This is a genomic window from Type-C symbiont of Plautia stali (assembly GCF_059730935.1).
In genome coordinates this window covers 343,855-801,075 of record NZ_AP035923.1, presented here as the reverse complement: position 1 = coordinate 801,075, position 457,221 = coordinate 343,855, and the positions used below count along the sequence as shown (strand labels likewise).

Below are 457,221 nucleotides of genomic sequence, written 5' to 3'. Positions count from 1 at the left end.
AACGCGTGCTGGCGCGCTGCTATGCAGTGAGCGGCTGGCCGGGCAAAAAAGAGGTGGAGAAGCGCCTGTGGCAGATCAGTGAAGACGTCACGCCAGCGGAAGGCGTCAGCCAGTTCAATCAGGCGATGATGGATCTCGGCGCGTTAGTGTGTACTCGCTCCCGCCCGAAATGCGAAATCTGCCCGCTGAATAGCGGCTGCGCGGCTTATGCACAAGGCAACTGGGCTGATTATCCCGGTAAGAAACCGAAAGTCACGCTACCAGAGCGCAGCGGCTGGTTCCTGATGCTGCAGCACGGCGACGAGGTGTTTCTGGAACAGCGTCCGCCGGTGGGTTTGTGGGGCGGCCTGTTCTGCTTCCCGCAGTTCACCAGTGAGCAAGCGCTGACTGACTGGCTGGCGGCGCGCGGCATCCACGCGAAGCCGCAGCAGCTTACCGCGTTTCGCCACACCTTCAGCCATTTCCACTTAGATATTGTGCCTATGTGGCTGGCGTGGCCTTCCTCCGGGTCGCTGATGGATGAAGCCGGCGGTCTCTGGTATAACTTAGCGCAACCACCGTCAGTGGGGCTGGCCGCGCCGGTAGAGCGCCTGCTGCATGAGCTGCGCCATCCCCGGCAGCTTCAACTGCGAACCAGTTTGACCGAAGAGGAAGAGTAATGAGCCGCACTATTTTTTGTACTTATCTGCAACGCGACGCTGAAGGCCAGGACTTTCAGCTCTATCCTGGCGAACTGGGTAAGCGCATCTACAATGAGATTTCCAAAGAAGCCTGGCAGCAGTGGATGTCCAAGCAGACCATGTTGATCAACGAGAAGAAGCTCAACATGATGAACCCGGAAGATCGCAAAGTGCTGGAGAAGGAGATGGTGAATTTCCTGTTCGAAGGCAAAGATGTGCACATTGAAGGTTACACCCCGCCAGAAAAATAAACGTTCAGGGCCTCCCTTTGAGGCCCTCTTTTTCGAGTCAGGCACGCATTCACAATGAATAAAAAACTGATAGCACTGCTGGTCATCGCACCCCTGTTAGTCTCCTGCTCCGGACAAAAAAAATCGCAGTACCATGAAGAGTGGGTTAAGGACACCAACGGTTTTGACATTCTGATGGGGCAATTTGCCGCCAACATCGAGAATATCTGGGGAATCAATGAGGTTCTGATCGCCGGACCCAAGGACTACGTCAAATACAGCGATAACTATTACACCCGCAGTCACATCAACTTCGACAGCGGTAGCATCACCATTGAGACCATTTCCGGCACCGATCCGATGGCCAGCCTGCGTCAGGCCATCATCACCACGCTGTTGATTGGTGACGATCCAGGCAACGTCGATCTCTACTCCGACGCCAACGATATTCAGATCAGTAAAGAGCCGCTGCTGTACGGCCAGGTGCTGGATAATACCGGTCAGCCGATCCGCTGGCAGGGACGCGCCGGTAACTTTGCTGATTACCTGATTCAGAACAAACTGCAGAAACGCACCTCCGGGCTGCACGTTATCTGGTCGGTGACCATTCCGATGGTGCCTAACCACCTCGACAAACGTGCGCACAAATATCTGCCGCTGGTGCGCAAAGCGGCCGAACAGTATGGCGTTGATGCCTCGCTGATTCTGGCCATCATGCAGACCGAATCGAGCTTCAACCCTTATGCGGTAAGCAACGCCGATGCGCTGGGTCTGATGCAGGTGGTGCAGCATACTGCCGGGGTCGATGTGTTCCGCATGAAGGGCAAATGGGGTAAACCGAGCCGCAGCTATCTGCTCGATCCGGCCAATAATATTGATGCCGGTACCGCTTATCTGTCGCTGCTGCAGAAGAGCTATCTCGGCGGGATTCAGGATCCGCTATCACGCCGTTACGCAGTGATCACCGCTTATAACGGCGGGGCGGGCAGCGTGCTGCGCGTGTTCTCCAGCGATAAAGACCGCGCCTTCGCCACCATCAACGGCATGTCACCGAGCCAGGTGTATCAGACGCTGACCACCAACCATCCGTCGGCCGAGTCGCGCCGCTATCTGTACAAAGTGAGCCAGGCACAGCGCAGCTACCACCGTTATTGATTAGCGCTCATCGCCACCTTCTCCCGCCCGCGGGAGAAGGTGGCGTGCGGTGGGGGAACAGCCCCTCTTATAACATCATATTCGCCACTAACCGCTTGTGCCCGCTGTCATCTTCCTCGGTGTAAACCCCCTGCAACTCCGGTGAAAAGCCCGGCAGCAGATTGATACCCGCTTCCAGCGCGAGGAAATAGCGCTGCACTGCCCCGCCCCAGGTTTCGCCTGGCACCACACACAGCACACCCGGCGGATACGGCAGCGCCCCCTCGGCGGCAATGCGCCCTTCGGCGCTGGCGATCGGCACCAGCTCAACGTCACCGCGAATATACGCCTGATGCGCATCCTGCGGATTGACCTCGACTTTCGGGAAACACGCCTGACGGAACATGTCGCGCTGCAGATCCTTGACGTCGTAGCTGACGTACAAATCGTGCATCTCCTGGCACAGGCGACGCAGCGTGTAGCCCTGATAGCGCTCGACGTGCCTGCGATACACGCTCGGCAGCACTTCGGCCAGCAGCGCATCCTCACGCACGTGCTGTTCAAATTGCTCCAGCATCGCCACCAGATGCGCCATTTTTTCCGGCGTTTCCGCTGGGGTCAGCAGGAACAGGATTGAGTTGAGATCGCACTTCTCCGGTACGATACCGTTCTCGCGCAGATAGTTGGCGAGAATGGTGGCCGGAATGCCAAAGCGGGTGTATTCGCCGCTGGTGGCATCGATGCCTGGCGTGGTGAGCAGCAGCTTGCACGGGTCCACCAGATACTGTCCGGCATCGTAACCGGCAAAACCGTGCCACTTCGCGCCCGGTTCGAAGCTGAAATACGCCGGATCGGCGGCGATGGTGGCGGTTTCTGCCGCCTGCCATGGCTTGCCGTGCACCTGCTCCGGCAGGAAGGGCTGAATCAGGCTGCAGCGCTCGAGGATCGCTTTGCGTGCCTCAATGCCCAGCGTGACGCAGTCGTGCCACATGCTGCGCCCCGCTTCGCCCTGATGCATTCTGGCGTTGATATCCAGCGCAGCGAACAGCGGATAGAACGGGCTGGTTGAGGCGTGCAGCATAAACGCGTTGTTCAGGCGCTTGTGTGGGCAGAAGCGTTTCTGGCCGCGAATATGGTTATCTTTCTTGTGAATCTGCGAAGTCTGCGAGAAGCCCGCCAGCTGCTTATGCACCGACTGGGTGACAAAGATCCCCGGGTCGTTCTCGTTAAGCTCCAGCGTCAGCGGCGAGCAGCCGGCCATCAGTGGAATAAACTGCTCATAACCCAGCCATGCCGAATCAAACAGAATGTAGTCACACAGATGCCCGATGCGATCCACTACCTGGCGCGCGTTGTATACCGTGCCATCGTAGGTGCCAAGCTGGATAATCGCCAGCCGGAACGGACGCGGCTGATCCGCGCGCTGTGGCGCGACCTGGCGCACCTGCTCGCGCAGATACGTCTCGTCGAAACAGTGCGCATCGATGCCGCCAATAAAACCAAACGGATTACGCGCCGCTTCCAGATAAACCGGCGTGGCGCCTGCCTGGATCAGCGCACCGTGGTGGTTAGATTTATGGTTATTGCGGTCAAACAGCACCAGATCGCCGCGCGTCAGCAGCGCATTGGTCACCACTTTGTTGGCGCTGGAGGTGCCGTTCAGCACGAAGTAGGTTTTATCGGCGTTGAACACGCGCGCGGCATATTTCTGCGCATCCTTGGCCGAGCCTTCGTGGATCAGTAAATCGCCCAGCTTGACGTCCGCGTTACACATATCGGAGCGAAAGACGTTCTCGCCGTAGAACTCATAAAACTGACGTCCGGCCGGATGGCGGCGGAAAAACGCCCCGCCCTGATGGCCCGGACAGGCAAAGGTGCTGTTCTGCATATCGACATAGCGCGTCAGGGTGTCGAAAAACGGCGGCAGCAGTTCCGCCTCGTACGCCTGCGCCGCCTGCTCCAGCGCCTGCCACTCTTCCGCTGCGCCGTTGATCTCTCCGGTCACGCCCGGCAGCGTCAGCACCGCGTCATCAAAGGCGTTCGCGACAAACACCGGCAGATTGAAGCCAGTCTGGCGCAGCAGCGTCAGCACGCCGCTGCGTGTATCGGCCAGCGAGACCACTACCGCGGCCACGTCGGTGAAATCGGTATTATCCAGCGTCACCACGTCGCGCGCGGTGTTGAGACTCAGGCTTGGCGCTACCGCTACGCTGGCAGCAATTTTCAATGGGTTCATAACACAAATCCCCGTAATGAAGGATGAGTGGGTGCCAGTGGCACAGCAATGAGGAAATTTCCCCGGCGAATAACGTCCGGCGGCCGCAACCGATAGACATCAGTAAAGCCAGATCGCGTCTGTCTTTACTCATATCCAACAGCGAACGGGGCGTAGCCTCACCGCATGGTGAGCGGGAAATGCGAACAACAGATGACAGAGGCGCGCTTGTCATGAAGCGCACGGCGACAAGTGCAGATGTGCATTGTACCGGACATGGCGGCGTCCTCAGCGATGAAGATGGGGAAGAAATTCGGGCGACATGATGGCATCTTTTTTTACCGGGAACAACCAATCAGGGCGGAATTTTGATGCAGAACGTCAATGTGCTACTTCATTGATTTACATGAATAATAGTTAAGGCGCCTATTTTTAACTGCCTGAATAGTCGAAGATTACGCAAAGTTATGCAGAATGTAACGCCGGTGCGATAGCGACCGCCTGCCGCGCCCATCCGCCTGGCACTCCCTGCAGCAGAAGCGTACTATGGAGCGCACTTCTCCCAACCAGCCGGAGGCTGCATGTTCAAGGCACTGGTCATTGAAAATGATGAACAGGGATACCGCACATCCCTGCAGGATCTGTCAGAGCAACAATTGCCCGATCAGGATGTTACCCTCGAAGTAAGCTACTCCACCCTCAACTACAAAGACGCGCTGGCCATCTGCAATAAAGGGCCGATTGTGCGCCAGTTTCCCATGGTGCCGGGCATCGATTTTGTTGGCCGGGTGATCCACAGCCGTCATCCGGAGTGGCAGCAGGACGATGTTGCGCTGCTCACCGGCTGGGGCGTGGGTGAAAAACACTGGGGTGGGCTGGCGCAGAAAGCCAGCGTCTCCGGCGACTGGCTGGTTAGCGTCCCGGCGGCGCTCAGCCCGCTGCAAACCATGGCGATTGGCACCGCCGGCTTTACCGCGATGTTGTGCGTGCTGGCGCTGGAAAAACAGGGCATCACACCGCAGCACGGTCCGGTACTGGTTACCGGTGCCAGCGGCGGCGTGGGCAGCTTCAGCGTGAGCCTGCTGGCGCGTCTCGGCTATGAGGTCGTGGCATCCAGCGGCCGCGCCAGCGACAGCGCCTACCTGCTCGATACGCTCGGCGCCTCCGCGATTATCGACCGTAACGAACTGAGCGCGCCCGGCAAACCGCTGGCGAAAGAGCGCTGGGCCGCCGCGATCGATAGCGTCGGCAGCCACACGCTGGCCAATGTGTTAGCCGGGATCCAGCGCAACGGCGTGGTCGCCGCCTGCGGCATGGCGCAGGGCCTCGATCTGCCCACCAGCGTCGCGCCGTTTATTCTGCGTGGCGTTACGCTTGCCGGCGTGGACAGCGTGATGTGCGCCAAACCGCTGCGTCAGCAGGCGTGGCAGCGTCTGGCGGAACTGGTTGACGGCGCGCTGCTGGAGCAAATGACCAAAGTGATTCCACTGAGTGAGGCGCGCGCAGGCGCAGAACAGCTGCTGGCGGGCCAGGTGCGTGGGCGGCTGATTGTCGATTGCCGCCAGGCGCCCTGACCCGGTGCAGGTGCAGTTATGGCCGCAGCTGTATCTGCGGCCGATCCTGCGCTGGCGGCGTAACCACCTGCAGGTCGGCCTGATACCAGCGTGTCAGGATCGGTTCGGTCATCACCGCGTGCGGCGCGCCCTGCGCCACCAGCTGGCCGTGGTGTAATAACAACACCCGATCCGACCACAGTGAGGCCAGATTCAAATCGTGCAGCACCGCGCAGACGCTAAAATGGCCATTGCGCGTCAGCCGGTGCAGCAGGCGCAGAGTAGACTGCTGCCAGTAGAGATCGAGCGCGGAGGTGGGTTCATCCAGCAACAGCCAGCCGCGCGGGCCGTCGTCATGCCACAGCTGCGCCAGCACCCGGGCCAGCTGCACGCGCTGCTGTTCCCCGCCCGACAGCGACCGATAGTCGCGCTGCGCCAGTGGCGCGCTGCCGGTTAACTGCATCACCTCCTGCACCACCGCCTGGCAGTTACCGGTCGGCCAGGGTGCGCGCCCCATCGCCACCACGTCGGCAGCCGGCAGCGGAAAGGTGACGCTGTTTTGCTGGCGCATCACCGCGCGGCGCTGCGCCAGCGGTTCGCGCGGCCAGGCCGCCAGTGGACGATCGCCCAGCCAGCATTCACCGGCGTCCGCGTGCAGAAAGCCGGTCAGCAGCCGCAGCAGCGTCGACTTACCGGCACCGTTAGGACCGATCAGGGCAACCATTTCGCCCGGCGGCAGCGTCAGGGAGACATCATCGATTAAGGTACGCGTTCCCCGGCAAAACCGCAGTCCGCGCGCCTGCAACTGCTCACTCATTCAGCCCCCTTTGCTGGCGCAGAATCTGCCACAGGAACCACGGCCCGCCCAGCAGACTGGTTAGCAGCCCGACCGGCATTTCGGCCGGAATCACCACGGTGCGCGCCAGCGTATCCGCCAGCAACAGCAGAATCGCTCCCGCCAGCGCCGCGCCCGGCAGCAGCCAGCGGTGGTCACTGCCGAGACAAAAACGCATCACGTGCGGCACCACCAGCCCGACAAAACCGATAATGCCGCTGACCGCCACCGCCGTGCCCACCAGCAGCGCACTCAGCACCAGCAGCTGGCGCTGCGTGCGTTTAACATCGACGCCCATATAGTGCGCGTCCTCTTCGCCCAGCTGCAGCAGATTGAGGCGACGCGCGCGCGTCTGTACCAGCAGCAACGCCGGAACGATCAGCAGCGCACACACCAGCAGGCTCGGCCACTGGGCACCCGTCAGGCTGCCCATGCCCCACAGCGACAGCTGACGCAGCTGCTGGTCGTTGCTCAGCCACGACAGCACGCCAACCGCCGCGCCGCATAGCGCATTAATCGCAATGCCCAGCAGCAGCAGGCGCGCCAGCTGGCTCTGCGCCAGCCGGCTAAAGCTGAAGATCAGCAGCGTCACTACCAGGCTGCCGGCAAACGCTGCCAGCGAAGGCAGCCACAGCGCCAGCAGCGGCGGCAGGCTGACCGGCAACACCACTGAGAGCGCCACCGCCAGCCCGGCACCGCTGCTGATACCCAGCAGTCCGGGATCGGCCAGCGGATTACGAAACAGCCCCTGCATCACCGCACCGGACACCGCCAGCGCCATGCCAGTCAGCACCGCCAGCAATACGCGCGGCAGGCGAATTGTAAGCCAGATTTGCCAGGCCAGATCGCTGAGCGGCGCCTGCCACAGCGTGCGCAGCGACAGCGGCATCGCGCCGAGGTTGGCCGCCAGCAGCATGCACACCAGCATGCTGATACTCATTAACATCAGCCAGCGCATCATCAGGCGGTTAATCATGCTGCGCGGCTTCCGCCGCATGGCGCAGGCGCAAAATCGCGCCCGGCGTATCAAGGCCGAAACTCAGCAGCGCCATCTCATCAATCACCAGCAGCGCGTGATGCTGGCCGGCCGGCGTCAGCTGCAGGCCCGGCAGCGCCCACACCGCCTGTTCGCCTCCCAGCGTGCGCAGCCCCTCTTCGCCGACCACCACCAAATCCGGTGCTGCCGCCACGACGCCCTCCTGTGACAGCTGCTGATAGTGCGGCACCGCGCCCATGGCATTGACCAGGCCGGCAGCGCGAATTGCGCCGTCAGCGCCGGTCTGCGCACCAGCCGCCTGGGTGCGTAAGCCATCGTGCGCCATGATAAACAGTACTTTCACCGGCAGCGGCTGCTGCGGTAGCTGCGCACGCTGTTTGTTGACCTTGTCGATCAACGCGCGGGCCGCCTGTTCACGCTGCAGCGCGTTGCCAATGGTGGCGATTTTGTCCGTGATGGCATCGAGGCGGTTATCCCCACTGACCTCCACCACTGTTACCCCGGCGTCCGCCACCTGCTGCAACACCAGCGACGGTTTAGCCAGCGCGCTGGCCAGTACCAGCGTCGGTTTCAGTGCCAGAATGCCTTCCGCGTTGAGCTGGCGCATATAGCCGATATCCGGCAGCCTGGTGGCCGCCGCCGGATGCTGGCTGGTGCTGTCGCGCGCCACCAGCTGCGCCTGCGCATCCAGAGCGTAGACGATCTGCGTTACATCGCCCCCGATAGTAATGATGCGCTGCGCCGCCCACGCCGGCAGCGTCAGCAGAGCAAGCAGTGTCAGGATCAGCGCTTTCATGCGGCGGCTCCTGTCGGCGTCAGCGCCGTCACCTGCTCGCGCCAGCGTGCCTGTTCCGGCGTGCCCTCGCTGCGCTGGCCGTACAACTGGGCAATCTGCGTGCCATCGGCAGCGAACAGCTCCAGACTGGTGACGAAGCCATCGCCGCCCGGCTTGCGCGTCACCCAGCTCTCGTGAATGCGATCCGCCATCAGATGCAGCGTGAACGTGGGGTTAAAAACGTTAATCCAGTTATCCAGCGGCACCACTTTCCCGATAGTGCCGGTAAAGATCTGGGTACAGCCGCGATTGCCGACGAAAATCATGATTTCATTGCCATCCTGCTGTACCTGGGCCAGCAACGTTGCCAGCGCGGTGTTGCTCACCTGACGCGCTAAATCATCCGGCACCGCGCGAAACGCCTGCGGCCGCGAGAGATGGTGACGCTTCAGCAGGCCAAAGAACTGATGCACATCGGTCATGGCACGCCACTCCGCTTCGACAGTGCCGGCATCCACCCTGTCGCTGAACGGCGTGGCACTGACCGGCTGCGGCTGCAGCTGAGGCGCGTGCGCCAGCCGGAAGCGCTCAATCAACGCTTGCCACGCCGGCATCTCCGTGTGCGCGGTGGTGTAGATTTTCAGCACCGCATCAGCGTGACGATCGAAAATCTGTATGCTCTGCCGTTCGCCGTGCGCGGTCTGCTCGTGCAGGAAGAAAGCACTGTGCCACTGCGCGGGAAACAGACGCTGGTCGAGCGCACGCGGATTAAGCACCATCCCGCCATGTTCGCCGAGATGCAGATTGCTGTAGGTTCCCACCTGTTCGTGCACCGCCCAGGCATTGCGCGTAATACTTTTGGTCTCACCCACTGCCGCCAGCGCCGTCAGCAGCGCCGGAAAATCGGCGCGCAGCGGCTGCGCGTCGTGGCCCACGCGCGCTTCGCACAGCTGTGCTTCCCCTATGCCCATCAGCGCAGCTAAATCACGCGCGTACATTTTTGGCTGCTGGCCTTTCAGCGCCAGATAGTGTTGATAGCGTTGATGCATTGCGCTTGCTCCCGTGAAAATGCCCTGCGCCACCGCAGGGCGAAAAGTGATTAGAAGTCGACGTTCACGCCCAGTTGCCAGGTGCGTCCCGGCATCACGGCCAGATTGATGTCGTTGCGCTCCTGCGCGCTGGCGCTGGTCAGCGTGCGGCTGCTGAGGTAATCCCAGTATTTACGATCGGTAATGTTGTAGACACCGCCGCTCAGCCTGACATTTTTCGTCAGCTGCCAGTACGCGGTGGCATCGATCAGGCCGTAGCCCGGCACGCGCATGTATTCGCTGCTGGCGTCGCTGATGGCCGCCCCGCTGTTGCTGTAGCTCTCACGGTTGGTGGCGCTGGCCTGTTTGCCTTTGACGAAGGTGGCGGTGAGCGCCGCGCCGTAACCGCGCGCTTTGTCGTCCCACGCGACGCCGACAATCGCTTTTAGCGGCGCGACACTGTCGAGATCGATGTATTTGTCGCCCAGATAGCGGGATTTCGCTTTCCCCTCGCTGTAGCCGAGCGCGAACGTGCTGCTCAGGCCATCCACGGTCGGGAACCAGCTGCCGTAGTTGACGCGGGTGCTGATCTCCGCCCCATAAATGTAGGCTTTGTCGCGGTTCTCAGCCTGATAACTGGTGTAGATGTTGGCCGGAACATTGACGAACATCGCCGGATTGGTGGCGCGGCGATAGCGGGTGTAGGCAATAAAGTTTTTGTAGGTGTTGTAGAACACCGAGGTATTGAGGGTGATGCCGTCGGTCGGCTGTCCTTTCAGACCCCACTCAAAATTGTTGCTGGTCTCGGTTTTCAGATCGGCATTACCAATCAGCGCATACTGCGCGCTGCCGGCGTAGCTTGAACCAAGGTTCCACGAACCGTACAGCTGGCTGGTGGTCGGGAACTCCACGCCGCGCTTATATTGCAGCCAGGTGGTGAGCGCCGGATTGATATCGTACTGGAAGGTCAGTGACGGCAGTACTTCGGTGTCTGAATTGGTCTTGCCGTACAGTTTTTCCACCTGCTCTGCGGTCAGCACCGTGCTGCCGTTGGTCAGATCGCCGAGGTTCTTCGGTTTGGTGCTTTGATGAATAACGCGCACGCCGGGAATCACCGCGAAATTGTGGCTATCGAGATCGAAATTGATTTTATCCTGCAGATAACCGGCCACGGTCCAGGAACGGCTGTCCGACTGCGGCTGGGTGATGGTGCCGAAGGTGCCCGGGTTCGGCTCCTGGCGGAACGGACGCTCGCTGTTCTCCACGCGCGCGTTGATGCCGCCGCTCAGCTCGTGGCGGCCGAGGATTTTGCTGGCGCGCGTGTCAAACCCTAAGGTATCGACGTTGTAGTCAGAGTAGACGAAGCCGTACTGACTGGCGCTGGTCGGTAACCAGGTGGTGTCGTGCGCCTCGGTTTGCTGCCAGTAAATTCGCGTGGTCAGCGTATCGATCATCTCGTTGTACGGCGTCCACTCGTCGGCAAGGTTAATGCCCCAGCGGCGCGAATCGCTCTGCTGTTGCGCAGTGCCCCAAATAGTGTTGCCGCTGCTGCTGTCCCAGGTATCGTAGTGGGTGTGATTGGTTTTGTGGTAGTAGTCGAAGGTGGCGCTCAGCTTGTGCTGATCGTTTGGCTGCCAGATGCCCGACGTCATAAAGGCATCCGAGTGCCAGTTGGCCGGGTAGGCGTCTTTTACGCCACTGTTGTTGCGCGTCTGCTGGCCGTCGCGGCGGCTGTAGACAAACAGGCCGCGCAGTTCATCATCCCCTGCCGCCGCAGTGATGCCGTTGTGCCAGCTGCGATCTGCCGAACTGTAGTCGCTCTGATAACCGAAATAGTGGGTTTTATCGCTGCTGAGGTAGTCGTCCGGCGACTTGTTATGAAACGATACGTTACCGCCGATTGCGGTGTTAGGTTGTTCCACCGATGTAGCGCCCTTCTCAATTTCGACGCTGCCAAACATATACGGGTCGATGTAGTCGCGACCAATACCGAAGGTATTGTTACCGGCGCGACTGACGTACGGACGACCGGTGGCATCCGGTACCGGAATGCCATCAATATCCAGACCGACACGGTTACTTTCCAGCCCGCGAATGTTGTAGCCGGTATAGCCTGCACGGTCAAAGCCGCTTTTACCGGCTGACGAACCGCCCGCCGCGCCAGTGGCGCTGACCAGCGGCTCATAACGCATGATCGAACCGAAGTCATTGGCGCCGCGTTTTTGCAGATCGCTGGCGGTGAGCGTGGTTTTGCTGCCAGCCTGCTGCTTAGGTGCGGTAACGGTCATTACCGGTTCATTGCTGCTGTTGTTCTCTGCGGAACGCGCCAGCGTACTGCTGTCGCTGGCGGCATAGCTGCAGGCTGCGTGAATGGCTGAAGCAAGAACAGCGACTTTACACAGACGCTGCTGAACAGTTCCCTGAAGGTTGAAAGACATGCGCGAAATACCTGGTTAATTGTTAGTATTCGCTCACTTATTTGCTGCCAGAAAACCACGGCTCTATGCTAAAAACCGTGAAACAGCGCGTCACGCTGGCCAGATAATGTTATCGATCCCGGCACCTGTGGCACAGTGTCATGCGCGCTTCAGTGCACAGCTGCCGTATATAACTGGCCGCGGTGCCGCAGGGATGCCTGTGGTATTTATAGAGAGTAAAATGATGGCGAAAACAATTTAATGCAATTGGTAATCATTATCAATATCATTTGCATCAAGATGTATCTTTGTGCGCACAATTTGTTAACCCATGATTAATCAAGCACTAACAGGAGGGATAGGATGGCAGATAAACCGGCAGTAACCATTCACTACTGTACTCAATGTAACTGGCTGCTGCGTTCGGCGTGGATGGCGCAGGAGCTGCTGCATACCTTTGCCGGCGATCTCAGCGCGGTCACGCTCCAGCCCGGCAGCGGCGGCGTGTTCGAGATCAGCATTGATGGTCAGGTAATTTGGGAACGCAAACAGGAAGGCGGCTTTCCCGATGCGGCAGCACTGAAGCAGCGGGTGCGCGATGTCTGCTGGCCGGATCGCGAACTGGGGCACGTGGACAAGAAGAAACCGTAACGCGCTTAGCTGTTGGCGATCTTCTCTGCCGCGTCCTGCAGCGCCGCCACGACAATTTCCACCGTGGCCGGTGAAATCTGCTCCTGCGACAGCCGGTGATTGAGCGTATAGCGAAGCGTATGGATTGCCTGCTCTACCTGCGGAATGCTGCGGTTGTTGACCAGGATCGCCAGCGAAGTGAGCCGCCCGATAATCACCGCCACGTTTTCGCCATTTTCCGCCAGCAGCGCGCGGCCCGCATCGTTGAGCGCGTAGGCTTTGCGCGTGGCCTGGGCATCCACCACGCGAATGGCGTCCATCTCTTCCAGCAGCGTCAGGTTGGGATAAATAATGCCGGGGCTGGGGGAATATTCGCCTTTCGACAACTCTTCCACCGATTTGATCAGCTCATAACCGTGCGCCGCGCCGCTGGCCAGAAAGTGCAGCATCAGCAGGCGAATATCACTGGCATCCAGCATCCTTTCGCGCCGCTTTCTGCGTGCGCCGGCACAGCTGGCACGCTGTGCCGCATCGGCGTGCTCTGGAACATCCCGCTGCTGTTTCATCGCCTTCCCGGGGTCAGTTGAGGGAGGTTGATAGTAGTCTGGTGCCTGGTAAAATTCAACACAGGCGGCAGCGGGCGGGCGCCGGTTATTTCTGATGCCAGTAAGCGACGGCGCGCACCAGGTCGCTGTGCGCCGCACGTTGCTGAGTAAAGTAATCGCTCAGCTGTTTCACCGCCGCGCCTTCGCCGGTCAGCCAGATGAAGTAGTCATCAGCAGGCAGCACAATCGGGTCCAGCAGCGGCGTCAGCGCCTCAGCCTGCATGTTGCCGCTGCCGAGCCAGCTCACCGTGACATCCGGCAGGTCACCAAGATACGCGCGGCCGACTGGCTCATCAACACAGGCCAGCAGATGAATCTGTTGTGCATGCATTTCCTGATAGCGGCGCTTAAATGCCGGCAGACCGGTCTCATCGCACACATAAATCTGACAGGCATAATCCACCGGCACGACGCATGAGCCGCGCGGGCCGCCCATCGCAATGCGATCGCCCGGCTGAGCGGCACTCGCCCAGCTGCTGGCGACGCCGCCGTCGTGGATGTAAAAATCCAGCGTCAGCGAATCGCTGCCGTTAAAGGCCAGCGGCGTATAGTCGCGCGCCGCCGGACGTACGCCGTCAGGCCAGACGATGCCTTCGTCGGTCATGTGTGGCAGCGCCAGCGCACCGCCCGGCGTATCCGGGAAAAACACTTTGATGTGGTCGTCAAAAGAGGGCGAGTGAAACCCCGCCAGATCGCTGCCGCTAAAGACGATGCGCCAGAAGGCATCGGCCACCCGCGTTTTGCTGGCGACGGTGATGTGACGGAAGCGTAATTCATTGCGCACGCGTTGTGGAGCGCGATAGTGAGTCGGGTTTGGCAACGTTTCTCTCCCTGCAGCGACGGTCCCGCGCTACTGCGCTGCCGCACACCGCTGATGGTGCATGTTATCGAAAATCATTCTCATTAAACGCCTTGCAAGATACCTATGATATATTTTCGACGCAATGCCGAAAAATGCTATTGGCGAAAACGGAGCCGGTTTTTGCAAGGTGAGGAAGCGTTTTTTAGTGGAGATTTTCACGGCTTGAGGTAGTCGCAAGCCGCACGATATTTGTAGCGGCGCGATTTATCGCGCAATAAATTGCGTCACTAGCGAAAATGCTGCCGTTTTGACAGGAGGTGAGCTGTTAAAGCGTTGAATGACTAAAAACAATGCCGTTGAATATTTGCACGGCAGAACTGCGCATAAAAAAAGCGGAGAGTTGCCTCTCCGCTTGTTACTGTCTGCGCACCCGATTAGCGGGTCAGATCGTCAAAGAACTTCTTTACGCCGTCGAAGAAGCTTTTCGAACGCGGGCTGTTTTTCTCGCCGGTAGGTCCGCCGAAGCTCTCTTCCAGCTCGCGCAGCAGCGCTTTTTGCTTGTCGTTGAGGCTGACCGGGGTTTCCACCACCACGCGACACAGCAAATCGCCGACCGCACCGCCACGCACCGACTTCACGCCTTTGCCGCGCATGCGGAACAGCTTGCCGGTCTGGGTTTCTGCCGGCACTTTCAGCTTCACGCGACCGTCGAGCGTCGGCACTTCAATCTCGCCGCCCAGCGCTGCCATGGCAAAGTTGATCGGCACTTCGCAGTACAGGTTGTTATCTTCACGCTCAAAGATCGGGTGTTTCTTCACCGAAACCTGCACGTACAGATCGCCAGCCGGTGCGCCGTGTTCGCCCGCTTCACCCTCTCCGCTGAGGCGGATACGGTCGCCGGTATCGACGCCTGCCGGGATTTTCACCGACAGCGTTTTCTGGCGCTCAACGCGGCCATGGCCGTGACAGGCGTTGCACGGATCTTTAATCACCGAGCCGCGACCGTGACAGGTCGGACAGGCTTGCTGCACGGTAAAGAAGCCCTGACGCATCTGTACCTGGCCCGCACCGTGACAGGTCGGACAGGTCTGCGGCTGGGTGCCCGCTTTGGCGCCGCTGCCGTGGCAGACATCACACTCTTCCAGCGTTGGAATGCGGATCTCTTTGGTCACGCCGCGTACCGCTTCTTCCAGCGTCAGTTCCATGTTGTAGCGTAAATCGGCGCCACGTGAGGCGCGCTGACGGCGACCACCACCAAAGATATCGCCGAACACGTCGCCAAAGATATCGCTGAAGTCGGCACCGCCGCCACCAAAGCCGCCGCCGAAGCCGCCACCACCGCCCTGCTCAAACGCCGCATGACCGTACTGATCGTAAGCTGCACGCTTCTGCGCATCGGTGAGGATCTCGTAGGCTTCCTTGACCTCTTTGAATTTCGTCTCGGCCTCTTTATCGCCCGGATTACGGTCCGGGTGATACTTCATCGCCAGGCGCTTATAGGCCTTTTTGATTTCGCGCTCATCGGCGGATTTTGAGACGCCTAAGATCTCGTAAAAATCACTCTTAGCCATTTTTCTCTGCCCTTAACATGATCGCACGGGCGTGGAGAGATCTCCGACGCCCGTGCTGGTTTCAACGGCTGTCAGGCCAGCCGTCGCGCCCGGTCAGGGGCAATTATTTTTTATCTTTCACTTCTTCGAATTCAGCGTCGACAACGTCGTCATCTTTCTTCGCCGAAGCGTCGCCGGCATCCGCTGCGCCGGCCTGAGCCTGTTGCTGCGCCAGTTCCATCAGCTTGCTGGACACTTCCATCAACGCCTGCATTTTGGCTTCGATTTCTGCTTTATCTTCGCCTTTCAGCGCGGTGTTCAGCTCGTTCAGGGCAGACTCGATCGGTGCTTTGTCTTCCGCTGACAGTTTGTCACCGGCTTCGTCCAGCTGCTTACGCGTGCTGTGCGCAATCTGGTCACCCTGGTTACGCGTCTGCACCAGCTCTTCGAATTTACGGTCTGACTCGGCGTTAGCTTCCGCGTCACGAACCATTTTTTCGATCTCTTCCTCGTTCAGGCCAGAAGACGCTTTGATGGTGATCTTCTGCTCTTTACCGCTGTTTTTGTCCTTCGCAGACACGTGCAGAATACCGTCAGCATCGATGTCGAAGGTCACTTCGATCTGTGGCATACCGCGCGGCGCAGGCTGAATACCGTCGAGGTTGAACTGGCCCAGCGATTTGTTATCCGCCGAACGCTTACGCTCACCCTGCAGCACGTGAATGGTCACGGCAGACTGGTTGTCTTCAGCAGTCGAGAACACCTGGCTGTGCTTGGTTGGGATCGTGGTGTTCTTGCTGATCAGCGACGTCATCACGCCACCCATGGTTTCGATACCCAGCGACAGCGGGGTCACGTCCAGCAGCAGAACGTCTTTTACTTCACCAGCCAGCACGCCGCCCTGTACCGCAGCACCCACAGCGACCGCTTCGTCCGGGTTCACGTCTTTACGTGGCTCTTTACCGAAGAACTCCGCCACTTTCGCCTGCACCATTGGCATACGCGTCTGACCACCGACCAGGATCACGTCGTTGATGTCAGAAACCGACAGGCCAGCGTCGTTCAGCGCCACTTTCAGCGGCTCAATCGAACGGGTAACCAGATCTTCCACCAGTGATTCCAGCTTCGCGCGGGTCACTTTAATGTTCAGGTGCTTAGGACCAGTCGCATCCGCCGTGATGTACGGCAGGTTAACGTCGGTCTGCTGCGCAGAAGAGAGCTCAATTTTCGCTTTCTCTGCCGCTTCTTTCAGGCGCTGCATCGCCAGCGGATCGTTGTGCAGATCGATGCCCTGATCTTTCTTGAATTCGGCAACCAGGTAGTTGATCAGACGGCTGTCGAAGTCTTCACCACCCAGGTGGGTATCACCGTTGGTCGCCAGTACTTCAAAGGTTTTCTCGCCGTCGACTTCGTCGATCTCAATGATAGAGATGTCGAAGGTACCGCCACCCAGGTCATATACCGCGATGGTGCGGTTGCCCTGACCTTTATCCAGGCCATACGCCAGTGCCGCTGCGGTCGGTTCGTTGATGATACGTTTTACGTCCAGACCCGCGATACGGCCGGCGTCTTTAGTTGCCTGACGCTGCGCATCGTTGAAGTAAGCTGGAACGGTAATAACCGCTTCAGTTACCGGCTCACCGAGGAAATCTTCCGCGGTTTTCTTCATTTTTTTCAGCACTTCTGCAGAGATCTGCGGCGGTGCCATTTTCTGGCCTTTCACATCCAGCCATGCGTCACCGTTGTCAGAACCGATGATTTTGTACGGCATGATTTTAATATCACGCTGCACTTCTTCGTCCTGGAAACGACGGCCGATCAGGCGCTTGATTGCAAACAGGGTGTTCTGCGGGTTGGTCACCGCCTGACGTTTAGCCGGTTGACCGACCAGAGTTTCGCCATCCCCGGTATATGCAATGATTGACGGTGTGGTGCGATCGCCTTCGGCGTTTTCAAGCACGCGTGCTTTGCCACCGTCCATAATCGCCACACATGAGTTGGTTGTACCCAGGTCAATACCAATAATCTTACCCATCTAAACGTCTCCCACTTAAATTCTTTGCCAAATTGGGTTGTGAAGCAGAGATGCGGTCACGCTGACCACTTTCAACTGCTGCGGCAGATTTTTTTGCTGCCTCACAATGCTTGATGACAACTAAATGGGGCCGCTTCGAAGCGCATCAAGGGTTAAAACTAAAAAAAATTTAGATTCTCTTACCGCGTGAGATCAAAGTGCGGCAAAAGCCACCTGATTATGATGCAGCGCCCCGCGCCCCACCGCTGTTGGCGCGGGCGTTAAACCTATAAACAACAACGCTGCTGCTGAGGAATTATGGGCAACACCACGCTGGCGAATCCCGCCCCACTGGGCCTGATGGGTTTTGGTATGACTACCATCCTGCTCAACTTGCACAACACCGGTCTGTTTGAAATGGATGTGATTATCCTGGCGATGGGCCTCTTTTATGGCGGCATCGCGCAAATCCTTGCCGGGCTGCTGGAGTATAAAAAAGGCAATACCTTCGGCCTGACCGCCTTTACCTCGTACGGCAGCTTCTGGCTGACGCTGGTGGCGATTCTGCTGCTGCCGAAAATGGGACTGGCTGCGGCCGCCGATGGCCATTTCCTCGGCGCTTACCTGGCGCTGTGGGGTATCTTCACGCTGTTTCTGTTCTTTGGCACGCTGCAGGCCGCGAAGATGCTGCAGTTTGTGTTTGCCAGCCTGACGCTGCTGTTTGCGCTGCTGGCTATCGGCCATCTGCTGGATCACGCGGCGCTGCTGCGCATCGCCGGCTGGGTGGGCATCGTCTGTGGTGCCAGCGCCTTTTATCTGGCAATGGGCGAAGTGCTGAACGAGAAGTTTGAGCGCAGCGTGTTGCCGATTGGCGAGTAATCAACTGCGCGCGGAGCCGTGCCGCTCCGCGCGCTGCCATTACGATGAATGCAGCGAGACATCCAGCTGCGCATTAGCCTGGCGGCTGTCATGCCATAACCACAGCGCCACCAGCATGCCGATCAGCGCCAGCGCCAGCACATACCAGGCCGGCGCCATCGGCGTCAGCGACATCATTAGCGTCACGCTGATCGGCGTCAGGCCGCCAAAGATGGCGTAAGACACGTTGTAAGAGAAGGAAATGCCGGTGAAGCGCACCGCCGCCGGAAACGCCCGCACCATAACAAACGGCACCACGCCGACCACGCCCACGCTCAGTCCCGCCAGACCGTACCAGATGAACAGCATCTGCGGCGTGCCGCCAAGCTGCTGGAAAAAGCTCCAGCTGCACAGCGCCAGCAGCAGCGACCCGATCAGCAAGGTACGCGCCGCACCGTAGCGATCGACAATCCAGCCCGCCAGCACGCAGCCGATCAGCAGCATCACGGTCGCGAAACTGTTAGCCTGCAGACTGAGCGCCGCCGGCACGCCATGCTGCTTCTGCATCAGCGTCGGCGCCATCAGAATCACCACCACAATACAGGCTGATAATAGCCAGGTAAGCAGCATCGACACCGCAATGCCGCGCTTATGGCTGGCGAGAATGGTCTGTAGCGGCAGCTTTTCCGCCAGCGCCTTGCGCTGCTGCATCTGACGAAATACCGGGGTTTCATGCAGCCAGCGACGCAGATACATCGCCAGCAGGCCAAACAGGCCGCCGAGGAAGAAGGGAATGCGCCAGCCGTGATCGCGTATCGCCGCCGGCGAGAGCGAAGTATTCAGCACCGTCGCCACCAGCGAACCGAGCAGAATGCCGGCGGTTAAGCCTGCAGTCAGCGTGCCGCAGGCAAAACCGATGCGTTTCTCCGGCACATGCTCAGCAACAAACACCCACGCGCCCGGCACCTCGCCGCCAATGGCCGCGCCCTGCAGCACGCGCATCAGCAGCATCAGTAACGGTGCGGCAATGCCAATGCTGGCGTAGGTGGGCAGCGCGCCCATCGCCAGCGTCGGCAGCGCCATCAGCAGAATACTCAGGCTGAACATCTTCTTACGCCCGACTTTGTCGCCAAAGTGCGCCATGATGATGCCGCCCAGCGGGCGCGCCAGATAACCGGCGGCGAAGATGGCAAACGTCTGCACCTGACGCAGCCATTCCGGGATGTCTGGCGGAAAGAACAGCTCGCCAATCACCGCAGCGAAGAAGACGAAGATGATAAAATCGTAGAATTCCAGCGCCCCGCCCAGGGCAGCCAGCGCCAGGGTTTTGTAGTCCTGGCGGTTGAGTTGACGCGTTGTCAGCGAATCCATAAGAGTGCGGTATCCAGAGGCCATGTCAGTATAGTTGTAAAGCTTCGGTTACTATACCGTCAATATTTTGCCACACCAGTCACTCTGCATTTTATGCCTGAAAACGGCAATTTTCAGACGTTTGTCTCACGCCGTGCGCTTTTCGGGCGAAAAGCTGCTACCACCTCCGGGTGGGTTTCGACGTAAGGCCCTTCCAGCAGCTGTAAACAATAGGGTACAGCCGCGAAAATCCCTGGCACTTTCACCGTACCGTCATCCGCTTTCAACCCTTCCAGCGTCTCATTAATCGATTTCGGCTGTCCTGGCAGATTGAGGATCAGCGACTGCTTGCGGATCACGCCCACCTGGCGTGACAGAATCGCGGTCGGCACAAACTGCAGGCTGATCTGCCGCATCTGCTCGCCAAAGCCGGGCATCTCGCGGTCGGCTACCGCCAGAGTCGCATCCGGCGTGACGTCGCGCCGGGCCGGACCGGTACCGCCGGTGGTCAGCACCAGGTGGCAAAAACGTTCGTCGACCAGCTCGCAAATCGCCTGCTCAATCATCGGCTGTTCATCCGGAACCAGGCGGGTTTCAATCTCAAACGGTGTCGCCAGCGCAGCGCTAAGCCAGCTTTCCAGCGCCGGAATGCCCTGATCCTGATAGATGCCGTTAGCGGCCCGATCGGACACGGAAATTAAGCCAATACGTAAAGTATCCATAGAGTTATCGCTGTGTTGACCGCGGGGCGGTGAGAAAAAGGGGAATGGCAGAAAGGATAATACAAAGCATCAGCGAGGGAAACGCGAAAACCGTGGCGACCGGCAGCCGCCACGGCACATCACCTTACAGCAGTTCGGCGATCATCTTCTCAAGTTTGCCCTGGTCGATGGCAAAGTTGCGGATACCTTCGGCCAGTTTGGTCACCGCCATTGGATCCTGGTTGTGCTGCCACAGGAATTCCGCTTCGGTCATTTTAGCCGGACGCGCTTTCACTTCGCCGCTGTAGCTCAGTTTACGCTCTACGCTGCCTTCGCTCTCGGCCAGCTCTTTCAGCAGGCCCGGAGAGATAGTCAGGCGGTCGCAACCGGCCAATTCAATGATTTCGCCGACGTTACGGAAGCTGGCGCCCATCACCACGGTTTCATAGCCGTGCTGCTTGTAGTAGTTGTAGATTTCAGACACTGATACCACGCCTGGATCTTCATGCGCTGCGTACTCTTTCTTGTCGGTGTTCTGCTTGTACCAGTCGAGGATACGGCCAACAAATGGCGAAATCAGGAACACGCCCGCTTCGGCACAGGCACGCGCCTGGGCGAAGGAGAACAGCAGCGTCAGGTTACAGTTGATGCCTTCTTTCTCCAGCTGCTCCGCCGCGCGGATGCCCTGCCAGGTTGAGGCCAGTTTGATCAGGATACGATCGTTGCTGATGCCGGCATCGTTGTACAGTTTGATCAGGCTGCGTGCTTTCGCGATGCTCGCTTCGGTGTCGTAAGAGAGACGCGCGTCAACTTCAGTAGAGATACGTCCCGGGATCAGTTTGAGAATTTCCAGACCAATGTTGACGGCCAGCTTGTCAGAAACCAGCGCCAGCTGCTCTTCTTTGTTGCTGCTCTGCTGACGTGCCCAGCTAATGGCTTCGTCAATCAGTTTGCGGTATTCAGGGATTTGCGCAGCGTTGAGGATCAAAGAAGGGTTAGTAGTGGCATCCTGCGGTTGGTAGAGTTTCATTGCCGCGATATCACCGGTGTCGGCGACCACAGTAGTCAGCTGACGCAAGGAAGTAAGTTTGTCCGTCATGGTTCTCTTTTCTCTTAAGTTGACTGTCAGGGTGTAAAAGGCTGTTGCGATAATATCACGCAGGCTAAGCGGCGCAACATCGCCGCGTGCCCTTTACGATAGCGCTAACAAATGGGAGCAATTTGCCGATCCGTGCAGCTTTTTTGCTACACTCGTCGCGACATTTTTCCCATCCATCCCCTGAAAACAGCGGGTCAACGAGGACAGACACAATGCTGATGGTTATCTCGCCAGCCAAGACACTGGATTATGAAAGCCCGCTGGCAACGTCACGGTTTACTCAACCGGCGCTGTTAGAAAAATCACAGCAGCTGATTGACGTGGCGCGCGATCTTTCCCCGGCGCAAATCGCTTCGCTGATGGGCATCAGCGACAAACTGGCGCACCTCAACGCCGACCGTTTCAGCCAGTGGCAGCCGCCCTTCTCACCCGATAACGCGCGGCAGGCGATTCTGGCCTTCAAAGGTGATGTTTATACCGGTTTGCAGGCTGAGAGCTTCAGCGAGGCCGACTTTGATTTTGCCCAAAAACACCTGCGCATGCTTTCGGGGCTGTACGGCCTGCTGCGCCCGCTGGATTTGATGCAGCCGTACCGTTTAGAGATGGGCATCAAACTGGCGAATCCGGCCGGCAAAGATCTCTACAGCTTCTGGGGCGACCTGCTGACGCAAAAGCTCAACGACGCGCTGGCGGAACAGGGCGATGACGTGCTGATCAACCTCGCCTCCGATGAGTATTTCAAAGCCATCAAGCCGAAGCAGCTGAATGCCGAGCTGGTTAAGCCGGTGTTCCTCGATGAGAAAAACGGTAAGTTCAAGGTGATCAGTTTCTACGCCAAAAAGGCGCGCGGGCTGATGAGCCGTTACGTGATTGAGAAGCGCCTGACGAAACCAACGCAGCTGAAGAAGTTTGATGTTGACGGTTATTTCTTTGATGCGGCGGAGAGTAAGGGTAACGAGCTGGTATTTAAGCGCCGCGAGCAATAACGCCAGCTTCACCTGAATCGTAGCGGCGCAAATCATTGCGCGTCTGTTAAAAACCCGCGCGTTAAATCGCGCCGCCAGAAAAATGCATAACGGGCCGATGTGACCGGCCCGTTGGGTATTTACTTCAGCAAAAACGCCCGCAGCGCGGCGAAATCCGCCTTCATGGCATGCGACAGCAGCGGCAAATCGGCGCGCGCGGCCAGCGCTTCCGGCAGCGGCAGCGGCTGGCCGAGAATCTCTTCCACGCTCTCCTTAAACTTCGCCGGATGCGCGGTGCCGAGGAACAGGCCAAACTCCCCTTCCTGCAGCTGATCGCGCAGCAGACGATAGGCAATCGCCGCGTGCGGTTCTGACAGGTAACCCAGCTCTGCCAGCTCGCGCATGGTGGCTTTGGTGGTCTCATCCGACACCGCGCCGTAGGCCAGATCGGTCAGGCGCCAGGTTTTGCGGCGGAACAACTCTTCCACGCGCGGCCAGTTGTTAGGCTGGCTGACATCCATCGCGTTCGACAGCGTTGCCACGGTCGCGTTCGGCTGCCACTGACCGTCGGCAAGGAAGCGCGGCACGGTATCGTTGGCGTTGGTCGCGGCGATAAAACGCTTGATCGGCAGACCGAGCGATTTCGCCAGCAGGCCGGCCGTGAGATCGCCAAAGTTACCGCTTGGCACCGACACCACCAGCTGATTACGTTTCTCCTGCGGCAGCTGCGCTACCGCCTCGAAGTAATAGCAAATCTGTGCCAGCAGACGGCTGATATTGATGGAGTTAGCCGAGTTCAGGCCGATGGCTTTCTTCAGCTCTTCATCATCAAACGCCTGCTTAACCAGCGCCTGGCAGGCATCGAAGTCGCCATCGATCGCGATAGTTTCAATGTTGCCGCCCAGCGTACAGAACAGCTTCTCCTGCAGCGGACTGATTTTGCCCTGCGGATACAGGATGACCACGCGCACGTTTTCCATGCCGTAGAACGCGTGCGCTACCGCTGCGCCGGTATCGCCGGAGGTCGCGGTCAGAATGGTGATCTGCTCATCCGCGCCAGACACGTACGACAGCATCTGCGCCATAAAGCGCCCGCCGAAATCTTTAAACGCCAGCGTCGGACCGTGGAACAGTTCGAGGCAGGCCACATCGTCGCTCACCTGGCTCACCGGTGCCGGGAAAGCAAAGGCGTTCTTCACGCGCTCGGCCAACTGGTGCGCGGCAATTTCATCGCCGATGTAAGCAGAGAGAATCTTGCTGCTGCGGCTGACGAAATCCATCTCCAGCATCGCATCAATGTCGGTCAGCTCGAATTCCGGCAGTTCCAGCGGGAAAAACAGCCCCTGCTGCGAGCCGAGGCCCTGTTTCACGGCCTGCGCGAAGCTAACCTGCTCGTTGTGATCCTTAAGGTTGTAGAGTTTCATGCGTTATCCCAGTTTACGTGCGCCAGCCGTATCAAGACGGCAGATATGGACGAAGCCTTCCTCGTTCTGCAGATAGTGCTGGCTCAGCCAGTCCGCCATCCGCTGTGCCGTTGCCATCTCGTTGCAAACGGCGAAAAGTGTCGGGCCAGAGCCCGAAATACCGCAGGCCAGCGCGCCAATGTCGCTGGCCGCCTGCCGCGCCTCCGCAAAGCCCGGCAGCAGTTTGGTGCGATACGGCTCGGCGATCACATCCTGCATCAGTTTAGCCGCCAGCAGCGGCTGACGGGTGTGGCAGGCGTGAATAAAGCCAGCCAGCAGACGACCATGTTTGATGGCATCCTGCTTGCGATACTGCGCCGGCAGGATGGCGCGTGCTTCCGCCGTAGAGACTTTGATGCCTGGATAAGCCATTACCCACAGCCAGTCATCAAAGCACGGCACCTCCTGGCTGATGATCCCGTTCTCTTCAATCATCAGCTGTACGCCGCCGAGGAAGCACGGCGCGACGTTGTCATAGTGCACGCTGCCGGAGATGCGCCCTTCCAGCTCGCCCATCAGCGCCAGCAGCTCGGTGTCGTTAAGCGGCTGGCCGCAGAACTCATTCATCGCCATCAGGCCGGCCACCACCGAGCAGGCGCTGGAACCGAGGCCTGAACCAATCGGCATGTTTTTCTCCAGCGTCATCGCCACCGGAACGTCTTTACCAATCGCCTGGCAGAAACGCTGCCAGCACTGGTAAACGATGTTGTCCTGCGGATCGGCGGGCAGTTTGCTGACAAAGCGCCCTTTATTCTGCAGGCTAAACTGCTCTGCCGCTTCGACCGACACGCAGTCGCCCAGCAGCGAGCCATCCACCGGCGAAACCGCCGCGCCCAGCACATCAAAGCCGACGCTGACGTTACCTATCGAGGCCGGTGCATAAATTTTTACCATCATTAAACTCCCAACTTCCACGTCAGCGTGCGCAGCAGATCGGCAAACACACCCGCCGCGGTGACATCATTCCCCGCGCCATATCCGCGCAGAACCAGCGGGATCGGCTGATAATAGCGGCTGTAAAACGCCAGTGCGTTTTCGCCGTTCTTCACTTTGTACAGCGGATCGTTGCCGTCCACCGCATCGATTTTAACTTTGCAGGCGCCGCCCTCTTCAATCGCGCCGACGAAGCGTAACACTTTACCCTCATCACGCGCTTTGGCAACGCGCGCGGCAAAGGCGTTGTCCAGCTCCGGCAGCCGCGCCATAAACTGATCGACGTCGGCGATGTCCGTCAGGCTGGCGGGCAGCAGCGGTTCGATATCGATGTCGCTCAGCTCCAGCTGATGACCCGCCTCACGCGCCAGAATCAGCAGCTTACGCGCCACGTCAGTACCGGACAGGTCGTCACGCGGATCCGGCTCGGTAAAGCCCAGCTCGCGCGCCATGCGGGTAGCTTCGGACAGCGTCACGCCCTCATCCAGCTTGCCAAAGATAAACGACAGCGAGCCAGACAGGATGCCGGAGAATTTGATCAGCTCATCGCCGGCGTTCAGCAGGTTCTGCAGGTTTTCAATCACCGGCAGACCGGCACCGACGTTGGTGTCGTAAAGGAACTTACGGCGCGATTTCGCCGCCGCCGCACGCATCTGCTGGTAGTAATTCCACGACGAGGTATTGGCCTTTTTATTCGGCGTGACCACGTGGAAACCTTCGGCGAGGAAGTCTGCGTACTGATCGGCCACCGCCTGGCTGGAGGTACAGTCGACGATCACCGGGTTGAGCAGATGGTACTCTTTCACCAGACGAATCAGCCGGCCGAGGTTAAACGGCTCTTTGGCTTCCGCCAGCGCCGCCTTCCAGTTGCTGAGGTCGATGCCGTGCACGTTGGTCAGCAGCGCATGCGAATTGGCGATGCCGCACACGCGCAGATCGATATGCTTGCCCTTCAGCCACGCCTGCTGACGGTGCAGCTGCTCAAGCAGCGCGCCGCCGACGCCGCCGACGCCCACCACAAACACTTCGATCACCTGATCGGTGGCGAACAGCATCTGATGCACCACGCGCACGCCGGTGGTGACGTCATCGTTGCTGACCACGACCGAGATGGAGCGCTCAGAGGAGCCCTGCGCAATCGCCACGATATTGATGTTGGCGCGTGCCAGCGCCGAGAAGAATTTAGCGGAGATGCCGCGCAGCGTGCGCATGCCGTCGCCCACCACCGAAATCACCGCCAGCTGCTCCAGCACGTCGAGCGGATCGAGCAGGCCATCTTTCAGTTCGAGGTAGAATTCCTCTTCCAGTACGCGACGTGCGCGCGCCTGCTCGCTCTGCGGCACGCAGAAGCTGATGCTGTATTCGGAGGAGGATTGAGTAATCAGCACCACGGAAATGCCGGTGCGCGACATCGCGGCAAACACGCGCGCCGCCATGCCCACCATCCCTTTCATGCCCGGACCGGAGACGTTAAACATCGCCATGTTATTCAGATTGGTGATGCCTTTTACCGGGTTCTCATCCACTTCGCCTTCGCCGCCAATCAGAGTGCCCGGCGCCTGAGGATTGGCGGTATTTTTGATTAAGCACGGAATCTGGAACTGAGCAATCGGCGCGATGGTGCGCGGGTGCAGCACTTTGGCACCAAAGTAGGAGAGCTCCATCGCCTCCTGATAGGACATCGACTTCAGCAGACGCGCATCCGGTACCTGACGCGGATCGCAGGTGTAAACGCCATCGACATCGGTCCAGATTTCACAGCAGTCCGCGCGCAGACACGCCGCCAGCACGGCCGCCGAGTAGTCGGAGCCATTACGCCCCAGCACCACCAGCTCGCCCTTCTCATTGCCGGCGGTGAAGCCCGCCATCAGGATCATGTGGTCGGTCGGGATCTGGCTGGCCGCGATACGCCGGGTGGATTCGGCGATATCCACGGTCGATTCAAGATAGTGGCCCACCGCCAGCAGTTTTTCGACCGGATCGATCACCGTCACTTTGTGGCCGCGCGCCTGCAGCAGCGCTTCCATGATGGCAATCGACAGCTTCTCACCGCGACAGATAATGGCGGCGTTGACGGCATCCGGGCACTGGCCCAGCAGGCTGATGCCGTGCAGCACCTGTTTCAGCTGCGCAAACTCCAGCTCAACGCGGGTTTTCAGGCCATCGTAATCGAAACCTGGCTGAGCATCGGCCAGCCCCTGCAGCAGTTCGGCAAAAATGCGTTCGGCATCGCTGATATTCGGCAGCGCATCCTGGCCGCTGATGGTTTTCTCAATCATCGCTACCAGATGATTGGTGATTTTCGCTGGCGCAGAGAGCACGGTGGCAACCTGTCCCTGTTGCGCGTTGCTTTCCAGAATATCTGCCACGCGGAGAAAACGTTCCGCATTGGCTACCGAGGTTCCGCCGAATTTCAGCACTCGCATGATTGAAGCTCTCCTGAATTTTTGCCGAAAAAAAAGCCCGCACTGTTGAGGTGCGGGCTTCTTTCTTTTGTTTTTCCTGTATGCGTCAGCCCGCACCGTTACCTGTGGTAATGGTGGTGGTAATAATAATGGTGGTGTTCAGGCTGTGGTTACGCATTGAGATTTTTTCTGTCTGTCTTTGTCTTGTCCGTCTGCCTTCCAGAAGTAAAGCAAAGCGCACGTTAAGTCAACGAATTTGTCTTTGCACCCGAATGGTGCTGCTGCGCAGTGCTGCGCCGCAGACGCCGAAACGGATTGCGATCGTTCAGACAGCGTCACAGACGCCCGATCACTCACTGTCCGGAGCCGGTTTTCCCGAGCAATTATCTATAAGTTTTTTTTCTACGTCGTGCAGCAAACGGTGCAGCATGGCGCTGTCGCGCTGCTCCAGCAGACCGATGCGCTGATCGATCCAGTCCGCCAGCTTGGCATCATTGCTGACTTCCAGCGTCACCAGCAGCTGATGAAAGCGCTGGCGCAGCGCCTGCAGCTGCTGCGCGTTAGCCGCCTCAACCGGCGCGGCCGCTACCTGGTGCAGCGCCGACAGCTGATAGCAGTACACCATCACCGCCTGGCCGAGATTCAGTGAAGGATAGTCCTGCGCCATCGGAATGCCGGTCAGCAGATCGACCTGTTCCAGCTCCTCATTAGTCAGCCCACTGTCTTCACGGCCAAACACCAGCGCGATGCGATTCAGCCACTGACGCTTCTCCTGCAGGATGGTTTCGACCTGCGCCGGCGTGGCGTAATAGCGAAACTTCGCCCGGCTGCGGGCGGTAGTGGCCAAGGAAAAATCGACATCCGCCAGCGCGGCGCTCAGCGTGTCATAGGTTTTCACGTGGTCAAGAATCTCACCGGCGCCGTGGGCCACACGCCGCGCGGCCGGATCCTGCCAGGCGTCACTGGCGACAATACGCAACTCGCTAAATCCCATGGTTTTCATGGCGCGGGCAGCCGCGCCGATATTCTCCGGGCGAGCGGGTGAGACAAGGATCAGGGGGAAATGCATGATTTTTCCATCGAACGGTTAATAACCCGACCTATGTTGGCATGCAGGCGACAAAATACCAACCGCACGGGCCTGAGAAAATAAGATGTTAAGGATGTTAAAACAGGGCAAAAATGCCGGGCAGGCGTAATTATGCGTAATAAGCAAAATTTATGCGCCAAACCGATATTAAAACATTATTTTTCATGCAATTGAAAAGTTATTACCTGCAGGTTTTACTTTTGCGCTGATGCAGCTGAAATGTAGCGAAAATGCTGCTTTTTGTGAGCTAAGCTGGCATTCCAGTAGAAGTTTTTCATAAAAGTGTTAACGTGCTACACTTGCATTTGATATAAGTCAACGAAGCGTTGTTTTTATGCTTATCGGTTGTTGTTGGTGCTGTTAGGTTGCTGTTAATACGGTTAGGATAAGCGCCAGTCCGATACCCACGGGGCACGCAAATATTCATCCTGACTGGCTGAGCTAACACTGAAGTTGACGTAGATGGATGGTGTATTCCGAAGATCATTTCGTACACCGGTTGCGAACGGCCCACTGTTCAGTGGAACAGTTATGGCAACCGCCGTACGCCCTGTTTTCGATTTGTTGGCAAATTTTAGGTAGCGAAACATGCAGACCCCGCACATTCTTATCGTTGAAGACGAACTGGTCACGCGTAACACCCTCAAAAGTATTTTTGAGGCCGAAGGTTACGTGGTCTATGAAGCCACCGACGGCGCCGAGATGCATCAGGTTTTGACCGATAACGACGTCAATCTGGTGATTATGGATATCAACCTGCCGGGCAAAAACGGTTTACTGCTGGCGCGTGAACTGCGCGAACAGGCTAACGTCGCCCTGATGTTCCTCACTGGCCGTGATAATGAAGTGGATAAAATCCTCGGTCTGGAGATCGGTGCCGACGACTACATCACCAAGCCATTTAATCCACGTGAGCTGACGATTCGTGCGCGCAACCTGCTGTCGCGTACCATGAATCTGGCGATGCCGAGCGAAGAGCGCCGTCAGGTCGAGAGCTATCGCTTCAACGGCTGGGAACTGGATATTAACAGCCGCTCGCTGATCAGCCCGAACGGCGATCAGTATAAGCTGCCGCGCAGTGAGTTCCGCGCCATGCTGCACTTCTGTGAAAACCCAGGCAAAATCCAGACGCGTGCTGACCTGCTGAAGAAGATGACCGGTCGCGAGCTGAAGCCGCATGACCGCACGGTGGATGTCACCATTCGCCGCATCCGCAAACACTTTGAGTCGACGCCGGATACGCCGGAAATCATCGCCACTATCCACGGCGAAGGCTACCGCTTCTGCGGCGAGCTGCAGGATTAAGCGTCCGTCGCGAAACAAAAAAACGCCCGTCAGGGCGTTTTTTTATCGGCTCAGTGCCACGGCATAATCGGCACCGCGCTCAGCGCATTTTTCGGTGAGCCATCGACCACTTTATCCGAATAGCTCAGGTACACCAGCGCATGACGTTTCTGGTCAAAGAAGCGCACCACCTGCAGCTTTTTAAACACCAGCGAAGTGCGTTTGCGGAACACCACTTCACCCTGCGCCTTGCCCTGCGCGATTTTATCGCTAAGCTCTATCGGTCCCACCTGCTGACAGGAGATGGCCGCGTCGGAAGTATCTTCCGCCAGACCCAGTCCGCCCTTAATACCGCCGGTTTTTGCCCGGCTGATATAACAGGTTACATTTTTAACGTCGGGGTCGTCGAAGGCTTCCACCACGATCTTATGATCGGGGCCAAACATCTTGAATACGGTGTCAACGGAGCCGATCTCCTCGGCCAGCACGCTCTGACTCAACATAAATGTTGCCAGCGTGACTATAAGATTGCGAGCTATTGTCATTGAGTTACCATTGCAAACGGAATAGATGTGAATGTAATGTACTGTTAATCGAACCGAGAACCAAACCTAACGGGTCACAACCCGCATTGATGTAGCACAGTTAACTGGCAAACCACCCCCGCGCCGTTGTGCAATTCGTGCTACTATTCGGTGACTTCATCGTTGCGCCACCAGAGAGTTATGAGGATGTTTTATGGACCAAGCCGGTATCATTCGCGATTTGCTTGTCTGGCTGGAAAGCCATCTGGATCAACCCCTTTCGCTCGATAACGTTGCGCTAAAAGCGGGCTATTCCAAGTGGCACCTGCAGCGAATGTTCAAGGAAGTTACTGGCCACGCCATCGGCGCGTATATCCGCGCCCGCCGGCTGTCCAAGGCCGCCGTCGCGCTGCGTCTCACCAGCCGGCCGATCCTCGACATTGCGCTGCAGTATCGCTTCGATTCGCAGCAAACCTTTACCCGCGCGTTTAAAAAGCAGTTCAATCAGACACCTGCGTGGTATCGCCGCTCGTCGGAGTGGAATTCGTACGGCATTCGCCCGCCGATTCGCCTCGATGATTACCCGATGCCGCAAGCGCAGTTCGTCACGCTGCCGGAAACGGTGCTGGTGGGGCAAACGCAAAGCTATACCTGCACGCTGGAGCAGATCTCCAGCTACCGCGACGAGATGCGCATCCACTTCTGGAAGCAGTTCCTGCTGGAGACCGATACCGTGCCGCCGGTGCTGTACGGCCTGCATCAGGTACGCGCCAGCCATGAGAAGGATGATGAGCAGGAGATTCTGTACACCACGGCGGTGCCGGCCGACCAGCAGGCGCTGAGCATGCAGTCAAACCAGAGCGTGATTCTGGAAGCCGGGGAGTATGTGCAGTTCAGCTATCAGGGACCGCGCACTGCGCTGCAGGAGTTTATTCTGCTGCTGTACGGCACCTGTATGCCGACCCTCGGCCTGGTGCGCCGTCAGGGCCAGGATATTGAGCGTTTCTATACGCACGGTGGCAAGAAGCGCAGCGAGCCGCCAATGGAGATTCGCTGCGAATATCTGATTCCGATTCGTCCGCAGCAGTAACGGGCGGTGCGGATGGTCGCCATGAATGGCGACCCTACAGAAAATTAACCGTTTGTCGCCGATGCGGATTGCCTATGCCCTCGTAGGGTGCGCATTCATGCGCACCAATATGCGATCATTTATACGCACCGATTCAACCGCAGCAACAACCCCCACCGTTTGTCGCCGATGCGCATTGCCCGTGCACCCCGTAGGGTGCGCATTCATGCGCACCGATTCAACCGCAGCAATAACCCCCACCGTTTGTCGCCGATGCGCATTGCCCATGCCCTCGTAGGGTGCGCATTCATGCGCACCGATACGCGATCATTGATACGCACCGATACGCAGTCATTCTGCGCCTTGCGCTACCGCGCTTAACGCTGCAGCTCATCCAGCGCCGGGGCATCCAGATGCGACACATCGCCGGCCGTCTCCACCACCCAGCCGGCGGCGAGCCAGGCGCTTTGCTGATGATCGACGCGCGAAATCGAGCAGTTACGCAGACGCAAACGGCGCTCCGCATGGGCCGGCAGCCCGAGAATGGTACTCACCAGCACGCCCAGCGCCATGCCGTGGCTCACCAGCAGCGGACGGCTACCCGCCGGCAGATCGAGACAGGCGTTGAGCGCGGCATGCATGCGCGTCGCCATCTCCTCCATCGACTCGCCGCCCGGAATCCGGCCGCCTTCGGTGCCATCCACCAGCGCTTTACGCCAGCTCTCCTCTTCCGCCGTCAGGCCGTCGAGCGGGCGCTGCTCCAGACAGCCCATATTGAGCTCGCGCAGGCGGGCATCGAGCGTCACCGTACAACCGCAGGCATCAGCGATAATCTCCGCGGTGCGCCGGGTACGTCCTAAATCGCTGGCAATCACGTGAGTAATGCCCAGCGATTTCACGCGCTCGCCCACCTGATGCGCCTGCTGCTCACCTTTATCCGTCAGCGGACTGTCGGACTGCCCCTGAATGCGTCGGGCCGCATTCCAAACCGTTTCACCGTGACGAACAAGATAGACCTGTAACATGCTTAATTTCCGTTATACTGCGACAAATTTGTCTTGAGGGTTCAGGTAATTATGTACCATGTTGTCGCAGCCACCATCAATCCGGCAAAAATCCGCGCAATTGCTCAGGCGTTCAACGACGTTTTCGGCGAAGGATCCTGCCATATTGAAGGGGTCGAGGTCGAGAGCGGCGTCGCCGCGCAGCCCTTAAGCGATGCCGAAACGCGAACTGGCGCACGCCAGCGCGTGGCGAACGCGCGGCATGTGCGGCCACAGGCGGATTACTGGGTGGCGATTGAAGCCGGCATCGAAGGTGACTGCGCCTTTGCCTGGATGGTGGTGGAGAATGCGCAGCAGCGCGGCGAATCCCGCTCTGCCAGCTTTACGCTGCCACCGGTGGTGATGGCCGGTCTGGCTGCCGGGCATGAGCTCGGTGACGAAATGGCGCGCTTAACCGGCGTGGAGAATATCAAACACAAGGGCGGTGCGATTGGCGCCTTCACCCACGGCCTGCTGAGCCGCTCCAGCGTCTATCATCAGGCCCTGATTCTGGCGCTCTGTCCGTTTACTCACCCGCTGTATCAGCAGTGATCAGCTGCGCCCGAGGCGCGCTTCCAGCCAGCGTTTCAGCTCGGGCGGCGCCTCTTTCAGGCTATTGGATCCACGGGTGATGGTGGCAATCCCGACGCCCAATTCGTTTTTCAGCTCGCGCTGACTGATATCACCGTTGATCAACGCTTCGATAATGCGCAGGCGCGTGCCTAAGGCTTCGCGCTCATCCGGCGTCATCATCAGCTGCAGGAGTGGCAGCGCTACGTCATCGGAAAACGCGTTGTGCATCAGGTCGATGAAACGCAGCCAGTTGTCTTCAACCGGCTGCGGGGAAAGGGGTTGGCTCATGAAGGCTTCCGTACTCATTAACGAGTACGGAAGCATAACACAGTCAGTAACGGCGATTCCACTCGCCGTCGGCCAGAATCTTATCCGGCTTACCCATGAAGTAGCGGTAATAGGCATCGTAGGCCAGCACGTTTTTTACGTAGCCGCGGGTTTCCGAGAAGGGAATGGTTTCGATAAACGCCACCGCATCCAGTTTGCCGCCGCTGGTATTCAGCCAGCTGCGCACCCGCCCCGGGCCGGCATTATAGGCGGCAGAAGAGAAGATGCGGTTCTGACCAAACTGCTGATAGACATACTCCAGATACTGCGTACCAATCTGAATATTGGTCTGCGGATCGAGCAGCTGGCTGCTGTTAACGTAACCCGGAATGTTATACATCTTCACGGTATGGCTGGCGGTGCCCGGCATCACCTGCATCAGGCCACTGGCGCCAACTGGTGAGCGCGCTTTCGGGTTCCACGCGCTCTCCTGGCGGGAAATCGCCATGGCGTAGCTTGGCGTGATGCCTTTATCACTGGTGTATTGCTGATACAGATTGCGCCACGCCAGCGGGAAACGCTCTTTCAGGCTATCCCACATTTTCGCGGTGATGGTGGCCTGCACGCTGAGATCCCACCAGTCCTGTTCATTGGCGTAGCGCGCCAGCATCTGCTGCTGGGTACGGGTTTTACTGCTGATCAGGTTGGCCCACTCGCTGCGCGCCAGGTTATCCAGCCCCCAGTACATCAGCTCGCGCACGCGCGCCATCTCCGGCCCCTGCACCACGCTATTGTCCGCCGCCGGGGCCTGATCCACCTGCAGCGGATACTCTACGCCCAGCCGCTGTGCCGCCACCATCGGATAGAAGCCGCGCTGCTGCATCAGCTTACGCAGAATCTCTTCCGCTTCCTCTTTGCGCCCCTGCGCCATCAGTAAATCGGCCTGCCAGTACTGCCACTCATCTTTCTCTTTGGCTTCCACCGGCAGACGGGCAATCCAGGTGTTCAGGCCGCGACGGTCGTTTTCACTCAGCGCCAGCCGCACGCGCCGCTCAATCAGCGCGGTGGATTCGCTGTTCATCACCACCGCATCGCGCCAGCGCGCCTGCTCCGAGGTGAGATCGGCACCCATCATGCGCCACACCACCGTCTCTTTCAGATCCTGCTCTTCCGCCGGGCTCATCTTCTGCGCCTGAACCAGCTGCGGGATCATCATGCGCGCATTGTCCATATCCTGACGCGCCACGCGGGCAAAGGCGTAGCTGGTGGCCATGCGGGTAAAATCGGTCGGGCCGAGGGTGCTGGCAAAGGTGGTGACGGTCTGGGGATTTTGCTGCAGCGCAATCAGCGCGCTGGCGGTGGTTTGATAATCCGCCGGCAGCATTTTCGCCAGGTAATTGACCAGGCTGTCGTTGCCGGCTTTCATCGCCAGGCGGATGCGTTCGAGGATGGTGATCGGCGACAGCTGCCCTGAGGCCTGCCACACCGAGAACAGCTTGTCGCAGTCGTTCGGTAACGCGGTGCCGCGCAGCCAGATGGCTTTGGCCCCGTCAAACGCCGCCTGTTGCTGACCGGTCGCCCATTTGGCGTAGTACCAGTTACAGCGCGCCTGCACCGGCTTTGGCTCATCCGGGCTGAAGCTGAGCACGCCCGGCCAGTCCTGGCGGTGCGCCAGCACGTTAACAAAGCGCGTCTGCAGCGAACGCGCCGGCGGCAGCGTCGGATACTGCTGAATAAAGTTTTTCACCGCCAGCCCGGTCTCCTGATCGAGATCCTGCGCCAGCAGGCGGTACTGCAGGTACGGATAGAGCGGATAATCCTGCAGCGTTGGCATCAGCTGCTCAACCTGGTCCATCTGTTTGTTGTCCCAGGCCTGTTTGATTTGCGCATAGCGCTGTCGTTGCTGATCCAGCGAATCGGCCCACACGCTGCCGGCCGTGCTGACCAGACAGATCCCTATCATCCAGTTACGCCACTTCTCCACTCCGCTCTCCTCATTGCTGCGCTCCAGCTTATGCCGGACTCCCTTCATGCTAACCAGGCCAACCGGCTCTTGCCACGTTCTTCACAAAATTTACCCAGGCGCACCGTGATTGTTCAGCGCCTGCGCCGCAATTGTGCAAATAATCATCAGAAAAACTTATTACCCAGCAAATAGCTATGCGTTTTCATTCAGTTACAACTCTGGCACGTGCTTTGCTCTGTTGAATGCCATCTTGTATACCAGCTGGAATTCACTCATGGCATCGACCTTCGGTTTTACGCTTCAGGATTGGCAACGTTGCGCACAGCAGGATGCACAGCAGATCCCTGCACTGCTGGCCGCACATCTCGACGCATTCGATAACCAGGATAATGCCTGGCTGTACCTCGCTTCGCCGGCCCAGTTGCTGGCGCAGGTTGAACCGCTGCTGGCGGCGTATCAGCGCAATCCGGCTGCGCTGCCGCTGTTTGGCGTGCCGTTTGCCGTTAAAGACAACATTGACGTGGCAGGCTGGCCGACCACCGCCGCCTGCCCGGCGCTGACGTATCAGGCCGCAGCCGATGCCTTCGTGGTGGCCAGGCTGAAAGCGGCAGGCGCTATCGTCATCGGTAAAACCAACCTCGATCAGTACGCGACCGGTCTGGTTGGCACCCGCTCGCCGTATGGCGCGGTGAGCAACACCTTTAATCCGGCCTACGTCAGCGGCGGCTCCAGCTCCGGCTCCGCGTCAGTGCTGGCGCGCGGCCTGGTCGGCTTCTCGCTCGGCACCGATACCGCCGGCTCCGGCCGCGTGCCGGCAGGTTTTAACAATATCGTCGGACTGAAGCCGACCAAAGGCTGGTTCTCGGCCAGCGGCGTGGTACCGGCCTGCCGTCTCAATGACACCATCTCGGTGTTCGCCCTGACGGTTGCCGATGCCTTTAGCGTCGCCAGCATCGCGGGCGGCTACGACGCCGGTGACGCCTATGCGCGCCAGTCGCCACGCAGCGCACCGGCCAGTTTCCAGCCGCAACCCTCGCTGGCGATCCCTGCCGCGCCGCAGTTTTACGGTGACCAGCAGGCGGAAGCGGCGTGGCTCAGCGCGCTGGAGCAGCTTACGGCGAGCGGTGCGACGCTGCACCCTATCGACTTCGCCCCTTTCCACCAGCTGGCAGAGCAGCTCTATTACGGCCCGTGGGTGGCTGAGCGCACCGTGGCGGTCGGTGAGATGCTCGACCGCCCGGAAGAGATGGATCCGGTGGTGTACGGCATCGTCAGCAGCGGCCGCCAGTACAGCGCCGTCGAGGCGTATCAGGCCGAATACCTGCGTGCCGAACTGACGCGCCAGATCCAGCAGACGCTGGCCCGGTTCGATGCGCTGGTAGTGCCGACCTCGCCCACCATCCATACGCTGGAAGAGATGCAGCAGGAGCCGGTGCACTACAACTCGCAGTTCGGCACCTATACCAACTTCACGAATCTGGCCGATCTCAGCGCGCTGGCGCTGCCCGGCCCGTTCCGCGCCGATGGACTGCCCGCGGGCATCACGCTGATCGCCCCGGCGTGGCACGACCGCGCGCTGGCGGCGTTTGGCCTGCGCTGGCAGCAGCAGCTGGCGCTGCCGCTCGGGGCCACCGGCAAAGCGCTGCCGCCGCAGCCCGCCGCGCTGCCGCCGTCACCTGACCACGTGCGCGTGGCGGTGGTCGGTGCCCATCTCACCGGCATGCCGCTGAATTTCCAGCTCACCACGCGCCAGGCGGTGTGGGTCGAAGAGACGCAAACCGCCAGCCACTATCGCCTGTTCGCCCTGCTTGATGGCCCGATCAAAAAGCCCGGCCTGCTGCGCGGCGACAGCGGCGCGGCCATCACCGTTGAACTGTGGGACATCCCGCTGGCGCGCTTTGGCGAATTCGTCGCGGAAATCCCGGCACCGCTCGGCATCGGCTCGCTGACGCTGGCGGATGGACGCATCGTGAAAGGCTTTATCTGCGAACCGGCAGCGCTGACGCAGGCGCTGGAAATCACTGAATTCGGCGGCTGGCGCAACTGGCTGACGTCACAGGGGAATCACTAATCATGTTCAGCACCGTTCTGATTGCTAACCGTGGCGAAATCGCCTGTCGTGCCATCCGCACCCTGAAGCGCCTCGGCGTAACCAGCGTGGCGGTCTATTCGGATGCCGACCGCAACGCGCGTCACGTTACCGAAGCCGATGTGGCCATCGCCCTTGGCGGTGACAAAGCCAGCGACAGCTATCTGCGCATCGACAAAATTCTGGCCGCCGCGCAGCAAAGCGGCGCGCAGGCCATCTGGCCCGGCTACGGTTTTCTGTCGGAGAGCCTGCCGTTCGCCGCCGCCTGCGAAGAGGCCGGCATCGCGTTTGTCGGCCCGACCGCGCAGCAGATTGGCGAATTTGGTCTCAAGCATCGCGCCCGTGAGCTGGCAGCCAGCGCCGGCGTGCCGATGACGCCGGGCACACCGCTGCTCAGTTCGCTGCAGGACGCACTCAGCGCGGCGGAAGACATTGGCTATCCGGTGATGCTGAAAAGCACCGCCGGCGGCGGCGGCATCGGTCTGACCCGCTGCGCCGACGCCACGGCCCTGGAAAACGCGTGGGAGAGCGTGCGCCGTCTGGGCGAGCAGTTTTTCAGCGATGCCGGCGTGTTTCTTGAACGCTGCATCGACCGCGCGCGCCACGTGGAAGTACAGATTTTTGGCGACGGCAAGGGCAAGGTGATTGCGCTGGGCGAACGCGACTGTTCGCTGCAGCGCCGCAATCAGAAGGTGGTGGAAGAGACGCCGGCCCCTAATCTGCCGCAGGCCACGCGTGAAGCGCTGCTGGCTTCAGCGGTGCGGCTGGGCGAGCTGGTTAATTACCGCAGCGCCGGCACCGTGGAGTACATCTATGACGCCGCGCAGGACGCGTTTTATTTCCTCGAAGTGAACACCCGCCTGCAGGTGGAGCATCCGGTGACCGAGTGCGTCACCGGCCTTGACCTGGTGGAGTGCATGCTGCAGGTGGCGGCAGACGATGCCATCGACTGGGATCGTCTGCAGCAGCCACCGCACGGCGCATCAATTGAGGTGCGGCTGTACGCCGAAGATCCGCTGAAAAACTTCCAGCCGAGCCCGGGCGTGTTAACCCACGTCAGCTTCCCGCCGGGGGTGCGCGTCGACGGCTGGATCGAGACCGGCAGCGAAGTGACGGCGTTTTACGATCCGATGGTAGCCAAACTGATCGTGCATGGCGAAACGCGCGACGCCGCGCTGGCGAAGCTGCAGCAGGCGCTCGATGCCACTCAACTGCACGGCATCGCCACCAATCTCGATTATCTGCGTCAGATCGTGGCGACCGACGCCTTCCGCAGCGGCAACGTCTGGACGCGCTTCCTTGATGGCTTTACGCCGGCAGCCAGCGTCATCGAAGTGCTGCAGCCGGGCACGTTCAGCAGCATTCAGGACTTTCCCGGCCGCCTGGGCTACTGGGACATCGGCGTGCCGCCGTCCGGCCCGATGGATGACTTCGCCTTCCGCCTGGCCAACCGTATCGTCGGCAACCACGCCAGCGCCGCCGGGCTGGAGTTCACCCTGCAGGGCCCGACGCTGCGTTTCCACAGCGATGCACTGATTGCGCTGACCGGTGCCGACTGTCCGGCCGATCTCGACGGCAGCGCGGTCGACTACTGGCAGCCGGTGGCGGTGAAAGCCGGACAAACCCTGACGCTGGGCCGCGCGCAGAGCGGCTGCCGCACCTATTTAGCGGTGCGTAATGGTTTCGATGTGCCGGAGTATCTTGGCAGCCGCGCCACCTTCTCGCTGGGTCAGTTTGGCGGCCACGCCGGACGCACGCTGCGCGTCGCCGACATGCTGCCGATCTCTCAGCCGACGCTCGCCGCCTGCACCACGCCAGCCCCGGTCAGCGAACCTGAAGCGCTGGATCGCGCGCTGGTGCCGCACTACGGCAGCGAATGGCGCATTGGCGTGCTGTACGGCCCGCACGGCGCACCGGATTTCTTCACCCAGGCCGCCATCGATGAGTTCTTTGCCAGCGACTGGCAGGTGCATTACAACTCCAACCGGCTGGGCGTCCGTCTGGTCGGGCCTAAACCCAGCTGGACGCGCGCCAATGGCGGTGAAGCCGGGCTGCATCCGTCTAACGTACACGACTGCGAATACGCCATCGGCGCGGTGAACTTTACCGGTGACTTCCCGGTGATCCTGACGCACGACGGTCCGAGCCTTGGTGGCTTCGTCTGCCCGGTCACCATCGCCAAAGCCGAGCTGTGGAAAGTCGGCCAGGTCAAACCGGGCGATCGCATCCGCTTCCACCCGATCAGCGCTGACGAAGCGGTCGCGCTGGAGAAAGCTCAGGCGCACAGCGTAACCACGCTGCGCAGCCAGCACGCACCGGCCTTCGCGGTGCCTTCGCTGGCGGCGAGCGACATCGGTTCTGCCACCCTGTTAGCGGCGCTGCCGGCGACCGCCACCACGCCTGCGGCGGTCTACCGCCAGGCGGGCGACAAATATGTGCTGATTGAGTACGGCGATAACGTGCTGGATCTGGCGCTGCGCCTGCGCGTACACCTGCTGATGCAGGCGCTGCGCCAGCGTGCAGAGCCCGGCATTGAAGAGCTGTCGCCCGGCGTGCGCTCGCTGCAGGTGCGCTATGACAGCCTGGTAATTGGTCAGCAGCAGCTGATGACGCTGCTGCTGGAGCTGGAAGCCGGGCTGGACGACGTCAGCGCGCTGAAAGTGCCGTCGCGCATCGTCTGGCTGCCGATGGCGTTTGAAGACAGCGCCACGCTCGGCGCGGTGGAGCGTTACAAAGAGACGGTTCGCGCCAGCGCGCCGTGGCTGCCGAATAACGTTGACTTCATTCAGCGCATCAATGGACTGGCGAGCCGCGAAGCGGTACGCGACACCCTGTTTGCCGCCAGCTATCTGATTCTCGGTCTCGGCGATGTCTATCTCGGCGCGCCGTGCGCGGTGCCGATCGATCCGCGCCATCGCCTGCTGAGTTCTAAATACAGCCCGGCGCGCACCTTTACCGCCGAAGGCACGGTGGGCATTGGCGGCATGTACATGTGCATCTACGGCATGGATTCACCGGGCGGCTATCAGCTGGTGGGGCGCACGCTGCCCATCTGGAACAAGTTCCTGCAAAACGATCAGTTTGCCGCCGGCGAACCCTGGCTGCTGCGCTTCTTTGACCAGGTGCGTTTCTATCCGGTGAGCGAAGCGGAACTGACGCAGCTGCGCGACGATTTCCGCGCCGGTCGTGCCCGCATCCGCATCGAGCAGAACGAGTTTGATTTCGCGGCGCATCAGCAGTTCCTCGCCGACAACGCGACGGAAATCAGTGCCTTCCGTGAACGTCAGGCCGCGGCGTTTGAGCAGGAAGTCACGCTTTGGGCGCAGGAAGAGCAGGAAGCGCCGCTCACCAGTGAAGAGACGCTGGTGGTGGCCGACGCAGAGGACGACGCGCTGGCAGTGTGCGCTGACATGAACGGCAACATCTGGAAAGTGCTGGTTGCGCCGGGCGATACGGTGCAGGCCGGTCAGACGCTGATCATCGTGGAAGCGATGAAGATGGAGCTGGCGATTGTCGCGCCGCAGGCCGGCACGGTGAAACGCATTGCCTGCCAGGCGGGCCGTCCGGTGAGTCCGGGCGACACCCTGCTGTGGCTGGCTTAAGGAGCAGGTATGAACAGTAGCGCGCCCCGCAGCAAAGGCCGTCCCGAAGCGCTGGCCGAAAAGGTTTATCAGGCGCTGAAGCAGGACATCTTTGAATTCCGTCTGATGCCGGGTGACCGCTTCAGCGAAAACGAAATCGCCGATCGGCTGGCGGTGAGCCGCACGCCGGTCCGTCAGGCACTGTTCTGGCTGGAGCGCGAAGGCTACGTCGAGGTGTGGTTTCGCAGCGGCTGGCAGGTGCGGCCGTTCGATTTCGCCTACTTCGAGGAGCTGTACGACTTCCGCACCGTGCTGGAACGCGAAGCGGTGCGCCGCCTGTGCGCGCTGCCGCCGCTGGCCTGCGCGGAAACCCTGACCGCGCTGAAAACCTTCTGGATCGACGATGCCCGGCTGGAAGATGGCAAAGCGGTATCAGCGCACGACGAAGCGTTTCACATGGCGCTGGTGGCCGCGGCGGGCAATCAGGAGATGGCGCGCATCCACGCCGAGCTGACAGAAAAAATCCGCATCATTCGCCGTCTCGATTTCACGCGGGACGATCGGGTCGATGCCACGTACCGCGAGCACGCTCAGATCTTACGGGCGATTTTTCAGCAACACACCGAGGAGGCACAGCGCATTTTAACCGACCACATTGCCGTCAGTAAGGCCGAGGTCAGGAAGATTACATTGCACATGTTACAGCAGGCTCGGCTTCAACCCATTGAATAACAACAGATAACACAGTTAGGGGTTTAAATGATGAAAAGACGTTCGTTGCTTAAAGCGTTCGCGCTCACCGCTACCGTTGCCAGCATGGGCCTCGCCTTTACCGCACAGGCGGCAGACACCATCAAAGTCGGCATTATGCATTCGCTGTCCGGCACCATGGCGATTTCCGAAACGCCGCTGAAAGATGTGGCGCTGATGACCATCGATGAGATCAACGCCAAAGGCGGTGTGCTGGGCAAGAAGCTGGAACCGGTGGTGGTCGATCCGGCCTCTAACTGGCCGCTGTTCGCCGAAAAAGCGCGCCAGCTGCTGACTCAGGACAAAGTGGCGGTGGTGTTTGGCTGCTGGACGTCGGTCTCGCGCAAATCGGTGCTGCCGGTGTTTGAAGAGCTGAACGGCCTGCTGTTCTATCCGGTGCAGTACGAAGGCGAAGAGATGTCGCCGAACGTGTTCTACACCGGCGCCGCGCCGAACCAGCAGGCGATCCCGGCGGTGCAGTATCTGATGAGCGAAGATGGCGGCAGCGCGAAACGCTTCTTCCTGCTTGGCACCGACTACGTCTATCCGCGCACCACCAACAAGATTCTGCGCGCCTTCCTGCATAGCAAAGGCGTGCAGGATAAGGATATCGAAGAGGTGTACACGCCGTTTGGTTACAGCGATTACCAGACCATCGTGTCCAATATCAAAAAATTCTCCGCCGGTGGCAAAACCGCGGTGATCTCCACCATCAACGGTGATTCCAACGTCCCGTTCTACAAAGAGCTGGCGAACCAGGGCATTAAAGCAACCGACATTCCGGTGATTGCCTTCTCGGTGGGGGAAGAAGAGCTGCGCGGCATCGACACCAAACCGCTGGTCGGTCAGCTGGCGGCGTGGAACTACTTTGAGTCAGTGGATAACCCGACTAATGCGAAGTTCGTGGCCGACTACCGCGCTTACGCCAAAGCGCACAACCTGCCGAACGCCAGTACGGTGGTAACCAACGATCCGATGGAAGCCACCTACGTTGGTCTGCACATGTGGGCGCAGGCGGTAGAGAAAGCCGGCACCACCGATGTGGATAAAGTACGCGCCGCAATGGCCGGACAGACTTTTAAAGCGCCGGACGGCTTCACGCTGACCATGGACAAAACCAACCACCATCTGCACAAGCCGGTGATGATTGGTGAGGTGGAGGAGAACGGCCAGTTCAACGTGGTGTGGCAGACCGAACAGCCGGTGCGCGCCCAGCCGTGGAGCCCGTATATCGCCGGGAATGATAAGAAGCCGGACTATCCGGTGAAGTCGGCGCAGTAAGGGGAGGCTGACGGTCCTCGCCCTCTGGCCCTCACCCTAACCCTCTCCCGCTTGCGGGAGAGGGAACCGATCGAGCCAGCACGCCGCTACCGAACTCACCTGTAGCAGCGTCTCCCTCTCCCTGTGGGAGAGGGCCGGGGTGAGGGCCTTGCACCGCACTCACCCGTTTTTCTCCCTCTCCCTCCGGGAGAGGGCCGGGGTGAGGGCCAGACAACGCCTTAACCCCGGTGAGGGCCATACCGCACCCAATGTAACCATAACAGGATGATCACCATGACACTCCGCCGTATTCTCAGCTGCCTGCTGTTACTGCTGCCGTGGCTGGCGCAGGCCGGTGATAGCGCTGATTTCGCCGCTGCCAGCCGCACGCAGCAGGCGACATTGCTGCAGCAGTGGGCTGCGGCGCCGCAGGCCAGCCGCTTGCCGCTGCTGCAGGCGCTGCGCAATGAAAGCGTGGTTATCGACCAGAACAAACAGCCGTTCAGCAAACAGGCTGACCAGCTTCTGCCGCTCGACAGCGCCCGGCAGCCGGACGGCGAAACCAAAAAACTCTTCATGAACAACCGGCTGCGCGTGCTGATTGCCAGCGCCCTCGCCGCCCACCAGCTGGTGAGTGATGATGCGGCGATTCGCCTGCGCGCGGCACAGCAATTACAAAACGATGCCGCGCCTGACCAGCTGCCACTGATTGAACAGCGCCTCGCCGCCGAACAGGACAGCAAAGTACGCGCGGTGCTGGCGATGGCCGCTGCGAATCTGCAGCTCGCCAGCCCGGACGCCGCGCTGCGCCTGAAAGCGGTCACGCTGCTCGGAGAATCGGGCGATCCGGCGATGCAGGCCAGCCTGACGCGCTTAACCCAGGCCAGCAACGAACCCGATGCGCAGGTGCGCGCCGCTGCGGCCGCCAGCCTGCAGCACATCAGGCAGCGCCTGATGTGGGGCGATTGGCTCGGGCAGGCGTTTACCGGTCTGTCGCTCGGCTCCATTCTGCTGCTGGCCGCGCTCGGCCTGGCGATCACCTACGGCCTGCTGGGCGTGATCAACATGGCGCACGGCGAGATGCTGATGCTCGGCGCCTACGCCACCTGGCTGGTGCAGAATCTGTTCCAGCAGTTTGCGCCGCAGTGGCTGGCGTGGTACCCGCTGCTGGCGCTGCCGGTGGCCTTCGCCGTCACCGCCGTAATGGGCATGCTGCTGGAACGCACCATCATCCGCCACTTATACGGTCGCCCGCTGGAGACGCTGCTCGCCACCTGGGGCATCAGCCTGATGCTGATTCAGCTGGTGCGCATGCTGTTTGGCGCGCAGAACCTCGAAGTGGCCAACCCGGGCTGGCTGTCCGGCGGCTGGCAGCTGCTGCCGAATCTGGTGCTGCCGTATAACCGCATCGCGGTAATCCTGTTTGTCATCGCGGTGCTGGCGCTCACCTGGCTGCTGCTGAATAAAACCCGGCTGGGGCTGAATGTGCGGGCGGTCACGCAGAACCGCGCTATGGCCGACTGCTGCGGCGTGCCGACCGGGCGCATCGATATGCTGGCGTTTGGCCTCGGTTCCGGCATTGCCGGACTCGGCGGCGTCGCGCTGTCGCAGCTGGGCAACGTCGGACCGGAACTGGGTCAGGGCTACATCATCGACTCATTCCTCGTGGTGGTGCTCGGTGGCGTCGGTCAGCTGGCCGGCACCGTGGTGGCGGCTTTTGGTCTCGGCATCCTTAACAAAGTGCTGGAGCCGCAGATTGGCGCGGTGCTCGGCAAAATCCTGATCCTCGTGCTGATTGTACTGTTCATCCAGAAACGTCCCCAGGGTCTGTTTGCCGTTAAAGGGAGGGTGATTGACTGATGAGCCAGCCACTGACCTTACGCGCGGTGCGCAAAGCGCCGCGCCTCAGCCTGATTCTCGGCGTCATCGTGACCGCGCTGCTGCTGGTGCTGCCGTTCTGCGCCCTGCTGCCCGCCAGCCATCCGCTGGCGATCTCCACCTATACGCTGACGCTGGTGGGCAAAATCCTCTGCTATGCGATTATCGCGGTGGCGCTGGATCTGGTGTGGGGCTACGCCGGGCTACTGTCGCTCGGCCACGGGCTGTTTTTTGCCCTCGGCGGCTATGCCATGGGCATGTACCTGATGCGCCAGGCTGCAGGCAGCGGTTTGCCGGCGTTTATGTCGTTTCTGTCGTGGAATGAGCTGCCGTGGTTCTGGGCCGGCAGCCAGCACTTTCTCTGGGCGCTGTGCCTGATTGTACTGGTGCCGGGCCTGCTGGCACTGCTGTTTGGCTTCTTCGCCTTCCGCTCCAGAATCAAAGGCGTCTACTTTTCCATCATGACGCAGGCGCTGACTTACGCTGGCATGCTGCTGTTTTTCCGCAACGAAACCGGCTTTGGCGGCAACAACGGCTTTACCGGTTTTACTACCCTGCTCGGTTTCAGCGTCACCGCCACCGGCACGCGTATCGCACTGTTTATCGCGACCGTGCTATTGCTGCTGTTCAGCCTGGCGCTGGGCTTTGCCCTGGCGCGCAGTAAGTTTGGTCGCGTGCTGACGGCGGTGCGCGATGCGGAAAACCGCCTGATGTTTATTGGTTACGATCCGAAGGGCTTCAAGCTATTCGTCTGGACGCTCTCCGCCGTGCTGTGCGGGCTGGCCGGTGCGCTGTACGTGCCGCAGGTCGGCATCATCAACCCGAGTGAAATGTCGCCGACCAACTCGATTGAAGCGGCGATTTGGGTGGCGCTCGGCGGACGCGGCACGCTGATTGGCCCGCTGCTGGGTGCGGCCATCGTCAACGGTGCCAAAAGCTGGTTCACCGTCGCCTTCCCGGAATACTGGCTGTTTTTCCTGGGCCTGATGTTCATCCTGGTCACGCTGTTCCTGCCGCGTGGCGTAATTGGCCTGCTGCGCCGGAGGCGTCATGACTGAGCAACTGTTTACCCAACCGCACCCGGCGGATCGCCATCGTCAGCAAACCGATCCGGTGCTGCTGCTGGAGAACATCAACGTCTCGTTTGACGGCTTCCGCGCGCTGACCGATCTGTCATTGCAGATTGGCGTCGGCGAACTGCGCTGCGTGATCGGCCCGAACGGTGCGGGAAAAACCACGCTGATGGACGTGATCACCGGCAAAACCCGCCCGGACAGCGGCCAGGTGATCTACGACCAGGATACCGATCTGCGCCAGCTGTCGCCGGTCGAAATCGCCCGTGCCGGCATTGGCCGCAAGTTTCAGAAACCCACGGTGTTTGAAGCGCTGACGGTGTTTGAAAACCTCGAAATCGCGCTGAAAAACGATAAATCGGTGTGGGCCAGCCTGCGTGCCCGGCTTAGCGGCGAGCAGCGCGATCGCATCGACGAGGTGCTGAAACTGCTGCGGCTCGGCGGCGAACGCCAGCGGCAGGCGGGTCTGCTGTCGCACGGGCAGAAGCAGTTTCTCGAAATCGGCATGCTGCTGGTGCAGGAGCCGCACCTGCTGCTGCTGGACGAACCGGCAGCCGGCATGACCGATGCCGAAACCGACTACACCGCCGAGCTGTTCCGCAGCCTGGCGGGCAAGCACTCGCTGATGGTGGTGGAACATGACATGGGCTTTGTGGAAACCATTGCCGACCACGTGACGGTGCTGCATCAGGGCCAGGTGCTGGCTGAGGGATCGCTGCGCGAGGTACAGGCGGACGATCGGGTTATCGACGTATATCTGGGGCGCTGAGATGTTACAGGTAGCAGAACTGCATCAATATTACGGCGGCAGCCATATCCTGCGAGGTCTGTCGTTTGAGGCTCGCCCGGGCGAGATCACCTGCCTGCTGGGGCGCAACGGCGTGGGCAAAACCACGCTGCTGAAGTGTCTGATGGGGCTGATTCCGGTCAAATCCGGCGAGGTTCGCTGGCAGAACCAGCTGATTAACACGCGCAAGCCACACCAGCGCGTACAGGCCGGTATTGCTTACGTGCCGCAGGGGCGCGAAATTTTTCCGCGTCTGACGGTGGAAGAGAACCTGCTGATGGGGCTGGCGCGCTTCTCCGGCGCCCAGGCCAGCCGGGTACCGGAAGAGATCTACCAGCTGTTTCCGGTGCTGCGCGAGATGAAAACGCGGCGCGGCGGCGATCTGTCAGGCGGCCAGCAGCAGCAGCTGGCGATCGGCCGGGCGCTGGCCTGCCAGCCGCAGCTGTTGATCCTCGATGAGCCGACCGAAGGGATCCAGCCGTCGGTGATCAAAGAGATCGGTGCGGTGATCCGCCAGCTGGCACAGCGCGGTGACATGGCGATCCTGCTGGTCGAGCAGTTTTACGATTTCGCCGCCGAACTGGCCGACAGCTATCTGGTGATGTCGCGCGGCGAAATTGTGCAGCGTGGCGCAGGGGCGAATATGGAGAGCGAGGGCGTGCGCGGGCTGGTGGCGATTTAGCCGCGAGGCGGGCGGGCAGGCAGAAGACAGGTTGTTAATCTGCAAGAAAAAACTTATGTTTACCCTCCACCCGGCCATTCCGGCCGCAGCGAAGGTTGAGCGAACTGTTACTGATGGAAACCCGCCGCGACGAACGAATCAATAAGCTGGCGCAGGCGCTGAAACACAGCGACACCCTGCACTTAAAACAGGCCGCGCAACTGCTGGGCGTGTCAGAAATGACCATCCGCCGCGATTTAACCGGCGCGACGCAGGGCGTGGTGCTGCTGGGTGGCTATGTCATGCGCGACCCGCGGCAGAACGTGGCGCACTATTTTGTCAGCGACCAGCAAAACCTCAACGTCAGCAAGAAACGTCTGCTGGCACAGCGGGCTGCCGCGCTGGTACAGGCCAACGACACGGTGTTTTTCGACTGCGGCACCACGTTGCCGCTGGTGATAGAAGCGATCGATAACGATCTGCCCTTCACCGCCATCTGCAGCGCGATCAATACCTTTCTGGCGTTAAAAGAGAAGCCGCACTGTCGGGTGATTCTGTGCGGCGGCGAATTCCACGCCGATAACGCCGTGTTTACACCGCTCGAGCAGGTCACGGTGCTGGATGCGCTCTGCCCCAATAAAGCCTTTATCTCTGCCGCCGGCATGGACGCTGCGCAGGGCGCCACCTGTTATAACCTCAACGAACTGCCCATCAAGCATCTGGCGCTGCAGCGGGCGCAGACCAAAATCGTGGTCGGCGACAGCAGCAAGTACGGCAAGGTACTGCCGGCGCGCATTGGCGACTTCTCGCTGTTTGATATGCTGGTCAGCGACAGCCCGCCTCCGCCCGCGCTGCTCGCCGTGCTGCAGGCGGCCAGGCTTACCCTGCACTGCGGCTAGCATTATTCCGCCGCTGCGGAAGAATGCGCGCAATGCGGCTGTGATTGCCGGGTGAAAACGGCTAAACTTCAGCATCTGACGTTCCACCCATTACAGACCAAGAGGCTCATCACAACGTGGCTCAATTCGTCTATAGCATGCATCGCGTCGGCAAAGTGGTTCCGCCGAAGCGTCACATTCTGAAGAATATCTCCCTTAGCTTTTTCCCTGGCGCCAAAATTGGCGTACTCGGCCTGAACGGCGCGGGTAAATCGACCCTGCTGCGCATCATGGCCGGCATTGATAAAGATATCGAAGGGGAAGCTCGCCCGCAGCCGGGCATCAAAGTCGGCTATCTGCCGCAGGAACCTCAGCTGAACCCGGAACACACCGTGCGTGAGTCGGTGGAAGAAGCGGTCGCGGAAGTGGTTGCCGCGCTGAAGCGTCTCGACGAAGTGTACGCGCTGTACGCCGATCCGGATGCCGACTTCGACAAGCTGGCCGCTGAGCAGGGCCGTCTGGAAGAAGTGATCCAGGCACACGACGGGCACAACCTGGAAACCCAGCTGAACCGCGCTGCCGATGCCATGCGTCTGCCGGAGTGGGATGCCAAAATCGCCAACCTGTCCGGTGGTGAACGCCGCCGCGTCGCGCTGTGCCGTCTGCTGCTGGAAAAGCCAGACATGCTGCTGCTCGACGAACCGACCAACCACCTGGATGCCGAATCCGTCGCGTGGCTGGAGCGTTTCCTGCACGACTTCGAAGGCACCGTGGTAGCCATCACCCACGACCGTTACTTCCTCGATAACGTTGCCGGCTGGATTCTGGAGCTGGACCGTGGTGAAGGCATTCCATGGGAAGGCAACTACTCCTCATGGCTGGAGCAGAAAGATCAGCGTCTGGCGCAGGAGGCTTCTCAGGAAGCGGCGCGTCGCAAATCGATCGAGAAAGAGCTGGAGTGGGTGCGTCAGGGCGCGAAAGGCCGTCAGTCTAAGGGCAAAGCCCGTCTGGCGCGCTTTGAAGAGCTCAACAATACCGATTATCAGAAACGTAACGAGACCAACGAACTGTTCATTCCACCTGGCGCGCGCCTCGGCGACAAAGTGCTGGAAGTGAAGAACCTGAGCAAAGCGTATGGCGATCGCGTGCTGATTGACGATCTGTCGTTCTCGCTGCCGAAAGGCGCTATCGTCGGCATCATCGGCCCTAACGGCGCCGGTAAATCGACGCTGTTCCGCATGATGTCAGGCCAGGAGCAGCCGGATTCCGGCAGCATTGAGCTGGGCGAAACCGTGAAGCTGGCGTCGGTCGATCAGTTCCGCGATGCGATGGATAATTCAAAAACCGTGTGGGAAGAAGTTTCTGGCGGTCAGGACATTATGCGCATCGGCAACACCGAAATGCCAAGCCGCGCTTATGTCGGTCGCTTTAACTTCAAGGGTACCGATCAGGGCAAACGCGTCGGCGAACTGTCCGGCGGTGAGCGTGGTCGTCTGCACCTGGCGAAACTGCTGCAGGTGGGCGGCAACCTGCTGCTGCTCGATGAGCCAACCAACGACCTGGATATCGAAACCCTGCGCGCACTGGAAAACGCCCTGCTGGAGTTCCCGGGCTGCGCGATGGTGATCTCGCACGACCGCTGGTTCCTCGACCGTATCGCCACCCACATCATCGACTATCAGGATGAAGGTAAGGTGGAGTTCTTCGAAGGTAACTTTACCGAGTACGAAGAGTACAAGAAACGCACCCTCGGCGCCGAAGCGCTGGAGCCGAAGCGTATCAAGTACAAGCGCATGGCGAAGTAATCGCTGTGATAACAAAAAGGCGCCGCGGCGCCTTTTTTGTTGTGCTGCGCTAGCTGCCCAGCATCTGCTTCACCAGCTCGACGCAGCGCAGGAAGCGTGTGTCGTAGTCATCCTCTTTGACGTGCACATATTCAATGTGATTTTCACGCAGCATGGTGACCAGCATCGACTGGAACTCGCGGCGATCCATTGAACTGCCGAGACTGCGCAGGCCGTCGGCCACCCACGGTACGTTATTTTCCAGCAGAATCACCAGGTCAAAGCGGTACTCATCGATCAGCGCCTGCACGAACGGGTGCTCGCGTCCTTCATACTTGAGGCAGAACGCCTGGGTAGTGATGAAGTCGGTATCGATAAACGCCACTTTGTTGGCATATTTGACGGCAAAATCGATGTACTGCGCCTGGCCGAGCGCGATTTTGTCGTAGTCGGAGTATTGCAGCGCCATCTCGTCGCCGCCGAGGTGCGAGAAGACATAATCGCGGCCATACTCCCACGCGCTGGTGGTGTTGAAGATGTTGGCCAGCTTGTTGACCAGCGTCGATTTGCCGCTCGATTCACCGCCGAGCACCGCCACGGTGCGCACGAAGAACGGCTTCACTTCAGTCGGGATGTACTCCCAGTAGCGGAACGGATCCTGACGAATCTGGCTGCCGCTGATGTTCATAAACGATCGATGCGGATCGATCACCACCGCCGGAATGCCCAGATGCTGCTGATACATCGGCGCATCCGGTTCTTCGCTGGTATAGACGCAGTCGGGCTCAATGCCCTGCTCCGCCAGGAAGGTTTTCACGCCAGCGCTCCACACGTCCCAGCCGTGCGGATAGGGCTCGATGCCCTCTTCGTTGAACGAATGGATGCGGATGTTTTTCTGGTACTTGAAGGTCTGCAGCAGCCAGCGCAGACGATCGCTGATGGTGGGCTGCTGCGACATGGCGCTGTTCTCAAACAGCTGACGATCGCGCGGATCGTCATGGCCCATGATGATGTGCAGCTCATCGACCTGGCTACAGGCGCGCTGGATCAGGTAGATGTGACCGGTGTGCAGCGGATAGAACTTCCCGAACACCACGCCCACGGTTTTGTCGCGACGCGGGAATTCCAGCCCGAGAAAACGGTGCAGCGCTTCCAGCTTCTGCGCGCTCGGGCTTTTGATTTTGGCATTCAGCAACTGGCTCAGATAGCCTTTGGTCATCCCGCTGGCATCAGCCACCTGCTGCAATGTATGTCCCTGCTGGCGAATCGCGGTTTTCAGATAGTCAAACGATGACATGTGGTGCCTCCTGCATGGAATTAGAGGGATGGTGCGCGCGGGCCCTCACCCCGGCCCTCTCCCGCCCGCGGGAGAGGGAGAAAATCCTGAACAGAGCGATAAATGGCAGATCAACACCCTACTCCCCGCCTCTCCGATCGGTTCCCTCTCCCGCAAGCGTGAGAGGGGAAAAATCCTGAACTGAGCGGTTAACAACAGATCGGTACCGTACTTCCCGCCCCTGCGAACGGTTCCCTCTCCCGCCCAGCGGGAGAGGGTTAGGGTGAGGGCAAAGATAAAGGCAAAGGTCGAGCACAGGCCACGCCACAAGCAAAACCCCCTCCCCAACAACCCGCCTTACAGCTCGTCCAGAATCGCCAGCGCGTCCGCCAGTTTCTTCGCGCTATACACCTTCATACCGTCAATCGCCTTCTTCGGCGCATTCCCTGCCGGCACAATGGCGCGCTTAAAGCCGTGCTTGGCCGCTTCGGAAATGCGCTCCTGGCCGCTCGGCACCGGACGAATCTCCCCGGCCAGCCCGACTTCGCCAAAAATCACCAGATCCTGTGGCAGCGGGCGATCGCGCAGGCTCGACACCATCGCCAGCAGCAGCGCCAGGTCTGCACTGGTCTCGGTGACTTTGACGCCGCCGACCACGTTCACAAACACATCCTGATCGGCCATCTGCAGGCCGCCGTGACGGTGCAGCACCGCCAGCAGAATCGCCAGACGGTTCTGCTCCAGCCCAACCGCCACGCGGCGCGGATTGCCCATCATCGAATGGTCCACCAGCGCCTGAATCTCAACCAGCAGCGGGCGCGTGCCCTCCCAGACCACCATCACCGAACTGCCCGAGGTGATCTCATCGCCGCGTGATAAAAAGATAGCAGACGGGTTGCTGACTTCGCGCATGCCCTGCTCTGTCATGGCAAAGACGCCCAGCTCATTCACCGCGCCAAAGCGGTTTTTGTGGCTGCGCAGCGTGCGGAAGCGCGAATCGGCATCGCCATCCAGCAGCACCGAACAGTCGATACAGTGCTCCAGCACCTTCGGACCAGCCAGCGAGCCATCCTTGGTGACGTGACCGACCATGATGATCGCCACGCCGCGCGTCTTGGCGAAGCGCGTCAGGTAAGCGGCGGTTTCCCGCACCTGCGCCACGCTGCCCGGCGATGACTGGATCTCCGCCATGTGCATCACCTGGATCGAGTCGATCACCATCAGCTTCGGCTGCTCCTGCTCGGCGATCAGGCAGATCTGCTCAATGCTGGTTTCCGACAGCATATTGAGGTTTTCCGTCGGTAATCCCAGACGATGGGCGCGCATCGCTACCTGTTGCAGCGACTCTTCACCGGTGACGTACAGGGTTTTCATCCCTTCCGCCAGCTTACACATCACCTGCAACAGCAGCGTTGATTTACCGGCACCAGGGTTACCGCCAATCAGTATCGCGCTGCCCGGCACCACGCCACCGCCCAGCACGCGGTCAAACTCTTTAAAACTGGTCGAGAAACGCGGCAGCGCTTCCAGACTGATCTCCGACAGCTTCTGCACCCGGCTGGTGCCGGCGCTACCGGCATAGCCGCTCAGGCGCTCATTGCGCGCGGCCGCAGGCGAGGCGGCAATGCGCACCTCGGTAATGGTATTCCAGGCGTGGCAGGCGCTGCATTGCCCCTGCCAGCGCGGATAGTCAGCGCCGCATTCGTTACAGACGAAGGCGCGTTTTGCCGCTTTGGCCAAATCAAATCCTCAGTTAACGCTCTTCGTGAATCAGGCTGCCGGTGAGAATGCAGAACACTCCCATCAGGTCAGCGTGGCGGATAATCACTTCCGTCTGCTCATTCACTTTGGGTTTAGCATGATAGGCGATACCCAGCGCCGCGGTTTTAATCATCGGCAGATCGTTAGCACCATCGCCAATCGCCACGGTTTGTTCCGGTGCGATGTCAAAGCGCTGGGCCAGACTGTTCAGGGTATCGGCTTTAAATTGCGCGTCGACGATTTGCCCCAGCACTTCGCCGGTCAGCTTACCGTCACGCATTTCCAGTTCGTTGGCTACCGCAGCGGCCAGATGCAGCGTCTGCCGCAGGTGATCGGCATAGAAGGTGAAACCGCCCGAGGCAATCGCTACCTGCCAGCCCAGCGCCTGCAACTTGTGCACCAGCGTGGTCAGGCCCGGCATCAGCGGCAGCGTATCGCGCACCTGCTTCAGGATGTTGGCGTCAGCGCCGGCCAGCTTCGCCACGCGCTCGCGCAGGCTGGCTTTAAAATCCAGCTCGCCGCGCATCGCGCGTTCCGTCACTTCCGCCACCTGCTCGCCACAGCCCGCCAGTTTGGCGATCTCATCGATGCACTCGATCTGGATGGCGGTGGAATCCATGTCCATTACCAGCAGCCCTGGCGTTTTCAGATGGGGGATTTTGCCAAGCGGCGCCACATCAAAGCCAGCCTCATGCGCCAGCTTGCTGGCACGCGGTGTCAGCGAGCCCGCCAGACGGATTACCTGATACTCATCGACATTCCACGCGCTGACGATCACCATCGCCGCGCCCAGCTGATGCTGATAATCGGTCAGTTTTTGTTTATCGAGCCCGCGCCCATACAGTAACCAGCCAGTCCGACCGGCACGGTAATCCAGCGGCATCACTTCATCACCGCTCAGGGAAAGGGGTAAACCCGGCCAAAGAGAGACATCGGCGGGCAGATCGCACCAGGTAAGACGATTTGGCATTACAGCTCCTGTAGGGACAACAAAACCACGCAAGAGGCTACCTTGTCTGCGCGGGTTCTGGCAACATAATTGCCAGCCTTTCTGCTGTTACGTCACACGGGTTTCTGATGGTCAAAACCGCACTGAAATTTCGCCTGCATCGCACGGTGATCGTTCTTATCTCGCTGGCGCTGTTAGTGGTGCTGATGCAGGGCGCGTCATGGTTTAGTCTTGGCCATCAGATGGCCCGTTCCGAACAGGTCGAGGAACTGGCGCACACGCTGACGCGCCAGGTGGCGTTCAGCCTGAAACCGCTGATGGACAACAGCGACGATAACCGCACGCAGATTGAAGCCATCCTGAATCAGATGACGGATAACAGCCGTGTGCTGGACGCTTCGGTCTATGCCGACGACGGCAGCCTGGTGGCCCACAGCGGTGAGAGCATTAATGTGCGCGACCGCCTGGCGCTCGACGGTAAACGTGCCGGTAGCTATTTCAATCATCAGATTGTCCAGCCGCTGGAAGGGAAAGAGGGTCCGCAGGGTTTTCTGCGTATTACGCTGGATACCCATGTGCTGGTGACGGAATCGCGTCAGGTGGATAACACCACCAATATTCTGCGCCTGATGATGCTGCTGGCGCTGGCGATCGGCATTATCCTGACCCGTACCCTGCTGCGCGACCGCCGCACCCGCTGGCAGCAATCACCGTTCCTGCTGACGGCCAGCAGAACGGTGAAAGAGGATAAAGAGGAAGAGACGGCGGCGGAGAATGTGGAGACGGAGAGGAAAGAGGGTTGAGGCAGATAGCTCTCTATAGAAGCACGTCGCAGATTAATATTGCCGGGAGGTGGCTGGCTGGGATGGGATACAGAGTGACGGTGAAGGTTGGACAGGACAGCCTGATTCTGACGACTGGCAGCTAAAGAGAAAAAGCCGGAAGGATCGTTAAGATCGCTTCCGGCTTTTTTAATTATATATACCTTTATTTTCAGCTTTCTCTATAAATATATCTTGCAGACTCCCCTGTATTTCAACATCTTTATAGGTCACAATGAAATCACCATCAATATCATCAGGATAATGAGAACAATCCAGAGCACCTAATATTACCGAAGCACTATCGGCGATCACGAGATCTATAAATTTAAATATACACTCTCTTTCTACCACACTTAAATTAGACAGAGCATTTCTTGCTTTACCATAGGTATCAGTATCATTATTTACTGGTTTGCTGAGAGACTGCTTATAACGCTCTGAGTTATCTTCAAACAACTCTTTGAAGATAGCATTAACTACTTTTTCATCAAGATTCATACACACCTCCTTATCTTATACTAGGGTACATAGGCTTGTTCAACTCGATAAGTTTCTCAAGTTTACTATATGGTATCTCAGTATATATCCTTCTTAAATTTCATATATTTCTCGCTACGCCCCCTGGCATTTATAAATGGCAATCCAGTCTTGGGATTTATTTAAGTTCTGGATACAATGCCTAATCCTTCTTTAGATACGGTGTGGCCGACAAGAGGAACTAACATGGCTGAAGCTGTCGCAGGATCATATCCTTCAACCGGATCTTTCATAATATTCTTCTGACCAACATGATGAGAGTGCAGTCCAGGATTTTTACCTTTAACAGCATTTTATTACTTTGATGAGAACTTACATCCCATTTTTCAGGATCACATTTTCTTAACCCCAGCGGATCAATTAAGCTGAGCGGGCTCGGCGTATGCTGATAAAGATTCAGCCCACCCGCCAGCCCTAGCGGGTGCTGGCTGATGAACCGCCCCGCATCCGGATCACATTAGCGGAACCGGTTATAGTGTAAACTTGTTTCCGCATCGTAATACTAAACCTGATAAAAGGTTAATCAATTATCCGCCGGATAAGCCCAAAGCTATCAATACAACTAACGCTATCGGATAGTTAAACAGCATGATCCAAGCACAGATAAAGAAAGGCCAGGTGTTCTCTATTAATAAATCAGTGCAAAATACTATTTATCTGACTATGAAGGATGCGTCAAAAATAGATTTGCCGATTCAGTACTGGCGACAGGCAATGAATTTCAGATCATTGAATAATGTAGACCCATGAGCGCTAACCTTTAAGCATTGGGTGTGTTATAAATAATTACTTACAGGCTCTAATCACAATTAATGGCTGCAATAACTAATTCCTAACACCGAAATCAATATAACCTTCAGAAGTGATAGCTAAGCACCATTTTGCACTTTCCTCAAAAAAATAGTGATGCTGAGGAATATTGTTAATCACATAAACCACAAACTCAAGGAAAATCTTCGGTTCCAGAGAAACCGCAAAATCAAGTGAGGAATCATTAATATAGTAAATTTTATCCTTTTTGTTTAAGAATTCATATAAGCCACTATCTTTTATGAACTCTTTAACATCAAAATCAACCTGCATGGAATCAAATTCAATTGATCGTTCAGCATGTCTTAATAAAGAATCCCAATCAATTTTTGAACCTTTCCATTGAAAAGCTTCAGAAAGAATATCCGCAACAGGCTTCCATTCATTAATAATTATTGGCCTTGGAGAAAAGCCATCCATATCTGATAACACATCCTGTTCTAAAGTCACTTTGCTCTCCATAATTTTGATGGCAAGTCAAATAATCTCTGCAGTCTTTTCACCGATGACTCCGTAGCTTCAAATAGATAATGCTCACCTTTTTCTTAACCGCTGAATACATTTATATGAGCGCCACTACGCTCATCATATTCTATTCTGAATCCGGTTTTACCATCTGCAGTCGTCATTCCTACAGGCTTGCCTCTGATAGATCCAAACTTCCCTGTGTTAACTTTTTCAGCCTTGAAGCCTCTTTCTTCAAGCCACTTTAGTGCTTTGTTTCTGGCTTGCTCATAACTATCTTTACACTTAGTTAACCCCAGCGGATCGATCCAGTTCAGCGGGTTCGGCGCATACTGATAAAGATTCAGCCCACCCGCCAGCCCTATCGGGTCCTGACTGATGAACCGCCCCGCATCCGGATCATCGTAGCGGAACCAGTTATAGTGCAAACCCGTTTCTGCATCGTAGTACTGGCCCTGATATCACAGCGGCTGGTGTACCGGCTCGGCATGGCGCGTCTGCGCATGCTCTACCCGCACCGTGTTGTCCCACGCCCGGTACTCTGCCCGCCACGCTACACTACCATCCGCACTGGTCAGCTCACGCGGCATGCCTGCAACGTCATTGTGATACCAGTGTACCTGCGCTGCGTGCTCCGTTTCACCTTGTGAGATGGAGTTAGGGATGGGTCACAGAATGACGGTGAAGGTTGGATAGGTCAGCCGGATCCTGACAACTGCCAGCTAAAGAGAAAAAGCCGGAAGGATCGTTTAGATCGCTTCCGGCTAGTATTATTGATTCTCGATTTCAGTTATCCAGTGGCGAAGATCATCATCCGTATATAAAAAATCCCGATCTGAAGAAGGTAAATCAACAGCTCCTGGCAATTTCAGATATTTTAAAACTATGGGGTCATATAATCTTAATCAGTCATCATCGAACATATTAAGTGCCCATTCAGACACATCATCTCTATTTGCGTCACCTGCTAATATATTTGATATTTTATTAATTATATCACCGCATTGAGGTTGAATACTCAAAACACCACCGCCTTACTTATAATTACCATCAATATCAAACATACGATAATTGTTTTCATGAGCAACATGCTTTGGAGACACACTTCGTATATTTTCAGTATGGTCTATCTGGTCATAGCATGTACGTTTATCACCTTTAGAAGCATCCCATTATTTAACTAACCCGGCACCTTATTGATTATTTCAGGACGTTCTGGTTTAAAAAAATCATCCATCCCCAAACAACTTCTAGTATTTTAAATACTAATCAAGCCTTAGGATCTTTTTGATTTACTGACACAATCTTTAGTCATTCTTAAACATTTTTCCTCACCAGAAATGACCGGAGCATTATAAAACCATCGTCGAATTTATCGCTGAAGCACGAGACTCTAGGTGAATTGCAGCAAGCTTAAAAATGAAATTCTTGAAAATAAAAAATCTGTTATCCATTACATTCAACTATATGTAAAGAAAACCACCCACTCATATAAATCGTGTTGGATCTAGAGATATGGAGACTGGAAAGCCTCAACATTGAGATTTGTCTTTATCTTTGATTTTATAAAATCACATGATAAAGGACAAACAACGTACATATAAAAATCATAGCCAAAATGTACTTCTAGATCATCAGAGAGAAGTTTGCACCATATTTTTTCTCTTAATACGTCTCTTATTAATAACGGCAACTCGTTTATCGCTAATGACTCAGGGTACTTAAGAAGCCCGGCCTCATCAAAAATTTCCAATTCGGATACAGTCAACTTCTCAACACTTAATAAAGAACATAATGAAATGACAAAATTAATGTATTCATCTTCCAATAATATATAATCTTCCAGACTAACCTTGTTCCCCACATCAAAATAACTAGTCCATTCATTTTCCGGCGAGGTCAAATTACCTTCAGCATCATAACCATGATATTTTGTTATTCTTAATGAAGTATGCATCAATCGCTAATCATATTCATATCAAATGTTCCCGTTCTTGTCCTACGACTTCCTGGGTTTTTCACGCTATCTGCAGCTTTCCAAAAACCGCCATTATGCTGATCAACGTCAGGTGTAATATATCCAAGTTTATTTGGTGCTTTTTTATTAACGAATACGGGCTGCCCATTGGATCTCTCATTGATTTCTGAATAACCAAGCTCAGATGCTTGTTCCGCGTGGCCACATTTTCTTGCCAAGCCCAACGGATCAATCCATGCCAGCGGGTTCGGCGCATACTGATAAAGATTCAGCCCACCCGCCAGCCCTATCGGGTCCTGACTGATGAACCGGCCAACATCCCAACCATATTAGCGGAAACGGTAGTAATAATACCCCGTATCCTGTCCCCAATTGCGCGGCTTACGTTGTAGCGATTCTGCTTAGTATTGCCAAGACAACCCAACATTGACTTAATAAAAATCACAGTTTTAGATTAAACTCCTCACCATGACTTCATCAAATCTATATTATCTACCGCACAAATATCAACATTATATTTTCTCACAACATCCAAAAACCGCTTAACCACTTCCTCTGAAAAAATCATTATGCTTTTACCGGCTTCAGGCATGTAACTATTCACAATAAAAAAAGGAATATGATTATTTAACAAGTGAGCAATGACTTTATTTGGGATTTTACATTCACTATCCACGCTTAACAATATAGGTTTTTTTTCAACCTCAATTTCATTCAACCCCCTTCTCTTCCTTAATTCATTTTTCTTAACAGCCATTGAATAAATTTCAATTTCTTTACCTATGGAGTTTCCATCTGAGGAAACATACAATCCATTCCTATAAACGTTATTAACGTTAATTAACTTTCTTTCAACAACATCATAAAAAACAAAATCACTTATGAAATCATTAATGATTTTTTTAGCGATAGATGAGTCAAAACCATAAGGCCCATAAAAATTGTCATCAATATCATATTGATAGCAGAAACAGGTTGTGATTTTATCAAACTCCTTTGAAAACAACCTTTTCCAGTCTGGTACTGGGAATTTTATTACCCTTTCATTCTTCACCATGTAAATATAACCTCTTCACCCTTAGAGTTCACTGAATGCACATGACCTGAATCATGATGTTTTGGTATATTAGGTAAACCCGCATCTGGGTGTCCATCTGGATGTTCGAACCATTTATTTGGACCATACTTGTATTCTCGACCCAGCTTTGTGGCACCTTTAGATTTCATCATTGACCAATTCTTACCTTGGCTGGTTGCATTCAGTTCATCAATATGAATATCTTTTCCGCCTCTTGAATTCCTTGGGACTTGAGAATGTTGTCTAGCCAGGTTTATAGCCTCGCGTCGATTCTTTGCTTCGATAACCTTACATTTACTCAACCCCAACGGATCAATCCAACTGAGCGGGTTCGGCGCATACTGATAAAGATTCAGCCCACCCGCCAGCCCTATCGGGTCCTGACTGATGAACCGTCCCGCATCCGGATCATAGTAGCGGAACCGGTTATAGTGCAAACCCGTTTCTGCATCGTAGTACTGGCCCTGATAGCGCAGCGGCTGGTGTACCGGCTCAGCATGGCGCGTCTGAGCATGCTCTACCCGCACCGTGTTGCCCCACGCACGGTACTCTGCCCGCCACGCTACACTACCATCCCCACTGGTCAGCTCACGCGGCATGCCCGCAACGTCATTGTGATACCAGTGTACCTGCGCTGCGTGCTCCGTTTCACCCTGCTGCAGACTGATCTGTGCCAGTGGTGCGAAGCTCTCGTCTTCATAAATCCAGATATGCTGGCGCGAGCCACGCACTTCGCTCAGCAGACGGTTGCCGTCCCAGATAAAACACGTCACGCCAAAGGCGTCACGTTTCCAGCTGCGTCGGCCGAACGCATCGTAGCCGTAAGTAGTGCGCTGTTCTGTGCCGTTACGCGTGCTTACCGCCTCTGTCAGCTGGTGCTCGGCGTTCCAGGAAAACTGTTGCACCGTATGCCGACCAATGCGCTTCTCAGCCACGTTGCCAAAGCTGTCATACGCCCAGCGCCGGTCTTCGTGCACCCTTAGACGGTTATCCTTCAACGGCGGCGCGCCGACCTCATTCAGCAAATTATGTGCGGGGTCAAAAGCAAACCGCTCATCCTGCGCTCGCGTGAGTCGGCCCAGTGCGTCATATTCGTAGCGGTGGTCACCGGTGTAGTGATCGACCATCTGCATTAGCTGGCCGTTGCGTTGCCATACATAATCACGTGCCACCGCAGTGCTGTCACCGCGCATAGCGCGCTGGCTTACCAGCCGGCTCATTTCATCATGAACATACTCGCTGGCCAGCGCTCCCTGGGTACGGCGCACCTCACGGTGCAGTATGTCACGTTCGCTTTCACTGATGACGCGGCCACCAAAATTGACCTGGACGCGGTGACCGCTGCCATAATAAAGGTTACTCAGCTCACGACCGTCCGGTAGCCTGGTATGAGTACGGTTACCCAGCTCGTCATACTGATGGCGCAGCTCGTAATTAATACCACGAATCAGGCTGCGCTCCGCCAGCAACTGGCTGGCATCATCCCATTCCAGCTCCACACGTCCGCCGTGATTGACGCCAGTTGTCAGACGTCCCAGCGCATCGTAACTGAAGCGGGTACGCTGCCACTTTGCATCTCCGCCGCGTGCCACCAGCTTCTCAAGCAGCCTGCCGCAGTTATCGCGCCGATAACGCGTGCGAATTTCCGCGCCGCTGCCGTCGCCTCGCTCGGTACGCGTCAGCGCATTTCCACTGGCATCATATTCATAATAGGTGGCAGAACCATCGAACCTCTGTTCACAGATCAGATTGTTATGAACATCGTAACTGAAGCTATAGCGCGTGCCATTTTCATTGATGAGAGCAACCAGGCGACGTGCGCGATCGTATTCATAGCTAATAGGGTTACCGAGCGCATCTGTTCGCGTCAACGGCAGACCGTCCCCCGCCAGCGTCCAGCGTGTTGCCTGATTCTGTGCGTCATACCAGGCTGTCAGGCGCTGCCAGCGGTCAAACTCGAAGCGCTCGACACCGCCATCCGCATGCACAATGCGCTGTGGCAGGCCATCACGACTGTTATAAAGAGTGGTAACGTTGCCTGCGGCATCAGTTTGCTGCCTGAGCCAGCCGTACTTATCATAATCAAAGCATGTGGTGCGTCCGGAACAATCGGTATGGCTAGTTAAAAAGCCGGCACTGTTCCAGCTCAGCTTTTGAACACCTGCTGCCGCGTCGCGGATACGAACCAGGTTACCCTGATCGTCATGGTTATATTCGGTAATGCGGCCAATCTCATCAGTGAAACGAATCAGGCTGCCTGCAACGTCATAATGGTATTCGCGAATACCGCCCAGCATGTTTGTAACCCGCACTGGCAGGTTCCAGCGAGCATGGTAGTCAAAGCGTGTCGTCTGGCCATCCGGTTCGATAACGGCAGTGCAGTTACCGCGCTCATCATAGCGATAACGCGTCACGCGGCAAGCCTGATTAGTAAGCTGTATGATCTGTCCACGCGCGTTACGGCGAATGCGGATATAGCCGCCCGAAGCATCTCGAAAACCGGTTAACTCGTGGTTATCGTCAAAGTCATAGCGCGTGACGCGGCCCAATGCGTCAGTGATGGTTGTACTGTTACTGGCGTACTCGAAACGCCATTCACCGCCAAGGCTGTCACGATGCGCCAGTACTTTGCCATCCGGTGCGTGTTTATCGTAGTGATAGAAACACTCAAGTTCGCCCCCTCGACGATGTGCCACCATTACATGATTTCGATAACGAAATTCACGCAGCACCTCATCATGCTCATTGCGAACAGCACTTAAATCTCCTTCAGAAGAATAATCATAGCTGCAGAGCTTTTCGGCACTCAGGGGGGCAGATGGATAACAAACGCTTACGGCAGTGATACGTTCAACGCTTCGATCTTCATCAAGCATCAGTCGGGTAAATGTAATATTGAAGCGTCGCCCTGCACTGTCAGTAATTACTATCGGCTGATGTTGCGCGTTGTACTGCAGAGTTAGGCGGTTACCGTGGCGATCGCTGATTGCCGAAAGTAGCCAGCGGCCCTCTCCTGCCTGATGAGTGAAGTGCCAGTTCTGGCTTTCATCAGGCGCAGAAATGCAAAACTCGCCCGACTGTGGCTGGGAAAGTGATAGCTGCTCATAGCGATGAAACTGCGGCTCCCGACCCGGCTGTGGCCAGGGAAAATCAATTTCTCGACCCTGTTCATCAACCAGAATCAGCAGTTCGTTATCTTTGCGTAATTCCTGAGCGAAAGGTAAAGACCACCCCTGACCTAACCAGCCGTTACCTGTTTCATCGGAGAAATACAAACGCTGCCAGTTAAGCGGTACCGCAGCGGGAAAAGAAAAATCTTTATCATGATCGTCAAAAAGTAATTTAATACCCAGTAAAGGATTTACCGGACTACCAATTGCCATCTCAACCTCTGGCAATGGCCTCTGCGGAATTTTGCAGGGCTCAGTTTTTTTCTGCCCATGCCCTTTATCATTTCCGCCTTTATTACTGCCGGCCTTTTTCGCTTTAATAACTTCGTCAGCTTCTTTTTTTGCTGCTTTGGTTTCTGCTCTGGCCGCAGAACTTTCTGCCTTCACTGCAGCCTTTTCAGCCAGTGCTGTGCTTTCTTTGGCGACGGTTTTCCCGACTTTTGCCGCCTCAACCGCTTTGCCAGCTTTCGCTGCCAGCTTACCCGCTTTAAAAGCGGCTCCACCCCCAGGCACAAAGTTGGCTGCAGCTGAGGCAGCTGAAAGTGCCGCGTTGCCATAATCGCCCTCAGCGGTATAAATGGCAGCGTTAGCGCCGTCTGCTACGGCACCAATGACGGGTACTGCGCCAAGGACATCCAGGCCAGTGTGCACCCAGTCGCCATAATCGCTCCACCAGCTTTTCTTTTTTGGCGGGTTGGCACTGCCCGCCGTAACGTGACCCTGGGGCGCAGGCGCATATTGTAATTTACCAATCGTGTTTCCGGTTGCCATTGGAGCTCCGTGCAGGAAATTCAGGTATTAATGAGTAAGGATATGTGCGGGTACTTTCAGATTAATAAAAGGTAAAGTAACGCTGACGCAGCCGCCATTTAAAATGGTGACTAACTAAACTGTAGGTTGAGATTTCAGGCTGAAGGTAATATCTTTTGTGGAGAAATCATAGAACCCCATAAATTAAGAGGTAACAACAGTAAAATTTAAACTCAAATCCGCATGCCTTTAGCAACAGCAAGTCTTTTGATTTCCATTAATTTAAGTGCCGTAGCATCATTGTTTTTACCTTCCTTTTTAAGCATGTCTTCGGGTAGATTGCTAAACCCCCATCCCGCTTTTGTCACTGCGTTTGGGTTGGCGCCATGATGTAAGAGGTATTCAACCTGATCGAGGTCCATTCTTGTCAAAGCAAAAATAAGCGCCGTTTTACCAGCGGTATCGGGCTTATTAACATCGGCACCTATACTAACAAGATATTCCAGCACAGGCATTGAGTTTTCTGACGTTGCGTTCATGATCAATGGACGTGCACTACTAACAGCATTTTTATCAAGGCCTCCCGCAATCAACGCTTTAAGATAGCGGGAATCGTTTGAGCGGGCCATAGCATCTGCAGCACTGCCATATTGAGGAATAATGTACAACGGATCCGCGCCTTTCTTTACCAGTTCGGTTACGATTTGAAGACTGGCATCTGTTTTTTAGTTTGTAGCGGTTAAAAGCGCGTACATCAAAAGTGTCATTCCTTCTCTTCCGGGAGAGTTAAGATCAGTAAAGACTGCCTTTTTCTTGATCTCATCGAGAGAGTGATTCTTTATCATGATAGCCAATTCAAGTTGTTCTGCATCGAAAAATCTAGAGGGGGATAGTTGAGTGACTGCTGCGCAGTCAAATGAAAATAATATGGCCACTATAGAAACCATAGTAATTAATTTCATCCCCCCTCCTTTTATCATTTTTACCGGCGTTAAATACTCAGTAGTCAGCTGGAGGCCATTTCATGCCTTTTTTAATAGCCAGAGTTTTAATCGCTTCTAACTTTGCAGTGTTACCTGAATTCGACTGGCGCTCTATAATTTTTGCGAGCATATTATTAAAACCCCAGCCATTCTCTGTTGTGACTCGCGGATCTGCACCATGCTCCAGTAACCAGATTACACTATCCAGTTGAAAGCCTGATAAAGATTCAATCAGAACGGTTTGACCAAGTGAATCTTTTTTATTGACGTCTGCCCCCATCTTTACAAGATAGCTCATGACCTTTAAGCTATGCTCGGAAGCAGCGCCGAAAATGATCGGAGTATCCTCGACTTCTGCATTTGGGCTCAACCCGCCATCAATCAGAGCAGCAATGAAAACAGGATCATCTGATTTCACTGAAACTTCAGCTGCGCTACCAAAATCAGGAATTTGTTGCAACGGATTCGCTCCGGCTCGAACTAAATCTGAAACAATTGCCAGGTGCTTTCTATCTTTATCATGACTATTTTGCAAAGCAAAAAACAATAACGTCATGTCTTGCTTGCCGGGTTTATTTAGATCGGTTTGCATTGCAAGCTTTTTAACTTCCGGTTCGTTACCACGTTCAATTTCCTGAGCAAGGGACAATTGCGTACCAGAAAAGAAATTCTCAGCAGATTGATTTTTCATTGCGCTACATCCGAAGGCCGATAATAATACAACCAATAAAATAAAGAACATCTTCACTCTTTGATTCACACTTAAGTGTAACATTTTGCACTCCCGTTAAATAGCAGATAAAACTTCCTCATCCTCTTGCTTTTCACTTTCTATACACGGTATTACTTGTTCCATGCCATGTCTCGCTATTGGATCACCTTTACCGCCATCCATATCATGGCGTGTACCTACAGATGAGGGAGTTAGCGCAACCAAAGCACTGCCTACTACTGCGCCAGCAAGGCCACCATATACTCCTCCTAACTTAGCTCCCGCAAATGATGTAACACCTATTGTAGCAAGACCGCCCCAAAAACCAGGCTCCTGCACAGCAGTTAAAACCTCACCTTTAACCCGGTATGCATTGATGTTTTCTTTGTCAGGACTTTTACCTAATCCGCCGTATTTTTCTACCGTCTTACTATTCAACCCAGCAGAGTTATATGTCCATCCCGATTTGCCACTTGCTCTTGAGCATGCAGAAGCCATTCCACCGCCTAACGAGTGACCTGTACAATCAATAGGGGATTTACTCATCATGATTTTATTACCAATTCTGACAGATTGCTCATAATAATCAGATTGTAAGTTCATTCCCTGTTTAGCATTATTCTTCCAGTCTTCAAGAGAAGTTGGCCTTGTCCCTCGGAATACCACTGAGGCGGACATATCATCACCAAAAACTTTTTTATCTGGCTCATACACTCGTGCTTTAAACCCTTCATTCCCTGCAATATTTAAATCTTTAGATTTCAAGCCATAATTTTTAAGCCTGGCATTATCATTACTGATATCATCCCACCCTTCCAAAATATCTTTTCCGGACTTTGGGTCGGCTTCATAAACTTGTTTTGCAAGTCTCGCTTTTTCCATCCCCGTATTATTCAGTTCCAGCCTTTCAGCGGCTGCCCGAACTTTTGGGTCACGGCTATGCTTACCTTTTGCTATCAGCGCCTTGCGTCGCTCCCAGGTTTCTTTTTTGGTCAGATTACCGCCGCGCCCTCCCTTGGCCTTGCCGTTCATGGCAAAGATATCCTGTACGCGGTTGAGGGGAAAACCACCGATATAGGTATCCGGACTGTGCTCAATTGACCAGCAGTCACCCTCAACTGTACCGCTGACTACGCCCTTATTACGCCCAGCCGCATCTCCGATAGTCGTCGGCACAAAGCTAATGTCATAGACGAATGCCGGGTGGCCATTGAAGCGTACGCTTTCCACTGTACTTTTCGAGGGTGCCAGTGTGGCAGTAACCGGATATGGCACTGGCGGCTGAATGCCTGGGGTGAAACACAAATCGGGTAGTAATCCCACCACCTTATACACACCATCCTTGCGTGCAGCGTAATTATCAGCCATGACCTGACTCCTGCGAGATGAGCCCTACCAGTGAAGGCGGCAGCGGGGTAAAACTATCGTCATTGGTATCCGCGATTTGTTGTTGTGCCTTCTGCACTATCGCCTTACGTTCCTTTGCAGTGATGAAGCGTAACTCTGTTACTGCTGCCTCAAGCAATTCAGAAAACACTGTGCGATAAGTACAGTGCACTTTGCGCTCGGGCAAATTAATCACCAGCGTGTCCAGCTGCAAATCGTAGCTTACTCCAGCCCCCAGTTGTGTGGTGACAAAGGCAAATAAGGTTTCAACCGGGACTGAAAAACTGATTTCCTGTCCGGGCTTATCCTGTTGTGAGATAAGGTTTTTTAGCGTAACCGGAATATGCGACAGCGGCTTGGGTAATGGAAACTGCATCCATGGATGAGCGCCACACCAATAATCAAAGCGAAAATCCTGCGGCAGAAAAGGATGACGCTGCTGCTTCCACGCCTCGTCATAAGTACCGGCAAAGCCAATACGCGGTTTCCAGCCACGACCATAAAAACCAAAACCGGCAGGTAAGGTTTCATCATCAATGTTTTTAATCGGCTGGGGCAGTAATTCAAACTGTGGCGCTGCGATACGCTGTAACTTAAGCTGTTTCTGCGCCCTGGCGGGTAACCAGCCAACACCGACGCTGTTAGTGGCGGATGCAATCTCGTCGCCATGCTCTAAGCGGAACATTCCACCCTGCGCATGCTCGTAACGTAATTCGAGAGCAGTGATCGCTTTAGCCTCGCTTAATTGCCAGCTAGTCACCATTTTGCGCCACTCGCGTGGGCCATACACGTTTAGTAAACGGGTAAAATCGCCAATACGCGCTCCGACGGTGAAATGACGCGCCGGCTTACCTTCCGGAGCGTGAGCACTACCGTTGATAATGACATCCAAACGCGGCTTATAGGGTGCCAGATCGCTCTCGAATCGAACACTGCTTCTGCCCGGCTCATCGTAATATTCATCCTGTTCAACCAATTCACCCTGATCTTCGCATAACGTAAGTTGGCCGCTGTGAATATCCAGATCGTAACTGACGCGTGTCACCAGCACACTAAATCCATGATCGTGCTGGTCTATCGACTCAAAAAGCTGTGCCGGGAAAGCACTATAGTTGACAAAATTTTCCATAGTTAGTTGATATCTATCTGCGTTCCGTCAATGTCTATCACCTTCTCACCAACCAGCTTAATTTTGTTTGCACTGATGGTAATGGTGCCGTTCTGTTCGAGCACGATCATCGATTCGCCACAAACCAGGGTAATCTTGTCTTCCGCACTAAACTCCGCCGATGTTCCTGCTGAAAGGCCAATATCCCGCCCGGTATTAAGCGAATATTTCATGCCAACGTTGTGCATTTGCATCGCACCGACGTTAGTCATCCAGCCGGCCCCCACATTGAGTACATAAGCAGCACCAATGTTGGTATTCTGCGCCAGCCCGACATTTAACATCGAGGCTAATGCGACCGTTTCAGTTTTCGTTTGGTCGACTTTCAGCGTTTGGTTGCCATTGATAGTCACTGACTGATTCTGACCAATACGCACATTTTCATTCTGATCAACCGTTTCAGTGCGGTTACTGTGCACGGTGATGGTTTCATTGCCGTCCACTGTTTCCGTACGGTTTTGGTGAATGGTAATGGTTTCGTTCTGATCGACGGTTTCAGTGCGGTTCTTTTTGACCTCAGTGGTTTCGTTGCCGCCGATGGTTTTGGTGCGATTACTACCAACCGAGTGGGTTTCATCATTTTCCACCTCGGTGTCCATATTTTTCTCAGCATGCAGCCACACCTGCTCCTCGCCCGCCTTGTCCTCGAAGCGCAGCGCGTTTGCCGTGTCCGCCGTGCCGTCCTTCGAACGGCTTAAAAACCCCATCTGCGTCGCCGCCGCCGGCAGCGCCCACGGCGGCATGCTCGCCTCGTTGTACACGCGACCGATGATCAGCGGCCGGTCCGGGTCGCCGTTGATGAAGTCCACCACCACCTCGTCGTTCACCCGCGGGATCTGCACGCCGCCGAACCCCTGGCCCGCCCACGCGCTCGACACCCGCACCCAGCACGAGCTCGTGTCGTCGCCCTTCGCCAGTCGGTCCCAGTGGAACTTCACCTTCACCCGGCCGTAGCGGTCCGTCCAGATTGACTCACCCGCCGGGCCCACCACCTTCGCCGTCTGCGGACCGTGCGTCTTCGGCCACGCCGTCGCCGGCTCCGCGCGGTACGTCACCGACGACGGCAGCACCGTGAACGCGATGTTGTGCCGCGCACCGCCGCCGCCGCTCGCGTACCCGTTCTCCTCGAAGTCGTACCGCGCCGACGTCACCAGGTACTCCCCGTTGTCGCTGAAGTGCGGCGCGTTCACGATGCCGAACCGGTACCCCGGCGCGATGCCCGTCGCCGTCCCCGTTCCGCTCACGCTGTGGTGCGCAACCTGCCACACCTCCTGCCGGATGCGCGTGTAAAACTCCCCGTGGCTGTGGTCGACAAAATGGCCCGGCCAGTCGTACACGTCCACCGCCCCCGGCACCGGCGACACCGGGTTCTGCCGCGCCTGCAGCATCCACGCGTTCGGCTTGCGGAAGTCGTAGTCGTCCGTGCTGTACATCCCCGGCGTCACGCTCTCGCACAGCGACCACTGGCTGATGCCCTCCTCCGTCACGCTCCCCCCCGACGCCGTCACGTGGTACGGTATCGTCTCATAGCCCGCGAACGCCTCGTGCTGGTCCGCCCCGTCGCACAGCACCATCACGTGACGCTCCGCCTCGTGGCGGAACCAGTAGTAAATCCCCTCCAGCTCCATCAGCCGGCTGATGAAGTCGAAGCTGCTCTCCTGGTACTGCACGCAGTACTCCCACACCCGGTAGCTGCTGCCCAGCCGCGTCTCCACGTTCACCCCGTTCTCCTGCAGCAGCGTCTGCACTATCTGCGGGACCGTCTGACCCTGGAATATCCGCAGGTTGCGGTCCCGGCGCATCGGCCACAGGTCCGGCTCCACCCGCAGCTGGTACACCGCGTAGCGCGTCCCGCTCAGCTCCTCGCTGCGCACCGCCACCCGCGTGATTTTGCCGTTGAGGTAGCGCGGCGACAGCAGGCTCTGCGTCGGCAGCGTGAACGTGACCGGCTGCCCCAGCAGCGCGTGCCGGTCGATGCGCGCGTCCGTGGCCAGCAGCTCGGCGTTCAGCTCAAACGACTGCGACAGCGCCTCGGCGCCGGTGAGTTTCCAGAACAGCAGGCCGTCCATCGGCAGCTGTGCGGTGATGCGTGAGAACATAATAAATCCCTGATGATTAACTGTGTGGATCGAGCAACCAGACGCCTTCTTCGCTGATGGTCAGCGTTTGCTCGCGCGTGCCGCCCTGGCCGCTGATGGCAAAGGTATAATTGCCTGGCGCCAGCTGCAGCGCGGCAAAACCGTTGGCAGCAGGCACCAGCGCCTGCGGTTTGCCATTCACCTGGACGCGTTCGCCCTGCTGCAGCTTGATGTAAACCTGCGCGACCGGCTCCGGCGGCGGTGCAGGCTGCGGCTCCGCTTCGCGCGGTTTTTCCGGCGTTACCGCTGCCGTTGCGGCTGGCGCTGACGACGCTGAAGGTGAAACTGCCGGATCAGCAGCTGGCGCGCTGTTTTGCACCGTCTCTGCCGGCGCCGCAGGCTCATCGCCCCCGGACATCAGCAGCCCCACGCACAATCCCACCAGTACACCCGCGGCCACCAGCCCCGGCAGCGCAAAGCGATGGCGCAGCAGCGATTTCACCGGCGAAAGCGTTTCGGTTTCGTTCGCCTCTTCCACCGGCACCAGCATGGTGCCCGGTCCGCTGATTTTGGCGCTCAGCAGCGGTTCCGGTTCGCGCTCTGGCAGCGCAATCAGCCCGGCAAAGGCATCAATATCCTGCGGCCGATCTTCCGGTTTGAGCGCCAGCGCGCGGTCTACCGCCGTCAGCAATGCCTGGGAGTAGCCCGGCAGGCGGCGCGCGGCCAGCGGCTGGTAGTTATCTTCAATGCTACGCACCACGCTCACCGGCGGTGGCGCCCCGGTGATCAGCGTATGCAGCACCGCGCCCAGCGCGTAAATATCCGTCCACGCGCCCTGTTCGCTTTCGTCGTTATCGCTGTATTGCTCGATGGGCGCATAGCCCGGACGCAGCATGGTTTCGCTCTCATCCGACAGGTTGCCAATGGTTTTACGCGCGGAGCCAAAGTCCAGCAGCACCGGCTCACCACTGCTCTGAATCTGGATGTTATCCAGCGAGATATCACGGTGCAGGTAACCAGCGTCGTGGATGGTTTTGATCGCACCCAGCAGCGGCGGCAGCAGGCGACGAATCCAGGCTTCATCCACCAGCTGCGGATTGCGCTCGCGCAGGTTCGATAAGGTGGTGCCGCTGTAAAACACCGTGCCCATATAAGCGGTGTCGTTCTGCACCCAGAAACGCAGTACGTGCAGCAGATTAGGATGGTTGAAGCGGGCCAGCAGGCGCGCCTCCTGAATAAAGCTATTCAGCCCGGCATGAAAGGTTTTGCTGAAGCGTTCGCTGCGCAGCACCAGATTCAGGTCATCGCTGCGCACTGCCAGCGAAGCCGGCATAAACTCTTTGATGGCGATATCACGCTCCAGCTGATGATCCCAGGCACGATAAACAATGCCAAAGCCGCCACCACCGATCACTTCTTTAATTTCAAACTCATTGAAACGGTAACCCACCGGCAGAGCGTTGGGTACATTGAGGGGATTATCGTGTTCCGACATTTTCGAAAACTCTCTGATCACTAACGGCTTTAGACATCGAACTGGCAAACAAACTCGCCCTGCTCACAGCGTACCTGCACGCGACGATAGCGTTCATCGCGGGCGTGGGCGCTGAGCAGCATCTGGCTCATCTGCGGCAACAGGGTATTGGTAAGGATGGCGTCGACCATGCGGCCACCGGACTCCACTTCCGTGCAGCGCTGCACGATCTGGCTGATGACCGAATCGTCAATCTGCGCGCTGATGCCGTGGTTGTCGGCGAGGCGCTGAACAATACGTCCCAGCTGCAGCCGGACGATTTCCGCCAGCATCGCGTCGCTCAGCGGGTAATACGGCACCACCAGCAGGCGCCCCAGCAGCGCCGGCGGGAAGACCTCCAGCAGCGGTTTGCGCAGCGCTGTGCTCAGCGCTTCCGGATCCGGCATCAGCTCCGGATCGGCGCACATCGCGCTGATCAGCTGCGTACCGACGTTGGAGGTCAGAATAATGATGGTGTTACGGAAGTCGATATGGCGCCCTTCGCCATCCTCCATCCAGCCTTTATCGAACACCTGGAAGAACAGCTCGTGCACATCCGGATGCGCCTTCTCGATCTCATCCAGCAGCACCACGCTGTAGGGACGACGCCGCACCGCTTCGGTCAGCACGCCGCCTTCGCCATAGCCCACGTAGCCCGGCGGTGCGCCTTTCAGGGTGGAAACGGTGTGGGCTTCCTGAAACTCGCTCATGTTGATGGTGATGATGTTCTGCTCGCCGCCGTACAGCGACTCGGCCAGCGCCAGCGCGGTTTCGGTTTTGCCGACGCCGGAGGGACCGCACAGCATAAAGACGCCGACCGGTTTGTTCGGATTGTCGAGGCGCGCGCGTGAGGTGCGCACGCGTTTGGCGATCAGATCGAGACCGTGCCGCTGGCCAATCACGCGCTGGTTGAGCGTATCGGCGAGATTGAGCACCGCGTCGATTTCGTTTTTCACCATGCGCCCCAGCGGAATCCCGGTCCAGTCTGCGACCACGGCGGCCACCACGCTGGCATCCACGGCGGCAAACAGCAGCGGCGCTTCGCCCTGCACCTGTTGCAGCTGCTGTTGCGTCGCGTCCAGCTCATCGCGCAGCGCGGCTTCGCCCTCCGTCACGCAGCGCGCCCGCAGCGCAATCAGCTGATCGACCAGTTCACGCTCCTGCTGCCAGCGCTGCTGCAGCGCATCACGCTCGGTTTCCAGCGTCGCGCGCTGGGCGGCAACCGCCTGCGAACGCGCCGCATCGCCCAGCCCGACTTTGCTTTCGCGCGCAATGATCTCCGCTTCAATCTCCAGCGCGGCCAGACGATGCAGGCAATCTTCCAGTGCCGCAGGCTGTGCGCCCTGGCTCACCGCCACGCGTGCGCAGGCGGTGTCCAGCAGCGCCACCGCTTTGTCCGGCAGCTGGCGCGCCGGAATGTAACGATGCGACAGCTTCACCGCCGCGCTGACCGCCTCATCCAGCAGCAGTACCTGATGGTGCTTCTCCAGCGCGCTGACGGTGCTGCGCAGCATCAGAATCGCTTTGGCTTCATCCGGCTCCTGCACCTGCACGGTCTGGAAACGACGCGTCAGCGCCGGATCTTTCTCAATGTACTTTTTGTATTCGGCCCAGGTGGTGGCACCGATGGTGCGCAGCTGGCCGCGCGCCAGCGCCGGTTTCAGCAGGTTGGCGGCATCGCCGGTACCCTGCTGGCCGCCGGCACCGACCAGCGTGTGGATCTCGTCGACGAACAGTACAATCGGCGTCGGGCTGGACTGCACTTCATTAATCAGCGCCTGCAGGCGCGCTTCAAATTCGCCTTTCATGCCGGCACCGGCCTGCAGCATGCCGATATCGAGCAGCCACAGCTGCACATCCTGCAGTGGAGCCGGTACGTCGCCAGCGGCAATACGCAGCGCCAGGCCTTCAACCACCGCGGTTTTGCCAACGCCCGCTTCGCCGGTCAGCAGCGGGTTGTTCTGCCGGCGACGCATCAGAATATCCACCATCTGGCGGATCTCTTCATCACGGCCGGTGACCGGATCGATGCGTCCTTCGCGTGCGCGTGTGGTGAGATCCTGCGCGTACTGCGCCAGCGTGCTGGTGCTGGCTGCCGGTGCGGCACTCTCCACGCCCGGCTGCGCCACCAGCGCCTGCTGTGCCTCTTTGCTGCTGGCGAGCAGCGTGTCGAACTGCTCCAGCAGCGCATCAGCATTGATACGGCCAAACTGGCCGGAGATGCCTTTCAGCACGCTGGCGAGGTTGAAGGTTTTGAGCATGCCAATCAGCAGATGGCCGCCGCGAATGCGCGTCGCACCGTACTTCAGCGAGGCGTAGACCCAGGCGCGCTCGACGGCGCTGTCGATGTGTTCGGCGAGATCGGAAACCGCGCTCGCACCGCGCGGCAGGCGGTCGAGCGCCGCGACGATATCCCGCGTCAGCGCGTTTTCATCCAGTGAAAAATGGCTGATCACCCGCTGTAAGTCGCCATCCTGCTGCTGCATCAGCTGGTGCAGCCAGTGCACCAGTTCAACATAAGGATTACCGCGCAGTTTACAAAAGGCGGTGGCGCTTTCCAGCGAGGTAAATAACAGCGTATCCAGTTTGCCGAATAACACGGCACGGCTGATTTCTGACATATCGGGTCTCTTTAATGAAAGAAGCAGGCTGTGTAACAGGGAAAAGCGATTGGGCTAGCTTGCGGCTGCCTCAACCTCAAACATGAAATCTTCACGATCCTGCGGCTGTGGCGTGTGTCCCAGCCAGCTGGTGTAGCCCAGCCGGGCATTGCCTCCCAGCGTGACGCTCTGCACCTCTTCCGCCGCCAGGATCAGGCTGAGGTCCCACTGCATCTCGATGCCGAGATAGTGACGCACCCAGTCGCGCACTTCGCGCGCGCCCGGCGCATCCGGCAGAAAGTGGGCATACTGCTGCGCGCTCAGCGGACCGAGCCGCAGGCGAAAACGGTGCTGCACATCGCGCACCGCCACACCCAGGAACGCCGATTCGCCCAGCCGCGGCATCTGGCGTCCGGCTCCCAGCCGCGCCTGATCGCGCGCGTCCAGCGTCAGCCACTGCGGCACGTTCTGTGCCAGCTGCACCGGTACGCCAAAGTAGTGACGCAGAATGCGTACCAGCCCTTCAGCGTCGTGACCGTGGCGGCTAAGATGGCCGACCAGCATCAGCCGCGCATGCAGGCTGAGCGAACTGGCCTGCTGCTGCGCCGGTAAACCGATGCCGGCCAGACAGGCAAGGTAATCAACAAAGCGGCGGTCATCGGCGCGATCCAGCGAGACGGCCGGCTGCGCATCGGCCCAGGCGCGATAAAACAGCAGCGTGGCGCGATGGTGAAAGATGTCAGCAAACGCCGCCAGGCTGTGATCCTGATGGTGCACGATGCGCTCGTGCACATATTCCGTCAGGTGGGTCGGCAGCGGACCGTTGGGGCCAAACAGGCCAAAGCTGTATATCGCCACGTCATGGCGCGCGTCCTCTGCGCGCGCCTGCACGCTGGCCAGCGTTGCCGGGGCAAACGCCAGCGACGGTTGCTGACCAATGCGCAGCGCTTCGAACTTCGGCAGCGGCGCGCGTCCCAGCGGATAGCGCTGGCCGCCCTGCGCATCCAGCCGGCGCAGCAGCTGAAACAGATCGTAGCGCCACGGTGCCGCCATCACTGCCTGCCAGAAATCGTCCGGCAGCCGCTGGGCGCGCTGCAGCGGAATGATCTGCGCCTCGCTCATAGCAGCGCCTTCCTGCCCATGCGCGGCGGCCAGTAGCCCACCTCGCCGCGCTGCTGGCTGTTGAGGGTGAATTCGGTAAAGCTATTCAGCGCCACCAGCCGGCCGCACACCCGCTCCAGCACGCTGCCGAGCAGCCACGGACTGGCACCGGAGAACGCCTGTTCGTCGACCTCCAGCGTGATGCTGACGCCGCGGGCAAACACCACCGGGCCCGGTTCCGGCACCCGGCGATTGACCGCGCTAAGCTGGCAGTGGCGGATACCGTCAATCTGGCGCGCCACCGCCGCTTCGGCGAGATTAGCGTACAGGCTCAGCAGCTGGCGCAGCGCGGCAGCGCCCTGACCGTCGCTGCTGTCCATCAGGCTCAGGTAGTTCATCTGCAGGTGGCTGATCAGACGCCACGCGGAGAGCCCTTCGGCCAGCGCCGGACGCGGCGGCGTCGGGCCTTTACACAATTTCAGCTGACCGACCGGGATCGAATCCGGCATGACGAAATTGCCCTGCTCCTGCTGCAACAGCATCAGCGGCAGGTCGCGGCTGGTGCAGAGCACGTCTGCCGACAGGTAGCGCATGTCGTCGCGCCACGGCGTGTGATGCTCATCCACCAGCGACAAAAACACTTCCGAGCCGATATAGCCGGTGCGCGTGCCGTAACGCTGCGCCTGCTCAGACAGCGTGCGCTGCTCGCGGCGCAGCGAGAAATAGGCACCGTAATCGCCGTCGTCGCCGCTGTAGGTGCTCCAGAACGGGCGGAATAACTGCTCTTCGCGCTTGCCCTCAACGGTGGCGAACAACCGCTGCACCGAGTGCACTTCGTAGTCCAGCGGCCGGATGTTATCCACCACCAGATGATATTCGTGCTGGCTGTCGCTGACCTTCAGGCGCTCGGCCGTTTTGGGAAACAGGTTGATCACCGGCGTGCAGTGCAGCGCCAGATGGCTGCTGTCCACCACGCTTTCCAGCGCGCTGTCGGCCTTATCCAGCAGGATGATAATGTCGAATTCCTGCGCGTTATCGCAGCGGCGCAGAAACGGTGCCAGCTGGCTCAGGCTGATGAACTGGAAACGTGCCGGAAAGGCAAAATACTCCTGCAGCAGCCGGTAGCCGTCGAAGTTACGCAGATCGTCCGGCAGCAGCGCCTGCTCTGGCGCAAAGCCTTCCTGCTGTAACGCTTCATCCGGCAGCATCTGGCGCAACGGTTTCTGTTCGACCGATTGCAGCACGATGCCGACGCGGTGCTGCATCAGCAGCTCCAGCAGTTTCTGCGCCTGAATGTCCGGGCCGCTGAGATACAGCATTAAATCGGCGACATTCAGCTGGCTGAGCGACGAAATGCCTTCGCAGGCGATACGCACGCGCAGCGCGCTGGCGGCACCGCGACCGCTGAGCTTCAGTTCGCCCAGCGGCAGATCGCCCGGCACGCCGCCGAGTGAAACGTCGCTGATGCGCAGCGGATGCAGCGTGACATCGTGCGCCGTGGTGTAGCTGCAGGTGACGCCGCTTTTTTTCAGGTGCTGGCTCTCCATCATGGTGCCGCGCGGCACGTGGAAGCCATTGCTGATGTCGCCTTTGCGGCTGTCCGGCGTGAGCTGTGCAATCGCCATCGACGGCGTAGGTGACAGATAAGACGGCGCAATCATCTCCAGCAGCCGCTGCGAAAAGCGCGGGAATTCGGCGTCCATTTTGAGCTGCACGCGCGACGTGAGGAAAGCAAAGCCCTCCATCAGGCGCTCAACGTAAGGATCGGCGACTTCGATGCCGCGCATTCCCAGCCGCCCGGCGACTTTCGGATAGCGCGCAGCGAACTCCGCGCCCAGCTCACGCAGATAGGCCAGTTCGCGGTTGTAGTAGTCGAGCAGTTTGCTGTCCATGATTAACCTGCATCCAGTAGTTCAAAATGACCGCTTTCCAGATCAACCTGGGTGCGGAACAGAAACTCCAGCGGATAAGGCACGCACCACAGGCGGCCTTTGATCTCAATCGATAACACGTTGTGCAGGCTGAGCGACTTCAGATCGCTGACGCAGCGTACCTGCAGTCCCTGCGGCAGAATGCGCGGCTCGAAATGCAGAATGGCATCGGTCATTTTGCGCTGCATATCCTGCCATTCGATGTCAGAGATGTTCTGTCCGGCCAGCGGCGCCACGCCAAAATTCCACACCGAGCGCTGCACTTCACCAAAGGCGCTGAGATCCTGCTGGGCTTCGTTGTTAATGGTGTTAAACAGCCACTGCAAATCGCGCAGCACGTGGCGGCGCAGCGTGCTGTGGGAAATCAGCGTGGTATTGCTGGCTTCGCTCTGCTTGTCCGGCGCGTTGTCAGTCAGACGATCGAGTAACGAGGATTGCAGCTTGTCGCGCGCGGTTAGCGCATCGCGATTTTTACGCGCGCGGAAACCGCCATGCAGCTGGGCATAGCCGTCGTTATGCGAGCTGTTATCACGGCTCATCGCTGCCGCCTGGCTGGAACGTCAGCTGCTGCAGCGTCAGCAGCGGATACTCGCCGCTGTCGCTCAGCCACAGCTTCTGGCCATGGCCGGTAAACTGGCTGTCATCGTGGCCCAGCGGCTGCCATTCCGTGACGCTGGCGCGCAGATAACGCTCATCCGCCCCCGGCAGCAGCGGATAGCGCACCGGGATCTGGCAAATCTGCTCGCTGCCATCCACCAGCTGCACGCGCGCATGGCGCCAGACCAAATCGGTCACGCTGGCGGGTGCCTGAAATTCCATCTCGCGGATCGCGGCGAACGGAATCCAGTAGTAGCGGCCGTTGGCGATGGCCTCGCACACCGGCCCGAAGCGGCTGTCGCCGTCCATCAGCCACGCGAAGTCTGCCGTCTGTTCCTGCTGCTGCAGCTGGCCCGGATTGGCTTCGGCCTGCGCCAGCGCGGCAGCTCGTTGCTCCGCACCCTGCGCGAAGTCACCGCGGATGTCGGCGGTCAGCGCAGCCAGCAGGGTTTCACACCACGCCCACGCGCTGCCCGGCAGCTGTGGCTGCACCTCGCCGCGCAGTACCGCTTCACGCTGCTGCTCACCGGCAATGGCCTGCTGCAGTAAGGTGACGGTCGGCTGCGCCTGGGGCGTCAGCGCCAGCCACGATTGCAGCTGGGTTTGCGCGCGCGTCCAGTTGCCCGCCAGGCACAGCAGCTGCACAAACGCCGCGCGCAGGTCGGCATTGGCCGGGCTGGCCTGAATCTGGCGGGTGATATCGGCGAGGCTCTCGGCCAGTGAGGCACTGGCCAGGCGCGATTGTAACGACTCCATGCAAGCTCCTTTTGCGTTAGTTGATGGTGCGGTAAACCGCGGCGGTGGGATCTTTCAGCTCCGGATGCAGCTGCTCTACCAGCTGGACTTTCAGCGGTGCGCTGGCGCTCAGCCACGGCGACCACACTTTGCGCACTTCCTGCAGCCGTGCGCGCAGTGCGCTCTCATCGGCGGCATCGCTGGCGGGCATCTGCACCACCACCTGATCCGGTGCCTGCCAGCCGTTGAACTGGCTGCTGAACGGCAGCACCAGCCAGCTGTCTGGCGACTTCTCGTTGCTCAGCACCATGCGTTCGCTGTTGACGGTAGTGATGCTCAGCTCAGCGCTCTGCTGTTTGTTATTCAGGCCGGCAATCGGGAAGCCCTGCAGGAACGTCACCACTACGCTTTTCGCCGCACCGTTGCCCATCTGCGTCAGGCTGCTGCGGCCGCTCAGCCAGCCATCCTGACCGCAGCTCAGACCCTGTTTGGACGGCACGAACAGCGCGCTGGTCTGCGCCGGATGCTGCCACCAGGTGCGGAAGTGACAGCCGTCGAGCAGGCTGAACTGCAGCCACGGCGTGGTATCGGCCTGCGGCGAGTTGAGCACCGGCGCGGCAGGGGCAACCGCAGCGGTCTCTGGCTGCTGCACGGGCGCGGGCGGCGGCGTTACCACCGTTTGCCACTGCTGCGCTTTGGCAGCGCTACCGCTGGCGATCAGGTTGCCATTATCATCGTTGAGCGCCCAGTTGAGCTGCTGCAGCGCTTTACACTGCGATGCCATCAGCCCGGCGACGCGCGGCAGAAAATCCTCCAGCGCCGCGACGTTTTTCGCGCCGTGGGTGACGATGCGCAGATCAACATTGCGCTTACACCAGCTCGCCAGCTGGTTATCTTTCACGTCATCAATCCAGACATCCAGTTTCTGTGCCGGGGACTGCACGATGCGATAGTTCTCAGCAAATGCGTGCGTGCTGAGCAGCAGCGCAGCCAGACCCAGTAATCCATGTTTCATGTTGGCGTTCTCAATCTCGAAGAGGGAAAAACTGCGCCGCTTCGGACAGCGAGTGCAGTAAGGTGGTGTCCTGCGGTGAGCCAATCCAGACGGCCAGCGCGCTGAAGTTATCCTGCTGACCGTTATCCGGCTGACCGTTGCGGATGATTTGCTGCATCAGCGTCAGCCACTCTTCCGGTGTATTGACCATGTGCAGCGACTGCTGCATCTGCTCCAGCGTCACGCCGTGCCAGAAGCCATCGGTGCACAGCAAAAAGGCGTCGCCGTCTTCTATTTCCACCACATCGCTGTAGCTGGCGTCGCGCTGCTCATCGCCCATGCCGAGGGCAAAATAGAGCAGGTTGCTGTTGATACCTTCGGTCTGGTGGCCGGCATCTTTCATCTGCTGCACCAGGCTGTGGTCGGTCGTCACGTGATAGAGGTAGCCGCGGCGAAACAGATACAGCCGGCTGTCGCCCGCGTGCGCCCAGTAGGCCAGCTCGTAGTCGCGGTCGACAAACAGGCTGACCAGCGTGGTGCCCATGCGGCTGTGCTCGCTGCTGGCTTTCTGCTGCTGGCGAATCGCGTGATTCGCGTGGTTGACGTAGTTGCGAATCGACTGCGCATCCAGGTGCGCATTACCGTCGAACGCCTCCATCAGGCTGCTGCGCGCGATGCGGGCGGCCACGTCGCCGCCGGGAAATCCTGCTACGCCGTCGCACACCACGAAGCAGGCTGAGCGTTCGCCGATTACCTCACCGGTTTGATCCTGATTGCTGGCGCGGTCGCCCTGATTCGACGTGGAAGCAATGGTGATATTCATGCGTCATCCGTGTGGGTTTGTGAATCTTTGTACTGATTAACTTCCAGGTCGTAGGCATGCAGGAAAGCTTCGCCGAACAGGGTATGGAAATCGTCCTCAATCTCGCCTGCCGTCTCGCCGTAGCGCTCAACAAAATGCTCCCACAGCGCGGCTTTACGGCTGCCCGGCAGGCCGAGGCGCGACAGCGATCCCGCCTGGCGGGCTTCCTCTTCCAGCTGGTCCGGATTAAAGGATTGCAGCATCGAAGCGATAATGGCGCGAATCCCGGCGATCATGCCGAGCTGATGCGCCTGCAGATCGATCAGCGCATCACGCACCGCCTGACGCGGCGGCATGAAGCCCGGCATGCGGCTGCCAAACATCTGCATCAGCACGGTTTTGCCGGACGGCAGCAGTTTGAACGGGTTATTGGCGTCATCAAGGATCACCGTCATATCCGCTTTAACGCCACGCTTAAGAATCGAACGTGACGACAGCAGCGCAACGGTGCCCTGCGAGAACATGCTCAGCATCTGGCCAAACTGCAGCATCTGCTCGCGGTCGAACTGCGGCGTGGGCTGCAGATCGCGCAATCCCATGCCTTCCAGCAGTGCATCCAGCAGTTCGCCTTTCAGCGCGTCGCCGCTGTTGTGGCTGGCTGTCGCCTGGCTGGCGGGTGCCGGGTTCTGATGGCTGGAAGCCACCGGATCGATACGCAGCCGCCCTTTCGGCGTCGGCGACGGGACACGTTGCACCGCCTGCGGCGTGGGCAGCGTAATGCCGCCGTAATCCATCTGCGGCGCGACCGTCTCTGGCTGCTCCGCCTGCGGTTCGATCAGCGGCGACGTGGCCTGGGTTTCGGTGTCATCAAACAGTGGCGAACTGCTGAGATCCGCCAGCTCGACCGGTGCCGTCTCCGGCGAGGGTTCACTGGGCGTTTCCGGCTGGGCGACGGGCTGCGGTTGAATCGTCTGTGCCGGCGCGATCTCCGGCTGCGCCAGCGGAACCGCATTGCCCATCATCAGGCCGAGCGGATCGTCGTGGTTGCGCACGTCGCTGCTGCTCTGGCTGCCAAACAGGCTGAGCGGATCGAGCTCGGTGGCACTTTCGACCTGCGGCTGCGCGGCGGCATTCTGCTGCGCCGACAGCGTGCTGGGGGTGCGATCGTCGAAGATACTTTCCTGCGCGAATAGCGCATCGCCTTCATCGAACAGGCTGGTGTTTTTCGGCTGCTGGCCAATATCCAGCGGCGCATCGTTCACCAGCTGGGCCAGCGGATCCTCCGGGTTGCGATCGAGGCTGGCCGGCGCGGTGAGCGGATTGGCCTCCGGCAGCACCTCGGCCGCTGCTTTGCGCTTCGACAGATCGTCAGAGATCGAGAACTCTTTGGCGAGGCTGTCCCAGATCTCGCTGGGGATCGCGGCGGTGCTGGCATCCTTTTCCGCCGGTGGCGCATCAGCCATTACCGGCGCCTGCACCACCGGCTGCGGTGCCTGCGTGGCGGCCTGCGGCTGCTGCGCGCCGTTGAGATCGTTGACCAGCAGCTGGTAATCATCGATGCCCAGCACGTCGCCATCCTGTAATTCCACCTGACGCCCGCGCTCTAGCGGGATGTCATTGAGCAGCACGCGCGTCACGTTGCCCCGGTTGGTGAGGCGGCATTCGCCAGCGGCGGTGATGTGCACAATCGCCTGCAGGCGAGAAATGGTGCGATCGTCATCCGGCAGCACCAGATTGTTGTCTACTCCGCGGCCAATGGTGCCGCCGGGCGGCATAAAGTCACAGCGGGTTTGCGGCGGCTGGTGGCCGGGTTTAGTCGTTATTATCGTAAAGCGCATAACGGGTTCCTGCGGTTAGCGGTTCGGCATCTATATTGCGCGGCTCTCCGGGAAAGACGCGGAATATAGGAAGCGGGTGATACAATGCTGTGTGCGATATAAGGTGAACGATGCTGTACTTTATAGCGCGATGCGCTGTGTCTTATTTGCCATTTAGAATTTTCGTTGGCTCAGAAATGATTGCAATTTTATAGCAGCACCATTTATTGCGCGATGAATCGCGCCGCTACAATATTTGCGCGGTGCAGTGTCAGTACACCGGTTCAAGACGATTAGCTGGGATGTAGCCAGATAATGAGCCAGTTAAATCCGGCTGGCTTTCATCATAATTTGCAACATAAACCCACTCTTTATTGATAGTTTTAATTTTCACCAGTGGCGTTTGTGCAGAAACGGTAGCGGCAGATTGACTACCTGATGCTGGCTGAGTAAATAACTCACTTTCCTGAATACCTTGTTTTAATCGCAGGGTAATTAACCATGGATAACTATCACACCCCTTGTCAACCGAAGCTTTGTTAATCTGTTGCGCTGTAAAGTTGATAAATGTCGCCCGATAGACGTTATTATCACATTCAGTTGTTACTTTAAGATTATCTAACTCCAGCATTCCATATTGATCGACATGCCCTTCTTTATACTCAAAAAACTCATCTGAAACTTTGATGAAGTTTTTTATGATAAATGCATGCGATATCTTAGATGTTTCGAGATTGATAGTTTCATGAGAGCTATTTTCATTATCCACAATGAAGCGTAACTGAAGGTTTGGGAAGTTAATACTGTTATGCCATTCAGGTAACCAGTAGGCCTGCAGCGTACCATATTTAACAATATTGCCAGCCAGGGCACAGTGGCTTATGAATAAATTTAAGAGTAATAGTTTGAAGATCCCTTTCATTGTCGTTACCGCCAGGTCAGAAGTTAAACAGGCTTGTTAATAGGGCAATTGCTTAAGCAATACTGTTCGCTCTTTATTGATGCGCACTATACAGATATTGGTTGCTACCTCGTGAGCGTTGCTCCCTTCCTCTGCATCAAAAGCTTCCAGCTTACACTGTCCATCACGGTACTTTAGCCAGCCACGTTGGGTATTTTTTAGTGTGCTAAGGTAATCATCCGCCAGTTTTTTATCCGCACGGTATGATGATGAAATCCGTTTTTTGGCCGCAGTGTATTCCTGATTCAACGCATCTTCAGCTAACTGCTTCTCATGAGGCGTGCATTGATAAACGGCGCTATCTGAGGGTTCTCTGGAGCAGAGGGCTGTAGCGAAAGCCGATTTATTCATTACTAAAAGAAGAGTAAAAAGAAATAACTTTGAGAACCTCACGCAGCCTCCTATACAAATCAGTGTGTATATTTATAAATTAAAATAGTTATAGCACCTGAAAATAATAGCAATGCACTGATTAAATTTAGGTTATGTACTATGAGCAACCATTTTATCTTTTCAGATGGGAGATTCTGCACAAAATTATATGTTTCAGCATTAACCCGCTCATTTTTCTTATGATACATGGTCACACCTTTATAAAGCCGTGCAAAATATGAGACCTTGTTATGATGAAATAATGATGAAAAATGATTAGCAACCTGTGTGGTAATATCGATCTGCAGGTTAATACGCTGAAACTCACTCATTATAAAATCAAATTTCCGCAGGTTACTCTTGAACAGGATGAATGCCCATATTTGCAAAATGCAACCCGAGCCTATCAAAGCCGCTGATATTGATAGTAATAGGTCCACAGTAGTTTTCCATAATCATGACTGTCCCAGCTTCAGGAGCTATGTCCATCACAGATGCTGCGACTGATTAACTATAATAGTGCCTCCAGATTATAAACCCCACGCCTCCCCCAATCATGAAAAAGGCAGTAACCAGGTTTAAAGTATGCAGACGCAGCAACCAGTTTATTTTTTCTTTAGGCATGGACTGAATGAAATCATAGGTTTCCTTGTTTACCCTTTCATTCCTTTTATGATAGAGCATGACACCTTTATAAAGATAAGCAAAATAAGCTATTTTAAGCGGATGAAAGGATGCGCTAAAGTAAGAGGAAATGTTCGTCGTGATGTCTAGCTGAAGATTTCTCTGTCGAAATTCAGACAAAATAACTTCGAATTTTTTGATATTTTTTCTAAAAATCACGTAACCAGCAATTTGGAGAGCGATCGATAACAGGAAAGAAAATACAGATAGAGAAATTAAAACATCTGAAAGACTCATAAAGCATAATTCATTATTTATTCCGTTGCTCACTATACAAACGTCAGAAGTTTTTTTCGGTATTATATTATAAAAAATCGTGAAAAAAAATTTTAGCTTATTAAATAAAGCCAATAATAAAACCGATACCCACGCCTGAAAACAAAAGAAAAAAACTGATAAGATTTAAATTATGAAGCCTCAGCATCCATGATATATTTTCTTTAGGCTGAGACTGGATGAAATTGTATGTATTCTTACTTACAGGCTTTCCTTTCGCTAAATTCATCGCCTTCCCATTATAAAGATCAATAAAATAGACTATCTTATTGGCATTAAATAGAGGCCCCAAAAAAGAATAGATATTCGTTACTATATCCAGGTCGAGATCACGGCGTCTAAACTCACTGATCAACTCAACGTATTTACGTTCATTCTTTTTAAAGATGTAGTATGAAAAAACCTGCATAATTAACGCAAAGAAAATCAATAGGAAAGCTAAATAAAGAAAAAAATCAGCTCCATTCATAGGATTTTCTCCATAACCTTTTTTACTATTTTTTCAGTGCCTTTAGACGCAATTAACCCGCCAGCAACGGAGCTTACCACATTACACGTTAAAAAACCTACCGGCCCTGTAGCAACACCAAACGCCAGACAAGCACCTCGCATAGCGATACTTGCACCCATAGCACCGTATAATCCGGCAAATGTGCTACCAACAAAAGCAGAGTATTCGGTAACTGCAACTTGCAAACACTCGTTTTTACGGTTAACTGTACATGCATCATACACGGTGTTTGTGGTATTCAAAGCGCTGAAACCTACCGCTATCCAACCGCCTGTCTTGATAATCCTTGCGGCTTTTGCAGCACCGTCTACATATGTTGAGTAACCACGAATAGCACCAACCCCCGCAGTTTGCCAATCATGTACAATCGAAGAACTCGAAAGGTTGAGGGCACTTTTAAGCTTATCGTAGGGTCTTAAATTAATAATCAATCTTGAAAATCTATTTAATAAACTATCAAGCTCTGAAAACAATCGCCTTCTTTCCGCATAAAACTGCTCACTGATAAGCGAACCCGAAGTTATATATTGATTTTGATAAGCGACTTCTATAGCGGTTAACTTTTTGCTAATTTCATTGAAATACTTTTCGCCTGCATCACTAATTAAACCAGACGCTGTATCCATGAAATTTGTAATTGCTGCGATGGATTTATAATGTTGATGAAAAAAACTCGCCTCATCAACGGATAGATGTGCCAGACTATTGTTGGTTGTCGCTTTTGCCGTTGCCAGGGCACTCATCGCCGCAGGATGATTGTTTCCTTCCGGATCAGCAACGATTAGGATTTGTCCCGGTTTAGCCCATGCGACATCAGCATTTAACTGCAAAAAGTAATTTGCCGCCGGCATGTTGCGCGTCCCGTACAGCCACATCGCTTGCTCGGTGAGGCTTCCAGGGCGTTGCACTACACAAAATCCCGGTTCGATGGAAGTTTTACCTGTCATCACAATCTCCTTTTGCAGTTAAATATTTATTTAATTAAAAGATAATCTTATTAACATCTCTTCTGTAAGTTGTATCCCGCTCAATTATATTTTCAGATAAGTATTCTGAAATATTTATAGCGGCCCCACAGGGCCGCTTAATAAAGCAATTACGCTTCTTTATTTTCTTTGATGTTCCAGCCAGCGCTGCTTTCAGCGCCTTTACCACCTGAAGAGCTCTGCTCCCAGTATTGCTGCTTCACTTTGGCAGCCTGGAACGCGTAAGTCACGCTCAGGGTATCGCCATTAGCAGCACCGGTATAATCAACTTTTGACACCAGCACATCTTCCAGTGTGATACGTGCGTATTCAATCTGTGTGCCGCCTGCTTTGCATACGGACAGCTCTACTTTGCTGATATGCTTACCGCTGGCGCAATTTTTCAGGATTGCAGTAGTGGATTTGTCAATCAGTGCATTTACGCTCAGGTCAGCAAAATTTACTTTACCTGCACCACCGCCGCCGCCAACAGACATATTACCCGGCTGGTTAGCACCCCAGTTGAAAGAGGTAATATCGGTCCAGCCGGTGTGGTTGGAGTCTTTAGACTCGCCGGTCACACCATCAACTTTTAAAAACATATCAATAGCCATAATTATCTTCTCTTGCTTGATTTACGTTCTGCTTTGATAAAGCATCGTTATGGCAAACAGGAAAGCATGGGGCTGAATAAAACAGTCCATATTTTACCTCTGCCTCGTTTTCTGAATATCGCTACATGGTTTATTCAGAGAGTGTTTTTATTGTCCCACTGGATGGAGCAATAAAAAATAGTGAATCCTTTAGTTCCTCGATATTAATATCGAAACGTGGAGCCGGCTCGCAAATAAGCGTTTTGCGTCTGCACATTAACTGCAAAGCTCTGTGAGCATTCTGGCCGCCATACATGACGGCCTGATGCAGTTAATCAATTATCATTCGATTTGAGTGAAGGCAGTTTAGATACCAGACGCAGTGACACCGTCAGGCCTTCCAGCTGGTAGTGCGGACGGAGGAAGAATTTCGCGGCGTAGTAGCCCGGGTTATCTTCCTGCTCTTCCACGCTCACCTCGGCGGCAGCCAGCGGCTTGCGCGATTTGGTTTCCTGTGACGAGTTCGCCGGGTCGCCGTCGACGTAGCTCATCACCCAATCGTTCAGCCAGCGCTCCATTTCATCACGCTCGCGGAATGAACCGATCTTGTCGCGCACGATGCACTTGAGGTAGTGCGCGAAGCGGCAGCAGGCAAACAGATACGGCAGGCGTGCAGCCAGACGTGCGTTGGCGGTTGCATCGGCATCATGGTATTCCGCAGGCTTTTGCAGCGACTGCGCACCAATAAAGGCAGCAAAGTCGGAGTTTTTGCGGTGCACCAGCGGCATAAAGCCGTTTTTCGCCAGCTCGGCTTCACGACGATCGCTAATGGCAATCTCCGTCGGGCACTTCATGTCTACGCCGCCGTCATCACTCGGGAAGGTGTGGCACGGCAGGTTTTCAACCGCACCGCCAGACTCGACGCCGCGGATCGCGGTGCACCAGCCGTACTCTTTGAACGAACGGTTGATGTTGGCTGCCATGGCGTAGGCGGCGTTGCTCCAGGTGTAGCCGTTGTGATTTGAGCCATCGATCTGCTCTTCAAAATCAAAGCTATCCACCGGATTGGTGCGAATGCCATACGGCAGGCGCGCCAGGAAGCGCGGCATGACCAGACCGAGATAACGGGCATCTTCCGATTCACGCAGGCTGCGCCAGGCGGCATATTCAGTGTTCTGGAAGATTTTGGTCAGATCGCGCGGGTTCGCCAGCTCCTGCCATGACTCCATCTGCATGACGGTCGGCGCGGTACCGGTGATGAACGGGCAGTGTGCCGCCGCGCTGATACGCGCCATTTCGCCCAGCAGCTCCACGTCCTGCGGGCTGTGATCGAAATAGTAATCGCCCACCAGGCAACCAAACGGTTCGCCACCGAACTGACCGTACTCCTGCTCATAAATCTTCTTAAACAGCGGACTCTGATCCCAGCCAGCGCCTTTAAAACGCTTCAGGCTGCGTCCCAGCTCCTGCTTGGAGATGCTCATGAAACGGATTTTCAGCATCTCGTCGGTTTCGGTATTGTTCACCAGGTAGCTCAGACCGCGCCACGCGCTCTCCAGCTGCTGAAACTCTTCATGATGAATAATCTGGTTGATCTGCTGTGACAGCTTGTCGTCAATCTCAGCGATCAGCGCCTGGATGGTGCGATAGGTATCATTCGAGATGGTGACGGTGTTTTCCAGCGCCTGCTGCGCCAGCGTCTTCACGGCACTTTCGACGGCTGCACGCGCCTGATCGCTGGTTGGACGAAATTCTTTGTTCAGCAGGGCGCTGAGTTCATTCTCGCTGTAGTGCGAGGCGCCCTGTTGCTGCTGATGCGAAGACTGGGTCATGATTACTCCTCCTTACCTTCAGCGCTTTCATCCTGCTTCGGCAGATGGGTCAGCGCCTTCAACAGCGTTGGATCCTGCAGAATCTTACCGATCAGCTCTTCCGCACCGTTTTTGCCGTCCATGTAGGTCAGCAGATTCGAAAGCTGGGTACGCGCTTCCAGCAGGTTGCTCAGCGGTTCGACTTTGCGGGCAATCGCATCCGGTGAGAAATCGTCCATGCTCTCAAAGGTCAGTTCGACGTTAAGTTTGCCTTCGCCGTTGAGCGTGTTATCCACCTGAAACGCCGCGCGCGGCTTCAGCGCTTTCATGCGCTCATCGAAGTTATCGATATCAATTTCCAGGAATTTACGCTCATCAAGGCTCGCCTGCGGCTCGAGTGGTTTACCGACCAGGTCCGCCATGACGCCCATCACAAACGGCAGCTGGATTTTGCGTTCCGCGCCATAAATTTCCACGTCATATTCAATCTGAACGCGAGGCGCGCGATTGCGGGCAATGAACTTCTGCCCACTGGATTTCGTTGGTGCCATGGTTTTCTCCATTAAGGGTGCGCGGGTAAATTTTCGCAGGAGGCGCGCAGGTCTCGCTGCGTTGAGTTGTTACGCACGCTTAGTCGCGGCGTCCAAAGATATTTTCCAGCTGATGCACGCCGTCTGGCGCCAGATCGCGGATGATGTCCATAAAATCGAGCTCAATCAGCCGCTGTACGCGGTCGATCATCAGCGGTGCCGGATGGCTGGGCTCGTGCTGAGCAAAGTAGTGCTTCACCTTCTCCAGCATCAGCTGCGCATCGGCGCGCGAACTGAGCTGCACGCTGCGCCAGTCAGCCGTGCGGACCGCTGCGGCGGGCGCGGCGACGCTCGGTTCCGGCGGCTGCTCTGTTACCACGGCCGGCTGCAGCGTGCTGAGGTCAGTGGCCTGACAGCGTTCGGCGATCATGGCGATCTGCCTGCGCAGCTGCGACAGCTCCGGCACCGCCGCTTCCCCCAGCTGTTCGGTCAGAGTTTCGGTAATAGTTTGCAAACGCTCACTTATCTGTAGCACCGCTTCAATACCGGGCTGCTCGCCGCGCGCCAGCTCATCGGTCAGGCGCGGCAGACCGCCAGGATAGTCCGCGACTTCGGTCTTGCTGCCGTCGCACAGCGCGGCGGCATCGCGCAGCGTGATGCCATCCGAGGCGTAGCGCAGCAGCCAGCTCTGGCGTACCGCGCTGCTCAGCGCTGATTTATCGCCCAGCAGCGCCACCGCGTTGATGCGGTAGAACGGATCCTGTTCGCCGTACTCTTCCAGTCGCGGCCACAGCGGCTCCCAGTACAGCAGCAGCGCCTGCTCAATCAGCTTCAGCCCCTGCGCATAGCCCGGCAGCCCTTTCAGCTCGGTCCAGGCGTGAGTAAGCGCTAACATCACTCGCAGGTCTTTGCTGCGGCTGAGCAAGTCAATCGCCAGCTTTTCGACTTTATTCCAGTCCGCTGATTCAGCCGGGATAATGGTCTCGCCAAATTGCTGTTCGGCTTTACCGGTACTGGCCTGCTCCATCGCCTGGTAATCCGCGTGATACTCCAGGTTGTCGCCGCAGGGGTTATCACTGCTGACCGGCGCCAGCAGCACGTCAATATTCATCGTCATAGCGGTTGGCCTCAGGATTCAAACATCGGAGGATAAAGTCCGTTTCGTCCGGGTTTTGCCCCGCCGGCCGGGTCGAACAGCAGTGAGAACAGCTGTGCGGTGAAGTTGCCGCTGTGCACCTGGGTGTAAAGCGGGAAACCGTCGCTCTGGTTTGTCCACCAGAAGCTGGTGTAAAACTGCGGGTCGAAGCTGTCACCCGGCAGTTTCCAGTTGAGCGTTGACGGCTCGCCGTCGCCAATCACCTGTAAAATATCCGATTGTTCACCGTCAGTTTGCGGCTGCTGGGGCTGCGGAATGCTCAGCAGCGCCTGGTCGAGCTGCTCTGGCGTACCGCCGTTTTGCACCACGCGCAGCAGCATATTGCCGACCTGCTGATACCACTCGCCCGAGCGGGCCAGCAGCGCCGGTGACCACTCGGCAGGGGTAAAATGGCGCAGCGCGCACAGCGGATAGTTGCGGCCGACGCTGTCGCGGGCGGCAATCAGGCAGCCCATCTGGATCAGCTGACTGCCGAGCATTGGCGGCACGACAAAATTCCACACCGGCGCTTTGAGAAAGGCGCGCGACGGGGCGTTTTTACTCTCTTCACTGGTTTGCCAGTGATGCAGTCCGACCTGAAACCAGTTCGACCACTGCCGGTACAGCACATCGGGGAAGCGTCGCTTCACAAAGTCACCCGAGCTGGGCAATTTGCCGTACCAGCCGGGTGCTGCGTAATGAGTCATTATCAGGTCCTGTTTCAGGGGCAGCTAAAGCCGGGAAGCTGGAACGGGTTACGAATACTGCCAGGGGTGAACGACAACGTGACCTGATGGCCATCGACGTTAAAACTGGCCTCGCGGGTCAGGCCACCGACCGCGGTTACACGAGCGCGATCGAAGAAGCGGTTCAGCGCCCACGGACCGCTGGTCACCAGCGTTGAGGTGGTGCCGTTGGTCAGGCCAAGCTGCATGCGCACCTGACTGGTGCCGCCCGGTCCGGGCCAGCTCACCATCTGCACCGCCTGCGGGCCGTGGCTGTAACGCAGAATCTGGCCATCGACGTCGAGCGTCAGGTTGAGAATGTCGTTATCCATTTTCACCGTACGCAGCGTGACGCGGAACGACGGCGTGGTCGCCCCGTTAGCAAAGAAGGCGTCACGAATCGACTGCGCCTGCTGGAACGGACGCAGCAGCGCCTCACCGCCCGGCAGCGTTTTGCCGTCGATGCCTGGCGTGAAACGCCACGCCGTATTGGTGGTATCCACTTTGCTGGCCAGATTGTCGCGGAAGAAGCTGTCCATCAGCCCGCTGCCCGGCGCGAACATGCGCGCGAGATCGTCCGGCGTCACTTCGCTGCGCGCATTGCGCACCAGCGGATAACGGCCGGCAATCGCCTGGCGGCAGAAGCTGCCCACTTCCATGGTGATGCGCTTGCGCACGTTATCCATATCGCGGCGCTGTGCATCGCTGCTGGCGCCCACGGCCATGCTGGAAACCATATTCTGCAGCGAACCCGGTAAGCGACCGGCGCTGGCCTGCAGACGACTGATGGCATCGCCGGAAGGCGGCGGCATGCCACTATTGGCGGCGTCCTGCACCGCCGTCAGATAGCGATAGAGATCGTCGATCTGATGCAGAAAATCATCCACCGCCAGCACTTTACTGCCCTGCTGCAGCGGCTGTGCCAGCTCCAGCACAGGCGCGAAGTGCACCGCCACCGCCTGCTCCGGTGCCTGCTGGGCTGCGCCCTGGCCCGGCGCCGCGCTGGCTTTGGAGGAACTGAACAGCGCTTCTAAAGTGCGCGTGGCGCTGTTGCCCGTCGCCGGCTGTGCCTGGGCACTTTGCTCATCCGGCTGTGCACGGTTCAGCGTCAGCAGCTTACTGAGGTTAACCACCAGCTGGCGCAGCGGCGAGTGGTTGCCCGACAGCAGACGTGCGGTGTTGATGCGCTGCGACAAATCCGCGCTGCTGTTGAGCTGGATATCGCTGAGGAACTGCTCCCACTGGCGGATGTAATCCTGCACGTAGAGCTGGCGCACCGCGAGGTCGGTCTGCTGACTGTTCTCCGGCGACGCAACGCCGCCCAGCACCCAGACATCATCCTGAAACAGAGCCTGCGTGACCGGTGCGATTTGTTTATCAACGTGCTGCCAGTAACCGTCTGGCGTGAACAGGCCGGCCACGCCATCATTGACTGATTTGCCGCTTTTGCGTGAAAACACCAGCTCACTCTGCGGCCCGCCCAGCGCCGCGAGGGTGACCGGTTGCAGGCTGCCGTCACGCTGCAGCAGGCGCTTCAGACGTCCGTAGACGCGCTGCGACAGCGGCATTTGGTTAATCAGCGCCTGCTCGCGCTTTACCAGCGCATCATCCTTCGCGTACGGCGAGGACTGAATCTGTGTCTCCAGCAGCTGCTGCAGATGCCACGCCAGCTGTTTCACTTCCTGCTGCGTCACGTTTTGCGGCAGTTCGCGGCTAATATTCAGCATCAGCCAGGCATGCAGGAATTTGCCGTCATAATGTTTTGGCTGATACAGCATCTGGTAAGCTTTCAGCGCTTCGTAGCTGTAATCCGCATCGCTGCCGTTGTCGTTGCGCAGCCAGCGGGTGATGTTTTGCGCCACCTGCGGCAGCAGCAGCTGTTTCAGCGCTTTGTCATACAGGGTGCGCGTGGCGTCGCTGACTTCGGTACCGCGATACAGGCCCATGCGGCGCGTCAGCGGGGGATCTTCCAGCGAGAAGTCGGCGCTTTTCGGCAGCTGCAGCAGCGTGTTGAGATACGGCACCAGCGCAAACAGATCGCCATTGCCCTGCCGTTCCAGCTGTTGTCCCAGCTGTTCCACCTGCGGCGTTTTACCCGCCATCTCCTGCAAATAGGCTTTGTTTTTACTGTAGCTGGTGAGCCACAGTGCTCCGGCAATCAGTACCAGCACCAGCAGCGCCAGATAGCCGGACCACAATCCGGCGCGATTGCGCAGCTCCCACCAGCGGTTACTGCCCGCCAGGCCCGACTCCTGGAAGATGACATTTTCCAGCACGCCTTTCAGGAAGAAGCTCTGGCCTTTGTTCGGCGGGATCGGTGACTCTTTGTCGACCTGGTCCCAGCTGCCGGACTCGCCGCTGCGCTGTCCCGGCAGATGCAGGGCGCGGCTCAGCTCGCCCATCACGCGGTCAAACGGCAGCCCTTCCTGAGTACCGCTGGCGAAATAGATACCACGCGGCGCGAACTGAGTTTCGAAATCAGAGCGGGCAAACAGCGTATCCAGCGCCTCCGCCAGCAGCGGACGCAGCGCGGCGAACTCCTGCGGGAACAGATAGCTCTCCGCCCGTGCCTGCGCATCGCTTTCCGCCAGCAGCGTATCGGCCAGACCGGCATCCAGACGCTGCTGCAGCAGTGAATACTCCTGCTGAAACTGACTGTTGAGCTCAAACTCTGCGGTCGACGCCTGCGCCCACGGGAAGGTAAAGCCCCAGATTTGCTCGCGCTGGGTTTTATCCAGCGCAGCGAAGTAGCTGCGGAAACCTTTGAGCAGGTCGGTTTTGGTGACCAGCACATAAACCGGGAAGCGAATGCCAAGGCGATCGTGCAGCTCCATCAGCCGCTGACGCAGTGCGATCGCCTGATTGCGCTGCGCTTCCGGCGATTGCGTCAGTAAATCGGAGACGCTGAGCGTAACAATCACGCCATTGACGGGCTGACGGCCGCGATATTTGCGCAGCAGGTCGAGAAAGTGATGCCACTCGCTGGCGTCGCGCTCCTGCTGGCTCTCCTGGGTGGTATAGCGGCCAGCGGTATCCAGCAGCACCGCTTCGTTGGTGAACCACCAGTCGCAGTTGCGCGTGCCGCCGATGCCGCGCAGCGCCGCTTTGCCGAACTTGTCCGCCAGCGGGAACTGCAGCCCGGAGTTGACCAGCGCGGTGGTTTTACCGGCACCCGGTGCGCCAATGATCATGTACCACGGCAGCTGGTAGAGGTATTGATGGCTGAAGCGCTGCGCCCAGAAAGGCGCGCCCTTGCTGCTGGCGCGCTGGAAGTGCGCTTTTTTCAGCATGTCGGTGGCTTCGGAGAAACGGCTCGCCAGCACCTGTTCTTCATTGGTCAGGCGTTTGCGGTCCTGCTCCGGCGCATCGCTTTTGCTGGTTTCGAGGCTCGACATCAGTTTGCGGTTGAGCCAGAAGTTATACAGGCGCGGAATCGCCTGGCTCAGCCCCCACACCAGATAGAGCAGCGCAATACTGATAATGCGGTTCTGCTCTGGCTCCAGCGGCCGCGAGTCGACAATGGAAAACACCGGGCCAATCACCCAGATGATAAAGGAGAGCGCGGTAATGCCGACAAAACCCCAGGCGAGGCGGCTGGTCAGCACCGCAAAAAGCATATTCAGCATGGATTAGTTCCCTCTCGCCAGGCCGTTGAGTTCCGCTTGCGTCGCATCCGGCGCGACCAGCAGAGTAATTTCTACGCGACGGTTGCGGGCGCGATTCTCCGCGCTGGTGTTCGGCACCAGCGGATGGCTTTCGCCACGCCCTTCGGCTTTAACCCGCGACGGTTGTGCCAGCTGCTGCTGCAGCAGGGTTTGCACCGACTGCGCGCGCGCCAGGGAGAGTTCATAGTTGGAGGCGAAGCGGGCGCTGCGAATCGGCACGTTGTCGCTGTAGCCAATCACCAGAATCTTCCCGCTGACGTTATTCATCGCGGCGGCAATGCGCTGAATCACCGCATCGTAGCGGCCACGCACTTCGGTGGATGCCGAGGCGAACAGGCCATCGCCCTTCAGGGTGACCACGCTCTGGTCGGCTTCATCGCGCACCGCCACCAGGCCGGCATCAATTTCCGGCTTGAGGAACGCTTTCAGGTTCAGCGTGGCGGGCGGCGGCGGTGCCGGATTGCTGATTTTGACTTCCGGCAGCGCGGTCTGATAGATGCTGGCCAGTACCGGCGAGGTGTAGTCGCCGAGACGCCAGTTCAGGACGATGTAGAACAGGCAGGCAGCAAAGCCGGCCACCGCCGCACAGGCCCACAGTGGAATCATCGGCCGCCACAGTTTGCGTAGCACCGGCTGATCGGTGGGATGCGGTGACAGCGCCGCCGGGTAACTGCCGCGCACGCTTTTGATCATCTGCAGCAGACGCTGTTTGATGGTTTCCAGCTGCGAACGCCCGTTATCCAGCACGCGGTAGCGCCCTTCAAAGCCGAGCAGCAGGCAGAAATAGATCAGCTCCAGCAGCAGGATGTGCTGACGCGGGTTTTGCGACAGCTTGGCCAGCAGCTGAAAGAACTTCTCACCGCCCCAGGTTTCATTGTGAAACGTCACCAGCAGGCCGTTGCTGGTCCACACGCCGCGGCTGCCCCACGGCGTCAGCGCCGCCGCTTCATCCAGCGCGGTGCACAGGCAGTAGCGCGCGCCGACGATCACTTCATAACTCAGCCCCGACTGCTGGCAGCTAAGCTCAAAGCGACGGATCTGATCGATCAGCTGCTGGCGCAGTCGCGCCGGATCGTCGTGCGAGACGGAGTGGCGAATCTGCGGGATCGCGTTAATCAGCGGATTCGCCGCGGCGACCAGCACATTCTGATGGCTGACATCCTGCTGTGTGACGTCACTGTTCGGTTTCTGTTGTTCCTGCATCATGCGGCGTGCTCAGTTTTGATTATTCTGACTGACTACGAATGGCCCAGAACTCCATGTTCAGGCCCGGAAACTCACCGGCCAGATGCAGCGCAAAGGCACCTGAGCGCTCCATCTCCTGCCACAGCTCGCTGTTCTTATCGAGCTCGAAATAGCTGTAGCCGGCATGCCACGGGATTTGCGGCGGCGCGCCCGGCATGGCTTTCAGCGCCAGTCCCGGCAGCTGCAGCTGTACCAGATCGCGGATTTTGGTAACGGGCGCGACTTTCATCTGCGCCGGGAAGTGGGTTTTCAGCGCCTCGGCCGGCACGCTGGCTTTGACCGCCAGCACAAAGCCGAACTCGCGCACCATGCTGCTTTCCGGCACCGTGGCCACGTTGAGGCCGTGCGAGCGCTGCGTCAGCGGCAGCTGGATGGCGCTCTCTTCCATCACCTGCGACAGTCCCTGGCGCAGCAGCAGCGTTAAGCGGGTAAAGCAGCTGTACAGATCGTCATGGTCATACAGCGGCAGCGCGTCCGGGGTGCGCGCCGGCATCCAGCTGCTCAATTCAGCAGCCAGCTGCAGCCAGTGACTGTAGAGCGTTTCCGGGTGCAGCAGCGGCAGATGCTGTAAGTGTGCGTGCAGGCCAAGCTGACGGTTGAGTAAGGTCAGCAGCATAAAATCGACCATGTCGGCGCTGTTAAAGCGGCCAGTGCCCGGCGTGCGCTGACTCAGCTGCTGGCTGCGCTGCTGAATCAGGCCGTGCAGGTCATTGAGCATGCTTTGCAGCGGCCGGCTGGCGTTGAGCGTCAGCATCGGCGGAATGTAATCGGTGTCGAGGCGCACGTGGTTATCGCTGCGTTTTTCAATCACCTGGGCCACGCCCATCGCCGTCCACTCCGCGGTGAGATCCTGTTCCAGCATCAGGCGCAGGCGCAGTTTGCCGAACTGAACGGTGGCAGCGCCGACCGCCTGAGCGTTGTCATCTTCGACTTCGGCTTCCCACGCCAGATAGCGCGCCAGTGAATCCTGCGTCTCCTGAAACGCCACCGCTTCGCGCCCGTTGCGCCGGGCCGGGATCGCCAGTACCACTTTGCTGCGATCGACATTCGCCGGCAGATCCAGCGGGGCCGGACCGTGCTGTGGCTGGCTGAAAGAGAAAAAGGTACCGTCAGGCAGACATCCGCTGGCGGCACTCAGCGCCAGTTTTCCCTGGCGCAGCAGCGCTTCATCAAATTCGAGATCAAAAAAACCCCAGGTGTAGGCGCGCTGCGACTGCCCCCACTCGCGCAGGGTGCTGTGTAGAAAATTTTCCGACTGCTGGAAATGGTGAGGGCGCAGGAACATCCCCTCGGTCCAGACAACCTTTTCGGCTCGGTTCATAGGCATCCTTACTGCTTAACCACGCGCAGGCCGTTGATATCCGCCACGACGCGGGCATTCAACTCACCATCGTTATTTTTCCAGAACTGCCAGAATGCGCTGTCGTCGCCATCCGGGAAGGGTAGCGCGAGGCGCCAGACTTTACCGTCCAGCGCCTGATACTCGGCCATGATGCCGATGAAGCGCGCTTCCGGCAGGCTTTTCGCGCTGAGGGTTTTACTCAGCTGACCTGACATCAGGAAGAACTGCTGATTGTTGAGCAGCGTGCTGCCCAACGCGGTGGCGGGCTGGTTCTGCAGGGAGTAGAAATCAGCGGACATGAATTCCGCATCGGAGGTCAGCAACATCACCCGGACTTTGAGCGGCGCACCCGCGTTGATCTGCGGATGCGCCTGAAAGTCGAGATTGTAGCGTGCAACCGGCGCCGGACTGTTGCTGCTGCAGGCCGCCAGCAGGCAAGCCAGCAGCAGTAATCCGGCGCGGCGGAGAGAAATCATCGTCATCATTCAGCCCTCCCTGCTTACCGTGTTAGTTGATGATCCAGGTGCCGCTGTTGCTGTTCTGGCACGCTTTGCTGTCGCCATCCACCGCGACGCAGGTCTTTTTCTTGCTGCTGGCGCGGGCGCGACGCTTCGGCTGGTCCGCTTTGATGGTCTGCTCATACAGCGCGCTTTTCACCACCGCGCGGAACGGGACATAACCGATCAGCTGCACCGCAGGCTGAGCCGCCGGCTGCTGAGCTTTTTTGTCATCGGCCGGTGCAGTCTCAGGCTGCGCTTCGTCTGCGGCCTGCGCCGACTCGCCAAGTGCCAGCCAGTTGTTTTCAACCTGGCCAATCACGGTGTAGGTTTCACCGCTTTTCAGCGTATCCACCACTTTGCCGCCGAAGCTCGGGCGGGTCATGATCGAAGCCGGATAGAGCGCGCGATAAGCCTCGTTCACCGGGCTGAACTGTGCCGGCGGCTGGACGGCATAACGGTGCGACAGCGTGACGCCGTCAACGGTGCTGCTGACAATAGTGTCGTCTGTCATCTTTGGCGGTGCTTTACAGCCAGCCACTGCGAAAACAAATATCAGGCCCAACGCCATACGGAGATTCACCATTTTCTTCATGTTTAGTTCCATTAACGCCTAAAAAGTGGCCAGAGGCCGGTTAAGAGCAAAATGAACCGTGCGCACGGCGGGAGCCGGCGTCGATTCAGTACCAGTTAAAAAGTTGACCCTTTAATGAGTGTGGCTAACGCATCGCGCCAGCGAGGCAAAAATTGATCAGTCTGAATTAAGTATTAAAAATGCAACATTAGTGACAGGGATGATGTCGGAAGAATTCCGATCGTTTCACAAACGATCAGCAACATGATCAATTTTTGCTAAGCGAAGGGGTCGGCCACAGCCAAACCTCGGTTTCTCTTATGCCATCCCTGGGTTAAAAACTATCACGTTCAATGAATCTGGTTAATCGGTAACGATTAAGAGGATAACAGCAACAACTTACGGCATTCGCTGGCAGCATTGCTATTTATTGAGATATATCAACAACATATAAAAGACTGGAAACATCATAGCTACCGCACGAGCCAGGTAAAACCTGCCCGTGAGCATGCAATCACAATCCATTTGTTAATGTCTGACGGAAGTTTACAGAAGCCTGACAAAATTTCAACGCGCCGCTAGCAGAGGAAATTACTTCAGTAAAGGTTAACTAATATTTTTAATGCAAATTTGCGTCACTTTTGCCCGTAAACCTAAGACTATTCTTATCAATCCATTAAAACTGTGAAAGATTGTAAATGAAAGATGAAAATTTGCTCGCGCGATCATTAAAAATTGTCATAAAAAAAATGGCGCTGAGCGGCACGCATTTTGTCTGAGCGCGATAAAACAGAGGCAGGCGGTAAAAAAGGGGTGATAAAGACAAACTGGCAGTTAAAAAAACCAGCCAGGCGGACCAGGCTGGTTTAATTCGCTAAAATAGTGGGTATCGGGATTGTTAAGCAGTCAGAATAGATTGCAGCTCAGGCAAGGTTTTCACCTGCCAGGTGGGCGTGATGTGCGCCGGCAGCGGACGCGTGCCGTGATCGATCCAGCAGGTTTTCACGCCGGCATTCATACCACCGAGAATATCCGATTCCGGCGTGTCGCCGACCATTAATACCCGGCGGCGATCGGGATTGCCCAGCAGCTGCAGCGTATGGTCAAAAATCGCCGCGTCCGGCTTGGGTACGCCCACCTGTTCGGAGATCACCAGCGCGTCAAAGTAGTCACGGAAACCGGTGCGTTCAAGGCGCGCCTGCTGCAGCGCCGTAAAACCGTTGGTGATGATGGCGATTTTTACCTTGCCCTTGAGCGTATCCAGCAGGCGGGCTGCGCCATCAAGCGGCAGGCAGATCTCGGCCATCGCATTAAGAAAGTCGCTGTTAAGCACTTCCGGCTCCACGCGCAGTTTTTCGCCCCACAGCGTGAAGCGGCGCGTCTGGAGCTGTAACGCTGTAATGGTGCCGTTCTGGTAATCGACCCACAGCGGTTTGTTGACGGCCTGATAATCAGCGTAATCCTGATCGCTGAAGTGCACGTCGTAGCTGGCAAACATGCGCTGCAGGCCGGCGAAGGCGTCAAAGTGGAAAAGTGTGTCATCCGCATCGAACAGGATGCAGTCCCAGTCGTTTAACATAGTGCCCCTTTTGAATAACGTCAGAGCGTGAGCGCCATGATGATGGCATCCTCGCGCCCGCTGGCGGTGGGATAGTAGTTTGGCCGCACGCTGACCTGATGAAAATCCAGCTGCTGATACAGCGCAATGGCGGGCTGATTGGAGGCGCGCACCTCCAGCCACAGCGTCATCACCGCACGCTGCTCCAGTTCGGTAATCAGCTGCTGTAGCAGCTGACGCGCATAGCCGCGGCGCTGGAACGCGGGATCGACCGCGATGTTGAACAGCGACGCTTCATCCAGCACCACCTGGGTGATGGCGAAGCCGGCCAGCTGGCCGTCCGCGTGCAGGCAAAGATTGACGTAACGTTCGCCCTGATTGCTGGCAAAGGTCTGCTCGCTCCACGGAAACGCATGCGCGCGGCGCTCGATTTCCAGTAGCCGCGGCTGTAAATCAGGGGTGATGAAAGAGATGGCTGTCATGGTTACACATCTGTTGCCACAGCGCGCGTTTGGCCGCGCCGCTGCTGATTAATTCATTGAAAACGGCGCTGGTGAACGTGATGCCGTTAAAAGGATGATCGCTGGTCACGCCCAGCAGCCAGCCAGCACAGTCGACCTGCTCCGGCAGCATCGGCAGCTGTTCTGGCGTCAGCGTCATTACCTGCCCCGGCTGAATGCTCAGCGTCCGCAGTACGTCGCGCACCAGCGGCTCCTGCAGATCCGGCGCCTGCTCAGCGACCAGCACCAGCCGCGTGTCCGGCGTTAGCGTGACGGCAATTTCGCCTTGCAGCACGCGCGGACGTCGCAGCTGATACTGCGTAATCCCCATTTGCTGTAGAAGCCAGTCGCGCCTTGTGCTCATGCTGTTACCTGTAATCCTGCCAGAATGCGACGCTATGCTAGCAAACCCATCGAACATGCGCCAACAAAGCACTATAATCGCCGCTCTGATTTAACAGGAGCGTTCCATGTCTGCTTTTACCCCGGCCAGCGAAGTGATTCTGCGCCACAGTGATGAATTTACCGCCCGCCACGTACTGTTCGCCGGCGACCTGCAGGATGACCTGCCCGCCCAGCTGGAGACCGCGTCGAGCCGCGTGCACACTCAGCAGTACCATCACTGGCAGAACCTCAGCCGTCGCCTCGGTGAACGGGCAGTGTACGGGCTGGTGGCCGGTGCGGCCGACGTAGCCGGTTGCGACACACTGGTCTATTTCTGGCCGAAGAACAAACCGGAAGCGCAGTTCCAGCTGCAAAACCTGCTGTCGCTGCTGCCGCTGGGCTGCGATATTTTTGTCGTCGGTGAAAACCGTAGCGGCGTGCGCAGCGCCGAAGGCATGCTGGAGAGCTGGGCCACGCTGGAGAAGATCGACAGCGCGCGCCGCTGCGGGCTGTATCACGGCCAGCTGACGCAGCAGGCCAGCTTTGACGCCAGCGCGTTCGGCAATCGCTATCAGCTGGACGATCTCACCATTCATACCCTGCCAGGCGTGTTCAGCCGCGACGGGCTGGATATCGGCAGCGATCTGCTGCTTTCCACTCTTACGCCGCACACCAAAGGCAAAGTGCTGGATATCGGCTGTGGCAGTGGCGTATTAGCCGCCGCGCTGGCGCAGCATTCGCCGAAAGTCCGGCTGTGGCTGTGCGATGTGCACGCCGCCGCCATCGAGGCGAGTAAAGCCACGCTGGCCGCTAACGGCCTGGAAGGCGAAGTGTTTGCCAGTAACGTGTTCTCGGACGTCAGCGGCCGTTTTGATCTGATCATCTCTAACCCGCCGTTCCATGATGGTCTGCAAACCAGCCTTGATGCCGCCCACACGCTGATTCGCGGTGCGGTGAAGCATCTAAACAGCGGCGGCGAGCTGCGCATCGTGGCCAACGCCTTCCTGCCTTATCCGCAGGTGCTGGATGAAACCTTCGGTAACCATGAAGTGCTGGCGCAGACCGGCCGCTTCAAAGTGTATCGCGCCGTATATGGCCGCGGCGCGAAAGCGCGCTAAGCGTAGTAAAATCCGCGATGCGACGGGGAAAACGTTGCTTTTTGCAGCAGTCGTTTCACCGTCGCAAAATATGTGTTGACGCAATGAGTAAAATCTCTAAAATGCGCCTCCGTGGTTAGCAATACTGTAATGTATTGCAGGTAGGCGAAGGTGGCGGAATTGGTAGACGCGCTAGCTTCAGGTGTTAGTGTCCTTACGGACGTGAGGGTTCAAGTCCCTCTCTTCGCACCAATAATCACAGAGTTTATATCGCGTGCACTGCGCGAAGGTGGCGGAATTGGTAGACGCGCTAGCTTCAGGTGTTAGTGTTCTTACGGACGTGAGGGTTCAAGTCCCTCTCTTCGCACCATGCGGTGATATAAACAGACAACTACGATGCGAAGGTGGCGGAATTGGTAGACGCGCTAGCTTCAGGTGTTAGTGTTCTTACGGACGTGAGGGTTCAAGTCCCTCTCTTCGCACCAACGTTGTCACACTTCTTCTGCAGTACAATACCCATTGATTGTTACCGCTGCTATCACGCCTTTGCGTGATATTGTCGTTTCTGCTCACCGTTAAATGACGTGAAAATTCACCGAGATAGCCGCCAGACCGCCCGCCAGCGCCAGGCAGGAAGGCAGCAGCAGATAATGCCGCAGACGATGGTGGAACAGCATCACCACAGTAAGCAGCAGCGCGACGATCATCACTAAGCGCCACTGGCTGAAACTCGGCTCCCACAGCGCAAACACCGGCATGGCCGCGCAGGGCAGCAATACGCCCCAGCCGCTATCCAGACGTTTACCCATCACCCAGCTTACGCCCCACAAGCCGCAGGCAGCCATCATCGCCATGATCATCACGCAACCCTTCAAATGATAAATATTCCCATTATCATATGACAACATTTCTCATCTTGCAGCGAGTTTTTTGCCCTGCCCGCGCCGGATGACAGAATTACTGGAAAATGATAGATTGCCGCCGATAACTATTTTGATAACACAGCAAAAACGTGCTCACTATCCGCGTTGTGGGATTATTTCCTGCGGGTAGCGCTTTGATATTTCAGGGCTGTCACGAGTAATAATAATGAAATTACAATCTTATGATGAGTTGAAACACAGCAAGTATCGGCTGTCGCTGATGCTATTTTTGTTTTTGAATGTCGCCGTTTCGCTTTTTTGTCTGCTGCCGTTTTTCGGCACGGATAATCCCATCAATTCGCTGCCGGTAACACTGGTGGCGGGCTTTAGCACCACGCTGCTGGCGCTATGTTTAATCGCGCCAAATCTAAAATTCCCGTTATTAAATCCTGTCGCATTGCTATTAGGCGCGCTGTGGGCCTGGCATATCAATCATCGTTACCATCTGGTGTTTTATTTTGACGGTAGCTTTTTAATAATCAGTCTGCTGAGCGTATTTTTTATCAGCGCGATTGCCCTGAGTGATTATTTGCTTGCGTTCTGTTTACATATTACGCCACCGGTATTAACCGTACTGTTACTGGACGATGGTCAGCATTTAATGACCATTCTGTTCACCATTACGCTGCCGCTGATCGGCTTCTCGCTGCACCATTTGATGCGCCGCCGCTTCGACACCTTCACTCTGCGGCTGGTGCGCCAGCTGTATGAGGAGAAGCAAAGTTTCAGCGATTTGAGCATGCTTGATCCGCTCACCGGCCTGTATAACCGGCGCGGGCTGAAGAACCGGCTGGATACCATCATGGAAAATCATGCCGGCAGCCACTTTGTGCTGCTGCTGGATATTGATCACTTCAAGGCCTACAACGATAACTACGGTCATGCCATGGGCGATCAGGCGCTGGCGCGGGTGTCGGTTGCCATTCGCGATGCGGTGCGCTCGCGCGATGTGGTGACGCGCTACGGCGGCGAAGAGTTTCTGGTGCTGATGACCAACGTTAATGCCTCGATTGCCATGAAGCTGGCCGAACGCATCCGTCAGTACGTGGTTGATCTGGAAATTCCCCACCGCTTCAATGATAAAGTCTCGACCCACGTGACCATCAGCGCCGGTATCGCGCCGATTTTCGCAGAAGACTTCGACCAGGCGGTAGCCAACGCCGACCGCGCGCTGTACGTGGCGAAGAATCAGGGACGTAACACCATTCTGGCGTGGGAGGATTTACCGAAGCTGGCGCCGGTAAGCAGCGATCTGGTGTAAGCGGTGCGGCGACAACGCCGCACCCTCTCCGGGGGATTTCACGCAAAATGCGCGGTGGCCAGGCAGTGAGCGCTGCTGGCATCTTGCTCAGTGAATCGGGAACGATTATCATTTGTTTTTCGCTTCCCGTTTTCACTCAGGAGCCGCATGGCCATCATCACGCGTCAGGATCATCGCTTTAGCGCGCATCCGCTGATCTTTATGCAGAGCGATCGCAGCTTAGCCAGCGCGCTGGAAGATCTGATGTGCGACCAGCGCAGCTACATGCGGGAAAACGTGAAGCTGGGCCAGCCGGCCCCCGCAGGCACCCTGACGCTGGCCGAATGGTCCACGCCGTTTCACTATCGCCGCCTGACGCAGCGCTACAGCGACTATCTCTATCGCCACCATCCCGATGTTCCGCAGGAAGCCAAACCGCTGCAGTCGCTGTGGGCCCAGTGGTATTTTGGCCTGCTGCTGCCGCCATTAATGCTGGCGCTGCTGCAGGAGCCGCGCGCGCTCGACTGCTCGCCGCAGCGCATCCACGTTGAGTTCCACGAAAACGGCCATCCCTGCGCCTTCTGGATTGATGTGCAGGAGGACGAGGATGCGCGCTATCTCAATCCGCAGCAGCGTATCGAACGCCTGATTCAGCATGGCCTGATCCCCGCCGTCAACGGCATGGCGCAGCACGGTGACATCAACGCGCGGCTAATCTGGAACAACTTAGGCTTCTCGTTTTACTGGTTCCTTGGCGAACTGCAGCAGCAGCTGCCTGCGGCCACCCGTCATCAACTGGAACAGGCGCTGTTTTTCAGCAAATCCCTGTCCGACGGCAGTGATAATCCGCTGTATCGCACCATGATCCCGCGCAACGGCGCGATGGAGCGCCGCAGCTGCTGCCAGCGCTATCGCATTCCGGACGTCGAACGCTGCGGTAACTGCACGTTAAATGCCGTGTAAGCGCGGCGTATTCTGTTACAGATTCTCCGTTTCTCCCGTTTACAGCTTTCCCGCCTTATGGCAGCTTTTACGCTCTGTTTTTACCGGAGAAAAAAATGAGCCTGGAGTCGGTACGGCACTTCTTTGCCGAACACGCACCGGATATCGACATCATCGAGATGCCGGAAAGCACTGCCACCGTAGAACTGGCCGCACGCGTACATGGCGTGACGCCGGGGCAAATCGCCAAAACCCTGTCGCTGAAAGTGAAAGAGAGCGTGGTGCTGATTGTCACGCGCGGTGACGCCCGGCTGGATAACCGCAAGCTGAAGGCGGCGCTCGGGGCAAAAGCGCGCATGCTGAGCGTGGATGAAGTGGTGAACTGGACCGGCCATCCGGTCGGCGGCGTGTGCCCGTTCGGGCTGGAAAATCCACTGACCGTCTATTGCGATGTGTCGCTGCGCAGTTTCGATGAAGTGTTACCTGCGGCCGGTTCGATTCACAGCGCGGTGCGCATTTCGCCGCAGCGCATGGCTGAGCTCACGGCGGCGAAATGGATTGACGTCTGCGAGGCGCGTTAACGCGTCTCTTTCGCCACCGCCCCGGATATTTCGATGCCGCGCGTCTCGCGGCCAAACGCCACGAACACGCAAATCAGCACCGCCACCGTGCCGGCGACAATCGCCATGCCCAGTCCGTAGTTACCGCCGTGGGCTTCGGCGATGCGGGACTGCAGCGTGGCGTTGACCGAAGCAATTAAATTCCCCAGCTGGTAAACGAAGCCCGGCAGTACCGCACGCGCATTGGCCGGCACCAGCTCGGTCAGGTAGGTCGGCACCACGCCCCATGCGCCCTGCACCATAAACTGCATCAGGAACGCGCCGATACCAATCGCCCAGGAACCGCTGGAGAACGCCCACAGCGGCAGCACCGGCAGCGCCAGAAACGACGCCAGCATGATGGCTTTTTTACGCCCGATACGCTCGGACAGCGAGCCGAACGTAATGCCGCCGAGCATCGCCGCGATGTTATAGCCGATGGCGATAATACTCACCGTGTGGGCGTCAAACTGGTGCTGCACTTTCAGGAACGTCGGGTAGAGATCCTGCGTGCCGTGGCTGAAGAAGTTAAAACAGGCCATCAGCAGCACCATGTAAATACAGATTTTCCAGTGCTGGCGGATGATGGGCAGCAGCGCGTGATTCTCTTTACGCTCGCGCGCCGCCAGCCATACCGGCGATTCCGGCACTTTAAAATAGATAAACGGCAGCAGCAGAATCGGCAACGCGCCAATCAGGAACATGCCACGCCAGCCCACCTGTTCGAAGAACAGGCCAAACACTATCGACGCCAGCAGATAGCCGCACGGATAACCGGCCTGGAAGATGCCGGACATCAGGCCGCGCGAACGGTCGGGAATGGTTTCCATCGCCAGCGAAGAGGCCACGCCCCAGATGCCGCCCATCGCCACGCCGTAAATCACGCGGAAGGTCAGGAAGGCAGCAAAGTTGGGTGACCATGCCGACAGCAATTCAAACAGCGAAAACAGCACGATGTTGAGCATCAGGATCGGCCGGCGGCCATATTTTTCCGCCAGCCGGCCAAAGATCAATGCGCCTACCGGTCGTACGGCCAGCGTCAGCATAATGGCAATAGAAACATCGGAGACGCTGGTGTTGAAGTAGCGCGCAAGATCGCTGAGCACAAACACCAGAATAAAGAAGTCGAACGCATCCAGCGTCCAGCTGGCGAAACTGGCGAAAGCCACGTTGCGCTGGGTCGCAGTCCAGTTAAACATAAGGGTATCCTGTCTGATTGCTTCCGGCTCGCGGCCAGATTTTTATTGGAACGTTATCCAGCGAATGGTTGCACTGGTTATTATTGTGTTAACCATTTGTATATAGCATGTCAGAAAGGCGCCGCGCGGCGGGGAATTGTCAGCGAGTGATTCGTGATGTAAGGAAGCGTGTCGGCAGGAAAGCGGCGCACGGTACTCCGGCCGGGAGACCGCGCGCCGCAGCAAAATCTTAGCGTTTCAATCCGTTGAACGTCTGCTCAATCACTTCCAGCAGCAGCGGATTGTTTACGTTCTGCATCACATGCACCAGTGCGCCCGCGTCCGCCGGCACGCCGACATCCAGCCGCAGCGGCGTGCGGTAGCGCCAGGTCTTGCCGCGCGTGGCACCGGGACGCAGCTCAATATCGACGTGATAATCCACGCCGTCCGCTACGCGCTGGTTGAGCAGCCAGGCAATGACCAGCGCATCGTGGATCCAGCAGCCCGGCAGATGGCGGGTGCGGATGGAGTAATCAATCCACGGTCGCAGCGTTTCGCGCACAAACTGCGGCAGTGGATGATCGCAGGCGGTCAGGCGCGTGAGATCCTGATGGGTCAGCAGCGTCTGCGTGGTGGCATCCATCGGCACCAGCGTGATGGTGGCGCCGCTGTGCAGCACCTGATGCGCCGCTTCCGGATCGAGGCCAAAATTGGTGTCTTTGATGTAGTCGTCCAGCGCGAACACGCCGCCCATGATGACGATCTCCGCTACGGAATCCGCCATCTGCGGATAGCGCTGCAGCGCCTGCGCCACGTTGGTCAGCGGGCCTATTGCCACCAGCGTAAACTCGCCGGGATTGTCGCAAATCAGCTGGCCCATCACGCCCGCCGCATCGTTGCCGTCCGCTGCCACCGTCTGCGGCTGGCGCACGCCGCGCCACAGTTCGCCCAGCGCCGGGTCCGCGACGTTATCCAGCCGCGCGCGCCACGGCGCCGGATCTTCGCGCAGCGCCTGCAGCGCGCCCTGCACTACCGGAATGTTCAGTCCGAGCCGCTGCAGCAGATCTTTAGCCACCCGCGCTCCCACCGCGCTCGGCGTGTTGCCGCTCACGGTGGTGATCAGCTCAACGGCCAGCGCGCGTGACGCCAGCGCTAAGGCCAGCGCCAGCCCGTCATCGGTGTTAGCGCCAGTAATACCATTCCCCGGATCACAATCAATAATTAGTCTTTTCATGGTGTTATATATTTATTTTTGTTGAGGATGCGGGCAGCCACAGGACTCACCGATCTCCAGATGGTGAGGAAATTCGGCCAGCTGCGCCTCGCCATGACCGTTTTTCAGCATGGCGATGGCGCTGCGTGCCATTTCGCGCAGCGGCTGGCGCACGGTGGTGAGCGTGGGCACATGAAAGGCCGACTGCTCGGTACCGTTGAAACACACCAGCGCGACATCGTGCGGCACGCGCAGACCGTGTTCGGACAGCGCGCGGATACAGCCAATCGCCTGCCCTTCGTTACTGGTAAAAAGCGCGCGCGGCACCCGGCCGCTGGCAATCATGCGCTGCCCGGCGTCGTAACCGCCCTGGCGCGAATAGCCGGCCGGAAAAATCAGCGCTTCATCTACCGTCAGCCCGTGCTGCGCCATGGCGTCGCGCCAGCCCTGAATACGATCCTGCGCGTTAAGCATCTCGCGCGGACCGCTGATCATGCCGACCTGCTGATAGCCGTGGCTGAGCAGATGCGCCGTAACCTGATGCGCCGCTTCACGTTCGTTCACGCACAGCATGCTGACGCCGGGGCGCGGTTCGATGCGGTCCAGCATCACCAGCGGCGTTCCGCTCGCCTGGATGACATCAATATAGGGATGGCGATCGACGCTGGTGTAAAACAGGCCATCAACCTGACGATTCAGCAGACCCTGAATCAGCTCCAGCTCGCGCTGGCGATCGTCGCCGGCATCGCCCAGCAGCATTACGTGGCCGTGGTTCAGCGACTCCTGCAGCAGCACGTGCGCCATTGAGGCGACAAATGGGTTTGCGATATTCGGCACGATCAGGCCAAAGGTTTTGGTACTGCCGGAGGCCAGTGCGCGCGCCACCGCATTCGGGCGATAGCCGGTTTGCTGGATGGCGGCCAGCACGCGCTGACGCGTGGCTTCGGCCACCGGACGCGGTCCGTTGTTGATCACATAGCTGACCACCGCCACCGAGGTTCCGGCGGCTTTGGCGACGTCACTGCGTGTCACATTTCCGGTTGGGGATTTCGCCAATATTGCCTCTGTGTTAATGCCGCTGGCCGGGAGTACCGGCCAGCGTAATCAAAGAATGTTGCACGATCCTGCGCGTCAGATAGCATCCTCCGGCAGATTCAGATCGCGTCCGCGCGTTTCCGGTGCCACGAAGGTGGTGAGGAAACCGATGGTCGCCATGGCCGAGAAGTACACGGCAATCGGCCACCAGTGGCCGGTAAACGACAGCAGCGCCGCCGCCACCAGCGGTGCGGTGCCTCCTGAAAGGATAGACCCCAGCTCTTTGGCAACCGCCATTTTGGTGTAACGGTGTTTGACGCCAAACATCTCCACGCCCCACGCCGCCTGCACGCCAAAGATGCCCAGCGACGCCAGCGCCATGCCCACCACAATCACCGGAATCACGATGGCCGGCTCGCGGCTGTCCATCAGGCTAAAGGCGGGCCAGGCGTAGACCATCAGTAACAGGCAGAAGCCGCGATAGGTGATGCGTCGGCCAAAGCGGTCCGACAGCCAGCCGGCAAACGGGATGATCAGGAAACCGAGCAGCGAGGCGATGAACACCGCGGTGGTCGGCACCGATTTGTCCAGCATCAGCACTTTGGCGACGTAGCCGACAATAAAGCCCTGTGCCAGATAGGACGGGCCGTTCTCACCGATGCGCAGGCCCACCATGGTCCAGAAGGCGCGGCTGCGCTGCCAGAAGCTGCGGCTGTCGGGTTGCGTCGCGCTTTGCGCCAGCGTTTCATGGCGCTGCGCCTGCAGTTCCGCCTGCTGACGCTCAAACACCGGCGTTTCACGCAGATGACGGCGAATCCACAGCGCGACCGCAGCAATCAACACACTGCTGAGGAACGGAATACGCCAGCCCCAGTCGAGCAGCGTGGCTTTATCCATCTGGATCACCGCCAGCCACACCAGCGACGCAATCAGCGTGCCGCTGTTGGAACCAAGCGCAATCACCGACGACACCAGGCCACGGCGCTCAACCGGCGCGTATTCACCCAGCATCACCGTGCCGCCCGAGAGCTCTGCGCCGGCGCCCAGCCCCTGCGTGAAACGCAGCAGCACCAGGCAGGCCGGCGCCCACAGGCCAATCGTTGCATAGGAAGGAATCAGGCCGATCAGCGTGGTCGAAGCGCCCATCAGAATGATGGTGCTGATCATCACTACCTTGCGGCCCTTGCGATCGCCAATCCAGCCAAACAGCAGCGCCCCGATCGGGCGCGCAATAAAGCCGACCGACCAGGTGGCAAAGCTGGAGAGCAGCGCCATCGCCGGGGTGGCTTCGGGGAAGAATACATCGCCAAAAATGATGCCGGCAGCAAGGCCATACAGGGCGAAATCCGCGTATTCCATCGCGGTGCCCAGCCAGCAGGAGAAGGTGGCGCGCCAGAAATCTTTGCGCCCGGAGGTGGTTTCCAGCCGCGCATCGGCGGCGGAAGCGGGTGAACCTTGTTGCGTAACGGAATGATGTACCGTCATAACCATTTCCCTGAAAGAGGTGAAAACAGTAAACGCCCATCCGTGGGTCGGTTCCCTTGCAACAAGCGGAACTCCCCGGTGGCGACGTTCAGTAGGCAAACCTGGATGAAAGGTCAGTAAGGAATTCCCTGGTGTTGGAATTCATCTATTTGCCTGATTTCGCCGATGTTTTTTTCATCGATCGCATTAGTACGGCAAATGTAACTGGGTCATCTCAAGGCCAACTTCGTCTCTGGCACCGTGAGTTGTCACTGTGAAGACAGTCTATCTACGCGCGTAGATAAATCAAGTGATCAACAGGAAAATAATTAACTTATCTTCACAATGGTGCAGGATAAAAAGATAAAAACGGCGTTAATTCATGACATTACATTACAACCAGCGTCATTAAAAAATCCACGCACGCTGCGTGATTAACGACTATTGCTTATCATTGGCAAAAACGGCGACCAAACTTTCACCGCGCCGTTTTCGCACATTTCAGTTAAGTTTTGATGACACCCGGGCATTATTCTTAAAACCGCCCGGGCCGCGCGAAATCCTGCGCGCCTGCAGTAGACTGGATGACCTTCACTCAGGAGCATCATGACCATTATCCTCATGCGACACGGCAAGCCAGACCATCCGGTAAGCGGGCGCTTTACGGCGCGGGCGCTGGCGGACTGGTGTGAAGGCTACGACCAGGCGGTGATTTGTGATGCGCCGCCGCCGCGCAGTATGGCGATTGCGCGCATGGCCAGCGTGATTGCCTGCAGCCCGTTGCCGCGCGCGCGTTCGTCGCTGGCGCGGCTCGGTCTGCAGGCGCAGGACGTGGATGAGGTGTTCAGTGAAGTGGCGATGCCGCTGCTGCCGTTCGCGCGCCTGCATCTGCCGCTGACGCTGTGGCTGGCGCTGCTGCGCCTGCTGTGGCTGTGCGGTTACGCCGGACGCGTGGAATCAGTGCAGCATGCCCGGCAGCGCGCGCAGCGGGCGGCAGACAAACTGATAGCCCTGTCGCAACAGGGCACGGTGCTGCTGGTGGGCCACGGTATTATGAACAAACTGATTGCGCGCCAACTGCGCAAACGCGGCTGGCAGGCAGAAAAACACGCCAGCAGCCGCCACTGGAGCAGCGCGATTTATCACCGGCCGTTTATTTGATGGCGGCCTTCGCACTCAGGACGATAGCTGAAAGTAGCTCAGGACTTCGCAGCCGGTGCCAGCCTGCGGCGTGGCGATGACCTTCATCTGCGTCAGATCGATCAGGCTAAGCGAACCGTCACCCTGATTAGCGATCAGCAGGCTGCGGTTATCGGCGCTAAAACAGCCATCCATCGGCTGATTGCCGACCGCAACGTCACCCAACGGATTAAGCAAGTCGTCAAACAGCGTCACCACTCCTTCCCCGTCGCCAATCGCCACCAGCCGCTCACCGTTGGCGCTGAAGCGCACCACCTGGCACGGCTGCTGATGGCCGGGCAGCGTGATGCGCTGGCGGATACGATGGCTCTGACGATCCACCACGTACAGCAGCGGCGCGTCTGCCGCGCTGGCCATCAGATAGGGGTGCTTTGGCGAGGCGGCAATGCCGGCAATCGGTCCCGGCAGCAGGATGTTATCAATGATGCGCCCTTCCGCCTCGCACAAATCCACCACCGTGATGCTGGCGTCCTCTTCGTTTTCAGTAAACAGCTTGCGGCCGCTGGGCGACAGCGTCAGCCGGTGCGCGTTGTGCGACGGCAGCCGGATGGTTTTCTCCAGCGTGTCGCTGTGCGGATCGATCACCGCCACCGCGGCACTGTGTTCACAGCACAGATACACTTTGCCATCGCGTCCCAGCTGGCCGCTGTGCGGCGCCTTGAGCGGTGACAGATCGATAAAGCCGCTAATCTGCCGCCGGCGCAAATCGATAATCGCCACCTTGTGTCCCGGATGCGGATTGCCGCCGTGGACGCCATCACCGTAGATCGGCACATACGCCTTCTCCAGCGCGGGCAGCATCAGCAGCTCATGCGGTCGCGGCGGTAAGGCATTCAGCTCCTGCTCAACGGCGAAGCTGTCGGGATTGAGAAACAGCACGCGGTTGCCCTGCTTATCAACCGCCAGTAACCCACGCTTGTGTGGCTGCATAGTGCCTCCTTTTTTTCGTTGCCTGCTCTAAGCGTAGCTAACCTGCCTCCGCGTTGGGCAAGCGGCGGCCAGGCCAGGGGAAAATACAGCGCCGTTAACGGACCGCCGATCGCTCATTTTTATTCCGCGCCGCGGCCTGCGCCTGCAGAGGGTTATTTTATTAGGAATAGTCTTAATCGAGAAAAATAAAAAACGCACTCCCTCATCATTTTATTGATACCTCTTTTTAGCCATCCCGGATCCCGGCGTTTCCGGTAAATCTGAAAGCGAAAAAAATTCGTAGCCTTGCCGCTGCGGATCGATTATTAAGCAAGGGTAGTCTTTTTACACACAGCCGTCAGGACACATAAGCGCGCTCAAGCCGCCAGCATCAGGGAATCCTTGCTCCCCATAATCACAATAATCAGGTGCATCATGACAAAAAAACGTCTCCAGCCAGCCCTTACGCTCTGGCAACACTGGCAGAGAATCGCCTTCACCGGCCAGACATTACTGCAGAAAAAACAGCATACTGCGCTCTGCGCGCCGGAATATGATCCCAGCGAAGAGGACAATATCGTGTTGCTTTCGGGTGAGAAAGCGCTGCCGGAAATACCCAAAAAAATCTGGATGTACTGGGACAATGAATATTTACCGAAATCGATGGCGTTAAATATCCAGCAGCTGCGTCAGGATAATCCCGACCATCAGGTGTATGTATTAAACCGTTTAACGCTTAAAGAAGTCCTGCCGGATTTTATTTTTACCTCGACACAATTAAGCGAGCAGCAAAAAAGTGAAGTCATTCGCCTCGAATTATTATTACGCTACGGCGGTATTGCGATTGACTGCAGCACGCTGTTATTTGAAGACCTGAGCTGGGTGCACCGTGCGCATCAGGAACGCCGCATGGATGTGATTGGCTATTACCGCGAAATTGCCACCGTCAACTATCTGGCACCGGTGATTGAAAACTGGTTTCTCGCCGCTGCGCCCAATAATCCTTTTATTCGCGAGTGGCAAAAACAGTACGCGCCGATCAAGCATCTGGGGGCGCACAACTATTTTAATGAGCTGGCAAAGCGCGATGATTTTGCCCTGCTGACGCAGAAAATCGCCGAGCCGGCACAGCAGCTGGGTTCGCTGGCGCAGCAGGCGGCGATGCGCGAACATCGCCGCGTGAACCTGTATCTGCGTAAATGCGAGGCCAACGCGTATTACTATCAGCGGCTGAGCAACTGGCAAAGTGACGCCTTTGCGCACACGGTGCTATTCCATCAGCGCCCGCATACGCCGCCGCCGGTGATCAAGCTGAGCGGCATTGAGCAGCTGCATCTCGACTTCAATCTGCGTCTCGGTAACTATAACCGTCGCAGCCTGCTGGGGGCGATGATGCAGCCCACAGCACCGCTCAGCGCGCCGCTGGCCTCACCCATCAACAAAGCGCGTGCGTAGCCAGTGGATAAAGGTGGTGACGGCACGCGGTACCTGCGCTGCGTAAGGCCGCACCACCCACAGGCGGTCGGCAAAGGCATCGACCGCCTGCCACTCCGGCAGCACCTGCTGCAGCGTGCCGCTGGCCAGCGCCGCGCTGGCGCTGAAGTCCGGCAGCATGGCAATGCCCAGCCCCTGCAGCGCAGCGTCACGAATCGACTCGCTGTTATTAGTGGCGAAATTACCCTGAATCTTCACCTGCACCGTTTCGTTGTCATCGCTGTGCAGACGAAAGCGCCACTGCGGCGACTCCAGCCCGCGCGGATAATATAGGCAGTTATGCTGCTGCAGCGCCTGCGGCGTATCTGGCGTACCGTGACGGGTCAGATAATCCGGCGCGGCCACCAGCAGCGTGCGCGTTTCACACAGCGGCAGCGCGACGTGCGTTTCCGGCAGCTGCTGACTGTGGCGAATGGCGAGATCGAATCCTTCGCTGCCCAGCGACACCAGCCGATCGCTGACGTTGAGCTGCAACCGCACCTGCGGGTAGTCGCGCAGAAAGTCGCCGATAATCGGCACCAGCTGCTGCCGGGCAAACGCCACCGGCGCGCTGATGCGCACCAGGCCGCGCACCGGCCCGGCTTCGTCACGCACGCTAAAGAAGCTCTGCGCAATGCGCGCAAACGGCTCGCGCAGGTCGTCCACCAGCTTTTCACCGGCCGACGTCAGCCGCACGCTGCGCGTGGTGCGCTGCACCAGCGCCACGCCCGCCATCTGCTCCAGTTCTTTGATTTTCTGGCTCATCGCCGCTTTACTGACATCCAGGCGTTCAGCCGCGCGGGTAAAACTGCCCTGTTCCGCCAGCACCGTCAGCCAGTGCAAATGCACCCAGAGTGCATCAGTTTTAATTTCTTTCATCAGGATTGTTCAAAATAATAAATAATCATTTTAATCAGCGCGCTTTTTCTTTCCGGCAGCAAGCGGCAGCATAGCGTTTCATCCTACTCTTTCCGCGTGGGCAAAAACGAGGATTTATTGATGCCGTTACTGACTTTTGATGTTATTCAGGGCCGTTCTGAAGCAGAGATTCGCACCTTACTCGACGCCGCGCATCGCGCGGTACTCACGGCATTTAAGGTTCCGGCGCGCGATCGTTACCAGATTGTTCATGAAAACAAGCGTTATCAGATGGTCTTTCAGGATACCGGGCTGGGCTTTGCGCGCAGCGACAATCTGGTGATGGTACGCGTGTACACCAGCCCAAGAAGTGAAGAACAGAAAACGCACTTCATGGCAGAGTTAGCGCGCGAGTTGCGGGAGAATTGTGGCGTGCAGGGCAACGATCTGATGATCAGTTTTATCACCAACAGCAAAGGTGACTGGAGCTTTGCCGACGGCGAAGCGCAGTATCTCACCGGTAAGCTGTAACACCCGCGCCCGCCCTGGCTGGCAGCAGCGCGCCGGTTGCTGCCAGACTAAATCAGACTCCGCCTAAACCCGCCTTAAACGATTCGCAATGCATCGCACAAATCTGGTTGGATGTGTTGCAGCCCTGTGACAGCCAATATAGATTGACGCAAAACCCCCGCAGAGGGCCGCAGACGCAGGTAACGCGTTCTTTTTACTTAATGTGAGGATCTGCCGTTGGAGTTGCTTTCAATAGTGCTCTTTTTGGCTGCGATCGCAGTCTATTCGTTTAAAGCCGGGCGAAATAAATTCTGGTTTATCCTGATCTTGCTGCTGCTCACCCTGTTCATCGTGCTCAACGCCACGCTGTATGCCAGTAACTATTTTACCGGCGATGGCATCAACGATGCGGTGCTCTATACCCTGACCAACAGCCTGACCGGCGCGGGCGTGAGCAAATATGTGGTACCGGCGCTTGGCTTGATCATCGGCCTGTTTTTACTGTTTTGTTTTCTCTCCTGGGTGCTGCGCCGCCACAAACGTCCGCATCATCTCGGCTGGAGCCTGCTGGCGATCGCCTGTGCTGCCGGCTCGGTGCAAACCACGCCGGCGTTTCGCCAGGTGAAAGAGCTGATCGCCTCCCACGCGCGTCAGGCCGACTCGGATTTCGAAACCTATTACAAAACGCCGAATAAGCAGATTAACGCGCCGAAGCTCAACCTGGTGTATATCTACGGCGAAAGCCTAGAGCGCACCTACTTCGATCAGCAGGCTTTCCCTGGCCTGGCACCGGAGCTGAGCCGCGAAAAAGATCACAGCATTGACTTCAGCAATACCGAACAACTGCCCGGCACCGATTACACCATCGCCGGTATGGTGGCGTCGCAGTGCGGTATTCCGCTGTTTGCGCCGTTCGACGGCAACGCCTCGGCTTCGCTTTCCAGCTTCTATCCGCAAAATATCTGCCTCGGCGATATCCTCAAACACTCCGGCTATGAGAACTGGTTTATTCAGGGCGCGGACCTGCGCTTTGCCGGCAAAGACACCTTTTTGCTGTCGCACGGTTTTGACGCCGCCAACATGTACGGCTCGCAGGAGCTGAAGAGCCGCGTCGCCGACCCCAGCTACCGTAATAACTGGGGCTTTTACGACGATACGGTGATGGATGAAGTGTTTGAAAAGTATGAGGAGCTGTCGCGTCAGCAGAAACGCTTTGCGCTGTTTACGCTCACCGTGGACACCCATCATCCGGACGGCTTCATTTCGCGCAGCTGTCAGCGCAAAAGTTACAGCTATGACGGCAAACCCAATCAGTCGTTTAGCGCGGTGGCCTGTTCCCAGGAGCACGTGGCGCGCCTGATTGCCCGCATCAAAGCCTCGCCGTGGTTTAAAAACACCGTGATTGTGGTGAGTTCCGATCATCTGGCGATGAATAACACGGCGCATCAGTATCTGATCAAGCAGCCGCGCCGCGATCTGTTTATGGTGATCCGTGGCGATCAGCCGCAGGCCGAGGTGCTGGACGGCAAGCGCAGCACGCTGGATAACGGCGCCACGGTGCTGGATATTCTCGGCGGGGATAACGCGATTGGCCTTGGCCGCAGCGGGCTTTCTTCGGCCTCGCTCTCCAGCCAGTTCGATGACATGGCGAAGAAGGTCACGGCGTGGAAAGCCGATATCATTCAGCTGTGGAATTTCCCCAACCAGATGAAGACGTTTACCATCGACCAGCCCAAAAATACCTTTAGCTTCTCGGGCGCGACGTTCAGGCTGCCGATCCTGTTCCGCGTATCTGATCATCAGGTAGAGCCGCTGCCGGAAGGCGAATACGCCGCGCCGCTGCGCTTCCAGCTGGCCGATTTTGCCGCCAGCGATAAGTTTGTCTGGGTCGATCGCTGCTTCAAAATGGGCCGGCTGTGGCAGCCGGCGCTGGCGCTGTCGACCGATCTCTGTCTGGCGATGGGCCAGACCGGCGGACAGCCCACGGTGACGCGCATCGACCAGCCGGTGTGGCAGGGCAAAGCGCAGTTCCCGCAGGTGAAAGTCAGCGCGGAGACCTATCAGCTCAACGAACAGCAAATGCGCATCGAGGATAATGCCATTCGCTACCAGGCGGACAGCTTCCTGCTGACCGTGCCGGGCGCGCCGGCCAGCGTGAAGCGCTTTAGCGGTATTTCACGGCCGGAAAGCTGGGGACGCTGGTCGAACGCCAACCTCGCGCCGGAGGTGAATATTGAATATGTCGATCCGCTGCCGGCGCGCTTTGACGTGGTGATCACCGCACGCGCCTATGGGGCTAACGCCCATCGACCGATTCCGGTGCGCGTCGGCGAGCAAGTGCAGCAGCTCAATCTGGGTGACGCGTTCTCCACGCAGACGCTGCATTTCACCAACCCTGGCGCCAGCCGCAACCTGATCATCACGCCGCCAGAACCACAGCTGTCTAATCTCGGCAACATTACCGGTCAGGATCCACGCAAACTCGGTATCGGCATGGCGGAGATAAAAATAATTCCGCAGCCCGAAAAGTGATAAAAATGCGTGCCAGACCAGGGCCTGCCAGCGTGCAGGCCCTTTTTATTGCCGCTTAGCGTTACTCTTTGTACGAATTGATATTTTTCGAGACGTCGCGCAAAATCCACATCATCACATGGTGCAACTATCACCACCTGGATAACCTTGCAGGCAACAGGAAAGGCGACCAGGAGCAACAGGGATGATACCGACGATGATGAACACCCATAAGGCATTCAAAGCGCTGCAGCAGGCGGGCGTGGCCGATCACCAGGCCGAAGTGATGGTCGACATTTTTGCCGAAATGCAGCAGGAAAACAGCCTGACCAAAACGCACCTTTCGCAGGCCATGGAAGGCGTGATGCGGGCAAATCACGCCACCGCGCAACGTGTCGATAAACTGGCACAGAGCCTCAGGAATTTTGAAAATGAGGTCCGCCATACGTTTAAAGCCATTGAGCTGCGGTTTGATAACGTCGATGAGCAATTCCGGAAAATTGATCAACGCTTTGAACAAATCGATCAACGCTTCGAAAAGATGGATGCGCAATTCAGGCAAATCGATAAACGCTTTGAAAAAGTGGATGCGCAATTCAGGACAATCGATCAGCGTTTTGAACAAATCGATGAACAATTCAGGAAAATTGATCAACGCTTTGAAAAGATGGATGCGCAATTCAGGACAATCGATCAGCGTTTTGAACAAATCGATGAACAATTCAGGAAAATTGATCAACGCTTTGAAAAGATGGATGAGCAATTCAGGAAAATCGATCAGCGTTTTGAACAAATCGATGAGCGATTCAGGCAAATTGATAAACGCTTTGAAAAAGTGGATGAGCGCCTGCTGGATCTCGACCATCGCATGCAGCTCGGTTTCAATGAGCTCAAACGCGATAATCTCTGGCATCGGCGGCTGATGATGGCGATGGCCAGCGCCTTTGTGTTGTCAGCCGCCAAATATATTTTTGCCGGTTAGCCGGGTAGCCAGCCCGGCGCGCGCGTCAGGCCTGACGTAATGTCTCCAGCCTGGCGCGTTGCTGCCCACGGGCGTCGAAATTGTCTGCCGCCAGCCAGCGCTCAAAGCCCAGCTTCACCTGCGGCCATTCGCTGTCGATGATAGAGAACCAGGCGGTATCCCGGCTGCGATTTTTATACACCACCACCTGACGAAACGTGCCTTCATAACGGAAGCCCAGCCGCAGGGCGGCGTTGTACGACGGCTGGTTACAGCTATCGCATTTCCACTCGTAGCGACGATAGCCGAGTTGTTCGAAGGCGTAACGCATCAGCAGATAATGGGCTTCGGTGGCCATGCGGGTTTGCTTCAGCAACGGAGAGAACACCACAAAGCCGACCTCCATAACACCGTGCTGCGGTTCAATGCGCATCAGCGCCAGCGAGCCGACCGCCTGCCCGCTTTGCCGGTCAATAACCGCGAAGTGCAGGTAATCCGGACTCTGCTGGCACTGCTGCGCAAATGCCAGATAAGACGCTTCATCGTCAAAGCGCCCGACCGGCAGCCAGGTCCAGTCGCGGTCATCTTCCGCCAGCGCATAAGCCGCATACAGCTCGCGACCGTGACGTGCGGCATCCAGCGGCTCCAGCCGGCAATACTGGCCGGTGAAAATCTGCCCCTGCGGCAGCGGGCGCGGCTGCCACGCCTCCAGCGCCGGGCCGATGGGTTGTCCATAACGATTGGTCTGCGGTGACATACGGCGATTCCTTCTGTGTGAGAGTGACAGCGTGCAGCGTGCCACTTTGCTGGTTCAGGAAAAAGCGCCACAATGTGACAAATCGATAGATCCACGGAGGTGCCGAATGCGCACACTGAACCGGCATTCGCTGCTGCTGGCACCCCTAGAGGCCGACGGCAGCCTGACGCTGCAACAGCAGCTGTATCAGCGGCTGCGCCAGGCGATACTGAATGGTCAGCTGGCGGCGGGCACGCGCCTGCCGGCGACCCGCCAGCTGGCGGCTGAACTGCAGGTGTCGCGCAATACGGTGATCGCCGTCTGGTCACAGCTGCAGGCGGAAGGATTTATCCTCAGCGACCGCCAGGGAAGCCGCGTCAGCCGGCTGGCGCACACGCCGCTGCCCGCGCAGGCGTCCGACGACAGCGCCGACTGGCCGGTTTCCGCGCGCGCTGCCGGGTTGCACTCGCAGCATCGCCTCTCCAGCCAGGAGCTGGCGCTGCGCCCGAGCACGCCGGCGCTGGCGCATTTCCCGCTGGCGCAGTGGCGTCGCGCGCTCAATCAAACCGCGCAGCAGGCACAGCTGCTGGGCTACGGCGATCCGCTGGGTGAGCTGGCGCTGCGTGAGGCACTGGCGCAGCATCTGGCGCTGGCGCGCGGCGTGCGCTGCGCGCCGCAGCAGATTGTGATTACCGAAGGCGCGCAGCAGGCGCTGACGCTGTGCGTCGCGTTGCTCACCAATCGTGGTGACACCGGCTGGGTAGAAGAGCCGGGCTATCGCGGCGCCAAAGCGGCGATGCGCCTCGGCGATCTGCAGATCGAGCCGATTGCGGTGGATGCGCAGGGACTGGCACCGACAGCGCAGGACTGGCAGCAGCGCCCGCCGCGGCTGATTTACACCACGCCGACGCATCAGTATCCCACCGGCGCGATCATGAGCGCCGCGCGCCGGCTGACGCTGCTGGCGGCGGCACAGCGGCATCAGGCGTGGATTATCGAAGATGATTACGACAGCGATTTTCGCTACAGCGGCGAGCCCATCGCCGCGATGCAGGGCATGGCGCAGCCGACGCCGGTGATTTACATCGGCTCCTTCAGCAAAACCCTGTTTCCGGCGCTGCGCATCGGCTACATGGTGCTGCCTGCCCCACTACTGCCGCGGCTGCGGCCGGCCTTGCATGAGCTGTTACGCGGCGGTAACCGGCCGGAACAGCAGGCGCTGGCGCTGTTTTTACGCAGCGGGGATTTCAATCGCCACCTGAGCAAAATGCGCCGTCTGTACCGTCAGCGGCAGGCCACGCTGCGGGCTGCGCTACAGGAGACATTTGGTACTCAGGTGCCGCTGCTGGGCGGTGAGTGCGGTATGCATCTGGTGTTGCCGCTGGCGGATACGGTGGATGATGTGGCGCTGACGGCGCAGCTATTTCGCCATGGCTATGCGCCTGGCGCGCTGTCCGGCTTTTATCTGGGCGGGCAAAAACAGCAGGGACTGGTGCTGGGATACGGTAATACCAGCACCAGTCAGATAATGGCAGGCGTGGCGCAGTTAGCGCGCCTGCTGCCGGGCATTAACCCTTGAAGAAAATGTCGCCGGATTTGCCCATCACGATCTTGCCGCTGTCGTCGGTGATCAGGATGTAGTTAGCGTTGATGTAAGCCCAGTGCGTGCCTTCCTGCGGTGCAGGCAGGTGGCGCGGCTGCCACTCAACGATGGTGTACTGCTTTTTACGGTACTCATCCGGCACGACGTCACCGACTTTATACTCTTTGTAATCGATGATGATAGTGTGCAGATCGTAATTATTGGCGGCGGATGGCGCTTCACCCGGACCGTTTTGTGACGGGCGAATCGGCGCGACATCGCCACTGGATTCTGCCGGTTCACTGCTGGCGGGCGCATCGCTGGTGGCCGCTGGCGCTGAGGCGTCCGGTGCGGTTTGCTGCACCTGCGGCGGCATCGGTACGCTATCGGTTTGCTCACCTTCTGCCAGTGCTGCTGGCGTCAGGCTTAAAGCGCCCAGAAAAATTCCTGCTGAAAGAAGGGTGACGTGTGTCCTGCGCATTGGTGATTTCCACTCTGGTTAATTATTTAACTGTCCCATTTACTGACAAGCGCCACGTGCGGAAGGTTCCCGCGCCGCGCTTAGCGCGTCAAATTTCGCTCCACAGCATACCTCAGGCGGCGCGCTTTGCTGAGCAGCAAAATTGCAAGCAACCGTGTTCAGCACCCGGCGATCTTTACGCGCCAAATCACGCAGCAGCGCAATGCCGAGATAGTTGCTCCAGTTGAAGGCGTTTTGCAGCACCACGATGGCATTGCCGTGGGCGCGATCGTAGCCGATAAAGCTGGCATAACCGCCAATATACCCCACCTGATAAGTGATCTGCTGCTGTCCATAGGTATCGGTTACCCAGGCGATATTCTGCGCCTGGTTGCCATGCTGCTCATAAGGATTATTAACCTGCGCCAGCGCCTGACCGAGCGCGCCGTGCGTATCACGTTGCAGGTGCGCATCAAGGTAGCGAATCAGATCGCGCGCGTTGCTGTACAGGCTGGCGGCCGCAATCATGTTGCCGTGAAAGGTCCAGTCCGGCGTCAGCTGACCACGCGCGATCAGTTTGGGCTGATCGCCGGCGTGGCCCAGCGCGCGCCACGGATAGCCGCGCAGGGTTTGTGGATGGAAGCTGCTGCTGGTCATGCCGAGCGGACCAAACAGCTGATGCTGCGCCAGCGTTTCAATGTCCTGATGCAGGCGATGCTGCAGAATATAGCCCAGCAGCGCATAGCCGAGATTGGAGTACTGCGCCGCCGGGTGCGCGGGGGCGCTGAAATCGGCCAGATAACTCAGCACGGCATCGCTATCCAGATTGCCGTAAAAATTTTCGCCGCTGCGCAGGTAAGCCATAAATTTCAGGAACATCGGCAGATCCATATCCTGACGCGGCAGCCCTGAGGTGTGCGTGACCAGCTGCAGCAGCGTGATACGTTTTGCATCCTCACTCAGCGGCACGCCGCGCGGCAGCAGCGTGGCCAGCGTGTCGTTCCAGTGCAGCTCGCCGCGATCCACCAGCCCGATAATGACCTCTGCGGTAACGCCTTTGCTCAGCGAGCCCAGCGCAAACAGCGTATCCGGCGTGATGGGATAACGCTGACGCGCATCGGTGACGCCATAGCTGTAAAACTGCGGCGCGCCGCGCTGGTGAATAATGGCGATGCTGATGCCGGTCACCTGCTTTTGCTGCATGTAGTGGCGCACAATGTCATCGACGTTTTCATGGAAGGAGGCGTGGGAAAGATAGACGCGATCGCCCACCGGCGCGGACGTTTGCGACAGCGTTCCGCAGCCGCTGAGCAGCAGACACAGGGCTGACAGCCGCAGGTGCAACCATGCGCGAGAAAGCGTCAGCCGCTGAAGCCTGACGAAGCGGGAAATAGCCATCAATTGATAAGTTATTTTTTATGTTATGCAGCAGGTGCCACTGGTGTTGGTGGCGAAATATACCACAGAACAGCGGGTGCGCCACCTGTCAGCCGCAGGTGGCGCCGGGCATTATTGATTAACCGGGATAACCGATCCTTTGTAGTGCTGGTTGATAAATTCAGCAGTTTGCTTTGATTCGAGATCTTTCGCTAACGCCAGAATGCGCGGGTCGCTGGCCAGCTTTGGCGTGGTGACCAGCACGTTGGCATACGGATTATCCTTTGCCTGTTCCAGCGCCAGCGCGTCTTTTGACGGCACCAGCCCGGCCTGCAGGGCATAGTTACCGTTAATAATCGCCAGCTGCGCATCATCCAGCGCGCGCGGCAGCTGCGGCGCTTCAACTTCAATGATCTTCAGATGGTGCGGGTTGTCACTGATGTCCGCCGTGGTCACCAGCGTACTGGCGCTGCGGCTTTTCAGCGTAATCAGGCCGTTGGCCTGCAGCAGATAGAGCGCGCGGCTCAGGTTAGTGACGTTGTTGGGCACCGCAACCTGCGCGCCATCCGGCAGATCTTTCAGAGATTTCACTTTGTGCGAATAAATCCCGAGTGGCTCAATATGCACGGTCGCCACCACGGCAAATTTTTCGCCCAGCGCTTTTTCCTGATCGCGCAGATAAGGCACATGCTGGAAATAGTTGGCATCGATGTCGCCACGCGCCAGCAGCTCGTTGGCGTTTAAATTGCCGTTAAGCTCGATGACCTTCAGGTCGAGCTGTTTGTCGGTTTGTTTGATGTAGTTGAGAATCTCACTGTGCGGCACCGGATCGGCGGCCACGCGCAGTGCCGCGGCGGACGCCACGCTGCTGAACAGGGCCATCAGGGCCAGTGACGCTATCATCGTTTTCTGCATGGGCTTTCCTTAGGTTTCTTATGATTTCACTGTGCTTAATGCATCAGCGTAATAGCGCTGCGCCACATCGCGATGGGAACGCAGACGCCCTTTGAGGTAGTTCCAGCCCACTTCGCGCAGCAGCGGATTGTCAGGATCGCTGGTCGGGCCGTGGGCTTCTGCCGCCAGCTGCGGCGGCAACTGATACAGTGGTACTTCGGCATCCAGCTGCGCACCGAGGAAAAAAGCGATCGACACGCGTTCACGATTAGCCGGCGGCGACACCACGCGGTGCACGGTGGCGCGCAGATACCCATTACTGGCAATCTCCAGCAGTTCGCCGATGTTGACCACGAACGCGCCCGGCTTCGGCAGCGCATCCACCCAGTGACCGGGTGACACTTCCACCTGCAAACCGGGCTGATCGTCCTGCAGCAAAAAAGTGAGGAAGCCGGAGTCTTTGTGCGCGCCGACGCCCTGCTGGCTGGCTTCTGCTACCTGACCGGGATAACGAATCAGCTTGATGTGCTCATTGGGCTGGGTGCCGTACAGCGCGTCGAACGCATCCGGCGGCAGCGCCAGCGCTTTGGCAAAGGCCCGCAGCAGGCGCAGCGCGATGGCGGTCATCGCCTGCTGCCAGGCGTGCATCACCGGACGCAATTGCGGTAACGCCTCCGGCCATAAGTTAGGCCCCTGCAGCCGTTTCCACGCCGGATCGCCCGGCTGCAGCGTCAGCGCCGCGCGTTCGGCACCGATATCAAACTGTTCACGCTGATCGCGCTGGTCGCGGGTGTATTCCACGCCGGCGTGGTTGTAGCCGCGAAAATGCGGCGAGTGGATCATTGCCACGCGCTGCTTCTCCGCCTGCGGCAGGGCAAAAAACGCCCGCGTGATACTCTGCACGTTGTGCAGCAGTTGCGGGTTGATGCCGTGATTAACCAGATAGAAGAAACCGACGTCACGCGCGGTCTCCCGCAGCTGCGCCAGGTAAGCTGCCTGCTCTGCGTCCGGTAGTTCCAGCAGGGCCAGATCCAGTACTGGCAGGGTATCCGCCATGATGTTGTCTCCTCGCTATCGGTAAATCCTGCGTTTACGCTGACATTCGTCGCCGTTTCCCGCCAATACTGTTGCGCGATAAGTTATGGCGATTCCTTTTTAGGCGCACTTCGGCTATCGATATGCAAAAAGCGGTAAATCAGGCGCGCTGCCGCTATAATCGCGCCCAGCAATTTTTGCCCACCAATGCACACCGCAGGAGACGCCGGATGAATCAGGGTCCGTTAACCGAAAAAGAGCTGAACTGGCTTGATGACATGCTGGAAAAATATGGCAACGAACACTCCGTGGTTGACACCGCCGAACTGGACGGCATGCTGACCGCCCTGCTCTCCGGCCCGAACGACATCGAACCGAGCGAATGGCTGGTGGCGATCTGGGGCGGTGAGAAAAAGATTCCCCAGTGGGCGAACGCGCGCGAAATGGACCGATTCATGGCGCTGATTTTCCAGCACTTCAACGACATCGCCGAGCGGCTGGCGGAGTATCCGGAGCAGTTCGATCCGCTGTTCGGCGAGCAGGAGATGGAAGGCCAGCTGTTTACCGTGGTGGAAGACTGGTGCTACGGCTACATGCGCGGCGTGGCGCTGGATGCGGACTGGTCGCAGCTGCCGGCGGCACAGCAACCGGCGCTGCAGGCGATTGCGCTGCACGGCAGTGAAGCGCAGCTGGCGCAGCGTGAAGCCTTCACCCCGGACGCGTTTGAGGCCAGCATCGAGGCAATTCGCCCGGCGGCGCTGGAACTGCACGAATACTGGCAGGAACAGCGCATGGCGCAGCCCGATCCGGCTCCGCAGCTGCCGCATTTTGCCGGTGAAAAAACCGGCCGCAACGATCCCTGCCCGTGCGGCAGCGGCAAAAAGTTTAAGCAGTGCTGCCTGAATAAAACCTGAGACGCTCACCTCAACGCAGGCCAGCGCTAAAACTGGCCTGCGCACCGCGTCATTTCCCGGACGCGAGAAACTCCATCACCGCCGCATTCAGCGGCGCGGGGCACTCTTCAGGTAACCAGTGACCGCAGCCAGGTAACACTTTGCCGGTGACCTGCGAGGCGTAGCGGCTGACCACCTGCTGCTCATAGACACCCAGTCCGCCGTGACCGCCACCGCCAATCGCCAGCATCGGCACAGCAATTTTCTCGCGGGAGAGCACTTTATTGTCCGCCACTCCCTGATTCAGCACCCGGTAATATTCAAAGGCGGCATTCAGGCTGTGCGGTTTTGCATAGGATTTGCTGTAAAGATCGAGCAGCGCCGGGGTGAACACCGCTTTGTTGGCGGCATGTTCTTTGATGAAATGCTCGAAGAACAGGCGCTCTTTACCGGCGATCAGCTGTTCAGCCAGCTGTCCCTGCGCCGCAAAGAAGCTGAAGTGCCACACCAGGGATTCGCCTTCGGGCGTAAAGGCCGGGAACTGATAGATGCTTTCATCCGGGATCGGCGCTTCCATAAAGATGGCGCGGCGGATGCTGTCCTGATGTTTCACCAGCAGCGGATAGGTATTCCAGATACCAATATCGTGCGCCACCAGGTCGAATTTTTTGCCGCCGGCGAACTGTTGTGCCAGCTGATAAAGCAGCGGCGCGATATCGGTGGCGCGATACGAATGCGGCACGTCAGACTGCCCCAGCCCCGGCAGATCCACCGCCACGACGGTGTGGTTTTTTGCCAGTTCCGGCATCAGCTGGTGCCACTCATACCACGTCTGTCCGAAACCGTGCACCAGATACACCAGCGGTCCGCTGCCGCCCTTCACATAATGCAGGCGCACGCCATCCACAGTTTGATAGCTGCTGGTGAAACCGGCGGGCAGCGGGAATTCATCCGCGGCGGTCCCGGCGGCGGAAAACAGCGCGGCCGAGGCAAGCAGCAGGGTTAACAGTAATTTTTTGAACACGTGATTGATCTCCATTTTGTCATAATGCCATTTAAAACAGTGGGTTAAATCTTTTAAGTCAGCCCGGCAGGTCAGTGACCTTGTACGCGCTGGTGCCGCGCGCCGGCCTGGAAACCGTGCTGACGCGCCTGCAGTGCGATGAGGAAGCCAACCGCCAGCAGCAACAGCAGCGCCAGCGGGAAAGACGCCACGCCCCAGTGGGTAAGCAACACGCCACCGGCCAGACCGCCGCCGGCAATCGCGCTGTTCCACACCACCACGTTCATTGACAGCGCCACATCCGCGCCCTCGCCCGCCGCATCCGCCAGCGCCGTTTGCAGCAGCGTGGCCGCACCGCCAAACGTCAGCCCCCACAGCGCCACGCCGACATAAACCAGCAGCGGCATGCGCGCCAGCCAGATGAACAGCAGCGAGACCAGCGTAAACAGCGCCAGACTGCCGAGCACGGCGACGCGCAGGTGGTGATCGACGAGGCGACCGGCCAGGCCGATAGCCGCCAGCGCCGCGATGCCAAACACCAGCAGCACACTGTCCACCTGCCCGGCGAGGCCCGCCTGGCTAACGAACGGCGCAATGTAGGTGTAGAGAATGTTGTGCGCCGTCATCCACGCCAGCACCACGCCCAGCACCGGACGCACGCCTGGCGTCATGAATACCGTGCGCAGCGGCAGACGCTGATCGCTGCTTTGTCCCGGATAGTCAGGTACCCGCAGCAGCACCCAGCCGATCAGCAGTAGCGTCAGCGCTGACATGATGCCGAACGCCGTGCGCCAGCCCACCGCCGTGCCCAGCCAGGTGCCGACGGGAACGCCCAGCGCCAGCGCAATCGGTGTGCCGACCATCGCCACGGCGAGCGCTTTGCCCTGCTGGTGGACCGGCACCATGCGCCGCGCATAGCCGGCCAGCAGGCTCCAGGCGAGTCCCGCCGCTGCGCCGGCGAAAAAGCGCGCCACCAGCGTCAGTGCGAAGTGGGTCGAAAACGTGGTGATGGAATTGAAAATCAGAAAACCGACGATAGCCAGCAACAGCACGTTACGGCGGCGCCAGCCCTGGGTGGCGATGGTCAGTGGAATCGCCGCCAGCAGCGAGCCAAGCGCATAAACGGTTACGGTCTGCCCGGCCAGCGCGGTGGAAATACCGAGGCCCGCCGCCATCTGCGGCAGCAGTCCGGCCGGTAAGGTTTCGGTGATGATGCAGATAAAACCGGTCATGGCCAGCGCCAGCAGCGCGCCCAGCGGTAGCGGCCGGGTTTTATCCGCGGCGGTATTCAAAGTCGTCACAATCAGCGTTCCCGATGTCATCAGCGTGCAGGTAAGGCGCGCGCCGCTCGTTGAAATTATATGTACCGATCAGTATATAAATTGGCGAAGTGCGATAACCTGTTACGGCTTAAGAACACACTACCGCGGATACGCTATCCGCCGCCCGCAGGCACAAATATATACTGATCGATACATTAGTTGACGTGCGAGACCATTGTCAACGACTTATGTATCGATTAGTATTTAAGCATTGAGATTAATGGAGCACTGAGATGGCCACTATGGGACGGCCGCGTACGTTCGATCGTGATGCGGCCATTGAACAGGCGATGAAGATTTTCTGGCAGCACGGCTATGAGTCGACATCGTTAACGCAGCTGAAGGCGGGAATTGCCGGCGGTATTTCTGCACCGAGCTTTTACGCGGCTTTTGGCTCGAAGCAGGCGCTGTTTCAGGAGTGTGTGCAGCGCTATCTGTCGACTTACGCGCAGGTGGTGGAGCCGCTGTGGGATAACAGCCTGCCGCCCCGTACCGCAATGGAGACCGCGCTGCGGCGCTCGGCCAGCATGCAGTGTGAGTCCGGTCATCCGCTGGGATGTATGGTCGGCCTGGGCGTGATGAGTGCGCCTTCCGCCGAACACGCGGACGTCACGCAGCCGCTGGCGCGCTCACGCGCCCGCACGCTGGCAGGTATGACGGCCTGCGTGCAGCGCGGCATCGACAGCGGCGAACTGCGCGCCGACACCGATGCCGCCGCCCTCGCCATCGCCCTCGACGCTTTTCTGCTGGGCGTGTCGGTGCTGGTGCGCGACGGCGTCAACGGTGCGCAGATCGATAACGCCATCGCCCATGTCATGGCCGTCTGGGACGCGGCAAAATCCGTGACGGATTAAGTGCCCCAGCCGCCTGGCGACGCACGCTGAACATTACCACGCCGGTTTGACTTCGGTGACCAGCGTTGGCAGCTGCCATGCGCCGCCGGCGCGGATGGCACGGCACATGCCGGTGGTGGCCTCGCTGCTCTGGACAAACTGGCGGCCATCCCACACCCATGCAGCGGTGCTCCAGCAGTCACCAATGCCGCGCCCCTTTTGTGCTTCGCTGATCACGCCGTCGTGATAATCAGATCCGGAGTCGGTGATCAGCTGCGGCGTGCCCTGCAGCGCGTTATCCAGCAGCCAGAAACCATAGCCTTCGTTGTAAGCCCCGCGCCAGCACAGTGCGGCAATCAGCACGTGCTGCGCATCCACCGGCGTCAGCGTAGGCGGTTCTGCGCCCTCTTCTGGCTGATCGTCGGACGGCGCGAGATTGTCACAGCTGTCGTCATCGGTCAGCGAGGCAATCAGCTTTGGCTTGACCTGCGCCAGTTCATCTGGCGTCAGCGGGCGCGGCGCGGCTTTCAGCACGTGGACCTGCTGGATCACCGGCATCGCCACTGCCGCCGGTACGCTGGCTTCCGGCTGGTTGCCTTTACGCACCAGCGCGCCCGGCGTGTTCAGCCGTCCCTGCGCCTCATCCATTTTTAACAGCGTGGCAAAAGCCCCGTTGCCGGAGAGCTCAAACGGCTCGGCCGCACCGCGAAACTCCACTCTGGCGCTGCCTTTGATGGCGGCGATCAGCGCCTGAGTCTGCGCGTCGCTTAGCGTCCACTCATCGTTCTCCGCTTTGCTGACTTCGCCCAGCGCGCGATCGTCAATCCACAGCGCCAGCGCATTCACCTGCTGCGCATCATCATCGCCGGTATCGGCCAGCACTACGCGCCCGTGCGTCAGGCTGTCTGGCCCGCCGGCGCGCGTCAGCAGCACCGATCCGCCCGCGCCCTCTTCGGCGCTGTAGCCGGCGGCGCGGCAGGTCAGCGTATTATCACAAGCCAGCTCCCAGTCTTTATGGCTAAACGAGACGCCTTCGTCGGCCCACAACGGCGTGCTCAGGCTGGCGAACAGCGTCAGCGCCAGCAGCAATCGGCTTTTCATGCCATCTCTCCCTAATGGTAAAGGTGGCTAGTGTGATGATTTTTGCGGCGCGGGAGAAGTGAATTTTTTGCGGCGGGTCTTATTCCATCGCTGCCTGTGGTTGTGGCTGACGCGCCATCAGGCTCAGCGCCACCAGCATCGCCAGCGCCACAGCAATTGCGCCAGCGAGATACACCGAAGCCACGCCGCGGTGGGCGGCCAGCGCCCCTGCCAGCGGACTGGTGACCGCCAGCGCGATATCGAGAAACGCCACGTAAGCCCCCATCGCCAGGCTGCGGGTGTGCGGCGGCGCACGGCGCACCGCTTCCACGCCGAATGCCGGAAAGGCCAGCGAATAGCCAAAACCGGTCAGCGCCGCGCCGAAATAAACCAGCGTCGCGCTATCAGCGCCCCAAATTAGCAACTGACCGCAGGCCTCAATCAGCACGCATACCAGCGCGACGCGCGCGCCGCCCAGCTTATCCGGCAAATGGGCAAAGAACAGGCGCGCCGCGATAAACGCCACGCCAAATGCGGTGAACGCCAGCGACGCGTTGCCCCAGGCCCTGGCCGCAAACAGCAGCGCGATAAACGCGGTGATCATGCCAAAGCCGACGCTGGCGAGCGCCAGACCCAGCCCGGGCCGCCATACCGCGCCCATGACTTTGTAGAACGGCGTGCGTTTAGTCGAGGTCGGCGCGACGGCGCGCACCTGGGTGATAAACATCAGCGGCAGCAGCGGTACCACGATGATCGCCATGGCGATGCCGGTGAAGTGGCAGCCGTGATAAATCGCCACGCCCAGCGGCGCACCCAGCGCCCAGGCGCCGTAAATCGCGATACCGATCCACGCCATCACTTTACCGGCATTGGCCGGCCCCACCAGCCCAAGCCCCCAGCCGAGCGCGCCGGTGGCCAGCAGGCTCTCGCCCAGCGCCAGCACCACACGCCCCAGCAGCAGGATGGCCACCGAGCTGGCAGGCCGATCAACGAACAGCAGCGAAATCAGGTAGATCACACCGGAACTCGCCACCACCAACAGCCCGGCCAGCACCGCGCGTTTCGCGCCGCGCATATCGGCGAAGTTGCCCGCCCACGAACGCGTCAGCAGCGACGCGACAAACTGCGCGCCGATGACCGTGCCGATCGCCAGCGTATCCATGCCGAGGTTCTGCTGCAGATGCAGCGGCAGCACTGGCAGCTGCATCCCCATGGTGAGAAAAGCGATAAACACCGCCAGCGTCACCGGCAGCAAGGTGATAAATACATTATTTTTCATCGATATAATCCAGAAAAACTGCCGCGCGCAGCGGCAGCGTGATATCAGAGATGGGTGTAATAGGCAGGCGTAGCGAGCTCGCTCAGCAGGTCCGGGCGGGTTGCAGACCAGTCCAGCAGCGTGCGCGTGCGCTGGCTGGAGACCGCCATGTTGCCCGCCGCCATATTGGCGAACCAGCCAAAATGAGCCCGGTCGCGTTCGCCGCTGGGTAATCCGAGCTGGCGTCCAATCGTCTCCGCGATTGCGCGGAACGGCACCGCCTCATCGGCCACCGCGTGATAAACGCGTTCGGTGACGCCCTGCTCCAGCGCCAGCCGATAGACGCGTGCCGCATCGCGACGGTGCACGCCGGACCAGCAGTTCTCACCGCTGCCGCACCAGGCGGAAATCCCGCTCTCACGCGCCAGCCGCACCAGAATCGGCACAAAACCGTGGTCGCCGAGGCCATGCACCGACGGCGCCAGCCGCACTGTCGCCACGTGCACGCCGCGCTGCGACAGCGTCTGCGCCGCCGCTTCCGACTGACGCGGTGACACCGGCTGCGGCTGATCCAGCTCCGTCGCCCCGCGCGCCATACCGGACAGGCCGGACGTCACCAGCAGCATGCGATCCGACCCGGCAATCGCCTCGCCGAGCAGCTCGATCACCTGGCGATCCTGCTCGCAGTTCTGCACGAAGCGCGAGAAATCGTGGTTAAACGCGGTATGAATGATGGCGTCCGCAGAACGCACGGCGTCACGCAGCACCTCAGCGTCCTCCAGCGAACCGCGAATAACCTGTGCGCCAGTGACGGCCAGCGCCACGGCTTTTTCCGCCGAACGCGCCAGCCCTGTCACCTGATGGCCCGCCGCGATCAACTCTTCCACCACCGCTGAACCTACCCAGCCGGTGGCCCCGGTGACAAATATCTGCATGATCTTCTCTCCTGCACGTTAAAACGCGAGTGTTTCGTCGTGTTGATATGATGCGTGCTGTGGAGCGGTGGCGCTAATCGCATCAGCAATGCAGGAGCAAGCCTTGTCGGACAAGGCCTGAGGGCATGAAGACCGCGACTTATTCGGCGAGAGTTCAGGTTTACAGCGCCGCGACAATCTGCTGGCGCAGCCATTGCTGGGCGGGATCGCGATGCAGGCGCTCGTGCCACAGCATCAGGATGTCAAACCCTTCAATCTGCAGCGGCGGTGCAAGCACGGTGAGCTGCGGCGCGTTTCGCACCAGGCGCTCCGGCAATACGGCGACCAGGGCACTGTTAGCCAGCGTGTCGAGCATAAACAGGAAATGCGGCACCGAGAGCGCGACGCGGCGCGTGCGGCCGAGCGTTGCCAGCGCGCGATCGGTGGCGGCACTAAAGCCGCCGCCATCCGGCGAAACCATCACAAACTCCAGCTGGCAAAAGCGATCCAGCGTCAGGGGCTGCTGCAGCTGCGGATGATCGCGCCGGCCGGCCAGCACGTAGCGCTCGCTGAACAAGCGGCGCTGATGCAGCGTCGGCGGCGCGTTATCGCCGGTGTGAAACACTATATCCAGCTCGCCCTTCTCCAGTTGCTGCGCCACCTGTGGCGGATTGAGCGCGAATACCGCCATGCGGCTGCGCGGTGCCGCTTCACGAATGAGTTTCAGCGCCGGCAGGATCAGTGCCGATGACATGTAATCGGTGGCGGCAATCCGCCAGGTGAGCTCCGCGCGCGCCGGGTCGAACGCTGCCGGCGGTGCCACCGCGCGCTCCAGTGCTTCCAGCGCCAGACGCAGCGGCTCGCGCAGAGCCTCGGCGCGGGCGGTGGGCAGCATGCCGCGCGGACCGGGCAACAGCAACGGATCGTCAAACAGCACCCGCAGGCGCGCCAGCTGGGCGCTCACCGACGGCTGCGACAGATTGAGGCGCTGCGCCGCGCGCGTCACGTTCTGCTCCACCAGCAACACGTCTAAGGTGTGCAGCAGATTCAAATCCAGCGAGTGCATATTCATTCTGTCTATACCTGAGATATCAGTAATTGATTTCTACTATAGCCAGCACTGGCTTAACCTGCAGCGGTTTTCATCTCACAGGATACCGCCATGAATGTTTTGATTGTGTATGCCCATCCGGAACCGCGCTCGCTGAACGGATCGCTGAAAGACTTTGCCGTGAATCATCTGCAGCAGGCGGGCCATCAGGTGCAGGTGTCAGATCTGTACGCCATGCAGTGGAAAGCGCCGCTGGATGCCGCCGACACGCTGGCGCCCCCGGTGGGCGCGCATTTTGATGCCACGCTGGATTCGCGTTTCGCCTACGACAACCAGCTGCAGGCAGCGGACATTGCCGCCGAGCAGGAGAAGCTGCGCTGGGCCGACACGGTGATTTTTCAGTTTCCGCTGTGGTGGTTTTCGATGCCGGCAATCATGAAAGGCTGGTTTGACCGCGTTTATGCCAACGGTTTTGCCTATGGCGTCGGCGAGCACAACGATCATCACTGGGGCGATTGCTACGGCGAAGGCACCCTCGCCGGCAAGCGCGCCATGCTGGTGGTGACCACCGGCGGCTGGGAGTCGCACTACGCGCCGCGCGGCATCAACGGCCCGATTGAGGATCTGCTGTTCCCGATCCAGCACGGCATGCTGTTTTATCCCGGCTTCAGCGTGTTGCCACCGCTGGTGCTGTATCGCGTGCAGAAGTCGGCGCAGGAACGCTTTGATGGCTGGTGCGCCGCGCTGGCGCAACGATTGGATCGCTTAGCGCAGGATCAACCGATTGCCTTCCGCCGCCAGAACGGCGGTGAATATGAGATTCCGGCGCTGACGCTGCGCGAGGATCTTGCGGAAGGCGAGCGCGGATTTGGCGTGCACGTGGCGCGCTGAGCCGCAGGCCGCCAAACCGCAGCGGCGCGCTGCCGTATTATTCAAACAGCCAGCGCCCCGCCTGCGCCGACGCAATCAGCATGCCGAGCGTGAAATCCGGTACCACCGGCACTTCACGTTTGTTGAACGGTTGAGGATTTGCGCCAGCGACGGTTCGTCCGGGTAGTAGGTTTCAATAGCGAAATTCGCGCGATCGACCGCGAACTCGCTGAAAAACTCCTCCATCAGCGCGGCGGCTTCGTCGCGCTCGAAGTTGAGATCGCTGTCGATATCAATCTGCGGCGTGAGCGTTTTCTGCTTGAACAGATACACGCCGTCATAGCGCCGCACCAGTTCATAGATACGCTGTTCGAGTTGCTCTGTCATCGTCGCCTCTTCGCCTGTGCTGGTAGGATCGCAGGGCATTTTGCCATGCCTTGCCGCGAGGCAGGAGGAAAAAAATGCCAGCCGTGAATACGTATCGCAATCCTGCATAAAAATCCCGGTAGCCATTGCTACCGGGCCCCTTATCACTTAAGCGGCAGATAGATATCCGTCAGTAATTCGTGTTCCGCCACTTCATGCACGAAGTTGTGATAGTGAAAGAACAGCGGGAAATCGCGCAGCTCTTCGCCGCTGGCCGGCAACCATTCACTGTAGAGCGATCGCGCCAGCTCGGTCAGCGCGCTGTGCGAGCCGTGATGACGCAGCACCGCGCAGCGTCCCCCGGGAATGGTGCTGTTGACGACACCAAAGGCGTTGTCTTCGTTAATCGGCGCAGTCACCGAACCGCAAAGGTGATACTGAAAATCCCCGGCTGGCGTGCTGGCCGGATCATGCGGCGCGACGCCGAGCGTCTGGCTGCTGCGCACCGGCGATGCGCCACTACTTTTGCGCCAGGCAATAAACTGCGCCGCCGTTTCGTTGATGCGCTGCGGATCGCCGTGATGCGTGAGCATCGCCACCGGCGTGGTGGGAAACATTTTAATCTCAACTGACATACTCTCTCTCCGTTTGACGGGTGGCTGAGGCATGCGCTGATGCCAGGTAATCCACACCGGCTGCTGACGAAATTCACTCGGCGTCACGTCAAATACCTGCTTAAAGGCGCGACTGAATGATTCGGCATGCTGAAAACCGGCATCGAGCGCAATCTCAATGATTTTCTCGTGCGGATTGAATGCCAGCCGGTACGACGCCCGTTTGAGCCGCATCAGCTGGATGTAACGCCCAGGCGGCATGCCGCACCAGGCGTTGAACTGGCGGTGAAAGTGGTACGGCGAAAAGTGCGCCACTTCACTCAGTTGCTCCAGCAGCAGCGCTTCATCAAGATGGCGTTCGATGTAGTCGAACACCTTGTCAAAGCGCTTGCGGTAGGTCTCGCGGTGATGGTTTTTGTTTACTGGCATAGCATCCTCTCTGGGGAATGAGTATGCCCGTGTGGCGGAGAGTGGGCCTGATGGATCTTGCTCAATTAATGCCGCTATAGGGATATCATTTTGAATACATCTTACTTTAGCAAATCAAACAAAGACCTTTCATCTACTAAAAAACGGATTATCTTCCATTCGCATTTGATATGATTTTATTATTAAGTGGGGGGCAGCCAATTCTTTTAAGCTTTTCGGATTCAAATCTTAATTGTGCTGGCGAAGCTGGATTTAAATTACTTGTTAGGTAATAAATATTATCTAAATGTGTTACCACAGAAAGTTGAATAATCTTATCACTCATCGTTTCCCTTGAGAAAACATCAGGAATTTTAAGCTCTTCATAATCAGATTTTAAATAACATTCAGATGCAAAACCTAACCCCGACCTTCCTATGACCTTTATTAAAATCTCATCAGAAAAGCCAAGAGAAAACAGAAGAAAAAGACAGATAAAAAACACCGCACAATAAAATGAAAATTCTTTATGTGTTCTATAAAAAAGCGCCATTAGAAAAGTAAAAAATATCATAAAATAGTATAATGCAGAAACGATCATACAGGCATTAAAAAGACTCATCTCAACAAGTCTTTTTCTAAAAACCATATCAACCATAGCAAAACTTAGCAGACCAAAATACATTGGTAAAAATAAAGCAATCAAGCAGTAAAAAATATGAACAAAACGCTTAAGCCTCGTTTGGCATTTCCTTCTATGGTCAGTTAAGACTGTAATGTACGCGACAATGATAATAGCAATAAAAATCATCGATAATGCAATCAATCTTAAGCTATTAATTAGGGTCAGGCAAGGCCATAAAGATAATAAAAAACAACCTAAAAGTATGAAAATAATTGGATATTTTCTTATTAACTTTAACTTGGAGCGAAACACCAAGCTTTTGACTAAAAAGCGAGCAGTGAAATATTGACTCAAAATTACGACTACTGGCAAAGCTGAAATTACCATAATAAAGATCAAAGACAGCCCCCCGAAAATCATTAAAACATTCGGCTTCACCATATCGACAAAATCTATATTATAAGAAAGACAGACATTCAATAATAACATTGCCCCATAAACAATTATCATAGTAGTTAATAGAGGAAGATTATCTCTCATCTTTTTAAAAAACACTTTAAAAACTTCAAAATCGTTCCTCTTGACTTCATTACCGTTACTCATTACCTACCCTTATTAATACTAAAATGAAAATTGACAACATCTTGTTGCTAATTCAGAAACCTATCCTTGACAGGATAAACGCACTTTATCGTAAGTTGATCTATTTCTGTTTAGATACAACTAAAAACAAATAACATTTCTTTTATTACTATCTTATTCTCCTTTTCCTGATGCGCCGCTAACTTTAGTGGCATCTGTTAATTAAGTGAAGAGTACAGACTGCACTCGTTATAATTCCTACTTTAGTCACAATTTATTTTTCTGATATGAGCAATATTTTTACACAAGCACTCACACAAGAGTTTTCAGCATAAGCCATCGTAAAAATTCGATAAGTCACATTTGAGTTAGCTTACAATAATTCATTAAACACTGTTAAACTGCCATGTTTAGCGGCATATTTATTCAACGTGCGCTTGATAAACTCTGCCCCTTAATTTTTCTATGTTGCATCCAAAGATTTTGAAACTGTGCAGTACTGTCTCGATTATGAATAACTTAATCACCTAAAACTCAGTGTTCGATGGTAACCATGAGGCACCTTTTTTCCAAAAATTATCAATATATATTAATCATTTATTTGGGTATGCGCTGGCGAGTCCATACATAACCAAATCTATTCACTGGCTCGGGTGAACCCTCCCCAGTATTAGATACAAAGACAAGTTAGTAATGTCGGTTTGTTGACTCTGTCCCCGAATATGACCCATGCATAATCAGGAATAACCGGCTTTTGACCCTGATGTTCCAGCAACGTGTTAACGTCATGTGAGGCTGGAGATTGTACAACGCCTTCCTTCCCGAATAGCCTTGTCATACACATTTTGCAACATATTGAATCCCCCTCTCCTTAGACAGGCCATTTCTTTGTCCCATATCGGTTGCGATAGTCCGTATAGCAGGTATTATTTTGCGCACTGCATTCCAAAACGACTTTTTGCCGGAGCATTTTGCTACACGGCCGCGATCTCCCCGAGGGTTTCATGACTAACACTAACTTTTCTCAAACGGCCGCATTTATCTGGTCGGTGGCTGATTTGCTGCGCGGTGATTTCAAACAGTCTCAGTACGGGCGCGTGATCCTGCCCTTTACGCTGCTTCGTCGCCTTGAGTGTGTGCTCGCAGAGACCAAAGAAGCGGTGGTGGCGAAATTTGATGAATTAAAAACCAGCCCACTTCCGGAAGACGCCAAAGAGAAGTATCTGCTACGCGCCAGCAAGCTTTCCTTCTTCAATACCTCGAAGATGGATCTGGGCAAGATGGGTCAGAACGATATCAAAGCCAACCTGGAAAGCTACGTGCAGGCGTTTTCACCGGATGCGCGTGAGATCTTCGAATACTTCAAATTCGGTGAGTTTGTCGGCCTGCTGGAAGATGCCAACCTGCTGTTCAAAGTAGTTAAGAAATTCGCCACCACCGATTTGAGCCCGAAAGCGATTTCCAACCATGAGATGGGCCTGGTGTTTGAAGAGCTCATCCGTCGTTTTGCGGAAAGCTCCAACGAGACCGCCGGTGAACACTTTACTCCACGCGATATCGTGCGCCTGACCACCTCGCTGGTGTTTATGGAAGATGATGAGGCGCTGACACAGGACGGTATCATCCGCACCATCTATGACCCGACGGCCGGGACCGGCGGCTTCCTCTCTTCAGGCATGGAATATGTGCATGAGCTGAACCCTAACGCGGTCATGCGCGCCTTTGGTCAGGAGCTGAACCCGGAATCCTACGCTATCTGTAAAGCCGACATGCTGATAAAAGGTCAGGACGTCAGCCGCATTAAGCTGGGTAACACCCTCTCTAACGACCAGCTGCCGCAGGACCAGTTCGACTACATGCTCTCTAACCCGCCGTTTGGCGTGGACTGGAAGAAGATTGAGGGCGAGATTAACGACGAACATACGCAGAAAGGATTTAACGGTCGCTTTGGCCCGGGCCTGCCGCGTGTTTCCGACGGCTCACTGCTGTTCCTGATGCACCTGATCAGCAAAATGCGCGACAACCACAATGTGGATGGCACCGTGAGCAACGGCGGGCGAATCGGGATTATCCTTAACGGTTCCCCACTGTTTACCGGTGGTGCGGGCAGCGGTGAGAGCGAAATCCGTCGCTACATTCTGGAAGCCGATTTGCTGGAAGGCATTGTCGCGCTGCCAACGGATATGTTCTACAACACCGGCATTGCCACCTATGTCTGGATCCTCTCCAACAAGAAAGCGCCTGAGCGTAAAGGCAAAGTGCAGCTGATTGATGGAACCAACCTGTGCGGCAAAATGCGTAAATCGCTGGGTTCCAAGCGTAACCTGATGGGCGAAGACGACATCAAATTGATCACCCAGACCTTTGGTGAGTTTGAAGTGGTAGATACCGCTACTCTGGAAGAGCTGGGTCTGGAAAAATCCACCGAGCAAAAATCCAGCCGTGGCCGCCAGTCAGCGACAGCTAAAACTGAAACGCCGAAAACCTTCGCCAGCAAAATCTTTAACAGCACCGACTTTGGCTATCGCCGCCTGACCATTGAGCGCCCGCTGCGGTTATCTGCTCAGGTGACTGATGAGGCGATTGCGACATTGCGCTTTGCGCCGAAGCCGTTTAACGCGCCGATGGAACGTCTGTATGAAGAGTTCTCGTCCCAATGGCATGGGGATACCTACGGTGATTTCTCCGAACTGGAAGCAGAAGCGCGCGCCATCATCAAAGCTGAATTTGCCGAGCTGAAAGAGAAGCAGATTAAAGACCTGCTCGACAGCAAGCTGTGGCTGGCACAGCGCGGATTGATGGAAAAGGCTCAGCAGATTCAGACGGCTCTGGGTACGCAGGCGGGTGGTAAAACGCTGATGAGCAATGACTTCAATCAGTTCCAGCTGACCCTAAAAGGGGCCATCAAAACGGCTGGCGTGAAGCTGGACATCAAAGAGAACAAGCAGTTTATCGACGCTATCACCATCAAAAACACGGATGCCGAGCCAGTGGTGAAGAAGGCGCTGAAAGAAGCCGCTCAGCCGCTGTACGGTGCGTTTGAATACAAGGGGAAAGTGGTGGAGTTCGAACAGGACGGCGAGCTGCGCGATAACGAAAACGTGCCGCTGAATCCGGCGGTGTCCACCAGTGACCTGATTGAAAACTACTTCAAAGCAGAAGTGCTGCCGCATGTGAATGACGCGTGGATCAACGCCGATAAGCGCGATGCGAAAGATGGCGAAGTAGGTACTGTGGGGTATGAGATTCCGTTTAATCGCCATTTCTACGTCTACCAGCCGCCGCGCCCGCTCGAAGAGATTGATGCCGATCTGGATGCGGTCAGCGCTGAAATTATGAAGCTGCTGCAGGAGGTGCATTCCTGATGGCTAAGTATAAGGCATATCCGGACTATAAGGATTCTGGGGTTGAGTGGTTGGGGGAGATCCCCAGTCATTGGGAAATCTTATCTGCAAAACGTATGTTTCAAAGCGTGCGTACACATGCATATAAAAGTGATGAGCAGCTCGCAGCAAGCCAAAAGTATGGTGTAATTCCCCAGTCTTTAATGATGCAACTAAATGACTCAAAAGTGATGCTTGCATTAAAAGGGACGGAATCATTCAGACATGTAGAAGTTAATAATTTTGTTATAAGTTTACGTAGTTTTGAGGGCGGTATTGAATATAGCCAGTACACTGGATGTGTATCGCCCGCATATACAGTTTTGAAAAATTCTAAACCGATCAGTTATGGTTACTATAGTTATCTTTTAAAATGCATGCCTTTTATTGCTGCATTACAGTCATCGACGGATAGCTTAAGAGATGGAAAATCAATTAACTATGAGCAGTTCGGTGCTCTCAGCCTACCATTATCTTCGGTTCAGGAACAAAATGTAATCGCAGTTTTCCTCGATCACGAAACCACAAAAATCGACAACCTGATCGAGAAGCAACAGCAACTAATTGAACTACTTAAAGAAAAACGTCAGGCAGTGATTAGCCATGCCGTCACCAAAGGGCTAAACCCTAATGTGCCGATGAAAGATTCTAGCGTGGAGTGGTTAGGGGAAGTGCCGGAGCATTGGATTGTTCGCAGATTAAAACATACGGCAAACCTGCAGTCAGGAATACCTAAAGGGAAAGATCTAACAGGTAAAAATAGTATCTCAGTTCCTATGCTTCGTGTAGCTAACGTCCAAGATGGTTATCTCGATCTTGAAGATGTACATGTCATAGATATTGAACCGAGCCAGCTTGAACGATATTTGCTTCGCGATGGTGACGTATTGATGAATGAGGGTGGGGATAATGACCAATTAGGCCGTGGTGCGGTCTGGTCGGCGTCAATTGATAATTGTATTCATCAAAATCATGTTTTTGCAATTCGCCCTCAAAACATTGAATCAGATTGGCTAGATATGCTTACTCGAGCTGCTTATGCAAAATTTCACTTCTATCGAGTAGCGAAACAAAGTACGAACCTTGCATCAATTTCATCAACAAATATCAAAGAAACGCCATTGCTAATTCCCCCAGTTGAAGAACGGGTGGAAATTCTAAAATTTATAAAGCTGCAACTAGGAAAATTAAAGAAGTCTGAAGAACTGAGTGTTAACCAAGTTGCGTTACTACAGGAACGCCGCACCGCCCTGATCTCCGCCGCCGTCACCGGAAAAATCGACGTCCGCGACTGGGTTGCCCCTGACACGCAGAATGTTGAGGAGCCAAAGGAGGTTACCGCATGAGCATGGACAGCACCAAGGAGTTGATTTTCCAGGATGAAATGATTGCTCAGATGGTCGATCGCGGCTGGCTTGTTGGTAAAGCTAACGGCTACGATCGCGAACGTGCGCTGTACTCACAAGATGCGCTAACCTTTGTGCAAACCACGCAGCCGCAGGAGTGGGAGAAGTTTGCCAAAATTTACCCCACCGATACCGAGCGTCATTTCCTCGATGCGCTGGTGGCGCAGCTGAAAAAAGCGGATATCAACGCCACCGATATGCTGTCGCGCACTTACGGTACGCTTGGCGTGCTGCGTCATGGTATCAAAAGTCATAACGCGCGTTTTTCCCTGTGCCAGTTTAAGCCGGAACATAATCTCAATCCGGAAACTCTGACCCGCTACAAACATAATATCTGCCGTATTGTGCCGGAGCTTGTTTACAGCCCGCATGCGTCGAACGCCGCATTCGAAGAAACGGGGATAAAAGCGAAGAAGTGGCGTATCGACCTGGTGTTATTCGTCAATGGCCTGCCGATAGCGACTCTGGAACTGAAGTCTGAATTTAAGCAGACGGTGCAAAACGCCATCACGCAATATAAGAAAACGCGTTTGCCGAAGGACCCAGGCACCAATAAGCCAGAGCCGCTGCTGACCTTTAAACGCGGCGCGCTGGTGCACTTTGCTGTCAGCCAATACGAAGTGTTTATGGCGACCAGGCTCGAGGGCGATAAAACCTTCTTCCTGCCGTTTAACAAAGGCACACATGACGGCGGCGCGGGGAACGACACTCCGGAAGATGCCAACGACTACGCCACCAGCTACTTGTGGAATGAGGTGCTGCTGCCGGACAATTTGTTGAAAATTCTCGCCAGTTTTGTGCATCTGCAAATCGTCGAAAAAGAAAATCCCGTTGGCCTGAAGTACAAATGCGAGAGCCTGATTTTCCCGCGTTATCACCAGTGGGATGTGGTGAACAAACTGATCACCGCCGCTACGGTGGAAGGAACTGGCAATAAATACCTGATTCAGCACAGTGCGGGGTCGGGCAAATCGAACTCTATCGCCTGGACGGCTCATCAGCTTTCCCGCCTGTACGATGAAAATGGCGAGAAGCAGTTCCACTCGGTGATTGTGGTGACGGACCGTACCGTGCTTGACGATCAGCTGCAGGACACTATCTATCAGTTTGAACATCAGGATGGCGTGGTTGGGCGTATCAATAACAAAGAAGGCGACGGCTCTAAATCAGAAAAGCTGGCCAGCGCGCTGGAAAACTCGCAGCCGATCATTATCGTCACCATCCAGACCTTCCCGTTTGTCCTGAAGGCGATTGAAAACAGCGTCAGCCTCAAGCAGAGTAAATACGCGGTGATTGCCGATGAAGCGCACTCCTCGCAGAGTGGTTCTACTGCGCGTCAGCTGAAAGAAGTGCTGATGACCGAAGAGGCGGATGACGATGTAGAGATGTCTTCAGAAGATATTCTGGATGCTACCGTCGCCGCGCGTAAAGGCAGCAACAATCTCAACTATTACGCCTTCACCGCCACGCCGAAAGCCAAAACGCTGGAGCTGTTTGGCCGCCGCCCGAATCCGCAGGAACCCGCATCGAAAACGAACAAACCGGAAGCGTTCCACGTTTACTCCATGCGCCAGGCCATTGAAGAAGGCTTTATTCTTGATGTGCTGAAGAATTACACCAACTACAAGGTAGCCTACAAGCTGCTGCAAAAGCTGGAGGATCCTGACCGGGAAGTGGACAGCAAGAAAGCAAAGATCAAACTCAACCAGTGGGTTTCGCTGCACGATCATAACGTGTCGCAGAAAGTGAAGGTGATTGTTGAGCACTTCCGTAAGCATGTGATGCACCTACTGGCCGGCCAGGCAAAAGCGATGGTGGTGACCAGTTCGCGTAAAGCGGCGGTGCGCTACAAGCTGGCGTTCGACAAATACATCGCCGAGCAGAAGTACGACAAGATCAGCGCAATGGTGGCATTCTCTGGGGAGGTAGAATTCCATGAAGATGACCACAATAGCCTTGCGCTGCTCAACCAGAAATTCACTGAGATAAACATGAACCCCGGACTGAAAGGCCGGGATATGCGTACAGCGTTTGATACTGACGACTACCAAGTGATGCTGGTGGCTAACAAATTTCAAACTGGCTTTGACCAGCCCAAGCTGTGCGCCATGTATGTGGATAAAAAGCTGGGTGGCGTAGAGTGTGTACAGACGCTGTCGCGCCTGAACCGTACTTATCCTGGGAAGGCGCAGTCCGGCACGTTTGTGCTCGATTTCTACAACGAGCCTGACGAGATCTTGGGTGCTTTCCAGCCGTACTACCAGACAGCAGAACTAACGGATGTCAGCGATCCACAGCTTGTATTTGAGCTCTATGAAAAGCTGCGCACCAGCGGTATTTTCCTGTGGAACGAGGTAGAGCAGTTCTGTGAGGCTTTCTTCAGCAAAAACAAATCCAACGCTGCCATCAGCAATATCTGCAAACCTGCGGTGGAGCGCTGGAAGCATCGCTACACTTCGGCGATTGATGCCTATGTGCTGGCTAAAGAGATGTTTGAACGCACCAAGAAGACCGGTGATGTTGTGTTGATCACCAATGCGGAAAACACCTTTAAAGATTGCGAGAAAGAAAAAAGTAAGCTGGATATCTTCAAGAAAGATCTCGGCAGTTTTGTCCGCTTTTACGAGTTTATGTCGCAAATCGTCGATTATGACGACAAGAACCTTGAAAAGCTGAGCCTATTCGCCCGCCATTTGCGTCCGTTGCTGCATGAACAGCGTATTGAAGAAGACGAGATTGATTTAAGCAATGTGGAGATGAGCCATTATCGCCTGTCTAAACTCCACGAACAGCACCTGAAGCTGCAAGAGGATGCAGAGGAATACAAAATCAAACCGGGTAATGATGTCGGCACGGCGAAACCAAAGGACAAAAAAGAGGAGTTTCTGTCAAATATCCTGGCTCGTCTGAATGAGCTTTTTGTCACCGATGATCTGTCCGATAAAGATATGATCAATTATGCCTTTGCGGTGCGCGACAAGCTGTCAGAAAACCAGGCGGTGATGACCCAGATCGCCAACAACACACGCGAACAGGCGATGCTGGGCGATTTCCCAAAGGCGATTGATGATGCTGTCATGGATAGCAATGAAGCCCAGCAGGAGATGATGGTGCAATATCTCTCTAATCCTGAACTGGCTAAGGGCTTTGCCCGCGTGGTGTTTGATATGTTGAAAGGGGCTTAACGCTTTTTCATCAAGGAGTGGTGTAAGAAATGCTGAATTCGCTTGAGATTTACCATGCGTTGAATGAGTTGGGTTACCGGCTTGAGGCTGGAAAATTCGAGCCAAGCTATGCATCCGAACATGCGCTCGGGAATGGTAAGTATCTGTATGTCAAACGCAGTCGGGACGGCGTGGTTAAAAAGAGTCCATTGGTTCTTGCACCAGAAACCCTTGCCTTAAAGGCAGAAATTGACCGCATTGCGGGTATCCACTGCCTTTGGGAAAAAGTCAAAAGCACCAGCTACCGCCGTTACCCGAAAGATAATGGGACATCCCAATATGGTTTCGCGGCTGATGTTGAGTCAGTTGAAGCGTTGCAGACGCTGGTGGCTTTGCTGGGTAGCCAGCCTTCTTCAACCACCCAACCTGGAATAAAAAGAGATAGCCAAAACAAGGAAGAATCATTAATGTACCCCTTAAACCAAATCCTCTTCGGACCACCCGGCACAGGTAAAACCTACACTACCACCGAAATGGCAGTCAAAATTGCCGATCATGCCTGGTACCAACAGGCTACGCACGAACATCAAGGCAGCGATCTACGGGAAAAGGTAAAGCAGCGTTATCAGATGCTGGTAGAAAAGCAGCGCATCATGTTTACCACTTTTCATCAGAGTTTCTCCTATGAAGACTTTATCGAAGGGATTCGCGCTACGACTGATGAAAAATCGGGTACTCTTCGCTACGAAGTTGTAGATGGTATTTTTAAACAATTGTGCCTGAATGCCAGTGTTAAGGTTCAGGGGAGCGCAACACAATCTATCTCTCTCAAAGGTCGTCGGATCTGGAAGATGTCTCTCGGTAATACCATGGGGGGAGAAGAGGATGTTTACGAAGATTGCCTGAATAATAATTATGTACTGCTAGGTTGGGGAGAGGATATCGATTTTAGTAATTGCTCGACCTTTGAATCAGTTAAGGCCCGGATTGCATCAGAAAAACAGTCATTGGAAGGCACCAGTAATTATATGGCTGTTGCCGTAAATACTTTTAAAAACATTATGAAGAATGGCGACATAATCGTCGTCTCTGATGGAAATCATAAATTTCGTGCAATAGCTGAGATTACAGGTGGGTATAGTTATTTACCCAACGATGAACGTGAGTATTACCATCAAATGCGTTCAGTTAAATGGCTAAGAACATACACTCCAAGCCTTCCTAAAGAGCAAATTTTCATAAAGTCGTTATCTCAGATGACCCTTTATGAGTTGCAGGATACGACGATTGATCGTGAAAAATTAACTCAGTTGCTGGCTCCAGTTGAGAATGTCGATAGTCAGGATCTTCCACATGTACTGATAATAGACGAAATCAATCGTGGCAATATAGCGCGTATATTTGGTGAACTTATCACGCTTCTTGAAGCAGACAAACGTCAAGGGGCTGAAGATGAGCGGTCGCTGATGCTTCCTTATTCGAAACAAACATTCTCAGTACCGCAAAATGTTTATGTCATTGGAACGATGAATACTGCGGATAAGTCGCTCATTCAGATGGACCTGGCGTTAAGGCGTCGCTTTAGCTTTACAGAAATGCCCGCACGACCAGAGTTGTTAGCTGGGGTCACTGCGTTTGGCGTTGATGTCGAAACGTTGTTAACGCGCATTAATCAGCGTATCGAAGCGCTGCTGGATAGTGAGCATATGATTGGTCATGCTTACTTCATGCCGCTAAAAAAATTAGAAAATAATGCCGACCGTAAAGCCTGTCTTGCCAGCATCTTCCAGGAAAAAATCATCCCATTGCTGAGAGAGTATTTCTTTGATGACTATGAGCGTATCGGTTGGGTGCTTAATGACTCAGTAAAAGAGAAAGAAAACCGTTTTATTCTGTTGCAGCAGTCAGCACAACTACCATCATTTTCTGCACTATTCCCGAAAGATATTGCGGATAGCTTATCTGACAGGCGCTTCCGTATCAATCAACATGCTTTCACGTCTGCAGAAGCTTATCAGGGTATTGTCGCATGATGATCCAGGTCCGGGAATATGCTCTGCTGACCTGTGATAATTCTCAACCAGCCAGTATGGATCTGGGAATTGTCTCTGAGGCAACTTTCTCCTGGCTTGAGCAATTGCAACAAACGTGGAGTGGAACCTCTCAAATATTCAGCCGGGAAGGGAAGCGTTTTTTGCGTTTGGGAAGCTATGTCGGTTATCTACAATCCCCGAGTGGGGAGTCAATTGAAATTCTGCCAAAAACCACATTTGAAGCGCCAGCTGGGGTAGCCCCGCTACGTCAGCTTTTACGCCGAATGCTAGGCGCCTCTTTGGGTATTACACCCCGTGAGGCGAACCAGGCGGCTTTGCAGTGTAGTGACCAGCCTCTGCATGAATGGATAATCAGTGAGTTTTTACGGCACCTTGCTGACTTAGTGCGCAAAGGACTGCGTTTCGATTATCACCTCATCGAGGACGAACATAGCGCGTTTATCCGTGGTCAATTGAATGTCACTGCGCAAATGAGAATGCCTCCGGGAAGGGGCACTCATTTTCATGTGCGTTATGCCGAGTTTTCCCCTCAGCGCATCGAGAACCGTCTGCTACGGACGGCTTTGGATTGGTCGCTAAAAGTGACCAGACAAGGGCAGAGCTGGAGACAGGCCAATTCACTTAGCCACCAACTGGATGGCATAGAAGCTGTTTTTGGCAGTACAACACAACTCTTTAGGCAATGGAGTGACGGCAAATATCTCTTCGGCTATCGTGCCATAAAACCGTGGTGCCAACTCATTCTTGAGCAGATGAATCCAGATTTTCAACATGGATCCCATCAGGGAATTTCTCTGTTGTTCCCTATGGAGAAGTTATATGAAGGTTGGGTCGGATGCGGTCTGGCTGGTGCGTTGCATCACGATTACCAGCTTATTGAACAGAATAAAAGCCAGTTCATGTTAGAGCATGTTCCTGTTGGCGAAAAAACATCTCAACGATGGTTCATGCTTAAACCTGATTTTCTTATCACCGGCGGGCAGACGGTGGTTCTGGACGCTAAATGGAAACTATTAGATAACAGAGCTGGTGATAGTCTGAGAAAATATGATATCAGCCAGTCAGATTTATACCAGATGTTTGCCTATGGGCAAAAGTACCTTGGAGGGAAAGGCAAAATGATACTGATATATCCACACCACCAATACTTTAATAATCCGCTACCAGCCTTTCGGTTTGATGAATATTTATCGCTTTGGTGCGTTCCATTCAACCTTGAATCTGGAGAATTAGTAAAAGGTGACTGGCAAGGCTCTTTCCACTGTTTTTCTGGTGATGAGTCTCTGTCGGCTAATAATGAGAATAAAAAACCTTTTCATCCGGATAAAGTAATGGGAAACATTAACTATGGTTTATAAAGATTTATACCATTTAATGCTGGAGTATTTCACCCAACTAGTTGAACTGGTTACAGGTGCGAAAAAATTGTCTTTCATCCTGTATTCTGAAGACAAAAAGCTGTTTGTCCGAAACGGGAAAAACAATGTAAGCCGGATTAATGCAAATGAAGTTGCAGCATTTGTTGAACGGTTTGAAGATTCCGGAAGTTTACTTCCGAAGGACTACCAGGATGTAACCTTCAAAGCTTCCTATTTGTTAGCCGCGATGCAATATATTGAAAAAAACTCACTGAACCCTGAGAATAAATAGCCACCTTAGGCGCTGGAGGGCTCTTTACTACTATCTTCCCGAGCATTCCTCCCTTTACTGGCCTGTCTTTTCCAACTCACCAATATAAGCTCTGTACCACCGCATCAGTAAAATGATTTTGATTGAATCAGGTTGACTTAAGTTAAGTGAAAATCAAAAAAAACCTTGCAGCTACTGAATCCCAGGCACAAAAAAAGCCGCTCGTAAGCGACTTAAGTTGCATCAGATGGTGCCGAAGGCCGGACTCGAACCGGCACGTATTTCTACGGTTGATTTTGAATCAACTGCGTCTACCGATTTCGCCACTTCGGCACTGAAGAGGATGCGGAAAACGTGGGCGATTATACCGTTACGCGCTTGCGGCGCAACCGGAATCGATGGGGATGTGCGCTAAGCGTCGAAAAAAGCAGCGCTGCCAAAAACGCTGCGCAAAACCCCGGCAGTCGCCTCCGGAACACTCCCAAACTCGCGCACGGCGGCCACTTCTCCGGAACTTTCTGCCGCCACATGCCTCTTAACCACAACTGACGTAGTCAGACGTATAAGCACAACGAGGTTGAGATGAAAAAAGCAACACAACGGTTAGTTTGGGGATGGGGTATCGCGGCGGCACTGGTGGCCGGTAGCGCATCGGCGGCGAGCTGGCAGGATCAGCTGAGCAGCGCCACATCGCAGCTGTCGCAGCAGAACAGCGGCAACGCCGCCACCAGCAACACGCAGAACGGCGGACTGTCGCTCTCTTCGCTCAGCGGCCTGCTGAACGGCGGCGATAAAGCGGTGAGCGCCAACAGCATGACCAACGCCGCCGGCGTGATGGAATATTGCGTGCAGCACAACGTGGTGGATAACAACGTGAAGTCGGTGAAGGATCAGGTGCTGAGCAAGCTGGGCCTGAGCAGCACCACCGCGCAGCAGCAGAAAACCGATTACCAGCAGGGGCTGCAGGGCCTGCTGAACACCGGCAACGGTCAGCAGCTGAATCTGCAGAGTCTGAGCAACTCGCCGATGGGTGAGAAGCTGAAAACCAAAGCCTGCGATGTAGTGCTGAAGCAGGGCAAAAAATACATCGGCATGTGATTCCTTCGCGCGGGTTCAGAGGCCGCCTTCCTGCCGTCTGAATTGCCGCTCACCTTATGCCAGCCGGCGCGGGCTGTCCCCCGCGCCCTCTTCTCCTCACGTTGCCGCTAAGCGCTCAATAACGTCCGCGTCGCATCCGTCACGCGCGCCAGCAACGCCCGCGCCTGTTCAAACGACTGAATGTTGGTATAGCCAATCACCAGGCCATAGCGCTTTTGCGTCTGCGCGTACCAACCCGACAGCGGCCGCACGTATAGCGCCTGCTGCGCCCACAGCGTCGCCAGCGCCACGTCCTGCGTGCCGCGCCGCAGAAACGCCACGATGTGCATACCGCCGTCGGTCAGTTCAAAGGTAAACAGCCCCGGAAAACAGGCTTCGATGGCCTCCAGCATCATGCGGCGACGCTGCTGATACAGGATGCGCATCTTCTTGATGTGGCGATAAAAATGCCCTTCGCTGAGGAACTGCGCGAGGATTTTCTGCGGCAGCAGCGGCAGGCCGGTTTCCAGAATCTCGCCCAGCTCGCCGAACTGCGCCAGCGTGTGCTGCGGCATCACCAGATAGCCGATGCGCATCGCCGGCATCATGGTTTTACTGAAGGTGCCGGTGTAGATCACCCGGTCGTGCACATCCAGGCTTTTCAGCGCCGGAATCACCTTACGCGTGTAGTGAAATTCGCCGTCGTAATCATCCTCAATGATCCAGCTGTCATGCTGCTGCGCCCACGCCAGCAGCTGATGCTTGCGCGGCAGCGACAGGCTGACCGCCAGCGGGCTCTGGTGCGTTGGCGTTACCACCGCAAAGCGCGCGTCGGCGTGATAGCGCAGAAGATACTCCACGTCGACGCCCTGCCCATCCACCGGCACATAGTGCAGGTTGGGTGCGATGCGCTTCAGCAGCTGCTGGCCGAAGAAGTAGCCGGGATCTTCGAACAGCACTTTGTCGCCCGGCTGCGCCAGCACCGCCAGAATCAGTCGCAGGTTAGCGCGGTAGCCGCTGGTGATGAAGATCTGCTCCGGCTGGCAGTTGAGGCCGCGCGAAATGTTCAGGTAGCTGGCGATGGCCGCCCGCAGCGGCGCATACCCCATCACCGGCGGTATCATCATCTCGTCCGGCCGCAGGCTGCGCGCCGCTTTCGCCGACATCAGCCGCCACTTCTTGTGCGGAAACTCGTCCAGCGCCGGGATGCCGAGCCGCAGCTCGCCTTTGCCCTCGGTCACCGGCAGCAGCGCGGGCGTCGTCGCCGGTGCGCGCGGTGGCGTGGCTGCGCTCGCCAGCTTCAGCTGCGGATTGACGCGCGTGCCCTTCGCGCCCTGGCTGACAAAATAGCCTTCGCCGATGAGGATTTCATAGGCGGCCTCCACCGTTTTACGCGCTACCTGCAGCTCGCCCGCCAGCACGCGGATCGCCGGTACGCGGTCGCCCGGCCGGAGCTGTCCGGCAAGAATCTGCTGCCGAAAGCGCTGGTAAATCTCTTTGTAACCCACGCGTCACTCCTTCCTCAGCCACTGCGCTATGTCCTACCTCTTTTCACGCGTAATGGCCCTGTTCGCTCAGACATAGCAGTTTAAGATGCAGGCATTCCCCCCGCAATACGGATGACAGCCATGAAGATTGTGCATTACGCCACTGCAGAACAACTCGCGCGCTGCTACCCGCTGATGCGTGCGCTGCGCGGGCGGCTGGCGGATGAGGCGCAGTTTATCGCCCAGGCGCAGCGTCAGCAGGCGCAGGGTTATCGCCTCGCCGGGATCGAACATCAGGGAGAGCCGGCGGTGCTGGCCGGTTATCGCCTGCTGGAAAATTTTATCCACGGCAGCTTCTGCTACATCGATGACCTGGTGAGCGATCCCGCGCTGCGCGGTCAGGGCTTCGGCGCCGCGCTGCTCGACGGCTTAGCGGTGCTGGCGCGTGAGTACGGCTGCCACCGTATGGTGCTGGATACCGCAATCAGTAATACCCGGGCGCAGGCGTTTTATCAGCGCTGCGGCTATCAGGCGCTCGGCCTGCATTTTTATCGCTCTATCGTATGAGGAATCACTGCATGAATGTGCTGCACATTAAAGTCAGCCCGGATCTGGCGGGATCGGCGTCGCGCATCGCCTCGGCACGTCTGATCGAAAAGCTGCGCAGCCGCCATCACGATCTGCACGAGACGGTGCTGGATCTGGCGCAACAGCCGCTGCCGCATCTCGATGCTTTCACCATCAGGGCTTTTTTTACCCCACCGGAGGCGCGTGATGAAGCGCAGCGTAACGCCATTCGCACCTCGGAACAGCTGGTGGATCAGCTGTTTGCCTGCGACACCCTGGTTATCTCATCGCCGATGTGGAACCTCGGGCTGCCGTCGGTGCTGAAAGCCTGGTTCGACCATATTACCCGCGCCGGTCGCACCTTCGCCTTTACGCCCGAAGGCACCAAAGTCGGGCTGGTGAGCGACAGGAAAGTTTACTGCGTGATGGCCAGCGGCAGCGTGTTTGCCCACGGGCCCTTTATGCAGGATGACCAGTTCACGCCGTACGTGCGCGCGGCGCTGGCGTACATCGGCATCAGCGATGTGCAGTTTATCCGCGTCGACGGCACGCACGACCCGCTCAGCCGTGCCCGCGCGTTACCCGAAGCACTTGAAACCATTGAACGTCTGTTCTGACGGAGGAGAATCATGACTCAACGTGTTAACCATTTCAAAACCACCCCGGCGCTGGCCAAAGCGATGTCGGATCTGTCGAATAGCGTTGCCAGCACGTCGCTGGAGAAGTCGCTCAGGCATCTGGTGGATATCCGCGCCTCGCAGCTCAACCACTGCGCGTTCTGCCTTGACATGCACATCAAGCAGGCGGCGATTGACGGCGAGCATGAGCTGCGGCTGCACCATGTGGCGATCTGGCGTGAATCGCCGCTGTTCAGCGCGCGCGAGAAAACCGCCTTTGCCCTGACCGAAGCGCTGACGCGCATTGGCGAGCACGGCGTTGACGAGGCGCTGTACGGCGAGCTGCGCGCGCACTTCTCCGAGGTGGAGATCAGCGAGCTGACCTTTAAGATCGCGGTGATCAATACCTGGAACCGGCTGATGATCCTGTCGCAGATGGCACCCGGCGCGCTCGACAGCGCTTACGGGCTGGATCGTGCTGATTTACGGTAATTTTTATCGCCAGTGGCTGCGGCTGCTGGCGATAGCATGTTTTTCTGCGCGCCCTGACGCTATAGTGAAGTTTTGCACCACACAGGACACCGCGCATGAAAGGCATCAACATTGCGATTTACTTCGATCCCGACCTGATTCGCATCTGCGTTCACCAGCCGGATGACAGCTACCTCAGCCAGACGTTTCATTACGCCGACAGCGTGATTGAGGAGATTTATCAGTGGCTGGAGCAGTTCACGCCGGGTCGCACCCACATTTGCCTGATTGAGCACGACACCGCCGACATCCTCGCCGATGAGCTGGTGGACAACGGTTATCACGTGCATCAGGTGAGCCAGCATGCGCTGCTCAGCTGGTTCGCCAGTGAACCACCCGCCACGCCGGACGGCTCGCCGGTGCGCGCGCTGCTGCGCTATCTGGAGAACGAGAAGCCGGCAGAGTATCAGTCACGCACGCCACAGATTGAAGCGCTGATGGAGTTGCTGGATGAGCTGGACGATCTGGAAGGCGTGGAGAGCGAGGAAGATGAGGATAACCTGCCGGATAACGTGCTGCGCCTGATGAAGCAGAAGAAAATCAGCGCCAGCGACGCCGCCCAGCGCCTGTTGCCAGACGTGAATGAACGCATTCGCGAGCATTTGATTCATTATCCCGAGCTGATGACGCCGGATCTGCTGGAAGATTTTTTCCCCGAGCTGCTGGAAGCGATGGAAACGCCGAAGCATTGATGCTGTCCAGGTGCGCATAAATGCGCACCCTACGAAAAAACCGGTGTACAGGGTACTGTAGGGTCGCCATTCATAGCGACCGTTGCGCTGGCAGCTGCGCGCATAAATGCGCACCCTACGAAAAAAACGGTGCACAGGATACTGTAGGGTCGCCATTCATGGCGACCGTTGCGCTGGCAGCTGCGCGCCTGATATTAACCAGGGAATAAATCATGCTGGAACTGTTCAAAGCCATCGGGCTCGGCCTGGTGGTGATTTTGCCGCTTGCTAACCCGTTAACCACCGTGGCGCTGTTTCTCGGCCTCGCAGGTGACATGAACTTTCAGGAACGCAATCGCCAGGCGCTGCAGGCGTCGATCTACGTGTTCCTGATTATGATGGTCGCCTGGTACGCCGGTAACGCGGTGCTGCACACCTTTGGCATCTCCATTCCCGGTCTGCGCATGGCCGGCGGGCTGATTGTCGCCTTTATCGGCTTTCGCATGCTGTTCCCCGCCAAACCGGTCGGGCATTCGGTGGAGGCCAAACACAAGCTGGATGAACTCGACGCCAGCGACGATCCGCGCGAAACGGTGAATATCGCCTTTGTGCCGCTGGCAATGCCGAGCACCGCCGGACCGGGCACCATCGCGATGATCATCAGTTCGGCCTCGACGGTGAAAGCCGGCGTCGATTTCCCCGCGTGGGTGGTGGCCATCGCGCCGGTGCTGACGTTCCTGGCGGTGGCGGTGATTTTATGGATTTCGCTGCGCAGTTCCGGCGCCATCATGAAGCTGGTCGGCAAAGGCGGCATCGAAGCGATTTCGCGCCTGATGGGGTTTTTACTGGTGTGTATGGGCGTGCAGTTTGTCATTAACGGCGTGCTGGAAGTGGCGCACACCTTTCATTAAACAATAAAAAATCGCACCGTACGGTAGCGGTGCGATTCATCGCGCAATGCCCGACATCACGCGACGCCGGGCATTGCCATCAGGACAGCGCGCCAGATCGCGCCGCTAGGTTTTAGTGCAGCGTTTTCCGCACATCCGCCACCTGTTCTTTCGTCACTGCCGGCGCGTGGTTGCTCCAGCCCTGACGAATAAAGGTGGCCAGCTGCGCCACTTCATCATCGGTCAGACGATACGCAAACGGCGGCATCGCCAGCGTCGACGGCGCTTTCTCCGTTGAGGGCTGCTGCGCACCGGCCAGAATGGTGTGAATCAACCCGCTGGGGTCCTGCGCATTGACGATAGTGGCCTGATCCAGCTCCGGGAAGATCCCCGGTGCGCCTTTGCCGGTGACAAAGTGACAGGCACCGCAGTTGTCGAGATACAGACGCTCGCCTTCGCTCAGATTCTGCGCCGCTGTCAGCTTCGCTTCGGTCTTCTGCTGCGCCTGCACGTCGTACGCCTGCAGCGGTGGATTGCCGCCGAGGAACTTGAGGTAAGCGGCAATCGCTTGCAGATCGGCATCCGTCATGTGCGAGCTGGAGTGCTCCACCACTGACGTCATCTCACCGCCCACCGCGGCTTTATCGTTACGTCCGGTTTGCAGATAATCGACAATCTCCTGCTCGCTCCAGCGTGGCACACCGCGCAGCGACGGCACCTCCCAGTTATTCAGGCTGCCGCCGACGAGGAAGCGATCGTCGCTGCTGTCCAGCGCCTTCTCGTTCATGCCGAGGCCGCGCGGCGTGTGGCAGCTGCCGCAGTGGCCGAGGCTTTCCACGATGTAAGCACCGCGATTAACCTGCGCTGACGCGCCGCCAATCGGCTGGAACGGCTTGTCCGAAGTAAACGCCCAGTTCCAGAAACGCATGCCCCAGCGCTGGCTGAACGGGAAGCTCAGCTTTGTTTCCGGCGGCTGTTCGCTGTCCGGCTTCACGCCCTGCATGAAGTAGACGTACAGCGCGTGCAGGTCTTCATCGCTGATTTTGGCGTAATCCGGGTACGGCATCGCCGGGTAAAGGCGCGAGCCGTCCGGCAGTACGCCTTTGCGCACCGCGTCCGAGAACTGCTGCTCGCTGTAGTTGCCGATGCCGTGCTGTTTATCCGGCGTGATGTTGGTGGAGTAAATGGTGCCGAGGTTCGACTCAATCGCCAGTCCGCCGGCGTAATCCGCTTTGCCGGCTACGGTATGACACGCCATACAGTCGCCAAGGCGCGCCAGATACTCGCCCTTTTTAATCAGTGATGCGTCATCTGCTGCCTGCGCCTGCACCGCACAGCTGCCCAGCAGCACCGCGTGAGCGATTAACAATGATTTTAATTTCATGTGCTTATGCCTGTACCAGTGGGCCGGGATTCTGCAAATAGTGCTCTTTGATAGCCTGCGCCGCCATCAGGGTAATCGCGCCGATGGTGTCGGTCGGGTTCGCCTGGAAGTTCTGCGGGAAAGCGTTACCGCCCGGCACAAATACGTTGTGCACATCCCAGCTTTGCAGGTACTTGTTCAGCGCCGAGGTTTTCGGGTTGTCGCCCATCACCGCGCCGCCCACGTTGTGGGTAGAGACGTATTTGGTCAGGTCAAAGTCAGCGCCCATCGGCAGAAAGCTCATGCTCATGCTGTCCGGATTCAGCTCCTTGGCGATGTCGCCAACGATGCCTTTCAGGTGCTGCTGCAGCTTGAGCTCGTTCTGTTTCCAGTTAAAGGTCATGCGCAGCAGCGGCTGACCGCGATGGTCGGTGTAGTGCGGATCCAGATCCAGATAGATATCGCGGTACGACTGGCAGGTGGTGGTAATACTGATCTTCATCGAATGGTTGTACCACTGCTCCAGCCCCTCTTTGTACCCCATGCCCCAGCTTGGAGTGCCTTTCGGCAGCGCGGTGCCAATCGGCGTACCGGTTGCCTGCGAACTGTGGATTTTGGCACCGCCGAGGAAGCCGAGTCCCGGACCGTCGAAGTTGCCAGGCGAGATGTCGTTGAACATCTGACCGGTCGCGCCAGCGGTGGCGAAGGCGTTGAAGTTTTTGTCTTTGAAGAACAGCGTGGCGCCGCCGTTGGACAGAAACGCATAGTTACGCCCGACGACGCCCTCTTCGGTGATCGGGTTGTAGGGCTTGCCGATGCCGGACAGCAGCATCAGGCGCACGTTGTACAGCTGGAAGCTGGAGAGCACCACAATCTTCGCCGGCTGGAACACTTCGTTGCCGTCAGCGTCAAAATAGAGCACGCCCTTCGCAGTTTTGCCGTCGTCGTGCAGCACCACTTTGTACACTTCCGCGTGCACTTCATAGGAGAAGTTCGGCATGCGCTTCAGCGCGTCCATCACCGCCGTCTGCGGTGAGGCTTTTGAGTAGTTCAGGCACGGATATTTCGAGCAGTAGCCGCAGTAGTTGCAGGGAGCGATCTGGTTGCCGTACGGGTTTTTCCACGCGCGTGAGACGCAGGCTGACGGGTTCGGGAACGGATGATAGCCCAGCTTCTTCGCCGCCTCTTTGAACATCACGTTGTTCAGCGTATCGTCCAGCGCCGGCAACGGATACGGCTCGGAACGCGGGCCTTCAAACGGATCGCCGCCTTCCAGAATTTGCCCGCGCAGGTTGCCGGTGGTGCCCGACTGGCCGCAAATCAGCTCAAACTTGTAGAAATACGGCTCGATCTCATCCCAGGTGAACGGGAAGTCCATCACGCGCATGTCATCCTGCAGGATGCCGGGCTTATAGGCCTGATCGACGTAGGTTTTCAGTTTGATATCGGTGGGCGTGGGGCGAATCAGTACCGCCGTCCAGTGCATGCCCGCGCCGCCGACGCCAGTACCCGGAGCAAATGCGCCCCATTTACGGGTTGGCAGCGCCGTCTGGTCCATGTTGTAACGCACGGTGACCGCCACTTCTTTTGGCGTGGCGAACACTTTGTTGCGCACGTTATAGGCGTACTCATCGGCCGGTTTCGGGTAAGCGAAATCCGGGTAGTCGCGCTCGCCACCGCGCTCAAGGGCGCGCACGTCCAGTCCGGCCATTGCCAGCTCGATACTCATCAGCGAGCCGGCCCAGCCGAGGCCGCACACCACGACGTCGACTTCTTTCTTTGTAATCTGTGCCATGTTTTTCTGTCTCACATACCAAATACGGGGATTCAGGCGCGTTCGCCCATCAGGCTGACCGGTCCGAGCGGATACGGCACGTTATGCTGCTTCACCCACTCGGTGAAGCTGGCGCGTGCCCCCGGGAAGCCGATGGCGATCCAGGCTTTCATGCCTTTGTTGCCGCCGTACATCGGGTCAGCGAGGTAGCCGTGTTTGGTATCGGAAAGCACCTGGCTGAAGAACTGCGAGGCTTTCAGGTTCGGTTCGCCCAGCGCGGCAAAGTCGATACCGTCGTTTTTATTCACTTTGGTCAGCACCGCGTCTTTCTCTGCCAGCGTCAGCTCAGAAAACGCTTTGTGGTAGGTGCTTTGCGTCCACTGCTCCACCAGTTTGATGCCGGTGCGATACATCTGCTGCGGCGTGAACGGGATCTGATAGCCCATGGTGGCGGGCGCGTGCACGTCAAACGGCCCCTGCAGGTAGATCTCTGCGCCGAACTCCGGGCTGTGCAGCTGCTGGTCAATGAAGATCGGCACGTTGGTTTCCAGCGCACCCGGCGCTTTGCCGTTGCCACCGGCGGGGATCAGGCGATCGGTCGCGGCCAGAATAAATTGCCACTCCTCAGCGCTAAAAAAGATCGGTTTATAGTCGGCAAGGTCCGGTGCTGCCATTTCCGCAGCCTGGGCTGCAGTCAGTCCTTTTAAAACCAGGTCGCTTAATGGCAAAGCCAGCAACGACCCAAGTAAAAACTTACGTCTGGTGGTCGGTTTTTCTAAAAGCATGGCGCGACGACTCTCACTTGCTAAGAAAGGGAATTATTTTTGTTAATAGATTTATAAATCGGCAAACAAGCTGGCAATCTTATGGATACAGATATTTCAGGATGTAAGCATTAAATTATAAATGTGTTTTGATGAGAAACCATCAACCTGACGAAAAGTCGCCAGGCGCTGTGGACGCGCTTTCGCAGCGGGAATTGCGCTTTTAACCGTACAAATGCCAGGAGATTAGCACCAGAGACTGGGCAAATGACTGAAACAAATCGGCGTGAGAAATAGTCGCTCAGCTTAATTAATCAGAAAAAATCATACTTCCATACCAGAGCTTATTCTTATCAATAACCGCTTATTGGCTCAATGCGCAACGTCTGAGCAGTTTATTTCCTGAATATGACAGCGCGCGCACAAAATAACCGATTAGTTAATTGCCGGTATTAATTGTTATTTCCGGCACAGCTCAGAACAAACCGGCATTTAGCCAGCAGCGCGACAGCGATAAAGTCGTCGCATCAATTACTCAGGATAATCATGATGCGAGCACTCTTATTGTTCTTCACCTTATTCAGCAGCGCCTTTGCCCTGCAGGCCGCCACGCCAAAAGACACGCTGGTGGTGGCCGTGCCGCTCGACGGCATTATCAGCTTCGACCCGGCAGAAAGTTTTGAGACCGTCAGTAACAGCGTGCAGCGCAACATTTATCAGACGCTGGTAGAGGCCGATCGCGATGCGCCACAAAAACTCGCGCCGCTGCTCGCCACCTCATGGCAGCCCGGCAGCACGCCGCACAGCCTGGTGTTCAATCTGAAACCGGATGCGCATTTCGTCAGCGGTAACCCGGTGACCGCGCAGGACGTGGTGTTTTCGCTGACGCGCGCGGTGCAGCTCAATAAAGCCCCGTCGTTTATTCTCGCTGAGTTTGGCTGGACGGCGGACAACATCGCCAGCCAGCTGCGGGCGGTGAACGATCATCAGCTGGAGATTCAGTGGCCGGCGCAGATTGGTCAGGATCTGGCGCTGCGCCTGTTGACCGCGCCGGTAGCCTCGGTGGTGGACAGCAAAACCGTGCAGCAGCACATCATCGCCAACGACAGCGGCAACGGCTGGCTGCACACTCACTCCGCAGGCAGCGGCGCATTCAGCATCCAGCAATACGTGCCGCAACAGGCGCTGGTGCTGAGCGCAAATCCGCACGCCAGCCCGCAGCCGCAGCTGAAACGCATCCTGCTAAAAGGCGTGGCCGATGCCGGTGCGCGCCGCCTGCTGATTCAGCAGGGCGATGTCGATGTGGCGTACCAGCTGGGCCCGGACCAGATCGATGCGCTGAAAAACGACCAGCAGTTGCGCATTGAGGCCTTCCCGTCGAGCCTGGTCTATTACCTGGCGTTTAATACGCAAAACAAAGCGCAGCCGGCGCTGGGTAATCCGGCGCTGTGGCAGGCGGCGCGCTGGCTGGTGGATTACAACGCCATTTCACGCGATCTGCTGAAAGGCCAGTACCGTATTCACCAGAGCTTCCTGCCGCAGGGCTTTGATGGCGCGCTGGAGAATCAGCCGTTCCATTACGATGTGGCCAAAGCCAAAGCGATCCTGGCGCAGGGCGGTATCAGGCCCGGCAGCAAATTCTCGCTGACGGTGATCAATCAGCCGCCGTACATCGACGTGGCGCAGGCGCTGCAGGCCAGCTTTGCCAAAGCCGACGTGCAGATTGAGCTGCAGCCGGTGGCGGAATCGGAACTGTGGGGCAAAATGCGCGGCCGTGATTTCCAGTCGATCTTTATTTACTGGGGCGCGGACTATGTGGATCCGAATACCAACGCCAGCGCCTTTGCCTATAACGTGCCGGGCGGTTCTAAAACGCTGGCGTGGCGCGTCGGCTGGGAGATTCCCGAACTGAGCGCGCAGACGCGCACCGCAGCCGGTGAGAGCGACGCCAGCCAGCGCCGCGCGCTGTATACCGCGCTGCAACAGCGCGTACAGCAGGATTCGCCGTTCGTGGTGATGCTGCAGGGCGCGCAGCAGGTGGCGGTGCGTAATAACCTCAGCCACGTGCAGCAGGGCATCGGCGTGAGCCTGCTGTTTTTCGATGCGGTAGAGAAGAAGTAGGTTGGTGCGCGCTGCCCCTCATTCCAGCCTTCTCCCGCCTGCGGGTGAAGGGCCAATCGCGCGGGCAGCAACCGTAACTCCCTTTATTTTTCACCCAAATATCCCTCTCTCTCCCGCGCACCGCTTGCTATTCTTTGAGTCATTACGCAATGCCGGAGAGCGCAACCATTATGACTACCCCACTGCTGATCGCCCAGACACCTGACCTTCAACTGCATCTGCTGCCCGCCATGGCTAACCGTCACGGACTGATAACCGGCGCGACCGGCACCGGTAAAACCGTGACGCTGCAAAAGCTGGCAGAATCCTTCTCCGCCATCGGCGTGCCGGTGTTTATGGCCGATGTCAAAGGCGATCTTTCCGGCATTGCGGCCGCGGGCGACGGCTCGGAAAAGCTGCTGGCGCGGCTGGCGAAGATTGGCGTCACCGACTGGCAGGCGCAGAAAAATCCGGTGATGCTGTGGGATATTTTCGGCCAGCAGGGCCATCCGGTGCGCGCAACGGTGTCCGATCTCGGCCCGCTGCTGCTGGCGCGACTGCTCAGCCTCAATGAGGTGCAGTCCGGCGTGCTGCAAATTATCTTCCGTATCGCCGACGATCAGGGCCTGCTGCTGCTGGATTTCAAAGATTTGCGCGCCATGACGCAATACATCGGTGATAACGCCAAAGCGTTTCAGACGCAGTACGGCAATATCAGCAGCGCCTCGGTGGGCGCCATTCAGCGCGGCCTGCTGGCGCTGGAGCAGCAAGGTGCCGAACACTTCTTTGGTGAACCGATGCTGGATATCCGTGACTGGATGCGCTGCGACGCTGACGGCAAAGGCTTCATCAATATCCTGGCAGCGGAAAAGCTTTATCAGCAGCCGAAACTCTACGCCACCAGCCTGCTGTGGCTGCTGGCGGAACTGTATGAACAGCTGCCGGAAGCCGGCGATCTGGACAAACCAAAGATGGTGTTCTTCTTTGACGAAGCGCATCTGCTGTTTAACGACGCGCCGCCGGTGCTGCTGGAGAAAGTGGAACAGGTGATTCGCCTGATTCGCTCGAAAGGCGTTGGCGTGTACTTTGTCACGCAGAATCCGGCAGACATTCCGGATAATGTGCTGGGTCAGCTGGGTAACCGCGTGCAGCATGCGCTGCGTGCCTTCACGCCGAAAGACCAGAAAGCGGTGAAAAGCGCCGCCGAAACGATGCGCGCCAACCCGGCGTTTAATACCGTGGAGGCGATTCAGGCGCTGGGCACCGGCGAGGCGCTGATCTCTTTCCTCGATGAGAAAGGCAGCCCGTCGATGGTGCAGCGCGCCATGGTGATCGCGCCGGGCTCGCGCATGGGGCCGGCCACTCCTGATGAACGCAACAGCCTGATCAACCATTCGCCGCTGTATGGCAAATACGACAGTGCCGTCGATCGCGAATCGGCGTTCGAAATGTTACAGCAAGGCGTACAGGCCGCGCCGCAGCAGGCCGATGCGCCGCCCAGCAAAGGCAATAGCGTGGCGGTGGATGACGGCATTCTGGGTGGGCTGAAAGAGATTCTGTTCGGCAGCACCGGGCCGCGCGGCGGCAAGCGCGACGGCGTAGTGCAGAGCGTGGCGAAAAGCGCGGCGCGCCAGGTGACCAATCAGATCATCCGCGGCGTGCTGGGCAGTCTGCTCGGTGGACGCCGCCGTTAATCGCCCTCTGCTATGATCGTGGTATGGATAAATATCAACAATTAAAACGGAGCAAGCGTCTGGCCCTGTCGCTGCTGCTGATTGCCGCCGCGACCTTTGTCGTGACGCTGTTTCTGCCGCCCACGTTCTGGGTGCTGGGGCTGAAGGCGATTGCCGAAGCGGCGATGGTCGGTGCGCTGGCCGACTGGTTTGCGGTGGTGGCGCTGTTTCGTCGCGTGCCGGTGCCGTTCATCTCGCGCCATACGGCAATCATTCCACGCAACAAAGATCGCATCGGCGAGAATCTTGGCCGCTTCGTGCAGGAGAAGTTTCTTGATACCGATTCGCTGCTGGCACTGATTCGCCGCCACGATCCGTCACAGCTGCTGGCGCAGTGGCTCAATACGCCGGGCAACGCCGATCGCATTGGCCGCCACCTGCTGCAGGTGATGCGCGGTTTCCTCGATCTCACCGACGATCAGCGTATTCAGCGCTTTTTGCGCCGCGCGGTGCATCGCGCACTGGATAAGGTCGATCTGACCCAGTCCAGCGCGCTGCTGCTGGACAGCCTGACCAAAAACAATCGCCATCAGGAGCTGCTGGACGCTGCAGTGCAACAGCTGCTGCGTCTGCTGCACAAACCCGGCACGCGCGAGTTTATCGCGCTGCAGATTGTGCGCTGGCTGAAACGCGAACATCCGATCAAAGCCAAAGTGCTGCCGACCGAATGGCTGGGCGAACACAGCGCCGAGCTGGTCGCCAACGCGGTGGATTCGATTCTCGATGAAGTGGCGCGCGACCAGGGCCACGAATTTCGCCTCGGTTTTAACCGCGCGGTACAGCGCCTGATAGAGCGACTGAAAAGCGATCCGGAGATGGCCGAACGGGCCGAGACCATCAAACACTGGCTGAAAGAGGATGAGTCGTTTAACCGTTATATCGGCGAGCTGTGGCAGGACCTGCGCCGCTGGCTGAAGAGCGACCTCAACAGTGACGATTCGCGCGTGCAGGAGCGGGTGCGGCTGGCGGCGCTGTGGCTGGGCGAAACGCTGGCCGCCGATGAAGCACTGCGTACCTCAATGAATCAGCATCTGGAAGACGCTGCGCGCAGCGTCGCGCCGGAGTTTGCGGCGTTTCTCACCCGCCATATCAGCGATACGGTGAAGAGCTGGGATGCGCGCGAGATGTCGCAACAGATTGAGCTGAACATTGGCCGTGATTTGCAGTTTATCCGCATCAACGGCACGCTGGTGGGCGGTACCATTGGCCTGGTGCTGTTTTTGCTGTCGCAGCTGCCGGGTTGGCTGCAGACGTTGCGCTAACGGTGCGGGCATTGACCTGGTCGCCATGTATAAAAAAGGTCGCCATGAATGGCGACCCTACGGTAACGGTGCGGGAATGACAGGGGCGCCCTGAATCGCGCCCCTGCAACCCTCACTACCGCCGTTTCAGCAACAGGTACAAACTGATGGCGAAGAACGCGCCGCTCGGCAGAATCGCGCCCAGCACCGGCGGTAAACCGTACACCAGACTCAGCGGCCCGAAGATCTGATCCAGCACGTAGAACAGGAAGCCAAAGCTGATGCCGGTGACCACGCGCACGCCCATCGATACGCTTCTCAGCGGACCAAAGATAAACGACAGCGCCATCAGCATCATCACCGCCACCGACAGCGGCTGGAAGATTTTGCCCCACATATTCAGCAGGTAGCGCCCGGATTCCTGGCCGCTCTGTTTGAGATATTTGCTGTAGTTATACAGACCGCTGATCGACAGTGCATCCGGGTCCAGCGCCACCACGCCCAGCTTGTCTGGCGTCAGATTGGTTTTCCATTCGCCGCTCAGGCTCTGTGAACCGGTAATCTGCTTCGGATCTTTCAGGTCCGACTCATCCACCTGCGACAGCTCCCACAGTTTGCGATCTTTATTCCAGACCGCGGTGGCGGCATAGCGCACGCTCAGCAGACGCCGCTGGTCGGTAAAGCGATAGATACTGACGCCGTCGATCTCGTTGTCGCCTTTAATGCGCTCAATGTAGATAAAGTCGTTGCCGTCTTTCGCCCACAGGCCGTTTTGCGTCGAAACCAGCGAGCCGCCGTACAGCTGCTGCGCCCGGTAGTTACGCGCCATCTGCTCGCCCTGCGGGGCGACAAATTCGCCCACTGCCATGGTCAGCAGCACCAGCGGAATCGCGGTTTTCATTACCGCCAGCGCCACCTGCAGACGGGTAAAGCCGGAGGCCTGCATCACCACCAGTTCGCTGCGCTGCGCCAGCGTGCCCAGCCCCAGCAGCGCGCCCAGCAGCGCCGCCATCGGGAAGAAGATCTCGATATCTTTCGGCACGCTGAGCAGCGTGTAGTAACCGGCATCCAGCGCGGTATACGCGCCCTGCCCGGTTTTACGCAGCTGATCGACGAACTTAATGATGCCCGACAGCGACACCAGCATGAACAGCGTCATCATGATGGTGTTGAAGATGGTTTTGCCGATATAGCGGTCAAGGACCTTAAACATCACACGGATCCTCCACGGCTAAAGCGCGCGCGGAAACGGCGCATCGGTACGGTATCCCATACGTTGAGCGCCACCGCCAGCGCCAGATACGCCAGATTGACCACCCACATCCAGATCGCCGGATCAAACCGGCCTTTCGCCGCGTTGGAGCGCAGTGAGCTCTGCAGCAGGAAGAAGATCAGGTAGAGCAGCATTGCCGGCAGCATCGACAGCACGCGGCCCTGACGCGGGTTAACCACGCTGAGCGGCACCACCATCAGCGCCATCACCAGCACAGCGAACACCAGCGTCAGACGCCAGTGCAGCTCCGCCTGGAACTGCGGCGTTTTGGTTTTTATCAGCGTGCTGATATCGGCCTGATCGGCATCGTTAGGATCGAGCACCGCCTCTTTGTATCCCACCAGCGCCTGATAATTGACGAAGTCGGTAATACGGAAGTCACGCAGCAGCGCCGTGCCTTCAAAGCGTGTGCCTTTGTCCAGCGTCACGGTCTGCGAGCCATCTTTGTGCTGCTCCATGTGGCCGCTGTCGGCCAGCACCACCGATGGCCGTGCATTGCCCTTCGGCCGCAGTTGCGCCAGGAACACGCTGCCGAATTTGTTGCCCTTCACGTCTTCGACGAACAGCACGGTATTACCGTCGCTGGAGGTCTGGAACTGCCCCGCCGCCAGCGCCGCCGCTCCCGGGTTGGCTTTGGCATTTTGTGTCACTTCATCCTGATAGCGCGAGGACCACGGGCCAAGCCAGATCACGTTGACCGCCGCCACCAGCGAGGTGAACAGCATCAGGATCATCGCCGCTTTAATCAGGACGCCTTTACCCAGCCCGCAGGCGTGCATCACCGTAATTTCACTTTCGGTGTACAGCCGCCCAAGGGTCATTAAAATCGCCAGAAACAAGCTTAGGGGCAGGATAAGTTGTGCCATTTCAGGCACGCCAAGTCCTAACAATGTCAGAACCAGATTTGTTGGGATTTCGCCATCCACCGCCGCACCCAAAATCCTGACTAACTTCTGGCAAAAGAAGATAAGTAGCAGGATGAACAGGATAGCCAGCTGGCTTTTGAGCGTTTCCCGAACCAGATATCTAATGATGATCACGCTTAGTACGCCTGTGAAAACTTGTCTTTTTGCAGGAAAATCGCTAGTTTCAACGCTTATCAGCCATTTTTCTTCATCAATGGCCGTCATGGTAGCTAAAATAGTATGACGAACGCGTTAGGGTGGTGAAAAAACAACACATTGTCACCCCACTCATTATGGCCGCCGGCGTTAAATTGTCATGGCGTCGCAACAAATTAATGGGTTACGAACGCGCTACATTCTAACGACAGCTAAGGCCGTTGTCTTTAAGATTCAGGAGAGTGCATGGAGTTCAGTGTAAAAAGCGGTAGCCCGGAAAAACAGCGCAGCGCCTGCATTGTGGTTGGCGTTTTCGAACCGCGTCGTCTGTCACCGATTGCCGAGCAGCTGGATAAGATCAGCGATGGCTACATCAGCGCGCTGCTGCGCCGCGGTGAGCTGGAGGGCAAAGTGGGCCAGACGCTGCTGCTGCACCATGTGCCAAATATCCTGTCCGAACGTATCCTGCTGATCGGCTGTGGTAAAGAGCGTGAGCTGGATGAGCGCCAGTACAAACAGGTGATTCAGAAAACCATCAATACCCTGAACGACACCGGATCGATGGAAGCGGTGTGCTTCCTGACCGAGCTGCACGTTAAAGGGCGCAATACCTACTGGAAAGTGCGCCAGGCGGTAGAAACCTCTAAAGAGGCGCTGTACAACTTCGACCAGCTGAAAAGTAACAAAGTTGAGCCGCGCCGTCCGCTGCGCAAGCTGGTGTTCAACGTGCCGACCCGCCGTGAGCTGACCAGCGGTGAGCGCGCTATTCAGCACGGTCTGGCCGTTGCCGCCGGCGTCAAAGCGGCGAAAGACCTGAGCAATATGCCGCCGAATATTTGTAACGCCGCGTATCTGGCGTCGCAGGCACGTCAGCTGGCCGATGCGTACAGCAAAAACGTTACCACCCGCGTGATTGGCGAACAGCAGATGAAAGAGCTGGGCATGAACGCCTATCTGGCGGTCGGTGCCGGTTCGCACAACGAGTCGCTGATGTCGGTGATTGAGTACAAAGGCAGCAGCGACGCCGATGCGCGCCCTATCGTGCTGGTAGGTAAAGGGCTGACCTTTGACTCCGGCGGCATCTCCATCAAGCCTGCCGAGGCGATGGATGAGATGAAATATGACATGTGCGGCGCGGCGTCGGTGTACGGCGTGATGCGCATGGTGGCGGAGCTGAATCTGCCGCTGAACGTGGTCGGCGTGCTGGTGGGCTGTGAAAACATGCCGGACGGGCGCGCGATGCGTCCGGGCGACGTGCTGACCACCATGTCCGGCCAGACGGTTGAAGTGCTGAATACCGATGCCGAGGGCCGCCTGGTGCTGTGCGATGCGCTGACCTACGTTGAGCGCTTCGATCCGGAAGTGGTGATTGACGTCGCTACCCTGACCGGCGCCTGCGTGATCGCGCTGGGCCATCACGTCAGCGGGTTGATGTCGAACCACAATCCGCTGGCGCACGAGCTGATCAGCGCGTCAGAGCAGTCGGGCGACCGCGCGTGGCGTCTGCCGATGGCCGATGAGTATCAGGAGCAGCTGGAATCTAACTTTGCCGATATGGCTAACATCGGTGGCCGTCCGGGCGGCGCAATTACTGCAGCCTGCTTCCTGGCACGCTTTGCACGCAAGTTTAACTGGGCGCACCTGGATATCGCCGGCACCGCCTGGCGCTCCGGTAAAGCCAAAGGCGCGACCGGCCGTCCGGTGCCGCTGCTGTCGCAGTTCCTGCTGAACCGCGCTGGCCTGAACGGCGACGATTAAGAGCCGGGGCGAATGTTGCAACGGTACGTATGGATGCGTTTGACGCCGTGCGGCCATTGGAACGGTGCGCATGAATGCGTTTGACGCCGTGCGGCCATTGATACGGTGCGCATGAATGCGCACCCTACGGGTGTGATGATACGTATCACTGCGCACCCTACGGGTGTAGGGTCGCCGTTCACGGCGACCTGATTATCAGCCGCACGGTTTACAGGGTCGCCATTGATGGCGACCTTATTATTGGACGCCGCAATCTTACTGTCGCACAATGCGCCCCACTGTCATTGATGGAAATAACCTGCCATGAAAAACGCCACCTTCTTCGTCATGGAGTCTGAAAGCGCCAGCGACGGCTTAAGCGCCATCGAAGCGCTGGTGTGCGATTTGGCCGCCAGCCGCTGGCGAGACGGTAAGCGCATCCTGATTGCCTGCGAAGATGAACAGCAGGCCAATCGGCTGGATGAAGCACTGTGGCAGCGTCCGGCCAACGCCTTTGTGCCGCACAACCTGGCCGGCGAAGGCCCGCGCTACGGCGCGCCGGTTGAGCTGGCCTGGCCACAGCGACGCGGCAGTGCGCCGCGCGATCTGCTGATCAGCCTGCTGCCGCAGTTTGCAGATTTTGCTACCGGTTTCCATGAAGTGATAGACTTCGTACCTTATGAAGAATCCCTGAAACAACTGGCGCGCGACCGCTATAAAGCGTATCGCAGCGTTGGTTTCCAATTGAATACGGCGACGCCACCCCCGCCGCAAACGACATAGCAGATATGGAAAAGACATATAACCCGCAAGATATCGAGCAGCCGCTCTACGAGCACTGGGAACAGCAGGGCTACTTCAAACCGAATGGCGATACCAGCCAGGAAAGCTTTTGCATCATGATCCCGCCGCCGAACGTCACCGGTAGCTTGCATATGGGTCACGCCTTCCAGCAAACCATCATGGATACCATGATCCGCTACCAGCGCATGCAGGGTAAAAACACCCTGTGGCAGGCAGGTACGGACCACGCCGGTATCGCTACGCAGATGGTGGTTGAGCGCAAGATCGCCGCTGAAGAGGGCAAAACGCGTCAGGATTACGGTCGTGACGCCTTTATCGAAAAAATCTGGCAGTGGAAGGCTGAATCCGGCGGCACCATCACCCGCCAGATGCGTCGCCTCGGCAACTCGGTTGACTGGGAGCGCGAGCGCTTCACCATGGATGAAGGCCTGTCCAACGCGGTGAAAGAAGTCTTCGTCCGTCTGTACAAAGAAAACCTGATTTACCGTGGCAAGCGCCTGGTGAACTGGGACCCAAAACTGCGCACGGCGATCTCTGACCTCGAAGTGGAAAACCGCGAGAGCAAAGGCTCAATGTGGCACATTCGCTATCCGCTGGCGGACGGCGTGAAAACTGCCGAAGGCAAAGATTACCTGGTGGTGGCCACTACCCGTCCGGAAACCCTGCTGGGCGATACCGGCGTGGCGGTCAACCCGGAAGATCCACGTTACAAAGATCTGATCGGCAAAGAGGTGATCCTGCCGCTGGTGAACCGTCGTATTCCGATCGTCGGCGACGAACACGCCGATATGGAGAAAGGCACCGGCTGCGTGAAGATCACCCCGGCGCACGACTTCAACGACTACGAAGTGGGCCGTCGTCACAAGCTGCCGATGATCAACATCCTGACCTTTGATGGCGACATCCGCGAGCGTGCGGAAGTGTTCGACACCAACGGTGAAGTCAGCGATGCCTGTTCCGATGAAATTCCGCCGCAGTTCCAGAAGATGGAGCGTTTCGCCGCGCGTAAAGCGATTGTCGCCGCCGTTGACGAACTCGGCCTGCTCGACGAAATCAAACCACACGATCTGACGGTACCGTACGGCGACCGCGGCGGCGTGGTGATCGAGCCGATGCTAACCGATCAGTGGTACGTGCGCACGGCCCCGCTGGCGAAAGTCGCGGTGGAAGCGGTAGAAAACGGCGACATTCAGTTTGTGCCGAAGCAGTATGAAAACATGTACTTCTCATGGATGCGCGACATCCAGGACTGGTGCATTTCACGTCAGCTGTGGTGGGGCCACCGCATTCCGGCCTGGTACGACAACAACGGTAACGTCTATGTTGGCCGCAGCGAAGAAGAAGTGCGCCAGGAAAACAATCTGGCCGCCGACGTGACGCTGCGCCAGGATGACGACGTGCTTGATACCTGGTTCTCTTCCGGCCTGTGGACATTCTCTACGCTGGGCTGGCCGGAGAACACCGAAGCGCTGCGCACCTTCCATCCTACCAGCGTGCTGGTGAGCGGCTTCGACATCATCTTCTTCTGGATTGCGCGCATGATCATGCTGACCATGCACTTCATCAAAGATGAGAACGGCAAGCCGCAGGTTCCGTTTAAAACCGTCTACATGACTGGTTTGATCCGCGATGAAGAAGGCCAGAAGATGTCTAAGTCGAAAGGCAACGTCATCGATCCGCTGGATATGGTGGACGGCATTTCGCTGGAAGATCTGCTGGAGAAACGCACCGGCAACATGATGCAGCCGCAGCTGGCCGAGAAGATTCGCAAACGCACCGAGAAGCAGTTCCCGGACGGTATCGTGCCTTCCGGCACCGATGCGCTGCGCTTCACCCTCGCCGCGCTGGCGTCCACCGGTCGTGACATCAACTGGGATATGAAGCGACTGGAAGGCTACCGCAACTTCTGTAACAAGCTGTGGAACGCCAGCCGCTTCGTGCTGATGAACACCGAAGATCAGGATTGCGGCCAGAACGGCGGCGAGCTGAAGCTGTCGCTGGCGGATCGCTGGATCCTGACGGAATTCAACAGCACCGTGAAAGCGTACCGTGAAGCGCTGGATAGCTATCGCTTTGATATCGCTGCCAACATTCTGTACGACTTCACCTGGAACCAGTTCTGTGACTGGTACCTGGAGCTGACCAAGCCGGTGATGAACAGCGGCAGCGAAGCGGAGCTGCGCGGCACGCGCAACACGCTGGTGACGGTGCTGGAAGCGTTGCTGCGCCTGGCACATCCGATCATCCCGTTCATTACCGAGACCATCTGGCAGCGCGTGAAAGTGCTGAAGAACATCGACCACGATACCATCATGCTGCAGCCGTTCCCGCAGTATGACGCGGCGAAGGAAGACGCGGAAGCGAAGGCCGATATCGAGTGGATGAAGCAGGCGATTGTGGCGGTGCGTAATATCCGTGCCGAAATGAACATCGCGCCGAGCAAGCCGCTCGACGTGCTGCTGCGCGACTGCTCGCCGGCGGCGCAGCGTCGTGTTGAAGAGAACCGCAACTTCCTGTCGCGCCTGGCGCGTCTGGAGAGCCTGACCATTCTGCCAGCCGGCGAGAAAGGTCCGGTCTCGGTGACCAAGATTGTTGATGGCGCAGAGCTGCTGATCCCGATGGCAGACCTGGTCAACAAGGAAGCCGAGCTGGAGCGTCTGGCGAAAGAGCTGGTGAAGCTGGATGTCGAGATCGAGAAGATTCAGACCAAACTGGCTAACGAAGGCTTTGTATCGCGCGCACCGGAAGCGGTGGTGGCGAAAGAGCGCGAGCGCGTAGCCGAGCTGGAGCAATCAAAAGCAAAACTGATTGAACAGCAGGGCGTGATTGCGGCATTGTAAGCGCTTCAGTCCTGACGCTTAATCGAAGCCGGGCACTGCCCGGCTTTTTTCTATCGGAAGATTATGATGACCACCGCCACGCCACTTAACCTGCAGGTGCGCCCGATTGTCGCCGCCGATAATCCGCGGATTGCCCAGGTGATCCGCGATGTCTCCGCCGAGTTCGGCCTGACGGCGGATAAAGGTTATACCGTGTCCGACCCGCAGCTCGATCGGTTGTTTGAGCTGTACAGTGCGGCGGACAGCGCCTATTGGATTGTGGAGCATGAAGGTCAGGTGGTCGGCGGCGGCGGCGTGGCACCGCTCGCCTGCAGCGCACCGGATATCTGTGAGTTGCAGAAGATGTATTTCCTGCCGTCGGTGCGCGGGCTGGGTTTAGCGCGCGAACTGGCGCTGCGCGCAATGGATTTTGCCCGCCAGCGCGGGTTCCGGCGCTGCTACCTGGAGACCACCGGCAGCCTGACACGCGCCATTAAGCTCTATCAGTCGCTGGGCTTTGAACAGATTGAGGACGCGATGGGCTGTACCGGCCACGTGGATTGCGAAGTGAGAATGCTGCGGGTGTTGTGAGGGAAAAACCGCTCACTTCTCTACCGCAACGCCCTGTGCCAGCTGACCAATCAACGCCCCCAGCGTCTCTACCGCCGCCTCGGCGCGTGCATCCCATGGCCAGGCGGTGTTGAAACGGAAGCAGTGGCTGAAACTCTCGCTGCTGGAAAACAGCTGGCCCGGCGCAATACTGATGCCCTGCTGCAGCGCCAGATGATACAGCTGCGTAGCGTTGATCTGCTCCGGCAAGGTAATCCACAAAAAGTAGCCACCGGGCGTATCGCTGATGTGCGCCTCGGCGGGCAGCACGCGGCGCAGCGCCTGCTGTGCCAGCTGTTTGCGCTTCGCCAGCATCTGACGTAGCTTTTTCAGATGCGTATCGTAGCTGCGGGTGCTAAGAAAATCCGCCAGCGCCAGCTGCATCGGCGCGCTGGTCGAGAGCGTACTCATCATCTGAATACGCTGCACGCGCTGCGCATAGCGCCCCGCCGCGACCCAGCCCACGCGAAATCCCGCCACCAGATTTTTCGAAAAGCTGCCGCAGTGCAGCACGTAACCCTCGCGGTCGAACGCTCTGGCCGGCAACGGCTTATCGTGGCCGTGATACAGGTCGCTGTAGACGTCGTCCTCTATCATCGCCACCTGATAACGCGTCAGCAGTGCCACCAGCTGCTGTTTGCGCCCGGCGCTAAGCGTGAAGCCGAGCGGATTCTGCCGGTTGGTCATCAGCCAGCAGGCTTTCACCGGCCAGCGCTGCAGCGCCTGCTCCAGCTCATCCAGATCGATGCCCTGCTCCACATCGCTGGCGATAGCAATCGCGTTCAGCTTGAGCCGTTCAATCGCCTGCAACGCGCCATAGAAGGAAGGGTTCTCGATCACCACCCAGTCGCCTGGTTCGGTCACCGCCTGCAGGCTGAGGTTCAGCGCTTCCATCGCACCGTTGGTAATGACGATGTCATCCGGCGACAGCGTAATGCCCTGCTGCGCATATCGCTGGGCGAGGATTTTTCGCAGCGCTTCATTACCGGGCGGCAGATTATTCAGGGCATCGGTGGGTTTAAGATTGTGCGAGACCTTCACCAGCGAGCGCATCAGCTGGCGCTGGGGAAACAGTTCCGGATCGGGGAAAGCAGAACCAAACGGCATGATGGCCGGATCGCGCGTCGCCTGCAGCACATCAAACACGAAGCTGTTGGTATCGGCCTGGTCGGTTTTAGCGATTGCCTGGGTTGGCAAACGCGGACGGCTCTCCGCCGCGCGCGGTGCCACGTAGTAGCCCGACTGCGGCTTCGACACAATCCAGCCCTGGCTCTCCAGCACTTCGTAAGCGTGCATCACCGTCATCAGGCTCAACCCGCTCTGCTCCGCCTGCTGGCGCAGCGACGGCAGCTTTTCACCCGGCGGCCAGATGCGTGCTTCGATTTGCGTACGTAGCTGATCTACCAGCTGCTGGTATTTGGCCATGGCGCCTCCGCTGCGGAAATGTCGCGCGCCAGTTTACATGGATTGGTTCGGAGAGGATATCGCATCCTCAGAGACATTCAGAACTGATGTTGCACCGTACGACTGGAAGCTGAGCGAAGGTGTCGTGGATACTGCGGTTTTTTGTTGGGTTGGGTGCGGTCTGGCCCTCACCCCGGCCCTCTCCCGCATGCGGGAGAGGGGGAATGATCTGCCACTATGCCCCTACTCCGCCGTCAGCGCCGCGGGTTTGTCCTTCACAAAGTCCGGCAGCTCGCTGATGCGCTCTGGCGGCAGCGGTTTGCCCAGCAGGAAACCCTGCAGGGTGTTGCAGCCGAGCCCGGTGAGGAACGCCTGCTGATCCTGGGTTTCCACGCCTTCGGCCACCACTTTGAGATCCAGCGACTGCGCCAGCGCGACGATGGCGGAGACGATGGTGGCGTCTTCCGATTTCGCCTGTAGCTCGTTAACAAAGGCACGGTCGATTTTCAGCTCGCTGGCCGGTAAGCGTTTGAGATACAGCAGGCTGGAGTAGCCGGTGCCGAAGTCATCAATCGAGGCTTTGACCCCCATGCTGGTCAGCTCGGTGAGAATGCGCACGCTCTCTTCCGGATCGCGCATCGCCGTGGTTTCGGTGACTTCCAGCGTCAGCAGCTCCGCCGGGATCTGGTGCTGTTCCAGCGCCTGCGTCACGGTGTCGACCAGGTTGCACTGCTCAAACTGCAAGGCTGAGAGGTTCACCGCCACCGACCAGTGCGGATGGCCCTGCTGGTGCCAGATGTGCAGCTGGCGGCAGGCCTCGTTGATCACCCAGTTGCCGATATTAATGATCATGCCGGTCTTCTCGGCGATCGGCAAAAACTTGTCCGGCGTCAGCAGGCCGCGCGTCGGGTGCTGCCAGCGCAGCAGCGCTTCGAAGCCAATGATCGGCCCGCTCGGCGCGCAGTACTTAGGCTGATAGAACAGACGCAGCTCGTTGCTATCCAGCGCCTGCCACAGATCGTTATTAAGCTGCAGCTGCGACTGCGCCAGCGTGTTCATGGACGGCTGGAAGAAGTTGTAGCCGTTGCGGCCGTTGTTCTTGGTGTGATACATCGCGGCGTCGGCGTTAAACATCAGCTCGCGCTCGTCCTTGCCGTCACCGGGATAAACGGCGATGCCGATACTCAGCGACACCATCAGCTCGTAGCGTGACACGCTAAACGGGCGATCCACGGCTTTTACCAGCGCATCCGCCACCGCCGCCGCATCGTTGGGATCGCCGATCTCAATCAGCAGCACGAACTCATCACCGCCCAGTCGCGCCAGCGTGTAATGCCCTTTCATCTGGTCGGTCATGCGTTCGGTTACTGCAATCAGCAGGTTATCGCCGACGTGGTGACCAAAAGCATCGTTGACCGCTTTGAAACCGTCGAGATCCATAAACATCAGCGCAAACTGCGAGCGCTCGCGGTTGGCCTTGTTGATCGCCTGCTCGAGGCGATCCTCCAGCAGGATGCGGTTCGGCAGTCGCGTCAGGTTATCGTGCAGCGCCAGTTGTGCCAGCTCACGGTTGGCCTCTGCCAGCGAGCGCGCGAGGATTGAGGTGCGTGCCTGCATACGTGCGTCGAGCATCGAAACCAGCAGCGTAATGCCGAGGATCGCCAGCGTCACCACCGTGACCAGCATCGCCAGCCAGTCGCTGTTCACGCCGTGATGCGTGGCGTGACTGTGCATCGGAAAGTTCGCCGCCGCCATGCCGGTATAGTGCATACCGGCAATGGCGCAGCCCATCACCACGGCCGCCCCGACGCGCAGTAGCGTGACGCGGCCATGCCCTTCGCGCAGGTTGAACGCCAGCCACAGCGCGGCACCGGAAGCCACCAGCGCAATCAGCACCGAAACCGCAATCCAGCCCCAGTTCCAGCTGATGCCCGGCTCAAACATCAGCGCCGCCATGCCGGTGTAGTGCATCGCCACCACGCCGGAACCCAGCACCAGCGCGCCGCCCAGCAGCCGTCGCCACGGCAAGTCGCCGGACGAGCACACCAGCCACAGGGCAAAGATGGAGGCGAGAACCGCCACCACCATTGAGGCGGCGGTAAGCAGCGGATCGTAGCTCATCACCATATCCAGGCTCATCGACAGCATGCCGATAAAGTGCATGGCCCAGATGCCCACGCCCATGGCGAAACCGCCGCCCAGCAGCCAGACCAGCGCCACCCGGCCGGTGGAGGAAGCGACGCGCCCCGCCATATCCAGCGCGGTAAACGAGGCCAGCATCGCTACCAGTATCGAAACGATAACGGTAAACGCATCGTACGAAGTCACTAACATAGTGATTTCCTATATAAAAAAGCTGTGTTAAGTCAGCTGTGGTGTTGTTGAAATGAAAAAGAAAATGTTGGTTTTATAATTGAAATTATCGGCAGACCGGCTGCCGATATGAGTCACTGAACGATGAAAGCTTCCGATGTGAAGGAGAACAAAAATTGCTGGTCAGGCGCCGGTGAGCGGCAGCACGTTATCAGGAAAGTGCGGTGCAATCGGCGTTGACGCGGTGAATTCGCCGATGCGCTCCGCCGGCGTCGGTTTGCCCAGCAGATACCCCTGCAGCGTATCAAAGCCGAGACCGGTCAGCAGGCGCTGCTGCTCTTCGGTCTCCACGCCCTCCGCCACCATGCGCAGGTTAAGGCTTTGCGCCAGCGTCAGCATGGCGGTCACCACGGTTGCATCCTCACTGTCGGCACGCAGGCTGTTAATGAAGGCGCGATCAATTTTCAGTTCGCTGGCCTCAAGATGCTTGAGGTGCAGCAGATTGGCGTAGCCAATGCCGAAGTTGTCGATGGCCACTTTGACGCCAAGCCGCTGCAGTTCGGCGATGCGCTGCTGGCTGAACTGCGGATCGCGCATGGCGATGTTTTCCGTGATTTCCAGCATCAGCGCGCCTTCCGGCAGCTGATAGCGCTGCAGCGTCTGGCGCAGCGTGTCGATCAGATCGCGCTGATGAAACTGCAGTGCAGACAGGTTAACCGAGACGCTCCAGTCGCGGTTGCCCTCGTCCTGCCACTGTCGCAGCTGACGGCAGGCTTCGTTGATCACCCAGTTGCCGAGCGCCACGATCTGGCCGGTTTTCTCGGCGCGCGCCAGAAACATATCCGGCATCAGCAAGCCGCGGCGCGGATGCTGCCAGCGCAGTAACGCCTCAAAACCCATCAGAATGGTCCCACCCGCGCGAAACTTCGGCTGGTAGAACAGGCGCATCTCCTGGCACTCCAGCGCGTTCCATAAATCGTTGGCCAGCGCCAGCTGATGCTGCGCCACCGCGCTCATCACCGGTTCAAACAGGCTCCAGCCGTTACGCCCGCTGTGCTTGGTGTGGTACATGGCCGAGTCAGCGTTAAACATCATCTCCTGCGGGCTGCGGCCATGCTGCGGGAAGATCACGATGCCGATGCTGAGCGAGACGCGCAGCGAGTAACGATCCAGCTCAAACGGTGCATCAATGCTGTGCACCAGCCGCTGCGCCAGCGCTTCAGCCTGGGTTGCCGCGTACTGCGGACACAGCATGACAAACTCATCGCCGCCAAGGCGCGCCAGCAAAATGTCCGCTTCCAGCTGGGTGCGCAGCCGTTCCGCCACGGCAACCAGCAAACGATCGCCGACGTGATGCCCCCAGGTATCGTTCACCGCTTTGAAGCCGTCGAGATCCATAAACATCAGGGCAAAGGGCTGGTCATACAGCGTCGCCTGTTTGATTTGCATGCTGAGCTGCTGGTCGAGCATGACGCGATTGGGCAGTGCGGTGAGATTATCGTGCAGCGCCAGCTGGCGCAGCTCGCTGTTGGCGCGCCGCAGCCGGGCGGCAAGACGCGCCGCGCGCAGCTGGGCGTCCAGCATTGAGATCAGCAGTGTCAGACCGAGAATGGTGAGCGTGATGATGGTTACCCACACCGCCAGCCCCTCCTGCCCCATGCCGTGGTGCTGCATGCTGCCGGGCGCGCTGAACTGCGCGGCCGCCATGCCGGTGTAGTGCATGCCGGCAATCGCCACCCCCATCGCCAGCGCCGCGCAGGCGCGCATCAGCAGCAGGCTCTCGCCATGGCGCAGATGGAATGCCAGCCACAGCGCGGCACCGGATGCGCCGTAGGCAATCAGTACCGACAACGCCACCAGGCGCAAATCCCAGTGAATGGCGGGTTCGATCAGCAGCGCCAGCATGCCGAGATAGTGCATGGCAACCACGCCGCTGCCGAGGATCACCGTGCCGCGCAACAGCCGGCGGCGCGTCAGATGGCTGCCCTGCAGGCCCTGCGCAAAGGCAAAGATGCTGGTGAGAATTGCCAGCAGCAGCGAGAAGGCGGTGAGCGGAATGTCATAGCGCATGGTCATCGGCATCATCATCGCCAGCATGCCAATGAAGTGCATCGCCCAGATGCCAATGCCCATCGCCGTACCGCCGGCCACCAGCCACAGTTTCGCCAGCAGGCCGCGCGACACGGCGACGCGCCCGGCGGTATCCAGCGCCGTAAACGCCGCGATAAACGCCACAATCAGCGAAACGGCAACCAGAACGCTATCCCAGGTAACCAGCAACATGTGCGCTCCTCAACTCAACCCGCGGCGGCGCAGGTGCGGTATCGTCAATTAACAATAGAAAAAGTGAAAACATCAATGAGAAGCAGCTAATGACCACCCGCGCTGTGGCGACACAAAAACAGATCCATAAATAACTGGAGGTATTGCACGGCTATTTTTTATTCTCATCGTCTGTCGCGGCCGGGAAAAGTAATGATATCTGATTAATGCATGAACATAGCATTGAACCTGAAGTCGCGGTAGAGGGGGAAAACACTTGCCGTTTGGTTTTTTTAATGGGCCGCCAGCCCTTGTTATGACTGCGTTATCGGGGAAAAGGAGAAATTGATTAGCGAAAATTCTCCGGGGCGTTGTACAAGCGGCAAAAGGGTGTTCTATAGTAAATAAAACTGATATAAATCACTAACTCAGCCTTTAAGAATTTTCTTAGGTGGCAGGGCATTAAGTTCGTTTGCCGATCGCGGCGTCTTGTTATTTACGGGTTCGTTTCATTAATAAATCACCAGGCGAAAAAGCACTGACCTTGGATAATCAGTAAGGATTGATTATGAAACTCAAGCTTTTTCTTTTGGCTACCAGCCTGAGCGCCGCGCTCGCCCCTGCAACGGTTTTTGCTGCCACCACAACGGGAACCATCAATGCCACATTGACGCTCACCACCGGCTGTCTGGTGAACGGTCAGTCCGCCACCAGCGGGGTTAACTTCGGTACCCTGAACTTTGGTAGCAGCGCTGCAACCTTTGATACCTTAAACGCCACCCTGGTAGGCGCATCCGGGAACGGCATTTTTGTCCGCTGCACCACAGGCCAAACCTTTAATGTGCAGGTCACCAGCAGTAATCCGGCACCGGCCACCATTTACGGTACGGTGAGCGGCCAGCCGCGTTACCTGATCCTCGGCTCCAACAATACGCAGGGCATTGCTTACACGCTGTACAGCGACGCCGCGTTTACCACCGCCATCGCCAACAACACCAATATTGCCGCCAGCGGCACCACCGATCCGACGCTCGGCACCAACTATGCCATTTATGGTCGGGTGGTCGGCGGCGGCTTTAACCCACTGATTCCGGCCGGTACCTACACCGATACTATTAACGTGGCGGTGAACTACTGACGCCAGCGGTGGGGTAAGAAGGATGGTCTGGCTGCTGCGTGCTGGCAGCCTGGCCCTGCTGATAGGGAGCGTCCCGGCCTGGAGTTTGCCGACGGCCACCTTCCAGGTCTCTGCGTCAGTGGTGGCAGGCTGCGTGATCTCCGGTACCAATACCGGCGTGTTTGGCACGCTGAATTTTGGCACCCAGTCGGGCGTGGCGAGCAGCAGCGTCAGTGCCAGCTACGTGCAAAGCACCACCCTCACCCTCGCCTGCACGCCGGGTACCGCCCTCAGCATGAGTATCAATGGCGGCAGCAATTACACCAGCAGCCGCAATCTCAAACACACCAGTAACACCGATACCGTGGCGTACAGCCTGTATACCAACGCAGCGCACACCACGGCGATTCCGGTTAACTCGCCGGTGGCGCTGAGTTACAGCAACGCCAATAACATCGTGCTGCCGATTTATGGCCTGTTAACCCTGCCCGGCCCGACGCGCGCCGGGACCTATACCGATACGTTAACCGTCACCCTGAGCTGGTGACGGCAGCATAAAAAGGATGAATGATGATGAGCCTGCGCGCCCTGCTTCTATGGTTTCTTCTGGCCCTGTCGCCCGCCAGCTTCGCCGCCAACTCGCTGATGATCTGGCCGATCGATCCCGCCATCAACCCACAGGAAAAAGCCAGCGAACTGTGGCTGGAGAATCGCGGTAACGCCACCACCATCATGCAGGTGCGCATCTTCAACTGGCAGCAGATTGACGGCCAGGAGCAGTATCAAACGCAGCAGCAGGTGGTCGCCAGCCCGCCGATGGTGCGGCTGGAACCGGGGCAGAAACAACTGGTGCGCCTGATTCGCCAGAGCGCGCCGCCCGCGGGCGTGGAGCAAGCCTATCGCGTGGTGCTGGATGAGATCCCGACGCCGCGCTCGCCGGGCGAGAATCAGGCCGGGCTGACGTTTCAGATGCGCTACTCGGTGCCGCTGTTTGTCTATGGCGATGGCCTGACGCGCGACAGCGCCAAAGCCGATCTTAGCTGGCGTCAGGTCAGCCGCGACGGCAAACGCTGGCTGGAGCTAACCAATCGCGGCAACGGCCACGCGCGCCTGAGCAACGTCACCGTCGGCGGTCGCGCGCTCGGCAACGGCCTGTTTGGCTATGTGCTGGCTAACAGCAGCCACCGCTGGCCGCTGAACAGCCCGGTGAGCGGTGAACTCGCGGCCGAGGTGAATAAAACTCACTGGCGCAGCGCTACCGCGCGCTGATGAAGCTGACGCCGCCTCCCTGCGCGCTGGCGGTGACCAGCGTGCTGTGTTTTTCCCCGCTGAGCAGCGCAGAGACTTTCTCTGAGCTGCCACCGCCGCCTGCCGTCAGCCACAGCGCCAGCGGCCAGCAATACATGCTGGAACTGGTGGTGAACCAGCGCGAACGGGGCGAGATTGTGCCGGTCGAGCGGCGCGACGGTGAGTTCTGGCTGCGCAGCGGCGATCTGCAGCGCGCCGGCATTCCGGCGGCGAAGCTGGCTGGCGAACAGGTCGCTCCCGGTCAGTTGGGTGAGGTTAAAGTGGAATACGATGAACGCCGTCAGCGCCTGCTGCTGACGGTACCGCCCGCCTGGCTGCCGGAGCAGACGCTTGGTCAGCCGCAAAACGGCCCGCGCTACCCCGGCCAGGCCAGCAACGGCGCGCTGCTCAACTACGACCTCTACGCCACGCGCACCGACAACGCCGGTTCGCGTCTCTCCAGCTGGAACGAGCTGCGCCTGTTCGGCCCGGCCGGCCAGTTCTCCAGCAACGGTGTCTATATCCAGCAACTTGCGGGCGACACCAGCGGCCAGCAGCAGGGTTACATTCGCTACGACACCTGGTACAGCAACGAGAACGAGAGCGCCGCGCTGAGCTGGCGCGCCGGCGATCTGATTACGGATGCGCTGGGCTGGAGCAACAGCGTGCGCCTTGGCGGCGTGCAGATCGCGCGTGACTTCAGCGTGCGACCGGATCTGGTCACCTACCCGCTGCCGGCCTTTAGCGGCCAGGCGGCGGTGCCGTCGTCAGTCGATCTGTTTATCAATGGCTATCGCAGCGCGCAGGCCAACGTTCAGCCGGGGCCGTGGTCGCTGACCAATGTGCCGTTCGTTAACGGGGCGGGCGATGCGGTGATCACCACCACCGACGCGGTCGGTCGTCAGGTGACGACAACGCTGCCGTTCTACGTCTCCAGCAGCCTGTTGAAAACCGGCCTGTCCGATTACGCCTTCTCCGCCGGGGCGATTCGCGAGAACTACGGCATCAAAAACTTTGATTACGGCGCAGCGGCGGCCAGCGGATCCTATCGTTACGGCCTGCGCGACTGGCTGACGCTGGAATCGCATGCCGAAGGCAGCAGCGACGTGGCGATGGGCGGTGCCGGCGCGCTGGTGAAGCTGGGCAGCCTGGGCGTCATCAACGCCGCGCTGGCGCAGAGCCAGCTGGACGGCAGGCCCGGCACCCAGTACAGCTGGGGTTACCAGTACAACAACAGCTGGTTCAGCCTCGGCACCCAGCACACGCTGCGCAGCGCGGATTTCGGCAACCTGGCGCTGGTCGGCAGCCGCGGCGACAGCGCCAATACCAGCTATTCGCTCGCCAGACGCAGCGCGCAGTACACCGCCAGCCTGTCGCTCAGCCAGTACGGCAGCCTCGGTCTGGCGTATCTGGACATCGCCGGCGGCAGCGGCGATCGCACCCGCCTGTGGAATTTATCGTGGAGTAAAAACCTGTGGGGCAACAGCAGTCTGTACATCTCCGCCAGCCGCGACCAGCAACAGGGCGACTGGAGCGGCGCGATTTCGCTGGTGATTCCGTTTGGCGAACAGAGCAGCGCATCGATCAGCGTCGAGCGCGATCAGCAGGGACAAAGCAATCAGCGCCTGTACGTGTCGCGCGCCATGCCGAGCGACGGCGGTTTTGCTTACGATGCGTCATGGGCGCATCAGGGCGGCGACAGCGGCGATTATCGTCAGGGCAGCCTGCGCTATCGCAACAACAAGATCGATACTTCCGCTGGCTTTTACGGCGACGATGACAACACCACGCAGTGGGCTGATTTCACCGGCTCGCTGGTGCTGATGGACAACCATGTGTTCGCCGCCAACAACATCAACGATGCCTTTGTGGTAGTGAAAACCCGCTATCCGGACGTGACGGTGCGCTACGAAAACCAGACGATGGGCCGCACCGATGACGCTGGCTATTTGCTAGTGCCGTCCATCAGCAGCTATTACGGCGCGAAGTACGATATCGATACCCTCGATCTGCCGGCTGACATGACCGCGCCGAGAGTGGAGCAGCGCTTCGCGGTGAAGCGCAAAAGTGGCTATCTGCTGAATTTCCCGGTGGAGCGCCTGCGCGCCGCCAGCGTGATCCTGCACGACAGCAACGGCCAGCCGCTGCCGGTCTCCAGCCAGGTGTTGCGCCGCGATCGCGCCACCGAATATGTCGGCTGGGACGGCCTCGTGTGGATGGAAGATCTCAGCGCCAGCAACCCGATGCGCGTGGTGACGCCGGACGGCCGCCAGTGCGAGACCACGCTGGCTATTGCTGAGGGGCAGCCTAAAGCGCTGCAGACTTACGGTCCACTCACCTGCCCGCTGCCACCTGCCGCGCCCGGTATGGCAGTGAATGCCGCCAACAACTCACAGTCAGGGATCTCGCCATGAGGAAATTTCTGTTCTTGCTGCTGTGGCTGCTGCCGGCCAGCAGCTACGCGCTCTGTTCGCTTTCGGCCCCCAGCGCCAGCTTTGGCACGCAAACCACGTTTTACGTGCAGTCGACGGCGGTCAATACTTCCAGTAACACCAACGTTAACTGCGGCACCGGCACGCTCAACCTGCTGGGCAGCGATTACGTCGCCTATGCGTTTACCACCGCCAACTACCTGAGCGGCACGCGCGCCACCATGAAGGCATCGGCCAGCGGCACCGATAACGTGCCGATTCAGCTGTGCATCGACAGCGCTTGTGCCACCGAACTGCGCCAGGGCGGCAGCTATCGCTGGAACTCTTCCGCGCTGCTGGCGCTCGGCAACAGCCTCAATTTTGTCATTCCACTCTATTTCCGCACCGTGCCTGGCCAGGTGATTGCCGCCGGCAGTTACACCACCACCATCACGCTGACGGTGAGTTATAACGTGTGCGCCGGGTTGAACGTGGCCGGCGTGTGCGTTGGTACGGTGCAGAGCAGCAGCGGGACGGCGATGCCGATCACCGTGAATATGGTGATCACTAACGACTGCACCACGATTACGGCGCCGAACGTCAGCTTCGGCAGTGCGCCGCTGGTCGGCAGTTTTTCTACTGTGCAGCAGACGATTAACGTGGTGTGTTCAAAGGGCAGCACGTATACGGTAGGACTGAGTAATGGCAGCTATTTCAGCGGCACCACGCGCCAGATGGCGAGCGGCACCAACCGGCTGGCGTACGATATTTATAAAGGTACTACCACCACTAATCGCTGGGGCCCGAGCGGCAGCGACCGCTGGAGCAGCGCGAGCTCGACATCGCTCAACGCGGATACCGTGACGCGCAATTTTACCTATACGGCGCAGATTCTGACTACGCAGAATACGCCCGCAGCGGGGAATTACAGCGATAGCGTGGTGGTGGATGTGGCGTTTTAGCGGGGTGGGACGGGAGCTGGCTGGCACCCTCATCCCCCGCCTTCTCCCGCCAGCGGGAGAAGGGGCCGATCGCGCGGATGTTGAGGTGAAGCGCAGGTCTGTGAAACCGCACCGAACGGTTCCCTCTCCCGCCATCGGGAGAAGGGGCCGATCGCTCGGTTGTTGAGGTGAAGTGCAGGTTTGCGAAACCGCACTGAGCGGTTCCCTCTCCCGCGTGCGGGAGAGGGCCAGGGTGAGGGCCAGCGCGCAGACGGGAGCTGGCTGGCACCCTCATCCCCCGCCTTCTCCCGCTGGCGGGAGAAGGAGCCGACCGGGTGGATGTTTAGGTGAAGTGCAGGTCTGCGAAACCGCACCGAGCGGTTCCCTCTCCCGCGTGCGGGAGAGGGTCAGTGTGAGGGCCAGCGCGCAGAGCAGGAGCAGGCTTGCCCCCTCATCCCCCGCCTTCTCCCGCCAGCGGGAGAAGGGGCCGATCGCGCGGATGTTGAGGTGAAGCGCAGGTCTGTGAAACCGCACCGAACGGTTCCCTCTCCCGCCATCGGGAGAAGGGGCCGATCGCTCGGTTGTTGAGGTGAAGTGCAGGTTTGCGAAACCGCACTGAGCGGTTCCCTCTCCCGCGTGCGGGAGAGGGCCAGGGTGAGGGCCAGCGCGCAGACGGGAGCTGGCTGGCACCCTCATCCCCCGCCTTCTCCCGCTGGCGGGAGAAGGAGCCGACCGGGTGGATGTTTAGGTGAAGTGCAGGTCTGCGAAACCGCACCGAGCGGTTCCCTCTCCCGCGTGCGGGAGAGGGTCAGTGTGAGGGCCAGCGCGCAGAGCAGGAGCAGGCTTGCCCCCTCATCCCCCGCCTTCTCCCGCCAGCGGGAGAAGGAGCCGACCGGGTGGATGTTTAGGTGAAGCGCAGGTTTGCGAAACCGCACCGAGCGGTTCCCTCTCCCGCGTGCGGGAGAGGGTCAGGGTGAGGGCCAGCGCGCAGAGCAGGAGCAGGCTTGCCCCCTCATCCCCCGCCTTCTCCCGCCAGCGGGAGAAGGGGCCGAACGAGCGGGTGTTGAGGTGAAGTGCAGGTTGGTGAAACCGCACCGAGCGGTTCCCTTTCCCGCGTGCGGGAGAGGGTTAGGGTGAGGGCCAGCGCGCAGAGCAGGAGCAGGCTTGCCCCCTCATCCCCCGCCTTCTCCCGCCAGCGGGAGAAGGAGCCGACCGGGTGGATGTTTAGGTGAAGCGCAGGTTTGCGAAACCGCACCGAGCGGTTCCCTCTCCCGCGTGCGGGAGAGGGTCAGGGTGAGGGCCAGCGGGAGAAGGAGCCAACCAAGCGAGTGTTGAGGTGAAGTGCAGGTCTGCAAACCCGCACCGAGCGGTTCCCTCTCCCGCGTGCGGGAGAGGGTTAGGGTGAGGGCAAGTGGGAGAAAGTTAAAGTGAGGCCCAGCGCATACCAACTCGAACTACAGCGACGCGCCCACTACCGTTGCGCTGTGCCGCGCCTGGTACTGTTTCACCATGCGGCCAATCAGCAGCGTGCCCACCAGGCCGCACACTGCGGCAAACGACAGCCAGACGCCCGGCATCGCTTTATCGCCTGTAGCATGAATCAGATAGCTCGAAATCGCCGGCGTAAAACCACCAAACAGCGCGGTCGCCAGGCTGTAGGCCAGCGAAAAGCCCGAAGCGCGCACTTCAGCCGGCATGATCTCCGCCAGATATACCACCATCGCGCCGTTATAGCTGGCGTACAGGAACGATAACCACAGCTCCGCTTCCACCAGGTGCGCAAAGGTCGGCGATCCCACCAGCCCGTGCAGCACCGGCCAGGTTGTCAGGATCATCAACACGGTAAAGGTAATCAGCAGCGGCCGCCGCCCAACGCGGTCCGACAGCGCGCCCATCACCGGCAGCCAGAACAGGTTAGAGATGCCGACAAACAGCGTAACGAGGAAGCTCTGCTTGTCACTCATCATCAGCACGGTTTTACCAAAGGTCGGGGTGAACGCGGTAATCATGTAGAACATCACCGTGGTGGTGACCACCATCAGCATGCCGGCCAGCACCAGCGCCCAGTTCTGTCCCACGGAACGCACAATCTGGCCCATCGACGGGTGCGATTTGCGCTGGCTGAAGGCTTCGGTCTCTTCCAGCATGCGGCGAATCCAGAACAGGAACGGCACAATCAGACAACCGACCACAAACGGAATACGCCAGCCCCATTCGGTCACCGCGTCCTTCGCCAGCAGATGATTAAGCCCCAGCCCCAGCAGCGCGGCAAAGATTACCGCTACCTGCTGACTGCCCGACTGCCAGCTGACGTAAAAGCCTTTACGGCCTTTGGGAGCCACTTCAGACAGATAAACCGAGACGCCGCCCAGCTCCACGCCCGCCGAGAAACCCTGCAGCAGGCGACCCAGCAGAATCAGAATCGGAGCCGCCGCGCCCAGCGTGGCGTAGCCTGGTACCAGCGCGATAGTCAGCGTACCGAGCGCCATCAGGCCGAGCGTCAGCAGCAGCCCTTTACGCCGGCCGTGATGGTCAATGTAGGCCCCCAGTATAATCGCCCCGAGCGGACGCATCAGGAAGCCGGCGCCAAAGGTCATCAGCGTCAGCATCAGCGAGGCAAACGGATCGTCGCCCGGGAAAAAGGTTTTTGCAATGGCGGTGGCGTAGTAGCCAAACACCATAAAATCGTACATCTCAAGGAAGTTACCGCTGGTAACGCTAAAGATGGTTTTGGCACCGCCCTGCGATGACTTTTGTAAAGCGTGACTTGAGCTCATATCGTCCTTCCTGGTTTTTCTCCTGTTTTAGCCTGCCGGCGCGTGAATAGATGTGATCCTGTTCACCATTGCACTTTACAAAAGTACAAACAAAGGTAACAAATAGTTAACACGGCCGGTCCGATCAGCTTATGAGGAAAGTTAATAATTCTGGGCTTTCCAGGTGACAGGTGCAGCACAGACTATCGACTTTACTAGTGACATAAATTCAGCGATATCAAACCTCAACAAGCAATATCATGAGCCATATCCCACTCTTTTTAATGCGCTTTTCATTAGCAGAACTTATTAAGATCAGTCTTAGAAACGAGACGATTCTGGTACATGCCGCCATCCCCTCCCCCGTTATGCTGGGCAGGCAACGGTAATCACGCCGTTGATGATTTTGGTGGAGAATACTTATGCTAACACCTCTCAGCTTTGACCCCTTTTCATCCATTAATACCTTGCGAGTGGGCACACCTTATCCGCTGCTGAGCGGCAGCCTGCCGGCGCAGGCCGGTGAAATCATTGAATTCATTATCAACGATCACCGCTACAGCACGCCGATTGCCGCCGACGGCAGCTGGTCATTTCAGCCGCCGTTCTCGCTGAGCGAAGGCAGCCACGACATGGTGGCGTGCATCGGCGACAGCGGTGAGCCGCATCCGTTCTCTGTTGACGTCGCACTCTCGGTGCCGGACAAACCGGCGATCACCGCGCTGTTTGACGACGTCGGCAGCGAAACCGGCCCGGTCGGGCGCGGTCACACCATTGATGACACCACACCCAAAGTGCAGGGCTATGCGCTGCCGGGCAGCACGGTGCGGCTGTACGATCACGACAGGCTGATTGGCAGCACCGTGGCCAGTAAAAGCGGCGAATGGTCGCTGGAGCCGCTGCTGGGCGCGGGCGGGCATCAGCTAACCGTCACCGCGACCGACGAGTTTGGCCGCGTCAGCGAACCCTCTAACCACTTCGACGTCACCGTGGTTGAGAGCGGACCGGTGCCGCCGACCATCAGCTACGCGATTGACGATGTCGGCACCGTACAGGGCCAGCTCGCCAGCGGTTCCACCACCGACGACTTCTCGCCGCTGATCGTGGGCCGCGCGGAGCCGAACAGCATCGTTTATCTGTTCGCGCAGAACGATCACGGCGGCATCGGCTATAAAGGCAGCGTTAAAACCGATGCCAACGGCGACTGGGTAATTCAGTCACGCGCGATGATCAGCGGTGACGGCATCTACACCTTCTATGCCTCCTACGAGAACAGCAAAGACGACTACCGCCCGGATTTCAGCCTTAATATGTCGGCGCTGGAGAATCTGCGTCCGGCTATCGACTGTGCGCGTGACGATACCGGCGCCCATACCGGCCAGGTGTACCATCGCGGCACCACCGACGATAAAACGCCGGTGCTGGAAGGTCGCGGTGCGCCGGGCAGCATCGTTGAGATTGAGTACAACCTGAGTAACAGCGGCTGGCACAGCGCGGGCAGCGTGACGGTCGATGCGCAGGGCAACTGGCAGTTCGCCGGCTTCGAACTGACCTATTTTGGCGAATGGGGTTTCCGCTCGCGCGGCGTGGCCGATGGTAAAGCCAGCGCGTGGAGCGATAAGTTTGAACTGCTGGTGATCCCCGGCGCGCCGCTGGAACCGACTATCGACTACGCCTGGGACAACGCGGGCCCGCTGCAGGGGCCGGTTTATCAGCACGACTCAACCGATGACACCACGCCAACGCTGCACGGCAGCGGCACGCCGGGCCAGGTGATTGAGATCGAATATGGCGTGCAGGGTGAAGGCCTGCGCCACGCCGGCAGCGTGCTGGTCGATGCCGACGGCAAATGGAGCTTCACCTCGCCGTATCTGCATCAGCCTGGCGTGTGGGAATATCAGGCGCGCGCCTCGACCGGTGAGATGAAGAGCAACTGGAGCAGCAAATTCGTGCTCGACGTCAGCCCTGACGCCGCGTTCGATCTGCAGGCGCAGGATGAAGCCCAGCCGGACGCGCTGACGCTGCACCAGTTACTGAGCGAAGGCGGCAAAGGGCTGTTCATTGAGGATGACAGTACCCATCTGCTGGTGAACGGCAAGCCGGGCGACAGCGTGCAGCTGCAGGATATTCTGCCGGCAGGCGAAGCGGTCGATGGCTGGACGCAGCAGACCGGCACCCTGACCATCGCCGGTACGCAATATCACGTCTGGAGTCACGGCGATGCCGAACTGCTGGTGCAGGACGGCGTGCAATTGCAACTGGTGTAACCCCCCGATGCCGTGCGCGTAGCACGGCATCATCCTGCCCTCTTTCCCCGGCTTTTCACCCGTTCGGACTTTTCTCTCTTCGGGACAGGTCTCATACAGCGTTTTACGTCATCTATTACAAAATGCGCCCTTTATAACCCGGCGCAGCGGGCTTTGCTGCAATAGACCCAACGTAAAACACAGGAAAAATCCCATGGATCTGTTTGATTTTAAAGAGGTGAAGTACCTCGAGCGCGACACCAACACCCCAACGTTTTTCGGTAAAATCGATTCAGAAGTGGGCAAAGGCGGCCAGGTAATGATTACGCTTGGCGACAGGAATTTCTTTGTCGACATCAACCCGCAGGACGGCAGCTGGAAGTGGACGCCACCAGAAGCGCTGGCCGACGGTGAATACAGCATCTCCTTTATGACCATCGACACCGCCGGTAACCTCAGTACGCCGTCACAGCGCACGCTGATCGTCGACACCACGCCGCCAGTCGCACCGACGTTGCTGAACATGTACGACGATCAGGGCGCCATTACCGGCAGCTTTGACGCCGGTAAAATGACTGACGATCGCCGCCCGACCCTGACCGGCATCGCCGAAAAAGGCACCGTGGTGTATCTGAAAGAGGGCAACACCGTGATCGGCAGCGCCAAAGCCGACGAGAAAACCGGTCTGTGGACGCTGGAACCGAATGTGGACCTGGCGGATGGCCGTCACAACCTGACGCTGGTGGCGGCGGAAACCTTCGCCGGTAAGGTACGCGAGGGCAAAGTATCCGATGAGTTTAACATTACCATCGGTAAAGACGGCGACGTGCCGGGCGATCCGGGCGGCGTGGCCAAAATCATTGAGGCTATCGATAATGCTGGCAGCCTGACCGGCTCACTGAAAAGCGGCGGCATCACCGATGACACCACGCCAGAGCTGCGCGGCAGCGCGCCGGAAGGCAGCGTGGTGCGCATTCAGTACCGCAACGATAAAGGTGAATGGATCGATGGCGGCAATGCGGTAATGAACGGCACCAGCTGGAGCTGGACGCCAAACCCGGCGCTGGGTGCCGGTAACTGGGAATTCCGCGCCAACGCCGGCAGCGGCTGGACCGACGAATTTAAGCTGGATATCGATCTCGCACCGGCGGCAAAAACGGAAATCACTCACGCTTACGATGACTTTGGCCCGTTCACCGGCACGCTGGGCAACGGCGCGATTACCGATGACCGTACGCCAAACCTGCACGGCCGCGCCGAATCTAACAGCCTGGTGTATATACACTATCGCAATGTGCTGGGCGCATGGGAACTGCTGGACAGCGTGACAGCCGGCGCCGATGGTCACTGGGAGTATGAGACTGACCGTCTTTCTCCGGGGACATATGAGTTCCAGGCGGGAACGTCTGGCACACGTAATACGAACGGTAAACCGTTTGGGCTGCAGATTGTGGCGCCGGGCAGCGTCGCCCCAGAAATATCTATGGCCTGGGATGATGTGGGCAAAATCACCGGTGAGGTGAAATCGGGCGGGCTGACCAATGATACTCAGCCGGAACTGCGCGGCAATGCCGAGGCGAATGCGGTTGTACAGGTCGAGTACTCACGCGACGGCAAAACCTGGCATAGCGGGTCAACGGTTGCGGATGCGAATGGCCGCTGGTCGTTTACGCCAAAAGACGAGCTGGAATATGGTAACTGGGATTTCAGAGCGAAAACCACCAATGGCAACAGCTATAGTGCAGATTATGCGCTGCGAGTTGTTGAACATGAAGTAATTGTCAAATCTTATGATTTTGAAAGAATAATCCCAGGAGACATGACTAAAGATTTCATTTATGGCGATCTCAACTTCAAATTCAATAATCAGGAAAAGGTGAAAACACGTGTTGAAGATAATGCTATTTATGGGAAAAGCCTTATCATTGATAATATGAATCTCAATATAGAAACCGTCCAGAAAATAATGTTAGCTGAAAAAATTAACTATTTTGAACTAACTGCCATAGACTGGGAGGGAGCTGATTCATACGTTAGCTTTTATGATACTAATGGTAAAGAGATTGGCCGCGTATACGCCACCGATACACGTAATGAAGCCCGAGAAGTGCTACGCTTCTTCTCCGGTGAGATTGAAATAAGTTATGTTGAGCTTCATTTAAAAAGCGCAAGAAATGTTTTTGGGATTGACAACATCATAACAAAACGTTACGCGAATGATGATATCACACATGGTAGCCATGGCTTTGAAGCTTTCGATAGCTATGAAGCAGCATATAAATTCCCTCTGGGAAAAGCAGATAAACTCGGCAGTGGTTTGATTTTCAAAACCGTGAAAGGCACTGAAGCAGAGGTTTATGACAATGCCAAGTCGAAATCCTACAAATCATTATATTTTAAAAACAACTCCACCTATGAAATAACTCTTGGACCAACCGATAAAATATCATTTGATTATCACAACGTTTTTTACTCCAACCGTCATAAAATCAAGATTTTTTCTACTTCTGGTGAGATACTCTTTGAAGAATCACTAAAATCTGTCGGTATTGACTACAGTAAGTTTGAGTATGTTGCACAAACAGGGAAATCAATTTCACATATTGAATTTATTGTTGGAGATGATACAGGTGTCGAAAACCCTATAGATGGTGGGTTTTCCATCGATCACATCGCATGGGGTGTAAACGTCGATTCTGGCCTGGAATCATTCGATCAATATACCGTTGACTACAAGTTCGACATGACCCGAGTTAACACGTTATCGGGTGGTGTGAAATTTTCCGGAAAAGCGCATGAGGGTGTAAAATCCGAATTAAACACCTCAAGAGTTTTTAATGACGGTGGTGAACATCGTGCTTTTTTATTAGGCGATAACTCCACTTACACGTATGACTTTGGCAGTACGGAAAAGGTCGAATTCGCACTAACCGCGGTTAATTCTGCCAATCAGCATGAAATCATTGTCTATTCAACCACGGGTGAAATTCTCTACCGTGAAATGATTGCAATCGTGGGTTCCAGAACAGCAACACCTCCTGACACCTATCAGTTTATCGCACCACCGGGTAAAAAGATTGGTCATATCGATTTTGTAATGGGTCAGGAGGGAACAAGTGATGATAGTGATGCCGGCATTACCATTGACAACATCAAGTGGGGCGAATACGTCCATCCGGAAGTCAATACCAACGGCGGCAAACTGTACCTGTTTGACGAAAACGACCTCTATGATCCGATCCAGGTTTTCGACGCCGATAATCAGCTCTATCAGCTGCTGGTCAACAGCGAGGATCAGACGGTGATTTTTGCCGACCAGGTGGAGGACGGCAGCAAAACCAGCGTGATCCAGATGGACAACGCCGGCAATAACGCTCTGACGCTGAGCCTGCAGGATGTGCTGAGGCACGGCAGTGAGAACCTGGCGATTGATGATGCCACTAAACAAATTATCGTTAACGGCAATCAGGGCGATACCGTGCGCCTCGAAGACATCCTGCCGGAGGGCAGTGAGCAAAACGGCTGGGCCGAGCAGGCCGGCACCGTCACCATTGCCGGCACCCAGTACCACGTCTGGAGCAACGGCGACGCTGAGCTGCTGGTGCAGGACGGCGTGAAAACCGAGCTGGTGTAAGGGAGAGCCATCATGAACCAGATTCTTAATGCATCTTACCGCTACACCGACGATCCGCGCCGCGGCTACAGCGGCACCAGTCCGCAGGCGCGCAACGGCTTCGCGGAAATCGCTATTGATGGCCAGCCGCCGTACACCGTCAAGGTCGACGCAGAGGGCCGCTGGAGCTGGACACCGCCCGCCGACTGGACGCCGGGCGAACACATCGTGTCGGTGCGCATGATTGACGCCGCCGGCAACATTGGTAATCCCGCCCAGTTTATTCAGGTGGTCGACTACACGGCGCCGGACGCGCCGCGCCTGCTCAATATGTACGATGACCAGGGCGACATCACCGGCAGCTTCGACGCCGGACGCATGACCGACGACCGCCGCCCGACCCTGACCGGCGTCGCGGAAAAGGGCACCGTGGTGTACCTCAAAGAGGGCGACACGGTGATCGGCAGCGCGCAGGCCGACGCCACCACCGGTATCTGGACGCTGGAGCCGCACGCCGACCTGAGCGACGGCACCCATCAGCTGACGCTGGTGGCGGTCGAAACCTTCAACGGCAAGCTGCGCGAGGGCGAACCGTCTGAACCGTTCGAATTGCTGATTGGCCGCGACGGGTCTGCCGCCACGGTCATTTCCCACGCGGTGGATGATGCCGGCCCGGTCACCGGTTCGCTGCTGAGCGGCGCGCTCACCGACGACGCCACGCCGCAGCTGCACGGCAGCGCCCCGGCGGGCAGCACGGTTTTCGTGCAGTACCGTAACGCCAGCGGCGAATGGGTCGACGGCGGCGCGGCGCAGATGGACGGCTCCCGCTGGAGCTGGACGCCACCGGCTGAGCTGGACGCCGGCAGCTGGGAGTTTCGCGCCGGTCAGGAAGGCAGCTGGAGCGACAGCTTTACGCTCGACATCGCCTTCGCCGGCAGCGACGCGCTGCACGCCACGCTGACCCACGCCACTGACGACTTTGGCCCGGTCACCGGCACGCTGCTGAGCGGCGCGCTCACCGATGACACCACGCCAACCCTGAGCGGGCGCGGCGAAGCCAACAGTAACGTGGTGGTGCGCTACGGTGCCTTTGGCGAGTTCACCCATTCGGCGGTGGTAACCGTAGGCGCGGACAGCAACTGGAGCTTCACGCCGCCGGCGCTGGAGTACGGCGTCTGGTCGTTTGCCGCGCAGGCGCAGGGCGACAGCCAGTGGAGCGATACGTTTGAGCTGGTCCTGATGCCGGGCGGCCAGCACACGCCAGAAATCCTCCGCGTGTATGACGACGTGGCGCTGTATATCGGCGAAGTCAGCAACGGCGGCATCACTAATGACCGCCAGCCGGAGCTGAGCGGCGTCGCCGAGGCCAACAGCGTGCTCAACGTCTACGACGGCAGCACGCTGATCGGCAGCGTGCAGGTCGGCGCAGACGGCAACTGGCGCTTTATCACGCCAGAGCTCAGCGATGACTCGCACAGCCTCAGCGTCAGCTACGGCGCTTACGACGCTGGCCTGCCGGCGTACAGCATCGTCGTGGACGCCACGCCACCGGGCGAGGTGGAAATCAACGCGCTCGCCCCGCTCGGCCTGACGCTCAGCGACGTGGTGGAAGCCGGTCAGCAGGGCCTGTTCATTGACGACGGCAAAACCCAGCTGCGCGTCAGCGGCCAGGCCGGCGACAGCGTGCAGCTCAGCGACATTCTGCCGGAAGGCGAAGCGGTCAGCGGCTGGACGCAGCAGGCGGGCACCGTCACCATCGCCGGCAGCCAGTACCACGTGTTCAGCCACGGCGACGCCGAGTTGCTGGTACAGGACGGCGTGAAAATCGAGCTGGTGTAATCCCCCGATGCCGTGCGTGCAGCACGGCATCATCTTCTCCTTTTCCTCTGTTTTTAATCCGTTCGGATTTTTCTCCCTTCGGGACGCATCTCATACGGCGTGTTACATCATCTATTACAAAATGCGCTCTTTGTAACAAGGCGCAGCGGCCCTCGCTGCGGTGGACCCGACGTAAAAAAACACAGGAATAATCTCCATGGAACTGTTCAATTATGAAGAGGTGAAATACCTCGAGCGCGACACCAACACCCCCACGTTTTTTGGCTATGCAAATTCAGAAATCGGTAAGGGCGGCACCATGCTGATTACCGTCGGCAAAGAGACCTTTACGGTAGATATCGACCCTGCCAACGGCTACTGGAGCTGGACACCTGCAACGCCGCTGGAGGATGGTTACTACAACATGTCTTTCCAGTCGGTTGATAAGGCCGGCAACGTCAGTACGCCCAGTCTGCGTACGCTGATTGTTGATACCACGCCGCCAGTAGCGCCGACGCTGCTGAACATGTACGACGATCAGGGTGACATCACCGGCAGCTTCGATTCTGGCAAGATGACCGACGACCGCCGCCCGACCCTGACCGGTATCGCGGAAAAAGGCGTGATTGTTTACCTGAAAGAAGGCAGTACGGTTATCGGCAGCGCGAAGGCGGATGAAAATACCGGGATGTGGAAGATCGAGCCGGAGGTTGACCTTACCGACGGCCAGCATGATTTGACGCTGGTGGCGAGTGAAACCTTTGCAGGTAAGGTGCGCGAGGGTGAGGTTTCGGATGTTTTTAGTATCATCATCGGAAAAGATGGCTCAACCCCGCCCGATCCCGGCGCCATTCTGGAAATCACTCACGCAATAGATAATGTCGGCAATGCAACTGGCGAATTGAAAAGCGGCGGGCTGACTGATGACACCACACCAGAGCTTTGCGGTAACGCACCAGCAGGTAGCACGGTGAGAATCCAGTATCGAAATGATAAAGGCGAATGGATCGATGCAGGCAACGCAGTGATGGACGGTAGCCGCTGGAGCTGGACACCGAATCCGGCGCTGAGTGCCGGTACCTGGGAGTTCCGAGCCAATGACAGCAGCGGCTGGACTGACGGGTTCATACTTAATATTGATCTATCGGCATCTACTCGCACTGAGATTACTCATGCTTACGACGATTTTGGTCCGTCTACCGGTATGCTCAGTTCTGGTGCGATTACCGACGATACGACTCCTACTTTATACGGCCGTGCCGAAGCTAATAATATTGTCTATATACACTATCGCAACGTAACCGGTATGTGGGACTTATTGGGTAGCGTAATAACTAAAGCAGATGGAACGTGGACTTATGAAAGTAAAAATTTGACAGAGGGCCTTTATGAATTCCAGTCAGGGACTTCCGCCACATATACTCCCTCTGGTAAAACCTTCGAATTGCAGATTATAACAACTGGCACAATAGTGCCGAAAATCACATCTGTTTGGGATGATGAGGGAACATCAACAGGCATAATCCGTAATGGCGGGGAAACCGATGATCGAACTCCCACTCTTTCTGGCGTTGCGGAAGCAAATAGTACTGTGGTTATCAAATATACAGACGGTAAGGACACATTTACAGTTTCTGTCTTCTCAAACGACAAAGGCGACTGGAATTATACCCCTCCACCGCTTAAATTCGGCTCGTGGGCGTTTACGGTCTCGACGATAGATAGCGATAAAACCAGCGATAGCTATGTTATAAATATACAGCAATACAATTACGTTAATAGCGGTTGTAATTTTGAGGGTTTACCATCATCTTTAGGAAGCCACATACCTAAACCTTATCCTAGTGTAGGGGTTGGCAGTCAATTTAACTTATACAGCAAATATAATTTCAAAAGTGATTTTGCTATGAAGCCTTTAGCCGGAGTTGTACAACTATCAAACCACTATTATTATGTCGGCAATCAAGCTTACACGGGCAATAATCTTATAATGAGAGAAAACTCTAAAGCAGAGTTCACTGTCCCACCATCGAAAATTTTAGAATTGAACGTTATAGGTGGAAATAAAGGCTATTACATAATAAATTTTTATGACAAAGATAATAACATCATACATTCAGAAAAAGTTTCCGTACCAGAAGGGGTATTGCACCATAAGTTCTCTATCGATGAAGGGTTATTTACTAAGTTTGATATTGAGGTGCGTGACTTAGGAGGATTGTATTTAGATAATTTTATATGGCAAAAAGCCGTTCCGATTGTTACTTCAACGATTAATCAGATTGATGAACTGCATGACGATGCCATCAATAGTTTATTACAAATTGATCCAGATAAAATCCTTGAGCAAGGACAACAGGATTTGTTTATCGACAATGGTAAGACCCAGTTAATGATTGATAATCATGCCTGCGAAACAGTGCAGCTTAGCGACATCCTGCCGGAAGGCGAAGCGGTCAGCGGCTGGACGCAGCAAACCGGCACCGTCACCATCGCCGGCAGCCAGTACCACGTGTTCAGCCACGGCGACGCCGAGTTGCTGGTGCAGGACGGCGTAACGGTGAATCTGGTTTAACTGCGATTCGGCACAGCTCGTGACATGGCGGCCTGCTCCGGTCGCCACAATAAAAAAGGTCGTCATAATTGACGACCTTACAGATAAAATGGCTGGGTTTACGTTGGTGAAACTATTTCTTCACCGTCTCCATGCCCATCAAACCAATCTTCAGATAACCCGCTTCACGCAGCTGATCCATCACCGACATCAGCGTTTCATAATCGACCGATTTGTCCGCCTGGAAGAAGATGGTGGTCTCTTTGTTGCCTTCGGTTTGCGCGGTGAGCGCGTTCACCAGCGTCTCTTTGGTCACCGCATCGTTACCGATGTAAATCTGCTTATCCGCTTTGATCGACAGATAAACCGGCTTCTCAGGACGCGGCTGCGGCGCGCTGGTGGAAGCAGGCAGATTGACGCGCACATCCACCGTGGCGAGCGGCGCGGCGACCATGAAGATGATCAGCAGCACCAGCATGACGTCGATAAACGGCGTCACGTTGATTTCGTGCATTTCGCCATCGCCGACCGCATCATCGTTTAAACGCATCGCCATAATACTTATCCTACGCGCAGTTTCTGGGCCGCCGCCGGACGGTTAACTTCTTTTGCGGTATCGACGTTGCCAAGGTCCAGATCGCGGCTCTGCAGCAGCAGCACCTGCGCCGCCACGTCGCCGAGCGAAGCTTTGTAGCTGGCAATCATGCGGGCGAAGACGTTGTAGATCACCACCGCCGGGATTGCCGCCACCAGGCCAATCGCCGTCGCCAGCAGCGCTTCCGCGATGCCCGGTGCCACCACCGCGAGGTTGGTGGTCTGGGTTTTCGCGATACCGATAAAGCTGTTCATGATGCCCCACACGGTGCCGAACAGACCGATAAACGGCGCGACGGAACCGATGGTGGCGAGGAAGCCGTTCCCGCGACCGGCATGGCGGCTGAAGCCCGCGACGCGACGCTCAAGGCGGAAGCTGGTGCGCTCTTTGATGCCGTCGAGGTCTTCGCTGCCGGCGGAGAGTTCCAGTTCGTTACGCGTGTCGGCGAGCAGCACGGCACTGTGGCTGTTGGCTTTGAAGTTTTCGGCCGCGCGATACGCGTCATTCAGTGAGCGCGCTTCGCCCAGCGCCAGCTGTTCGCGCTTCAGGCGACGTTTCGCCCCGCTCAGCTCCGCGTATTTGCCAAAGAAAATCGCCCAGGTAACGACCGAGGCCAGCAACAGGCCGATCATCACAATTTTTACCACGATATCGGCATGCTGATACATGCCCCAAACGGAGAGGTCCGTTTGCATCAAGTCACTGGATACCACGCTGCGTCTCCGACTTCTGTTGCACCGTTCACGATTGAAGCGCGGATCATAGCAAAAAAACCGACCGAAGTGATAGTGGTTCTCATTACTATTTACAAAGCTGTAACCCGCTGAATTGATACGGCGCAATGTTTAGCGCGATAAATCGCGCCGCTACGGTTTGGTGCGGTTTGCGGGATGGAACAGCCGGCACGGTTGCGCGATAAATCGCGCCGCTACGGTTGGGTGCGGCTTGTGGCATTAAGCAAAAACACCGCACGGGTCGTAGCGGCGCAATTTATTGCGCTTTGCTTTTCCGCCGCGTAATAAAAGCCACTATCAGCCTCTTTCCATGATTGTGCTGGCGTCACTCTGATATTCGGCAAACGGGCTCAACCCCGCGCCGCGATTCGTGGTAAGTTGAATGCTTTGTGAGACGTGTCAGGAAAGGCAGTGATGGCAACGAAAAAAATTGATACCCGGCTTGTCACCGCGGGACGCAGCAAACGTTACACTCAGGGCTCGGTTAACAGCGTCATTCAGCGCGCATCCTCACTGGTTTTTGACTCCGTCGCGGACAAACAACGCGCCACCGCCGGACGCGCCAGCGGTGAACTGTTTTATGGCCGGCGCGGCACCCTCACCCATTTCTCCTTCCAGGATGCGATGACCGAACTGGAAGGCGGCGCCGGCTGCGTGCTCTATCCGTGCGGTGCGGCCGCGGTCGCCAATGCCATCCTCGCGTTTGTCACCAGTGGCGATCACATACTGGTCAGCGGCGCGGTGTACGAACCCACCCAGGATTTCTGCACCAAAATTCTCGCGAAGCTTAACGTCACCACCACCTGGTTCGATCACTGCATCGGCAGTGAAATCGGCGAGCTGGTACAGCCGAACACCCGCGTGGTGTTCCTCGAATCACCGGCTTCCATCACCATGGAAGTACAGGATATTCCGGCGATTGTCGCGGCGGTGCGCGCCAAAGCGCCAGACGCGGTGATCATGATTGATAATACCTGGGCGGCGGGCGTACTGTTTAACGCGCTGGAGCATGGCATCGACATTTCGATCCAGGCCGGCACCAAATACATCATCGGCCACAGCGATGCGATGATCGGCACTGCGGTGGCCAACGAACGCTGCTGGGCGCAGCTGCGCGAAAACTCCTACCTGATGGGCCAGATGGTGGATGCGGACACCGCGTACATGGCCAGCCGCGGCCTGCGCACGCTGGCTACGCGTCTGCGTCAGCATGAAGAGAGTGGCCTGCGCGTGGCCGAATGGCTGGCGGCACAGCCGCAAGTGGCGCGCGTCAACCATCCGGCGCTGGCGCAGTGCAAAGGCCACGAGTTCTGGCGGCGCGATTTCAGCGGCAGCAGCGGGCTGTTCTCATTCATCTTGCATGAAAAACTCACCCCGGCGCAGCTGGCAAATTATCTCGATCGCTTCCACCATTTCAGTATGGCCTACTCGTGGGGCGGCTTTGAATCGCTGATTCTGGCGAACCAGCCGGAAGAGCTGGCGGCAATTCGTCCGGCGGGCGGCGTGGATTTTGACGGCACGCTGGTGCGTCTGCATATCGGGCTCGAGCACGTTGACGATCTGCTGGATGACCTGAAAGCCGGTTTTGCCCGTCTGAATGCGTAAAAGATAAACCAAACTTAAACCATCCGGTACGGCGTAGCGGAGATCAACGATTACGCCGTCCCGGATGGTTAAAATACAAGCCTTGTGACTCGATGGGATAGCAGATGGGTGTTTTACATGAGATTGTCCAGGCGCTGTGGCATCAGGATTTTGCCGCGCTGGCCAATCCGGATGTAGTGTGGATTGTCTACGGCGTGATGTTTCTGACGCTGTTCCTGGAAAACGGTTTGCTGCCTGCCTCGTTCCTGCCCGGCGACAGCCTGCTGCTGCTGGCAGGTGCGATGATCGCCAAAGGCGTGATGGATTTTGTGCCGACTATGGTGATTCTGACCACCGCCGCCAGCCTCGGCTGCTGGCTGAGCTATCTGCAGGGGCGCTGGCTTGGTAATACTAAAATCGTCAAAAGCTGGCTGATGCATTTGCCAGCGCAGTACCATCAGCGCGCCTGGCACCTGTTCAATCGCCACGGCCTGATGGCACTGCTGGTTGGCCGCTTTCTGGCCTTTGTGCGTACGCTGCTGCCCACCATGGCGGGCATTTCGGGTTTGCAGAACGGGCGTTTTCAGTTCTTCAACTGGCTGAGCGGCGCGCTGTGGGTCGGGATTGTAGTGGCGATGGGCTACGGCATCAGCCAGGTGCCGTTTATCAAGCGCCACGAAGATCAGGTGATGGCGATCCTGATGGTGCTACCTATTGTGCTGCTGTTTCTCGGCCTCGGCGGCAGCATTGTGGTGATCTGGAAAAAGCGGCGCCAGAAAGCCTGAGCCTCTGTAAAGCGCCGCCGTTTCAGGCGGCGTCAAACGGCTGCAGCGCCCCGGTCTGGCGCGCGCGGCTCGCCTCTTCTCCCGGCGTCACGCCAAAGTACCGTTTAAACTCCCGCGAAAACTGTGACGGGCTTTCATAGCCAACGCGCACGGCGGCGGCGCTGGCCTTCAGCCCATCCTGCAGCATCATTAACCGCGCCTGATGCAGCCGGTAACGCTTGAGATACTGCAGCGGCGAGGTCTGGGTCACCGCCTTAAAGTTATGGTGAAACGCCGAGACGCTCATGTTGACCTCCGCCGCCAGCATTTCCACGCTCAGGCTTTCGGCAAAGTGGTTCTCGATGCGGCGCAGCGCCCGGGCCACCTGGCTGAACTGCGTCTGGCGATTGACCAGCGACAGCAGCGCGCCGCCAATCGGCCCGGTCAGTACGTAATAGATGATTTCACGCACCAGCTGCGGGCCGAGCACGCGGGCATCACGCGGTTTATCCATCACATCCAGCAGCCGTTCCGCGGCGCACAGCATCTCCTCGCTAAGAAACGCAGAGTGAATGCCGGAGGTTTGCGGCTGCGGCTGAAACTGCTCGTCATCGCCAATGCTTAATAGCAGATCCTGCAAACTGGCCGGATCCACGGTGAGGCTCATGCCGGCCAGCGGCTGCTGCGGTGTGGCGTCAGTTTCGCACTCCACCGGCAGCGTAACCGTGAGCATCAGATATTTGGTGGCGTCGTAGCGAAACACCGTGCTGCCGAGGTAGCCGGTTTTGTGTCCCTGAAACAGGATCACGATGCCCGCCGGATACAACATCGGCGTGCGTGGCAGCGGTTCCTCTGCGTAGATCAACCGCACATTTTCCACCGCACACAGCGGCTTTTGTGGCTCGCGCATCAGTGTGATCACGCGCTGGGCCAACTGGCGGCAAAGGGCATCGTTCGGCATGGCACTCTCTCGGGCAGCAAAAAACGCAGTGTGCCGCATTGCTGCATAAAGCTCCAGATGGCTGGAGAATCAGGCAAGATTTTTGCAGGATTGCACCGGGCGAAAGTGCCGTTCGGTTGCCACAATGATCCTCAGGTCAGGTTTGTTGACTAGACTTAAGCACATCGTTTCTACGGTAAGTCACTGCAACCGATAAGGAGTCACTATGGCAGAGCAACCCCGGATTAAACTGCACGACGGCAACATGATGCCGCAACTCGGCCTTGGCGTCTGGCAGGCCAGCATTGATGAAGCGCGCAACGCGGTGCTGGAAGCGCTGAAGGTCGGCTATCGTTCCATCGATACCGCCGCCGCGTATAAAAATGAAGAGGCGATTGGCCAGGCGCTGCAGGAAACCGACGTGGCGCGCGATGAGATCTTTATCACCACCAAACTGTGGAATGATGACCAGCAGAACGTTGAACAGGCGATGGAGACCAGCCTGAAGAAGCTGCAGCTGGAGCAGGTGGATCTCTATCTGATGCACTGGCCGTGTCCGCAGAAAGACCACTACGTCGATGCGTGGAAGAAAATGGTGGAACTGCAACAGCAGGGACTGGCGAAAAGCATCGGCGTGTGTAACTTCCATGAAGCGCACCTCAAGCGGCTGATTGATGAAACCGGCGTGTCGCCGGTGGTGAATCAGATTGAACTGCATCCGATGCTGCAGCAGCGCACGCTGCATGCGTGGAATGCGCTGCATCAGATTCAGACCGAGTCGTGGAGCCCACTGGCGCAGGGCGGTGAAGGCGTGTTTGATCAGGAGATCATTCGCGAGCTGGCGAAGAAGTACAGCAAGACGCCGGCGCAGATTGTGATTCGCTGGCATCTGGACAGCGGCCTGGTGGTAATTCCGAAGTCGGTAACGCCGGCACGCATTCAGGAGAACTTCCAGGTGTTTGATTTCCGGCTGGATAAATCAGAAGTGAGCGAGATCGCGAAGCTGGATAAAGGCAAGCGGCTGGGACCGGATCCGGAAGAGTTTAATGGGTGACGCGGGTTAAGGATGCGATGGGTGAAGGGTGCGGTTTGCCCCCTCACCCCGGCCCTCTCCCGCATGCGGGAGAGGGAGATGTCCGCGCAAATCTGAAGCGGTGTGCCAGTGGGTAATACTGCACAACCAGGCCCCCTCACCCCGTCCCTCTCCCGCGCGCGGGAGAGGGAGATGTCCGCGCAAATCTGAAGCGGTGTGCCAGTGGGTAACACTGTGCGACCAGGCACCCTCACCCCGGCCCTCTCCCGCACGCGGGAGAGGGAGGTGTCCGCGCAAATCTGAAGCGGTGTGCCAGTGGGTAACACTGTGCGACCAGGCACCCTCACCCCGGCCCTCTCCCGCACGCGGGAGAGGGAGATGTCCGGACAAATCTGAAACGGTGTGCCAGTGGGTAACACTGTGCAACCAGGCACCTTCACCCCGGCCCTCTCCCGCGCGCGGGAGAGGGGGATGTCCGGGCGAGACTGAAACAATGAAATGGCTTTAAAATCCTTTTAAACCAGAAATTTAAGTTTATCTCTTAATTTACAGTTGGCTCAAAACGGTTCCCTCTCCCGCTGGCGGGAGAGGGTTAGGGTGAGGGAAAAGAAACGCACCTCACCCGACCGGATTCACCACCATCTGCCCTGCCGTGCCGCGATCGGCGAGTTCCAGCGTCTGGCTGTAATAGACAAACGGGAAATGCTCTGACGAACTCTGCGGGAAACTCACCAGCAGTTCGACATCGCCATCCACCCAGACCGTATCTTTCCAGCCGCGATCTTCTCCCATCGACTGCGCGCCGTTGACGCTCTTAATCAGGAACATCACGCCCTGAATATGCAGCGACTGCGGACGGTCGGCGTGAATGATCCAGCGCTCAAAGGTGCCCTGCTGCACCGTCGTATCGATGCGGTTCATGTCCCACAGCACACCGTTAATCCCCGGCGTACCGTCGCCGAGGCGGAATTCACGCGTGCGCACCGCCACGCCATCGAGAATCTGATCCGCCAGCAGGCGCATCGGCAGGTTGTCGGTCACCAGCGGCAGCAGGCCGGTTGGACGCAGCGTCAGTACCAGCGTGTTGGTCAGAATCGATGACGGCTCAAACAGCCCGCGCAGACGATCCATAATGCCTGCCGCCGTGCCTGCGGTGATCGACACTTCATCGCCCTGCGACATGTCCACCAGCACTTCGCGGCGTTCGCCCGGTGCGAGCGACAGCGTCTGCACCGCTACCGGCGCGGGCAGGAAGCCCTGATCGCTGGCGATCACCGTAAACGGCCGGTTGTCGCTAAAGCTGAGATCGAAACGGCGCGCATTGGCCGCATTCAGCAGGCGCAAACGCACCCAGCCGCGCGACACTTCGACATACGGATTTTGCACGCCGTTAACCAGCAGCGTATCGCCGAGGAACCCGCCGTCCGACGGTGGGTTATAAACCGGCGTGGCAAAGTTATCGAGGCGCTTGTCCTGAATAATCAGCGGGAAATCATCGACGCCGTAATGCTTCGGCAGCGGCAGCGCTTTGCTGATGTCATCTTCGATCAGCCACATGCCCGCCAGGCCGTTATAAACGTGCGGCGCCATGCGATTCGGCGTGTTGGCGTGATACCACAACGTGGCTGCGCCCTGACGAATCGGCAGCACCGGTGCCCAGTCTACGCCGGCGGACATCATGCGCGGCGCACCGCCCATCAGCGCGCCCGGCACCTGCAAACCGCTGACGGTCATCGCCACCGGTTCATTGAGGCGGTTGCTGTAGATCAGTTTGACATCATCGCCGCTGTAAACGCGCACCGTCGGGCCAAGGTACAGGCCGTTAATGCCCCATACCGGCACTTTGTTGCTGTTACCGTTGAAGGACCAGTGGCTGCGCTGCAGCGTAAGGAACAGCGGCTGACCGCGGCGTGATTCAATCAGCGGCGGCACCGGCAAAGGTACATCGCCCAGTGGCGCGGCGGCGCGGGCGGCGTAAGGCATAACGCTGGAAGCCAGCGCCATACCGGCAGAAAGCTGAATAAACTGACGTCTGCTGCAAGACATAAAACTTCAGACCTTTTGAGCGTGGCGTGAATACGCCGTGTCCATGTTGTTATTTTTAATCGTGTTGTGAAGCGCCCGACCGGCGCGGCTGTGTGTCCGGGTCAGGTCAATGCGCATCCGGGACCCGGTGCGCATGAATGCGCACCCTACAAGCGGCGGGGCCCGGTGCGCATGAATGCGCATCCTACAAATGGCGGGATCCGCAGCAAATCAATGCACCCGACAGATCGAGCCATAGCGCGCTGCGGGTGAGCCATTTTTTGCCGGCTAGATTTTACCGTTTTTTTCGCGTTCGGCGACTTCAGCGTTCAACTCTTCCAGCTTAGCAGACATTAATTCACGGCAGTGGGTCGCCAGCTTACGTACCGACGTGGTTTCAAACTGCGTGGTATCCACTGGCGGCAGCATTTCCACGATCACTAAGCCATTGTTCCAGCGATTCAGTTTGATTTTGCCGTGGGTGTTAGAGACCACCACCGGGATGATCGGCACGCCCGCCGCCACCGCCGCATGGAACGCGCCGGTCTTGAACGGCAGCAGACCGCGTCCGCGGCTGCGCGTCCCTTCCGGGAACATCCAGAAGGAAATTTTCTTCTTTTTAAACTGCGCCACCAGCTCGCCGATGGTGCCGTGCGCTTTGGCGCGGTTATCGCGGTCAATCAGCAGGTTACCGGTCAGCCAGTAGAGCTGGCCGAAGAACGGGATCCACAGCAGGCTTTTCTTGCCCACCGTGACCGTGGTCGGCTGCACGATATTGGCAGCGGTAATCATGTCGTAGTTGTTCTGATGGTTAGCGATGTAAATCGCGTTACCGTAGCTTTCGGCATCCGCCGGTTTACGCAGTTCGACTTTGACGCCAAACACCGTCGACAGACGACCAAACATGTGACCAAAGGTCGCCACGTGGCGCGGATTACGCGGTGAAAACAGACACCAGATGCTGCCAAATATACAAACCAGAATCGAATAAATCACAACGATCAACGTGCGTAAAATTAGTAACATAGCTTCCTCAAATGTGGCAGTCCTTCGCCTTTTCAGTCTTACTCTTCGCTATTCGCGTCACTTTTTGGCCGCGCTGGCGCATTCACTTCCACGCTATCGATCCGTTGCAGTCCGCGCGATACGCTACCGCGACGGCCGCGCTCAGCACGCACTTTCTGCAGATCTTCATCACGCATGATCAGCTTACGCTTGCCGACATAGATAGTAATGGAACTGCCCGGCGGCAGAATCAGCAGCCACTGCAGCTTGTCCACGCCCGCGGCGGCATCCGCGGACGGAATCGAGATAATCTTGTTGCCCTTGCCTTTCGACATCTGCGGCAGATCGGCCACCGGGAACATCAGCATCCGCCCCGCCTGGGTGATGGCCAGCAGCATGTCGTCGCCAGAGTGCACCGCCAGCGGCGTCATCACTTTGGCGTTTTCCGGCAGCGTCAGCAGCGCTTTACCGGCGCGGTTGCGCGACACCAGATCGGCAAAGGTACAGATGAAGCCGTAGCCGGCATCGGAGGCCATAAGCAGCTTCTGATCGTCCGCTTCCATCAGCACCTGCTCAATCACCGCACCTGGCGGTGGCGTCAGCTTGCCGGTGAGCGGCTCACCCTGCCCGCGTGCCGACGGCAGCGAGGTCGGATCCAGCGTATAGCTGCGGCCGGTGGAGTCAATAAACGCCACCGGCTGGTTGCTCTTGCCGCGCGCGGCGGCACGGTAGCTGTCGCCCGCTTTGTAGCTTAATCCTGCCGGATCGATATCGTGACCTTTGGCGCTGCGCACCCAGCCCATCTGCGACAGCACAATGGTGACCGGCTCAGCGCTCACCAGCTCGTTCTCGCTCAGCGCTTTCGCTTCTTCACGTTCGTGCAGCGGTGAACGGCGGTCGTCGCCGTAGGTCTGGCTATCCGCCAGCAGTTCTTTCTTCAGCAGGTTACTCATTTTGCGATCGGAGGCGAGGATCGCCTGCAGCTGATCGCGCTCTTTTTCCAGCTCGGCCTGTTCACCGCGAATCTTCATCTCTTCCAGTTTGGCGAGATGGCGCAGTTTCAGTTCCAGAATCGCTTCGGCTTGGGTTTCGCTGATGTCAAAGCGCGACATCAGCACCGGCTTCGGCTCATCCTCGCTGCGGATGATGTGAATCACCTCATCAATATTGAGGAACGCCACCAGCAAACCTTCGAGGATATGCAGACGACGCAGCACGCGTTCCAGACGATGATTGAGACGGCGTGTCACGGTATCGCGGCGGTACACCAGCCATTCCGAGAGGATCTCCAGCAGGTTTTTCACCGCCGGACGGTTATCCAGCCCGATCATGTTGAGGTTAACGCGGTAACTCTTCTCCAGGTCGGTGGTGGCAAACAGATGGTTCATTACCTGATCGAGATCCACCCGGTTGGAGCGCGGCACAATCACCAGCCGCGTCGGGTTTTCGTGATCCGATTCATCGCGCAGATCCTCCACCATCGGCAGCTTTTTATTGCGCATCTGGCTGGCGATCTGCTCCAGCACGCGCGCGCCCGACACCTGGTGCGGCAGCGCGGTGATCACCACCTCGCCATCCTCTTTTTTCCACACCGCACGCTGGCGGATCGAACCACGGCCGTTCTGGTAGATCTTGCGGATCTCGTCGCGTGGCGTGATGATCTCGGCTTCGGTCGGGAAGTCCGGCCCCTGCACGATCTCCAGCAGCTCATCCAGCGTGGTGTTGGGCTTGTCGATCAGGCGCACCGCGGCTTCGGCCACTTCGCGCAGGTTGTGCGGCGGAATATCGGTCGCCATACCCACGGCGATGCCGGTGGTGCCGTTGAGCAGGATGTTCGGCAGGCGCGCCGGCAGCATTTTCGGCTCCTGCAGCGTGCCGTCGAAGTTCGGGATGTAATCCACCGTGCCCTGCCCCAGTTCGCTGAGCAGCACTTCGGCATATTTCGACAGGCGCGATTCGGTGTAACGCATCGCCGCAAAGGATTTCGGATCGTCCGGCGCACCCCAGTTGCCCTGACCATCCACCAGCGGATAACGGTAGGAGAACGGCTGCGCCATCAGCACCATGGCTTCGTAGCAGGCGCTGTCGCCGTGCGGATGGTATTTACCCAGCACGTCACCCACGGTACGCGCCGATTTCTTGAATTTTGCGCTGGCGTTAAGCCCCAGCTCGGACATGGCATAAACAATGCGGCGCTGCACCGGCTTGAGACCGTCACCGATGTACGGCAGCGCACGGTCCATGATCACGTACATGGAGTAGTTCAGGTACGCGTTTTCAGTAAACTTGTGCAGGGCAAGACGCTCTGCGCCATCCTGTGTCATTTCACTCATTAAGCTGGCATCCTCACTTCGTGGCCCGCAACGGCGGGTCATCCGGCGGTCATTTGGCGAGGATAGTACCTTATTCGCGGGATTTAGTCACAGGGAAGCCGTTGAGGACAGAAAGAATCTCCCGGCTTTAAATAACGTGACGCCGGTTGAAAAAATAAAAAGGATTGGGAGCATCATCACACTTATTTAGCGCGTTATTGTGTGAGCAAACTCGCATTTAATTTCCCGTCACCGCGGTGTATTAATGCTGTCCGCCTGACGGGACAACATTTAGTATTGTTGCTGCCGCCATCCTTTCCTAAATTCATACTCCATACGACACACCTTTTTCGCGACGGCTTGCTGGCAATGAAATAAATGCCACAAGGAAAAATCCCATTAGGTTTTACCAAAATAAAGGGTGACCGAATGCAAATACTGACTTCGCGACAACACCGGTTAGTGAAATTGCTGTTGCAACAGGCGGCGCCGCAGCCGATTGGTCAGCTGGCGTTACAGCTCGGTGTCTCCGGAAAGACCATTCAGCGCGACCTGCAGTGGCTGGAGAGCTGGCTCAGCAACTGGGCGCTGACGCTGGAGAAAACCCCTGGCCGCGGTGTGCGGCTGCGGGTTGAGGATATGCAGCAGCGTTTGCAGCTGGAGCAGCAGCTGAACGGCGACGAGGCCGGCGACGCGCTCAGTCATAACAGCCGACGGATAAAAATCGCCTCCCAGCTCCTGAGCGATGCGCCGCGTGCCACGTCAATCAGCAAGCTGTCCGAGCGCTACTTTATCAGCCACGCCTCGATTGTGAACGACCTGAAAGTAATCGAAGAGTGGCTGCAGCCGCTGGGATTAACGCTGCAGCGCGGCCCAGGTGGCACGCACATAGAGGGCCATGAGCAGGCGCTGCGTCAGGCGATGGTGTCGCTGATCAACGATGTGATGCAGCAACAGGTCGCCGGTACGCCGCTGCTGCCGCGGCTCGATCCTGGTAGCCAGCAGGCGCTGGTGCACTATTTTGGCGAAGAGGATGTGGCCTTTGTGCAGACGCTGCTGCAACAGATGGAGCAGCAGCTGAGTTATCCGCTGGGCGATGCCTGGTATCTCAATCTGTGCACGCACATCCTGATCATGATGCACCGCATGGCGCAGGGCAACGCACTGGCGCTGGACATTCTCACCACCGCGCACGATCTGGATCAATCGATTCTCACCATTGCCCGGCAGATGGTGGCGCGCATTGAGCAGCGCATTGGCTGTGCGTTGCCGGCCGATGAAGTCGGTTTTATTTATCAATATATCGTCTCCTCCGGCATTGTGGTGGAAGAGCGTGGCGATCAGGTGACGCTGCATAATCAATTTTCCACTGCCGAGTCGGTTAAAATAACCTGCGAATTAATTGATCGTTTCTCGGCGTTTATTCAGCAGGACTTATCTCAGGACCGTTTATTATTTGACGGTTTACTGGTGCATATAAAGCCATTATTAAACCGGCTTAAATATCACATTCATATTCGCAATCCGCTGCTGGATGATATTAAACAGGAAATGAAAGAGATATTTTCTCTGACCCAGCAGGCAATGCAGCTGACCGCGCGCACCTTCGCCCTGTCGCCGGTGGCTGAGGATGAAATTGGTTATCTGTGCGTCCATTTCCAGGCGGCACTGGAGCGGCAGATCGCCCACAAACGCATCCTGGTGGTGTGCTCCAGCGGCGTGGGTACCTCACACCTGCTCAAGAGCCGCATATTACGCGCCTTTCCGGACTGGGAAATTGCCGGCGTGGTGTCAGCCAGCAATCAGGCGGCGTTTTGTCAGCACCACGCGGTGGATTTGGTGATCACCACCATCCACCTCGACGCCGGTGCCATTCCGGCCGTGTATGTCAGCGCCTTTTTTAATGATGACGATATCCGGCGGGTCACTGACGCCATGATTGGCAGCCAGCTGCCCAACGGCACGCCCTGCGCGTTGGCCGCACACTGATTGAATGAGGAGCAACCATGGACATTTCCCGCATTCTGACGCCGCGCCGCGTTAACCTGGCGCTTAGCGCCACCAGTAAAGAAGAGGCGATCAACGAACTCACCGATCTGCTGGTGAGCGACGGCGCCATCAGCGATCGCGCCGCGTTTATTGCCGATGTCTGGCTGCGTGAAGCGGAAGGCTCGACCGGCTTCGAGAACCATATCGCGATTCCGCACGGCAAATCGTCGGCGGTCAGACAAACCACGCTCGCCATCGGCCGCACCCAGCAGGATATTCCGTGGGAAACGCTGGATGGCAGCCAGGTGCGCTGCATCATCCTGTTCGCCGTGCGGCTGGAAGATCAGAACACCACCCATATTCGCCTGTTGTCGCAGGTGGCCAGCGCGCTGGCCGATGATGAGGTGATAGCCCGACTGCTGGCGGAGAATGACCCCGGCAATATCATCCGGCTGTTTAGTCAGTACGCCGAAACCGACCTCTGTTAACACCCAACACCTTGAGGTGCCACATGAATATCGTCTGTGTAGCGGCCTGCACCGCAGGCATCGCGCATACCTACATTGCGCGCGAAAAACTGATTAAGGGGGCTCACGCGCTGGGCCACACCATCCACGTTGAAACCCAGGGCACCATCGGCACTGAAACGCCGCTGACGCGTGAGCAGATCGACGCCGCTGACGTGGTGATCCTTGCGGTTGACGTCAAGATCAACGGCGAAGAGCGCTTTCAGGGCAAACCCATCGTGCGAGTGAAAACCGAAGTGGTGATCAAGTCACCGGTGAAATTCCTCGAAAAAGTGGCGGATTCACTGGCGCGCGCCTGAGGAGATCGATCATGAGCGATCACAAACGTCAGTACGGCCAGGAGATCAAAGGCCATCTGCTCACCGGCATCTCATGGATGATCCCGCTGATCGTTGCCGCCGGCATCTGCATCGCGCTCGGCCAGGTGATTGGCGGACCGGACGTCGGCAAGCAGACCGGCAGCATTGCGTGGATGCTGAACCAGATCGGCGGCTGGGGCATGGGGCTGATTGTGCCGCTGATCAGCGCCGCCATCGCCTACTCCATTGCCGATCGTCCCGGCTTTGCGCCTGGCCTGATCGTCGGCTTTATCTGCGGTCAGATCGGCACCGGATTCATCGGCGGCATTCTGGGCGGTTTCCTCGTCGGCTATACCGTGCTGCTGCTGCGCCGGGTGATCAGGCTGCCGCAGTCGATGCAGGGGCTGATGCCAATCATGGTGCTGCCGCTGCTCAGCACCATCATCGCCGGGCTGCTGATGATGACCTTTATCGGCCAGCCCATCGTCTGGCTGCAAAAGACGCTGATTCATCTGCTGGAATCCATGCAGGGCGGCTCAAAGTTCGTGATGGGCGCCATCCTCGGCGCGATGGCCACCTTCGACTTTGGCGGGCCGATCAATAAGACCATGTCGCTGTTCGCCGACGGCATGCTGGTCGACGGCATTTACGGTCCGGAAGCGGTGAAGTTTGTCGGCTCCATCATTCCGCCGTTCGGCATCACCCTCTCTTATCTGCTGACGCGCCACAAATACACCAAAGCAGAGAAAGAGGCGCTGAAAGCCGCCTTCCCGATGGGCATCTGCATGATTACCGAAGGCGTGATTCCGATTGCGGCACGCGACCTGCTGCGCGTGGTGGCCAGCTGCGTGGTGGCCTCAGCGCTGGCCGGCGGACTGATTATGGTGTGGGGCGTGGAAGCGCCGGTGCCGCACGGTGGCATGTTTGTGGTGCCGCTCTTCACCAAACCGTGGCTGTTCTGCCTGGCGCTCGGCATCGGCACCGTGGTGTGCGGCGTGATGCTGTCGCTGATGAAAAAACCGGTCACGCAGCAGGATGAAGAGTTCGATGACGTGGAAGCACCCGGCGTCCGCGATGAAGAGATCAAATTCACTCTGGAATAAGGAGCCCGCATGTTTGCCATGATGAATGACCTGATTCAGGCCGCCTTCCAGCACAAGTACGCGGTGCTGGCGATCAACTGCTTCAACCTCGAAACCGCCCGTGCGGCGATTCAGGCAGCGGAACAGCAGCGCGCGCCGCTGATTCTCAACGTGTATCAGGGACACAGCGCGCATTTTCCGCCAGCGGTGGCGGCGCCGCTGGTACAGGCGCTGGCGGCTCAGGCCGCGGTGCCGGTGGCGCTGGCGCTCGACCACGGCAAAGCTTTTCCGCTGATTGGTCAGGCGTTTCGCGCCGGCTTTACCGGGCTGATGATTGACGCATCGGCCGAGCCGCTGGCGGACAATATTCGTCAGACCGCAGCGGTAGTGAAGATGGCGCATACCGCTGGCGTGTGCGTTGAAGGCGAGCTGGGGCATATCGCCGATGCGCCCACATATGAACTGGCCGATGCCGCCGTGAAGATGACGCGGGTGGAAGACGTACTGCCGTTTATTGAGCAGACCGGCATCGACCTGCTGGCGATTTCGGTCGGTACCGCGCACGGGCTTTATCCGCCAGGCGTAAAGCCGAAGATCGACTTCGAACGGCTGCAGCAGCTGCACGCGGTGACGACGCGGCCGCTGGCGCTGCACGGCGGCTCGGGCACCCCGGCGGAGGATATACGCCGCGTCAGCGCCTGTGGCGTCGCCAAGATCAACGTCGGCGCTGCGGTGTTCGACGCTGGTAAGCACGCGGTGCAGCAGGCGCTGCGCCAGCACCCGCAGGCTGAGCTGGCTGATGTGCTGGCGCTGATGGAATCCGCCTGTCGCGAAGTGGTTATTGAATATCTGAGCTGGTCAGGGTCGGCAAACCGCTACTGACGGCGCGCCGCCCCGATCGCGGCGCAATTTCCAACTGTTTCTTTTTATCCCTCATCGGGTCGGCGCGTGCGCCGGCTCTGGTAAAACTCACGCTAAGGAAACATAAACATGTTGATTTCAATGAAAGAGATGCTGGCCCCGACCCGTGAACATCGCTTCGCCATCGGCGCATTTAACGTCGCTGACAGCTGCTTTATCCGGGCCGTGGTGGAAGAAGCCGAAGCCACTAATACGCCCGCCATTATTTCTATCCATCCGAGCGAACTGGAATTTGTCACCGATGAATTTTTTGGCTACGTGCGCGAACGCACTCTGAAAAGCCGCGTGCCGTTCACTATTCACCTTGATCACGGCGCTTCAATTGCGCAGGTGCTGCGCGCTATTCAGTGCGGCTTTACCTCGGTAATGATTGACGGCTCGCTGCTGCCGTACGAAGAGAACGTGGCGCTGACCAAAGAGGTGGTGAAGCTGGCGCACGCGGTGGGCGTTTCGGTGGAAGGCGAGCTCGGCACCATCGGCGATACCGGCACCACGGTGGAAGGCGGCGTGAGCAAGGTGATTTACACCGAACCGGCGCAGGCGGAAGATTTTGTGCAGCGCACCGGCGTCGATACGCTGGCAGTGGCGATTGGTACCGCGCACGGCATCTATCCCAAAGATATGAAACCCGAGCTGCAGATGCACATTCTGAAGGATATCTCTCAGCGCGTAGATATTCCGCTGGTGCTGCACGGCGGTTCGGCCAATCCGGACGCGGAGATTGCCGAGGCGGTGACGCTGGGCGTGGGCAAGATCAATATCTCCAGCGACATGAAGTTCGCCTATTTCGCCCGATTGCGCGAGATCCTCGCGCGGGAGAGCTGGTGGGATCCGAATGTGATTTATCCGGACGCCATCGCCGCCGCGAAAGCGGTGATTCGCTACAAGATGAATCTGTTTGGCGGGCTGGGTAAAGCCGGGTTGTATCGTTGATTTCAAAACAATAAATAGGGCCGCTACGCAAGTGCAGGATGTCAGTTGCCCATGCCGTAGCGGCGCGATTTATCACACGTATTCACCCGCCGCACTGCTGCTGATTGCGCAATAAATTGCGCCGCTAAGGGACGGTAACGCCTGTCGCAATATCCTTTATCGCTAACGATTACTTCACTACGCCCAGCCACTGTCTGGCGATCTGCGCATATTCGCCGGTGGCAGTGCTGAGGTGCAGCCACTGATCGACATACAGCTTCCAGCTCATGTCATCACGCGGAATCATGTAAGCCTTCTCGCCATACTGCATCGGCTGCTGTGGATTAATGGCACACAGCGACGGATAGTGCTGCTGCTGGAACAGCGCTTCGGAAGCATCGGTGATCATCACGTCGGCTTTGTTATCTACCAGCTGCTGGAAAATCCCGGTGTTCTCCGCCAGTTGCAGGCTGGCCTGCGGCAGATGACTGTGCACAAACGCTTCGTTGGTGCCACCGGCCGGCTCGATTACCCGCACCTGCGGCTGGTTGATCTGCTCAACCGTCTGGTACTTCGCTTTATCCGCGCAGCGCACCAGCGGAATCTTGCCATCGACGCCCAGCGGCTGGGCGAACCAGGCGATCTGCTGGCGCTTAAGCGTCACGGAGACACCGCCCAGCGCGATATCACACTGCTTCGCTACAAAATCATCGCTCAGGGTTTTCCACGTGGTCGGCACCCACTCTACTTTTGCGCCGAGGCTGGCGGCCAGCGACTGCGCCATGCTGATATCCAGCCCTTCATACTGGCCGTCGCTGCGCAGAAAGGTGTAAGGCTTGTAATCGCCGGTGGTGCAGACCTTCAGGGTTTTGCTCTGGCGAACGTTATCAAGGTGGGATTGCGCCTGAGTCGCGCCGGCCACCAGAAGTAAGGCACTCAGTATCACAGTTTTCATGGTGTGTTCTTTTTAAGTGGATGTTGTTTTGCGTGCGGATTGTTGCATAAGTGACGGCATTATTGCTTTGAGAGCAAAAGTCTTGTGATCAATCACGCATTTTTTTGCCGCACGCGCGCGCGTAGAGTGGGCAGCATCTATGAGAAACGGAGCGAATTATCCATGAGCAAGATTTTGATTATCGACGGCGGCAAGACCTTTGCCCATTCCAAAGGCGAACTGAACCATACCCTGACCGAAGTGGCGGCCAGCCAGTTGCGCGATCTGGGCCACGAGGTTCAGGTGACCGTTGCCGATAGCGACTACAACGTGGCGGACGAAGTGCAGAAATACCTCGACAGCGACGTGGTGATTTATCAGATGCCGGGCTGGTGGATGGGCGAGCCGTGGACGGTGAAAAAGTACATCGATGAGGTGTTTACTCTGGGCCACGGCGCGCTGTACGCCAGCGATGGCCGTTCGCGCAGCGATGCCAGCAAAAAATACGGTTCCGGCGGCCTGATTCAGGGCAAAAAATACATGCTGTCGCTGACCTGGAACGCGCCGCTGGAAGCCTTTACCGATCCCGACCAGTTCTTTGAAGGCGTCGGCGTGGACGGCCTGTACCTGCACTTCCATAAAGCCAATCAGTTCCTCGGTATGGAAAGTCTGCCGACCTTTATCTGTAACGACGTGATTAAACAGCCGGACGTGCCGCGTGATATCGCACGTTATCGGACTCATCTCAGCCAGATCTTTGCTTAACTGTAAGCACACCGGGAAAAAACAGAAGGAAGCGTTATGTTAACTGTGGTTGCAGAAATTTGCGTTAAGCCGGGCCGCCGTCAGCAGGTACTGGAGGCGATTAATAAACTGATCCCTGTCGTGCTGGAAGAAGAGGGTTGCCATCAGTACGATGCGCTGGTCGATCACCAGGCGCAGGTGCCGTGGAAGCAGAACTCGCCAGACTCGATCTTTATGCTTGAGCAGTGGGAATCGCTGCGCCATCTGGAGCAGCATCAGCAGATGCCGCACATGGATGCGCACCGCGCCACCATCAAAGATGACGTGGTGGACGTGAAAATTCTGGTGCTGGAACCGACCGCCTGATTTTTCCGCTCAGGCATAAAAAAAGCCCCGGTTTTGCGACCGGAGCTTTTGTTTAGCAGCTAATCAATGATCAGTGCTGTTCGTTATGCAGGTTCTGCACCAGCAGTTCCGCATCACCGTTGCTGTAGACGTTATACTCGGTGCCGCCGACGGTGACGGTACCGGTCGCCTGCTGCCAGGAGCTGGCATCTTCACCGGCTGGCAGGATGTCTTCCAGCGTCAGCGCCTCGCCCTGTTTAGCGTTCACTACCAGCTGTGACTTGCCGTTGTCGATGAACAGTGAATCCTGACCCTGCGTCATGATGTCGTTGAGCGACATGCTCATCAGCCCTTCAACATCTGTCATACCAGCCACAGAGAAGGAGTCGATTTCTGGCGGCGGCGGCGGGGTGACGTCGACGTTGGTAGAAACGGTTTTGTCGATCACCAGCTCGTTACCGGCCGCATCGCGAACCGTGACGTTGAAGTCATAATCGCCTTCTGCCAGTTTGTCAGACTCATAGCGCCACACGCCGTTTTCTACCACGGTAGAACCGATCAGCTGGGTACGCGCTTCGTCGCCCCAAATCATCACGATAGTACCGTCTTCTGAGCCCTTACCTTTGAAGATCAGGGTGTCATCGTTGGTGTCCGGCCGCACCGGGATTTCAGTGCCGGTTTTATCTGCAAACACGCCTTCAAAGTTAGCACCTGCGCCACCTTCAACCGGCTCAGGAATGGTGGTATCAACTTCGAAGTTAATGGCGGCCTCTTTATCACCTTTCACACCGGATTTGCTCACCGGCTGTACTTCAACTTTGTGGTTACCCTCGCCCAGCGCTGGCAGCTCATAGCTCCACTCGCCGTTTACGACGTCAACCACGATCGGCTCCAGATCGTCGATGTAGATGATGACCTGCGACAGATCCGGTGACGTGCCCTTCAGCGTTGGCTGTTTGTCATCGGTGACCGTGCCATTTTCGATCTCACCCTGGATAGGACCGACGTTATCCTCCAGTATGTACGAACCTTCCATTGAGCCAGGCTTTTTGGTGTCGATGATCAGATCGATAGGATCGGATGGCTGCGATTCGTTGCCGGCCGGATCGGTGATCTCGATGATAACCTGATAGTTACCGTCATCGATTGGGTCCTCAGGTTTCACTTCCCACTTGCCGTCTTCGCCCACGATACCGGTACCAATCACCACCGGATTACCTTTACCGTCGTCAATGATGACTTCCACTTTGTCGCCCGGGTTACCGCCTTCGCCGCCGAAACCTGGACGGTTGTCATCAATTGGCTTACCTGGTTCAACCGGACCGGTTTTATCACCTTCGTTATCGACAATCGTTGGTGGTTGCGGCTGATCCGGAGGCGTAATATCGATAATCACGTTGATTGGATCTGAGGTCGGTGACTCTTTGCCGGTGGCCGGATCTTTAGCGATCAGTTCAATATCGTGTGAACCTTCCGCCAGCTCTGGTAATTCAATTTCCCATTTACCATCTTTAACGACAGTTGAAGCCACCGGCTCTTTTTCGCCGTCAACAATTACATAGATGATGTCGCCGTCGTTGCCTTCACCGCGCAGCACTGGCGTGGTGTCGTTAGTGGAATCGCCTGGCTGCAGAACACGCTCTTCATCACCGTTGTTGGCGACCATCTCATCCACCACCGGTGCCGGCAGGATGTTGCTGTCGATAACCAGTTTGAACGGATCGGTTTTCTCAGAAACGGTGCCGCCTTTGCTGATGGAATCCACAACCAGCGAGTGCTCACCTTCACCCAGCTCAACGTCCAGTTTCCACTCACCGCGATTGTCCGCTTTGGTAGAACCGATCAGTTTGTCGCCGTCCCATACGCGCACAATCACGCCAGCATCTGCTTTACCCGACAGGGTTGGGGTTTTGTCATCGGTGATGTCACCTGACTTCAGCGGACCGGTAACGCGGCCTTCGTCATCCAACACTTCGCTGAGTGATGGCGCGCCAGGCACAGAGGTATCCAGCGTCAGCGCGAAGTTGTCAGAACGTGGGCTCTCGGCGCCGAAGCGGTCAGTGTAGCTGGCGCTAAACACGTGGGTGCCGTCGGTGGTCAGTTCCGGCGTGAAGCTCCAGCGGCCATCGGCACCGGCTTTTACGCTGCCAATCACGTTGGAGCGAATATCGTAGATTTTTACTACGCTGTCCGGCTGGGCAACACCGTACAAAGTTGGAGTTTTGTCATTGGTGTAGTTGCCCGGCGTCAGATAGGTATCCGCGCTGCCTTCATTATCGATCACGCGCATAATCTGCGGCGCTTCTGGTGCAGAGGTGTCGATATTGTAAATACGCGGAATTGATGGTCCCCAGTTGCCCGCACGGTCCAGATAACGAATACCCGCAACGTGCAAACCCTCTTTCAGCTCCGGCGAGTCAAACTGCCATTTGCCGCTGCCATCAGCACGGGTAGTGTAAACTGTTTCATCAATAACAATCTGTACTAATGCATTAGGTTCCGCGTTTCCACCGCTGAGCGTAATTACGTTTTTGTTGATGGTTCTGACCGGTTCACCCGCAGAATTAGCCGCATCCACGATGGCTGATTCTGCCGGCGTTACAGATACGGCTTCGTTCACCGCCTGAGTGACCACACCGTCAGCAATCGTCAGGTTGAAAGCATCAGAGATCGGGCTTTCATGACCAACTGTATCCTTCGCCATCACGGTCAGTTGGTGCTCGCCGTCTGCCAGCTCCGGCGTGATGCTCCATGCGCCCATTTTGTCTGCTACCACTGAACCGATCTCTTTACCGTTATCGTACAGGGTAACAATGGTGCCAGGCTCTGCCACACCAGACAGCGCCGGCGTTTTATCGCTGGTGGCTTCACCCGGCGTCAGGTAGTGATCTTCCGCCGCAGCGTCATCAATCACGCGCCAGATTTCCGGTTTTGCCGGAGGCGTCGTATCCATATCAAGAATGAAGATACGCGGTGGGCTCGGGTTAGTCGCTTTATCAATCGATACCAGCTGAATGACATGGGTGCCGTCTAACCAGCTGGTTTTCGGGTCGAATGACCATTTACCGTCCTCGCTGATATCAACCATGTGCACTTCACCATCGATTGTAATCTCCAGCTTTCCGCCGTTGGCACCTCTTACTTCTTTATCAATCCATTTATAAAACTGATCTTTGGTCGAGATAACGCTCGCGTTCTCTGCTGCTGTAATATTAGCCATGATGTGTATTCCTTTTGCGTTAAATAATGTTTCGGGATTTCCAGCCGAATACAGGTTTAATTTCGCTTTTTATGCCTGAAGACAATACGAGAAACGTCTTAATCGATTAAGTTATATGAACCATTAATAACTTTATCGAGGCACAACGCCTCACACCTCATCAATATGAGATGTGAGAATGCGTTGCTAAAATAATTAAATCAGATCACTTATTTTCTACACTGATAATAACCCGGCGCTCGCTGGCATAGCATGCTTTCTGCTCCTGCAGGCTGCCTGAACAGTTAGTATCAACCTGAGACTCACCCATGCTCTGCGCGGTGATATTGGCCGCATTTATTCCCTGAGCAATCAGCAGTGCTTTCACCGCCTCGGCGCGACGCTGGCCGAGCGCCATATTGCTGCTGTCGCTGCCAATAGGATCGGTAAAGCCGGTGACGATAATGTGGCGTTGAGCGGCATTTTCCTTTTTCAGCATGCCGGCAAAGCTGCTGAGTGCTTCGCGCCCCTGTGCGGAGATGTCGTTGCTGTTGGCGCTGCCAAAGCGGAACAGCAGGTCAGATGAAAACGCATAGTTATCATAAGCTTCAGTTGTTCCTTCCTGACAGCGCTGTACCGACGATGCGCGTGACAGCAGATGAGCCTGACGTTTGGTGCTCAGCAATTCCTGCTGCGCCTGCTGCTGGCTGACCACCAGCGGACGACCGCTGTCATCGAGGTTAGCGCGAATGTAGTAGGTTTTACCGGCAGCCAGTTTATCAGTCCACGATTGCGCGCGTTTACCCTGATAATCTGGCGCGTCGTTGACATAACTGCCCAGCGAATGCGTTCCCGGCGCAACACAAAACACCGTATAGCCACCGGCCAGTAACGACGTATGGAATTCACCGTCGACATAAATATTTGCCGGTTTTTCCCCGGTTAATGAAGCCGGACGATAATAAACCACCCGCGCCTGCTCTGCCGATACCGGCGATAAACTACGCCATGCGGCACCAAATGAATTTTGCGCCTGGGTTGAAAAAGTCGTGAATACTGGCGCACACACCAGTGAAGCTAAAAGTAATTTTTTTGCAATTTTCATTTAAGTTTCACAGGTGCAATAAATTGCACCTGTATGCTCCAGATAAATTAGAATTGTTCGATTTCGGTCTGTAAGAACAGCGCATCTGATTGGGAATTATTTTCAGCTATCACACCACTCTGGCTTTCCTGATTATTCCAGTCATTAAACGCATCGTTATTAAGCTGCAGTAATTCCGCATTAATCGGCTGCGGCTGATCGTCGGCCTCATTGAACAGTTCATGATTGTCCAGCGAAAGCAGAGCGGAAATATCAAGACCGGCCAGCTCAAGCGCATTAATCTCCGGCGGCGGCGGTGGAATGGTGTCGACTTCCACTTCATAAATGTCAGTTTTGCCGGTCACTTCGCCATCGCTGGAGAACACGCCGCGCAGTTGATAAACATCATCCGCCAGATCCGGCGTCGTCAGCTCCCATTTGCCGTCAGCCCCAATCGTGGTAGTGAAGCTGTAGCTATTCTCGAGACCGACAATGTAGATGGTTACCAGCTCGCCCGGCACGCCTTTACCGGCGACAATAATGCTCGGATCGTTCATCGCGCCGCCGTTTTCGATTGGCGTACGCACGCCGGCGTCGTTGTTGTCTTTAAAGATATGCTCAATCATGCCAGAAACCGGAACGTCCGGATCGGGCAGGCCGTCGACAGGATCAGGATCGCCCGGCTCTTGCGTGTCGCCTTCAAACCCAATCGTGACCTTTTCTGAGGCCGGCGATTCGTTACCGGCCGGATCGCGCACCACGATTTCCAGCTCGTGCTCGCCCGGTTTCAGATTGTTTTCTGGCGTGAAGGTCCACTTGCCGTCTTCTACAATCACCGAACCAATTGGCTTGCCGTTGTCGATAATGACCACGATATCGCCATCTTCACCGGTACCTTCCAGCGTCGGACGCAGATCTTTTGTGGTGGAACCGTCTTCCAGCGGATTACCTTCGCTGTCTTTGATCACGCCAATGCCCGGATTTTCCGGCGCCACGGTGTCCACATCAACGATGAACGGATCGGATGGCAGTGATTTGTTACCCACCTGATCGACCACCACGATGCTCAGCTCGTGTCGCCCATCCTGCAGCGCCGGAGCCGTAAAGGTCCAGTTACCCTCGGCGTCCACCTTTGCGGTGCCCAGCTTCACGCCATCGTTCCAGATTTCTACCGTCGAGCCCGCTTCAGCTTTACCGGTCAGCGTTGGCGTATTGTCTTTCGTCACGCCGCCTTTTTCGATCAGCACCGGCGGATCCTGCATATCGTCCATCACGCTGCCAATAGTGCCTTTAGCTGGCGCCGTCAAATCGATGATGAATTCCCACGGATCGCTCTCTTCACCCACCACGCCATCGGCGTTACGCTCGGCGGTAACGATGCTGTGATTGCCTGCAGCCAGCGGTTTTTCCGGCGTAAAGGTCCAGTTACCCTCGTCATCCACCAGCACTTCACCCAGCAGCGCCTCACCATCCCATATTTCAATGGTATTGCCCGGCGTACCGGTGCCGTTGAAGGTAGGCATGGTGTCATCGGTGCGGCCGCCGTTAGCTACCGAACCGGTTACGTCGCCGATATCATCAATCACATCGCTGATCGTGGGCTTGCTGATATCGCCGCCGCCGCTGCCACCGCCGCCTTCACCTTTGCCGCTGTGGCTGCCGTCGTTATTGTCGTAGTGGTGTTTCGCCGCGACATAGCCGAGGCCTGCCGCTGCCGCGATAGCCGCCAGGCCACCCAGCGCAATCAGCGCCGGCGACCATTCAAAGCCGCTGGCCAGTGCGTAGCCGGAATTATCATCAACGCTGCCTTCACCCAGCGCCAGCGCGGTGGTTTCGCCGTCGGCCAGCGCGGCCGCTTCGTGGTCGGCATTGCCGTCCGTCGCGACGTAAGCGTGCATTTCGCCGTCTTCCGCTTTACCCACTAAGGTGCCGGATTTAGCGAAGAAATCTTCGATAATCAGATCCGGCTTGCTGGCGTCTGAGCCTTCCAGCATCACCAGCAGGTTTTTCCCTGCGCGTTTAACGGTGATGTTTTCAGGCGCGGTGCCGTCCTGGTTCTGCGTCAGCAGATATTTTCCGTTGGTAATTGCCTGAATCTTCACTGCTTTGCCGTCTTTACCGGCGCGCAGCACTTCCGCTTTGGTTATGGTTTTCTTATCGATAACCGCCACACTTACGGGTGAAACGTTCATGATTCTTCCTTCCGTCGATTAATTTTGACTGCGCGTTTGCAGGCAAGCGCCGCAATCTCCCTGGCTCTGCCCACGGGTGGGCTCAAAGTTGCGACATAATCCGGAAAGAGATAAATCCGAGACATAAGAAATGTCCCGTTAGGAAAAAATTCTTAAATGGGCGACCGAAAGATAGCTAAATCATTAACCGATTGAATTAAAGCGTTTTTATCGATGAGGGCAGAACATAACAGGAAAGGTTATTCAAACAGAACAGGACTATAACAGATGATTTTCCTGAATTTTTTCCCGTAAAAAATCCAGAAAACAGGTGATGCGGGAACTGAGCGACTGGTTGCGATAGTACACCGCGTGAATGGGCAGGCGCAGTTCGCGCGTGTCATTTTCCAGCACCTGCACCAGCCGGCCGCTGGCGCGATCCTCGCGGCTGACAAAATCTGATAGCCGCACAATGCCCTGGCCGGCCAGCGCCAGCTGGCGCAGGGTTTCGCCGCTCGACGCGCACAGCGTGGGTTTGATGCGCAAAAACTCGCCTTCACGCTGCCATACCGGCCAGACATTGTGCGCGTCCAGCTGGCTGAATCCCAGCAGCTGGTGCGTCAGCAGATCTTCCACGCTCTGCGGCGCGCCGGCTTTTTCCAGATAGGCCGGACTGGCCAGCAGGCGAATCGCGCTGCTGCCCAGCACGCGCGCGCGCAGCGTGGAGTCGCGCAGTTCACCAATGCGAATAGCGATATCAGTTTGCTGCTCAAGCAGGTCGATGACAATGTCATCGGTGTTCAGCTCCAGCTGAATTTGCGGATAGCGCGCGCAAAATTCGGCAACCAGCGGCACGATAACATGCAGGGTAAATGGCGTATTGGCGTTGACGCGCAGCCGTCCGGAGGGAATGTCGCGCCGCTGCGCGATATGCTCTTCGGCCTGCTCCACCGACGCGAGGATTTGCCGCGCGTGATCGAGAAAAATCAGCCCCTCTTCGGTCAGCGCCAGGCGACGCGTGGTGCGGTGCAGCAGCGTGGTTTGCAGTTTGCTTTCGAGGCGGCTCAGCGCCCGGCTGATGCCGGAGCTGGTTTGATCCAGCTGTTCCGCTGCGGCGGTAATGGAACCGGTGTCCACCACCGCGACCCAGGCGCGTAACTCTTCCAGTGTGATTTTCACTCTTCCTACCTCAGCGCATTGCTACTTCGAGACCGGTCTTAGCCTCGTTCTCACGGCTGCTGAGGTAGATTGCTCCACGTTCAGCAGCGGCAGGATACCACAATGCAGTAAAACCCAGGGATTATCACTGACCCGGGTGCGGCCTGGTTGTGCCGCGCACACGCGGTTTTTATTAGCGGACATGCGGCGATGGGACAGATCGGGACGGGCAGCGATGGCACGGTTGCCGGCATAAAAAAGGACGCCGCAGCGTCCCGTTTGCATCACACTTCGAGGTCGGCGAGGTCGCCTTTTTCCTGCAGCCAGTTGCGGCGGTCTTCCGAGCGTTTCTTCGCCAGCAGCATGTCCATCATCCGTAACGTCTGCTCGACGTCTTCTTCGTCGACCGTCAGTTGCACCAGACGACGGGTGTTGGGATCGAGCGTGGTTTCGCGCAGCTGCAGCGGGTTCATCTCACCCAGACCTTTAAAGCGCTGCACGTTCGGCTTGCCTTTTTTCCGCTTCAGCTGCTCCAGCACGCCCTCTTTTTCGTCTTCATCCAGCGCGTAATACACCTCTTTACCGAGGTCGATGCGGTACAACGGCGGCATCGCCACGTACACATGGCCCTGCTGCACCAGCGAGCGGAAGTGCCTCACAAACAGCGCGCACAGCAGCGTGGCAATGTGCAGGCCGTCGGAGTCCGCATCGGCGAGGATACAGATTTTACCGTAGCGCAGCTGGCTGAGATCTTCACTGTCCGGATCGATACCGATCGCCACCGAAATATCATGCACTTCCTGAGACGCCAGCACTTCGTCCGACGACACTTCCCAGGTGTTGAGGATCTTGCCTTTCAGCGGCATGATCGCCTGATATTCGCGGTCGCGCGCCTGCTTGGCGGAGCCGCCCGCAGAATCCCCTTCCACCAGGAACAGTTCGGTTTTATTCAGATCCTGCGCGGTACAGTCGGCCAGCTTGCCCGGCAGCGCCGGTCCGCTGGTCAGCTTTTTACGCACCACCTTTTTCGCCGCGCGCATACGACGCTGTGCGCTGGAGATCGCCAGCTCGGCCAGCATTTCGGCAGCCTGCACGTTCTGGTTGAGCCACAGGCTGAAGGCATCTTTCACTACCGCCGAGACAAACGCCGCGCACTGGCGCGAGGAGAGACGCTCTTTGGTCTGTCCAGCAAACTGCGGATCCTGCATTTTGACCGACAGCACATAGGCGCAGCGATCCCAGATATCCTCCGCCGACAGCTTCACGCCGCGCGGCAGAATATTGCGGTATTCACAGAATTCGCGCATCGCATCGAGCAAGCCCTGACGCAGGCCGTTAACGTGCGTTCCGCCCTGCATGGTTGGGATCAGGTTGACGTAGCTTTCGGTCAGCAGCTCGCCGCCCTCCGGCAGCCACAGCAGCGCCCAGTCGACCGCCTCCACATCGCCGGCAAAGCTGCCGACAAACGGTTTTTCCGGCAGCGTTGGCAGGCCGTTCACCGCTTCGCTCAGGTAATCCGTCAGGCCATCCTGATACAGCCAGGTTTGCTCGGTATCGTTCACCTTGTCTTTAAAGACAATTTCGACACCCGGGCACAGCACCGCTTTGGCTTTCAGCAGATGCTTGAGGCGGGAGACCGAGAAGCGCGGGCTGTCGAAGAAGCTTTCGTCTGGCCAGAAGTGAACGCTGGTGCCGGTGTTACGTTTGCCTACCGTACCAATCACCGCCAGATCCTGCACTTTATCGCCGTTTTCGAAGGCGATCTGGTAAATCTCACCGTTGCGGCGCACCGTGACTTCCACACGCTTCGACAGGGCGTTGACCACCGAAATCCCCACGCCGTGCAGGCCGCCGGAGAACTGGTAGTTTTTGTTGGAGAATTTACCGCCGGCGTGCAGGCGACAGAGAATCAGTTCGACCGCTGGCACGCCCTCTTCCGGGTGGATATCGACGGGCATACCACGGCCATCATCGATCACTTCCAGCGACTGATCGGCGTGCAGGATGACTTCCACGCGTTTGGCGTGACCGGCCAGCGCCTCATCGACGCTGTTATCGATCACTTCCTGGCCCAGATGGTTAGGGCGTGTGGTATCGGTGTACATGCCCGGACGGCGACGTACCGGTTCGAGGCCGGTTAAAACCTCAATGGCGTCAGCATTATAGCTAGATTGGCTCATCGTAACAGTCTGATTAGCAATAGGAAAATGGGCCCATCCCGCAGCATCAGGGAGTATTCAGTCCCAGAAAATCAATCATCTGCGCAAAATGGCGTTCGAATCCGATATAGGCATGATTGCCGCCCTCTTCTACCGTCTGACGGCACGCGCTGTAGTAATCCAGCGCCTGGCGATAGTCGAGCACTTCATCGCCGGTTTGTTGCAGCAGCCAGAGTAGATCGGGCGCTTCCAGAGGGTCAATCTGCATCACTTTCAGATCGTAAATGTGGCGAGACTCTAACACATATTGCTGGCCGGTGTAGGGATTCCGGTTTTCCCCCAGATAATCCACCAGCAGTTCAAACGGCCGCACCGCCGGATTCACCACCACCGCCGGCAGCATGAAACACTGCGACAGCCAGGTGGCAAAATAGCCGCCGAGCGATGACCCCACCAGCCCGAGCGGTTCCCCGGCATACTGCATCACCAACTCTTCCAGCAGCGCGGCAGCCTCAGCGGGAAAGGTCGGCAGCTGCGGCACCAGCACCTCAATGTGCGGATGCTGCGCCTGACACCACTGCTGTAACTGCGTCGCTTTAGCCGACTGCGGTGAGCTGTTGAATCCGTGCAGATAAATCAGCGCCGCCATGGTTTAGTAGCCCTCGGAATCAAGATCCGGACGGAACAGATCGCTCTGCAGACGATTCACTTCGGTTTGCAGCGTGCCATCCGCCTGCAGCGTCAGCCAGCGCCAGCCGGGCGACACGGTATCAATAGTGAAGTTGGTGCAGTGCGGTTTGAACTGGACGCAGGTCGAAGGCGACGCCAGTACGCGGCGGCCGTGCCAGTCGAGATCCAGCTCCTGATGAATGTGGCCGCACACCAGGTGGCGCGCCAGCGGGAAGTTTTGCAGCACCGCATCCAGCTGATGCGGATTGCGCAGGCTGTGCTGGTCAAGCCAGGTACAGCCAGAGGCCAGCGGATGATGGTGCAGCAGCACCAGCGTGTAGCGATCGGGGAACTGACGCAGCGTGCGGTCCAGCCACTCCAGCTGATAGTCGCTCAGCATACCGTGCGGCACGCCAAAAACCTGGCTGTCCAGCAGCACCAGCTGCCAGTGCTCGCCGAGCAGCACATGCTTGTCCGCGGCGATGCCGGCCTGCGCCAGCGTATCCACCATCGCCGGCTGAAAATCATGATTGCCCGGCAGCCAGACGCACGGCTTCGGCAGACGCGCAATGCCCGCAACAAAATGCTGATAAGCTTCGACGGTGTGATCCTGGGCGAGATCGCCAGTGGCGATAATCAGATCGTAATCGCGCTGTTGCGCCGCGATGGCGTCCAGCACCGCATCAAAACTCGACCAGGTATTCACTCCAAGCAGCGATTGATGTTTTCCCGCGAAAAGATGGGTATCCGTAATTTGTAAAATCCTGATATCGGACCCATTTGCCGCAGGAAGAGTTAGCAGGCTATCCAAAGCGTTTCCTTTCTCTCCACGCTATCGTTGCGTTATATACCCGTGCGGATTCAGGGTATCGCTATCAGCACACCGGCACGGCCATCGCGCCGTGCGCCAGGCAGTACCGCAACCAGTCGGCAAGGAACTGGTTAATCTGATGTTTTTCATCGCGCTGATGCAATTTTTTATTAGGATAATCATAGCGCGCTTTGAAGCGATAGATCTGCTGAGTGGAACACACTTCAGCCACCATCGCATCATGGTAGAGCCGCACCGACATGGACGGCAGGCTCCAGTAGCTCACTGCGGGTGCCACCTGGCGGATCTCCACCAGCGTGGTGTAGCGCGTCGACTCTTCAATAGTCAGCTGATAACTGGCGCCGTTCACCTGATACATCACCGACGCACCTGCCTCGTCACTGCGCGGCAGCAGGCGGCGCAGCTGAGCGAAATTGGTTTCGCACAGACGCATCATTTCGGGGAAATCAGGGGTATAGCGCTGTTTCATGTTGGCTTCCACTCTTCTCGTAGTTTCTCATGGTGCAACGCCAGCCATTGCAGAGCGATGACAGATGCCGCGTTATCAATAATCCCCTCTTCCACCCAGCGATAAGCCTGTTCGCGGCTTACCACATGCACAAGAATATCCTCATTCTCTTCCTCCAGCCCGTGATTTCCCTCTGCCTGGCTGGCATCCACTTCGCCCACCAGCACCGACAAACGCTCAGAGGTTCCGCCGGGGCTGGCTAAGTAATTCACTATCGGTTTGACGCGGCCAACCTTGAGGCCAGCCTCTTCGACCGCTTCACGACGCACCACATCTTCCGGTGTTTCACCCGGTTCAATAATGCCGGCCACCATCTCAAGCAGCCAGGGCGTGGCGCTGGAGTCATAGGCCGGAATGCGGATCTGTTCGATCAGCACTACTTCGTCGCGCAGGGGATCATAGGGTAGCAGCACGGCAGCGTGTCCGCGCTCAAAAACTTCGCGCACCACTTCACCGCTCATGTCGCCATTGAAACGGCGGTGGCGGAAGCGGTAACTGACGATGGAAAAAAAACCATCGTAGCGAGTATCGCGTGCAATAATTTCTACATCGTTTTTTGTGAAAGTCACAGGGGATTTTTTTTCACCCGCCATCATCTGGTTCCTTATGCAGATTGGGATGGAGCGAAGAAAAGCCAACCCTTGTGCTCCGTCCGAGTGGTTCTTTCTGAATTATTTACGTAAATTAGGGGGAGAAGGCACGTTCAGCCAACTTATCTCTGACGCCGCCTCTGTAGAATCGGCGATTATTTTTTGGCTTACCTGCAGCACACTCTCTGTGCATTTGCTGCAACACAAGGAATGCAAATGAAAAAACTGCTCCCACTTTTTATTGGACTGAGCCTGGGCGGTTTCAGCCTTGCCAGCCAGGCAGAAAACCTGTTGCAGGTCTACCAGCAGGCGCGCCTCAGCAACCCGGATCTGCGTGCTTCAGCCGCCGATCGCGACGCTGCTTTTGAGAAAATTAACGAAGCGCGTAGCCCGTTGCTGCCGCAGCTGGGTCTGGGTGCAGATTATACCTATAACAGCGGCTATCGCGACAACAGCGGTCTCCATTCCAACACGACCAGCGCCTCGCTGCAATTAACGCAAACGATTTTCGACATGTCGAAATGGCGTGCGCTGACGCTGCAGGAAAAAACGGCCGGTATTCAGGACGTTACTTATCAGGTAGCGCAGCAGGATCTGATCCTGAACACCGCAACCGCCTATTTCAACGTGCTGAAGGCCATTGATACGCTTTCTTACACTGAAGCGCAGAAACAGTCGATCTACCGCGAGCTGGATCAGACCACCCAGCGTTTTAACGTCGGTCTGGTGGCCATCACCGATGTGCAGAACGCCCGTGCTCAATACGACAGCGTGCTGGCCAACGAAGTGACCGCGCGTAACGACCTGGATAACGCGGTGGAATCACTGCGTCAGATCACCGGCATGGATTATCTGTCGCTGGCGTCACTGAATATCGATCGTTTCAAAACGGCGCGTCCGGAAGCGGTATCCAATTTGCTGAAACAGGCTGAGAGCCGTAACCTCAACCTGCTGTCTGCTCGTCTGAGCCAGGATCTGGCGCGTGAGCAGATTCGCTCCGCCGAGTCCGGCCACATGCCGACGCTGGATCTGACCGCCTCTACCGGTCTGTCGAACAGCAAATACGGCGGCAGCCGCGCTAATCAGAGCGCCGGTACCACCGACTCGATCACCGGCTCCAACCAGGTTGGCCTGAGCTTCTCACTGCCTCTGTACAGCGGCGGTTCAGTGACCTCGCAGGTGAAACAGGCGCAGTATAACTTTGTCGCCGCCAGCGAGCAGCTGGAAGGCGCGCACCGTAGCGCGATCCAGACCGTCCGTTCTTCGTTCAATAACGTGAACGCTTCGATCAGCAGCATCGACGCTTACAAACAGTCGGTAATCTCGGCGCAGAGCTCATTAGATGCCTCAGAAGCCGGTTATCAGGTGGGTACGCGTACCATCGTTGACGTGTTAGACGCGACCACCACGCTGTTTAACGCTAAACAGCAGCTGTCGAATGCGCGTTACAGCTACCTGATCAACCAGCTGAACATCAAATATGCGCTGGGCACGCTGAACGAGCAGGATCTGCAGCAGCTGAACAGCACGCTGGGCAAAGAAGTGACGACCTCACCAGAAGTGGTCGCGCCGGAAAACAGCCAGCAGGCCGCGCGCGTGGATAACGGCCCGAAAGCGACCTCCGCTTCCGCCGCCGCTCAGGCCCGTCCGGCCGCGGCACGTAACAGTGCCAATCCTTTCGCTAATTAAGCCTTCAAGGGGCCGCTTGCGGCCCCTTTCGCATTCAAACGTATAACAACGTAAAGATCCCCTTGCCACCCGGCTTCCCGCTTCATTTTCCACCACTCATCACCTATCCTAAGCCCCACCTTTGGGCACAGGATGAAGATAATGAAACGGACAAAAAATATTCGTCATGCCGCTTTCCGTAAAAGCTGGCAGGCACGCCATTTAACGCCGGTCGCACTGGCGGTCACCGCCGTGTTTATGCTGGCAGGCTGCGAACAGAGCGATGAAACGGTTTCGATGTACCAGAACGCCGATGATTGTGCGAAAGCCAATCCGGGCCAGAGCGCCCAGTGCACCACCGCTTACAACAACGCGCTGAAAGAGGCTGAACGCACCGCGCCAAAATACGCCACGCGTGAAGATTGCGTCGCGGAATTCGGTGAAAACCAGTGTCAGCAAACCCCGGCACAGGCGGGCGTCGGTACCACGGCGAACAACGCTGAAGCGCAGCAGAGCGGCAGCTTCTGGATGCCTCTGATGGCTGGCTACATGATGGGTCGTCTGATGGGCGGCGGTGCCGGCTTTGCGCAGCAGCCACTGTTCTCGCCAAAAACCCCTAATAGCCCGGCTAACGGCCAGTTTGTTGATGCTTCCGGTAAGAACTACGGTGCGGCCACCTCGGGCCGGACGGTAAACGTGCCGAAAACCGCGCTGGCGCCAAAACCGGCCACTACGTCCACCATCACCCGTGGCGGCTTTGGTGAGACGGTAGCCAAACAGAACACCATGCAGCGCAGCAGTGCCACCAGCACCGGCAGCCGCTCGCTGGGAGGCTAAGCCCGCGCATGCAACGAATTGCTATCAGCGAACGTCCGAACTGGCGCGAAAAGGCGACCGAGTACGGCTTTCAGTTTCACACCATGTATGGCGAACCCTACTGGTGCGAAGACGCTTATTACCAGTTTACGCTGGCGCAAATTGAACAGCTGGAAGCGGCCACCGCTGAACTGCACCAGATGTGCCTGCAGGCGGTAGAAAAAGTGGTGAACAGCGAAGCGCTGCTCACCCGTTTCTGCATTCCGAAACACACCTGGGATTTTGTGCGCGAATCCTGGCAGCAGCGTCAGCCCTCGCTCTATTCACGCCTCGATCTGGCGTGGGATGGCACAGGCGAGATCAAGCTGCTGGAGAACAACGCCGATACGCCAACCTCGCTGTACGAAGCGGCGTTTTTCCAGTGGATCTGGCTGGAGGATCAGCTCAACGCCGGCAACCTGCCGCAGGGCAGCGATCAATTCAACAGCCTGCAGGAGCAGTTGATTGAGCGCTTCGCCACGCTGCACCAGCAGCACGGTTTTAACTGGCTGCACTTTGCCTGCTGTCGCGATACGGAAGAGGATCGCGCCACGGTACAGTATCTGCAGGATTGCGCCACTGAAGCCGGTCTGCCGAGTGAATTTCTCTACATTGATGAGATCGGGCTGGGCGAAAAAGGTCAGTTTACCGATCAGCACGATCAGGTGATCAGTAACCTGTTCAAGCTCTATCCGTGGGAATTCATGCTGCGCGAGATGTTCTCGACCAAGCTGGCCGATGCCGGCGTGCGCTGGCTGGAGCCGGCGTGGAAAAGCATTCTCTCCAACAAAGCGCTGTTACCGCTGCTGTGGGAGATGTTCCCCAACCATCCTAACCTGCTGCCCGCCTGGTTTGCCGACGATGCCAGCGCGCCGCAGATGGAAAAATATGTGGTGAAACCGCTGTTTTCCCGCGAAGGTGCCAATATCACTATCGTGGAAAACGGTCAGGAAATCGCGCGCGCCGATGGCCCTTATGGCGAAGAGGGCATGATTGTCCAGCAGTTCTGGCCGCTGCCGAAATTTGGCGACAGCTACACGCTGATTGGCAGCTGGCTGATTGACGATCAGCCTGCCGGTATCGGTCTGCGTGAAGATCGTGCGCTGATCACGCAGGATCTGTCGCGTTTCTATCCGCACACCTTTATTGAGTAACGCACGTGCCGCCCGGTCTGCGGGCGGCACAGGTGTCAGCCAACCTGCACCGACAGCATACTGATCGAACCCATCGCCATGCCTTCCACCGGGATGCTCACCGCCTCACCTTCAGCTCGCGCTCCGAGAATATACAGCAGCGGCAGATAGTGCTCCGGCGTCGGGTTAGCCAGCTGCGCGCCTTCATGCTGCTGATAATTCACCAGCGGATGCTGCGCCGCCTCGCCCTCGTAGCCCAGATTATCGCGCACGAACTGGTTGAAGCTCTCCGCCCACGGATAAGCACTTTCCGCGCCCTGCCAGCGAATCATGCGCAGGTTATGCACCACGTTGCCACTGGCCACCAGCATCACGCCTTCGTCACGCAGCGCCGCCAGTTTACGTCCCAGCGCAAAATGCCACGCCGCCGGCTGGGTGCCATCAATACTGAGCTGAATCAACGGAATGTCCGCTTGTGGATACATCTTCGCCAGCACGCCCCACGAGCCGTGATCAAAGCCCCACTGCTGATCGGCCTGCACCGCCACCGGCGCCAGCAGATCGATAACGCGCTGTGCCAGCGCAGGCGAACCTGGCGCCGGATAGCGCACGTCGAACAGCGCCTGCGGGAAGCCTCCAAAATCATGGATGGTGCGCGGATTGCTCATCGCCGTCACCGCCGTGCCGCGCGTGTACCAGTGCGCCGAGATGGCGAGAATAGCGCGCGGACGCGGCAGGGTTTCGCCCAGCTGCTGCCATACGCGGGTATAACGGTTGTCTTCTAATACGTTCATCGGGCTGCCGTGGCCGAGAAACAGAGCGGGCATGCGGGTCATTATTCATCCTCTGGCGTCGGGATCGCGTTAATGACTGTCACGATACGCGCTTTCGCCAGGGGAAAAACGCTGATAAGCGTGATGATGTTTATCAGCAAATTTGAACAAGATTTTGCCGACATAACTTTACGCTAAATAACTCGATATTTTATGGGGTTAACTATATTGTAACTGGTAATCATTATCATTAAGGAGCCCATCATGTCAGTACCTTTGCTGCTAACCATCCTGGCTGGCGGTGCCACTTTCGTCGGCGCGATTTTTGGCGTGCTCGGTCAAAAGCCGTCGAACCGCGTACTGGCCTTTGCGCTCGGCTTTGCCGCCGGCATCATGTTGCTGATTTCCCTGATGGAGATGCTGCCCGCCGCGCTGCATGCGGAAGGCATGTCGCCGGTGCTCGGCTACGGCATGTTCATGCTCGGTTTGCTGGGTTATTTCGCCATGGATCGCCTGCTGCCGCACCAGCATCCGCAGGATCTGATGGCGGTCAATCGCCGCCCCACTAACCTGAAACGTACCGCGATCCTGCTGACGCTCGGTATCAGCCTGCATAACTTTCCCGAAGGCATTGCCACCTTTGTCACTGCCAGCAGCGATATGGAGCTGGGGCTGGGCATCGCGCTGGCCGTCGCGATCCACAATATTCCGGAAGGGCTGGCGGTGGCCGGACCGATGTACGCCGCCACCGGCTCGAAAGCCAAAGCGCTGTTCTGGGCCTGCCTGTCCGGCATGGCGGAGATTCTTGGCGGCATTATCGCCTTTCTGCTGCTGGGGCCGGCGGTCTCACCGGTGATGATTGCGGCCATTATGGCGGCGGTGGCGGGCATTATGGTGGCGCTGTCCGTGGATGAGCTGATGCCGCTGGCGCGCGAAATCGATCCGCATAACAATCCCAGCTACGGCGTGCTGTGCGGCATGACGGTAATGGGCCTGAGCCTGACGTTGCTGCAAACCAGCGGGGTAGGCTGACGCGAGATTCGTCTCACTCACCACCAATTAGACCTTAACTATCAACGAGTTAGCCTTGTTAAGACGTAGTCGAGACGGGTCTTGTTAACACCCGACGGCGGGCTCATTACACTCCACGCGACTCTTAGAAAGCAGTGGAGTGTTATGTTAATTCAGGGAGCCATTTTATGCCTGGCGATGAATATCTATCATGAAGCGCGCGGCGAACCGGTAAAGGGGCAGATTGCCGTCGGCACTGTCACCATGAACCGGGCTAACTGGGACGTCAAAGAGATCTGTCCGGTGGTGTACGCACCCAAACAGTTCTCCTGGACGTCTCTGCACAAACATCCCCATCGCCATCCGCCGCAGCATGACAAAAGCTGGCAGCGCGCGCAGCGCCTGGCCCAGCGGATTGTCGAGGGTAAGCTGGCGGATGTGACAAAGGGCGCGACCTTCTTTCATGCGCACAGCGCCAGACCGGCGTGGCGCCACGCCTTCCAGCGTACCGTGGTGATAGGTAATCACGTTTTTTACGCCAACCGTTAATCATAAAAAAGGCCGGATGCATCACATCCGGCCTTATTTATTTCACGTCGGCTTAGCTGGCCTGACGGGTCTCATGCTGGCGGCGCCAGGCCACCAGGTCTTCAATGGTCACCACCGGCATGGCGTGCTGCTTCGCGAACGCAATCACTTCCGGCGCGTGCGCCATGCTGCCGTCATCATTGGTCAGTTCGCACAGCACACCCGCAGGTTTGAAGCCCGCCAGCGTCACCAGATCGAGCGTCGCTTCGGTGTGGCCGCCGCGCGCCAGCACGCCGCCGTCGCGCGCGCGCAGCGGGAATACGTGGCCGGGACGATTCAGATCGGACGGTTTAGCGTCATCGGCAATCGCCGCGCGGATGGTGGTAATACGGTCGGAGGCCGATACGCCGGTCGTCACGCCGCTGGCCGCTTCAATAGTCACGGTGAAACCGGTGCCGTAAGAGCTGGTGTTGTTCTCTACCATCATCGGCAGATCCAGCTGCTGGCGGCGCGCTTCGTTAATGCACAGGCAGACAATGCCGCTGCCGTGACGAATGCTCAGCGCCATCTGTTCCACGGTCATGGTTTCGGCGGCGAAGATCATATCGCCTTCGTTTTCGCGATTTTCATCGTCCAGCACCATCACGCCGCGCCCGTTGCGCAGCGCATCGATGGCGCGTTCTACACGCTGTTCCGGCGTGCCAAATTCAGAAAGAAGCGTCTGATTCATGGTAAAAAAACCTTATTAATAAAATATGAGTTACCAGAACCAGGGCGAGCTTAGGAGTGCGTAGAAAACACATGGCAATAACGTGACGCGGGCGCAGCCCGGCTGATGTCGTTACCCTCTCCCATCCGGACTTTAACCGTCGGCCCCGGAATTACACCGGATCTGCTGACCTTTCACTGTACAGCGAAAGCGCTCGCGGGCTTTCAGCCGAAGCTGATTTACCGCCGGTGGGGAATTTCGCCCCGCCCTGAGAATAAGCGAAATTACTATAGCGCCAATCACCTGGTCGGGCAATCAACAAAAGTGCAAATGCTTTTGCACTTCATGCGTTGCGGATTTCGGGTTTAACCTTTTCGTTTCTGGCATTACACTTAATGTTTGATGAGTCGGAACACGCGCTGTTATCAGCCACCGTAACCAGGAAACAACCATGATCGACACGAAAAAAATTGAACAACTGGCGCGCCAGGTGCACGAAGCGATGCCAAAAGGTATTCGCGACTTTGGCGACGATGTGGAAAAGAAAATTCGTCAGGTATTGCAGGCGCAGTTAACCCGCATGGATCTGGTTAATCGTGAAGAGTTTGACGTGCAGACCCAGGTGCTGCTGCGCACGCGTGAAAAACTGGCGGCGCTGGAGCAGCGTCTGGCGAAGCTGGAGAGTGAAAGTCCGGCGGCCCCGGCTCCGGCGGTGATCACGCCAGATCCGGCAGGCAAAATCGATACGCCCCAGTAAAGTTTATGCGGCGGGAGTTCGCTCCCGCCGGCTACGTGTTTACTGATTGCGAATGGTTTTGATGATGTTGGTGGTGGAGATACCGTCTTCAAAGTTGAGCACGCGCACGTCACCGCCGTTGGCCCACACCTCTTTACTGCCCGCGATATCTTCCGGCTTATAATCACCGCCTTTCACCAGCAGATCCGGCAGCACTTCGGCAATCAGCCGCTGTGGCGTATCCTCTTCAAACAGCACCACCCAGTCTACGGCTTCCAGCGCACCCAGCACGATCATGCGGTTTTCCTGCGGGTTCACCGGGCGGGTTTCACCCTTAAGACGTTTGGTGGAAGCATCGCTGTTGACCGCCACGATCAGGCGATCGCCCAGTTTGCGCGCGTTGGCCAGATAAGAGACATGGCCGGCATGCAGGATGTCGAACACGCCGTTGGTCATCACCACTTTCTCACCGCGGTGGCGCGCCTGCGCCACCGCCACTTTCAGCTCGGCTTCGGTCATCACGCCAAAGCCGCTGTCCGGCCGCGCGTGAATCGCATTCTCCAGCTCCACGGTACTGACGGTAGAAGTCCCGAGCTTGCCGACCACCACGCCAGCCGCAGCGTTGGCGAGGAAGCAGGCATCTTCCAGACTTTCACCGGCAGCCAGCACTGCGGCCAGCACGCCGATCACCGTATCGCCGGCACCGGTCACGTCATACACTTCCTGCGCCTGAGTGGGCAGATGCAGCGGCGCTTTGCCCGGCTGCAGCAGCGTCATCCCGTTTTCCGAACGCGTCACCAGCAGCGCGGAGAGATCGTAATCGGCGATCAGTTGCATACCGCGGCTGACAATCTCCTCTTCGCTTTTGCACTTGCCGACCACCGCTTCGAACTCGGACAGATTGGGCGTCAGCAGCGTCGCGCCGCGATAGCGTTCAAAATCGGTGCCTTTCGGGTCGATCAGTACCGGCACCTGCGCCGCACGCGCCAGCTGAATCATGGTCTGCACGCTGCTCAGCGCGCCTTTGGCATAATCAGACAGCACCAGCGCGCCCGCCTGTGCCAGCGACTGACGCAGGCGATCGTGAATCGGCTGCGGGTCGACCTGCTCAAAGCCCTCCTCAAAGTCGAGGCGAATCAGCTGCTGGTTGCGCGACAGCACGCGCAGTTTGGTGATGGTCGGATGACTATCAAGGGCGACGAAATCGCACTCAACCTTCACCTGCGCCAGCGTTTCGCGCAGCACGCGCGCAGCGTCATCTGCACCGGTGAGGCCGATAAGGCGCGAGTCCGCACCGAGTGCAGCGATATTCATCGCCACGTTGGCCGCGCCGCCCGGACGCTCTTCAATGGTATCCACTTTGACCACCGGCACCGGGGCTTCCGGTGAGATCCGGCTGGTCGGGCCGTACCAATAGCGGTCTAACATCACATCGCCGACAACCAGCACAGCGGCCTTGCCAAACGCGGGCAGTGTTACTTTCATGCAGAGACTCCAGACTTCAACGTTCAGTCAAAATAATGCGCGGATAATAGCATAGAAGCCGCCAGGCTCACTGCTCCGTGTCATCCGCGTCGCTCGCGGCCAGCCAGCGCTGCCAGCTGGCGTGCACCACGGCGCGTTCGTCAGCGAACGATGCCGGATCGACATGACCCGGCAGTTCCTGCAGCGCCAGATGGTGCAGCGCATCGCGCAGCGTGACGTAAGCGTGCGTCAGCGCCTGCGCTTCCTCATCAGCCATGATGCCGTGGCGCGCCATCAGTTCGAAAATGCGCACGTTATCCGACCAGCGCGTCAGCGCCGGCTGGCTGGCGGCGTAACCTAAGACCAGATACTGCGCGATGAATTCAATATCGGTGATACCGCCCTCATCGGTTTTAATCTCCCAGCGGCCTTTGTGCTTGTTACTGAGGTGCGCACGCATTTTCTCACGCATCTCCCGCACTTCAGTTTGCAGCTTCGCGCCTTCACGCGGCAGGCACAGAATACCGCGCCGGATCGCATCGAAGCGCTCACACAGCGCCAGTTCGCCAAACACGATGCGCGCGCGCACCAGCGCCTGATGTTCCCACGTCCAGGCTTCATGGCGCTGATAGTCGTCAAAGGCGGCAAAGGTGCTGACCAGCATGCCGGCCGCGCCAGAGGGGCGCAGGCGCGCATCCACCTCATACAAAATGCCGGACGAGGTGCGGGTGCTGAACAGATGCATGACGCGCTGGGCGAGACGCAGGTAAAACTGACGCCCGTCGATAACGCGTTCACCGTCGGTTTCGGCATCGTCCGGACAGTCATGCAGAAACACCAGATCGAGATCCGAGCTGTAACCCAGTTCCCAGCCGCCCAGTTTGCCGTAGCCGACCACGGCAAAGCCGCGCTCGCTGTCGCTGGTGAGGTGCGAAGGACGGCCATAGCGCTGCACCATCATCTGCCACGCCTGCTGCACCACCGATTCAATGATCGCTTCCGCCAGCCAGGTTAAGTGATCGCTCACTTTCATCACCGGCAGGGTTCCGGCGATGTCGGCGGCGGCGATACGCAAATGCTGTGCCTGCTTGAACTGGCGCAGCGCTTCCAGCTGCTGCTCTTCATCATCGGTGGGAATGCGCAGCAGATACTGGCGCAGTTCATCACGATAGGCATCGGTGGCAGTGGGCTGATACAACGTGGCCGGATCGAGCAGTTCATCCAGCAGCAGCGGATAGCGCGCCAGCTGGCTGGCAATCATCGGCGAAGCGCCACACAGGCGAATCAGATGGCGCAGCGCGCCGTGATATTCGGTCAGCAACTCGAGATAGGTGCTGCGCGTTAATACGCCAAGCAGCAGCGGCGTCAGGCGCGCCAGCACCACATCGGCGTCGTCACGCGCGCACACTTCGCTTAGCAGGCGCGGCATTAATTGATCGAGCGCCAGCCGGCCGCGCGGACCGATGGTGCGGCGACTGACATCCTGACGGAAATCATTCAGCGCCCGATACAGCGCATGGCGCTGTTCCGCCTGCAGCTGCGGTACCACCGGCAGCAAATCGCTCTCTTCCAGCGCGTCCTGCCACAGGCTGGCAAACTCTGCCAGCTGCGGCTGATCGTCGACATCCGGCGCATCATCGCCTATCAGCTCGTCGAAAATGTGGCGCACGCCGGCCATGTGCTGTTCCAGCTGTGCCAGTAGCATCGCCCAGTCCGCCATGCCCATCGCCCAGGCCAGGCGCTGGCGGTCGAGCGGATTTTCCGGCAGCGTCTGCGTCTGTTCATCGTTGATGCTCTGCAGCAGATTCTCCAGCCGGCGTAAAAACAGGTAGGCGGCGCGCAGATGATCAACCTGCTCCGGCGTTAACAGTGCCAGCTCACCGATGGCCTGCAGCGTGGGCAGCAGCGAACGCAGCTGAAGTGAGCGCTCACGTCCACCTCGAATCAGCTGAAACACCTGGACGATGAATTCGGTTTCGCGAATGCCGCCGGCGCCGAGTTTGATGTTGTCCTTCAGGCCGCGCCGCCGTACTTCACGGGCAATCATGCCTTTCATGTTACGCAGCGACTGAATCACGCTGAAATCGATGTAGCGGCGATAGACGAACGGGCGCAGCATCTGCTGCAGCTCCTGGCTCCAGTGGCCGCCGTCGTCGCCCATCAGGCGCGCTTTCACCATCGCGTAGCGCTCCCAGTCACGGCCCTGCTCCTGGTAATAATCCTCCAGCGCGGCAAAGCTCAGCACCAGCGGTCCGCTGTCGCCGAACGGGCGCAGGCGCATATCCACGCGATAAACAAAGCCATCGACGGTAGGTTGATCCAGCACCTTGATCAGGCGCTGCCCCATGCGGGTGAAGAACTGCGCGTTGTCGAGCTCGCGCCGGCCGCCGTGAGTAACGCCGTTTTCCGGCCACGCAAAGATCAGGTCAATATCGGAAGAGAAGTTAAGTTCACCGCCGCCCAGCTTGCCCATTCCCAGAATCAGCATCGGCTGCGCTTCGCCGGCGGCGTTGCACGGCGTGCCGAAATCGCGGCAGCAATCCTGCCACACCCAGTCGCGCGCGGCGGTAATCAGCACTTCCGCCAGCGTGCTGAGCTGCGTCAGGCTCTGCCCGGTGCTGGCCTGCTCCAGTGCCTGCATCCACGCGATACGCACCAGCATATGGCGGCGGAACAGGCGCAGTTCGCGCATCAGGGAGGCTTCGTTATCTACCGGCTGCAGCGCCGCTGCCAGCCAGGCCGCATAGTGCTGCCACTCTTCGGGCTGCGGCGGTTGCTGCTGCAGCTGTTGCCACCACGCCGGATGCTGCTGCAGGTTGTCCACGATAAAGTCACTAAAGGTCAGCGCGCCAGCCTGCTGCGGCGTGATCGCCGTCAGCGGCAGGCCCAGACGTTCTGCCACGCTGGCGAGCTGCGCCTGCATCAGCGTCGGTAACGGTAACGACATCTTCCCTCCCTGATGATTGATGGTGCCGTAGCCTTAGCGTTTCGCACCGTTATTCAGCCAGAACGGCGGTTGACGGATCGCCAGATTGACCAGCTGAATCAAACCGCGCTCCTGTTTTTCACGAATGGCGTGCTGCAACTCCTGCCAGCCCGCCAGCCACTGGCTGACCTCTTCAGCCGGATACGCCCCTGCCAGCAGGTGCACCGCCAGCAACTGGCGGTTCAGGCGCGTGGCTTTGTCCTGAAATTCATTGAACAGCTGCACGTCGACGAAGGTTTCACGCAGATCCGCGCCGATGCGCCCCAGCATGATGTCGCTGAAGCGTTTAAACGAGCCCTGTAGCTTGCTTTTGTTCTTCTCGTCCAGCCACGGCTGCCACTGCGTCTCCACCAGCCAGTGAGTAAGTGCTAACTGGGCATCAACCGAGATCGGTGAGAAGCAGACGGTTTCTGCGCTGGCCTCGCTGTCCGCCAGCAGCTCTTCCAGCCGGGTCAGCTTCTGACGCAGTTCGCTGTTGGCCTTGCGCGGCACCAGTGTGCCAAACAGGGAAAACGCCTGACGCAGCGTTTCCAGCGCTTCAATTACCCGTGCCCGGGCGTCTTCGTTACCGCGCAGCCAGACCTCTTCATGGTACTGCCAGTGGCCAAGCGCCGCGCTCATGGCGTGAACCATGCCCTGCTCCACCGTGGCTTTGGCGGCAATTTTCTGCAGCGGCAGCGCGCGCAATGGTCGCGGCGCGTTGCCCTGCGCCAGCTGATAACCGCGTGCCGCTTTGCTCAGGCTGCCGAGGCGCAGGCCGCCCATGGCGATCAGCGCACTGGCGAAGGTCAGCATATCACTGCGCGCTCCACGCTTGAGCTCCAGCTCCACTTCATACAGCGGCTCGCTCAGCTCCCCTGCGGCAACGCTGCCGCAATCGAAAGCCACTTCAATTTCGCTGTCGCCAACGCTCACCAGCCAGGTTTCACGCTGGAAATGGGTGCTGAACAGCGGCTGCAAACGCGGCTGCAGCGCGACAATATCGGTCCCCTGCGGCCAGATCTCTGCCGGCAGGCGGGCAATGTCCAGCTGCGGCTCGCTGAGGTCGACGTTGTATTCCGGACGCTGATGCAGACCGCCCAGCGTTTTGCCGGCGGTTTTCAGCGTCATTTCATAGCGCTGATCCACGCCGCGAATCCGCAGGCCCATGTCCCAGCGGCGCAGCTGGTTGTCATCGGTTTCGTAATAGATGTTGGTCAGCTCACGCGCGGCGTGGTGCTGATGTGGCCAGGCGGCAAGCGTCTGCGCCAGTTTTTCGGCGGCTTGCGGGGTGGCAATGAACTTTAATTCGATTTCGATGGTCATAATTTTTTATTCAATACGCTGCTGGCACTTACGAGTTTAATCTGGCGAAGAGTAATGCACCGCAAGCCTGCTGTCTCTGCTTTCTTGTGCTTTTACGACCCTTTTCGCACCGCATTGAGACCAGGATAGTTCTCATTCAGATTTATGCGAAGCGACTCCAGACTGTGCCGGTAAATTTACGCCCATCATGAAAAAACGATATCGAATGAAAAAAATCTCACTTGCCGCCCTCTCTTTGCTGGCTTTCAGCGCCATCGCACCGGCCCACGCGGCCGATGAAAAACGTTACATCTCCGACGAATTATCCACTTGGGTACGCAGCGGCCCTGGCGATCAGTATCGCCTGGTTGGCAAGCTGAATGCCGGGGAGGAAGTCACGCTGCTGCAAACCAATAATGACTCGCAGTACGCGCAAATCCGCGATGCAGAAGGCAAAACTAACTGGATTCCGCTGTCGCAGCTCAGCGCCTCTCCCAGCCTGCGCACCCGCGTGCCGCAGCTGGAGCAACAGGTCAAAGAGCTGACCGACAAACTGGCGAACATTGATAACAGCTGGAATCAGCGTACGTCAGAGATGCAGAACAAGGTGGCCAACAGCGACGGCACCATCAACGGCCTGAAAGAAGAGAATCAGAAGCTGCGCAACGAGCTGATTGTCGCGCAGAAGAAGGTCAGCGCCGCTAACGTTCAGCTGGATGACAAACAGCGCACCATCATCATGCAGTGGTTTATGTATGGCGGCGGCGTGCTCGGCGTCGGTCTGCTGCTCGGTCTGCTGCTGCCGCACATGGTGCCGCGCCGCAAGAAAAACGATCGCTGGATGAATTAAAGCCGCCACGCCATTTGTGGTTTGCCTGGAGGGGATCGTAAGATGCCCCTTTTGGCATGCCCGCTTTTTCGCCAAAGTATGCAACAATAACGTAACAAGCGTGCGCAGCACGCAAAAGTGGATTGCCTCTGGAGTGGTTGAGTGAAGACGTTTCTGGTCGGTGGCGCAGTGCGTGATGCCTTACTGTGTTTGCCGGTAAAAGATAGAGATTGGGTGGTGGTGGGCGCAACGCCCGAAAGCATGCTGGCGCAGGGCTATCAGCAGGTGGGCCGGGATTTTCCGGTTTTTTTACATCCTGAAAGCCGCGAAGAGTATGCGCTGGCGCGCACCGAACGCAAAAGCGGCAACGGTTATACCGGCTTCGTGACCCAGTTCGCGCCGGACGTGACGCTGGAGCAGGATTTACAGCGTCGCGATCTGACCATCAATGCCATCGCGCAGGCTGCTGACGGCACGCTGATCGACCCTTATCACGGCCAGCAGGATTTGCAGCAGCGCACCCTGCGTCACGTGTCGGCAGCTTTTAATGAAGATCCGCTGCGCGTGCTGCGCGTGGCGCGTTTTGCTGCCCGTTTCGCCCACCTCAATTTCCGTGTGGCCCCCGAAACCCAGGCGCTGATGCGCGAGATGGCGCACAGCGGTGAACTGGCGCACCTCACCGCAGAGCGGGTGTGGAAAGAGACGGAAAAAGCGCTGCTGACGCGCAATCCTCAGGTCTATTTCCAGCTGCTGCGCGACTGCGATGCATTGCAGGTGCTGTTCCCGGAAATCGACAACCTGTACGGCATTCCGGCCCCCGTTAAGTGGCATCCGGAGATCGATACCGGCGTCCACGCGCTGATGACGCTGACCATGGCCGCAGCGCTCTCCGACCAGCTTGACGTGCGCTTCGCCACGCTGTTCCACGATGTGGGTAAAGCGCTGACGCCGCCAGAGAAGTGGCCGAGCCATCATGGTCACGGCCCGGCCGGTGTACCGATTGTTGAAGCGCTGTGCCAGCGACTGCGCGTGCCGAATCAGGTGCGCGATCTGGCCCTGGTGGTGACGGAGTTTCACGATGTGGTGCACACCATTGAACGCCAGCCGGCTGACGCGCTGGTAGCGTTGTTTGACCGCATCGACGCCTGGCGCAAGCCCGATCGCGTGGAAAAGATGGCACTGACCAGCGAAGCCGACGCTCGCGGGCGCACGACGCTGGAGAGCATGGCTTATCCGCAGGGCGATTATCTGCGGCGCGCGTTTGCGCTGGCGCAGGCGGTGCCCACTAAAGCGGTGGTGGAGGCCGGTTTCACAGGCGCGGCGGTGCGGGAAGAGCTGACGCGTCGGCGCGTGCTGGCGTTGCAGGAAGGGTTAATCGACGCGCGGCCAGCGTAACCGGCCGCGCCTCACGCATTACATAAAGATGGCGTAAACCGCTGCCGCGACGATAAAGCGGTAGATGGCAAACGACACAAACGAGATACGTTTGATCAGCTCAAGGAACACTTTGATCGCCAGCAGCGCGACAATAAAGGCGGTCACGAAGCCCACGGCAAACATCGGGAAATCCTGCATCGTCAGGAAGCCCATGCTCTTGTAGAGATCGAGTCCGGTAGCACCGATCATCATCGGTACCGCGAGGATGAAGGAAAACTCGGACGCCGCATAGCGGCTGACGCCCATCAGCATACCGCCGGAGATGGTGGCGCCGGAACGCGAGAAGCCCGGCCACAGCGCCAGACACTGGAAGCAGCCAATCATAAATGCCTGGCGATAGGTGATGTCATCAATGCCCACCGCTTTCGGCTGCTTTGGCTTGAGATATTCCGCCGCCAGCAGCAGCACACCGCCCACCACCAGCGCGTACATCACGTTGATCGGGTTAAACAGGGTTTTAATCTGGTCATGCAGCACCAGGCCAATCACCACTGCCGGCACCATACCCAGCAGGATGTGAATCAGCGTCAGTTTTCCGCTGCCGACGCCTTCGTGGCGCTCCTGGCCGAAGTGAATGCCGATCAGGCCAAACAGCCGGCGCCAGAACATCACGACTACGGCGAGGATTGAGCCCAGCTGGATCACCACTTCAAAGGTTTCCGCCTTCTCACCCTCGAACCCCAGCAAATGGCCAACAATAATCATGTGGCCTGTGGATGAGACCGGCAGGAACTCCGTAAGGCCTTCCACAACCCCCAGGATTGCAGCTACCCATAGCTGATGAATGTCTGCCATCAAATTTTACCCTCTATCCGTTTTAAACAGTAAAAAGGCGGTCGCGCACCGCTACCGCCTGAAATTATGCCTGCACCTTGCTGAAGGAAACCTTAAGGATTTCGGTCACTTCCCCTTCATCAGCGCAGCGGCCTCCACTGAGACACACCATAATTTGGTTTGGTTTCATTGTGATGGCAATCACGCAGGATTTATTTAGGAATAGTCCCGCGCTCAATTCTCACGCCCACGCTCGCCGCCTGGGCGACAGCCCCCGGTTTACCTACCTTCACGCGTACTCCGGGCGTTTTGAAACGATTCATCAACAGATCGGCGATTTCTTCCGCCACCCGTTCGACCAACGCAAAACGCTGCCCCTGCAGATGACTGAGGATTGCTTCGGTGACATCGGCGTAGCTCAGACAGTGGTTCACATCGTCGCTCACCGCCGCCTGACGGTTGTCCCACGCCATTTCGACATCGAGCACCAGCTTCTGCTGCATGCCCTGTTCCCAGTCGTAAACGCCAATGGTGGTGAACACGGTGAGTTGTTCTATAAATACGATATCCATGATGTCACTCTCTGTTTTTGGCTTAGCCGGATACCACTTCCGGCGGATTATGCGTATTATCCACGCTTATCGAGAACAAAACGACCCAAAAGGAACGGTACGAAGCTATGAGTGCTATCGCGCTTGGTATGATTATTTTCGCGTATCTTTGCGGCTCGATTTCCAGTGCGATCCTGGTTTGTAAACTCGCTGGTTTACCCGATCCCCGCAGCGCAGGCTCTGGCAATCCAGGCGCCACCAACGTGTTACGTATTGGCGGTAAAGCCGCCGCTGCCGCGGTACTGATTTTCGACGTGGCGAAGGGAATGGTGCCGGTATGGATCGCCTGGTGGCTGCACGTCACGCCGATGTATCTTGGTCTCACGGCCATCGCCGCCTGCCTCGGCCATATCTATCCGGTGTTTTTCCGCTTTCGCGGCGGTAAAGGTGTGGCCACCGCGTTTGGAGCCATCGCGCCGATTGGCTGGGACCTGACCGGCCTGATGACCGGCACCTGGCTGCTGACGGTGCTGCTCAGCGGCTACTCATCGCTGGGCGCGATCGTCAGCGCGTTGATTGCCCCGTTTTACGTATGGTGGTTTAAGCCGCAGTTCACCTTTCCGGTGTCGATGCTGTCATGCCTGATTTTGCTGCGCCATCACGACAATATTCAGCGCCTGTGGCGCGGTCAGGAAAACCGCGTGTGGAAGCGTAAAAAGAAGAAATAAAAAAACCGGCGCGCAGCCGGTTTTTTATTATCAGATGGCCGGTAATTCCGCCAGTGGCCAGCGTGGCCGCACGCTGACACCCAGCTCACCGCGCGTGCCGCCTTTCAGCCGCACCATGCCGGCATAGGCAATCATCGCGCCGTTGTCAGTGCAGAACTCCGGACGGGCATAAAACACCTCGCCGCCGCGCGCGCTCATCATGGTTGCCATGCGTTCGCGCAGCGTGCGGTTGGCGCTCACGCCGCCGGCAATCACCAGGCGTTTGAAGCCGGTCTGCTCCAGCGCACGCTTGCATTTGATCATCAGCGTGTCCACTACCGCATCTTCAAAGGCGCGGGCAATATCGGCACGCGCCTGTTCGTCACCGTCATGTTCGCGAATGGTATTCGCTGCGAAGGTTTTCAGGCCGGAGAAGCTAAAGTCCAGTCCCGGACGATCGGTCATCGGACGCGGGAACTTAAAGCGATCCGGTGTGCCCTGCTGCGCCATGCGCGACAGCATCGGGCCGCCCGGATAATCCAGCCCCAGCAGCTTGGCGGTTTTATCGAACGCTTCCCCGGCGGCATCGTCAATCGATTCACCCAGCAGCGTATATTCACCAATGCCGGTGACGCTGATCAGCTGCGTGTGGCCGCCGGAGACCAGCAGTGCCACGAACGGGAATGCCGGTGGGTTGTCTTCCAGCATCGGCGCCAGCAGATGGCCTTCCATGTGATGCACCGGCACCGCCGGCACGTTCCAGGCGAACGCCAGCGCGCGACCAATGGTGGCGCCAACCAGCAGCGCACCGACCAGGCCGGGACCGGCGGTGTACGCCACGGCGTCAATCTCTCCGGCCTGCAAGCCCGCCTGTTTCAGCGCGGCCTGGATCAGCGGCACGGTTTTCCGCACGTGATCGCGCGAGGCCAGTTCCGGCACCACGCCACCGTAATCGGCATGTAATTTCACCTGGCTATATAATTGATTCGCCAGCAGACCGGACGCATCGTCATAAATCGCGATGCCGGTTTCATCGCAGGACGTTTCAATACCCAGAACTCGCATAGCTTTATCACCCTCTTCTTGCGGCGCGCAGTGTAGCACAGGCCGGCTGACGCCTGCGCCCTTCCGCACGCGAAAAAGTGTTTTTCTGTCGCGCAAAGAGTGCGCTATACTCCACGGCCTGAAAAAACCGGCAGCCGCACAGGCAAACGCTCCTGTTGGTTCTAAATTGTCCATGGTGCTTTACAAGCCAGCCGCGCCTGGAGTAAAATGCTGCACCATTTTGAAAAGTGCTGGCGCCGCAGTCAGCAGCAAAAACCGAATTTTATCGAGGTGAGAGTTACATGCCGGTAATTAAAGTACGTGAAAACGAGCCATTCGACGTAGCACTGCGTCGCTTCAAGCGTTCCTGCGAGAAAGCAGGCGTTCTGGCTGAAGTTCGTCGTCGTGAGTTCTATGAAAAACCAACGACTGAACGTAAGCGCGCTAAAGCGTCTGCTGTTAAGCGTCACGCCAAGAAACTGGCTCGCGAAAACGCACGCCGCACTCGTCTGTACTAATTTCTTTTCGGAAGTTCGCTTCCGCCGCGTGTTAAACGCAGACAGAGTCAAGTAAGAGGCCGTGCTTTCCGAAAGGAAGCGCGGCTTGTTGCCGTTTATGAGCTGAAAAACCGGGGCTTATGGCTGGACGAATTCCACGCGTATTTATCAATGATTTACTTGCCCGCACGGACATCGTGGATCTTATCGATGCCCGCGTTAAGCTGAAAAAGCAGGGTAAGAACTATCACGCGTGCTGTCCTTTCCATAACGAAAAAACCCCCTCTTTCACCGTAAGCGGCGAAAAGCAGTTCTACTACTGCTTTGGTTGTGGTGCCAAAGGCAACGCTATCGACTTCCTGATGAATCACGATCGTCTGGATTTCGTCGAGAGCGTAGAGGAACTTGCCACGCAGCACGGCTTAGAAGTGCCGTACGAAGCGGGCAACGGTCCGAGCCCGATGGAGCGCCACCAGCGCCAGAGCCTGTATCAGCTGCTGGAAGGTTTAGACAGCTTTTATCAGCAGAGCCTGCGTAATCCGCAGGCGAAATCAGCACAACAGTATCTCGCCACACGCGGTCTGAGCCAGCAGGTGATCGATCACTTTGCCATTGGCTATGCGCCAGCCGGCTGGGACAACGTGCTGAAGCGTTTCGGTCAGCAGAAAGAAGATCGTGAATCGCTGATGGAAGCGGGCATGCTGGTCAGCAATGACAGCGGCCGCACCTACGATCGTTTCCGCGATCGCGTGATGTTTCCGATTCGCGACAAGCGCGGACGCGTGATTGGTTTTGGGGGCCGCGTGCTGGGCAACGATACGCCCAAGTACCTGAACTCACCGGAAACACCGATTTTCCATAAAGGCCGCCAGCTGTACGGCCTGTATGAAGCGCAAAAAAATCATCCGCAACCGGCGCGTCTGCTGGTGGTGGAAGGCTATATGGACGTGGTTGCGCTGGCGCAGTTCGGCATTGATTATGCTGTCGCCTCGCTGGGCACCTCGACCACGGCGGAACATATCCAGCTTTTGTTCCGCTCGACCGATAACGTGATCTGCTGCTACGACGGCGACCGCGCCGGTCGTGAAGCTGCATGGCGTGCGCTGGAAACCGCATTGCCTTACATGAATGACGGTCGTCAGCTACGCTTTATGTTTTTGCCCGACGGCGAAGACCCGGATACCCTGGTGCGTAAAGAGGGCAAAGCAGCGTTCGAAGCACGGATGGAGCAGGCCATGCCGCTCTCCACGTTTCTGTTCGACAGCCTGATGCCGCAGGTGGATCTGAGTACGCGCGACGGCCGTACCAAGCTGGCGACGCTGGCGCTGCCGCTGATTAGCCAGATTCCGGGCGAAACGCTGCGGATTTATATGCGTCAGACGCTGGGTAATAAACTCGGCATTCTGGACGATAACCAGTTAGACAAGCTGATGCCGAAGCAGGCGGAAAGCGGTACCGCGCCGGTGGCGCCGCCGATGAAACGCACCACCATGCGCGTGCTGATTGCGTTGCTGGTGCAGAATCCGCAATTTGCCGCCATCGTGCCTGCGCTGGACGGGCTGGAGCAGTCTAAATTAGCGGGATTGCCACTGTTTGTGGAGTTAGTCCGCCGTTGTACTGAGAATCCTGGCCTGACCACCGGACAGCTACTAGAGTTATATCGCGGGACAGAATTTAGCCAGCCCCTTGAAACACTGGCCACCTGGAACCACATGATCGTAGATGACGAAGCGGAAGAAGTGTTCCAGGACTCGCTGGCAAGCATCTATGATGCTGCGCTGGAGCAGCGCCTCGAAGCACTCATTGCGCGCGACCGGACGGAAGGCCTGAGCGCCGCCGAACGCCGTGAATTCTGGGCATTAAGCCAGGCATTAGCCAAAAAATAAGATTTTACCGGGTCAGAATGATGAAGGCTGATAACGCCGCCGTTCTTGCCTGATGTTTCTGGTTTATGGACGCTGTAAGCGAAGCCGGAAGCAATGCATACATACCATAGGCGTTAACGTCGCTGTCAGTTTCAAGCTGCCAGCGCGCAGCAACCGGAGCGTACTGGCGTACGTGAGGGATTGCGAGCACTGCCAGCATTGAAAATGGCAAGTAAGTTAGCGCCGGACAGAATATTAAGCGGCTTAAGTGCCGATTTACGATGGGCCAAAGCCCTGGCCGCGTTGAAGGCAGCGGCAAAAATACAACGCCTTCACTGTTATAGTTGGCTCGCTGCCGACCGACACCAATCTAATTAACAGAAGTGTGGATACCGTCTTATGGAGCAAAACCCGCAGTCACAGCTTAAGCTGCTTGTCACCCGTGGTAAGGAGCAGGGCTATCTGACCTATGCTGAGGTCAATGACCATCTGCCGGAAGATATCGTCGACTCCGATCAGATCGAAGACATCATCCAAATGATCAACGATATGGGTATTCAGGTGGTGGAAGAAGCCCCGGATGCCGATGATCTGATGCTGAATGAAAACAGCACCGATACTGACGAAGATGCCGCGGAAGCTGCCGCTCAGGTATTATCCAGCGTTGAATCTGAAATTGGCCGTACCACCGACCCGGTACGCATGTACATGCGTGAAATGGGTACCGTTGAGCTGCTGACGCGCGAAGGCGAAATCGACATCGCCAAGCGTATCGAAGACGGTATCAACCAGGTGCAATGCTCTGTCGCCGAATACCCGGAAGCAATCACCTACCTGCTCGATCAGTACGATCGCGTTGAAGCGGGCGAGTCACGCCTGTCTGACCTGATCACCGGTTTCGTCGATCCGAACGCCGAAGAAGATCTGGCGCCAACCGCGACCCACGTCGGTTCTGAGCTGTCAGAAGAAGACCGCGACGACGACGAAGAGGAAGACGAAGAGAGCGACGACGACAGCTCCGACGACGATAACTCTATCGATCCGGAACTGGCGCGCGAGAAGTTTAACGACCTGCGTACGCAGTACGAAACCACGCGCAACGTGATCAAAGCCAAAGGCCGCAGCCATGCGGACGCCGTGGCCGAGATCAACAATCTCTCTGAAGTGTTTAAACAGTTCCGCCTGGTACCGAAGCAGTTCGACTACCTGGTGAACAACATGCGTGAAATGATGGAGCGCGTGCGCACGCAAGAGCGCCTGATCATGAAGCTGTGTGTTGAACTGTGCAAAATGCCGAAGAAAAACTTCATCACCCTGTTTACCGGTAATGAAACCAGTGAGAGCTGGTTCAAAGCGGCACTGGCCATGAACAAGCCGTGGTCAGAAAAACTGCAGGAAGTGGAAGAAGACGTCATGCGTTCGCTGCAGAAACTGCTGCAGATTGAAGAAGAGACCGGCCTGACCATTGAGCAGGTGAAAGACATCAACCGTCGTATGTCGATCGGCGAAGCCAAAGCGCGTCGTGCGAAGAAAGAGATGGTTGAGGCTAACCTGCGTCTGGTGATCTCCATCGCCAAGAAGTATACCAACCGTGGCCTGCAGTTCCTCGACCTGATTCAGGAAGGCAACATCGGTCTGATGAAAGCGGTGGATAAGTTTGAATATCGCCGTGGCTATAAGTTCTCAACTTACGCCACCTGGTGGATCCGTCAGGCTATCACCCGTTCCATCGCCGACCAGGCGCGTACCATCCGTATTCCGGTGCATATGATTGAGACCATTAACAAACTCAACCGTATTTCGCGCCAGATGCTGCAGGAGATGGGCCGCGAGCCAACGCCGGAAGAGCTGGCTGAGCGCATGCTGATGCCGGAAGATAAAATCCGTAAGGTGCTGAAAATCGCTAAAGAGCCGATCTCCATGGAGACGCCGATTGGTGATGATGAAGATTCGCATCTGGGCGACTTTATCGAAGACACCACGCTGGAGCTGCCGCTGGATTCCGCGACCTCGGAAAGCCTGCGTTCTGCTACCCACGATGTGCTGGCTGGCCTGACCGCGCGTGAAGCCAAAGTCCTGCGTATGCGTTTCGGTATCGATATGAATACCGACCACACGCTGGAAGAGGTGGGCAAACAGTTTGACGTAACGCGTGAGCGTATCCGTCAGATTGAAGCCAAAGCGCTGCGTAAACTGCGCCATCCGAGCCGCTCGGAAGTGCTGCGTAGCTTCCTCGACGATTAATCGTTTTGGTCAGTAAAAACCCCGGCTAGCCGGGGTTTTTTATTGTCTTCAGTATGGCGTCAGCCCTTTCTCCTGCATCACGCTGCGCGCCTTGTCGCTCTGCAGGTATTTCACGAACTTCGCCGCAGCCTGCTGCTGCTGGCTGCTGCGCGTGATCACCGCACCGTACAGCGTATCCTGCTGTGCCGCCGGCGGAATCAGTCCCACGATAGTAATACCTTTCACCGCCTTCAGCTCGCTGTTCTGCTGGAAGCCCAGCTCGGCTTTGCCCTGCGCGACCGCCTCACCCACCGGCGTGGCCGGAATCACGGTGATCTTCGCCGCCGTTTTCGGGCCCAGCTGCAGCTTATCCAGCATCTTGCTCTGAATATATTTGCCGCTGGCGCTGTCAGACACGGCGATGCTTGAGGCGGAGGTCAGTACCTGTTTGAACTTCGCGACGGTACTGATATCCGGAGGCGTGGTGCCCTGCTTCACCGCCATGGCGATGTACGAGTGCGCCAGCACCTGATGGCTGGCGCTATCCACCCATTTGGCCTGCTCCAGCGGCTTGATGGCGTAATCCACCATTACCAGCACATCGGCGCTTTCATGGCGTTTAAGGCGATTAGGAATCGCCTGCGGCGTATCACCCATCGACGGCGCCGCTTCCAGCTCAATGCTGTCACCGCTCTGCTGCTGATAATCCTGCTTCAGGCTTTCAATCACCGGGTACATACCGCCGGAACTGAATACCTTCAGCGTTGCGGCCTGGACGCCCGGTTGCGCCGTCAGCAGCAGTGCCGCCAGAACCATGGTGCGTTGCTTCATCTCCCTGCTCCTTTTTTTGCGTGGAGCATCCGGTGTAGCCAGAAACAAAACGATGAACAACGTTATTACCTGATGAAACAGAGCCAGCTCACGCCTTATTCTGTAACCAATCATGAAGCTGGCGATAAGCGGCGACCATCTCTTCCAGCGAAGCGCGGTTTAATCCGCTGGGATTGGGCAGCACCCATAAATGGGTTTCGCCCAGCAACTGCGGCTGCTCGCCCCATGCCACGTTGCGCTGACGAAACGCCTTCTGAAACGCATCCTTACCCAGCACCGCCAGCGCGCGCGGCTGAAAGCGCAGCACCTTTTCCTGCAGACGCGCGCCGCCGTCACGCAGCTCCGCGCCCGCCAGCTCGCTGGCCTGAATGGTGGGGCGCTCTACCAGCATGGTGATGCCGCAGCCGGTCTCCAGCAGCCGCTGTTCCTGCTCAGGCAGCAGCTGTTCGCGGGTGAATCCGGCCTGATGGATCACCTTCCAGAAGCGGTTGCCGGGATGCGCAAAGTGAAAACCGGTATGCGCCGAAGATTTGCCCGGATTGATGCCGCAAAACAGCACCTGCAAATCGGGTGCGATGATGTCGCGGATGTCGTGATCGCTCATGCTGTCACCAGCCCGGCGCGCAGTTTGACTGCCTGACGCGTCACCTCCAGCATCCGGCGCGCTTCCGCCTCGTCAGTGCAGGCGCGCGCCAGCGCCAGCGAACCGACCATTTCGGCCTGCATGCTGCTGGCGATGCTCTCCGCCTGCGCATGCCCCAGCTGCTGCAGCGCCTGCACCAGCTGGCGCCGCACCGCTTCGCGCTTCGTTGAAAACAGCGCCCGCGCATCCGGCGGTAAATGCGCCACTTCGCTGACCAGCGCCGGTATCGGACAGCCCTCGCCCGGCGCGCTACAGTGCTGGTCCGACAGATAGCGATCGATCCACTGGTTCAGCCGTTCAGCCGGATCCTCAATCGCCAGCACGGCGGCAAAACGCTGCGCCGAGTCGGCAAACATCTCGCTAATCACCGCTTCGACCAGCGCTTCACGCGAGGCAAAGTGCGCATAAAACCCACCGTGCGTCAGGCCAACGCGCTTCATCAGCGCTGCCACGCCAATGCCTTCGGTGCCGCATTCGCGCATCACCACCGCCGCTTCTTCCAGAATGCGCTGCCGCGTACGCGCCTTATGGCTTAGCTTTTCCATCGGTTGTTACCCTGCTCATCGTTAATGGCAATCAGTGTAATTATTACGATCGTCATATTCCAGCTTGACGATGGATATGATGGTCGTCATATTATCAGCACACCAATATGACGACCATCATACAGAGGGCTTTTCCATGTCACACCAACTGGCTTTAATCACCGGCGCTTCCAGCGGTATCGGCGCAACTTACGCTAAACAGCTGGCCGCACGCGGCAACGACCTGATTCTGGTGGCGCGCGATGCTGCACGTCTGAGCGCACTGGCGCAGTCGCTGCACGAAGCGCACGGCGTTGAAGTCAGCGTGCTGGCCGCGGACCTGACGCGCCATGAGGATCTGGCGCGTATTGATAGCGAGCTGCAGAACAATACGCGTATTACCACGCTAATCAACAATGCGGGCATGACGGTGGAAGGCGAGTTTATCGACGCCAGCATCGACCAGACGCAAACCATGCTGGCACTGAACGTGGTGGCGCTGACGCAGCTCTCTCACACGGCTGCGCAGGTTTTCCGCAGCCGCAACGCGGGCACCATCGTGAATGTGGCGTCGGTACTGGCGCTGGTCAACGAACAGGCAAACGGGGCCTACAATGCGACGAAAGCTTTTGTGCTCTCGCTGACGCGGAATATGCAGCGTGAGCTGGCGGGCCACAACGTACGCGTACAGGCGCTGCTGCCGGGCCTGACGCGCACCGAGATCTTTCAGCGCACCGGGCGCTCGGTGGATGACCTGCCGGCAGAGATGGTGATGGAGGTCGACGACTTAGTCGCCGCCGCGCTGCGCGGTCTGGATGACGGTGAAGCGATCACCATTCCTTCGGTAGAAGATATGGGCCTGTGGCAAAGCTTTGAGCAGGCGCGCGGCGCCATTCTGCCGTTTATCTCGCTGAATAAACCTGCCTCACGCTATCGCTGAGCCTGCGCATCCTGAGACAAGGCAGCAGCAAGCCTTGTCTCAAAAACACACCAACGCCGAGCGCTTATTGCCCGCATCTGCCAGGGTTCCGGGATTTTTTGCTGTGAGATCAAGGACTCAGTGATTGCGGGAATTTTCACCAACCGATTGAGCAACGCTGGATCGCCCCATCGAGATACTTTATAATCCCCGCTCCGCTGGCCCCTTAGCTCAGTGGTTAGAGCAGGCGACTCATAATCGCTTGGTCGCTGGTTCAAACCCAGCAGGGGCCACCAAATTTAATGATTAAAATCATGCATTTAAGCCACCTTTTGAGGTGGCTTTTTTGTTTTCTGAATCTGCACTTGGCAGCAAAATGGCAGCAGGTTTTTTACCACTCACGCCTTCTTCCCTCCTCTTAACAGCATACCGACTTTGTGGAACGCTTTCTTTTTTAAGATTACTTGTTAGGTAGTTTGCAACTGTGCAATACGCTTTCTAAAGAAGGGACGAGGATGCCTCGTTCTTTTATGCACCCTAAATAGGGAAGCATTTTTTCATCTTTTAGTATTGCCATATTACTCAGATTATTGTAATTTTTAGATGGGCGATGGTGTAAGGGTAAACACACTTCTATGGAGAGTATTAGTGAGGTTCGAATCCTCACCGCCAAAGGTAATTCAACGAGTAGCCTTTGGCGGTGGTAATTCAAGATGTCAAGAAATCCCTCTAAAAATTATAGTTATCACGTAGCTAATCTTCAAGAACTAGAATTAGCTATAAGCCATACAGGTCGGCTTGCTCGTGCAGAAATAGCGTCAAAAGATCCTCAACAAAGTCTTAGGTCACTTCTAAGGCTTTATTCGTTTTTAATTGGGGCATGGATCGAAACTCGTCTCCGAAAACTACTCAATGAAGAATCTGGTTTTTCTCAAGTTGAACGAGATCAAATTGAGCAGAAATCATCACAGCTTGAACAATGGCAGGAAACGGTCGATTTAGCATTCCGTAAACATCATTCTATAAAAAAAGCGCCTCTCGATGAGAGATCGCTAGGTGTAGCGCATGCCGCAAGAAGAGCGGCATTACACGATGTTTTATCCAACGAACTTCGAATATTGATTGAAATACGAAATAAACTTGCACATGGGCAATGGGTGTACCCTTTTAATAATGAAGGTACAACTGTTGAACCTGATAAATACAAGCTGATCAATAAAGAAAATTTCCAATCACTACTTTTTAAATATTCTTTGGCAGGGCATTTAGCTAACGCAATACACGATTTAGTTGTAAGCCCAGTAACCTTCGAGCGAGACTTTGAAGCACATTTCAAAAGGTTGTTTCAAGTAAGAACAAATCTCGTGACTAAAGATTATAGTCATTATGAATCAAGTTTAGTACTTAAAAGAGAAAAAGCACGTGAGGCTAGAAAGCAAAAATAAAAATTAAATTCTTCTTATATAGCCCGCACATGACGGGCTTTTGAAGTATTCACAACCATAATGGTTGTTGCTTATTTCTGCTAGGGTGCGGAGTGACAGACTTTACCGTTCCAGGCTTCATAATGATCTCAGATACTGTTTCATGAGATTTAAAAGTACAACTGCAATTGATGTTCTGGCACTGGTTATATCGTTCTTTAGTTGTAGCTGATACTTGAAAGCTGCTACGAGTATGTGCGGCATTCCCGCACAAAGGGCATTTCATCATTATGTGTTCTCCACAACCCAATTGAGATATATATTACTCAATTTAAGCATTTTGAGATAGAACTATTCCATTTCAAGTGAATCTATTTTCACTTCAAGTTCAATGCTGGTCGTGTAGCCGTTGTCCGCGCTCAGGCTGTGTGTCAGTGTTGTGATAATCCATTCCCCGCATCAATCTACTGTTTGAACCCACTCACCTTCACCGGCATTTACGTGTAGAGATCCGCACGACCACGCGCCAGCTGTATAGAGAAAGTCGCCACCCCGCGCTGCAACCGTTCACACTGCATTTTGGCCGCGCGCTCGGAGTTGGCCCGGTTCGCGTAGGTTCGGCTTAACACCTAGATGCCAAGGGGCCGGACAACTTCCGCAACTTGTTTATGTACTCACCGAACGGGAAGCAAGACATGATTCAGATATTCCTACTGTCAGAAGTGGCGGCTAAGGATGAGTTTCTGAACATTAAGAACGTGAGCCGTGATGACATGATGGCCGCGCACCGGGTGCCGCCGCAAATGATGGTGATCATGCCGAATAATGTTGGGGGTTTGGTAATATTGAGAAAGCAAGTATAGTATTCGTAAGAAATGAATTACTACCTTTACAATCACGTCTACTCGAGTTAAATAATTGGTTAGGTAGTGAAATCATAAATTCAAAGAATATAAAATTGATTGAAGGGATGTAAAGTGGATAAAAAAATCATCAAAGCTTGGGCATTTAAAACCATCAACAAGCGTGAACTTAGGTATAAGGGTAATAATGGCTATGATGACAACCCTACTAAAAGCTATACATACGACAACTTAGTTGCTAATCACAAGAGAGTAAGTGAAGGAGACCTTGTTGTTATTTACAACAGAAAAGAAATCATTGGGGTAGCCAGAATTGAGTCCATACTAAAAAAAGACACTCTTAAAGAAATTAACAAATGCCCTGAACTTGGCTGCAATGCAGATAAACTTAGAACAAGAAATAAAAAAACACCAAAATGGAGATGTAGCAACGGTCATGAATTTGAAAAGCCAGACAAAGAGCACATTCCAGTAACAAAATACACAGTAAACTTCTCAACATCCTTTGTGAAAATAAAAAAACCATATTTATTACTGGAAGGAAAAATATTAAATCACAACAAACAGCTATCAATTCAAGAAGTGAAATTTGATTGGGCTGAAAAATTGTTAAATGGCATTGAAGATTATCTTGAAGAGTTATCGGCAGACGATTCGATGGAAGCACCTGCAATTTTTTCAAAAGAAGACTACCGTGATATCGTTAACAGAAGTATTAAGCAGAGAAGAGGGCAAAAATCTTTCCGGGAAAAACTCATTAAGTCGCATCCAAAGTGCGCAATAACCAAATGCGGAATAATAGATATACTTGAGGCAGCCCACATATTCCCTTATAGAAATAGTTCACACAATCACATTAGCAACGGTATACTTCTTAGAGCAGATATCCATACTTTGTTTGACCTGAACTTGATTGCAATAAACCCATGCAATTTCATAATAAAAATAGCGGTAAACTTAAAGAACACAGAATATGAAGCGCTTGAAGGCATAATGATTGATGTCAAACATCTAATATCAAATGAAGCAATCTCAGAAAGATGGGACTCCTTTTCTAAAATATAGGAATCACTCAAGACCAACACAAAAGATGTTGGTCTTTCTTTTATCAACATTCAATAAAAATTAACGCCATACCTTAAAGTATTTTTTATAATCAAGATAACTAAGACTAAAAGTGAATGCTTACTCAATTCGAAAGGTGTTTGTAATTCTCAACGTAATTAACAAGCCCCTCTCGCTCTAATATCTTACTGCTTTTGATGTATTCTATATTATCCCAGCGATAATAATGGCAAAGTATAATTATTAGAACTAATATCTTCATATCAGTTAAATTTAATAAGGTTTCATACTGCTCATCTCTTTCCTCATCAAAAACCTTGTCATCAATTAGCTTAACAACTAAATAAAACCTTCTGGCAATTGAAAAAAAATGGTCATCCATATCAAGATTGTCCAACCATTCAATAATCTCGGCAGGCGAGACATTAGCTCTTACCAATACACCTAAATTCTCATCAATGTAATTAACGGCATCTGAACCCTTCAACTTGATTATTTCAGGAGCGAGTTTCAGGTTAGCAACATTTGAAGCTTCATTATCTTCAGCCGTATCTTTTACAGTTAGAATTTTCAACTTATTAAAATTTACATCCTGTGCCTCAATCAGGCTAAAGAATCGAAGTTCAAACTTTTTAAAGTCCTCCAGCTTTTCTTGCGCTTTTATCTGAGTTATCAATGTTGTATTTGCTTCCCTTTGTAGGGTAAGCGATTGAATAAGAAGGTAAATCGTGATAAATCCTAATAGCGGATTTACTACCCCCCCCACATAATCACCAAACTGGCCCCATACTTCACTACTCTGAGAAAGAGTTCCATTAATGCCAAAATTGAAATAGTAGAAGCCCCATACCGATACTATCAGGAAAATGCTTATTAACTTCAACATCTTTAGCTCACTGTATGAATCAAATATTTAATAATCTCACCACTTCTAACAACTACTTTACTCACAGTTAGTTCAACAAATATCAAATTATCCGTGGCTTTACCATTATTCACATGTAAGTTAGCGGATATTTTCTTTTTTTGCTCTTCCCTAATGGTTTTCAGCGGCATGAAGAAACCAAATGCAATAGTATCATCTTCACCAGATAAAACTAATCTTCCGTTACCAGTTCTCGAGTTAAATCGTGTAATTGCAGCAAAAATAGTAACTTTACCTTGAGAAATTTTGGACTGAAAGAGATTAATGCGAGTGGTAGAATCTAATAGAACCACCTGCTGCTTACTGGCTGGCTTTTTATAATTGAGCTCAATATTATAAGATTTCTCAACATTAATTTTATGCATCCGTTTCAAAGGCTCTCGAATACGAGAAATGATATCATCTTCTAAATCATCCAGTCCCTCAATAACTGCCGCAGCCTCCTGAGAAACTTGAGGTGTCTCAAGATACAAAGATTCAGATATAAAGAAACTCATTACTTCTGAGAAAACAGACCTCCCCATTTTATTAAGTTCTGCAACCAAAGCAGGCTCACTTACAATTAAATCAAAATTTTGCCCATAAGAGCTCTTGAAGCTTTGCTTAAGAACAGCTCTAGCAGGATTAACTCCGGTTCTTCTTTGTATAATTTTTTTTCTCAATATTGCTTCGGCCAGCAAACAGGTTACTTCTGCAGTCCCTCCAAGAGTAACGATCCCATATTCCATATCAACATCCTGATCACCGCTTTTGATTACCACATCAAAACTGACTTTCATGCATTCTTCCTTGCTATAAAATGTAGCTCGAACCACAAATGAGAATTTTCTTAAAATATCATTCGTTCTACATGAAAACCAGTCCCTTTATTTCGGTCAAACCTACTAGCGCGCGCTCGTACCCCCGCCACGCCTGCCCGCTTTGCGCAGTGGTTTTCATACACTGCATGACATAAGCAAAAGCCCGCCAGAACAGGCGGGCCGAGAGAAATGCGATCCTTTTTTGGATCATGCGAATTCATGCAGCATAGACATGCACGCTCGCAGTGGCTATCAGGACTACGCATTCCTACTCTAATTGTTGAATTGACCGACTGTATTCGTGATTACGTAACCGCGCCATAAGCTCATCAGTTAGCTCTGCAACCCGCTCAATTGCCATGCTCTTTTCCAGCTCTGTGCAGTCACTCACAGCAACAAGTTTCAAAAACAAATCAATGCGCTGGAGCTTCACCGACTCCAAAAGAAAATCCTGCATGTTGCCTCTCATTCAACATTAATCTGTATATGCATACAGTATATAAAACTCACATTAATGTGAAACTCTTTTCTATCTTTCAATGGGATTGCTCCAGATTGTCACCGGTCCAATTTAGCCTCCTGAAGCCTTCCGTTCTGGTAAAAAAGCCGTCGCCTCGCCCCCGCATTTAGGCTTCATCCTCTGGAAAGGAGGCTAATTTCTTCCTCATGCCCCCCAAAACCACTGGCTTTCAACTCCAGCTCTAATCGTCGGCGCTCCGGCCCGTACAGTTATTGACAGAATTCCCAAACGGCCGTGACGGCAAAAAGGATTCGCCGCCAGTTTGCGACGAAGGGCGAATCACAATCCTGTGAGAAGTTCGTAAAAGAACAGGCTCAAGATAAGCCCTGGCTGGGAGAGAAAGCAGATAAGCGGCGGGTAATTGAGCTAGTTGAATTATGGTTCAACACGCATGGCATTACGTTGGCGGATGGTGAAAAGCGGCGAACCACAATGGCTTTCGCATGCGAGGCAATGGGAAACCCACTCGCAACCGAGTTTAACGCAAAATTTTTTGCGTCTTATCGCGAACAGCGGTTAAACGGAAAGCTCACACGCTCCACTCGAGTGAAGACAGTTACGCCGCGCACGGTGAATTTAGAATTGGCTTATTTCAGGGCTATGTTTAACGAGCTACGCCGGTTAGATGAATGGACCGCGCCAAATCCGCTTGAGAACGTGCGCGAGTTTAAAATCAGTGAGTCTGAGATGTCATATCTCACCATTGAGGAAATCAAAACCCTCCTATCCGGATGTGAGAACAGCCGATCCAAAGACCTGACGACCATTGTGAAAATTTACTTGGCAACTGGCGCAAGTTGGAGTGAGGCAGAAGGCTTAAAGGGAAACCAAATCCGCACCGGTCAGATCATCTACGTGAAAACTAAAGGCAAGAAAAACCGAGCAGTGCCGATAACTGAAAAATTACAGGTTGAACTGCCATCCAGCAGGAAAGCGCAGGTGCTCTTTAAACCATGCTATTCAGCTTTTAGAAAGGCCATGCAACGCGCTGGCATCGAGACACCTGCTGGACAGCTGATACATGTTTTGCGCCATACCTTTGCTTCTCACTTCATGATGAATGGTGGCAACATCCTTGTGCTTCAACGGATATTGGGTCATACAGATATTAAGGTGACAACGCGGTATGCACACTTTGCGCCGGATCATTTATCCGAAGCTATGTTACTTAACCCTTTAAGTAGAATTTAGTTAGTTTTTATGTAAATAAAAACCAAAATAAAAACCAGCTATTTTATTCTATTACCCCAAATATCCTTTCCAATAGATATATAATTATTTACTGCTGCTTTCAAGTTTTTCTTACCAACACCTTCTCTTATAAATTTTTTTGCAATGGCTTTCTCTAAAATTTTATCCCAAGCATCAAAAGTTGTTTTAGCCGGAACTTCAACAATTATTTTTGGAGCATTAATATCATGCCTTACTCTATCTCCGGGAGCGCCTGGCTGTATATAAACTGCTCTTGAGATTCTGATCCCCTCAATTAGAACATGGTGTTTTAATACTTCAAATGATATAGCCACTTTCAATTCAATAGGGTTGGTAAAAATTAAAAGTAATGTCACAAACTTTTTATTGAAGCGGTTGTAACCCCATACGGAAACTACATCTTCTAGATTAGATTCGTCATGCATACTAACTAGATATTCCAAATTTTTATTTTTCGTAGAATCAAGGATCAATACTGGAATCAGTCGACCATCGGCTGTTTTTTTATTTGCAATGGCACCATCTCCAACCAAAACGAAATAATCACTCTCGTAAACAGTGAATTTATTATTCATTTAAACCTCGTTAACTATATGAGTTTCTATAGATATTTTCTTGTTATCAATTGATTCTGCTACAACTTCATAGAGATCAATTATGAGCTCTTCTTTAAGATGGTGAGGTAGCTTAAATGTAACCCATCCAGATACAGCTGATTTTTCTGGCACATTTAGAGGCTTATTTAAAGCATCAGAAAATTTTTTTAGATTGATTGGAGTAACATTTTCATCCGATTTAACTTTAACTTTACCAATGACATTATTGGAATCATGATATTCCATATGCAACTCAATTTTGGCGATGGAGTTTGTTAAAGTACCCTGATTCGTGAATCTTAATGCAAACGAAACATAAACATTGGATTCACTCTTCCACTTATAAGCATCTATAAAATATAATTGAACCCCTAAGCTTCTTTCATCATGCTGCTGTTCAAGTATAGATAATGTTTTTTTATAGACAGACAACGTTTTAATCGAGACAATAATGGCAATTACGGAAAAAAACAAACTAAAACTACTAATCATGTCACTACTAGACATATTCAACTCCAAAGTAGAAATACAATCATCTTAAAAATATTCATATTTCACCCTCTTGAAAAAACCAATAAATTAACGGTTATAAATAAAATTATTAACCAACCCCTCAACGTTATAGTGAAGTATTCCTCGCGATAGGGTGAGTGTAATAACTTTAGTAAGTTATCTCATTTCAATCTAAAATAAAATACAATTAACATATGCAAAAACAACAAGGTGAAATTATTTCACTTTTATCAGTACATGAACCCATCGAAAGAAGCTTGAGTGAAGGTGTTGGTTCAATCGTATGGAGTAACTGTGGCAGCAGAGCGCAACGCTATGTGCCACTTTTCATCACTAAAGGGCCTCAGTAAAACATATAAATCAGTGACTTACTGGTTTAATAAAGTTTAGAATGGAACTCATAATCGCTTGTTCAGTAGTTCTAACTTGGCGAAGGCCGCCAATCACTTGTTCATCTGATTTCCTTAAGTCACACCTCAAACAGGTGGCTTTGCTATTTAGATTTAAACAATGACGATGCAAGGTCAGCGTTTTTTGCTGATACAGTTAAAACTCCAATGCGCATTACCCTTCCGCTTTCAACCTAAAATCACCTGTTTTGCCAGCCTTTCCGACTCAAGCTGCCTCACGCTGCCATTGTGTTAACAACCGCCTGTTACAGACCACTCCACCACAATCCATCTCGCTAAACCTTCATGCAGCCTCAACTCCCCACAGAACCACACATTTTGCACACCAGTCACAACACATCCCAGTGACTCCCCTCAGCTTACCTGCTAACATACCCATTCAAAAAACTATTCACAAATCTATTCATAAAGCAATTCAACACTATGTCTATGCATGCGGAAACCCTACGCCAGCTTCTCTATAGCGGGCCGATGACTGGAAGGCAACTCATTGAAAAAATGGGTATAAGCCAGCCTACGCTTTCCCGTGCAATTAGAGAACTGGGTGATGACATCGTCAAAATCGGGGCGGGTCCATCTATTCAATATGCCCTGCGGGATACGTTTCGTGGATTTCGCTCGGCCCCGATTTACCGCGTTACCGATGAAGGACAAATCAAACCTCTCGGCGAGCTGATTCCGGTTCGTCCGGAAGGGTTTGTGATGGTGCAGGCGGACCACAAAAGCTTTCACAGTGACGGGCTGCCGTGGTGGCTGTTTGACATGCGACCACAGGGCTATCTCGGCAGAGCGTATGCCTCGACTTATGCCAGCGGGCTCGGTCTGCCGGCGAATCCCGAACAATGGGCGGACGCAGATGTCGTCAGAGCGCTGCTGGCGCAAGGTCATGATGCGATCGGCAACCTGCTGATCGGCGAACAGGCGCGCAGCCGTTTTCTGGAAATGCCCGAACCGACACCCGTGGAGCGCGCGACAGCGTATCCCGAACTGGCGCGGGCTGCGGGCGCTGGTGAGGTGCCGGGCTCATCAGCGGGTGGTGAGCAGCCCAAATTCTGCACCTATACCGAACGCGGTCATGTGCTGGTGAAATTCACGGCGGCAGATGACAACCCAGTCAGCGAACGCTGGCGCGATCTGCTGATGGCTGAACATCTGGCCCTGAAAGTACTGGATGTTGAGACCGACGTGTTTGATATTGCAGGGCAGCGCTTCCTCGAAATCCCCCGCTTTGATCGGGTGGGCAAAATGGGCCGTATCGGCGTGTTTTCGCTGCGGGCGCTTGATGCGGAGTTCGTCGGCAATGCCAGCGCAAGCTGGCCGGTCCTCGTCAACCAGCTTGTGGCGGAAAAGTGTGTCCATTCTGAGGCCGCCAGCAGCACGGCAAGGCTTTGGGCATTCGGCATGCTGATCGGCAATACCGACATGCACGCCGGTAACCTGTCATTCATCAGTCGCCATGGCCGTCCTTATCACCTCGCGCCAGCTTATGACATTCTGCCGATGGGCTTTGCGCCCAAAGCGGGCGGCACCATCGTGAATACGCTGCGGCCAGCGTCACTGCCGGAAGTGGTCAGTAGCGATACATGGCGGGAAGCACTGGCTTTGGCGGAGGAATTTTTGTCTCTGGCAAACAGTTGCGATGGCTTCTCAGCGCGTTTTGCGCCGTGCCTCGCCGCGTTACAACAGCATCTGGATGAGGCCCGAGCGCGCATCGCCCGACTCGGCTAAGCGCTTTTCATCATTGATAATTCCTTCAAAGCTGCATCCTCGAAACAGGCGGTGATTCACCGCCTCGCACCCGATTTTTTCCCCCGCAACTTTGCAAAAGTAAAACGATCGGTTTACTTTTTAGGGTATGCGTAAAAAACAACACATCCTGAACGCTGCCGAGCGGCTGTTCTACAACAACGGTTTTCATGCCACCAGCACCGATTACATTTGCCGTGAGGCGAAGGTCTCCACGCGTACGCTCTATCAGCACTTTCCGTCGCGCGAGCGGTTAACTGCCGCGGTGATGACCGCGCGTCGGCAGCGCTTTGCCGATTTGTTGTCACAGCCAGACGATCCGGCAGCTATCAGCCAGCTGTTTTCGGTGCTGGAACAGTGGATGCAGGCGGAAGGATCGCTCGGCTGCTTTTTTGCCAAAGCGTACGGTGAGTATGCGGAGCAGGATGCTGAGCTGGCGGCGCAGGCGCTGGATTATCGTTACTGGCAGCGCGGCTATATCCGTGCCTGCCTGGCGCACTCGCACAGGAATTCGCCGTCAGCGCTGGCCGATGCTATCTGGATACTGTTTGAAGGGGCGATTATGGCCGGATTGATTGACGGTCCGCAGGCCGCGGTCACTGCGCGTCTGGCGGCTGAGCAACTGATGGTGAATGCATCATGAAACCCTCACTCCGCCTGACGCTAAGCGGCTTTATGCTGATCGCCGTGACCTACGGGCTGGCGCGTTTTGCGTGGGGAATGATGATGCCGCAGGTGGCGCAACAGATCAGCTTCAGCCCGCGCGCCTCTGGTATGCTGGCCGCCTGTAGCTATCTGGCTTACTGCCTGGCCACGCCCGCTGCCACGCTGCTGCTGGCGCGCTGGGGCGTGCGCAACACCGCCATGCTGGCAGCGCTGACGGCCATGCTCGGCTTACTGCTGCTGGCCGCTGCCAGCAGCGCATGGCTGATTGCCGGTGGGCTGTTTATCGCTGGTCTCGGTGCCGGACTGGCTTCACCGGCGCTCGCCAGTGCCGTGAGCCGGCAAATTGACGCGTCGCGACAAACCGCCGCTAACACGCTCATTAACGCTGGCACCGGCGCGGGCATTATTGTGTCAGTGCCCATTTTCATGCTGGTGCCCGGCGGCTGGCGCGCAGCCTGCTGCTGTTTTGCCGTGCTGACGTTAATCAGCCTGCTGCTGGCACGCTATTGCCTGCCCGCCGGGCGTGCCGATCCACCGGGATCGCCGGTTGGCTGGCGCGATCGGTTGCACAACCGCGCGCTGCAGCGGGTGATCATCATCGCTTTCCTTAGCGGTGTCGCCAGCGCGGCGTGGTGGTGTTTTGGACCGGATGTGTTACGCCAGCACAGCCACCTGAACGAACGCCACGCCAGTATGCTGTGGCTGGTTAGCGGCGCGGCCGGCATTCTCGGCGCGCTGACCGGCCCGCTGGCACGCTGCATCGGTATGCGTCAGGTGTACTGGCTGGCGCAGCTGGCGATGGCCGCACCACTGCTGTTGCTGGCGGCGCTCACCCACTTTAGCTACTGGCTGGTACCGGCGGCGGCGCTGTGCGGCGCGGGATACGTCACGCTGTCGGGTATTCTGCTGGTTGCGGGTGCCGCCGCCACGCCACAGAATGCGGCCTCTGGCGTGGCGGCGGCGTTTCTGACGCTGGCGATTGGGCAAATTGTCGGGGCGATACTCTTTGCGCAGATCTACAGCAGCAGCGCCGCCACAGCCCTGTTGCCGTTCGCTGCCATCCCGGTTGCGCTGCTGTTTCTGATACCGGCTAACCCGCCACAGCGCGCTGACGCTTAACGTCCGGTGGTGAGCCAGCGGCTGAGGATGCCAGCGCTGGAGTAGCCGCGAATGATCGCCGCGTAGCTGTCAAAGCGATTGCTCACTTCGCTTACCTGGTTGTTATACAGATCGCTCTCGGCGCTCAGAACATCCAGCAGCGAGCGGCGTCCGAGGTGATACCACTGATCGAAAAAGTCTTTGCGGATGCGGTCAGACTCGACAATTAAACTTTTATACAGCGCGGCGCGATCGGCCATGGAGTGCGCATCCTGGCTGGCAGCGCGCACGCGATTTTCCAGATCACGTCGCTGCTCCTGTACCTGCTGACGGCTGGCTTCGGCGCGTTTAATCGCCGCAATCTCCTGCGCGTTGGTTGAACCACCGCGGAACAGGCCCCAGCTAACGTTGATTCCGGTTTGCCACGCCTGCTGGCGACCGAGCTGATCCTCACGCGTGCTTTTGGTTACCGTCCAGTTGAGTTTTGGCAGGCCGGAAGCTTTAATCGCCTCCGCTTCTTTAAACCCCGCTCGTGTTTCCGCATTGGCGCGCAGGATCAGCGGATGATAATCCAGGCTGGCCAGCTGACGATTGAGATCGCCAAAATTCATCGCCCAGCGATCGCTGGCTGGCAGCGTCACGCGACTATTGCCCATCAGGCGGTTCAGCGTGATTTCGACATCGCGCGCGCGCGACTCGGCATTCTCCAGATAACTCTGCGCCTGCAGCAATCGGCCTTTGGCCTGCGTCAGTTCGCTGCGACGACCGGTATCTGACTGCACAATGCCGCTCAGCATGGTGGTCAGTTCGGTCATGCGCGCCACGTACTGCTGGCTGATGGCAATGATCCGCTGCTGCTTGTTCCACTCAATCAGCGCGTTGCTGACCTGCATCGCCAGCTCTTCACGCTGCGCCTGCGCCGCCTGCTGCGCCGAGGTCACGCGCTCTTCGCGGCTCTCGATGGTGCGGCTGGTCTGACCGAAATCAATCAGGTTGGTCGCCATCGACACGCCGAGCGCCGGCACGTTGCTCTGACTACCGTCGCTTTTTACCCCGCCACCAAACTCTTTGGTCGCCGAACTGGCGCTGACATCCAGCTGCGGCCAGCGCTGCCCTTTCGCCTCATCCACGCTGGCAGCGGCGGCATCGGTCTGCGCCACGGATGATTTCAGTGCCGGACTGATGCGCCAGGTGATGCGCGCGGCCGAGAGGAATTTCTGCCGCAGCTCGGATTCAGCCACGGTTTCATCCACCGCGCCGCTCAGGCTGACCGGTGAACGCGCCACGGCGGCATCGGCGGCGGTGATTCTGGTTTCCGCTACTGGCGGACTGACATAACTGAACTCGCTCTGTGCTTTTACTTCTGCTTCATTCACCGGCACTGGCACCGGCGCAGGCTGCTGCGGGTTGAAAGTGCGTACCGATTTCAGCAGCGGATTCGTCTGCTTTGGTTCCGGCTGGCGCTGCTCCTCCGTCAGAAAACCGCCGCCCTGCAGCGGCTGCACCGGCGGTGGTGCAATTGGCGCTGCTGGCGCTGGTGCCGGCTGAGCGCGTGGCGCGGCGACCGGTGGTGCAACCGGCGCGGCCTGAGGTTGCGTAAACATCGGTTGCGGTGCCGGCGCGGTTGCAAAGCGCTGGGCTGGCGCAACGGGCACGCGCTGTACCGGCACGCTGCGTACCGGTGCCGCAGCGGGGGCGGCCGGGCGATGTCCGCTCATCTCGGCAAACATCATCAGTTCACTGGTCGAATCGGCCATTACGCTGATGGCCGGAGCCATCATGACCGTAATGCAACCGGCAAGCAAAGAGAGGCGCCGCGCCGCTGCGCGACGGTGCATATTATTATTTTTCATGGTTATTAACGCTCGCGGAAGGCTTCTTTCGCCTTAAGTACCGGCTTCAGCAGGTAATCAAGGATGGTTTTCTCGCCGGTGCGGATTTCCACCGTGGCCACCATGCCGGGAATGATCGGCAGATCTTTATTGCCTGCGTGCAGCGTGCTTTTATCGGTGAGGATCAACACGCGGTAAGTGTCATCCGGGCGGCCGGAAGCGGCTTTCTGATCGTCTTTCAGCGTATCCGGACTGATGTATTCCACATGGCCATCCAGTCCACCGTAGATGGCGAAGTCGTAGGCGGTGATTTTCACTTTGGCCGGCAGCCCCGGACGCAGGAAGGCGACATCAGAAGGACGGATTTTCCCCTCCACCAGCAGTTGCTCTTCCAGCGGCACGATTTCCAGGATGTGCTCACCGGGCTGAATGACGCCGCCGATGGTGTTGACGCGCACGTTTTTCACCGTGCCGCGCACCGGTGCGGTAATGGTGGTGCGCTCGACCACGTCCGCGCGGCCAATCAGGTTTTCGCTTACCTGGCTGAGCTCCAGCTCCAGCCGCGCCAGTTCGGTGTTGGCATCAGACTGGTAACGGTTACGCCGCTCGACAATCTGCGCCTGGATGTCGTTCGCCTGGCGCTGCATGCGCAGCAGTTCAACCTCAGACAGTAATCCTTTCGCCGCCAGCGGCTCCGCCAGGCGAATTTCACGCATCGACAGGGCATAGCTGCGCTGCAGTGAGTTAATGCTGTCGTTCAGCGCGCGCTTGCGTGATTCATAGGCTTTGGTCTCCTGCGCAACCACGGCGGGATCGCTCTGCACTTGCTCGTCAAACGTCAGCGGCTGCGCGTAGGCTTCGGCACGCAGACGCGCAATGCTGCCCTTCAGGCCAATCACCCTGCTCAGCGCCTCACGATAGCTTGATTGCGCACGCGTCGGATCGATTTTCAGCAGGACGTCGCCCCGGTTGACCACCGTGCCTTCACGCACGTTCATTTCGGCGAGAATGCCACCTTCCAGACTCTGAATCACCTGCTCGCGGCTGCGGGAAATCACTTTTCCGTCGCCTTTGGTGATCTCCTCTACCCGCGCATAGTTTGCCCAGGTGAGACCGATGCCAATCACCGCGATGATGATCCACATCACCAGTTTCGATCCCGGCGTGGTTTGCGACAGCAGAGAAGCCTGCACGTCATTCATGAATTCGGCATCCGCAGCGGAGAGATTTTTGCTGCGGCTGCGCCATGGCATTAACTTGATCATACTGCGGCCTCCTCTGCCGCGGCGACGGCGGGCTCTGACGTTGCCGAAGCATCGTTAGCCGGCGCAGGTGCGCGCGCCGCCTGCTCTACCGCCTGACGCGGCGGCTGGCGGGTTTTACCTTTACCTTCCAGCGCGGCCAGCACCTGCTCTTTCGGGCCATCCGCGACAATTTTTCCTTCCTCAACCACGATGATGCGGTCGACCAGCGCCAGAATTGACGGACGATGCGTCACGACGATCAGCGTGTGGCCTTCGCTGGCGCGACGCAGATGGGCGAGGAACTGGCTTTCGGTCATGCTGTCCATGGCGCTGGTCGGTTCATCCATCAGCAGCACTTTAGGCCGCGTCAGCAGAGTTCGCGCCAGCGACACTAACTGACGCTGACCGCCCGACAGCCCTTCACCGCCCTCACCGACCGACAGGTTGATGCCGCTCGGATGGCGCGCCGCCACGTGATCGAGACCGGTCAGATTCAGCACGCGCAGCAGTTCATTCGCGGTGGCATCCGGCCGGCCAATCATCACGTTCTCGCGCAGCGTGCCGTAGAACAGGCGCGCATCCTGGCTGACGAAGCCCACCGCTTTGCGCCAGTCGGCCGGATCGATCTGGTTAACATCGAGTCCGTCAGCGGAAATCTGCCCTTTCACCGGCTGATACAGACGCGCCATCACGCGTAACAGCGTCGATTTACCGCTGCCGATGCGGCCAAGAATCGCCACGCGCTCACCGGCCTTGATGGTCAGCGAGATGTCTTTGAGGATTTCCGGATTGGGCTTCATCGGCGGTGCCGGATAGGAGAAGCTGACATTGCTCAGCGAGATCTCGCCGGTCAGCGGCGGATCGGTCAGGTAGGTTTTGCTGCTGTCGCGATCGACCGGCATCTCCATCAGCTTATTCAGCGAGGTCAGCGCCGCTTTGGCCTGCTGATAACGCACCGCCAGACCAATCACCTGACCCAGCGGGCCGGTGGCGCGGCTGGCCAGCATCACGGTGGCGATCATCGCACCCATGGTGAAGGTGCCGGCGTTGATCAGATAAACCCCGGCCACCACCAGCATCACGGTCTGAAACTGCTGCAGAAAGGTCACCACGCCGGTTGCCAGCGTCGAATAGCGTTTTGACTTCATTGAGTTAGCCGACTGCAGCGCGCTGAAGTTCTCCCAGCGGCGCTGCATATGCGCCTCACCACCCACGGCTTTCAGCGTTTCCATGCCTTCAACCGACTCAATCAGCACGCCCTGTTTCAGCGACGCATCGCGCAGGTTCTCCTTCATGATGCGCGCCAGCGGCCACTGAATCGCGGCGCTGACGATGATGATCAGCGGGATCATCATCAACGGAATAATCGCCAGCGGACCGCTGATAAAGAAGATCACGCCGACGAACATCAGGATAAACGGCAGATCCGAAATCGCCGCCAGCGTCGCCGAGGCAACAAAATCGCGCACCGATTCGTATTCACGGATCTGGTTGGCGAAAGTGCCTGATGAGGCCGGTTTGTGCTCCATCTGGATCGACAACGCCTGACGGAACAGCATGCTGCCCAGCACCAGGTCGGCCTTTTTGCCCGCCATGTCCAGCAGATGTGCCCGCACAAAGCGGGTAATGGCTTCGAAGATCATGGCGATGGTGACGCCAATCGCCAGCGACCACAGCGTAACAAACGCCTGGTTCGGCACCACGCGATCGTAGACGTTCATGGTGAAGAAGATGCTGGAGAGTGCCAGTACGTTGATCAGCACGGCGGCAATGGCGGCGCTGCGGTAGTAACGGCGGTAGCGCCACAGGGTGCTGAACAGCCAGTGACCTTTGACCTCCGGCAGCATTTCACTGGCGCGCTCATCCAGTACCGCCGCCGGTTTCGCCATCACCGCAAAGCCGGCGTAAATCTCGTTGAGCTCCGCCAGGCTCATCTCCACCGCTTTATCACTCACCTCCGGCATGATCAGCTGGAAACGCAGCTCGCGCTGATTCTCCTCATTGGTGTGAATGCGCCGCGACAGCACAATGCAGCCGCCGCCGTTCTGCCGCAGCAGAATCATCGGCATCAATTGCTCCGGCAGATCCTGCAGGCGGCGTTCGACCATGCCGCCGGTAATGCCAGCGTTCTCCAGGGCGGTCATCGCCTGTGACGGCGACAGCAGCGTCGCTTTTGGCAGGCCGGCGACCAGCGCCTCTTCACTCTTCTCGCGTTTGTAGTGTTTGCAAATCCACGCCACGCTTTTTAACAGCGTGTCATCCACGGTGGTTTCGATACGAGCAACAGAACGCGCATCCTGCTCCACGGCATTCTGCTTCTGGTCCATCATTTCCCGACTCCTGTAAACCTGACAAAAAACGGTGGACGCATCGTCCACCGCAGACTTTTCTTTGAATTGGGAAAATTCTGACAGAAGGCAGCTTTCAGGCCGTCCAAGACTTGTCTCAAACGGTGGAGAATATTTGTGAATAAAGCGGAGAAAGCCCGATTGAATGCGGTCTGGCGACCGATCGATTGCAGAATAATCGCGGCGCTGTTGAGCGCTGTCCTGGGCGTGTTATCTTAGCTGCTCGCTTTACTGCAACCGGACAAAGAGCAATGGCAAAACAGCGGGTAGGTATCGTATTTGGCGGCAAGTCGGCCGAACATGAAGTGTCGTTACAGTCGGCCAGAAATATTCTTGAGGCGATCGATAAAAACAAATACGACGTGGTGCTGCTGGGGATCGACAAACAGGGCGAGTGGCATCTCAATGACGCTTCAGGCTTTCTGCTCAACGCCGACAATCCGGCGCTGATTGCCCTGAACCGCTCCGGTGAAAACGTGGCGCTGGTGCCCGGCAGCCGCGCGGAACAGCTGATTACGCGGCAGCAGGCGCAGCCGCTGTCGCAGCTGGATGTCATCTTCCCGATTGTGCACGGCACGCTGGGCGAAGATGGCTCGCTGCAGGGACTGCTGCGCATGGCCAATCTGCCGTTTGTCGGGTCGGATGTGCTGGGTTCCGCGGTCAGCATGGACAAAGATTTCACCAAACGCCTGCTGCGCGATGCCGGCCTGAAAGTGGCGCCGTGGCTAAGCGTCACCCAGACGCAGCGCGCGACGCTGGATGTGCAGGCGGTGATCGCGCGCTTTGGCCTGCCGCTGTTTATCAAGCCAGCCAATCAGGGATCATCCGTTGGGGTGAGCAAAGTGACGCAGCCGGACGAATTCGACGCAGCGCTGGATCTGGCGTTCCGCTTTGACCGCAAGGTGCTGATTGAACAGGGCATCAGCGGCCGTGAGATTGAGTGCGCGGTGCTGGGTAACGAGGCGCCAGAAGCCAGCCCGTGCGGTGAAATTGTGGTGCACGACGCCTTCTACTCGTATGACACCAAATATATCAGCGAGAGCGGCGCGCAGGTGGTGGTCCCGGCTGACATCAGTGCGGAAGCCAGCGAGGCCATTCGGGCTGTAGCGATTACCGCGTTCCAGGCGCTGGAGTGCTTTGGCATGGCGCGCGTCGATGTGTTCCTCACCGAAACGGGCGACATTATTGTCAACGAAGTGAATACTTTACCCGGCTTCACCAACATCAGCATGTATCCCAAACTGTGGCAGGCGGCCGGCCTGAGCTACAGCGATCTGATTACCCGCCTGATTGAGCTGGCGCAGCAGCGGCATCAGCAATCCAGCCAGCTGAAAAGCAGCGTGTAACCTGCGATGGCGTGGCTCAGGCCACGTCATGCGCCATGCTGCGCGGCGCGATTGCCGGTGAGGTCTGATTGCGGCCGTTGCGCTTGGCAACGTAAAGGTGTTTATCAGCCGCTGACACCAGCCGGTTGATTACCCCCGGCCATTCACGTTCGTTAACCGCACCGCCGCGCGCCAGGCCGAGGCTGACCGTCACGGTCACGGTGTTGCCCTGAATCCAGAACTTCTCTTTCACCATTGCCTGACGAATCACTTCGGCCAGCTGAAACAGCTGGCTGTGGGTGTAATCAAATACCACCACCACGAACTCTTCGCCGCCAAAGCGGCACACCAGGCCGCGACTGCCGACCACGTGCTGAATACGGCGCGCAATCTCCTCCAGCACGCCATCGCCGGCATCATGGCCGAAATTGTCATTAATGGCTTTGAAGTAGTCGACATCCAGCATAATCACGCCGGCTTCACGCTGCAGGGAAAACGGCTGCTGGCGCAGGTTTTCATACAGGCCGGAGCGCGACAGTAGCTGGGTGAGGAAATCGTAATTGGCGCGCAATGCCAGGCGATGGTTAAGCTGGCGAATGGCGTCCATGCTCACCGCCACCAGCAGCGGGCTGAGCGCCACGGTGGCCACGCCCAGCCGTGCAGAAGTGAGATGGCTGATGGGCAGCAGCGAATCATCGCCCTGAATATTCATCACGCCGTGCGAGACCAGCACGATCTCGGTGATGCCGGTGAACAGAATCACCAGGCTGGTGATCGGAATCGGCAGAACAATGGCACACCAGATCAGCGCCGGTACCGGGAAGGTCAGACTGCCCGCGCCACCAATCAGCGCCCCCACCGTGAGCGACAGCGCCACGGCGAGCAGCGGCAGCAGCCTGGCCGGGTGCACCAGCGTCCGCAGCGGCACGCTGCGCAGCGGACGCGTCAGCATCACCGGCAGCAGCATCAGCGAGGTGGAGAACTGCTCGCTGAACCAGTCGGCCCACGCCACCACAAAGCGCGCGTTGAAGTCGATATCCTGCGCCCACGCACCCCAGGTGGCGCAGGCTGCTGCACCGAGCAGGCACGCCGGAAAGATGCGCATGGCGTTGAACACCTGGCTGTTTGCAGTTGGCGATTGCAGATGCTTAATCAGCATGCTGACTGACACCAGAATAAACAGGATATTGGCAAAATTAATCGTCACCGCTGGCAGTGCCCAGCCGGAAAAAACCGTATCGTTGAAAATCATGGCGGCAAAACACACCAGATAACTGGAGGTGGTGTGTAAAAACGGGTTGCGCACCATTAAACCGGCGATGAGGGCATTCACCGGCCAGAACAGGGAAAACTCTTCGGGAATACGCAGGTGGCTGCCAATAAAGCAGAAGAACAGCGTAATAAGACACAGCGAAAGAGCATTCTTTTTAACATTATTCTCTTCAAACAGCTTAACGCGCATACGTCTGAACCCTGTAACCTGAAATCGCTGCCATCCGTCGCTGGCATCAGCAATCATTTAACCTGAAAAATCCGTGCGATAATTCGCTAATTAACCCGGTATTCGTCGCCCTGCTCTGCGACTGAGCGGCGCTCACTCTGCCATGAAAGCCAGAGACGAGCTACCAGCCCCGCCGGCAGCATGTGAAACAGGCAGGCGCAGTGAGCGGCAATTATGCCGTATAAATAAAAAAATCGGATATCCGGGATATCCGATTCTGGCGAAAAAAACTGCATGACTGCGCGCGGGAACGTTATTTCACCGCCACCGGCCACTGGCTCAGCCGGATGCCGCGCTCACCGGCGCTATCCCCGAAATCCTGCAGCACCGCTTTCACGTCCGGATCCATATACTCGGCGTTATCGTGATCGACAATCACCACGCTATTTTCCGGGATCTCCGCCAGCAGCCCCTGCAACTTCGGGTTGTGCATAAAGGTCAGGTTTTGCTGAAAGCGCAGCACGTAATGGTCGTCATAGCGGGTAAGTTGCAGCGCGTTGCGATGGCTTTGGTAGATGCTGCACAGAATCTGCGTCGCGATACCGATACCAATCCCGGCCAGCATGCCAAACACAATGATACCGCCGATGGTGGCAAGAAACGGCACGTACTGCTGCGCGCCCATGCGAATCTGTTCGACGAACAGGCGCGGCGTTGCCAGCTTATAGCCGGTATACAGCAGCACCGCCGCCAGGCTGGCGAGCGGAATCGCGTTAAGCAGAGCGCTGAACCACAAGCCACAAATCAGCAGCAGCACGCCGTGCAGCAGAATCGACAGTTTGGTTTGGGCACCCACGCTGACGTTGACCGAACTGCGCACAATCACCGCGGTAATGGGCATCGCCCCGAGCAAGCCGGCGGTCAGGTTACCGATGCCCTGCGCGAACATCTCTTTATTCGGTGACGGCGCCGGGTGCTGCGGACGCAGTTTTTTCAGCGCCTCCTGGCTGAGCAGCGTTTCAAGGCTGGCCACCAGCGCCAGCGTAATCGCTACCACCCACACCGACGGATTCTGCCACGCCAGCCAGTCAGGAGTTTCCAGCTCCGCCACCAGCGCCGACATACTGTCAAACGCCGGCAGTACGATACGCGGCAGGCCTTCGCCGAGGCTGGGAAACAGGCGATCGCCTAACACCGTGGCGAGGCAGCCAAACAGCACCGCCACCAGCGGGCCGGGGATCCAGCTCAGCGCTTTAACCGCTTTGATCGCGGGCGTGGTCCACAGCCACAGAATCAGCAGCCCGCTACCGGCCACCAGCATCGCGCTGAGCGAAAACGCAAACTCCCCGCTGACCAGCGACTGCAGACCGGCATCGCTCGCGGCGCCCAGCGCTACCGGAATCTGCTGCATAATCAACAGCAGGCCAATGGCCGCCAGCATCCCTTTGATGACACTGCCCGGCACCAGCGAGATAAAACGACCGGCGCGCAGCAGGCCGAGCATGCACTGCAGCACGCCAGCCAGAATCAGCGCAGTGAGAAACGCGGAAAAGCTGCCGAGCGTCTGGATTGAGGCCACAACAATGGTCACCAGCCCCGCCGCCGGGCCGCTCACGGCAAAGCGCGAGGGACTGAGCGCGGTAACCAGCAGACCGCCGATCACCCCGGTGAGCAGACCGGCAAAGGGCGGCAGACCGCTGGCCTGCGCGATGCCCAGACACAGTGGCAGCGCCACCAGAAACACCACCAGACCAGCAGGAATATCCTGACGAAGCGTTTGCAGATTCATGATGAGGGTTCCTCTGACGATTGCTGTATTAACTCTTTCAGATGGCCGGACTGCAGGTCATAAACGCAGCCAAATACATCCAGCTGCTGTCCGGCCTGCCAGGCCTGTTGCACCGGCTCGCAGCGCACCAGCTGGCTAAACTGGGCGATGACATTGGCTTCAACCAGCTGGTTAAGCTTACTGCTCTCCTCTTCCTGCGCGGGACTGGCGTGATAGGCCACTAATCCCTGCTGCAACGCGCGGCGCAGCGCGGCAATGCGCCTGGCGAGCGCCGAATCCTCCTGCGCTAACGGGCTGGCAGGCAGACCCAGCGCCGCCTGCACGCCGCCGCAACCGTAGTGGCCGCACAGCACAATGCGCTCGACGCCGAGATAAAAAATCGCGTACTGCAGCACGCTGAGAAAGTTGTCATCGTCCGGTAGCACCATATTGGCGATGTTGCGGTGCACGAATAGCTCGCCCGGATGCGAGCCGGTCAGCACTTCTGCCGGTACGCGACTGTCGGAACAGCCAATCCACAGGGAGTGGGGTTTCTGCTGATGCAGATATTGTTCAAAGTAATCGGGATTACGCTCGCGGCGCTGGAGTGCCCAACTGCGATTTTTCGCTAATAAGGGTTTAAGGGTCGTCACAATTATCTTCTCTCTGTATCCGCAAATAGCGCTTCCGGGCAAATAAATGCATGGCGCAGCACGGTTTTAGCGTTCTGTGGCAGGTGAATACGGCGCTTTCTCACAGAAATTGGTTATAGACGCTTATGAATTGATTTGCACCATGAATATTTCAGCCCGGCAGAAGAAGCGACCTTATGTAAAATAAGTGTCAGCAAATGTCATGACAAAGTAAGTTAATGCAAGTGACGCAATCAGCAGGAATTTCATTAAAAATAAATATAATCAGTCTATTAATATGATTTTTTAAAACGCATTTCGGATGCACTGACAAATATATACACGTAAAACTTTTGCGTCTTTATGCTGGTATGGTGGATTACGCTTTGCTCGCTGAGAAAAATCCTAATTACTAAATTTATGAATAGTGTTATCCGCTGGTTTTAACGTTATTTGCGATGATATTTCACTGAAGGCGGCGGAAGGATTAAGTAAGAGATCGGGAAAATGATAAGCAGAATAATAATTACAAAGAAACGTAAATATCACTGGCGCTGACCGCCTGCGATAAGCGCCCGCCAGGACAGGCGCTATTTCGCTTGACGAATTATTTACCGTTCCAGGCTTTCATGCGGGATTCACGCACCTGCAGCTGCTGTTCCGGGGTTAACTTATTGTAGTTTTCAGCCATGCCGCTCTCCCAGTCGCCGTACAGTGGATTTGGCAGCACAATGAACTGGGTGCCAAAACGCTGATGGTTGAGCGTGACAAACTGCTGGCGCTGCGCGTTGCCCTGATGCCAGGTGGCACCGCCGAAGTCATTCAGGTTATCGCCGATATACAGCACCACGTTGTAGCCGGCATTTTTAATTGCGTCGAAACGCGCCTGTTTATTGGAGTTGCCGGTACTGAGACGCACCGTTTTGTCGCTTACACCGCTGAAGCCCAGCTTGTTGAGGTTATCGACCGTGGCCGCGTAGTCTTTCTGATCGCGGTTAGAGACATAGAACATGGTGCCGCCGTGGCTATTCACGTAGTTGGCAAATTCGACGGCACCGGGCACCGCGGTCGCCTGACGCGCCTGCGTCCACGCTGACCAGGTTTTACCGGAGAACGGCTGGCCATTTTTTGCCTGCCACGCGCTGTAGGCGCTGTTATCGATCATGGTTTCATCCAGATCTACAATCACCGCTTTGGGTTTGCCGGTGAGCGAAGGAGCGTTATCAAACGCCATGCGTGCCGTGTTGAACGCCTGCCAGCTCAGCGCCTGATACTCGCCAGACTGCTGGAACCAGTTGACTGCCAGCACCGACTGCTGACCAAGTTGCTGCTGAGCCTGCTGTTTTTGCGGTTGGGCACAGCCGGTGAGCGTCAGGGCAATCAGGCCTGCCGCGGCCAGCCAGGAGGTGTTTTTCATCATGTCGTCCTTAAGTGATTATGGTCAGTTTTTGTAAAGCTTTAAAAATGTAGCAGTTAACGTAAGCTGTGGGCAGAGGAAAACCGGGGTCAGGTCACAGGAGACACTTATGGATAATCGCGGGCCGCGCTCGGCGCTGCTGGAGAGTCAACGCTGGCTGGAGTATGCCTTTCAGCCTGCCGGTCAGCCGGCACCGGCCGCTGCGGCGTACGGACAGCAGCGGCACAGCGCAAAAGTGGTGCTGGCCGGACAAAACCGGCCGCCGAAAAGTTGTGAATCCGATGGAGTGATCAGTGACGATCATCAGCCGGTTGCGGTTTACACCGCTGACTGTTTGCCGGTGCTGTTTGCCGATGTGAAAACGCATCAGGTGGCGGCGGTACATGCCGGCTTGCAGGGTACGCTCGGCGGCGTGCTGAGCAGTGCCCTCGATCAACTGCTGGCGGGTGGCGCAACGCCGGCATCCCTGCTGGTGGCGATCGGTCCGGCGATCGGCCCGTGCTGCTATGAGCTGGGCGTCGATCGCATCGCACAGATGCAGCAGCGCCCGGACCTGCCGGCGCTAAGCTGGTCACAGCAACAGCCGCATAATCCGCAGGCAATCCGACCTCAGGCACAGGCGCATCATCAGGGAGTATGGTTTGATTTGCCTCAACTGGCGCAGGACCTGTTGTTACAGCGCGGCATTCCGGCGGCGCAGATTGATCGCGTGGCGGTATGTACTTATTGCATGGCGGAGGCGGGTTCGAGCTATCGCTATAACACCCATTTTGACAGCGGCTATCAGTCACGTTTCTCGTGGATTCGCCGCCGCGCGTAAGCACGCTTCACCTCCCTGTGAAGCGCGGGCCTTAGTGAATGATGGCGTTGAGCGCCAGCACACCGGCGAGGCCGAGGATGGAGATCAGCGTTTCCATTACCGTCCAGGTTTTCAGGGTTTCCACCACGCTCAGGTTGAAATAGCCTTTGAACAGCCAGAAACCCGGATCGTTCACGTGCGAGGCGATCACGCTGCCTGAACCAACCGCCAGCACCATCAGCGCCGGATCGGTATGGGTAGCGGCAATGATCGGCGTTACGATGCCGGCGGTGGTGATCGCTGCGACGGTGGCCGATCCCAGCGCGATGCGCAGCATTGCCGCCACCGTCCAGCACATCAGCAGCGGTGACAGCGACGATCCTTTCATCAGATCGGCGATGTAATTACCGACACCGCTATCCACCAGCACCTGCTTAAAGGCGCCGCCGCCGGCAATGATAAAGACGATCATGGCGATGGCGGCAATCGAATCGCCACACATATCCATCACCTGCTCCATTTTGCGCCCGTTACGCAGACCGAGGGTGAACACCGCAATTACCACGGCGATAAACAGCGCCACCGCCGGGTTGCCGATAAATTCAAAGAACTGGCGCAGCGCATTCTCTTTCGGCATCGTCAGTTCGCAGACTGCCGCAATCGCCATCAGCACTACCGGAATCACTGCAGCAAAGATGCTGATAAAGAAGCCCGGCATCTCCTCTTCGGTGAAAATTTTAGGGTTATACAGCCCTTCCGGCGGCGACTTTTCGAAGCTTTTGAGGAATTTTGAGAAGATCGGGCCGGCAATGATCACCGTCGGGATGGTAATGATTAAGCCGTACAGCAGCGTGGTGCCGAGATTGGCACCAAAGATGGTGGCAATGGCGGTTGGGCCGGGATGCGGCGGCAGGAAGCAGTGTGTGACCGACAGCGCTGCCACCATCGGCACGCCGACGTACAGCAGCGGCAGTCCGGCTGCCGCAACGATGGTGAACACCAGCGGCAGCAACAGCACAAAACCGACTTCATAGAACATCGCCAGACCGACGATCAGTCCGGTGACCACCAGCGCCCACTGCAGCCGCTGTTTACCGAACGCGGCAATCAGCGTGGTGGCCACCCGCTGGGCAGCGCCGGTATCGGACACCAGCCGCCCGAGCATGGCACCAAAGCCGAGGATCATCGCCAGGCCGCCGAGCGTGGAACCAATACCTTTCTGAATCGAGGCCATCACATTGAGCGGCGTCATGCCTTCGGCGATACCTACCACCGCCGAGACAAACACCAGCGCAATGAAGCCGTTGACCTTGAAGACAATCATCAGAACCAGCAGCAGTATCACACCCAGCACAATTATGGTTATTGGCATTTTTTATTATCCTTAGGAAGACAGAGGGGTGTTTAAGGTTTAGGCGCGCGCCGGCAATTACGCCAGCCGCGCCACGGCATTACACGGCGACGCGCATACCGCCATCAACAAACAGCAGATGGCCATTGACGAAATCAGATGCGCCCGACGCCAGGAACACCGCCGCGCCAATCAGCTCTTCCGGCTTGCCCCAGCGCGCAGCCGGCGTACGTTTGGTCAGCCAGCCGGTGAAGGCCGGATCGTCAGCCAGCGTCTGGGTCATCTCGGTGACGAAATAGCCCGGCGCAATGGCGTTAACCTGAATATTGTGGCGCGCCAGCTCCACGCACATGCCGCGCGTCAGCATGGTGACCGCGCCCTTGGAGGCGGCATACGGCGTGATGGTGTCGCGCCCCAGTTCGCTCTGCATCGAGCCGATGTTGATGATTTTTCCGCGCTGACGCTGCACCATTCTTTTCGCCACGGTTTGTGACACCAGAAACACCGCTGTCTGGTTGACGGCAATCACGTCGTTCCAGTCCTGCTCGGGAAACTCGAGAAACGGCCGGCGGCGCTGAATGCCGGCATTGTTCACCAGGATATCAATCGCGCCCCACTGACTTTCAATCTCCTCCACCGCCTGCTGAACCTGCGCCGACTGCGTGACGTCAAAGGCCTTCGCCCGCGCGAGATAACCCAGCTCGCGCAGTTTCGCCGCGCCCTGCTCTGCGCCGCCCTCGGTGGTGGCGTTGATGATCACTTCCGCACCCGCCTCCGCCAGACCGCGCGCCAGCAGAAAACCGATGCCGCGCGCCGAACCGGTGAGCAGCACGCGCTTGTCCGCCAGGGAAAATAACTGACTCATACTGACTCCTTAAAACGTTAGCTGGACTTTCGCCGCCCGGGTTTTATCACCGGCAAACTGCAGTGCCGCGTCGATATCCTGTAAGTCATATTCTCCGCTGAACAGCGGCAGCGGATTGACCACGCCGCGTGCCAGCCAGTCAACCGCCGTATTGAACTCGTGGGTGAAACGGAAAGAACCGACCAGATTGATCTCTTTGGCGATCAGCGTCATCAGCGGGAAATCCGGAATGGTGCCGCCCATGCCAACCTGCACCAGCGTGCCTTTGGCGCATACCACGTCGAGACAGCGCTGCAGCGAAGACGGATGGCCGGAAGCCTCGAAAGCGGCATCGAAGAAGCCTTTATCTGCAAGGTAAGGCGTGAAATCACCGTCAGCAGCGTGGATCACCCCGGTCGCGCCCATCTGCTGCGCCAGGCTAAGCGAGCGTTCGCTGATATCGCTGCAAATAATCTCGGCAGCTCCGCGGGCTTTGGCAGCGGCGGCAATCAGACAGCCAATCGGCCCGACGCCGGAAATGAACACGGTTTTGCCGCTCAGATCGCCCGCCTGCTGCGTGGCGTGGATGCACACGGCCAGCGGTTCAGCAAACACCATTACGCTGTCATCGGCCTCCTGTGGAAACGGCACGCACTGCGCGCTATCGACCACCTTGTATTGCGTGAAGCCGCCATCCACGTGTGGCAGATACATGGCGCTGCCGAAAAAGCGCATTGAGGTGCACTGATTTTGCTGCTCGCGCAGGCAGTATTTACAGCTGCCGCACGGCTTTGAGGGATTGACCGCCACTTTCTGGTTGGGCTGGAGCTGCGGATCGTCGCTCTCCACCACGTAGCCGATCACTTCATGGCCGAGGATCATCGGCATCTTCACCTCGAAGCTGCCGACTTTACCTTCCTGATAGTAGTGCAGATCGGACCCGCAGATGCCGCCGCGCGTGATGCGCACCAGCGTGCCGGTGCCGTCCCACAGCACCTGTTGCTGTGCGACGCTGACCTGTTTTTTGCCGGTAATGACGCAGGATTGCGTTTCAATGTTCATCGTAGCCCCTTCAGTGCTGTAGCAATGGGGGCTATCACAGCGGGATACGGCCGGCGAAACTGTGACAAACATCACTCAAAACGATGTTACAAAACGGCTGTTACCGGGAACGTGACGCAGAGAGGCGGAAAAGCAGACGGCGGCCATCCCTGACCGCCTTAAAGAAGGATTAGCTGCCCGACATCAGGTCGTGGCTGTATTTGAACAATTCCGAATCCGAGCGCAGGCCGAGCTTTTTCAGCGCCGACTGCTTTTGTCCGCTCACGGTTTTGCGGCTGCGTTTAAACTTCACGGCAATTTGCGACACGCTGAGCCCATCCAGAAAACAGCGCACCACTTCTACTTCGCGCGGACTAAGGGTTTTGACCTTCTCGTACATATTGCCTTTGCTGGAGAGATCGAGGTTTTCGTTGATGGCGTCTTCATTCATCACGTAGAGGTTTTCCACCTCGTACGCCACTTCCTGCGACAGGAATAGCCGCCCCTGCGCCACCTGACGAATCGCCTGGACGATCTCCTGCATATTGTGGCTTTTTCCAATAAAGCCCTTAACGCCGGCGCTCAGCACCATTTTGACAATCGCCGGACTCTCCATGGACGATGAGATCAAAATCTTTTGCTGCGGATAGTGATTTCGCAGCTGTTTCACCAGGGCCAGGCCATCCAGTTCACGCTCGCCCAGCAAAAAATCCAGCACCAGCACATCCACCGTGGTGCTGCGCAGCTGACTAAACAGTTCATTACTTGAAGACCAGGTCCCGACCAGATGAATATCGGGTTCGTGTTTCAGGCATAACTCGAAAACGGTACGAACCATCGGGTGATCATCAAGGACAGCGACACGCACCTGTTTATTATGTGCATATACCATTCTTTTATTCCTTTATTACAGTCTCAATTTTGTCCAGTACTGATAACCACACCAGTGAAAATGACCTGAAAGTATGCGCTGACCGCTGCAGAGAAAATCGCCTGCAATGGTTTAAACCAAACGTCACCAGGTTAACAAAAATTAGAATTTTTCTTACGCGTTTAACTTATTACCGCTAATTAAAAGGTAGTTTTACCGGATGAATGGACAGCAGCGGTTAGCGGCCCCGGAAAAACTGCGAAAATTCTGACGTAACTCTGCGAAAGGACCACATAAGAATTGTCTTGAAAGGTCATTTTATGGATAAACCGTTGAAATTTTTGAAATCAAAGAAAAAGCAACATCTAAAAAAAACTGCAAATGTTAATAATAAGTTAAACATTCGAGAATGGTCGCAAAATATCATTAATGCGGCTTTAAATCAGGCAGGCGGGAAAAATCTCTTTATACTCCTTTTCCCTTATCGGCATTAATGACTTTATTTTCTTCAGGAACGCACGGTGTTTAATCCTGTTAATTTCATCCGTCTGGCGGGCGTGGTCCTGTTTATTTTTTTTGGCGGCGCGCTGCAGGCGGAGGTCAAACCTTTGCAGCTTTTAGCACGTTACGATACCGCACAGCCCGCGCTGCAGCTGGCGGAGCCCATCTCTTCAGCCTTTCGAAATAAAGTGATTAAAGTCGCGGTGGCCGGTAAATCACAGCCACCGATATATATGGATACCGATACGCGCCGCTTCGAAGGCCTGAGCGCCGATTACCTGTCGCTGATTCAAAGCATGCTGGAGACCAGCATTGAGCTTTATCACTTCCCCAGTCATAGCGCCGCGCAGCAGGCGGTGCTGAAAGGCGAAATGCATATGCTGGCGATTTACGTCGCCCAGCCGTCGTCACAGTCGCAGCCGCTGCTGGCCAGCGCCCCGTGGATGCTGGATTACAGCGTGATGGGACTGAAGACCGACAGCGACCTTTTTCTCAATAACGGCATGCCCGAGCAAATTGCCTGGTCAGGCACGCCGCTGCAGCGCCAGTACCTGGAAGAGACATACGAAAACGCGCAGCTGGTGCGTTTCCCGGGCTACTATGATGCCGTCGCCGCCACCGTTTATGGTCAGACGGCGCGCGTCTGGGGAAATGCGGCGACGCTGACGCACCTCAACCGCTATCTGTTTGCCAACGCGCTTACTATTCTGGCCGATGAGCATACGATTCCGCTCAACGTCGGTTTCGGCATCAGTCCGCTGTATCCTGCGCTAGCCGACGCCATCAACCAGGCGCTGCCGCAGATTCCGCTGTCTATCCGCATGCAGATTGCCAAACGCTGGCAGCTCGATCCCCATCATGTACTGCAACGCAATCCACTGGCGCTGACCGCCGACGAAGAGCAGTGGCTGCAAAACAACATTCACATCGAGACCACCTTGCCGCTGGCGCAGGCACCGCTCAGCAGCCGGACGCCAGCAGAGCAGTTTCGCGGCATGGCGCCGGACGTACTGGAGCTGATCACCAGCCAGACCGGCCTGAATTTTGTGGCGCACGCCAGTCATGAACACCCCGGCGGACGTCCTTTGCCAAAGCTGTTTCCGCTGGAAATTCTGGAGCCACAGTTCGAAGCGCAGTCGCCTCTGATTACGCGTCCGTGGCTGGTTTCGCATTGGGTGATCATCCGCAATCAGCAGCCGCGAAACATTATGGCGCGCGACACCTTTCCGTTTGGTTCGGCGCTGATGCTAAAAAATTCGCTAATGAAAAGCTGGCTGCAGGAGCACTATCCGCACCTGTCGGTCAGCGATACCGATCGTCCGCTGGATGCGCTGCGCCAGCTGCTGGCGCGCAAGGTCGATGCGGTGATCGTGCCGAAAATTTTTGCCGACTATCATCTGCGCAACCATTTTGGCAGCGGGCTGATCGTCGAGGGTACGCTGGGCGCCGATCCCGCGCGCTTTGTGATGCGCGTAGAGCCAGGCAATGAGACGCTGATCAGCATTCTCGATAAAGCGCTGCTGGCCATCCCGCCGGAAACGCTGTTTAAGCTGATGGCGCAGTGGCGTCAGGCGGAACCGCCGTTTCTCAGTAGCTCGTGGCAGAACTATAAGCAAACGATTCTGCTGATCGTTTCGGTATCGCTGGGATTGATTCTGCTGATCCTGCTGTGGAACCACCATCTGCGCAAAGTGATTCAGCAGCGTATGCAGGCCGAGAATGCGCTGAAAAATCAGCTCAATTTTACCCACACGCTGTTTAATGACTCGCCGGTGGCGATGTACATCCGCGATAAGCAAACGCGGCTGGTGGATTGTAACAATGCCTATCTGCGCTTTTTGCACATCAAACGCGACGAGGTAATCGGCAAACGACTGTCGGACGTGTTCAACACCAATAACGCCAGCATTCATACCATTGAAGATGGTTACCAGCAGACGCTGCTGGATGGTGAAGCGGTAATGCGCGACGTCCAGCTGATGTTTGGCCAGCAGGCCTTCCATCTGTATCACTGGACGCTGCCGTTTCGCGATCGGCTGGGGGAAGTTGCCGGGGTGATCGGCGGCTGGGTCGATGTCACCGAACGTAACGCGCTGCTGCAGGAGCTGCAGCTGGCCAAGGACACCGCAGACAAAGCCAACCGCTCCAAAAGTGAGTTTCTCGCCAGCATGAGCCATGAGATCCGCACGCCGCTGCACGCCATCATTGGTCTGCTGGAGCTGGAAACCCGCTCGCAGCCGTGTGAGACGCTGTCAGAGAATATTCGCGTCGCCTACAGCTCGGCGCGCGCGCTGCTGTCGCTGATCGGCGATATCCTCGATCTGTCGAAGATCGAATCAGGCCAGTATCAACCCACGCCGGAAACCGTTTACCTGCCGGATGTTATCGATCAGGCGGTGACGCTGTTTCGCAACAAAGCCGAAAGCAAAGGGATCGATCTGCGCGTGGAAATGGACATCGCGGCCTACTGGGTACAGACCGATCCGCTGATGATCAACCAGATCCTGTCTAACCTGTTGAGTAACGCCATTAAATTTACCGATCGCGGCAGCGTAACCGTGGTGCTGATGCAGGGGATTGGCCAGGAAGAGGAAGGTTGTGAGTTCGTCATAGAAGTGAGCGATGACGGCTGCGGCATGACCGAGGAGCAGCAGCAGGCGATTTTTGAGCCATTTGTCCAGGTCGGGGAACGTCAGCAGCAGCAGATTGGCACCGGTCTTGGCCTGAGCATCTGCCGCAATCTGGCAGAGCTGCTGGATGGCGAACTGATTGTGGAGAGTACGCCAGGTGAAGGATCGGTGTTCTCCTTCTACTTCCGCGCGCCGGCCGGCGAACCGCGCGATCAAACCCAACCGCATCTGTCACAGCCGCTGGTCACCGACAAGCTGTCAGTGCTGGTGATTGATGATCATGCGCCCAATCGCCTGCTGCTGGGTAAACAGCTGGAGCTGGCGGGCCATCAGGTGGTGGTGAGCGAAAGCGCCGTCGAAGCGCTGAAACTGTGGCAGCAGGATCCGCTGCGCTTTGACCTGATCATTACCGACTGCAATATGCCCGGTATGAACGGGTTTGAATTTGCCCAGGCGCTGCGCCAACATGAACGCCACCATCATCTGCCGCCGATCACGCTATACGGCCTGACCGCCTCCGCCGAGCAGCACATCATGCAGCGCTGCCTGCAGGCTGGCATGAACGACTGTCTGTTCAAGCCGCTTAATCTGGATACGTTGCTGGCGCAAATCACCCACTGTCCGCGCCGCACGCCAAACGTGCCTGACAGCGAGGCTGCAGCAGCCGTGACCGGGCAACCTGTTGCTGATACCGCCGTCGCCGCGCTGCCGGCCCCTGTGGCGGTTCCGACTTTTGCGCCGCTGCTGATGCAGCTGGCTGAGCGCGATCCTGCCAGCTGCATCACCCTGCTGGAAAGTATTCGCACCAGCCACGATGAATTGCTGGCGGCACTGCAGCAAACCACTGATGCCCACGCGCTGTCACAGCTTGGCCATAAGCTGAAAGGCGGTGCCAGCATTCTTAACGCCAGCGCGCTGATGGAGCTGGGGCGCAAGCTGGAGAAACACCAGCAGGAAGGACACGATGTCGCGCAGCTGATTGCCGCCATCGCGTGCGAAATTAACGCCGTCAATGAAACATTAATTATCTTTGAACAATATCGGCTGAAAAATCAGCAGGTTTTATAAAAACATAATCTTATCAAGACATTTCTCGGTTCGCCGGGATAAGCCGCCAGACATAATGTCCGCCAGCGCCATCATATCGGTGTCGTAAAAGGGAGATCTATGTTTAATGCAAAAATTCTCATCGTTGATGAGCATCGCCTTGTTGCGGCTGGGGTGCAGGCTTTATTATTAATGAATGGCTTTAATTGTGTCACTACAGCAAACACAATTAATGATGGTATTGACGATGTTATTCATCAGCACATCGACATCCTGATTTTAGATCCTGATTTTAAAGAGAAAAATGGCATCGCCTTTTTACGCGATATCGTAAAATCTAAAACCTGGATGAAAGTCATTCTGCTCAGTCAGAGCAGTAACAATCACCTGCTTATACAATCGCTTAGTCAGGGCGCTAACGGCTTCGTGTCGAAATACGATCCGATTCAGACGCTGATCGCTGCCATTGGCTGCGTATTTAACAATGTAAATTATCTGCCCGGCGATATTCTTGACCGGCGCCAGCGCTATGTGAATGAACAGGATATGTTGTCGCGCCTGACCGAGCGGGAAACGCTTATTTTACGTCAGCTGGCGCAGGGAAAATCCAATAAAATCATTGCCTGTGAATTAGGATTAAATAACAAAACTATCAGTACTTATAAAACTAAGATTTTTCAAAAGCTCGAATCAAAGAATCTGGTCGATATTATCGAACTGGCACGGCGAAATGGTGCCTGCTGAAGCCAAAATCAAGACCAGTCTTGCGGATTAATTCGACTGAGGCATGGCATCATCACCTCGTCCTCACCCGGGATTGTTATAGAGATTGAGTCATACAGGAATTTATAACCACAGAGCTAATTTATTAGCCCAATCTTCATGCCATTACAGGGCGCGCAGGTTTCTTCCCGTGCCTGGCGAAAGTGGTCCGATACTTTCGTCTGCGACTTGCCGCCCTGCTTTTTTTTGATGTTTCTCACAGGCTGAGCGCCGCAAATTTCCAGCCCGCACTTTTCCCGCTAGAGTTCACTCATCCGACCACTCACTGAGTAAGTGATCATGACTGAGCGTTATCCGCATCTGTTTGCCCCGCTTGATCTGGGCTTTACGCAACTGAAAAACCGTTTCCTGATGGGCTCAATGCACACCGGTCTGGAGGAGCATGCCGATGGCGCACAGCGCCTCGCCGCCTTCTACGCCGAGCGCGCCCGGGAAGGCGTTGCGCTGATTGTGACCGGCGGCATCGCGCCGAATGCGCAGGGTGTGGTGGCGCAGGGCGGAGCCATGCTCACAAACGAAACCCAGTGCGGCTGGCACCGCCAGATAACCGATGCAGTACATGCACAGGGGGGCAAAATTGCGCTGCAGATCCTGCACGCCGGGCGCTACAGTTATCAGCGCGATCTGGTGGCGCCCTCGGCGCTACAGGCGCCCATCAACCCGTTTACACCGCAGGCACTGAGTGAAGCGCAGATTGAACAAACCATCGCGGATTTCGCGCGCTGCGCCCGGCTGGCGCAGCAGGCCGGTTACGACGGCGTCGAAATCATGGGTTCCGAAGGCTACCTGATTAATCAGTTCCTGGTCGCCCATACCAATCAGCGCGACGACGGCTGGGGCGGTGATGTGGCGCGGCGGCAGCGCTTTGCACTGGAAGTGACGCAGGCGGTGCGCGCCGCCGTCGGTGATGCCTTTATTATTATTTTTCGCCTGTCGATGCTCGACCTGGTGAATAACGGCAGCTCGCTGCAGGAGACGCTGCAGCTTGCCACGGCGCTGGAGCAGCGCGGCGTGACGCTGTTCAACAGCGGCATTGGCTGGCATGAAGCCCGCATTCCCACCATTGCCACCTGCGTGCCGCGTGCCGGTTTCGCCTGGGTCACGCAGCATCTGCGCCAGCACGTCAGCGTACCGGTTATCGCTACCAACCGTATTAATCATCCTCAGGTGGCGGAAGAGATTGTGCGCGACGGTATTGCCGACATGGTGTCGATGGCGCGGCCATTTCTTGCCGATGCCGCGTTTGTCAGCAAAGCGCAGGCGGGCCAGCCCGACGCCATCAATACCTGCATCGCCTGTAATCAGGCCTGTCTCGATCAAATCTTTGCCGGTAAGGTCACTTCCTGCCTGGTCAATCCGCGCGCCTGTCATGAAACGCTGATGCCGGTCATCGCCGCCGCGCAGCCAAAACGGCTGGCGGTGGTGGGTGCCGGTCCGGCCGGTATGGCGTTCGCGCTGCAGGCGGCGCAGCGCGCCCATCGCGTCACCCTGTACGAAGCCGATGCGCAGATAGGCGGCCAGTTCAATATTGCCCGCCAGATCCCCGGCAAGGCGGAGTTCAGCGAAACGCTGCGCTATTTCCGCCATCAGCTGGCAGCCGCAGGCGTTGAGCTGTGCCTGAATCATCGCGTCAGCGCCGACGAACTGGAACAGGCGGATGAAGTTATCATCGCGACCGGCATCACACCGCGCCAGCTGGCGATTCCGGGCATCGATCACCCCAGCGTGCTGAGCTATCTCGAGGTGATACGCGACAAAAAACCGGTTGGCCGGCGCGTGGCGATTATCGGTGCCGGCGGCATTGGTTTCGACACCGCGGAGTTTCTGCTGCAGCACGCCGGTCGCGAGGAAGACTTCTACCAAAACTGGGGCATCGATCGCAGCCTTCAGGCGCGCGGCGGTTTAATGCGTCCACAGCCGGCTCCTGCCGACCGCCAGATCTGGCTGCTGCAGCGTAAATCCGGCAAACCGGGCGCCGGGCTGGCGAAAACCACCGGCTGGATCCATCGCGCCAGCCTGCAGGCGCACGGCGTGCAGATGTGGGGCGATGTCGAGTATCTGAAGATTGATAATGACGGGCTGCACCTGCGCCATCAGGGGGAAGCGCTGACGCTGGCGGTAGATAACATCGTGGTTTGCGCCGGTCAGGAACCGCTGCGTACGCTGGCGCAGGCGCTGGCCGCACGCGGCAAAGCCGTGCGGCTGATCGGCGGTGCCGACGTCGCGCAGGAGCTGGATGCACGGCGCGCCATCGCTCAGGCCACTGAGCTGGCGCTCAGCCTGTGATTAACGCAGCTTGACCGAACGCAGCACCACAAATTTGGCGTTAGAGGCCACCAGCTCGCAGTTGCCAAACAGCTTCTTCATTTTCTGATGATAGCCAAGGTGGCGGTTGCCGACGATGCGCAGCTCGCCGCCATACTGCAGGCAGCGTTTGGCGTCACGCAGCATCTGCCACGCCAGGTGGTCGGTGACCGCGTGCTGCTGATGGAACGGCGGATTGCACAGCACCGCATGCAGCCGGTCCGACGGAAAACCGCTCAGCACGTTGTTAACCCGAAACTGGCAGCGCGCCAGATCCTGTGGCCGGTTCAGCTCAACGTTGAGCTGGCTGGAAGCCACCGCCATGTAAGATTCATCGACGAACAGCACCTCGGCCTGCGGATTCTGTTCCAGCGCCTGCAGGCCAATCACGCCGTTACCGCAGCCGAGATCGACGATTTCGCCCTCAATATCGTGCGGCAGGTGTTGCAGAAAGAAGCGCGCGCCAATATCCAGCGCCGCGCGGGCGAACACATTGGCGTGATTGTGGATGTGATACGGCGTCTCGTCGAGCGGCCACACGGTGGTCGCCGGCACGTCCGCCAGCGCCGGGGCGCTGAAATGGCTGTAAATCAGACGCGCTTTTTTCCACGCCAGCGAGGTTTTGCTCTCACCGAGAATGCGTTCAAACAGCTGCAGCGTGGAATTATGGATATCTTTGGCTTTACCGGCCGCCAGAATCAGGGTATCCGGCGTGACGACCGTCCGCAACGCGCGCAGCTGGTGCTCAAGCAGCGCCAGCGCTTTGGGCAGCTTAATCAGTACCGCCGCCGGGGCAGCCGGCAACGGCGCCAGGCTATCAAGAAAGTGTACCGACGCTTCATCCAGACCGTTGAGACGCAGATTCTGCCGGGCGGCCTGCTGGCTGAGCCACGAGTCGCTGACGTGCCAGATTTCCCGATCGTTCAGCCCGCAGGTCAGCGCGCCAAAGCTGTCATTGAATACCAGCACCGGGCCTGCCGGCAGCGCCTGCTGCAGCAAATATTCATCTGCGGCGTCCCACGCCTGTAGCGGGCTCTCTTCGCGCATCGGCGGGAAGCGCTGAAGCGTCAGCGTGCGATCGGTCAGTTCAAGTTGGCTCATGGAATCTCCGGCGTGGTACACTTTGCGCGATTTTCGCCCTGAAAAGGGGGCGCAGTATACTGTCTTTCGTCGGGAATCCCAATGTCATTAATCTATCTGCAGGGTTACCCTGAAAACATCCTCGAACAGGTGCAAGTGCTGATTGATAATCAGCGATTAGCCGCCTTTTTGCAGCAGCGCTATCCCGATACGCACGACGTCGTCAGCGACCGCGCGCTTTATGACTACACGCAGGCGCTGAAAAACCGCTATATGCGCAGCGCGCCGCCGGTGAGCAAGGTCATCTGGGATAATAAAATCAAAGTGATGAAGCATGCGCTTGGCCTGCACACCGCCATTTCCCGCGTGCAGGGCGGTAACCTGAAAGCCAAGGCCGAAATTCGCATCTCGACCTTTTTCCGCCTCGCGCCGGAACCCTTTCTGCGCATGATCGTGGTACACGAACTGGCGCACCTGAAAGAGAAAGATCACAGCAAAGCGTTTTATCAGCTGTGCTGCCACATGGAACCGGACTACCACCAGCTGGAGTTCGACGCGCGCCTGTGGATGACCGAACAGGCGCTGCGCGGCAACGCAGCCTAAAGAAACTCCTGCGCTTTCTGGATCAGACTGGTTTTGGTCAATGCGCCAAGGAAGCGACGCTCCTGCGCATTATTCAGCACCGGTAAACGCTCCAGCGTCACGCGCGCAAACGCCTCCCAGCCTTCACGCATGCTCTGGTGCTGGTAAATGCAGGGGAAATTATCATCCATCACGCTGCTGACCGGCGAATCCAGCGTGATCTCCTGTGCCAGCACTTTGCGCGAAATGTCATGAATTGATACTACGCCAAGAAACTGACCGGCCTGATTAATGACGTAGACGTAGCGCTCGCGCTTGAGCGAACTCACCGCCAGCGCCTGCCCGACCGATTCCGCCGGCTGCAGCGCCGCGCCGGGGATGATCAGCTGATCAACCCGCATATTATCAAAATCATATTTCGCTTCTGAACGATTAAGGTGATGGCTTACCACCGGATAGGTGCTGGCGGACTGCAGCCGGTAGACCAGCATTGACGCCAGTACCGAGGCGATCATCAGTGGGAACAGCAGGCTGCTGTTAAGCGTCATCTCCAGCACCATCAGCATCGCCATCAGCGGCGCCTGACTGACCGCCGCCAGCACCGCCGCCATGCCCACCGCCGCATATAGCAGCGTATTGCCCACCGGCAGATGCAGCAGCACGCCAGTCTGCGCCAGCGCCACGCCGAGCAGCGCACCAATCAATAATGAGGGCGTGAACAGGCCGCCTACCGCGTTGGAGCCGACCGAGAGCGTGGTCGCCAGCATTTTCAGCACCAGCAGGCCGAGCAAACCGGCCAGCAGATAGTTGCCTTCAATGATTTTCACGATCACTTCATAGCCGTTACCAAGGATATCGGTGGAGATCAGCGCCAGTAAGCCAACCGCAAAGCCACCTGCGCCCAGCCTGAGCGGCAGCGAGCGCACGCGGCTGAACAACGCTTTGCTGCGTGCAATCAGCTTGATTAACAGCCAGGCCGCCACGCCCGCAGCAAAACCAATGATTACCGTCATCAGCAGGCTGGTGAGATCCATTTGAAACAGCGTGTCGGAGAGCGGATAGAGCGCGCTGCGAAAGCCCAGTGACCACATGGTCATCACCGCCACTGCCGAGGCGATAATCAGCGGAATCAGCCGCTGTAGCGCAGAGATACCAAACGCAATTTCCGCGACAAAAATCGCCGACGCCAGCGGGGCGTGATACACCGACGACAGACCGGCGGCGGCGGCCATCGCGACGATGTCGCTGTTGCGCATATTGAGGGACGCTGGCAGCCAGCGCCCCAGCAGGCTGCCGCTCAGCGCCGACAACTGCACCATCGGCCCCTCTTTACCAATCGACGCCCCGCTGCCGATACTGGCAATCGACGACAGTGCGCGAAACAGCGAGGTTTTGGTGGGCACCGCATCCAGCCGCGCGTTAATCACTTCAAGGTAATCGGTTTTCACCGTCTCCTGCTGCTCAATCGCCACCGCGTAGCGCAGGAACCAGCCGGCCAGCAGCCCGCCCGCCCCCACCAGCATCGGCCAGAAGATCCACGGCCAGACGTGCATCGCGACCGTGATTTCGCTGTCGCTGTGAAACAGCAGATGATTGATGAGATCGATGATGCCGCGAAACGCCAGCGTGACCAGCGAGGCCACCAGGCCCACCGGAATGGCGATCAGCAGTGTGGTCCAGTTCAGTGCGTGTTTGCTTCCGCTCACCCGGCGTCCCCGCATGTCGGTTAAAAAAGGGTTTAGCATCATCATATTGGAATGCGGATCGCAGGATCAAATTTCGCCTGCCTGCGCCGCCAGGGAACATGCTACTCTGCCGCTTTCAGAGTGCAGGAGAACCAGCCGTGATACGTTTTGCCATTGTGGGAACCAACTGGATCACCCGCCAGTTTATCGACGCCGCGCATGAGAGCGTCAAAATGAAACTGAGCGCCGTCTATTCACGCAGTCAGCAGCAGGCCGACGCCTTTGTCGCGGATTATCCCTGTCCGCTGACCTTTACCTCACTGGAGGCGCTGGCGGCAAGTGCGGAAATCGACGCGGTGTATATCGCCAGCCCCAATGCGCTGCACTGTGAGCAGGCGCTGCTGTTCATGTCGCACGGCAAACACGTCATCTGCGAAAAACCGCTGGCCTCTAACCTGCGTGAAGCTGAGGCGATGATTGCCTGTGCGCGTCAGCATCAGGTGGTGCTGTTTGAGGCGTTCAAAACCGCCAGTCTGCCGACGTTCCTGCGCCTGCAACAGGCGCTGCCGCAGCTGGGCACACTGCGCAAAGCGCTGTTCAACTACTGTCAGTACTCGTCACGCTATCAGCGCTATCTCGACGGTGAGAACCCGAATACCTTCAACCCGCGCTGGTCCAACGGTTCGATCATGGACATTGGCTACTACTGTCTCGCCGCTGCCGTTACCCTGTGGGGCGCGCCGCAGCAGGTGAAAGCTGAGGCCTCGCTGCTGGCAAGCGGCGTCGATGCACACGGCGTGGTAGTGCTGGACTACGGCGATTTCGACGTCACGCTGCTGCACTCAAAAGTCAGTGATTCACTGATTCCCAGCGAAATCCAGGGCGAAGCCGGCTCGCTGGTGATAGAGAAAATTTCCGAGTGCCAGCAGCTGCGCCTGATTCCGCGCGGCGGCGAGAGCCAGAACCTGACGCAGCCACAGCACATCAATACTATGCTGTATGAAGCAGAGACCTTTGCCCGGCTGGTGGAAACGCGCCAGGTTGAGCACCCTGCGCTGGAGGTGTCACGCATAACCGCCCGGTTGCTGACAGAGATTCGTCGCCAGACCGGCGTGGTGTTTCCGGCGGATCGGAAAGAAGTGTAAATATTGCAAAATATTACAGCTCACCCATTGAATCTGCTCGCGCTTGCACGTATGTTGGCCGCAGCAAAGGGGAGTAACTTGTAAGCTGACCGATCGTCATTACGATGCGTAGCGCATCCGGTCGTCAGGCAACCCGGAATTGATTCTGTGTTGTAAGTGAGACCTTGCCGGAAGGCGAGGTTTGCTTGCAGCTCTATAAAGCGGCTGACGTCTTCTGACTCAGCCGTTTTTTCATTTTCAGGACAGGATACGACTATGCACTCTGTAGGCACACCGTTACTCTGGGGCAGCTTCGCTGTCGTCGTGCTCATCATGCTGGCGATCGATCTCTTCTTACAGGGACGACGCGGCGCACAAACCATGTCATTCAAACAGGCTGCCGTCTGGTCGCTGGTATGGATCTCCGTTTCTCTGCTGTTTGCCGCCGCGTTCTGGTGGTATCTCGACGGCAGCGCCGGGCGCGAAGTCGCAACCGCGCAAACCCTCGCTTTCCTGACGGGTTACGTACTGGAAAAAGCGCTGGCGGTCGATAACGTCTTCGTCTGGCTGATGCTGTTCAGCTATTTCGCCATTCCGTCTAATCTTCAGCGCCGTGTGCTGATTTACGGCGTGCTCGGCGCGATTGTGCTGCGTACCATCATGATCTTTGCCGGCAGCTGGCTGGTCACACAGTTCAGCTGGATCCTCTACATCTTCGGCGCTTTCCTGCTGTTTACCGGCATCAAAATGGCCTTCGCTAAAGAGGGCGATGACGCTGCCGTCGGCGATAAGCCGGTGGTGCGCTGGCTGCGTAAGCATCTGCGCATGACCGATGAACTGCACGGCGAAAAGTTCTTCACCCGCAAAAACGGCGTGCTGTTTGCCACACCGCTGCTGCTGGTGCTGATTATGGTGGAGCTAAGCGATGTTATTTTCGCTGTCGACAGTATTCCGGCTATTTTTGCCGTCACTACCGACCCGTTCATCGTGCTGACCTCTAACCTGTTCGCCATCCTTGGCCTGCGCGCTATGTACTTCCTGCTGGCCAACGTGGCAGAGCGCTTCTCGATGCTGAAGTACGGTCTGGCGATCGTGCTGGTGTTTATCGGTATCAAGATGCTGATCGTCGAGTTCTACCACATTCCGGTGGCGATCTCGCTGACGGTGGTCGGCGTGATTCTCGGCGGTACGCTGCTGATTAACGCCTGGGTAAACCACAGAAACGACCAGAAAGGCATCTCACGATAATCTTCTGCAGGGGCGCTAATCGCCCCTGCTTTGTTTCGCCAGTGCCAACCTTCGCGTTTCATATCTCTGTCACACTTCCTGTCATCAGCAGATCAAAAAATCGATCTGGCGCGCACCGGCAGAATTATCTCTTTTCTCGCCAGGACTTTTCCTTATACTCCGCCGGGCAAACCGTTTGGCGCGGAGCAACCGCGCACAACACTCATACCGCGATAAAAAGACCGTAATATGCTAAATAATCTTCTTCGACCGCTGGGTGCGCTGTTCTCAGGAAGCCTGGTAAAACAAATCATGATCGGCCTGATTGCCGGCGTGGCGCTGGCGTGGCTTTCACGCGATGCCGCGCTGGCCGTCGGCCTGCTGGGTGAACTGTTCGTACGCGCGCTGAAAGCCGTGGCACCGCTGCTGGTACTGGTGCTGGTGATCTCTTCCATTGCCAACCATCAGCAGGGGCAAAAAACCAATATTCGCCCGATCATCATGCTGTACCTGCTCAGTACCTTCTTCGCGGCGGTGGTCGCGGTAATTTTCAGCCATCTGTTCCCGCAGACGCTGTCGATGGACGTCGGCGCGACCGAAATTACCCCGCCGTCCGGCATCACCGAAGTGCTGCACGGCCTGCTGATGAGCATGGTCGCCAATCCGATTGAAGCGCTGATGAACGCTAACTACATTGGCATTCTGGTGTGGGCGATTGGTCTTGGCCTGGCGTTTCGTCATGCCAGCCCAAGCAGCAAAGCCTTCCTGAATGACGCGTCGAATGCCGCGACCTGGGTGGTGCGCTGTGTGATTCGCTGTGCGCCGCTGGGCATTTTTGGCCTGGTGGCATCGATTCTGGCCTCAACCGGCTTCGGCGCGCTGTGGCAGTATGCTCACCTGCTGACGCTGCTGATTGGCTGCATGCTGATTATGGCGCTGGTGGTCAACCCGATGCTGGTGTTTCAGAAAATCCGCCGCAATCCTTATCCGCTGGTGTTTACCTGCCTGCGCGAAAGCGGCGTGACGGCGTTCTTTACCCGTAGCTCGGCCGCGAATATTCCGGTCAACATGGCGCTGGCCAAACGCCTGAATCTGGATGAAGACACCTATTCGGTATCGATTCCGCTAGGCGCGACCATCAGCATGGCGGGCGCGTCAATCACCATTACCGTACTGACGCTGGCTGCGGTGCACACGCTGGGCATTGCCGTGGACGTACCCACCGCTATTCTGCTGAGCCTTGTCGCCTCGCTGTGTGCCTGCGGTGCGTCCGGCGTGGCGGGCGGTTCGCTGCTGCTGATTCCGGTTGCCTGCAACATGTTTGGCATCCCTAATGATCTGGCGATGCAGGTGGTTGCGGTCGGTTTTATCATCGGCGTACTGCAGGATTCCGCCGAAACCGCACTGAACTCCTCAACCGACATTCTGTTTACCGCCGCCGTATGTCAGGCGGAAGCGGAACGTCAGCCGCGTACCGCCGGTTAACCCGTGTCGCGGCACGCTCCGGTGCCGCGCTTTAACCGCTGACGCATTAAAGCGTCACGCCACTTTTGAAAATCGCCAGCTCGCGGAAATCATTCGCTTCATTACGCGCCGGCTGGCCGTTCGCAATCGCCACAATAGTCTCAACAAACTCCGCCAGCAGCGTCTCCATGCTGGTGCCCTCCAGCAGTCGTCCGGCATTGAAATCAATCCAGTGCGGCTTTTTCTCCGCCAGCGGCGTGTTGGTGGCGATTTTCACGGTGGGCACGAAGCCGCCGTACGGCGTGCCGCGTCCGGTGGTAAACAGCACCATATGGCAGCCGGCTCCGGCCAGCGCGCTGGTGGCGACCGCATCGTTACCGGGCGCGCTGAGCAAATTGAGCCCCGGCGTGCGCAGCCGCTCACCGTATTTCAGCACATCCACCACCTGACTCTGCCCGGCTTTTTGCGTACAGCCCAGCGACTTCTCCTCCAGCGTGGTGATGCCGCCCGCCTTGTTGCCCGGCGATGGATTTTCATAAATCGGCTGCTGGTGATCGATAAAGTAGCGCTTGAAGTCGTTAATCATCGCCACCGTTTTGTCGAAAATCGCCGCATCACGGCAGCGGCTCATCAGGATGCGCTCGGCACCAAACATCTCCGGCACTTCGGTCAGCACCGTGGTGCCGCCGTTGGCGATCATCTGGTCAGAGAAACAGCCGAGTAGTGGATTGGCGGTGATGCCGGAAAAGCCGTCCGAGCCACCGCATTCGAGACCAAACTTCAGCTCGCTCAGTTTGCCCGGCTGGCGGCGGTCGTGACGCATCACGTTGTACAGCGCATGCAACCGCTGCAGGCCGGCTTCCACTTCATCATCCTGCTGCTGACACTCCATAAACTGCACGCGCTGGCTGTCAAAGTCGCCCAGCGTGTCGCGAAAGATATCGACCTGATTGTTTTCGCAGCCGAGTCCAATCACCAGCACCGCGCCGGCATTGGGATGACGCACCATATTTTGCAGCATGGTGCGGGTATTTTCGTGATCCTGCCCCAGCTGTGAACAGCCGAAGGGATGGCTGAACAGGTGCACGCCGTCGATGCCGGCCGCGTCGTCACTCTCCCGGAGAAAGCGTGACACAATCTGCCGGGCGATGCCGTTCACGCAGCCGACGGTCGGTAAAATCCACAGCTCGTTACGAATGCCAACCTCGCCCGTGGCGCGACGATAAATCTGCACCTCACGATCCGCCGCCTGCGGTGGCAGCGTGAGGTGTTCCGGCTGGTATACGTACTCGTCGACATCGCTCAGATTGGTGCGCGCGTTGCTGGAGTGAATCAGCTCGCCGACGGCGATCGGCTGAGTGGCATGGGCAATCGGCAACCCATATTTAATCACCTGCTCACCACTGTTGAGCGGTTGCAGCGCAAACTTGTGGCCGCGCCCGATATCCTGCTGCAGCGTAATCCGCTGTTCTGCGACGATAACCTGGGTGCCGGCCGCCAGATCCTGCAGCGCGACGGCGACGTTGTCGCGTGAATGTATTTTGATTGCCTGTTGCATCGCGTTATCTCAGTTGGCTAAGGGCCGTCCGCATGCCGTGGACGAGAATGTTGTTTAGCTGCTGGCTGACCGCCGGGACCAGGCCGGGCCGCTGGGTTAAATCTTCGCCCCAGTGCTGCGCGTCGCTCAGTACGTCGCTCACCAGCTGCTGCGGGGTGAGTTGATCGGTGAGAACCGCCGGCCACAACCGGGCAAAACGCTGCAGCCAGTGCGCGTCATCCTGCAGCGGCCACTGCCGGTCATCCTGCTGGCCGCGATAAAACGCCAGCAGCGCGGCAAAGGCAAAGATGAGGCGCGGCGGCCAGTCGCCACACTGCTGCTGCGCCTGCAACAGCGCCGGCAGCAGGCGCGTACGGAATTTGGTCATGCCGTTGAGCGCAATCGCCAGCAGCGCATGGTGAATAAACGGATTGCGAAAGCGGCGCTGCACCGCATCGGCAAAGGCGTGCAGCTCGGCGCGCGGCAAATCCAGCGTCGGGATCACCTCTTCGCGTAGCAGGGCGTCGACAAAAGCGGCCAGCTGCGCATCATTCATAGCCTCGCCCACGCTCGCCAGCCCGGCCTGAAACGCCACCGGCACCAGCGCAGTGTGCGCCCCGTTGAGGATCGCCACCTTCTGCGCTTTGTACGGCGTGATGTCATCCACCCGCCTGACGGCAGGCGCCAGCGCCGTCAGCTGCAGCTCGTGCATCAGCGCATCCGGTCCCTCAAGCACCAGCTGGTAATAGCGCTCCCCGGCCACCAGATAGCGGTCGTCATAGCCCAGTTGGGCTGCAATCTGTGCGCCATCCGGCGGATAGCCGCTGACAATACGATCCACCAGGGTGTTGTAAAAGGCGCAGTGCTGCGTCACCCACTGCGTAAAGGCCGCTGGCAGCTGCCACTGCTGGCAGTAACGCAGCACTAACGCGCGCAGCGTGTCGCCGTTATGGTCGATCAGCTCACACGGCACGATCAGCCAGCCTTTATCGGCGGCACCGGCAAAGTGCTGATAACGCGCCCACAAAAGCTGCGTCAGTTTGCCGGGAAACGACGACGCGGGTTGATCCTCCAGCCGATCCTGTTCGGCATACGCGATGCCGGCCTCGGTGGTGTTGGAGAACACAAAACGCATCTGCGGCGCGCGTGCCAGAGCCAGGAATTCATCGAACTGCTGATAAGGCTGGATTTCACGATTGAGGCTGCGGATCAGCCGGGTTTCGCTGAGCGGTTCCCCGGCGTCATTCAGCCCGCGCAGCAGCGTGGTGTAGAGGCCATCCTGCTGATTGAGCGTCTCCGTCTGCATCCGGTTGCGCGGTCGCACCACCACCACGCCGGCATCAGTGCCCTGATGTTCATTGAGCCAGTCGAGCTGCCAGTCGATAAAGGCACGTAAAAAGTTGCCTTCGCCGAACTGGATCACGCGTTCGCTATAGCGTGCGCCGGGGAAATCGCGGCGGTTGAGTCGCAACATGTCGCTTCCTTGAAGATGAAATCGGTCAGCTAATGCGCAAAAGTTATCATACCAATTTCAGCGACAGGGAGATTTGTTTGCCAACTGCGTCACATTATCCATCATTGCCATACGGCGAAAGCCGGCGTGCCTCTTATTTTCATCAACTTAAATATATGTATATTCTATCAATTAAACATCAAACCTGAGCAGGCGCGCAGGTTCTTAACTTGCCAGATGGTATAACAGCTTCAGCGCTTTGCGACATTGCAGGGTAAGTGGTATAACAACTTACCGTCTTTCACAGAACCGAAAAATCATGGACCTGAACGAATCCCGCCGCCTCTACCAGCAACTCGCCAGCGAACTCAAGCAGCGTATCGAAGCGGGCAGTTATGCCGTGGGGGCAAAGTTACCGGCAGAGCGGATGATTGCGGAGTCGCACCAGGTGAGCCGCACCGTGGTGCGGGAAGCAATCATCATGCTGGAGGTGGAAGGCTACGTCGAGGTGCGCAAAGGGTCCGGCATTCATGTGATCAGCGACCAGCCGCAACCGCGCGACAGCGCCGCCGATCAGCTGGAGTTTGCCAGCTATGGCCCCTTTGAACTGCTGCAGGCGCGCCAGTTGATTGAGAGCAATGTCGCCGAATTTGCCGCCACGCAGATCCGTCCACAGGACATCGTGGCGCTGCTGGCAATTCAGGAAAAAGCCCGGCAGGAAGATCACGCGCGCGATTCGACATGGGATATGGAGTTTCACGTGCGCATTGCCCAGGCCACCCAAAACAGCGCGCTGGCCGCCATCGTAGAGAAAATGTGGCGGCACCGGCTGCATAATCCTTACTGGCTCAAGCTGCACGAACACATTGACGCGCGCCATATCACCAGCTGGTGCGACGATCACGACCAGATTTTAAAAGCGCTGATGCGCAAAGATCCCGCCGCCAGCAAACTGGCGATGTGGCAGCATCTGGAAAATACTAAACAGATGTTGTTCGACGCCACCGCCGATGATTTCGAGTTCAACGTTGACCGCTACATGTTCGCAGAAAATCCGGTGATCCTGCCCTAAAGCCGTAATGGCTGAAACGCTGCATTTTCAGGCTAAAAAGTCAGTTAATCTGCAATAGTGTCAGCTCGTGTAAAGCTCCTTTTGACCATCTGCGTCAAAAGGTAAAACTCCTGTGCGACCGCGACTTTACACTGTCTGAATCCCGCGATTTTTGTTACAGTTATCGCCCTTTTCTTACCCTTTGCGACAGGGCTATAAAAAGTCGCTGATTTAACAATCAATTCTGGATGGATCCGGAAATCCTGCTCAGGTGGCATACCTAAAATGTATAACTTAACCCGCCTGCGCCTAAGCCCCTCACGGGCACGTTTAACAATGATGTTCAGGAATGATTGATGGATATTTTGCAAGCATTGCTGCATGCCCTGTGGCAGCAGGATTACGAAATGCTCTCCGACCCCACGCTGGTGTGGGCGATTTATGGCGTGTTGTTCATGATTCTGTTTCTCGAAAATGGCCTGCTGCCCGCCGCGTTTCTGCCCGGTGATAGTCTGCTGATTCTGGTCGGCGTACTGATCGCGAAAGGCACCATGAGCTTCCCGCTCACCCTGCTGGTGCTGACCACCGGCGCCAGCCTTGGCTGCTGGGTCAGTTACATTCAGGGCCGCTGGCTTGGCAATACGCCGACGGTGCAGAAATGGCTCTCCCATCTGCCCGCGCAGTATCATCAGCGCGCCCACAGTCTGTTCCACCGCCACGGTTTGTCTGCACTGCTGATTGGCCGCTTTATCGCGTTTGTCCGTACCCTGCTGCCGACCATTGCCGGCCTCTCTGGCCTGAGCAATGCCCGCTTCCAGTTCTTTAACTGGATGAGCGGCTTCCTGTGGGTGCTGATTCTTACCGTGCTCGGCTTTGCGCTGGGGAAAACACCTATTTTCCGCCGCTATGAAGATGAGCTGATGTTCTGCCTGATGCTGCTGCCGCTGGTGCTGCTGGTCATCGGTCTGGTGGGTTCACTGGTGGTGCTGTGGCGTAAACGTCAGGCGGGTCAGAACGGGAAGTCACAGTAATGACAGGGTTGCGTAATTTTCCCAGGCGTTTACTCCCCTGGCTGTGCGCTGGCGTGCTGGCGCTGCTGGCTATCGGCATTGTGCCCAAACTGATGCAGCATGAAACGGTGGTGAAGATCCGCGTGGCACACAGCGGCACCAATCTGCCGGACGGCTTTTATCTCTATCAGCAGCTTTCGGCGCAGGGCGTGCGGATTAAAAGTATTACCTCGGCAGGCGATGCGCTGGTCATTCATTTTGAGAATGAAGAGCAGAGCCTGGCGGCGCAGAAAGTACTGCGCCGCCTGCTGCCACAGGGCTTTGTCGTGGCGGCGGGTCCGCAGGCGTCACAGCAGGTGGTGGACGCTAATCGCCCCACCTATAGCTGATCCCCGCCGTCGGGTTCACCGCCCGGCGGCACCTCAATCCTCGCTATCCCCGCGTGTTTTTTGAATTTTTTCGTCTGCTGTCTATTCTTAAGTAAGCGCGAGCAGACGACAAGCTGGGATGCCCCTCCTGTCCGGTTTGCGACAGGTCGTCAACAATGGAAGGTAAAAACCTGATGAAACAACAACTACTGCTGGGTGCGATTCTTTTCTCTCTCTCGGGTTCACTGCTGGCAGCGGAATCGCTGTGTCAGCAAAAACAGCAGGATATTCAGCGCGAAATTGAGATGGCGAAACAGCACGACAACCAGCGCCGGGTCACCGGACTGGAACGCGCACTGACCGAAGTCCGCGCCAACTGCACTGACGAGAAACTGAAATCCGCCCACGCTGAACGCATTGAAGCTCAGCAGCATAAAGTGGCTGAGCGCGAGCGCGAACTGCAGCAGGATCGCCAGGAAGGCAAAGACCAGGAGAAGATCGGTAAGCGCGAACGGAAGCTGGAAGAGGCACGCCAGGAGCTGAAAAAGCTGCAGGCCGAGCCTTATTAATCGGACTTAAATAAATGATGTAATGGAGAACACCATGGCTAAAGACACCACATCTGAACATCTGCGTGCGGAACTGAAAAACCTTGCCGACACCCTGGAAGAAGTGCTGAGCAGCTCGGCTGATAAGTCGAAAAGCGAGCTGGATAAACTGCGTCACAAAGCACGCGGTGCCATTGAGAGTTCACGCGAGCGGCTGGGCGAATCCGGCGAACGCATCGCGCAGACCACGCGTGAAGCGGCGGAAAAAGCGGACGTCTACGTGCGTGAAAATCCGTGGCACGGCGTGGGTATCGGCGCAGCAGTCGGCGTGCTGATCGGCATCCTGATTTCACGTCGTTGATATGAGCGAGAATCAGAGCCACGGCCCAGGCAAAGGGGTCTTCAATGTAGGTCAGCGCGTGGTGACAACGCTGGTTGGCATGGTCGAGACACGCGTGCGGCTGGCCGTTGCCGAGCTGGAAGAGGAAAAGGCCAATCTGATCCAGATGCTGATCATGATAGGCCTGACCATGCTGTTTACCGCTTTCGGATTAATGAGCCTGATGGTGCTGATTATCTGGGCGGTGGATGCGCAGTACCGGCTGATGGCGATTGCCATCACTACCGGCGTGCTATTCGCGCTGGCGCTGATTTTTGGTTTATGGACGTTGCGTAAATCCCGGCAGTCCACGCTGTTGCGCCATACGCGCAAAGAGCTGGACACCGATCGCACCTTACTCGAGGAGCATCGCTCATGAGTCAGCGTGAACGTGAAGCACGCATTCATGAATTGCTTAATCAGGTACAGCAGCAGCGGCTGGATCTCAGCGCTGCGCGCCGCGACTGGCTGGAAAGCACCGCGCAGTACGATCGCGGCTGGCTGACGTTTCTCAGCCTGCGCCGCTATCTGGCGATTGGCAGCAGCGCGCTCGCCATCTGGTCGATCCGCAGCCCGAACCGTATCATGCGCTGGGCCAAACGCGGACTCGGCCTGTGGAGCACCTGGCGCATGATCAAATCGGCGATGCCGCCACGCTAACTTCCTCACCTTAAACCGGATCGAAAAGGTTCGGTTTTCCTCCTTCAGAATTCCTGAATAACATCGACAGTTTATCTCGCTTACAACTATTGCTGCGCGCGACTATCATCTCCCTCCATCAGCCCGACGAACTGTTTAACGCGGTTTAGCGGGAAAATAAACCGGCAGGCCAACAACCTGCGCCAAAAACCTTGTTGGAGTAAATGATGAAAAAATTCGAAGACTCATGCCTGCTGCTGGCACGCGTATTAATGACCATCCTGTTTATTACTGCCGGCTGGGGCAAAATCACCGCTTATGCGGGCACCGCACAGTACATGCAGGCGATGGGCGTGCCCGGCTTCCTGCTGCCGCTGGTGATTCTGCTGGAACTGGGCGGCGGCCTGGCGATTCTGTTCGGCTTCCTGACGCGCTTCACCGCGCTGTTCACCGCCGGCTTCACGCTGCTTACCGCGTTCCTGTTCCACAGCAACTTTGCGGAAGGCGTTAACCAGCTGATGTTCATGAAAAACCTGTCCATCGCCGGTGGTTTCCTGGTGCTAGGTCTGGTGGGTCCGGGCGCTTACAGCATTGACCGCCTGATTCGTCAGCGCTTTATGCCAGCAACCGCACGCTAAGCACACAAGCCGTGCAACAGCACATATACTGAATAGCAGGGGCGGGGATTTTCCTCGCCCCGTTTTTTTTATGGAGGGCTTATGGGACAACTGATTGACGGTGTCTGGCATGACACCTGGTACGATACGAAGTCAACCGGTGGCCGCTTCAAACGCACAGAAGCAGTCTGGCGTAACTGGATCACGGCAGACGGCAGCGCCGGGCCAACCGGGAAAGCCGGCTTTGCCGCCGAGCGCGATCGTTATCATTTATACGTTTCGCTGGCCTGCCCGTGGGCGCATCGCACCCTGCTGATGCGTCAGTTGAAGGGGTTAGAAGAGATGATTTCGGTGTCAGTGGTGCACCCGCTGATGCTGGAGAACGGCTGGACCTTCGACGATGATTTCCCCGCCGCGACCGGCGATTCGCTGTATCAGAACGAATTCCTTTATCAGCTCTATCTGCATGCCGATCCGCAGTACAGCGGGCGCGTGACCGTGCCGGTGCTGTGGGATAAAAAGCAGCACACTATTGTCAGTAATGAATCCGCCGATATCATCCGTATGTTCAACAGCGCCTTCGACGCGCAGGGCGCTCGCGCCGGCGATTACTACCCGCCCGAGTTGCGTGACAAGATCGACGAACTCAACGGCTGGATTTATGACACCGTCAATAACGGCGTCTACAAAAGTGGATTTGCCACATCACAGTCGGCCTATGATGAAGCCGTAACCGCGCTGTTCCATTCGCTGGCACGGCTGGAGCAGATTCTGGGTCAGCATCGCTATCTGACCGGCGATCGCCTCACCGAAGCCGATCTGCGCCTGTGGACCACGCTGGTGCGCTTTGACCCGGTCTACGTGACCCACTTTAAGTGCGATCGTCACCGCATCAGCGATTACCGTAACCTGAACGGCTTCCTGCGCGATATTTATCAGATGCCGGGCATTGCCGATACGGTGAACCTGCCGCACATCCGCCATCACTACTACTGCAGCCACAAGACCATCAATCCGAACGGCGTTATTTCGCTGGGACCGGCTTTTGACTGGGATGAGCCGCACGGCCGCGGTTAACGGCTGGCTTACGCATGCCTGCCCTTCTCTCCCACTATTGGGAAAGGAAGGCAGGCTGTATTGCGCTGCCTCAGGCAAATTTGATCAACACCATCCCGGCCAGCAGCAGCGCCACGCCCAGCCAGCCGCGGGTGTTCAGGCGTTGTCCGAACAGGATCCAGCCTGCCGCTACGGTAGCCACCAGACCGAAACCGCCCCACAAGGCGTAGGCCACCGAGAGATCGATCCCCTTCACTGCCTGCGACAGGGCACTGAATGCCGCCAGGACAGCCACCAGCGATACCACGCCATACAGCGGACGACGGAAGCCGTTGGCGTATTTCAGCGCGATGTTCGCCACAATTTCCAGCACGATGGCCAGCGCCAGCCAGGCCAGATGCACGACGTTAAGCGTGGTCATGACGCAGCTCCTTACGGCTGAATGTCCCCGCTTTGATCAGCGCGATACCCGCGATCAGCGTGATCAAACCCGCCGCCTTCATCACCGACAGCGCTTCGTCAAACAGCATCACGCTGAACAGGGTGATAAACAGAATACCGACGCCTTCCCACATGGCATAAGCCACGCCAAGGGCAATACGTTTAACGGCAAAGGTGAGGAAGATGTATGACAGGGCGATCATCAACAGCATAAAAATATAGCCGGCGCTGCCGCCATTGACGCTGGCCCATTTCATTGACACGGTGCCTGTAATTTCGGCAGCAATCGCTAACGCTAATAAAATCCAGTACAGCATGATTTCTCTCCTGTGAGAAATAAACGCCATCCACGCGCAAACAGCAGCGTGATAGCTGAAAAAGATAAAAAGCTAACAAGGAGAGAAAAAACTACAGCGCGAAGCGCCAGTGCCGATCGCTTAGTGAGCAGGAGAAAATGCAGGTGGGTGAAGAGGTTAATACGTAAAGTGTAACGAAATGGTTATCCATAATTTTACAACTTATCCACGTTGTTGCTTTTCCCGGTGTGGATGAAAATTGTCCTCAGTAGTTGAACACCCGCCTATTCTGGCACAGGAAAAAGAACATTTTTGCGGATTTGCGTTTCTTTACGCAGGGAAAGGGGAGTTTTGTGCGGTTTTATCTGGCTTCGTGCGGTTTTTTGCCCTCACCCTAACCCTCTCTCACGGGGAGAGGGAATAGTCTGCTGCGGTTTTCTGACCTCGTGCCACATGAGGGAATAGTCAGATGCGGTCTGGCAGGGCGAGCACTCAACTCGCCACACGCACAATCGGTCCCTTCTCCCGCTTGCGGGAGAAGGTTAGGATGAGGGACAGCACGCACCTTACCCCAAAAACAAAACGCCCGCAGATTCTCACCTGCGGGCGCTCATTAAAAAAGTCGAAACGGGCCGGTAAGCCGCGTTCTTTTCATAGAGAGAGGAGTGGACAGTCATTCATCTGCACGCACCACCTCCAAAAACAAAACGCCCGCAGATTCTCACCTGCGGGCGCTCATTAAAAAAGTCGAAACTGACCGATAAGCCGGGTTCTGTCGTGGACAGTCATTCATCTAGGCCAGCAATCGCTCACTGGCTCAAGCAGCCTACCCGGGTTCAGTACGGGCCGTACCATGTGAACCCCTATTTGGCCTTGCTCCGGGTGGAGTTTACCGTGCCACGGACTGTTGCCAGCCGCGCGGTGCGCTCTTACCGCACCCTTTCACCCTTACCTGATCCCATTACTGGGCCATCGGCGGTTTGCTCTCTGTTGCACTGGTCGTAGGCTTGCGCCCCCCAGGCGTTACCTGGCACCCTGCCCTATGGAGCCCGGACTTTCCTCCCCTCTGCCCGTCTCCCCCGAAAGGGACGACGACAAAGCGGCGACTGTCTGGTCAGCTTCGGCGCGGGATAATAGGCGATCCGCCCGCGTTTGTCACGCCTCTTGCTGCTCCAGCGCATACTTGTACAGGGCGTTTTTCTTAACCCCATGAATTTCCGCCGTCAGCGCTGCCGCCTTTTTCAGCGGCAGCTCAGCCTGCAGCAGCGCCAGCGTGCGCAGCGCCTCTGCCGGCAGCGTCTCTTCATCCGCTTTATGGCCTTCGACAATCAGCACCATCTCGCCCTTGCGGCGATTCTCATCCGCCTGCACCCATGCCAGCAATTCACCCACCGGCGCACCGTACAATGACTCCCAGGTTTTGGTCAGCTCACGTGCCAGCACCACGTAGCGCGTCGCGCCCCATACGCTGACCATATCCTGTAGCGTATCCAGCACGCGATGGGTCGATTCGTAGAAAATCAGCGTGCGCGGCTCATCACTCAGGGCACGCAGCGCATCGCAACGCCCTTTACTTTTGGCCGGCAGAAACCCTTCGTAACAGAAACGATCGGACGGTAATCCCGCCGCGCTCAATGCTGTGATCGCCGCGCAGGCACCGGGCAACGGCACTACGCGCACCCCGGCCTCGCGGCAACGACGCACCAGATGGTAGCCCGGATCGTTGATTAACGGCGTGCCCGCATCGGAAACCAGCGCAATGCTCTGGCCCTCCTGCAGCTTCGCTAACAGCACGTCGGCCTTCTGCTGTTCGTTATGGTCGTGAAGTGCGAACAGTCGCGCATTGATGGCGAAATGTTGTAGCAACAGCCCGGTATGACGTGTATCTTCCGCAGCGACCAGATCGACGCTCGCAAGCACCGTCAGCGCACGCTGCGTGATATCACCCAGGTTACCGATCGGGGTAGGAACGATATAGAGCGTGCTGGCAGAAATCTCTGCCCGATCGAGTTGTTTCATTGTTTCATCCGAATTGCCGATTTAATATTGAGCATCTTGAAAAAAACATCACTGGATACAGTATGCTTCCTTCGAAAGTCGTACGTCATAAAGCAGTACGCCTGGTCCCTGTTTTGCTCGCGGGCCTGATTCTGGCCGCCTGTAGCGGCCAGGGACCGCAGCAAACCTCAAGCGTAAACGTGCAGGGTCCTGCCACGGGCCGCTCTGACTATTATCTGCAGCAGGTGCAGCAAAGCAGCGATGATAGCAAGACCGACTGGCAATTACTTGCCATCCGTGCCCTGCTGAAGGAAGGAAAGTATCCGCAGGCGCAAAATCAGCTCGGCCAGCTGCCACAGCAGCTCTCTGACGTACAACAGCAGGAACTGCTGCTGCTGCGCGCCCAGCTGCAAATTGCCCAGCAGGATTTCAACGGTGCTCAGCAGCTGCTGGGACAGATAAAAGCCGCTGATCTGTCGCAGGATCAGCAGGTGCGCTACTACGCGCTGCAGATTGCCGCTGCGCAAAATCGTCCGTCGCTCGCGCTGCTGCGCGCCTATATTGCTCAGGAACCGCTGCTGAAAGGCGCCGATCACCAGAGCAATATTGACGCCACCTGGCAGGCGCTGACCCAGCTTACCCAGGATCAGCTCAACAGCGTGGTGATCAACGCCGACGAAAATACGCTGCAGGGCTGGCTCGACCTGCTGAATACCTGGCACGCCAACAGTCAGGATGCCCAGATGCTGAAAGCCGCCATTAGCGACTGGCAGACGCGCTATCCGCAAAACCCCGGCGCGAAAACTCTGCCGACCCAGCTCAGCCAGGTGCAGAACTTCACTAAAGCCTCGACCAGCACTATCGCGCTGCTGCTGCCGCTTAATGGTCAGGCGCAGGTGTTCGCCAGTGCCATCCAGAAAGGCTTCAACGATGCGAAAAACGGTGTGCTGACTGCGCCGGCAGCCCCTGCCGCACCGGCCAGCAGCGATGCCAGCGCCTCCACGCAGCAGCCCGCCAGCACGGCAACGCCAGCCAATGGCGATGCCAACGCGGTAGTCAGTCCGGCGGCCGCGGCCATCACGCCGTCAGACAGCGCACAGCCGCAGCAGCCCGCCGCACAGCCAGCCGTCGCGCAGCCTGCCAGCAGCGCCCAGGTGAAAGTGTATGACACCAGCAGCCAGCCGATTGCTCAGGTGATGCAGCAGGCGCAGCAGGATGGTGCCACCCTGGTGGTTGGTCCGCTGCTGAAAAATAACGTGGAACAGGTCGCCAACAGCCAGACACCGCTGAACGTGCTGGCGCTCAACGAACCAGAGCAGATCCAGAACCATCCGAATATTTGCTATTTTGCGCTTTCTCCTGAAGACGAAGCGCGCGATGCCGCGCACCATATCTGGGATCAGGGCAAACGCCAGCCGTTGCTGCTGATGCCGCGCAGCAGCTATGGCGACCGCGTGGGCAAAGCGTTTGCGCAGGAGTGGCAGAAGCTGGGCGGCGCAACCGTGCTGCAGCAGCGTTTCGGCGGCGTGGGCGAGCTGAAACAGGGCATCAACAGCGGCGCCGGTATTGCACTGAGCGGCACGCCGCTGACGGTACAGCCGGACCAGCCGCAGGGCGTGGCAGTCGCCGGTCTGACGATTCCGGCACCGCAGACCAGCGCTCCGGCACCTGAGAGCGCCAGCAGCAGCGGCAGCGTTGATGCGGTTTACATTATTGCCACTCAGGACGAACTGCAGCTGATCAAGCCGATGATTGCCATGCGCACCAGCAGCCGCAATAACATCGCCCTGTATGCCAGCTCGCGCAGTGCGCAGGCCGGTGCCGGTCCGGACTTCCGGCTGGAGATGGATGGCCTGCAGTTCAGCGATATTCCGCTGCTGTCCGGTGCCAATCCAGGCCTGATGCAGCAGGCGGCGCGCAGTTTTAACAACGACTATTCGCTGGTACGCCTCTACGCGATGGGCATTGATGCCTGGACGCTGGCGAACCAGTTTAACCAGATGCGTCAGGTACCGGGCTTCGCCATTGATGGCAACACCGGCAAGCTGAGCGCCGACACGGATTGCGTGATCAACAGGAAGTTGGCATGGAACCAGTATCGTCAGGGACAAATCGTTCCGGTGCAGTAAACCGCCAGCGCCTCGGCGCTGAGCAGGAGCAGCAGGCGCGTCGCTACCTTGAGCGCGCCGGACTGCAGTGGGAAGCCAGCAATGTGCGCTGCCGCAGCGGGGAAATCGACCTGATTATGCGCGACGCGGATTGCTGGGTGTTTGTTGAAGTGCGCTATCGGCGCGATGCACGTTTTGGCGGCGCGGCTGCCAGCGTGACGCGCCAGAAACAACAAAAGCTGCTGCGTGCCGCTGCGCTGTGGTTGCTGGCACGCGGCGGCAGTTTTGATACGGTGAATTGCCGTTTTGACATCATCGCCATCACCGGGCGCGAACTGGTGTGGCTGGCCGATGCCTTTCGTGCGGATGGATAGAACCAGGTGGTCTTGTGCAGGACAGAATTAAAGCGTGTTTTACCGAAAGTATTCAGACGCAAATCGCCGCAGCCGAAGCGCTGCCAGATGCGATTTCCCGCGCCGCGATGACGCTGGTGCAGTCACTGCTGAACGGCAACAAAATCCTCAGCTGCGGTAACGGCGCCTCGGCGGCTAACGCCCAGCATTTTGCCGCCAGCATGATTAACCGTTTTGAGACTGAGCGTCCCAGCCTGCCGGCGCTGGCGCTGAGTGCGGACAATGTGATGCTGACGGCAATCGGTAATGACCGTCTGCACGACGAAATTTATGCCAAGCAGGTTCGTGCGCTTGGACAGGCCGGCGACGTTCTGCTGGCCATCTCCACCCGTGGCAACACCCGCGATATTGTTAAAGCGGTGGAAGCTGCGGTTACCCGCGATATGACTATCGTCGCGCTGACCGGCCATGACGGCGGTGAGCTGGCGGGCCTGCTCGGTCCGCACGATGTGGAAATTCGCATTCCGTCACATCGCAGCGCACGCATTCAGGAGATGCATATGCTGACGCTGAACTGCCTGTGCGATTTGATTGATAACACCTTGTTCCCACACCAGGAATGACTGAAGGAGCTCAAATGAAAGCATTGAACGCTATCGCCATTCTATTAACCGCCATGCTGCTGCAGGGCTGCGTGGCGGTTGTCGCCGGCGGCGCTGCGGTCGCCACCAAAACCGCCACCGACCCGCGTACCGTGGGCACGCAGGTTGATGACGGCACGCTGGAGCTGCGCGTCACTAACGCGCTGGCAAAAGATGAGCAGATCAAAAATCAGGCGCGCGTGGTCGTGACCGCGTATCAGGGCAAAGTACTGCTGACCGGTCAGGCACCGTCAGCCGATCTCGCCAGCCGGGCGAAACAGATCGCCATGGGCGTTGATGGCGCGACAGAGGTGTATAACGAGATTCGCACCGGGCAGAAAGTGAGCCTCGGCACGTCTTCATCAGATACGTGGATCACCACCAAAATCCGCTCGCAGCTGCTGGGCAGCGATCAGGTGAAATCGTCCAACGTGAAAGTCACCACTGAGAACGGGGAAGTGTTCCTGCTGGGTCTGGTAACGCAGGAAGAAGCGAAGGCAGCAGCGGATATCGCCAGCCGTGTCAGCGGCGTGAAGCACGTCACTACCGCCTTTACCATTCTGAAATAATGCCACAGGCGGCCAGCAGGGCCGCCTTTTTTACACCGGAATATCAATCACCAGCGCGCGCAGCGGCGTTTCCGCCTGCAGCGTAATCTGCGCCTCTTCACTGACAAACGCCCCATCGCCACAGCGCAGCTGCTCCTGATGCGCACTGCTGGCCCGTACCTCAAGCGCACCGTGAATCGACTGCAAATAGGCGCGCGGTCCGTGCAGCGCCAGGCTGTACTGCTCGCCCGGTGCCAGCGTGACCTGATGTACCCACACCTGCTGGCGCAGCTGCAAACTGCCGTCCGCGCCATCCGGTGATGCAATCAGTACGTGGGTTTGCTGCGGCAGCGCGCGTTTTTGCAGCAGCGGATTTTCCCGTTCCGGACAGGCGGCCAGCCACAGCTGCATGCGCGTCAGCGGGCGATCCTTGCTGATATTGTGTTCGCTGTAATTGACGCCCTGGCGGGCCGACAGCAGCATCGCTTCGCCCTCGCGCGCCACCAGGTGATTGCCTTCGCTGTCGCGGTATTCGGCTTCACCCTGCAGCACCAGGTTGAGCACATCCACCTGCGGATAGGTGCGCGGCTGAAATGCCGCACCGGGTGCCAGCACTTCCTGATTCAGCACGCGCAGCGAGGCGTAGCCCATCAGCTGGGGATCAAAATAGTGGCCAAATGAGAAGCTATAGCGCGCCTGCAACCAACCGAAATCGGCCTGGCCACATGCGGACGCGCAGCGGGTTGTCATCATGCTTTACCTCCGACGCACTGCGGTGAGAATCCACCACAGGCTTTATACGTCAATGGTAAAAGGCTGGACGCCGGATTGTTAGCCAGTTAATCTGCCTGGCATATTCAAATTTACTGACAGAGAGTCGGCATGGCTAAAGAGCGCGCGTTAACCCTGGAAGCTTTACGTGTGATGGATGCTATTGACCGTCGCGGCAGCTTCGCCGCGGCGGCCGACGAGCTGGGACGCGTGCCATCGGCGCTGAGCTACACCATGCAGAAGCTGGAAGAGGAGCTGGATGTGGTGCTGTTTGACCGCTCCGGCCATCGCACCAAATTCACCAACGTCGGGCGAATGCTGCTGGAACGCGGCCGCGTGCTGCTGGAAGCCGCCGATAAACTCACCACCGATGCCGAAGCGCTGGCGCGCGGCTGGGAAACCCATCTGACCATCGTGGCCGAAGCGCTGATCCCGACCGAGCTGCTGTTCCCGCTGGTAGAGAAGCTGGCCGAGAAAGCCAATACGCAGATTTCGCTGGTCACTGAAGTGCTGGCGGGCGCGTGGGAGCGACTGGAGCAGGGCCGCGCCGACATCGTGATCGCGCCGGATTTGCATTTTCGCGCCTCCACCGAGATCAACACACGCAAGCTGTACAGCATTATGAGCGTGTATGTTGCCAGTCCGGATCACCCGATTCATCAGGAAGCCGAGCCGCTGTCCGAGGTCACGCGCGTTAAGTATCGCGGCATCGCTGTGGCGGACACCGCGCGCGAACGTCCGGTATTGACGGTGCAGCTGCTGGACAAACAGCAGCGCCTGACGGTAAGCAGCATGGATGATAAACGCCGCGCGCTGCTGGCGGGTCTCGGCGTAGCGACCATGCCCTATCCGATGGTAGAGAAAGATATCGCCGAAGGCCGCCTGCGCGTTGTCAGCGCCGAGTATACCCGTGAGGTGGATATTATTATGGCGTGGCGCCGCGATAGCATGGGTGAAGCCAAAGCCTGGTGCCTGCGTGAGATTCCAAAACTGCTGGCGAAACGCGGCTGATTTCGGGGCTGGCGGCCTTTCGCCCTCACCGCAGCCCTCACCCCAGCCCTCTCCCGCACGCGGGAGAGGGAGCCGTCCGGGCATGGTTTGAGGGTCAGAATTCAGTCAATCCACCGGGCGCTGAGAATCAGCGCCTGAACTCACACGCCGCTGGGTCGGTCCCCTCGCCCGCTTGCGGGAGAGGGTTAGGGTGAGGGACAAACCACACCCATCCCCATCACAACCGGCTCAGACAATCCATCGCCACTGCTTTAAAGCTGACGAAATCAGCGCAGTCGCGCAATCTTGTCACCGCCCTTTCGCGCAGGAAGGTGACAAACAGATCGTAAATCGCCATCGCCTCCTCGTATTCACTCTTACTGATCGCCAGCAGAAAAATTACCGAAGCAGTCTCATCACCCCAGCTCACGCCGTGCGGTGCCAGCACGGTATAAACCACGGTTTTTTTAGCCAGTAATCCCAGCGAGTGTGGCAGCGCGATCCCTTCGCCCAGCATGGTACTGACAATCGCTTCACGCTCTTCGACCGAAGGATAAAAATCAGCATCGACATAGCCCTCCGCCTCAAGCCGATCGCACAGCAGGCGGAACAGCGCCGACTGGCTCATTGGCCGGTCGAGCACCATGAAATGCTGCGCGTCGAAGTACTTCTCCAGCATGTAAGGCCGGGTGCGATCCACCAGCACCAGCTTGCCGAGCTGTTCCAGCTGAAACTCCGTAGGGAACGGCGACATCATCACTACCGGCTTGTTCTTCTCGCTGAGCCGCGCGGTTGAAATAACAAAATCTTCATCAATGTGCGCACGCACTTCGTAGTCACGCTGCGACAGCCGCGCCGTCACCACCAGCTGCGGGTATTTGCGCAGCAGCAGCGCCTCGATCATGCGCAGCGTGGAGTTGCCGCTGTCGCAGACCAGCAACACCTGCGGGTGTCGCTGGTAGCCGACATCGTAATGTCGCTCCAGCCCGACGCCGATGTGCAGCACCAGAAAGCCAATCTCGTTTTCGCTAATGGTATACGGCGTGTATTTGCCCCAGCTGGTGACGGCCGCCAGCGTCACATCGTAGGCCATCGGATAGTGCTGCTTGATGTTACTCAGCAGTGGATTGGGAATGTGGATTTGATAGCGCACGCGGGTGATCATGGTTTTGATGTGCGTGAGCAGATCGGCGCGCAGCTGCTCATCCTGCTGCAGCCGGTAGTTGTAATGGGTGTTGATGTAGTTAAGCAGGTAATCCACCAGCGCATCCGCGTCATCGGCGTTGATGGTGCTGGGGGCCAGCGCCTGAATCTGCCGCGCCGCAATATTAACGCGCAGCCAGTTCTCTTCGGCCTGCGAGATGCCTTTGCCCACCAGCGGACGCATCAGATTAACCAGATCGTGCGCCGCCTCGCGTATCTCCTCGCCGACATCCTCCGCGCCGGGATCGCTGAGCGGGAAGCCTTCGCTGATGCGACGCACCGCCACCGCGCAGTAAATCAGCAGATAGCGCTCGCCTTCATCGCTCAGCCGGATGGCATGCTGCGTGAAACACTGCGCCAGCAGCGGCTGCAGCTGCGCCAGCATGCCGCTGTGCAGCGCCTCGACCGTCAGCAGCGGGCTGTCCGGCGTCTGCTGGTCGATTTGCCACAGCAGATCGGTCAGGCAGGTGCGAATCGCCGCCTCGCTGCCAAACAGTTTCATACCGTAGCGCGGCTTGGTTTCGATGTTGAGATGATAGCGGCCCAGCCACTCGCGCACTTCCGCCATGTCGCTCTGCAGCGTGGCGCGGCTGACGAACCACTCTTCCGACAGATCTTCCAGCTTGAGCGAATACGCGGCGGTGAGAAAGCGGCTCAGCAAATAGCGCACCCGATCCTGCGAGGTGCGCGGCACCCGCAGCGGTGCCGCACTCTCCTGCTGCAGGCGGCCGAAGCGCACCGCGTCGTCGATTTTTAGCTGATAGCCCGCGCCGCGCGCCAGCACGAACTGAGCGCCGTGCTGTTCCAGCAGCGCATTGAGCGCGGTGATGTCGGTGCGCACCGTGCGCGTTGAAACGGAAAAACGCCGCGCCAGCTCATCCTGTGGCAGCGTTTCGCTTTGCAGCGCCGCGAAGAGTTGAGCTAAACGCTGATTGGGAAATCTCACGGAGCCTCACCTGTTACTCATTTGTTACAGCAGTTTCTTGCACGTTGCCAGAAGCTGACGCACATCGTCAATGCGCGTGTCGCCGCTGGCGCTATCAATAATCGAGCTGTAAACGTGCGGGATGACTTTACTGACCCCGGCCTCCAGAGCAATCCGCACAATCTCTTCGAAATTACTGAGATCGATACCGCCGGTCGGCTCCAGCCAGAAATCATGGCGCGCACAGGCGTCCGCCACCGCGCGATACTCCTCCACCGCTTTCAGGCCGCCCATCGGGAAATACTTCACCGAACTGCCGCCCATATCCTGCAGCATGGCAATCGCCGTGGCGATCGGCACAATACCGTCCGCCGCCTGCGAACTGCGCGGACCGGTGGAGATTTTCACCTTGCCCGGAGTGCCGGTTGGTGAAACCAGACCGTTCACGATAGTGTGTGACTGTCCGAGCAGCGCGCGGCTGGTGGCCACGCCGGTAAAGACCTGATTAACGTGCTGCGGCTGCAGTTCCGCCGAGATTTCACTGACCATCGCCGACTGATTCGGGTCGCCCGCGCCCAGCCCGACCGACAGCGCATTATCAATCAGCGCCGCGTACTCGCGCATATCGGCAATCGCGGCCTCATTCGAGGCGTAGTTTTTCGACAAAACGCCGACCAGCACATGCCCTTCTGCCGCCTGCCAGATCGCCTGCGCATTCTGCTTTGAACCGGCCAGCACGTTGAGGCACAGACGGCCCTGATAGAAATTGGGGTTAAGATTCATGCGCGTTTTCCTCCGCTGAGCAGCGCCTGGATGCGGCTAAAGATGATGTGCAGCTGTTCCGCGCTGACGCTGCGCACATCCGCTTCGATAATGCCTTCGTTGGCTTTATAGCCGCGGAAATAGATGGCGATGTCGCCGTTTTTCAGCGCCTGCACCAGCTCGCCGGTCGGCCAGCCCGTCACCGCTTCATCAAATTTGATTTCAGCGCGGGCGATGTCACGACCGGCCGCATCCCACACCACGCGCGCGCTGACGCCGTTCAGCGTGTTGAGGTTATCGATAAAGGGCGTCATCTTCGCCACCATGTCGGCACCGCTGGTTTTGTTCTGCAGCAGGTAGTTTTCAATCGCCTGAGTCAGACCGAGAATGCCCTCTTTGCCGACTTTCATCGCGCGGCCAATGCCGTTACTCTGGCGTTTCACCCACTCGACGTACTGGCTGCGGCCAATCACCAGGCCGCTGGTTGGCCCTTCAATCGCTTTGGCACCGCTGTAGATCACCAGGTCGGCTCCCATCTGGTAATAGCACTGCAAATCCTCTTCGGCCGCCGCATCGACAATCAGCGGAATACCGTGTTTGCGCGCGACCACCGCCGCCTGTTCGACGCTGAGATGGCTTTTCTGCACACAGTGATGCGACTTGACGTACAGCAGCGCCGCGGTGGTCGGCGTGATGGCCGCCGCCAGCTGTTCTGGCGAGCACTCATTACTGTAGCCGGCCTCAATCAGGCGTCCGCCGCCCAGCGCCACCATGCTGCCCACCGGCGCGCCGTAGTTCACGTTATGGCCTTTCGGCACCACAATGTCGTGCGGCACGCTGAGCGGCGCGGCGTGCAGGTTATCCAGCAACCAGTCGTTATTTTTGACGATCACCGCCGCTACGCACTGGGCAATACCGGCCGAGGCGCAGGACACCACCACCGCGTTTTCGACTTCCAGCAGGCGCGCGATGTAGGCACCGGTTTTATTGACCAGATCTTTGATCTCAAAGTAGTGATTGAGGCCATAGCTGACGGTATCCACCACGTCGGCGGACGGCGTCGACACGCCGAGAATGGTCATACGGCCGGAGGCGTTGATCACCTGTTTCAGGTCATATTTCTCATAAATCGAAGACATGATGCGCTTTCCCTTCCTCAGTCAGATGCCACTGGCCCGCGATCACCACGGCCAGCGGCAGCAAATGTTGCTCACCCGTGACCCGTTCGCCTTCAGCATCGACGAACGGGCGGGCTTCCTCTTTGACGGTAAAAATGGTCAGATCGGCGTCATAACCGGCGGTCAGATGCCCTTTACCGGCCAGACGCAGACCCGCTGCGGCATTAACGGTGACGCAGGCGATCACCTGCGGCAGCGTCATGCCGATGGAGAAAAATTTCGACATCACGTGCGCCAGGCTGTGTACCGGGCCGTTGATGCGGTTGCGACAATAGATATCGGAGCTGATGGTGTCCGGCAGAATGCCCTGGGCAATCGCCTCACGCGCCACCGCAAAACTGAAGCTGGCGCTGCCGTGGCCGATATCCAGCTTCACGCCGCGCGCGATCGCCTGCTTAACCGCCGCTTTCAGCTCGCCCTGCGGTGACAGAATGCGGTTCGGCTTGCCGTTGAAGCAGTGGGTGATGATGTCGCCGGAAGTGAGCAGCGCGGCGATCTCTTCCAGCACCGGCGGGTTGTTACCGATATGCACCATCAGCGGCAGATTGCCCGCCGCCTGCTGAATGGCTTTGGCGCGCACCAGCGGCTGAATGCCGTTGTCGCCGACCACGCTGCTGCTCATGCGTGCCTTCAGGCCGACAATAAAGTCCGGGCGACGCTGTACCGCCTGCACCACCGCTTCGCCATCAATCTGTGCCATGTCGGCCAGCTCGTTCTGCGTGACGATGCCGGTGCGCGAGATGTTGATCAGCGCGCGCACTTCGGTCTTCGCGCTGCGCGTCAGCTGATAAAAGTCGTCGATGTGATCGGCACCGGTGCTGCCCGCATCCACCACGGTGGTGACACCCTGCGCCACGCCAATCGCGTCGGCTTCGTCGTGGTAAATCGGCGATTTGGGATAGCAGTGTACGTGGCTGTCAATCCAGCCCGCGCTGACGTAGTAGCGGCCGCCGAGATCGCGCTCCTGTTGCGCTGCGCCGTCCACCTTACCGACCGCCGCGATTTTGCCGGCGCGAATCGCGATATCCACCAGCTGTTCATCACACAGACGCGCGCGGCGCAGAATCAGATCAAACATAAAACCCCCATTTACAGAGCGCACATGCCGTAGCGGCGCAATTTATTGCGCGATAAATCGCGCCGCTACGGGATTGTGCAGCCATTTAGCGCTTACAGCGAAACCGGGAAGATAGCGCCAAGCACCATGGCACCGAGAATGGCGCCGCCGGTAATCGGCTTGTTCCACAGGTAAAACAGCAGCGCACCGACCAGCGAACCGAGGCCGATCGGAATCGACGCCGCCATGGCAGACAGAATAATCAGTGGACCAAGGAAGCGACCCGAGGCATTACCGGCCCCCATCATTACGTCCGCGCCGTAGGTGGAATCGCTCTGGTTGATGGTGAATTTACGCGCGAGGATAATCACGTAGCCAATCGCCACGCCAATCACCAGCCCGGTTGCCAGCGAGGCGGCAAAGTTCGCCACCGGAAACACGATACCGGCTCCAAGCAGCAGCGCTGGCACACCGAGGCCGACGCCGGTCTGAATCGCGCCGCCGATATCCAGAATCCCTACCAGCGAGCCTTCAATGATGCGGGCAAACAGGAAGCTGGCACCAAACGCCGCCACCGCGCCGTACACGCCGGTTTCCATGCCGGAGCGCAGCATCGAAACAAATGCCACTTCGTTAAAAGCACCGATGCCGTACAGGTAGTACATGTGCGTCCCGGCGAATACGCCGGAGGAGAGCAGGCCGACAAACAGCGGGAAAGACCAGTCGGCGTACCAGAACCCTTTGTTTTCGTTCTCGTTCATGCTGAAGGCTCCTTATTTGCCGCTCAGGCTGTTGTGGATCATGTCGAGCCAGCCAGGGATGCCGAGCTGGAAGGATTGCAGCAGTTTCACATCGAAGCCACGGAAGAAGCCGCTCAGCACAAACAGCAGGACAATCGCAGCCATCATCACTTTGGTGACTTTGTTCCAGCCGCTCTCTTCCACGCCTTTACCGATCAGAATGCCCAGCACCAGACCCGGCACGGCGTTACCCATGATCAACTGCGCCAGACCACCAAAAATGGTTGCCCAGAAGCCCGATTTCTTACCGGCATCAATTGCCGCCAGCCAGAAGATCACCGGCATCACCGTGTTCACCAGCAGATTCGCCGCCGGCACCAGCACTTTTACCGCGGTAACCTGCAGCGCAGCCGGTACGGCGGAAGCGGTACTGTTCAGGAAGGCCACCACGATCATGCCGATGATGCCGCAGGCAATCGCCATGCGCTTCGGGTTATGCAGCGTTTCCGCGACGTTGCGGTTCTTTACCATCAGTGCGGCCGCGCCCCAGTTCGGCAGAATGCGGTGATCCACATCCTGCGTGAAGGAGCCCGCGGCAACGGAGGATGCCCAGGCGTTAAAGAAGAAGCCGAGACCAAAGGAGAAGTGCGAAGCCGGATCGCCCTCGCAGGAGTTGAGCTCGCCCAGCGTACGGAAGGCACCCATCCCCTGCGTGACGGGCGCGTGGAACATGCGCGCCGCGCCCGCTCCAACGCCCACGCCGACTAATCCACCTATGATCAACGACTTAAACAAAATGATTAAAAACATATTGTTACCCTTGTTGTCGTTATTCTTACGTTGCTGTGAAGGTCACGCTCTCGGTGTCGATCACAGTGACGCTGACGGTAATTTCCAGCTCCACGCTGTAATTCCGCCGTTCACGCGCGAGGAAGAAGAACAGAAATTTCTCCTTCCGCACGCTCTCCTGCGCGCGCAGCACCCGCACATCGAGCGGTTCAATGCGCAACAGAATTTTCTGGCTGGTGCGCAGCACCTGCTGCTGCACCTTGCTGAGCGCATCGGCGAAGGCTTTTGCTTTGCTGTCGCCTTTGCCCTGCACCGTAACCTGCGTCTCATACTGTTGTTTCATGCTTAGCTGCCGTGTTTTTTATTCCAGGCCTGAACCAGACGCTCACCCAGCTCTTCTTTATCCATGAAGCCAAAACCGAGCACGGTGGCGCCTTCGTTGATGGCGGTTACCCCTTCGTCAACCGAACGCATGCCGTGTTTGGCTTTGTAGCCGTACTTGTTCTGCGCGGTGATGGCACCGGCGCCGCCGCTGCCGCAGAAGGAGATGCCGAAATCAGCGTTTTCCGCCTTCATCACATCGCCCAGTTTCATATCCGCCGCCACGCCCGGCACCACTACTGCCCGGCCGCCGGCTTTTTCCACGCCCGCTGCCACTTTCTGTCCTTTACCCAGACGATCGCCAATCACTACCGTTACCATATTCCGTTCCTCTCTCAATTCATGCTTCGTTCGATTTCGCCACTTCGATATGCACCGACAGCAGCCAGGCTTCTTCGACAGGCAAATTGTCAAACAGATCCACCACCTGCTGCGCCAGCGCCATGGTCTCAGGCGAGATGTCCTCAAACAGTTCGGCTTCGACGTCCGGCAGCGCCTCTCCGGTGAGAGAGCGTGCCGCCATGGCGCGGACATGTGAGGCCAGCATTTGCTGTTGCACCGCATTGGCTGCAATGTGGTGCGCGGCATACAGCGCCGCGATTTGATTCATCACCTTATCCGCCAGCGCCTGGATTGCCTCCGGCGTGCTCGGTTTCAGTGGGACAGCATCACTCCTCACCTTGTTACTCCTGTTTACAGCGGACAATGTCAGATAATTCGCGTTGAGAAGAAATTACGCTGTCCGCCTGGCGGTGTGGAGACGCAACATTTCCACCTCAAAGTGGAAATCCCACGGGCGACTGTGCGCCAGATCGCACGATGCACGAACTATGCGAGATCGCTCACGAAATGCGTGAAATGAGGTAAAAAGCGGGATAAAAACGGTGGAATGACGCGAAGCCGCGGCAGGAATAAGGCCAGCCTGCGGGCTGGCCCGGTTTATCAGCGGAATTTCTTATGGTTGGCGTTACGGATATCTTCCAGTTTCTTCGCTTCGGTTTTCGCCTCGTCCAGCTTGTTAGCCTGCGCCAGCTGGTCGACGACATCAATCTGGGCAATCAGTGAGTCCAGGCCGGCGTGGTAATCCTTGATCTGTGCGCTGTCAGCGCCCTGACCTTCCAGTTTTTCCGGCGTGGATTTTTTTGCATCCTGCGCAGCGGCACGCATCTTGCCCAGTGCAGCGTGCATTTCCTGGGCGTCAGAGGTTTTCTTAACGACACTCAGCCCGTCTTTCAGGGTATCCATATCCTGCTCCAGGTCAGCCGCGAACAGGCTGGCTGAAGAGAACAGCAACGACAAAGACAACATAGCAATCACATGCTTACGCATAACGTTTTCCTTTAATTATTATCAGGCGAAAAAAAAGCAGCCGCTGTGGGCTGCTTTCATCAAGCGATGTCTTTATTGTCCGGCGATTTTCATCTCCGGCAGCAGCACCGATCCGCATTGTATATTGCTGCGCGTTTCAATGTCGTTACCGACCGTTACCATATTGAGCCACATATCTTTGAGGTTGCCCGCAATTGTGATCTCGCTCACAGGGTATTGAATTTCACCGTTTTCAACCCAGAAGCCAGCCGCACCGCGTGAGTAGTCGCCGGTCATGGCGCTGACGCTGGAACCCATCATCTCGGTAACGATCAAACCGCGCCCCATTTGCTTCACCAGATCGTCAAAGCTGTGGCCCTGACCGGCGATGCGCCAGTTATGAATGCCGCCCGCATGGCCGGTGCTTTGCAGGCCGAGTTTACGTGCTGAATAGCTGGTCAGCAGCCAGTTCTGCAGCACGCCATCTTTTACGATATCGCGCGCTTCGGTGCGTACGCCTTCGCTATCAAACGGCGTCGAGGCCAGCCCTTTCAGCAGATGCGGTTTTTCTTCAATCGTCAGCCACGACGGCAGAATTTGCTGGCCCAGCGCGTCAAGCAGGAAGGTGGATTTACGGTAAACGCTGCTGCCGCTGATCATGCCCACCAGATGGCCGAACAGGCCGGTAGCCACTTCCGGCGCAAACAGCACCGGCGCTTTCATGGTCGGCAGCTTACGTGGCGAAAGACGTGCCAGCACGCGGCGCGCGCACTCCGCGCCCACCCAGTCGGCGCTTTGCAGATCGCCCATCGCGCGGCCAATGGTATAGGCGTAGTCGCGCTCCATGTCACCGTTGTGCTCGGCAATGACGCAGCTCGACAGCGAATGCCGGCTCGAGCAGTAGCTCTGCAGCATGCCGTGACTGTTACCAAAGACTTTGATACCGACGTGGCTGTTAAAGCTGCCCCCCTCGGTATTGGTGATGCGCTTATCAGCCTGCAGCGCGGCCTGCTCGGCCTGCGCGGCCAGCTCGATGGCGCGATCGGCGTCGATCTCCCACGGGTGATAGAGATCGAGATCCGGCGCCTCAAACGCCAGCAGATCGCGCTCGGCCGGCGCAGCACAGGGATCGGGCGAGGTGTAGCGCGCGATATCGATCGCCGCCTGCACGGTGCGTTTAATCGCGTCCGGGCTGAGATCGGTCGAGGAAGCACTGCCTTTGCGGTTTTGGTGATAGACGGTGATGCCAAGCGCGCCATCGCTGTTGAATTCGACGTTTTCCACTTCGCCGTAGCGGGTACTGACACCGATTCCGGTGGTTTTGGTGACCGCCACTTCTGCTCCGTCGGTGCTGGCTTGCGCCAGTTCCAGCGCCTGCGCGACAGCCTGTTCCAACACTTTACGTTGTTCTGCAACCTGAGTAGATACGTTCATCGACCTGCCGTCTAATCTTAAGTATGAATTTATTGAGTCTATCAGACTCAGAGAACAATTTCGCAGTCGCCCGATAAACTGGTAGGATTAGCCTCTTTTTTTAGGGAGCCAACAGATGACGAAGCAGCCCGAAGACTGGCTCGACGATGTGCCGGATAATCAGGAAGAAGAAGACGAAGAGATTATCTGGGTCAGTAAAAGTGAAATTAAACGCGACGCCGAGGAGCTGAAACGCCTGGGCGCCGAGTTAGTGGATTTAGGGAAGAACTCCCTGGATAAGATCCCGCTTGATGAACAGCTGCGTGACGCCATTGAACTGGCGCAGCGCATTAAGAAGGAAGGCCGCCGCCGCCAGCTGCAGCTGATTGGTAAAATGCTGCGTCAGCGCGACGAAGAGCCAATCCGCCTGGCGCTGGATAAGCTGAAGAACCGCCACAACCAGCAGGTTGCGCTGTTCCATAAGCTGGAGCAGCTGCGCGATCGGCTGATTGAACAGGGTGATGACGCGGTGGCGGAAGTGCTGAATCTCTATCCGCACGCTGACCGTCAGCAGCTGCGCAGTATGATCCGCAACGCGCAGAAAGAGAAAGCCGCCAGTAAGCCGCCAAAAGCCGCCCGCCAGATTTTCCAGTACCTGCGCGAGCTGGCTGAAGCGTAAGTCCGCTGCGGACGGCTGCCCTGCCCTCACCCTAACCCTCTCCCGCAAGCGGGAGAGGGGATATAAAGTACAGTGCCGGGTTAGAAGCAGAGTGTTGAAGTAGCTGAGGACGAGCGCTAAATGTGACGTCCGCACCGCGCGGCCCCTTCTCCCGCTTGCGGGAGAAGGAATAGCACAGTGCTGAGGTAGCTGAAGCATTGTGCTGAGGTAGCGGAGGACGAGCGCTGAATGTGACGTCCGCACCGGACGGCCCCTTCTCCCGCTTGCGGGAGAAGGCTGGGATGAGGGCAGATCGCCTCTCTCCCAGGGCCGGCCTGAACCGGCCACGCATTACTTACCTAACCGCTCCAGCAGTTTCTGATGAATCCCGCCAAAGCCGCCGTTGCTCATCACCAGAATCGAATCACCCGGCTGCGCCGCTTTAGCCACCATCTCCACCAGCGTATCAATGTCCGCGCTCCAGTGCGCAGGCTGAATGCAGGCGTCCGCAACGTCGGCGACCTGCCACGGAATGTGGTGCGGCTGGAACAGGAATACCTCATCGGCACGCCCTAACGAAGGGGCCAGTTCGTTCTTGCTCACGCCCATCTTCATGGTATTAGAGCGCGGCTCAAGCACCGCCAGAATGCGTGCGGTACCGCCGACTTTACTGCGCAGCGCCGCCAGCGTAGCGAGAATCGCCGTTGGGTGATGGGCAAAATCGTCATACACCTTAATCGCGTTCACTTCGCCGCGTAGCTCGAGGCGACGACGCGCGTTAATGAAGCTGTTCAGCGCCTCACCGGCATCGCACGGCTTCACGCCAACGTGACGTGCGGCGGCAATCGCCATCAGGCCGTTGTGCATGTTGTGTTCGCCGACCAGCGCCCAGTTCACTTCCGCCACTTTCTCACCGTCGAGCCACGCTTCCCAGCGCGAGGCATCCGGCACCAGCTTCTTCGCCTGCCAGCGGCCGTTATCGCCCACGCTCTCCTGCTCGCTCCAGCAGCCCATCGCCATCACCTGCTTAATGTTGTGATCGTGTTCCGGCAGCAGGATCTTGCCCTGACCCGGCACGATGCGCACCAGATGGTGGAACTGCTTCTGGATCGCCCGCAGATCGTCGAAGATGTCGGCATGATCGAACTCAAGATTGTTGAGGATCAGCGTGCGCGGGCAGTAGTGTACAAACTTGGAACGCTTGTCGAAAAACGCGCAATCGTACTCATCTGCTTCAATGACGAAGAATGGACTTTTTCCTAATTTTGCCGATACGTCGAAGTTACCCGGCACCCCACCAATAATAAAGCCCGGTTCCAGGCCGCAGGCCTCGAGAATCCACGCTGCCATGCCGGCTGTGGTGGTTTTGCCATGGGTACCGGCCACCGCCAGCACCCAGCGATCGCGCAGCACGAAATCGTGCAGCCATTGCGGTCCGGAGAGGTAAGGAATGTTGCGTTCCAGCACCGCTTCCACGCACGGGTTGCCGCGCGTCATGGCGTTGCCGATGATTACCAGGTCCGGTGCCGGCTCCAGCTGCGAGGCGTCGTAACCTTCAGTTAATTCAATGCCTTGCTGTTGCAGCAGCGTGCTCATCGGCGGATAGACATTGGCATCTGAACCGGTCACTTCGTGTCCGAGCGAGCGGGCCAGCATCGCCAGTCCGCCCATAAAAGTGCCACAAATCCCAAGGATGTGAATGCGCATAAAAAGATCCATTACTCAAAAGTTCGGCGCACAGTGTAACGCCGAGTCCGGAGGGAAGAAACGGATTAGGACTATGGTTTTTGAAGTTCAATCGGCTAAACTGCGTACGCATACGTTGGTAGCTTGTTACAGCTGCTGCCACTCCATCGTAGATTCAGGGAATGTGTTATGAAAACGTTAGGCGAATTCATCGTCGAGAAGCAACACGACTTTCCTCACGCCACAGGTGAACTGACGGCGCTGATTTCCTCCATCAAGCTGGGCGCAAAAATCATCCACCGCGACATCAACAAAGCGGGTCTGGTGGATATTCTCGGTGCCAGCGGCGTAGAGAACGTGCAGGGTGAGCAGCAGATGAAGCTGGATCTGTTCGCTAACGAAAAGCTGAAAGCGGCACTGAAGGCGCGCGGTGTGGTCGCGGGGATTGCTTCCGAAGAAGAAGATGAGTTTGTCATCTTTGAAGGTTCGGAGAACGGTAAGTACGTAGTATTAATGGACCCGCTGGATGGTTCTTCGAACATCGACGTTAACGTTTCCGTCGGCACCATTTTCTCGATTTATCATCGTATTAGCGAGCCAGGCACGCCGATCACTGAAGCCGATTTCATGCAACCGGGCCACAAGCAGGTTGCCGCAGGTTACGTGGTGTACGGTTCCTCAACCATGATGGTGTACACCACCGGCGTGGGCGTTCATGCCTTCACTTACGATCCGTCGCTCGGCGTGTTCTGCCTGAGCCACGAACGCATGACCTTCCCGGAAAAAGGCTACACCTACTCGATCAACGAAGGGAATTACATCCGCTTCCCGCAGGGCGTGAAAAAGTACCTGAAGTTCTGCCAGGAAGAAGATGTTTCAACGAAGCGCCCTTACACCTCGCGCTACATCGGTTCACTGGTGGCGGATTTCCACCGCAACCTGCTGAAAGGCGGCATTTATCTCTATCCCAGCACCGCCAGCCACCCGAAAGGCAAGCTGCGCCTGCTGTATGAGTGCAACCCGATGGCCTTCCTCGCCGAACAGGCGGGCGGTAAAGCCAGCGACGGTAAAAACCGTATCCTCGATATTCAGCCGGAAACGCTGCACCAGCGCTGCCCGTTCTTCTGCGGTAATGATGCGATGGTCGACGACGTGGAACGCTTTATGCGTGAGTTCCCGGACGAACATCAGGCGTAATGTAAGCGGGCATTTAAAATGCCTGCGTGTGTGAAGCCTGTTAGTTAATGATTTTGGGTCGCCATTAATGGCGACCCTACAGGTTGATGGCACGGATTATGTTGGGTGCGCATTTATGCGCACCGGCATACAGAGATTAATTGCCACTAAATCGGCATTACGTCGGTGCCCAGGCTTAATTATTTTTTATTTCTGATTCTTGCCTGACGATTAATTAATTCACCATTCTCCGCATAATAACGACTCGGCCAGATCTCAGCCGGCGAAATACCAATTGCTTCGGCAATAATTAATTCCCCTTTCGGCCACGGACGCGCCAGCGCGTTGGCTAACGTGGTGGAACATAATCCCGCCTGTCGGGATAACGCCGCCATTGAGGTTCCCTTTTTACGCAGCGCCGCAATGATATCGGCCGGATGCCAGTCTGACTTCGCATTATTCACGCAACTCTCCTTAGTTCGCTTATCCATTCCCGTGACGATACTACGTTACTCGTAGTATCTGACAAGCGCTAAATCTACGATTCTCGTAGTTATGAAACCGACCTCCTCGCTGCAAGACACTTTTTGTCGACGCCTGAAACAAGCGCGTCTGGCGAAAGGTTTGTCGCAGAAAGGATTGGGTATTGCCGCAGGGATCGAAGAGTTTTCTGCCAGCGCGCGTATTAATCGCTATGAACTGGGCGTGCATAAACCGGACTTATTAACGCTGCAATTACTGGCGCAGGTGCTGGAAGTGCCGGCAGCCTATTTTCTGGCGGAAGATGATCGGCTGGCCGCCATGATTCTGGCGTTTCCCGCCGGTCTGAACAGCGGTGCACCATAAGACGCACCGCGTAAATTACCGCGTTATCTTCTCCCGCGTCGCCATCCATCAGGGCGAACGCAGGCAGCGTTACCGGTCATCCCTGACCCCACCCTGATTATGCTGTCGCCACGCGGAACTGTGCCATGGATGCCTGCAACTGCTGCGACTGCGCTTCCAGCGACTGTGTAGCGGCGCTGGCCTGTTCCACCAGCGCGGCGTTTTGCTGCGCGGCTTCATCCATCTGCGTCACCGCCTGATTGACCTGCTCAATGCCGCGGCTCTGCTCTTCCGAGGCGATGGAGATCTCTTTCATTAGCGCGGTGACCCGCATCACTTCACTGGAGATCTCATCCATGGTTTCGCCGGCGCGCGTGGCCATGTCGCTGCCCTCTTTGACCCGCGTCTGTGATTCGCTGATCAACTCACGAATCTCTTTGGCGGCGCTGGCGCTGCGCCCGGCCAGGGTGCGCACTTCGTTGGCAACCACGGCAAAACCACGCCCCTGCTCACCGGCACGCGCCGCTTCCACCGAAGCGTTGAGCGCCAGGATGTTGGTCTGGAACGCAATACCGTCGATCACGCTGAGAATATCGGCGATCCGATCGGAGCTGTGGGTGATCTCACGCATCTTCTCCATCACATAGCACACCACTTCCGCGCCGCGGTCGGCGGTATCGGACACGCTACTGGCCAGCTGATTGGCCTGCTGCGCGTTGCTGGCGTTAAGCCGGACGGTAGCCGTGAGCTGCTCCATGCTGGCGGCAGTCTGCTCGAGCGAGGCCGCCGACTCTTCCGTGCGCTGCGACAGATGCACCGTGCCCGCGGACAGCTCGCGGCTCCCGACGTCAATCTGCAGGCTGGCTTCACGCACCTGGCTGACCGAGTTGCGCAGCGCCAGCTGCATTCCCGTCAGCGCCTGGTTCAGACGGCCGATTTCGTTATTGGCCGCTGCCGGCAGCGGCTGCGACAGATCGCCGGCTGCAATCTGCTCCAGATGCTGGATTGCCCCATCCAGCGGACGCAGTAGCGCGCGGCGCAGCAGCAGCCAGGCCAGTGCAATCAGCAACAGGGTCAGCGCGACGGCGACGCCAATCATGATCTTCATCTGCAGTTCATTGTGCGCCGCTGCCGCCAGACGTGCGGCAGAGACTTCGTCGGCATACAGGCTGAAGTCGTTCACTGCCTTTGAATAGTTAGCCGCCAGCTGCGACAGGTTGCCTTCCAGCACCTGGTAATACTCATCGGTATACTGCTTTTGCAGCGCATCCATCATGGGTGCCATGGCACCTTTCTGATACGCGCTGAACGCGGCCGCGACCGCATCGGCGAGGCTTTTGCCCTGCGCGGTGACGGTACCGGCATCAATAAACGCGGTCAGATGGCGTTGCGAGCTGGCGACATCCGCCTGCGCCTGTTTGGTGACTGTGGCGCCCTCGTCCAGCAGGCCGATTTCAATTTTGCGCACCGCCAGCGCGGCGCTGGCGCGGGCACGCATCAGATCGGCGTTGCTCTGATACAGGCTGTTAAGTTCAATGCCCTGAATACGGTTGATGGCGTCAAGTGACTGGTTGCCGGAATTGATGGCGTAAATGCCCATACCGCTCACTGCCAGCAGCAGCAGCGTCATAAAGGCCAGAAGAGAGAGTAAAGCCGTGCGTATAGATAGCTGTGTGATCATGATAATTCCCGTGCGCTTTAAAAAAGGGAGAATCCAGTAGCCCTAAAACGGAGAGATTATCGGCAGTGACCAGGGGAAACTTTATCCTTCATTGATGGTCAACCTGATTACGATCATCTACGCTTCAGATTTCCTGAAGTTCGTAGCGCTAAAAGCAAGGAATGTAACGATGAAAAAATGGCTTCCGCTTGCCTGTCTGTTCGCGTCCAGCGTGGCAATGGCACAGCAAAACCCTATCGATCAGCAGCTCAATCAATGCCTTAATAAAGAGTCCAGCACTGCCGGCATGTCGCAGTGCTACAGCACGGCCAATAAAGCGTGGGACAAAGAGATGAATGCGCAATATAGCCAGCTGATGAAGAAATTAACCGGTGAGCCCAAAGACAAACTGCGTAATGCGCAGCGCGCCTGGCTGGCCTACCGTGATAGCTGGACCGATGCCAGCCGCAGCTATTTCCTCAGCAGTCAGGGCTCCATGGCGGCGCTGTCAGTGGGCGCGCAGGGCGTCAGTCTGGTGCGCAACCAGGCACTGATGCTGCAATCAATCAACAAAGGCAGTTGCGCCAATCCCGATGATTGTTGATAAATGGGGGCGTTAAACACGCTCAGCGCTGGCCACGGTCAGCGCGCCCATTATTCACGGAGAAACCATGGCTGCCTACGCCTCGACCCTCATACTTATCTGCCTCGCCATCCTGAGCTACTTCGTCCACAACAGCGCCGTCACCATTTCGATTCTCATCCTGCTGGTGATTAAGCTCACGCCGCTGGCACAGTTCTTTCCCTACGTCGAAAAGCAGGGCATCCAGATTGGTATCATTATTCTCACCGTGGCCGTCATGGCACCGCTGGCAAGCGGCACGCTGCCGGCCTCGTCGCTGCTGAAATCCTTTGCTAACTGGCAATCCATTGTGGCGATTATCGTTGGCGTGTTTGTTGCCTGGCTCGGCGGTCGCGGCGTTAGTTTAATGAGCGTGCAGCCGTCGGTGATTGGCGGGTTGCTGATTGGCACGGTGATTGGTGTGGCGTTCTTTCGCGGCGTGCCGGTCGGGCCGCTAATCGCCGCAGGGATTGTGTCGCTGTTTGTCACCACGAAGTAGCCTGCTGGACCATTCCGAAACGCCAAAAAGGGGGCATACTTTCAGAGTCAGTTGGCTATAATAGCCGTCACTCAACTTACGACTAATGAAGGAAAGCCAGATGAGTTTGAACCAGGTGCCTGCAGGTAAAGATCTGCCAGAAGATATCTATGTCGTCATCGAGATCCCGGCCAACGCCGATCCGATCAAATATGAAGTGGACAAAGAGTCTGGCGCCCTGTTTGTAGACCGTTTCATGTCTACCGCCATGTTCTATCCGTGCAACTACGGTTACATCAACCACACGCTGTCTCTGGATGGTGACCCGGTTGACGTACTGGTGCCAACCCCGTATCCGCTGCAGCCAGGTTCAGTGATCCGCTGCCGTCCAGTGGGCGTGCTGAAGATGACCGACGAATCAGGTGAAGATGCCAAACTGGTAGCGGTTCCGCACACCAAGCTGAGCAAAGAGTACGATCACATTAAAGATGTGAACGACCTGCCAGAACTGCTGAAAGCGCAGATCACCCACTTCTTCGAGCACTACAAAGATCTGGAAAAAGGCAAATGGGTGAAGGTTGACGGCTGGGACAACGCGGAAGCGGCTAAAGCTGAAATCATCTCCTCTTTCGAGCGCGCACAGAAGAAGTAAGTTTTCTGTCATCGCTGTCGCATCGCTATGTATGGCGATCGGCAGATAAAAAAAACACCGCCCACTGGGCGGTGTTTTTATTTACGCTTCTGCGGCGTCATCGCGCCGTAACCAGTCGCCACTCGCGATGCGGGTGCGACCGGCAATCGAACGCTGATACACGTACAGCCAGGCGCTGCCGTAGGGCGTCTGGATCAGCTGGCGCTTATACTCGCCGTTCTTGCTGCGCAAGGCATCCAGCTCGCCGAGGGTGCTGGCGTCGATGCGATACACTTCGCAGTACACCGTGCCGTCCCCCTCAACCACGCCCGGATAGTGACCGAGATTGTAGAGCGCAAACCCTTCAATCTGATGGTCGCCGAGCCATTGCGCATTGGTCATCCAATGACTATTTCCCTGCTTGCGCCGTAAACTGCCGTAGACAATTATTCGCATTGCTAAAACTCAAACTGATAGAGCAAATCCAGTGCCTGATCGAGACCCGACACGGCTTCCAAATAGAGTTTGGGCATCAGGCGATAACGCAAAGTGAGCGTCGCCAGTGAATCAAATATGCCAACACCGTATTTTACCTGCAGACCCGGCAGCACATAACCACTCACCTGCACCTGCTGGCTGTCGCCGACACCGGTGGTATCAAGCGCAAGGTTACTGACGCCGAAGGTCTCGCCGATTTTACCCATAACCTGACCACTTTGTGCAACCCCCAGTCCAACCAGCGCCGAGGTTAAGGCGTTGCTGTCGCCATCGCTGCTGAGTCCCTGACCGCGTAACAGGTAAGACAGCGCCTCCTGCTGCGACATTGCCGGGTCGGAGAAGACCTCCACCTTCGGCTCGTCGGCCAGCCCGGTGACGCGCAGACCGGCTGTCACATCATCCTCGGTGGCTTCCGGGTTACGAATCGCCTCCAGGTTGACGTACGGCTGATCCGGCGGACCGGCGAACTGCAGCTCGCCTTTACGCACAATCAGATCCTGACCATACGCGTGGAAACGGCCGGAAGGAATATTGATTTGTCCGTTTAAACCCAGGCCGGTTTTATCCTGCACCAGTTTGAGATCGCCGTTGAGTCGCGCTTTCAGGCCAAAGGCCGAGAGGCGCACATCGTTGCCGACGTGGATCACCAGATTGCTGTTGATCGGGATCGCGGCGGTTTTCGGCTGAATCGGCTTGAGGTTCTCATCCAGCATCACCTCATCCGACGACACGCCGGTAGCGCTCTCCGGCACTTCCTGCACCGTGATGCGCGCCCACGGAATATCAACCTTGCCGTCAAGGTTGAACGCCGCCGGTGTGGCTTCAAACGCCAGGTCCGGCGAAACGTCCATCCGCACCATCGGCGGAACGGTAACGCGAATACGGCTGCCCTGCGCAGTAACGCGCGCGCGCCAGTTATCCAGCTGGCTCCAGTCCGCGTTGCCGCCCAGATTGAGGTTACCCTGCTGCGTCTGGATCAGGCCGTTGAGCGTGGAGCTCATGCCGTTAAACACCAGGTTGAGATTGGCCGAGGTGAGATCGACCGGCATAAAGCTGCCATCCACATCAACATCGCTCAGCCCCAGCTGACCAAAGATCTGCGGCTGCTGCAGCGTGCCGCCGAGACGCAGATTGCTGTTGAGGTTGCCTTTGATCTTCTCGCCCTGCATCAGCGCCGGGTTGAGCATCGCCAGTGAAATGTTGCTGATGCCGATGTTGCCTGACAGCTGGCGGCGATTCTCCGGATCGGCGATTTTCACGTTGCCGCTCAGCTGACCGTTATTCACGATGTGAATCAGCCAGTCGAGCTGCGCGCGTCCATTACGCAGCGCCGCATTCAGGTTGAGCGTGTCGAAGGCGATCGGCAGGTTATTCCCCTGCACATCCTGCACCACTTTTACGCCGTTTCCTTTAAGCGACACCGTGCCGGTCGGCAGCGCGCCGTCGGCGGTCCAGTTCACGCGCGCATCACCGCTGAACACGCCGTTCAGCTGGGTGGCATCGGTGAGGAACGGCTTAACCATCGCCAGATCGAAGCGGTTCAGCACCACGTGCGCATGGCCGCTGGCTCCGGCCTCGATCGGCTCCGGCACGCACAGCTGCGCGTTGGGGTTTTGCCAGCAGTGCGGCCCGATGGTGGCGCTCTGTTTGCTGTTCAGGTAGTCAATCGTCATCGCGCGCGTCAGGCGCCATTCGCCCACCGGCGTGTCAAAACGCGTATTGTTGAGATTACCCTGCCAGCGCTGCGTCTGGCGGTCAAAGCTGCCGTTGAGCGCCAGCTGGCCGGAGACCGGCTCGCCCTGCACGTTGAGTTTCAGCTGATGCTGCTTCTCGTTACCGTCGGCGTTGAGCGTTAGCAGGCCGATCTTAAGCGCGTCCTGCTGTAGCTGCTCCACGCGCAGCTGCAGTTTACCGGCGACCTGATCGCTGGATTTCACATCGCTCTGCAGCGTGACACGGCGGATCTGCAACTGCTGCCAGCGCAGGCCGCTGGCGGTAAGATCGGCCAGCAGCTGGGGCGCCTGCAGCGTACCGCGCGCCTTTATAGTGCCTTTGGCTACGCCGCCGAGGCCCGGCAGCGCGTTATCCAGATGCGGCGCATCGACACTGGCGTCGAGATTTAGCGCGTCGCCCAGTTCGCCCTTCACGTCGAGATGGTTGCGCCCCAGCGCGATGTCAATGCCGGGGATTTTCCACTGGTTGTAACTGTTGCCGGTCAGCGAGCCTTCGGCGCTCACCGCGTTCTGTTTCACATTGCCCTTCAGCGCCAGCTGCGGCACGCTGAGCTGCCAGCTACCGCCGTACAGGCTACCGCGCGTGGTGATTTTACCGTCGAGCTTCGCCGGCCAGTCAGGATACTGTTTAGCGGTATTGATGCCCGCCAGCGTCAGTTCGCTACGCCAGCTGATGGCTTTGCTCCAGTCCACCAGCGCGCTGAGGTCAATGTTGCCCTGCAGCGCCGCCACGCGCAGTTTATCCAGACTGAACTGCTGCACGTTGCCTTTACCGTCCAGCGCAATGGTGGCCGGCGGCACCGCTTCGCCCTTCACCGCGGTGCGCAGCGACATCACGTAGTCGGTGGCTTTGCCGCTGAACTGGTAGTCGAGATTATCCGCCTGATACTGCACCGGACCGGTCAGCGGCCAGCGCAGCTGCGGGCTGGTGAGTTTGAGCGACAGCGGCAGACCGGCGACCGCCGGCTGCGCGGCAGCGTCCAGCTGGGCACGCACCGGCCCCGAGAGGTTCAGGCCCAGCTTCAGCTCGTCGCGCATTGCCCCGGCGAGGTTCAGTTTGATCTTCTCGCCTTTAATCGGATCGAGATTCAGCGAGCCGTTGAGCACAAAATTGACCGGCCAGTTATCCGCCAGCCGGGCATCGCCGCTGGCGTTGAGCTGTCCCTGCGGCGAGTCGACGTCAAAGGTCTCCAGCTGCACATGCCGGTCGGTAGTTTTGGCCTTCAGCAGCAGACGCGTAATCGCCACGTCCGTATCGCCAGTGATGCGCAACTGCTCACCTAACAGCTGCTGCACGTTGATATCGAGCGGCAGCTGGAAATCCGGCAGTGCCGGCAGCAGCGGCTCGGCAAACATCGCCTGCAGCGTTTCGCCCAGCGGTTTCTCATCCGGCTGCGGCTGCTGCACTTTAGGCTGCACCACCTGTTCGTCCGCCACTTTCGCCGCCTTCGGCAGCGCGATCAGCAGGCTCTGGATATGGGTGGGATTGAGCGTCAGCGCGCGATCCTGCCACTGCAGGCCGCTGGTGAAGTCGAGCAGCGAAATGGCGGTATCATCGACTTTGACGTTGATGTTATGCAGGCTGACCCGGCTCAGGGTAATCGGGTATGGCGTGCTGAGATTGCTGCTGCCGCTCTCCTCTTCCGGCGGCGGCGCACTGGCGGGCGTCATTTTTTTGCTGTCGACCACCACGCTGACGTCCTGCAGCGCGATATCGTTCACGCACACCGAGGAGTGCAGCAGGCAGTTGAGGTTGAGCGCCAGATGGAAGCGCCCGGCATCCACGCTGACGCCCGGCATCTGGTACTTCACGCCGCTCAGCGTCAGATCGCGCCAGCCGCCTTCCACCTTGTTAATCGACAGGCCCGGCACCCAGCGATCGGCACCTTTAAACAACAGATGCAATCCGGGCGTGGTGCCCACCAGAAACGCCACGCTGGCCAACAGCACCAGCAGGAAAATACCGATACCGATCAGGACCTTTTTCCACAGCTTCATAGTTCAGGCCCCAGTCCTACATAAAATTGCAATCCATGCTCCTTGTCGTCACCAATCGGGCGCGCGATATCAAACTTGATCGGCCCTACCGGAGAAGACCAGCGCACGCCGAAGCCTGCACCGGTTTTAACATTACTCTGCTTGATGTCGTTGACCGCTTCACCGGAGTCGACGAATACCGCGCCCCACCATTTGCCAGAGACGTTGTACTGATACTCGAGCGAGCCGGTGGCCAGTTTTGAGGCACCGGTGAGTTTGCCTTCGTCATCGCGCGGCGAGATATCTTTGTATTTATAGCCGCGAATGCTGCGGTCACCGCCGGCGAAGAAGCGCAAATCGGGCGGCACTTTTTCAAAGTCGTTGGTTTCAATCCAGCCAAGGTTACCGCGCGCCACAAAGCGATGCTTCTCGCCCAGCGTGCGGATCCACACGTTCTGCGCTTGCAGGATCAGGAAGTCGACGTCCGAGCCCCAGGTGGTGTCCGACACGTCTACCGAATAGCGCTGTGAATCGCCCCAGGTCGGCATCAGGCCGCCGCGCGAACGGGTGCGGTTCAGGCTGACGCCCGGATAGAGCAGCATGGTGGTGTTGGTGACGCTGCCCTGAGTAAAGTGGTCGAGGCTCCAGCGCAGGTTAACCGCGCGCTGCCAGCCGGAGCTGCTGTCCCAGTTACGCGACATCGCCAGCGTGGTGGTGTCCGATTTGGTGTCGTTGAGATCGGTGCGTTTCAGGCCGCCGGAGAAGGTGTAGTACTGCTCCAGCGGACTTTTCAGCAGCGGCACTTTATAGCTGAGATCAAGCTGCTGCTCCGGCGCGGAGATATAGGCGCTGGAGGTCAGGCTGTGGCCGCTGTCGTTGATCCACGGCTTTTTCCACGTGCCTTTCAGCCGCGGTCCGACGTCCGTCGAGTAACCGACACCGGCTTCGATGGTGTTCTCCACGCGCGGCGACACGGCGGCGCTGAGCGGCAGCACTTTGGTCTGGCGTCCTTTATCGAACTCGGGTGCCACGACGACAGAATTAAACCAGCCGGTGGCGGAGAGGCGACGATTGAGTTCGGCCAAATCGCGTGAGCTGTAGGGATCGCCCTTTTTGAACGGCACCAGATTGCGCAGATAGGCTTCATTGATTTGCGAGCCCTCAAAGCTGACATCGCCGAAGCGATAGCGCGGGCCGCTGTCGTAGTCGATATCCCAGAATGCTAAACGCCGTTCGACCGAGACACCAAGCTGGCTCTGCTTAAAGTCACCGTCGAAGTAACCATTACGCAGCGCCAGGCTGGAGAAGCCGTTTTTGAATTTATCGTAGTCGCCGTGATTAAGCTGGCTGCCGACTTTAGGCCTGCCCTGCTTCACCCACGCCTGATAGTCAGGATCGTCTTTTGCGGCGCCTTCCACCACGATGGTGCTGCCGCCAATCTTCACCGGCTCACCGGCGGTGACGCGGGCAATCAGCACCGGACGCCCCCCCTGCGGCGGTGCCGGGCGTGATTCAAAGTCGATCTGCGGCTCGTAATAGCCCAGCGCACGCAAACCTTCTTTGATCGCGGCAGCCACGCGCGCCTGGAAACGGCCGTCGTTCGACACCTCGTCACTGCCGATAGTGGACAAGCGCGCCCTGACGTTTTTCTGTAACTCCCCGGTCAGGCCTTCCAGCTGCAGTCGCACTTTGGCTGCCTCAACAGCAGGTGCGGCAAGCAGCAGGCTGGCCAAGCAATAAGCATGAAATCGCGGCACGCGTACTCCTGTTAATAATGCCTGCCCCTATTCCGCAGGGGCGTTAACTCTGGTGGAAAGGGTATCACCACACCTTGCATACCCATCAGCATAGCCGCTCTTTTTTGCGAGCGGCTGCGTAAAAACGGCCGCTAAGCCAAATCGACTGCTATTGTCGGTAAATGTGCGTACCGATACAACAACGAAGCCGCGCTTCTGCGCACCGCCAGCTGCCACTCGGATTAATCCGAGCCGCCCAATCACGCCGCTGGCGGCAGCAATAGCGCTGCTGCTATAATCAGCGACCAGCAGGCCTCGCCTGCACGCATTTCTGCCCCGACGTTAACGTGACTTTGTCGAACTGGCGCAGACATTTTTGGCACGGATAGCCCTGTTTGACGGGTAAGTACCGGATGTACGCCTCTTCGCGCTGCCCAGGCCAAAAATGACAAGTGATTAACCCAACGGATCTTTTATGCTTGATAGCCTGCTTGTCATTCTTTTACTGATCGTAATCAGTTCATTTTTTTCTCTGTCGGAGATCTCGCTGGCGGCTGCCCGCAAGATCAAACTGAAACTGCTGGCCGATGAAGGCAACATCAACGCGCAGCGCGTGCTGAAGATGCAGGAACAGCCTGGCATGTTCTTCACCGTGGTACAGATTGGCCTCAACGCCGTCGCGATTCTCGGCGGTATCGTCGGCGATGCGGCGTTTTCTCCCGCCTTCAGCAGCCTGTTCAACCGCTTTATGGAGCCGGAACTGGCGGATCAGCTCAGCTTTATCTGCTCCTTCACCATCGTCACCAGCCTGTTTATTCTGTTTGCCGACCTGACGCCAAAACGCGTCGGCATGATCGCGCCGGAAGCCATCGCGCTGCGCATCATCAATCCGATGCGCTTCTGCCTGCTGGTTTTCCGCCCGCTGGTATGGCTGTTCAATGGCCTGGCCAACGTGTTCTTTCGCATCTTTAAGCTGCCGATGGTGCGTAAAGATGACATCACCTCGGATGACATTTACGCGGTGGTAGAAGCGGGCGCGCTGGCCGGCGTGCTGCGCAAGCAGGAGCACGAGCTGATCGAGAACGTGTTTGAGCTGGAATCACGCACCGTGCCTTCGTCTATGACCTCGCGTGAAAATATCGTGTGGTTCGATCTGCACGAAGACGAAACCAGCCTGAAAACCAAAATCGCGCAACACCCGCATTCGAAGTTTCTGGTGTGCGACGGCGATATCGACCATATCGTCGGTTACGTTGATTCCAAAGAGCTGCTGCTGCGCGTGCTGGGCAATCAGAGCATGACGCTCAACAGCGGCGTGCAGATTCGTTCGGCGCTGATTGTGCCGGATACACTGACGCTGTCAGAGGCGCTGGAGAGTTTTAAAACCGCCGGCGAAGACTTCGCGGTGATCATGAACGAATATGCGCTGGTGGTCGGAATTATCACGCTTAACGACGTGATGACCACGCTGATGGGCGATCTGGTCGGTCAGGGGCTGGAAGAGCAGATTGTGGCGCGCGACGAGAATTCCTGGCTGGTGGAAGGCGGTACGCCGATTGATGACGTGATGCGCGTGCTGGATATCGACGAGTTCCCGCAGTCCGGCAACTACGAGACCATCGGCGGCTTCATGATGTATATGCTGCGTAAGATCCCCAAACGCACCGATTTCGTCAAATTCTCCGGCTACAAATTCGAGGTGGTGGATATCGACAGCTACCGCATCGACCAGCTGCTGGTGACGCGCATTGATGACCGCCCGCCGGTGCTGAATGTGTCGAAGAGTACGCTGGATGAGTCTGAAGGGCCTGCCGCATAGCAGTGATCGTGCGGTTACAGAAAGATTCAGGGCGCCAGCGGCGCCCTTTCTTTTGCTTAGTTGTACTCGGCTTGCAGCCGCAGCACCTGGCGGTTGATTTCTGACATCACGCTAAGGTGCTGTTTATCCTTGACGCGCGGCAACATGACTTTGCCTTTGTCGAACTCAAACGCGCCAACATCCTTGATGTACAACCTTCCTTTAAATAGCGTCTTTACATATTTCGCAATTTGCAGCGGATTATAGCGCTGGAAGATCTTCATGCTGTTTAACTCCTGAACAGATGTAATACGCTTCGCCGTTGCCAAATTCGGTACGAGCCCTTGAAGCGCAAATGAGGCATAACTATAGAACATGATTCCTTGCCGGTGTTCCGAAAAAATGGATTTTTTACTGAATTGACACATCATTACAGAGAACTCTGTCATAACGATCACAAAATCCAGTATAAACCTTCATTGGTTAAGGAATTGTGGCATGGGTTACAAAGCTGCTATCTCATCGCGACAGGCGCATCATCCACGCCTAATATTGCAAAAACATGAATAACTGGTCGGATCACTAAGGAGCATTACCATGCGTTTGGCACATTCCGTGATAGCCCTGGCGCTGCTGCTGCCCAGCCTTGCCTCAGCCCACGCGTTTAAGGTTGGCGAGCGCGTGCCGGCAGTCGGCGTTAACGACAAAGGAGAACTGCTGTATCAGCAGGAGAAGTTTCGCTACCAGCCCTGGAACAGCGCCCAGCTGAGCGGCAAAGTGCGGGTCATCCTGCATATTGCCGGACGCTCGTCAGCCAAAGAACAGAACGCCTCGCTGATTGAAGCCATCAAAGCCGCCCAGCTGCCGCACGACCGCTATCAGACCACCACGGTGGTCAATACCGATGATGCCATTCCCGGCACCGGGATGTTTGTGCGCAGCAGCATTGAGAGCAATAAACAGCAGTATCCGTGGTCGCAGTTCATTGTCGACAGCAACGGCAACGCGCGCAAGGCGTGGCAGCTGGAGAAAGGCGGTTCGGCAATTGTGATTCTGGATAAGACCGGCCATGTGCGTTACGCCAAAGACGGTCCGCTGACGCAGGATGAAGTGCAGCAGGCGATGAAACTGATCCATCAGCTGCTGCAGGCGTGATCGCGCCACAGCGGGTGGCGCGCATAGCGTATCAGAACAGCGAGACGCGGAAGCCCGGATTCAGGAACGACTCGCGCGGCGCGTAGTCGAGGGTTTTGCCCTGCCAGTCATGCACGTGTGCGCCGGCGGCAATTGCTACCGCATGGCCGGCACCGGTATCCCAGATATTGGTCGGCCCGAAGCGCGGATAGAGCTGCGCCTTACCCTCTGCCACCAGGCAGAACTTGAGCGAGGAGCCGATAGCGGTGGTCTGATGCTCGCCCAGCTGGGTCAGATACTCTTTCAGCTCTTCGTCTTTGTCGGCGTGCGAACGGCTCACCACCACCAGCAGCGGTCGCGCTTCACGCACGTGGATCTGCGTGGTGTGGCCGCCCTCTTCTTTCCACGCTTTGCCTTCGGCCGCAGAATACATCACCCCCAGAGCCGGCGCGTACACCACGCCCAGCACCGGTTTGCCGTGCTCAATCAGCGCGATATTGACCGTGAACTCGCCGTTACGCTTAATGAACTCTTTGGTGCCGTCGAGCGGATCGACCAGCCAGTATTGCTGCCAGTGCTGACGCACATCCCAGCCGGGTGGATCCTCTTCCGACAGCACCGGCACGTCAGGCGTCAGCGCCGCTAAGCCCTGCACGATAACCTGATGTGCCGCCAGATCGGCCGCCGTGACCGGTGAATCATCCGATTTACGCGTCACGTCCAGCGGTTGTGCGCCATCGTAGACCTGCATAATGGCATCGCCCGCGCTGCGCGCCAGCTGGCAAATTTTATCTAACATTGTTCACCTCATTTCGGCTGATGCTGCCGCTGAAACCCCGGCAGCCCGTCTCCAGATATTTTAGCAGGTACGCTGTGACAGCCGCAGCTAAGCGTATTCGCTTTGATTATCAATATCATAGTTCGGTCGTGGCGGCTATGGCGCAATGCTGAATGGCAGGCACTCCGTCAGCTTACGCAGGAAAGAGGCAAAATCCCGAGCCCCATCACAAATTGAAATGATAATTCGTCATGGTTTTACATTATTTTGAGAGGCCCATTAAAGCGAACAAGGAGCAAGCCATGTTCAAAGCGAGCATGTCGTTACTGGCCCTGTGCGTTGCAGCCGCCACGGTGCAGGCTGCCACGGTGGATTTACGCATTCTGGAAACCACCGATCTGCACAGCAACATGATGGATTTCGATTACTACAAAGACACGCCGACCGAAAAGTTTGGTCTGGTGCGCACCGCTACGCTCATCCAGCAGGCGCGCGGCGAAGTAGCAAACAGCGTGCTGGTGGATAACGGCGACATTATTCAGGGCAGCCCACTGGGTGATTACATGGCGGCCAAAGGCCTGCAGCCGGGAGAAATCCATCCGGTGTATAAAGCCCTTAATACGCTGGATTACGCGGTGGGCAATCTCGGCAACCACGAATTTAACTACGGCCTGCCCTATCTGCAGCAGGCGATTGCCGGGGCACGTTTTCCCTACATCAACGCCAACGTTATCGATGAAACCAGTGGCAAACCGCTGTTTACCCCCTATTTAATTAAAGAAACTGCGGTAAAAGACCGCGACGGCAAGCCGCATACGCTGAAAATCGGCTATATCGGCTTCGTACCACCGCAGATTATGGTGTGGGATCGCAACAATCTGCAGGGTAAAGTGCGCGTTGATGACATCACCGAGACAGCGAAGCGCTATGTGCCGGAAATGCGCGCAAAAGGTGCTGAAATAATCATCGCTATTCCGCACTCCGGTCTGAGCAGTGAGCCGTACCATGCCATGGCGGAAAACTCGGTGTATTACCTCAGTCAGGTGCCAGGTATCAACGCCATCATGTTCGGCCACGCGCACGCGGTATTTCCCGGCAAAGAGTTTGCGGCGATTAAAGGCGCGGATATCCCTCAGGGCACGCTTAACGGCGTACCGGCGGTGATGCCCGGCATGTGGGGCGATCATCTCGGCGTGGTTGACCTGGTGCTGAAAAATGACGGCGGCAACTGGCAGGTGACCCAGGGTAAAGCCGAGGCACGGCCAGTTTACGATGCGGTAGCGAAAAAATCGCTGGCGGCGGAAGATGCCGATCTGGTGAAAGTGCTGGCCGACGATCATCGCGCTACGCGTGAGTTTGTGGCAAAACCGATCGGCAAGTCGGCGGATGTGATGTACAGCTACCTGTCGCTGGTGCAGGACGATCCCACCGTGCAGATCGTCAATAATGCACAGCGTGCTTACGTCGAACGCTTCATTCAGGGCGATCCCGATCTGGGCCGCTTACCGGTGCTCTCGGCAGCGGCCCCGTTCAAGGCCGGCGGCCGTAAGAACGATCCGGCCAGCTACGTTGAAGTGGAAAAAGGCGATCTTACCTTCCGTAATGCCGCCGATCTCTATCTCTACCCGAATACGCTGGTGGTGATGAAAGTCAGCGGTGCGCAGGTGAAAGAGTGGCTGGAGTGCTCGGCAGCGCAGTTTAATCAGATCGACGTGCATCGTCGTCAGCCGCAGTCGCTGATCAACTGGGATTTCCGCACCTACAATTTTGATGTGATCGACGGCGTGCAGTATCAGATCGATGTGACGCAACCGGCGCGCTACGACGCCGAATGCCAGCTGATTAACCCGGCGGCATCACGCATCCAGGATCTGCGCTGGCAGGGCAAACCGATCGATCCCAAAGCGACCTTCCTCGTTGCCACCAATAATTACCGTGCCTGGGGCGGCAAATTTGCCGGTACCGGCGAGCAGTATGTCGCGTTTGCTTCGCCGGATGAGAACCGCTCGGTGGTGGCCGCCTACATCAGCAGCGAAACCCGCGCCCACGGCGCGGTGCAGCCACAGGCCGATCACAACTGGCGGCTGGCACCGATCGCCAGCGCAACGCCGCTGGATATTCGCTTTGAGACCGCGCCGGGCGCAAAAGCCACGCAGTTTATTGAGAAGTATGCTGATTATCCGATGAAAGCCGTCGGCAGTGATGAAACGGGCTTTGCAATCTGGCAGGTAGATCTACAGAAGCAGGCAGAGAAGAAGTAGTGACCGCGGGCGCCAGATATGGCGCCCGCTGTTTATTACAGGATTTCCAGCAGCTCGACTTCGAAAATCAGGGTGCTGAATGGTGGGATAGAGGCACCCGCGCCGCGCTCGCCGTAAGCGAGATTGTGCGGAATGGCCAACTCCCACTTCGAGCCTACCGGCATCAGGGTCAGCGCTTCAATCCAGCCGGCAATCACGCCGCTGACCGGGAATTCAGCCGGTTCGCCACGGGCAACGGAGCTATCAAACACGGTGCCGTCAATCAGCTTACCGGTGTAGTGCACGCGTACGCGATCCTGACGTGATGGGATCGGACCATCGCCCTGGGTGATGACGCTGAACTGCAGGCCGGATTCGGTGCTGCTCACGCCTTCACGCTGTGCATTCTGCTCGAGGAACTGCTGACCTTCGGCCGCCATGGCTTCGACGCGCTCACGACGTACGCCTTCGGCACGCTCGTGGACTTCACGCAGCGCACGGTGTACCACGTCAACCGGAACTGCCGGTGAGTTCCCTTCCAGCGCGTCGCGCAGGCCCGCAAGCAGCGCTTCTGGCTGCAGACCCTGCAGTCCAGACTCTTGCAGCTGCTGACCAACCTGTAAACCGATACCGTAACTTGCTTGTGATTCGACGCTGTCAAATGAAGGGGTCGTCATCTTGTTTCCTTAATCCCGGAGAAAATAGAACCGGCAGCATAACAGCGCAGGCGGCTGGCGTAAAATCTCGCGCGCCGCGGATGACATTTCCCGGGGAAAGAGAAACAATATGCAGGTCAAATTTTTCAATGCTGGCAGGCACTTCGCGCCCGCTTTGCCCATACTATAGAACAAGAGAGCATCCATGGGCCAAATCGCCCCACGACGTCGCAGGACGCGCGCACCGCGTACCTTATTTTCCCGGTTGCAACGCTGGCTGCCTGACAGGCGCGTCACGACCGCCAGCGAGGAGGAGGAAAGAATGGCTTCTGAAACCCCGTCGCGTATACCCGCTGTGCTGCAGCGCATCTGGCATCTGCTGGATAACGTACGCTGGATGGATCCGCTGCCGCCGCTGCACCGACGCGGTATCGTTATTGCCCTGCTGGTGATGCTGCTGGCGTTTCTCTGGCCTGCCAGCACACCGCAGTATCCGGTGGAACGTCCGGCGGAGAGCAGCGGCAAAGAGGTGCCGATGCAGGCGGAAATCTACGATAACAATGCGCAGCCGCCGCAGAATACGACGCCAAAGAGTGATGCCCAGGGCGAATGGCACAGCTATACCGTGGCCTCGGGCCAGACGCTGGCACAGCTGTTCCGTGACAACAATCTTCCGGTCAATGATGTGTTTGCCATGGCGCGGGTGGAAGGCGATGGGCAGCCGCTGAGCGCACTGCAGAGTGGTCAGCAGGTGAAGATTCGTCAGAACGCGCAGGGCGTGGTGACCGGCTTAACGGTCGAGAGCAGTAACGGCCCGGTGCTGTTTACCCGCCAGCCGGACGGCAGCTTTATCCGCGCGCAGTAAGTAACAGAAACAAAAACGCCGGCACAAGGCCGGCGCTTTCAAACTAAGTAAAAAATTACTCAGCTACTACATTCACAACCAGTTTCGCGAATACTTCGCTGTGAACCTGGAAGTCAACTTCGTGCTCACCGGTGGTGCGCAGAACGCCGTTTGGCAGGCGAACTTCGCTCTTCGCCACTTCAACGCCAGCTGCAGTAACTGCATCAGCGATGTCGCGGGTACCGATGGAACCGAACAGTTTACCTTCGTCGCCTGCTTTAGACGCGAGAGTAACGGTGCCCAGTGCATTGATTTTCTCTGCACGTGCGTTAGCAGCAGCCAGAACGTCAGCCAGTTTGGCTTCCAGTTCAGCGCGACGCGCTTCGAAGAACTCAACGTTTTTCTTTGTAGCAGGAACAGCTTTACCCTGTGGAACCAGGAAGTTACGAGCGTAGCCCGCTTTAACGTTAACCTGATCACCCAGGCTGCCCAGGTTTGCTACTTTATCAAGCAGAATAACTTGCATTACCTTATCCTCTTAAAGTCGTTAATGGACAGTTGCCGATTACTGATGACGATCAGTGTACGGCAGCAGAGACAGGTAACGCGCGCGCTTGATAGCACGAGCCAGCTGACGCTGGTATTTTGCACGAGTACCGGTGATACGGCTTGGAACAATCTTGCCGCTTTCAGTGATGTAGTTTTTCAGCGTTGCGATATCTTTATAATCGATCTCTTGAACGCCTTCCGCGGTGAAACGGCAGAACTTGCGACGACGGAAATAACGTGCCATTTGGCTAGTCTCCAGAATCTATCAATTCAATCTGCTCGGCATGTAACACAAGTTTGCTCTGGCCATTGCGTGCCTGATGGCAGCTAATAAAACCTTCGAGTGTGAGTTGCGTGCCGACCGTTATATGTTGAGTAATCGCCTGATGGGCGCTGCCGCTGATAATCACCGGCATCTGACACCAGGCTTGCCGGTGAAACCCGGCTTCCTCCTGCACAGAACGATGCTCAAGCACGAACTGGCAGTGAGGAATCCCTGACGGACTGACTTTTCGAACTGGCGTCTTGCACACGGTGCCAGACAGGCGCAGCCGATTGGCCGTCATCGTGGATTACTCTTCAGAATCCCCAGCATCTGAGTCTTCTGCCGATTCGTTAGCGAAGTCTTCGCGGCGCTCACGACGCTCGTCTTTCGCTTTAACCATCGGAGAAGCTTCAGTTACCGCGTGCTTAACGCGCATAACCATGCTGCGGATAACGGCGTCGTTGAAGCGGAAGTTAGTTTCCAGCTCGTCGATCACTTCCTGCGGTGCTTCTACGTTCAGCAGAACGTAGTGTGCTTTGTGCAGTTTGTTGATCGGGTAAGCCAGCTGACGGCGACCCCAGTCTTCCAGACGGTGGATCGTGCCCTGTGCACCAGTGATAGCACCAGTGTAACGCTCGATCATGCCCGGAACCTGCTCGCTCTGGTCAGGATGGACCATAAATACGATTTCGTAATGACGCATCGATAGCTCCTTACGGATTATTCAGCCTCCTGTCAGGGTCAGCTGCGGCCCACGGAAGCAAGGAACGTTATAGGTTGCGAATCACCCAAAAGATGAAACACACCTCTGAATGCAGCTGAAAAATTGACGCGTAATCATACTGACCTCGCCGGGGAAACTCAAGCGCACAATTCATCAAATTGTCGCTGTCGTGCCAGGCGGGGACACCTTTTGTGCTAAGGATTGAGATTCAGCAGGTTAGTCAGAGATTGTTCAAAATCCCTGAACGAGGCGTTCAGCACGACGATCTGGCGTCGTACTGGTGAAGAACTAAACTCTCTACAGGCGCAACGGTTTGGCTTAATCAGCGCGCCTGAGAGTGAAATCCCTGGAGTGAGGAGTCGATTATGAAAGCTGTCATTATCGCCACTTTACTGGGTCTCTTCCTGTCTACCCCCGCTCTTGCCAGCTCCGCTGACCAGGCGCTGCAGATGAGAAGTAACAGCAGCAAAGCGGCTTCAGGCTATGTCTACGTTAACCGGCTGGATGCGCCAGGCGGTAACCCGGTCAGCGCGAACACCAGCGCCGCCGACCGCTTGTCGTCACAACTGTAGTCCGGCCTGTCTTTAGGGCTGGCGTGCTCCGCGCCGCCAGCCCGTTCCGTTTTACAAATGATGTTTAAAGAAACTGACCAGCGCGGTGAGCGCTGGCGGCGTGATTTTGTGCCCGATCTGCTTTTCCGCCAGAAAGGTGAGCCGGCTGTCGAGCTGCGCCTCGCGCAACGCCTTCTCCAGCCGTACCGTTTCGGCAAACGGTACGACTTCATCCGCTTCACCGTGCCATAACAGCAGCGGCCGGTTAGCCAGCTGCGCCAGCTGCTGACAGGGATCGTAGGCCGCCAGCGGGGCCAGCCGCGCCTGTAACGCCGCTTTTTGCTCTGGCGTGTGCGCCACCAGCGGCGGGAACAGCGTCTGACTGAGCTGCATGAAGTAGCCGGAGCCCATCAGACAGGCAACGCTGTGCAGGTGTGGATAGCGTGCCATCGCGCCCAGCGCGGTCATCCCGCCCATTGAGGCGCCGGCAATAGCGAAACGCTCATCTGCCACCCAATCGTTGTCGCGCAGCACCGCTTCCAGCAGCGGCACTTCATCGATGTTCTGGCGCAAAATCTCCCAGAAGTGCGTCATGCGCGCGTCGGTATCGCCGTTGTAGCGCGCGCCGTGCATCTCTGCATCCGGCATCACCACACGGAAACCGGCCTGTGCCAGCGCCACGGCGAAGTAGCTGTAGACCTCTTTCGATGAGGTAAAGCCGTGATAAAATAGGATGGTGGGTAAGCGCGCCAGCCGCTGTCCGGCCGGTGCCGCGTGAATACACTCAATGCCCGCCAGGTTCTCCGTTGCCAACTCAATCATACCGTCTCCGTTGAGAATGATTATCACTGGTCTCAGTGTACGTGCTGCCGGCCAAAACGCGAGCCACATCACATTTATTTCGATTAATTTCTGCCCTAAACATTTGCCGCATTTTGCCGTTGATCCTGTACCCCTCCAGTTATTTATTAAAGGTACTTTATGAAGCGTCTCTCTCTCAGCGCCATGAGTCTCGGAATTAAGCTGTCTGTATTGACGTCTTTCAGTGTGGCAATCGTGCTGTTTGCCCTGACGTTAACGCTCAGCCATAACGCCGCGCGCCAGCTGGAGCAGCTGGCTGTCGACGATATGCAAAACCAGGTGCTCGGCATTAATGAAATGGCCACGATGTTTAACGCGACCTTATCGGAAGAAGTGGCGAACTATACCCGGCTGTTTCAGAGCTTTTTACCCAAGCGATTCAGCCGTGACGACAGCTCACGCATTCAGGTGGGATCGTTCAGCACGCCGACGCTGCGTGCCGGGCTGAAAACCCTCAACCTCGATCAGATCGCCGTGGACGATTTTCTCGATCGTACCGGTGCAGTCTCCACCATTTTTGTGCGCGACGGCGAGGATTACATTCGCATCGCGACCTCACTGAAGAAAGAGGATGGCAGCCGCGCGGTTGGCACCCAGCTTGATCGCAGCAGCGCGGCGTGGCGCAGCGTGAATAAGGGCGAAGTGTATCGCGGCCTGGCGACGCTGTTCGGCCATCGCTATATCACTCAATACCAGCCGGTGCAGGACGACAGCGGCGCAGTGATCGCCATTCTGTTTGTTGGCGTGCAGATTGATAAACAGTACGCGCTGATGCGGGAGAAAGTGCTGGCGCGACGTCTCGGTGACAGCGGCAGCTTCTTCGTGCTGAACGGCACGCCGGGCAGCGCACAGGGCCAGTATCTGTTTGCCCGTCAGTCAGAAGGCAAGCTGCCGGACTGGGATCGCAGCGTACAGCAGCAGATCCTGACGCAGCCGCACGGCCTGCTGGAGATCGCGCATCAGGGCGAAACCCGCCTGCTGGCATGGCAGCAACTGCCGGGCTGGAACTGGATTATCGCCGGTGAAGTCAGCCGCGCCAGCCTGCTGGCACCGATCACCCACAGCCGCAATCTGTTCATGCTGATTGGCCTGGCGCTGGTGCTCGCCTTTGCCATTGGCTTTGTGCTGTATAGCCGGCGCGCCATTACCCGGCCGCTGCAGCAGGTGATCCATCTGGCCGAGCAGTACGCGGCGGGTAATCTGCAGGCGCACCTCGACTCAGCGCGCCGCGACGAGATCGGCCAGCTGGTGAACGCGATTAACGGCATTGGCGACGGTCTGGAGAAAGTGGTAGGCCAGGTACGCGCCGCCGCGCGTGAGATCAGCGACGGCACCGACACCATTGCGGCCAGCAGTTCCAGCATCAGCGAGCAGATTGGCCGCCAGGCGAGCAGCGTCGAAGAGACCTCGGCCAGCATGGAGCAGTTTGGCGCAACCGTGGCGCAAACCGCCGCTAACGTGCGTCAGGCGATGGCGCTGGTCGGTGAAGCCGCCAGCACCGTCAGCCAGGGCGGCAGCACCGTGGCGCGCTCGGTAGAGACCATGGCGGAGATTCGCATTGCCTCGCAGAGCATCGCCGACATTACCCACGTGATCGAGTCGATTGCCTTCCAGACCAATATTCTGGCGCTCAACGCTGCGGTTGAGGCGGCGCGCGCCGGTGAGCACGGCAAAGGCTTCGCGGTCGTCGCTGCGGAAGTGCGTGCGCTGGCGCAGCGCAGCGCTAATGCGGCGAAGGAGATTGACGGGCTGATTGCCAGTTCGATCGACAAAGTGGCCGCCGGCCATGCGCTCTCGGAACAAACGCGTGACGCCATGAGCCATATTGTCAGCCATATCGAACAGGTGAAAACCCTGATGGGGGAAATCAATATCGCCGCCCAGGAGCAGGCTGCTGGTATTGGTCAGGTCAATCTGGCAATGAACCACATCAGCCATGCGACCCATCAGAGCAGCGACATGATTAACCAGTCCGAGCACACGGCGCAGCACCTGAGTCAGAAAGGCCATCATCTGACCCAACTGGTGAGTATTTTCCGCCTCAACGACTGATGAGCACGGGCAGATGGCTTACACTTGAGTCATCTGCCTGTTTTCCGGAGCCACCATGCGTACGCTTATTCTGCTGCTGGGCCTGCTGTTGAGCGGCTGTGCCGCACTGCACACTACGCCACAACCCCCGCCAGCGCCCACCACTCAGGCGCAGGAGATCACCCGCGCGCAAAGCTATGGCCTGCCGAAGCTTGGCACCGTCAGCGCCCATTCACGCGGCTCGCCGGATGATGTGCAGCGTGCGATCGCTGCACGCGCCAATCAGAGCGGTGCGGTTTACTATCAGATCCTGATGGTCGATGAGACCACCATGCCTGGCTTCTGGTATGCCACCGCCATTCTGTACGGCGCGCCCTCAGGCGGCAGTAGCACGCTGCAGTAAGCGTGCGCTCAGATCATCACTCAGCGCCTGTGCCGGGCGCGATGAGAGATAACGCGCGCACCAGCTGTCCGCCAGCGGCGGTTCTGCCGCTTTCAGCAGCACCGCGGCACTCGCCAGCCGAATCAGCATATCGCTGACCTGCCGTCCCTGCTCTTCGCGCAGGTTGCCGAGTTGCAACCGCAGCTGACGCCAGCAGCGATCGAAGTGGCGATTGCTGCCCTTCACTGCATCAAACTCATCCTGCAGCATACTAAGCAACTCCGCATGCCGTCCCAGTACACGCAGCACATCCAGGCACATCACGTTACCCGAGCCCTCCCAGATGCTGTTCACCGGCATCTCGCGATACAGGCGCGGCAGTTCACTCTCTTCGCAGTAGCCAATGCCGCCCAGCACCTCCATGGCTTCAGCCACAAACGGCATACCGGCTTTGCAGATCACGAACTTGGCCGCCGGAGTGAACAGGCGTGCATACAGCCGTTCATGCGCGCTGGCTGGCGTTGACCAGGCGCGCGCCAGACGCAGCAGCAGTGCGGTTTGTCCCTCCAGCTGCAGTGCCTGCTGCGCCAGCACCGCGCGCATCAGCGGCTGATCGCTAAGGTTTTTGCCCATCACCTGGCGCTGACCGGCGTGATGCAGCGCAATCGCCAGCGCGCGTCGCATCTGGCCATGGCTGCCGAGCGCGCAGTCAAAGCGCGTCATACCGCCCATTTTCAGGATCAGCCGCACGCCATCGCCCTCCTCACCCAGCAACCAGCCGAAGGCATCCTGAAACTCCACTTCGGCGCTGGCATTGGCGCGGTTGCCCAGCTTGTCTTTCAGGCGTTCAAGACGAATGGCGTTGCGCGTGCCGTCCGGCAGCAGGCGCGGCAGAAAGAAGCAGCTCAGCCCGGCGGCGGTCTGCGCCAGAATCAGGTGCGCGTCGCTTTGCGGCACCGAGAAGAACCATTTGTGGCCGGTGATGCGCCAGGGTTCGCCCGGCGCACGCGTGCCAGGCGGTTCGGCGCGTGTGGTGTTGCTCAGCACATCGGTGCCGCCCTGCTTCTCCGTCATGCCCATGCCAATCAGCAGGCCGCGCTTCTGGCTGCCGGGCAGATGATGCGCATCATACCGATCGCTCAGCAGCCGATCGTGCCAGTCGGCGTAGGGAGCGGGCAGATGGGTTTGCAGCAGCGGGATCGCGGCGTGAGTCATGGTTACCGGGCAGAGCGAACCGGCTTCCACCTGCGCATGCAGAATGAAACGCGCCGCGCGTGCCACCATGGCGCTGCCCTGCACGTCAGGCTGCCAGCTCAGGTTATGTAACCGGCTGGCGCACACGCCCTGCATCAGCAGATGCCAGGCAGGATGAAAGCGCACCTCGTCGAGTCGCTCACCGCGCGCGTCGTAACGCAGCAGCTCCGGCGGCTGTGCATTGGCCAGGCGACCTAATTCCAGTGACTCCGCGCTGCCGAGCTGCAGGCCGACGGACGCCAGCCATTCGCGGTCCCAGCCGGCCCCTTCACGCACCACCGCCTCGCACAGCGCGCTGTCGCCGGTGAAGAGATTGCTGTTGCTGAGCGGAGATGGTTGATTGAATACGCTGTGAGTGGTCCAGGCCATGGCACTCTCCTCTCCTGTTGCCCGTACTGATGTGGCTATAAGTATGGAGAGGATGTGCAGTTATGCCTGGTACAGCTGAGGTTTTGCGGCGGCGATCACGCCTGGCGCTGGCGCACCGCTTCGAACAGACAAACGCCGGTGGCCACCGAAACGTTGAGGGAAGAGACGCTGCCGGCCATCGGGATGCTGATCAGCTCATCGCAGTGTTCGCGCGTCAGGCGGCGCATGCCTTCTCCTTCCGCACCCATCACCAGCGCCATCGCGCCGGTCATTTTGCTCTGATACAGCGTGTGGTCTGCTTCACCGGCCGTGCCGACGATCCAGACGTTGTACTCCTGCAGCAGACGCATGGTGCGCGCCAGATTGGTGACGCGAATCAGCGGCACGTTTTCCGCCGCCCCGCTGGCGACTTTTTTCGCCGTGGCGTTGAGCGGTGCCGAACGGTCTTTCGGCACGATCACCGCATGCACACCGGCCGCATCGGCGCTGCGCAGGCAGGCACCCAGGTTATGCGGATCGGTGACGCCATCCAGAATCAGCAGGAACGGCTGATCCAGTGAAGCCAGCAGATCCGGCAGATCGCCTTCCTGATAGTTTTTACCCGGCTTAACGCGCGCCACGATGCCCTGGTGCACGCCGCCTTCGACCTGGCCGTCGAGCCACTGGCGGTTGGCCAGCTGAATCACAATTCCCTGAGCTTCCAGTGCGGCGATCAGCGGCTGCAGGCGGCGGTCATCGCGGCCTTTAAGGATAAAGACTTCCTGAAAACGCTGGGGATCACGCTCCAGCAGCGCCTGCACGGCGTGAATGCCAAAAATTATTTCACTCATTACTTTGCTCAAGGTTGGATGTATATCGTTGAATACAGAACATTAATCAGGCTGCGCGTTGGGGCGCAGCCTGCGAAACAGGGTTGAGTAAGGTGCGTCAGCGCTGACGCACCTGGCCGCTGGCGGGTGAAGAGGCCATCAGGCTTCGCTGGCCTTCTTCTTCACTGCGCGCTTCGCCTTGGTTGCGGCGGCGATTTTACGGGTTTTTTCGGAGACTTTTTTGCTTTTTTTCTCGCTTTTATTCGCCGCAGGCGGCTGTTTCTCACCGCGGAAAGCAGCGTCCGGCTCAAAGTTGCCCTTGCGACCCGCATCGCGACGCCGCTTCGCCGGTGGCTTGCCGCCACGCTTCTCACGCTCGCGCGCGGTTTTCCCTTCACCGCGCGGTACGCGTTTGCTGGAGATCAGCGCGAAATCGATCTTGCGCTCATCCATGTGCACCGCGTCAACGCGCACTTCCACCGCATCACCCAGACGGTAAGTGCGACCGCCGGATTCACCAATCAGACGCTGCCCCACCGGATCGAAGCGATAGTAATCATTGTCCAGCGTGGAGACGTGCACCAGGCCATCAATGAACAGATCGTTGAGGCGAACAAAGAAGCCAAAGCCGGTCACGCTGGAGATCACGCCGTTGAATACGTTACCCACCTGATCCTGCATAAAGTCGCACTTCAGCCAGTCGGCCACATCGCGCGTCGCTTCGTCGGCACGGCGTTCGGTCATCGAACAGTGCTGACCCAGCTGCAGCATCTGCTGCATATCGTAGTGATAACCACCGGTTGGCGTGGTGTTGCCTTTTACCGTGCCCTGCTCTTTAGCCAGCAGGTACTTGATGGCACGGTGCAGCAGCAGATCCGGATAGCGACGGATCGGCGAGGTAAAGTGCGCATACGACGCCAGCGCCAGGCCAAAGTGACCACGGTTTTCCGGATCGTACACCGCCTGCTTCATCGAACGCAGCAGCATGGTTTGCAGCATTTCAGCATCCGGACGGTCGGCAATCTGCGTCAGCAGATCGGCATAATCGATCGGCTGCGGTTTCGACCCACCCGGCAGGCTGAGGCCCAGCTCGCCCAGCACGGTACGGAAGCTGGTGATGCTGTCTTCGCTCGGGCGATCGTGATCGCGGAACAGCGCCGGCTCCTGATGTTTCTCAACGAAACGCGCGGAGGCGATGTTGGCCAGAATCATGCACTCTTCAATCAGCTTGTGCGCATCGTTACGTACAGTGCGCTCCACGCGCTCAATGCGACGCTCAGCGTTGAAGATGAATTTGGCTTCGTCGGTTTCAAACGAGATGCCACCGCGCTGTTCGCGGGCGGTTTCCAGCACCTCATACATGCGGTGCAGCTCTTCGAGGTGCTTCACCTGCGCCGCATACTGTTCACGCAGCTCCGGGTTGCCCTGCAGAATGCTCCACACTTTGTTGTAGGTCAGACGCGCATGTGAGTTCATCACCGCTTCGTAATGTTTGAAGCCGGTGAGTTTACCGCTGGCCGAGATGGTCATCTCGCACACCATGCACAGGCGATCCACCTGCGGATTGAGCGAGCACAGGCCGTTCGAGAGGATCTCCGGCAGCATCGGTATCACCTGTGACGGAAAGTAGACCGAGGTGCCGCGCTGCTGCGCTTCGTTATCCAGCGCGGTGCCGGGACGCACGTAATAGCTGACGTCGGCAATTGCCACCCACAGGCGCCAGCCGCCGCCGCGTTTTTTCTCGCAGTAAACGGCGTCATCGAAGTCACGCGCGTCTTCACCGTCGATGGTCACCAGCGGCAGTTCACGCAGGTCGACGCGGCCTTTTTTCGCCGATTCCGGTACCTGCTCTTTCAGTCTGGAAATCTCTTTCTCAACTTCTTCCGGCCATGAGTGGGGAATTTCATGGGTGCGCAGCGCCATATCCACGGCCAGACCGGTGCCCATGTTGTCGCCGAGAATTTCAGTAATTTTGCCAATGGCTTTGCTGCGGCGCGTCGCGCGCTGTACGATCTCCACCACGACCACCGATCCCATACGCGCATTCAGCGTCTCTTCCGCCGGGATCAGAATGTCAAAACTCAGACGGCTGTCGTCCGGTACCACGAAGCCGGTGCCGGCATCGGTGAAGTAGCGGCCAACAATCTGGCTGTTGCGCGGTTCCAGCACGCGAACCACGCGCGCTTCACGCCGCCCTTTGCGGTCGGAGCCGCCTGGCTGGGCGAGGATGACATCACCGTGCAGGCAGAACTTCATCTGCTCCGCCGAGAGGTAGAAGTCATCTTTCTGACCATCAACGCGCAGGAAGCCGTAGCCATCGCGATGGCCAATCACTTTGCCGCGCAGTAAATCCAGACGCTCCGGCAGGGCGTAGCACTGGCGACGGGTGAACACCAGCTGGCCGTCACGCTCCATGGCGCGCAGGCGGCGACGCAGCGCTTCAAGCTGATCTTCGCTGGTGATGTTTAACTCTTCGGCGATCTCTTCGCGGCTCGCCGGCTTTTCACGCTTTTCTAATAGCGCGAGGATAAATTCCCGACTGGGAATAGGATTTTCGTACTTTTCAGCTTCTCTATCCTGAAAGGGATCTTTTGACATTACGGTTCCTCCGATGTCATTTATGTGGAATTGCCACCGGCGGTTCGGACAATAAGATGTGGTAAAGCGAATCGTTGTTTTGCACCAGGTCGGCGAGCGTATATTTATCCAGTTCCTGCAGGAATAGCTGGACCGCATTATTCAGCGCGCTACGCAGGCGACAGGCGGGATTTATCGCACACTCTTTACAATTTACCAGCTGCAAAGGCTCCATTTTTCTCACGACATCGCCAATGACGATTTTTTCCGGGTCCATGCCTAAACGAATTCCGCCGTTTTTACCGCGTGTCGCGGCAACAAAGCCGGCCCGGCTCAGTTGATTGATGATTTTAACCATATGGTTACGCGATACCCCGTAGGTATCGGTGACTTCGGTAATGTTGGTCTGCTGACCTTGCGGCAATGTCGCCATGTAAATCAGGGCGCGCAGACCGAAATCGGTAAAACTTGTTAGCTGCACATGTACCTCAGTGAATCATCGATATTGTTGTTATAACGCCCGTGAGCGCTTCGATTAACATTGATGATAAACCAGTGTGGAAAACCCGGAGCGCTTTTTTCCTGCAACTCCTGAAACCAGCAGGAAAAAATGAAGTGAGCGGAGTCAAAGAGCAGATAAACGAAGGCCGGACAGTGTCCGGCCTGCAAAACGTGATTAAGCGTCGAACGGATCGCGCAGAATCATGGTCTCACTACGGTCGGGACCGGTTGAAATAATATCAATCGGCACGCCAGTCACTTCTTCAACACGTTTGATGTAATCACGTGCTGCCTGCGGCAGGCCTTCCAGTGTTTTAACACCAAAGGTGTTTTCACTCCAGCCCGGCAGAGTTTCATAAATCGGCTCGATGCCTTCCCAGCCTTCTGCCGCCAGCGGCGTGGTGGTCATCTCGCGGCCATCCGGCATACGGTAACCGACGCAGATTTTCACCTCTTTCAGGCCATCCAGCACGTCCAGTTTGGTCATGCAGAAGCCGGACAGGGAGTTGATCTGCACCGCGCGGCGCACAGCTACCGCATCCAGCCAGCCGGTACGACGACGACGGCCGGTGGTGGCACCGAACTCATTACCTTTCTCACACAGGAACTCGCCAGTTTCATCAAACAGTTCGGTCGGGAATGGACCGGCACCAACGCGGGTGGAGTAAGCTTTGACGATGCCCAGCACGTAATCCACGTAGCGTGGACCGATACCTGAACCGGTCGCCACGCCACCGGCAGTGGTGTTGGACGAAGTCACGTACGGATACGTACCGTGGTCGATATCCAGCAGCGTACCCTGTGCGCCTTCGAACATGATCAGGTCGCCACGCTTACGCGCGCCGTCCAGCAGTTCAGACACGTCGACGACCATGCCGGTCAGGATGTCGGCCACCGCCAGTACATCGCTCAGCACTTTATCGTAGTCTACTGCATCTTCTTTGTAGTAGTTCACCAGCTGGAAGTTGTAGAAATCAACGATCTCTTTCAGCTTCACGGCGAAGGTTTCTTTGTTGAACAGGTCGCTGACGCGCAGACCGCGACGGGCAACTTTATCTTCATAGGCTGGGCCGATACCACGACCGGTGGTACCGATAGCTTTGGCACCGCGCGCTTTTTCACGCGCCAGGTCCATCGCCACATGGTATTGCAGAATCAGCGGACAAGCTTCAGAGATCAGCAGACGTTCACGTACCGGCACACCGCGCGCTTCCAGACCGTTCATCTCTTTCATCAGGGCTTCAGGCGACAGCACAACACCATTACCAATGATGCTGGTGACGTTTTCACGCAGGATGCCAGAGGGAATTAAGTGGAGGACGGTTTTCTCACCGTTGATGACAAGTGTATGGCCTGCATTGTGGCCACCCTGGTAACGCACAACATATTTCGCGCGTTCAGTCAGAAGGTCTACGATCTTACCTTTACCTTCATCACCCCATTGGGTGCCCAGTACGACGACGTTCTTACCCATTTTCTAAAATCACCGATTGCTTAAAAATGGATTCTACCATCGGATTTTCACTCTTTCAGCACTTTTAGCATACGATTGCGCTGTTTTTTGCCTGAGTTTTGATCACTACAACATGTTGGGGGCAATGCTCTGCAGCAGACACAATTTAGCCGTGCGGCAGGGCGCAGATTTTTGCTCAGCCATTCGCGTGCGTGCTCAGCATGGCGTAAATCACCACGCCCGCCACCACCAGCCCGCCGCCAAAACGGTGCAGTATACGGTCCGGTAACTGCGTCATCGCCAGAATCATGCGACGCCACAGGCGCGGCAGCAGCATCGGTCCTAATCCCTCCAGCACCAGCACCAAAGCCAGCGCCATCCAGACGGTTGTGTTCATTCTGTTTTCCCAAAAAAAAGGCCGACATCAGTGTCGGCCTCAAGGTTATAACAGTTATTAACGCGAGACGTTAGTTGGCGCCTTCATATAGCGGAAGAAATCGCTATCCGGGCTCAGCACCATCACGTCCTGATTGTCCGCGAAGCTGTTCTCATAGGCACGCAGGCTGCGGATAAAGGCGTAGAAATCAGGATCCTGGCTGAAAGCGTCGGCGAACAGCTTGGCCGCTTCACCATCCCCTTCACCACGGCTGATCAGCGCCTGACGCTGCGCTTCTGCCAGCGTACGGGTTACCTGGTAATCGGCCTGGGCGCGCAGTTTTTCCGCCTCTTCCTGACCCTGTGAGCGCTGGCTACGTGCTACCGCTTCACGCTCGGCGCGCATACGGTTGTAGATCGCGTCCGACACTTCGGTCGGCAGGTTGATCTGCTTGATGCGCACGTCGACCACCTGAATACCCAGCGCCGCCATACTGTTCGGGTTTGGCGCTGGCTCATTGCTGTTGGTCTCGCGCTCAACGCGGGCAGCCGCGCTGGCAATCGCATCGTCAGCGGCTGGCGTCTGCACTTCGTCGTCATTGCCGGCACTGCCGGTGTTCAGCGCATCGCGTACGTCGGTAGTCAGACGGCCACGCGAGTCGGTGACGATATCTTTCACATCAAGACGGCCCATTTCTGAACGCAGACGGTCGCTGAATTTACGTTTCAGCAGCACTTCCGCCTGAGACACATCGCCACCGCCGGTCGCGAGGTAGTAACGGCTGAAATCGCTGATGCGCCACTTGATGTAAGAGTCAACAATCAGGTCTTTCTTCTCTTTGGTGACGAAACGATCGGCCTGGTTATCCATGGTCTGGATGCGCGCATCCAGCGACTTCACGGTTTCGATAAACGGAATCTTGAAGTGCAGGCCCGGTGCGTACACCTGCGGCTTGTTCTCATCATCACGCAGCACTTTACCAAAGCGCAGCACGATACCGCGCTGGCCTTCCTGCACCACGAACAGTGAGGCGTACAGCACCACCAGAACAACAATAATTACGGCGATGATTGGCTTACGCATCGATTACTCCCTCCCTTCGCGCTGGGTATCGTTACGCAGCGCATTGGCGCGACGCTGATCCATGATGCTGTCCGGACTGTAGGATGAAGTGTCGCCGCGGCCGGCATTGCTGCCCGGTGACGACGGTAACTTCATCAGATTGGCATTGTTCTGACCGCTCTGGCCGCCTGCCTGGCCGCCACGCATCAGCTGATCCAGCGGCAGCACCATCAGGCTGTTGCCACGGTCGTTAACCAGCACTTTGCGGGTATGGCTGAGCACGCGCTCCATGCTTTCAATGTAGAGACGTTCTTTGGTGATCTGCGGTGCGGCTTTGTACTCCGGCAGCAGACGCGCGAACCGCGCCACTTCACCCTGCGCTTCCAGCACAGTCCGCTCTTTGTAGGCTCGCGCCTCTTCAAGAATACGCTGCGCCTGGCCGTTAGCACGCGGCTGCACTTCGTTGGCGTACGCTTCAGCTTCACGCACGTACTGCTCGCGGTTTTCGCGGGCGGCAATCGCATCGTCAAACGCGGCTTTGACCTCTTCCGGTGGACGCGCCGCCTGGAAGTTGACGTCAAGCAGCGTAATACCCATGTTGTAAGGACGAATGGTTTCGTCGATTTCACGCTGGGTATCGCTACGCACGACGGTACGGCCTTCGGTGAGGATACGGTCCATGGTCGAGCGGCCAATCACGCCGCGCAGCGCGCTGTCAGTAGCCTGACGCAGGCTGTCATCGGCACTGGTCACCGCATACAGGTAGCGCTCCGGATCGGTCACGCGGTACTGCACGTTCATCTCCACGCGCACCACGTTCTCGTCCGAAGTCAGCATCACGCCCGACGCCGCCAGCTCACGCACCGCTTCGACGTTGACGGCCCGCACCTGATCGATAAAGGTCGGTTTCCAGTTGAGGCCAGGCTCAACCAGATGGCTGAATTTGCCGAAACGCGTCACGACCCCGCGTTCCGCTTCTTTGATGGTGTAGAAACCACTGGCTGCCCAGATGACCACTGCCGCCACGGCGACAATGCCAACCAGTTTGCCACCGCTGCCGCCGCTGCGCTGGCCGTTATCGCTCTGTTTGCCACCGCCCAGTCCGCCGAGTTTTTTACTCAGCTTACGGAAGATATCATCCAGATCAGGAGGTCCCTGATCGCGACCTCCTTTATTTCCCCCAGAGTTGCCGCCTTGGTTATTGCTGCTTCCCCACGGGTCGCGGTCCTGTCCGTTATTTCCGGGCTGATTCCACGCCATGTCTCTACTCCATTTATTGTATATAAGTTTACCCTGCCACGTGCCGGGCACGTCTTGGGGTAAATGAGTTGGGCAACGGTCAAACAATATAACTGGCGAGCTGCGGTTCCTGCTTGCACAAGCGGCGCCAGTCAACAATCGGCATTCGCACCTGCAAACCTACGCAGCCATCTTCTTCATTCCACTCTTTTTCAATCGCCTGCAGCTGATAGAAGCGGCTGCGCAGGCGGCCCGCTTCCGGCGGCAGACGTAAATCATACTGCGCCACTTCACCGGCTAAGCGCTCGGACAGCGCCTGCCACAGCAGCGGCAAACCGGCACCGCTCTGCGCCGACAGCCACACGCGCGTAGGCCGGTTTTCTTCGTCGCGATCGATACGCGGCTCAAAGCCATCCAGCATATCGATCTTGTTCATCACCAGCAGCACCGGAATCTCATCGGCTTCAATCTCTGCCAGCACTTCGTTTACGGCGTCGATGTTGTCATTGACGCGCAAATCCGCGGCGTCAATCACGTGCAGCAGCAGCGACGCCTGACGGGTTTCCTGCAGGGTGGCTTTAAACGCCGCCACTAAGTCATGCGGCAGGTGTCGGATAAAGCCTACCGTATCCGCCAGCACCACTTCGCCGACATCGGCCACGTTGAGGCGGCGCAGCGTCGGGTCCAGCGTGGCGAACAGCTGGTCGGCAGCATACACGTTGGCTGAAGTGATGGCGTTGAACAGGGTGGATTTGCCGGCGTTGGTGTAGCCCACCAGGGAGACGGTCGGCACATCGGCTTTCGCACGCGCCTGACGTCCCTGCTCACGCTGTTTCTCCACGCGTTCAAGGCGGGACAGAATCTGGCTGATGCGGCCGCGCAGTAAACGACGGTCGGTTTCCAGCTGGGTTTCACCCGGTCCACGCAGGCCGATACCGCCTTTCTGCCGCTCAAGGTGAGTCCATCCGCGCACCAGACGGGTGGCAAGATGGCGTAACTGTGCCAGCTCGACCTGCAATTTCCCTTCATGGGTGCGGGCGCGCTGGGCAAAAATATCGAGAATTAAGCCGGTGCGATCGATTACGCGACATTCGCACAGCCGCTCAAGATTACGTTCCTGAGCAGGGGATAAGGCATGATCGAATAAAACGACCGATGCTCCACTCGCTTTCACCGCATCGGCAATTTCAACTGCCTTTCCTTCACCGACAAAATATTTGGGATGTGGCGCTTTACGGCTGCCGGTAATCACTTGCAGCGCATCGACGCCCGCAGAAGAGACAAGAGTTTCAAACTCCTGCAAATCTTCCAGCTCTTTGTCTTGGGAGAACCAGATGTGTACCAGTACGGCCTGCTCACCGGCATCATAACGGTCAAACAAGCTATAACCTCGCTAAAATAAAATAACCAGGACGGGAAAACGCACTCGCTCCCCAGCCCTGGCTTTACGGCCGTGCAGAATTACTCTGCGTTATCGCCGTCTTGTTGTGGCTGCGACTGAGCGCCCTGGTTGCTTCCGCCATGGTGGTAGTTACTGCCACCGCTGCCGCCCGCGTTGTTGCTATGGTGCGAAACCGGACGAGAAGGAACCACTGTAGAGATGGCGTGCTTATACACCATCTGGCTTACCGTGTTTTTCAACAGAATGACGAACTGATCAAAGGATTCAATTTGTCCCTGCAGCTTAATACCATTCACCAAATAGATCGAAACCGGTACACGTTCACGACGCAATGCGTTCAAAAACGGGTCTTGTAATGATTGCCCCTTAGCCATTCTATCTTTTCCTTATATGCTTGTTGTTTGTTACTTTGTGAACCGTGGTTCAGAAAAACTGCGTAAAAATTTGCGCACGATAACGGACCAATTGTACACAATCATCCCTGCTACGCACTAACAACCTGAAGCACCGCATTACGCGCTAATTCTGGCGCGTCACTGTCTAACCAGTGGACGTCGGGCCAGCCACGTAACCAGGTCATCTGGCGTTTAGCGAGCTGCCGGGTGGCGCAAATTCCCCGATAAACCATTTCGTCGTAATCGATTTCGCCAGACAGATAAGACCACATCTGACGGTAACCAACACAGCGAATGGAAGGCATGTCCGTATGCAAATCACCTCGTGCAAACAGTGCCCGAGCCTCCGCTTCAAAACCTGACGCTAACATCTGGTCGTAACGCAACGCGATGCGCTGGTGTAACAGTTCGCGGCTCGCCGGAGCGATAGCAAACTGGTACACATCGTAGGGTAACGCTTCACCGGCCGTTTTTGTCAGTTCCGTTAAAGTTTTACCCGAAATAAAAAAAACTTCCAGTGCTCGCGAAAGTCTCTGCGGATCATTCGGATGAATACGACTACCGGCGACCGGATCGATTTCACACAGCTGGCGGTGCAGGGCTTCCCAGCCTTTTTCCGCCGCCATTTGCTCTATTCGCTGACGCACTTCCGGATCGGCCGAGGGCAGCGGCGACAATCCTTCCAGCAACGCTTTGAAGTAAAGCATGGTTCCACCAACAAGCAGCGGAATCTTACCTTTTTGGGTAATCTCCGCCATTTCTGCCAGCGCATCGCGACGAAACTCAGCAGCGGAATAGCTCTCCGCCGGGTCGCGAATGTCCAGCAAGCGATGGGGTGCCTGCGCCAACTCCTGTGCCGACGGTTTCGCCGTGCCAATATCCATCCCGCGATAGATTAAGGCAGAGTCAACGCTAATAAGTTCCACCGGAAGTTGCTGACGCAGCGCAATGGCTAATGCCGTCTTACCGGAGGCGGTCGGCCCCATCAAAAAAATTGCCTTTGGCCGGCTAGCCTGGTTCAGTTCACTCATGCTTCAACGCGTTTAGCGCGCTCTCAATCTCAAGGGTCTGTAACAGACCTGAAGGCGGCGATTTCAGCAGATGCGGGCAAAGCCGTTCGAGCTCTGCCAGCAGCGTGATCGCCTGCGAGTGATTCCAGTGAGGTTCTGCCGCATCGTCGCGTCGCGCCAGCCACTGGGCCAGTGCGGAAGCAGAAACCTCTTGCTGCCGGGCGAGATAGCCTAACAGGTCTGGAATCAAGATTTGTAAATTTTGTGTTCGTAACGGTAAAGGGACAGCGCGCAGCGTCACATGCTGTCCTTCCCGTTGTAAATCAATGCCCATCTGGCTTAACAGCGCCGCCTGGGCATCAATCACGCTTAACTCTTCGTGAGCGATTTTCAGCCGTACCGGGATCAGCAGCGGCTGCGGTTTGAGCCCCTCATCGCCGGGTTGCAGCTGGGCCTGTTTGAGCCAGCGCGCCGCCACGCTTAATGACAGCAGCTGCAACGTCTCCCCGCGCTCCAGCAGCGCATAGCGCTCGCGCACCACGCTGAGCACCCGGCCAAAACTTTGCGTATGGGCGGCCAGCGGCGCTTCACGCGCGGGTGCCGGGCGTGGCGCGGGTGCCGGGCGTGGCGCGGGCGCGGGTTCAGCGGCCGGTGCGCGTGGCGTCTCCGCCGCCGGTGTTTTTATCAGCTGCTGATAAACCGCCCCTTCACGCGCGCGATAGCCCGGCTCTTTGTGCTGCCACTGGCCGCCCGTGCCGCCGGATGCCGCGCTGCCACCGCTGCGCGCGCCGGTTGCCGGCTGGGCAAAGTGATTCGCCCCGGCGGCCTGGCGGTTCTCTGGCTGCCACTGCGGCGGCGGCTCTTCGGCATGGGCCAGCAGCAATTCGGCGCTGCGACTGGCCTGCAGCACGCTCATCACGCCCTGCCAGATAAAGTCATGCACCAGACGCGACTGATGAAAACGCACCTCATGCTTCGCGGGATGCACGTTGACATCCACCTGGTGCGGGTCAATCTCCAGATACAGCACGTAGGCTGGCTGCTGATCTTCACCGAGCTGGGTTTGATAGGCCTGGCGGATGGCGTGATTAATCAGCTTGTCGCGCATCATGCGACCGTTAACGTAGCAGTACTGCAGGTCGGTAACCTGACGCGACCCCGCCGGATCGGCCACCCAGCCGCGCAGCGCCAGATCGTCGTGCTGCCAGTCAATGCGCAGCGCGTGCTGCATGAAAGGCGTCCCGCAGATGGCACCCAGACGCCGCTCGCGCTGCGCCTCCTGTGTCACGCCGCGATACTGACGCACCAGCTTGCCGTTGTGCGTCAGCGAAATCGCAACGTCGAAACGCGCCAGCGCAATGCGCCGAATCACCTCATCAATATGGGTGAACTCGGTCTTTTCGGTGCGCATGAATTTTCGGCGGGCAGGCGTGTTGTAGAACAGATCGAGCACTTCCAGCGAGGTTCCCACCGGGTGGGCGGCGGGTTTGACCGTCACCGCCATATCGCGCCCTTCGGCATAGGCCTGCCAGGCTTCCTGCTGATCGGCGGTGCGCGACGTTAGCGTCAGGCGCGACACCGAGCTGATACTCGCCAGCGCTTCGCCGCGAAAGCCGAGGCTGACAATCGCCTCCAGATCATCCAGCGAGGCGATCTTGCTGGTGGCGTGGCGGGCCAGCGCCATCGCCAGTTCATCTCGGGCAATGCCGCAGCCGTTGTCGCGGATGCGGATTAGCTTTGCACCGCCCTTCTCAATATCGACCTCAATGCGCGTCGCTCCGGCATCAAGGCTGTTTTCCACCAGCTCTTTTACGACCGAGGCCGGGCGCTCAACCACTTCGCCAGCGGCAATCTGGTTCGCCAGCTGAGGCGGTAAAATCTGTATTGGCATGGTGGTGATCCTTATCAGGTATGGGCTGCGCGCAGCCCCTCATCAGGATTGTGGAATCTTTAAATTTTGCCCCAGCATCACGTTGCTCGACTTCATGTTATTTGCCTGCATGATGGCTTTCGGGCTGACGCCGTACTTCGCGGCAATCGCCGTCAGCGAATCACCGCGCACCACTTTGTGCCGCGCCGGACGGCTGGCCGCGCTGCTGACGCCGGAACCGGCCGGCACTTTCAGCCGCTGGCCGACCCACACCACATCGCGCTTCAGGTTATTCAGCTCGCGCAGCGTCGCCATGCTGACACCGTATCGCGCGGCGATGCCGGACAGCGTCTCGCCGCGCGTCACGGTATGGCGCTGGGTAGCACCGGTATACTGCACGGTGCCGGTCGCCGGGTTGCTGGCGACGCTAACCGCTGGTGCGCGATCCAGCGGCCGGTTTTCCTCCTTTGGGACCGATTGCAGCGGATGCGCGAGGAAATAGTTACGCAGTCCTTTGTAAATCGACTGGGCAATCTTTTCCTGATACGCGCTGCTGCCAAGCAGCCGCTCCTCCCCGGCGTTACTGATAAAGCCGGTTTCAACCAGTAAAGAAGGGATGTCCGGCGAACGCAGCACGCCGAGGCTGGCATGTTCCGGCAGACGTTTGTGCAACGGCGTTACGCCGCGCAGCTGCTGCAGCACTTTAACCGCCACGTCATAGCCGACGCGCTGTGAATGGCCAAACTGCAGATCCAGCACCGCCTGGCTCAGGTAGGGATCGGCCTGGCTGTTCGCCAGCAGATCGCCCGCGCCGCCCAGCAGCTCAGACTGTTTCTCTTTCTGCTCCAGCCAGTTAGCCATTTCGCTGTTGGCGCGACGGTTGGACAGCACCCAAACCGAAGCCCCGGTAGCAGAGTGATTCGGTGCGGCGTCGGCGTGAATCGATACCAGCAGGTTAGCGTTCTCTTTACGCGCCACCTCGGAACGGCCCATCACCGAAATAAAGTAGTCGCCGTTACGCGTCAGCACCGGTTTAAACATCGGGTCCTGATCCATCAGCGCCTTGAGCTTCCGCGCGATGGCGATGGTGACATTCTTTTCATGTAAGCCGTGCTGGCCCGACGCGCCAGGATCCTGACCGCCGTGTCCGGCATCAATCGCCACGATCACCGCATCATTACGGCTGACAGCACCGCCCGGACGTACCGTGGTGTTGCTGCTGGTCACCGCCGTCACCGGATTGGCGTTGAACGGATTGCCCTGGCTGGTTGTGGCGCTGTCGCTCTGGCGCGCACGCGTCACCGGTGCCGCCGCGGTGCTGCGTCTGGCCGGCTGGGTGCCGCTGATGGTGAAGACCACGCGGTACTGATTGCCGTCGCGCTGCGTACTGGCGCGCGTTTTCGCCGCCTGGGTCAGCTCAAACACCAGCCGGATGCTCTGCTTATCCTTCGGCTGGCTATTACGAATCCGTTTAACGATGTTTTCGCCGCTAAAGTTGAGCGGCAGCCCCTGTATATTGCCGCTCTGGCGAATATCCAGCACCACCCGGTTCGGGTTGTGTAGCGGAAAGAAGCCATACACCGGCTGGCCGTTGAAGCTCAGGGTCACAGTCGCCTGGCTGTCGCCGTTATCGACTTTGATATCCGATAGTGTCGCGGCCAGCGCCGACGAGGAGAACAGACACAGCAGGGCGAGCATCATCCCGGTAACGCGTGACATCATGCCGGTTCCCTGCCCTGCTGAAACTGCTGCAGCAGCGTGTCGCCGAGCGGCGAATGCGCGCGGATTTCCGCTGCGCGCGCGCTGGCGACGTAGCTTAGCGTCAGTGCCAGATCTGGCTCTGGCAGCACACCTGCGCCCTGCTGCGGCCACTCAACCAGGCACAGCGCGTCGCCGCTGAAGTAGTCACGGATGCCCATAAACTCCAGCTCTTCCGGGTCGGCGAGGCGATAGAGATCGAAATGGTACAGGCTGCGGTCGCCCAGCTGATAGGGCTCAACCAGCGTATAGGTTGGACTTTTGACGTTGCCCTGATGGCCAAGCGCCTGCAAAAAGCCGCGGCTGAAGGTGGTTTTACCGGCACCCAGATCGCCATACAGATAGATCACCACCGCGCTGCTGCAAACGCGGGCCAGTTGCGCACCCAGATTCAGGGTTGCCGCCTCATCGGGCAAAGGAATAACACAGGTCTTCATGCTTTATTGTTGGATCATCTCTGGATTAACAAACTGCCACAGCAGTGCGAACAAATCAGTGGCTAACATGCCGCGCGTCCCGCGCTGTCGCGCTACCGCATCCGCCGCGGCACCGTGCGCGACACAGCCCGCACAGGCGGCGTCAAACAGGGTGGCCTGCTGGCCCAACAGGGCGGCGATAATACCGCTCAGCACATCGCCCATACCGCCGGACGCCATGCCTGCATTGCCGACATCCGCAATCGCCATGTCGCCCGTCGCGCTGGCAATTACCGTACCGGCACCTTTCAGCACCACCACGCCGCCATAGCGGTTTGCCAGGGTTTGCGCGGCGTGTAAGCGGTCACTCTCAATCTCTGCGGTTTTCACCCCGAGCAGGCGTGCGGCCTCGCCGGGATGCGGCGTAATGATGCGATTCTGACGGTTATCTGCATTGATTGCCAGCAGGTTAAGCGCATCAGCATCCCAAAGCATCGGCTTTTCACTCAGTGCCACCTTTTTCAGTGCCTTCTGAGCCCATTCACGCTGGCCAAGACCGGGGCCGATGGCGATGACATCCGCCCACGCCAGCGCGTCGTCCAGCCGCGCGTCGCTCAGGGCATCCACCATCAGCTCCGGTCGTGCGCTGAGAATCGGACCAATATTATCTTCATGCGTTAACACCCGCACAAGCCCGGCACCGCTACGCAGCGCCGCTTCGCCGGTCATGCGGATCGCGCCAGCCGTGCCGCTGTCGCCGCCGACCACCAGCAAACGGCCGTGATCGCCCTTATGCGAGGTGGCTTTGCGCGGCTTCAGCCAGCGCGGTAAATCCGCTGCAGCGTAGCGATGAATTGGCGCCGGCTCGCCAGCCAGAAACGCGTCCAGGCCAAGCGTCGCGCAATGCAGCACGCCGACGTGGTCACGCGCTTTGCCGGTGAGCTGACCAGGCTTCAGCGCAATCATACTTAGCGTACAGTCCGCCATGACCGCCGCCCCTGGCGTGGTGCCGGTCGCGGCCACCAGCCCGGAAGGGATATCGACGGCAAACACCGGCGCGGCGTGCGCGTTGATCTGTTCGATCAGCGACTGGTAAGGCGCGGCAGGCGCGCGATTCAGCCCGGTGCCCAGCAGCGCATCAACAATCACGTCGATGTGTTCCGGCCAGGCGGCGTCGGCGGCATGAATCACGCCGCCCGCCGCCAGCCAGCCGTCGCGCGCCTGCTGTGCTTCTTCCGGCAGCGGACGTTCGCTGTCACAGGCCAGCAGCGTCACGCTCAGCCCGGCGGCCTGCGCCAGCCGCGCCACCACGTAGCCATCGCCGCCGTTATTACCATGGCCGCATAAAATCAGCCAGTGCTGCGCCTGCGGCCACTGCTGGCGAATCCGTTCATAGCTGGCCTGCCCGGCACGTTGCATCAGTTCATACAGCGTCAGTCCCAGGCTATCGGCGGCGTCGCACTCCAGTTGCGGCATGGCCTGCGCAGGCCAGACAGAGTGTGGTAAACTGCGTGCGTTTGCTTCAATTGCCTGGTCTCTCATGTCATACCCTCTCGATCTTCAACAGCTCGCTCAACAGATTAAACAGTGGGGGCGCGAACTCGGCTTTCAGCAGGTCGGTATTTGCGATACCGACCTGAGCGCCGAAGAGCCGAAACTGCAGCAGTGGCTGGAGAAACAGTATCACGGCGAGATGGACTGGATGGCGCGTCACGGCATGATGCGCGCCCGTCCGCATGAACTGCTGCCCGGCACGCTGCGCGTGATCAGCGTGCGCATGAACTATCTTCCGGCCAAAGCCGCGTTTGCCAGCACGCTAAAAAACCCGCAGCTGGGTTATGTCAGCCGCTACGCGCTGGGCCGCGATTACCACAAAGTATTGCGCAATCGACTGAAAAAGCTCGGAGAAAAAATCCAGGCCCACTGCGGCGAACTCAATTTTCGTCCGTTTGTCGACTCCGCGCCCATTCTGGAGCGGCCGATTGCCGTCAAAGCCGGACTCGGCTGGACCGGCAAACATTCGCTGGTGCTGAATCGCGAAGCCGGCTCGTGGTTTTTCCTCGGCGAACTGCTGATTGATCTACCGCTGCCGGTGGATGAGCCGCAGCAAGAGCAGTGCGGCCGCTGCGTCGCCTGCATGACCATCTGCCCGACCGGCGCCATCGTCGAACCTTATGTCGTTGATGCGCGCCGCTGCATCTCCTATCTCACCATTGAACTGGAAGGCGCCATTCCCGAAGCGCTGCGTCCGCTGATCGGCAACCGCATTTACGGCTGTGACGACTGCCAGCTGATCTGCCCGTGGAATCGCTATGGTCAGCTGACCGACGAAGAGGATTTTTCGCCACGCGCGGTGCTGCACGCGCCGCAGCTGGTCGAACTGTTCGGCTGGGATGAAGCCCGTTTTCTGCGCGTCACGGAAGGCTCCGCCATTCGCCGCATCGGCCATCTGCGCTGGCTGCGTAATGTGGCGGTGGCGCTGGGTAATGCGCCCTGGGCACCCGAGAATCTCACGGCATTAGAACAGCGGCGCGGTGAACATCCGCTGCTGGATGAGCACATTGACTGGGCGATAGCGCAGCAGCGGCAAAAGCGCGCGGCGCAGGCGGTAGAGGTGCAATCGGCACAGCAGCAGCGGCTGGTGCGCGCCGTCGAGAAAGGGTTACCGCGTGATGCATGATTGAGCAATCGCGCAGGATATTATGCTTTTCCACATGCTGTGAATAAAATTATTTCCCCGAATAGTGACGTGGATCGTTATTTCGTCTAAAAGGGGCATTCACAGTCTGAAATATCATTTACCCAATAAAAAACATAGAGTTAGATAATTACTGTAAACATTTACGTCGGGTTTTGCGCGCAGGGGCTTGTCCAGAGCTTGTGGATAACTCTGTTCAAAACGGTTTTGCAGATAGGGTAAAACGCCGTCAGCACGTTGCGGGCGCATTGTGGATAACCTGTAAGATTACTGCAACAGACGCAGACATCCTGGGCACTCACGCGGCGTGCAAAATTTCCAGATAACAAACGGAACCGCACAGGTAAAACGACTGCAGCAGTTGTATGTCTGATTGTGCCCGGGGGCAAATAACTTTAGTGAATATGAAAATCTGGAGCGGGAAACGAGACTCGAACTCGCGACCCCGACCTTGGCAAGGTCGTGCTCTACCAACTGAGCTATTCCCGCATAATCTTCGTATTTTAGTCTGCCACGGCGTTGGCTGCCTTCGCTCACCCAGGTCACTTACTCGTGTAAGCTCCCAGGGATTCGCTCAGTTGCCGCCTTGTTGCATACTCAAATACTCGATTATGTACCGGCATTCTTAAGTCACAACAACCGCAAAAAGACTAAATCCGTGATTTGGATGGCGTACTGCAACAGAGACTGGAGCGGGAAACGAGACTCGAACTCGCGACCCCGACCTTGGCAAGGTCGTGCTCTACCAACTGAGCTATTCCCGCATAATCGTCGTCTTTCATTGCGCTGCGGCGTTAACGGCCTGGACGCGGCTGAAATCCTTGATTCTGATGCATTACTTTTTACTGCACGTTCTGGAGCGGGAAACGAGACTCGAACTCGCGACCCCGACCTTGGCAAGGTCGTGCTCTACCAACTGAGCTATTCCCGCATCATTGTCTTTCAATCTGCTGCGGCGTTGACCGCCTTAGCGCAACTGAACTACCTGATTCAGAACATTTGTTACTTTTACTGCTCCGTACCTGTTGTAAATTCTTCACCGGTACGGGGTGCGCATTATACGAGAAATCCTTCCCGCCGCAAGCGTTGCAAAGCAAAATTTTGCGCTTTGCGCGCGTTTGCTGTTTTAATCGGCAAACTGCTGCTTTCCTGCGCACCCGCGTTGATTTACAGCTGCAGGAAGTGCTCGCGGTAGTAGGCCAGCTCGGCAATGGACTCGCGAATGTCGTCCAGCGCCTGATGCGTACCGGCCTTTTTAAAGCCTGGCAGAATCTCTGGCTTCCAGCGGCGCGCCAGCTCTTTCAGCGTGCTGACATCCAGATAGCGGTAGTGGAAATAGGCTTCCAGCGCCGGCATGTACTTAAACAGGAAGCGGCGATCCTGGCCAATGCTGTTGCCGCAAATCGGCGATGTGTTGGCCGGAACCCACTGCTGCAGAAACGCAATCGTCGCCTGCTCCGCCGCACGATCGTCATGCTGGCTGGCCTTCACGCGCGCAACCAGCCCGCTGTTGGTGTGGGTGCGCACGTTCCAGTCATCCATCAGCGCCAGCTGCGCATCGGACTGATGCACCGCCAGTACCGGACCTTCGGCCAGAATGTTGAGGTTGGCGTCCGTTACAATGGTGGCGATCTCAATAATGCGATCGCGCTCCGGATCCAGTCCGGTCATTTCCAGGTCGATCCAAATCAGATTGTTTTCATTTCCCGCTGTCATGCATTTCCCGCCTGTTGCCAAAGTCGTCATTAGCCTGAATTAAGGTGTATCATAGACGTTTTGCCCAGCGGGGCGAAGCCTGGCGAAAGCGTGAGAGGATGCGTGAGCAAAAATAAATTGTCGAAGGGTCAACAACGTCGCGTCAGCGCCAACCATCAGCGTCGTCTGCAGCAACGGAACGAAAAGCCGGAACCGGACGACAGCCTGTTTGGTGAAGCCTCTGAGGGCGTAGTGATCAGCCGCTTTGGCATGCACGCGGATGTGGAAGACAGCGCCGGCGAGGTGCATCGCTGTAATATCCGCCGCACCATTCGCTCGCTGGTCACCGGTGACCGCGTGGTGTGGCGCGCCGCCGGCGAAAACGGTGGCAAAGGTATTGTTGAAGCTGTGCACCCGCGCCAGACGGTGCTGACGCGCCCGGACTTCTATGACGGCGTGAAACCGATCGCCGCTAACATTGATCAGATCATAATTGTGTCGGCGATCCTGCCAGAGCTGTCGCTGAACATTATCGATCGCTATCTGGTGGCCAGCGAAACGCTCGGCGTGGAGCCGCTGCTGGTACTGAATAAAACCGATCTGCTGGATGACGACGCGCGGGCGTTTGTCGATGAGCAGATGGATATCTATCGCCGCATTGGCTATCGCGTACTGATGGTGTCGAGCCGCGCCAAAGATGGACTGAAGGATCTGGAAGCGGCGCTCACCGGCCGGGTCAGCATTTTTGCCGGCCAGTCGGGCGTGGGTAAATCCAGCCTGCTGAACAACCTGCTCGGCCTTGACCTGGCAGGCGATGAGATCCTGACCAATGATGTGTCGGACGTGTCCGGCCTCGGCCAGCACACCACCACCGCCTCACGGCTGTATCACTTCCCGCACGGCGGCGATGTCATCGATTCGCCTGGCGTGCGCGAGTTCGGTTTGTGGCATCTGGAGCCGGAACAAATTACCCAGGGATTTGTCGAATTTCGTGAATTTCTCGGCGGTTGTAAGTTCCGTGACTGCAAGCACGACAACGACCCTGGCTGCGCCATCCGCGAAGCGGTGGAGAACGGGATCATCGACATTTCACGCTTCGATAACTACCACCGTATTCTGGAGAGCATGGCGCAGGTAAAAACGCGTAAAAACTTTTCCGCCAGCGAAGATTAACGGGTACAACGGCACATTCGCCAACTGACCGGGGCGCTGCTACAATCCGCCCCCTTTTGTGTAAACCAAACGTTATTAAGCCAGGAGGCAACGGTGTTTGATCGTTTTAAACTCGGCCTGAATCACATTCTGCCTAAAAAAGCGCTGACCGAACTCGCCGGTTGGGGCGCCAGCCGCCGCGCTGGCTGGCTGACCAAAGCGGTCATCGACATTTTTGTCTGGTTCTACAAAGTGGATATGGCGGAAGCCAGCAAGCCGCACACCGGCAGCTACCGCACCTTTAATGACTTCTTTGTACGCCCGTTAAAAGAGGGGGCACGCCCTATCGATCCGGACGCTTCGCTGCTGGCCTTGCCAGCGGATGGCGCCATCAGCCAGCTGGGCCGTATTGCTGGTGATCAGATCTTCCAGGCCAAAGGCCACACCTACTCGCTGCAGGCGCTGCTGGCCGGCAATGACGATCTGGCGGAAAAATTTGTCGACGGTGAGTTCGTTACCACGTACCTTGCGCCGCGCGACTACCACCGCGTGCACATGCCGTGTAACGGCATCCTGCGCGAAATGATCTACGTGCCGGGCGATCTCTACTCGGTTAACCCGCTGACCGCGCGCAATATCCCGAACCTGTTTGCCCGTAACGAACGCGTGATCTGCGTATTTGATACCGATCACGGCCCGATGGTGCAGATCCTCGTGGGCGCCACCATCGTCGGCAGCATCGAAACCGTCTGGGCCGGCACCGTGACGCCGCCGCGCGAAGGGGTGATCAAACGCTGGCGCTACCCATCGGCCGATCATGATGGCGCGGTCGTGCTGCTGAAAGGTCAGGAGATGGGCCGCTTTAAGCTGGGCTCGACGGTGATCAACCTGTTCGCGCCGAACCGCGTCAAGCTGGCTGAAAGCCTTGAAGCCGAAAGCAAAACCCGCCTGGGTCAGCCGCTGGCTATCGCCCTGCCGCAGCCCGGCGACAGCGCTCCGCTCATCGACTAATTCCGGGAAACACCGCCGTGCGCGCCTCTCTTTTTCTGCTGCTGAGCCTGGTGCTCAGCAGCACCGTCTTTGCCGCCACCGTTCCACCCGCCAGCCAGCTGAAACAGGATCTGGAAACGGCGAAATCCGCGAAAAGCTCGCCCAGCCAGGCCGAACAGGTGCAGGCGCTGGAAGCAGCAATTAACTTCCTGTCCGAACGCGACGACTCGCTGGAACGGGCGAAACAGTATCAGCAGGTGATCGATGATTTCCCGCGGCTGGCCCGCGAACTGCGTCAGCAAATCGCCACGCTGACCGATAGCAGCAAGCCAGTGCGCAGCAACATGAGCAATGCCGAGCTGGATCAGGAGATCCTGCAGGTTAGCAGCCAGCTGCTGGAGGAGAGCCGCCAGGCGCAGCAGGAGCAGGATCGCGCCCGCGAAATCAGCGATTCTCTGTCGCAGCTGCCGCAGCAGCAGACCGATGCGCGGCGCGCCATGACCGAAAGCGAACGGCGCGCACAGGGCGCGGCGGCTGCCGCTACCCCGCTGGCACAGGCGCAGATTTATGCGCGTCAGACCGAGAGCGCTGCCAGTAAAGCGCGGGTAGATGAGCTGGAGCTGGCGCAGCTGTCGGCCAATAACCGTCAGGAGCTGGCGCGTATGCGCGCGGAAGTGCATCAGCGCAAAGCGACCCAGCTGGATAACTATTTGCAGGCGCTGCGCAATCAGCTCAATAACCAGCGTCAGCGCGAAGCCGAACTGGCGCTGGAGCGCACCGAACAGCTGGCAGAAAACAGCGGCGATCTGCCGGCCTCCATCAGCGATCAGTTCCGCGTTAACCGCGAGCTCTCCGCCGATCTGAATCAGCAGGCGCAGCGTATGGATCTGGTGGCCTCGCAGCAGCGTCTCGCCACCAATCAGACATTGCAGGTGCGCCAGGCGCTGAGCACGCTGCGCGAGCAGTCACAGTGGCTGGGCGTGTCGAATCTGCTGGGTGAAGCGCTGCGCGCGCAGGTGGCGCGCCTGCCGGAGATGCCGAAATCCCAGCAGATCGACAGTGAAATGGGCCAGCTGCGCGTGCAGCGGTTGCATTATGAAGACCTGCTGGAGCGCCAGCAGGCGCTGCGCAAAGAGAAACAGGCGGACGGCACGCCGTTCACCAGTGAACAGACGCGCATTCTGGATGCCCAGCTGAAAACCCAGCGTGAATTGCTGAACTCGCTGATTTCCGGCTGCGACACGCTGATTCTGGAAATCACCAAGCTGAAGGTTTCCAATACGCAGCTGCAGGACGCGCTGAGTGAAGTTAAAGAGGCGACGCACCGCTATCTGTTCTGGACCGCCGACGTTAGTCCGGTTGGCCTGAAATATCCGCTGGACGTGGCCACCGACCTGACGCGCCTGCTGTCGCTGGACACGCTGGGCCAGCTGGGCAAAGCGCTGGCGATGATGTTCACTAATCGCGAAACGGTGCTGCCAATTATTGGCGCCATTCTGCTGGTGGGCTTTAGCATCAGCACGCGTCGTCACTACAACGCCTTTATGGCGCGTGCGGCCAGCCGCGTGGGGAAAGTGACGCAGGACCGCTTCAGCCTGACGCTGCGCACCGTCTTCTGGTCGATTCTGGTCGCGGTGCCGCTGCCGGTGCTGTGGGCCGCGCTCGGCTTTGGCCTGCAGCACGCCTGGCCTTACCCGTTTGCCGTGGCGATTGGCGATGGCATCACTGCCACCCTGCCGCTGCTGTGGGCATTCATGATTAGCGCGGCTTTTGCCCGTCCTGACGGCCTGTTTGTCGTGCACTTCCGCTGGCCGCAGGCGCGGGTCGCGCGCGCCATGCGTTATTACTCGCTGACGGTCGGCCTGATCGTACCGCTGATTATGCTGCTGATTGCTTTCGCCAACCTCGACGATCCGCAGTTCTCCGCCACGCTGGGGCGCCTGTGCTTTATTCTGATCTGCGGGGCGCTGAGCATTGTCACCGTCAGCCTGAAACGCGCCGGTATCCCGCTCTATTTAGATAAAGAGGGCAACGGCGACAACTTCGTTAACCGGATTCTGTGGAACCTGATGATCGCCATCCCGCTGGTGGCGGCGCTGGCCTCCTGCATTGGCTATCTGGCCACCGCGCAGGCGCTGCTGGCGCGTCTGGAAACCTCGGTCGGCATCTGGTTCTTCCTGCTGGTGATTTACCACATCATTCGCCGCTGGATGCTGATTCAGCGCCGCCGCATCGCCTTTGACCGCGCGCGCCAGCGTCGTGCCGATATGCTGGCCAACCGCGCGCGCAGCGAAGAGGAAAAAGAGCAGCAGTCTGCCGTCAGCACCGATACCGTGGAAGTCGAAGAGCCGATCATCGATCTGGATGCGATCAGCGCGCAGTCGCTGCGGCTGGTCCGCTCGATTCTGACGCTGATTGCGCTGGTGTCGGTGATTGTGCTGTGGTCTGAGATTCACTCCGCGTTCAGCTTCCTCGACAACATTCCGCTGTGGGATGCCAGCACCACGGTGCAGGGCGTCGAGAGCGTACAGCCCATTACGCTGGGTGCCGTGCTGATCGCCATCCTGATCTTTATCATTACCACCCAGCTGGTGCGCAATATGCCGGCGCTGCTGGAGCTGGCGCTGCTGCAACACCTCAGCCTGTCGCCCGGTACCGGTTACGCCATTACCACCCTGACCAAATACGCGCTGATGCTGGTCGGCGGTCTGATTGGCTTTTCGATTATTGGCGTGGAGTGGTCAAAACTGCAGTGGCTGGTAGCGGCGCTGGGTCTGGGACTGGGCTTTGGGATGCAGGAGATCTTTGCCAACTTTATCTCCGGCCTGATCATCCTGTTTGAGAAACCGATCCGTATCGGCGATACCGTGACCATTCGCGATTTGACCGGCAGCATCACCCGCATCAATACGCGCGCCACCACCATTACCGACTGGGACCGCAAAGAGATTATTGTGCCGAACAAGGCCTTTATCACCGAGCAGTTCGTCAACTGGTCGCTGTCGGATTCGGTGACGCGCGTGGTGCTGACCATTCCGGCACCGGCCCACGTTAACAGCGAAGAGGTGACGACCATCCTGAAGCAGGCGGCAGATCGCTGCACCTACGTACTGGATATGCCGGCGCCGGATGTGTTTCTGGTGGACCTGCAGCAGGGCATTCAGCTGTTTGAGCTGCGCGTGCACGCGGCGGAGATGGGCCATCGTATGCCGCTGCGTCATGAGCTGCATCAGCTGATTCTGCGCGGCTTTGAAGAGCATGGCATTGAGATGCCGTTCCCGCCGTTCCAGGTTCGCATGGAAACGCTGGGGCGCAAAACGCCGGCCAGCAACGGTTCGACTGCCAGCCGGACTTTCAAATCTGGTGGCCTGTAAAACAAAACGCCCGGCATGCGCCGGGCGTTTTTTCTTTACGCGCGAGTTACTTCACAAACTCTTCGCCCTGCGCGATATCTTTTTTCAGCGTCTCCAGCATGCCGTTAAGCGCCTGCTGTTCGAAATCACTGAGCGGCCCGAGCGGACGGCGTTCGGCGATACCGTTTTTGCCCAGCAGCAGCGGCTGCGAGAAGAAGCGCGCGTACTCGCCGTCGCCTTCCACATAGGCGCATTCAACGACATTGGCTTCGCCCTGCAGTGCACGAATCAGCGACAGACCAAAGCGCGCAGCCGCCTGGCCCATCGACAGCGTCGCCGAGCCGCCACCGGCTTTGGCTTCCACCACTTCGGTACCGGCATTCTGAATACGTTTCGTCAGGTCGGCGATCTCCTGCTCGCTGAAGCTGACGCCTTTAACCTGCGACAGCAGTGGCAGAATGGTCACGCCTGAATGCCCGCCGACCACCGGCACTTCAATCTCCGTAGGCTGTTTGCCCTTCAGGGCAGCGACAAAGGTGTTGGCGCGAATCACATCCAGCGTCGAGACGCCAAACAGCCGGTTTTTATCGTACACGCCGGCTTTTTTCAGCACTTCGGCGGCAATCGCCACCGTGGTATTTACCGGGTTAGTGATGACGCCAATCAGCGCTTTTGGCGCGGTGGTCGCCACCTGTTCAATCAGGTTACGCACGATACCGGCGTTGACGTTAAACAGATCGGCGCGGTCCATGCCAGGTTTGCGTGCCACACCGGCCGAGATCAGCACCACATCAGCGCCGTGCAGAGCCGGCGTGGCATCTTCGCCACTGAACCCTTCGACTTTCACGGCAGTAGGAATGTGGCTGAGATCAACCGCGACGCCTGGCGTCACCGGGGCAATGTCATACAGTGAGAGGGCTGAACCTGCGGGTAATTGGGTCTTGAGCAGCAGAGCGAGTGCCTGGCCAATACCACCAGCTGCACCGAGAACGGCAACTTTCATCCTGAACTCCTTATTAAGGTGGGGCAGAGATATGCCGGAAATCCATCAGGTTACGAGTTTAATCAACTTCTCAGGCGATAGCGACACACCTGTCGCGCAATAACATTACGCCGCAATCGGCTCCCGAGACATCTCCACTTCAGAAGTCGCCTGAATGATCCAGTCGCAGCCAGAAGACTATGGACGGCAATGATCATCGTTTTGTTGTTACCACTTCAATAATATAACAACTTTGCAACCTTCGCTTTGCGCGCCAGCGCGCGATTTTGGTGCAGGATAAAACTCTGTTATCATGCCCGCCCCACACGCGCATGCCGTGAATTCACGCATCCGCTTATTGCATAAAAATTCATCTAAATGCATAATAATTTATCTGCGACGGGCCTGTTGCCTGCTGCAACCCTCTTTTATTGGTAGCTTATGCGAAACCCATCTAAACAAGACGATCTGATAAAGGCGTTCAAAGCCTTACTGAAAGAAGAAAAGTTCAGCTCTCAGGGCGAAATTGTCCAGGCGCTGCAGGAAGACGGCTTCGGCAACATCAACCAGTCAAAAGTTTCTCGTATGCTGACCAAGTTTGGCGCGGTGCGCACGCGTAACGCCAAAATGGAGATGGTGTACTGCCTGCCTGCCGAACTGGGCGTGCCCACCACCACCAGCCCGCTGAAGAATCTGGTGCTGGATATCGACTATAACGATGCGCTGGTAGTGATTCATACCAGCCCGGGCGCAGCCCAGCTGATCGCCCGCCTGCTCGACTCCCTCGGCAAAGCCGAAGGCATTCTCGGCACCATCGCCGGTGACGACACCATCTTTATTACGCCAGCGCGTGCCTTTACGGTGAAACAGCTGCATGACGCCGTGCTGGTGTTATTCGAACAGGAACTATAAAACCCTGTCTGTTACCGGCGGTTCACCTGCCGGTAACCTTGCCCGCCCGCCCGCGTTTCTCCCGCTGTTTTATCGCCAACACCTTACAAAATAACCGCTTAGCCATATTCCGCCGGGTTCTCAATGCGCGAAAGTATTGGTACGACCTTTTCGCCTGCTTAACCCTTTGCGCTATTTTACGCTGCTTTACAATTAGTGCTCAGCGGTTATCTCTTGCTTTTAGCGCACAGCCAGCTTGATCAACCACATTGTTTCGCACAAAAAGATAATTTGATGCAGATCATTGTTTTTGCATGGAAATACACCCTCCTGGTTAAGATCCAGGCGGTTTTAATAACTTTGCGTTATAAAAATGTGCCATAAGGATAAAGAATTACAACCAATCATTATTAGCGGGATATTAATTTCATGGGTGATTAGATCTATACTTCTTTTCGTGATGCAAATCACACGAAATCAAAAAGAGAAAAACAGAAGACGAGGAAAAATACCATGAACGTTAAAACTACTATCGCCACCCTGAGTGTTCTATCTGCCCTTTCATTTGGTGCTTTCGCCGCAGATTCTATCAATGCCGAACAGGCAGCGAACCTGCAGCCGGTCGGCACCATCAGCGTCAGCGGCATTGGCGGCTCACCGATGGATATCCATCAGCAGCTGAACGCCAAAGCTGAAGCGCAAGGTGCTAAAGCCTATCGCGTTGTTGAGGCTTATAACGACAACAGCTACCACGCAACCGCGGAACTTTATAAAAAAGTTTGCCGGAACAAGATGCAGTGTGAACAGCGACCCGTTTGAGAGGCGTTTGCCTCTCAGGTTGCCCACCCCATTTCAGGAGAGTGAATCATGAAAACCAAATTATCTATTGCTGTACTGAGTCTGGCTTCCGTTCTGTCTTTTGGCGCCAGTGCTGCCACCCTGGTAACCAACACCCAGGCTGAAAATCTGCAGCCGCTGAATCAGACCATTAGCGTGAGCGGCGTCGACGGCGACCAGACCAATATCCGTCAGGAACTGTCCCAGAAAGCCGATGCTCAGGGTGCCAGCCATTACCGCATCATTGAGAACAATCAGGACAACACCTTCCACGTGACGGCTGAACTGTACAAATAAACTTTAACTATCGATCCGGCGTTATGCAGTTGCCGGGAGAAGATCGACGACCCGCTTACCCTCTTCGTGCCGCAGGTTGTTGATTCTAATGAGGAGACGAATTATGAAAATCAAAACAACCATCGCAACCGCTACGCTGCTTTCTCTGTTCGCTTTTGGCGCTTCGGCTGCCCAACTGGTAACGGATGAATCCGCGCAGAATCTGCAATCTACCGGCCAGACCATTACCGTTAGCGGAACAGGCGGCTCACCTATGGATTACCGCGCTCAGCTTTCTCAGAAAGCCGATGAGCAGGGTGCCAGCGCGTATAAAGTGATTGAAGCGCGCACCGGTGACAGCTATCACCTGACTGCAGAGCTGTACAAATAATTCCTCGTCAATTCTGACGAACCCTTTGGCCCCGCCTGCCGGGGCCCTTTTTGGTTGTGCTACTGAACATTAAAGCGGAGCTGGCCTTCCAGCTCCTCTTCTGCCTCATCGAATAGCAATATCAGCGCACCATAGCGGCGTTTCTGCCCTTTCCCCAGATTGATGAACGCAATTTCCAGCGGCAGCGGGATCTGCTCGCCGATGATCATTTCCCACAGATCGTCCAGATCGTGAATGGTGCGATCCGCCAGCGCGAAACGTTCGCAAAACTGACGGTAGAAATGAGCCTGATCGACGATTTCATTGAAGTCGAAACGCTCGGTTCTCATGGTGACATCCTCTCGCTACGCCAGACCGCCGAGGTGCAGCGCTTTGACTTCCAGATACTCTTCCATGCCCAGCACCGATCCTTCGCGTCCCAGTCCGGACTCTTTCACGCCGCCAAACGGCGCCAGCTCGGTCGAGACCGCACACTCGTTGATCCCAATCATGCCGGCTTCCAGCGCCGCCGAAACGCGGAACACGCGCTGCAGATTCTGCGTATAGAAGTAAGCCGCCAGACCGTATTCGGTATTGTTGGCGCGCGCGATCACCTCAGCTTCATCGTCAAAGCGGAAGCAGGCGGCCACCGGACCGAAGGTCTCTTCCTGCGCCAGCTGCATCTCTTCATGCGCATCGGCAATCACCGTCGGCTGCCAGAAGTTACCGCCCAGCGGATGGCGCTCGCCGCCCACCAGCAGCTTCCCGCCTTTGCTCAGCGCATCTTTGACATGCTCTTCCACTTTCTCCACCGCGGACGGCTCAATCAGCGGCCCGACCACCACGCCCGGCTCCACGCCGTTGCCCACTTTCAGTTTGCCCACCGCCTCAGCCAGCTGATGCACAAAGCGGTCGTATATTGCGTTGTGGATATAGAAGCGGTTAACGCTGACGCACACCTGGCCGGCGTTACGGAATTTGTTGGCGATAGCCCCCTGCACCGCCGCGTCGATATCGGCATCGTCAAACACGATATAGGGCGCGTTGCCGCCCAGCTCCATCGAGACTTTCTTCATGGTTTCGGCCGCGTTCCGCATCAGCGTTTTCCCCACTGCGGTGGAACCGGTAAAGGAGATTTTACGCACCGCGCGGGAAGCCATAATGGCGTCGCTGATGGCGTGCGTGTCGCCGGCTACCGCGTTCAGCACGCCGTCCGGCACGCCCGCCTTTTGTGCCAGCGCCACCAGCGCAAAGGCGCTGAGCGGGGTGTTATTGGCCGGCTTGATGATGCCGGTGCAGCCGGCCGCCAGCGCCGGGCCGAGTTTGCGCGTCAGCATCGCCATCGGGAAATTCCACGGCGTGATGGCAGCGACCACGCCAATCGGCTCGCGCGTCGCCAGAATGCGTGAACCGGCTTTGGCCGGCGGGATAATTTCGCCGTTGGCGCGCTTCGCCTGCTCGGCAAACCATTGAATAAAGCTGGCGGCGTACTCTACTTCCCCCTCGGCTTCCTTTAGCGGTTTGCCCTGCTCGGCGGTCATCAGCTGGCCCAGCCAGCTTTTGTGCTCAATGATCAGCTGGTACCAGCGATAAAGGATTTCGCTGCGCTGTTTGGCGGTTTTGTCGCGCCACGCCGGAAAAGCGCGCTGTGCGGCGGCAATCGCCTGTTCGGTTTCAGCCTTGCCGGCTTTCGCCACCTGCGCCAGTACCTCGCCGGTGGCCGGATTGGTGACATCAAAGGTGCTGCTGGCGGTGTGCCACTGGCCGTCAGCGAAGTAGCCAGTGTTGAACAGTTCGTGTTGTTGCAGGGAAGTGGACATCGTTATTCTCCTGTCAGTAAGCATCCTGTCAGGAAAGTATAGATGGCAATAATCGGGCAATGAGGGTCAGCGTGGCATCAGGCCAGCCGCTGCGCCAGGCAGCGGCCAGTTTCAGATTTGGATGAGGGTGTTCTGGTACTTATCCAGCATCATCGACAGCCGTTTCACCGGTTCCGTCACGCTGGCCGGAGCGGCATAGTGCTGCAGCTTCTGCTGATAAACGTCCAGCTCCTGCAGCAGGCGCTCAAAGTAGTAGCGCCGTTTATCATCGCTGCTGGCCGCAATAATGCGGTCGGCGGTGGCGCGCAGCTGGCGGTGATACGCCGACAGGTCGGCATTGACCGGCACCTCCGCGTTGCGCAGGCGCTGATGACCAATAATCAGCGTGAGCGCGATCCGGTACTTGTCGATATCGCCCGGGAACAGATTAAGTAGCAGGAACAGCTGCTGATAAAGCGCTGGTAAATGGTTCTCACGCCGGCGCGCCTGATTGGTGGTCAGCGCGGCCACCGCAGCATACATAAAGCGATTCAGCAGCTTGCGTCCGGTGCGGGCTTTGGATTTGTCACGAATCAGCAAAATCACCATCATCGCTACAAAGCTGCCAATCCACTGGCCGAGCGCGTTGTCGAGAAACACGTTGAACTCAAACTTCATCGGGTTATCCAGCACCAGCACGTTAATGGTGCCGATCAGTGCGCCCAGCGTACCAATCTGCCGCCGCTGTACAAAGATGCCGCCGATAAAGCCGAGTGCGCCAATCGCGATACACAACAGCAAGGCACTTTGCTGGGTGCCCGGCAATACCCAGATGAAGTAGAGCATGCCCAACGGCACCGCAAAGGCCATGCCGTAGAAGAAGTCTTTCGCCATCATCAGCGGATTCGGCATGCGCATCGCCAGCGCGGTAATCACCGCCAGCATCACCATGCAGCCGCTGCCGGAGGTCCAGCCGGTATACAGCCAGAACAGCGAACCGAGCGCGGTGGCAACAAAGGTGCGCACGCCATTGATCATCGCATGATGCGTCTCCGCTGAACGCGCCTGGATCACCACCTCACGCTGCAGAATGCTCTCCTCCAGCGTGGTAATACGGCTGTTACTTTTGACGCCGTTGATCAGCAGCAGATACTCTGTCGCCGCGCCGACCCAGCTGGCCAGGGTAAACGGCACGCTTTTACTGCTGACGCCAATAACGCGGCGCATCAGCTTCATGCGCTTATGTACGTCGCTGACGCTGGTTACCTCTTTTTCAATCAGCAGGCGATACTGCGGCGGGATGTAATCCGGGCGCGAATTCTGAATCAGGAAGGTCTCAGCGGCCTGAGTAATCAGCGTCAGCGATAGCGTGTTGAGCATTTGCAGCCGGCGGCTGGTGTTGCTCCAGCGCGACGACTCCATCAACAGCTGGCTGCGCATACCGTTGAGCGCGGTCGTGCGGCGCACCAGTGCGCTCCAGGCTTTGTCGACTTCCTCTTTATCCTCGTGCGCCACGCACAGCTGCAGCAGGCGGTAGTGCGCGACCAGCAGCGCATCCACTTCCGCATCAATCACTTTCTTGATCGAGCGCGGAGAGAACAGCATGTCGGCGAGAATGGCGCACAGGATACCGAGCACAATTTCGCTGCAGCGCTCCACGGCGAACTGTGGCGCCAGCGTCAGGCCGCCGCTGGCATCCGCGGTCACCACGATGATCAGCGCAGTGTAGCCGGCGAGGCCCAGCGCGTAGGAGTTTTCGACTTTAATCAGCGATGAGAGCCAGACGCACATGCCGGCCCACAGGCAGCACAGCAGCAGCATCACCACCGGCGCGCGCACCGTCGCAATCATGATGGTGAGTGCCGCGATACAGCCGATAAAGGTGCCGATAATACGCAGAACGCCACGGTAGCGCAGCGCGCCAGAGTAGGGATCGCCGCCCGCGGCAAAGGCGGTGCCGCCAGCCACGATGCCGGCGGTCATCACCGCCCAGCGCGGCGTTTCCAGATTGAAGTGAAAGCCAATCATCAGCGCTGCCACCAGCGCGAAGGTCAGCTTTACCGGGAAACGCAAAAACTCAATCATATCGCCCCCGCTTAACCAAACTCACGCAGGCGGTTGAACAGCTGCGCCATCGGCGACACTTTGGTCTGGCGGTCTTTGTCACCGGTGATCACCACGGTGGCGGTGGTCCCCGCCGGGAAGCGGTTGCCGGGTTGATCGTCAAGGCGAATACGCACCGGCACGCGCTGCGCCAGACGCACCCACTCAAGGTTGGAGTCCACGGTGGCCATGCCTTTGCTGTCGACGCTGCTGCTGCTGTTGGTCACGCCAGCCGCGATGCTGTCAACCGTGCCGCGCAGCACCGTGTTGCTGCCCAGCGGGGTAATTTCCGCGCGGAAGCCGGGACGCACGCCATCCAGCTTGGTCTCTTCCATGTAGGCCAGCACGTAGAACGAGTGCTGCTGCACCAGCGCCACGGCCACCGAGCCGCGCGTGATGAATTCCCCCTGATAGACGTTGAGGTTGGTGACCCAGCCGTCGGACGGTGCTTTGATGGTGGTGCGATCGAGGTCGATCACCGCCAGATCGCGCGTCGCCACCGCTTTGGCCAGCTGATGTTCGCTGGTCTGCAGGTCGCTATTCGACTGCTCAATGGCTTCACGCGACATCGCGCTGGTACCGAGCTGGTTACGGCGCGCCGCTTCACGGCGTTTTTCACTAACCAGCGCCTGGTAATATTCGACATCCGCCTGCGCCTCATCCAGCGCTTTCTGGTAGCGCGGACGGTCGACGATAAACAGCGTATCGCCTTTTTTCACCAGCTGGTTGTCGTGTACCGGGACGTCGGTGATCAGTCCGGTCACGTCCGGGGAGATCGCCACCACGTCGGCGGAGAATTTGGCGTCACGCGTCCACGGCGACTCGGTATAGAACACCCAGGCGCGGAAGATGATAACAACAGCGATGATAACCAGCAGGAGCGTAATGGCGTAACGCGCGATTTTTCTTATAAGCGCTTTCACTTAAAACCTCAGACGAATAGACGGGATACAAGGTAAAACACACAGCAATACAGCGCTGTGTTAAAAAGTGCCGGATGCCACACCAGATCGTAAATCCCGCTGGGCGTCAGCACGCGTTTCACCAGCCAGAACAGCGCCAGCGAAACCAGTAGTTCAATGAAGATGGGCGGAAAAGACAGCCCGAATACGACAAATACCGGAAGCACACTCATTTCGGTTCCTTAGTTCGACCTTGCCGGATTGCACCGATACCTGCCCTCATGCCCTCTGGCACGTCGGGTTGATGATAGTGGGGTGACGGATAATCTGATGACAACATTCAGGCCGCGTTGAGCTAATCATAGCGTATCATCGGGTAAACACTGCCGTGTTCAGGTGCGGTGAAGAGACCCAGCGTGCGTATAGTAACGCGCTTGACTATACGTTTTCTACATATTGTGAGCTAAATCACTTTTTAGCCAGAGTAAACAATGGAACGACTCAAAGGCATGTCCATTTTCGCCAAAGTGGTTGAATTGGGCTCATTTACCGCCGCCGCACGCCAGCTGCAGCTCAGCGTCTCGTCAATCAGCCAGATTGTTGCCAGACTGGAAGATGAGCTGCAGGTGAAACTACTTAACCGCAGCACCCGCAGTCTGGGCCTGACCGAAGCCGGTAAGATTTATTATCAGGGCTGCCGCCGCATGCTGGCAGAGGCCTCGCAGGTACACGAACAGCTGTACGCCTTCAACAACACGCCGATCGGGATTTTACGCATCGGCTGCTCAACCACCATGGCGCAAAATGTCCTGTCCGCCATGACCAGCGAGATGCTGCACGAATACCCGGGACTGAGCGTCAACCTGATGACCGGCATACCGGCGCCGGACCTGATTGCTAACGGGCTGGATGTGGTGATACGCGTCGGTGAGCTGCAGGATTCCAACCTGTTCTCGCGCCGGCTGGGTGCCATGCCGATGGTGGTATGCGCGGCGAAGAGCTACCTGGCCCAGCACGGCACGCCGGAAAAGCCGGCTGAAATCGACAACTTTTCCTGGCTGGAGTACAGCGTGCGTCCGGATAACACCTTCGAGCTGGTGGCGCCGGAGGGCCTGGTGACGCGCCTGACGCCGCAGGGACGTTTTGTAACCAATGATTCTCAGACGCTGATTCGCTGGCTGAAAGCGGGCTGCGGTATCGCCTATGTGCCGCTGATGTGGGTGATTGATGAGATTAACGCCGGTGAGATCGATATTTTGTTCCCGCAGTATCACTCGGAGCCGCGCCCGGTGTATGCCGTCTATACCGAGAAGGATAAGCTGCCGCTCAAGGTGCAGGTGTGTATCAATTATCTGACCGAGTATTTCAGGCAGGTGGCGAGGCAGTATCAGCAGCACCGCAAAAGTTAGCCGCCGTCTGGCGCTGGTGTGGTCGGCCTGAAGGGCGCAGACGGGGAAATGCGGGGCAGTAATGCATGCCAGGCCACACTGAAAGGTGACCTGGCAAAACAATTGCGTAATGCCGATCAGTTAAGTACCAAATTCAATTACCGCAGATTTCGTAGCGGCGCGATTAATCGCGCGTACTACTAGCAGCACCGTTCCCATCCATGCTTCGCGCAATAAATTGCGCCGCTACCAAAGTGTGCGTGCTGTTTACTCATAACTGACAAGCATTGTACAAACCCATTGCGCGGTTTTGACAGGGTGCGCACTGATGCGCACCAGCATGAACCTTAAGCCGTTCCGCCCACGGTAATTTTATCCAGCTTCAGCGTGGGCTGACCTACGCCGACCGGCACGCTCTGGCCCTCTTTACCGCACACGCCGACGCCCTTATCCAGCGCCAGATCGTTACCGACCATGGAAATCTGCTGCATCGCCTCAATGCCGGAGCCGATCAGCGTCGCGCCTTTCACCGGTTTGGTGACTTTGCCGTTCTCGATCAGATAAGCCTCGGAGGTCGAAAACACAAACTTGCCGGAGGTGATATCGACCTGGCCGCCGCCAAAGTTAGGGGCATACAGACCATATTCCACACTCTCAATGATCTCCTGCGGCGTCGATTTGCCCGCCAGCATATAGGTGTTGGTCATGCGCGGCATCGGCAGGTGCGCATAGGATTCACGACGCCCGTTACCGGTAGGCGGCACGCCCATCAGACGCGCATTGAGCTTGTCCTGCATATAGCCTTTCAACACGCCGTTTTCGATCAGCACGTTGTACTGTCCCGGCACGCCTTCATCATCCACCGCCAGCGAACCACGCAGCCCTTGAAGGGTACCGTCGTCAACCACGGTGCAGAGTTCAGACGCCACCAGCTGGCCCATCTTACCGCTGAAGACGGAAGTCTCGCGGCGGTTGAAATCCCCTTCCAGACCGTGGCCCACCGCTTCGTGCAGCAACACGCCTGGCCAGCCCGCACCCAGCACCACCGGCAGCGTACCGGCTGGCGCCGCGACGGCGGACAGGTTAACCAGCGCCATGCGCACCGCTTCGCGCGCCCAGACATCGGCCCGTACATCACCGCTCTCATCGGCAAGGAAGAATTCGTAGCCGGTACGCGCACCGCCGCCGCTGGCGCCGCGCTCGCGTTTACCTTGATCTTCGACCTGAACGCTAATGGACAGGCGCACCAGCGGGCGAATATCCGCCGCCAGCGTACCGTCGGTGGCGGCGACCAGCACCTGCTCGTAGACGCCGCTCAGGCTGGCATTCACTTCCTGCACGCGCGGATCGGCAGCGCGTGCCACTTTATCAACCCGGTGCAGCAGCGCGATTTTGTCTTCGCGCGTCAGGCTGTCCAGCGGATTGACCGGCGCGTACAGCGAACGGTTAAGCACCGCGGAGAGCGCGTGCGCTTTGCCATTGCCCTGCTCGCGCACGATACTGCGCGCCGCTTCGGACGACTGGCGCAGGGCGTTGAGGCTGATTTGATCGGCATAGGCAAAACCGGTTTTCTCCCCGCTTACCGCGCGGACGCCCACGCCCTGATCGATATGATAAGAGCCATCTTTAATGATTTTGTCTTCCAGCACCCAGGATTCATGGAAGCTGGACTGAAAATAGAGATCGGCATAGTCCAGACGACGTTCTGAAAGCTGCCCTAACAGGGAAAAAAGGTCCTGCTGATTAATGCTGTTCGCAGCTAGTAACTGCTCACTTACCAGATTCAGAGTCATCGTTTCTCACTCATTATGTGCTCGGATAGTCATAGCCTGCGGCAATTCCCCGACGGCGTCAAATTCACTTCTTATCGGCTTCGCGCGGTTTGCGCAGCACTTCATTGATTTCCGGCTTATCCAGCGGTCCACTGATGTGATAGCGCAGCAGCGAAATCTTATTCCACAACGGTGCCAGCACCTTGCTGGCGGCAAATACCGCCGCGCCGACCACCGGGTTAATCACAAACGCGGTGGCCACGCCAACCGAGGCGCCGATCTCTGGTGCCACCACCGCTTCCATGTCGATTTGCCGCTGCACCAGATCTATTTTGCCCTGCATGGCGATATCCGCTTCGAGGCCATCCACCAGCAGGTTATCGGTACGCATCACGCCGTTTTCAATCCACGCCGTGCCGTTGATCGAATCAAACCAGAAACCTTCATTAAAGGTATCGCTAAAATCGAAGCGCAGCTTACGCAGCAGGGCATCGAAGCTCACCAGCCGCAACAACTGTCCGGCACGACCGGTGTTCACATCCGCAATCTGCCCTTTGCCGAAGTGAGTTTTCAGCGTGCCGCTCAGCGTCTTTTCTGAAGGCTGCCACGGTGCGGAGCGCCAGTGCAGGTCATAATCAATTTTAAACGGCGCATCGCGCAGCGGCGTGTTCATGCCAAACCAGTTGGTGGCATCATTGATATTTTTGCCGCTCAGGCTGCCTTTTAACGAGGTGCGCTGCTCGCCCGCTTTGTTCACCCATTCACCCGCGACATTGAGCTTCGAGCTGCCGGTATCGACGCTGCCGTTAGTGAGTGCTAACGTCTCTCCCTGCGGCTGGAGCCTGGCCTGGATGTGGCCGAACTTCTGCCCGCGCAGCCAGCACTCAGCGCAGTTGAGCTGCAGCGCTGGCCAGCTGCGGAAATCAATGCCGCTGTCCCCGCTGAACGGCGAGGAGGCCTTGCCCGCTTCGTCGTCACTCCATTGCGGATTGTAATAAAGATAGCTCAGGTCGATTTGCCACGGCGCGTGTTGTGCAGTTCGCAGGCTGCCGCGCGCTTCGCGGCTCTCCAGCTGCAGTTGCGTGCTGCCGCCCGCCCCCTGAGTCACCGTGGCATTAACATCGTGCCACTGCTGGCCGCCGAGCGTCAGGGCCGGGGTGCGCAACGTCACATCGCCCGGCAGCAGTGCGCCGCCGATGTCCGTCTCGCCCTGCGCATTGCGTGAACCCGTCGCGCCGGTCATCAGCCCCAGCCAGGCTTCGCCGTCCAGCGCCGGCAGATTGAGTACCATCCCGCGCCGATCCGGTAGCGCCGGCGTGCTTTTGGCATCATTCAGCCAGATACCGCGATCGACGCGCAGCTGCGGCTCCAGCAGCCAGCGGCTGTTAAAGCGATGGTGCTCACGCACGCTGCCGCTGAGGTTAAAACTGTGCAAATCGCCGCTGGCATTAATGGCGATGGGCAGTGCCTCACCGGCCTCTTTATCCAGTGGTGGAGGTAAGTGACTGCTCACTGTCTTGCCGTCACCGTTGATATCAACCTTGTAGCGCGCCCCACCCTGATGCGGCAGCGTGATGTCGACATTGCCCTGCCACGCCAGACTGCCGCCCAGCTTACTGCTTACGCTGACAGGCAGCATGGCCAGTTTTGCCGGCTGCCAGTCGCCCAGCAGTTTGACGTTAACGCCAAAATCATCGGGATTTTCCGTGGTGCTGAAACGCACGCCGGTGGGCTGACCGAACCAGTTGGCCTGCAGCTCTTCACTCTCCAGGTTCCCGTTGTTGTAGCGGAAACGTCCGGTCAGGTTTTTCAGCGTGGTGTTGAGCGGCTTAATGTGCAGGCTGTTGTTATTCAGCACCACGTTACCGCTGGCGTGCACCAGTTCCCCATCCAGCGGAATATCCAGGTTGAGCGAACCACGCACGTTGCCGCCAATCTGCAGCTGCTCCAGCGCCGCACCCAGCGTGGATTTAAGTGGCGTGCGGGCGAAATAGTCGGCGATATCTTTACCTTCGCCGCTCAAATCACCGTCAATGATCAGCTTCTCTTTCAGGTAATCCGGGATTACCGCACTGACGTTGCGCGCGTCCACCGTGCCCAGCCGGGTTTGCGCCGCCTTCATCCACAGACCGTCGTTGATAAAATCGAGGTCGATATCGAGATTTTGCAGCGCCGGCCAGCCTGGCTGGAACTGGAAGGTAGCATTGCGCACCGGCACGGCCACTTCAAACATGCCGTCGTGGTGCTTGAACGGGAACAGACGCGGATCGCCGGCAAACAGCAGCGTGGCATTCTCCACCTGGCCGCCTTTGACCGCTTCGCTGAGATACTGCGTCAGATCGTGGCCCATCAGCGGCTCGGGGAAGTAGCGCCAGGCATCACCGGCGTCGGTGACGCGGATCCCGGCAAGAATGTCGAGCCGCGGCGCTTTACCGACATTTTGCTGATAGCGGAAATCGCCGCGCGCCCACAGCGAACGTGCCTGCACGTCCAGCTGCTGGCCATCCAGCGTCAGGCCGTTGCCATCGCGCAGCCAGTTAATCCTGCCGGTGACCTGCTGAATCTGTAACGGCGCCTGGAACATATCGCCGTACGGCACTTCTGCCTGGCCCATCTGCACATCCAGCTGGCCGTGGTTCAGACTGCCGCTGGCGCTGCCGCTCAGATTGCTGATGCCCGGCAAAAGCTGCCAGTGCTGCCACGCCAGATCGCGCCAGCGCGCCTGCAAACGCGTCTGCTCCGGCTGCGCCAGCGGAATATCCAGCGCCAGCGCGTCGATATAGCCGCGCGGCTGCAGCGCCCGCCAGTTGTCCAGCAGCGTAGGTGAGAGCGGCGCAAACAGCGGCACCAGCGGTGCCAGACGCTGCAGATCAAGACGGGTGGCGCGCACCCGCACTTCCGCTGCACTGTTCGCGCCGATCATCTGTTTATCTTCCGGCTTCCACAGCAGGGCGATATGGCCGGCATCCCAGGCCACGCCGTCAGTCATCAGCCGGGTTTGCGGCACCGTCAGGCTCCAGCCATTCTGGTAGCGCGCCAGATGCGCGGTCAGGCCATCCACCTGCAGCTGATGATCACCCTGCTCGCCGCGCCAGCGTGCGCCGCCTTTGCTCAGCAGCAGATCGCCTGCGTACACCTCACCGTCGCGCAGGTTGACCCACGCGGCCAGGCTGAAACGCGCGCTTTGCAGGCTGGTATTATCACGCAGCCAGCGGCCAATCCACGGGCGCACGTCCACGTCATCGGCCTGCATCCAGATGCGGCCGTCGTTGAGTAAGCCGTTAGTATCGTTAAGATCGAGCCGTACCTGCACCACGCCGTGCTGGCCGGTGAAGCTGGACAGGCTCACTTCGCCTTCGGCGCGATGGCGGTTGTCCTCGTTCAGCCAGGTAAGGCGGGGAATCGCCAGTTCGGCATGCTGGCCGGATGGCGTGAGAAAACGGATGCTGCTGTCGCGCAGATCGAAATGGTCAAACTGGCGTAAGAACAGATCGTTGATTTGGGCCGGTTTGAAGCTGTTTTTTTGCTCGTCGCTGGTGAGCAACGGACGGTTGGTTGCCAGCCGCAGCTGCCAGAAGGTGAGATCGCGGAACTGCCAGCGCCAGTGCAGCAGCGACTGCCACACATTGAGCGCCAGCGTAACGCGGCCAATCTGCAGCTCGCCATCTTTTTCCATGTCGATACGCAGATCGCGTACCTGCAGGGTCGGGCCAAAATTCTCCCATTTTCCCTGAACTTCACTGGCATCGATGGTGACGCCGCTGACGCGCGAAAGGGTGTGCAGCACCTCGCCGCGATAGCTGTTGAGATGCGGCATCACAAGGCGCAGCCCGCTGACCAGCAGCGCCACAATGACGATGATTGCGGCGAGCAGCAGTAACAAAATCCCCGGCAACCGCCTCACACACCTCTCCTTGCTTTCCGTTGGGTTACGGCGTTCAACCTCACGACTTACATCATGACGACGTCAAACTGCTCCTGCGTGTAGAGCGGTTCAACCTGTACTTTGACCTGCTTGCCGACAAAAATTTCCACTTCGGCCAGCGCGTGCGACTCATCGCTTTTCAGCGCTTCACCCACTGCGGGCGACACGTACACCAGGAAGCTGTCGGAGTCGTAAGCGTGATGGACGCGGACGATTTCACGCATGATTTCATAGCACACGGTCTCCACCGTCTTCAGCGAACCGCGTCCCTGGCACACCGGGCAATCGGCACACAGCACATGCTCAATGCTTTCGCGCGTGCGTTTGCGCGTCATCTCGACCAGCCCCAGCGCGGAGAAGCCGTTGATGCTGGTCTTGACGCGATCTTTGCTCAGCGCGCTCTCCAGCGAGTGCAGCACGCGCCGGCGATGATCGTCATTATTCATGTCGATAAAGTCGATGATGATAATGCCGCCGAGATTACGCAGCCGCAGCTGGCGCGCAATCGCCTGCGTGGCTTCGATATTAGTATTAAAAATGGTTTCGTCGAGGTTGCGGTGGCCGACAAACGCACCGGTGTTAATGTCCACCGTGGTCATCGCTTCGGTCTGGTCGATAATCAGGTAACCGCCAGATTTCAGTTCCACCTTGCGCTCCAGCGAGCGCTGAATCTCGTTTTCCACATCATAGAGATCGAAAATCGGCTGCTTGCCGTTGTACAGCTCCAGCTTGCTGGCCATCTCCGGAATATATTCACTGGTAAATTCCACCAGCAGATCGCAGGTCAGGCGCGAATCGACGCGGATGCGATCCAGCGCTGCGCCGGCGAAATCGCGCAGCACGCGCTGCGCCAGCGCCAGCTCGCCGTACAGCAGGCAGCGCGTCTGGTTGCGCTTTTTACGCTCGCTGACTTTGGTCCACAGGCGCTTTAAAAATGCCGCGTCCTGCGCCAGCTCTTCTGCGCCAATGCCTTCTGCGGCGGTACGAATAATAAAGCCGCCGAGATCGTCACAGTAAGCGGCAACCACCGCTTTCAGCCGCTCACGTTCGGCTTCGCTTTCAATGCGCTGTGAGACGCCCACGTGCGAAGCCCCCGGCATAAAGACCAGGTAGCGCGACGGCAGCGTAATATCGGTGGTGAGACGGGCACCTTTGGTGCCGAGCGGATCTTTCACCACCTGCACCATTAAATCCTGTCCCTGACGCACCAGCTCGGCGATATCGCGCACGATAAAGTTCTTCTTCTCATCACCCGCCACGCATTCGGTGTGCGGCATGATGTCCGAGGCGTGCAGAAAGGCCGCTTTGTCCATCCCGATATCGACAAATGCCGCCTGCATGCCCGGCAGTACCCGGCTGACGCGCCCTTTGTAGATATTGCCGACAATACCGCGCCGCGCTTCGCGCTCAATATGGATTTCCTGCAGAATGCCGCCGTCAATATAGGCAACACGGGTTTCAGAAGGTGTCACATTTACCAGCAGTTCAGCCGTCATCTTGTCCCCTTAACGCACGCAGCGACTGAAAATGGCTCAGCAGTTCGCTGGTTTCCACCAGCGGCAATCCCACTACGGCGTGATAACTTCCATTGATGCGGCGCACAAAGTTGCCGCCCAGGCCCTGAATTCCGTACGCGCCGGCTTTATCCATCGGCTCGCCGCTGGCGATATAGTGCGAAATTTCCTCTGCCGTGATAGTGCGGAATGTCACGTCTGTGGTCACCAGGCAATCCAGCTCGCCCTGCGCATCGGCCAGCGCCACGGCCGTCATGACCTGATGGGTTTGCCCGGCCAGTTTACCCAGCATCTGCGCGGCATGCGCCGCATCGCGCGGTTTCTCCAGCACTTCGCCATTCAGCACCACGATGGTGTCAGCGCCCAGCACCGGCAGATCCTGCGGTACTATCCGCACGCCGGCCCGCGCCTTATCGCTGGCCAGACGCCGCACATAAGACTCCGCCGCTTCGCCCGGCTGACGCTGCTCTTCAACATCGGTAATCAGGCGCTCAAACTGCAGGCCAAGCTGCGTTAACAGCTCGCGCCGACGCGGTGAGCCGGAAGCCAGGTAGAGGGTTATCATTGTATTCCTTATTGCACAGCAAACTGACGGCGAATCTTTCTCATCAGTAAGAATAGCCAGGGCCACAGGATACCGTCGACCACGCTACTCCAGAAGATTTCCGGGCGGAAGGAGACGTTGATGACCAGAAATTCTGCCCAGAAAACAATCACATCAACCGCCAGCGACAGCACCATAACCATTAATGCCTGCTGCCACAACGCCAGATTGCGGAATAGCTGAAATTTAAAGGCCACCAGATAGGCGATAATGCTGAACGCCAGCGCACGCACGCCCAGCGTTGAGCCGGCGACCAGATCCATAATAGCGCCGAGGAAAAAGCCGGTACCCACATTGACCCGGTGCGGCAGCGCCAGCACCCAGTAGATCAGGATCAGCAATAGCCACGATGGCCGGAACATGTAAATCTGATCCGGCCACGGCATGATTTGCAGGATAAGCGCAACAAGGAAGGACAGCCAGATCACCCAACGCCCCTGGCTGCGATATCGACTCAAGGCTGGCCTCCGCGCGAGTTCGCCGGATTACCCTGCGAACGGCTGCTGGCGGCGGGCTGTGGCGGCCCCATCTGCTGATTTTGCTGCATCATGGCGGGTGCCGGCGGCCCCATTTCGCCCGCGGGCGGCAGCACCTGCGGCATCATCTGCATCAGGCGTTCGTTGGCCACGCGATGCACTTCGTCCGGTGCCATCGGCATGTCGCCGTTCTTATCCGCACCCCACAGCAGTAGCAGGTAGCGCAGACGCTGCAGACCGGCGGTCGGACGCGCCTGAATCACGGTATAAGCACGCTGCGTATCCACTTTCACTGACGACACCACGCCGACCGGATACCCTTCCGGGAAGCGTCCGCCCAGGCCCGACGTCACCAGCACATCACCGACGCGAATATCCGTATTGCCCGGCAGATGCTCCAGTTGCAGATCTTCGCTGCAGCCGTTACCGGCGGCGATGACGCGAATATCGTTACGCAGCACCTGAATCGGCAGGGCGTGCGAGGCATCGCAAATCAGCAGCACGCGGCTGGTCATCTGCCCTACCGCCACCACCTGGCCGACCACGCCTTTATCGCTGATCACCGGCTGGCCTTCATACACGCCGTTGACGCTGCCTTTATCGATGATCACCTGATCGGTGTAAGGATCGGTGCCGGTGGAGATCACCTGGGTCACCATTTTGTGCTCATCCTGACGCAGCGGCGAGCCGAGCAGCTCGCGCAGACGCGCGTTTTCCTGCTTGTATTGCCCCAGCATCAGCAGGTCACTGTTTTTCAGGAAGAGCTCACGGCGCAGCGCTTTGTTTTCCAGCTCCAGCTGCTGGCGCGAGGCCAGCGTTTCGGAAACGCCGTCAAGAAGCTGTCGTGGCCCGTTGGCCAGGAAGTAAAATGGACTGACCGACGTGTCCAGGTAGTTGCGGATCTGGGAGAACGTGCTGATCCGGCTATCGGCGACAATAATCGCGATAGCCACAATCACGGCCAGAAACAGGCGCAACTGCAGGGAAGGTCCCCTGCTAAAAATCGGCTTCATAAATTCTGCGAATTCCTCGACATCAGGGAAGAAGCGTGAGTGTCAGCACTCACGCCTCCAGGGCTGGACGCTATACGCCGTCGTGCGCAGCGTCGCCAGTTACCCCGCATCCTGCAAACCGCAGTGACGACGTTGTGCCGCTGCTGCCCGGTGCCTGCTGCTGAGGCTGCCGTGCGGCATGCGATGGCCATCGTCCTGCCGTTGTGCTGATTTTGGGTATCGTCGCTATTCCCTGCGCAATTTGACCACGGTCTCAGCCGGAGAGGAATTACTCCTCGCTGAACAAATCGCCGCCATGCATGTCGATCATTTCCAGTGCTTTACCGCCGCCGCGCGCTACGCAGGTCAGCGGATCTTCTGCGACTACCACCGGAATACCGGTCTCTTCCATCAGCAGACGATCCAGGTTACGCAGCAGCGCACCGCCACCGGTCAGCACCATACCGCGCTCGGAGATGTCAGACGCCAGCTCCGGCGGGCACTGCTCCAGCGCGACCATCACGGCACTGACGATACCGGTCAGTGGCTCCTGCAGCGCTTCCAGGATTTCATTCGAGTTCAGCGTAAAGCCACGCGGCACGCCCTCAGCCAGGTTACGGCCGCGCACTTCGATCTCGCGCACTTCGTCACCCGGATAAGCAGAACCGATCTCATGCTTGATACGCTCAGCGGTGGCTTCACCAATCAGCGAGCCGTAATTACGGCGCACGTAGTTAATGATAGCTTCATCAAAGCGATCGCCACCAATACGCACAGAAGAAGAGTAAACCACGCCGTTCAGGGAGATAACCGCGACTTCGGTCGTACCGCCACCGATATCCACCACCATCGAGCCGGTCGCTTCTGACACTGGCAGACCCGCGCCGATTGCCGCGGCCATGGGTTCTTCAATCAGGAACACTTCACGGGCACCGGCGCCCTGCGCCGATTCGCGGATGGCACGGCGCTCAACCTGGGTCGCACCGACCGGCACGCACACCAGCACGCGTGGGCTGGGGCGCATAAAGCTGTTGCTGTGCACTTGCTTGATGAAGTGCTGGAGCATTTTTTCAGTCACGAAGAAGTCGGCGATAACGCCATCTTTCATCGGACGGATAGCTGCGATGTTACCCGGCGTACGGCCAAGCATCTGCTTTGCATCATGACCAACAGCCGCTACGCTCTTTGGGGAGCCGGCGCGATCCTGACGAATGGCAACCACAGAAGGCTCGTTCAGCACGATGCCTTGTCCTTTTACGTAAATCAGGGTATTCGCGGTACCCAGGTCAATGGACAAGTCATTGGAAAACATGCCACGAAATTTTTTAAACATACTAAGGGATAATCCTGCAAGCTGGGGGCGGAAAATAAAATCCGCCTACTTTACCAACCACGCGAAGCCGCTACAAGGCGCAAAAACGTTCTGCTTCGGTGAAAAACCAGGCTGAATAATTTTTCGCGGCGGTGCTGCCGTCCGACACCGGCGTTAAACGGCGCTAAGCTGCCGCTCTAAACGCAAATTCACCCGCCGGTCGCGGGTGAATTCCGACATAAAATCTAACATTTCCCGCCGCCGATCGCGCCGGCTGCGCACGGCATAAAGGCGAAAAATAGCCGCCTGCTGCCGTATCTGTGGCTGACGCGCTAAATCCGGTAACGTTGCGAGTGTTTCTTCACGTTACTGTTCACCGGCAGCGAAGGAGCAAAAAAGTCGCCCTGGCCGCCCGCGACGCCCAGCCCGGCCAGCGTTTGCCACTCCGCGCGCGTGCGTACACCGGCGGCAAAGACTTTGGTGGGCGTGGATTTACACACTTCCAGCAAACTTTGCACGAACAGCTGATTTTCTGTACGGCGCTCAATGTTGCGAATCAGGCCCGGATCGAGCTTGATCAGCTCAATCGGGAACTGCTTGATGTAAGCGCTACTCACCACCGTTAATCCGGCCTGATCTACCGCAATCCGACAGCCAAACGCGGTCAGCATACGGAAAACCGGCACTAAACGATTGATGTGTTGACAAACATCCGCCTCAGCAAGTTCAAATAAAAATCGTTTTCTTTGCGATTTACTGCACTGCAGCAGCAATTTTTGCAGCCAGCGCTGGAACGGCCGTTGCAGCAGCGAATCGATATTCACCGGCAGCGCCAGCGTTTCATCCGGCCAGACCTCCGACAGCGCCGCAATACGCATGACCAGCTGGCGATCCCAGCTGTCGGCCATGCCAAGCTGCAACACCAGCGGCATGAATTCTGCCGACACCACCTCTTTATCGCCGTCGAACACGCGCGCCAGCATTTCACGGTGATGCACTTTGCCGTCCAGCAGCACCGCCGGTTTCTGGTACAGACGCGGGCCGCCGCGGTTCACGGTGTTTTCCAGCAGGGTGCGCCAGCGCACGCTGCCGCGCCCCATCTCCAGCGTATTGCCCTCGCCCACCGACCAGTTGTTCCCGCCCTGCAGTGCCGCCCGACGCGTGGCCAGTTCGACGTTCTCCATCACCTGCGACACCGACTCGCCGCTGCGCCAGGCGCTGATGCCAATGTGGATTAGGTCATCACGATCCACCATGCGCATCGGCGGCAGTGAATCCACCGCGTTGATCAGCTGGTCGGCAATGCTGTTGGCCTCTTTCAAAGTGCGGTGCGGCAGCAGTACGGCAAAGTCGCTGCGGAAATAGCGCGCCAGCAGCGCACCCGGATAGCGCAGCACGAAGGTGGAGAGCATGTTCACCAGGTCGAACAGGTATTCATCGACCAGCGTCGGTCCGAGGGTTTCATGCAGGGTGTCGAGGTCCGGCAGCCGCACCATCATCACCACACCGTGCGTGCCAACGTCTTCCTGGTCTTCCAGCAACGTGGCCAGTTGGTTATCGAAAAACAGGCGATTATTCAGGCCGGTACGCGAATCCTGCGCGGCAAAAGTGCGGATTAAGGTGTCGATACGCAGACGCTGCTCGCCGGCTTCCTGTAAATCCCCCAGCAGCAGATCGATAGCGCGGCTGGCTTTCGGCGGCCATTCGGCGATGGTATCGCTGCGTGGCGCGCGCTCGCCAGCCAGAATGCGCTCCGCGCGCGCCTCCAGCCGCTCCATATGCTGCCAGCGGCGGTTAAGCCAGCGGTGCGTCATCACCAGCAGCGCCGACATGATCGCCACCACCGTCAGCAGGATAATCAGCGTGTAGGCACCGGTGAACGAGCGGAACCAGGTTTTGGCGGGATCAAGCACCACCACGCGCAGCGCCATGCCCGGCGCGTGCACCAGCGGCATATCCAGTTGAATGAAACGGTTGGGCTCGTCTTCCAGCATCGGATTTTCATGGCGCGCGAGGCGGAACAGCACGGTATCATCGTGATGCAGTTCCAGCTGTTCGGCATTGATGACGGGCATCAGGCGCGTCAGCCACTGCGTCAGTTCCTGCGGTGACTGGCTGGCCAGCGCTTTATCGACTTCTGTCGCCAGCGTCTGCACACGGTTCTCTACGCGCTGCTGCGACAGCCAGATAAAACTAAAAGCGCAGCCTACCAGCATCAGTAACATCGCCAGTAAGCTTAATAAGGTAATAAACGCAGAAAACTTGGTTGTTAATCGCATCCCTGTGCCTGTATCACTGCGGTTTATGAACGCCAGCCAACGGTTCGCGCCAGCCGCGCTGGTGCAAACCTGAGCAAATTATCACAATTACCGATCCAAATCAGCGCCCGCCCGGCGCCGGGTTTCGCCACCCTGCGGCGCGAGTATAACGTCAAAGTGTGAAGCGCTGGCTTCCGGGGCGGCTTTTTCGTCCTATTCTCAACAGAACGCACCGGCCAGGAAATTTCACATTTTGCCAGCGAAAGTGGCGCGCCGGGCAGCGTTTGATCATGCTAGCTGCAGTTAATCGATTTGCCGGAGAACGCCATGAAGCGCACGCACATCCTTACCGAAGCCGATGTTACGCCGGAAAGCATTTTTAATCTGCGCCGCCGCCAGATGCTGAAAGCGCTGGGGCTTGGCGCTGCCGCGGCCAGTCTGCCCGGCGGCGCACAGGCCGATGTGCTGAGCTGGTTTAAGGGCAATGACAGGCCGCCGGCGCCTGCCGGACGCGATCTGCAGTTCAGTAAACCGGCCCAGTGGCAGGCGGACCTGCCGCTGACGCCGTTTGATAAAGTCGCTGGCTACAACAACTTCTACGAATTTGGTCTCGACAAAGCCGATCCCGCCGCCAATGCCGGCACGCTGAAAACCGACCCGTGGCAATTGCGCATTGAGGGTGAAGTGGCGAAGCCGATGACGCTGGATATGGACGACATCTTCAAACGTTTCGCCATGGAGCAGCGTATCTATCGCATGCGCTGCGTTGAAGCCTGGTCGATGGTGATTCCCTGGGTAGGCTTTGAACTCAACAAGCTGCTGAAGCTGGCTGAACCCACCAGCAATGCCCGCTATGTCGCCTTCCAGACGTTATACGCGCCCGATCAGATGCCAGGACAAAAGGACCGCTTTATCGGCGGCGGGCTGGATTATCCCTATGTTGAAGGCTTGCGGCTGGACGAAGCGATGCATCCGCTGACGCTGCTCAGCACCGGCGTTTACGGCAAAGCGCTGCCGCCGCAAAACGGCGCGCCGATTCGCCTGACGGTGCCGTGGAAATATGGCTTCAAAGGGATTAAGTCGATCGTCAAAATTACCCTGACGCACGATCGTCCGCCTACCACCTGGAGCCAGATCGCCGCCAACGAGTATGGCTTCTACGCTAACGTGAATCCGCACGTCAACCACCCGCGCTGGTCGCAGGCGACTGAGCGCTTTATCGGTGCGGGCGGCATTCTCAAGGTGGAACGCCAGCCGACGCTGCTGTTCAACGGTTATGCTAAAGAGGTGGCCTCGCTGTATCGTGGTCTCGATTTACGGGAGAACTACTGAGTGCGCCTGACATTACGCCACGTTACGCTGCTGAAAGTGGTGCTCCATCTGGCGGCGTTTCTGCCGCTGGTGTACCTGTTTCTGGCGGCAAATCAGGGCTGGCTGAGCGCCGATCCGGCGAAAGATATCCAGCATTTTACCGGCCGCATGGCGCTGAAGCTGCTGCTGGCGACGCTGCTGGTGAGCCCGCTGACGCGTTATCTGAAGCAGCCGCTGCTGATTCGTACCCGCCGGCTGCTCGGCCTGTGGTGCTTTGCCTGGGCCTGTCTGCATCTCACCAGCTACTATCTGCTGGAACTGGGTTACGATCATCTGCGATTACTCGGCAGTGAGATTGTCTCGCGCCCCTATTTGTTACTGGGCATGATCAGCTGGATTATTCTGTTTGCTCTCGCCATCACCTCTTTTCAGCGCGCCCAGCGCAAACTGGGACGCCGCTGGCAAACGCTGCACAACGGCATCTATCTGGTCGCGATCCTCGCGCCTGTCCACTATCTTTGGTCAGTAAAAGTGCTGTCACCGCAGCCGTGGATTTATGCACTACTGGCGCTGGCGCTGTTAGGCTGGCGTTACAATAAGTTGCGTAAACTTCTGCGCCGATAATCCCCGCAAGGTTGTTTTCCTGCTGCGAGATCTGTTAAAAGGTGTGGCCTTCGGGCCTCGCCGGATCAACTTCGCAGATAAGACCAGTATTTTGCTGCGAATTGCCTCGAAACGGATATAATGCCCGGCTTTATTGCAAGCGAAGTCTTCTTTTTCACTCTGAAGAGTGACAAATGAAGGATGTCGCGGTATTTTACGCGATGCCTCACTGATTGCAGGAGATAGCCGCAAGATGGCGCATAAATTTCACATACTGCTGTTAAACGGACCCAACCTGAACCTGTTGGGAACGCGCGAGCCTGACAAGTATGGTCACACTACGCTGGCGCAGATTGTCAGCGATCTGACGCAACAGGCCGACCAGCACCATGTGAAATTGAGTCATTTGCAATCGAATGCGGAATACCAGCTGATCGATCGTATTCACGAAGCCCGCGGCAACGTCGATTACATCATCATCAACCCGGCTGCGTTTACGCACACCAGCGTTGCCCTGCGCGATGCGCTGTTGGCGGTTAGCATTCCTTTTATTGAGGTGCATCTCTCAAATGTGCATGCACGCGAACCGTTCCGACATCACTCCTATCTTTCCGATGTATCTGCCGGCGTCATCTGTGGACTGGGCGCCGACGGCTACTCGTGGGCTTTACAAACGGCCGTAAAACGCCTGTCACATTCCAATTAAACAGAGTACGGAACCACACTCATGGATATTCGTAAAATTAAGAAACTGATCGAACTGGTTGAAGAGTCCGGCATCGCTGAGCTGGAAATCTCTGAAGGCGAAGAGTCGGTTCGCATCAGCCGTTCACCTGCCAATGTCGGTTACCCTATGATGCAGCAGGCTTATGCTGTTCCGACTCCACAGCCTGCGCTGGCTGCTGCGGTTGCACCTGCTGCTGCGCCTGTCGCTGCAGAAGCGGCTAAACCTGAAGTCAGCGGCCACATCGTGCGTTCGCCGATGGTCGGTACCTTCTATCGCACCCCAAGCCCGGACGCCAAAGCGTTTGTGGAAGTGGGTCAGAAAGTGAACGCTGGCGACACCCTGTGCATCGTTGAAGCGATGAAAATGATGAACCAGATCGAAGCCGATAAATCCGGCGTTGTGAAGGCGATCCTGGTGGAAAGCGGCCAGCCGGTTGAATTCGACGAGCCGCTGGTCGTCATCGAATAACGAGGCGAAGCATGCTGGATAAAATTGTCATTGCTAACCGTGGTGAGATTGCGCTGCGCATTCTGCGTGCCTGTAAAGAACTGGGCATCAAGACTGTGGCGGTACACTCCACGGCAGACCGCGATCTGAAGCACGTGCTGCTGGCGGACGAAACCGTCTGCATCGGCCCGGCGCAGTCGGTCAAAAGTTATCTTAATATCCCGGCGCTGATCTCCGCAGCCGAAATCACCGGCGCGGTTGCGATCCACCCGGGCTACGGCTTCCTCTCTGAGAACGCCGATTTCGCCGAGCAGGTTGAGCGCTCTGGCTTTATCTTCATCGGTCCGAAAGCCGACACCATTCGCCTGATGGGCGACAAAGTGTCAGCGATCAACGCGATGAAAAAAGCCGGCGTACCGACCGTACCAGGCTCTGACGGTTCGCTGACCGACGACATGGAGAAAAACCGTGCCATCGCTAAGCGCATCGGCTATCCGGTGATCATCAAAGCCTCTGGCGGCGGCGGCGGTCGTGGTATGCGCGTTGTGCGCAGCGACAAGGATCTTGAGCAGTCCATCAACATGACGAAAGCGGAAGCCAAAGCGGCTTTCAACAACGACATGGTGTACATGGAGAAATTCCTCGAGAATCCACGCCACATCGAGATTCAGGTTCTGGCCGACGGTCAGGGCAACGCCATCTATCTGGCCGAACGTGACTGCTCCATGCAGCGTCGCCACCAGAAAGTGGTCGAAGAAGCGCCAGCACCGGGCATCACGCCGGAACTGCGTCGTTACATCGGCGAGCGCTGCTCTAACGCCTGCGTGGAGATCGGTTATCGCGGTGCCGGTACCTTCGAGTTCCTGTATGAAAACGGTGAGTTCTACTTCATCGAGATGAACACCCGTATTCAGGTGGAACATCCGGTCACCGAGATGATCACTGGCGTCGACCTGATCAAAGAGCAGCTGCGTATTGCTGCCGGTCAGCCGCTGTCAATCAAACAGGAAGATGTGGTGGTGCGCGGTCATGCGGTCGAGTGCCGTATCAACGCCGAAGACCCAAACACCTTCCTGCCGAGCCCGGGCAAGATCACCCGTTTCCACGCGCCAGGCGGTTTTGGCGTGCGCTGGGAATCGCACATCTATGCCGGCTACAGCGTGCCGCCGTACTACGACTCAATGATTGGTAAACTGATCACCTACGGCGAAAACCGTGACGTGGCTATCGCGCGCATGAAAAATGCGCTGGCGGAACTGATCATCGACGGCATCAAGACTAACGTCGAGCTGCAGATGCGCATCATGACCGACGAAAACTTCCAGCAGGGTGGTACTAACATCCACTATCTGGAGAAAAAACTCGGCCTGCACGAGAAGTAAGCGCAGCGCAGAGCAATGCAGAGGCCGGTTAAACCGGCCTTTTTCATTTTTGTTGCCTTTGAGGTTGCATGATGGATGGGCGTTTTTTGCAAGCTAACAAAGAGGCGCGCTGGTCGCTGTACCTGACGCTGGCGTACCTCGCCGTCTGGGGCGTGTCCGCGTGGCTCGGCGGCACACAAAGCGGTTTCACCGGTTTACCGCGCTGGTTTGAACTCTCCTGCGTGTTCGCGCCCGTGCTGTTCATTGGCCTGTGCTGGCTGATGGTGCGCGTGGTGTTCCGCGATATGTCTCTGGAGGACCACGATGGAAACTGAAATCATTCTGCCACTGCTGGCCTATCTGGTGCTGATTGCCGGGCTGTCGGTGTTTGCCATGCGCAAACAGCGCCACGGCAACTTCCTGAGTGAGTATTTCCTCGGCAGTCGCTCGATGGGCGGTTTTGTGCTGGCGATGACCATCACCACCACTTACATCAGCGCCAGCTCATTTATTGGCGGGCCGGGCGCGGCGTATAAATACGGGCTGGGCTGGGTACTGCTGGCGATGATTCAGGTGCCGGCGGTCTGGCTGTCGCTCGGCGTGCTGGGCAAAAAATTCGCGATTCTGGCGCGACGCTACAACGCGGTGACGCTCAATGACATGCTGTACGGCCGCTACCGCAGCCCGCTGCTCATCTGGCTGGCCAGTATCAGCCTGCTGGTGGCGTTTATTGGTGCCATGACGGTACAGTTCATCGGCGGCGCGCGCCTGCTGGAGACGGCCGCCGGTATTCCTTATGATACCGGGCTGTTGATTTTTGGCGGCACCATCGCGCTGTATACCGCGTTTGGCGGCTTTCGCGCCAGCGTGCTTAACGATGCCATGCAAGGGCTGGTGATGCTGATTGGCACCTTCCTGCTGCTGTTTGCCGTCATCCACCAGGCGGGCGGTCTGGCAACGGCGGTCACCAAACTGCGCAGCATCGATCCGCAGCTGGTGTCACCGGAAGGCGTCGGCAACGTCATCAATCCGACCTTCCTCAGTTCGTTTGCCGTGCTGGTGTGCTTTGGCGTGATTGGGCTGCCGCATACCGCCGTGCGCTGCATCTCCTACAAAGACAGCAAAGCGATGCATCGCGGTATCATCCTCGGCACTATCGTGGTGGTGATACTGATGCTCGGCATGCATCTGGCCGGCGCACTAGGCCGCGCGGTACTGCCGGATCTGGCGATTCCGGATCGCGTGATCCCGACGCTGATGATCACCGTGCTGCCACCGATGGCGGCTGGCGTGTTCCTCGCGGCGCCAATGGCGGCGATCATGTCGACGATTAACGCGCAGCTGCTGCAATCGTCCGCTACCCTGATCAAAGATCTTTACCTGCGCATTGCGCCGCAGCACAGCGAGAACGAGGCGCGTTTGCGGCTGCTCTCCGGCACCATCACCTTTGTGCTCGGCCTGCTGCTGCTGCTGGCGGCCTGGAATCCGCCAGATATGATTATCTGGCTCAACCTGCTGGCGTTCGGTGGCCTTGAAGCGGTCTTTCTGTGGCCGCTGGTGCTGGGACTGTACTGGGAGCGCGCCAATGCGGCGGGCGCCATCAGTGGCATGGTGGTGGGAGCCGGATGCTATACGCTGCTTGCCAGCCTGAAAATCGAACTGTGGGGCTTTCACCCTATCGTGCCATCGTTGACATTAAGCCTGCTGGCCTTCCTGGTGGGTAATCTGTTCGGCAGCGCGCCTGACGCTCGCGATGCTGCCCTGGAATAAAAGAGAAACGCTATGCCATGGATTCAAATCAAAATTAACAGCACCGGCGAGCACGCCGAAACCCTCAGCGACGCGCTGATGGATGTCGGTGCGGTGTCGGTCACCTTTCAGGACACGCACGACAACCCGGTGTATGAGCCGCTGCCCGGTGAAACCCGCCTGTGGGGCGATACCGATGTGACTGGCCTGTTCGACGCGGAAACCGCCATGGACGATGTGGTGGCTGAACTGAGCCAGCATCCGCTGCTGGGATCGGGTTTCCGCCATAAGATCGAACAGATCGAGGATAAAGACTGGGAGCGCGAATGGATGGATAACTTCCATCCGATGCGTTTCGGTGAACGCCTGTGGATCTGCCCAAGCTGGCGCGACGTGCCGGATCCGGATGCGGTCAACGTGATGCTTGATCCCGGTCTGGCCTTTGGTACCGGCACCCATCCCACCACGTCGCTGTGTCTGAGCTGGCTGGATGGTCTCGATCTGCAGGGCAAAACGGTGATCGATTTCGGCTGTGGCTCCGGCATTCTGGCCATTGCCGCGCTGAAACTCGGTGCTGCCCAGGCGATCGGCATTGATATCGATCCGCAGGCGATCCAGGCCAGCCGCGATAACGCGGAGCGCAACGGCGTGGCCGACCGCCTGTCGCTGTATCTGCCGCACCAGCAGCCGGAAAACCTGCAGGCGGATGTGGTGGTCGCCAATATCCTCGCCGGTCCGCTGCGCGAACTGGCGCCGCTGATTAGCGTGCTGCCGAAAGCCGGCGGCCATCTCGGTCTGTCCGGCGTGCTGGCCAGCCAGGCGGAAAGCGTGTGTGAAGCCTATGCGGAGCGCTTTGCGCTGGACGCCGTGGCGGAAAAAGAGGAGTGGTGTCGCATCACTGGCGTGCGCCGCTAACCGACAAATGGGCCAGCGGCTGCTGGCCCGATTTCCCCCGTCTGAGACCTGTCTCAAATCCCCGCCAGCCCCGTTTTCCTGCCGTTTCTTTACATTGAAATCAGTAGACTGCTGCACCAGGCGATAGCGCTATCCCTGTTAACCGTGCCGTGCGCGGCACATAACATTGATATATCGCTTAGTGAATAAATGATGATGAAAAGCAAACACACACTGATCGCTCTGCTGCTGGCAGCAGCGCCTTTTGCTCACGTTCAGGCTGCCGCCTGGGATTATGCTCAGCCACAGCAGTGGGGGGACCTGTCCCCTGATTTTCACGTCTGCAAGCAGGGCGTGAATCAGTCGCCGATTGATATTCGCCAGGTGCTGCATGCCAGTCTGCCGGCGCTGACGCTGGAACTGCAGGCGCGCCAGGCCGCCATTGTCAACAACGGCCACACCGTGCAGATCAACCTGCAGCAGGGTGATACGCTGACGCTGGACGGCGAGACCTTCACACTGAAGCAGTTCCACTTCCATACCCCGAGCGAAAACCTGATCGACGGCAAACGCTATCCGCTTGAGGGCCACTTTGTATTCAGTGACGAGCAGCAGCAGCTGGCGGTCATCGGGGTGATGTTCGAAGCCGGTGCGGCAAATCCGGTACTGACGACGCTGCTGGATACGCTGCCGGCGCAGGTCAATCAGCCGGCCACGCTGCAGCAGGATGTCGATATTACGCCACTACTGCCGACCGATCGCCGTTACTACCGCTTCAGCGGTTCACTCACCACGCCACCGTGCAGTGAAGGCGTGCGCTGGCTGGTGATGAAGCAACCGGTAACGGCTTCCACACAGCAGCTGCAGGCCTTTAGCGCGGTGCTGGGTGAACACGGTAACAGCCGCCCGGTGCAGCCGCTCAATGGCCGGCTGGTGGTTGAGTAACGAAATACTCACTAAACGTAAATAAACCGTTCACTTTTCAATCAAATCACCGCCATTTCTCTTGCCGATTCGCGGAAGTGGCGGTTTTTATGTTGTGATTCAGCGCATATTTTTGGAAAAACTTTTGCTCACAATTTCAGCGTATTTTTGTAATGCACTGAATTTAAACAAGTAATGATGAATACCCCGCTGCTAAGCCCCATTTCCCTGATCTTAAACGGCGAATTGTTCAAAGTTTGGCCTTTCATCTTCCGGAAAAAATGCGTAATATACGCCGCCTTGCGAACAGTTAGGGTCACTTCTTTTTCATGCGCATTGGACATCACCAGCTACGTAATCGACTCATCGCTGCGCCTATGGCCGGAGTATCCGACAAGCCATTTCGCACCCTGTGTTATGACAACGGCGCCGGTATGACTGTCTCCGAGATGCTGTCATCGAACCCGGAAGTCTGGGCCAGTGACAAATCGCGTTTGCGTATGGTGCATAGTGACGAGCCCGGTATTCGCGCCGTGCAAATTGCGGGTTGCGATCCCGATGAGATGGCCGCCGCCGCGCGCATTAATGTTGCGTCCGGTGCACAGGTTATCGACATCAACATGGGCTGCCCGGCTAAAAAAGTGAATCGTAAGATGGCAGGTTCAGCGCTGCTGCAGCATCCGCAGCTGGTGGAGTCAATCCTCCGTGCGGTGGTGAACGCAGTCGATGTACCGGTTACGCTGAAGATTCGCACCGGCTGGGACAAAGAAAATCGTAATTGTGTAGAGATTGCCCAATTGGCTGAACGCTGTGGTATTCAGGCCCTGACCATTCATGGCCGCACGCGCGCCTGTTTGTTTGAAGGGCAAGCTGAATACGACAGCATTCGGACAGTTAAGCAGAGCGTCGCTATTCCGATTATCGCGAATGGTGACATTACTGACCCGCACAAAGCCAGGGCAGTGCTCGACTACACCGGAGCCGATGCTCTGATGGTGGGACGCGCTGCTCAGGGAAGACCGTGGATCTTCCGGGAAATCCAGCATTATCTGGACACAGGGGAGCTGCTGGCACCGAAGCCGCTGGCTGAAGTGAAGCATATGCTGATTGGACACATACGGGAGCTGCACGACTTTTACGGTCAGCGCAAGGGATACCGTATTGCCCGAAAACACGTTTCCTGGTATTTGCAGGAAAGTGCCCCTGACGACCAGTTTCGGCGCACATTCAACGCCATAGAGGATGCCAGCGAACAGCTGGAGGCGTTGGAGGCATACTTCGAAAATCTTGCGTAAACGAAATAAAGAGCTGAAAGAACTATGTTCGAACAACGCGTAAATTCTGACGTACTGACCGTTTCTACCGTTAACTCACAGGATCAGGTGACGCAAAAGCCTCTGCGTGATTCGGTTAAACAGGCACTGAAGAACTATTTTGCTCAACTGAACGGTCAGGATGTAAGTGACCTGTATGAGCTGGTACTGGCTGAAGTCGAGCAGCCTCTGTTGGACATGGTGATGCAGTATACCCGTGGCAACCAGACCCGCGCTGCCCTGATGATGGGCATCAACCGCGGTACGCTGCGTAAGAAGCTGAAAAAATACGGCATGAACTAAGCGTTCTGGTTCCTTGCTGCGATAACGCCAGCCTTTGGGCTGGCGTTTTTGTTTGTATTTCCCGCCTGTTAACACCGCGTGAAACGATTATCGTCAAAATGGTAACGATAGTTGCAATCGCCGGCGTGATAGCTCATCTCTCTCAGGGCCGTTGCCCTGCCCTGTTTTTGCGCAGAAAAATTCTTCTGATCGCCCCTCAGCCCGCTTTGTTTGTGATCCTGAACCGCTTCAGCGGTAATTCCACTTTGCCGTACACCTGTTCATGAGCGTTAGCTCACACTGCTTCCATATAGTGAAACTTTTTGCACTATTTGTGATCGTGGCGACTCGTCATGCTGCCTTTTGGTGCGCGATAGTAGCGACAACTTTCCGGATACGTCCGTTTATTAAAAGATCTTTCCAGTGAATTCAGGATTCTGCAAACCTGGCATCAGCTTTGCAGTGTCGTGGATGGCTAAACGCCACAGAAAGAAATAAGCGCACAGTAAAGTGCGCGCAAACATAACAACACACGATCTCGCCACACAGGATGCTTTATGAAAAAGATGATGCTTTCCACCCTGATTGCTGCCGCCTCGCTGTTCGCCGTGACCCAGCAGGCGCACGCAGGCACCACGCTGGACGCCATTAAGAAGAAAGGGTTTATACAGTGCGGTATTAGCGATGGTCTGCCAGGGTTCTCCTACGCTGACGCCAGCGGCAAATTCACCGGTATCGATGTTGACGTGTGCCGCGCCGCTGCTGCTGCGGTCTTCGGCGATGCCAGCAAAGTAAAATACACCCCGCTGACCGCTAAAGAACGCTTCACTGCGCTGCAGTCAGGCGAGGTGGATATCCTGTCGCGTAACACCACCTGGACCTCATCACGTGATGGCGGCATGGGCTTCCTGTTCGCCGGCGTAAACTATTATGACGGCATCGGCTTCCTGACCCATAAGAAAGCCGGTCTGAAAAGTGCCAAAGAGCTGGATGGTGCCACCGTGTGTATCCAGGCCGGTACCGATACCGAGCTGAACGTGGCCGACTACTTTAAAGCTAACAAAATGCAGTACACGCCGGTCACCTTCGACCGCTCTGATGAGTCTGCCAAAGCGCTGGATAGCGGCCGCTGCGATACCCTCTCTTCTGACCAGTCACAGCTGTATGCGCTGCGCATCAAGCTGGGCAAGCCGGATGACTTTATCGTACTGCCAGAAGTGATTTCAAAAGAGCCGCTGGGGCCGGTCGTGCGTCGCGGTGATGATGACTGGTTCACCATCGTGAAATGGTCGCTGTTCGCCATGCTGAATGCCGAAGAGATGGGCATCAGCTCAAAGAACGTTGATGAGATGGCGGCGAAGCCAACCACGCCAGATATGGCACACCTGCTGGGCGCAGAGGGTGATTTCGGTAAAGACCTGAAGCTCGATAACAAGTGGGCGTACAACATCATCAAGCAGGTTGGCAACTATCAGGAAGTGTTCGATCGTAACGTTGGTAAAGACAGCGCGCTGAAAATTGCACGCGGCCAGAATGCGCTCTGGAACCAGGGCGGCATCCAGTACGCTCCACCAGTGCGTTAATTGTCTCCTGCCAGTCGGGCACCGCATCCTGCGGTGCCCACGCGTATTCTTCACTGAGGTTTTAACATGTCGCAACGCCCAACCGTGAAAAGGGATTTTTCGTTCGGTAATCCTACGGTTCGCGCCTGGCTTTACCAGATTGTCGCGATTGTGGCGGTGTTTGCTGTGGTGGGTTATCTGATCCACAACACGGTGATCAACCTTGCCAATCGCGGTATCACCTCCGGCTTTGGCTTTCTTGAGCGCAATGCCGGTTTCGGCATCGTCCAGCATCTGATCGATTACAGCGAAGGCGATACCTACGCGCGCGTGTTTATGGTCGGGTTAACCAACACCCTGCTGGTCTCCGCGCTCTGTATTGTCTTCGCCTCCATCCTCGGCTTCGCCATCGGTCTGGCGCGCCTGTCGGATAACTGGCTGCTGCGCAAGCTGTCGACCATTTATATCGAGACGTTCCGTAATATCCCGCCGCTGCTGCAAATCTTCTTCTGGTACTTTGCCGTGCTGCGCAATCTGCCGGGCCCGCGTCAGGCGCTGAACGCGTTCGATCTGGCTTTTGTCAGCAACCGCGGTCTGTATATACCGTGGCCAGAGTATGCACCCGGCACCTGGCCATTCCTGATCGCGCTGGCGATTGCCATCGCCGCCAGCGCCGCGCTGTTCCGCTTCAACCGCAAGCATCAGCTGAAAACCGGTCAGCTGCGCCGCACCTGGCCCGCTGCGGCCGGTTTAATTGTGCTGCTGCCGCTGATCGCCCATACGCTGTTTGGTGCCGCCACGCACTGGGATGTGCCCGAGCTGCGCGGTTTCAACTTCCGCGGTGGCTTTGCCATGATTCCGGAACTGGCAGCACTGACGCTGGCACTGTCGATCTACACCTCTTCCTTTATTGCTGAGGTGATTCGCGCCGGGATTCAGTCAGTACCGCATGGTCAGAGCGAAGCGGCACGTTCGCTCGGGCTGCCCAACCCGGTTACGCTGCGTCAGGTGATCATTCCGCAGGCGATGCGCGTGATTATCCCGCCGCTCACCAGCCAGTACCTTAACATCGTAAAAAACTCCTCGCTGGCGGCCGCTATCGGCTATCCGGATATGGTGTCGCTGTTTGCCGGCACCGTACTGAATCAGACCGGCCAGGCAATTGAAACCATTGCCATCACCATGGCGGTTTATCTGATTATCAGTCTGCTCATTTCGCTGCTGATGAACCTCTATAACCGCAAAATTGCGCTGGTTGAGCGTTAAGAGAACGGAACCATTATGTCTGTGACCACACACGAAACGCCGCCGGTGTCGGGCAATCCGCTGGGTAAAGCCTGGCTCTGGGCGCGTAAAAACCTGTTCTCCAGCTGGCTGAATACGCTGCTCACGTTACTCAGCCTGTGGATTATCTGGAGCGTTATCCCGCCGGCGCTGAACTGGTTGATCTTCCAGGCTAACTGGATTGGCGAAACCCGTGCGGACTGTACGAAAGCGGGCGCCTGCTGGGTCTTTATCCACGCGCGCTTTGGCCAGTTCATGTACGGGCTCTATCCGCATGAGCTGCGCTGGCGCATCAATCTGGCGCTGGTGATTGGCCTGCTGTCGATTGTGCCGATGTTTATCAAATCCATGCCGCGCCGCGGCCGCTATATCGCCTGCTGGGCGGTGCTCTATCCGGTCGTCGTCTGGCTGCTGCTGTATGGCGGCTATTTCGGGCTGGACCGAGTGGAAACGCGCCAGTGGGGCGGCCTGACGCTGACGCTGATTATCGCATCTGTCGGCATTGCCGGGGCGCTGCCGCTCGGCATTCTGCTGGCGCTGGGCCGTCGCTCTAAAATGCCGGTGGTGCGCACCCTGTCAGTGATTTTCATTGAGTTCTGGCGTGGCGTACCGCTGATTACCGTGCTGTTCATGTCTTCAGTGATGCTGCCGCTGTTTATGGCGGAAGGCACCACGATAGACAAACTGGTGCGTGCGCTGGTTGGCGTGATCCTGTTCCAGTCGGCGTATGTCGCCGAAGTGGTACGTGGCGGGCTGCAGGCCCTGCCTAAAGGCCAGTACGAAGCGGCAGAGTCGCTGGCGCTCGGCTACTGGAAAACCCAGGCGCTGGTGATTTTACCGCAGGCGCTCAAGCTGACCATTCCCGGTCTGGTGAACACCATCATCGCGCTGTTTAAAGATACCAGCCTGGTGATCATCATCGGCCTGTTCGATCTGTTCAGTAGCGTGCAGCAGGCAACCGTCGACCCTACATGGCTGGGTATGTCGACCGAAGGCTATGTCTTCGCTGCACTGGTTTACTGGATTTTCTGTTTTAGCATGTCGCGCTATAGCCAGTATCTGGAGAAGCGCTTCCACACCGGGCGTAAATCGCACTGAGGTTTTACATGACACAAACAATGACAACGGCGGCTAACGCCATGATGATTACGCTCGAAAACGTGAACAAATGGTACGGGCAGTTCCACGTGCTGAAAGATATCAACCTGCAGGTGAAACCGCGCGAGCGTATCGTGCTGTGCGGCCCTTCGGGTTCCGGTAAATCCACCACTATTCGCTGCATCAACCATCTGGAAGAGCATCAGCAGGGACGGATTGTTGTAGACGGCATCCACCTGAATGATGATGTTCGCAATATTGAACGCGTGCGCACTGAAGTCGGCATGGTTTTTCAGCACTTCAATCTCTTCCCGCATCTGACCGTCCTGCAGAACTGTACGTTGGCACCGATGTGGGTACGCAAGATGCCAAAGAAAGAGGCCGAAGAGCTGGCGATGCACTATCTGCAGCGCGTGCGCATTGCTGAGCATGCCCATAAGTTTCCCGGGCAGCTCTCTGGCGGACAGCAGCAGCGCGTAGCCATCGCCCGTTCGCTGTGTATGAAGCCGAAGATTATGTTATTCGATGAACCCACCTCCGCGCTTGATCCTGAGATGGTTAAAGAGGTGCTGGATACCATGATCGGTCTGGCGGAAGACGGGATGACGATGCTGTGTGTGACGCATGAGATGGGCTTTGCGCGTACGGTTGCCGATCGGGTGATCTTCATGGATCGCGGTGAAATCGTGGAGATGGCGCCGCCGGAAGAGTTCTTTGCGAATCCGAAATCCGAGCGGACCCGGGCGTTTCTGTCGCAGGTTATCCACTAAGCGAACCCGATTAGCCGCATCATTCAGCCCTTGCCAGCATGGCAGGGGCTTTTTTTATGCCTGTGGATTTTATTGAGCGTTTTTATTGAGATAAAGGTCATCGCGGAAAACAAAAAAGCCCTGAACAGATGTTCAGGGCTTTCGTGTTTGATGCCTGGCAGTTCCCTACTCTCGCATGGGGAGACCCCACACTACCATCGGCGCTACGGCGTTTCACTTCTGAGTTCGGCATGGGGTCAGGTGGGACCACCGCGCTGTTGCCGCCAGGCAAATTCTTTTAAACCGAACTCATGCCATAACTGGTGCTGATACCCAGAGTCGAACTGGGGACCTCACCCTTACCAAGGGTGCGCTCTACCAACTGAGCCATATCAGCACACTAAATTTGATGCCTGGCAGTTCCCTACTCTCGCATGGGGAGGCCCCACACTACCATCGGCGCTACGGCGTTTCACTTCTGAGTTCGGCATGGGGTCAGGTGGGACCACCGCGCTGTTGCCGCCAGGCAAATTCTTTGTGCCCTGTCCCGCGTCTTTCGCACTGATGCCGCGTTGGCCGCGCTCGCAAAGTCAGTCACATACTCGTGTATGCTCCTTCCTTTCCTTCGCCTGCCGCCTCGCCTCAGCGCAAAATCCTCCGGACTCGCGTCCGCAGAACAAAGCTGATTCTTTATCCGTCACAAGCTGAAAATTCTTTCTGTCTCTCAGACCAAAACGCCTCTGGCGTTGTAAGGTTAAGCCTCACGGGTCATTAGTACCGGTTAGCTCAACGCATCGCTGCGCTTACACACCCGGCCTATCAACGTCGTCGTCTTCAACGTCCCTTCAGGACCCTTAAAGGGTCAGGGAGAACTCATCTCGGGGCAAGTTTCGTGCTTAGATGCTTTCAGCACTTATCTCTTCCGCACTTAGCTACCGGGCAGTGCCATTGGCATGACAACCCGAACACCAGCGGTGCGTTCACTCCGGTCCTCTCGTACTAGGAGCAACCCCCCTCAATTCTCCAGCGCCCACGGCAGATAGGGACCGAACTGTCTCACGACGTTCTAAACCCAGCTCGCGTACCACTTTAAACGGCGAACAGCCGTACCCTTGGGACCTACTTCAGCCCCAGGATGTGATGAGCCGACATCGAGGTGCCAAACACCGCCGTCGATATGAACTCTTGGGCGGTATCAGCCTGTTATCCCCGGAGTACCTTTTATCCGTTGAGCGATGGCCCTTCCATTCAGAACCACCGGATCACTATGACCTGCTTTCGCACCTGCTCGAGCCGTCACTCTCGCAGTCAAGCTGGCTTATGCCATTGCACTAACCTCCTGATGTCCGACCAGGATTAGCCAACCTTCGTGCTCCTCCGTTACGCTTTGGGAGGAGACCGCCCCAGTCAAACTACCCACCAGACACTGTCCGCAGCCCGGATTACGGGCCTACGTTAGAACATCAAACATTAAAGGGTGGTATTTCAAGGTTGGCTCCACGCAGACTGGCGTCCGCGCTTCAAAGCCTCCCACCTATCCTACACATCAAGGCTCAATGTTCAGTGTCAAGCTATAGTAAAGGTTCACGGGGTCTTTCCGTCTTGCCGCGGGTACACTGCATCTTCACAGCGATTTCAATTTCACTGAGTCTCGGGTGGAGACAGCCTGGCCATCATTACGCCATTCGTGCAGGTCGGAACTTACCCGACAAGGAATTTCGCTACCTTAGGACCGTTATAGTTACGGCCGCCGTTTACCGGGGCTTCGATCAAGAGCTTCTCCTTGCGGATAACCCCATCAATTAACCTTCCGGCACCGGGCAGGCGTCACACCGTATACGTCCACTTTCGTGTTTGCACAGTGCTGTGTTTTTAATAAACAGTTGCAGCCAGCTGGTATCTTCGACTGGCCTCGGCTCCGGGAGCAAGTCCCTTCACCTACGCGCCAGCGTGCCTTCTCCCGAAGTTACGGCACCATTTTGCCTAGTTCCTTCACCCGAGTTCTCTCAAGCGCCTTGGTATTCTCTACCTGACCACCTGTGTCGGTTTGGGGTACGATTTCGTGTTACCTGGAGCTTAGAGGCTTTTCCTGGAAGCAGGGCATCAGTTACTTCACCGCCGTAGCGGCTCGTCGTCACGCCTCAGTGTTAAAGAAGACCGGATTTGCCTGGTCTTCACACCTGCACGCTTAAACCGGGACAACCGTCGCCCGGATAACCTAGCCTTCTCCGTCCCCCCTTCGCAGTAACACCAAGTACAGGAATATTAACCTGTTTCCCATCGACTACGCTTTTCAGCCTCGCCTTAGGGGTCGACTCACCCTGCCCCGATTAACGTTGGACAGGAACCCTTGGTCTTCCGGCGAGCGGGCTTTTCACCCGCTTTATCGTTACTTATGTCAGCATTCGCACTTCTGATACCTCCAGCATGCCTCACAGCACACCTTCAGCGGCTTACAGAACGCTCCCCTACCCAACAACACATAGTGTCGCTGCCGCAGCTTCGGTGCATGGTTTAGCCCCGTTACATCTTCCGCGCAGGCCGACTCGACCAGTGAGCTATTACGCTTTCTTTAAATGATGGCTGCTTCTAAGCCAACATCCTGGCTGTCTGTGCCTTCCCACATCGTTTCCCACTTAACCATGACTTTGGGACCTTAGCTGGCGGTCTGGGTTGTTTCCCTCTTCACGACGGACGTTAGCACCCGCCGTGTGTCTCCCGTGATAACATTCCTCGGTATTCGCAGTTTGCATCGGGTTGGTAAGCCGGGATGGCCCCCTAGCCGAAACAGTGCTCTACCCCCGAGGATGAGTTCACGAGGCGCTACCTAAATAGCTTTCGGGGAGAACCAGCTATCTCCCGGTTTGATTGGCCTTTCACCCCCAGCCACAAGTCATCCGCTAATTTTTCAACATTAGTCGGTTCGGTCCTCCAGTTAGTGTTACCCAACCTTCAACCTGCCCATGGCTAGATCACCGGGTTTCGGGTCTATACCCTGCAACTTAACGCCCAATTAAGACTCGGTTTCCCTTCGGCTCCCCTATGCGGTTAACCTTGCTACAGAATATAAGTCGCTGACCCATTATACAAAAGGTACGCAGTCACCTAACAAGTAGGCTCCCACTGCTTGTACGTACACGGTTTCAGGTTCTGTTTCACTCCCCTCGCCGGGGTTCTTTTCGCCTTTCCCTCACGGTACTGGTTCACTATCGGTCAGTCAGGAGTATTTAGCCTTGGAGGATGGTCCCCCCATGTTCAGACAGGATACCACGTGTCCCGCCCTACTCGTCGGACTCACAACTCATGCATCTTCGTGTACGGGGCTGTCACCCGGTATCGCGCGACTTTCCAGACGCTTCCACTGATGCACAAGCTGATTCAGGTCCTGGGCTGCTCCCCGTTCGCTCGCCGCTACTGGGGGAATCTCGGTTGATTTCTTTTCCTCGGGGTACTTAGATGTTTCAGTTCCCCCGGTTCGCCTCGTTAACCTATGTATTCAGTTAACGATAATGCACAAGTGCATTGGGTTTCCCCATTCGGACATCGACGGCTGTAGCGGTTCATATCACCTTACCGTCGCTTTTCGCAGATTAGCACGTCCTTCATCGCCTCTGACTGCCAGGGCATCCACCGTGTACGCTTAGTCGCTTAACCTCACAACCCACAGGCGTTTTGCAACGCTGCAGACTGCAAGCATTTGAGAGACTCGAACGCATCGTTGCTTCATTCTTATTACGGAGAATGAATACGACGCGTCGTTTCAAATTTTCAGCTTGTTCCGGATTGTTAAAGAGCAAATACTTCGCAGCACACCGTCGCCGGTATACTCTGAAGTAAGTTTCAGTACTGTAATGGTGGAGCTAAGCGGGATCGAACCGCTGACCTCCTGCGTGCAAGGCAGGCGCTCTCCCAGCTGAGCTATAGCCCCATACAGTCACTGCAGAGACCATCTACATCCACTCACCAGGAGTCACGTTTCTCACACGGGAAATGTGATTTCGTCTCAGGCAAGGCATGTTTTCGCGAAGCATAGTGAACTATGCGAGCCGGAAACATAACGCGGCATGAGAAGAAATCTGGTAGGCCTGAGTGGACTTGAACCACCGACCTCACCCTTATCAGGGGTGCGCTCTAACCACCTGAGCTACAAGCCTGTAGAGGTTTTTTCTGCTCGTTACTTTTCTATCAGACAATCTGTGTGAGCACTTCGCGGGAAAGTATCTTCAGGTAAGGAGGTGATCCAACCGCAGGTTCCCCTACGGTTACCTTGTTACGACTTCACCCCAGTCATGAATCACAAAGTGGTAAGCGCCCTCCCGAAGGTTAAGCTACCTACTTCTTTTGCAACCCACTCCCATGGTGTGACGGGCGGTGTGTACAAGGCCCGGGAACGTATTCACCGTAGCATTCTGATCTACGATTACTAGCGATTCCGACTTCATGGAGTCGAGTTGCAGACTCCAATCCGGACTACGACGCACTTTATGAGGTCCGCTTGCTCTCGCGAGGTCGCTTCTCTTTGTATGCGCCATTGTAGCACGTGTGTAGCCCTGGCCGTAAGGGCCATGATGACTTGACGTCATCCCCACCTTCCTCCGGTTTATCACCGGCAGTCTCCTTTGAGTTCCCGGCCGAACCGCTGGCAACAAAGGATAAGGGTTGCGCTCGTTGCGGGACTTAACCCAACATTTCACAACACGAGCTGACGACAGCCATGCAGCACCTGTCTCAGAGTTCCCGAAGGCACCAAAGCATCTCTGCTAAGTTCTCTGGATGTCAAGGCCAGGTAAGGTTCTTCGCGTTGCATCGAATTAAACCACATGCTCCACCGCTTGTGCGGGCCCCCGTCAATTCATTTGAGTTTTAACCTTGCGGCCGTACTCCCCAGGCGGTCGACTTAACGCGTTAGCTCCGGAAGCCACGCCTCAAGGGCACAACCTCCAAGTCGACATCGTTTACGGCGTGGACTACCAGGGTATCTAATCCTGTTTGCTCCCCACGCTTTCGCACCTGAGCGTCAGTCTTCGTCCAGGGGGCCGCCTTCGCCACCGGTATTCCTCCAGATCTCTACGCATTTCACCGCTACACCTGGAATTCTACCCCCCTCTACGAGACTCAAGCCTGCCAGTTTCAAATGCAGTTCCCAGGTTAAGCCCGGGGATTTCACATCTGACTTAACAGACCGCCTGCGTGCGCTTTACGCCCAGTAATTCCGATTAACGCTTGCACCCTCCGTATTACCGCGGCTGCTGGCACGGAGTTAGCCGGTGCTTCTTCTGCGGGTAACGTCAATCGGCGAGGTTATTAACCTCACCGCCTTCCTCCCCGCTGAAAGTACTTTACAACCCGAAGGCCTTCTTCATACACGCGGCATGGCTGCATCAGGCTTGCGCCCATTGTGCAATATTCCCCACTGCTGCCTCCCGTAGGAGTCTGGACCGTGTCTCAGTTCCAGTGTGGCTGGTCATCCTCTCAGACCAGCTAGGGATCGTCGCCTAGGTGAGCCATTACCCCACCTACTAGCTAATCCCATCTGGGCACATCCGATGGTGTGAGGCCCGAAGGTCCCCCACTTTGGTCTTGCGACGTTATGCGGTATTAGCTACCGTTTCCAGTAGTTATCCCCCTCCATCGGGCAGTTTCCCAGACATTACTCACCCGTCCGCCACTCGCCACCCAAAGAGCAAGCTCTTCTGTGCTGCCGTTCGACTTGCATGTGTTAGGCCTGCCGCCAGCGTTCAATCTGAGCCATGATCAAACTCTTCAATTTAAGTTTGATTTGCTGCAACGAGTGCAGCGATGCTCTGTGAATTAAACTTCGTAATGAATTACGTGTTCACTCAGCAAAGACTTGATATTTTTTACGTCCGTAGACGCTGATATCAATCCTGCGAGTGCCCACACAGATTGTCTGATAAATTGTTAAAGAGCGGTGCGACGCGGCGTTCGGCCTGCTGTCGCGAGGTGGCGTATATTACGCTTTCCTCCTTCAGAGTCAAACACTTTTTTCAGCGTTTTTCTCCGGCGGGGTGAATCGCTTCACGCCCTGCTGAGCCGCCTGCGTTGCCGCTTTGCCGTCTCAGTGGTGGCGCATTATAGGGATCCGGATTTTTTGCACAACCCCTTTTTTCGATCTTTTTTATCGACTGGCGAGTTTTCACTCTTTTCGCTGCGATCGCGAGCGATCCGCGCAAAAATCAGCTTGTTTACCCGCACCGGAAGCCGCAGGCTAGCGGGAAACATCAGAAAAGGAGAAATAGAATGTCTGTAGCCCTGCGCCCTTATAAGCAACATATTCCTCATACCGGCGAGCGTGTGATGGTGGATAGCAGTAGCGTGGTCGTTGGCGAAGTCGAGCTGGCTGATGATGTCAGCATCTGGCCACTGGTAGCAATCCGCGGTGACGTGAATAAAGTGGTGATTGGTAAACGCAGCAATATCCAGGATGGCAGCGTGCTGCACGTTACGCATAAATCCAGCAGTAATCCCGATGGCTTTCCATTGATCATCGGTGAAGACGTGACGGTGGGCCATAAAGCAATGCTGCACGGCTGCACCATTGGCAACCGCGTGCTGGTGGGTATGGGCTCGATCCTGCTGGATGGCGCGATCGTCGAAGATGAGGTGATGATTGGCGCCGGCAGCCTGGTGCCACCCGGTAAACGCCTGCAAAGCGGCTATCTCTATTTAGGCAGCCCGGTGAAGCAGATCCGGCCACTAAGCGAAGCGGAAATAGCCGGACTGCTTTACTCCGCTAACAATTATGTCGGCTGGAAAGATGAATACCTGGCTCAGGGCAGCCACAGCCAGCCCTGATCGTCGGCCTGTTCCGCCCGGAGCAGCTGCTCGGCCTCTTCCTCCAGATCCCAGCGATGCGCGCTAAACAGCGCCATCGCCTCTCCGGCACCAAAGCGCTGCTGCAGCGCCGGCAGCGATATTGCGCAGGTTAGTCCCATACCATTCACTAATACCGGGAACAGCACCGCCTGCCGGACTGCGTCCCAGCTTTCCCGATCGGGAAACTGGATAGCCTGATTCATGCCTGCATCGCCTGTTTAAGTTGATCGATGACCGGCGCGATCTCCGGCATAACGCCATGCCACAGCTGAAACGCATGCGCCGCCTGACCTACCAGCATGCCGAGTCCATCCGCCAGCTGCTGTGTGCCGTGCTGCTGGCACCACGCCAGAAATGGCGTCAGCCCCTGCTGATAAAACATGTCGTAACAGCGCACCTGCGCATCAATCAGCGTAACCGGCAGCGGCGGCACGTCGCCCGCTACGCCGCTGGAGGTGGCATTGATGATCAGATCAAAACGTTCGCCGGCCAGTTGATCAAAACTCATCGCCTGGATCGCCCCACTGTGCTGGAAAAGCTCAGCCAGCTGTTGCGCGCGTTCTGCCGTGCGGTTAACCACCACCAGCGCGCAGCCCGTCGAGAGCAGCGGCAGGATCACCCCACGCGCCGCGCCGCCCGCACCCACCAGCAGAATGCGATCGCCCGGCCGGATCAGCTGCAGCCGTTGCAGATCGCTCAGCAGGCCGATGCCGTCCGTGTTATCACCCAGAATCGAACCATCGGCTCGCTTCTTTAAGGTATTTACCGCGCCGGATAATGCCGCGCGTTCGCTGAGCTCATCCGCGAATCCCCATGCCTGCTGTTTAAACGGCAGCGTAACATTGGCGCCTTTGCCACCAGCCGCAAAAAACGCCTCTATCGCCTGCGGGAACCCTTCCAGCGGTGCGCAGATGCGCCCGTAAGGATGTTCAATACCGGTCTGCTCAGCAAAAGCGGCGTGAATAAACGGAGATTTGCTGTGGGCGATGGGATGACCAAAAACGGCAAACTTTTCCATAATCAGCCCTGACGAATGAGTTCACCGCTAATAGCATCGCGGATTTCAGAAGGATTCAGGCGACCGCCGGTGGCCGCCTGCAACACCGGGAACTGCGAGCCAAACTGCTCTGCCACTTCGGCGGCGCTGCGGCACGGCGGCTGACCGGTTAAATTCGCGCTGGTTGAGACCAGCGGCTTGCCAAATCCGCGACACAGCGCCTGGACCTGCGGATGATCGCTGACGCGAATCGCCAGCGAATCAAAGCGGCCGGTTAACCAGCGCGGCGTATGCGGCGAAGCAGGCACCACATAGGTGACCGGACCCGGCCAGCTGGCAAACATACGTTCGCGCTGCAGCACGGTGAGTTCGCGATCGGCAATATAAGGCTCAAGCTGCGTATAATCAGCGGCGATCAGAATCAGACCCTTTTCTACCGGGCGCTGTTTCAGTGCCAGCAGGGCCATCACCGCGCTTTCGCTGTCCGGATCGCAGCCAAGGCCGAATACGGCTTCGGTAGGGTAAGCAATCACTTGCTGTTGCTGAAGTTGTTCGATGCAGAAGTCGAGGCTTCCGGGTGCATGCTGGCTCTGGTTCATGATCACTCTTCATCCTGGGCGATGGGCTTACCGCAGCGTTTGCTGGCGCAGAAGCGCTTCATGCCCTGTGCGGTTTTCTTTTCTATTAATAACGGGAACTGGCAATGGGGGCAGACACCTTCCAGCGGCGTAGCGTTGATCGCGAACTGACAGTCGGGATAACGATCGCAGGCGTGGAAGATTTTGCCATAGCGTGAACGGCGCTGCACCAGCTTGCCGCTGGCGCACTGCGGACAGGCAATCGCGGTTTCGTCCGGCTTATCGATGGTTTCCGTGTAATCACACTCCGGATAGTGGCTACAGCCGACAAACATGCCGAATCGCCCCTGGCGCAGCACTTTGTCCGCACCACACTGCGGGCAGGCATGGCCTTCCAGCACTTTGACAATATGGCCATCACCCTGACTTTTCAGCGGGCGGATATAGTCACAGGTTGGATAATTCACACAGCCGAGAAAAGGCCCGTGTTTGCCGGCACGTATCACTAATTCTGCCCCGCAGGCGGGGCAGGGATCGTGTTTACGCACGGTAAATAGTGCTGGTTTACTCATATTACCGAATGCATTAATCGCAAATTAATGCAGCATACCTTCATTGACGTCGAATAACAGTTCTTCCATCTGCTGATAGGCATTTTCACATCCGGGGATGTTAAACAGCACCATCAGCACCACCCATTTGAGATCTTCCAGATCGAATTCCAGCGTATCAAGCGCCATAACCCGTTCGATGACCATTTCGCGCGTTTCCATATTCAGCACCTGGATTTGCTCCAGGAACAGAATAAAACCACGACACTCGGCATCTAAACGCTGGCTCTCTTCTTCCGTATAGATTCGCATGGAGAGCGGATCGTTAGCCAGCAACACTGGCGCGACCAGACCATCCTGATAATCCGCTAACCGCTCAAGCCAATTCAACGCATTGTAGATATCTTCGCGATGAAAACCGGCATCGGTTAAGTCATCGGTCAATTTATCCTGGTCAACGCGCATTTCAGCCTCGTTGTGGATATACGTCTCAAACAAGTACATAAGTACGTCGAACATGGCATGCCCTCCTCAATCGGACATAGCCGCCGGGTACAGCTGCGATCCATCCTGCTAACTCCAGCTCCAGCAATTGCGCTGCGATAACTGGCACAGGTTGGCCGGCACGTTCAGCGACGACGTCAACAGGTGTAACCTCATCACCTACGTTAGCCAACACGCTGGGAAATGGCAATGGCACATCATCACTGAGTTGTGAATATATTGTTTCTGAGATGCTGGCCGGCAACCATTGCAGGGCAGAATGCAAATCCTCAAGGATATTGTTGGGATGCGCCACCAGCAGCGCCCCCTGCTGAATCAGCCAGTGCGTGCCTTCAGAGCCAGAGTTACCCAGTGCGCCAGGCAGCGCATACACGTTACGGTTTTGTTCCAGCGCATACCGCGCCGTTACCAGCGAGCCACTCTTCAGTGACGCTTCAACCACCAGCACGCCATGGCTCAGGCCGCTGATAATACGATTACGCCGCGGGAAATTTACCGCATGGGGCGCCATCGACAGCGGCAGTTCTGAAACCAGCGCGCCGCCGCTGGCGATAATCTCCTGTGCCAGCGGCTGATGGCTTTTCGGATAGAGATGATTCAGCCCGCTGCCCAGCACGGCCAGGGTTTTGCCCTGCACTTCCAGCGCGGCACGATGCGCCACGCCATCAATACCGCGCGCCAGCCCGCTGGTGATGGTCAAACCGCTTAGCGCCAGCTGCTGGGTAAACCAGCTGCCCCATTCTCTGCCATACGGCGAACAGTGACGACTGCCGACCACCGCCAGTTGCGGTGTCGCGAGTGCAGAGAGGTCGCCCGCTATATAAAGGGCAGCCGGATAGCGGCTGATTTCCCGCAGCCGGGCGGGATAATGTGCGTCGCTGCAGGCGATCAGATGATGTTGCGCCTGTTGCAGCCAGCGCTGCGTTTTTTCCAGCTGGCGTGGACAGAGGGCGAGAAACTGCTGCCGCTGCGTGTCGTCCAGCCCGTGCTGCTGCAGCCACGCGTCGTCAACGTGGCTGGCGGCCAGAAGCGCCATGATGAACTGACGGGCGCGCTCACCGCTTAAACCCCAGACGTAAGTCAGCCTGATAATCCTTTCACTGCGTTCCATGCTGCGCTCCCTGTCAGCCGTGCTCTGATGCGGCACAATGCTGTCAATCAGGCCCCAAAAAGTCTACAATATGAGGCAGTAATCTTTTCTTTAACGCATACAGATCTGGATATTTATGTCAGTTTTGCAGGTATTACATTTCCCTGACGATCGCCTTCGCAAAATTGCTGCACCCGTTGCGGCTGTGAATGCTGACGTTCAGCGTATTGTCGACGATATGTTTGAGACCATGTACGCCGAAGAAGGCATTGGTCTGGCGGCGACGCAGGTGGATATTCACCAGCGCATCATCGTGATTGATGTTTCTGAAAGCCGCGAAGAGCGCCTGGTGCTGATTAACCCGGAGCTGCTGGAAAAAAGCGGCGAAACCGGTATCGAAGAGGGTTGCCTGTCGATCCCGGAACAGCGGGCGTTTGTGCCGCGTGCCGAGCGGGTCAAAGTGCGCGCGCTGGATCGCGACGGTAACAGCTTCGAGCTGGAAACCGACGGTCTGCTGGCGATCTGCATCCAGCATGAGATCGACCATCTCGACGGTAAACTGTTTATTGATTATCTGTCGCCGCTGAAGCGTCAGCGTATTAAACAGAAACTGGAAAAACTGGCCCGCCAGAATGCGCGCGCATCCTGAGAGCGAACAGAAGGTTGAACTGTGTCTGCACCGTTAAAAATCATCTTTGCCGGTACTCCTGACTTCGCAGCGCGTCATCTCGACGCGCTGCTTGCTTCTGAGCATCAGGTGGTTGGCGTCTTTACTCAGCCCGACCGCCCTGCCGGACGTGGCAACAAACTCACGCCGGGCCCGGTAAAAGTGCTGGCTCAGGCGCATGATATCCCTGTGTTTCAGCCAAAGTCCCTGAAGCCGGAAGAGAATCAGCAGCTGGTTGCCGGGCTACAGGCCGATGTGATGGTGGTCGTCGCTTATGGTCTGATCCTGCCTCAGGCGGTGCTGACGATGCCGCGCCTTGGCTGCATCAACGTACACGGCTCGCTGCTGCCGCGCTGGCGCGGTGCGGCGCCGATCCAGCGCTCACTGTGGGCCGGCGATAACGAAACCGGTGTGACCATCATGCAGATGGACGTGGGTCTGGATACCGGCGATATGCTGCACAAAATAACCTGCCCGATTAATGCCGACGATACCAGCGCATCGCTGTACGACAAGCTGGCGCAGCTGGGCCCGCAGGGGATGCTGACCACGCTCAGTCTGCTGGCCGCCGGCAGCGCGCAGCCCGAAGTGCAGGATGAGACTCTGGTAACTTACGCGGAAAAGCTCAGCAAAGAAGAGGCACGTCTTGACTGGTCGCTCTCTGCTGTTCAGCTGGAACGGTGCATTCGCGCCTTCAATCCGTGGCCGGTGAGTTATTTCCTCATCGACGATCAGCCGGTCAAAGTCTGGCAGGCCAGCGTATTACCGCACCGCAGCGCCCAGCCGGGAGAAATTCTGCAGGCTGACAAACACGGCATCCAGATCGCGACCGCTGACGGCGTGCTGAATCTGCTCTCACTGCAGCCTGCCGGCAAAAAAGCCATGGCGGCGCAGGATCTGCTCAATTCGCGTCGTGAATGGTTTACCCCCGGCACCGTTCTGGCCTGATTCTTCAGCCCGGTCTCCGCCGGGCTTTTTGTTTGATGAATGAATATGAAAAAAGCGACCAACCTGCGCAGCCTTGCCGCGCAACTGATTGAACGCGTGGTGGATAAAGGGGAATCGCTGAGCGCGATTCTGCCCGCTGCGCAAAAAACGCTGGCAAACAACGATGGCGCGCTGCTGCAGGAGTTGTGTTTTGGCGTGACGCGCACGCTGCCGCAGCTGGAAGCGTTGATTAATAAGCTGATGGAGCGGCCGTTAACCGGCAAACAGCGCGTACTGCACTATCTGATCATGGTGGGCCTGTATCAGCTGCTGTATACCCGTGTTCCGCCGCACGCCGCGCTGGCAGAAACCGTGGCCGGGGCTGAAGCACTGAAGCGGGCAAATCTGAAAGGCTTGCTTAACGGCGTGCTGCGTGAGTTCCAGCGCCAGCAGGACGCACTGCTGGCGGAGGTCAATCAGGGCCCGCAGCGCTACTGGCATCCGGGCTGGCTGCTGAAACGGTTGCAGACCGCGTGGCCGGAGCAGTGGCAGCAGATTGTGGAAGCAAATAATCAGCGACCGCCAATGTGGCTGCGCGTGAATCGTCAGCATCACAGCCGTGACGCCTGGCTGGCGTTATTAACCCAGCAGAATCAAAATGCGTTTGGTGCTGACGCGCCGGATGCGCTGCGTCTTGAAGCTCCGGCACCGGTCAGTCAGCTGCCAGGCTTTGAGCAGGGCTGGGTGACGGTGCAGGATCTCTCTGCTCAGCGTTGTGCCCTGCTGCTGGCGCCGGAAAACGGCGAAACCATTCTTGACCTGTGCGCTGCGCCCGGCGGCAAAACCACCCATATTCTCGAAATTGCGCCGCAGGCCCGCGTAATGGCGGTGGATATCGATGCGCAGCGCCTGTCGCGCGTGACGGAAAACCTGCAGCGTCTGGGGATGCAGGCTGACGTGCGTCAGGGCGATGGCCGCACGCCAGCGGCATGGTGCGACGAGCAGCAATTCGACCGCATCCTGCTGGATGCGCCCTGCTCGGCCACCGGCGTTATTCGACGCCATCCGGATATCAAATGGCTACGCCGCGATCGCGATATCGACGAACTCGCCGCGCTACAGCGTGAGATTCTGGCGGCCATCTGGCCGCGCCTGAAATCGGGCGGTACGCTGCTTTATGCCACCTGCTCAGTGCTGCCGCAGGAGAACCAGCAGCAAATCGATGCTTTCCTCGCGACGCATGACGATGCGGTGCCGCAGGCACTGCCACAGGGGCAACTTAACGGCTGGCAGGTTTTCCCTGCCATCGATGGCGGCGACGGTTTCTTCTACGCTAAGCTGATGAAAAAATAGTGCAGCGCACAGTGACAAGAGCAACGTATCCATGAAAATTATTATCCTCGGCGCCGGCCAGGTGGGCGGCACGCTCGCCGAAAACCTGGTGGGCGAAAACAATGACATCACCGTGGTTGATAGCGATCCCTCACGCTTACGCGTGCTGCAGGATAAGTTTGACCTGCGCGTGGTGCAGGGCCATGGTTCGCACCCGCGCGTGTTGCGTGAAGCCGGCGCCGAAGATGCGGATATGCTGGTGGCGGTGACCAGCTCTGACGAAACCAACATGATTGCCTGTCAGATTGCTTACTCGCTGTTTAACACGCCAAACCGCATTGCCCGTATCCGCGCCGCCGATTATCTGCGCGATGCGGAAAAGCTGTTTGTGCCGGAAGCGGTGCCCATCGACCATTTGATCTCGCCTGAACAGCTGGTAATCGACAACATCTATCGGCTGATTCAGTACCCTGGCGCGTTACAGGTGGTGAATTTTGCCGAGGGCAAAGTCAGCCTGGCAGTGGTCAAAGCCTATTACGGCGGACCGCTGGTGGGCAATCCGCTGTCGATCCTGCGTGAGCACATGCCGCATATCGATACCCGCGTAGCCGCCATTTTTCGTCAGGATCGCCCGATCCGCCCGCAGGGATCGACGATCGTCGAAGCTGGCGATGAAGTGTTTTTTATTGCCGCCAGTCAGCATATTCGTGCGGTGATGAGCGAGATGCAGCGGCTCGAAAAGCCCTATAAACGCATTATGCTGGTCGGCGGCGGTAATATCGGCTTTGGCCTGGCGCAGCGGCTGGAAAAGCAGTACAGCGTTAAGCTGATTGAGCGTAATCAGCAGCGCGCGGCTGAACTGGCTGAACATCTGCAGGATACCATCGTGTTCTATGGCGATGCCTCGGATCAGGAACTGCTGGCAGAAGAGCATGTCGATCAGGTCGATCTGTTTATCGCCGTCACTAACGACGATGAAGCCAATATCATGTCAGCAATGCTGGCCAAAAAAATGGGCGCGAAAAAAGTGATGGTGCTGATCCAGCGTCGCGCCTATGTCGATCTGGTGCAGGGCAGCGTGATCGACATTGCGATCTCTCCGCAGCAGGCCACAATTTCTGCGCTGCTTGGCCACGTGCGCAAAGCCGATATTGTCGGCGTCTCTTCACTGCGCCGCGGTATTGCGGAAGCCATCGAGGCCATTGCCCACGGTGATGAAACCACTTCGCGCGTGGTCGGCCGCCTGATTGAAGATATTAAACTGCCGCCGGGCACAATTATCGGCGCGGTGGTGCGTGGTGATGACGTGATCATCGCCAATGATAATGTGCGTATTGAGCAAGGCGACCACGTGATCATGTTCCTCACCGACAAAAAGTTTGTGCCGGACGTTGAGCGTCTGTTCCAGCCGAGCCCGTTCTTCCTGTAACGCGTTGTGATTGGGCTGCAGTGAGAGTGGTGTTTAATCCATTGTTATAATGGCAATTACACGAAGGTTTGTTAGACTTTAGCCATTGGCCAAGGCAAGGAGATAACAATGAGTTTATTCAAAGAGTTTCGTGATTTCGCGATGCGCGGCAACGTAGTGGACCTGGCGGTCGGTGTGATCATCGGTGCTGCGTTCGGTAAGATCGTATCGTCACTGGTTGCGAACATCATTATGCCACCGCTCGGTTTACTGATTGGCGGCGTCGACTTTAAGCAGTTTAAATGGGTACTCAAGCCAGCCGAGGGCGATATCCCCGCGGTGGTGATGGAATACGGTAACTTTATTCAGACGGTATTTGATTTCATCATCGTGGCGTTTGCTATCTTCATTGCCATCAAAGTAATGAATAAACTGTATAAAAAGAAAGAAGTGGAAAAACCAGCGCCTAAACCGACTAATGAAGAAGTGCTGCTGACCGAGATTCGCGACCTGCTTAAGCAACAAAATAATAAAGTGTGATGAATAAAAGCCGCCAGTTTCAGGCGGCTTTTTTGTCACTAAAGCAGAAGGCCAGAGGTAAACACTGTTGCTTACCGCTGGCCTCCTGATTCGCTCCTTTCGCGTGTTTATCTTTACGCCGGTAGCTGCCTTTCCCCTTCTGATTGCGCTCAACTCGCTGGCGATACAGCGGATCGTGTAACAGGGCTTCCAGGGCGTTATCGTTAATTTTGCCTTTTCGATGCTGATAGTGACTCATATCGTCCTCCGGTTAGTGATGGCGCAACTATAGTCCCTGCGCGCCAGAATTCAATCCTTGCTACAACAAATTTCAGGATGCGGATCTTCACCGGTTTCCAGTGCCTCGAGGATCGAACAGCAGGCGCTACTGTGCCGGTCGCCACAACAGGTTTCCGCCAGCCGTTGCAGTGAGCGCTGAATGGTTTGCAGTTCGCCAATCATACTGTTCACCTCATCGAGCCGTTTCGCCACGATCGCTTTTGACTCTTCACAGGTGTGATGCTCTGGATCGATGCGGATCGACAGCAGGTCGCGGATCGATTCCAGGCTGAAACCAAGCTGCCGGCCGTAACGGATAAAACGCAGGCGCTGCAGATCGTTATCGCTGTACAGGCGGAAGCCGCCCTCGGTGCGTACCTCATGATCCATCATCTGCTGCTTTTCATAAAAGCGGATGGTGTCCGGCGTCACGTCCGCCAGTTTTGCCAGCTGGCCAATGCGATACATACTATTTCTCCTGCTGTAGCCGCTGACCGATCGCCGGGCGGTATTCGCCACGCAGAAAATCGGTGCTCATGCCAGCCTGCTGCAGCTTCATCTCCAGCAGTGTCAGGCGTTTGGCCAGTTCGCGCGCCTCGCTGTCATCAGGATCGAGTTCACGAAGCAGATCGCTCAGTGCCAGCGCGTCGCGGCGCATCTCCAGTTCCGGAGGGAGATAGCCGGCGTTTTTCAGCAGTCGCCAGGCACTGCGCAATTCCGCCGGCACACCACTGTCATCGTCCAGCGTGAGCGGCGCACCTTCACCAGACAGATTGCTCAGCTCCCCCTTTTCCTGAGCGGCGCGGATGTGTTGTTCAGCCAGCTGATCGATAAGCCACATAGAAACCTCCTGCAGGCATGTCTGCCAACAGCATAGCGAATGGAGGGGAAATAGGAAGAAATGACAGGCAATAAAAAACCCGCCGAAGCGGGTTTTTTACGTTACTGCAAATTACTCTGCAGCAGCTTCTGCTTGAGCTTCTGGACGATCAACCAGCTCGATGTATGCCATCGGAGCGTTGTCACCAGCACGGAAGCCACACTTCAGAATGCGAGTGTAACCACCGGCACGGCTCGCGAAACGCGGGCCCAGCTCGTTAAACAGTTTTGCCACGATCTCGTTATCACGAGTACGGGCGAATGCCAGACGACGATTAGCTACGCTGTCGGTCTTGGCAAGAGTAATCAGCGGCTCAACTACGCGACGCAGCTCTTTGGCTTTCGGCAGAGTCGTCTTAATGATCTCATGACGAACCAGAGAACCAGCCATGTTGCGGAACATAGCCTGACGATGGCTGCTGTTGCGGTTCAGTTGACGACCACTCTTACGATGGCGCATGACCTTATCCTTCTCAGTGAAACCTTAACCTGCGATCCGGTTATTCATCAGCAATGCTTGCCGGTGGCCAGTTTTCCAGGCGCATGCCCAGAGACAGACCACGTGATGCGAGCACGTCTTTAATCTCGGTAAGAGATTTTTTACCCAGGTTAGGCGTTTTAAGCAGCTCAACCTCGGTACGCTGTACCAGATCACCGATGTAGTGGATAGCTTCTGCCTTGAGGCAGTTAGCAGAGCGGACAGTCAATTCCAGATCGTCAACAGGGCGCAGCAGGATCGGATCGAATTCTGGTTTCTCTTCTTTGACTTCCGGCTGACGTACATCACGTAAGTCAACGAAAGCTTCCAGTTGTTCTGCCAGGATGGTCGCCGCACGACGAATCGCCTCTTCAGGATCGATTGTGCCGTTGGTTTCCATTTCGATGACCAGCTTGTCCAGGTCGGTGCGCTGTTCTACACGCGCTGCTTCAACATTGTAGGCGATACGGTCTACAGGGCTGTAGCAAGCGTCAACCAACAGACGGCCGATTGGGCGCTCATCTTCTTCCGAATGAATTCGGGCAGAAGCCGGCACATAACCACGACCACGCTGAACTTTGATACGCATGCTAATAGACGCGTTTTCATCGGTCAGATGGCAGATCACATGCTGCGGCTTGACGATTTCGACATCACCGTCGTGGGTAATGTCGGCTGCAGTCACAGGGCCAATGCCAGATTTATTCAGAGTGAGGATGACTTCATCTTTACCCTGAACTCTTACCGCCAGCCCTTTCAGATTGAGCAGGATTTCCAGGATATCTTCCTGTACGCCCTCTTTGGTGGAGTACTCGTGCAGCACGCCATCAATCTCAACCTCGGTCACCGCGCAACCCGGCATGGAAGAAAGCAGAATACGGCGCAGTGCGTTACCAAGAGTATGGCCAAAGCCACGCTCTAACGGCTCAAGGGTCACCTTGGCGTGCGTCGAACTCACTTGCTCGATATCTACCAGGCGCGGTTTTAGAAACTCTGTCACAGAACCCTGCATTGTGTCCTCTCTTTGGTACTAAGCTTTACTTAGAGTAAAGCTCGACGATCAGGTGTTCGTTAATGTCCGCAGACAGATCGGTACGCTCAGGAATACGCTTGAACACACCTTCCATCTTAGTCGCATCAACTTCCAGCCAGGTTGGCTTTTCACGCTGCTCAGCCAGCTCCAGAGCGGCCTTCACGCGAGATTGCTTTTTGGCTTTCTCACGGATGCTTACGACATCATTCGGAGATACCTGATAAGAAGCGATGTTAACAACGCGACCGTTTACCATTACAGATTTGTGGCTAACCAGCTGACGTGCTTCTGCACGAGTGGCACCAAAGCCCATACGGTAAACTACGTTATCCAGACGACCTTCCAGCAGAGCTAACAGGTTTTCACCGGTGTTGCCTTTCAGACGCGCTGCTTCTTTATAGTAGTTACGGAACTGACGCTCCAGCACGCCGTAGATACGACGAACTTTTTGCTTTTCACGTAACTGGCCGCCGTAATCAGACAGACGCGGTTTACGCGCACCATGCTGACCAGGGGCTTGTTCAATTTTGCACTTGGAATCAATCGCGCGAACGCCAGACTTAAGGAATAAGTCGGTGCCCTCACGACGGCTCAGCTTGAGCTTAGGACCCAAATATCTTGCCATTTTCTTTCTCCAACTAACCTAAAAAACGGAACGTTAAACGCGACGTTTTTTCGGCGGACGACAACCGTTGTGAGGGATCGGAGTCACATCAGTAATATTAGTGATGCGGAAACCAGCGGCGTTCAGAGCACGAATAGTAGATTCGCGGCCTGGACCCGGACCCTTAACCATAACTTCCAGGTTCTTAATACCGTAATCTTTCACGGCTTCTGCACAGCGCTCTGCAGCGACCTGAGCAGCAAACGGAGTAGATTTACGTGAACCGCGGAAACCGGAACCACCGGCGGTTGCCCAACCCAGTGCGTTACCCTGACGATCAGTAATAGTAACGATGGTGTTGTTAAAAGACGCATGGACATGAGCCACGCCATCTGAGACTTGTTTTCTTACACGCTTACGTGCACGAACTGGTGCCTTTGCCATTATTTACTCACCCCGATTATTTCTTGATCGGTTTACGCGGACCCTTACGGGTACGTGCGTTGGTCTTAGTACGCTGACCGCGCACCGGCAGACCACGACGATGGCGTAAACCACGGTAGCAACCAAGGTCCATCAGACGCTTGATGCTCAGGGTGATTTCACGGCGCAGATCACCTTCAACAACGAATTTACCAACTGCTTCACGCAGCTGATCAATTTGTTCTTCAGACAGCTCACTGATCTTAACATTTTCAGCGATGCCCGTTTCAGCACAGATGGCTTTAGAACGGGTTTTGCCGATACCGAAGATCGAAGTTAATGCGATAACGGTATGTTTTTGATCAGGAATGTTAATGCCTGCTATACGGGCCACTATGCACTCCTATAATTAAATAAATGCGTACCATGCTGAAAAGCCCGTTTTCAGGATACTCAAATGGAAACGCATCGACATACAAAAGATTGGCTGGCTAATCTAGCCAGCTCAACCCGACTTTGCAAGAAAAATATGTGACTTAATCAGCCCTGGCGCTGTTTATGCTTAGGCTCGGAGCTGCAGATCACACGTACGACACCGTCGCGACGAATGATTTTGCAGTTACGACATAATTTCTTGACGGAAGCACGAACTTTCATTTTTACTCTCCGTAACTTCTCAAGCTACTGAATTAACGGCCATAGCCTTTCAGGTTAGCTTTCTTCAATGCAGACTCGTACTGACTGGACATCATCAGAGTTTGCACTTGAGCCATAAAGTCCATGATGACAACCACTACAATCAGCAGCGAGGTGCCGCCAAAGTAGAAGGGAACCTTCATGGCATCACGCATGAACTCCGGGATCAGGCAGATAAAAGTAATATACAGTGCGCCGATTAAGGTCAGACGTGTCATTACTTTATCGATGTACTTCGCCGTTTGCTCTCCCGGACGAATTCCCGGTACGAATGCACCAGACTTCTTCAGGTTATCTGCTGTTTCACGCGGGTTGAAAACCAACGCCGTGTAGAAGAAACAGAAGAAGATGATTGCAGTCGCATAGAGTAGCACATAAAGCGGCTGTCCTGGCTGCAAATACAGCGAAATTGTTGTCAGCCAGTTCCAACCGGTACCGCCCCCGAACCAGGATGCTATCGTCGCCGGGAACAGGATAATGCTGGAAGCAAAGATGGCTGGGATTACGCCCGCCATGTTCACTTTCAACGGTAAATGTGTGCTCTGTGCAGCATATACACGACGACCTTGCTGACGTTTAGCGTAGTTGACCACAATGCGGCGCTGGCCACGCTCAACGAAAATAACAAAGAACGTCACTGCAAATACAAGAACTGCAACCAACAGCAACAGAAGGAAGTGCAGGTCGCCTTGCCGCGCTTGCTCGATGGTATGGCCAATGGCCGGCGGTAAACCCGCAACAATACCCGCGAAGATAATGATCGAAATACCGTTACCGATACCTCGTTCAGTAATCTGTTCGCCCAGCCACATCAGGAACATGGTTCCGGTAACCAGACTTACAACAGCGGTAAAGTAGAAAGCAAAGCCTGGATTTAATACCAGGCCCTGCATTCCAGGCATATTCGGCAGACCGGTAGCAATACCGATCGACTGGAATATAGCCAGAACCAGTGTGCCGTAGCGAGTGTACTGGCTGATCTTACGACGACCAGCTTCACCCTCTTTCTTAATCTCGGCCAACGCGGGATGAACCACCGTCAGCAGCTGGATAATAATAGAGGCCGAAATATACGGCATAATACCCAGCGCGAAGATTGAGGCACGACTGAGAGCACCACCAGAGAACATGTTAAACATTTCAATGATGGTGCCACGCTGTTGCTCAAGCAGTTTGGCAAGTACAGTGGCATCGATACCGGGGATTGGAATAAAAGAGCCAATACGGAAGACAATCAGTGCACCGATTACAAACAACAGTCTGCGCTTCAGTTCACCAAAGCCACCTTTGGCACTTTGAAAATCTAATCCCGGTTGCTTTGCCATCTGCTACTTATTCCTCGATTTTACCGCCAGCAGCTTCGATTGCAGCACGAGCACCTTTGGTGACACGCAGACCACGAATCGTAACAGGTGCAGATACTTCACCAGACAGGATCACTTTCGCGAACTCAATCTGTACACCGATGATGTTAGCTGCTTTCAGCGTGTTCAGGTCGACGATACCGCCTTCCACTTTCGCCAGATCAGACAGACGCACTTCTGCAGTCACGAATGATTTGCGCGAGGTGAAGCCGAACTTCGGCAGACGACGGTACAGAGGCATCTGACCACCCTCGAAACCACGACGTACGCCACCGCCAGAACGAGACTTCTGACCTTTGTGACCACGACCGCCGGTTTTACCGAGGCCAGAACCGATACCACGGCCCAGACGCTTGGAAGCGTGTTTAGACCCTTCGGCCGGAGACAGAGTGTTTAAACGCATCTCTTACTCCTCCACTTTCAGCATGTAAGAAATCGCGTTGATCATACCGCGTACAGCTGGCGTGTCTTCACGCTCAACGGTGTGACCAATACGACGCAGACCCAGACCAACCAGAGTGGCTTTGTGCTTAGGCAGGCGGCCGATTGAGCTACGGGTTTGTGTAATTTTGATTGTCTTAGCCATCGTGATTACCCCAGAATTTCTTCAACGGATTTACCACGCTTGGCAGCAACCATATCCGGAGACTTCATATTGCCCAGGCCGTCGATAGTTGCACGAACCACGTTGATCGGGTTGGTGGAACCATAGGCTTTAGCCAGAACGTTATGAACTCCAGCGACTTCCAGAACGGCGCGCATTGCACCGCCGGCGATGATACCGGTACCTTCAGAAGCCGGCTGCATGAACACACGAGAACCCGTGTGCGCACCTTTAACCGGGTGCTGCAGGGTGCCGTGAGTCAGCGCGACATTAACCATATTGCGACGAGCTTTTTCCATCGCTTTCTGGATCGCTGCTGGAACTTCACGCGCTTTACCGTAACCAAAACCAACGCGGCCGTTACCATCACCCACTACAGTCAGAGCGGTGAAGGAGAAAATACGACCACCTTTCACAGTTTTAGAGACACGATTTACCGCGATCAGTTTTTCCTGCAGGTCGCCAGCTTGTTTCTCGATGTGTGCCATCTTAGACCTCTACCTTAGAACTGAAGGCCAGCTTCACGAGCAGCATCTGCAAGTGCCTGGACGCGACCATGATATTGGAAACCGGAACGGTCGAAAGAAACATCTTTGATGCCTTTTTCGATAGCGCGCTCAGCCAGAGCTTTACCTACAGCTGCAGCGGCGTCTTTGTTGCCGGTATACTTCAGTTGTTCAGCGATAGCTTTTTCTACAGTAGAAGCAGCAACCAGAACTTCGGAACCGTTCGGGGCGATTACCTGTGCGTAAATGTGACGCGGGGTACGATGTACCACCAGGCGAGTAGCACCCAGCTCTTTGAGCTTGCGACGTGCACGGGTCGCACGACGGATACGAGCAGATTTCTTATCCATAGTGTTACCTTACTTCTTCTTAGCCTCTTTGGTACGCACGACTTCGTCGGCGTAACGAACACCCTTGCCTTTGTAAGGCTCAGGACGACGGTAGGCGCGCAGATCAGCTGCAACCTGACCAATCAGCTGTTTATCAGCGCCTTTCAGCACGATCTCAGTCTGAGTTGGACATTCAGCAGTGATGCCGGCCGGCAGTGCATGGTCAACCGGGTGAGAGAAGCCCAGGGCCAGACTCACAGAGTTGCCTTTAACAGCTGCACGATAACCAACACCAACCAGTTGCAGCTTCTTGGTGAAGCCTTCGGTAACACCGATAACCATGCCGTTCAGCAGCGCACGGGCAGTACCTGCCTGTGCCCAACCATCCGCATAACCTTCGCGTGGAGCGAAAGTCAGGGCGTTGTCTGCATGCTTAACTTCTACAGCACTGTTGATAGTACGAGTCAGCTCGCCGTTTTTGCCTTTGATCGAAACTTCCTGACCGTTGAGTTTTACCTCTACGCCGGCAGGAACAACGACAGGTGCTTTTGCAACACGAGACATTTTATCCTCCGATTACGCTACGTAGCAGATAATTTCGCCACCAAGACCAGCCTGGCGCGCTGCACGATCAGTCATGACACCTTTAGAGGTAGAAATTACAGCAATGCCCAGACCGGCCATAACTTTTGGCAGCTCATCTTTTTTCTTATAGATGCGCAGACCTGGACGGCTAACACGCTGAATGCTTTCTACAACAGCTTTACCCTGGAAGTACTTAAGAGTCAGTTCCAGTTCCGGCTTGATGTCGCCTTCGATTTTAAAATCTTGAATATAGCCTTCTTCCTTCAGCACGTTGGCAATTGCCACTTTCAGCTTGGAGGAAGGCATAGAGACCGCAACTTTGTTCGCGGCCTGACCGTTACGGATACGGGTCAGCATATCCGCGATCGGATCTTGCATGCTCATCTGTGTTACTCCCGTGATTCAAATGGTGACAATTACCAGCTAGCCTTTTTCAGACCCGGGATTTCACCGCGCATTGCGGCTTCACGGACCTTGATACGGCTCAACCCAAACTTCCGCAGGAAACCGTGCGGACGACCTGTCTGACGGCAGCGGTTACGCTGACGTGAAGGGCTGGAATCACGCGGCAGACTCTGCAGCTTGAGAACGGCGTTCCAACGGTCTTCGTCGGATGCGTTCACATCAGAAATGATCGCTTTCAGTTCAGCGCGTTTTGCGAAGAACTTGTCTGCTAATTTCACACGCTTAACTTCGCGTGCTTTCATAGATTGCTTAGCCATTAAGTAACCCTACCTTACTTGCGGAACGGGAAGTCAAAGGCAGCCAGCAGAGCACGGCCTTCATCATCAGATTTCGCAGTAGTGGTAATGGTGATATCCAAACCACGAACGCGATCGACTTTGTCGTAATCGATTTCTGGGAAGATGATCTGCTCACGAACGCCCATGCTGTAGTTACCACGACCGTCGAAAGACTTCGCGGACAGACCACGGAAGTCACGGATACGCGGTACAGCAATAGTGATCAGACGCTCAAAGAACTCCCACATGCGCTCGCCACGCAGAGTTACTTTACAGCCGATCGGATAGCCCTGACGGATTTTGAAGCCTGCAACTGATTTGCGTGCTTTGGTGATCAGCGGTTTTTGACCGGAGATTGCTGCCAGGTCAGCTGCTGCGTTATCCAGCAGTTTCTTGTCAGCGATCGCTTCACCAACACCCATGTTCAGGGTGATCTTCTCGACCCGAGGGACTTGCATGACAGAATTGTAGCCAAACTCTGTCATGAGTTTCTGGACTACTTCGTCTTTGTAGTAATCATGCAGTTTCGCCATCGTACTACTCCAAATTACTTGATAGTTTCGCTGTTAGACTTGAAGAAACGGACTTTTTTACCGTCTTCGAATCTAAAGCCTACACGGTCAGCCTTGCCGGTTGCCGCATTGAAGATTGCAACGTTAGAAACCTGAATAGCAGCTTCTTTTTCAACGATGCCGCCTGGTTGGTTCAGAGCCGGAACCGGCTTCTGGTGTTTCTTAACCAGGTTGATACCTTCAACGATGACCTTACCAGAAGTCAGGACATTCTTTACTTTACCGCGTTTACCTTTGTCTTTACCGGTAAGCACGATAACTTCGTCGTTACGACGGATTTTCGCTGCCATTGTTCGCTCCTTAGAGTACTTCTGGTGCCAGAGAGATAATTTTCATGAACTTTTCAGTACGAAGTTCACGAGTTACCGGCCCAAAAATACGCGTTCCGATAGGCTGCTCGCTGTTATTGTTCAGAATAACGCATGCATTACCATCGAAGCGAATGACAGAACCGTCCGGGCGACGAACACCCTTCCTGGTGCGCACCACTACCGCTTTCAGGACATCACCTTTTTTCACCTTGCCACGCGGAATTGCTTCCTTGATGGTCACTTTGATGATATCGCCGACGCCTGCGTAGCGACGGTGCGAGCCACCCAGAACCTTGATACACATTACGCGACGTGCACCGGAGTTGTCGGCGACGTTCAGCATAGTCTGTTCTTGGATCATTTTAGTGCTCCGCTAATGTCAACTACTACTTCGGGACCCAAACCTCAGGTCGTTAAAAAGCCCCATAATTGAGGGCGCGGCATTATAACACCGGTTCTCGCAGATGGGTAGAAAAAATGAACGGCTCCATAGAGCCGTTCATTTTGTTTTTAGAGGAAGCGGATTCTATTACAGAATCGCTTTCTCTACAACGCGAACCAGAGTCCAGGACTTAGTCTTGGACAGTGGACGGGTTTCGCGGATTTCAACCACGTCACCAATACCACACTCGTTGTTCTCGTCATGGATGTGCAGCTTAGTCGTACGCTTAATGAATTTACCGTAGATCGGGTGCTTCACGAAACGCTCGATAGCAACAACAGCAGATTTCTGCATTTTGTCACTAACAACACGACCCTGCAGAGTACGGATTTTATCGGTCATTACGCCGCCTTCTCAGTCAGTAAAGTCTTAACGCGTGCAACATCACGGCGAACTTGCTTCAGCAGATGGGTCTGCTGCAGCTGGCCAGATGCTGCCTGCATGCGCAGGTTAAACTGCTCGCGCAGGAGGTTAAGCAGCTCAGTGTTCAGCTCTTCAACGCTTTTTTCACGCAGCTCAGTTGCTTTCATTACATCACCGTCTTAGTTACAAAGGTGGTTTTGATAGGCAGTTTTGCTGCTGCCAGCTTGAATGCTTCACGGGCCAGCTCTTCCGGTACACCGTCCATTTCATACAGGACTTTACCAGGCTGGATCAGGGCAACCCAATACTCCACGTTACCCTTACCTTTACCCATACGCACTTCCAGCGGCTTCTCGGTGATTGGTTTGTCCGGGAATACACGGATCCAAATCTTACCTTGACGCTTAACTGCACGGGTCATAGCACGACGTGCTGCTTCGATCTGACGAGCAGTCAGACGACCACGGCCAACAGCTTTCAGACCGAAAGTACCGAAGCTAACATCCGTACCCTGCGCCAGACCGCGGTTACGGCCTTTGTGCACTTTACGGAATTTCGTACGCTTTGGTTGTAACATCAGCGACTCTCCTTACTTACGGCCTTTACGCTGCTGCTTTTTAGGTTGAGCAGCCGGTTCCGGTTGTTCAACAGCAGCCATACCACCCAGGATCTCACCTTTGAAGATCCATACCTTAACGCCGATTACACCATAAGTGGTGTGCGCTTCAGAGGTGTTGTAGTCAATGTCAGCACGCAGAGTGTGCAGCGGTACACGACCTTCACGGTACCATTCGGTACGTGCGATCTCAGCACCGCCCAGACGGCCGCTAACTTCAACTTTGATACCTTTAGCGCCCAGACGCATTGCGTTCTGTACAGCACGCTTCATCGCACGACGGAACATCACACGACGCTCCAGCTGTGAAGTGATGCTGTCAGCAACCAGTTTTGCGTCCAGTTCCGGTTTACGGACTTCGGCGATATTGATCTGTGCAGGAACGCCAGCGATGTTCGCTACGACCGTGCGCAGTTTTTCAACGTCTTCACCTTTTTTACCGATAACGATACCCGGGCGAGCGGTGTGAATGGTCACACGGATGCTCTTAGCCGGACGCTCGATAACGATGCGAGATACAGACGCTTTTGCCAGTTCTTTGTTCAGGAACTGACGTACTTTAAAGTCGCTGTCCAGGTTGTCAGCGAATTCTTTGGTGTTCGCAAACCAGGTAGAGTTCCATGGTTTTACAATACCCAGGCGAATACCATTAGGATGTACTTTCTGACCCATTGCTAGTCTCCAGAGTCTCAGCGATCGGACACAACCACAGTAATGTGGCTGGTGCGCTTCAGGATGCGATCTGCACGACCTTTAGCACGCGGCATAATGCGCTTCATGCTAGGGCCTTCATCTACGAAAATTTTCGCAACTTTCAGATCGTCGATATCAGCGCCATCGTTGTGTTCGGCGTTAGCAATGGCAGATTCCAGGACTTTCTTAACCAGTACAGCCGCTTTCTTGTTGGTGTAAGTCAGAATATCCAGAGCCTGCGACACTTTCTTACCGCGAATCAGGTCAGCAACAAGGCGAACCTTCTGAGCAGAAGAACGAGCATGGCGATGTTGAGCAATAGTTTCCATCTCTTCCTCCTACTTATTTCTTCTTGGCTTTCTTATCAGCAGCGTGGCCGCGATAAGTACGTGTCGGTGCAAATTCACCCAGCTTGTGGCCGACCATTTCGTCGGAAACAAAGACAGGAACGTGCTGACGACCATTATGGACAGCGATGGTCAAACCGATCATGTTAGGGAAGATCGTTGAACGACGGGACCAAGTGCGCAGGGGCTTCTTGTCACCGCTTTCCACCGCTTTCTCTACCTTCTTCAGCAAGTGCAGGTCAATAAAAGGACCTTTCTTGAGAGAACGTGGCATGGCTTATCCTCTAAAATTATTTGCTACGGCGACGTACGATAAATTTATCAGTACGCTTGTTGCTACGGGTCTTCTTACCTTTGGTCTGAACGCCCCACGGAGTTACCGGGTGCTTACCAAAGTTACGACCTTCACCACCACCGTGCGGGTGATCGACTGGGTTCATCGCAGTACCGCGAACGGTAGGACGAACACCACGCCAACGGGTTGCACCGGCTTTACCCAGAACGCGCAGCATGTGCTCAGCGTTACCGACTTCGCCCAGGGTTGCGCGGCAGTCAGCTTCGACTTTACGCATTTCGCCTGAACGCAGACGCAGGGTAACGTAGGAACCTTCACGCGCAACGATCTGCACGTAAGCACCAGCAGAACGGGCAATCTGACCGCCTTTACCTGGTTTCATTTCTACGTTGTGCACGGTTGAACCAACCGGGATGTTACGCATCGGCAGGGTGTTACCTGCTTTGATCGCAGCATCAACGCCAGACTGAATCTGGTCGCCAGCTTTCAGGCCTTTAGGGGCCAGGATGTAACGGCGCTCGCCATCTTTGTACAGAACCAGTGCGATGTTCGCAGAACGGTTCGGATCGTACTCAAGACGCTCAACAACTGCCGGGATACCATCTTTGTTGCGTTTGAAGTCAACAATACGGTAAGCCTGCTTGTGACCACCACCGATATGACGGGTAGTGATACGACCATTGTTGTTACGACCACCGGATTTGCTGTTTTTTTCAACCAGCGCGGCAAAAGGCTTGCCTTTGTGCAGCTCAGGGTTCACCACTTTAACAACGTGACGACGACCCGGAGATGTCGGTTTACATTTAACAACTGCCATTGTCTTTCTCCTCCGACTTACTCAGCGCCGCCGACGAAGTCCAGGTTCTGGCCTTCTTTCAGGGTGACGTAAGCTTTTTTCCAGTCGCTACGACGACCGATACGCTGTCCGTGACGCTTAACTTTACCCTTAACAACCAGGGTGTTTACGTCTTTCACTTCTACTTCGAACAGTTTCTCAACAGCAGCAACGATCTCTGCTTTGGTCGCGTCTTTGGCAACTTTGAGAACGATGGTATTGGTTTTTTCCATCGCGGTTGATGCTTTTTCAGATACGTGCGGCGCGCGCAGTACTTTCAGCAGACGTTCTTCACGGATCATGCCAGCATCTCCTCAACTTGCTTAACTGCTTCTGCAGTCATAACGACTTTGTCGAAGGCGATCAGGCTAACTGGGTCGATACCCGCTGCATCACGCACGTCAACCTTGTACAGGTTACGCGCAGCCAGGAACAGATTCTCATCCAGTTCACCGGTGATGATCAGCACGTCTTCCAGCGCCATGTCTTTCAGTTTCTGTACCAGCAGCTTAGTTTTAGGCGCTTCAACAGAGAACGACTCGACAACGATCAGACGGTCCTGACGTACCAGCTCGGACAGGATGCTTTTCAGCGCGCCGCGGTACATCTTTTTGTTAACTTTTTGACTGTGGTCCTGTGGACGCGCAGCGAAGGTCACGCCACCTGAACGCCAGATCGGGCTCTTGATAGAACCTGAACGCGCACGGCCGGTGCCTTTCTGACGCCATGGCTTTTTGCCTGAACCAGTTACTTCAGCACGAGTTTTCTGCGCGCGAGTACCCTGACGAGCACCTGCAGCGTAAGCAACAACAACCTGGTGAACCAGCGCTTCGTTGAAATCACGACCGAAGGTAGTTTCGGAAACAGTCAGCGCGCTCTGCGCGTCTTTCAGTACTAATTCCATTGCTATCCCCTTACGCCTTCACAGCTGGTTTAACAATCAGGTCGCTGCCGGTTGCACCCGGGACAGCACCTTTGACCAGCAGCAGGTTGCGCTCAGCGTCAACACGTACTACTTCCAGGCTCTGAACGGTTACGCGCTCATTACCCAGCTGACCAGCCATTTTCTTGCCTTTGAACACTTTGCCCGGAGTCTGGTTCTGACCGATAGAACCCGGAACGCGGTGAGACAAGGAGTTACCGTGTGTAGCGTCCTGGGTACGGAAGTTCCAGCGCTTAACGGTACCTGCGAAACCTTTACCTTTAGAGGTACCGGTAACGTCTACTTTTTTAACGTCAGCGAAAATTTCAACACTGATGCTCTGGCCAACAGAGTATTCTTCACCTTCGGTGCGGAATTCCCACAGACCACGGCCAGCTTCAACGCCAGCTTTAGCAAAATGACCTGCTTCCGGCTTACCAACACGGTTTGCTTTTTTCGCACCGGTGGTAACCTGGATCGCCTGGTAACCATCGTTTTCCAGACCTTTGACCTGGGTAACGCGGTTTGCTTCAACTTCGATTACGGTTACTGGGATTGAAACGCCTTCTTCAGTGAAGATGCGCGTCATGCCCACTTTTTTACCGACTAAACCAATCATTGTATCAACCTCTCAATCGCTCGATGACCTGATTAACCCAGGCTGATCTGCACGTCAACACCGGCAGCCAGATCCAGACGCATCAGAGCATCAACGGTTTTTTCAGTTGGCTCAACGATGTCTACCAGACGCTTGTGAGTGCGGATTTCGTACTGATCACGCGCATCTTTGTTAACGTGCGGAGAGATCAGAACGGTGAAGCGCTCTTTGCGAGTCGGCAGCGGGATCGGACCACGTACCTGCGCACCAGTGCGCTTGGCAGTCTCGACGATTTCCGCGGTTGATTGATCGATCAGGCGATGATCAAACGCTTTAAGACGGATACGGATTCTTTGGTTCGACATGAGACCAAGGCTCCAAACATTTTATAAACGAAAAAAATTACTACCCGCACCCATTACGATTGATGGGGGAGTGTAATCGTTCAGCATATAACTCCCCAATCGGGAGTATTGTCAGGCGATACACTAATCGCTATCGCCTGCGATTCTGCTCGAATCGCGCCACACCAATATCGGCAGGCCCGCGCATTATACGTAAATCTGTTCAGGAAGCAACCCATGCTGCGTTTTTAACCGCAAAAGCGCGCACCAGTAAAAAAGCCCGCACGGGGCGGGCTGCAATCAACAGGTGGAACGGCACGGCAAACGCTACTTATCGCCCTCTTCTTTCAGTTGGGCCTGCAGATAGTTTTGCAGACCCAATTTCTGAATCAGGTCGAGCTCAGTTTCCAGCCAGTCGATATGGTGCTCTTCATCCGCCAGAATCTCGATCATCATGTCGCGGCTGACGTAATCATGAACTTTATCGGCGTACGCAATCGCTTCGCGTAAGTCTTTCGCCCCTTCCAGTTCGAGCGTCAGATCCGATTGCAGCATTTCCGGCACGTCTTCACCGATGCGCAGCCGGCCGAGATCCTGCAGATTAGGAATGCCTTCGAGAAACAAAATGCGTTCGATGTACTTGTCCGCATGTTTCATTTCATCAATGGATTCATGGTATTCGACATCGTTGAGGCGTATCAGGCCCCAGTTTTTGAACATGCGCGCATGTAGAAAGTACTGATTGATTGCAACCAGTTCATTTCCCAGCAATTTATTGAGGTGAGTAATGATTTTGCCGTCGCCCTTCATTTTGCTTCCTCCGCTTGCAGATAAATAGAGCGTAGATGCGGATAAAAAGAAGTCAAAAAAACGCGACAGTTTTTGGGGTTATTCAGGCGAAGCGGATGCGTAGTTACGCTATCTCTTTGTAAAGCGGCACGTTTTGCATTTCATCATCCATAATCTCGCGCGCCACGCGAATACACTTGCCGCACTGCTTGCCGATAGGCACCAGCTGGCGCAGTTGCTGAATCGATTTGGGTTGATAACGGCGGACAACTTCACGCAGGGTTCGGTCGCTTACGGCATTACACAGACAGACGTACATTTACAGCCCACTCCAGTACAATTTCTGATCAAAGTGTAAATGAGAATGGTTTTTATTTCAACGTAACTTTTGTGTGGGATTAGGCGTGCCGGTCAATGCAAAGCAAAAAAAAAGAGCACCGAAGTGCTCTTTTTCATGCTGCGGTGGCAACCGGAGTTACCACCGTTATTAACGCAATTAAGCGAGAACTTCAGCAACAACGCCCGCGCCAACGGTACGGCCGCCTTCGCGGATTGCGAAACGCAGACCCTGGTCCATCGCGATTGGGTGGATCAGCTCAACGGTCATTTTGATGTTGTCGCCTGGCATTACCATCTCAACGCCTTCTGGCAGTTCGATGTTGCCGGTCACATCAGTAGTACGGAAGTAGAACTGTGGACGGTAGCCTTTGAAGAACGGAGTATGACGGCCGCCTTCGTCTTTAGACAGTACGTACACTTCTGATACAAACTTGGTGTGTGGCTTGATGGTGCCTGGCTTAGCCAGAACCTGACCACGCTGGATCTCTTCACGCTTGATACCGCGCAGCAGAACACCACAGTTCTCGCCTGCCTGACCCTGGTCCAGCAGTTTGCGGAACATTTCAACACCGGTACAGGTAGATTTAGCAGTCGCTTTGATACCTACGATTTCTACTTCGTCGCCCACTTTCACGATGCCGCGCTCAACACGACCGGTAACAACGGTACCACGGCCAGAGATTGAGAATACGTCTTCGATTGGCAGCAGGAACGGCAGATCGATAGCACGTACTGGATCTGGAATGTAAGTATCCAGGTGACCAGCCAGCTCAACGACTTTCGCTTCCCACTCAGCGTCGCCTTCCAGCGCTTTCAGCGCAGAACCGCGTACGATTGGGGTATCGTCGCCTGGGAAGTCGTACTGAGACAGCAGATCGCGAACTTCCATCTCAACCAGTTCCAGCAGCTCTTCGTCATCAACCATGTCGCACTTGTTCAGGAACACGATGATGTAAGGAACGCCAACCTGACGGCCCAGCAGGATGTGCTCACGGGTCTGAGGCATTGGGCCATCAGTCGCAGCAACAACCAGGATCGCGCCGTCCATCTGCGCAGCACCGGTGATCATGTTTTTCACATAGTCGGCGTGGCCTGGGCAGTCAACGTGTGCGTAGTGACGGGTCGGGGTTTCATATTCAACGTGAGAGGTGTTGATGGTGATACCACGAGCCTTCTCTTCTGGCGCGTTATCGATCTGATCGAATGCACGCGCCTGACCGCCGTAGGTTTTAGCCAGAACGGTGGTGATGGCTGCAGTCAGGGTGGTTTTACCGTGGTCAACGTGACCGATGGTGCCCACGTTTACGTGCAGTTTGTTACGTTGAAATTGCTCTTTCGCCATGGCGATAATCCTTACGTTATGCCTTCATCAGTGATGAAGGCATCAGTTCACAATTTTTAAACCGTAGCCTTATTTGCTACGAGCTTCAATAACGGCCTGAGCGACGTTGTTCGGCGCATCATCGTACTTCAGGAACTCCATGGAGTAAGAAGCACGGCCTTTGGTCAGAGAACGCAACTGAGTCGCGTATCCGAACATTTCAGACAGCGGAACTTCAGCGTGAATCTGAACGCCAGTCGCGTTAGATTCCTGACCTTTCAGCATACCACGACGGCGGCTCAGGTCACCGATAACGTCACCGGTGTTCTCTTCTGGGGTTTCTACTTCAACCTTCATGATTGGCTCAAGCAGAACCGGCTGTGCTTTCTTAAAGCCATCTTTGAAGGCGATAGAAGCGGCCAGTTTAAACGCCAGCTCAGAGGAGTCAACGTCATGGTAAGAACCGAAGTGCAGACGCACGCCCAGATCAACTACCGGGTAACCGGCCAGTGGACCAGACTTCAGCTGCTCCTGGATACCTTTATCAACCGCAGGGATGTATTCACCAGGAATCACACCACCTTTGATATCGTTGACAAATTCGTAGCCTTTCGGATTCGAACCCGGCTCCAGTGGGTACATGTCGATAACAACATGACCGTACTGACCACGACCACCAGACTGCTTGGCGTGTTTACCTTCGATATCGGTAACTTTAGAGCGAATCGCTTCGCGGTAAGCAACCTGAGGTTTACCGACGTTCGCTTCAACGTTGAATTCACGCTTCATGCGGTCAACGATGATGTCGAGGTGCAGCTCACCCATACCAGCGATGATGGTCTGGTTAGACTCTTCGTCAGTCCATACGCGGAATGACGGGTCTTCTTTCGCCAGACGACCCAGAGCCAGACCCATTTTTTCCTGGTCAGCTTTGGTTTTCGGCTCAACGGCGATAGAAATTACCGGCTCAGGGAATTCCATACGCTCCAGAATGATCGGGTTAGATGGATCACACAGGGTATCACCGGTGATCACGTCTTTCAGACCGATTGCTGCAGCGATGTCGCCTGCGCGAACTTCGCTGATCTCTTCACGTTTGTTGGCGTGCATCTGAACGATACGACCGAAACGCTCACGTGCAGATTTCACGGAGTTCAGTACGGTATCGCCCGAGTTAACCACACCCGAGTAAACGCGGAAGAAGGTCAGGTTACCTACGAACGGGTCGTTGGCAATTTTGAACGCCAGCGCAGAGAACGGCTCGTCGTCAGTTGCGTGACGCTCAGCCGGGGTATCTTTACCGTCGTCCAGGATACCGTTGATCGCCGGAACGTCAGTTGGTGCTGGCAGATATTCAACGACTGCATCCAGCATCGCCTGAACACCTTTGTTCTTAAATGCAGAACCACAGGTCACGAGAATGATCTCGTTGTTCAGTACGCGCTTACGCAGAGCAGATTTGATCTCTTCTTCAGACAGTTCTTCACCGCTAAAGAATTTCTCCATCAGCTCTTCAGAAGCTTCAGCAGCTGCTTCAATCAGCTTGCCACGCCACTCTTCAGCCAGTTCCTGCAACTCAGCACGGATATCTTCGTAAACGAAGGTAGTACCCTGATCGGCGTCGTTCCAGTTGATCTCTTTCATCTTGATCAGGTCAACAACACCGGTGAAGTTCTCTTCTGCGCCGATAGCCAGCTGCAATGGAACCGGAGTCGCGCCCAGACGTGATTCGATCTGACCAACAACTTTCAGGAAGTTCGCACCCATACGGTCCATTTTGTTAACGAACGCGATACGTGGAACTTTATATTTGTTTGCCTGACGCCATACGGTTTCAGACTGCGGCTGCACGCCACCTACTGCACAGTAAACCATTACTGCGCCGTCGAGCACACGCATAGAACGTTCTACTTCGATGGTGAAGTCAACGTGTCCCGGGGTGTCGATGATGTTGATGCGGTGCGGCTCAAACTGCTTCGCCATACCTGACCAGAACGCAGTGGTCGCTGCAGAGGTGATGGTAATACCACGCTCCTGCTCCTGCGCCATCCAGTCCATGGTTGCAGCGCCATCGTGCACTTCACCGATTTTGTGGTTAACACCGGTGTAGAACAGGATACGCTCGGTGGTAGTGGTTTTACCGGCGTCAATGTGTGCGCTGATACCGATGTTACGGTAGCGCGCAATGGGTGTTGTACGAGCCATTTGATTCCTCTGATTCTCGGACGTTCAATGTAAGTCGACCCCAGCGGGTTGGCTGAATGAGCGCCCGCTGGTTTAACAACAACTACGTGGCGATTACCAGCGGTAGTGTGCGAACGCCTTGTTGGCTTCAGCCATACGGTGAACGTCTTCACGTTTCTTCACTGCAGTACCTTTGTTTTCTGCAGCGTCAGAAAGTTCGTTCGCCAGGCGGAGAGCCATCGATTTATCACCGCGTTTACGAGCAGCTTCTACGATCCAACGCATTGCCAGGGCATTACGACGAACCGGACGGACTTCAACTGGAACCTGGTAGGTTGAACCACCAACGCGACGTGACTTAACTTCGACAGTCGGACGTACGTTTTCGAGTGCAACTTCGAAAGCTTCCAGACCATCTTTACCAGCACGTTGAGCCAGGGTATCAAGTGCGGTATAGACGATTGATTCAGCAGTAGATTTTTTACCATCTACCATCAGGATATTTACAAATTTAGCCAGCAGCTCTGATCCGAACTTAGGATCCGGCAGAATTTTACGCTGACCAATGACGCGACGACGTGGCATGGAAATACTCCGTTGTTAATTCAGGATTGTCCAAAACTCTACGAGTTTATTTTGACATTAAAGTTAAAACGTTTGGCCTTACTTAACGGAGAACCATTAAGCCTTTGGCTTCTTCACGCCGTACTTGGAGCGAGCCTGCTTACGGTCTTTAACACCTGAGCAGTCCAGCGCGCCACGAACGGTGTGGTAACGCACACCTGGCAGGTCTTTTACACGACCGCCACGGATCAGGATCACGGAGTGCTCCTGCAGGTTATGACCTTCACCGCCGATGTAGGAGGTGACTTCAAAACCGTTAGTCAAACGCACACGGCAGACTTTACGCAGTGCGGAGTTTGGTTTTTTCGGGGTAGTGGTGTAAACACGAGTACAAACACCACGTTTTTGCGGGCAAGCTTCCAGCGCCGGCACGTTGCTTTTAGCAACCTGACGAACGCGTGGTTTGCGAACCAGCTGGTTAACTGTTGCCATTAAATAGCTCCTGGATTTAGCTTTTGCTTCGTAAACACGTAATAAATCGCCTCGTATTACTACGAGGAGGCAGAATTTTAGGGCTGTGCCCATAGGGTGTCAAGAAATAACCAGGTTTTACCCTTCACCAGGCCACTTGTTGTGGATGCTTCGTCGTCAGCGTAACGAAACCAGTATAGTTCAGACGCGACACATTGGTCGAAATTTGCGCAGTCAGCCCGCGCGCCATCACGTCTTCTTCTAATACCCACAGCGTGGCGGGCGATGCCAGCAGCTGCTGCAGCTTCTCACTGCCTGCCAGCGCGGCCGTCACACCATCCTGTAACAGCAGCACGTCATCGCCCTCCTGCAACAGCAGCAGCAGGCTATCGAAATCGCATTGCCAGGGAGAGTGCAGCAGGGTGTAGAGCATGGTCAGTTCTCAGAAACGGAGGATACGGTCATAAGTTGCCAGCGTCTGACGCAGCGCGGCAGGTTCCAGCAGCTGCGCATCCAGCACGCGCGCTGCCGTGAGGCTCAGGCCACGTGCCAGCAGTGACGCCTGACAGATATAGCAGCGATCGATGTCGTATAGCGCCAGCACGCCAAAGGTCGCAATATAGTCACGCGCCAGAATCTGCGCCGGCTGCTGATCGCGGTTGAGCTGCAGCACGCCGTCGCCAATAAAGAACAGGCCGATATCCTCGCTCAGCGCGCCGGTCGCCAGCACGGCATCCAGCCCTTCCCGGCCAGCACTGCTGCCGTGCGGAGCCTGCGTAAAAAGAAACGCCACGCGGTTCATCAGAACTGCACCAGGCGGTCGCAGCTCAGCGCGGCTTCCGCCAGCGCGCCCAAGCCGCTAAGGGTAAATCCGGGCTGCAGATTGCTGCCCGCCAGCTGCAGGCGCGCTGCCTCCTGCGCATCGGTCACGCCGCGCCGCAACGCGGCTGCCACACAGATATTCAGCGCCGCGCCACTGTCGTCGCGCAGCTGCTGCCAGGCGCGCACCATGTCCACTTCATCGCTGGCCGGCGCGCTGAGCTGGTTAGCATTCAGCACGCCTTCGCGGTAAAAGAACACGCTTTCCAGCTGATGTCCCTGTGCCAGCAGCGCACGGGCAAACAGCAGCGCGCTACTGGCGTGCTGTGTGCCGTAAGCCGGCCCGGTCACCAGCAGCGTGTAGCGCATTAGCGATCCTGCCCCTGCAGATCGCCACTCTTAAACTGGCGGATATACAGATACACGGTGTGCTTAGAAATATTGAGGCGATCGGCCACCTGGTTAATGGCGTCCTTGATATCGAAAATGCCCTTCTCGTACAGATTGAGGACGATCTGGCGATTCTTGGCGTTATTCGACACGTTGCGGTCGGCGCTCACCTCTTCAATAGTGAACTCCAGCGTCTGGGTGACCAGATCCTCTACCGAGCTGGCAAAGTTGACGTTGGAATCCACCTGCTGCGTCTCCGGCGGCATGAAAGTCGACATAATCTGCGAAAACGGTACGTCCAGGTTCATATTGATGCACAGCAGGCCAATCACCCGCTGCTGCCGGTTACGAATCGCAATGGTTACCGACTTCATCAGCACGCCACTTTTGGCTCGCGTGAAGTAGGCGCGCGACACATTGCTCTCCGCGCCGTGCATATCATGCAGCATGCGCAGCGCCAGATCGGTAATCGGGGAACCCACTTTGCGGCCGGTATGTTCGCCGTTGGCGATACGCACGGCGGAGCATTTAAGATCTTCCAGAGAGTGCAGCACGATTTCGCAGTGCGAGCCAATCAGCATCGCCAGACCGTCGACCACCGCTTCGTAGGATTTAAGAATATCGTAGTCTGCTTGTTCGAACGGACGCTGCTCCAGTAAATCGAAGTCAGTCAGTTCGCCGGGATTGAATGGATTAGACATCGAAGACATTACCCTAAATGGCTGGAGCCTGTCTCGACAGCATTGGGGCAGACTCATCTTATGATCATTGTGCAGGCGCTAGTCTGGCAAATGTCGCCGTTTTTAGCCAGAGCTTTACTCATCGCGCCGCAAATTCAGGATGAGCGAAAACAAAACCGCCGCCCGAAGGCGGCGGTGCAAGTCAGCTTACTGTGCTTTCTTGTCAGCAGCGGCCGGAGCCTGCGCTTTCTCATCGGCTTTCGGCGCCGGCTTGATGTCGAGCAGCTCAACATCGAACACCAGCGTTGAGTTGGCCGGAATACCTGGTACGCCGTTTTTGCCGTAAGCCAGGTTCGGTGGGATCACCAGCTTGATCTTACCGCCTTTCTTCACGTGCTTCAGACCTTCGGTCCAGCCCGGGATTACGCCGTCCAGACGGAACGACAGCGGCTCGCCGCGCGTGTAAGAGTTGTCGAACTCGGTGCCGTCAATCAGCGTACCTTTGTAGTTAACCACTACGGTATCGCTGTCTTTCGGGGTCTCACCGCTGCCCTCTTTCTCTACCTGATACAGCAGGCCAGATTCGGTTTTCTTCACGCCCTTCTCTTTGGCGAACTTGTCCGCGTAAGCAGTGCCTTTGTCGGCATTCTCTTTCGCGTCTTTTTCCATCTTCGCCTGAGCGGCCCCTTTCACGCGGCCTTCAAACGCCTGCAGCGTCTGCTCGATCTCTTCGTCAGACAGCTTGCTCTTGCCGCCAAACGCATCCTGAACACCGGCAATCAGCTGGTCTTTGTCCAGTTTGATACCCAGTTTCTCCTGCTCCTTCAGAGAGTTGTCCATGTAGCGCCCCAGGGAGGCGCCCAGCGCATAGGCTGACTGCTGGTCTTCGTTTTTGAAGGCAGCATTTTTCGGCGCCTGTGGCGCAGCCTGCGCTGCGTCAGCCGGTGCCGCAGTGGTTTCTGCTGCCATTGCCAGCGGTGCATTCAGCGCGACGGCCATGGTGGTAGCTAACAATGTGACTTTAAACAGTGATTTCATCCTTTCTCCAAAACCGAAGCTTCAAAACCTCGGGAATCATTGCGGACAGTGGCCCACACTATAACTTTACGTGGCAGTGGCGAACACTCCCACAGTGTAATTACCCGGTCAACCTCCGACCTTTTTTGCTTCAGGAAGTTTCATCAGAGATATAGGCGCAACGCGGGAATTCAATGCATACGCCAGACCGAAGGTGAAATATCAGGTGATTCTGACACGAAAGACCGTAGAATCACGCCCGACAAGATCAACGCGCAGCACCGTGACAGGAGGAGTGATGATGCAACAACCAGAATGGGATCAACGCCTTGAGGCGCTGGAGAGCAAGCTGGCTTTCCAGGAACATACCATTGAGCAGCTCAATCAGACGGTGGTTCAGCACGAGCTGGAAATGAGTAAACTGCGTGAGCAGGTGCGTCTGCTGGTGGATAAAGTGAAGGCCGCCGCCCCGTCCATGGTCGCTTCGCAAGCGGAAGAGACCCCGCCGCCGCACTATTAATGTCGCGCGCTTTGCTGCCCAATAAAAAGGCCACCCGCAGGTGGCCTTTTTACGCTTAGTGGTTGCAGCCGCAACCACCGTGGCCGCCGCAGCCGCCATGACCGTGCTCATGATCGTGACCATGGTCGTGGTCGTGGTCATGATGATGGCCGTCAGCGCCATGAACGTGGCCGTGAGCGATCTCTTCTTCCGTGGCTTCACGGATAGCAACCACTTCCACATTGAAGTTCAGGTTCTGACCCGCCAGCATGTGGTTACCATCAACCACCACGTGCTCATCTTCCACTTCGGTGATCTCGACCGGCACCGGGCCCTGGTCGGTTTCTGCCAGGAAGCGCATGCCAACCTGCAGCTCGTCAACGCCCATGAACACGTCTTTCGGTACACGCTGCACCAGGTTGTCATCGTACTGGCCGTACGCGTCGTTTGCCGGGATATGCACGTCAAACTTGTCGCCGACCGCGTGATTTTCCAGCGCTTTTTCCAGACCAGAAATCAGGGAACCATGACCGTGCAGATAATCCAACGGCGCACTCACCGGTGACTCGTCAACCAACACACCGTCTTCGGTACGAACCTGATACGCCAGGCTCACCACCAGGTCTTTTGCTACTTTCATGATATCTCCTAACCGTTGAGAACAAAGAATCCCGTCTCATTGGTCTATTCTCGCGTGCAATAACCAACCAGAAAGGTTCAGTACTGAGGATGCCAACAGTGCTGTTGGACCATACTGCTCAGCGTTAATGGCGCCGATTGTAGCGGAATTCAATACCGCTGTAAGGCTAAGCTTAAAAAAAGCTGCGCCATCGCGCTACTCCGGATGAAAAATGCCAATCACTTGCTCAGTGCTGCGAACCTGATCGCGCGCCTGCTTGTCCGCCTCACGCATCTGGTGGCCGCACTTCACGCACTCCACCACATCGACATTGTTTTCACGCCACATCGCCAGCGTGTCTTTCTCCTGACAGTGCGGACAAACCGCACCGGCAATAAAACGTTTACGCATAGTCTTTCCTGCCCGTCATCAGAACGGATACGTTAAGTGTAGCCTTACTCATCATCCCAGCCGTCAAACTGCCGTTTTTCATGCTGCATTTCACGCTGGAAAATGTCCTCCAGCTCGCGTCGCGCCTCACGCACGCGTGAAACCTGCACGCTGTCGTCGTGGCTCGGCACCAGCTCACGCAGCATGCGCATATCCAGCCGGCGGAAGTGCTGCTGCGCGCGCTGCGCCTGATGCGGATGCATGCCCAGCGATATCAGCGCTTTGCGGCCTAACTCCAGCGCGCTGGAGAAGGTTTCACGCGAGAACAGCGTGACGCCCGCCTGCAGCAGCTCATGCGCCTCGACACGACCGCGCGCCCGCGCCAGGATCTCCAGCTGCGGGAAGTGCTGCTGGCACAAGTGCACGATGGTCATCGAATCTTCCGGATCGTTACAGGTGATGACGATCGACTGCGCATTCTCCGCCCCGGCGGCACGCAGCAGCTCGAGCTCAGTGGCATCGCCATAGTAAACCTTGTAGCCATATTTGCGCATCAGGCTGACCGCCGAGATATCGCGCTCCAGCACGGTGATGCGCTTGTTGTTGGCCATCAGCAAACGCCCGACCACCTGACCAAAACGGCCAAAGCCCACCACAATCACCTGGGGCTGATCGTCCTCGACAAACGGCTTTTCGCCGTCCTCTTCCGGTTCGTTGAAGCGGCGCGCCAGAATCTTATCCACGCCCTGCATCAGCAGCGGCGTGGTCATCATCGACAGCGTCACCGTGACCAGCAGCAGCGGCAGTTGATCGCCACTGAACAGTTTTGCCGACGACGCCGCCGAAAACAGCACGAAGGCGAATTCACCGCCCTGACTCAGCACGCCGGCAAACTGCAGACGCTCCGAACTGCGCAGACCATAAATGCGCGCCAGCACGTAGAGCACCAGCGTTTTCACCGCCACCAGCAGCACCACGCCAATCAGAATTTCGAGAATGTGGGTATAAAGCACGCCGAGGTTGAGCGCCATGCCCACCGAAATAAAGAACAGCCCGAGCAGCAACCCTTTAAACGGCTCAATGGCGACTTCCAGTTCGTGGCGATACTCACTCTCTGCCAGCAGAATACCGGCGATGAACGTCCCCAGCGCCATCGACAGGCCCAGCGCATCCATAAACAGCGCCGAACCGAGCACCAGCAGCAGCGAGGCGGCGGTAAACACTTCCCGCACGCCGGACGCGGCGATGAAACGGAAAATCGGCCGCAGCAGATAGCGTCCGCCCACCAGCATACCGGCGAATGCCAGCACCTTCATGCCCACCTTGAGCCAGTCGACGTGGCCACTGTCGCTGCCGGCCAGTAGCGGCACCAGCGCCAGCGCCGGAATCACCGCCAGGTCCTGGAACAGCAGCACCGAGAAGCCCAGCTGGCCCGCTTCGCTGCGGTTCATGCCTTTGTCGCGCATCAGCTGCAGCGCCATGGCGGTCGAGGACATCGCCAGGCCGATACCGCCAATCACCGCGGCCTGCCAGCTGAAGTCGGTCAGCCACAGCAGCACGCCGAGGATCGCTGCCGAAACCAGCACCTGCGCGGCACCGACGCCAAAAATAGAGCGCCGCAGCGCCCACAGCTTGGCCGGGTTCAGCTCCAGCCCGATGATAAACATCAGGAACACCACGCCAAGCTCCGAGAAGTGCAGAATCTCGTCCACATCGCTGATGAAGCCCAGCCCCCACGGGCCGATGGCGATACCGGCCAGCAGATAGCCCAGCACCGCACCAATGCCGAGCCGGGCGGCAATCGGCACCACCAGCACCGCCGCCACCAGATAAATCACGCCGGCGGTGAGTAACGTTTCGCCTTGCATCACACTCCTCCGTTCGGCAGCGGTGACGCCAGCCAGTCGCCATAGGCGCGCGCAAAATTGCGCAGCACCTCGGGTGTCTGACGACGCGCCCAGTAAATCACCATCGGCGTCAGCCAGTGCATGCGACACATCTGCGCCGTCAGCTCAAACGGTCGCATAATGTCGCTCATCGGGTAGCGATTGAGGCCGCTGTGGTGATACGCCGTCTCCGGCTCACCGGTCGTGACCACGCTGCGCCAGTATTTACCTTCCAGCGCATTACCGTCCTGGCCGCTGGCAAAACCGCGCGACAGCACGCGATCCAGCCACTCTTTCAGCAGTGCCGGACAGCTATAGGTATAAAGTGGATGCTGAAACACCACGATTTGATGGTCGCGCAGCAGTTGCTGCTCGTAATGAATATCAATAAAGAAATCCGGATAGTGGGCGTATAAATCGTGCACCGTGACGTGGTCCAGTTCCATAGCCGACTGCAGCAAAACCCGATTAGCAATCGAATCCTGTGATTCCGGATGGGCGTAAAGCAGCAATATTTTGGGCGGCTGCGACATCGTTCCCCTCCAAAGCGTCGTCACCGCGGCGGAATTCCGCTACCATGCTCGACGCAACAAACATTATCGAATTATGTTGCCGATAAATTAACATATTCTGACGATACGGCGCTTATGATTGTCTTTTCCGCATTACAAATCCGTCGCGGCACTAATGTGCTGCTGGATAACGCAACGGCCACCATTAACCCGGGGCAAAAAGTCGGCCTGGTGGGTAAAAACGGCTGCGGTAAATCCACGCTGCTGTCACTGCTGAAGGGTGAAATCAGCAGCGATGCCGGCAACGTCACCTTTCCCGGCAACTGGGCGCTGGCGTGGGTGAATCAGGAAACCCCGGCGCTGAGTAAAGCCGCGCTGGAATATGTTATCGACGGCGACCGCGAATATCGTCAGCTCGAATCCGAATTAGCGGCAGCTAATGCGCGCGACGATGGCAACGCCATTGCGCTGCTGCACGGCAAGCTGGACGCTATTCAGGCGTGGAGCATACACGCACGCGCCGCCAGTCTGCTGCACGGATTGGGCTTCAGCCAGGAACAATTAATGCGGCCGGTGAGCGATTTCTCCGGCGGCTGGCGTATGCGTCTCAACCTTGCTCAGGCACTGGTATGCCGTTCCGACCTGCTGCTGCTCGATGAACCGACCAACCACCTCGATCTCGACGCGGTGATCTGGCTGGAGCGCTGGCTGAAGAGCTATACCGGCACGCTGATCCTGATCTCGCACGACCGCGACTTCCTCGACCCGGTGGTGGACAAAATCATCCATATCGAACAGCAGACGATGTTCGAATACACCGGCAACTACAGCTCGTTCGAGCGTCAGCGCGTAGCCAAACTGGCGCAGCAGCAGGCGCTGTATCAGAGCCAGCAGGAAAAAGTCACGCACCTGCAAAAGTACATCGATCGCTTCCGCGCGCAGGCCACCAAAGCCAAACAGGCGCAGAGCCGCATCAAGATGCTGGAGCGTATGGAGCTGATTGCCCCGGCGCACGTCGATAACCCGTTCAGCTTCAGCTTCCGCGCGCCAGAAAGCCTGCCTAACCCGATCCTGAAAATGGAGCAGGTTTCGGCGGGTTACGGTGAGCGGGTGATTCTGGATGCCATCAAACTCAACCTGGTGCCGGGTTCGCGCATCGGCCTGCTGGGGCGTAACGGCGCCGGTAAATCCACGCTGATCAAACTGCTGGCGGGCGAGCTGGAGCCGCTGGCGGGCAAAGTGGGTCTGGCGAAAGGGATCAAGCTGGGTTACTTCGCGCAGCATCAGCTTGAGTATCTGCGCGCCGATGAGTCGCCGCTGCAGCATCTGGCGCGCATCGCCCCGAAAACGCTGGAGCAGCAGCTGCGTGACTACCTGGGCGGCTTTGGTTTCCAGGGCGATAAAGTCAGCGAAGCCACCGAGCGTTTCTCCGGCGGCGAGAAAGCGCGACTGGTGCTGGCGCTGATCGTCTGGCAGCGGCCGAATCTGCTGCTGCTCGACGAACCGACCAACCACCTCGATTTGGATATGCGCCAGGCGCTGACCGAAGCGCTGATCGACTTTGAAGGCGCACTGGTGGTGGTGTCGCACGATCGTCATCTTCTGCGTTCAACCACCGACGATCTTTACCTGGTGCACGACCGCAAAGTGGATGTATTCGAGGGCGATCTGGATGATTATCAGCAGTGGCTGAGCGACCTGCAGAAGCAGGAAACGCAGCAGGATGCCGCGCCAAAGCAGGACAACGCCAACAGCGCGCAGTCCCGCAAAGATCAGAAGCGCCGCGACGCCGAGCTGCGCGCGCAGACGCAGCCGCTGCGCAAAGAGATCGAAAAGCTGGAGAAGCAGATGGCCAAATGGCAGACGCAGCTCAGCGAAGCCGAAGCACAGCTGGCCGACAGCGCCATTTACGAGCAAAACCGTAAGGCCGATTTAACCGCCGCCCTGCAGCGCCAGGCGGAGAGCAAATCGGCGCTGGAAGAGGTCGAAATGGCGTGGCTGGAGGCGCAGGAGCAGCTGGAGCAGATGCTCGCGGGGTAAAGGTGCGCGATGAGGTCATAGAGGGTGCGCGATGATGCCCTCACTCTGACCCTCTCCCACAGGAGAGGGAACAAACCTTAATCCGCCTTACCTGCTACGCACGGTCGGCCCCCTCTCCCGCTGGCGGGAGAGGGTTGGGGTGAGGGCAATCCACGCTCCGAAATCACACCGGCACATCCCCTAACACCGTCGCGCGATGCATCACGCGCCGCGCCGGATAATAATCCGCGTTGGCATAATGCTGCGTCACGCGGTTATCCCAGATTGCCACGTCATTCGGCTGCCAGCGCCAGCGCACCTGAAACTCCGGCTTGGTGGCGTGCGCAAACAGATAGCCCAGCAGCGCCTCGCTCTCCTTCTCGCTTACGCCCAGCAGCC

413 protein-coding genes, 11 tRNA genes, 4 rRNA genes, 1 other RNA gene, 8 pseudogenes, 1 riboswitch and 1 other annotated feature (2 of these 439 cut by a window edge) are annotated in these 457,221 nt (G+C 57.1%); of the genes and pseudogenes, 166 read left to right on the top strand and 271 right to left on the bottom strand.

The genetic code is table 11. The features are described 5' to 3' along the window. The 3 genes in view from mutY to mltC are tightly spaced (at most 54 nt apart) and all read left to right on the top strand, a layout consistent with a single transcriptional unit that may run on beyond the window. Positions 1 to 659 carry the 3' portion of an A/G-specific adenine glycosylase gene (gene mutY, locus AC6I7J_RS03705; protein WP_058757119.1) on the top strand. The gene continues 427 nt to the left of window position 1, outside the view, so 659 of the gene's 1,086 nt are visible here — the last part of the coding sequence; the start codon falls outside the window, past its left edge; it ends in the stop codon at positions 657 to 659. Further along, positions 659 to 931 carry an oxidative damage protection protein gene (locus tag AC6I7J_RS03700; RefSeq protein WP_010617014.1) on the top strand — a complete coding sequence of 91 codons (273 nt, stop codon included), beginning with the start codon at positions 659 to 661 and terminating at the stop codon, positions 929 to 931. The genes mutY and AC6I7J_RS03700 overlap by 1 nt, the downstream gene beginning before the upstream one ends. Positions 932 to 985: 54 nt before the next feature. Beyond that, the gene (gene mltC, locus AC6I7J_RS03695; RefSeq protein ID WP_021506619.1) at positions 986 to 2,065 is read left to right on the top strand and encodes a membrane-bound lytic murein transglycosylase MltC; all 1,080 of its coding nucleotides are present in this window, start codon (positions 986 to 988) and stop codon (positions 2,063 to 2,065) included. 67 nt (positions 2,066 to 2,132) lie between these two features. Here the strand turns inward: mltC and AC6I7J_RS03690 are convergent, their stop codons facing one another. Next, on the bottom strand, positions 2,133 to 4,280 hold the full coding sequence (locus tag AC6I7J_RS03690; RefSeq protein ID WP_058757120.1) for an ornithine decarboxylase: 2,148 nt from the start codon (positions 4,278 to 4,280) through the stop codon (positions 2,133 to 2,135). 560 nt (positions 4,281 to 4,840) lie between these two features. Between AC6I7J_RS03690 and acuI the strand changes: the two genes are divergently transcribed. After that, entirely contained in the window at positions 4,841 to 5,833 is a 993-nt protein-coding gene (acuI, locus tag AC6I7J_RS03685) for an acrylyl-CoA reductase (NADPH) (protein WP_260641579.1), read from the top strand. A gap of 16 nt (positions 5,834 to 5,849) precedes the next feature. On the opposite strand, the gene AC6I7J_RS03680 is transcribed toward acuI, so the two are convergent. Genes AC6I7J_RS03680 through AC6I7J_RS03660 form a run of 5 tightly spaced genes read right to left on the bottom strand, consistent with a single transcriptional unit; the run spans position 5,850 to position 11,885 of the window. Beyond that, positions 5,850 to 6,629, bottom strand: coding sequence for a heme ABC transporter ATP-binding protein (locus tag AC6I7J_RS03680; protein ID WP_150059347.1), 780 nt, complete (start codon positions 6,627 to 6,629; stop codon positions 5,850 to 5,852). Beyond that, positions 6,622 to 7,623, bottom strand: a complete 1,002-nt coding sequence (locus tag AC6I7J_RS03675) for a FecCD family ABC transporter permease (protein WP_394515896.1) — start codon at positions 7,621 to 7,623, stop codon at positions 6,622 to 6,624. Before AC6I7J_RS03675 ends, AC6I7J_RS03680 begins: the two co-directional genes overlap by 8 nt. Next, positions 7,616 to 8,440, bottom strand: a complete 825-nt coding sequence (locus AC6I7J_RS03670; RefSeq protein WP_394515895.1) for a heme/hemin ABC transporter substrate-binding protein — start codon at positions 8,438 to 8,440, stop codon at positions 7,616 to 7,618. The genes AC6I7J_RS03675 and AC6I7J_RS03670 overlap by 8 nt, the downstream gene beginning before the upstream one ends. Next, entirely contained in the window at positions 8,437 to 9,468 is a 1,032-nt protein-coding gene (locus AC6I7J_RS03665; protein ID WP_394515894.1) for a hemin-degrading factor, read from the bottom strand. Before AC6I7J_RS03665 ends, AC6I7J_RS03670 begins: the two co-directional genes overlap by 4 nt. Before the next feature lie 50 nt (positions 9,469 to 9,518). Continuing rightward, complete coding sequence (locus AC6I7J_RS03660) at positions 9,519 to 11,885, bottom strand: TonB-dependent receptor domain-containing protein (RefSeq protein ID WP_394515893.1); 2,367 nt, start codon at positions 11,883 to 11,885, stop codon at positions 9,519 to 9,521. A 342-nt stretch (positions 11,886 to 12,227) separates the two neighbouring features. Here AC6I7J_RS03660 and AC6I7J_RS03655 point away from each other — a divergent pair, with 342 nt between their 5' ends. Then, entirely contained in the window at positions 12,228 to 12,515 is a 288-nt protein-coding gene (locus AC6I7J_RS03655) for an Rdx family protein (RefSeq protein ID WP_021506610.1), read from the top strand. 5 nt (positions 12,516 to 12,520) lie between these two features. Here the strand turns inward: AC6I7J_RS03655 and AC6I7J_RS03650 are convergent, their stop codons facing one another. The 4 genes from AC6I7J_RS03650 to dnaK all read right to left on the bottom strand — a co-directional run bounded on the left by AC6I7J_RS03650 (position 12,521) and on the right by dnaK (position 17,486). Beyond that, positions 12,521 to 13,060 carry a PadR family transcriptional regulator gene (locus tag AC6I7J_RS03650; protein WP_021314062.1) on the bottom strand — a complete coding sequence of 180 codons (540 nt, stop codon included), beginning with the start codon at positions 13,058 to 13,060 and terminating at the stop codon, positions 12,521 to 12,523. Positions 13,061 to 13,145: 85 nt separating this feature from the next. Continuing rightward, positions 13,146 to 13,919: a siderophore-interacting protein gene (locus AC6I7J_RS03645; protein WP_215481507.1), complete on the bottom strand. Its 774-nt coding sequence runs from the start codon at positions 13,917 to 13,919 to the stop codon at positions 13,146 to 13,148. Between the two features lie 416 nt (positions 13,920 to 14,335). Next, positions 14,336 to 15,472 carry a molecular chaperone DnaJ gene (gene dnaJ / locus AC6I7J_RS03640; protein ID WP_021508663.1) on the bottom strand — a complete coding sequence of 379 codons (1,137 nt, stop codon included), beginning with the start codon at positions 15,470 to 15,472 and terminating at the stop codon, positions 14,336 to 14,338. Positions 15,473 to 15,575: 103 nt separating this feature from the next. Then, positions 15,576 to 17,486 carry a molecular chaperone DnaK gene (gene dnaK / locus AC6I7J_RS03635; RefSeq protein WP_021508662.1) on the bottom strand — a complete coding sequence of 637 codons (1,911 nt, stop codon included), beginning with the start codon at positions 17,484 to 17,486 and terminating at the stop codon, positions 15,576 to 15,578. 297 nt (positions 17,487 to 17,783) lie between these two features. On the opposite strand from dnaK, the gene satP reads away from it, so the two are divergent. Beyond that, positions 17,784 to 18,344 (top strand): acetate uptake transporter, encoded by a 561-nt coding sequence (gene satP / locus AC6I7J_RS03630; RefSeq protein WP_104188361.1) that lies wholly within the window; start codon positions 17,784 to 17,786, stop codon positions 18,342 to 18,344. A 39-nt stretch (positions 18,345 to 18,383) separates the two neighbouring features. On the opposite strand, the gene AC6I7J_RS03625 is transcribed toward satP, so the two are convergent. The 3 genes from AC6I7J_RS03625 to tal form a co-directional block, all read right to left on the bottom strand. Next, entirely contained in the window at positions 18,384 to 19,694 is a 1,311-nt protein-coding gene (locus AC6I7J_RS03625; RefSeq protein WP_127834543.1) for an MFS transporter, read from the bottom strand. A gap of 113 nt (positions 19,695 to 19,807) precedes the next feature. Then, on the bottom strand, positions 19,808 to 20,395 hold the full coding sequence (mog, locus tag AC6I7J_RS03620) for a molybdopterin adenylyltransferase (protein WP_394515891.1): 588 nt from the start codon (positions 20,393 to 20,395) through the stop codon (positions 19,808 to 19,810). 124 nt (positions 20,396 to 20,519) lie between these two features. Beyond that, a complete protein-coding gene (gene tal / locus AC6I7J_RS03615) occupies positions 20,520 to 21,473 on the bottom strand; it encodes a transaldolase (protein ID WP_058757131.1) in 954 nt (317 codons plus the stop codon). A 212-nt stretch (positions 21,474 to 21,685) separates the two neighbouring features. Between tal and yaaA the strand changes: the two genes are divergently transcribed. Beyond that, complete coding sequence (yaaA, locus tag AC6I7J_RS03610) at positions 21,686 to 22,459, top strand: peroxide stress protein YaaA (RefSeq protein WP_058776217.1); 774 nt, start codon at positions 21,686 to 21,688, stop codon at positions 22,457 to 22,459. A 119-nt stretch (positions 22,460 to 22,578) separates the two neighbouring features. Here yaaA and thrC read toward each other — a convergent pair whose 3' ends face one another. The 5 genes from thrC to AC6I7J_RS03585 form a co-directional block, all read right to left on the bottom strand. Continuing rightward, the gene (thrC, locus tag AC6I7J_RS03605; RefSeq protein WP_021508656.1) at positions 22,579 to 23,862 is read right to left on the bottom strand and encodes a threonine synthase; all 1,284 of its coding nucleotides are present in this window, start codon (positions 23,860 to 23,862) and stop codon (positions 22,579 to 22,581) included. Between the two features lie 3 nt (positions 23,863 to 23,865). Beyond that, positions 23,866 to 24,795 (bottom strand): homoserine kinase, encoded by a 930-nt coding sequence (thrB, locus tag AC6I7J_RS03600; RefSeq protein ID WP_058776234.1) that lies wholly within the window; start codon positions 24,793 to 24,795, stop codon positions 23,866 to 23,868. Between the two features lie 2 nt (positions 24,796 to 24,797). Continuing rightward, entirely contained in the window at positions 24,798 to 27,260 is a 2,463-nt protein-coding gene (thrA, locus tag AC6I7J_RS03595; RefSeq protein ID WP_021508654.1) for a bifunctional aspartate kinase/homoserine dehydrogenase I, read from the bottom strand. A 26-nt stretch (positions 27,261 to 27,286) separates the two neighbouring features. Beyond that, positions 27,287 to 27,410, bottom strand: a sequence feature (Thr leader region). Further along, a complete protein-coding gene (gene thrL / locus AC6I7J_RS03590; RefSeq protein WP_128601299.1) occupies positions 27,346 to 27,417 on the bottom strand; it encodes a thr operon leader peptide in 72 nt (23 codons plus the stop codon). Its footprint overlaps the feature before it by 65 nt. Before the next feature lie 171 nt (positions 27,418 to 27,588). Then, positions 27,589 to 28,308, bottom strand: a complete 720-nt coding sequence (locus tag AC6I7J_RS03585; protein ID WP_498006861.1) for a tRNA/rRNA methyltransferase — start codon at positions 28,306 to 28,308, stop codon at positions 27,589 to 27,591. A gap of 609 nt (positions 28,309 to 28,917) precedes the next feature. On the opposite strand from AC6I7J_RS03585, the gene arcA reads away from it, so the two are divergent. Then, the gene (arcA, locus tag AC6I7J_RS03580; protein ID WP_021508652.1) at positions 28,918 to 29,634 is read left to right on the top strand and encodes a two-component system response regulator ArcA; all 717 of its coding nucleotides are present in this window, start codon (positions 28,918 to 28,920) and stop codon (positions 29,632 to 29,634) included. Between the two features lie 50 nt (positions 29,635 to 29,684). Here arcA and creA read toward each other — a convergent pair whose 3' ends face one another. Further along, positions 29,685 to 30,158, bottom strand: coding sequence for a protein CreA (gene creA / locus AC6I7J_RS03575; RefSeq protein WP_022548913.1), 474 nt, complete (start codon positions 30,156 to 30,158; stop codon positions 29,685 to 29,687). Between the two features lie 193 nt (positions 30,159 to 30,351). Between creA and robA the strand changes: the two genes are divergently transcribed. Further along, positions 30,352 to 31,227 (top strand): MDR efflux pump AcrAB transcriptional activator RobA, encoded by an 876-nt coding sequence (gene robA, locus AC6I7J_RS03570; protein ID WP_394515890.1) that lies wholly within the window; start codon positions 30,352 to 30,354, stop codon positions 31,225 to 31,227. A 356-nt stretch (positions 31,228 to 31,583) separates the two neighbouring features. On the opposite strand, the gene gpmB is transcribed toward robA, so the two are convergent. Further along, positions 31,584 to 32,231, bottom strand: coding sequence for a 2,3-diphosphoglycerate-dependent phosphoglycerate mutase GpmB (gene gpmB, locus AC6I7J_RS03565; protein WP_021508687.1), 648 nt, complete (start codon positions 32,229 to 32,231; stop codon positions 31,584 to 31,586). A 51-nt stretch (positions 32,232 to 32,282) separates the two neighbouring features. On the opposite strand from gpmB, the gene yjjX reads away from it, so the two are divergent. Next, a complete protein-coding gene (yjjX, locus tag AC6I7J_RS03560; RefSeq protein WP_021508686.1) occupies positions 32,283 to 32,801 on the top strand; it encodes an inosine/xanthosine triphosphatase in 519 nt (172 codons plus the stop codon). Here the strand turns inward: yjjX and trpR are convergent, their stop codons facing one another. Further along, positions 32,802 to 33,110: a trp operon repressor gene (gene trpR / locus AC6I7J_RS03555; protein ID WP_021508685.1), complete on the bottom strand. Its 309-nt coding sequence runs from the start codon at positions 33,108 to 33,110 to the stop codon at positions 32,802 to 32,804. A 43-nt stretch (positions 33,111 to 33,153) separates the two neighbouring features. After that, the gene (gene sltY / locus AC6I7J_RS03550) at positions 33,154 to 35,073 is read right to left on the bottom strand and encodes a murein transglycosylase (protein ID WP_058757134.1); all 1,920 of its coding nucleotides are present in this window, start codon (positions 35,071 to 35,073) and stop codon (positions 33,154 to 33,156) included. A gap of 256 nt (positions 35,074 to 35,329) precedes the next feature. Between sltY and atzF the strand changes: the two genes are divergently transcribed. From atzF to ettA, 10 genes are all read left to right on the top strand, one after another. After that, entirely contained in the window at positions 35,330 to 37,126 is a 1,797-nt protein-coding gene (atzF, locus tag AC6I7J_RS03545; protein ID WP_498006858.1) for an allophanate hydrolase, read from the top strand. A gap of 2 nt (positions 37,127 to 37,128) precedes the next feature. Continuing rightward, complete coding sequence (gene uca / locus AC6I7J_RS03540) at positions 37,129 to 40,746, top strand: urea carboxylase (protein WP_498006856.1); 3,618 nt, start codon at positions 37,129 to 37,131, stop codon at positions 40,744 to 40,746. A gap of 9 nt (positions 40,747 to 40,755) precedes the next feature. Next, positions 40,756 to 41,457: a GntR family transcriptional regulator gene (locus AC6I7J_RS03535; protein WP_104093707.1), complete on the top strand. Its 702-nt coding sequence runs from the start codon at positions 40,756 to 40,758 to the stop codon at positions 41,455 to 41,457. A 30-nt stretch (positions 41,458 to 41,487) separates the two neighbouring features. After that, positions 41,488 to 42,756 (top strand): urea ABC transporter substrate-binding protein, encoded by a 1,269-nt coding sequence (gene urtA, locus AC6I7J_RS03530; protein WP_498007208.1) that lies wholly within the window; start codon positions 41,488 to 41,490, stop codon positions 42,754 to 42,756. A gap of 273 nt (positions 42,757 to 43,029) precedes the next feature. Further along, the gene (urtB, locus tag AC6I7J_RS03525) at positions 43,030 to 44,595 is read left to right on the top strand and encodes an urea ABC transporter permease subunit UrtB (protein WP_498006854.1); all 1,566 of its coding nucleotides are present in this window, start codon (positions 43,030 to 43,032) and stop codon (positions 44,593 to 44,595) included. Then, positions 44,595 to 45,671 (top strand): urea ABC transporter permease subunit UrtC, encoded by a 1,077-nt coding sequence (gene urtC, locus AC6I7J_RS03520; protein ID WP_498006852.1) that lies wholly within the window; start codon positions 44,595 to 44,597, stop codon positions 45,669 to 45,671. Before urtB ends, urtC begins: the two co-directional genes overlap by 1 nt. Beyond that, complete coding sequence (gene urtD, locus AC6I7J_RS03515; protein WP_058771510.1) at positions 45,664 to 46,455, top strand: urea ABC transporter ATP-binding protein UrtD; 792 nt, start codon at positions 45,664 to 45,666, stop codon at positions 46,453 to 46,455. Before urtC ends, urtD begins: the two co-directional genes overlap by 8 nt. A gap of 1 nt (position 46,456) precedes the next feature. Next, positions 46,457 to 47,155 (top strand): urea ABC transporter ATP-binding subunit UrtE, encoded by a 699-nt coding sequence (gene urtE, locus AC6I7J_RS03510; protein ID WP_058776207.1) that lies wholly within the window; start codon positions 46,457 to 46,459, stop codon positions 47,153 to 47,155. A gap of 113 nt (positions 47,156 to 47,268) precedes the next feature. Further along, on the top strand, positions 47,269 to 48,033 hold the full coding sequence (gene deoR / locus AC6I7J_RS03505) for a DNA-binding transcriptional repressor DeoR (RefSeq protein WP_058757230.1): 765 nt from the start codon (positions 47,269 to 47,271) through the stop codon (positions 48,031 to 48,033). 116 nt (positions 48,034 to 48,149) lie between these two features. Further along, entirely contained in the window at positions 48,150 to 49,817 is a 1,668-nt protein-coding gene (gene ettA / locus AC6I7J_RS03500; protein WP_498006850.1) for an energy-dependent translational throttle protein EttA, read from the top strand. A 49-nt stretch (positions 49,818 to 49,866) separates the two neighbouring features. Here ettA and nadR read toward each other — a convergent pair whose 3' ends face one another. The 3 genes from nadR to serB all read right to left on the bottom strand — a co-directional run bounded on the left by nadR (position 49,867) and on the right by serB (position 53,803). Continuing rightward, positions 49,867 to 51,093, bottom strand: a complete 1,227-nt coding sequence (nadR, locus tag AC6I7J_RS03495; protein ID WP_010618490.1) for a multifunctional transcriptional regulator/nicotinamide-nucleotide adenylyltransferase/ribosylnicotinamide kinase NadR — start codon at positions 51,091 to 51,093, stop codon at positions 49,867 to 49,869. 336 nt (positions 51,094 to 51,429) lie between these two features. Further along, the gene (gene radA / locus AC6I7J_RS03490; RefSeq protein ID WP_021506810.1) at positions 51,430 to 52,812 is read right to left on the bottom strand and encodes a DNA repair protein RadA; all 1,383 of its coding nucleotides are present in this window, start codon (positions 52,810 to 52,812) and stop codon (positions 51,430 to 51,432) included. 13 nt (positions 52,813 to 52,825) lie between these two features. After that, positions 52,826 to 53,803 (bottom strand): phosphoserine phosphatase, encoded by a 978-nt coding sequence (serB, locus tag AC6I7J_RS03485; RefSeq protein WP_021506809.1) that lies wholly within the window; start codon positions 53,801 to 53,803, stop codon positions 52,826 to 52,828. Positions 53,804 to 53,910: 107 nt separating this feature from the next. Between serB and AC6I7J_RS03480 the strand changes: the two genes are divergently transcribed. Beyond that, a complete protein-coding gene (locus AC6I7J_RS03480; protein ID WP_498006848.1) occupies positions 53,911 to 54,585 on the top strand; it encodes a YtjB family periplasmic protein in 675 nt (224 codons plus the stop codon). A gap of 168 nt (positions 54,586 to 54,753) precedes the next feature. Here AC6I7J_RS03480 and AC6I7J_RS03475 read toward each other — a convergent pair whose 3' ends face one another. From AC6I7J_RS03475 to AC6I7J_RS03270, 42 genes and pseudogenes are all read right to left on the bottom strand, one after another. Then, positions 54,754 to 55,104 carry a hypothetical protein gene (locus AC6I7J_RS03475; RefSeq protein ID WP_498006846.1) on the bottom strand — a complete coding sequence of 117 codons (351 nt, stop codon included), beginning with the start codon at positions 55,102 to 55,104 and terminating at the stop codon, positions 54,754 to 54,756. 10 nt (positions 55,105 to 55,114) lie between these two features. Next, positions 55,115 to 55,645 (bottom strand): annotated as a pseudogene (locus tag AC6I7J_RS03470) (RHS repeat-associated core domain-containing protein); the annotation flags it as partial. Between the two features lie 323 nt (positions 55,646 to 55,968). Next, positions 55,969 to 56,403, bottom strand: a complete 435-nt coding sequence (locus AC6I7J_RS03465) for a type IV secretion protein Rhs (protein WP_498006844.1) — start codon at positions 56,401 to 56,403, stop codon at positions 55,969 to 55,971. Between the two features lie 95 nt (positions 56,404 to 56,498). Beyond that, a pseudogene (locus tag AC6I7J_RS03460) lies at positions 56,499 to 56,699 on the bottom strand (hypothetical protein); the annotation flags it as partial. After that, positions 56,700 to 57,074: pseudogene (locus AC6I7J_RS03455) on the bottom strand (RHS repeat-associated core domain-containing protein); the annotation flags it as partial. An 851-nt stretch (positions 57,075 to 57,925) separates the two neighbouring features. Continuing rightward, positions 57,926 to 58,375 carry a hypothetical protein gene (locus tag AC6I7J_RS03450; protein ID WP_498006842.1) on the bottom strand — a complete coding sequence of 150 codons (450 nt, stop codon included), beginning with the start codon at positions 58,373 to 58,375 and terminating at the stop codon, positions 57,926 to 57,928. Continuing rightward, positions 58,375 to 58,755 (bottom strand): annotated as a pseudogene (locus AC6I7J_RS03445) (toxin C-terminal domain-containing protein); the annotation flags it as partial. The pseudogene AC6I7J_RS03445 and the gene AC6I7J_RS03450, both read right to left, overlap by 1 nt. Before the next feature lie 104 nt (positions 58,756 to 58,859). Then, a complete protein-coding gene (locus AC6I7J_RS03440) occupies positions 58,860 to 59,453 on the bottom strand; it encodes a hypothetical protein (RefSeq protein ID WP_498006840.1) in 594 nt (197 codons plus the stop codon). Then, the gene (locus tag AC6I7J_RS03435) at positions 59,447 to 63,415 is read right to left on the bottom strand and encodes an RHS repeat-associated core domain-containing protein (RefSeq protein ID WP_498006838.1); all 3,969 of its coding nucleotides are present in this window, start codon (positions 63,413 to 63,415) and stop codon (positions 59,447 to 59,449) included. Before AC6I7J_RS03435 ends, AC6I7J_RS03440 begins: the two co-directional genes overlap by 7 nt. 212 nt (positions 63,416 to 63,627) lie before the next feature. Next, a complete protein-coding gene (locus AC6I7J_RS03430; protein ID WP_498006836.1) occupies positions 63,628 to 64,062 on the bottom strand; it encodes an ankyrin repeat domain-containing protein in 435 nt (144 codons plus the stop codon). 57 nt (positions 64,063 to 64,119) lie between these two features. Beyond that, complete coding sequence (locus AC6I7J_RS03425) at positions 64,120 to 64,356, bottom strand: hypothetical protein (protein WP_498006834.1); 237 nt, start codon at positions 64,354 to 64,356, stop codon at positions 64,120 to 64,122. Between the two features lie 37 nt (positions 64,357 to 64,393). Beyond that, positions 64,394 to 65,152: an ankyrin repeat domain-containing protein gene (locus AC6I7J_RS03420; RefSeq protein WP_498006832.1), complete on the bottom strand. Its 759-nt coding sequence runs from the start codon at positions 65,150 to 65,152 to the stop codon at positions 64,394 to 64,396. Positions 65,153 to 65,164: 12 nt separating this feature from the next. After that, a complete protein-coding gene (locus AC6I7J_RS03415; protein WP_498006830.1) occupies positions 65,165 to 66,457 on the bottom strand; it encodes a DUF4150 domain-containing protein in 1,293 nt (430 codons plus the stop codon). After that, a complete protein-coding gene (locus AC6I7J_RS03410; protein ID WP_128603062.1) occupies positions 66,450 to 67,604 on the bottom strand; it encodes a DUF2169 family type VI secretion system accessory protein in 1,155 nt (384 codons plus the stop codon). Before AC6I7J_RS03410 ends, AC6I7J_RS03415 begins: the two co-directional genes overlap by 8 nt. Before the next feature lie 2 nt (positions 67,605 to 67,606). Next, positions 67,607 to 69,742, bottom strand: coding sequence for a type VI secretion system Vgr family protein (locus AC6I7J_RS03405; RefSeq protein ID WP_021506800.1), 2,136 nt, complete (start codon positions 69,740 to 69,742; stop codon positions 67,607 to 67,609). Between the two features lie 16 nt (positions 69,743 to 69,758). After that, the gene (locus tag AC6I7J_RS03400) at positions 69,759 to 71,216 is read right to left on the bottom strand and encodes a serine/threonine protein kinase (RefSeq protein ID WP_498006827.1); all 1,458 of its coding nucleotides are present in this window, start codon (positions 71,214 to 71,216) and stop codon (positions 69,759 to 69,761) included. A gap of 29 nt (positions 71,217 to 71,245) precedes the next feature. Beyond that, complete coding sequence (gene tssH / locus AC6I7J_RS03395; RefSeq protein WP_498006825.1) at positions 71,246 to 73,855, bottom strand: type VI secretion system ATPase TssH; 2,610 nt, start codon at positions 73,853 to 73,855, stop codon at positions 71,246 to 71,248. A 54-nt stretch (positions 73,856 to 73,909) separates the two neighbouring features. Continuing rightward, positions 73,910 to 74,956, bottom strand: coding sequence for a type VI secretion system baseplate subunit TssG (gene tssG, locus AC6I7J_RS03390; RefSeq protein ID WP_498006823.1), 1,047 nt, complete (start codon positions 74,954 to 74,956; stop codon positions 73,910 to 73,912). After that, a complete protein-coding gene (gene tssF / locus AC6I7J_RS03385) occupies positions 74,953 to 76,827 on the bottom strand; it encodes a type VI secretion system baseplate subunit TssF (RefSeq protein ID WP_498006821.1) in 1,875 nt (624 codons plus the stop codon). Before tssF ends, tssG begins: the two co-directional genes overlap by 4 nt. Positions 76,828 to 76,829: 2 nt before the next feature. After that, the gene (tssE, locus tag AC6I7J_RS03380; protein ID WP_021506795.1) at positions 76,830 to 77,405 is read right to left on the bottom strand and encodes a type VI secretion system baseplate subunit TssE; all 576 of its coding nucleotides are present in this window, start codon (positions 77,403 to 77,405) and stop codon (positions 76,830 to 76,832) included. After that, on the bottom strand, positions 77,395 to 78,219 hold the full coding sequence (locus tag AC6I7J_RS03375) for a type VI secretion system accessory protein TagJ (RefSeq protein WP_498006819.1): 825 nt from the start codon (positions 78,217 to 78,219) through the stop codon (positions 77,395 to 77,397). The genes tssE and AC6I7J_RS03375 overlap by 11 nt, the downstream gene beginning before the upstream one ends. A 16-nt stretch (positions 78,220 to 78,235) precedes the next feature. Then, on the bottom strand, positions 78,236 to 79,213 hold the full coding sequence (locus tag AC6I7J_RS03370) for a hypothetical protein (RefSeq protein WP_498006817.1): 978 nt from the start codon (positions 79,211 to 79,213) through the stop codon (positions 78,236 to 78,238). Positions 79,214 to 79,223: 10 nt separating this feature from the next. Continuing rightward, positions 79,224 to 80,015, bottom strand: coding sequence for a PP2C family protein-serine/threonine phosphatase (locus AC6I7J_RS03365; protein WP_021506792.1), 792 nt, complete (start codon positions 80,013 to 80,015; stop codon positions 79,224 to 79,226). Then, entirely contained in the window at positions 80,012 to 81,832 is a 1,821-nt protein-coding gene (tagH, locus tag AC6I7J_RS03360; protein ID WP_498006815.1) for a type VI secretion system-associated FHA domain protein TagH, read from the bottom strand. Before tagH ends, AC6I7J_RS03365 begins: the two co-directional genes overlap by 4 nt. A gap of 250 nt (positions 81,833 to 82,082) precedes the next feature. Continuing rightward, a complete protein-coding gene (locus AC6I7J_RS03355; protein WP_498006813.1) occupies positions 82,083 to 82,733 on the bottom strand; it encodes a hypothetical protein in 651 nt (216 codons plus the stop codon). A gap of 36 nt (positions 82,734 to 82,769) precedes the next feature. After that, positions 82,770 to 83,165 carry a lysozyme inhibitor LprI family protein gene (locus AC6I7J_RS03350; protein WP_498006811.1) on the bottom strand — a complete coding sequence of 132 codons (396 nt, stop codon included), beginning with the start codon at positions 83,163 to 83,165 and terminating at the stop codon, positions 82,770 to 82,772. 486 nt (positions 83,166 to 83,651) lie between these two features. Next, a complete protein-coding gene (locus AC6I7J_RS03345; RefSeq protein ID WP_088517882.1) occupies positions 83,652 to 84,065 on the bottom strand; it encodes a hypothetical protein in 414 nt (137 codons plus the stop codon). Positions 84,066 to 84,165: 100 nt separating this feature from the next. After that, a complete protein-coding gene (locus AC6I7J_RS03340; RefSeq protein ID WP_481657358.1) occupies positions 84,166 to 84,573 on the bottom strand; it encodes a hypothetical protein in 408 nt (135 codons plus the stop codon). Then, complete coding sequence (locus AC6I7J_RS03335) at positions 84,570 to 85,562, bottom strand: hypothetical protein (protein ID WP_088516707.1); 993 nt, start codon at positions 85,560 to 85,562, stop codon at positions 84,570 to 84,572. Before AC6I7J_RS03335 ends, AC6I7J_RS03340 begins: the two co-directional genes overlap by 4 nt. A 149-nt stretch (positions 85,563 to 85,711) precedes the next feature. Then, complete coding sequence (locus AC6I7J_RS03330; protein ID WP_021313206.1) at positions 85,712 to 86,194, bottom strand: Hcp family type VI secretion system effector; 483 nt, start codon at positions 86,192 to 86,194, stop codon at positions 85,712 to 85,714. A gap of 314 nt (positions 86,195 to 86,508) precedes the next feature. Continuing rightward, positions 86,509 to 88,005 carry a type VI secretion system contractile sheath large subunit gene (tssC, locus tag AC6I7J_RS03325; RefSeq protein ID WP_498006807.1) on the bottom strand — a complete coding sequence of 499 codons (1,497 nt, stop codon included), beginning with the start codon at positions 88,003 to 88,005 and terminating at the stop codon, positions 86,509 to 86,511. A 2-nt stretch (positions 88,006 to 88,007) separates the two neighbouring features. Then, complete coding sequence (gene tssB / locus AC6I7J_RS03320; protein ID WP_021506786.1) at positions 88,008 to 88,535, bottom strand: type VI secretion system contractile sheath small subunit; 528 nt, start codon at positions 88,533 to 88,535, stop codon at positions 88,008 to 88,010. 79 nt (positions 88,536 to 88,614) lie between these two features. Beyond that, complete coding sequence (gene tssA, locus AC6I7J_RS03315; RefSeq protein WP_498007207.1) at positions 88,615 to 89,625, bottom strand: type VI secretion system protein TssA; 1,011 nt, start codon at positions 89,623 to 89,625, stop codon at positions 88,615 to 88,617. 17 nt (positions 89,626 to 89,642) lie between these two features. Then, on the bottom strand, positions 89,643 to 90,356 hold the full coding sequence (tagF, locus tag AC6I7J_RS03310) for a type VI secretion system-associated protein TagF (RefSeq protein WP_021506784.1): 714 nt from the start codon (positions 90,354 to 90,356) through the stop codon (positions 89,643 to 89,645). A gap of 14 nt (positions 90,357 to 90,370) precedes the next feature. Beyond that, the gene (gene tssM, locus AC6I7J_RS03305) at positions 90,371 to 94,000 is read right to left on the bottom strand and encodes a type VI secretion system membrane subunit TssM (RefSeq protein WP_088516708.1); all 3,630 of its coding nucleotides are present in this window, start codon (positions 93,998 to 94,000) and stop codon (positions 90,371 to 90,373) included. 3 nt (positions 94,001 to 94,003) lie between these two features. Beyond that, entirely contained in the window at positions 94,004 to 95,245 is a 1,242-nt protein-coding gene (locus AC6I7J_RS03300; RefSeq protein WP_021506782.1) for a DotU family type VI secretion system protein, read from the bottom strand. A gap of 19 nt (positions 95,246 to 95,264) precedes the next feature. Then, the gene (tssK, locus tag AC6I7J_RS03295) at positions 95,265 to 96,605 is read right to left on the bottom strand and encodes a type VI secretion system baseplate subunit TssK (protein ID WP_058771443.1); all 1,341 of its coding nucleotides are present in this window, start codon (positions 96,603 to 96,605) and stop codon (positions 95,265 to 95,267) included. An 8-nt stretch (positions 96,606 to 96,613) separates the two neighbouring features. Continuing rightward, on the bottom strand, positions 96,614 to 97,111 hold the full coding sequence (tssJ, locus tag AC6I7J_RS03290) for a type VI secretion system lipoprotein TssJ (protein WP_021506780.1): 498 nt from the start codon (positions 97,109 to 97,111) through the stop codon (positions 96,614 to 96,616). 22 nt (positions 97,112 to 97,133) lie between these two features. Next, positions 97,134 to 97,730, bottom strand: a complete 597-nt coding sequence (locus AC6I7J_RS03285) for an SH3 domain-containing protein (protein ID WP_166711090.1) — start codon at positions 97,728 to 97,730, stop codon at positions 97,134 to 97,136. Between the two features lie 865 nt (positions 97,731 to 98,595). Then, on the bottom strand, positions 98,596 to 99,276 hold the full coding sequence (yjjG, locus tag AC6I7J_RS03280) for a pyrimidine 5'-nucleotidase (protein ID WP_498006804.1): 681 nt from the start codon (positions 99,274 to 99,276) through the stop codon (positions 98,596 to 98,598). 20 nt (positions 99,277 to 99,296) lie between these two features. After that, a complete protein-coding gene (gene rimI, locus AC6I7J_RS03275; protein ID WP_021506776.1) occupies positions 99,297 to 99,737 on the bottom strand; it encodes a ribosomal protein S18-alanine N-acetyltransferase in 441 nt (146 codons plus the stop codon). Beyond that, positions 99,709 to 100,119, bottom strand: coding sequence for a DNA polymerase III subunit psi (locus tag AC6I7J_RS03270; protein WP_031279565.1), 411 nt, complete (start codon positions 100,117 to 100,119; stop codon positions 99,709 to 99,711). The genes rimI and AC6I7J_RS03270 overlap by 29 nt, the downstream gene beginning before the upstream one ends. A gap of 106 nt (positions 100,120 to 100,225) precedes the next feature. Here AC6I7J_RS03270 and rsmC point away from each other — a divergent pair, with 106 nt between their 5' ends. The 4 genes from rsmC to AC6I7J_RS03250 all read left to right on the top strand — a co-directional run bounded on the left by rsmC (position 100,226) and on the right by AC6I7J_RS03250 (position 101,721). Then, positions 100,226 to 101,257 (top strand): 16S rRNA (guanine(1207)-N(2))-methyltransferase RsmC, encoded by a 1,032-nt coding sequence (gene rsmC / locus AC6I7J_RS03265; protein WP_058776440.1) that lies wholly within the window; start codon positions 100,226 to 100,228, stop codon positions 101,255 to 101,257. Positions 101,258 to 101,401: 144 nt separating this feature from the next. Continuing rightward, a tRNA-Leu gene (locus AC6I7J_RS03260) sits at positions 101,402 to 101,488 on the top strand. Positions 101,489 to 101,519: 31 nt separating this feature from the next. Further along, positions 101,520 to 101,606: transfer RNA gene (locus AC6I7J_RS03255), tRNA-Leu, on the top strand. Positions 101,607 to 101,634: 28 nt separating this feature from the next. Further along, a tRNA-Leu gene (locus AC6I7J_RS03250) sits at positions 101,635 to 101,721 on the top strand. 90 nt (positions 101,722 to 101,811) lie between these two features. Here the strand turns inward: AC6I7J_RS03250 and AC6I7J_RS03245 are convergent. After that, entirely contained in the window at positions 101,812 to 102,096 is a 285-nt protein-coding gene (locus AC6I7J_RS03245; RefSeq protein WP_058757170.1) for a DUF1435 domain-containing protein, read from the bottom strand. A 229-nt stretch (positions 102,097 to 102,325) separates the two neighbouring features. On the opposite strand from AC6I7J_RS03245, the gene AC6I7J_RS03240 reads away from it, so the two are divergent. The 3 genes from AC6I7J_RS03240 (at position 102,326) to AC6I7J_RS03230 (ending at position 104,922) form a co-directional block, all read left to right on the top strand. Continuing rightward, on the top strand, positions 102,326 to 103,420 hold the full coding sequence (locus AC6I7J_RS03240) for a GGDEF domain-containing protein (protein WP_021506772.1): 1,095 nt from the start codon (positions 102,326 to 102,328) through the stop codon (positions 103,418 to 103,420). 147 nt (positions 103,421 to 103,567) lie between these two features. Further along, positions 103,568 to 104,362: a siderophore-iron reductase FhuF gene (gene fhuF, locus AC6I7J_RS03235; protein ID WP_088516711.1), complete on the top strand. Its 795-nt coding sequence runs from the start codon at positions 103,568 to 103,570 to the stop codon at positions 104,360 to 104,362. 95 nt (positions 104,363 to 104,457) lie between these two features. Beyond that, positions 104,458 to 104,922, top strand: coding sequence for a YbaK/EbsC family protein (locus AC6I7J_RS03230; protein ID WP_058757173.1), 465 nt, complete (start codon positions 104,458 to 104,460; stop codon positions 104,920 to 104,922). On the opposite strand, the gene AC6I7J_RS03225 is transcribed toward AC6I7J_RS03230, so the two are convergent. From AC6I7J_RS03225 to AC6I7J_RS03210, 4 genes are all read right to left on the bottom strand, one after another. Beyond that, positions 104,919 to 106,139: an MFS transporter gene (locus AC6I7J_RS03225; protein WP_021506769.1), complete on the bottom strand. Its 1,221-nt coding sequence runs from the start codon at positions 106,137 to 106,139 to the stop codon at positions 104,919 to 104,921. The two genes, AC6I7J_RS03230 and AC6I7J_RS03225, sit on opposite strands and share 4 nt — an antisense overlap. A gap of 229 nt (positions 106,140 to 106,368) precedes the next feature. Then, on the bottom strand, positions 106,369 to 107,352 hold the full coding sequence (locus AC6I7J_RS03220; protein ID WP_211727424.1) for a nucleoside hydrolase: 984 nt from the start codon (positions 107,350 to 107,352) through the stop codon (positions 106,369 to 106,371). Positions 107,353 to 107,364: 12 nt separating this feature from the next. Continuing rightward, entirely contained in the window at positions 107,365 to 108,387 is a 1,023-nt protein-coding gene (locus AC6I7J_RS03215; protein ID WP_498006800.1) for a LacI family DNA-binding transcriptional regulator, read from the bottom strand. Between the two features lie 75 nt (positions 108,388 to 108,462). Continuing rightward, on the bottom strand, positions 108,463 to 109,851 hold the full coding sequence (locus AC6I7J_RS03210; RefSeq protein ID WP_021506766.1) for an MFS transporter: 1,389 nt from the start codon (positions 109,849 to 109,851) through the stop codon (positions 108,463 to 108,465). Positions 109,852 to 110,436: 585 nt separating this feature from the next. On the opposite strand from AC6I7J_RS03210, the gene AC6I7J_RS03205 reads away from it, so the two are divergent. Then, entirely contained in the window at positions 110,437 to 110,991 is a 555-nt protein-coding gene (locus tag AC6I7J_RS03205) for a histidine phosphatase family protein (RefSeq protein ID WP_021506764.1), read from the top strand. 15 nt (positions 110,992 to 111,006) lie between these two features. Here the strand turns inward: AC6I7J_RS03205 and AC6I7J_RS03200 are convergent, their stop codons facing one another. After that, positions 111,007 to 111,960 carry a YncE family protein gene (locus AC6I7J_RS03200; RefSeq protein WP_498006798.1) on the bottom strand — a complete coding sequence of 318 codons (954 nt, stop codon included), beginning with the start codon at positions 111,958 to 111,960 and terminating at the stop codon, positions 111,007 to 111,009. 414 nt (positions 111,961 to 112,374) lie between these two features. Here AC6I7J_RS03200 and AC6I7J_RS03195 point away from each other — a divergent pair, with 414 nt between their 5' ends. Then, positions 112,375 to 113,394 (top strand): glycosyltransferase family 32 protein, encoded by a 1,020-nt coding sequence (locus AC6I7J_RS03195; RefSeq protein WP_021506762.1) that lies wholly within the window; start codon positions 112,375 to 112,377, stop codon positions 113,392 to 113,394. On the opposite strand, the gene AC6I7J_RS03190 is transcribed toward AC6I7J_RS03195, so the two are convergent. After that, a complete protein-coding gene (locus AC6I7J_RS03190; RefSeq protein ID WP_275028065.1) occupies positions 113,368 to 114,291 on the bottom strand; it encodes a LysR family transcriptional regulator in 924 nt (307 codons plus the stop codon). The two genes, AC6I7J_RS03195 and AC6I7J_RS03190, sit on opposite strands and share 27 nt — an antisense overlap. A gap of 120 nt (positions 114,292 to 114,411) precedes the next feature. On the opposite strand from AC6I7J_RS03190, the gene AC6I7J_RS03185 reads away from it, so the two are divergent. The 3 genes from AC6I7J_RS03185 (at position 114,412) to AC6I7J_RS03175 (ending at position 118,273) form a co-directional block, all read left to right on the top strand. Next, a complete protein-coding gene (locus AC6I7J_RS03185) occupies positions 114,412 to 114,801 on the top strand; it encodes a tautomerase family protein (protein WP_021506760.1) in 390 nt (129 codons plus the stop codon). A gap of 210 nt (positions 114,802 to 115,011) precedes the next feature. After that, positions 115,012 to 117,312, top strand: a complete 2,301-nt coding sequence (opgB, locus tag AC6I7J_RS03180) for a phosphatidylglycerol--membrane-oligosaccharide glycerophosphotransferase (RefSeq protein WP_498007206.1) — start codon at positions 115,012 to 115,014, stop codon at positions 117,310 to 117,312. 241 nt (positions 117,313 to 117,553) lie between these two features. Next, positions 117,554 to 118,273 (top strand): hypothetical protein, encoded by a 720-nt coding sequence (locus AC6I7J_RS03175; RefSeq protein ID WP_498006795.1) that lies wholly within the window; start codon positions 117,554 to 117,556, stop codon positions 118,271 to 118,273. A gap of 25 nt (positions 118,274 to 118,298) precedes the next feature. Here the strand turns inward: AC6I7J_RS03175 and AC6I7J_RS03170 are convergent, their stop codons facing one another. Then, positions 118,299 to 119,009, bottom strand: a complete 711-nt coding sequence (locus AC6I7J_RS03170; RefSeq protein ID WP_088516717.1) for a GNAT family N-acetyltransferase — start codon at positions 119,007 to 119,009, stop codon at positions 118,299 to 118,301. A gap of 106 nt (positions 119,010 to 119,115) precedes the next feature. Here AC6I7J_RS03170 and pdxR (AC6I7J_RS03165) point away from each other — a divergent pair, with 106 nt between their 5' ends. After that, complete coding sequence (gene pdxR / locus AC6I7J_RS03165; RefSeq protein WP_498006793.1) at positions 119,116 to 120,567, top strand: MocR-like pyridoxine biosynthesis transcription factor PdxR; 1,452 nt, start codon at positions 119,116 to 119,118, stop codon at positions 120,565 to 120,567. On the opposite strand, the gene AC6I7J_RS03160 is transcribed toward pdxR (AC6I7J_RS03165), so the two are convergent. From AC6I7J_RS03160 to AC6I7J_RS03145, 4 genes are all read right to left on the bottom strand, one after another. Next, positions 120,557 to 121,051: an RcnB family protein gene (locus AC6I7J_RS03160; RefSeq protein ID WP_031279558.1), complete on the bottom strand. Its 495-nt coding sequence runs from the start codon at positions 121,049 to 121,051 to the stop codon at positions 120,557 to 120,559. The genes pdxR (AC6I7J_RS03165) and AC6I7J_RS03160 overlap by 11 nt on opposite strands. A 39-nt stretch (positions 121,052 to 121,090) precedes the next feature. Further along, on the bottom strand, positions 121,091 to 122,428 hold the full coding sequence (locus tag AC6I7J_RS03155; protein ID WP_420912419.1) for a serine hydrolase domain-containing protein: 1,338 nt from the start codon (positions 122,426 to 122,428) through the stop codon (positions 121,091 to 121,093). Between the two features lie 111 nt (positions 122,429 to 122,539). Next, positions 122,540 to 123,322: a MetQ/NlpA family ABC transporter substrate-binding protein gene (locus AC6I7J_RS03150; protein WP_058780928.1), complete on the bottom strand. Its 783-nt coding sequence runs from the start codon at positions 123,320 to 123,322 to the stop codon at positions 122,540 to 122,542. A gap of 18 nt (positions 123,323 to 123,340) precedes the next feature. Next, positions 123,341 to 124,360: an isopenicillin N synthase family dioxygenase gene (locus tag AC6I7J_RS03145; RefSeq protein WP_059011109.1), complete on the bottom strand. Its 1,020-nt coding sequence runs from the start codon at positions 124,358 to 124,360 to the stop codon at positions 123,341 to 123,343. Positions 124,361 to 124,566: 206 nt separating this feature from the next. On the opposite strand from AC6I7J_RS03145, the gene AC6I7J_RS03140 reads away from it, so the two are divergent. Further along, a complete protein-coding gene (locus AC6I7J_RS03140; protein WP_498006790.1) occupies positions 124,567 to 125,250 on the top strand; it encodes a YecA/YgfB family protein in 684 nt (227 codons plus the stop codon). A gap of 49 nt (positions 125,251 to 125,299) precedes the next feature. Here the strand turns inward: AC6I7J_RS03140 and AC6I7J_RS03135 are convergent, their stop codons facing one another. Together AC6I7J_RS03135 and AC6I7J_RS03130 are read right to left on the bottom strand one after the other, a co-directional pair. Next, positions 125,300 to 126,253 carry an alpha/beta fold hydrolase gene (locus AC6I7J_RS03135; RefSeq protein WP_498006788.1) on the bottom strand — a complete coding sequence of 318 codons (954 nt, stop codon included), beginning with the start codon at positions 126,251 to 126,253 and terminating at the stop codon, positions 125,300 to 125,302. A gap of 71 nt (positions 126,254 to 126,324) precedes the next feature. Next, positions 126,325 to 127,464, bottom strand: coding sequence for an MFS transporter (locus tag AC6I7J_RS03130; protein ID WP_498007205.1), 1,140 nt, complete (start codon positions 127,462 to 127,464; stop codon positions 126,325 to 126,327). A gap of 323 nt (positions 127,465 to 127,787) precedes the next feature. Between AC6I7J_RS03130 and AC6I7J_RS03125 the strand changes: the two genes are divergently transcribed. Then, on the top strand, positions 127,788 to 128,408 hold the full coding sequence (locus AC6I7J_RS03125; RefSeq protein WP_058757190.1) for a TetR/AcrR family transcriptional regulator: 621 nt from the start codon (positions 127,788 to 127,790) through the stop codon (positions 128,406 to 128,408). Between the two features lie 33 nt (positions 128,409 to 128,441). Here the strand turns inward: AC6I7J_RS03125 and AC6I7J_RS03120 are convergent, their stop codons facing one another. From AC6I7J_RS03120 to AC6I7J_RS03105, 4 genes are all read right to left on the bottom strand, one after another. Next, positions 128,442 to 129,488 carry a DUF1176 domain-containing protein gene (locus AC6I7J_RS03120; protein ID WP_498006786.1) on the bottom strand — a complete coding sequence of 349 codons (1,047 nt, stop codon included), beginning with the start codon at positions 129,486 to 129,488 and terminating at the stop codon, positions 128,442 to 128,444. Positions 129,489 to 129,567: 79 nt separating this feature from the next. Then, positions 129,568 to 130,746: an arabinose transporter gene (locus AC6I7J_RS03115; protein ID WP_498006784.1), complete on the bottom strand. Its 1,179-nt coding sequence runs from the start codon at positions 130,744 to 130,746 to the stop codon at positions 129,568 to 129,570. Between the two features lie 44 nt (positions 130,747 to 130,790). Further along, positions 130,791 to 131,660 carry an SDR family oxidoreductase gene (locus AC6I7J_RS03110; protein ID WP_498006782.1) on the bottom strand — a complete coding sequence of 290 codons (870 nt, stop codon included), beginning with the start codon at positions 131,658 to 131,660 and terminating at the stop codon, positions 130,791 to 130,793. Between the two features lie 160 nt (positions 131,661 to 131,820). Continuing rightward, positions 131,821 to 132,711 carry a LysR family transcriptional regulator gene (locus tag AC6I7J_RS03105; RefSeq protein ID WP_498006780.1) on the bottom strand — a complete coding sequence of 297 codons (891 nt, stop codon included), beginning with the start codon at positions 132,709 to 132,711 and terminating at the stop codon, positions 131,821 to 131,823. Positions 132,712 to 132,801: 90 nt separating this feature from the next. Between AC6I7J_RS03105 and AC6I7J_RS03100 the strand changes: the two genes are divergently transcribed. Next, a complete protein-coding gene (locus tag AC6I7J_RS03100) occupies positions 132,802 to 133,581 on the top strand; it encodes an NAD(P)H-dependent oxidoreductase (RefSeq protein WP_498006778.1) in 780 nt (259 codons plus the stop codon). A 37-nt stretch (positions 133,582 to 133,618) separates the two neighbouring features. On the opposite strand, the pseudogene AC6I7J_RS03095 reads toward AC6I7J_RS03100, so the two are convergent. The 3 genes and pseudogenes from AC6I7J_RS03095 to AC6I7J_RS03085 form a co-directional block, all read right to left on the bottom strand. Beyond that, positions 133,619 to 133,947: pseudogene (locus AC6I7J_RS03095) on the bottom strand (DUF1493 family protein). A 143-nt stretch (positions 133,948 to 134,090) separates the two neighbouring features. Next, positions 134,091 to 134,969: an AraC family transcriptional regulator gene (locus tag AC6I7J_RS03090; RefSeq protein ID WP_498006776.1), complete on the bottom strand. Its 879-nt coding sequence runs from the start codon at positions 134,967 to 134,969 to the stop codon at positions 134,091 to 134,093. A gap of 148 nt (positions 134,970 to 135,117) precedes the next feature. Next, on the bottom strand, positions 135,118 to 136,176 hold the full coding sequence (locus AC6I7J_RS03085; protein ID WP_498006774.1) for a hypothetical protein: 1,059 nt from the start codon (positions 136,174 to 136,176) through the stop codon (positions 135,118 to 135,120). 983 nt (positions 136,177 to 137,159) lie between these two features. Here AC6I7J_RS03085 and AC6I7J_RS03080 point away from each other — a divergent pair. From AC6I7J_RS03080 to AC6I7J_RS03055, 6 genes are read left to right on the top strand one after another with little or no spacing between them, the layout of a single operon-like run. Beyond that, the gene (locus AC6I7J_RS03080) at positions 137,160 to 139,520 is read left to right on the top strand and encodes a type I restriction-modification system subunit M (protein WP_498006772.1); all 2,361 of its coding nucleotides are present in this window, start codon (positions 137,160 to 137,162) and stop codon (positions 139,518 to 139,520) included. Further along, positions 139,520 to 140,884 (top strand): restriction endonuclease subunit S, encoded by a 1,365-nt coding sequence (locus AC6I7J_RS03075; protein WP_498006770.1) that lies wholly within the window; start codon positions 139,520 to 139,522, stop codon positions 140,882 to 140,884. The genes AC6I7J_RS03080 and AC6I7J_RS03075 overlap by 1 nt, the downstream gene beginning before the upstream one ends. Next, on the top strand, positions 140,881 to 144,129 hold the full coding sequence (locus AC6I7J_RS03070; protein WP_498006768.1) for a type I restriction endonuclease subunit R: 3,249 nt from the start codon (positions 140,881 to 140,883) through the stop codon (positions 144,127 to 144,129). The genes AC6I7J_RS03075 and AC6I7J_RS03070 overlap by 4 nt, the downstream gene beginning before the upstream one ends. Before the next feature lie 29 nt (positions 144,130 to 144,158). Further along, complete coding sequence (locus tag AC6I7J_RS03065) at positions 144,159 to 146,141, top strand: DUF8426 domain-containing protein (RefSeq protein WP_498006766.1); 1,983 nt, start codon at positions 144,159 to 144,161, stop codon at positions 146,139 to 146,141. Further along, positions 146,138 to 147,520 (top strand): McrC family protein, encoded by a 1,383-nt coding sequence (locus AC6I7J_RS03060; protein ID WP_498006764.1) that lies wholly within the window; start codon positions 146,138 to 146,140, stop codon positions 147,518 to 147,520. Before AC6I7J_RS03065 ends, AC6I7J_RS03060 begins: the two co-directional genes overlap by 4 nt. Beyond that, the gene (locus tag AC6I7J_RS03055) at positions 147,510 to 147,812 is read left to right on the top strand and encodes a hypothetical protein (protein WP_498006762.1); all 303 of its coding nucleotides are present in this window, start codon (positions 147,510 to 147,512) and stop codon (positions 147,810 to 147,812) included. Before AC6I7J_RS03060 ends, AC6I7J_RS03055 begins: the two co-directional genes overlap by 11 nt. A gap of 227 nt (positions 147,813 to 148,039) precedes the next feature. On the opposite strand, the gene AC6I7J_RS03050 is transcribed toward AC6I7J_RS03055, so the two are convergent. Next, positions 148,040 to 148,124 (bottom strand) — tRNA-Leu (locus AC6I7J_RS03050). A gap of 249 nt (positions 148,125 to 148,373) precedes the next feature. Here AC6I7J_RS03050 and AC6I7J_RS03045 point away from each other — a divergent pair. Beyond that, entirely contained in the window at positions 148,374 to 148,889 is a 516-nt protein-coding gene (locus AC6I7J_RS03045) for a YjjA family protein (RefSeq protein WP_498006760.1), read from the top strand. A gap of 107 nt (positions 148,890 to 148,996) precedes the next feature. Here the strand turns inward: AC6I7J_RS03045 and pdxR (AC6I7J_RS03040) are convergent, their stop codons facing one another. Beyond that, positions 148,997 to 150,376, bottom strand: coding sequence for a MocR-like pyridoxine biosynthesis transcription factor PdxR (gene pdxR / locus AC6I7J_RS03040; RefSeq protein ID WP_498006758.1), 1,380 nt, complete (start codon positions 150,374 to 150,376; stop codon positions 148,997 to 148,999). A gap of 120 nt (positions 150,377 to 150,496) precedes the next feature. Between pdxR (AC6I7J_RS03040) and AC6I7J_RS03035 the strand changes: the two genes are divergently transcribed. The 5 genes from AC6I7J_RS03035 (at position 150,497) to AC6I7J_RS03015 (ending at position 153,652) form a co-directional block, all read left to right on the top strand. After that, a complete protein-coding gene (locus tag AC6I7J_RS03035) occupies positions 150,497 to 150,922 on the top strand; it encodes a GNAT family N-acetyltransferase (protein WP_498006756.1) in 426 nt (141 codons plus the stop codon). Between the two features lie 11 nt (positions 150,923 to 150,933). Beyond that, entirely contained in the window at positions 150,934 to 151,539 is a 606-nt protein-coding gene (locus AC6I7J_RS03030; RefSeq protein ID WP_058771403.1) for an FMN-dependent NADH-azoreductase, read from the top strand. A 12-nt stretch (positions 151,540 to 151,551) separates the two neighbouring features. After that, positions 151,552 to 152,031 carry a carboxymuconolactone decarboxylase family protein gene (locus tag AC6I7J_RS03025; RefSeq protein ID WP_058781936.1) on the top strand — a complete coding sequence of 160 codons (480 nt, stop codon included), beginning with the start codon at positions 151,552 to 151,554 and terminating at the stop codon, positions 152,029 to 152,031. 95 nt (positions 152,032 to 152,126) lie between these two features. Continuing rightward, a complete protein-coding gene (locus AC6I7J_RS03020; RefSeq protein WP_021506729.1) occupies positions 152,127 to 152,762 on the top strand; it encodes a hypothetical protein in 636 nt (211 codons plus the stop codon). A 212-nt stretch (positions 152,763 to 152,974) separates the two neighbouring features. Beyond that, positions 152,975 to 153,652: a MarC family NAAT transporter gene (locus tag AC6I7J_RS03015; RefSeq protein ID WP_021506728.1), complete on the top strand. Its 678-nt coding sequence runs from the start codon at positions 152,975 to 152,977 to the stop codon at positions 153,650 to 153,652. A gap of 112 nt (positions 153,653 to 153,764) precedes the next feature. On the opposite strand, the gene AC6I7J_RS03010 is transcribed toward AC6I7J_RS03015, so the two are convergent. Genes AC6I7J_RS03010 through AC6I7J_RS03000 form a run of 3 tightly spaced genes read right to left on the bottom strand, consistent with a single transcriptional unit; the run spans position 153,765 to position 157,553 of the window. Continuing rightward, positions 153,765 to 155,015 (bottom strand): c-type cytochrome, encoded by a 1,251-nt coding sequence (locus AC6I7J_RS03010; RefSeq protein ID WP_498006754.1) that lies wholly within the window; start codon positions 155,013 to 155,015, stop codon positions 153,765 to 153,767. Between the two features lie 4 nt (positions 155,016 to 155,019). After that, positions 155,020 to 156,789: a GMC family oxidoreductase gene (locus tag AC6I7J_RS03005; protein WP_021506726.1), complete on the bottom strand. Its 1,770-nt coding sequence runs from the start codon at positions 156,787 to 156,789 to the stop codon at positions 155,020 to 155,022. Positions 156,790 to 156,821: 32 nt separating this feature from the next. Continuing rightward, positions 156,822 to 157,553 (bottom strand): gluconate 2-dehydrogenase subunit 3 family protein, encoded by a 732-nt coding sequence (locus AC6I7J_RS03000; protein WP_498006752.1) that lies wholly within the window; start codon positions 157,551 to 157,553, stop codon positions 156,822 to 156,824. 525 nt (positions 157,554 to 158,078) lie between these two features. On the opposite strand from AC6I7J_RS03000, the gene AC6I7J_RS02995 reads away from it, so the two are divergent. The 3 genes from AC6I7J_RS02995 to AC6I7J_RS02985 all read left to right on the top strand — a co-directional run bounded on the left by AC6I7J_RS02995 (position 158,079) and on the right by AC6I7J_RS02985 (position 162,627). Next, positions 158,079 to 159,653 (top strand): ABC transporter substrate-binding protein, encoded by a 1,575-nt coding sequence (locus AC6I7J_RS02995; protein ID WP_498006750.1) that lies wholly within the window; start codon positions 158,079 to 158,081, stop codon positions 159,651 to 159,653. Between the two features lie 170 nt (positions 159,654 to 159,823). After that, a complete protein-coding gene (locus AC6I7J_RS02990; RefSeq protein WP_058776585.1) occupies positions 159,824 to 161,326 on the top strand; it encodes a helicase HerA-like C-terminal domain-containing protein in 1,503 nt (500 codons plus the stop codon). A gap of 23 nt (positions 161,327 to 161,349) precedes the next feature. Beyond that, positions 161,350 to 162,627, top strand: coding sequence for a DUF445 domain-containing protein (locus AC6I7J_RS02985; RefSeq protein WP_132464325.1), 1,278 nt, complete (start codon positions 161,350 to 161,352; stop codon positions 162,625 to 162,627). 115 nt (positions 162,628 to 162,742) lie between these two features. Here the strand turns inward: AC6I7J_RS02985 and lptG are convergent, their stop codons facing one another. Together lptG and lptF are read right to left on the bottom strand one after the other, a co-directional pair. Beyond that, positions 162,743 to 163,819, bottom strand: a complete 1,077-nt coding sequence (lptG, locus tag AC6I7J_RS02980; protein WP_021506721.1) for an LPS export ABC transporter permease LptG — start codon at positions 163,817 to 163,819, stop codon at positions 162,743 to 162,745. Then, entirely contained in the window at positions 163,819 to 164,919 is a 1,101-nt protein-coding gene (gene lptF, locus AC6I7J_RS02975) for an LPS export ABC transporter permease LptF (protein WP_031279533.1), read from the bottom strand. Before lptF ends, lptG begins: the two co-directional genes overlap by 1 nt. Before the next feature lie 267 nt (positions 164,920 to 165,186). On the opposite strand from lptF, the gene pepA reads away from it, so the two are divergent. The 4 genes from pepA (at position 165,187) to AC6I7J_RS02955 (ending at position 170,891) form a co-directional block, all read left to right on the top strand. Beyond that, positions 165,187 to 166,698 carry a leucyl aminopeptidase gene (gene pepA, locus AC6I7J_RS02970; RefSeq protein WP_021506719.1) on the top strand — a complete coding sequence of 504 codons (1,512 nt, stop codon included), beginning with the start codon at positions 165,187 to 165,189 and terminating at the stop codon, positions 166,696 to 166,698. A gap of 303 nt (positions 166,699 to 167,001) precedes the next feature. Continuing rightward, positions 167,002 to 167,460, top strand: a complete 459-nt coding sequence (locus AC6I7J_RS02965) for a DNA polymerase III subunit chi (protein WP_021506718.1) — start codon at positions 167,002 to 167,004, stop codon at positions 167,458 to 167,460. A gap of 5 nt (positions 167,461 to 167,465) precedes the next feature. Further along, a complete protein-coding gene (locus AC6I7J_RS02960) occupies positions 167,466 to 170,321 on the top strand; it encodes a valine--tRNA ligase (RefSeq protein ID WP_058757216.1) in 2,856 nt (951 codons plus the stop codon). Between the two features lie 63 nt (positions 170,322 to 170,384). Next, on the top strand, positions 170,385 to 170,891 hold the full coding sequence (locus AC6I7J_RS02955; protein WP_498006747.1) for a GNAT family N-acetyltransferase: 507 nt from the start codon (positions 170,385 to 170,387) through the stop codon (positions 170,889 to 170,891). Between the two features lie 12 nt (positions 170,892 to 170,903). Here AC6I7J_RS02955 and AC6I7J_RS02950 read toward each other — a convergent pair whose 3' ends face one another. The 3 genes from AC6I7J_RS02950 to AC6I7J_RS02940 all read right to left on the bottom strand — a co-directional run bounded on the left by AC6I7J_RS02950 (position 170,904) and on the right by AC6I7J_RS02940 (position 176,909). Then, entirely contained in the window at positions 170,904 to 172,334 is a 1,431-nt protein-coding gene (locus AC6I7J_RS02950; protein WP_498006745.1) for an aminotransferase-like domain-containing protein, read from the bottom strand. Positions 172,335 to 172,556: 222 nt separating this feature from the next. Next, a complete protein-coding gene (locus AC6I7J_RS02945) occupies positions 172,557 to 174,647 on the bottom strand; it encodes a putative bifunctional diguanylate cyclase/phosphodiesterase (RefSeq protein WP_498006743.1) in 2,091 nt (696 codons plus the stop codon). Positions 174,648 to 174,809: 162 nt separating this feature from the next. After that, complete coding sequence (locus tag AC6I7J_RS02940) at positions 174,810 to 176,909, bottom strand: putative bifunctional diguanylate cyclase/phosphodiesterase (RefSeq protein ID WP_498006741.1); 2,100 nt, start codon at positions 176,907 to 176,909, stop codon at positions 174,810 to 174,812. A 547-nt stretch (positions 176,910 to 177,456) separates the two neighbouring features. Between AC6I7J_RS02940 and AC6I7J_RS02935 the strand changes: the two genes are divergently transcribed. The 5 genes from AC6I7J_RS02935 to AC6I7J_RS02915 are packed head-to-tail and all read left to right on the top strand — an operon-like array spanning position 177,457 to position 182,665. Beyond that, positions 177,457 to 178,026, top strand: a complete 570-nt coding sequence (locus tag AC6I7J_RS02935) for a spore coat protein U domain-containing protein (RefSeq protein ID WP_021509578.1) — start codon at positions 177,457 to 177,459, stop codon at positions 178,024 to 178,026. Positions 178,027 to 178,048: 22 nt separating this feature from the next. Further along, positions 178,049 to 178,552 carry a Csu type fimbrial protein gene (locus AC6I7J_RS02930; protein WP_021509579.1) on the top strand — a complete coding sequence of 168 codons (504 nt, stop codon included), beginning with the start codon at positions 178,049 to 178,051 and terminating at the stop codon, positions 178,550 to 178,552. 23 nt (positions 178,553 to 178,575) lie between these two features. Then, positions 178,576 to 179,274 carry a fimbrial biogenesis chaperone gene (locus AC6I7J_RS02925; RefSeq protein ID WP_498007204.1) on the top strand — a complete coding sequence of 233 codons (699 nt, stop codon included), beginning with the start codon at positions 178,576 to 178,578 and terminating at the stop codon, positions 179,272 to 179,274. Then, entirely contained in the window at positions 179,274 to 181,706 is a 2,433-nt protein-coding gene (locus AC6I7J_RS02920) for a fimbria/pilus outer membrane usher protein (RefSeq protein ID WP_498006739.1), read from the top strand. Before AC6I7J_RS02925 ends, AC6I7J_RS02920 begins: the two co-directional genes overlap by 1 nt. Beyond that, complete coding sequence (locus AC6I7J_RS02915; RefSeq protein ID WP_211725075.1) at positions 181,703 to 182,665, top strand: Csu type fimbrial protein; 963 nt, start codon at positions 181,703 to 181,705, stop codon at positions 182,663 to 182,665. Before AC6I7J_RS02920 ends, AC6I7J_RS02915 begins: the two co-directional genes overlap by 4 nt. 1,433 nt (positions 182,666 to 184,098) lie before the next feature. On the opposite strand, the gene AC6I7J_RS02910 is transcribed toward AC6I7J_RS02915, so the two are convergent. Next, complete coding sequence (locus AC6I7J_RS02910; RefSeq protein WP_021509584.1) at positions 184,099 to 185,421, bottom strand: MFS transporter; 1,323 nt, start codon at positions 185,419 to 185,421, stop codon at positions 184,099 to 184,101. Positions 185,422 to 185,822: 401 nt separating this feature from the next. Between AC6I7J_RS02910 and AC6I7J_RS02905 the strand changes: the two genes are divergently transcribed. From AC6I7J_RS02905 to AC6I7J_RS02890, 4 genes are all read left to right on the top strand, one after another. Next, positions 185,823 to 187,667 (top strand): Ig-like domain-containing protein, encoded by a 1,845-nt coding sequence (locus tag AC6I7J_RS02905; protein ID WP_498006737.1) that lies wholly within the window; start codon positions 185,823 to 185,825, stop codon positions 187,665 to 187,667. 193 nt (positions 187,668 to 187,860) lie between these two features. Next, positions 187,861 to 191,280: an Ig-like domain-containing protein gene (locus AC6I7J_RS02900; RefSeq protein ID WP_498006735.1), complete on the top strand. Its 3,420-nt coding sequence runs from the start codon at positions 187,861 to 187,863 to the stop codon at positions 191,278 to 191,280. 12 nt (positions 191,281 to 191,292) lie between these two features. Further along, positions 191,293 to 193,098 carry an Ig-like domain-containing protein gene (locus tag AC6I7J_RS02895; RefSeq protein ID WP_498006733.1) on the top strand — a complete coding sequence of 602 codons (1,806 nt, stop codon included), beginning with the start codon at positions 191,293 to 191,295 and terminating at the stop codon, positions 193,096 to 193,098. A 196-nt stretch (positions 193,099 to 193,294) separates the two neighbouring features. Continuing rightward, complete coding sequence (locus AC6I7J_RS02890; protein WP_498006731.1) at positions 193,295 to 195,652, top strand: Ig-like domain-containing protein; 2,358 nt, start codon at positions 193,295 to 193,297, stop codon at positions 195,650 to 195,652. 112 nt (positions 195,653 to 195,764) lie between these two features. On the opposite strand, the gene exbD is transcribed toward AC6I7J_RS02890, so the two are convergent. Then, a complete protein-coding gene (gene exbD, locus AC6I7J_RS02885; RefSeq protein ID WP_021509588.1) occupies positions 195,765 to 196,187 on the bottom strand; it encodes a TonB system transport protein ExbD in 423 nt (140 codons plus the stop codon). 5 nt (positions 196,188 to 196,192) lie between these two features. Continuing rightward, complete coding sequence (exbB, locus tag AC6I7J_RS02880; RefSeq protein ID WP_031280126.1) at positions 196,193 to 196,921, bottom strand: tol-pal system-associated acyl-CoA thioesterase; 729 nt, start codon at positions 196,919 to 196,921, stop codon at positions 196,193 to 196,195. A 453-nt stretch (positions 196,922 to 197,374) separates the two neighbouring features. Here exbB and metC point away from each other — a divergent pair, with 453 nt between their 5' ends. Then, positions 197,375 to 198,565 (top strand): cystathionine beta-lyase, encoded by a 1,191-nt coding sequence (gene metC / locus AC6I7J_RS02875; RefSeq protein ID WP_498006729.1) that lies wholly within the window; start codon positions 197,375 to 197,377, stop codon positions 198,563 to 198,565. Positions 198,566 to 198,669: 104 nt separating this feature from the next. Next, a complete protein-coding gene (locus AC6I7J_RS02870; RefSeq protein WP_021509591.1) occupies positions 198,670 to 199,329 on the top strand; it encodes a DedA family protein in 660 nt (219 codons plus the stop codon). A gap of 22 nt (positions 199,330 to 199,351) precedes the next feature. Here the strand turns inward: AC6I7J_RS02870 and AC6I7J_RS02865 are convergent, their stop codons facing one another. Further along, positions 199,352 to 200,269, bottom strand: a complete 918-nt coding sequence (locus AC6I7J_RS02865; RefSeq protein ID WP_058771382.1) for an AraC family transcriptional regulator — start codon at positions 200,267 to 200,269, stop codon at positions 199,352 to 199,354. Positions 200,270 to 200,474: 205 nt separating this feature from the next. On the opposite strand from AC6I7J_RS02865, the gene dkgA reads away from it, so the two are divergent. Beyond that, on the top strand, positions 200,475 to 201,302 hold the full coding sequence (dkgA, locus tag AC6I7J_RS02860; RefSeq protein WP_021509593.1) for a 2,5-didehydrogluconate reductase DkgA: 828 nt from the start codon (positions 200,475 to 200,477) through the stop codon (positions 201,300 to 201,302). A gap of 597 nt (positions 201,303 to 201,899) precedes the next feature. Here dkgA and ftsP read toward each other — a convergent pair. From ftsP to parC, 3 genes are all read right to left on the bottom strand, one after another. Continuing rightward, entirely contained in the window at positions 201,900 to 203,327 is a 1,428-nt protein-coding gene (ftsP, locus tag AC6I7J_RS02855; RefSeq protein ID WP_031280127.1) for a cell division protein FtsP, read from the bottom strand. Positions 203,328 to 203,594: 267 nt separating this feature from the next. After that, positions 203,595 to 204,332: a 1-acylglycerol-3-phosphate O-acyltransferase gene (locus AC6I7J_RS02850; protein ID WP_021509595.1), complete on the bottom strand. Its 738-nt coding sequence runs from the start codon at positions 204,330 to 204,332 to the stop codon at positions 203,595 to 203,597. A gap of 38 nt (positions 204,333 to 204,370) precedes the next feature. Beyond that, positions 204,371 to 206,644, bottom strand: a complete 2,274-nt coding sequence (parC, locus tag AC6I7J_RS02845; RefSeq protein ID WP_021509596.1) for a DNA topoisomerase IV subunit A — start codon at positions 206,642 to 206,644, stop codon at positions 204,371 to 204,373. A gap of 408 nt (positions 206,645 to 207,052) precedes the next feature. On the opposite strand from parC, the gene AC6I7J_RS02840 reads away from it, so the two are divergent. The 6 genes from AC6I7J_RS02840 (at position 207,053) to AC6I7J_RS02815 (ending at position 212,374) form a co-directional block, all read left to right on the top strand. Continuing rightward, a complete protein-coding gene (locus AC6I7J_RS02840) occupies positions 207,053 to 208,612 on the top strand; it encodes a BglG family transcription antiterminator (RefSeq protein ID WP_058776535.1) in 1,560 nt (519 codons plus the stop codon). A 17-nt stretch (positions 208,613 to 208,629) separates the two neighbouring features. Beyond that, on the top strand, positions 208,630 to 209,100 hold the full coding sequence (locus tag AC6I7J_RS02835) for a PTS sugar transporter subunit IIA (RefSeq protein ID WP_058771379.1): 471 nt from the start codon (positions 208,630 to 208,632) through the stop codon (positions 209,098 to 209,100). A gap of 23 nt (positions 209,101 to 209,123) precedes the next feature. Beyond that, positions 209,124 to 209,438 carry a PTS fructose transporter subunit IIB gene (locus tag AC6I7J_RS02830; protein ID WP_021313325.1) on the top strand — a complete coding sequence of 105 codons (315 nt, stop codon included), beginning with the start codon at positions 209,124 to 209,126 and terminating at the stop codon, positions 209,436 to 209,438. Positions 209,439 to 209,449: 11 nt separating this feature from the next. Then, positions 209,450 to 210,541, top strand: a complete 1,092-nt coding sequence (locus AC6I7J_RS02825; protein WP_058771377.1) for a PTS fructose transporter subunit IIC — start codon at positions 209,450 to 209,452, stop codon at positions 210,539 to 210,541. 9 nt (positions 210,542 to 210,550) lie between these two features. Next, positions 210,551 to 211,402 carry a class II fructose-bisphosphate aldolase gene (locus AC6I7J_RS02820; RefSeq protein ID WP_058776532.1) on the top strand — a complete coding sequence of 284 codons (852 nt, stop codon included), beginning with the start codon at positions 210,551 to 210,553 and terminating at the stop codon, positions 211,400 to 211,402. A gap of 108 nt (positions 211,403 to 211,510) precedes the next feature. Next, a complete protein-coding gene (locus tag AC6I7J_RS02815) occupies positions 211,511 to 212,374 on the top strand; it encodes a ketose-bisphosphate aldolase (protein ID WP_021509600.1) in 864 nt (287 codons plus the stop codon). 169 nt (positions 212,375 to 212,543) lie between these two features. Here the strand turns inward: AC6I7J_RS02815 and AC6I7J_RS02810 are convergent, their stop codons facing one another. Continuing rightward, positions 212,544 to 213,308, bottom strand: coding sequence for a transporter substrate-binding domain-containing protein (locus AC6I7J_RS02810; RefSeq protein WP_498006725.1), 765 nt, complete (start codon positions 213,306 to 213,308; stop codon positions 212,544 to 212,546). 162 nt (positions 213,309 to 213,470) lie between these two features. On the opposite strand from AC6I7J_RS02810, the gene AC6I7J_RS02805 reads away from it, so the two are divergent. Then, complete coding sequence (locus AC6I7J_RS02805; RefSeq protein WP_010618479.1) at positions 213,471 to 214,052, top strand: NAD(P)H-dependent oxidoreductase; 582 nt, start codon at positions 213,471 to 213,473, stop codon at positions 214,050 to 214,052. Positions 214,053 to 214,088: 36 nt separating this feature from the next. Next, positions 214,089 to 214,397, top strand: a complete 309-nt coding sequence (locus AC6I7J_RS02800) for a putative quinol monooxygenase (protein ID WP_021509602.1) — start codon at positions 214,089 to 214,091, stop codon at positions 214,395 to 214,397. Between the two features lie 70 nt (positions 214,398 to 214,467). Here the strand turns inward: AC6I7J_RS02800 and AC6I7J_RS02795 are convergent, their stop codons facing one another. From AC6I7J_RS02795 to nudF, 9 genes are all read right to left on the bottom strand, one after another. Then, positions 214,468 to 217,596: an Ig-like domain-containing protein gene (locus AC6I7J_RS02795; protein WP_498006723.1), complete on the bottom strand. Its 3,129-nt coding sequence runs from the start codon at positions 217,594 to 217,596 to the stop codon at positions 214,468 to 214,470. Positions 217,597 to 217,801: 205 nt separating this feature from the next. Then, positions 217,802 to 218,680, bottom strand: a complete 879-nt coding sequence (locus tag AC6I7J_RS02790; RefSeq protein ID WP_498006721.1) for an OmpA family protein — start codon at positions 218,678 to 218,680, stop codon at positions 217,802 to 217,804. A gap of 47 nt (positions 218,681 to 218,727) precedes the next feature. Continuing rightward, positions 218,728 to 220,851, bottom strand: coding sequence for an Ig-like domain-containing protein (locus AC6I7J_RS02785; protein ID WP_498006719.1), 2,124 nt, complete (start codon positions 220,849 to 220,851; stop codon positions 218,728 to 218,730). Between the two features lie 258 nt (positions 220,852 to 221,109). Further along, on the bottom strand, positions 221,110 to 222,009 hold the full coding sequence (locus tag AC6I7J_RS02780) for a LysR substrate-binding domain-containing protein (protein ID WP_058776526.1): 900 nt from the start codon (positions 222,007 to 222,009) through the stop codon (positions 221,110 to 221,112). Positions 222,010 to 222,272: 263 nt separating this feature from the next. Beyond that, positions 222,273 to 224,168 (bottom strand): DNA topoisomerase IV subunit B, encoded by a 1,896-nt coding sequence (gene parE / locus AC6I7J_RS02775; RefSeq protein ID WP_021509608.1) that lies wholly within the window; start codon positions 224,166 to 224,168, stop codon positions 222,273 to 222,275. A 46-nt stretch (positions 224,169 to 224,214) separates the two neighbouring features. After that, the gene (gene yqiA / locus AC6I7J_RS02770; RefSeq protein ID WP_058771368.1) at positions 224,215 to 224,796 is read right to left on the bottom strand and encodes an esterase YqiA; all 582 of its coding nucleotides are present in this window, start codon (positions 224,794 to 224,796) and stop codon (positions 224,215 to 224,217) included. A 3-nt stretch (positions 224,797 to 224,799) separates the two neighbouring features. Continuing rightward, complete coding sequence (gene cpdA / locus AC6I7J_RS02765) at positions 224,800 to 225,627, bottom strand: 3',5'-cyclic-AMP phosphodiesterase (protein WP_498006717.1); 828 nt, start codon at positions 225,625 to 225,627, stop codon at positions 224,800 to 224,802. Positions 225,628 to 225,691: 64 nt separating this feature from the next. Further along, positions 225,692 to 226,117, bottom strand: coding sequence for a DUF1249 family protein (locus tag AC6I7J_RS02760; protein ID WP_021509611.1), 426 nt, complete (start codon positions 226,115 to 226,117; stop codon positions 225,692 to 225,694). After that, positions 226,114 to 226,749, bottom strand: coding sequence for an ADP-ribose diphosphatase (gene nudF / locus AC6I7J_RS02755; protein ID WP_021509612.1), 636 nt, complete (start codon positions 226,747 to 226,749; stop codon positions 226,114 to 226,116). The genes AC6I7J_RS02760 and nudF overlap by 4 nt, the downstream gene beginning before the upstream one ends. Positions 226,750 to 226,962: 213 nt before the next feature. On the opposite strand from nudF, the gene tolC reads away from it, so the two are divergent. The 3 genes from tolC (at position 226,963) to AC6I7J_RS02740 (ending at position 230,423) form a co-directional block, all read left to right on the top strand. Further along, positions 226,963 to 228,435 carry an outer membrane channel protein TolC gene (gene tolC, locus AC6I7J_RS02750; protein WP_021509613.1) on the top strand — a complete coding sequence of 491 codons (1,473 nt, stop codon included), beginning with the start codon at positions 226,963 to 226,965 and terminating at the stop codon, positions 228,433 to 228,435. A gap of 141 nt (positions 228,436 to 228,576) precedes the next feature. Continuing rightward, positions 228,577 to 229,251: a DUF1190 family protein gene (locus AC6I7J_RS02745; protein ID WP_021509614.1), complete on the top strand. Its 675-nt coding sequence runs from the start codon at positions 228,577 to 228,579 to the stop codon at positions 229,249 to 229,251. A gap of 8 nt (positions 229,252 to 229,259) precedes the next feature. Next, positions 229,260 to 230,423: a glutathionylspermidine synthase family protein gene (locus tag AC6I7J_RS02740; RefSeq protein WP_021509615.1), complete on the top strand. Its 1,164-nt coding sequence runs from the start codon at positions 229,260 to 229,262 to the stop codon at positions 230,421 to 230,423. 35 nt (positions 230,424 to 230,458) lie between these two features. Here AC6I7J_RS02740 and ygiD read toward each other — a convergent pair whose 3' ends face one another. Next, a complete protein-coding gene (gene ygiD / locus AC6I7J_RS02735; RefSeq protein ID WP_498007203.1) occupies positions 230,459 to 231,229 on the bottom strand; it encodes a 4,5-DOPA-extradiol-dioxygenase in 771 nt (256 codons plus the stop codon). Positions 231,230 to 231,439: 210 nt separating this feature from the next. On the opposite strand from ygiD, the gene zupT reads away from it, so the two are divergent. Then, the gene (gene zupT / locus AC6I7J_RS02730; protein ID WP_021509618.1) at positions 231,440 to 232,207 is read left to right on the top strand and encodes a zinc transporter ZupT; all 768 of its coding nucleotides are present in this window, start codon (positions 231,440 to 231,442) and stop codon (positions 232,205 to 232,207) included. A gap of 144 nt (positions 232,208 to 232,351) precedes the next feature. After that, entirely contained in the window at positions 232,352 to 232,735 is a 384-nt protein-coding gene (locus AC6I7J_RS02725) for a cell wall hydrolase (protein WP_498006714.1), read from the top strand. Between the two features lie 52 nt (positions 232,736 to 232,787). Here AC6I7J_RS02725 and ribB read toward each other — a convergent pair whose 3' ends face one another. Next, a complete protein-coding gene (ribB, locus tag AC6I7J_RS02720; protein WP_010618704.1) occupies positions 232,788 to 233,444 on the bottom strand; it encodes a 3,4-dihydroxy-2-butanone-4-phosphate synthase in 657 nt (218 codons plus the stop codon). Between the two features lie 109 nt (positions 233,445 to 233,553). Continuing rightward, positions 233,554 to 233,703, bottom strand: a riboswitch (FMN riboswitch). A 171-nt stretch (positions 233,704 to 233,874) separates the two neighbouring features. Here ribB and ubiK point away from each other — a divergent pair. Then, positions 233,875 to 234,180 (top strand): ubiquinone biosynthesis accessory factor UbiK, encoded by a 306-nt coding sequence (gene ubiK / locus AC6I7J_RS02715; protein WP_010618705.1) that lies wholly within the window; start codon positions 233,875 to 233,877, stop codon positions 234,178 to 234,180. A gap of 39 nt (positions 234,181 to 234,219) precedes the next feature. Here ubiK and hldE read toward each other — a convergent pair whose 3' ends face one another. The 3 genes from hldE to AC6I7J_RS02700 form a co-directional block, all read right to left on the bottom strand. Further along, entirely contained in the window at positions 234,220 to 235,644 is a 1,425-nt protein-coding gene (gene hldE / locus AC6I7J_RS02710) for a bifunctional D-glycero-beta-D-manno-heptose-7-phosphate kinase/D-glycero-beta-D-manno-heptose 1-phosphate adenylyltransferase HldE (RefSeq protein ID WP_498006712.1), read from the bottom strand. A gap of 67 nt (positions 235,645 to 235,711) precedes the next feature. Beyond that, a complete protein-coding gene (glnE, locus tag AC6I7J_RS02705; protein ID WP_498006710.1) occupies positions 235,712 to 238,570 on the bottom strand; it encodes a bifunctional [glutamate--ammonia ligase]-adenylyl-L-tyrosine phosphorylase/[glutamate--ammonia-ligase] adenylyltransferase in 2,859 nt (952 codons plus the stop codon). A gap of 33 nt (positions 238,571 to 238,603) precedes the next feature. Further along, a complete protein-coding gene (locus tag AC6I7J_RS02700; RefSeq protein WP_498006708.1) occupies positions 238,604 to 239,914 on the bottom strand; it encodes a CYTH domain-containing protein in 1,311 nt (436 codons plus the stop codon). A 205-nt stretch (positions 239,915 to 240,119) separates the two neighbouring features. Between AC6I7J_RS02700 and AC6I7J_RS02695 the strand changes: the two genes are divergently transcribed. Both AC6I7J_RS02695 and AC6I7J_RS02690 read left to right on the top strand, forming a co-directional pair. Beyond that, entirely contained in the window at positions 240,120 to 240,743 is a 624-nt protein-coding gene (locus tag AC6I7J_RS02695; protein WP_104188252.1) for a TIGR04211 family SH3 domain-containing protein, read from the top strand. Positions 240,744 to 240,884: 141 nt separating this feature from the next. Then, positions 240,885 to 242,117 (top strand): multifunctional CCA addition/repair protein, encoded by a 1,233-nt coding sequence (locus tag AC6I7J_RS02690; protein ID WP_498006706.1) that lies wholly within the window; start codon positions 240,885 to 240,887, stop codon positions 242,115 to 242,117. An 18-nt stretch (positions 242,118 to 242,135) separates the two neighbouring features. Here the strand turns inward: AC6I7J_RS02690 and bacA are convergent, their stop codons facing one another. Further along, positions 242,136 to 242,954, bottom strand: coding sequence for an undecaprenyl-diphosphate phosphatase (bacA, locus tag AC6I7J_RS02685; protein ID WP_031280132.1), 819 nt, complete (start codon positions 242,952 to 242,954; stop codon positions 242,136 to 242,138). 191 nt (positions 242,955 to 243,145) lie between these two features. Then, positions 243,146 to 243,505 (bottom strand): bifunctional dihydroneopterin aldolase/7,8-dihydroneopterin epimerase, encoded by a 360-nt coding sequence (gene folB, locus AC6I7J_RS02680; RefSeq protein ID WP_021509625.1) that lies wholly within the window; start codon positions 243,503 to 243,505, stop codon positions 243,146 to 243,148. A gap of 107 nt (positions 243,506 to 243,612) precedes the next feature. On the opposite strand from folB, the gene plsY reads away from it, so the two are divergent. Continuing rightward, the gene (gene plsY / locus AC6I7J_RS02675) at positions 243,613 to 244,212 is read left to right on the top strand and encodes a glycerol-3-phosphate 1-O-acyltransferase PlsY (protein WP_021509626.1); all 600 of its coding nucleotides are present in this window, start codon (positions 243,613 to 243,615) and stop codon (positions 244,210 to 244,212) included. A gap of 30 nt (positions 244,213 to 244,242) precedes the next feature. Here plsY and tsaD read toward each other — a convergent pair whose 3' ends face one another. Next, positions 244,243 to 245,256 carry a tRNA (adenosine(37)-N6)-threonylcarbamoyltransferase complex transferase subunit TsaD gene (tsaD, locus tag AC6I7J_RS02670; RefSeq protein WP_031280133.1) on the bottom strand — a complete coding sequence of 338 codons (1,014 nt, stop codon included), beginning with the start codon at positions 245,254 to 245,256 and terminating at the stop codon, positions 244,243 to 244,245. Positions 245,257 to 245,537: 281 nt separating this feature from the next. On the opposite strand from tsaD, the gene rpsU reads away from it, so the two are divergent. From rpsU to rpoD, 3 genes are all read left to right on the top strand, one after another. Next, on the top strand, positions 245,538 to 245,753 hold the full coding sequence (gene rpsU / locus AC6I7J_RS02665; protein ID WP_001144069.1) for a 30S ribosomal protein S21: 216 nt from the start codon (positions 245,538 to 245,540) through the stop codon (positions 245,751 to 245,753). 119 nt (positions 245,754 to 245,872) lie between these two features. Next, entirely contained in the window at positions 245,873 to 247,618 is a 1,746-nt protein-coding gene (gene dnaG, locus AC6I7J_RS02660) for a DNA primase (protein ID WP_021509629.1), read from the top strand. Positions 247,619 to 247,996: 378 nt separating this feature from the next. Further along, positions 247,997 to 249,841, top strand: coding sequence for an RNA polymerase sigma factor RpoD (gene rpoD / locus AC6I7J_RS02655; protein WP_058759769.1), 1,845 nt, complete (start codon positions 247,997 to 247,999; stop codon positions 249,839 to 249,841). A gap of 48 nt (positions 249,842 to 249,889) precedes the next feature. Here rpoD and AC6I7J_RS02650 read toward each other — a convergent pair whose 3' ends face one another. The 3 genes from AC6I7J_RS02650 to AC6I7J_RS02640 form a co-directional block, all read right to left on the bottom strand. Continuing rightward, positions 249,890 to 250,651: a substrate-binding domain-containing protein gene (locus tag AC6I7J_RS02650; protein WP_394515845.1), complete on the bottom strand. Its 762-nt coding sequence runs from the start codon at positions 250,649 to 250,651 to the stop codon at positions 249,890 to 249,892. 88 nt (positions 250,652 to 250,739) lie between these two features. Then, the gene (mug, locus tag AC6I7J_RS02645; RefSeq protein WP_372771781.1) at positions 250,740 to 251,255 is read right to left on the bottom strand and encodes a G/U mismatch-specific DNA glycosylase; all 516 of its coding nucleotides are present in this window, start codon (positions 251,253 to 251,255) and stop codon (positions 250,740 to 250,742) included. Continuing rightward, positions 251,252 to 251,839, bottom strand: a complete 588-nt coding sequence (locus AC6I7J_RS02640) for a TetR/AcrR family transcriptional regulator (protein WP_394515843.1) — start codon at positions 251,837 to 251,839, stop codon at positions 251,252 to 251,254. Before AC6I7J_RS02640 ends, mug begins: the two co-directional genes overlap by 4 nt. Before the next feature lie 136 nt (positions 251,840 to 251,975). On the opposite strand from AC6I7J_RS02640, the gene AC6I7J_RS02635 reads away from it, so the two are divergent. From AC6I7J_RS02635 to AC6I7J_RS02625, 3 genes are all read left to right on the top strand, one after another. Further along, positions 251,976 to 252,758, top strand: a complete 783-nt coding sequence (locus AC6I7J_RS02635; RefSeq protein WP_498006702.1) for an SDR family NAD(P)-dependent oxidoreductase — start codon at positions 251,976 to 251,978, stop codon at positions 252,756 to 252,758. Positions 252,759 to 252,957: 199 nt separating this feature from the next. Then, positions 252,958 to 253,033, top strand: a tRNA-Ile gene (locus AC6I7J_RS02630). A gap of 417 nt (positions 253,034 to 253,450) precedes the next feature. Further along, positions 253,451 to 254,182 (top strand): hypothetical protein, encoded by a 732-nt coding sequence (locus tag AC6I7J_RS02625; protein ID WP_498006700.1) that lies wholly within the window; start codon positions 253,451 to 253,453, stop codon positions 254,180 to 254,182. Positions 254,183 to 254,231: 49 nt separating this feature from the next. On the opposite strand, the gene AC6I7J_RS02620 is transcribed toward AC6I7J_RS02625, so the two are convergent. Together AC6I7J_RS02620 and AC6I7J_RS02615 are read right to left on the bottom strand one after the other, a co-directional pair. Continuing rightward, on the bottom strand, positions 254,232 to 254,450 hold the full coding sequence (locus AC6I7J_RS02620) for an ogr/Delta-like zinc finger family protein (RefSeq protein ID WP_498006698.1): 219 nt from the start codon (positions 254,448 to 254,450) through the stop codon (positions 254,232 to 254,234). 62 nt (positions 254,451 to 254,512) lie between these two features. After that, positions 254,513 to 254,790 (bottom strand): annotated as a pseudogene (locus AC6I7J_RS02615) (phage late control D family protein); the annotation flags it as partial. A gap of 6 nt (positions 254,791 to 254,796) precedes the next feature. Here AC6I7J_RS02615 and AC6I7J_RS02610 point away from each other — a divergent pair. After that, positions 254,797 to 255,137: pseudogene (locus AC6I7J_RS02610) on the top strand (phage portal protein); the annotation flags it as partial. Between the two features lies 1 nt (position 255,138). Further along, on the top strand, positions 255,139 to 256,089 hold the full coding sequence (locus AC6I7J_RS02605) for an HNH endonuclease (protein ID WP_498006696.1): 951 nt from the start codon (positions 255,139 to 255,141) through the stop codon (positions 256,087 to 256,089). Positions 256,090 to 256,213: 124 nt separating this feature from the next. Here AC6I7J_RS02605 and AC6I7J_RS02600 read toward each other — a convergent pair whose 3' ends face one another. The 3 genes from AC6I7J_RS02600 to AC6I7J_RS02590 all read right to left on the bottom strand — a co-directional run bounded on the left by AC6I7J_RS02600 (position 256,214) and on the right by AC6I7J_RS02590 (position 258,271). Next, positions 256,214 to 256,975, bottom strand: coding sequence for a hypothetical protein (locus AC6I7J_RS02600; protein WP_498006694.1), 762 nt, complete (start codon positions 256,973 to 256,975; stop codon positions 256,214 to 256,216). Between the two features lie 2 nt (positions 256,976 to 256,977). Beyond that, positions 256,978 to 257,793: a hypothetical protein gene (locus AC6I7J_RS02595; protein WP_498006692.1), complete on the bottom strand. Its 816-nt coding sequence runs from the start codon at positions 257,791 to 257,793 to the stop codon at positions 256,978 to 256,980. Positions 257,794 to 258,082: 289 nt separating this feature from the next. Further along, on the bottom strand, positions 258,083 to 258,271 hold the full coding sequence (locus AC6I7J_RS02590) for a hypothetical protein (RefSeq protein ID WP_498006690.1): 189 nt from the start codon (positions 258,269 to 258,271) through the stop codon (positions 258,083 to 258,085). A 275-nt stretch (positions 258,272 to 258,546) separates the two neighbouring features. Here AC6I7J_RS02590 and AC6I7J_RS02585 point away from each other — a divergent pair. Then, positions 258,547 to 259,525: pseudogene (locus AC6I7J_RS02585) on the top strand (phage integrase). A 38-nt stretch (positions 259,526 to 259,563) separates the two neighbouring features. Here AC6I7J_RS02585 and AC6I7J_RS02580 read toward each other — a convergent pair. Continuing rightward, on the bottom strand, positions 259,564 to 260,121 hold the full coding sequence (locus AC6I7J_RS02580) for a hypothetical protein (RefSeq protein ID WP_498006688.1): 558 nt from the start codon (positions 260,119 to 260,121) through the stop codon (positions 259,564 to 259,566). Beyond that, a complete protein-coding gene (locus AC6I7J_RS02575) occupies positions 260,122 to 260,649 on the bottom strand; it encodes a hypothetical protein (RefSeq protein WP_498006686.1) in 528 nt (175 codons plus the stop codon). An 839-nt stretch (positions 260,650 to 261,488) separates the two neighbouring features. Here AC6I7J_RS02575 and yjjJ point away from each other — a divergent pair. The 3 genes from yjjJ (at position 261,489) to AC6I7J_RS02560 (ending at position 264,596) form a co-directional block, all read left to right on the top strand. Next, on the top strand, positions 261,489 to 262,793 hold the full coding sequence (yjjJ, locus tag AC6I7J_RS02570; RefSeq protein ID WP_498006684.1) for a type II toxin-antitoxin system HipA family toxin YjjJ: 1,305 nt from the start codon (positions 261,489 to 261,491) through the stop codon (positions 262,791 to 262,793). A 127-nt stretch (positions 262,794 to 262,920) separates the two neighbouring features. Continuing rightward, a complete protein-coding gene (locus AC6I7J_RS02565; RefSeq protein WP_498006682.1) occupies positions 262,921 to 263,454 on the top strand; it encodes a TetR/AcrR family transcriptional regulator in 534 nt (177 codons plus the stop codon). Continuing rightward, positions 263,451 to 264,596, top strand: a complete 1,146-nt coding sequence (locus AC6I7J_RS02560; protein WP_498006680.1) for an MFS transporter — start codon at positions 263,451 to 263,453, stop codon at positions 264,594 to 264,596. The genes AC6I7J_RS02565 and AC6I7J_RS02560 overlap by 4 nt, the downstream gene beginning before the upstream one ends. On the opposite strand, the gene AC6I7J_RS02555 is transcribed toward AC6I7J_RS02560, so the two are convergent. Genes AC6I7J_RS02555 through AC6I7J_RS02545 form a run of 3 tightly spaced genes read right to left on the bottom strand, consistent with a single transcriptional unit; the run spans position 264,593 to position 269,981 of the window. After that, positions 264,593 to 266,428 (bottom strand): TolC family protein, encoded by a 1,836-nt coding sequence (locus AC6I7J_RS02555; protein ID WP_498006678.1) that lies wholly within the window; start codon positions 266,426 to 266,428, stop codon positions 264,593 to 264,595. The two genes, AC6I7J_RS02560 and AC6I7J_RS02555, sit on opposite strands and share 4 nt — an antisense overlap. 5 nt (positions 266,429 to 266,433) lie before the next feature. Further along, positions 266,434 to 267,672, bottom strand: a complete 1,239-nt coding sequence (locus AC6I7J_RS02550) for an HlyD family type I secretion periplasmic adaptor subunit (protein ID WP_498006676.1) — start codon at positions 267,670 to 267,672, stop codon at positions 266,434 to 266,436. Continuing rightward, entirely contained in the window at positions 267,669 to 269,981 is a 2,313-nt protein-coding gene (locus AC6I7J_RS02545) for a type I secretion system permease/ATPase (RefSeq protein WP_021509682.1), read from the bottom strand. Before AC6I7J_RS02545 ends, AC6I7J_RS02550 begins: the two co-directional genes overlap by 4 nt. A gap of 269 nt (positions 269,982 to 270,250) precedes the next feature. On the opposite strand from AC6I7J_RS02545, the gene ddlA reads away from it, so the two are divergent. After that, entirely contained in the window at positions 270,251 to 271,345 is a 1,095-nt protein-coding gene (gene ddlA, locus AC6I7J_RS02540; protein WP_498006674.1) for a D-alanine--D-alanine ligase, read from the top strand. Between the two features lie 16 nt (positions 271,346 to 271,361). Here ddlA and AC6I7J_RS02535 read toward each other — a convergent pair whose 3' ends face one another. The 4 genes from AC6I7J_RS02535 to AC6I7J_RS02520 form a co-directional block, all read right to left on the bottom strand. Continuing rightward, positions 271,362 to 272,786, bottom strand: coding sequence for a GGDEF domain-containing protein (locus AC6I7J_RS02535; RefSeq protein ID WP_058776404.1), 1,425 nt, complete (start codon positions 272,784 to 272,786; stop codon positions 271,362 to 271,364). Between the two features lie 292 nt (positions 272,787 to 273,078). After that, positions 273,079 to 274,548, bottom strand: coding sequence for a SulP family inorganic anion transporter (locus AC6I7J_RS02530; protein ID WP_104188445.1), 1,470 nt, complete (start codon positions 274,546 to 274,548; stop codon positions 273,079 to 273,081). A gap of 2 nt (positions 274,549 to 274,550) precedes the next feature. Then, positions 274,551 to 275,192: a carbonic anhydrase gene (locus tag AC6I7J_RS02525; RefSeq protein WP_166712184.1), complete on the bottom strand. Its 642-nt coding sequence runs from the start codon at positions 275,190 to 275,192 to the stop codon at positions 274,551 to 274,553. Between the two features lie 580 nt (positions 275,193 to 275,772). Next, positions 275,773 to 276,582, bottom strand: a complete 810-nt coding sequence (locus AC6I7J_RS02520; RefSeq protein WP_058771313.1) for a 5'-nucleotidase, lipoprotein e(P4) family — start codon at positions 276,580 to 276,582, stop codon at positions 275,773 to 275,775. 109 nt (positions 276,583 to 276,691) lie between these two features. Between AC6I7J_RS02520 and AC6I7J_RS02515 the strand changes: the two genes are divergently transcribed. Beyond that, positions 276,692 to 277,402: a purine nucleoside phosphorylase YfiH/LACC1 family protein gene (locus tag AC6I7J_RS02515; RefSeq protein WP_166720117.1), complete on the top strand. Its 711-nt coding sequence runs from the start codon at positions 276,692 to 276,694 to the stop codon at positions 277,400 to 277,402. 31 nt (positions 277,403 to 277,433) lie between these two features. On the opposite strand, the gene AC6I7J_RS02510 is transcribed toward AC6I7J_RS02515, so the two are convergent. The 4 genes from AC6I7J_RS02510 to AC6I7J_RS02495 form a co-directional block, all read right to left on the bottom strand. Continuing rightward, a complete protein-coding gene (locus AC6I7J_RS02510; protein ID WP_058771315.1) occupies positions 277,434 to 278,753 on the bottom strand; it encodes a gluconate:H+ symporter in 1,320 nt (439 codons plus the stop codon). Between the two features lie 79 nt (positions 278,754 to 278,832). After that, a complete protein-coding gene (gene idnO / locus AC6I7J_RS02505; RefSeq protein ID WP_498006671.1) occupies positions 278,833 to 279,597 on the bottom strand; it encodes a gluconate 5-dehydrogenase in 765 nt (254 codons plus the stop codon). A 9-nt stretch (positions 279,598 to 279,606) separates the two neighbouring features. After that, on the bottom strand, positions 279,607 to 280,638 hold the full coding sequence (idnD, locus tag AC6I7J_RS02500; protein WP_498006669.1) for an L-idonate 5-dehydrogenase: 1,032 nt from the start codon (positions 280,636 to 280,638) through the stop codon (positions 279,607 to 279,609). Between the two features lie 169 nt (positions 280,639 to 280,807). Further along, positions 280,808 to 281,509, bottom strand: a complete 702-nt coding sequence (locus tag AC6I7J_RS02495) for a response regulator (protein ID WP_058759838.1) — start codon at positions 281,507 to 281,509, stop codon at positions 280,808 to 280,810. A 299-nt stretch (positions 281,510 to 281,808) separates the two neighbouring features. Between AC6I7J_RS02495 and AC6I7J_RS02490 the strand changes: the two genes are divergently transcribed. The 4 genes from AC6I7J_RS02490 to AC6I7J_RS02475 all read left to right on the top strand — a co-directional run bounded on the left by AC6I7J_RS02490 (position 281,809) and on the right by AC6I7J_RS02475 (position 288,735). Next, the gene (locus tag AC6I7J_RS02490) at positions 281,809 to 281,982 is read left to right on the top strand and encodes a hypothetical protein (protein WP_498006667.1); all 174 of its coding nucleotides are present in this window, start codon (positions 281,809 to 281,811) and stop codon (positions 281,980 to 281,982) included. A gap of 27 nt (positions 281,983 to 282,009) precedes the next feature. Beyond that, positions 282,010 to 285,687 carry an ATP-binding protein gene (locus AC6I7J_RS02485; RefSeq protein ID WP_498006665.1) on the top strand — a complete coding sequence of 1,226 codons (3,678 nt, stop codon included), beginning with the start codon at positions 282,010 to 282,012 and terminating at the stop codon, positions 285,685 to 285,687. Positions 285,688 to 285,786: 99 nt separating this feature from the next. Continuing rightward, positions 285,787 to 286,410, top strand: coding sequence for a response regulator transcription factor (locus AC6I7J_RS02480; protein ID WP_021509694.1), 624 nt, complete (start codon positions 285,787 to 285,789; stop codon positions 286,408 to 286,410). Between the two features lie 318 nt (positions 286,411 to 286,728). After that, positions 286,729 to 288,735, top strand: a complete 2,007-nt coding sequence (locus tag AC6I7J_RS02475) for a 2,4-dienoyl-CoA reductase FMN-binding domain-containing protein (RefSeq protein WP_498006662.1) — start codon at positions 286,729 to 286,731, stop codon at positions 288,733 to 288,735. Here the strand turns inward: AC6I7J_RS02475 and rlmG are convergent, their stop codons facing one another. Further along, on the bottom strand, positions 288,736 to 289,854 hold the full coding sequence (gene rlmG / locus AC6I7J_RS02470) for a 23S rRNA (guanine(1835)-N(2))-methyltransferase RlmG (RefSeq protein WP_058771320.1): 1,119 nt from the start codon (positions 289,852 to 289,854) through the stop codon (positions 288,736 to 288,738). Positions 289,855 to 289,935: 81 nt separating this feature from the next. Here rlmG and AC6I7J_RS02465 point away from each other — a divergent pair, with 81 nt between their 5' ends. Next, complete coding sequence (locus AC6I7J_RS02465) at positions 289,936 to 290,436, top strand: M48 family metallopeptidase (RefSeq protein ID WP_021509697.1); 501 nt, start codon at positions 289,936 to 289,938, stop codon at positions 290,434 to 290,436. Here the strand turns inward: AC6I7J_RS02465 and AC6I7J_RS02460 are convergent. After that, complete coding sequence (locus AC6I7J_RS02460) at positions 290,433 to 292,121, bottom strand: chloride channel protein (RefSeq protein WP_498006660.1); 1,689 nt, start codon at positions 292,119 to 292,121, stop codon at positions 290,433 to 290,435. The two genes, AC6I7J_RS02465 and AC6I7J_RS02460, sit on opposite strands and share 4 nt — an antisense overlap. 137 nt (positions 292,122 to 292,258) lie before the next feature. Between AC6I7J_RS02460 and AC6I7J_RS02455 the strand changes: the two genes are divergently transcribed. From AC6I7J_RS02455 to sstT, 3 genes are all read left to right on the top strand, one after another. Next, a complete protein-coding gene (locus AC6I7J_RS02455; RefSeq protein ID WP_394521324.1) occupies positions 292,259 to 293,245 on the top strand; it encodes a Gfo/Idh/MocA family protein in 987 nt (328 codons plus the stop codon). 255 nt (positions 293,246 to 293,500) lie between these two features. Next, positions 293,501 to 294,472: a TerC family protein gene (locus tag AC6I7J_RS02450; protein ID WP_021509700.1), complete on the top strand. Its 972-nt coding sequence runs from the start codon at positions 293,501 to 293,503 to the stop codon at positions 294,470 to 294,472. A 228-nt stretch (positions 294,473 to 294,700) separates the two neighbouring features. Next, on the top strand, positions 294,701 to 295,936 hold the full coding sequence (gene sstT / locus AC6I7J_RS02445; RefSeq protein WP_031280144.1) for a serine/threonine transporter SstT: 1,236 nt from the start codon (positions 294,701 to 294,703) through the stop codon (positions 295,934 to 295,936). A gap of 46 nt (positions 295,937 to 295,982) precedes the next feature. On the opposite strand, the gene AC6I7J_RS02440 is transcribed toward sstT, so the two are convergent. Then, positions 295,983 to 297,473 carry a UxaA family hydrolase gene (locus tag AC6I7J_RS02440; RefSeq protein ID WP_498006657.1) on the bottom strand — a complete coding sequence of 497 codons (1,491 nt, stop codon included), beginning with the start codon at positions 297,471 to 297,473 and terminating at the stop codon, positions 295,983 to 295,985. A 4-nt stretch (positions 297,474 to 297,477) separates the two neighbouring features. Continuing rightward, a complete protein-coding gene (locus AC6I7J_RS02435) occupies positions 297,478 to 298,926 on the bottom strand; it encodes a tagaturonate reductase (protein ID WP_498006655.1) in 1,449 nt (482 codons plus the stop codon). Positions 298,927 to 299,224: 298 nt separating this feature from the next. Here AC6I7J_RS02435 and exuR point away from each other — a divergent pair, with 298 nt between their 5' ends. The 9 genes from exuR to AC6I7J_RS02390 all read left to right on the top strand — a co-directional run bounded on the left by exuR (position 299,225) and on the right by AC6I7J_RS02390 (position 304,594). Continuing rightward, positions 299,225 to 299,977 carry a transcriptional regulator ExuR gene (gene exuR / locus AC6I7J_RS02430; protein WP_104188215.1) on the top strand — a complete coding sequence of 251 codons (753 nt, stop codon included), beginning with the start codon at positions 299,225 to 299,227 and terminating at the stop codon, positions 299,975 to 299,977. 335 nt (positions 299,978 to 300,312) lie between these two features. After that, entirely contained in the window at positions 300,313 to 300,987 is a 675-nt protein-coding gene (locus tag AC6I7J_RS02425) for a DedA family protein (RefSeq protein ID WP_021509705.1), read from the top strand. After that, entirely contained in the window at positions 300,987 to 301,355 is a 369-nt protein-coding gene (gene mzrA, locus AC6I7J_RS02420; RefSeq protein WP_031280145.1) for an EnvZ/OmpR regulon moderator MzrA, read from the top strand. The genes AC6I7J_RS02425 and mzrA overlap by 1 nt, the downstream gene beginning before the upstream one ends. Positions 301,356 to 301,528: 173 nt before the next feature. Further along, complete coding sequence (locus tag AC6I7J_RS02415; protein ID WP_136546454.1) at positions 301,529 to 301,903, top strand: DUF1090 domain-containing protein; 375 nt, start codon at positions 301,529 to 301,531, stop codon at positions 301,901 to 301,903. A 34-nt stretch (positions 301,904 to 301,937) separates the two neighbouring features. After that, on the top strand, positions 301,938 to 302,243 hold the full coding sequence (locus tag AC6I7J_RS02410; protein ID WP_021509708.1) for an ElaB/YgaM/YqjD family protein: 306 nt from the start codon (positions 301,938 to 301,940) through the stop codon (positions 302,241 to 302,243). 1 nt (position 302,244) lies between these two features. After that, the gene (locus AC6I7J_RS02405) at positions 302,245 to 302,640 is read left to right on the top strand and encodes a phage holin family protein (RefSeq protein ID WP_021312955.1); all 396 of its coding nucleotides are present in this window, start codon (positions 302,245 to 302,247) and stop codon (positions 302,638 to 302,640) included. Then, complete coding sequence (locus tag AC6I7J_RS02400; RefSeq protein WP_010618800.1) at positions 302,637 to 302,921, top strand: YqjK-like family protein; 285 nt, start codon at positions 302,637 to 302,639, stop codon at positions 302,919 to 302,921. The genes AC6I7J_RS02405 and AC6I7J_RS02400 overlap by 4 nt, the downstream gene beginning before the upstream one ends. A 206-nt stretch (positions 302,922 to 303,127) precedes the next feature. Next, positions 303,128 to 303,538: a DoxX family protein gene (locus tag AC6I7J_RS02395; RefSeq protein WP_349844510.1), complete on the top strand. Its 411-nt coding sequence runs from the start codon at positions 303,128 to 303,130 to the stop codon at positions 303,536 to 303,538. An 81-nt stretch (positions 303,539 to 303,619) separates the two neighbouring features. After that, complete coding sequence (locus AC6I7J_RS02390; RefSeq protein WP_021509710.1) at positions 303,620 to 304,594, top strand: glutathione S-transferase family protein; 975 nt, start codon at positions 303,620 to 303,622, stop codon at positions 304,592 to 304,594. A gap of 70 nt (positions 304,595 to 304,664) precedes the next feature. On the opposite strand, the gene mdtI is transcribed toward AC6I7J_RS02390, so the two are convergent. The 4 genes from mdtI to rsmI all read right to left on the bottom strand — a co-directional run bounded on the left by mdtI (position 304,665) and on the right by rsmI (position 307,329). Further along, positions 304,665 to 304,994, bottom strand: a complete 330-nt coding sequence (gene mdtI, locus AC6I7J_RS02385; RefSeq protein ID WP_021509711.1) for a multidrug/spermidine efflux SMR transporter subunit MdtI — start codon at positions 304,992 to 304,994, stop codon at positions 304,665 to 304,667. After that, positions 304,981 to 305,331, bottom strand: a complete 351-nt coding sequence (gene mdtJ / locus AC6I7J_RS02380; RefSeq protein WP_058759849.1) for a multidrug/spermidine efflux SMR transporter subunit MdtJ — start codon at positions 305,329 to 305,331, stop codon at positions 304,981 to 304,983. The genes mdtI and mdtJ overlap by 14 nt, the downstream gene beginning before the upstream one ends. Positions 305,332 to 306,055: 724 nt before the next feature. Next, an RNA gene (gene rnpB, locus AC6I7J_RS02375) (RNase P RNA component class A) lies at positions 306,056 to 306,432 on the bottom strand. Positions 306,433 to 306,465: 33 nt separating this feature from the next. After that, on the bottom strand, positions 306,466 to 307,329 hold the full coding sequence (gene rsmI, locus AC6I7J_RS02370) for a 16S rRNA (cytidine(1402)-2'-O)-methyltransferase (RefSeq protein WP_127834631.1): 864 nt from the start codon (positions 307,327 to 307,329) through the stop codon (positions 306,466 to 306,468). Between the two features lie 62 nt (positions 307,330 to 307,391). On the opposite strand from rsmI, the gene AC6I7J_RS02365 reads away from it, so the two are divergent. The 4 genes from AC6I7J_RS02365 to dolP are packed head-to-tail and all read left to right on the top strand — an operon-like array spanning position 307,392 to position 310,979. Beyond that, positions 307,392 to 309,437 carry a penicillin-binding protein activator gene (locus AC6I7J_RS02365; RefSeq protein WP_498006652.1) on the top strand — a complete coding sequence of 682 codons (2,046 nt, stop codon included), beginning with the start codon at positions 307,392 to 307,394 and terminating at the stop codon, positions 309,435 to 309,437. Beyond that, on the top strand, positions 309,395 to 309,790 hold the full coding sequence (locus AC6I7J_RS02360) for a YraN family protein (RefSeq protein ID WP_166712146.1): 396 nt from the start codon (positions 309,395 to 309,397) through the stop codon (positions 309,788 to 309,790). Before AC6I7J_RS02365 ends, AC6I7J_RS02360 begins: the two co-directional genes overlap by 43 nt. Before the next feature lie 14 nt (positions 309,791 to 309,804). Further along, positions 309,805 to 310,392, top strand: a complete 588-nt coding sequence (gene diaA / locus AC6I7J_RS02355) for a DnaA initiator-associating protein DiaA (protein ID WP_021509716.1) — start codon at positions 309,805 to 309,807, stop codon at positions 310,390 to 310,392. A 14-nt stretch (positions 310,393 to 310,406) separates the two neighbouring features. Continuing rightward, complete coding sequence (gene dolP, locus AC6I7J_RS02350) at positions 310,407 to 310,979, top strand: division/outer membrane stress-associated lipid-binding lipoprotein (RefSeq protein ID WP_021509717.1); 573 nt, start codon at positions 310,407 to 310,409, stop codon at positions 310,977 to 310,979. Positions 310,980 to 311,009: 30 nt separating this feature from the next. Here the strand turns inward: dolP and AC6I7J_RS02345 are convergent, their stop codons facing one another. Beyond that, positions 311,010 to 311,711 carry a pirin family protein gene (locus tag AC6I7J_RS02345; RefSeq protein WP_031280148.1) on the bottom strand — a complete coding sequence of 234 codons (702 nt, stop codon included), beginning with the start codon at positions 311,709 to 311,711 and terminating at the stop codon, positions 311,010 to 311,012. Positions 311,712 to 311,840: 129 nt separating this feature from the next. Here AC6I7J_RS02345 and AC6I7J_RS02340 point away from each other — a divergent pair, with 129 nt between their 5' ends. Continuing rightward, on the top strand, positions 311,841 to 312,740 hold the full coding sequence (locus AC6I7J_RS02340; RefSeq protein ID WP_021509719.1) for a LysR family transcriptional regulator: 900 nt from the start codon (positions 311,841 to 311,843) through the stop codon (positions 312,738 to 312,740). Positions 312,741 to 312,957: 217 nt separating this feature from the next. Here the strand turns inward: AC6I7J_RS02340 and AC6I7J_RS02335 are convergent, their stop codons facing one another. The 11 genes from AC6I7J_RS02335 to pmbA form a co-directional block, all read right to left on the bottom strand. Beyond that, positions 312,958 to 314,868, bottom strand: coding sequence for a BglG family transcription antiterminator (locus tag AC6I7J_RS02335; RefSeq protein WP_021509720.1), 1,911 nt, complete (start codon positions 314,866 to 314,868; stop codon positions 312,958 to 312,960). A 24-nt stretch (positions 314,869 to 314,892) separates the two neighbouring features. After that, positions 314,893 to 315,630 carry a 2-dehydro-3-deoxy-phosphogluconate aldolase gene (gene dagF / locus AC6I7J_RS02330; protein ID WP_215800608.1) on the bottom strand — a complete coding sequence of 246 codons (738 nt, stop codon included), beginning with the start codon at positions 315,628 to 315,630 and terminating at the stop codon, positions 314,893 to 314,895. Continuing rightward, positions 315,627 to 316,748, bottom strand: coding sequence for a DgaE family pyridoxal phosphate-dependent ammonia lyase (locus AC6I7J_RS02325; protein WP_498006649.1), 1,122 nt, complete (start codon positions 316,746 to 316,748; stop codon positions 315,627 to 315,629). Before AC6I7J_RS02325 ends, dagF begins: the two co-directional genes overlap by 4 nt. Next, a complete protein-coding gene (locus AC6I7J_RS02320; protein ID WP_021509723.1) occupies positions 316,732 to 317,865 on the bottom strand; it encodes an amidohydrolase/deacetylase family metallohydrolase in 1,134 nt (377 codons plus the stop codon). Before AC6I7J_RS02320 ends, AC6I7J_RS02325 begins: the two co-directional genes overlap by 17 nt. Before the next feature lie 92 nt (positions 317,866 to 317,957). Continuing rightward, the gene (locus tag AC6I7J_RS02315; RefSeq protein WP_021509724.1) at positions 317,958 to 318,605 is read right to left on the bottom strand and encodes a DUF4310 family protein; all 648 of its coding nucleotides are present in this window, start codon (positions 318,603 to 318,605) and stop codon (positions 317,958 to 317,960) included. 12 nt (positions 318,606 to 318,617) lie between these two features. Further along, on the bottom strand, positions 318,618 to 319,394 hold the full coding sequence (locus AC6I7J_RS02310; RefSeq protein WP_021509725.1) for a DUF4311 domain-containing protein: 777 nt from the start codon (positions 319,392 to 319,394) through the stop codon (positions 318,618 to 318,620). A 25-nt stretch (positions 319,395 to 319,419) separates the two neighbouring features. Continuing rightward, entirely contained in the window at positions 319,420 to 319,716 is a 297-nt protein-coding gene (locus tag AC6I7J_RS02305; protein ID WP_021509726.1) for a DUF4312 family protein, read from the bottom strand. Positions 319,717 to 319,718: 2 nt separating this feature from the next. After that, positions 319,719 to 320,075, bottom strand: a complete 357-nt coding sequence (locus AC6I7J_RS02300) for an SFCGS family glycine-rich protein (RefSeq protein ID WP_021509727.1) — start codon at positions 320,073 to 320,075, stop codon at positions 319,719 to 319,721. 19 nt (positions 320,076 to 320,094) lie between these two features. Next, positions 320,095 to 320,433 (bottom strand): glycine dehydrogenase, encoded by a 339-nt coding sequence (locus AC6I7J_RS02295; protein ID WP_498006646.1) that lies wholly within the window; start codon positions 320,431 to 320,433, stop codon positions 320,095 to 320,097. Positions 320,434 to 320,696: 263 nt separating this feature from the next. Next, positions 320,697 to 321,083 (bottom strand): cytochrome b562, encoded by a 387-nt coding sequence (gene cybC, locus AC6I7J_RS02290; protein WP_021509728.1) that lies wholly within the window; start codon positions 321,081 to 321,083, stop codon positions 320,697 to 320,699. A 72-nt stretch (positions 321,084 to 321,155) separates the two neighbouring features. Beyond that, positions 321,156 to 322,496: a metalloprotease PmbA gene (gene pmbA, locus AC6I7J_RS02285; RefSeq protein WP_498006644.1), complete on the bottom strand. Its 1,341-nt coding sequence runs from the start codon at positions 322,494 to 322,496 to the stop codon at positions 321,156 to 321,158. 115 nt (positions 322,497 to 322,611) lie between these two features. Here pmbA and yjgA point away from each other — a divergent pair, with 115 nt between their 5' ends. Beyond that, a complete protein-coding gene (gene yjgA / locus AC6I7J_RS02280) occupies positions 322,612 to 323,154 on the top strand; it encodes a ribosome biogenesis factor YjgA (RefSeq protein ID WP_058759857.1) in 543 nt (180 codons plus the stop codon). Positions 323,155 to 323,484: 330 nt separating this feature from the next. On the opposite strand, the gene mpl is transcribed toward yjgA, so the two are convergent. Further along, positions 323,485 to 324,840: a UDP-N-acetylmuramate:L-alanyl-gamma-D-glutamyl-meso-diaminopimelate ligase gene (mpl, locus tag AC6I7J_RS02275; protein WP_058759858.1), complete on the bottom strand. Its 1,356-nt coding sequence runs from the start codon at positions 324,838 to 324,840 to the stop codon at positions 323,485 to 323,487. Positions 324,841 to 325,008: 168 nt separating this feature from the next. Between mpl and fbp the strand changes: the two genes are divergently transcribed. Then, positions 325,009 to 326,016, top strand: a complete 1,008-nt coding sequence (fbp, locus tag AC6I7J_RS02270) for a class 1 fructose-bisphosphatase (protein ID WP_021509731.1) — start codon at positions 325,009 to 325,011, stop codon at positions 326,014 to 326,016. A gap of 179 nt (positions 326,017 to 326,195) precedes the next feature. Here fbp and AC6I7J_RS02265 read toward each other — a convergent pair whose 3' ends face one another. Next, positions 326,196 to 326,459, bottom strand: coding sequence for a helix-turn-helix domain-containing protein (locus AC6I7J_RS02265; protein ID WP_021509732.1), 264 nt, complete (start codon positions 326,457 to 326,459; stop codon positions 326,196 to 326,198). A 91-nt stretch (positions 326,460 to 326,550) separates the two neighbouring features. Between AC6I7J_RS02265 and AC6I7J_RS02260 the strand changes: the two genes are divergently transcribed. Further along, positions 326,551 to 326,841, top strand: coding sequence for a helix-turn-helix domain-containing protein (locus AC6I7J_RS02260; RefSeq protein ID WP_021509733.1), 291 nt, complete (start codon positions 326,551 to 326,553; stop codon positions 326,839 to 326,841). A gap of 97 nt (positions 326,842 to 326,938) precedes the next feature. Here AC6I7J_RS02260 and AC6I7J_RS02255 read toward each other — a convergent pair whose 3' ends face one another. Continuing rightward, complete coding sequence (locus tag AC6I7J_RS02255) at positions 326,939 to 328,498, bottom strand: methyl-accepting chemotaxis protein (RefSeq protein ID WP_058775752.1); 1,560 nt, start codon at positions 328,496 to 328,498, stop codon at positions 326,939 to 326,941. Positions 328,499 to 328,670: 172 nt separating this feature from the next. Between AC6I7J_RS02255 and AC6I7J_RS02250 the strand changes: the two genes are divergently transcribed. From AC6I7J_RS02250 to ppa, 3 genes are all read left to right on the top strand, one after another. After that, positions 328,671 to 329,084, top strand: a complete 414-nt coding sequence (locus tag AC6I7J_RS02250; protein ID WP_021509735.1) for a lysozyme inhibitor LprI family protein — start codon at positions 328,671 to 328,673, stop codon at positions 329,082 to 329,084. A 67-nt stretch (positions 329,085 to 329,151) separates the two neighbouring features. Continuing rightward, complete coding sequence (locus tag AC6I7J_RS02245) at positions 329,152 to 329,601, top strand: DUF441 domain-containing protein (RefSeq protein WP_021509736.1); 450 nt, start codon at positions 329,152 to 329,154, stop codon at positions 329,599 to 329,601. Between the two features lie 100 nt (positions 329,602 to 329,701). Then, positions 329,702 to 330,232 carry an inorganic diphosphatase gene (ppa, locus tag AC6I7J_RS02240; protein ID WP_021509737.1) on the top strand — a complete coding sequence of 177 codons (531 nt, stop codon included), beginning with the start codon at positions 329,702 to 329,704 and terminating at the stop codon, positions 330,230 to 330,232. Positions 330,233 to 330,313: 81 nt separating this feature from the next. Here the strand turns inward: ppa and AC6I7J_RS02235 are convergent, their stop codons facing one another. The 3 genes from AC6I7J_RS02235 to tamA are packed head-to-tail and all read right to left on the bottom strand — an operon-like array spanning position 330,314 to position 336,176. Continuing rightward, complete coding sequence (locus AC6I7J_RS02235; RefSeq protein WP_031280151.1) at positions 330,314 to 330,667, bottom strand: gamma-glutamylcyclotransferase family protein; 354 nt, start codon at positions 330,665 to 330,667, stop codon at positions 330,314 to 330,316. A 2-nt stretch (positions 330,668 to 330,669) separates the two neighbouring features. Next, positions 330,670 to 334,440, bottom strand: coding sequence for an autotransporter assembly complex protein TamB (tamB, locus tag AC6I7J_RS02230; protein WP_498006641.1), 3,771 nt, complete (start codon positions 334,438 to 334,440; stop codon positions 330,670 to 330,672). Next, on the bottom strand, positions 334,437 to 336,176 hold the full coding sequence (tamA, locus tag AC6I7J_RS02225) for an autotransporter assembly complex protein TamA (RefSeq protein ID WP_031280152.1): 1,740 nt from the start codon (positions 336,174 to 336,176) through the stop codon (positions 334,437 to 334,439). Before tamA ends, tamB begins: the two co-directional genes overlap by 4 nt. A gap of 454 nt (positions 336,177 to 336,630) precedes the next feature. Here tamA and paeA point away from each other — a divergent pair, with 454 nt between their 5' ends. Next, positions 336,631 to 337,974 carry a polyamine export protein PaeA gene (gene paeA, locus AC6I7J_RS02220; protein ID WP_021509741.1) on the top strand — a complete coding sequence of 448 codons (1,344 nt, stop codon included), beginning with the start codon at positions 336,631 to 336,633 and terminating at the stop codon, positions 337,972 to 337,974. A gap of 56 nt (positions 337,975 to 338,030) precedes the next feature. Here paeA and AC6I7J_RS02215 read toward each other — a convergent pair whose 3' ends face one another. Continuing rightward, positions 338,031 to 338,237, bottom strand: coding sequence for a DUF1107 domain-containing protein (locus tag AC6I7J_RS02215; protein WP_031280153.1), 207 nt, complete (start codon positions 338,235 to 338,237; stop codon positions 338,031 to 338,033). 313 nt (positions 338,238 to 338,550) lie between these two features. Between AC6I7J_RS02215 and AC6I7J_RS02210 the strand changes: the two genes are divergently transcribed. Then, positions 338,551 to 339,108, top strand: a complete 558-nt coding sequence (locus tag AC6I7J_RS02210; RefSeq protein ID WP_498006639.1) for a YtfJ family protein — start codon at positions 338,551 to 338,553, stop codon at positions 339,106 to 339,108. Between the two features lie 31 nt (positions 339,109 to 339,139). On the opposite strand, the gene cysQ is transcribed toward AC6I7J_RS02210, so the two are convergent. After that, positions 339,140 to 339,886, bottom strand: coding sequence for a 3'(2'),5'-bisphosphate nucleotidase CysQ (gene cysQ / locus AC6I7J_RS02205; protein WP_021509744.1), 747 nt, complete (start codon positions 339,884 to 339,886; stop codon positions 339,140 to 339,142). A gap of 281 nt (positions 339,887 to 340,167) precedes the next feature. Here cysQ and AC6I7J_RS02200 point away from each other — a divergent pair, with 281 nt between their 5' ends. After that, on the top strand, positions 340,168 to 342,126 hold the full coding sequence (locus AC6I7J_RS02200; RefSeq protein ID WP_394517039.1) for a bifunctional 2',3'-cyclic-nucleotide 2'-phosphodiesterase/3'-nucleotidase: 1,959 nt from the start codon (positions 340,168 to 340,170) through the stop codon (positions 342,124 to 342,126). A gap of 35 nt (positions 342,127 to 342,161) precedes the next feature. Here AC6I7J_RS02200 and bamJ read toward each other — a convergent pair whose 3' ends face one another. Further along, positions 342,162 to 342,782: a BamJ family beta-barrel-assembly machinery protein gene (bamJ, locus tag AC6I7J_RS02195; RefSeq protein ID WP_021509746.1), complete on the bottom strand. Its 621-nt coding sequence runs from the start codon at positions 342,780 to 342,782 to the stop codon at positions 342,162 to 342,164. A 184-nt stretch (positions 342,783 to 342,966) separates the two neighbouring features. On the opposite strand from bamJ, the gene AC6I7J_RS02190 reads away from it, so the two are divergent. Further along, positions 342,967 to 343,626: an OapA family protein gene (locus AC6I7J_RS02190; RefSeq protein WP_150360361.1), complete on the top strand. Its 660-nt coding sequence runs from the start codon at positions 342,967 to 342,969 to the stop codon at positions 343,624 to 343,626. A gap of 55 nt (positions 343,627 to 343,681) precedes the next feature. Here the strand turns inward: AC6I7J_RS02190 and rplI are convergent, their stop codons facing one another. Genes rplI through rpsF form a run of 4 tightly spaced genes read right to left on the bottom strand, consistent with a single transcriptional unit; the run spans position 343,682 to position 345,122 of the window. Continuing rightward, complete coding sequence (rplI, locus tag AC6I7J_RS02185; RefSeq protein WP_021509748.1) at positions 343,682 to 344,131, bottom strand: 50S ribosomal protein L9; 450 nt, start codon at positions 344,129 to 344,131, stop codon at positions 343,682 to 343,684. A 39-nt stretch (positions 344,132 to 344,170) separates the two neighbouring features. Continuing rightward, on the bottom strand, positions 344,171 to 344,398 hold the full coding sequence (gene rpsR, locus AC6I7J_RS02180) for a 30S ribosomal protein S18 (protein ID WP_000135199.1): 228 nt from the start codon (positions 344,396 to 344,398) through the stop codon (positions 344,171 to 344,173). 4 nt (positions 344,399 to 344,402) lie between these two features. Continuing rightward, positions 344,403 to 344,720, bottom strand: coding sequence for a primosomal replication protein N (gene priB, locus AC6I7J_RS02175; protein ID WP_031280155.1), 318 nt, complete (start codon positions 344,718 to 344,720; stop codon positions 344,403 to 344,405). A gap of 6 nt (positions 344,721 to 344,726) precedes the next feature. Then, on the bottom strand, positions 344,727 to 345,122 hold the full coding sequence (rpsF, locus tag AC6I7J_RS02170) for a 30S ribosomal protein S6 (RefSeq protein WP_021509750.1): 396 nt from the start codon (positions 345,120 to 345,122) through the stop codon (positions 344,727 to 344,729). 386 nt (positions 345,123 to 345,508) lie between these two features. On the opposite strand from rpsF, the gene AC6I7J_RS02165 reads away from it, so the two are divergent. Further along, positions 345,509 to 345,715 carry a hypothetical protein gene (locus AC6I7J_RS02165; RefSeq protein ID WP_021509751.1) on the top strand — a complete coding sequence of 69 codons (207 nt, stop codon included), beginning with the start codon at positions 345,509 to 345,511 and terminating at the stop codon, positions 345,713 to 345,715. A 51-nt stretch (positions 345,716 to 345,766) separates the two neighbouring features. Here AC6I7J_RS02165 and yjfP read toward each other — a convergent pair whose 3' ends face one another. Then, the gene (gene yjfP, locus AC6I7J_RS02160; protein WP_058759864.1) at positions 345,767 to 346,516 is read right to left on the bottom strand and encodes an esterase; all 750 of its coding nucleotides are present in this window, start codon (positions 346,514 to 346,516) and stop codon (positions 345,767 to 345,769) included. Positions 346,517 to 346,675: 159 nt separating this feature from the next. Here yjfP and AC6I7J_RS02155 point away from each other — a divergent pair, with 159 nt between their 5' ends. Then, on the top strand, positions 346,676 to 348,607 hold the full coding sequence (locus AC6I7J_RS02155) for a methyl-accepting chemotaxis protein (protein WP_498006636.1): 1,932 nt from the start codon (positions 346,676 to 346,678) through the stop codon (positions 348,605 to 348,607). A gap of 55 nt (positions 348,608 to 348,662) precedes the next feature. Continuing rightward, positions 348,663 to 348,989, top strand: coding sequence for a biofilm peroxide resistance protein BsmA (gene bsmA, locus AC6I7J_RS02150; RefSeq protein WP_021509754.1), 327 nt, complete (start codon positions 348,663 to 348,665; stop codon positions 348,987 to 348,989). Here bsmA and AC6I7J_RS02145 read toward each other — a convergent pair. The 15 genes from AC6I7J_RS02145 to nnr form a co-directional block, all read right to left on the bottom strand. Continuing rightward, entirely contained in the window at positions 348,963 to 350,591 is a 1,629-nt protein-coding gene (locus AC6I7J_RS02145) for an isovaleryl-CoA dehydrogenase (protein WP_498006634.1), read from the bottom strand. The two genes, bsmA and AC6I7J_RS02145, sit on opposite strands and share 27 nt — an antisense overlap. A gap of 95 nt (positions 350,592 to 350,686) precedes the next feature. Further along, the gene (gene rlmB / locus AC6I7J_RS02140) at positions 350,687 to 351,421 is read right to left on the bottom strand and encodes a 23S rRNA (guanosine(2251)-2'-O)-methyltransferase RlmB (protein ID WP_021509756.1); all 735 of its coding nucleotides are present in this window, start codon (positions 351,419 to 351,421) and stop codon (positions 350,687 to 350,689) included. 138 nt (positions 351,422 to 351,559) lie between these two features. Further along, positions 351,560 to 353,998, bottom strand: a complete 2,439-nt coding sequence (rnr, locus tag AC6I7J_RS02135; RefSeq protein WP_058771339.1) for a ribonuclease R — start codon at positions 353,996 to 353,998, stop codon at positions 351,560 to 351,562. Between the two features lie 16 nt (positions 353,999 to 354,014). Further along, the gene (gene nsrR / locus AC6I7J_RS02130) at positions 354,015 to 354,458 is read right to left on the bottom strand and encodes a nitric oxide-sensing transcriptional repressor NsrR (RefSeq protein WP_021509758.1); all 444 of its coding nucleotides are present in this window, start codon (positions 354,456 to 354,458) and stop codon (positions 354,015 to 354,017) included. Positions 354,459 to 354,653: 195 nt separating this feature from the next. Then, positions 354,654 to 355,952: an adenylosuccinate synthase gene (locus tag AC6I7J_RS02125; protein ID WP_058759868.1), complete on the bottom strand. Its 1,299-nt coding sequence runs from the start codon at positions 355,950 to 355,952 to the stop codon at positions 354,654 to 354,656. Positions 355,953 to 356,127: 175 nt separating this feature from the next. Further along, positions 356,128 to 356,328 (bottom strand): DUF2065 domain-containing protein, encoded by a 201-nt coding sequence (locus AC6I7J_RS02120; protein ID WP_031280157.1) that lies wholly within the window; start codon positions 356,326 to 356,328, stop codon positions 356,128 to 356,130. A gap of 57 nt (positions 356,329 to 356,385) precedes the next feature. Beyond that, positions 356,386 to 357,390, bottom strand: a complete 1,005-nt coding sequence (gene hflC, locus AC6I7J_RS02115) for a protease modulator HflC (RefSeq protein WP_021509761.1) — start codon at positions 357,388 to 357,390, stop codon at positions 356,386 to 356,388. A 3-nt stretch (positions 357,391 to 357,393) separates the two neighbouring features. Next, entirely contained in the window at positions 357,394 to 358,629 is a 1,236-nt protein-coding gene (hflK, locus tag AC6I7J_RS02110) for an FtsH protease activity modulator HflK (RefSeq protein WP_021509762.1), read from the bottom strand. A gap of 79 nt (positions 358,630 to 358,708) precedes the next feature. Further along, positions 358,709 to 359,989 carry a ribosome rescue GTPase HflX gene (gene hflX, locus AC6I7J_RS02105; protein WP_021509763.1) on the bottom strand — a complete coding sequence of 427 codons (1,281 nt, stop codon included), beginning with the start codon at positions 359,987 to 359,989 and terminating at the stop codon, positions 358,709 to 358,711. An 80-nt stretch (positions 359,990 to 360,069) separates the two neighbouring features. Further along, positions 360,070 to 360,384 (bottom strand): RNA chaperone Hfq, encoded by a 315-nt coding sequence (gene hfq / locus AC6I7J_RS02100; protein WP_010618006.1) that lies wholly within the window; start codon positions 360,382 to 360,384, stop codon positions 360,070 to 360,072. Positions 360,385 to 360,494: 110 nt separating this feature from the next. Then, on the bottom strand, positions 360,495 to 361,436 hold the full coding sequence (gene miaA / locus AC6I7J_RS02095) for a tRNA (adenosine(37)-N6)-dimethylallyltransferase MiaA (protein ID WP_031280158.1): 942 nt from the start codon (positions 361,434 to 361,436) through the stop codon (positions 360,495 to 360,497). Then, entirely contained in the window at positions 361,429 to 363,306 is a 1,878-nt protein-coding gene (gene mutL / locus AC6I7J_RS02090; protein WP_498006631.1) for a DNA mismatch repair endonuclease MutL, read from the bottom strand. The genes miaA and mutL overlap by 8 nt, the downstream gene beginning before the upstream one ends. A gap of 42 nt (positions 363,307 to 363,348) precedes the next feature. After that, entirely contained in the window at positions 363,349 to 365,004 is a 1,656-nt protein-coding gene (gene amiB, locus AC6I7J_RS02085; protein WP_371824683.1) for an N-acetylmuramoyl-L-alanine amidase AmiB, read from the bottom strand. Further along, entirely contained in the window at positions 365,004 to 365,480 is a 477-nt protein-coding gene (tsaE, locus tag AC6I7J_RS02080; RefSeq protein ID WP_058775731.1) for a tRNA (adenosine(37)-N6)-threonylcarbamoyltransferase complex ATPase subunit type 1 TsaE, read from the bottom strand. The genes amiB and tsaE overlap by 1 nt, the downstream gene beginning before the upstream one ends. Positions 365,481 to 365,483: 3 nt before the next feature. Next, positions 365,484 to 367,001, bottom strand: coding sequence for a bifunctional ADP-dependent NAD(P)H-hydrate dehydratase/NAD(P)H-hydrate epimerase (gene nnr, locus AC6I7J_RS02075; protein WP_498006629.1), 1,518 nt, complete (start codon positions 366,999 to 367,001; stop codon positions 365,484 to 365,486). Here nnr and queG point away from each other — a divergent pair. Then, complete coding sequence (gene queG / locus AC6I7J_RS02070; protein ID WP_058771352.1) at positions 367,000 to 368,139, top strand: tRNA epoxyqueuosine(34) reductase QueG; 1,140 nt, start codon at positions 367,000 to 367,002, stop codon at positions 368,137 to 368,139. The genes nnr and queG overlap by 2 nt on opposite strands. Before the next feature lie 431 nt (positions 368,140 to 368,570). Here queG and AC6I7J_RS02065 read toward each other — a convergent pair. The 4 genes from AC6I7J_RS02065 to orn all read right to left on the bottom strand — a co-directional run bounded on the left by AC6I7J_RS02065 (position 368,571) and on the right by orn (position 369,873). Beyond that, a tRNA-Gly gene (locus AC6I7J_RS02065) sits at positions 368,571 to 368,646 on the bottom strand. Between the two features lie 199 nt (positions 368,647 to 368,845). Continuing rightward, positions 368,846 to 368,921: transfer RNA gene (locus AC6I7J_RS02060), tRNA-Gly, on the bottom strand. Positions 368,922 to 369,012: 91 nt separating this feature from the next. Continuing rightward, positions 369,013 to 369,088, bottom strand: a tRNA-Gly gene (locus tag AC6I7J_RS02055). A 236-nt stretch (positions 369,089 to 369,324) separates the two neighbouring features. Further along, positions 369,325 to 369,873, bottom strand: a complete 549-nt coding sequence (orn, locus tag AC6I7J_RS02050) for an oligoribonuclease (protein WP_058759872.1) — start codon at positions 369,871 to 369,873, stop codon at positions 369,325 to 369,327. Between the two features lie 102 nt (positions 369,874 to 369,975). Between orn and rsgA the strand changes: the two genes are divergently transcribed. The 3 genes from rsgA (at position 369,976) to mscM (ending at position 375,368) form a co-directional block, all read left to right on the top strand. Then, positions 369,976 to 371,025: a small ribosomal subunit biogenesis GTPase RsgA gene (gene rsgA / locus AC6I7J_RS02045; RefSeq protein WP_498006627.1), complete on the top strand. Its 1,050-nt coding sequence runs from the start codon at positions 369,976 to 369,978 to the stop codon at positions 371,023 to 371,025. 93 nt (positions 371,026 to 371,118) lie between these two features. After that, on the top strand, positions 371,119 to 372,015 hold the full coding sequence (gene asd, locus AC6I7J_RS02040) for an archaetidylserine decarboxylase (protein WP_021508134.1): 897 nt from the start codon (positions 371,119 to 371,121) through the stop codon (positions 372,013 to 372,015). Between the two features lie 17 nt (positions 372,016 to 372,032). Beyond that, complete coding sequence (gene mscM, locus AC6I7J_RS02035) at positions 372,033 to 375,368, top strand: miniconductance mechanosensitive channel MscM (protein ID WP_264240643.1); 3,336 nt, start codon at positions 372,033 to 372,035, stop codon at positions 375,366 to 375,368. Positions 375,369 to 375,414: 46 nt separating this feature from the next. On the opposite strand, the gene mdh is transcribed toward mscM, so the two are convergent. Further along, positions 375,415 to 376,350, bottom strand: a complete 936-nt coding sequence (gene mdh / locus AC6I7J_RS02030) for a malate dehydrogenase (RefSeq protein ID WP_021508136.1) — start codon at positions 376,348 to 376,350, stop codon at positions 375,415 to 375,417. Positions 376,351 to 376,770: 420 nt separating this feature from the next. On the opposite strand from mdh, the gene argR reads away from it, so the two are divergent. The 4 genes from argR (at position 376,771) to yhcN (AC6I7J_RS02010) (ending at position 378,724) form a co-directional block, all read left to right on the top strand. Continuing rightward, complete coding sequence (gene argR, locus AC6I7J_RS02025; RefSeq protein WP_058771465.1) at positions 376,771 to 377,241, top strand: transcriptional regulator ArgR; 471 nt, start codon at positions 376,771 to 376,773, stop codon at positions 377,239 to 377,241. Positions 377,242 to 377,733: 492 nt separating this feature from the next. Beyond that, positions 377,734 to 378,039 (top strand): peroxide/acid stress response protein YhcN, encoded by a 306-nt coding sequence (yhcN, locus tag AC6I7J_RS02020; RefSeq protein ID WP_498006625.1) that lies wholly within the window; start codon positions 377,734 to 377,736, stop codon positions 378,037 to 378,039. 48 nt (positions 378,040 to 378,087) lie between these two features. Beyond that, positions 378,088 to 378,354 carry a YdgH/BhsA/McbA-like domain containing protein gene (locus tag AC6I7J_RS02015; protein ID WP_021508139.1) on the top strand — a complete coding sequence of 89 codons (267 nt, stop codon included), beginning with the start codon at positions 378,088 to 378,090 and terminating at the stop codon, positions 378,352 to 378,354. A gap of 103 nt (positions 378,355 to 378,457) precedes the next feature. Further along, the gene (gene yhcN, locus AC6I7J_RS02010; RefSeq protein WP_021508140.1) at positions 378,458 to 378,724 is read left to right on the top strand and encodes a peroxide/acid stress response protein YhcN; all 267 of its coding nucleotides are present in this window, start codon (positions 378,458 to 378,460) and stop codon (positions 378,722 to 378,724) included. A gap of 59 nt (positions 378,725 to 378,783) precedes the next feature. Here yhcN (AC6I7J_RS02010) and AC6I7J_RS02005 read toward each other — a convergent pair whose 3' ends face one another. The 5 genes from AC6I7J_RS02005 to aaeX form a co-directional block, all read right to left on the bottom strand. Beyond that, positions 378,784 to 379,053: a barstar family protein gene (locus tag AC6I7J_RS02005; RefSeq protein WP_021508141.1), complete on the bottom strand. Its 270-nt coding sequence runs from the start codon at positions 379,051 to 379,053 to the stop codon at positions 378,784 to 378,786. Positions 379,054 to 379,068: 15 nt separating this feature from the next. Beyond that, positions 379,069 to 380,523: an NAD-dependent succinate-semialdehyde dehydrogenase gene (locus AC6I7J_RS02000; RefSeq protein ID WP_215481617.1), complete on the bottom strand. Its 1,455-nt coding sequence runs from the start codon at positions 380,521 to 380,523 to the stop codon at positions 379,069 to 379,071. 111 nt (positions 380,524 to 380,634) lie between these two features. Beyond that, positions 380,635 to 382,587, bottom strand: coding sequence for a p-hydroxybenzoic acid efflux pump subunit AaeB (gene aaeB, locus AC6I7J_RS01995; RefSeq protein ID WP_021508143.1), 1,953 nt, complete (start codon positions 382,585 to 382,587; stop codon positions 380,635 to 380,637). An 11-nt stretch (positions 382,588 to 382,598) separates the two neighbouring features. Then, positions 382,599 to 383,528 (bottom strand): p-hydroxybenzoic acid efflux pump subunit AaeA, encoded by a 930-nt coding sequence (aaeA, locus tag AC6I7J_RS01990; protein ID WP_058759877.1) that lies wholly within the window; start codon positions 383,526 to 383,528, stop codon positions 382,599 to 382,601. An 8-nt stretch (positions 383,529 to 383,536) separates the two neighbouring features. Continuing rightward, positions 383,537 to 383,740, bottom strand: coding sequence for a p-hydroxybenzoic acid efflux pump operon protein AaeX (gene aaeX / locus AC6I7J_RS01985; protein WP_021508145.1), 204 nt, complete (start codon positions 383,738 to 383,740; stop codon positions 383,537 to 383,539). A 258-nt stretch (positions 383,741 to 383,998) separates the two neighbouring features. Between aaeX and aaeR the strand changes: the two genes are divergently transcribed. Beyond that, positions 383,999 to 384,916: an HTH-type transcriptional activator AaeR gene (gene aaeR / locus AC6I7J_RS01980; protein WP_058771467.1), complete on the top strand. Its 918-nt coding sequence runs from the start codon at positions 383,999 to 384,001 to the stop codon at positions 384,914 to 384,916. A 326-nt stretch (positions 384,917 to 385,242) separates the two neighbouring features. Here the strand turns inward: aaeR and tldD are convergent, their stop codons facing one another. The 8 genes from tldD to csrD form a co-directional block, all read right to left on the bottom strand. Further along, positions 385,243 to 386,688 (bottom strand): metalloprotease TldD, encoded by a 1,446-nt coding sequence (gene tldD / locus AC6I7J_RS01975; protein ID WP_021508147.1) that lies wholly within the window; start codon positions 386,686 to 386,688, stop codon positions 385,243 to 385,245. Positions 386,689 to 386,752: 64 nt separating this feature from the next. Then, on the bottom strand, positions 386,753 to 390,571 hold the full coding sequence (gene yhdP, locus AC6I7J_RS01970; protein ID WP_058771468.1) for an AsmA2 domain-containing protein YhdP: 3,819 nt from the start codon (positions 390,569 to 390,571) through the stop codon (positions 386,753 to 386,755). A 47-nt stretch (positions 390,572 to 390,618) separates the two neighbouring features. Then, positions 390,619 to 392,088, bottom strand: a complete 1,470-nt coding sequence (gene rng, locus AC6I7J_RS01965; RefSeq protein ID WP_021508149.1) for a ribonuclease G — start codon at positions 392,086 to 392,088, stop codon at positions 390,619 to 390,621. Then, on the bottom strand, positions 392,078 to 392,671 hold the full coding sequence (locus AC6I7J_RS01960) for a Maf family protein (protein WP_498006621.1): 594 nt from the start codon (positions 392,669 to 392,671) through the stop codon (positions 392,078 to 392,080). Before AC6I7J_RS01960 ends, rng begins: the two co-directional genes overlap by 11 nt. Before the next feature lie 8 nt (positions 392,672 to 392,679). After that, positions 392,680 to 393,168, bottom strand: coding sequence for a rod shape-determining protein MreD (mreD, locus tag AC6I7J_RS01955; RefSeq protein WP_031279826.1), 489 nt, complete (start codon positions 393,166 to 393,168; stop codon positions 392,680 to 392,682). Continuing rightward, positions 393,165 to 394,199, bottom strand: a complete 1,035-nt coding sequence (gene mreC / locus AC6I7J_RS01950) for a rod shape-determining protein MreC (protein WP_021508152.1) — start codon at positions 394,197 to 394,199, stop codon at positions 393,165 to 393,167. The genes mreD and mreC overlap by 4 nt, the downstream gene beginning before the upstream one ends. Before the next feature lie 268 nt (positions 394,200 to 394,467). Beyond that, positions 394,468 to 395,511: a rod shape-determining protein MreB gene (mreB, locus tag AC6I7J_RS01945; RefSeq protein ID WP_003855260.1), complete on the bottom strand. Its 1,044-nt coding sequence runs from the start codon at positions 395,509 to 395,511 to the stop codon at positions 394,468 to 394,470. 311 nt (positions 395,512 to 395,822) lie between these two features. Further along, positions 395,823 to 397,769, bottom strand: coding sequence for an RNase E specificity factor CsrD (gene csrD / locus AC6I7J_RS01940; protein WP_058771469.1), 1,947 nt, complete (start codon positions 397,767 to 397,769; stop codon positions 395,823 to 395,825). 306 nt (positions 397,770 to 398,075) lie between these two features. Here csrD and msrP point away from each other — a divergent pair, with 306 nt between their 5' ends. From msrP to AC6I7J_RS01865, 15 genes are all read left to right on the top strand, one after another. Beyond that, positions 398,076 to 399,080 (top strand): protein-methionine-sulfoxide reductase catalytic subunit MsrP, encoded by a 1,005-nt coding sequence (msrP, locus tag AC6I7J_RS01935; protein ID WP_498006619.1) that lies wholly within the window; start codon positions 398,076 to 398,078, stop codon positions 399,078 to 399,080. After that, positions 399,081 to 399,683 carry a protein-methionine-sulfoxide reductase heme-binding subunit MsrQ gene (msrQ, locus tag AC6I7J_RS01930; protein WP_021508155.1) on the top strand — a complete coding sequence of 201 codons (603 nt, stop codon included), beginning with the start codon at positions 399,081 to 399,083 and terminating at the stop codon, positions 399,681 to 399,683. It abuts the gene before it with no gap. Between the two features lie 232 nt (positions 399,684 to 399,915). Beyond that, positions 399,916 to 400,368: a type II 3-dehydroquinate dehydratase gene (aroQ, locus tag AC6I7J_RS01925; protein ID WP_021508156.1), complete on the top strand. Its 453-nt coding sequence runs from the start codon at positions 399,916 to 399,918 to the stop codon at positions 400,366 to 400,368. 21 nt (positions 400,369 to 400,389) lie between these two features. Beyond that, complete coding sequence (accB, locus tag AC6I7J_RS01920) at positions 400,390 to 400,857, top strand: acetyl-CoA carboxylase biotin carboxyl carrier protein (protein ID WP_021508157.1); 468 nt, start codon at positions 400,390 to 400,392, stop codon at positions 400,855 to 400,857. A gap of 11 nt (positions 400,858 to 400,868) precedes the next feature. Next, positions 400,869 to 402,218, top strand: a complete 1,350-nt coding sequence (gene accC / locus AC6I7J_RS01915) for an acetyl-CoA carboxylase biotin carboxylase subunit (RefSeq protein ID WP_088516096.1) — start codon at positions 400,869 to 400,871, stop codon at positions 402,216 to 402,218. 71 nt (positions 402,219 to 402,289) lie between these two features. Further along, positions 402,290 to 402,532: a YhdT family protein gene (locus AC6I7J_RS01910; protein WP_166712188.1), complete on the top strand. Its 243-nt coding sequence runs from the start codon at positions 402,290 to 402,292 to the stop codon at positions 402,530 to 402,532. Beyond that, the gene (gene panF / locus AC6I7J_RS01905; RefSeq protein ID WP_104093876.1) at positions 402,522 to 403,967 is read left to right on the top strand and encodes a sodium/pantothenate symporter; all 1,446 of its coding nucleotides are present in this window, start codon (positions 402,522 to 402,524) and stop codon (positions 403,965 to 403,967) included. Before AC6I7J_RS01910 ends, panF begins: the two co-directional genes overlap by 11 nt. A 12-nt stretch (positions 403,968 to 403,979) precedes the next feature. Further along, the gene (gene prmA, locus AC6I7J_RS01900) at positions 403,980 to 404,861 is read left to right on the top strand and encodes a 50S ribosomal protein L11 methyltransferase (protein ID WP_498006616.1); all 882 of its coding nucleotides are present in this window, start codon (positions 403,980 to 403,982) and stop codon (positions 404,859 to 404,861) included. A gap of 195 nt (positions 404,862 to 405,056) precedes the next feature. Further along, positions 405,057 to 405,785: a carbonic anhydrase gene (locus tag AC6I7J_RS01895; RefSeq protein ID WP_498007202.1), complete on the top strand. Its 729-nt coding sequence runs from the start codon at positions 405,057 to 405,059 to the stop codon at positions 405,783 to 405,785. A gap of 308 nt (positions 405,786 to 406,093) precedes the next feature. Beyond that, entirely contained in the window at positions 406,094 to 407,059 is a 966-nt protein-coding gene (gene dusB, locus AC6I7J_RS01890; RefSeq protein WP_040679767.1) for a tRNA dihydrouridine synthase DusB, read from the top strand. Positions 407,060 to 407,083: 24 nt separating this feature from the next. Further along, the gene (fis, locus tag AC6I7J_RS01885; RefSeq protein ID WP_003855228.1) at positions 407,084 to 407,380 is read left to right on the top strand and encodes a DNA-binding transcriptional regulator Fis; all 297 of its coding nucleotides are present in this window, start codon (positions 407,084 to 407,086) and stop codon (positions 407,378 to 407,380) included. A 536-nt stretch (positions 407,381 to 407,916) separates the two neighbouring features. Then, on the top strand, positions 407,917 to 408,942 hold the full coding sequence (locus AC6I7J_RS01880; protein WP_058759887.1) for an amino acid ABC transporter substrate-binding protein: 1,026 nt from the start codon (positions 407,917 to 407,919) through the stop codon (positions 408,940 to 408,942). A 66-nt stretch (positions 408,943 to 409,008) separates the two neighbouring features. Continuing rightward, positions 409,009 to 410,187, top strand: coding sequence for an amino acid ABC transporter permease (locus tag AC6I7J_RS01875; RefSeq protein ID WP_021508165.1), 1,179 nt, complete (start codon positions 409,009 to 409,011; stop codon positions 410,185 to 410,187). 15 nt (positions 410,188 to 410,202) lie between these two features. Further along, a complete protein-coding gene (locus AC6I7J_RS01870) occupies positions 410,203 to 411,303 on the top strand; it encodes an amino acid ABC transporter permease (protein ID WP_058781108.1) in 1,101 nt (366 codons plus the stop codon). An 8-nt stretch (positions 411,304 to 411,311) separates the two neighbouring features. Further along, the gene (locus AC6I7J_RS01865) at positions 411,312 to 412,073 is read left to right on the top strand and encodes an amino acid ABC transporter ATP-binding protein (protein WP_058759889.1); all 762 of its coding nucleotides are present in this window, start codon (positions 411,312 to 411,314) and stop codon (positions 412,071 to 412,073) included. Positions 412,074 to 412,225: 152 nt separating this feature from the next. Here the strand turns inward: AC6I7J_RS01865 and rrf (AC6I7J_RS01860) are convergent. The 7 genes from rrf (AC6I7J_RS01860) to AC6I7J_RS01830 all read right to left on the bottom strand — a co-directional run bounded on the left by rrf (AC6I7J_RS01860) (position 412,226) and on the right by AC6I7J_RS01830 (position 417,822). Next, positions 412,226 to 412,341: ribosomal RNA gene (rrf, locus tag AC6I7J_RS01860) — 5S ribosomal RNA — on the bottom strand. Positions 412,342 to 412,373: 32 nt separating this feature from the next. Next, positions 412,374 to 412,449 (bottom strand) — tRNA-Thr (locus AC6I7J_RS01855). A gap of 14 nt (positions 412,450 to 412,463) precedes the next feature. Further along, positions 412,464 to 412,579, bottom strand: a 5S ribosomal RNA gene (gene rrf, locus AC6I7J_RS01850). A 223-nt stretch (positions 412,580 to 412,802) separates the two neighbouring features. Beyond that, positions 412,803 to 415,706, bottom strand: a 23S ribosomal RNA gene (locus AC6I7J_RS01845). A gap of 198 nt (positions 415,707 to 415,904) precedes the next feature. After that, positions 415,905 to 415,980, bottom strand: a tRNA-Ala gene (locus AC6I7J_RS01840). Between the two features lie 149 nt (positions 415,981 to 416,129). Next, positions 416,130 to 416,206: transfer RNA gene (locus AC6I7J_RS01835), tRNA-Ile, on the bottom strand. Between the two features lie 74 nt (positions 416,207 to 416,280). After that, positions 416,281 to 417,822, bottom strand: a 16S ribosomal RNA gene (locus tag AC6I7J_RS01830). Together the 16S, 23S and 5S rRNA genes with 3 tRNA genes alongside form the textbook arrangement of a ribosomal RNA operon. A gap of 491 nt (positions 417,823 to 418,313) precedes the next feature. On the opposite strand from AC6I7J_RS01830, the gene AC6I7J_RS01825 reads away from it, so the two are divergent. After that, positions 418,314 to 418,868 carry a gamma carbonic anhydrase family protein gene (locus AC6I7J_RS01825; protein WP_125311336.1) on the top strand — a complete coding sequence of 185 codons (555 nt, stop codon included), beginning with the start codon at positions 418,314 to 418,316 and terminating at the stop codon, positions 418,866 to 418,868. On the opposite strand, the gene AC6I7J_RS01820 is transcribed toward AC6I7J_RS01825, so the two are convergent. From AC6I7J_RS01820 to dprA, 6 genes are read right to left on the bottom strand one after another with little or no spacing between them, the layout of a single operon-like run. Continuing rightward, positions 418,844 to 419,092 (bottom strand): DUF1488 family protein, encoded by a 249-nt coding sequence (locus AC6I7J_RS01820; protein ID WP_058759902.1) that lies wholly within the window; start codon positions 419,090 to 419,092, stop codon positions 418,844 to 418,846. The two genes, AC6I7J_RS01825 and AC6I7J_RS01820, sit on opposite strands and share 25 nt — an antisense overlap. Continuing rightward, positions 419,089 to 419,907 (bottom strand): shikimate dehydrogenase, encoded by an 819-nt coding sequence (aroE, locus tag AC6I7J_RS01815; protein ID WP_498006614.1) that lies wholly within the window; start codon positions 419,905 to 419,907, stop codon positions 419,089 to 419,091. The genes AC6I7J_RS01820 and aroE overlap by 4 nt, the downstream gene beginning before the upstream one ends. A gap of 2 nt (positions 419,908 to 419,909) precedes the next feature. Continuing rightward, complete coding sequence (tsaC, locus tag AC6I7J_RS01810; RefSeq protein WP_058776573.1) at positions 419,910 to 420,485, bottom strand: L-threonylcarbamoyladenylate synthase type 1 TsaC; 576 nt, start codon at positions 420,483 to 420,485, stop codon at positions 419,910 to 419,912. A gap of 2 nt (positions 420,486 to 420,487) precedes the next feature. Then, complete coding sequence (locus AC6I7J_RS01805) at positions 420,488 to 421,036, bottom strand: DNA topoisomerase family protein (protein WP_498006611.1); 549 nt, start codon at positions 421,034 to 421,036, stop codon at positions 420,488 to 420,490. A gap of 24 nt (positions 421,037 to 421,060) precedes the next feature. Beyond that, positions 421,061 to 421,534 (bottom strand): DUF494 family protein Smg, encoded by a 474-nt coding sequence (gene smg, locus AC6I7J_RS01800; RefSeq protein WP_031279836.1) that lies wholly within the window; start codon positions 421,532 to 421,534, stop codon positions 421,061 to 421,063. Beyond that, positions 421,506 to 422,630 (bottom strand): DNA-protecting protein DprA, encoded by a 1,125-nt coding sequence (gene dprA, locus AC6I7J_RS01795; protein WP_498006609.1) that lies wholly within the window; start codon positions 422,628 to 422,630, stop codon positions 421,506 to 421,508. Before dprA ends, smg begins: the two co-directional genes overlap by 29 nt. A 115-nt stretch (positions 422,631 to 422,745) precedes the next feature. Here dprA and def point away from each other — a divergent pair, with 115 nt between their 5' ends. The 5 genes from def (at position 422,746) to mscL (ending at position 427,483) form a co-directional block, all read left to right on the top strand. Next, a complete protein-coding gene (gene def / locus AC6I7J_RS01790; RefSeq protein WP_021508231.1) occupies positions 422,746 to 423,258 on the top strand; it encodes a peptide deformylase in 513 nt (170 codons plus the stop codon). A gap of 21 nt (positions 423,259 to 423,279) precedes the next feature. After that, positions 423,280 to 424,224, top strand: a complete 945-nt coding sequence (fmt, locus tag AC6I7J_RS01785; RefSeq protein WP_058759898.1) for a methionyl-tRNA formyltransferase — start codon at positions 423,280 to 423,282, stop codon at positions 424,222 to 424,224. A 45-nt stretch (positions 424,225 to 424,269) separates the two neighbouring features. Continuing rightward, entirely contained in the window at positions 424,270 to 425,556 is a 1,287-nt protein-coding gene (rsmB, locus tag AC6I7J_RS01780; protein ID WP_498006607.1) for a 16S rRNA (cytosine(967)-C(5))-methyltransferase RsmB, read from the top strand. Positions 425,557 to 425,587: 31 nt separating this feature from the next. After that, a complete protein-coding gene (trkA, locus tag AC6I7J_RS01775; protein ID WP_021508228.1) occupies positions 425,588 to 426,964 on the top strand; it encodes a Trk system potassium transporter TrkA in 1,377 nt (458 codons plus the stop codon). A gap of 108 nt (positions 426,965 to 427,072) precedes the next feature. Next, the gene (gene mscL, locus AC6I7J_RS01770; RefSeq protein WP_021508227.1) at positions 427,073 to 427,483 is read left to right on the top strand and encodes a large-conductance mechanosensitive channel protein MscL; all 411 of its coding nucleotides are present in this window, start codon (positions 427,073 to 427,075) and stop codon (positions 427,481 to 427,483) included. Between the two features lie 19 nt (positions 427,484 to 427,502). On the opposite strand, the gene AC6I7J_RS01765 is transcribed toward mscL, so the two are convergent. The 42 genes from AC6I7J_RS01765 to fkpA all read right to left on the bottom strand — a co-directional run bounded on the left by AC6I7J_RS01765 (position 427,503) and on the right by fkpA (position 450,918). Beyond that, positions 427,503 to 427,721, bottom strand: coding sequence for an alternative ribosome-rescue factor A (locus tag AC6I7J_RS01765; RefSeq protein WP_021508226.1), 219 nt, complete (start codon positions 427,719 to 427,721; stop codon positions 427,503 to 427,505). Positions 427,722 to 427,771: 50 nt separating this feature from the next. Then, complete coding sequence (gene zntR, locus AC6I7J_RS01760; RefSeq protein ID WP_021508225.1) at positions 427,772 to 428,209, bottom strand: Zn(2+)-responsive transcriptional regulator; 438 nt, start codon at positions 428,207 to 428,209, stop codon at positions 427,772 to 427,774. A 1-nt stretch (position 428,210) separates the two neighbouring features. Further along, positions 428,211 to 428,582 carry a DnaJ family domain-containing protein gene (locus tag AC6I7J_RS01755; RefSeq protein WP_211727106.1) on the bottom strand — a complete coding sequence of 124 codons (372 nt, stop codon included), beginning with the start codon at positions 428,580 to 428,582 and terminating at the stop codon, positions 428,211 to 428,213. A 111-nt stretch (positions 428,583 to 428,693) separates the two neighbouring features. Then, positions 428,694 to 429,080 (bottom strand): 50S ribosomal protein L17, encoded by a 387-nt coding sequence (gene rplQ, locus AC6I7J_RS01750; RefSeq protein WP_003850180.1) that lies wholly within the window; start codon positions 429,078 to 429,080, stop codon positions 428,694 to 428,696. A gap of 40 nt (positions 429,081 to 429,120) precedes the next feature. After that, positions 429,121 to 430,110, bottom strand: coding sequence for a DNA-directed RNA polymerase subunit alpha (locus tag AC6I7J_RS01745; protein ID WP_007891688.1), 990 nt, complete (start codon positions 430,108 to 430,110; stop codon positions 429,121 to 429,123). Between the two features lie 25 nt (positions 430,111 to 430,135). Beyond that, the gene (rpsD, locus tag AC6I7J_RS01740) at positions 430,136 to 430,756 is read right to left on the bottom strand and encodes a 30S ribosomal protein S4 (protein ID WP_010618555.1); all 621 of its coding nucleotides are present in this window, start codon (positions 430,754 to 430,756) and stop codon (positions 430,136 to 430,138) included. A 33-nt stretch (positions 430,757 to 430,789) separates the two neighbouring features. Continuing rightward, on the bottom strand, positions 430,790 to 431,179 hold the full coding sequence (gene rpsK / locus AC6I7J_RS01735; RefSeq protein ID WP_004160563.1) for a 30S ribosomal protein S11: 390 nt from the start codon (positions 431,177 to 431,179) through the stop codon (positions 430,790 to 430,792). 16 nt (positions 431,180 to 431,195) lie between these two features. Then, positions 431,196 to 431,552, bottom strand: a complete 357-nt coding sequence (gene rpsM, locus AC6I7J_RS01730; protein WP_021508223.1) for a 30S ribosomal protein S13 — start codon at positions 431,550 to 431,552, stop codon at positions 431,196 to 431,198. Between the two features lie 146 nt (positions 431,553 to 431,698). Beyond that, entirely contained in the window at positions 431,699 to 431,815 is a 117-nt protein-coding gene (gene rpmJ / locus AC6I7J_RS01725) for a 50S ribosomal protein L36 (protein ID WP_071813610.1), read from the bottom strand. A 32-nt stretch (positions 431,816 to 431,847) separates the two neighbouring features. Continuing rightward, a complete protein-coding gene (gene secY / locus AC6I7J_RS01720; RefSeq protein ID WP_021508222.1) occupies positions 431,848 to 433,179 on the bottom strand; it encodes a preprotein translocase subunit SecY in 1,332 nt (443 codons plus the stop codon). 7 nt (positions 433,180 to 433,186) lie between these two features. Further along, positions 433,187 to 433,621: a 50S ribosomal protein L15 gene (rplO, locus tag AC6I7J_RS01715; protein ID WP_021508221.1), complete on the bottom strand. Its 435-nt coding sequence runs from the start codon at positions 433,619 to 433,621 to the stop codon at positions 433,187 to 433,189. A 3-nt stretch (positions 433,622 to 433,624) separates the two neighbouring features. After that, positions 433,625 to 433,804 (bottom strand): 50S ribosomal protein L30, encoded by a 180-nt coding sequence (gene rpmD, locus AC6I7J_RS01710; protein WP_013510758.1) that lies wholly within the window; start codon positions 433,802 to 433,804, stop codon positions 433,625 to 433,627. A 5-nt stretch (positions 433,805 to 433,809) separates the two neighbouring features. Then, positions 433,810 to 434,310: a 30S ribosomal protein S5 gene (gene rpsE / locus AC6I7J_RS01705; RefSeq protein WP_010618560.1), complete on the bottom strand. Its 501-nt coding sequence runs from the start codon at positions 434,308 to 434,310 to the stop codon at positions 433,810 to 433,812. A gap of 14 nt (positions 434,311 to 434,324) precedes the next feature. After that, complete coding sequence (gene rplR, locus AC6I7J_RS01700; RefSeq protein WP_013510760.1) at positions 434,325 to 434,678, bottom strand: 50S ribosomal protein L18; 354 nt, start codon at positions 434,676 to 434,678, stop codon at positions 434,325 to 434,327. Between the two features lie 9 nt (positions 434,679 to 434,687). Further along, positions 434,688 to 435,221: a 50S ribosomal protein L6 gene (gene rplF / locus AC6I7J_RS01695; RefSeq protein ID WP_007891676.1), complete on the bottom strand. Its 534-nt coding sequence runs from the start codon at positions 435,219 to 435,221 to the stop codon at positions 434,688 to 434,690. A 12-nt stretch (positions 435,222 to 435,233) separates the two neighbouring features. Further along, complete coding sequence (rpsH, locus tag AC6I7J_RS01690; RefSeq protein ID WP_021508220.1) at positions 435,234 to 435,626, bottom strand: 30S ribosomal protein S8; 393 nt, start codon at positions 435,624 to 435,626, stop codon at positions 435,234 to 435,236. Positions 435,627 to 435,658: 32 nt separating this feature from the next. Beyond that, on the bottom strand, positions 435,659 to 435,964 hold the full coding sequence (gene rpsN, locus AC6I7J_RS01685; RefSeq protein WP_010618564.1) for a 30S ribosomal protein S14: 306 nt from the start codon (positions 435,962 to 435,964) through the stop codon (positions 435,659 to 435,661). Positions 435,965 to 435,978: 14 nt separating this feature from the next. Further along, positions 435,979 to 436,518, bottom strand: coding sequence for a 50S ribosomal protein L5 (gene rplE, locus AC6I7J_RS01680; protein WP_013510763.1), 540 nt, complete (start codon positions 436,516 to 436,518; stop codon positions 435,979 to 435,981). Between the two features lie 14 nt (positions 436,519 to 436,532). Next, positions 436,533 to 436,847, bottom strand: a complete 315-nt coding sequence (gene rplX, locus AC6I7J_RS01675; RefSeq protein ID WP_021508218.1) for a 50S ribosomal protein L24 — start codon at positions 436,845 to 436,847, stop codon at positions 436,533 to 436,535. A 10-nt stretch (positions 436,848 to 436,857) separates the two neighbouring features. Then, on the bottom strand, positions 436,858 to 437,229 hold the full coding sequence (gene rplN / locus AC6I7J_RS01670) for a 50S ribosomal protein L14 (RefSeq protein ID WP_006120590.1): 372 nt from the start codon (positions 437,227 to 437,229) through the stop codon (positions 436,858 to 436,860). 168 nt (positions 437,230 to 437,397) lie between these two features. Next, a complete protein-coding gene (rpsQ, locus tag AC6I7J_RS01665) occupies positions 437,398 to 437,652 on the bottom strand; it encodes a 30S ribosomal protein S17 (RefSeq protein ID WP_010618568.1) in 255 nt (84 codons plus the stop codon). Continuing rightward, positions 437,652 to 437,840, bottom strand: a complete 189-nt coding sequence (gene rpmC, locus AC6I7J_RS01660) for a 50S ribosomal protein L29 (RefSeq protein WP_021508217.1) — start codon at positions 437,838 to 437,840, stop codon at positions 437,652 to 437,654. The genes rpsQ and rpmC overlap by 1 nt, the downstream gene beginning before the upstream one ends. Next, positions 437,840 to 438,250, bottom strand: coding sequence for a 50S ribosomal protein L16 (gene rplP, locus AC6I7J_RS01655; protein ID WP_002438716.1), 411 nt, complete (start codon positions 438,248 to 438,250; stop codon positions 437,840 to 437,842). The genes rpmC and rplP overlap by 1 nt, the downstream gene beginning before the upstream one ends. A gap of 12 nt (positions 438,251 to 438,262) precedes the next feature. Further along, positions 438,263 to 438,961, bottom strand: a complete 699-nt coding sequence (gene rpsC, locus AC6I7J_RS01650) for a 30S ribosomal protein S3 (RefSeq protein ID WP_021508216.1) — start codon at positions 438,959 to 438,961, stop codon at positions 438,263 to 438,265. 17 nt (positions 438,962 to 438,978) lie between these two features. Next, a complete protein-coding gene (gene rplV / locus AC6I7J_RS01645) occupies positions 438,979 to 439,311 on the bottom strand; it encodes a 50S ribosomal protein L22 (RefSeq protein ID WP_007891659.1) in 333 nt (110 codons plus the stop codon). A gap of 13 nt (positions 439,312 to 439,324) precedes the next feature. Further along, entirely contained in the window at positions 439,325 to 439,603 is a 279-nt protein-coding gene (gene rpsS / locus AC6I7J_RS01640) for a 30S ribosomal protein S19 (RefSeq protein ID WP_001138115.1), read from the bottom strand. A gap of 16 nt (positions 439,604 to 439,619) precedes the next feature. Further along, positions 439,620 to 440,441, bottom strand: a complete 822-nt coding sequence (gene rplB, locus AC6I7J_RS01635; RefSeq protein ID WP_010618573.1) for a 50S ribosomal protein L2 — start codon at positions 440,439 to 440,441, stop codon at positions 439,620 to 439,622. Positions 440,442 to 440,458: 17 nt separating this feature from the next. Then, positions 440,459 to 440,761 carry a 50S ribosomal protein L23 gene (rplW, locus tag AC6I7J_RS01630; RefSeq protein ID WP_010618574.1) on the bottom strand — a complete coding sequence of 101 codons (303 nt, stop codon included), beginning with the start codon at positions 440,759 to 440,761 and terminating at the stop codon, positions 440,459 to 440,461. Continuing rightward, complete coding sequence (gene rplD, locus AC6I7J_RS01625; protein WP_021508215.1) at positions 440,758 to 441,363, bottom strand: 50S ribosomal protein L4; 606 nt, start codon at positions 441,361 to 441,363, stop codon at positions 440,758 to 440,760. Before rplD ends, rplW begins: the two co-directional genes overlap by 4 nt. Positions 441,364 to 441,373: 10 nt before the next feature. Next, positions 441,374 to 442,000 (bottom strand): 50S ribosomal protein L3, encoded by a 627-nt coding sequence (rplC, locus tag AC6I7J_RS01620; protein WP_021508214.1) that lies wholly within the window; start codon positions 441,998 to 442,000, stop codon positions 441,374 to 441,376. A 32-nt stretch (positions 442,001 to 442,032) separates the two neighbouring features. Continuing rightward, positions 442,033 to 442,344, bottom strand: a complete 312-nt coding sequence (rpsJ, locus tag AC6I7J_RS01615) for a 30S ribosomal protein S10 (RefSeq protein ID WP_006120582.1) — start codon at positions 442,342 to 442,344, stop codon at positions 442,033 to 442,035. A 306-nt stretch (positions 442,345 to 442,650) separates the two neighbouring features. Continuing rightward, positions 442,651 to 443,133 (bottom strand): bacterioferritin, encoded by a 483-nt coding sequence (bfr, locus tag AC6I7J_RS01610; RefSeq protein ID WP_021508213.1) that lies wholly within the window; start codon positions 443,131 to 443,133, stop codon positions 442,651 to 442,653. A gap of 103 nt (positions 443,134 to 443,236) precedes the next feature. Next, positions 443,237 to 443,431: a bacterioferritin-associated ferredoxin gene (gene bfd / locus AC6I7J_RS01605; protein ID WP_021508212.1), complete on the bottom strand. Its 195-nt coding sequence runs from the start codon at positions 443,429 to 443,431 to the stop codon at positions 443,237 to 443,239. 177 nt (positions 443,432 to 443,608) lie between these two features. After that, complete coding sequence (gene tuf / locus AC6I7J_RS01600; protein WP_058770981.1) at positions 443,609 to 444,793, bottom strand: elongation factor Tu; 1,185 nt, start codon at positions 444,791 to 444,793, stop codon at positions 443,609 to 443,611. Between the two features lie 69 nt (positions 444,794 to 444,862). After that, positions 444,863 to 446,977, bottom strand: a complete 2,115-nt coding sequence (fusA, locus tag AC6I7J_RS01595; RefSeq protein ID WP_021507461.1) for an elongation factor G — start codon at positions 446,975 to 446,977, stop codon at positions 444,863 to 444,865. A 93-nt stretch (positions 446,978 to 447,070) separates the two neighbouring features. Further along, positions 447,071 to 447,541: a 30S ribosomal protein S7 gene (rpsG, locus tag AC6I7J_RS01590; RefSeq protein WP_007886246.1), complete on the bottom strand. Its 471-nt coding sequence runs from the start codon at positions 447,539 to 447,541 to the stop codon at positions 447,071 to 447,073. A gap of 96 nt (positions 447,542 to 447,637) precedes the next feature. Beyond that, positions 447,638 to 448,012: a 30S ribosomal protein S12 gene (gene rpsL, locus AC6I7J_RS01585; protein ID WP_010616440.1), complete on the bottom strand. Its 375-nt coding sequence runs from the start codon at positions 448,010 to 448,012 to the stop codon at positions 447,638 to 447,640. A gap of 124 nt (positions 448,013 to 448,136) precedes the next feature. Further along, positions 448,137 to 448,424, bottom strand: coding sequence for a sulfurtransferase complex subunit TusB (tusB, locus tag AC6I7J_RS01580; RefSeq protein ID WP_058759912.1), 288 nt, complete (start codon positions 448,422 to 448,424; stop codon positions 448,137 to 448,139). A gap of 9 nt (positions 448,425 to 448,433) precedes the next feature. Next, entirely contained in the window at positions 448,434 to 448,793 is a 360-nt protein-coding gene (gene tusC, locus AC6I7J_RS01575) for a sulfurtransferase complex subunit TusC (protein ID WP_058770980.1), read from the bottom strand. Further along, positions 448,793 to 449,179 carry a sulfurtransferase complex subunit TusD gene (gene tusD / locus AC6I7J_RS01570; protein ID WP_021507458.1) on the bottom strand — a complete coding sequence of 129 codons (387 nt, stop codon included), beginning with the start codon at positions 449,177 to 449,179 and terminating at the stop codon, positions 448,793 to 448,795. The genes tusC and tusD overlap by 1 nt, the downstream gene beginning before the upstream one ends. Continuing rightward, positions 449,179 to 449,901, bottom strand: coding sequence for a helix-turn-helix transcriptional regulator (locus tag AC6I7J_RS01565; protein WP_021507457.1), 723 nt, complete (start codon positions 449,899 to 449,901; stop codon positions 449,179 to 449,181). Before AC6I7J_RS01565 ends, tusD begins: the two co-directional genes overlap by 1 nt. Positions 449,902 to 450,087: 186 nt before the next feature. After that, entirely contained in the window at positions 450,088 to 450,918 is an 831-nt protein-coding gene (gene fkpA / locus AC6I7J_RS01560; RefSeq protein ID WP_021507456.1) for an FKBP-type peptidyl-prolyl cis-trans isomerase, read from the bottom strand. Positions 450,919 to 451,198: 280 nt separating this feature from the next. Between fkpA and AC6I7J_RS01555 the strand changes: the two genes are divergently transcribed. Further along, entirely contained in the window at positions 451,199 to 451,417 is a 219-nt protein-coding gene (locus AC6I7J_RS01555; RefSeq protein WP_010616434.1) for a SlyX family protein, read from the top strand. Between the two features lie 55 nt (positions 451,418 to 451,472). Here AC6I7J_RS01555 and slyD read toward each other — a convergent pair whose 3' ends face one another. The 4 genes from slyD to kefG all read right to left on the bottom strand — a co-directional run bounded on the left by slyD (position 451,473) and on the right by kefG (position 454,824). Next, positions 451,473 to 452,036, bottom strand: a complete 564-nt coding sequence (gene slyD, locus AC6I7J_RS01550) for a peptidylprolyl isomerase (RefSeq protein ID WP_021507454.1) — start codon at positions 452,034 to 452,036, stop codon at positions 451,473 to 451,475. Positions 452,037 to 452,231: 195 nt separating this feature from the next. Continuing rightward, positions 452,232 to 452,426: a YheV family putative zinc ribbon protein gene (locus tag AC6I7J_RS01545; protein ID WP_021507453.1), complete on the bottom strand. Its 195-nt coding sequence runs from the start codon at positions 452,424 to 452,426 to the stop codon at positions 452,232 to 452,234. A 44-nt stretch (positions 452,427 to 452,470) separates the two neighbouring features. Next, positions 452,471 to 454,273, bottom strand: a complete 1,803-nt coding sequence (gene kefB / locus AC6I7J_RS01540; RefSeq protein ID WP_021507452.1) for a glutathione-regulated potassium-efflux system protein KefB — start codon at positions 454,271 to 454,273, stop codon at positions 452,471 to 452,473. After that, on the bottom strand, positions 454,273 to 454,824 hold the full coding sequence (gene kefG, locus AC6I7J_RS01535; RefSeq protein WP_021507451.1) for a glutathione-regulated potassium-efflux system ancillary protein KefG: 552 nt from the start codon (positions 454,822 to 454,824) through the stop codon (positions 454,273 to 454,275). The genes kefB and kefG overlap by 1 nt, the downstream gene beginning before the upstream one ends. A 114-nt stretch (positions 454,825 to 454,938) precedes the next feature. Here kefG and AC6I7J_RS01530 point away from each other — a divergent pair, with 114 nt between their 5' ends. Beyond that, a complete protein-coding gene (locus AC6I7J_RS01530) occupies positions 454,939 to 456,843 on the top strand; it encodes an ABC transporter ATP-binding protein (RefSeq protein WP_021507450.1) in 1,905 nt (634 codons plus the stop codon). 163 nt (positions 456,844 to 457,006) lie between these two features. Here AC6I7J_RS01530 and tauD read toward each other — a convergent pair whose 3' ends face one another. Continuing rightward, on the bottom strand, positions 457,007 to 457,221 hold the 3' end of the coding sequence (gene tauD, locus AC6I7J_RS01525; RefSeq protein ID WP_125309844.1) for a taurine dioxygenase. 625 nt of this gene lie beyond the right edge of the window; only the last 215 of its 840 coding nucleotides appear in the window; the start codon falls outside the window, past its right edge; the stop codon is at positions 457,007 to 457,009.

What these genes read in the sequence shown, in the direction of transcription:
- AC6I7J_RS03700 (WP_010617014.1), top strand. Translation starts at nt 659, where the DNA reads ATGAGCCGCACTATTTTTTGTACTTATCTGCAACGCGACGCTGAAGGC.
- mltC (WP_021506619.1), top strand. Translation starts at nt 986, where the DNA reads ATGAATAAAAAACTGATAGCACTGCTGGTCATCGCACCCCTGTTAGTC.
- AC6I7J_RS03690 (WP_058757120.1), bottom strand. Translation starts at nt 4,280, where the DNA reads ATGAACCCATTGAAAATTGCTGCCAGCGTAGCGGTAGCGCCAAGCCTG.
- acuI (WP_260641579.1), top strand. Translation starts at nt 4,841, where the DNA reads ATGTTCAAGGCACTGGTCATTGAAAATGATGAACAGGGATACCGCACA.
- AC6I7J_RS03680 (WP_150059347.1), bottom strand. Translation starts at nt 6,629, where the DNA reads ATGAGTGAGCAGTTGCAGGCGCGCGGACTGCGGTTTTGCCGGGGAACG.
- AC6I7J_RS03675 (WP_394515896.1), bottom strand. Translation starts at nt 7,623, where the DNA reads ATGATTAACCGCCTGATGATGCGCTGGCTGATGTTAATGAGTATCAGC.
- AC6I7J_RS03670 (WP_394515895.1), bottom strand. Translation starts at nt 8,440, where the DNA reads ATGAAAGCGCTGATCCTGACACTGCTTGCTCTGCTGACGCTGCCGGCG.
- AC6I7J_RS03665 (WP_394515894.1), bottom strand. Translation starts at nt 9,468, where the DNA reads ATGCATCAACGCTATCAACACTATCTGGCGCTGAAAGGCCAGCAGCCA.
- AC6I7J_RS03660 (WP_394515893.1), bottom strand. Translation starts at nt 11,885, where the DNA reads ATGTCTTTCAACCTTCAGGGAACTGTTCAGCAGCGTCTGTGTAAAGTC.
- AC6I7J_RS03655 (WP_021506610.1), top strand. Translation starts at nt 12,228, where the DNA reads ATGGCAGATAAACCGGCAGTAACCATTCACTACTGTACTCAATGTAAC.
- AC6I7J_RS03650 (WP_021314062.1), bottom strand. Translation starts at nt 13,060, where the DNA reads ATGAAACAGCAGCGGGATGTTCCAGAGCACGCCGATGCGGCACAGCGT.
- dnaJ (WP_021508663.1), bottom strand. Translation starts at nt 15,472, where the DNA reads ATGGCTAAGAGTGATTTTTACGAGATCTTAGGCGTCTCAAAATCCGCC.
- dnaK (WP_021508662.1), bottom strand. Translation starts at nt 17,486, where the DNA reads ATGGGTAAGATTATTGGTATTGACCTGGGTACAACCAACTCATGTGTG.
- satP (WP_104188361.1), top strand. Translation starts at nt 17,784, where the DNA reads ATGGGCAACACCACGCTGGCGAATCCCGCCCCACTGGGCCTGATGGGT.
- AC6I7J_RS03625 (WP_127834543.1), bottom strand. Translation starts at nt 19,694, where the DNA reads ATGGATTCGCTGACAACGCGTCAACTCAACCGCCAGGACTACAAAACC.
- mog (WP_394515891.1), bottom strand. Translation starts at nt 20,395, where the DNA reads ATGGATACTTTACGTATTGGCTTAATTTCCGTGTCCGATCGGGCCGCT.
- tal (WP_058757131.1), bottom strand. Translation starts at nt 21,473, where the DNA reads ATGACGGACAAACTTACTTCCTTGCGTCAGCTGACTACTGTGGTCGCC.
- yaaA (WP_058776217.1), top strand. Translation starts at nt 21,686, where the DNA reads ATGCTGATGGTTATCTCGCCAGCCAAGACACTGGATTATGAAAGCCCG.
- thrC (WP_021508656.1), bottom strand. Translation starts at nt 23,862, where the DNA reads ATGAAACTCTACAACCTTAAGGATCACAACGAGCAGGTTAGCTTCGCG.
- thrB (WP_058776234.1), bottom strand. Translation starts at nt 24,795, where the DNA reads ATGGTAAAAATTTATGCACCGGCCTCGATAGGTAACGTCAGCGTCGGC.
- thrA (WP_021508654.1), bottom strand. Translation starts at nt 27,260, where the DNA reads ATGCGAGTGCTGAAATTCGGCGGAACCTCGGTAGCCAATGCGGAACGT.
- AC6I7J_RS03585 (WP_498006861.1), bottom strand. Translation starts at nt 28,308, where the DNA reads ATGCATTTCCCCCTGATCCTTGTCTCACCCGCTCGCCCGGAGAATATC.
- arcA (WP_021508652.1), top strand. Translation starts at nt 28,918, where the DNA reads ATGCAGACCCCGCACATTCTTATCGTTGAAGACGAACTGGTCACGCGT.
- creA (WP_022548913.1), bottom strand. Translation starts at nt 30,158, where the DNA reads ATGACAATAGCTCGCAATCTTATAGTCACGCTGGCAACATTTATGTTG.
- robA (WP_394515890.1), top strand. Translation starts at nt 30,352, where the DNA reads ATGGACCAAGCCGGTATCATTCGCGATTTGCTTGTCTGGCTGGAAAGC.
- gpmB (WP_021508687.1), bottom strand. Translation starts at nt 32,231, where the DNA reads ATGTTACAGGTCTATCTTGTTCGTCACGGTGAAACGGTTTGGAATGCG.
- yjjX (WP_021508686.1), top strand. Translation starts at nt 32,283, where the DNA reads ATGTACCATGTTGTCGCAGCCACCATCAATCCGGCAAAAATCCGCGCA.
- trpR (WP_021508685.1), bottom strand. Translation starts at nt 33,110, where the DNA reads ATGAGCCAACCCCTTTCCCCGCAGCCGGTTGAAGACAACTGGCTGCGT.
- atzF (WP_498006858.1), top strand. Translation starts at nt 35,330, where the DNA reads ATGGCATCGACCTTCGGTTTTACGCTTCAGGATTGGCAACGTTGCGCA.
- uca (WP_498006856.1), top strand. Translation starts at nt 37,129, where the DNA reads ATGTTCAGCACCGTTCTGATTGCTAACCGTGGCGAAATCGCCTGTCGT.
- AC6I7J_RS03535 (WP_104093707.1), top strand. Translation starts at nt 40,756, where the DNA reads ATGAACAGTAGCGCGCCCCGCAGCAAAGGCCGTCCCGAAGCGCTGGCC.
- urtA (WP_498007208.1), top strand. Translation starts at nt 41,488, where the DNA reads ATGAAAAGACGTTCGTTGCTTAAAGCGTTCGCGCTCACCGCTACCGTT.
- urtB (WP_498006854.1), top strand. Translation starts at nt 43,030, where the DNA reads ATGACACTCCGCCGTATTCTCAGCTGCCTGCTGTTACTGCTGCCGTGG.
- urtC (WP_498006852.1), top strand. Translation starts at nt 44,595, where the DNA reads ATGAGCCAGCCACTGACCTTACGCGCGGTGCGCAAAGCGCCGCGCCTC.
- urtD (WP_058771510.1), top strand. Translation starts at nt 45,664, where the DNA reads ATGACTGAGCAACTGTTTACCCAACCGCACCCGGCGGATCGCCATCGT.
- urtE (WP_058776207.1), top strand. Translation starts at nt 46,457, where the DNA reads ATGTTACAGGTAGCAGAACTGCATCAATATTACGGCGGCAGCCATATC.
- deoR (WP_058757230.1), top strand. Translation starts at nt 47,269, where the DNA reads ATGGAAACCCGCCGCGACGAACGAATCAATAAGCTGGCGCAGGCGCTG.
- nadR (WP_010618490.1), bottom strand. Translation starts at nt 51,093, where the DNA reads ATGTCATCGTTTGACTATCTGAAAACCGCGATTCGCCAGCAGGGACAT.
- serB (WP_021506809.1), bottom strand. Translation starts at nt 53,803, where the DNA reads ATGCCAAATCGTCTTACCTGGTGCGATCTGCCCGCCGATGTCTCTCTT.
- AC6I7J_RS03480 (WP_498006848.1), top strand. Translation starts at nt 53,911, where the DNA reads ATGGTCAAAACCGCACTGAAATTTCGCCTGCATCGCACGGTGATCGTT.
- AC6I7J_RS03475 (WP_498006846.1), bottom strand. Translation starts at nt 55,104, where the DNA reads ATGAATCTTGATGAAAAAGTAGTTAATGCTATCTTCAAAGAGTTGTTT.
- AC6I7J_RS03450 (WP_498006842.1), bottom strand. Translation starts at nt 58,375, where the DNA reads ATGCATACTTCATTAAGAATAACAAAATATCATGGTTATGATGCTGAA.
- AC6I7J_RS03440 (WP_498006840.1), bottom strand. Translation starts at nt 59,453, where the DNA reads ATGGTGAAGAATGAAAGGGTAATAAAATTCCCAGTACCAGACTGGAAA.
- AC6I7J_RS03435 (WP_498006838.1), bottom strand. Translation starts at nt 63,415, where the DNA reads ATGGCAACCGGAAACACGATTGGTAAATTACAATATGCGCCTGCGCCC.
- AC6I7J_RS03425 (WP_498006834.1), bottom strand. Translation starts at nt 64,356, where the DNA reads ATGAAATTAATTACTATGGTTTCTATAGTGGCCATATTATTTTCATTT.
- AC6I7J_RS03420 (WP_498006832.1), bottom strand. Translation starts at nt 65,152, where the DNA reads ATGTTACACTTAAGTGTGAATCAAAGAGTGAAGATGTTCTTTATTTTA.
- AC6I7J_RS03415 (WP_498006830.1), bottom strand. Translation starts at nt 66,457, where the DNA reads ATGGCTGATAATTACGCTGCACGCAAGGATGGTGTGTATAAGGTGGTG.
- AC6I7J_RS03410 (WP_128603062.1), bottom strand. Translation starts at nt 67,604, where the DNA reads ATGGAAAATTTTGTCAACTATAGTGCTTTCCCGGCACAGCTTTTTGAG.
- AC6I7J_RS03405 (WP_021506800.1), bottom strand. Translation starts at nt 69,742, where the DNA reads ATGTTCTCACGCATCACCGCACAGCTGCCGATGGACGGCCTGCTGTTC.
- AC6I7J_RS03400 (WP_498006827.1), bottom strand. Translation starts at nt 71,216, where the DNA reads ATGTCGGAACACGATAATCCCCTCAATGTACCCAACGCTCTGCCGGTG.
- tssH (WP_498006825.1), bottom strand. Translation starts at nt 73,855, where the DNA reads ATGTCAGAAATCAGCCGTGCCGTGTTATTCGGCAAACTGGATACGCTG.
- tssG (WP_498006823.1), bottom strand. Translation starts at nt 74,956, where the DNA reads ATGAGCGAGGCGCAGATCATTCCGCTGCAGCGCGCCCAGCGGCTGCCG.
- tssF (WP_498006821.1), bottom strand. Translation starts at nt 76,827, where the DNA reads ATGGACAGCAAACTGCTCGACTACTACAACCGCGAACTGGCCTATCTG.
- tssE (WP_021506795.1), bottom strand. Translation starts at nt 77,405, where the DNA reads ATGAGCCGTGATAACAGCTCGCATAACGACGGCTATGCCCAGCTGCAT.
- AC6I7J_RS03375 (WP_498006819.1), bottom strand. Translation starts at nt 78,219, where the DNA reads ATGGAGTCGTTACAATCGCGCCTGGCCAGTGCCTCACTGGCCGAGAGC.
- AC6I7J_RS03370 (WP_498006817.1), bottom strand. Translation starts at nt 79,213, where the DNA reads ATGAAACATGGATTACTGGGTCTGGCTGCGCTGCTGCTCAGCACGCAC.
- AC6I7J_RS03365 (WP_021506792.1), bottom strand. Translation starts at nt 80,015, where the DNA reads ATGAATATCACCATTGCTTCCACGTCGAATCAGGGCGACCGCGCCAGC.
- tagH (WP_498006815.1), bottom strand. Translation starts at nt 81,832, where the DNA reads ATGCGCTTTACGATAATAACGACTAAACCCGGCCACCAGCCGCCGCAA.
- AC6I7J_RS03355 (WP_498006813.1), bottom strand. Translation starts at nt 82,733, where the DNA reads ATGAAAGGGATCTTCAAACTATTACTCTTAAATTTATTCATAAGCCAC.
- AC6I7J_RS03345 (WP_088517882.1), bottom strand. Translation starts at nt 84,065, where the DNA reads ATGAGTCTTTCAGATGTTTTAATTTCTCTATCTGTATTTTCTTTCCTG.
- AC6I7J_RS03340 (WP_481657358.1), bottom strand. Translation starts at nt 84,573, where the DNA reads ATGAATGGAGCTGATTTTTTTCTTTATTTAGCTTTCCTATTGATTTTC.
- AC6I7J_RS03335 (WP_088516707.1), bottom strand. Translation starts at nt 85,562, where the DNA reads ATGACAGGTAAAACTTCCATCGAACCGGGATTTTGTGTAGTGCAACGC.
- AC6I7J_RS03330 (WP_021313206.1), bottom strand. Translation starts at nt 86,194, where the DNA reads ATGGCTATTGATATGTTTTTAAAAGTTGATGGTGTGACCGGCGAGTCT.
- tssC (WP_498006807.1), bottom strand. Translation starts at nt 88,005, where the DNA reads ATGACCCAGTCTTCGCATCAGCAGCAACAGGGCGCCTCGCACTACAGC.
- tssB (WP_021506786.1), bottom strand. Translation starts at nt 88,535, where the DNA reads ATGGCACCAACGAAATCCAGTGGGCAGAAGTTCATTGCCCGCAATCGC.
- tssA (WP_498007207.1), bottom strand. Translation starts at nt 89,625, where the DNA reads ATGAATATTGACGTGCTGCTGGCGCCGGTCAGCAGTGATAACCCCTGC.
- tagF (WP_021506784.1), bottom strand. Translation starts at nt 90,356, where the DNA reads ATGACTCATTACGCAGCACCCGGCTGGTACGGCAAATTGCCCAGCTCG.
- tssM (WP_088516708.1), bottom strand. Translation starts at nt 94,000, where the DNA reads ATGCTGAATATGCTTTTTGCGGTGCTGACCAGCCGCCTCGCCTGGGGT.
- AC6I7J_RS03300 (WP_021506782.1), bottom strand. Translation starts at nt 95,245, where the DNA reads ATGATGCAGGAACAACAGAAACCGAACAGTGACGTCACACAGCAGGAT.
- tssK (WP_058771443.1), bottom strand. Translation starts at nt 96,605, where the DNA reads ATGAACCGAGCCGAAAAGGTTGTCTGGACCGAGGGGATGTTCCTGCGC.
- tssJ (WP_021506780.1), bottom strand. Translation starts at nt 97,111, where the DNA reads ATGATGACGATGATTTCTCTCCGCCGCGCCGGATTACTGCTGCTGGCT.
- AC6I7J_RS03285 (WP_166711090.1), bottom strand. Translation starts at nt 97,730, where the DNA reads ATGGAACTAAACATGAAGAAAATGGTGAATCTCCGTATGGCGTTGGGC.
- yjjG (WP_498006804.1), bottom strand. Translation starts at nt 99,276, where the DNA reads ATGTTAAACGACTGGGACTGCATCCTGTTCGATGCGGATGACACACTT.
- rimI (WP_021506776.1), bottom strand. Translation starts at nt 99,737, where the DNA reads ATGACAGCCATCTCTTTCATCACCCCTGATTTACAGCCGCGGCTACTG.
- AC6I7J_RS03270 (WP_031279565.1), bottom strand. Translation starts at nt 100,119, where the DNA reads ATGAGCACAAGGCGCGACTGGCTTCTACAGCAAATGGGGATTACGCAG.
- rsmC (WP_058776440.1), top strand. Translation starts at nt 100,226, where the DNA reads ATGTCTGCTTTTACCCCGGCCAGCGAAGTGATTCTGCGCCACAGTGAT.
- AC6I7J_RS03245 (WP_058757170.1), bottom strand. Translation starts at nt 102,096, where the DNA reads ATGATCATGGCGATGATGGCTGCCTGCGGCTTGTGGGGCGTAAGCTGG.
- AC6I7J_RS03240 (WP_021506772.1), top strand. Translation starts at nt 102,326, where the DNA reads ATGAAATTACAATCTTATGATGAGTTGAAACACAGCAAGTATCGGCTG.
- fhuF (WP_088516711.1), top strand. Translation starts at nt 103,568, where the DNA reads ATGGCCATCATCACGCGTCAGGATCATCGCTTTAGCGCGCATCCGCTG.
- AC6I7J_RS03230 (WP_058757173.1), top strand. Translation starts at nt 104,458, where the DNA reads ATGAGCCTGGAGTCGGTACGGCACTTCTTTGCCGAACACGCACCGGAT.
- AC6I7J_RS03225 (WP_021506769.1), bottom strand. Translation starts at nt 106,139, where the DNA reads ATGTTTAACTGGACTGCGACCCAGCGCAACGTGGCTTTCGCCAGTTTC.
- AC6I7J_RS03220 (WP_211727424.1), bottom strand. Translation starts at nt 107,352, where the DNA reads ATGAAAAGACTAATTATTGATTGTGATCCGGGGAATGGTATTACTGGC.
- AC6I7J_RS03210 (WP_021506766.1), bottom strand. Translation starts at nt 109,851, where the DNA reads ATGACGGTACATCATTCCGTTACGCAACAAGGTTCACCCGCTTCCGCC.
- AC6I7J_RS03205 (WP_021506764.1), top strand. Translation starts at nt 110,437, where the DNA reads ATGACCATTATCCTCATGCGACACGGCAAGCCAGACCATCCGGTAAGC.
- AC6I7J_RS03200 (WP_498006798.1), bottom strand. Translation starts at nt 111,960, where the DNA reads ATGCAGCCACACAAGCGTGGGTTACTGGCGGTTGATAAGCAGGGCAAC.
- AC6I7J_RS03195 (WP_021506762.1), top strand. Translation starts at nt 112,375, where the DNA reads ATGACAAAAAAACGTCTCCAGCCAGCCCTTACGCTCTGGCAACACTGG.
- AC6I7J_RS03190 (WP_275028065.1), bottom strand. Translation starts at nt 114,291, where the DNA reads ATGAAAGAAATTAAAACTGATGCACTCTGGGTGCATTTGCACTGGCTG.
- AC6I7J_RS03185 (WP_021506760.1), top strand. Translation starts at nt 114,412, where the DNA reads ATGCCGTTACTGACTTTTGATGTTATTCAGGGCCGTTCTGAAGCAGAG.
- AC6I7J_RS03170 (WP_088516717.1), bottom strand. Translation starts at nt 119,009, where the DNA reads ATGTCACCGCAGACCAATCGTTATGGACAACCCATCGGCCCGGCGCTG.
- pdxR (WP_498006793.1), top strand. Translation starts at nt 119,116, where the DNA reads ATGCGCACACTGAACCGGCATTCGCTGCTGCTGGCACCCCTAGAGGCC.
- AC6I7J_RS03160 (WP_031279558.1), bottom strand. Translation starts at nt 121,051, where the DNA reads ATGCGCAGGACACACGTCACCCTTCTTTCAGCAGGAATTTTTCTGGGC.
- AC6I7J_RS03155 (WP_420912419.1), bottom strand. Translation starts at nt 122,428, where the DNA reads ATGGCTATTTCCCGCTTCGTCAGGCTTCAGCGGCTGACGCTTTCTCGC.
- AC6I7J_RS03150 (WP_058780928.1), bottom strand. Translation starts at nt 123,322, where the DNA reads ATGCAGAAAACGATGATAGCGTCACTGGCCCTGATGGCCCTGTTCAGC.
- AC6I7J_RS03140 (WP_498006790.1), top strand. Translation starts at nt 124,567, where the DNA reads ATGAATCAGGGTCCGTTAACCGAAAAAGAGCTGAACTGGCTTGATGAC.
- AC6I7J_RS03130 (WP_498007205.1), bottom strand. Translation starts at nt 127,464, where the DNA reads ATGACCGGTTTTATCTGCATCATCACCGAAACCTTACCGGCCGGACTG.
- AC6I7J_RS03125 (WP_058757190.1), top strand. Translation starts at nt 127,788, where the DNA reads ATGGCCACTATGGGACGGCCGCGTACGTTCGATCGTGATGCGGCCATT.
- AC6I7J_RS03120 (WP_498006786.1), bottom strand. Translation starts at nt 129,488, where the DNA reads ATGAAAAGCCGATTGCTGCTGGCGCTGACGCTGTTCGCCAGCCTGAGC.
- AC6I7J_RS03115 (WP_498006784.1), bottom strand. Translation starts at nt 130,746, where the DNA reads ATGAAAAATAATGTATTTATCACCTTGCTGCCGGTGACGCTGGCGGTG.
- AC6I7J_RS03110 (WP_498006782.1), bottom strand. Translation starts at nt 131,660, where the DNA reads ATGCAGATATTTGTCACCGGGGCCACCGGCTGGGTAGGTTCAGCGGTG.
- AC6I7J_RS03105 (WP_498006780.1), bottom strand. Translation starts at nt 132,711, where the DNA reads ATGAATATGCACTCGCTGGATTTGAATCTGCTGCACACCTTAGACGTG.
- AC6I7J_RS03100 (WP_498006778.1), top strand. Translation starts at nt 132,802, where the DNA reads ATGAATGTTTTGATTGTGTATGCCCATCCGGAACCGCGCTCGCTGAAC.
- AC6I7J_RS03090 (WP_498006776.1), bottom strand. Translation starts at nt 134,969, where the DNA reads ATGCCAGTAAACAAAAACCATCACCGCGAGACCTACCGCAAGCGCTTT.
- AC6I7J_RS03085 (WP_498006774.1), bottom strand. Translation starts at nt 136,176, where the DNA reads ATGAGTAACGGTAATGAAGTCAAGAGGAACGATTTTGAAGTTTTTAAA.
- AC6I7J_RS03080 (WP_498006772.1), top strand. Translation starts at nt 137,160, where the DNA reads ATGACTAACACTAACTTTTCTCAAACGGCCGCATTTATCTGGTCGGTG.
- AC6I7J_RS03075 (WP_498006770.1), top strand. Translation starts at nt 139,520, where the DNA reads ATGGCTAAGTATAAGGCATATCCGGACTATAAGGATTCTGGGGTTGAG.
- AC6I7J_RS03070 (WP_498006768.1), top strand. Translation starts at nt 140,881, where the DNA reads ATGAGCATGGACAGCACCAAGGAGTTGATTTTCCAGGATGAAATGATT.
- AC6I7J_RS03065 (WP_498006766.1), top strand. Translation starts at nt 144,159, where the DNA reads ATGCTGAATTCGCTTGAGATTTACCATGCGTTGAATGAGTTGGGTTAC.
- AC6I7J_RS03060 (WP_498006764.1), top strand. Translation starts at nt 146,138, where the DNA reads ATGATGATCCAGGTCCGGGAATATGCTCTGCTGACCTGTGATAATTCT.
- AC6I7J_RS03055 (WP_498006762.1), top strand. Translation starts at nt 147,510, where the DNA reads ATGGTTTATAAAGATTTATACCATTTAATGCTGGAGTATTTCACCCAA.
- AC6I7J_RS03045 (WP_498006760.1), top strand. Translation starts at nt 148,374, where the DNA reads ATGAAAAAAGCAACACAACGGTTAGTTTGGGGATGGGGTATCGCGGCG.
- AC6I7J_RS03035 (WP_498006756.1), top strand. Translation starts at nt 150,497, where the DNA reads ATGAAGATTGTGCATTACGCCACTGCAGAACAACTCGCGCGCTGCTAC.
- AC6I7J_RS03030 (WP_058771403.1), top strand. Translation starts at nt 150,934, where the DNA reads ATGAATGTGCTGCACATTAAAGTCAGCCCGGATCTGGCGGGATCGGCG.
- AC6I7J_RS03025 (WP_058781936.1), top strand. Translation starts at nt 151,552, where the DNA reads ATGACTCAACGTGTTAACCATTTCAAAACCACCCCGGCGCTGGCCAAA.
- AC6I7J_RS03020 (WP_021506729.1), top strand. Translation starts at nt 152,127, where the DNA reads ATGAAAGGCATCAACATTGCGATTTACTTCGATCCCGACCTGATTCGC.
- AC6I7J_RS03015 (WP_021506728.1), top strand. Translation starts at nt 152,975, where the DNA reads ATGCTGGAACTGTTCAAAGCCATCGGGCTCGGCCTGGTGGTGATTTTG.
- AC6I7J_RS03010 (WP_498006754.1), bottom strand. Translation starts at nt 155,015, where the DNA reads ATGAAATTAAAATCATTGTTAATCGCTCACGCGGTGCTGCTGGGCAGC.
- AC6I7J_RS03005 (WP_021506726.1), bottom strand. Translation starts at nt 156,789, where the DNA reads ATGGCACAGATTACAAAGAAAGAAGTCGACGTCGTGGTGTGCGGCCTC.
- AC6I7J_RS03000 (WP_498006752.1), bottom strand. Translation starts at nt 157,553, where the DNA reads ATGCTTTTAGAAAAACCGACCACCAGACGTAAGTTTTTACTTGGGTCG.
- AC6I7J_RS02995 (WP_498006750.1), top strand. Translation starts at nt 158,079, where the DNA reads ATGATGCGAGCACTCTTATTGTTCTTCACCTTATTCAGCAGCGCCTTT.
- AC6I7J_RS02990 (WP_058776585.1), top strand. Translation starts at nt 159,824, where the DNA reads ATGACTACCCCACTGCTGATCGCCCAGACACCTGACCTTCAACTGCAT.
- AC6I7J_RS02985 (WP_132464325.1), top strand. Translation starts at nt 161,350, where the DNA reads ATGGATAAATATCAACAATTAAAACGGAGCAAGCGTCTGGCCCTGTCG.
- lptG (WP_021506721.1), bottom strand. Translation starts at nt 163,819, where the DNA reads ATGTTTAAGGTCCTTGACCGCTATATCGGCAAAACCATCTTCAACACC.
- pepA (WP_021506719.1), top strand. Translation starts at nt 165,187, where the DNA reads ATGGAGTTCAGTGTAAAAAGCGGTAGCCCGGAAAAACAGCGCAGCGCC.
- AC6I7J_RS02965 (WP_021506718.1), top strand. Translation starts at nt 167,002, where the DNA reads ATGAAAAACGCCACCTTCTTCGTCATGGAGTCTGAAAGCGCCAGCGAC.
- AC6I7J_RS02960 (WP_058757216.1), top strand. Translation starts at nt 167,466, where the DNA reads ATGGAAAAGACATATAACCCGCAAGATATCGAGCAGCCGCTCTACGAG.
- AC6I7J_RS02955 (WP_498006747.1), top strand. Translation starts at nt 170,385, where the DNA reads ATGATGACCACCGCCACGCCACTTAACCTGCAGGTGCGCCCGATTGTC.
- AC6I7J_RS02950 (WP_498006745.1), bottom strand. Translation starts at nt 172,334, where the DNA reads ATGGCCAAATACCAGCAGCTGGTAGATCAGCTACGTACGCAAATCGAA.
- AC6I7J_RS02945 (WP_498006743.1), bottom strand. Translation starts at nt 174,647, where the DNA reads ATGTTAGTGACTTCGTACGATGCGTTTACCGTTATCGTTTCGATACTG.
- AC6I7J_RS02940 (WP_498006741.1), bottom strand. Translation starts at nt 176,909, where the DNA reads ATGTTGCTGGTTACCTGGGATAGCGTTCTGGTTGCCGTTTCGCTGATT.
- AC6I7J_RS02935 (WP_021509578.1), top strand. Translation starts at nt 177,457, where the DNA reads ATGAAACTCAAGCTTTTTCTTTTGGCTACCAGCCTGAGCGCCGCGCTC.
- AC6I7J_RS02930 (WP_021509579.1), top strand. Translation starts at nt 178,049, where the DNA reads ATGGTCTGGCTGCTGCGTGCTGGCAGCCTGGCCCTGCTGATAGGGAGC.
- AC6I7J_RS02925 (WP_498007204.1), top strand. Translation starts at nt 178,576, where the DNA reads ATGATGAGCCTGCGCGCCCTGCTTCTATGGTTTCTTCTGGCCCTGTCG.
- AC6I7J_RS02920 (WP_498006739.1), top strand. Translation starts at nt 179,274, where the DNA reads ATGAAGCTGACGCCGCCTCCCTGCGCGCTGGCGGTGACCAGCGTGCTG.
- AC6I7J_RS02915 (WP_211725075.1), top strand. Translation starts at nt 181,703, where the DNA reads ATGAGGAAATTTCTGTTCTTGCTGCTGTGGCTGCTGCCGGCCAGCAGC.
- AC6I7J_RS02910 (WP_021509584.1), bottom strand. Translation starts at nt 185,421, where the DNA reads ATGAGCTCAAGTCACGCTTTACAAAAGTCATCGCAGGGCGGTGCCAAA.
- AC6I7J_RS02905 (WP_498006737.1), top strand. Translation starts at nt 185,823, where the DNA reads ATGCTAACACCTCTCAGCTTTGACCCCTTTTCATCCATTAATACCTTG.
- AC6I7J_RS02900 (WP_498006735.1), top strand. Translation starts at nt 187,861, where the DNA reads ATGGATCTGTTTGATTTTAAAGAGGTGAAGTACCTCGAGCGCGACACC.
- AC6I7J_RS02895 (WP_498006733.1), top strand. Translation starts at nt 191,293, where the DNA reads ATGAACCAGATTCTTAATGCATCTTACCGCTACACCGACGATCCGCGC.
- AC6I7J_RS02890 (WP_498006731.1), top strand. Translation starts at nt 193,295, where the DNA reads ATGGAACTGTTCAATTATGAAGAGGTGAAATACCTCGAGCGCGACACC.
- exbD (WP_021509588.1), bottom strand. Translation starts at nt 196,187, where the DNA reads ATGGCGATGCGTTTAAACGATGATGCGGTCGGCGATGGCGAAATGCAC.
- exbB (WP_031280126.1), bottom strand. Translation starts at nt 196,921, where the DNA reads ATGCAAACGGACCTCTCCGTTTGGGGCATGTATCAGCATGCCGATATC.
- metC (WP_498006729.1), top strand. Translation starts at nt 197,375, where the DNA reads ATGGCAACGAAAAAAATTGATACCCGGCTTGTCACCGCGGGACGCAGC.
- AC6I7J_RS02870 (WP_021509591.1), top strand. Translation starts at nt 198,670, where the DNA reads ATGGGTGTTTTACATGAGATTGTCCAGGCGCTGTGGCATCAGGATTTT.
- AC6I7J_RS02865 (WP_058771382.1), bottom strand. Translation starts at nt 200,269, where the DNA reads ATGCCGAACGATGCCCTTTGCCGCCAGTTGGCCCAGCGCGTGATCACA.
- dkgA (WP_021509593.1), top strand. Translation starts at nt 200,475, where the DNA reads ATGGCAGAGCAACCCCGGATTAAACTGCACGACGGCAACATGATGCCG.
- ftsP (WP_031280127.1), bottom strand. Translation starts at nt 203,327, where the DNA reads ATGTCTTGCAGCAGACGTCAGTTTATTCAGCTTTCTGCCGGTATGGCG.
- AC6I7J_RS02850 (WP_021509595.1), bottom strand. Translation starts at nt 204,332, where the DNA reads ATGTTACTAATTTTACGCACGTTGATCGTTGTGATTTATTCGATTCTG.
- parC (WP_021509596.1), bottom strand. Translation starts at nt 206,644, where the DNA reads ATGAGTGAAATGACACAGGATGGCGCAGAGCGTCTTGCCCTGCACAAG.
- AC6I7J_RS02840 (WP_058776535.1), top strand. Translation starts at nt 207,053, where the DNA reads ATGCAAATACTGACTTCGCGACAACACCGGTTAGTGAAATTGCTGTTG.
- AC6I7J_RS02835 (WP_058771379.1), top strand. Translation starts at nt 208,630, where the DNA reads ATGGACATTTCCCGCATTCTGACGCCGCGCCGCGTTAACCTGGCGCTT.
- AC6I7J_RS02830 (WP_021313325.1), top strand. Translation starts at nt 209,124, where the DNA reads ATGAATATCGTCTGTGTAGCGGCCTGCACCGCAGGCATCGCGCATACC.
- AC6I7J_RS02825 (WP_058771377.1), top strand. Translation starts at nt 209,450, where the DNA reads ATGAGCGATCACAAACGTCAGTACGGCCAGGAGATCAAAGGCCATCTG.
- AC6I7J_RS02820 (WP_058776532.1), top strand. Translation starts at nt 210,551, where the DNA reads ATGTTTGCCATGATGAATGACCTGATTCAGGCCGCCTTCCAGCACAAG.
- AC6I7J_RS02815 (WP_021509600.1), top strand. Translation starts at nt 211,511, where the DNA reads ATGTTGATTTCAATGAAAGAGATGCTGGCCCCGACCCGTGAACATCGC.
- AC6I7J_RS02810 (WP_498006725.1), bottom strand. Translation starts at nt 213,308, where the DNA reads ATGAAAACTGTGATACTGAGTGCCTTACTTCTGGTGGCCGGCGCGACT.
- AC6I7J_RS02805 (WP_010618479.1), top strand. Translation starts at nt 213,471, where the DNA reads ATGAGCAAGATTTTGATTATCGACGGCGGCAAGACCTTTGCCCATTCC.
- AC6I7J_RS02800 (WP_021509602.1), top strand. Translation starts at nt 214,089, where the DNA reads ATGTTAACTGTGGTTGCAGAAATTTGCGTTAAGCCGGGCCGCCGTCAG.
- AC6I7J_RS02795 (WP_498006723.1), bottom strand. Translation starts at nt 217,596, where the DNA reads ATGGCTAATATTACAGCAGCAGAGAACGCGAGCGTTATCTCGACCAAA.
- AC6I7J_RS02790 (WP_498006721.1), bottom strand. Translation starts at nt 218,680, where the DNA reads ATGAAAATTGCAAAAAAATTACTTTTAGCTTCACTGGTGTGTGCGCCA.
- AC6I7J_RS02785 (WP_498006719.1), bottom strand. Translation starts at nt 220,851, where the DNA reads ATGAACGTTTCACCCGTAAGTGTGGCGGTTATCGATAAGAAAACCATA.
- parE (WP_021509608.1), bottom strand. Translation starts at nt 224,168, where the DNA reads ATGAGCCAATCTAGCTATAATGCTGACGCCATTGAGGTTTTAACCGGC.
- yqiA (WP_058771368.1), bottom strand. Translation starts at nt 224,796, where the DNA reads ATGGCGGCGCTGATTTATCTGCACGGATTCAACAGCTCACCGCAGTCG.
- AC6I7J_RS02760 (WP_021509611.1), bottom strand. Translation starts at nt 226,117, where the DNA reads ATGAAACAGCGCTATACCCCTGATTTCCCCGAAATGATGCGTCTGTGC.
- nudF (WP_021509612.1), bottom strand. Translation starts at nt 226,749, where the DNA reads ATGGCGGGTGAAAAAAAATCCCCTGTGACTTTCACAAAAAACGATGTA.
- tolC (WP_021509613.1), top strand. Translation starts at nt 226,963, where the DNA reads ATGAAAAAACTGCTCCCACTTTTTATTGGACTGAGCCTGGGCGGTTTC.
- AC6I7J_RS02745 (WP_021509614.1), top strand. Translation starts at nt 228,577, where the DNA reads ATGAAACGGACAAAAAATATTCGTCATGCCGCTTTCCGTAAAAGCTGG.
- AC6I7J_RS02740 (WP_021509615.1), top strand. Translation starts at nt 229,260, where the DNA reads ATGCAACGAATTGCTATCAGCGAACGTCCGAACTGGCGCGAAAAGGCG.
- ygiD (WP_498007203.1), bottom strand. Translation starts at nt 231,229, where the DNA reads ATGCCCGCTCTGTTTCTCGGCCACGGCAGCCCGATGAACGTATTAGAA.
- zupT (WP_021509618.1), top strand. Translation starts at nt 231,440, where the DNA reads ATGTCAGTACCTTTGCTGCTAACCATCCTGGCTGGCGGTGCCACTTTC.
- AC6I7J_RS02725 (WP_498006714.1), top strand. Translation starts at nt 232,352, where the DNA reads ATGTTAATTCAGGGAGCCATTTTATGCCTGGCGATGAATATCTATCAT.
- ribB (WP_010618704.1), bottom strand. Translation starts at nt 233,444, where the DNA reads ATGAATCAGACGCTTCTTTCTGAATTTGGCACGCCGGAACAGCGTGTA.
- ubiK (WP_010618705.1), top strand. Translation starts at nt 233,875, where the DNA reads ATGATCGACACGAAAAAAATTGAACAACTGGCGCGCCAGGTGCACGAA.
- hldE (WP_498006712.1), bottom strand. Translation starts at nt 235,644, where the DNA reads ATGAAAGTAACACTGCCCGCGTTTGGCAAGGCCGCTGTGCTGGTTGTC.
- glnE (WP_498006710.1), bottom strand. Translation starts at nt 238,570, where the DNA reads ATGTCGTTACCGTTACCGACGCTGATGCAGGCGCAGCTCGCCAGCGTG.
- AC6I7J_RS02700 (WP_498006708.1), bottom strand. Translation starts at nt 239,914, where the DNA reads ATGACCATCGAAATCGAATTAAAGTTCATTGCCACCCCGCAAGCCGCC.
- AC6I7J_RS02695 (WP_104188252.1), top strand. Translation starts at nt 240,120, where the DNA reads ATGAAAAAAATCTCACTTGCCGCCCTCTCTTTGCTGGCTTTCAGCGCC.
- bacA (WP_031280132.1), bottom strand. Translation starts at nt 242,954, where the DNA reads ATGGCAGACATTCATCAGCTATGGGTAGCTGCAATCCTGGGGGTTGTG.
- folB (WP_021509625.1), bottom strand. Translation starts at nt 243,505, where the DNA reads ATGGATATCGTATTTATAGAACAACTCACCGTGTTCACCACCATTGGC.
- plsY (WP_021509626.1), top strand. Translation starts at nt 243,613, where the DNA reads ATGAGTGCTATCGCGCTTGGTATGATTATTTTCGCGTATCTTTGCGGC.
- tsaD (WP_031280133.1), bottom strand. Translation starts at nt 245,256, where the DNA reads ATGCGAGTTCTGGGTATTGAAACGTCCTGCGATGAAACCGGCATCGCG.
- rpsU (WP_001144069.1), top strand. Translation starts at nt 245,538, where the DNA reads ATGCCGGTAATTAAAGTACGTGAAAACGAGCCATTCGACGTAGCACTG.
- dnaG (WP_021509629.1), top strand. Translation starts at nt 245,873, where the DNA reads ATGGCTGGACGAATTCCACGCGTATTTATCAATGATTTACTTGCCCGC.
- rpoD (WP_058759769.1), top strand. Translation starts at nt 247,997, where the DNA reads ATGGAGCAAAACCCGCAGTCACAGCTTAAGCTGCTTGTCACCCGTGGT.
- AC6I7J_RS02650 (WP_394515845.1), bottom strand. Translation starts at nt 250,651, where the DNA reads ATGAAGCAACGCACCATGGTTCTGGCGGCACTGCTGCTGACGGCGCAA.
- mug (WP_372771781.1), bottom strand. Translation starts at nt 251,255, where the DNA reads ATGAGCGATCACGACATCCGCGACATCATCGCACCCGATTTGCAGGTG.
- AC6I7J_RS02640 (WP_394515843.1), bottom strand. Translation starts at nt 251,839, where the DNA reads ATGGAAAAGCTAAGCCATAAGGCGCGTACGCGGCAGCGCATTCTGGAA.
- AC6I7J_RS02635 (WP_498006702.1), top strand. Translation starts at nt 251,976, where the DNA reads ATGTCACACCAACTGGCTTTAATCACCGGCGCTTCCAGCGGTATCGGC.
- AC6I7J_RS02625 (WP_498006700.1), top strand. Translation starts at nt 253,451, where the DNA reads ATGTCAAGAAATCCCTCTAAAAATTATAGTTATCACGTAGCTAATCTT.
- AC6I7J_RS02620 (WP_498006698.1), bottom strand. Translation starts at nt 254,450, where the DNA reads ATGATGAAATGCCCTTTGTGCGGGAATGCCGCACATACTCGTAGCAGC.
- AC6I7J_RS02600 (WP_498006694.1), bottom strand. Translation starts at nt 256,975, where the DNA reads ATGTTGAAGTTAATAAGCATTTTCCTGATAGTATCGGTATGGGGCTTC.
- AC6I7J_RS02595 (WP_498006692.1), bottom strand. Translation starts at nt 257,793, where the DNA reads ATGAAAGTCAGTTTTGATGTGGTAATCAAAAGCGGTGATCAGGATGTT.
- AC6I7J_RS02590 (WP_498006690.1), bottom strand. Translation starts at nt 258,271, where the DNA reads ATGCAGGATTTTCTTTTGGAGTCGGTGAAGCTCCAGCGCATTGATTTG.
- AC6I7J_RS02580 (WP_498006688.1), bottom strand. Translation starts at nt 260,121, where the DNA reads ATGAATAATAAATTCACTGTTTACGAGAGTGATTATTTCGTTTTGGTT.
- AC6I7J_RS02575 (WP_498006686.1), bottom strand. Translation starts at nt 260,649, where the DNA reads ATGTCTAGTAGTGACATGATTAGTAGTTTTAGTTTGTTTTTTTCCGTA.
- yjjJ (WP_498006684.1), top strand. Translation starts at nt 261,489, where the DNA reads ATGTCTATGCATGCGGAAACCCTACGCCAGCTTCTCTATAGCGGGCCG.
- AC6I7J_RS02565 (WP_498006682.1), top strand. Translation starts at nt 262,921, where the DNA reads ATGCGTAAAAAACAACACATCCTGAACGCTGCCGAGCGGCTGTTCTAC.
- AC6I7J_RS02560 (WP_498006680.1), top strand. Translation starts at nt 263,451, where the DNA reads ATGAAACCCTCACTCCGCCTGACGCTAAGCGGCTTTATGCTGATCGCC.
- AC6I7J_RS02555 (WP_498006678.1), bottom strand. Translation starts at nt 266,428, where the DNA reads ATGAAAAATAATAATATGCACCGTCGCGCAGCGGCGCGGCGCCTCTCT.
- AC6I7J_RS02550 (WP_498006676.1), bottom strand. Translation starts at nt 267,672, where the DNA reads ATGATCAAGTTAATGCCATGGCGCAGCCGCAGCAAAAATCTCTCCGCT.
- AC6I7J_RS02545 (WP_021509682.1), bottom strand. Translation starts at nt 269,981, where the DNA reads ATGATGGACCAGAAGCAGAATGCCGTGGAGCAGGATGCGCGTTCTGTT.
- ddlA (WP_498006674.1), top strand. Translation starts at nt 270,251, where the DNA reads ATGGCAAAACAGCGGGTAGGTATCGTATTTGGCGGCAAGTCGGCCGAA.
- AC6I7J_RS02535 (WP_058776404.1), bottom strand. Translation starts at nt 272,786, where the DNA reads ATGCGCGTTAAGCTGTTTGAAGAGAATAATGTTAAAAAGAATGCTCTT.
- AC6I7J_RS02520 (WP_058771313.1), bottom strand. Translation starts at nt 276,582, where the DNA reads ATGAAAAACACCTCCTGGCTGGCCGCGGCAGGCCTGATTGCCCTGACG.
- AC6I7J_RS02515 (WP_166720117.1), top strand. Translation starts at nt 276,692, where the DNA reads ATGGATAATCGCGGGCCGCGCTCGGCGCTGCTGGAGAGTCAACGCTGG.
- AC6I7J_RS02510 (WP_058771315.1), bottom strand. Translation starts at nt 278,753, where the DNA reads ATGCCAATAACCATAATTGTGCTGGGTGTGATACTGCTGCTGGTTCTG.
- idnO (WP_498006671.1), bottom strand. Translation starts at nt 279,597, where the DNA reads ATGAGTCAGTTATTTTCCCTGGCGGACAAGCGCGTGCTGCTCACCGGT.
- idnD (WP_498006669.1), bottom strand. Translation starts at nt 280,638, where the DNA reads ATGAACATTGAAACGCAATCCTGCGTCATTACCGGCAAAAAACAGGTC.
- AC6I7J_RS02495 (WP_058759838.1), bottom strand. Translation starts at nt 281,509, where the DNA reads ATGGTATATGCACATAATAAACAGGTGCGTGTCGCTGTCCTTGATGAT.
- AC6I7J_RS02490 (WP_498006667.1), top strand. Translation starts at nt 281,809, where the DNA reads ATGGATAAACCGTTGAAATTTTTGAAATCAAAGAAAAAGCAACATCTA.
- AC6I7J_RS02480 (WP_021509694.1), top strand. Translation starts at nt 285,787, where the DNA reads ATGTTTAATGCAAAAATTCTCATCGTTGATGAGCATCGCCTTGTTGCG.
- AC6I7J_RS02475 (WP_498006662.1), top strand. Translation starts at nt 286,729, where the DNA reads ATGACTGAGCGTTATCCGCATCTGTTTGCCCCGCTTGATCTGGGCTTT.
- rlmG (WP_058771320.1), bottom strand. Translation starts at nt 289,854, where the DNA reads ATGAGCCAACTTGAACTGACCGATCGCACGCTGACGCTTCAGCGCTTC.
- AC6I7J_RS02465 (WP_021509697.1), top strand. Translation starts at nt 289,936, where the DNA reads ATGTCATTAATCTATCTGCAGGGTTACCCTGAAAACATCCTCGAACAG.
- AC6I7J_RS02450 (WP_021509700.1), top strand. Translation starts at nt 293,501, where the DNA reads ATGCACTCTGTAGGCACACCGTTACTCTGGGGCAGCTTCGCTGTCGTC.
- sstT (WP_031280144.1), top strand. Translation starts at nt 294,701, where the DNA reads ATGCTAAATAATCTTCTTCGACCGCTGGGTGCGCTGTTCTCAGGAAGC.
- AC6I7J_RS02440 (WP_498006657.1), bottom strand. Translation starts at nt 297,473, where the DNA reads ATGCAACAGGCAATCAAAATACATTCACGCGACAACGTCGCCGTCGCG.
- AC6I7J_RS02435 (WP_498006655.1), bottom strand. Translation starts at nt 298,926, where the DNA reads ATGTTGCGACTCAACCGCCGCGATTTCCCCGGCGCACGCTATAGCGAA.
- exuR (WP_104188215.1), top strand. Translation starts at nt 299,225, where the DNA reads ATGGACCTGAACGAATCCCGCCGCCTCTACCAGCAACTCGCCAGCGAA.
- AC6I7J_RS02425 (WP_021509705.1), top strand. Translation starts at nt 300,313, where the DNA reads ATGGATATTTTGCAAGCATTGCTGCATGCCCTGTGGCAGCAGGATTAC.
- mzrA (WP_031280145.1), top strand. Translation starts at nt 300,987, where the DNA reads ATGACAGGGTTGCGTAATTTTCCCAGGCGTTTACTCCCCTGGCTGTGC.
- AC6I7J_RS02415 (WP_136546454.1), top strand. Translation starts at nt 301,529, where the DNA reads ATGAAACAACAACTACTGCTGGGTGCGATTCTTTTCTCTCTCTCGGGT.
- AC6I7J_RS02410 (WP_021509708.1), top strand. Translation starts at nt 301,938, where the DNA reads ATGGCTAAAGACACCACATCTGAACATCTGCGTGCGGAACTGAAAAAC.
- AC6I7J_RS02405 (WP_021312955.1), top strand. Translation starts at nt 302,245, where the DNA reads ATGAGCGAGAATCAGAGCCACGGCCCAGGCAAAGGGGTCTTCAATGTA.
- AC6I7J_RS02400 (WP_010618800.1), top strand. Translation starts at nt 302,637, where the DNA reads ATGAGTCAGCGTGAACGTGAAGCACGCATTCATGAATTGCTTAATCAG.
- AC6I7J_RS02395 (WP_349844510.1), top strand. Translation starts at nt 303,128, where the DNA reads ATGAAAAAATTCGAAGACTCATGCCTGCTGCTGGCACGCGTATTAATG.
- AC6I7J_RS02390 (WP_021509710.1), top strand. Translation starts at nt 303,620, where the DNA reads ATGGGACAACTGATTGACGGTGTCTGGCATGACACCTGGTACGATACG.
- mdtI (WP_021509711.1), bottom strand. Translation starts at nt 304,994, where the DNA reads ATGACCACGCTTAACGTCGTGCATCTGGCCTGGCTGGCGCTGGCCATC.
- mdtJ (WP_058759849.1), bottom strand. Translation starts at nt 305,331, where the DNA reads ATGCTGTACTGGATTTTATTAGCGTTAGCGATTGCTGCCGAAATTACA.
- rsmI (WP_127834631.1), bottom strand. Translation starts at nt 307,329, where the DNA reads ATGAAACAACTCGATCGGGCAGAGATTTCTGCCAGCACGCTCTATATC.
- AC6I7J_RS02365 (WP_498006652.1), top strand. Translation starts at nt 307,392, where the DNA reads ATGCTTCCTTCGAAAGTCGTACGTCATAAAGCAGTACGCCTGGTCCCT.
- AC6I7J_RS02360 (WP_166712146.1), top strand. Translation starts at nt 309,395, where the DNA reads ATGGAACCAGTATCGTCAGGGACAAATCGTTCCGGTGCAGTAAACCGC.
- dolP (WP_021509717.1), top strand. Translation starts at nt 310,407, where the DNA reads ATGAAAGCATTGAACGCTATCGCCATTCTATTAACCGCCATGCTGCTG.
- AC6I7J_RS02345 (WP_031280148.1), bottom strand. Translation starts at nt 311,711, where the DNA reads ATGATGACAACCCGCTGCGCGTCCGCATGTGGCCAGGCCGATTTCGGT.
- AC6I7J_RS02340 (WP_021509719.1), top strand. Translation starts at nt 311,841, where the DNA reads ATGGCTAAAGAGCGCGCGTTAACCCTGGAAGCTTTACGTGTGATGGAT.
- dagF (WP_215800608.1), bottom strand. Translation starts at nt 315,630, where the DNA reads ATGAATCTTAACCCCAATTTCTATCAGGGCCGTCTGTGCCTCAACGTG.
- AC6I7J_RS02325 (WP_498006649.1), bottom strand. Translation starts at nt 316,748, where the DNA reads ATGTCTTCGATTTATGAGAAATATGACCTGAAACAGGTGATCAACGCC.
- AC6I7J_RS02320 (WP_021509723.1), bottom strand. Translation starts at nt 317,865, where the DNA reads ATGTTTGATCTGATTCTGCGCCGCGCGCGTCTGTGTGATGAACAGCTG.
- AC6I7J_RS02315 (WP_021509724.1), bottom strand. Translation starts at nt 318,605, where the DNA reads ATGAACGAGAACGAAAACAAAGGGTTCTGGTACGCCGACTGGTCTTTC.
- AC6I7J_RS02310 (WP_021509725.1), bottom strand. Translation starts at nt 319,394, where the DNA reads ATGTTTTTAATCATTTTGTTTAAGTCGTTGATCATAGGTGGATTAGTC.
- AC6I7J_RS02305 (WP_021509726.1), bottom strand. Translation starts at nt 319,716, where the DNA reads ATGAAACAACAGTATGAGACGCAGGTTACGGTGCAGGGCAAAGGCGAC.
- AC6I7J_RS02300 (WP_021509727.1), bottom strand. Translation starts at nt 320,075, where the DNA reads ATGGTAACGGTAGTGATTGGCGATCGTCTGGGTAAAGGACAGAAAGTG.
- cybC (WP_021509728.1), bottom strand. Translation starts at nt 321,083, where the DNA reads ATGCGTAAGCATGTGATTGCTATGTTGTCTTTGTCGTTGCTGTTCTCT.
- pmbA (WP_498006644.1), bottom strand. Translation starts at nt 322,496, where the DNA reads ATGAACGTATCTACTCAGGTTGCAGAACAACGTAAAGTGTTGGAACAG.
- yjgA (WP_058759857.1), top strand. Translation starts at nt 322,612, where the DNA reads ATGACGAAGCAGCCCGAAGACTGGCTCGACGATGTGCCGGATAATCAG.
- mpl (WP_058759858.1), bottom strand. Translation starts at nt 324,840, where the DNA reads ATGCGCATTCACATCCTTGGGATTTGTGGCACTTTTATGGGCGGACTG.
- fbp (WP_021509731.1), top strand. Translation starts at nt 325,009, where the DNA reads ATGAAAACGTTAGGCGAATTCATCGTCGAGAAGCAACACGACTTTCCT.
- AC6I7J_RS02260 (WP_021509733.1), top strand. Translation starts at nt 326,551, where the DNA reads ATGAAACCGACCTCCTCGCTGCAAGACACTTTTTGTCGACGCCTGAAA.
- AC6I7J_RS02250 (WP_021509735.1), top strand. Translation starts at nt 328,671, where the DNA reads ATGAAAAAATGGCTTCCGCTTGCCTGTCTGTTCGCGTCCAGCGTGGCA.
- AC6I7J_RS02245 (WP_021509736.1), top strand. Translation starts at nt 329,152, where the DNA reads ATGGCTGCCTACGCCTCGACCCTCATACTTATCTGCCTCGCCATCCTG.
- ppa (WP_021509737.1), top strand. Translation starts at nt 329,702, where the DNA reads ATGAGTTTGAACCAGGTGCCTGCAGGTAAAGATCTGCCAGAAGATATC.
- AC6I7J_RS02235 (WP_031280151.1), bottom strand. Translation starts at nt 330,667, where the DNA reads ATGCGAATAATTGTCTACGGCAGTTTACGGCGCAAGCAGGGAAATAGT.
- tamB (WP_498006641.1), bottom strand. Translation starts at nt 334,440, where the DNA reads ATGAAGCTGTGGAAAAAGGTCCTGATCGGTATCGGTATTTTCCTGCTG.
- paeA (WP_021509741.1), top strand. Translation starts at nt 336,631, where the DNA reads ATGCTTGATAGCCTGCTTGTCATTCTTTTACTGATCGTAATCAGTTCA.
- AC6I7J_RS02215 (WP_031280153.1), bottom strand. Translation starts at nt 338,237, where the DNA reads ATGAAGATCTTCCAGCGCTATAATCCGCTGCAAATTGCGAAATATGTA.
- AC6I7J_RS02210 (WP_498006639.1), top strand. Translation starts at nt 338,551, where the DNA reads ATGCGTTTGGCACATTCCGTGATAGCCCTGGCGCTGCTGCTGCCCAGC.
- cysQ (WP_021509744.1), bottom strand. Translation starts at nt 339,886, where the DNA reads ATGTTAGATAAAATTTGCCAGCTGGCGCGCAGCGCGGGCGATGCCATT.
- AC6I7J_RS02200 (WP_394517039.1), top strand. Translation starts at nt 340,168, where the DNA reads ATGTTCAAAGCGAGCATGTCGTTACTGGCCCTGTGCGTTGCAGCCGCC.
- bamJ (WP_021509746.1), bottom strand. Translation starts at nt 342,782, where the DNA reads ATGACGACCCCTTCATTTGACAGCGTCGAATCACAAGCAAGTTACGGT.
- AC6I7J_RS02190 (WP_150360361.1), top strand. Translation starts at nt 342,967, where the DNA reads ATGGGCCAAATCGCCCCACGACGTCGCAGGACGCGCGCACCGCGTACC.
- rplI (WP_021509748.1), bottom strand. Translation starts at nt 344,131, where the DNA reads ATGCAAGTTATTCTGCTTGATAAAGTAGCAAACCTGGGCAGCCTGGGT.
- rpsR (WP_000135199.1), bottom strand. Translation starts at nt 344,398, where the DNA reads ATGGCACGTTATTTCCGTCGTCGCAAGTTCTGCCGTTTCACCGCGGAA.
- priB (WP_031280155.1), bottom strand. Translation starts at nt 344,720, where the DNA reads ATGACGGCCAATCGGCTGCGCCTGTCTGGCACCGTGTGCAAGACGCCA.
- rpsF (WP_021509750.1), bottom strand. Translation starts at nt 345,122, where the DNA reads ATGCGTCATTACGAAATCGTATTTATGGTCCATCCTGACCAGAGCGAG.
- AC6I7J_RS02165 (WP_021509751.1), top strand. Translation starts at nt 345,509, where the DNA reads ATGAAAGCTGTCATTATCGCCACTTTACTGGGTCTCTTCCTGTCTACC.
- yjfP (WP_058759864.1), bottom strand. Translation starts at nt 346,516, where the DNA reads ATGATTGAGTTGGCAACGGAGAACCTGGCGGGCATTGAGTGTATTCAC.
- AC6I7J_RS02155 (WP_498006636.1), top strand. Translation starts at nt 346,676, where the DNA reads ATGAAGCGTCTCTCTCTCAGCGCCATGAGTCTCGGAATTAAGCTGTCT.
- bsmA (WP_021509754.1), top strand. Translation starts at nt 348,663, where the DNA reads ATGCGTACGCTTATTCTGCTGCTGGGCCTGCTGTTGAGCGGCTGTGCC.
- AC6I7J_RS02145 (WP_498006634.1), bottom strand. Translation starts at nt 350,591, where the DNA reads ATGGCCTGGACCACTCACAGCGTATTCAATCAACCATCTCCGCTCAGC.
- rlmB (WP_021509756.1), bottom strand. Translation starts at nt 351,421, where the DNA reads ATGAGTGAAATAATTTTTGGCATTCACGCCGTGCAGGCGCTGCTGGAG.
- rnr (WP_058771339.1), bottom strand. Translation starts at nt 353,998, where the DNA reads ATGTCAAAAGATCCCTTTCAGGATAGAGAAGCTGAAAAGTACGAAAAT.
- AC6I7J_RS02125 (WP_058759868.1), bottom strand. Translation starts at nt 355,952, where the DNA reads ATGGGTAAGAACGTCGTCGTACTGGGCACCCAATGGGGTGATGAAGGT.
- AC6I7J_RS02120 (WP_031280157.1), bottom strand. Translation starts at nt 356,328, where the DNA reads ATGAACACAACCGTCTGGATGGCGCTGGCTTTGGTGCTGGTGCTGGAG.
- hflC (WP_021509761.1), bottom strand. Translation starts at nt 357,390, where the DNA reads ATGCGTAAGCCAATCATCGCCGTAATTATTGTTGTTCTGGTGGTGCTG.
- hflK (WP_021509762.1), bottom strand. Translation starts at nt 358,629, where the DNA reads ATGGCGTGGAATCAGCCCGGAAATAACGGACAGGACCGCGACCCGTGG.
- hfq (WP_010618006.1), bottom strand. Translation starts at nt 360,384, where the DNA reads ATGGCTAAGGGGCAATCATTACAAGACCCGTTTTTGAACGCATTGCGT.
- miaA (WP_031280158.1), bottom strand. Translation starts at nt 361,436, where the DNA reads ATGAGTGAACTGAACCAGGCTAGCCGGCCAAAGGCAATTTTTTTGATG.
- mutL (WP_498006631.1), bottom strand. Translation starts at nt 363,306, where the DNA reads ATGCCAATACAGATTTTACCGCCTCAGCTGGCGAACCAGATTGCCGCT.
- amiB (WP_371824683.1), bottom strand. Translation starts at nt 365,004, where the DNA reads ATGTCACGCGTTACCGGGATGATGCTCGCCCTGCTGTGTCTGTTCTCC.
- tsaE (WP_058775731.1), bottom strand. Translation starts at nt 365,480, where the DNA reads ATGAAGACCTGTGTTATTCCTTTGCCCGATGAGGCGGCAACCCTGAAT.
- queG (WP_058771352.1), top strand. Translation starts at nt 367,000, where the DNA reads ATGTCATACCCTCTCGATCTTCAACAGCTCGCTCAACAGATTAAACAG.
- nnr (WP_498006629.1), bottom strand. Translation starts at nt 367,001, where the DNA reads ATGAGAGACCAGGCAATTGAAGCAAACGCACGCAGTTTACCACACTCT.
- orn (WP_058759872.1), bottom strand. Translation starts at nt 369,873, where the DNA reads ATGACAGCGGGAAATGAAAACAATCTGATTTGGATCGACCTGGAAATG.
- mdh (WP_021508136.1), bottom strand. Translation starts at nt 376,350, where the DNA reads ATGAAAGTTGCCGTTCTCGGTGCAGCTGGTGGTATTGGCCAGGCACTC.
- argR (WP_058771465.1), top strand. Translation starts at nt 376,771, where the DNA reads ATGCGAAACCCATCTAAACAAGACGATCTGATAAAGGCGTTCAAAGCC.
- yhcN (WP_498006625.1), top strand. Translation starts at nt 377,734, where the DNA reads ATGAACGTTAAAACTACTATCGCCACCCTGAGTGTTCTATCTGCCCTT.
- AC6I7J_RS02015 (WP_021508139.1), top strand. Translation starts at nt 378,088, where the DNA reads ATGAAAACCAAATTATCTATTGCTGTACTGAGTCTGGCTTCCGTTCTG.
- yhcN (WP_021508140.1), top strand. Translation starts at nt 378,458, where the DNA reads ATGAAAATCAAAACAACCATCGCAACCGCTACGCTGCTTTCTCTGTTC.
- AC6I7J_RS02005 (WP_021508141.1), bottom strand. Translation starts at nt 379,053, where the DNA reads ATGAGAACCGAGCGTTTCGACTTCAATGAAATCGTCGATCAGGCTCAT.
- AC6I7J_RS02000 (WP_215481617.1), bottom strand. Translation starts at nt 380,523, where the DNA reads ATGTCCACTTCCCTGCAACAACACGAACTGTTCAACACTGGCTACTTC.
- aaeB (WP_021508143.1), bottom strand. Translation starts at nt 382,587, where the DNA reads ATGATTGAGTTTTTGCGTTTCCCGGTAAAGCTGACCTTCGCGCTGGTG.
- aaeX (WP_021508145.1), bottom strand. Translation starts at nt 383,740, where the DNA reads ATGAGTGTGCTTCCGGTATTTGTCGTATTCGGGCTGTCTTTTCCGCCC.
- aaeR (WP_058771467.1), top strand. Translation starts at nt 383,999, where the DNA reads ATGGAACGACTCAAAGGCATGTCCATTTTCGCCAAAGTGGTTGAATTG.
- tldD (WP_021508147.1), bottom strand. Translation starts at nt 386,688, where the DNA reads ATGACTCTGAATCTGGTAAGTGAGCAGTTACTAGCTGCGAACAGCATT.
- rng (WP_021508149.1), bottom strand. Translation starts at nt 392,088, where the DNA reads ATGACGGCTGAACTGCTGGTAAATGTGACACCTTCTGAAACCCGTGTT.
- AC6I7J_RS01960 (WP_498006621.1), bottom strand. Translation starts at nt 392,671, where the DNA reads ATGATAACCCTCTACCTGGCTTCCGGCTCACCGCGTCGGCGCGAGCTG.
- mreC (WP_021508152.1), bottom strand. Translation starts at nt 394,199, where the DNA reads ATGAAGCCGATTTTTAGCAGGGGACCTTCCCTGCAGTTGCGCCTGTTT.
- mreB (WP_003855260.1), bottom strand. Translation starts at nt 395,511, where the DNA reads ATGTTTAAAAAATTTCGTGGCATGTTTTCCAATGACTTGTCCATTGAC.
- csrD (WP_058771469.1), bottom strand. Translation starts at nt 397,769, where the DNA reads ATGCGATTAACAACCAAGTTTTCTGCGTTTATTACCTTATTAAGCTTA.
- msrP (WP_498006619.1), top strand. Translation starts at nt 398,076, where the DNA reads ATGAAGCGCACGCACATCCTTACCGAAGCCGATGTTACGCCGGAAAGC.
- aroQ (WP_021508156.1), top strand. Translation starts at nt 399,916, where the DNA reads ATGGCGCATAAATTTCACATACTGCTGTTAAACGGACCCAACCTGAAC.
- accB (WP_021508157.1), top strand. Translation starts at nt 400,390, where the DNA reads ATGGATATTCGTAAAATTAAGAAACTGATCGAACTGGTTGAAGAGTCC.
- accC (WP_088516096.1), top strand. Translation starts at nt 400,869, where the DNA reads ATGCTGGATAAAATTGTCATTGCTAACCGTGGTGAGATTGCGCTGCGC.
- AC6I7J_RS01910 (WP_166712188.1), top strand. Translation starts at nt 402,290, where the DNA reads ATGGATGGGCGTTTTTTGCAAGCTAACAAAGAGGCGCGCTGGTCGCTG.
- panF (WP_104093876.1), top strand. Translation starts at nt 402,522, where the DNA reads ATGGAAACTGAAATCATTCTGCCACTGCTGGCCTATCTGGTGCTGATT.
- prmA (WP_498006616.1), top strand. Translation starts at nt 403,980, where the DNA reads ATGCCATGGATTCAAATCAAAATTAACAGCACCGGCGAGCACGCCGAA.
- AC6I7J_RS01895 (WP_498007202.1), top strand. Translation starts at nt 405,057, where the DNA reads ATGAAAAGCAAACACACACTGATCGCTCTGCTGCTGGCAGCAGCGCCT.
- dusB (WP_040679767.1), top strand. Translation starts at nt 406,094, where the DNA reads ATGCGCATTGGACATCACCAGCTACGTAATCGACTCATCGCTGCGCCT.
- fis (WP_003855228.1), top strand. Translation starts at nt 407,084, where the DNA reads ATGTTCGAACAACGCGTAAATTCTGACGTACTGACCGTTTCTACCGTT.
- AC6I7J_RS01880 (WP_058759887.1), top strand. Translation starts at nt 407,917, where the DNA reads ATGAAAAAGATGATGCTTTCCACCCTGATTGCTGCCGCCTCGCTGTTC.
- AC6I7J_RS01875 (WP_021508165.1), top strand. Translation starts at nt 409,009, where the DNA reads ATGTCGCAACGCCCAACCGTGAAAAGGGATTTTTCGTTCGGTAATCCT.
- AC6I7J_RS01870 (WP_058781108.1), top strand. Translation starts at nt 410,203, where the DNA reads ATGTCTGTGACCACACACGAAACGCCGCCGGTGTCGGGCAATCCGCTG.
- AC6I7J_RS01865 (WP_058759889.1), top strand. Translation starts at nt 411,312, where the DNA reads ATGACACAAACAATGACAACGGCGGCTAACGCCATGATGATTACGCTC.
- AC6I7J_RS01825 (WP_125311336.1), top strand. Translation starts at nt 418,314, where the DNA reads ATGTCTGTAGCCCTGCGCCCTTATAAGCAACATATTCCTCATACCGGC.
- AC6I7J_RS01820 (WP_058759902.1), bottom strand. Translation starts at nt 419,092, where the DNA reads ATGAATCAGGCTATCCAGTTTCCCGATCGGGAAAGCTGGGACGCAGTC.
- aroE (WP_498006614.1), bottom strand. Translation starts at nt 419,907, where the DNA reads ATGGAAAAGTTTGCCGTTTTTGGTCATCCCATCGCCCACAGCAAATCT.
- tsaC (WP_058776573.1), bottom strand. Translation starts at nt 420,485, where the DNA reads ATGAACCAGAGCCAGCATGCACCCGGAAGCCTCGACTTCTGCATCGAA.
- AC6I7J_RS01805 (WP_498006611.1), bottom strand. Translation starts at nt 421,036, where the DNA reads ATGAGTAAACCAGCACTATTTACCGTGCGTAAACACGATCCCTGCCCC.
- smg (WP_031279836.1), bottom strand. Translation starts at nt 421,534, where the DNA reads ATGTTCGACGTACTTATGTACTTGTTTGAGACGTATATCCACAACGAG.
- dprA (WP_498006609.1), bottom strand. Translation starts at nt 422,630, where the DNA reads ATGGAACGCAGTGAAAGGATTATCAGGCTGACTTACGTCTGGGGTTTA.
- def (WP_021508231.1), top strand. Translation starts at nt 422,746, where the DNA reads ATGTCAGTTTTGCAGGTATTACATTTCCCTGACGATCGCCTTCGCAAA.
- rsmB (WP_498006607.1), top strand. Translation starts at nt 424,270, where the DNA reads ATGAAAAAAGCGACCAACCTGCGCAGCCTTGCCGCGCAACTGATTGAA.
- trkA (WP_021508228.1), top strand. Translation starts at nt 425,588, where the DNA reads ATGAAAATTATTATCCTCGGCGCCGGCCAGGTGGGCGGCACGCTCGCC.
- mscL (WP_021508227.1), top strand. Translation starts at nt 427,073, where the DNA reads ATGAGTTTATTCAAAGAGTTTCGTGATTTCGCGATGCGCGGCAACGTA.
- AC6I7J_RS01765 (WP_021508226.1), bottom strand. Translation starts at nt 427,721, where the DNA reads ATGAGTCACTATCAGCATCGAAAAGGCAAAATTAACGATAACGCCCTG.
- zntR (WP_021508225.1), bottom strand. Translation starts at nt 428,209, where the DNA reads ATGTATCGCATTGGCCAGCTGGCAAAACTGGCGGACGTGACGCCGGAC.
- AC6I7J_RS01755 (WP_211727106.1), bottom strand. Translation starts at nt 428,582, where the DNA reads ATGTGGCTTATCGATCAGCTGGCTGAACAACACATCCGCGCCGCTCAG.
- rplQ (WP_003850180.1), bottom strand. Translation starts at nt 429,080, where the DNA reads ATGCGCCATCGTAAGAGTGGTCGTCAACTGAACCGCAACAGCAGCCAT.
- AC6I7J_RS01745 (WP_007891688.1), bottom strand. Translation starts at nt 430,110, where the DNA reads ATGCAGGGTTCTGTGACAGAGTTTCTAAAACCGCGCCTGGTAGATATC.
- rpsD (WP_010618555.1), bottom strand. Translation starts at nt 430,756, where the DNA reads ATGGCAAGATATTTGGGTCCTAAGCTCAAGCTGAGCCGTCGTGAGGGC.
- rpsK (WP_004160563.1), bottom strand. Translation starts at nt 431,179, where the DNA reads ATGGCAAAGGCACCAGTTCGTGCACGTAAGCGTGTAAGAAAACAAGTC.
- rpmJ (WP_071813610.1), bottom strand. Translation starts at nt 431,815, where the DNA reads ATGAAAGTTCGTGCTTCCGTCAAGAAATTATGTCGTAACTGCAAAATC.
- secY (WP_021508222.1), bottom strand. Translation starts at nt 433,179, where the DNA reads ATGGCAAAGCAACCGGGATTAGATTTTCAAAGTGCCAAAGGTGGCTTT.
- rplO (WP_021508221.1), bottom strand. Translation starts at nt 433,621, where the DNA reads ATGCGTTTAAACACTCTGTCTCCGGCCGAAGGGTCTAAACACGCTTCC.
- rpmD (WP_013510758.1), bottom strand. Translation starts at nt 433,804, where the DNA reads ATGGCTAAGACAATCAAAATTACACAAACCCGTAGCTCAATCGGCCGC.
- rpsE (WP_010618560.1), bottom strand. Translation starts at nt 434,310, where the DNA reads ATGGCACACATCGAGAAACAAGCTGGCGACCTGCAGGAAAAACTGATC.
- rplR (WP_013510760.1), bottom strand. Translation starts at nt 434,678, where the DNA reads ATGGATAAGAAATCTGCTCGTATCCGTCGTGCGACCCGTGCACGTCGC.
- rplF (WP_007891676.1), bottom strand. Translation starts at nt 435,221, where the DNA reads ATGTCTCGTGTTGCAAAAGCACCTGTCGTTGTTCCTGCCGGCGTAGAG.
- rpsH (WP_021508220.1), bottom strand. Translation starts at nt 435,626, where the DNA reads ATGAGCATGCAAGATCCGATCGCGGATATGCTGACCCGTATCCGTAAC.
- rpsN (WP_010618564.1), bottom strand. Translation starts at nt 435,964, where the DNA reads ATGGCTAAGCAATCTATGAAAGCACGCGAAGTTAAGCGTGTGAAATTA.
- rplE (WP_013510763.1), bottom strand. Translation starts at nt 436,518, where the DNA reads ATGGCGAAACTGCATGATTACTACAAAGACGAAGTAGTCCAGAAACTC.
- rplX (WP_021508218.1), bottom strand. Translation starts at nt 436,847, where the DNA reads ATGGCAGCGAAAATCCGTCGTAACGACGAAGTTATCGTGCTTACCGGT.
- rplN (WP_006120590.1), bottom strand. Translation starts at nt 437,229, where the DNA reads ATGATCCAAGAACAGACTATGCTGAACGTCGCCGACAACTCCGGTGCA.
- rpsQ (WP_010618568.1), bottom strand. Translation starts at nt 437,652, where the DNA reads ATGACCGATAAAATCCGTACTCTGCAGGGTCGTGTTGTTAGTGACAAA.
- rpmC (WP_021508217.1), bottom strand. Translation starts at nt 437,840, where the DNA reads ATGAAAGCAACTGAGCTGCGTGAAAAAAGCGTTGAAGAGCTGAACACT.
- rplP (WP_002438716.1), bottom strand. Translation starts at nt 438,250, where the DNA reads ATGTTACAACCAAAGCGTACGAAATTCCGTAAAGTGCACAAAGGCCGT.
- rpsC (WP_021508216.1), bottom strand. Translation starts at nt 438,961, where the DNA reads ATGGGTCAGAAAGTACATCCTAATGGTATTCGCCTGGGTATTGTAAAA.
- rplV (WP_007891659.1), bottom strand. Translation starts at nt 439,311, where the DNA reads ATGGAAACTATTGCTCAACATCGCCATGCTCGTTCTTCTGCTCAGAAG.
- rpsS (WP_001138115.1), bottom strand. Translation starts at nt 439,603, where the DNA reads ATGCCACGTTCTCTCAAGAAAGGTCCTTTTATTGACCTGCACTTGCTG.
- rplB (WP_010618573.1), bottom strand. Translation starts at nt 440,441, where the DNA reads ATGGCAGTTGTTAAATGTAAACCGACATCTCCGGGTCGTCGTCACGTT.
- rplW (WP_010618574.1), bottom strand. Translation starts at nt 440,761, where the DNA reads ATGATCCGTGAAGAACGTCTGCTGAAAGTACTGCGCGCGCCGCACGTA.
- rplD (WP_021508215.1), bottom strand. Translation starts at nt 441,363, where the DNA reads ATGGAATTAGTACTGAAAGACGCGCAGAGCGCGCTGACTGTTTCCGAA.
- rplC (WP_021508214.1), bottom strand. Translation starts at nt 442,000, where the DNA reads ATGATTGGTTTAGTCGGTAAAAAAGTGGGCATGACGCGCATCTTCACT.
- rpsJ (WP_006120582.1), bottom strand. Translation starts at nt 442,344, where the DNA reads ATGTCGAACCAAAGAATCCGTATCCGTCTTAAAGCGTTTGATCATCGC.
- bfr (WP_021508213.1), bottom strand. Translation starts at nt 443,133, where the DNA reads ATGAAGGGCGACGGCAAAATCATTACTCACCTCAATAAATTGCTGGGA.
- bfd (WP_021508212.1), bottom strand. Translation starts at nt 443,431, where the DNA reads ATGTACGTCTGTCTGTGTAATGCCGTAAGCGACCGAACCCTGCGTGAA.
- tuf (WP_058770981.1), bottom strand. Translation starts at nt 444,793, where the DNA reads ATGGCGAAAGAGCAATTTCAACGTAACAAACTGCACGTAAACGTGGGC.
- fusA (WP_021507461.1), bottom strand. Translation starts at nt 446,977, where the DNA reads ATGGCTCGTACAACACCCATTGCGCGCTACCGTAACATCGGTATCAGC.
- rpsG (WP_007886246.1), bottom strand. Translation starts at nt 447,541, where the DNA reads ATGCCACGTCGTCGCGTCATTGGTCAGCGTAAAATTCTGCCGGATCCT.
- rpsL (WP_010616440.1), bottom strand. Translation starts at nt 448,012, where the DNA reads ATGGCAACAGTTAACCAGCTGGTTCGCAAACCACGCGTTCGTCAGGTT.
- tusB (WP_058759912.1), bottom strand. Translation starts at nt 448,424, where the DNA reads ATGCTCTACACCCTGCTGCACTCTCCCTGGCAATGCGATTTCGATAGC.
- tusC (WP_058770980.1), bottom strand. Translation starts at nt 448,793, where the DNA reads ATGAACCGCGTGGCGTTTCTTTTTACGCAGGCTCCGCACGGCAGCAGT.
- tusD (WP_021507458.1), bottom strand. Translation starts at nt 449,179, where the DNA reads ATGCGCTACACGCTGCTGGTGACCGGGCCGGCTTACGGCACACAGCAC.
- AC6I7J_RS01565 (WP_021507457.1), bottom strand. Translation starts at nt 449,901, where the DNA reads ATGTCTAATCCATTCAATCCCGGCGAACTGACTGACTTCGATTTACTG.
- fkpA (WP_021507456.1), bottom strand. Translation starts at nt 450,918, where the DNA reads ATGAAATCACTGTTTAAAGTCACATTGTTAGCTACCACCATGGCCGTC.
- AC6I7J_RS01555 (WP_010616434.1), top strand. Translation starts at nt 451,199, where the DNA reads ATGCAACAACCAGAATGGGATCAACGCCTTGAGGCGCTGGAGAGCAAG.
- slyD (WP_021507454.1), bottom strand. Translation starts at nt 452,036, where the DNA reads ATGAAAGTAGCAAAAGACCTGGTGGTGAGCCTGGCGTATCAGGTTCGT.
- AC6I7J_RS01545 (WP_021507453.1), bottom strand. Translation starts at nt 452,426, where the DNA reads ATGCGTAAACGTTTTATTGCCGGTGCGGTTTGTCCGCACTGTCAGGAG.
- kefB (WP_021507452.1), bottom strand. Translation starts at nt 454,273, where the DNA reads ATGCAAGGCGAAACGTTACTCACCGCCGGCGTGATTTATCTGGTGGCG.
- kefG (WP_021507451.1), bottom strand. Translation starts at nt 454,824, where the DNA reads ATGTCGCAGCCGCCCAAAATATTGCTGCTTTACGCCCATCCGGAATCA.
- AC6I7J_RS01530 (WP_021507450.1), top strand. Translation starts at nt 454,939, where the DNA reads ATGATTGTCTTTTCCGCATTACAAATCCGTCGCGGCACTAATGTGCTG.